The following is a 461,373-nucleotide window of genomic DNA, read 5'->3' as shown; positions in this document are numbered from 1 at the left end:
TTGCTCGAATGATTTCGGGTGTGGAAATTACAGATTTAACGACAGAACATGCGAAAGAGCTACTTACGCAAGCACATCATTTTAAACAGACAGCAGAGGCTATCCAGTAATGGATAGCTTTTTTTCTCAAATGATGATTTCTTAATTCTTCCGGTTATAAATAAAGCACCGCAAGGAGAGATTAAAAAGTGAAGCCAAAAGGCTGAATGTGGGGTAGGAGCGAGGAGAGTGAACAAATTGAAATTAGAAAGATTTCGAAAATTAATAGGTCTTTGTCTCCTTGTTTCTTTAGTTTTTATTGGATGTTTTAAACCGATTCGAACGTTTATTTCATCCCCGAAGCAACTTGTTGTATTTGAAGGACAACAGTCAGAAATAGCGTCATTACCAGTTTTTGAAGCTTCATCTACGAATCGTAATGTATTTACAGTAAGTTCAACTGGACAAGAACGAGAGCTTATGGTAAATTCTCACCAAAATGGTGAAGCTGATATGGTGTTTCAACTCGCTGGTTTTCCAGTGAAAAAAGTAAATGTGAAAGTATTAAAAGATTTTAAAGTAATTCCAGGTGGACAATCGATTGGTGTAAAATTGAACACAAAAGGTGTACTTGTTGTAGGCCATCATTTAATTCAAACTGAAAAGGGTAAAATATCTCCAGGTGAAACAGCTGGTGTGCAAATTGGGGATATGATTACTGAAATTAATGGTAAAACAATTGAAAGGATGAGCGATGTAGCACCATTTATTCATAGTAGTGGAGAAACAGGTGAACCGCTTAATCTTGTTTTATTAAGAGATGGGAAATATATCCGCACGAAGTTAACACCACAAAAAGACAGAGGGGAATCGTCTTATCGAATTGGCTTATATATTCGTGATTCGGCAGCTGGAATCGGAACAATGACATTTGTTCATCCGGATTCTATGAAATACGGAGCACTTGGTCATGTCATTTCTGATAATGATACAAAAAAGCCGATTCAAGTCGAAGATGGACAAATTATGCGTTCGACAGTTACATCAATTGAAAGAGGTAGTCATGGGAATCCAGGGGAGAAATTAGCAAGGTTCTCACCAGATCGTGAAGTGATTGGCAATATTACAATAAATAGTCCGTATGGTATTTTTGGAAAATTAAATACAAATATGACAAACGGCATAATGGATAAAGCAATGCCTATCGCATTATCTCATCAAGTAAAAGAGGGACCTGCAAAAATATTAACAGTGATTGATCAAGATAAAGTAGAGGCATTTGATATTGAAGTTGTTAGTACAGTTCCGCAAAAGTTTCCAGCTACAAAAGGTATGGTAATAAAAGTAACTGATAAGCGTTTATTAGCGAAAACAGGTGGTATCGTACAAGGAATGAGCGGAAGTCCGATTGTACAAAACGGAAAAGTAATCGGTGCCGTTACACATGTATTTGTAAATGATCCAACATCAGGATACGGTGTTCATATTGAATGGATGTTACATGAGGCTGGAATTAATATTTACGATCAAGAAAAAAAAGCGAGCTAATATATATTAGCTCGTTTTTCTTTTGAAAAATTCGTTGAAATTTTGTAAAAGCTCCGCAAGAGGTGTTTTTTGTTGTAAAATATAAGCAAAGGGTTGAACGTTTCGTTGTAATTCTATGATGGAATGTGTTGCGAAAGGAAATAAATGAACGATAAACATATTTTTTTGTGATTTTATCGGAAAGTAACAAACTTTAAAAGGGAATTTTCACACAATTGTCGAACAATTCATGTAGCCTAGAAGGATACACATGTCGGAGAATCGATTCGGTAAGGGAGGAAAAGCTGTGGAGAAAATTAAAGTATGTCTTGTGGATGATAATAAAGAATTAGTATCAATGCTAGAGAGTTATGTTGCTGCTCAAGATGATATGGAAGTAATCGGAACTGCTTATAATGGTCAAGAATGTTTAAACTTATTAAAAGATAAACAGCCGGATGTACTCGTTTTAGACATTATTATGCCACATTTAGATGGTTTAGCTGTATTAGAGAAAATGCGACATATTGAAAGGTTAAGACAACCTAGCGTAATTATGTTAACAGCATTTGGACAAGAAGATGTGACGAAAAAAGCAGTTGACTTAGGCGCTTCATATTTCATATTAAAACCATTTGATATGGAAAATTTAACGAGCCATATTCGTCAAGTGAGTGGCAAGGCGAACGCTACCATTAAACGTCCACTACCATCTTTCCGATCAGCAACAACAGTAGATGGAAAACCGAAAAACTTAGATGCAAGTATTACAAGTATTATTCATGAAATTGGTGTACCTGCTCATATTAAAGGATATATGTATTTAAGAGAAGCAATCTCTATGGTGTATAATGATATCGAATTGTTAGGATCTATTACGAAAGTGTTGTATCCAGATATCGCAAAGAAATATAATACAACAGCAAGCCGCGTCGAGCGTGCAATCCGTCATGCAATTGAAGTAGCTTGGAGCCGTGGGAATATTGATTCTATTTCGTCTTTATTTGGTTATACAGTATCTATGTCAAAAGCAAAACCTACGAATTCTGAGTTTATCGCAATGGTTGCGGATAAGCTGAGACTTGAACATAAGGCTTCGTAAGTCAGTGACGACAAAGATGTAACGCTCATCTTGTAATTGGTAAAAGCCAATAAACATGATTTTAATCCAATAAATATTTTGATACATACCCAATGAATGATTTTTATTCGTTGGGTATTTTTTATTTGTGAAAAGGAGTGATTTCATGAAGGTATCGGAAACGGAATGGTATTTAAATCCTGAGGTAATTTGAAATTACCTCGAAATTTTTCGAGATAAAGGTTCGACATTTTAAAATAACCAATTGCCAAAAGGGGAGAGATACCAACGAAGAGAAAAGGTAGAACATATAAAGTGAAACTTTAATCAGTGGGGGCTTCGTTCATCCCCACTGATTATTAGTTGAACCAATCGGGCGTTTACGGGCAGTTCATCTCCCACCTAACTTCTTTGCTTCAGCCGAAATTTGAGGTGGGAGTCTTACTGCCCGTTAATGCGGGATAAAAATTGCAGATAATCAGGCTAGTGTTGTAAAGATAAGTGAACATAAAATAAACTGTATTTAGAGAGTTAGGGAAAATTTGACATTTTAATATCGATACCGTATCATGGTTTAAGGAATAACAGAGAAATAGGAGATTGTGAGAATGTCTATAAAGAATATGATAGAAAGATTGTACATTATAATTGGTATGGTGGTATTTTTGCCAGTGTTTTCAATGATAATAATTAAATTTTTTATTCCGAAAACAATTTGGATGGTAGGAGAGTTTCCTTATCCAACCGAGTATTACTCAATAACCAAAGTATGTTTTGTTATTGTGGCAACCCTTATTTTGTTCGTATTGTTTTTTATGTATTATAAATGGGTCATTAATAAAATGAACAGATCGTTTGCGAACTTAATGGTTTTTTTAGGTGTAATGAGTATATTGATAGTAGAAATAATTATTACTTCTATAGCAATTACTCCTATTGTAGGAGATTATGCTGTCCTTAAAGATGGAATTGTTTCCGTATTTAAAGGGGATAGTAAATTTTTAGAGATGGGTCAACTTCTGTATTATCCATATAATACGCACATTGTATTATTAGGAGGATATTTTGCGAAACTGCTAGGAAGTGTAGATTTATCAATGAAAGTATTACCGATTGTATTCATTACTGGTAGTATTATTTTGAATGTATTAATCGTAAAGAAAATTACGAATTTTAAAGTTGCGCATATTTCGATTGTGTTATCTGTGCTGAACATTTTTGTATATTGGCAGGCTCCAGTTTTTTATACACATACGTTAGTGATATTTTTTATTTCAGCAACATTGTATACATATTTATGTTTAAAATCAGCGAATACAAGAAGAAAAAAAATTATTATGTGGATTTTACTAGGTTTTTTTGCGGCTTGTACTTATATTGTAAGACCGACAGCGTTGGCGGTTGCGTTAGCGATCTTACTTGAAAATATTTTTAAATACCGTAAAGGATATTCAATGAGAGTTTTAAGTAGTGTTGTTTTTTGTGCACTTCTTATTGTAAGTTTTAAAGGCATAACAACAAAGCTAAATCTTAATACTGATAATGAAGTTGAAAAAATTCCTTATTCGCATTGGATTAAGATGGGGATGAATAAAGAAACATATGGGGTTTGGAATCAGTCTGATGTAAATTATATTGATGATTTCTCAAGTACAAAAGAAATGGATGAACATAATAAAGAGATTATAGTACAGCGTTTAAATGAATTTGGTGTAGTTGGTTATATGAAACATTTAAATGAAAAAATAACTAGAGAATGGGTATCGAGTCAATTTTCAATGTATCGTGTTGGGGAGTGGTTCCAGCAGAAGAATGAAACGGTCACAAATTTTGTATCGAACTATAAAGAAACGAAGTATAAAGTTGTTAATATATATTCGTATATTTTTAAGTTATTTATTTATCTAGCTGTTTTAGCTGCTGTTATTCTTTACAAGCAGACAGATGAAGCTGAATCAGAGGTTATACGGATCTCAATGGTTAGTACACTAGGAGTACTTACTTTCTTGTTACTATGGGAAACGGCACCCCATTACACTTATGAGGCGTTTGCATTTATGAATATTCCAGCTTCTTTAGGATTGTATAAATTGTTTACGATTTTCAATAATAAAAAAATAGCTTAAATTAGTTGTTAGAGCCCTATCTTTTAATAAGATGGGGTTTTAATGTATAGAATTGTAGCGAGTAAATTGCTATTCTGATGTTCTAGATATGGAATTGACAGTTTAAGGTAGATGATGTAAAATTTTGTTGGCTTTCATATTGTGAATCCTCTGGTGATTAGAGAGGTATGTTTACTATGAACATGTTGACTTTTATTATCTCCAGATTATTGTGAAAATACAACAAAAGAGGTTATAATTTTCAGTTAGAAAGAGCTGGAAGGATAATGTTAGTTGCATGTTTGTCTGGCAAAAAAATGATGACGTAATGGCATGCATATAAAGGAGATAGAAAATGCAGAAAAAATGGTTAAAATGGGAATTTATTGCGGTTGTTGTGTCAGCGATAATAATAATTGGTTTATTATTTATTAAGCCGATTGTTGGTCTTGCTGATAATGGCGATTTTGAACGGATTATGGTTCAACTTGGATTAGCTTATCCAGATCCAAATGAAGCGAGGGTAGATAGATATTTTTCATTTATCCATCATTTATATGCTTATGTGAATCCAGCTGATGGTGATTATGTTTCTTCACAGTTGATTCTCATGGTGCCAGCTTTATGGATTGGAAAATTATTACCAGGACCTTGGTTTGACATACGAGTTCTAGCGGTCGAATATATTATGATTTTTCTTCTAGCACTATATCTAATTGTCAAACTGAATAAAACGAATAATAAAATCGTGAATGGTTTTCTTGTAACGTTAACAATCGTTGTTTTTGCAGATATTGGATACTTATTATATTTTAATTCTATGTATGGTGAAGCTGTAACGTATGTGTTTCTATTTTTAACAATTGCATTAGGAATTCAACTTGCGCGTCAGAAACATTCGTCTGTTTGGTTAGTTATTTTGTTTTATATATCAGCAATAATGCTGGCTTGTTCTAAAACGCAGTATACACCAGCAGGATTTATAGCGGCATTACTTACTATTAGACTATGGTTTATACGCAAGGATAAAGTGTGGAGAAGTGTAATTGTATCAATGACGGCATTACTATTAATTTTATCTTTCATTTGTTATAAAAGTTCACCTGCCTGGATCGATAAAATTAATATATACCAAACCGTATTTTATGGAGTTCTTAAAGATTCTCCAAACCCAGAACAAGATTTACGTGATCTTGGAGTAGATCCGGAACTTGCTGTAAATGCAGGAACTCATTTTTGGTCTAATGCAGCGATACCACAGGAAGACCCAAGGTTGCATAAAGAATTATATAATAAAATAAAATTCCCTGATATCGCCAAATTTTATTTAACGCATCCGCAAAGATTTTGGAGTAAACTAGAGGCAACGGCTGAATATGCTTGGACCATCCGTCCGTCCGTTGATGGAGTTGCTTTTCTTGGTAATTATGAAAAAAAAGACAATCCAGTTCCCGCTACTCAAGTAGAGACATTTTCTTTATGGAGCCATGTGAAAGAGAACTATCATCCAAATGGATTTATATGGATTGTTCTTTTATACATTTTATATGGACTAGGAATTTTGCTAGAATACAGAAGAGCTAAGACTCATAGTGAGCGGCTTATTCCTGACATATTTACTGCGGTAGCTATAATTGGTATGGTTTCTTATGTGGTCCCATTTGTTGGAAGTGGAGAAGGGGATTTCGCTAAACATTTATTTTTATTTACAGTTTGCTTAGATGTAATGTTAGTAAGTGGGATTTGGTGGTTAGCAAAAGGTAGATTAACAATGAAAAAATAGAATGTTAAGAGGCTCTTCTTTACAGAAAAATAGATTACAATAAAAGCTATAATCAATAGTGGATAATAGTCAGTGGAGATAGAGTTAAAACGCTGACTAAAATTCCACTTTAATTTATGTTTGTTTACGATACTAATCTTCGTCGTTATTTAAGAAAAACTTTTTGAAATACGAAATGCACTAGATTATTATTGTTTAAGAGTCTATAATGTTGTATATTGAAAGGATTTTAGGAGGATGGACATGGAATTTTTGACTGGAAAAGTAGTTACCGTATTATTAGCATTGTTTTTCATCATTACAGTATATGTTAATATTAATACGGTATACTATGTAATTATTTCCTTTTTTGGGTTTGGTAAAGCAAAACGCGATTATGAAATAATTGAAGATAAGACAAGGTTTCTAATATTAGTTGCAGCACATAATGAAGAGAAAGTAATTGGTTCAACTATTGATAATTTGAGAAAAATTCAATACCGAGATGATCTATACGATATCTATGTTGTAAATGATAATAGTACTGATAGAACAGGTGCTATTTGTGAAGAAAAGGGAATGAAATATGTTAATACAAGTGAACAGCTATTTTCTCGTGAAGGGGTAGGGAAACCAGCAGGTTTGCAATATGCGTTACGTTATTTAGGATTCGATAAACTGACTGAAAAATACGATTGTTTAATGATTTTAGATGCTGATAATCATGTCGATTCGAATGTTTTACAAGAGTTAAATTCACAGTACATTGCTAAAGATAAGCCAGAAGCGATTCAAATTTATTTAGATTCAAAAAACTCAGCGACTAATTTATCGCTTGGTTATGCTATGAGCTATTACTTAACAAATCGTTTCTTCCAGCTGGCAAAATATCGTCTTGGATTACCGAATGCTATTGGTGGAACAGGGTTCATTGTTAAAATGGAGTACTTAATGAAACATGGTGGTTTCCGTTTTGATTCGTTAACAGAGGATTTAGAATTAGAGATGGAAATTGTTAAAGATAATGGAAGAGTATTATGGAATCACTTTGTTCGAGTATACGATGAAAAGCCAGATAACTTTAAAATTAGTATTAAACAACGTACGCGTTGGTCACAAGGGCATTGGTATGTTGCATTTACAAATTTTAAACCTATGGTAAAAAAACTGTTTACTGAAAAAGGGAAAATAAGAATTATTGACCAGTTGTTTTATCTATTTGGTATGACACGTGCAGTTCAAATGACAATAACCTTGATAGGTATTTTAATTGCTGGAGGATATGTTGTTGCGACGCAATCATATCAAGATATCCCTGATATAGGGAAACGCTTAGTTGCGATGATTTTAGGCGCGAGTATTCTTTCTTTAATATTATTTGTGTATCAATTTGTTGTTTGTATGTATTATGCAGTTAAGGTAGATACAAATAGAAAGTATAAACTTATCCAAATGAGTTTTTCTATCTTTTATTACGCATATACGTTTATTTATGCTCAAATTGTTGGTCTAATTAAATGGAAGCAACAACATACATGGGTGAAAACAGAGCATAATAAGACAACGATAAATCATAAAGCGGATAAATGATAAAGATTTAATGTATTTTCAATAGAGAAATGAAAACGAAAGAGCGATGCCATAAGGCAACGCTCTTTCGTTTTTTTTGTTCAAAAAATGTTCGTAAAAGATCGATTTGTTGGGGGATCAGTAGGAGATTAAGACAAGATAACTTATCTGGTGGAAGTTTCACTGTATAGAAGATTTACTTGTGATAATATATGTAGTAAGGATAAATTAAAAAGCCCTGCAAAACAGGACCATATTATTCTTCGTCTTTATTTTGTTTTTCTAATTCAACTAGCTTTTGAATTAAAATGTGTTGTGGCATATGCATGAGCTGTTCGAGCGGGACACCTAACGCTTTTGATAAGCGAATTGCAGTGTCTGGAGAAATTTGTAATGGTCTCATAGAAGTACCTCCTTTTTCGTATAGTATAGCATAAGATTGGGGGAGTGAGGATGACTCTTATATTTGCACATCGTGGTGCAGCGGGAACATACCCAGAAAATACAATGATTTCATTTGAAGCGGCTGAGTCTTTTAGAGCGGATGGAATTGAACTCGATGTTCAATTAACGAAAGATGGAAAGGTTGTCGTCATTCATGATGAAACAGTGAACCGGACAACAAATGGAAAAGGTGCGGTTCGAAATTATTTATATGAGGATTTATGTAAGTTAGATGCGAGTTATAAATTCGGTGATAAAGTAGGTTTTTGCAAAATACCTCTTTTAGAAGAGGTGCTAGAATGGATCGAAAAAACGCAATTGCTACTTAATATTGAATTGAAAAATAATAAAATTCCATATAGGGGCTTAGAGGAAGAAGTGATAACACTTGTACGTAAGTGTAGTTTAGAGGACAGAATTATTTTCTCTTCTTTTAATCATTATAGTATGAAGCGATGCCATATGATGGCTCCTGATATTCAAACAGCAATTTTATATCGCGAAGGGTTGCATAGCCCGTGGGCATATGCGAAAAAAATGGGTGCTACAGCAGTACATCCTAATTATCGTTATCTTCAAGATTCCATTGCCGAACTAACGATGGAAAGTGGTGTAGAGGTTCGCCCTTATACAATAAATGAAGAAACACTTATGCGTAAATATTTTGATATGAATGTATCAGCGATTATTACCGATTATCCTGAAACGGCAAGGACTTTATTGCCGATAAAAAAATGAGACCTAATATAAAGGTCTCATTTTTTTATTTATCCTGTTGTTTGCTGTGGGCTAATCATCAGTTGGAAATGGACAAAACCCCCTCTGATTAAAGGTTCACTTTATCTTCTAAAGCGAGCTTGTACTTTATTTCGTTTACGGTCTCGGTGTAAGACGAAGCCACCAAAGATGTAAAACCCGAGTGCGAAGCAGAGAGCGCCGATTAAAAATTGTAACCATAGTATAGAGATTGGAGGAAACAAAATCCCGAATACAGTATCTCTCATTAACTTAATGCCGAGCACAGCTAATGAAATAGGGATGAGTGCTAATAATAGAGCGAGATAACGCTGCATACATAACGCCTCTTTTCAGATTATTTCGTATATTTCAATGATGTTATATGAAAAGGGGGTTTGTCAAGAGGGTGCTGAACGAGTAAGATAAGGGTGTGAAAAATTTTGCAGAGATACTTCGAGAGGAAGTGTACTATATGAAACAAAAAGTATTAATTGTGGGTGCAGGTGAAGGTGGAAGCACACTGCTGAATTTGTTACAAAGTTCGAATATATTTCAAATTATAGGGATTATTGATATAAATCCGATAGCGAAAGGATTGCAAATTGCTAAGGAATATGGGATCACGATTGGAGAGAGTGTAACTCCGTTTCTTTCTATGCATATCGATGTAATGTTTGATATGACAGGTGACGATGATTTACATAAAGTTTTGCTAGAGAAAAAGCATAAAGATACTCTTCTTATTCCAGGTGATATTGCGAAAATTGTTACTAGATTAGCGCATGAGAAGGAAGGTTTGATCGGACAGTTAGAGGAACAGACGCAGCAAGGAGAATTAATTTTAAATTCTACACATGACGGTATGATTGTAATTGATAAAGAGGGACAAGTCCGCCTTTTTAATAAAAGTGCAGAGCGTATTATCGGATATAAAAAAGAAGATGCGATAGGGAAATATATTTTAGAAGTTATTCCGACTAGTAAGTTGCTTCGCATTATACGTACGAAACAAATAGAAATAAATCATGAACTGACGTTAGAGAATGAAAAGAAAATTATAACAACACGTATTCCAATATTAAAAGAGGGAGGAGAGGTGCAAGGAGCGTTTGCGATTTTTAAAGATATTACAGAAGTTGTAGATTTAGCGGAAGAAGTTACAGACTTAAAAGAAATTCAAACGTTACTAGAGGCAATTATCAACTCATCTGAAGAAGCAATTTCGGTCGTAGATGAAAAGGGAAGAGGATTGGTCATTAACCCTGCGTATACGAAATTAACAGGTTTGACAGAAGAGGATATTATTGGGAAGCCCGCTACAACTGATATTGTAGAAGGTGAAAGTATGCATATGAAAGTACTTCGAACGCGTAGGGCGGTACGCGGAATACATATGAAGATCGGGCAAAAAAAGCGTGATGTAATTGTAAACGTAGCGCCAGTTATTGTAGATGGGATATTGAAAGGGAGCGTCGGGGTCATTCGTGACGTATCAGAAATTCAAAAGTTAACAAATGAATTGAATAGAGCGAGGCAAATTATACGAACATTAGAGGCGAAATATTCATTTGATGATATTGTTGGAAATTCAGATGAAACAACGGCAGCAATTGAACAGGCGAAACTTGGAGCAAATACACCGGCAACAGTATTATTACGCGGAGAATCTGGGACTGGTAAAGAATTGTTTGCGCATGCCATCCATAATGGAAGTAATCGAAAATATAATAAGTTCGTTCGTGTAAATTGTGCGGCTATTTCCGAGACGTTGTTAGAAAGTGAATTATTCGGTTATGAGGAAGGTGCATTTTCTGGAGCGAAAAGAGGCGGGAAACGAGGGTTCTTTGAGGAAGCGAATAACGGCAGTATATTTTTAGATGAAATAGGAGAACTGTCTGCGAATACACAAGCGAAACTCCTTCGCGTATTGCAAGAAAAAGAAATTGTAAAAGTTGGTGGAACGAAAGCAATACCTATTAATGTTCGGGTAATTGCAGCGACACATGTGAATTTGGAAAAGGCAATTCTAGAAGGGAAGTTTAGGGAGGATTTATATTATCGATTAAATAAAATTCCAATCCAAATTCCATCTCTTCGTCAGCGTAAAGGCGATATACCGGCAATTGCAGACAGATTGATTCAAAAAATTAACCAAGATTATGGTCGGAATGTTGAGGGACTTACCGATGCGGCCATTTCCTATCTACAATCATATGAGTGGCCAGGGAATGTAAGGGAACTTGAAAATATTTTAGGTCGAGCTATTATCTTTATGAATTATAACGAGATGTACATTGATGTGCAGCACCTACCATCCTTACATAAAGAAGAGCAGACAGATTTAAAACAAAATAACTTATTACTTGAATTAGAAGAAAAGCCCCTTGAACATTTAGTGACAGAGTTTGAAGGGAATATTATTCATGAATATTTGGAGAGATTTGATGGAAATAAAACACAAACTGCAAAAGCGTTAGGAATTTCAGTTCGAAACTTATATTACAAGCTAGAAAAGTATGACTGTGCAAAAAATAGCATGCAATAAATTGCGTACCGTGCAATTTATTGCATGGTATACAAGAAGTGACAAAATAAGACAGAATCTTTTGTTGTTTTTCCAAAGTATTGATTTTACTGCATTTTGAATGCGTTTTCATTATTGGTAAGACCACTTTGAAAAGTTGGCACGGTATTTGCTTTATAAATAGACGAGGGACGACGGAAAGGGTTGATTACAAAATATGAAGTTAGAACACTTAATTGATCAAGCAGCGGGACAGCCTAAAAAAAATGTAGCTGTAGCAGTAGCTGAAGATCATGAAGTAATTGAAGCTGTAGCGAAAGCAATTAAATTACAGCTAGCTCAATTTCGTCTATATGGGAATCAAGAAAAAATAATGGGGATGCTACAAGAACATGGGTTACAAACTTCAGAACATATTGAAGTGATTGCAGCACAGTCAAGTGCTGAGGCTGCAGAACTTTCTGTTAAAGCTGTGAGAAACGGTGAAGCAGATGTGCTTATGAAGGGAAACATCCCTACAGCAAATATTTTGAAAGCTGTATTAAATAAAGAGTGGGGGCTTCGTAAAGGCAGCGTACTTTCACACGTTGCAGCGTTTGAAGTTCCAAATTACGATCGTCTTATTTTTGTTACAGATGCAGCGATGAACATTGCACCTGATGTAACACAAAAAGCTGCTATTATACAAAATACTGTAGAAGTTGCCCGGGCAATAGGAAACGAGTTGCCAAAGGTAGCGCCAATTGCAGCAGTAGAGGTTGTGAATCCAGCGATGCAGGCGACAATTGATGCAGCGATGTTAACACAAATGAATCGCCGCGGACAAATCAAAAATTGTATCGTTGATGGACCACTTGCTTTAGATAATGCAGTATCACAAATTGCAGCAGAGCATAAAGGCATAGTAAGTGATGTAGCAGGTAAGGCAGACATTTTACTCGTCCCAACGATTGAAGCTGGAAATGTGCTATATAAATCACTCGTATACTTTGCGGATGCAAAAGTAGGAGCAATGATTGCTGGCGCAAAAGTACCGATTGTTTTAACATCTCGTGCTGATTCAGCAGAAACAAAAGTATATTCGTTAGCATTGGCAGTTGCGACTGCTTCAAAATAAACCAAAAAGGGTAAAACATTAGGGGGAAACGACAATGACATTAGAAATCTTCGAATACTTAGAAAAATATGATTATGAGCAAGTGGTATTTTGTCAAGATAAAGAATCTGGTTTAAAAGCAATTATTGCAATTCATGATACAACACTTGGACCAGCTCTTGGTGGAACAAGAATGTGGACATATGATTCTGAAGAAGCGGCGATTGAAGATGCATTGCGTCTTGCAAAAGGGATGACATACAAAAACGCAGCAGCTGGTTTAAACCTAGGTGGTGCGAAAACAGTAATTATCGGTGATCCACGTAAAGATAAAAGCGAAGCAATGTTCCGTGCATTAGGACGCTACATTCAAGGACTAAACGGACGTTACATTACAGCTGAAGATGTTGGCACAACTGTAGATGATATGGATATTATTCACGAAGAAACTGACTTTGTAACAGGTATTTCACCATCATTTGGTTCTTCTGGTAACCCATCTCCAGTAACTGCATACGGCGTTTACCGTGGTATGAAGGCAGCTGCAAAAGAAGCGTTCGGTACAGATAACCTAGAAGGAAAAGTAATTGCTGTTCAAGGCGTTGGTAACGTAGCATATCACCTATGCAAACATTTACACGCTGAAGGAGCAAAATTAATCGTAACAGATATTAATAAAGAAGCTGTACAACGTGCAGTAGAAGAATTCGGTGCATCAGCAGTTGAGCCAAATGAAATTTATGGTGTTGAATGTGATATTTATGCACCATGTGCATTAGGCGCAACAGTTAATGATGAAACTATTCCACAACTTAAAGCAAAAGTAATCGCAGGTTCTGCAAATAACCAATTAAAAGAAGATCGTCACGGTGACATCATTCATGAAATGGGTATTGTATACGCACCAGACTATGTTATTAATGCAGGTGGCGTAATTAACGTAGCAGACGAATTATATGGATACAATAGAGAACGTGCACTAAAACGTGTTGAGTCTATTTATGACACAATTGCAAAAGTAATCGAAATTTCAAAACGCGATGGCGTAGCAACTTATGTAGCAGCAGATCGTCTAGCTGAAGAGCGCATTGCAAGTTTGAAAAACACTCGTAGCACATACTTACGCAACGGTCACGACATTATTAGCCGTCGCTAATCATTCATATAAAACTTTTACAAAAGGTGTGGTCACCTCTCATGAGGTTTCCACTTCCTTTTGAATTTATTAGTGGAGGTAGCAACATTGTCCTTAAATCGAATTCTTGTTATTAATCCGGGTAGTACATCCACAAAAATTGGTGTTTTTGATAATGAAAGACCCGTTTTAGAAGAAACAATTCGTCATGACGAAGAACAGATTGGAAAATATAAGCGAATCATTGATCAATATGAGTTTCGAAAAGAAACGATTTTAGAAGTTCTACATTCTCACGGTATTAATATTTCAAAATTGAACGCTGTTTGTGGGCGTGGTGGATTACTTCGTCCAATCGAAGGCGGAACGTATACAGTAAACGATGCGATGTTAGAAGATTTAAAAAATGGGTTCAGTGGTCATCACGCTTCAAACCTTGGAGGCATTTTAGCATATGAAATTGCTTCTGGATTAAATATTCCGGCATTCATTGTAGATCCTGTTGTTGTAGATGAAATGGAGCCGATTGCTCGCATAAGCGGTATTGCTGGTATGGAACGTAAAAGTATTTTCCATGCATTAAATCAAAAAGCGGTTGCTCGTAAAGTGGCTGAACAATTAAACCACAAATACGAGGATCTAAATTTATTAGTTACACATATGGGCGGTGGCATTACAGTTGGTGCTCATAAAAAAGGAAAAGTTATTGATGTTAATAATGGCTTAAACGGAGAAGGGCCATTTAGTCCAGAGCGTGCTGGTACAGTACCAGTAGGACAACTAGTTGAAATGTGTTTCTCTGGCGAGTATTATCGTGACGAAATGGTTAAAAAGCTTGTCGGACAAGGTGGACTTGTAAGTCTAATCGGCACAAATGATGCGATTAAAGTAGAACAAATGGTTGAAAAAGGCGATCCTGAAGCAACTCTTATTTATAAAGCAATGGCATATCAAGTTGCAAAAGAGATTGGCGGAGCTAGCGCTGTACTTCACGGGAAAATCGATGCAATCGTATTAACTGGTGGACTTGCATACAGTAAAATTCTTGTCGATGAAATAAAAGAACGAGTAGATTGGATTGCAGATGTTATCGTACATCCAGGAGAAGATGAATTACAAGCATTAGCAGAAGGAGCACTTCGTGTATTACGTGAAGAAGAAGCTCCAAAAGAATATGTTGTACGTGAAAAAGAAACGGTAGCTAGGGGTTGAGATAATGGCAAAAGAATATGATTTAGTCATCGTTGGCGGCGGTACTGGTGGATATGTTGCTGCTATTCGTGCATCACAACTAGGTTTAAAAACTGCACTTGTTGAAAAAGAAAATCTTGGTGGTACTTGTTTACACAAAGGATGTATTCCTAGTAAAGCTCTTTTACGTAGTGCGGAAGTATACGCAACTGCTAAAAAAAGCGAAGAGTTCGGAGTTATTGCAAGTAATGTAGAACTAAACTTTGCGAAAGTACAAGAGCGTAAAGAGAAGATTGTAACGCAGCTTCATAAAGGCGTTCAACATTTAATGAAACAAGGTAAAATTGATGTGTTTGAAGGTATTGGCCGTATTCTTGGTCCATCTATTTTCTCTCCGATGCCAGGGACAATTTCAGTTGAACTTGCAAGTGGAGAAGAAAATGAAATGTTAATTCCAAAAAATGTACTTGTTGCAACAGGTTCTCGTCCAAATTCATTACCAGGATTAGAGTTAGACGGAGAGTACGTAATGTCTTCAGATCATGCCCTAAAAATGGAAACGCTTCCTAGTTCAATCATCATCGTGGGTGGCGGTGTAATCGGTATTGAGTGGGCATCTATGCTTGCTGACTTCGGTGTAGAAGTTACAGTATTAGAGTATGCGAAAACTATATTACCACTAGAAGACAATGACGTTTCAAAAGAAATGCAACGTCTATTCAAGAAAAAAGGTATTAAAGTGGTAACTGGTGCAAAAGTATTACCAGAAACATTGGTAAAAGATAATGGAGTAACAATTCAAGCTGAACATAACGGTGAGAATAAAGAATTTAAAGCAGAAAAAATGCTTGTATCTGTAGGAAGACAAGCGAATACGCAAAACATTGGTTTAGAGAATACTGATATCGTTGTGGAAAAAGGATACATTCAAACAAATGAGTTTTATCAAACGAAAGAATCTCATATTTACGCAATTGGAGATGTAATCGGTGGCTTGCAACTTGCTCACGTTGCTTCTCATGAAGGAATTGTTGCAGTAGAACATATTGCAGGGAAAGAAGTTACACCAATTGATTATTCGATGGTATCAAAATGCGTATATAGCAGTCCAGAAGTTGCTTCTGTCGGCTTAACAGAACAAGAAGCGAAAGAAAAAGGCTATAAGTTAAAAGTAGGTAAGTTCTCATTCCGTGCAATCGGAAAGGCACTTGTATACGGAGAATCAGATGGTTTTGTAAAACTTGTAGTTGATGAAGAAACAAATGACATTCTTGGTGTTCATATGATCGGGCCACATGTAACAGATATGATTTCTGAAGCTGGTCTTGCAAGAGTACTTGATGCAACACCTTGGGAAGTAGCACATACAATTCATCCGCATCCATCATTATCTGAAGCGATTGGTGAAGCAGCACTAGCTGTAGATGGAAAAGCGTTACACGCATAAAAATGTGGATTTAGGAGGTTATGAAAAATGGCAGAAGTAAAAGAAAAGCGCCATGAAGAGCTTGGCTTAAATGATGAGCAAGTATTAGAAATGTACCGTACGATGTTACTTGCACGTAAAATCGACGAACGTATGTGGTTATTAAACCGTGCAGGTAAAATTCCATTCGTAATTTCTTGTCAAGGACAAGAGGCTGCACAAGTTGGAGCAGCGTTCGCTCTTGATAGAGAGAAAGATTATGCATTACCATACTACCGTGATATGGGTGTTGTACTAGCATTTGGTATGACAGCTAAAGAGCTTATGTTATCTGGTTTCGCGAAAGCTGGAGATCCAAACTCTGGTGGTCGTCAAATGCCTGGTCACTTCGGTCAAAAGAAAAATCGTATTGTTACAGGTTCATCTCCAGTAACAACACAAGTACCACATGCAGTTGGTATTGCATTAGCTGGAAAAATGGAGAAGAAAGATTTAGTAACGTTTGTTACATTCGGAGAAGGCTCTTCAAACCAAGGTGATTTCCATGAAGGTGCAAACTTTGCTGGTGTACACAAACTACCTGTTATTTTCATGTGTGAAAATAACAAATACGCAATCTCTATTCCGGTTGAAAAGCAATTAGCATGTAAAAATGTATCAGATCGTGCAATTGGATACGGTATGCCTGGATATACAGTAGACGGAAACGATCCACTTGCTGTATATAAAGCAGTAAAAGAAGCGGCAGATCGCGGTCGTCGTGGTGAAGGCCCAACTTTAATTGAAACAGTATCATATCGTTTAACAGCACATTCTAGTGACGATGATGATCGTGTTTATCGTGATAAAGAAGAAGTAGAAGAAGCGAAGAAAAATGATTCAATTTTAACATTTGCTGCTTATTTAAAAGAAGTTGGTGTGTTAACAGAGGAATCAGAGAAACAAATGTTAGATGAAATTATGCATATCGTAAACGAAGCAACAGAATATGCAGAAAATGCTCCGTATGCAGCACCTGAAGATGCATTGAAGCACGTATACGCAGAATAGGGGGGAACGTTTCATGGCTGTAATGTCTTATATTGATGCTATTACATTAGCAATGCGCGAGGAAATGGAACGCGATGAGAAAGTATTCGTTTTAGGTGAAGATGTTGGTAAAAAAGGTGGCGTATTTAAAGCGACACACGGATTGTATGATCAATTTGGTGAAGATCGTGCGCTAGATACACCACTTGCAGAATCTGCAATTGCTGGTGTAGCAATTGGTGCTGCAATGTATGGTATGCGCCCAATTGCTGAAATGCAGTTTGCTGATTTCATCATGCCAGCAGTAAACCAAATTGTTTCTGAGGCAGCAAAAATTCGTTATCGTTCTAATAACGATTGGACTTGTCCAATTACAGTGCGTGCGCCATTTGGTGGCGGTGTTCACGGTGCATTGTATCATTCACAATCTGTAGAAGCGATGTTTGCAAACCAACCAGGTTTAAAAATTGTTATCCCTTCTACACCATATGATGCAAAAGGCTTATTAAAAGCGGCAATTCGTGATGAAGATCCAGTATTATTCTTTGAACATAAACGTGCATATCGCTTAATTAAAGGCGAAGTGCCAGAAGATGATTACGTATTACCAATCGGAAAAGCAGATGTAAAACGTGAAGGTGATGACATTACTGTTATCACGTACGGATTATGTGTCCACTTTGCTCTTCAAGCAGCTGAGAAATTAGCGCAAGATGGCATCTCTGCACACATTCTTGATTTACGTACTGTATATCCATTAGATAAAGAAGCAATTATCGAAGCTGCTTCAAAAACTGGTAAAGTTCTTCTTGTAACAGAAGACAATAAAGAAGGAAGCATTATGAGTGAAGTGGCAGCAATTATCGCTGAAAACTGTCTGTTTGATTTAGATGCACCAATTGCACGTCTTGCAGGCCCAGACGTTCCAGCAATGCCATATGCACCAACAATGGAGAAATTCTTTATGGTAAATCCAGATAAAGTTGAAAAAGCAATGCGTGAACTTGCGGAATTTTAATCGGGGGGATTATACATGGCTGTAGAAAATATTACAATGCCTCAGCTCGGGGAGAGCGTTACAGAGGGCACAATTAGTAAATGGCTCGTTAATGTTGGCGATCACGTAAACAAGTATGATCCGCTTGCAGAAGTAATGACTGATAAAGTAAATGCAGAAGTACCATCTTCTTTCACTGGTATTGTGAAAGAGTTAATAGCTGGTGAAGGTGATACGTTAGCTGTAGGTGAAGTTGTTTGTGTTATTCAAGTAGAAGGCGCAGATGAAGTAGCAGCAACAGCTGTAGAGGAAAAAACGAAAGAAGAACAAAAAGCAGAAGTAACTACATCTGAAAAAGCACCGAAAGTAAAACAACCAACTGATGGAAAACCACGTTTTTCACCAGCGGTTTTAAAACTTGCGGGCGAGCATAATGTTGATTTAGATTTAGTAGAAGGTACGGGAGCAAATGGCCGTATTACTCGTAAAGATATTTTAAAGCTAGTGGAATCTGGAAACATTCCGCAAGCAGGTGCGAAAAAAGAGGAAGCCGTAGCAGTAGTAGAAGCACGTCCAGAAGCACCAAAAGTAGCACCGGTAGCGCAAAAAGTAGAAGCTGCAAAACCAGTTTCTGTGCCGACAATGCCTGGAGATATCGAGATTCCAGTAACAGGTGTGCGTAAAGCGATTGCAGCAAATATGTTACGTAGTAAACACGAGGCACCTCATGCTTGGATGATGATTGAAGTAGATGTGACAAACCTTGTGTCATACCGTAACTCAATTAAAGGTGATTTTAAAAAGCGTGAAGGCTTTAACTTAACGTTCTTTGCTTTCTTCGTAAAAGCAGTAGCACAAGCGTTAAAAGAGTATCCTCAAATCAATTCTATGTGGGCAGGCGATAAAATCGTTCAGAAGAAAGATATTAACCTTTCAATCGCTGTTGCAACAGAAGAAGAGTTATTTGTACCAGTAATTAAACAAGCGGACGAAAAAACAATTAAAGGTATCGCTCGTGAAATTACAGAACTTGCAGGAAAAGTACGCACGAAATCATTGAAAGCTGATGAAATGCAAGGCGGAACATTTACAATTAATAACACAGGATCATTCGGTTCTGTTCAATCTATGGGTATTATTAATTATCCACAAGCGGCTATTTTACAAGTTGAATCAATTGTAAAACGCCCAGTAATTATGGATAACGGTATGTTCGGTGCTCGTGATATGGTTAACCTATGTTTATCACTTGATCACCGTGTACTTGATGGTTTAATCTGTGGTAAGTTCTTAGGACGTGTAAAAGAAATTTTAGAAAACATGTCAGAAAATAATACATCTGTATATTAATAAAAAGCTCGCTTATGCGAGCTTTTTATTATCTCATTTCTTCATTTACATTCTACAATATACACAAACCTTTTCCCATTAATCTTACAATGAATGATCATGTATAAGGAATTTGCGAAAATACATTGCTGATATATGGTATATAGATATAAAATAAGAAAAGAATAATTTTTTTGGCAAATCTTACTGACGAAACTGTAGTATAATATATTGTATTGTATGAAAAAGAGAGTTATTCTATATAAGTGTTTTATAGATAATGTGTAATCAGTCGTCAAAACATGAAGAGTGTTGACTCCTGGTTTTTTATTTTGCCGTAACAATGTTTCAGGAGGATGTCATGAAAAGAAGTACCGAGTTTCTAAAAAGTTTAGATGTAAAATTAATTTTAATTTTGTTTGCATTTTGTGTTATAAGTATAACTGCTATATATAGCAGTCAGCAAACCGGACAATATGGAGCTGAAAATTTTGCTTTGAAACAAGGGGTTAACTACATAATTGGGATTGTAATGTTGCTTCTTGTTGCAAGTGTTGATTCAGATCAGCTACAAAAATTATCATGGCCATTGTATATTGCAACGTTTTTGTCAATTATTCTACTAAAAATATTACCGGTTTCAACCTTCACACCGGAGATACTAGGAGCAAAAAGGTGGTTTAGATTTCCAGTAATTGGATCTATTCAACCGTCGGAGTTTTTCAAAATTGCACTGGTTATGTTAGTAGCAAATTTAGCGGTAAAGCATAATGCACAGTATATGGTTCGAACATTTAAAACAGACCTAATATTAGTAGGAAAGGTTATGCTAGTATCTATTCCTCCTACGGCAGTTGTATATAGCCAGCCAGATACAGGAATGGTGTTCTTATATGCCGCAGCTATCGCATGTATTTTATTCATGTCAGGAATTCAAAAGAAATTAATTGCGATATGTACAGTAGTTCCAGTGACAATATTGTCTACATTAATATTTATATTTGTAAAATACCCAGACTTCTTCTTTAATAAACTGGTTACTTTACTAAAACCTCACCAACAATCACGTATTATAGGTTGGCTAAATCCATTTGAAAATGCAAATGAAGGCTATCAAACGCAGCAATCGATTTTAGCTGTAGGTAGTGGAGGTATGGAAGGGAAAGGATTCGGTGAAGGAAGCGTCTATATTCCAGAGAAACACACTGACTTTATTTTCGCTACAATCGCTGAAGAAGGTGGATTTATAGTAGCAGCACTAGTTGTGTTCTTGTTCCTGTTACTACTTTATCGAACAATTATTATTGGTTATTCTGCTGATAATTTATTTGGTACATTATTATGTGCGGGATCAATAGGAATACTAACGGTTCAAATATTCCAAAATATTGGTATGATCGTTGGATTAATGCCTGTAAAAGGTATCGCATTACCTTTCTTATCATATGGGGGGAGTTCCTTATTCTCGAATATGATTATGATGGGTCTCATATTATCGGTACGGAAAACGTATAAAAAATATATGTTTTCAGTTAAGTAAAAAAGCTGGTTCGTTTTTAAACGAACCAGCTTTTTTACATATATGCTCATAAACGTTGCAAACTAAAACAGACTAGCAGTATGAGATGGGTAAGGAGTGCAAAGTGATGCATATGCATATTTTTGAAGGATCACGGCATCTTTCTAATGCTGAATGGGTTATTCGAGCTGTTATAGCATACATATTTTTAATATTAGTTGCGAAATTGATGGGACAAAGGTCCATTGCACAACTTCGCTTTTTAGATGTTGTATTAGTGTTATTGCTTGGTGGGAATATTTCTAATGCACTATCCGATGAAAAGGTTGGATTACTTGGTTCAATGATTACAACTTTTATACTAGTTGTATTACATATTGTAAGCTCTGTTTTAATGTTGAAATGGGATAGATGGAGACGTTTTTTAGAGCCTGCACCAGTTATTCTTATACACAATGGTTCCATTGATTTTAGCAATTTGAAAAAAGCGAGAATTACGGTAGAATATTTATTTTCGGAACTTCGCATGCGAAATGTGAGCGATATTCAAACGATTAAATTAGCATTATGGGAAGCGAGTGGTGTTGTTTCTATATTTCAGTATCCAGAATATGAAGCCGCTTCTCGGCTTGATCTTAAAGTGGCGGGGAAAAAGTCTCCAGTTGCTTTTATTTTAGTGAAGGATGGAAGAATTCAGCAGGACGTTCTCGCTTTATTAGGAAAAACAGAAGAGTGGGCGAAAGAGTTTTTAGAGAAGAGTGCGGAAATCGAATCCATTATGTTAGCTACAGTAGATGAATCACATAAAATAAATATTTTGTTAAAAAAATGAAAAATATACGCATTTTGCCGTTTCATACATATGATACAATAGTGTGGACAACGAAAAAGGAGGCGATACGATGGGATATGTAGAAGAATTACGAAAAATAGTTGGTCATCGCCCTTTAATTTTAGTTGGTGCTGTTGTACTCGTTATAAATGAAAAAGGAGATGTATTATTGCAGCAACGAACAGAGCCGTATGGAAAATGGGGGCTGCCTGGCGGGCTAATGGAGCTTGGTGAATCACCAGAAGAAACAGCTTACCGTGAAGTATATGAAGAGACAGGAATAGAAGTGAAAAATCTGCAATTAATCAATGTATTTTCTGGAGCGAACTATTTTACAAAATTAGCAAACGGTGATGAATTTCAATCCGTAACGACAGCCTATTATACCGATGAATACGAAGGGAATTTTGTTATGAATAAAGAAGAAGCGGTTCAGCTTAAGTTCTTCCCAGTAACAGAGCTACCTGACTACATTGTGGGATCGCATAAAAAAATGATTGTGGAATATATGAAAATTATGGAAAAAAAGATATAATAATAGTGAAAGAAATACAAAAACACAGCTCTGGTTGGTAGTCCAGACGCATGATTTCATGTCAGTAACCTTCCCCTCCGGGATGTCCCGTATTTCTAATTTTTTTTAAGGAGGGGCTGTCAATGGAGTTGACAGTATATCACGATGGTCAATTTTTTGTAGGAATTATTACATGTAAAGAAAAAGGGAAGTTGTATGGAGCAAAGTATATTTTTGGAACGGAACCTTCAGACGAAGAAGTGCTTATATTTGTGAATGGTCCACTGTTAGCATATTTTCAGCACTGTGCAAGATGTGGTGTGGAAGTTAAAGAAAAACAACGTCCAAAAAATACAAAGCGTATCATACGACAAGCAGCAAAAGAGGTAAATATAAAACGTTTTACAAAGGCGCAAGAGGCAATTAGTTTATCTTATGAACTGCATAAACAAGAAAAGAAAGTGCAATCTAAAGAGAAACGGGAAGCTGAAAAGCAGAGAAAACGTTTTATTAAAGTACAAAAAGCAAAGCAAAAACATCGTGGTCATTAAGAAAAGGTGTTAGAGCCCTGCTCTAACACCTTTTCTATGCTTAAATACAAGTAAACTTACTTGTATTTCGTAAACATTAACTGGTAAGATACAAATAGGTAGATTTAGAGGAGGGAAAAGATTGATTAATTTTAACTTTTTTATGAATGATGTTGTCCGCCAAGCGCGTGAAGAGATTGTTTCTGCTGGATATACAGAATTGACGACGCCGGAAGCAGTAGAAGAAGCGTTTAAAAGAAATGGAACAACACTTGTAATGGTAAACTCTGTATGTGGTTGTGCAGGTGGTATTGCTCGTCCTGCCGCTGCACATTCTGTACATTATGATAAACGTCCTAACCATCTTGTAACGGTGTTTGCAGGTCAAGATAAAGAAGCGACAGCAAGAGCACGTGAATATTTTGAAGGATATCCACCTTCTTCTCCATCATTTGCTTTATTAAAGGATGGAAAAATTGTAACGATGGTAGAACGCCATGAAATTGAAGGGCATGAACCGATGCAAGTTATTGCAAAACTACAATCTTATTTCGAAGAGAATTGTGAAGAACTATAAGTAAGTGAAGAGGCGGTACGCCCACGATTAAGTGGGTGTACCGCCTTTTTTATTTATTATTCAAAACGATGAAATATACATGAGGATGTTATTTTATACATGATTTTATGCATAAAGAATGGGGGTTTTAATGTTATTTTATTTATTTTTATTTTATATATTGCATAAAAATAAAACTACTGATACAATACAAACATCGAATAAATATTCTATTAAACTTTTAAATATACATTATTAGGGGGAAGAAAGATGAAGAAGTTAGTATCAATATCGTTTGCACTTATTTTAATTGTAAGTATGTTCAGTGCGTGTAGTAATGGGGAATCAAAAGAAGCAAAAGGAAATAAGAAAGTACTCGTAATGGGAACTTCAGCAGACTATAAACCTTATGAATATGTCGAAGCATCAAAGAGTGATGAAATTATCGGCTTTGACATTGATATTGCGAAATATATTGGGAAAGAACTTGGTTATGAAGTGAAAGTGAAAGATATGGATTTTGGTGGCTTATTGGCATCTCTTAGCTCAGGAAAAGTTGATTTTGTAATGGCAGGTATGACGCCAACTGCAGAGCGTAAAAACAATGTTGATTTCACAGATATTTATTTTGTTGCTAAAAACATGATTGTTTCTAAAAAGGATTCTAACATTAAATCAATAGAAGATTTAAAAGGGAAAAAAGTAGGGGTACAAACAGGGTCTATTCAAGAAGAGAAGGCAGCAGAATTTAAAAAACAAGTCGATTTCAAAGCTGAAGGACGTGACCGTATACCAGAAATCGTACAAGAAATTAAAGCGGGTCGTTTTGATGCAGCAATTTTAGAAGATACAGTAGCGAAAAATTATTTAGAGAAAATGAAAGACTTACAAGGAATTGAAATTAAAGAAGCACCAGAAGAAGTAGGAGCAGCAATTGCGCTTCCGAAAAACAGTGATAAAACAGCTGAATTTAATAAAGTAATTAAAAAAATGCAAGAAAATGGAGAAATGGATAAATTAGTGAAGAAATGGTTTGGCAGCGAAAAATAAGCTGCCTTTCACTTTTCTGTGAGGGGAATGAAAAGAATGAACTTGGATTTTTCGGCGATTACGCCTTCCATACCGTATATATTAAAAGGGCTAGAAGTTACTTTGAAAATTGTAGCAGTATCAGCTTTAGCAGGATTTATTTTAGGAACGTTACTAGCACTTTGTAAAATTGCAAGAATACGAGCGCTAAATATAGCAGCAGATATTTATACATCGATTTTTCGTGGTACACCACTTGTATTGCAATTAATGATTATTTATTTCGGTGTCCCGCAAATAATTGGTTATGAAATACCAGCCTTTTTAGCCGCTGTACTAGCATTTAGTTTGAATTCAGGTGCATACATGTCAGAAGTCATCCGTGCGGGTATTCAAGCAGTTGATAAAGGACAAACCGAAGCAGCGATGGCTTTAGGGATTCCATATGGAAAAATGATGCGAAATATTATTTTCCCTCAAGCTTTAAAAAATATATTACCAGCACTTGTAAACGAGTTTGCGACGCTTACGAAAGAATCAGCTGTAGTAACAGTTATAGGTGCGACCGATTTAATGCGCCGTGCTTACATTGTAGGCGGTGAAACGTTTAAATATCTTGAGCCACTACTATTTGTTGGACTGATCTATTATATGTTAGTCATTATTCTTACATTAGTCGGGAAGGCAATTGAAGGGAGAATGAAGAAAAGTGATTAAAATTGAAAACCTTCATAAATCATTCGGAAAAAACGAAGTATTAAAGGGCATTACAACAACAATTGAAAAAGGAGAAGTCGTTGCAATTATCGGACCGTCTGGATCGGGAAAATCAACATTTTTACGCTGTATGAATGTGTTAGAAGCGCCGACAAATGGTCACATTTGGATTGGAACGGAAGAAGTAACGAATCCGAAAACGAATATAATGCACGTTCGTGAAAATGTCGGAATGGTATTTCAGCATTTTCACTTATTTCCTCATATGACGGTATTAGAAAATATTACGTATGCTCCTATCAATGTGAAAGGAGTAACGAAGCAAGAAGCGGAAAAGAAAGCTGAGAAACTTTTAGAAAAAGTAGGGTTATTAGATAAAAAAGATACGTATCCGAATCGCCTTTCGGGAGGACAAAAGCAACGTGTAGCAATTGCAAGAGCGTTAGCAATGGAACCGGAAGTTATGTTGTTTGATGAACCAACATCAGCGCTAGATCCAGAGATGGTGAAAGAAGTGCTAGAGGTTATGAAATCATTAGTAACGACAGGAATGACGATGGCGATTGTTACACATGAAATGGGATTTGCAAAAGAGGTGGCAGATCGTGTTCTTTTCTTAGATGGAGGAAAACTTGTAGAAGACAGTCCACCAGCAGAATTTTTTGCAGCACCGAAAAGTGAACGTGCGCAACAATTTTTACAAAAGATATTGTAATATGTAAAGGTTAAGTGAATAATAAGTAGAAAAGGGTGACATTATGTCATCCTTTTTTTATACTAACTGTAAATACGTTTATGCATATAGGAGCAATGATATGTTTAAAATTGGATACCGTACAGTAAAAACAGCAATAGGGACAGGTGCCGCGGTTTTTATTGCTCAGTTATTAGGATTAGAATTTTATAGTTCAGCAGGTATTTTAGTTATATTATGTGTACAAAATACGAAGCGTAAATCGCTTCAAGTATCGTTACATCGTTTTTTAGCTTGTGTATTATCAATGATATTTGCGTTTTGTATTTTTGAAACGATTGGCTATACACCACTTGCAATTAGCATATTATTACTTACATTTATTCCGACTGCAGTTATGTTGAAAATTCAAGAAGGCATTGTCACGAGTTCAGTTATTGTTATGCATCTATATTCATTGAAACAAATTACATGGCTTATAGTTGGAAATGAAATTGCGATATTAACGACAGGGATTAGCGTGGCTTTATTAGTGAACATGTATATGCCAAGTAGTGAAAATAAGCTAAGAGAGTATCGGGATAAAATAGAAAGTAATTTTAAAACGATTTTGTTTGAAATGGTTGTATATTTACGAAACCGAGAAAGTAGTTGGAGCGGAGCAGAACTCATCGAAACCGAGAATATGCTAAATGAAGCAAGAGATTTATCCTTTAAGAAACTTGAGAATGCATTTATGCGAGAAGATGACTATTACTATCGTTATTTTAATATGCGCATGCAACAATTCGAAATTTTAGAGCGGATGATACCATTAGCAGCTTCTTTATCATGGACATATGAACAAGCTGACATGATTGCGGATGTTGTTGAAAATATCGGGAATGCCATTAGTCCAGAGAGTACTGGGGTTATTTCCTTAAGGCAGCTTCAAGAAATGAGAGAATTATTTAGAGAAATGCCGTTACCAGTCACACGTGAAGAATTTGAGATACGTGCGAAGCTTGTTCAACTTGTATATGAAATGGAGCAATACTTACTCATTAAAAGTCGTTTTAAGGGAAAGGATAATATAAAAGAACTTATATAGAAGGTAGGAATTAAATATGCCGTATCTTCTCTCTTTATTATTATGCTTCTCCTTATCACCAATTTGGCCTCTCGGCGATAATCCACGTGCCGGAGATCCTTTCATTATTGTAAATAAAGCGACGAATAAATTAGCTTATATTAATGACGGTAAGATTCAAAAGGTTTTTCCAGTTGCTACGGGAAAAACGAATGAACTAACACCAGAAGGAACTTTTGATATTGTAATGAAAGCAAAGGATCCATATTATATTGCAAAGGATATTCCAGGTGGGTCGCCAAAAAACCCACTTGGATCAAGGTGGATGGGATTTAATGCACGAGGAACTGATGGGAGTAAATATGGAATACATGGAACAAACCAACCTAGCTCAATTGGAAAGTATATTTCACAAGGATGTATAAGAATGAAGAAAAATGATGTGGAATATTTATTTGATCTTATTCCAATTGGAACGAAAGTGTGGATTGTGAAATCGAAAAAAACATTTCAGCAATTGGCAAAAGAAAAAGGCGCCATTGCATATGACAAAGCCAACGAAAAGGTTGGCTTTGTCTTTTAAAATAAGTTGTCTTGACATGTGTACATAACCATGCGTTAATGAAGATATAGAAAGATAAAGTGAAACTTTAATCAGTGGGGGTTTTGTTTCATCCCCCACTGATTATTAGTTGAACCAATCGGGCATTTACGGGCAGTTGATTTCCCACCTAACTTCTTTGCTCCAGCCGAATTTTGAGGTGGGAGTCTTACTGCCCGCAAATAGCGGGATAAAAAAGAAAAAGGGGTTGCTCATATGTACTTGAATCCAAAAATTTCGTATATGCAGTTTTTTATTGGTTTTCTATTTGTGATTACATTCATATTGGCAACTTTTAATATATGTTCGTACAGTGTAGCGATTGTATTGATGGCATTACTTAATCTTACTTTTGTTATTGGGGCATTTCAGCAGAAACAGTACATGAGTTTTGTAATAGCGCTTGTAATGGCATTCTCCTTTAGTATTGTAGCAATTGTACTTTATATAAAATAAACCATCTCGATTTCGAGATGGTTTATTTTATTGTGTTTAAAAAGTAAAAAAAGGACGAGTACATCGTCCTTTTTACCAAAACATACTCGCTCCAGCAAGTAATGTTGTTACAAGCATAGAAATTAGCATTACATAAACCATAATTTTTTGAGCTTTTTTATGCATCGTTATACCTCCTTGCAAATCAGTACAATTTCATTGTAACGAGAAATGAATTTGTGGACAAGGGGAGAGAAAGGACATAATTGGGGAAGTGGGTGCAAAATGTAACAGGAAATTTGGGTATGCGTAGAGAATATATTAAAAGATGGATTGTTAATTTTTTTGTTATGCAAGCTGAAGAATGGAGATACGATGATGAAAATATATGAAACAGATCGTTTATATTTAAGGGAAATTGATGAGTCGTATGCTGAAAAAATTCTTCAATACTACGACAGAAATCGTGAATTTTTAAAAGCTTGGGAAGAGTATAGACCGGAGGGTTTTTTCACATTAGATTATCAAAAGAAAAGGTTACAAAAGGATAGAAAAGAGTTTGCAGAAGGTAAGATCATCAGGCTATGGATTTTTAAAAAGGGTGATGATACGAAAATAATTGGTTGTATTTCATTTAATTTAATCGTTCGTGGTATTTATCAATCTTGTGTACTTAGTTATAAATTAGATATGGAAGAGTTAAATAAAGGTTACACGACAGAAGCGCTTAGAAAAGCAATTCAAGTTGCTTTTGAGGAATTTCATTTACATCGTATAGAAGCGCCGATTATGCCGCGTAATTTAGCATCTATACAAGTAGTGACGAAGATAGGCTTCCAATATGAGGGCGTATCTAGGAAGATGTTAATGGTAAATGGAGTATGGGAAGATCATATGCGCTGGGTATTGTTAAATGAGTAATAGAAAGCAGATGGTTATCTAGACATATAAACCATCTGTTTTTTGTCTTGTATTTCGAAACTTTTGCGAAATTCTGTTATAATTAGTAGTGTTACATACATAATGGTAGTGCAGGAGGCGCAGTCTTATGATTAATCAAGAACGTTTAGTAAATGAATTTATGGAATTAGTACAAGTAGATTCTGAAACGAAATTTGAAGCAGAAATTTGCAAAGTATTAACAGAGAAATTTACAGCTTTAGGTGTAGAAGTATTTGAAGATGACACAATGGCTGTAACTGGTCATGGTGCAGGTAACTTAATTTGTACTTTACCAGCAACAAAAGATGATGTTGATACAATTTACTTTACTTCTCATATGGATACAGTAGTTCCTGGTAATGGAATTAAGCCTTCTATTAAAGATGGATATATCGTATCAGATGGTACTACAATTTTAGGGGCGGATGATAAAGCAGGATTAGCATCAATGTTCGAAGCAATTCGTGTTTTAAAAGAGAAAAACATTCCTCATGGTAAAATTGAATTTATTATTACAGTTGGAGAAGAATCTGGTCTTGTTGGTGCAAAAGCGCTAGATCGTGAGCGTATTACAGCGAAATATGGTTACGCATTAGATAGCGATGGAAAAGTTGGTGAAATCGTTGTTGCAGCTCCAACACAAGCGAAAGTGAATGCAATTATTCGCGGAAAAACAGCTCACGCTGGTGTAGCACCAGAAAAAGGTATATCTGCAATTACTATCGCAGCGAAAGCAATTGCGAAGATGCCACTTGGTCGTATTGATTCTGAAACGACTGCAAATATTGGACGTTTTGAAGGTGGTACACAAACAAATATCGTTTGCGATCATGTACAAATTTTTGCAGAAGCTCGTTCTTTAATCAATGAGAAAATGGAAGCACAAGTTGCGAAAATGAAAGAAGCATTTGAAACAACTGCAAAAGAAATGGGCGGTCAAGCAGACGTTGAAGTAAACGTTATGTACCCAGGTTTTAAATTTGCTGATGGCGACCACGTTGTAGAAGTTGCAAAACGTGCAGCTGAAAAAATTGGCCGTACACCTTCTCTTCACCAAAGTGGTGGTGGAAGTGATGCAAACGTAATTGCAGGACACGGTATCCCAACAGTTAACTTAGCGGTTGGTTATGAAGAGATTCATACAACAAACGAGAAGATTCCTGTTGAAGAATTAGCAAAAACAGCAGAATTAGTGGTTGCGATTATTGAAGAAGTAGCGAAGTAATAAAATAAAAAAGACGTGTAAACCAACTATGGTTTACACGTCTTTTTTATTTTGTTTCAATTGCTTTCACAAGGCGGATAAGCCAGTATAAGAAAATCCATGGCAGTATATAAGTTGTTACGATACCTAGTAAACGAGGGAGGAGTCCGGCTGTATTAATATTAAAAATCGGAAGTAGTAAGTAATTAATTAAGATGATTAATATAATAATGAGAAAGGTATAGTTGAGTTTACTATTTGATTTCATAATAAGTCACTCCTTTTACATTAATATTCATCCTTCGTATTAAGCATAGCAAAAATAAGAATAAAAAGAATAAGTAATTATTATATTGTACATGAATTTGATATAATGAAGGAACGGATGTTCTTTGGAGGAGATGAGTACTATGCGAGAAATGTATCCGAAAAATGGTCGTGTTATTTTACATGTAGATATGAATTGCTTTTTCGCATCTGTTGAAATTTCTCATGACCCGTCGTTACAAGGAAAGCCACTGGCGGTTGCAGGAAATGAAAAAGAGAGAAAAGGGATTATTATAACATGTAGTTATGAGGCGAGAGAATATGGAATACGCACGACGATGCCTCTTTGGGAAGCGAAAAGGTTATGCCCACAATTAGTTGTAAGGCGTCCTAATTTTACATTATATCGCGAAGCCTCATTTCAAATGTTTCAAATTCTTTCCCGTTTTACAGAAAAGATACAACCAGTTTCTATAGATGAAGGGTATTTAGATATTACAGGGTGCTACGCACTCGGTTCGCCTCTTGAAATAGCAAAGATGATTCAGCAGGCGTTATTAACAGAGTTACAACTTCCATGTAGTATTGGAATCGCTCCAAACCTTTTCTTAGCAAAGACTGCTTCAGATATGAAGAAGCCACTTGGTATTACAGTGCTTAGAAAACGTGATATCCCAGAGGTCATTTGGCCACGACCAGTTGCAGCCATGCATGGAATTGGAGAGAAAACAGCTGAAAAACTAAACGACATTCATATTCATACAATTGAACAGCTGGCAAAAGGAGACGAGCATATCATCCGCGCCAAAATTGGAAAGCACGGTGTTGATTTACAAAGGCGTGCAAAAGGTATGGATGATAGGGAAGTGGATCCGAATCAAATGGGACAGCATAAAAGTGTTGGCAATTCGACGACTTTTCCAAAGGATATGGATGAAGAGAAAGAATTACTTGATATGTTAGAACGTCTATCAAAATCAGTGAGTAAAAGATTACAAAAGCGAACTCTTGTCAGCTATAATATTCAAATTATGATTAAATACCATGATAGGCGGACAGTAACGCGGAGTAAGCAATTGAAAAATGCGATTTGGGAAGAACGAGATATTTTTCAGGCAGCATCCCGCTTATGGAAGCAACATTGGGATGGTGATTCTGTTCGTTTACTAGGTATTACAGCTACTGAAATAGAGTGGAAGACAGAATCGGTGAAACAATTAGATTTGTTTTCATTTGAAGAAGATGCGAAAAAAGAACCGCTACTTGCTGTCATTGATCAAATTAATGATAAGTATGGAACACCACTCTTACAACGCGGTAGCCAGTTATTACGTAAACAAGAAAAATCGTTTCAGCAAAAATTAGAAAATAAGTTTATGTAGAAGGTGTCATGAAGTAGTATATATCATGACACCTTTCATTATTAACTCGCCTCTAAATCTAATGAAGTTTTCCAACCGGCAGCAGTAACACCAGATTCTAATAGCATTCTACTTACTATTTTTTCAATTAAAACAGCTGCATGGGTATTACAATGTAATGTGGCTTGTATACATACTTTTTGGTTAGAATCAACGTCTTCACTGTACAATTCTTTTAAACCGATGCCTTCGGAACTTACCATGTGCATGAGTAAAAAACGAATATGTGCTTCATTTTCTTCTGAACAAGTAAGAGAAAGTAAGTAGTTCGTTTGTTCAGGTAAGTCTTCTTTTGATTTATTGTTCATAAAGAGAGCGATGGGGCGAAGTAGTATATTTGCTAGTAAAACGCCGGCTGCACCTAACATAGCTGCAACGAGGAAACCAGCGCCTGTGAGAGTGCCAACAGCAGCTGCACACCATAAAGTAGCCGCAGTATTTAGGCCCCTAATACTAAAACCGTCGCGGATAATCACACCGCCCCCTAAAAAGCCAATACCACTAACAACTTGAGCAGCAATGCGTGATGGACTAGCATCATGATCAAGCATGACGGATAATAAAACAAATATACAGGCACCAAGTGATACGAGAGCATTTGTCCGTAGCCCGGCCATCCGGTGTCTCCATTGTCGTTCCATTCCGATGCAAGCACCTACAATGACTGCTATAAATAATCTTAATACGATGTCATACCATACCATCATGGTCACCTCCATACATTAGTACATGTTATGTTTTGTAAGAATGAGTGGGGAGTGCCCACTCATTCTCATTTTTATAACCAACTATGAAACTTTTTGATATATAGTTTTTTCAGGAATTGTGTTAATATCGCATATCCGAGTAAAATTCCTACTAACCAAGGGAAGTAGCTAAGTGGTAATGCTTGTAAACCAACTGCTGCGCCAAGTGGCGAGAATGGAATATAGATTCCGATTGCCATAATACAGGCGGTTAATAAAATAACCGGTGTTGATGCAGTACTTTGAATAAACGGAATCTTCTGTGTTCTTATCATGTGAACAATTAAAGTTTGCGTTAGCAATCCAACGACAAACCAACCAGACTGGAATAGTGATTGTTCGCTAGGTGTATTTGCGCCAAAGACATTCCACATGACTACATATGTGATAATATCAAATATGGAACTAATTGGACCGATGCAAATAATGAAGTTCCGTAAGTTTGCCGTATCCCATTTTCTTGGTTTTTCTAAAAACTCTTTATCCATTTTGTCCCATGGAATGGATAGTTGTGAAATATCATAAAGCAAGTTCTGGATTAATAAATGTATAGCAAGCATCGGTAAAAATGGAATGAACGCACTTGCTACTAATACACTAAATACATTTCCGAAGTTAGAGCTAGCTGTCATTTTGATATATTTTAAAATATTTCCGAACGTAGTACGTCCTTCTAAAATACCGGCTTCTAATATAGTTAAACTTTTTTCAAGTAAAATAATATCGGAAGACTCTTTTGCGATATCAGTAGCGGTGTCAACAGATATACCAACATCAGCTTCACGTAATGCTACGGCATCGTTAATGCCATCTCCCATATAACCTACAGTATGACCGTTTCCTTGTAATACACGTATAATGCGGGATTTTTGCATTGGATTGAGCTTCGCAAATACGGTCGTTTCTTCTGCCAGCTTTGCTAATGCTTTATCAGGTAAAGAATCGATCTCGTAACCGAGGATTGGTTCACCAATATTCAATCCAACTTCTTTACAAACCTTTCTTGTAACAATTTCATTATCGCCAGTTAATATCTTCACTTGTACACCATGTTTCTGTAATGCTTGAATGGCAGAAGCTGTAGATAGTTTAGGCGGATCTAAAAATCCGATATATCCAGCAAGAACCATAACCGATTCATCTTGTACTGTATAAGCTTTATGATTTGGCTTGTTATGCTTCTTGTAGGCTACAGCAATGACACGCATACCTTCACTATTCAATGTCTCACTTAGTTGTTTAACATTTGAGCGCATTTCCTCGGTAAGTGGAATAACTTGCCCATCCATTTCAGTGTAGTTACAAATGGATAAAATTTCTTCTACCGCCCCTTTACAAACCATTGTATGTTCACCTGAAATGTCTTTGACGATGACGGACATACGACGGCGAGCAAAATCAAATGGAATCTCATCTAGTTTTTGAAACATTGAAGGGTCGAATTTATGATTTTCCTCTGTATGCTCAATAACAGCTTTATCTATTAAATTTTTCAATCCAGTTTGATAGAAGCTATTTAAATATGCAAATTGTAATACGCGATTACATTCATTCCCATTAGGGTCTAAATGGCGAACAAGCACCACTTTATCTTCTGTCAATGTACCTGTTTTATCAGTACAAAGAATGTTCATAGCCCCTAGATTTTGAATAGAGTTTAGCTGCTTTACAATTACTTTTTGTTTAGACATGTTAACGGCACCTTTTGCTAAATTAGCAGTTACAATCATTGGTAACATTTCAGGTGTAAGACCCACTGCAACAGCAATAGCGAAGAAGAAAGCTTCTTGCCAATCACCTTTTGTGAAACCATTAATGAGAAGGACGATAGGCGCCATAATAAGCATGAACGTAATTAAGAGCCAACTTACTTTGTTTACTCCTTTATCAAAGCTTGTTTCTGCACGTTTGCCAATTACTTTCTTTGCTAAAGAACCGAAATAAGTGTCTGTACTAGTTGAGACGACTACAGCTTTTGCACTACCGCTAACAATATTTGTTCCCATGAAGCAAAGGTTTTCCATATCAAGCGGATTGTAATTATTTTTCATGCTTTTCGGTAATATATGTTTATTTTCTGTATGGTAGCAGTTTTCGTATTTTTCTACTGGAAGTGCTTCTCCTGTTAAAGAAGATTGATTTACAAATAAATCTTTAGCGGATAAGATACGCACATCAGCCGGAACGATATCACCGGCTGAAAGTGAGATGATATCTCCAGGTACAAGCTCTTCAATTGGAATTTCTGTTGTAAGGTTTCGATTTAAATTTGTCACGTTTTTTGTTTCATGTATAAACCCGTTTATTCTAAAGACGCTTGCAGTTGTTCGAACCATAGCTTTTAACTTATCTGCCGCTTTTTGAGAACGAAATTCTTGGGAAAAACGAATCGTTGCACTTAGTAGTACCATTACAGATACGACAAGAGTTCCTTGTATATCATCTGTGAAAAAAGAGAGTGCTCCAAGTGCCAATAAAACAAAAATAAATGGATTTTTAAATGCCAGCAAAAGTTGAATATACCATGGCGATGTTTTATTATGAGCAATTTCGTTCGGACCGTATAAAGAAAGTCTACGAGTCGCTTCTTGTTTAGAGAGTCCATCTTGTGTTGTTTCTAGAATTTTTAACGCAGAGTTTACATCTTGTGTTGCAATTTCCACTAATAATTTGTTATTTGTTTTCATGCTATTTTGATCATAAGCATGCTTTGTTTCTTGTCTTTGTAAATTTAACATCGGTAGTTCCTCCTTTGTCATGAAGGAGGAAACAATCTGTTACTCGACTATTTAAAATTAGGAGGAACAGCTTCTTTCCTACCTACATGATGAAATATTAACGTAAAACATATGGGTATCTGGGCCGAATCATCAATTGCCACTGTTCCTCACCTCTGTACAATTTAATAGTTTCTGAATATGCTATGTTTGTTTCATAGTAAGGTGCATAAAGACGTAAAAAAGACCTTTACTCACAACGAGTAAAGGTCTGAATTCACAGTTAAAAAGAGTCCACACGAAAGCCTGTTAGTGAACATAGATAAAAACAGTTTTTTTGTATGACAAAATACATGCACCTCTCCCTCGTTGAGTTTTAGCACTGTATAGCATAGGTACTGAAACCAGCTACGTTAAAAAAGGCCTTCATTCCGACCTTTCCTGTTGACCCATTGGCGTCTCTCGACATTTTTGGGCAGCAGCGTTTCTCTATACAGGAGCCTCACCTAACAGAGACCATATTCAATTACATGTTGAATGTTAGCACTGAAACTTTGTAGTGTCAATATCTTTTTAATCTGTTTTTTTGAAAAATCAAATAGATTCATGATGGCCATATAGTAGGAAATAAGGGGTATTTTTATTGTAAATAAGGTGGGAAAATAAATGTTTTAATGGATATAAATAAAAAGCACTGAAACCAGTGCTTTTTATAATAGATTAAGAGATTGTATGGTTTTCAAAAATAACAATCTCTGAGTTATTTGCTGTTGAAACGCGTTGTGCGTAATATGTTAAAGCTGAAGAAATATATGTTGGCAACGTCTCATTCGTATGTGATGTTGTATATTCATGGATTAATTCTTTTAAAGTCGTCCATTCTAATTGTGCTGGGTGATCAGACACGAAAGAACTTACCCAGCGATCAAATGAAGATGAAAAATCAGTTTGTAAACGAAATACTTCTTTCATAATAAAACGCTCCCTTAAAATGTAGTATAATCATTTTAACATAAAACACGAACGATTGCTAAGTTTTTCAAGAATAACGTTCGTGTTATATAGTTGTCTAGATGATTGGCTATGTAAATTCGATTTGCCATTTGAAATAACATTCCGTAAGATGAGAGATAGATTATATAAAGAGCTGGAGGAAAGAAAGTGGAATTTGTATTTTTAGGAACTGGCGCAGGTGTTCCTTCGAAAGGAAGGAATGTTTCAGCAATTGCTTTGCAATTGTTAGAAGAACGAGGACAGACTTGGTTATTTGACTGTGGTGAAGCGACGCAACATCAAATATTATATACATCTGTACGTCCACGCCGCATTGAAAAAATATTTATTACCCATTTACATGGTGATCATATTTTTGGATTGCCTGGTTTATTAGGTAGTCGTTCATTTCAAGGAGGGACTACACCTTTAACAGTGTACGGACCAAAAGGAATTAAGCAATTTATTGAAGTAGCATTATCGGTAAGTACGACACATGTGAAATATCCACTTGAAATTGTTGAGATAACAGAAGAAGGTACTGTGTTTGAAGATAATGAATTCTATGTGGAAACGAAAAGATTGTCACATGGTATTGAATGTTTCGGATATCGTATCGTAGAGAGGGATATACAAGGAGCTCTTTTAGTCGATAAATTGCTGGAAATGGGTGTGAAACCAGGTCCAATTTTTAAACGTTTAAAAGATGGAGAAGTAGTTGAATTAGAGAATGGTACGACACTAAATGGAAAAGACTTTATTGGTCCGCCTCAAAAGGGAAGAATTATTACCATTTTAGGTGATACACGATATTGTGAAGCGAGTAGAGAGCTGGCACAAGACGCTGACGTACTTGTTCACGAAGCAACTTTTGCAGCAGAAGATGAACAACAAGCCTATGATTATTTTCATTCCACATCTAAGCAAGCTGCGAGTATTGCACTTCAGGCAAATGCGAAACGATTAATATTAACTCATATTAGTTCTCGTTATCAAGGAGATACATATAAGGAATTATTGAAAGAGGCAAGAGAGCTATTTTCTAATACCGAAATAGCAATGGATTTAAAATCATTCCCAGTAGAAAGATAATAATTTCAAGAAAAAATGGTGACTTATGTTTACCATTTTTTTATTACTAAAAAATTTTTAGTAATAAACTGTTATCATTTTATAGTTATACTTGGATAACACAGAAGTTTATAATGGTTTGAATATATAGGATGAAAATACGAAATACCGATTATTTAGAAAAACTGTTATATAAGCGCGTGTATATACAAGTAATACAAATAGGGGGAATAGAATTTTATTCAGAAATTTTAAAATTCAACAAAAGTAAGCGTTTTATAAAAAACAAGCTATAATGAGGGCACATTATAATTTACATCATGCGTGTTAGCCATTTTTTGTAACAAACGAAATTGACTAAACAATGAGAGAGCAACATGGAGATTATTAAAGGAAAGATATTACTATTATTTGTACTATATCTTTTTTCATTCTTTAGTTTTAAAGCGCCAAACGGTATGAAAGCAATAGGAGCTTTAGCAAGTGTAGTCGTTGCAAGTTTCTTAGTAGAAGCTTTTCAATTATACGCTGGTGGAGATTTAATTGGTATATCATTCTTTAAAAGAAGTCGGAAAATCAGTAGGTAGTCTAGGCGGAGTAGTGGGTGCAACTTTAGTTGCATTAGTAATGGGTGTATCCACCTGTTTATGCTATGCTTGCAATGGCTTCTGTGTTAAACTTTGGATTGCTACCAGGATTTATTACTGGTTATCTTATATCATTTTAAATGAAAGTAATGCTATATTTCTTATGTATTATGGTATCTGGTATTATTTCAGGATATATTGGTTCACTTTTATTCAAAAACTATCCAATTCTTACAGCGGAACAGATTCGTGGTACAACTGGAAAAGCAACCGTTTCGGCAGCTTAATAGAATAGTAAAAAATTTTTTTATAGAGATTTAGGGGGAGTTATGATGAAGTATCGCTCAGTATTTGATATTATTGGTCCAGTTATGATTGGTCCATCAAGTTCACATACAGCAGGCGCAGCAAGAATGGGGCAAGTTGCTCGCCAGCTGTTTCGTCATGAACCAGAAAGAGTAAGCATTTCATTATATGGGTCATTTGCAAAAACATATCGTGGTCACGGTACGGATGTAGCACTAATCGGTGGAATACTAGGATTTGAAACAGATGATTTACGTATTCCAAATGCGTTAGAAATTGCAAAAGAACGCAGAATTGAAGTGGAATTTATTGAAGAAGATGCAAATGCTCCACACCCAAATACAGCGAAAATTCGTCTGTATAAAGGCGAAGAGGAAATCGAAGTTGTTGCTTGCTCAATCGGTGGCGGTAAAATCGAAGTTGTAGAATTAAACGGATTCGATCTTCAATTATCAGGAACGAGTCCAGCACTTCTTATTGTAAATAACGATCGCTTTGGTGCTATCGCAGCTGTAGCTTCAATCCTTGCGAAACACGAGATTAACATTAGTACAATGAGTGTTTCTCGTAAAGAAAAAGGAAGAAGAGCGCTTATGGTCATTGAAACAGATGAATTGTTAGCAGATGAAGTGATTGAAGAAATTAAAGGACAACAAAATATTTGTCAAGTAACTATTATGGATTAATTGCAGGGGGGACACACCATGTTTCGGAATGCAGCGGAACTAGTGGCGCAAGCTAAAGAACAAAATGTAAAAATCGCAGAAATTATGATTCAATGTGAAATGGAAACTAGAAGTATTTCACGTGAAGACGTAATTGCTGGTATGGAAAAAAACTTAGTCGTGATGGAACAAGCAGTAGAACGTGGTATTCGCGGCGTGAAATCACCAACGGGTTTAACTGGCGGAGACGCTGTAAAAGTTCAAGCGTATATGAAGAGCGGAAAAGGCTTATCTGGAGATACGATTTTAGATGCAGTGAGTAAAGCTGTTGCAACAAATGAAGTAAACGCGGCGATGGGAATCATTTGTGCAACACCAACAGCAGGGTCTGCTGGAACAGTGCCAGGCGTATTGTTTGCACTGAAAGAAAAATTACAACCTACACGTGAAGAAATGATTGAATTCTTATTTACAGCAGGAGCTTTCGGTATGGTTGTTGCGAATAATGCTTGTATTTCTGGTGCGGCAGGAGGATGCCAAGCCGAAGTTGGTTCAGCAAGTGGAATGGCAGCTGCAGCTGCAGTTGAGATGGCTGGTGGAACACCAGATCAAGCAGCTACAGCGATGGCAATTTCATTAAAGAACATGCTTGGTTTAGTATGTGATCCTGTTGCAGGACTTGTAGAAGTACCTTGCGTAAAACGTAATGCAGCGGGAGCTTCCAATGCAATGATTTCAGCTGATTTATCATTAGCTGGTGTAACTAGTACAATCCCATGTGATGAAGTAATTGAGGCAATGTTTAGAATCGGACAAACGATGCCAGTAGCACTTCGTGAAACAGCTGAAGGTGGACTTGCAGCAACACCGACAGGGCGTCGTCTGCAAGAAGAGATTTTTGGAAAGAGTAATAACTAAAAGTATATGATTATAAAAAAATGGAGCTCAACTTTGCTTGAGCTCCATTTTTTTTTTTTTTATTTTGTTAGTTGCTCTAATGTTTTTCCAAGATCGTGTGATCGTTTCGTTGCTTGTGTAATGCATGAAACTAATGCTTGTTGAAACTTATGTTCCTGTAATATTTCAATGCCTGCTTCGGTAGTTCCGCCAGGAGAAGTAATTTCTTTTCGCAAAATAGAAGGGTGTTTTTCGCTTGCTTTTAGCATTTCAGCAGCACCAATCATCGTTTGAAGAATAAGTGATTTTGCAACATCTTCTTTTAGACCAATTTTTTTTGCGGCTTCTTCCATCGCCTCCACTACGTAATAAATATACGCTGGCCCACTTCCTGATAATGCGGTGACAGCATGCATATCTTCTTCCTCTACTACAGAGACGAGACCAATTGTTTCAAATAAAGCAGTTGCAGTGCGAATATGTTCCGCGGTTGCATGTTTTGAAGGTGAGATAGCGGTAGCGGACTTTAAAATAGCAGCAGATGTATTTGGCATTGCACGAATAATCGGAATATCTTTTTGAAGTAGGTTTCTAATTGAGTGAGTAGAAACACCGGCTAATAACGAGATAATAAGCAAATTAGGATCTGTATATTCTTTGAGTGGGGCAATTGCTTCTGCAACATCTTTTGGCTTCATAGCTAGAAAAAGAATATTTGCATCAGCAAGTAGTTCTTTTTTGTTATGCGTACCTTTGACACCATATTTTGTATGGAGCTCCTGTAACCTTGTCTCGTTAGAGCGATTACTTACGGTAATTTGTTCTCCTTTAACAACATTTGCGTGTAACAATCCACCAATAATCGCTTCGGCAATAGAGCCTGCACCGAGAAAGGAAATGTTTTGAATAGACATGATGTTCCTCCTTTAAACTTGGTTAGAAATACTTATAAATGTACATACATTCGTTTTTTTATAGAAAACACCTCTTTTTATCTGAAAATAATGACAAATTTATAGAGAAGTTGTAAACTGAAGAGGTATTCATTTTTGAACCGGAAAGAGACAGGGGGGCTAAGCATGACGGCGATTCACCGAATGGAGATTCCTGTGCCATTTGCAGTTGAGACTGTGAATGTGTTTTTAGTTGAGGGGGAGACGTTAACATTAATTGATACAGGGACGAATACAGAAGGGGCAAGAAATGCGTTAGAAAGTCAATTAGGTGCATTAGGATATACGATAGAAGATATTGAAACGGTAGTAATTACGCATCATCATGCGGATCATTGTGGGCTTTTAAATATATTTTCAGAGAAAACGAATATTATTGGACACCCTTGGAATGAGCCGTGGATCACGCAAAATCCAGAATTTTTAAAGCAGTATCATGAGTTTTTTAGAGAGACAGCCTTACAGTTTGGTGTTCCAGTAGCATTTTTGAAAGATGAGGTATTATTGACAACAAGGACACTGAAATACTCTTGTAAGAGATCGTTAACGCATACTGTGAGAGAAGGAGATCGTATTGATTCTTTACCTGGGTTTACTGTAATTGAAACGCCAGGTCATGCTTCTACTCATATTTCATTATATAGAGAATCCGATGGAATATTAATTGGTGGGGATGCTCTCATTAGTCATATTTCTTCGAATCCAATATTAGAACCACCATATGAGGGGCAAACAGAAAGGGCACGTCCATTACTCCAATATAATCAAACGTTAAAACGTTTAAGTGAAATGAATATTTCACGTATTTTATCAGGGCATGGGGAAGATGTTCTAAATGTAAAACAACTTATTGAAACGAGGTTACAAAAGCAAGAAACACGTGCATTTAAAGTGCTTGAGTTATTAAAGGAAAAACCAATGACAGCATTTGAAGTATGTGTAAAACTATTTCCAGTATTATATAAAGAACAGTTGCCACTTACTATTTCAGAAACTGTTGGACAATTAGACTTTTTAGCATATAATCAACAAGTGATGATTGATGAGTCTTCGCAACAATTGATTTATTATGCAAAGTAGGTGACAGTAATGACGGGACGTTTACAAGAAAAAGTAATCGTCATCACAGGCGCTTCTAGTGGAATTGGAGAGCAAGTTGCAATGCAAGTTGCAGAGCAGGGGGCGACGCCAGTATTAATGGCTCGAACGGAAGAAAAACTACGAGCATTAGCAAAAAAGATTAAAGAAACTTATAATACGCCTTGCTATTACTATGTATTGGATGTAAGTAATGAGACAGAAGTACAATCTGTGTTCGCAAAGGTATTACAAGAAGTGGGACGTATTGATATATTGGTAAACAATGCGGGTTTTGGTATTTTTAAAACGTTTGAAGATGCATCGATGGATGAAGTGAAAGATATGTTCCAAGTAAATGTATTCGGACTAGTAGCTTGTACGAAAGCAGTACTACCTTATATGGTAAAAAGGAACGAAGGACATATTATTAATATAGCTTCACTTGCTGGGAAAATTGCAACACCGAAATCGAGTGCTTATGCAGCAACGAAACATGCCGTATTAGGGTTTACGAATAGTTTACGCATGGAATTATCAAATACAGATGTTTATGTAACAGCAATTAACCCAGGTCCGATAGATACGAACTTTTTTGAAATAGCTGATCAATCCGGTACATATGTAAAAAATATGGGACGTTACATGTTAAAACCAACATATGTAGCAGAACAAATCGTAAGGGCGATGCAAACGAAAAAACGTGAAGTGAATTTGCCGAAGTGGATGGGAATGGGGCCTAAGCTCTATGCGTTATTCCCAGGTTTATTTGAACGTGTAGCAGGCAAATCATTAAGTAAAAAATAGGAGATTTCCATATGGAAATCTCCTATTTTTATTGTTTTCCAGTTACATAATCATAAACGATATCCTCAATTGCTTCATATACATCAAGTTCAGTATTTGAATGAATAATCGTTTGAATATGTTCCACTAGCATTTTTTGATCTTCTTTTGACACAGGACTGCATTGATATTGCCCAAAACTTTTTATAATCATTTTCTCAATTAACTTTTCATTCATGTTTTTCCCCGCCTGTATGTATACATGTATTGTTTTATTGTACTTGAAGTGAAATGAAAATACTACTATACATCGTTTTTGTATAAAAATCCGTAGGTGGATATTATTTTTCTAGTAAAATTAAGATTTTTAAGTTTTAAAAATTTATAAATATTTAATTGACTCTATAAATATACAGTATTATAATCATACTTAATTTAAAGAATCGATATGAGGAGGAGCTTATGAAAGTCGCAATTATTGGAGCAACTGGATATGGAGGTATTGAATTAATTCGGTTATTAGAACAACATCCATATTTTTCGATAGCATCTCTCCATTCTTTTTCGCAAGTTGGCGAGTGTATAACAAATGTATATCCGCATTTTCGAAATGTTCTTGTCCATACGTTACTAGAAATTGATGCGGAGGCAATAGAGAAGGAAGCAGAAATTGTATTTTTAGCAACCCCGGCAGGAGTATCGGCAGAGTTAACGCCAAAATTATTAGCAGTAGGTTTAAAAGTAATTGACCTATCTGGAGACTTTCGTATGATAGATCCTTCGTCATATGAACTGTGGTATAAAAGGCCAGCTGCAAAAGAAGAAATCCTTAGGAAAGCAGTATATGGGTTATGTGAATGGAAAAGGTCCGAGATTCAAAATGCAGATTTAATTGCAAATCCAGGATGTTTTGCTACAGCCACATTATTAGCGATAGCGCCGTTAGTACGTAGCGGCTTGATTGAAGAAGATTCAATTATTATTGATGCAAAATCAGGGGTATCTGGAGCGGGTAAAACGCCAACAACAATGACTCACTTTCCTGAGCTATACGATAACCTACACATTTATAAAGTAAATCAGCATCAGCACGTTCCAGAGATTGAGCAAATGCTTGCAGAGTGGAATAGTGCAGCAAAGCCAATCACGTTTAGTACACATTTAATACCGATATCACGGGGAATTATGATTACACTTTATGCGAAAGTGAAAAAGGAAATGAAAATAGAGCAACTTCAAAAATTGTATGAAGAATCGTATGAATACTCGGCCTTCATTCGAATTCGTTCTCAAGGTGAATTTCCAAGCCCGAAAGAAGTAAGGGGCTCAAATTATTGTGATATTGGCATAGCTTACGATGAAAGAACAGAAAGAGTTACGGTCGTTTCTGTTATAGACAATATGATGAAAGGCGCAGCTGGGCAAGCGGTTCAAAATGCAAATGTATTAGCGGGATTGGAAGAGACAACAGGTTTACAGCATATGCCGCTTTATCCATAAGGGGGACATGATGATTAAAGTAGCGTCTATTACAAAATTAGAAAATGGTTCAATTGTAACGCCGAAAGGATTTTCGGCAATTGGCATTGCAAATGGTTTGAAAAAGGGGAAAAAGGATTTAGGTGCAATCGTTTGTGATGTACCAGCCTCATGCGCTGCTGTTTATACAACAAATCAAATACAAGCAGCCCCCCTACAAGTAACGAAAGATAGTATAGCGGCTGAGGGGAAATTACAAGCAATTATCGTCAATAGCGGAAATGCAAATGCTTGTACGGGAATGAAAGGATTACAAGATGCATACGAGATGCGCACATTAGGGGCAGAACATTTTGGGGTAAAAGAAAATTACGTCGCAGTGGCTTCAACAGGTGTAATTGGTTTCCCTTTACCGATGGATATCATCCGAAAGGGAGTTGCATCTCTTATACCAACAAAAGAAGTAAGTAAAGCGCATTCTTTTTCTGAAGCGATTTTAACGACGGATCTTATAACGAAAGAAACTTGCTATGAGGTAATTATTGACGGAAAAGAAGTGACCATTGCTGGTGTTGCTAAAGGTTCAGGGATGATTCATCCGAATATGGCAACGATGCTTAGTTTTATTACAACAGATGCCAATATAGAGAACGAAGTATTGCAAACAGCATTATCACAAATTACGAATCATACATTTAATCAAATTACGGTAGATGGAGATACTTCTACAAATGATATGGTCATCGTTATGGCAAGTGGATTATCAGAAACAAAACCAATCAATATGGAACACAAAGATTGGGAAACTTTCGTATTTGCTTTACAAAAGGTATGTGAAGATTTAGCAAAAAAAATTGCGCAAGATGGTGAAGGGGCTACGAAGTTAATAGAAGTAAATGTGCTAGGAGCTCGAACAAATGAAGAGGCAAAGAAAATTGCAAAGCAAATAGTCGGTTCGAGTCTTGTGAAAACAGCAATATACGGTGAGGACCCAAATTGGGGGCGAATTATTAGCAGTATTGGACAAAGTGGAGTAGCTATTAATCCAAATACAATTGATATTATTCTTCAATCTATCTCGGTATTAAAAAATAGTGAGCCTCAAATGTTTTTTGAAGAGGAAATGAAAAAGAGATTACAAGAAGATGAAATAGTCATTAATGTGTATTTACATTTAGGAGAAGAGACGGGATTAGCTTGGGGCTGTGACTTAAGTTATGAATATGTGAAAATAAACGCTTGTTATCGTACATAAGGAGAGAGAAGATGCGTGATTATATTGTAGTTAAATGCGGCGGTAGCATGTTGGATCAATTAAATAGTGTGTTTTTTGAGTGCATAAAGAAATTGCATAAGAATTATAAGGTAGTTATTGTTCACGGTGGTGGCTCAGAAATTGATGCTAAGTTAGAAGACTCTAATATTAAGGTAGAAAAGAAAGATGGATTACGAGTAACACCAAAAGAAGTTATGGATATTGTTCAAATGGTGTTATGCGGAAGTACGAATAAAAAACTTGTAATGAATTTACAAAAGCATAATTTACTTGCAGTTGGACTTTCAGGGTGTGATGGTAAGTTACTTCAAGTTCAACCTGTTGGTGAAGAGATAGGATATGTAGGTGAAGTAAGTTATGTAGAAACAGCCTTATTAAAAGGATTAATAAATATGGATTATATTCCTGTTATTGCTCCAATCGGGATAAATGGTAATGAGATTTATAACATAAATGCTGATATCGCTGCAGCTGGGATTGCGGCCGCGCTATCCGCAAAAGAACTCATTTTTATTACGGATGTAGATGGGATATTACATGAAGGAAAATTAGTAAAGAAAACGGATGAATCTGAAATTGTTACTTTTATAGAAAAAGGGGTTATTACAGGTGGGATGATTCCGAAAGTACAGGCGGCGCTTACATCATTAAAAATGGGAGTGCAACAGGTTCGTATCGTAAATGGTACAAAAGATTTTACTAAGGTTACAGGAAAGTGTATCGGAACGACGGTAACGAAAGGAGTCCATATCGTATGACAAGTCATCTTTTTCAAACGTATGGAAGAAGGAACATTGAGTTTGTTAAGGGAAATGGAACGAAAGTTATTGATAAAAATGGTAAGCAATATTTAGATTTCACTTCTGGTATTGGAGTATGTAACTTAGGACATTGTCATCCTACTGTTGTAAAAGCAGTAGAAAAGCAACTTGGAGACATATGGCATATATCTAACTTATTTACGAACTCCTTACAAGAAGAGATTGCATCGTTATTAACAGAAAATACAGCATTAGATTATACATTTTTTTGTAATAGCGGGGCAGAGGCGAATGAAGCAGCTTTAAAGCTAGCCCGTAAGCATACTGGGAAATCTCTCGTCGTAACATGTGAGCAGTCTTTTCACGGTAGAACATTTGGAACGATGAGTGCAACAGGGCAAGATAAAGTGAAAGAAGGATTTGGTCCACTACTTCCGTCTTTTTTACATATTCCTTTTAACGATATTAAGGCGTTAGAGGAAGTAATGAATGAAGAAGTAGCGGCGGTAATGGTAGAAGTTGTTCAAGGGGAGGGCGGAGTTATACTTGCTGATTCATCCTTTTTGAAAGAGATTGAAACATTATGTAATAAGTACGGTTCCCTATTTATTATAGACGAAGTACAAACGGGAATAGGAAGAACAGGAACACTATTCGCTTATGAACAAATGGGAATAGGACCTGATATCGTTACCGTTGCAAAGGCACTTGGAAATGGTATTCCCGTTGGAGCGATGATTGGCCGGAAAGAACTCGGAATGTCGTTTACTGCAGGATCACACGGTTCAACTTTTGGTGGGAATTATATTGCGATGACTGCTGCGAAAGAAGTATTGAAAATAAGTAAGGAACCACCGTTTTTAAAAGAAGTGCAGGAAAAGAGCGAGTACGTATTAGAGAAATTGCAAGAGGAATTACGACATGTCGAATGTATTCAAAGTATCCGTGGTAAGGGGCTTATGATTGGAATTGAATGTAAGCATGAAGTTGCAAGTTTTATAGAACAACTAGAAAAAGAAGGACTTCTCGTATTACAAGCAGGGCCTAATGTTATAAGACTATTACCACCACTTATTGTAACGAATGAAGAGTTAGAACAGGCAGTATATATGATAAAAAAAGTAGTTTGTACAAAAAATGTATCAATTATATAAGGGGGAATTTTCATGTCAACTGTACAAGTACCGAAATTAAATACGAAAGATCTTTTAACGCTAGAAGAACTGACGCAAGAAGAAATCATTTCTTTAATTGAATTCGCTATATATTTAAAAAAGAATAAGCAGGAGCCTTTATTACAAGGCAAAATATTAGGTCTCATTTTTGATAAGCATTCAACTCGTACTCGCGTATCTTTTGAAGCAGGAATGGTACAGCTTGGAGGACATGGAATGTTTTTAAGCGGGAAAGAGATGCAAATCGGAAGAGGAGAGAGCGTTTCAGATACTGCGAAAGTATTATCTCATTATATTGATGGGATTATGATACGTACATTTTCACACGCGGATGTAGAAGAGCTTGCCAAAGAATCAAGCATTCCTGTTATTAATGGATTAACGGATGATCATCATCCTTGTCAAGCATTGGCAGATTTAATGACGATTTATGAAGAAGTGAATACATTTAAAGGAATTAAATTGGCTTACGTAGGTGATGGGAATAATGTATGTCATTCATTATTGTTAGCGAGTGCAAAAGTCGGAATGAATATGACTGTGGCAACTCCCGTAGGGTATGAACCGAGTGTGGAAATTGTTAAAAAAGCGTTAGCGATTGCTGAGGAAACAGGAGCTGAAATTGAAATTTTACATAATCCTGAATTCGCGGTACATGAAGCAGATTTTATTTATACTGACGTTTGGATGAGTATGGGGCAAGAGGGAGAAGCAGAGAAATATACTTTATTTCAACCTTACCAAGTAAATAAGGAACTTGTTATGCACGCGAAGCAAACATATCGTTTCTTGCACTGTTTACCTGCACATCGTGAAGAAGAAGTAACAGGTGAAATTATAGATGGACCGCAGTCTATCGTCTTTGAACAAGCTGGTAATCGATTGCATGCTCAAAAAGCATTATTAGTGAGTTTATTTAAAAATGTAGAAGAGCCTTCCTAAAAGGGAGGCTTTTTTATATTAAAATGTCGGATGTATATTTGGTTAATCATTTTTATATCATTTATAATAGAAAGAGAAAATAAAATTTTTTCATATCGTATAAGGACATACTAGTTATAAAAAATATAGTTAAAGAGATGATAATTGTGAAAACAACTAAGAAAACATATTCGTTTTTCCAGCGGATGTGGAGAATATTAAAGTTTCAATATTATAAGTTGCTTCGATCGCCAGAAGGGGCAAAGAAAGTATCATTAGGATTTGCTATAGGCTTTGGTTTAGAAATGTTAGTAATTTATACGGCATCGCTCGTATATGTAATATTTTATCCGATCGTTCGATTAGCAAAAGGCTCTTTTCCTGCCGCAGTTATTGGCAATATTATTGGGAAAATATCGTTTCTCCCAGTGTTTTTATTTCCGATTGCTTATGCATTAGGTAAAATGATTTATCCATTTCATGTAAAGAAAATACATCATGAACCATTTACGATATCAGACTTGTTTTCAAGTCATATTTTTACGATGTTAAAGAGTTTATTGCAGAGTGAAGTGTATGTATTAATTGGAATGACGATTTTAGGAGTCGTGTTTGGTGTAGTTTCATATTTCGTTGTGCATTATTTATATGAAAAGAACCGTAAGTTACGTTTGAAGAAAAGGAAGAAACGAGTGAGAGAACCACTTGTGCAAATATAAAGAATGTCACATTCATTTTCTCTTTTGAATATGTTTAAGAAAAAGGAGGAGAGAATGGATGTATTATTACTATGTACCTCAAGTATACCCATATACAAATTATTATCCGGTAAATGATATGAGGCAGCAATTTGGAGTGTATCAACAGCAACAAATACAGCCAATGCAACAACCTCAACAGCAACCTGTTCAAGAACGAAAGCCATATTTAATGACATGGCCATATTCAAATGTATACTATGGTAATTATTACGAATCATAAAGCTGCTTCTATTTAGAAGCAGCTTTATGCGTTTGTTTTCAAAATTAAATTTTGAATGGTTTGAAGAGAATGAATGAGCTTTTCGCGCTCTTCCTCAGATAATGTTTGGAAATTTTCTTTTAGTTTGTCTAAAATGAATTGTTGATACTGATTTACTAATAATTTCCCTTCAGCTGTTAGGGAAATTAAAATGACCCGTCGATCTTTTTCGCTATAATGACGCTCTATTAGTTCCTCTTGAATAAGTTTGTTTAATAGAGGTGTCATGTTAGGCCGTGAAATCGCTAGCCGCTTGCCGATTTCGGAAACTGCTAATGTGCCGTTTTCATGCAAAAGCAGTAATACTTGTGTATGTGATGGCGGCATATGTCTTTGAGAAGAAAATTCTCCAGGAAGCATAAATTTGCGATAAAAAAGAGGCACTAGCGAAAGAAGATGATCAACAATACGTTCCCACTCGCGTGATTGCATATAAAGGCCCCCTTCCACTATCATTGTAACAAAAAAGACTTGGTATAAAAATAGAATTGTTTCATAACAGCTTTAATATTTGTAGGATAACACTTGCTTTGTAAATGTATTGGCAATAATCGCATAGCCGTTATCATTTGGGTGTACTTGGTCAAATAGTAACTCTTTTTTATCATTCGATATTAATTTACGAATTGGTAAAACGATAGATGGTTGATTTGCTTTTGAAATGGAATAAACAGATTCATTCCAGCCGTCTAAAAACATGTCTGCATAACTTGCGATGGAGTCATCGAGTTGTAACGGGTTATAAAGTTCTGAGAGAATGAGTAAAGCGTCCGGATTTTGATCTCGAACTGTCTTTACAATGTTTTTTATATCCGCTTCAAAATGAGCTTTTTCTTTATTTAACATTTTAATACCATCTATAACACCGACATCACGATTTAAACGAAATAAATTATTTCCTCCAATATTAATCGTAATTATATTTGCTGCTCTAATTTTTTGTTGAACATCTTCTGATTGAACTTTTTTAGCAAGACGATCTGTTGTAAGACCGTTTATCCCAAGGTTTTCTACTGTAATTGGTTTATGAATTTGTGCTTCTATTTGTCTAGAAGCTAATTCAGCAAATCCCCCTTGTGTTGATCCGTATCCTTTAGCGAGTGAATCACCTAATACGAGATGGTAAAAGGAGTCGTTTGTTTGTTTATCAATCCAACTTGGAGCAGATGTTTTTTCTGTTTTTTCTTCCGATTCGTTTTGTTTTGTCTCATCGTTCTTCTCGAAATGAGAATAAGAAATGATTAGAAGGAGGAGACAAACAATTGTTAAGATGACTTTTTTCATAAATTCATCCTCCTTGTAATTGGTAATTGTATCATATTCAGCAGTATTAACAATGTAAGGGCATATTATATATCTATGAAAAGTTTACAATAACTTTACAGAAAATTTGTAGAAGTATGTCAAAAAATATTGACGATACGAAAGTACATTATATATGATAATGTCAGATAAGGTGAAATTCTGCTTAGTGGGAGCTTTATCTCCCGTTAATTGTTAGTCTTCATCAATCGAGCGTTTATGGGTATTTCCTGTTAACGCGAGATGAAATGAAGATCGTTTCTCTAATAGAAGAAAAAAGGTATGTGGTTAGAGACAGATAGAGATTCATTTCATTATTTTTAGGGAATTGTATAAGGGGGATTTTTTGTGAAAAAGTCAAAAAAAATGCTAGCTGGAGCAACTCTTGCTATTGGTGTTATAGCGCCGCAAGTATTGCCAACAACAGCTCATGCGGATGAGAATACTGGGGAGAGTACAGTTAACTTACGAATTTTAGAAACATCAGATATTCACGTTAACTTAATGAATTACGATTATTATCAAACGAAAACAGATAATAAAGTAGGTCTTGTGCAAACAGCTGCGCTTGTTAATAAAGCGCGTGAAGAAGCGAAGAACTCTGTCCTATTTGATGATGGGGATGCATTACAAGGGACGCCACTGGGGGATTATGTAGCGAATAAAATAAATGATACGAAGAAGCCTGTTGATTCTAGTTATGTACATCCACTATATCGTTTAATGAATTTAATGAAGTATGACGTCATCTCTCTTGGGAATCATGAATTCAACTACGGTTTAGATTATTTAAACAAAGTGATTAGTAAAACAGAGTTCCCGGTTATTAATTCGAATGTCTACATAGATGATAATGGTAAGAACGACAAGCATTACTTTAAACCATATCATATTTTTGAAAAAGAAGTAGAGGATGAATCTGGTCAAAAACAAAAGGTGAAAATTGGTGTAATGGGATTTGTTCCACCTCAAGTTATGAACTGGGATAAAGCGAATTTAGAAGGAAAAGTAATAGCGAAAGATATTGTTGATACAGCGGAAAAGTTAGTTCCAGAAATGAAGGCACAAGGTGCGGATGTTATTGTTGCACTAGCTCATTCAGGTGTCGATAAGAGCGGCCGTACCCCAAAAATGGAAAATGCATCGTTTTATTTAACAGGAGTTTCGGGTGTAGATGCAGTATTAATGGGACATTCACATACTGAAGTGAAGGATATATTTAATGGAGTTCCGGTTGTAATGCCTGGCGTTTTTGGCAGTAACTTAGGTATTATTGATATGCAATTGAAAAAGGTAAACGGAAAATGGGAAGTACAAAAAGACCAATCTAAGCCACAACTTCGTCCGATTGCTGATGGTAAAGGAAACGCATTAGTAGAATCAGATCAAAAATTAGTTAATGAAATTAAAGATGACCACGAAGCAACAATTAATTATGTTAATACACCTGTAGGTAAAACGACAGCGCCAATTAATAGTTATTTTTCATTAGTACAAGACGATCCTTCTGTACAACTTGTGACAAATGCACAAAAATGGTACGTTGAGAAGTTATTTGCTGAAAATGAACAATATAGTAAATATAAAGGAATTCCAGTTTTATCTGCAGGAGCACCATTTAAAGCAGGTGGTCGAAATGGTGCTACATATTATACTGATATTCCAGCTGGAACGTTAGCGATTAAAAACGTTGCAGACTTATACGTATATCCAAATACATTATATGCTGTGCAAGTAAATGGAGCCCAAGTGAAAGAATGGCTTGAAATGTCTGCAGGTCAGTTTAATCAAATTGATCCAAAGAAAACAGAAGAACAGCCATTGGTAAATATAGGATATCCTACATATAACTTTGATATTTTAGATGGCTTAAAATATGAAATTGATGTAACGCAACCAGCGAAATACGATAAAGATGGAAATGTTAAAGAGGCAAATGCTAAGCGTATTGTAAATTTAACGTATGATGGTAAACCAGTAGCGGATGATCAAAAATTTATTGTTGCTACAAATAACTATCGTGGAAGTAGTCAAACGTTCCCTGGCGTAAGTAAGGGAAAAGTTGTATACCAATCGCAAGATGAAACACGTCAAATCATTGTAAAGTATATGCAGGAAACACCAGTTATAAATCCGACAGCCGATCAAAATTGGACGTTTAAACCGATTGTTGCAGATAAATTAAATACAACATTTGATTCTTCACCAAATGCACAAAAGTATATAAAGAAAGATGGGAAAATATCATATGTTGGGCCATCTGAAAATGAATTTGCTAAATATGCAATTGATATAACGAAGAAGAATGATGATAAGGAAACGGGTGGAGAGAATCCAACGACACCACCAGCAGGTGAAGGCAATAATGGAGGAAATCCAACGACACCGCCAACAGGTGAAGGCAATAATGGAGGAAATCCAACGACACCGCCAACAGGTGAAGGCAATAATGGAGGAAATCCAACGACACCGCCAACGGATGAAAGTAATAATGGTAATGAACCAAAACAAGATGGAAACAACGCCGGATCTGGACAAACTACGCCAGATAATCAAAATACAAAAGAAATAACAACAACTGTAAGTGAAAATAAAGACGCTGATAAAGCAGAACGTGATTTACCGAAAACAGGTGCAAGTGTTGCTTCTACAATCGGAGCAGGCCTTGCGTTCGTTGGTGCGGGACTACTTATGTTATTTAGAAGAAAGAAAGCGAATAGATAGTGGAGTAATAAAAAAGGATTACCGATTAGGGTAATCCTTTTTTATTCTATATTATGAAACCGACACTGTTTTTTCTTTCTTCCATGAAAGACCAAATCCAGTGAAGCCAACGATAATAGTTACGACGGGACAAGCTAAACAGAAGATTGCGTATGGAACGTAATCGAATGTTGGAACGCTAAGGACGTTGGATAAGAATACGCCACTTACCCCCCATGGTACGAGCGGGTTAATAACTGTACCTGCATCTTCTAATACTCGTGATAAATTACGACGTTCTAAACCGACCTCATCGTATTTGTTAGCGAATGCTTGTCCTGTTAAAACGATTGATAAGTACTGTTCACCAAGTAAGAAGTTTACACCAATTGCAGTTGAAGCTGTAGAAATAATTAAGCGTGTACTAGTTTTTACAAAGCTAGAGATGATATTCATCAGCTGTGTGATAATACCCATTCCTTGTAATAATCCTCCCATACAAAGAGCTAGGAAAATAAGGGCAATCGACATCAGCATACTTTGTAAACCACCACGAGATAATAAGCTATCAATATCTTTTATACCAGTCTTAGAAACGTAACCATCTTGCATAATTTTCATTAAGTCAGGTAAAGAAGTGCTAGGTTTAAAAATAAAGAGAATGATAATCCCTACTACGATTCCAGCAAGTAATGTTGGAACTGCTGGAACCTTTTTAAATGCGAATAGGAACAGTAATAAAATCGGAATAAGGGTAACGATAGAAATCGTTGTATTTTTTTCTAACGTACTAATAAAGGTTGAGAAATCAACATTGCCTCCAGATCCACTTCCTAAAATGAAAAATGCAATAAAAGCAATAATGAAAGCTGGAACTGTCGTCCAAAGCATGTTACGAATATGTTCAAATAAATCTACACCCGTTACAGCAGGAGCTAAGTTTGTTGTATCAGATAAAGGAGACATCTTATCCCCAAAGAATGCGCCAGAAATAATTGCACCAGCAATAAGAGCTGGATCGTATCCAAGAGCACTACCCATTCCCATAAAGGCAAGTCCTACAGTTGCGGCAGTTGTAAAAGCACTACCGATACTTGTGCCGACAATTGCACAAACAACAAAAACAGTAGGAATGAAAATTTTAGGAGATACAAGTTGGAATCCGTATACCATTAAAGTTGGGATTGTTCCAGCTGCGATCCAAACACTAATTAATACGCCTACAAGTAAGAAAATAAAAATAGATGGAATACCTGCTGAAATACTACTTATCATTCCTTTTTCCATAGTAGACCAAGAGATTTTTTTCATAAATCCAAATGCTAATAATAGAACAATACCAAATAAAATTGGGATGTGTGGTGAAACTTGTAATTGAATAACGCTAAAGCCAATACAGAAAAAAATAAAAAATGTTAATAGAACAGATTCAATTTTTGAAACCATTGTTTTCCCCTCCTAAGTAATCTAAAATAGTTCTTTTTTATATAAAATTCGCCAATATTATATATTTCCTTCTAAAATTTAGAATTTTGTGATAAATTACCGGTAATTGTTGACACTTCTATATGATACGGAAATGATTGGATAAAAAAACGTCCCTGCATATAATTATGCAGGGACGAAGAAATCGCGGTACCACCCTAGCTTGTGAAATGAATGTATCACAAAATAAAGGGTCATATGATATGCGCTAATAAAATAAAAACGTCCCTGCAATATATGCAGGGACGAAAAATTCGCGGTACCACCCTAAATTGTGAAACAGTGTCGTTTCACCACTCTTTAGACATAACGGTCTATAACCGTCTTTCACTACTCCTCACGTTTCGTAAAAGAAGCTCCAGGGGGTAATTCATAATTCGCTCTGTACTGGTTCGCACCGACCACCAGCTCTCTGAAATCAGAAATCGAAATACTACTAAATCCTATCAACGCCGATTCATATGATGTTAGTTAAATTTTTATCATATATTCATCTTACATGTCAATAAAAATGTTCAATAATTTTTCAGGGAAATAAAGGAGAAATGTTTTAATGCTCTAATTTTGTGCGTTATAATGAATTTGAAAGGGGGAGGAAAGAGTGAAGAAAAAAATAATTCTTTTTACCACTTTATTAGTTGTCGGAGGAAGTGCTGGAATTTACACAACTTTTGCAGCTGAATCAGAGCAGTCAAAACAAAGTCAAGCAAAGCAGTCAGAAGTGAAGAAAGTAAAAGAAACTGAAGAGAAGAAATCAATGGAAAAAGCAGCTGAAAAACTAGGAGTTTCTACTGAGGGGAAAACAAAAGAAGAGGTTACGAAAGAAGTAGATACTGCAAGATTTGAGAAGCGCCACGATCTATTAATTGAGCATGCAAAACAACTTGGAATTGATACAGAAGGAAAAAAAGATGAAGAAATTATTTTGGAAATTGGGAAGATACAACATGGAAAGTAGAACAACTTATCGTATGATAAGTTGTTCTTTTTTAAGAACTATTTGATTTAAAAATAATTGACAGTCATTTAGATTTAATGTTAACTGTATTTATAAATAAGTTAACATAAGGGGTGACAATTTTGACTGTTAATAGTAATACAACTGAAAAATCGTCTTATACATATAAAGAATTATCGGATAAAAATAAAGCTTACGTATGGCATCCATTTACACAAATGAAGGATTATTTAGAAGAAGATCCTGTCATTATTGAACGCGGAGAGGGAAGAAAGCTATACGATGTAAATGGAAATGAATATTGGGATGGGGTCTCATCTATTTGGCTAAATGTTCACGGACATCAAGTGCCAGAATTAGATGCAGCAATTCGTGAGCAATTAAATAAAATTGCTCATTCTACTATGTTAGGACTTGCTAACGTTCCAACAATTTTATTAGCAGAAAAAATTATTGATGTTGTACCAGAAGGATTGAAGAAGGTATTCTATTCAGACTCTGGTTCAACAGCTGTTGAAATTGCAATTAAGATGGCTTTTCAATATTGGCAACATAAAGGGAAACCAAGAAAACAAAAATTTGTTACATTAAAAGAAGCATATCACGGCGATACAATTGGTGCTGTTTCTGTAGGAGCGATAGACTTGTTTCACCAAGTGTATAGTTCGCTCTTATTTGATGCAATTAAAATGCCGTATCCGTATACATATCGTTCTCCGTACGGAAACAATAAGGAGCAAATTGTAAAAAAACATGTAGAAGAAATGGAAGAGCTGCTGAAAGAAAAGCATGAAGAAATCGCGGCTATTATTGTAGAGCCTTTAATGCAAGGTGCTGGCGGCATGATTACGATGCCGAAAGGATATTTAAAAGGGCTACGTAATTTATGTACAAAATATAATGTTTTATTTATTACTGATGAAGTAGCAACGGGATTTGGTCGCACTGGGAAAATGTTTGCATGTGAACATGAAAATGTGACGCCAGACATTTTAACGGCTGGGAAAGGTTTAACGGGTGGTTATTTACCAGTAGCAGTCACGGTAACGACAGACGAAATATACAATGCTTTCCTTGGAGAATATGAGGAACAAAAAACATTTTTCCATGGTCATAGTTATACAGGTAATCCGTTAGGGTGTGCTGTAGCAATTGCGAATCTAGAACTGTATGAAAAAACAAATTTAATAGAAGAAGTGGCACGTAAAACGGAATATGTGACGACGAAATTAGAAGCGCTCTTTGAATATAAACACGTAGGGGATATTCGCCAGTGCGGGTTAATGGTTGGTATTGAACTTGTGAAGAATAAGGAAACGAAAGAAGCCTTTGAATGGACAGAAAGAGTTGGTGTTCAAGTATGTAAACGCTCAAGAGAGCTAGGTATGATTTTACGACCACTTGGTAATACGATTGTATTTATGCCTCCTCTAGCTTCTACAATTGATGAGATTGATGATATGTTACGTATTTTATATAAAGCAATTTTAGATGTTACGGAGGGAGGAGAATGAGTGGTTTTTTCATAACAGCAACTGATACTGAAGTTGGGAAAACTGTGGTTGCAGGTGTGTTAGCAGGTGTATTTAGAGAATTGGGATATAACGTAGGGGTATATAAACCATTGCAAAGTGGACATGTTGCATCAAATCCAGAGGGAGATGCAGCAAGGTTAAAAGTATTATCGGGTGTACCGACAAGAGAAGATGAAATTTGCCCTTATTCAGTTGAAGAACCACTTGCTCCGAGACTTGCCATGAAAAGAGCTGGAAGAGTCGTAAAGTTAAAAGACATTATTGCGCACTATGAAAAGTTATTAAAAGAGTTTAATAGCGTATTTATAGAAGGAGCTGGTGGGCTTGCCGTCCCATATACAGAAGACGCTTTAGTAATTGATTTCGCAAAAGAATTACAGCTTCCTCTTATTATAGTAGCTCGTCCAACGCTAGGAACAGTAAATCATACTGTCTTAACGATTGCTTACGCAAAGGCACATGGTTTAACAATAGCAGGTGTAATTTTATCTGGTTGTAAAGAATGTGAAATGGAAAGAGTACAAGAAAATAAAGAAATGATTGAAGCGTTGAGCGGGGTACCAGTTTTAGGTTTATTACCATTCTTTGAAGGTGAGTTTACAAAGGAAGAAGTCTTGGAATCTGCCAAAAAACATACTATGATTTCAAAATTAGAGGAGTTTATCCAAAATGAATCAAACGTGGCACACACATCTTCAATCTAAATTACAACAATTACATGAGCAAGGGCAGTATCGTAATTTGTATGTAACAGAGAGATCAGAAGAGACATGGCTTGTTCGAGATAAGACAAGGATGCTAAATTTAGCATCAAATAACTATTTAGGGCTAGCTGGAGATGAAAGGTTAAAAGAAGCTGCTATTGCGTGCACAAAAAAATATGGAACTGGAGCGACTGCTTCTCGTCTCGTTGTAGGAAATTATCCACTGTATGAAGAGATTGAGAGAAGTATATGCAACTGGAAAGGTACTGAAAGAGCGTTAATCGTAAATAGTGGGTATACAGCAAATGTAGGTGCTATATCTTCTTTAGCGGGTCGTCACGATATTGTTTTTAGTGATAAATTAAATCACGCAAGTATTGTTGATGGAATCATATTAAGCGGAGCAGAACATAAAAGGTATCGTCATAATGATTTGGATCATTTAGAGAAGATGTTGAAAATAGCGTCACCTGAAAAAAGGAAATTAATCGTAACAGATACTGTTTTTAGTATGGATGGTGATACTGCAAATTTAAGAGATTTAGTGCAACTTAAAGAGAAATACGGGGCAATCATTATAGTTGATGAAGCGCATGCGAGTGGAATATATGGAATTAATGGAGCTGGATTATCTCATATAGAAAAAGATATTGCTCAAAAAATTGATATACATATGGGGACGTTTAGTAAGGCTTTAGGGTGTTATGGTGCGTATTTAACAGGTGATGCAATTTATATAGAGTATTTACAAAATATGATGAGGAGCTTTATTTTTACTACAGCTTTACCACCAGGAACATTAGGAGCGATACAAAAAGCAATTGAGATTGTGAAAGAAGATCACGAAAGAAGAGAGAACCTTATAGCGAATGGTGCGTACTTCAGGAACCATTTACGAGAAGCTGGTTTTGATATTGGGAATAGCTCAACTCATATTGTACCGATTGTAGTCGGTTCAAACGAAAATGCTTTACGGTTTAGTAAAAGGTTACAAGAAGTAGGCATCGCAGCAATTGCAATTCGTCCACCAACTGTACCGATTAATAGTTCTCGAGTTCGCTTTGCTGTTACGTCACAGCACACAATAGCTGATTTAAAATGGGCTATTCACCAAATTATTCATATTGCGAAAGAAGAGGAGCTTTTCGTATGAAAGAGCTGAAGATTATTTTTATCCCTGGATGGGGAATGGAAGGAAATGTGTGGACTTTAGTACTTCCGTATTTTAAAGAATATCCTGTTCAATGTATAGAGTGGCGTAACGTGAAAGAACAAGGTGAATTTACAGAGCGAATAATAGATACAGCGCATGACGAAAATGTAATTTTAGTTGGATGGTCACTAGGAGCGTTAGCAGCAGTTCAAGCTTATAAAAAGATTAAGGCGAAAGGGATCGTACTAATTGGTGGTACCGCTAAATTTACAAATACGAGCGACTATACAAGTGGATGGAATTCGTTGCATGTAGAACGCCTGAAAAAGAATTTGGTGAGAAAGAAAGAAAATACGTTGAAGCGTTTCTATGAAAATATGTTTACCAAAGATGAGCTGAAAGAGAATGGGAATTTTGAAGAGATTGTAAACCATTTTAAAGGTGATTCTATTCAGTCTTTACAATTAGGTTTGGATTATTTAATAGAAACAGATATGAGAGAAGAACTTAAAACAATCGAAGCACCTATATTACTTATTCACGGAGAACAAGATGTAATATGTCCATTGTCTGCCGCGCGTAGTATGGCAGAGAATGCGAATGTCATACTCAAAGTAGTGAGTGAGGCAGGACACGCATTATGCGTAACGAATTTTGAATATTGCGCAAATGAAATAATTCAATTTATAGAGGGGATACGACATGATCAACAAAACGTTACTACAAAAACGGTTTAATGGGGCAGCTGTATCCTACGATCAATATGCAAATGTACAAAAAAAGATGGCACACTCGTTACTTTCTACATTGAAGGAGCGATATAGTGCAACATCAGCAATACGTATTTTAGAACTTGGATGCGGGACAGGTTATGTTACAGAGCAATTATCAAATTTATTCCCGAAAGCACATATTACAGCTATTGATTTTGCTGAAAGTATGATTGCGGTTGCGAAAACTAGACAGAATATGAAAAATGTAACGTTTTACTGTGAGGATATTGAACGATTACGATTAGAAGAATCATATGATGTCATTATTTCAAATGCCACATTTCAATGGCTAAATGATTTAAAACAAGTGATAAGAAATTTATTTCATCATTTGTCTATAGATGGGATATTACTCTTTTCAACGTTTGGAAAAGAAACTTTTCAAGAGCTTCACGCTTCGTTCCAGCGAGCGAAAGAAGAAAAAAATATCCGAAATGAAATAGCGATTGGTCAACACTTTTACTCGAAAGATCAGTTGCTCCATATATGTAGGATAGAAACAGGGGATGTACATGTTTCTGAAACATGTTACATAGAGAGTTTTACAGAAGTTAGAGAGTTTCTACACTCTATTCGAAAAGTAGGAGCGACTAATAGTAATGAAGAATCTTATTGTCAAAGTCCCTCACTCTTTCGTGCAATGCTTCGCATATACGAAAGAGACTTCACGGAAAATGAAGGGATAATGGCAACGTATCATGCTTTATTTGCGCATATAACAAAAGAGGGGAAGAGATGAAATGAAACAAGTACAAACAAAAAGGGATTGGAAAAAACTTGCATACGACGTAGTGGAAGAGAAAATGATTACGAAAGAAGATGCAATAGCAATATTAGAAGCGGATGATACAGAGGTTTTAGAAATTATGAATGCAGCGTATATTATTCGCCATCATCATTTTGGTAAGAAAGTAAAATTGAATATGATTATTAATACGAAGTCTGGCTTATGTCCTGAAGATTGCGGGTATTGTTCCCAGTCTATTATTTCAGAAGCACCGATTGATAAATATGCATGGTTAACGCAGGAGAAGATTGTAGAGGGAGCACATGAAGCAATTCGACGTAAAGCTGGTACATATTGTATTGTAGCATCGGGCCGTCGTCCAACGGATAAAGAAGTAAATCACGTAATTGGGGCAGTGAAAGAGATTCGTGAAACGACAGATTTGAAGATTTGTTGTTGCTTAGGTTTCTTAAATGAAGATCAAGCAGGACGTTTAGCGGAAGCAGGCGTACATCGTTATAACCACAACTTAAATACACACGCAAACAATTATGATAGCATTTGCTCCACTCATACGTATGACGATCGTGTTGATACAGTTCAAAAAGCGAAACAAGCTGGTATTTCACCATGCTCTGGGGCGATTTTTGGAATGGGAGAAACAATTGAAGAACGTGCTGAAATAGCATTTGAATTACAACGTATAGATGCAGATTCTATTCCTTGTAATTTCCTCGTTGCTGTAAAGGGTACGCCGCTTGAAGGACAAAAAGAGTTAACACCTGTAGAATGTTTAAAAGTGCTGGCGATGATGCGTTTCGTAAATCCGACAAAAGAAATTCGTATTTCAGGAGGACGTGAAATTAATTTACGTTCTGTACAGCCGCTCGGTTTATTTGCAGCAAATTCTATCTTTGTTGGCGATTACTTAACGACAGCTGGTCAAGAGCCGACTGCAGACTGGGGTATGATTGAAGATTTAGGGTTTGAGATTGAGGAATGTGCATTATAAGGTAGATGAAAAGCAAACTTTTAAAAGGGTTTGCTTTTTTGTAAATAAAATGTAATAAAAAGTCATTATCGCTTGATACGAATGGGTTTTAAGCGAAAAAAAGAATTTTTGTGGACGAATTTTCCAAGCTGAAATTGTACATAGTAAATATGTAATTTATATTGGGTTGGAGGATTTTACATGCACAAATATATATTAGCGATTATGACTTGTTTAATTTTAATAAAAGCAATAAGTGCTGATCCAGTTAAGGCCGCTGAAAATCCTGAACAAAAAGAGATGCAACAAAGAATTGAACAACATTTTCGAACGAAAGCGGAACATTTTGGCTTGAAAACGGAAGGGAAAGATTTAAAAGAAGTACGAAAAGAAATTACTATTATGGAAGAAGCGAAAAAAAGAGAGAACGTATGGAGAACAGCGCAAGCTCTTCGTATAAAAACAGAAGGAAAAACAATGAATGAATTAATAAAAGATATACGAAAAAAGGTAAAAAAATAAAAAGAGGCCGCAGCCTCTTTTTATTTTTTTACGTCCATTGTTTTGATAAGTGAGCCATTTCAATTGCAGCGACAGCTGATTCATATCCTTTATTACCAGCTTTCGTACCAGCGCGTTCAATTGCTTGCTCAATTGTTTCTGTCGTTAATACACCGAAAATAACTGGGATATCTGTTTGTAGTGATAAAGATGCAACACCTTTTGCTACTTCATTACAAACGTAATCGTAATGCGTTGTAGCACCTCGAATTACTGTACCTAATGTAATAACAGCATCATACTTTCCGCTACTAGCCATCTTTTTAGCGATTAAAGGAATTTCAAATGCACCAGGAACCCACGCAACATCAATATCGTTTTCTTCTACACCGTGACGTTTTAATCCGTCTAAAGCGCCACCAAGTAACTTGCTCGTAATAAATTCATTAAAACGTCCAACAACAACTCCAACTTTTAATCCTGTACCAACTAAATGACCTTCGAATACCATAATAAATCTCTCCTTTAATTATAAAGTGAACTAATCGGGCGTTTACGGGCAGTTAATCTCCCACCTAACTTCTTTGCTCCAGCCGAATTTTGAGGTGGGAGTTTTACTGCCCGTTAATGCGGGATAAGTTTAATAAATGTCCTAATTTATTTACTTTCGTTTGTAAATACGTTTTATTCTCTTCTTTTGCTGGCATTTGCAAAGGTACACGCTCAGTGACCTCTAAATCGTAACCTTGTAAGCCCGCAATTTTTCTTGGATTATTCGTTAATAATCTTAAATTTTGTAAGCCTAAATCTTTTAATATTTGAGCGCCGATACCGTAATCACGAAGATCAGCAGGGAAGCCGAGTTTTTCATTTGCTTCTACAGTATCGAATCCTTCTTCTTGTAATTTATAAGCGCGAAGCTTATTAAGAAGCCCAATGCCTCGTCCTTCTTGTCTCATATAAAGAAGAACGCCTTTTCCTTCACGTTCAATTTGAGCAAGTGCAGCATGAAGCTGTGGTCCGCAATCACAGCGGCATGAACCGAATACATCTCCTGTTAAGCATTCAGAATGAACACGTACAAGTATCGGTTCTCCTGTTGAAATATCACCTTTTACGAGCGCGATATGTTCTTTTGTATCCAGTGAATTAGAATAGCCAATTGCATGGAAAGTACCGAAATCTGTAGGTAATGTAATTTCCACTTCTCTCGTCACAAGTGTTTCATGATGACGGCGATAAGCAATTAAATCTTCTATCGTAATCATTTTTATATCGAATTGTTTTGCGCACTGTAGTAAATCAGGTACACGTGCCATCGTACCGTCCTCATTTATAATCTCGCAAATAACTCCAGCTGGCTCAGCTCCGCAAAGTTTGGCTAAATCGACAGCAGCTTCTGTATGACCCGCACGGCGCAGTACACCGCCTTCTTTCGCAATTAATGGAAAGATATGTCCAGGGCGATTGAAATCAGCACCTTTTGATACGGGATTTAATAATTCTTGTATCGTAGTTGCACGTTCGTGAGCGCTAATCCCTGTTGTTGTAGAAACATGATCAATGCTTACTGTAAATGCAGTATGATGTGAGTCTGTATTATGAGATACCATTGGTTCTAATTGTAGACGTTCTGCATGGTGTTCTGTAATTGGAACACATACGAGACCACGACCGTGAGTAATCATAAAGTTAATCGTTTCTGGTGTAATATACTCTGCTAAAGCAATAAAATCGCCTTCATTTTCTCGGTTTTCATCATCACATACGATAACGACTTTTCCTTGTTTTAAATCTTCTAGAGCTTCTTCAATACGATGAAACATTATGTTTCCCCCTTATAGAAATCCGTTTTCTTGTAAAAAACTTTCGGTCATTGAACTTGTTCGTTTGACGGGTTTAGAGATAAAGCGTTCGATATATTTACCGATCATGTCACACTCAATGTTTACGATATCTTCGGCATTCTTTTCTCCGATGACAGATTCGCTTACTGTGTGCGGGATGAGTGAAATTGTTATGGAAGATTCGTCTATATCAAATATCGTTAAACTCGTTCCATCAACAGCAACGGATCCTTTATGCAAACAGTAGCGTAGCAATTCATCAGAAATTGCTATTTTGTAATAGATGGCATTGTAGTGTTGTTTTTTAGTTAAAATCGTCCCGATACCGTCGATGTGTCCTGTAACGAAATGTCCACCGAATCGTCCGTTTGCAGACATTGCCCGCTCTAAATTTACTTTAGAATGTGGTTTAAGCATACGAAGTGATGTTGATTGCATCGTTTCAGGCATTGCATCAACTGTGAATGAAGTAGTTGTATAACTAGTTACGGTTAAGCAAATGCCATTCACCGCGATACTATCACCTAACTTCACATCGGATAAAATTTTGTTTGCATGGACAGTTAACTTCATCGCTTCTCCGCTTTGTTGCATGTTTGCTATCGTTCCTAATTCTTCTACAATTCCTGTAAACATTCGGGCACCTCATTTCGGGCATTCGCAACGATTTTTATATCATCGCCAATTTGTTTCATCTCTTGAATTTTTAAGGAAAGCGCATCTTGTAATTTTGAAAAACCATTTCCTCCAAATAAAGTAGGAGCATCTTTCCCACCAATTAATTTCGGACTTATATAGGTTACAATTTCATTGAAATTGTTTGTTTGTAAGAAACTTGCATGAACTGTTTGACCACCTTCCACGAAAAGAGAAAGGATTTGTTTTTCACCGAGTAGGTTTAAAACATCTTGGATTTCAATTTGTTTCGTTTTCATTTGGAATATAGCTATATTTTCAGATTCATAAGAAGCTATTTTCTCTTTATCTACATCCCTACCGACAATAATCCATGTCGGTGCTAAACCATCTGTTATGACATGAGAAAATGGTGGCGTTTTTAAATGGGTATCTAAAATAACGCGAATTGGATGTTTCCCTCCATTTGTAATTCTTGTTGTTAAGTGTGGATTATCAGCAATAACTGTATTCACTCCAACAAGAATCGCATCGTGTGTATGGCGATATTGGTGAACATCAGCTCGTGCTTCTTCACCTGTAATCCACTTACTTTCACCAGTTGCAGTTGCTGTTTTGCCATCTAGGCTCATCGCTGTTTTTATTGTTACAAATGGGTGTTTCGTTTTCATATAGTGAAAAAAGAAACGATTTAATAAAGTGGCTTTTGCCTCAAGAATACCGGTAGTTACTTCGATGCCAGCTTCTTCTAATCTCCTTTTTCCATTACCAGAAACGAGAGGATTGCAATCAAGGGTAGCAATTACAACCCGTTTGACTCCTTTTTCGATGAGCAAATCACAGCAAGGTGGTGTTTTTCCAAAATGGCTACACGGTTCAAGTGTTACATAAACAGTAGCATGTTTTGCTTTTTCACCAGCCATATGAAGTGCGTGAACTTCTGCGTGTTCTTCACCAGCGCGTAAATGAGCCCCCATACCGACGATGTTTCCATCTTTTACAACAACAGCACCAACCATAGGATTTGGACTTGTTTGTCCTGATGTACCTTCTGCTAATTGCAAGGCAATCCTCATATATTCTTGATCTGTCATTCTCTTCACCTCTCCTAAAAAAATCAAAAAACCCCAAGGATTTAATATCCTTGGGGTTTGGGAGACGTGATTTCTAGACATATAGTTCGAATACAAAAGCATAGGAAAGAAACCTAACGAAGATTCATATTTTTGCATAAGGAAAAAACCTAGCAAAGATATCAAATTTTTTAAACGCTAGTTGTCTCTTTTTTATTTCAGTATAAAAAATGAGTATAGAAAACTAAACATATATAAAGATTCAAAACGAATTTTTAAAAATATGCATACTGAAATAAAAGTGTATTCACTATATAAAAAACTAGAAACATATCCTTCTCCCATCCAGACTATACTGTCGGCCCTAGAATTTCACTAGATCCACCGTTTTCGAGTTGAAAACGGGTCACGGACTTAGAAGTTTGCACTTCATCACCGCCGGTTGGGAATTTCACCCGACCCCGAAGGATGCTGTTTGCTCAAATTATAGCACAAAAAAGAAAAAAGGCTAGTAAAAATATTCGAATGTGAAGAATTGTGTGAAAATATACGTGGATTTGAATGAGGAAAAAAGTGTTAGAAATGTTGTAAGGAAAAGGGATGTAGGAAAGTTAATCAAAAGAAAAAACATGCACAAAAAAATGTGCATGTCACATACAAAATTATTCAGAATCTGTTGCTCTAACAACAGATTCGAATTTACCTTTATGCGAAGCATCGCAATAAGGCATATTTTTTGATAAGCCACAACGGCATAAAGAAAATGCCGGTTTTGCTGGGAATACATTCCCTTGTGAGTCGACTAATTCCACGTCCCCTGTAACGCGAAAAGAGCCATTATCATTTACTTTAATTTGTACTTTTGCCAACGTTATCCCTCCTTCCCAAACGCTTAATTTCATCATATATTCAGGAAGGGGACTTGACAATATAAAAAGAGTACTTTGTTTAGAGAAGAAGAGGGTGTTATAATGGTTTTTATAACTGACTAGAGTAAGGTGACGAAAGATGGATAAACAATTACGTACATTACGAAATATTGCAAATGAGCGCACGTGGGCATCATTTTTGAATGATAATCATCCATATAGTTTATTGCACTGGTCCATTGCCGGTGTAGGACAAGAATCGAAGGATGTTTGGTTACTTCAAGATGAGGTAACATTTCAAACGACAGAATTTCCAACGCTAGATGATGCGGTACAATGGATTTCCGAAAATATGGAACAAGTTACAGACGTGTTAGCGCAATAAAAAAACAGGCTTATGCAAGCCTGTTTTTTGTTTCTTTCACATATGTGTTTAAAAATTGATCGACGGCTGCTTCATACTCTTCTTTATTTTCGTTATAAGAGCAAGCGTGTGCACCGTGTTCTGCAATATAAAGTTGTTTATTATTTTCCTTTGCTTCAAATAGTGCTTTAGTCATATCAGCTAAAATATAATCGTCATCTTTACTATGAATAAAGAGAACGGGATTGTTAATATTTTTTATACAATCGATTGGTGAAACTTCACGAATTGTATAACCGTCACGAACTTTTAAAAAAGTGTTTGCTAAAGGTAATAAAGGCCACTTTGGTAAATGGAATTCAACTTTTAAACGATGCTGTAATTGCCCATAGAAATCAGAGAAAGGACAATCAGCAATATAAAAATCGGCACCATCTTCTACAAGTCCCGCATATTGAAGAAGAGTTGCAGCCCCCATAGATTCACCATGAATACCAAGTGTAATATTTGTACCAAAACGACTTTTTAGCCAGTCAACGACTGATTTCAAATCATGTTTTTCATAGTATCCATAGCTTGTTGTTTTTCCGCCAGTTTTACCATGACGGCGATGGTCATAAATAAATACGTTATATCCTCTGTTTAAAAATAAGTTTGCATATTTTACAGAGTTCATTTTATTTACAGTTACGCCGTGACAAAAAATCATAAACTTATTGGAATGATCAGCAGGAATATAATATCCATGAAGATCATATCCGAATTGCGAAGGGATATGAATTTCTTCTTTATGAAGAGCATCAAAATCTTTTATACGAAAATGCTTTTTCGTTTCTCTTTCTAGAACTTCTTCCTCTGTCTTTTTCTTCAAATACATAACTTTATTTGTAAAGAAAATCCCAAGGGCAGTTATTGCGCCTAGTATAGTGAACAATGCTGCAAAAAAACGTTTCATACTTTACCTCATCCTCCAAATATCGTTACATGTGATACACTTACATTGTATCACAATGATAGAAAAGGGGAGAAACAGGAAATGGTGCATATACAAAAAATTACACCAACAATGAAAGAAACAATCCGAATGTTCATGTGTGAAAACTGGGGGAGCTCATTGATGGTTTCACGTGGTAAGGGGCATCAATTAGAAGAGTTACCAGGATTTATTGCACTATCAGATGACAGAATAATCGGAATTATAACGTATGAAGTGGCCGGAAATATGTGCGAAATTGTATCGTTAGATAGCTTTGAAGAAAGAAAGGGAATAGGGACGAAGCTTGTGGATTGTGTATTGCAAGTTGCAAAAGAGGAACAGTGCCAAGAGGTGTGGCTTATTACAACAAATGATAATATGAATGCGTTACGTTTTTACCAAAAACGTAATTTTGTGATGACTAATTTATATGTGAATGCAGTGGACGAGGCACGAAAAATAAAGAAAGAAATTCCGCGCATTGGGTATGATAATATCCCAATTTTACATGAAATTCAGTTGGAGTATCGTTTAGCAAAATGATGTAACAATTTTCAGAAATATAAGTTATTAACCTTGACGAATATTATAATTTAGGTTACCGTAAAATTGTAATCTATTACCATATTAAGGGGTGACGATGTGGCAACTATACGTGATGTTGCAAAATTGGCCGGTGTTTCAGTCGCAACCGTTTCACGAGTTATTAACGAAAAAGGATACGTCCATGAAGATACGGTAAAACAAGTAAAGGAAGCAATTGAATCGTTACAATATAGACCGAATGCTACAGCCAAGCCTTTATTTAAACAATCTTCAACGATCATTGCATTGCTTGTAGATAATTTACGTAATCCATCAAATATCACTTTGCTACATTGTATTGAGGAAGAGGCATATAAAGAAGGATATCAAATAATTGTTTGTAATATAGAGAATAAAGATAGATACATATATATGTTGGAGCAAAATAACGTTGCGGGTGTTATTTTGCCAAAATCAGTTTTTAAAAGTATAGGAGAAATTGCATTTCCATTTGTTGTGATTGATGAAAAACAATCCCTTACAAATTATTATGAAAGTGGGCAGAAGGCGGTTTCTCTATTAAAAGAGAAAGGATGTCACTTTCTTGCTTATTTCGGTGAGGGAGAAGAAAGTGAAGAAATGGAAGAGCATGTATCAGGATTTTTAGACGCAGTTTGGGATAAAGGGATGTCTTATCGGGAAAAAGGTATACAAGGATACACGAATAAACAGTTCATTACATTATTGCAAAATCATCCGTATATAGATGGAATTGTAACTTCAAGTGATAAGATTGCTATTGAGTTAATTCGAGCAGCGAAATTTCTAAATATTCATATACCAGATAAATTAAAAATTATTGGACCAAATGGGAGTATAGAGTGTGAATGGATAGGGCCATCACTACCGGCAATTGAAAGTGATTTCGAGGAGAAAGGGAAAATAGCCTTTCAACAATTAAAAAGAAAAATAAAAAAGTAAAAGGTGCGTATAGAACGCACCTTTTATAATGTAATGGCGGCAATAAAACCGAATATAAGTAACGGTATATTATAATGCAGAAAAGTTGGTACACATGTATCCCATATATGATGATGTTGACCATCAGCATTTAAACCAGATGTTGGTCCAAGTGTACTATCTGATGCTGGAGATCCTGCATCGCCTAGCGCTCCTGCTGTACCGATAATTGCAATTGTGGCCATTGGACTAAATCCAAGTTGAATGCAAAGAGGTACGAAAATTGTTGTTAAGATAGGGATTGTCGAAAAGGATGAACCAATTCCCATCGTAACGAGAAGTCCAATAACGAGCATAAGAAATGCAGCAAGTGGTTTGTTATTTCCGATTATATGTACACTCGTTTGCACAAGCGATTCAACATGTCCTGTTTTTCGAAGAACAGCGCCAAATCCAGCGGCAGAAATCATAACAAATCCGATAAATGACATCATACGCATTCCGCTTGTTAATATTGTATCTGCTTCTTTAAGAGGTAGACTACCACTAACTGATAAGACGATAATCCCCGCTAAAGCACCGAAAATCATTGATTCTGTTGCTAATTGAACAGTTAATGTAGCTAGGATAGATAATAGCCCAAAAGTAATGCTTCGTTTTGTATAGGGAACGATTTCATTTTCGGTAGTATAAATTTGTTCTATTTCATACGTACGAGGTTTTCGATACGTAATGAATACCGCTACACATAATCCGATAATCATACCGATTGCTGGAATAGTCATTGCTTTTGGAATAAGTGTAACATCAAATGTAAGACCGCTTTGTGCAGCGTTGGTTTGCAATACGTCATGATAAATTTTTCCAAATCCTGCTGGAACCCACATATAAGGTGTAATTAATCCGAATGTAATAATACATGTAACAAGTCTGCGATCCACTTTCAACTCATTTAATACTTTTAAAAGTGCCGGAATTAAGATTGGGATGAAAGCGATATGAACAGGGATAATGTTTTGTGAGAAACAAGCCATTGTTAAAATGATGAATAAAATCAGTATTTTAGAATAAACTTGTTTTTTCGTGTCTTGTTCATTGCCAATCCATTTTAATGCGGCTTGAATCATGGCATCTGGAAGTCCAGTTTTGGAAAGGGAAATAGCGAAACCACCAAGCATTGCATAGCTTAAAGCGATGGGAGCACTGTTTCCAAGTCCTGATGTAAAAGTGTTAATTGTTTCTGAAATACCGAGTCCGCCGATAAGTCCGCCCGTTAGAGCTCCAACGATGATGGCGACAATGACCTGGACACGTAACAAACTAAGCAATAGCATGACTGCTACCGCAACGAGTACAGCGTTCATAATAAATGTAATCTCCCTAATTTTTATTCTGTGAAGGCAAGTAAATATGACGCAGTTTGCTATATTTATACATACTTGCGACATATTATTATAAAATGTTTTCTATGAAATGTAAAAGAGGCCATTTTTTTATCGTTGAAAAGCTAGCTCTTGTTTAATGGACTGTAAAGAGTTTGCAAATAGTTCTGGTTCTTCTAAATCAGGAGAATGTGCTGAATTTGGGAACCAAATCATTTTTTTTATAGGTGCTTCAATAACATCACAATATTCTTGAACGAGTGCATAAGGAGTTTGATAATCATAGCGACCAGAACAAAAATAAACTGGAATAGATAAACTTGAAATAGATGAAAAGAAATCGATTGTCAGCATTTCTTCCCATAAAACGCCAGATTTTAAGTTACCTGCGAGAAACTTGAACCAATCTAATAGCGTATATTCAGGAGAAAAGAAACCTTTTCGTATGAAAGAAAAGGACGATCCGTTTTGGATTGCTCCTCCGAATGTACCAAGCCACTTTCTTTGAATAATAAGGCGTCTCGTATCTAAGAATGGCGGTTTACCTAATTTTAAAAGGGAAGCTAATGCTCTTTTATGATCATGCTTTTTTGCAGAGTTAATTAAATGTTGATATAGCAATTCTTCGTTTTGTTTCATATGTACAATCTGCCCGATACCAATGTAAGCATCGATATACTTCGGGTATCGATGTGCGATGGTAAGCCCGATAATACTTCCCCAAGAATGACCAGCGAGAAATAGTTTTTGTTTGTTGAACCTTTTAAGCACATACTGAATTACTTCTTTTGCATCAGAAACGAATTGTTCGATTGTAAAGGTTGCCCAGAAGTCTTTCACTGAAAAGGATTTGCCTGCTCCGCGTTGGTCCCAATTAATAACGATAAAGTGCTTCTCTAATTCTTTTTGAAAATGGCGAATAAAACCGATTTGTGCCATGCCGGGTCCGCCGTGACAGCATAATAAAATAGGTTGTTCTACGTTTTGTCCACGCATAAGGAGAGAGTGTTTTCGATTATTAATCATAACGCTTTCTAACGTAGCGATACTATTAGGAATGAGTTGTTTATTTTCATTATAGAACTGTGTGGTATAGCTACGAAAAAGCATATTGAAAACCTCCTTTTCTGAAATCGTATGAATCGCACAGGCTATTTGTTTTGCATACACTGTTAGAAAATCATTGTAACATAACATACTAGTGTCATTTCAACATGGGAGGAGGGAAATTGTGACGATTGGAGAAATTATAGATTGTCTAAATAGACGTGAATCAATCGCTATTATAGCAAAGCGCCTTGAAATAAGCCCATATACATTATCAAAGAAATTAAGATTGATTGGATACGAATACGATGGGGAGCAGAAGAAACGTATTTTTGTAGGAGAGGGAGAAGAACCGCGTCACTTACAACTCCAAGAAGCGACGGCCCTTCAATATGCAAAAACCGATTATCAATTACTAATTTATGAGCAATTACAAAGCATTTATGAATTATTAAGAAAAAGAGAAGAAGTAAGTGCACCAATTATGAGTAAAAGTACAGAGAAAAAGAAACGGACCTTTTCTATTAATAAAGAAATATTAGCAAGATTAGACGTTATATCAGAATCAAAAGGAATTCAAAAATCTAAACTTGTAGAAGAGGCTTTACAACAATTTTTACAGCAATATGATTTTAACAAAACATCCCATTTTGATAATTGAAGAAAAGGATACTATGTTCATTGGAAGAACGAGTATCCTTTTTTGCTTAATATATATTATGAATAAAAGATATGCACTTAATTGATTTTTTGAATTCTTCCATCAATAATTGGTTGAATTGGTTCCTTTATTTGTTTTACGTAATCGACTAGCGCTTCAAAGTCGTTTGGACCAGTTTCTGCATTTTTACCATTTTTAAATGATACGAATCCATCACCGCCAGAAGCTAAGAAAGCATTCGCAACTACACTATACGTTTTAGATGGAGATAATTCTTCGCCATTTGTTAAGTGAATATTTGCAACTTTTTCACCGTTTGGTTTATTTGCATCCCAAGTATATTGAATACCTGAAATTTGAAGCATTCTTGTCGTTCCTTTTTGCCATTGTTGATTTAAAATATCGCGAATATCTTGACCTGTTAAATCTACTTTAATCAATTGATTTCCAAAAGGCTGAATGCCATATAATTCGCCCCATGTAATATCGCCAGCGTCTAAATCATTACGAATGCCGCCAGGATTCATAAGTGCGATTTGAGCTTGCATAGTTTGGCGCTGTGCGTCGCCAATTAAATTTCCAAGAGTAGACTCACCAGCATCGTTTTGTTTACGATCGATAGGTGCTGTAGATTTTCCAACTACTTCATTAACAAGTGGTGCAATTTTTTCTTTATATTGATTTAACTTTTGTTGTACTTGTTTATCAGGCTCTACACCTTCATGATATGTTGTAATAACTTCAGCTTTTTTCTTTACAATATCTTTTGTTTTACGATCAATTGTTACATCTACATCTGAGAAAGCCGTTCCGTAAGAGTTCGCTTGGACAATAAGTTTATTATTAACTGTACCATTTACATACGTATGACTATGTCCACCAAAAATAACATCAACTTCTGGATCTGTTTCATTTGCAATTCGAGTAAGGTCTCCATTTGTTACACCAGACTCATCAGTTGTTCCGCCGACATGTGCAAGGACGACGATGGATTTAACGCCGAGACGCTTTAATTGTTGTGTGGATTTATTAATAGCTTCAACTTCGTCAGTGATTTCTACATTTTGAAGCATAGTAGGCATAACGACATTTGGTGTATCAGTTGTAACAACTCCAATGAATCCTACAGGAACACCATCTACCATTTTTACAGTAAATGGCGGTAAAAATAAGCGGCCAGTTGATTTGTTATAGAAGTTTGCAGCGACATAAGGGAAGTTTGCACCTTTGAAATTCCCTGTTTTTTCGTGATATCCACCGTAAATGAGTCGCTTCATTTCATCGATACCTTCATCAAATTCATGGTTTCCGATTGTACCAACATCAAATTTCAAGTCATTTAAAAATTCAATCGTTGGTTCATCTTGTAACAATGCTGAAACGGGTGGACTAGCTCCGACAATATCGCCAGCATGTACGAGAAGGGTATTAGGGTTTTGTTTTTTACGTTCTTTTAAATAAGTGGCTAAGTAATCAGCGCCACCAGCTTCCTTGTTATTAATTTTTTTAACAGTATCTAGTTGTCCATGGAAATCATTAATACCGAGCATTTGTACGTCTATGTAACGGTTTTGCTCAGCTGGAGTCTGAGATGGGGGAGCGGCGAATACGCTTGAAAAAGTAATGGTGCTTAAAACAGCGACAGCAGGAATGATTTTTTTCCACATAATTTATTTCTCCTTTTTTATAATCTGACATCATACGACATAATTTTAATAGATTCATAGGATTATATCCATAACAAAATTTATTCTTTTTGAAAAATTAACATTTTTACAAAAAATGAATAATAGAGTAAGTAACCTTTTTTATTGTCGATTTCATCGTGTATCCTCTATAATGGAGAAAAAAGTAAAAGGTGAGCAGCATGAAGAAAAAGAAACAAAGACAAATGCAAAGACAATCTCAAATGAATCAACCAAAGAAAGAATCACTTACGTTAGGTGATCAATTAAATGATTCGTTAATGGAGCAATTAAAGAATAAGAAAAAAGAGTTGCAAGTGAGAGAAGAGAAAAAAGAGGCAGCGGAGCAGGAAAGAAAGCGTCAGGAACAAAAAGAACGTGAAAAGAATAAATCATTTGAAGAACTATTAAGTGAAAGTAACCTTACTTGGAAAGACTTTAAATAATAACAAAAATGATCAGTGACTATCGCTGATCATTTTTTTGACGAGCTTGTAAGAAAAGGGGAGTTAGAATGAGAAAAATTGTAGTCCTTCCGCATGAAAATCATTGGGGTGAAAAATTTCAAATGGAGGCCGAAAGATTAAAGTCGGCGATGCCAGAAACGGTGGAAATTCATCACATTGGTAGTACATCAGTGCCGGGGCTGGCAGCTAAACCTATTATTGATATGATCATGGAAGTAGAAAGTATCGACAGAGTAGATCATTGGAATGAACAATTTAAAGAGCTTGGTTACATCGTAAAAGGGGAAAATGGTATTTCAGGACGCCGCTTTTTTATTCATGGAACCGAGGAAAAACGCTCGTATCACTTACACGTGTTTGAAGAAGGAAATTCTGAGATAGTAAGGCATTTAGCATTTCGTGATTATATGATGGCGCATTGTGAAGAAGCAGAGGCATATGCAACTCTAAAAAAAGAATTAGCCGAAAAATATACATATAACGGCACGCTATATACGGAAGGAAAAAATGAGTTTGTTCGTAATGTGGATGAAAAAGCGAAAAAATGGATAGAAAAGAACGTGAATGAATGAGTTCACGTTCTTTTTAATTTGTATAAATTTATTATGTAAACTGTACGTATGTTTTGACTTTTTGGATGAATCTTGTTGAAATAAAGTTGTGGTTTATAAAAATGTAAGAACGAAAGGGAGACGACTGTGCATATTCCAACAACTACACTTCATAATGGCGTGAAAATGCCGATGATTGGTCTAGGCGTTTATAAAGCGAAAGAAGGCGACGAAGTAAAACAAGCAGTAAAAACAGCGTTAGAAGTTGGATACCGTTCGATTGATACAGCGACTGTATATGAAAATGAAAGCGGTGTCGGAGAGGCGGTTCGTGAATCAGGAATTCCGAGAGAAGACATATTTATTACGACAAAAGTTTGGAACGATGATCAAGGATACGAGGAGACACTCGAGGCGTTTGAAAAAAGTTTGAAAAAATTACAAATGGACTACGTAGATTTATATTTAATCCACTGGCCAATTAGAGGGAAGTATGTTGATACGTACCGAGCTTTAGAAAAATTGTATGAAGAAGGTAAGGTGCGCGCGATTGGTGTTTCTAATTTTCATAAACATCATTTAGAACTGTTATTACCAAATTGCAAAGTAAAGCCGATGGTAAACCAAGTGGAACTTCATCCAATGTTAGCGCAATTTGAATTGCGTAATTTCTGTCAAAGTGAGCAAATTCAAATGGAGGCATGGAGTCCGTTAATGAGGGGCGGCGAAGTATTCGAGCATCCAATTATTCAGGATATTGCTAACAAGTATGAAAAAACACCTGCGCAAGTTATATTACGATGGGATATTCAAAGCGGAATAGTAACGATTCCTAAATCTGTGACACCATCTCGTATTAAAGAAAACTTTACTATTTTTGATTTCTCACTAACTGAAGAAGAGATGAATCAAATTAATACGTTAAATCGTAATTTACATGTAGGAACGAATCCTGATAAATATGATACATTATAGAAAGACGCTACCAGTACTGGTAGCGTCTTTCTAACGATGTAAAGCATATGTGTCATATTTAACAATTTTTTGAAGTTGTACATACTTTTCTTTTGTTAAAGGCGACTGCTGACTAGCTTGTACATTTGTCTGTAGTTGTTGAATAGAGCTTGCGCCAGGAATAACAGATGCAACAGTTTCGTTATGTAAGCAATATTGAATAGCTGTTCCTGTTAAAGAGTTTTCTCCAATAACTTCTTTTACACTCCCAAGTGTTGTATGCAATTCATCGTAAGAATAGGAGAGATAATCCTTTTCTTTTACTCTCTCTATCTTTCTTGCATTGTCGTCAGTTAAAATTCCTTTTGCAAGTGGTCCGCGAGCAATGACACTAATTTGATGTTCATTAAGCATCGAGAACCATTCTTCAGGGCGGCGATTTAAGATGCTATATTCCATTAGTACACTAACGATATTGGAATGTTTTGCATACTCACGGATGACATTTGGGCGTATAGAAGAAATACCGTAATGGCGAATAATACCTTCTTTTTTTAATTCTTCAAAAGCTTCTATTGTTTCATCTATAGGATCTTCAATTGTTCCGCCATGCAGTTGATATAAATCAATATAATCCGTTTGAAGTCTACGTAAACTTTCTTTTATTTCAGCCTTTATGTAAGCTTTAGAAGGATCCCAAGACCAGCCGTTTTTTTCTTCTGTCCATCGATTTCCAACCTTTGTTGTAAGAACAATTTGGTCTCGTTTTCCTTTCAAGGCTTTTCCTACAAATTCTTCATTTAATCCATAATCATATAAATCCGCTGTATCAAAAAAATTAATTCCTAAATCGATTGCTTCATCGATAATGCGCATTGCGTCAGTTTCCGATGTACCGAGAGACATACAGCCAAGTCCCATTTCTGTTACAAATAAATCTGATTTTCCTAATTGACGTTTTTTCATAGGTCAACCTCCTTATCTTTATTGTACGAAAGGGAAAAGAGGTTGACAAACGTTTACTTTTTGTCCCGCTATTTGGCGGGCAGTAAGACTCCCACCTCAAAATTTGGAACATGCGAGGAAGTTAAGTGGGAGATATTAACTGCCCGTAAAAGCCCGATTGGTGTGGGCAAATAATCAGAGGGGGATGGACAAAGCCCCTTCTGATTAAAATTTCACTTTATTTGCTGTAATCCACTCTTGTACAGTTGTATACTCTTTGCCATATTGTTTTAGCTTATGGCGAATTTGCCATGCTTTTCCGACTAATGTAACGCGATTTGGTAAAATATAAACTTTCATTTCTATCACGCTCCTTTCAATGTGGTAAAATGTATGAAGAAAGAATAGGAAATAGAACAGGGAGATGAAGTAGTATGAGTAATCTTGCAGAGAGAACAGTAAAAACTGAGCCGATTTTTGATGGTAGAGTTATAAAAGTTCGTGTTGATGATGTAGTATTACCAAATGGAGAAATGAGTAAACGTGAAATTGTAAATCACCCTGGTGCAGTTGCTATTATTGCTATTACGGATGAAGGGAAAATTGTGCTTGTTGAGCAGTACCGTAAAGCGCTTGAAAAGGCGATTATAGAAATTCCTGCTGGGAAGTTAGAACCTGGGGAAAAACCAGAGGTAACAGCAGTTCGTGAATTAGAAGAAGAAACAGGATATGTATGTGAAAATATGGAACTTGTTACATCTTTCTATACATCACCTGGTTTTGCAGATGAGATTTTATATGTATATAAAGCGACAGGATTAAAACAAAAAGAAAACAAAGCAGCTTTAGATGAAGATGAATTTGTGGAATTAATGGAAGTGTCATTAGAAGAAGCGATTGATCTTATGAAAGACCTTCGTATTCATGACGCGAAGACTATGTTTGCAGTACAATATTTACAACTACAAAAATAAACACTCGCCTTTGGCGAGTGTTTATTAATTAATTTTTGCATATACGCGTGCATCACGTAAGCTACCGTCTGGCGCTAGGAAATCATTTTCCATTGTACCTTCTAAAATAAATTCTAAACGTTCTGCTAAGTTACATGCATTTACATTTGTTGCATCAGTACGAATTTCAATTCTTCTTGCACCTAACTTATCAAAGGCAAACTGAATGGCACCTTTAATCGCTTCGGTCATATAGCCTTGTTTTGTATACGCGCTATGCAGCCAGAAGTGAAGTGAAAACTTTGGAATATCCCAGTTTTCAGGTTTGAGCGTAATAGCTCCGATGAATGTACCAGATACTTTATCGTATAAGTGAAAATCAAGTGTTTCACGAAGTAAAAACTGTCCGTGAGCTTTACGAACAATTTCTTCAGCACTATCTTCTGTTTCAGCGTCAATTGGCATCCACGGTACTAAGTCTTCTAGAGAAGCTTGGATTGCTTCATATACTTCTGCACCATCACCTGGAAACGGCTTACGAACTTGTAAGCGTTCAGTTTGAAATAATGTTGGAAAATCTAATAATAATGGTTTCAAGAGAAATCCCTCCTATTCTCTACTTTTTAGTTTAGCAAAGTAGAGCGGAATTTCAATGTTAATTCGTCATACTTTTTTTCTTTCTTTCATACATTTTTAGTAAGAGTGTGAACGGAGGGAAGAAAAATGTGGCGAAAAACTTGGCAAGATCGCGTAATGTCTCACATACAGGAAAACTCTTCATTATATATATTTAATGCTGTTTTATTATTGATGGGAGTAATATTTGGAGCTATTCTTGTGAATAGTTTACAAATCAATCAAAAGCAAGATTTATCATTTTATTTACAACGTTTTTTTGGACAAGTTTCTAAAGGAGAATTTGCTATTGCGGGCGAAATGTTTCGAGAAAGTTACTTTTCGCAATTAAAATACATTGGATTTATTTGGATTTTAGGGATTTCAATTATTGGATTGCCGCTTATTTTTATTTTATTATTTGTAAAAGGAGTAGTTGTTGGATTTACAGTAGGTTTTTTAGTAAGCCAGCACGGATGGAATGGATTATTATTAGCATTTGTATCTGTATTGCCGCAAAACTTAATTATCATTCCAGTATTTCTCGTTATGACAACAATTGCTGCAAGTTTTTCTTTACGGATGATTAGGCACCAGTTTATCAGGAAAATAACCGAGCCACTATTACCATTATTAATTCGCTATACATGTTTCTTTCTTGTAATTGGAGCTGTGTTAGCACTTGCTTCTAGTGTGGAGGCTTACGCATCACCAGTTTTGATGAAAGAAGTCGTTGAGGCTATTAATAAAAAATAAATATTTTTTGAGAATAATTATCAATTTGTTTTTATTGTTTTTTCTTTTGACAGAAGCCCTTCTTCTGATATAATGGTGTAAGAGTGGCGAGGAGGGAGTAGTACCGAATGGAAGAAAGAATTGAACGAATTAAGAAGCAATTACATGCAGCGAGCTATAAATTAACACCGCAACGTGAAGCAACAGTTCGTGTGCTGCTAGAAAATGAGGAAGATCATTTAAGCGCAGAAGATGTTTACCTCCTTGTAAAAGAAAAGTCGCCAGAGATCGGATTAGCAACCGTCTATCGAACTTTAGAGTTATTATCTGAGTTAAAAGTTGTCGATAAGATTAACTTCGGAGACGGTGTTTCACGCTATGACTTACGCCAAGAAGGTGCACAGCGTTTTCACCATCATTTGATTTGTACGCAATGTGGTGCTGTACAAGAAATACAAGAAGATTTACTTGGTGAAGTGGAGAAAAAAGTAGAACGAGACTGGAGCTTTAAGGTGAAAGATCATCGTTTAACATTCCATGGGATTTGTAAAAATTGTCAAGAAAATGAAACGGATGAAAAATAACCTTTTCCTATTTATCTAGGAAGAGGTTTTTTATTTGAATAAGGTATAAATTGGTGAAAGCTTGGCATATGTTGTAATAACTTATATTTTGGAGGAATTTACAATGCGCCGAGCTTTAAAATTAACTTTTGATGGAATAAAAGTATTTTTATTATTTACAAGTTGTACGATTTTGTTTTATTTCGCTATACTATGGATAAATGAAGAATACGAAAGCTATCATCGTTATGAAAAGCCAAAAGAAGAGACTGTAGAAAAAGTATCAGGGAATGAAGAACCGGCAAAGGATGCTTTCGTAAATAGAATGATGTTTTTCTATGAAAATGGGGAGTAGAGTAGATTGGAAGATCAATTAAAAGATTTTATTCATTATATGGTTGTCGAAAAGGGATTAGCGAAAAATACAGTAGTATCTTATGAACGTGATTTAAAAAGCTATGTGAAATATTTGCAAAATGTAGAACAGGCGAAAACCTTTCATGAAGTGACACGTTTGCACATCGTTAACTTTTTGCAGTATTTAAAAGAAAACGGAAAATCTTCGAAAACATTGGCGCGTCATATTGCATCGATCCGTTCGTTTCACCAATTTTTACTTCGTGAGCGAGCGGTAGAGCACGACCCATCAGTACATATTGAAACGCCGCAAGGGGAACGGAAATTACCAAAAGTATTATCAGTTGATGAAGTAGAGGCGTTACTTCAAACACCTAAAATGACAAGTGCTTTTGGAATTCGTGATAAGGCAATGCTAGAGTTATTGTATGCAACAGGACTGCGGGTTTCAGAATTAATTGCATTAAATTTAGAAGATGTACATTTAACGATGGGATTTGTTCGTTGCATTGGGAAAGGGAATAAAGAAAGAATTATTCCATTAGGAAGTTTAGCGACGGAAGCGATTCAAAAGTATATTGAAAAAGGAAGAAGGGAATTGATGGGGAAAAAAGTAGTAGATGCACTCTTTTTAAACCATCATGGTAACCGATTATCAAGACAAGGTTTTTGGAAAATTTTAAAACGATTAGCAAAAGAAGCGAATATTGAAAAAGAACTTACACCTCATACGTTGCGTCACTCTTTTGCTACGCATTTATTAGAAAATGGGGCAGACTTACGTGCTGTACAAGAGATGCTTGGACATGCAGATATTTCAACGACGCAAATTTATACGCACGTTTCAAAAACTAGATTAAAAGATGTATATAAACAGTTCCATCCGAGAGCATAGTTACTATGCTCTTTTTTCATAGATTAAGAAGAGTAACCGTTTCACAGAAACTTCACAAATATTTCGTATATTGTTTTCAGCAGAAGACTGGAATATTACAATGTATTTCCTCTATACTAAATAAAGTACGAAGGAGGAAATGATGATGAAAAAACTTATTGTGACATTATTTATCGCGATGCTAGCATTGGCTGGCTGTAATACAAACAAAGAAGAACCGAAAAAAGAACAGAAACTTGAAGCTGTAAAAGTAGCAGTTCAAACGAACCCGAAAGAAATTAAACCAGGTGAAAAAACAGAAGTACAAGCACTTGTTACACAAGGAAAAGAAAAAGTAACGGATGCTGATGACGTAAAGTTTGAGATTTGGAAAGATGGCGACGAAAAGCACGAAATGTTAAATGGTAAGCATAAAGGGAAAGGTGTTTATGCTGTAGAGAAAACATTCGAGACGGATGGAGTATATCATATTATCGCTCACACAAATGCACGTGAAATGCATGTTATGCCAGAAGTAAAAGTTGCTGTAGGAAATGCGAAAGTAGAAGATGCGAAAAAAGAAAATAGCGATCACAGTGCAGGACATGGCGATCATAAAAGTGACACAATGATTCATCTTATGGCTAGTGACATAAAAGCAAATGCTGAATCAACAATGAAGGTTCATTTAAAACAAAAAGAAGAAGCGTTAACTGGTGCTGAAGTTCAACTTGAGATTTGGAAAGATGGTGTTGAAAAACACGAATTTATTCCAGCGAAAGAAGGAAATAAAGGAGAGTATGAAAGTAAACATACTTTCAAAGAGAACGGTTCTTACAAAGTGAAAGTTCATGTAAGAAAAGGCGAACTGCATGAACATAAAGAAGAAACAGTAGAAGTAAAATAAAAAGTAGCTCTTTAGAGCTACTTTTTATTTTTATCCCGCTATTTGTGGGCATTAAAACTCCCACCTCAAAATTCGGCTGGAGCAAAGAAGTTAGGTGGGAGTCGGGCTGCCTATAAATGTCCGTTTGGTAAGTGCTAATAATCAGTGGGGAAGAACAAAACCCCGACTGATTAAAGTTTCACTTTATATGAAGAAATAAATCATAAAATAATTAGCACTTCTTCGCGGAATGGATTACAATAGAAGTGTGAATAAAATAAGAAATTCTACGAAAATGTATTAAAAAGAAAGCGTAAACATGTTATGATATCAATATCAGATGTCTGACATCTGACTTAGAAAAAACTAGAAATGTTTTTGAGTCGTTTCAAGTAAAACGAAATAGGTTAGAGAATGATTTAAAGAAGTACTGTTTGACAATGAGAAGGAAAGAGAATTCTTATGAATAACAGTTTCACTTTATAGCGTTTTGAACATACTACAAGAAGTAGAACTGAACTTATAGGAGGTCGCAGTTATGAATAAATATAAACGTATATTCCTAGTCGTAATGGACTCTGTAGGAATCGGCGAAGCACCGGATGCTGAGCAATTTGGTGATTTAGGTTCTGACACAATTGGACACATTGCTGAACATATGAATGGATTACAAATGCCGAACATGGTGAAATTAGGTCTTGGTAACATTCGTGAAATGAAAGGTATCTCTAAAGTAGAACAGCCGCTGGGATATTATACAAAAATGCAAGAAAAATCTACTGGTAAAGATACAATGACAGGTCACTGGGAAATTATGGGTCTTTACATTGATACACCATTCCAAGTATTCCCTGAAGGATTCCCGAAAGAATTACTTGATGAATTAGAAGAAAAAACAGGACGTAAAATTATCGGTAATAAGCCAGCTTCTGGAACAGAAATTCTTGATGAGCTTGGTCAAGAGCAAATGGAAACAGGCTCTTTAATCGTTTACACTTCTGCTGATAGCGTATTACAAATCGCAGCGCACGAAGAAGTAGTACCACTTGATGAGTTATATAAAATTTGTAAAATTGCACGTGAATTAACGCTAGATGAGAAGTACATGGTAGGTCGTGTTATCGCTCGTCCATTCGTTGGAGAACCAGGGAAATTCACACGTACACCAAATCGTCATGACTATGCGTTAAAACCATTCGGTCGTACAGTAATGAATGAATTAAAAGATAGTGATTACGATGTTATTGCTATCGGTAAAATCTCTGACATATATGATGGTGAAGGAGTAACTGAATCACTTCGTACGAAGTCTAACATGGATGGAATGGATAAGCTTGTAGATACATTAAACATGGACTTTACAGGTCTTAGCTTCTTAAACTTAGTTGACTTTGATGCATTATTCGGTCATCGTCGTGATCCACAAGGATATGGCGAAGCACTGCAAGAATATGATGCACGTCTTCCAGAAGTATTCGCAAAACTAAAAGAAGATGATTTATTATTAATTACAGCAGACCATGGTAACGATCCAGTTCACCACGGTACTGACCATACACGTGAATATGTACCGTTATTAGCATATAGCCCAAGCATGAAAGAAGGCGGACAAGAGTTACCACTTCGTCAAACATTTGCTGATATTGGTGCAACTGTAGCAGAAAACTTCGGTGTGAAAATGCCAGAATACGGAACAAGCTTCTTAAACGAGCTAAAGAAATAGGGGGATAAACAAATGAATCGTGAACTTATTACAAAATCAGCTTCATACTTAAAAGAGAAATTTCAAGAAACACCACAAGTAGGATTAATTCTTGGATCTGGACTAGGTGTATTAGCAGATGAAATCGAAAACGCAGTAACAGTACCTTATAGCGAAATTCCTGAATTCCCAGTATCAACTGTAGAAGGCCATGCAGGTCAACTAGTATTCGGTACACTTCAAGGTGTAACAGTAGTAGCAATGCAAGGACGTTTCCACTTCTATGAAGGATATGACATGCAAAAAGTAACATTCCCAGTTCGTGTTATGAAAGAACTAGGTGTAGAGACAGTTGTTGTAACGAACGCTGCTGGTGGTGTAAATACATCATTCGAGCCAGGCGACCTTATGTTAATTTCAGACCACATCAACTTCATGGGTACGAATCCATTAATTGGACCAAATGATTCTGAAATGGGTGTACGTTTCCCTGATATGTCTACATCATATACTGTAGAACTTCGCGAAATGGCGAAACAAGTTGCAGCAGACTTAAATATTAAAGTACAAGAAGGTGTATACGTTGGAATGACAGGTCCTGTATATGAAACACCTGCTGAAATTCGTATGCTTCGTACAATTGGCGGAGATGCAGTAGGAATGTCTACTGTACCAGAAGTAATTGTAGCTCGTCATGCGGGTATGAAGGTACTAGGTATTTCTTGTATTTCAAATATGGCAGCTGGTATTTTAGATCAACCGCTTCACCACGATGAAGTAATTGAAACGACAGAGCGTGTGAAAGCGAACTTCTTAGCATTAGTAAAAGCAATCGTAAAACAAATGAAGGGGTGACTTCACAATGAGAATGGTGGACCTAATTGCAAAAAAACGTGACGGACATGCATTAACGACAGAAGAAATTAACTTTATTGTTGAAGGATACACAAATGGTGATATTCCTGATTATCAAGTAAGTGCACTTGCAATGGCAATTTTCTTCCAAGATATGAACGATCAAGAACGTGCGGATTTAACGATGGCAATGGTAAACAGCGGTGATACAATCGACTTATCAGCCATTGAAGGGATAAAAGTAGATAAGCATTCAACAGGTGGTGTTGGTGATACAACGACGCTTGTATTAGGTCCATTAGTAGCTGCTTTAGGTGTACCAGTTGCAAAAATGTCTGGACGTGGTTTAGGACATACTGGTGGTACAATTGATAAATTAGAAGCGGTTCCAGGGTTCCATGTAGAAATTGAAAATGATGAATTCATGCGTCTTGTAAATGAAAATAAAATTGCTGTTATCGGCCAAAGTGGAAACTTAACACCTGCTGATAAAAAGTTATATGCGCTTCGTGATGTAACAGCGACAGTAAACTCAATTCCGCTTATTGCAAGCTCGATTATGAGTAAAAAAATCGCTGCTGGAGCAGATGCAATTGTTCTTGATGTAAAAACTGGAGCAGGTGCATTTATGAAAACGGATGAAGATGCAAAACGTTTAGCAGAAGCAATGGTACGCATCGGTAATAACGTTGGTCGTAATACGATGGCTGTTATTTCTGATATGAGTCAACCACTTGGTGAGGCTATTGGTAATGCATTAGAAGTACAAGAAGCGATTGATACATTACAAGGTAAAGGACCAAAAGATTTAGAAGAGTTATGTTTAACACTTGGAAGTCAAATGGTGTACCTTGCTGGACAAGCTTCAACTTTAGAAGATGCACGTGAAAAGTTAATTGAAGTAATGAACAACGGTAAAGCGCTAGAATCATTTAAAACGTTCTTATCAGCGCAAGGCGGCGATGCATCTGTTGTTGATGATCCTTCTAAATTGCCACAAGCACAATTTAAAATTGAAGTGGAAGCGAAAGAAGACGGATATGTATCAGAAATCGTTGCAGATGAAATCGGAACAGCGGCAATGCTTCTAGGAGCAGGACGTGCGACGAAAGAATCAGAAATTGATTTAGCAGTCGGTTTAATGCTTCGCAAAAAAGTAGGCGACAGTGTGAAAAAAGGTGAATCATTAGTTACAATTTACGCGAATCGTGAAAACGTAGAAGATGTGAAAGCGAAAATTTATGAGAACATGAAGATTGCTAACAATCATGTAGATGCACCGACATTAGTGCACGGTATCGTTACTGAATAATAAAGAAGAGCCAGGGAGTATTTCTCTTTGGCTTTTTTTACTATTTTTTGTTTATAATAATAATGGGTGAAATTATGATTAGAATTTGTGCAGTAACAAAAACAGATGAAGTATTGTATGACGTTTCGCTAGAAGAAACAACGAAAGACCATATTGTATGGTATTGGCTAGACTTATATAAGCCAACGAAAGAAGAGTATACATATATTTTGCAAGATCATTTTAAGTTCCATCCCCTTGCAATTGAAGACTGTATAGAATATGTACAGAGGCCAAAAGTTGATTTTTATGATGGATATAACTTTTTAGTTCTTCACGCGTTTGGAGAGGATGGGTTAGAACCGCATGAAATCGATTTATTTATTAGTGATCGTTACATTGTTTCTTTCCATTTTTCTCATAATAATGCAATTGAAAGAGTATGGAAAACACTTGGCGAAAAGAAACGTATTAAGAAGGGGCCCTTGCATGTAGCACATACAATTATTGACCAAATTGTAGACGATTATTTTGCGCCTGTATATTACATTGAAGATCATTTAAATGCAATTGATGATAATTTAACTGGTGAGACAGCAGGAAGCGTGCTAGAAGAAGTATTTGATATACGTACAGACTTATCTAAACTAAGGCGTACAATCATTCCGATGCGTGATTTATTATATCGTATTTTAAATTCAACTCGTTTTTACGGTATAAGTGATCATGAGATTTACTTCAAAGATATACATGACCATTTGCTTAAATTGACTGAAATGATTGAAGCAAGCCGAGAATTAACGGCGGATATACGGGATAGCTATTTTTCATTAAACTCACATCATATGAATAACATTATGAAAACATTAACTGTCTTCTCAACTATTTTCATGCCATTAACATTTATCGCAGGGGTATATGGAATGAACTTTTCCCATATGCCGGAGCTAGGGGGACAGTATAGTTATTTTATTTGTCTACTTATCATGGCGCTAATTGGCGGTGGAATGATGGCTTGGTTTTATAAGAAAGGATGGTTTAAGTAAAAAAACACCGAGGCATTTACCTCGGTGTTTACTTAACTAATAGCATGTAATACAAACATGGCTAAGAATAAGCATGTAATGATATACATAGATGGCGCGACTTCTTTACGCTTTCCAAGAGCAACTTTTAAAATAGGATAAGCAATAAATCCGAACGCAATGCCATCAGCGATACTATATGTGAGCGGGATCATGACGATAATTAGGAATGCTGGAAATCCTTCTGAAAAGTCGTTCAGAGGAATTTGTTGAATACTTGTAATCATCAGGCCGCCAATAATAATTAAGATTGGTGCAATGGCACTATCAGGAATTAGTTTGACAAACGGAAGTGCGAACAGTGATGCGAAGAATAACAACCCTGTAACGATAGACGTCAGACCTGTCTTACCGCCTGCAGTAATACCCGCGGCACTCTCTACTGTTGAAACGGTAGGGCTTGTGCCAAATAGACCACATGTCATTGCTGAAATTGCATTGGCTTGGTAAGCACGTGGGAATTTACGGTCATCTTCTAATAAACCGTGCAATAGTCCCATGTTCTCAAAAATAAGCACCATGCTTAAGGAGAATGTTGCAATCCAAAATGGTAAGGAAGAAAGCTTCCCAAATGACATAGCTCCAAACACATCGCCGTAATTAGCGAATGAGAATGAACTATTTCCCACTTGACTCGTATCTACAAGACCAAATAGCCATGCGATACCAGTTCCTATTGCAATCGTCCATAAAAAGTTTCCACGTACGTTACGAATAAATAATACAAGTGCAATGATAAGAGTAAGCAATGTCGCAAGAACGACAGGATTACTTAGTTTCCCCATTGCAACAGCAGTATTTGGATTCGAAACGACTAAACCACCTTTTTGCAATCCGATAAATGCTAAAAACAATCCGATGCCGACAGTAATAGCTTCCTTTAGTGACTTTGGAATCGATACTGATAGCACGCGAGCGATTGGTGTAAAAGCGGCAATTGCAAAAATAATACCAGAGATAAAGACAGCAGCTAATGCTTCTTGCCAAGTTAACCCGAGCGTATGCACAGCTGTGTACGTGAAGAATGCATTTACACCCATACCAGGGACAAGAATAGCAGGCGCATTTGCCCAAAACGCCATGAGCAGACATCCGACAAATGAACTAAAAACAGTTGCTAAAATTCCAGCTTCAAGAGGAATGCCAGCATCTGATAAGATTGACGCATTTACAATCATAATATATACGATCGTGAAAAATGACGTAACTCCAGCTAAAATTTCTTGTTTTGGTGATGTTTCGTGTAAACCTAATTTAAATGTTTTTTCAAGTATTCCTTTCATGTTAAACCTTCTTTTTCATATCCCTCTCCCACCCGTGATATCTCTTTTGTAAGAGCTCACCGTCCTTTATTATATCAGAACATCATGTTTTTACAACAACGAAAATGATAACGTTTACTTATAAATGAAATTATTTATAGATACGTAAAAATTGCCCGTATAGTTGAAATGATTTCTAATTCTCCCGATTGAATTGGCGGGGCTGCTTGTGCATGCAAAGTAGCATAAGATGTAATTTCTCTTGGTAATTGGGCAGATTCTTCAACGAGTGAGAGTGGAACAGGATTAATATTTAAATTGTATGTACTCGCAATTGTACGAGCTTTTTCTACTGCTTGTTGCAGAGCTTGAATGAGAGCTTGCTCATAATACTTATTTGGATGAGATATGCGAAAACGTAACCCTTTTGCTACGTTTGCACCATTTGAAACGGCTATATCATATACTTCCCCTGCTTTTTGTACATTTAAAACGGTAATTTCATACAAATGCTCCACACGGTAGCCCTGCAACAATGCTTTATCATTTACATATTCATATTGAGGAGTAATCGTATAAGAAATAGTTTCTATATCTTTATCGGCAATGCCTAGTTGTTTGAGTGCATCAAGTAATTGTCTTGATTGCACTGCATTTTCTTCTTGCGCTTGTTTTACATTTTTATGATCTGTTCGAATTCCGATTGTTAATATAACAATATTTGGTTTTGCTTTTACTACACCTTCACCTTGCACTGTAATAGTAGGTTCTTTCCCATTGTTAATGGTGCGTATATTATGTAAATAAGGATTCATTCCACCTTGCATTTTCCATCACCATCCTTTTTATCCCGCATTTACGGGCAGTAAGACTGCCCGTAAATGCCCGATTGATTCAACTAATAATCAGTGGGGGATGGACATCTCCCTACTGATTAAAGTTTCACTTTATATGTATATGTGTGAACAAAAAAGAAAATTGTATGAAAAAAGTTACATAAATGAGAATGTTGAGGAAAGAAAGCATATACAACATAGGTATTTATAGATTATAATATGTGTAAATATGATAAAAAAGGGACGAGGCTAGTGAACGAAAAAAGAGAAACGCTGATTTTAGATTTATCCGCATCATTTCGAAAGATGATACGTTTATTACAAAATGATATTAATACACGCTTTGCAGAACATATGCCATATAATGAATTTTCTGTATTACGTGCGTTATTTTTAAACAGTCCACAGATGGCTTCGCAAATTGCGAGTGAAGTAAACGTAACCTCCAGTCATATTACAGCTGTTACAGATCGTCTCGTACGAAAAGGGTTTGTAGAAAGAAAGCGTTCAAATTCAGACCGTCGTATCGTGTATTTAGAAATTACAGAGCACGGAAGAGAAGTAACTGAAAAACTTGAAGCTGTGCGTAAGGAATACTATAAAGAGAAATTTAAAGGTTGGAGCGACCAAGAAATAGAAATGGTATTAGAGCTATTTGGCCGCGTATTATAATAAATGAGGATAGGAAGCAAAGCTTTCCTATCCTTTTTCTTTTGAATAAAAACATTTTGAAACTCCGATACTTTAATTAAAAAGAATCGGAGGGAAAATTATGAAACGTATTTTTACGCTTCTCATTATGATTGGAAGTGTTTTCTCCTTTAATAAATTTGTGGATGCTGCAACGCCAATACAAGTCGTTCAAAAAGAATTACAACATATTTCAAATAAGCAACTTGTTTTATATTCGAAACTATGGATTCGCTCTATGCAAAATGCAATTTTATTTCATCATAGCGATGACGTTCGGCATGAAGATACGATAAGCAACGTGACAAAATCTTCTCTTGTAAAAGTAAAACAACTTCCACTTCATAAAGCTTCACAGTATATTCCAAGACTATCTCAATACATTTCTAAGTTTGAGGCTGAGAATGTTCAAGTGTATTATGTTGCAGCGCGTTATGAAGTGAAAAAAGAGAATCCGTACCAATTAAATGGAATGAATTATTTTATGCAAGTGTTTATTCAACAAGGAGGAGAATGGAGAATTGCTGAAAGTATAGTTGCTCCAACAGATCAAATCGTAGCAAATGGTGATGGATTTGGAACAAGGCAAGAAAAGGAATATGGGAAAAGAAGAGAGAATGTGAAATAGCCTCCTTTTGAAGGAGGCTATTTAGTATGAAGTAAAAATTTTTTATTTATCAAATAGTTAAGTATTACATAGCTAAATAATCCTATTATTATGAATCCGGCGTAATAACTTAATAGAGGATCATTTTTTCCACCTGTTATCCGGCCTCCTAATAAGGCAAAACATATTGTAGCACATGGTATAAATAAACCATGTAGTTTAGTGAATAATAATATTTTACCGTTATTTTCATTTGGAGTCCGATCATATAAAAATACTCCTAATGGTAAAAGAATGAGAATATAAAGAATTGGAGTGAGAATCTTCCAGATGGGCGCGAATTGATGGTGCTCCTTAACGGATTCTTTTAAATTATTAATGTCTACTTCTTTTACTTTGGGATTAAATGTATAAGATATATAAGTATTATTAGTAGGTGCAAAAACTTCAATGTTTTCTATATATGATGCATAATTCGTTTTCTTAAAGAAAAATTCAGTTGTAGATACATTTGTGTGAATCCAAGCAAAATGAAACAGTAACACGCTTATTCCATATGGTAATATGATGAAAATTAAGCTTAACATACTATGCGAAATGACATTGCCAGCAATTGTTCCGATAAAAATAGCTATTGTAAAAATCGCAATCCATGTAATGGTAACGTAACATAATAATGTACCCATTGGCCCAAAAGATTGGTATTGGTTAAAAAGATTAATCTTTAGGATGAAATACATTAAGATGGCATTAAGACTCATTATGAATATAATTGCGATTGTCCCGAACAGCCACTTAGAAAGAAAAAGCTCTTTTCTCGTGAATGGCATTGCAAATAACAGATAGTCTGTTTGATTTTGCCTTTCCCAACTGATTAATGAACAGGCAAGTAATATAAAAATTGGAATGAAGGGAATGATAAGAGTATCCCCATTTAAACTATAGTAGAAATAGCCATCTTCGTTTGGTTGAACCTGTAAATCATTAAAGTAGCTAATAGGTAAAAACCAAAAACTACTACAAGCAAAGAGTAAAAGAATGTACTTGCTTTGCTTATAATGATATAGCCATAAAGCTGTATGAAACATGTAATCCCTCCTATAGCAAAATTACGATAATGTTAAGTTTATTTAGCGCTCCAAGAGAACTTCCATTTTAATAGTTTGGATAGAAGAAAATAGCTAATTAAGCTTGTTCCAAAAAATCCGATGTAAAAATTAAGTAATGATTTGTCTCCCCTTAAGACTAAACCACCAACTATTCCTATAAAGAAAATAACAAAGCTCATAACTATTTTTTGTAACTTCGGATAAAGTAAGAAGCTACCGTTTCGCTCATTTACTGAACGAACATATAAATACATACCGAACGGTAACAAAATAATGATATGTGTAATAGGTGCAATCAATAATTTTGCTGAAGGGATTTTTGTAAAGTTTGGTTCATTATGACGCACTCCATCAGGATCGGTATAGGCACTTTGTGGATCATAATCAAATCTAATGCGAAAATCTTCTGCTGGACCAGAAATACGGACGTTTTCCAAAATGCGGTTCATATTTCCATTGTTTTCATGAAAATCTATATTTGAGTGAATAGCAATGACTCCTGAGATAAGAGATGGAAGTAGCAATGGGAACATGAATATAGATGCAGTGAGAAGTCCCTGCGAGATAATATTCCCAGTGATTGTTCCTATACATAAGGCAAGTGTATAAATAGCAATTAATACAATTAACATGTATATAAAATAAGAATGAAATGGAGAAAATACTTGGTATTTATTATGAAAAGTCATGTTTTTCATAATAGCAAATAGTCCCCAGTTTATACTGACAGCTGCTACAATGTTACAAATGCCAAACAACCATTTTGTCATAAAAAGGTGTGAACGTTTAAAAGGCATAGACCAAAGAAAATCAATGGAGTTATTTTGCCTTTCCCAGCCGATTAACGTACAGGCCAGAATGATAAGTGCAACACCTTGAAAGATGACAGGATCCATAAGTAATAAATCAAACCGGTAGTGATATATATAGTCCCCTTCTTTTTGCATCTCTAACAAGTGTTGTTGTTCAATAGCTGCCATATAGTATTTGTATGACAAATTGTAGAAGCTAACGAACCAAAATAACCAGACCATATATTTACTTTGTTGATACGTCCTTAGCCATAATGCTTTTTGAAACATAGGATCTCTCCTTTAAAAGACTTTATAATTTGTAAGGCGCTTTAGTACGAAATAAGTGATGATTCCGGCGAAACACATACTGGTATACGGATTAAATAAGAAATTAAATAGAGGTAATTTATAGCTACCTAGTAATGCAAAATAGATTGTCACTATCCATATCCATATTCGTAAATGTTTTTGAAAAATAAATATTTTTTGGCTATTTTCAATTGGCGATCGCTTGTATAAATATGTGCCAATAAGTAAATAGAATATAGTGTAAAAAATAGGAACTAGCATTGATTTAGCTGAATAATAAATATGGAATTCTGGACCTTTTAAATGCGATGAATCAGCTGCTTCCTCATTTCTTTCCGGATTATAGTAGTAACTAATAGAAAAATTATCTATCGGTGCAACGGTATTTGTTTTTTTATTAATTTCCGAAATACTTGCATATAATTGGCGGTCATTCTTATATGTAATATCTAGAGAATTGATTGTGAAATTGTATAGTAATGAAATAAATGTAAATCCCATTAGTAACCAAGGTATACAAAAAACGATTTGTGAAACGATACCACCAGTAAAAGTACCGATACATAAGGCAGCTGTATAGACTGCAACATACGAAACAATAGCATAAAGAAAGTATCGATGAAATGGTCCAAATGATTGATAATCAAAATGAATTGTAGTTCTATAAATAAAATACATAAGAATCCAATTTATAAGGAATGAGCCTATAATACAGAATGAACCGAAAGTCCATTTAGATAAGAAAACATCTTTTCGTTTAAAAGGCATTCCCATAAGTGAAGTAATAGATTGGTTGCTACGTTCCCACCCTATTAATAGACACGCTAAAAAAATAATAAGAATAGTAAACAAAAAACTACTATCATTTGACCTAAATGCGTAATAATAATCGAAAGTTCCTTTTTCTTGCAAATTATAATATTTAGCAAGTTGTAGTTGAGCTTCTCTATAGTATCTGAAAGATAAATAGTAAAGTGTACTCAAGAAAAAGAGTAACGCAGCATATTTCCCGCGTTTCCAATTCCACATCCACAACGCCTTATGAAACATACCCATCCTCCTCCAGTGTCGTAACGAAAACATCTTCAAGCGACATTGTTAATTCTTCAATGAGTATTGGTTGCTCTTTATAAAACTTCTCCAGTGTTGTAGCTACATTTCCCTCAATTAAGATTGTATACACTTTTCCTGTTTGGTTTAGTATTTTAATATTACTTAAGTTTTCTAGTTTTTGAGGTAGTGATCGCTCGTAAGCAACTTGTATTTTTGCAAATCGTGATTTTGCATCGTCTAGTGATGTAATAGAAGATACGGTATGGCCTTTTAATATAATGATTGTATCTGCAATTTGTTCAACTTCATCTAAATGATGAGTTGAGATGAAAATGGTGATCTCTTTTTCTGCAACTTCTCCAACGAGAAACTGCAAAATCTGTCTTTTAACGATAGGATCAAGCCCATTCGTCGGCTCATCTAAAATGATATATTCTGCTTTTGCAGCAACAGCTAAAATGATCGCAAGCAGCGCTTTCATGCCTTTTGAATAACTACGAATTCGTTTATTTGGTAAGTTGAACCGCTCTAATAATTCATAGAAATATTGTTCATCAAACGCTGTATAAACAGCTTTATAAAACTTTACAATTTCTTTTACTGTATATCCGTTCAGTATATTAGTAGAATCCGGAACATACACGAGCTTTTGCTTAATCTCAGGATGCTGATGAATATCCGTATCCTCACATGTAACAGTTCCTGAATCTGGGTCTAAAATACCGACCATTGTTCGTAATAAAGTTGTTTTCCCCGCGCCGTTTCTTCCGAGTAATCCGACGATACTACCTTTTTGTAATGTGAAAGAAACATCGTCTAAAATTGTTTGATTATCAATTGTTTTCTTCAAGCTTGTCACTTTCAGCATCTGTATTTCCTCCAATCTCTTTGTAGTATGAATCTATCCAATCGTGAATTTTATCTTTCGTAATCCCAAGATAAGAGGCTTCTAGTAATAATTGATGAAATTGCTTTTCAACCATAGCGATTTTCCTTTCGTCTAATGTTGGAGTAATCGATTGGGATACAAATGTTCCTTTTCCTCGTAATGTTTCAATAATCCCTTGTCGCTCTAATTCTTGATACGCTTTACTAACGGTGTTTGGATTTATAACGAGTAAAGAAGCGAGCTCGCGTACCGAAGGAAGTTTATCCCTTGGAGCTAGCATGTTTTTCAATACGAGTTCTTTTATATTTTGAACAATTTGTTCCCATATCGGAGTGTTGCTTCTTGGATCAAGTTGAATATGCAAGAGCAATGTCTCCTTCCTAATATGTATTAAGTGTACTACTGTGTGTAATACACTTAATACAATATAGGTGGTGAATGTATTTGTCAACTGAAAATGTTAGAAAAATATGGTATTAAAAAATAATAAATTGGAAAAAATAGGTCTGATATAGAATGGAGGGTTAGTCATGAAGCGAGTTTTTGGAATACTTGTTTGTTTCATGTTATTGCTTTCTGGTACTTCAGTTAGTTTCGCACAATCTGAGAAGACGAAGCAGGAGAAAACAGAAGAAACAACGCCGAAGTTAGCGGAACAAGCGTCGTCAGCAATCGTAATTGAACAAGATACAGGTAAAGTTTTGTTTGAGAAAAATCCAAATGAGAAGTTACCACCTGCTAGTATGACAAAGATAATGACAATGCTATTAATTATGGAACAAGTTGAAAAAGGAAAACTAAAACTGACCGATAAAGTTAGAGCGAGTGAGCATGCAGCTTCAATGGGTGGATCACAAATCTTTTTAGAGCCTGGGGAAGAGATGACTGTAAATGAAATGCTAAAGGGTATTGCAATTGCATCTGGAAATGATGCGTCTGTTGCAGTGGCGGAGCATATCGCGGGTTCAGAAGAAGGTTTTGTAAATATGATGAACGAAAAAGCGAAAGATTTAGGACTGAAAAATACTCATTTTCAAAACCCAACAGGTCTTCCGGCTAAAGATCATTATTCCACAGCAAATGATATGGCTATAATGGCAAAAGAATTGATGAAGTATCCACTTATTCGCAAATACACAGGTAAATACGAAGACTATTTACGTGAAGATACGGATAAGAAGTTTTGGCTCGTTAATACAAATAAGTTAGTACGTTTTTATCCTGGTGTAGATGGTGTGAAAACGGGCTTTACAACAGAAGCAAAATATTGTTTAACAGCATCGGCTGAAAAAAATGGCATGCGTGTCATTTCAGTTGTTATGGGAGCACCTACATCAAAAGAACGGAACAATCAAGTGACGAAGCTTCTTGACTATGCATTTGGACAATATATGACAAAGAAATTGTATACACGTGGCGAAAAAATTAAGACTGTCCAAGTAGGAAAAGGGAAAAAAGAAAAAGTAGATTTAGTTGCATCAGATAATGTTTCTCTTCTTATGAAGAAGGGTGAAAATATGGACAAAGTAAAACAAGAAGTAATCGCTGAAAAGAAAGTGAAAGCGCCGATTAAAAAAGGTGATGCACTTGGTACACTTGTCATTAAAAAGGATAAAGATATTTTATTAAAACAAACAATTGTAGCAAAAGAAGATGTTGACGCAGCGAGCTGGTGGGAGTTATTTAAGAGAAGTTTTGGGATGTTTTCAACATCAAAATAGCGGCGGGAAATTTGCCGCTTTTCTGCTTGTTTGTACAGGAATAATTGCTGAAAGATTTCACATTATGGCGAAATAGTACTTCTTTTGTCAGTAGGAAGGATTCTTATTTTGTATCACGAAAATCTTTATGTATGTGAATGAGTAAAGTTTGAGCATAAGGAGGAAATCGTGTGAGTCTTTCCATGCAATTAGAGGTAAAACGTGACGTCTTATGTGTGAGGTTAGCGGGTGAATTAGATCATCATACTGCTGAAGAGTTGCGAACGAAAGTAACAGATATGATTGAGACGCATGGTGTTCATCATATTGTTTTGAGCCTAGAGAATTTATCATTTATGGATAGTTCTGGTTTAGGTGTTATATTAGGCCGATATAAACATGTTAAGGGATTAGGTGGAGAAATGGTTGTTTGTGCAATTTCACCGCCTGTTAAGCGTTTGTTTGAAATGTCGGGCTTATTCAAAATTGTTCGCTTAGAAGAAAGTGAAGCGCACGCGCTCGCGACGTTGGGGGTGGCATAAATGAGAAATGAAATGAACCTTCAATTTTCAGCGTTAAGTCAGAATGAATCATTCGCTCGCGTTACAGTAGCTGCTTTTATTGCACAACTAGACCCAACGATGGAAGAACTAACAGAGATTAAAACAGTTGTGTCAGAAGCAGTTACAAATGCAATTATTCATGGGTACGAAGGAAATGCAGAAGGTGTTGTTTATATTTCAGTGATTTTGGAAGAAGCAATGGTGAAACTCACGATTCGAGATGAAGGGATTGGTATCTTTAACTTAGATGAAGCGAGACAACCCCTTTTTACAACTAAACCTGAATTAGAGCGTTCCGGAATGGGATTTACTATCATGGAAAATTTTATGGATGAAGTAGAAGTTATTTCAAACGAATCTTTCGGGACAACAATCCATTTGACAAAATACTTATCAAATAGTAACGCTCTATGCAATTAAGGAGAATAGCCTATGGACATAGAGGTCAAAAATGAGAAGAAGAAACCTCAGCTAAAGGACCACGAGCTAAAAGCGTTAATTCAAAAAAGTCAAGATGGAGATCAACAAGCGAGGGATACAATCGTTCAAAGTAATATGCGTCTCGTATGGTCGGTTGTGCAGCGGTTTCTTAATCGAGGATACGAGCCAGACGACTTATTTCAAATTGGATGTATTGGACTCTTAAAATCGGTAGATAAATTTGATTTATCTTTCGACGTGAAATTTTCAACATATGCAGTTCCCATGATTATTGGAGAAATACAACGATTTTTACGTGACGATGGATCAGTGAAAGTAAGTAGGTCTTTAAAAGAAACAGGAAACAAAATTCGAAAGATGAGAGACGAACTTTCGAAAGAATTCGGAAGGGCCCCAACGATAAATGAAGTAGCAGAGGCGCTAGAACTAACGCCAGAAGAAGTTGTTTTGGCGCAAGAAGCGAGTCGAGCACCTTCATCTATACATGAAACTGTGTATGAAAACGATGGAGACCCAATTACTATTTTAGATCAAATTGCAGATCAATCTGAAACGAAATGGTTTGATAAAATTGCTTTAAAAGAAGCAATTAGAGAATTGGATGAACGAGAACGTTTAATTGTGTACTTGCGTTATTATAAAGACCAAACGCAATCAGAAGTAGCGGAGCGCATTGGTATTTCACAAGTGCAAGTTTCAAGACTTGAAAAGAAAATATTAAAACAGATGAAAGATCGAATAGATGAATAACTATCTATTCGATCTTTTTATGTTTGTAATGGGAGAAAAATGTTAATTTCCGCAAAAATTAACAGAATTTATTGATAATTTAGTAAATTTAAAATATAATCCAAGTATGAACTTGTCATAAAGGGGGAAGGAAACATGGAAACGAGGCAACAATGGGGAACGAGGGCTGGATTTATTTTCGCAGCGGTCGGCTCTGCCGTTGGATTAGGAAACATATGGCGTTTTCCTTATACAGCGTATGAAAATGGAGGAGGCGCATTCTTTTTACCGTACTTATTCGCATTATTAACGACTGGTATTTCATTGCTAGCATTCGAATTTGCTCTTGGGCATCGTCATCGTGGTTCTGCACCACTTACATTCTTCCGTATTCATCCACGTGCTGAATTTATTGGATGGTGGCAAATGTGTGTAACATTTATCGTTTCAACATATTATGCAGTAATTATTGCTTGGTCTATTTCGTATACGTATTTTGCAATTACTGGAGCATGGGGGAAAGACACGCAATCATTTTTATTTAAAGAATATTTACATGTTGCAGATAAGCCAGGACAGTTTGGGGGGCTTGTGCCAGAAGTATTAATTCCGTTAGCTCTCGTTTGGATTATTGTGCTTGGTGTTGCATTCAAAGGCGTTAAAAAAGGAATCGAAGTTGTTAACCGCATTTTTATTCCTTTACTAGTTGTTATGTTTCTAATTATCGTTGTTCGTGCAGTGACGATGGAAGGTGCGATGCAAGGGTTAGATGCATTCTTTAAACCAGATTGGAGTCGTATTTTTGATGGGAAAGTATGGCTTGCTGCTTATGGACAAATTTTCTTTAGTTTATCTTTAGCATTCGGAATTATGATTACGTATTCTAGTTATTTACCAAAAAACTCAGATACAACAAATAATGCTTTTATTACAGGGTTTGCAAATTCAGGATTTGAGTTATTAGCCGGGATTGGAGTCTTTGCTGCTCTTGGATTTATGGCAAATAACATGGGGGTACCAGTTGATAAAGTTGCGAGTGCTGGCGTAGGGCTTGCGTTCGTAGTATTCCCACAAATTATTAACGAATTACCAATGTCATCGCTATTTGGCGTATTATTTTTCTTATCGTTAACAGTTGCTGGAATCACGTCACTTATTTCCCTCGCTGAAGTATGTTTTGCTGCTGTATCTGAAAAATTTAGCTTGAGTCGTCAAAAGACGATTGGAATTATGGGAACACTTCTCGTGTTAGTTTCTCTTGTTTTCGCAACACGTGGTGGGCTGATGTTCCTAGATGTTGTTGATTATTTCGCTAATAATTTTGGGTTAATTACAATTGCACTAGCTGAAGTAGTTACAATAGGCCTTATCTTGCGCCGTCTACCTATTTATCAAAATCATGCAAACTTTGTATCAGATATAAAGTTAGGAACGTTTTGGAGAGTGAGTTTATTAGTCATTACCCCCCTTATGTTAGGGTATATGTTAATTGATGGTACAATCCAAAATATTAAAAAGAACTACGAAGATTATCCAACGGAGTTTGTAGTAACGTATGGTTGGTCGATTGCAGCAGCATTCCTTATCGTTGCACTAGTTATTAGTCTGAAAAAATGGAATGCACAAATACATTCAGACTCTGCCCAGCTTGAAAAAGAATGGAAAGATCGAGGTGTTTCATGATGAGTGGATCAGCGATAATGATGATGGTTATTGGAATGGTAGTTATTTGGGGAGGACTCGCATTAAGTATTGCAAATCTATTTAAGAAAAAGGCTTAGCTCAAAAACATCTGTACCGAAATGGTACAGATGTTTTTTTTGAAAAAATTGTATTAGAAAAAATTCCAATAACCATACTACAACTACGAGGAAGAGTGAAGGGGTGAATGTAGATTGGAAAAAACTATATATATTAAAATGCGTAACCGCTTAAAAGTTTCTCCTTCGTATGAAGTAAAATTGAGCGATGTTGCTCAGCTTGCTGGAGAGTCTCACGTAGTTGAAGCGTTACAAAATGAGATTGTTTATAAAATAACAGCACATGATAAGACGCATGTTGTGATTGATGTTATGAAGGTAATTGAGATTATTCAACAAAAAGTGGCCTACATACAAATTAATTTACTCGGTTCTGGACAAACTCTTGTTGAAATTGTTTATGAAAAAAAGAAAGTGCACCCGGTTTTCTTCGTACTTGTATGGTTATTACTTTTTGTTGGAGCAGCCCTTGCAATAATATATTTCCATGAGGATGTGAGTATGCAACAAGTACATCAACGGTTATATTACATGATTACTGGAGAGTTTAAGGAACAACCACTGTTATTTCAAGTTCCATATTCAGTAGGTCTTGGATTAGGTATGGTTTTATTTTTTAATCATGTATTTCAAAAGCGAATTAATGAAGAGCCGAGTCCGTTAGAAGTTGAGATGTTTCAATATCAGCAGTCGCTCGATCAATATGTAATTGTTCATGAGAACAAAGATAATACGAAACAGCTTGCCGATGATTGAATGTGGATTTGTTATATTAATTGGTTTAGCTGGCGGGATTGCGGTAGGTAGCGGATATGTAGCATTTTTAGCTGTGCTTGGTATAATCCCTCGTTTAGCTCAATTAACGAGAAGTGGAAAGCGTATTCAATATTTTGAGTGGGCTGTCATTGCAGGTACTTTAACAGGGGCTTGGTGTAGTTTGAAAAATATTACGCTTCAAACGTCACAATATTGGCTCGTAATATTAGGGTTATTTTGTGGCACATTCATTGGAATGCTCGCTGCGGCATTGACAGAAGTGCTAAACGTTTTACCTATTTTAGCGAAACGAGTTGGGGTAGAGGGGAAAATTGTTATTTTACTCGTTGCCCTTGTACTTGGAAAAGTAATAGGCTCATTGTTTCACTGGATTTATTTCGTAAAGTAGGAGGCAATATATTAATGGCACAACGAAAATTGAAGGATGATTACATAAATAAAGTGAAAGAGTACCATCCAAAGCCAAGCTATTTGCTAAATTGTGTGAAGGCATTTTTGGTAGGAGGACTCATTTGTACGTTCGGAGAAGTGTTGATGAAATTTTATATACATTATTTTCACTTTAGTGAACAAGAGGCAGGAAACCCTACAGTTGCAACTCTTGTTTTATTATCGGCGATTTTAACAGGGTGCGGTATATATGATAAAATCGGCCAGTTTGCTGGAGCGGGATCGGCAGTACCAGTTACTGGATTTGCGAATTCTATGGCGAGCGCTGCGCTTGAGCACCGGAGCGAAGGAATTGTTCTTGGAATTGCTACAAACATGTTTAAACTTGCAGGAAGTGTTATCGTTTTTGGAGTCGTTAGTGCATACATTATTGGGTTAATAAGATATACCTTTAAAATATTTATGTCTTAAAGGAGGGGCGAGTATGAGGTTGACAGGAAAACAAACGTGGGTATTTCAAAATGATATTTACGTAAATGCAACAGGTACTGCTGTCGGTCCAAAAGAAGCTGAAGGCCCTCTTGGGAAAGATTTTGATATTTCATATGATGACTTACATTGTGGAGAGGAAAATTGGGAACTTGCAGAACGAAGATTAATGTCAGACTCAATTCAACAAGCGGTGCAAAAAGGAAATATAACAACATCACAAATTGATTTTTTTTTAGCTGGCGATTTATTAAATCAAACAGTAACAGCAAATTATGTTGCTCGTAAGTGGGGGATTCCTTTTTTAGGAATGTTTAGCGCTTGTGCGACGTCAATGGAGACTTTAGCGATTGGATCAGCCTTTATAGACGGTGGATTTGCTAATCGTGTCTTAGCTACGGTAAGTAGTCATAACGCAACGGCTGAAAGGCAATTTCGTTATCCAACAGAGTATGGAGGACAAAAGCCAGGAACAGCAAATTCAACTGTTACAGGTGCAGGATCCATATTAATTAGCAATGAAAAAAGTGCAATTAAAATTACGGCAGCTACGATTGGAACAGTGCAAGATTTAGGAATTGCAAATCCTTTAGATATGGGATCAGCGATGGCGCCAGCCGCTGCTCATACAATTCAGCAGCATTTTGAAGATTTAAAAAGAAGTGCAGCTGATTATGATTTGATTGTTACTGGTGATTTATCAGCTGTTGGGACACCGATAGCGAAACAGCTTTTACTTGAAGAAGGTTATGATCTCGGCCATATATATAATGATTGTGGATTAATGATTTACGATTCAAGTCAAGAAGAAGTGTTTGCAGGTGGTAGTGGTTGTGCTTGTTCAGCTGTTGTCACATATGGTCATTTATTGCGCGAGATGCAAAAAGGGAATTTACAAAGGATTTTTGTCGTTGCTACTGGCGCATTACTAAGCCCGATGATGATGCAACAGAAGGAAACGATTCCAACAATCGCGCACGGTGTTGTATTTGAAAGAGTGAGAGGAGAGTGAATTGTGGATTTTATATATGCATTTCTTGTAGGTGGAGCTATTTGTGTAATCGGACAAGTATTGTTAGATTTCGCAAAGTTAACACCAGCTCATTTAATGGCAACTTTTGTAGTCATCGGGGCAACTTTAGATGGTTTCGGATTGTACGATAAGCTTATAAAGTTTGCAGGTGCTGGAGCGACAGTCCCTATTACAAGTTTTGGACATTCACTATTGCATGGAGCAATGCATGCGGCAGAAAAACATGGATATTTAGGAATTGGCATTGGCATGTTTAGTTTAACATCTGCGGGCATTTCAGCAGCGATATTATTTTCATTTTTTGTAGCACTTATATGTAAACCGAAAGGATAAATCAAATGAGACGAAGGGTTGTTTTGGTCACAGATGGAGATGAATATGCAAAGCGAACAATTGAGCTTTTAACAAAGGAATTTGGGGGAAGGTGTATTTCAGCATCACAAAGTAATCCAACCAAATTGACAGGGAAGAAAGTTGTTGAGCTTATTCTGCAAACGCCATATGACCCTGTATTTGTCATGTTTGATGACAGCGGATTTATTGGAGAAGGATCTGGTGAAAAGGCTTTAAAATATGTAGCAACACATAAACAAATTGATGTACTTGGTATTTTAGCAGTCGCGTCTAATACGCATCATTGGGAATGGGCACGTGTAGATGTAAGTGTGGACCGGAATGGGAATTTAACCGAATACGGTGTCGATAAATTTGGACTTCCAGATGGTGAAATTGGCAGGATTAGTGGGGATACGATTTATTGTTTAGATGATTTGAATGTACCGGTTATTGTTGGAATTGGTGATATTGGTAAGATGTGTGGAAACGATGAATGGGAGAGAGGGTCACCAATTACTAGAAAAGCAATTCAATTAATTTTGGAAAGGAGTGGGTTTTATGACGAAGCCTAAAAAAATGAATATCCCGATTTCATCTTTTTTAAGTGATAATGAAAATTACTTAAAGCAAACAGTTGGATTGGGTGTCACATACGATGTTGGTATTCGTAAATTTCAAATTTTAAACAAAGAAATTGGTGTGTTATTTGTAAATGGGCTTTGTGATACGAACTATATTATCCCTATTTTAGAAGAAGCGGTGGATACAAATGAAATAAGGGATGTAGAAGAAGATACAGTGAAGTTGTTAGAGAATCGTTTAATTCATCAACAAGTAAGTAAAGTAAAAACGATGGATGATGTAATGCTCCAAGTATTATCAGGACTTATTGTTATCTTTGTGGAAGGTGAAACGGAAGCATTTGCAATAGATGTTCGTAGTTACCCGGGGCGGACACCGACAGAACCAGATACAGAAAAGGTAGTACGTGGTGCAAGGGATGGATTTGTTGAAAATATTGTTGTAAATACAGCGTTAATTCGTAGAAGGATACGAGATCCTCGTCTTCGAAACGAAATGATTCGAGTGGGAGATAGATCACAAACTGATATTTGTATTACATATGTACAAGATGTTGCAAATCCGGATTTAGTAAAGATTATAAAGCAAGAGCTAAATAATATTGAAGTAGATGGGGTTACGATGGCGGATAAAACAATCGAAGAATTTGTAGTCAAACAAGGTTATAATCCATTCCCGCTTATTCGATATACAGAAAGGCCAGATGTAGCAGCGAATCATCTGTTAGAAGGACATGTGTTAGTACTTGTTGATACATCACCAAGTGCTATGATTACTCCAACAACATATTTCCACCATTTACAGCATGCAGAAGAGTTTAGACAAAATCCAGCTGTCGGTACATTTTTACGTTGGGTACGTTTTTTAGGTGTATTATTTTCGTTATTTTTACTACCGTTTTGGTTAGTTTTTGTATTTGATCCAACTCTTTTACCAGCAAAGCTTGCTTTTATTGGTCCAAATAAAATGACGCATTTACCAATTTTATTACAAGTTTTGATGGCTGAAATTGGGCTTGAGTTTTTAAGGATGGCTGCCATTCATACTCCAACACCGTTATCGTCTGCAGCGGGGTTAATTTCTGCTATATTAATTGGACAAATAGCGATTGATGTAGGTTTGTTTGTGCCAGAAGTTATTTTATATGTAGCCGTTTCGATGGTTGGAGCATATGCAACACCAAGTTATGAATTAGGACTGGGAAATAAGGTTGGAAAATTGTTTGTTATTATTTTGACAGGGCTATTTCATGAGATGGGATTTGTAATTGGAATGACGATATTGATTTTATTTTTAACTTCTATAAAAAGTTTACAAACACCATATTTATGGCCATTTTTACCGTTTGATTGGGGCGCATTAACAAAGGTTCTACTCCGTCCAACGATGTCTAGTTTAAAAGTACGACCAAGTATTGTACGACCTCAAAATGTAAAAAGACAAAAATAAACGGGATTATAATCCCGTTTATTTTTTTATCGAAAATTTATTGTTTTTTTAACAAAAACCAAACATTTTTTGTGTACACTTAGAGTAGATATTGTGTATGAAAGGGGAAGAGGACATGATTAAATTATTTGTAAGTGATTTAGATGACACGCTCGTTTACAATGTGAGTCATATGCAAAAAGAAGATGAACGTGCACTTTGTTGGCTAGCTGAAAAAGGGACAAATATTTGTTTTGCCTCTGGCCGTTTTACGCATCGAATTGATGAAGTCGTAAAAAGGTTTGCATTCCCGTATTACACAACTGGTTTAAATGGAGCAACAATGTTGCTACCGGATGGAAACGTATTTCATGAGTCGAATTTTGAAGATGGGGTTGCCCAGGAAATATATCGATATATACATAAAAAGGGGCTAGCGGATATCGTTTGTGCAAATGAACAGCGATATACAAAAAGGAAGAATGAGCATCATCATACTTTTGAAGAGTATATGGGTGTGCATATTGCTGAGATCGAAAAATTAGAAGAGGAATTTGGGAAAACGGTACATCCTGCGAAACTATTTGTATTTGGAGAAGAAGAGAAAATTGTGGCGTTAGACCAAGAGTTACGGGATACGTTTCATAGCGAAGCGGAAGTCTTTATATCAGGTAAACGCTATGTTGATATAATGCCAAGAGGGGTAAGTAAGGGGAGTGCCCTAAAGCGATTAATGAAATATTTGCAAATTGAAGCGAATGAAGTAGCTTGCATTGGAGATTCTTTTAATGATATTTCTATGTTTGAAGTAACCCCGAACTCATTTACTCTTCACCACGCTCATCCGTATGTGAAGGAGAAGGCGAACTATATTGTTCGGTCGGTGGAAGAAGCGGTTATGAAATTACCATTACTCGTTTAAGCTGAATGGTTAATAAGAAATGAAAAAAGCTCGTCAAAGACGAGCTTTTTACTTAAATAGTGATTTAACAAAATCGATAATGCTTGAGAAGAAATCTTTTACTTTATCTAGGAAACTTTGACCTTCTTCAGATCCTAAAAAGGCGGAAACGTGTTCTTTTGCTTTGTTTAATTGGCTACCAACCTGGTTCCAATCGATATTAAGATTTTTCATTTTATCAAATAACGCTACTAAGTTATCTAACTGTTCATCTGTTAATGTAATGCCGAGTTGATCAGCAATTTTTTTAATTAATGAACGTAAATCTTCCGTTGTTTTTGGCTGTTCTTTTGCAATTTCTTCTTTAATTTTTGCAACAAGTTGAACTGCTTTTTCATCACCGATTTTATCACCAAGCTGTGCTGTTTGTACCATTTCTTCATTCGCTACTTTTTTTACTTCTTCAGGAATTTGCTTATTTGATGCAGTTTCATATGCTTTCATTAATCCTGTTAAGGCTGCAGTTCCTGATACTTTAAATGGTGCAGTAATTTGAATTTCCGCATCTTTTACACCTGCTGTAATCAGTGCGTTTGTGTACATTGCATCTGTTACCCAGTTAATGTTCTTTGATCGTACAATAAGACCAGATCCTGGTTTTGTGTATGTAATCATAGAAGAGGAAATTGCTCTCGTACCAATTTGTGCTTTTGGAACAATTCCTTCTAAAAATTTATGTTCTTCCGCATTAGATACAGTGATAATGCTAGCATCTTTCGGTGCTTTCATTTCTTTTAACAGCTCTTGTTTTTGTTGTTCGGATAAGTTTTCTCCTAGTGTAACAATTGATTCTCCCTCAATGATGTCTGCAAATGAAGCTGTTGGTATCATAAACACCGTTACAGCTAATAGCAGAGCTAGTAATTTCGCTTTCACGAAAAATCGCTCCCTTTCTCTTTCTAAAATTTTCGGGCAACACAGTTATTATAGTATATATTTTTTATTTGTCACCTAGCTTTTTCCACATTTCAAAAAAGAAGTATGCAGATTGTCGGATTCTTTTTGTTTCTAGTCATGAATGTGGTAATATAGTGCTGAGATAGTTGAAAGGAGACATATACGTATGAAAACTTTAGGATACATATTAATGGAAAATGGTGAAAAAATCGAATTGGAATTTTTCCCAGAAGAAGCACCGAAAACAGTAGAAAACTTTAAAAAATTAGCAGAGCAAGGATTTTATGACGGTGTAACATTCCACCGTGTTATTCCTGGTTTCGTTAGTCAAGGCGGAGACCCAACAGGAACAGGTGCAGGCGGCCCTGGGTACTCTATTCCATGTGAAACTGATGAAAACCCTCATAGACACCTTGTGGGATCACTTTCTATGGCTCATGCTGGCCGTAACACAGGTGGTAGCCAATTTTTTATCGTTCATGAGCCACAACCACATTTAGACGGTGTACATACTGTATTCGGTAAAGCAACAAGTGGTATTGAAACAGTATTAAACATGCGTCAAGGTGATGTAATGAAAGAAGTTAAAGTTTGGGAAGAATAAGTTATGAAAAAAGAGAGCTTTTGCTCTCTTTTTTATGTTTAAAATAGGAATAGGTATTTTCGCTACAGTACATGGTACAAGTAGCACTTTGATTATTACTAAAATATAGTGCTTAGGAGAACAAACTTTTAGCAAATTACATAGAATACATATAGATTATATGTGTCAAAAAATATTTTTATTATATGAATTTTGCTAGAATTACGTTGTTCTACGGTGATGAGTAGCACATGTTTCTGTTAACTTTCATGTAGTATTGTCTCTTTTTTTGAAAATCTACTTAGAACGAAATAGTGCGGAAACATGTATTTGACTTTCTTCTTTTCACTTTGTATGATTATCAAGTTGTTTTAGGCTCTTCTCACTCTGTTGAAAATATTGTAAAATGTATGTGATATGAATAGAGTGTTTGAGGGGATTAATAGTTTGTAACTTTTGTAAGAAGGGATAAGGGTCATGTTAATTCGTTTTAAAAAAAGTTATGAAAAAATTGCAATGGGGCTTCTTTCGTTTATGCCAACTGAAAAACATGTGAAAACATTACAATTGACAATGAAAGAGTATGAAGCGAAAGAGGATTGGCAATTGTATTTGTGGAAGCAAAATGAAGATTTTGTTGGAATAATGGGGATTGTAAAGAAAGAGAATCAAGTATTAGAAATTCAGCATTTGAGCGTGAACCCGTCTCACCGTCATATGGGGATTGGGACAAAGATGGTTCAAGAGTTAAAGAGTAAATTTCTTGGTTTTACAATTTGCGGAAATGAGCAAACAGCAAGTTTTTGCGAAAAGTGTAAAGGGCTTGAACAAAATATACATTCATGAAAGCGGGGATAAGTAGTTTATTATCTCTGCTTTCTTTTTTGTAGTTGTTTGTTTCGTTCAATGATGACTTCTGTTCGATCACGTAATGTGTGCTTGTGTATGATATATTCACTAGGAGTAGCATTTACGTCTTTCCAAGGAAGATTTTGTTTTTGACATAACTGCATGCAGTGCTGTTCTAATGATGTGTCCGATAATGGTAAAAATAACGGTGCAAAACTTTCTTTTTTATGGATAGATTGCAATCTTTCGTTGAGTAAGAAAATAAGTTTTGTTTGATCTATCCCTAATTGTCGTAAAGGTGTACTCTTCTTTTCTAAAATTGTTATTGCACTTTTCATCATCTTCTCAGCGCCATTCCAGTTAGAGCGTCTTTGATGGTATAAGGAAACTGCAATTTGAATAATACCAACTAAGTAATTATCACGATTTCCTCTAGGTTTTGTTTTCCAATATTCTTCTAGTATTTCGTGACATTCGAAATAATCATAATCTCCGTGAAAATGAATTAAAAATTGTATGTACTCGGTAGGATACATTTTTTTTCGCTCCTATCTAACGGTTATAAATATAAGTGTATCATAGAAATATAAACAATAAACGACTAGGGGATTTCCCCTAGTCGTTTATTGTTCATATTAGCAGAAGCAAGCTGCTCCTACAATAATTAGTAAAATAAACAGTACAACAAGTAATGCGAACCCACCGCTAAAACCGCAATCAACGTGACCCATAGTTTTTGACCTCCTACATTGTTCTTACTACACTGTTATCATATGAAGCGGTGGGCATGATGACATGGGCATAGGTCTATTTTTAATTAAATTTCTTAAAAAGGTTGGATAGAACATGAGTATGCTCTATACTTATGTTGTTATAGAAAAAATGTGGTGGGATGCTTTGTGCAGTATAATTTTAAAGTAGAGGCTTTTGAAGGGCCTTTAGATCTATTGTTACATTTAATACATCGTTATGAAATCGATATATATAATATTCCTGTAGCGGATATTACAGAACAATATTTGTCTTATGTTCATACGATGAAAGAACTACAATTAGATGTTGCAAGTGAATATTTAGTAATGGCTGCAACTTTATTGCAAATTAAAAGTAAAATGTTGTTGCCGAAACATGAAGAAGATGTAATTGATAACGGTGATGACTTTATAGATGATCCTCGCCAAGAATTGATGGAGAGGTTAATTGAATATAAGAAATATAAGCAAGTTGCTACTGAGTTAAAAGAAAGAGAACAAGAAAGAGCACAGCTATATACACGTCCGCCAATTGATTTTACATCGTTGCAACAAGAAGAGGAGACAAGTCTACCTCTTGATGTTACGTTATATGATATGCTAGCGGCATTTCAAAAATTACTGCGCCGCAAAAAAGCAAATAAACCTGTAACAACACGTGTTACTCGTCAAGAAATACCAATTGAACAGCGAATGACTGATATTCTAAAGCAGTTAGACATAAAAGGTGGTCGTCAAAGTTTTTATGATTTGTTTGCTGATGAAGAACGTGAAATACTGGTTGTAACATTTTTAGCCGTTCTTGAGCTTATGAAAAATCAAGAAATCATCATTGAGCAAGAACATAATTTTGATGAAATTTTCGTATCAAGCTCTAATAAATCCGCATAGAGCTGGTAGGGGATAAGGGGATAGAAATATTTTATCTCATGTTAGGTTTTAATGAATCGTTTGGAACAAGAAAAGAAATATTGAACCGAACGCATTGATTGTGATTCGGTTTTTTTGATGTGTATTTTTGCTTGGAAAATTGGAGGAAGGAGCTCGAAAAATGGATAGAAAAGAACAAAAATCGATCATTGAAGGGATTTTGTTTGTTTCTGGCGATGAAGGGATTTATCCAGAACAAATAGCGAAGGTTCTTGAAATTGAAGTAAACGAAGTAATAGGTATTGTAGAAGAAATGCAAAAAGAATGTGAAGGTGCACATCGTGGTTTGCAAATTGTACAGTATGCAAAAGTATATCGCTTTGCTACAAAGAAAGAACATGCTGCGTACTATCAAAAATTAATAGATATCCCAACAGCTGCCTCACTCTCTCAAGCTGCACTTGAAACGTTAGCGATCGTTGCATATCGTCAACCGATTACAAGGACAGAAATGGAAGAGATTCGAGGGGTGAAAACGGACAAGGCACTACAAACGTTAGTTTCCCACTTACTTATAAAAGAAACTGGACGAGCAGAAGGTCCAGGGCGTCCTATTTTATATGGGACGACAAAAGAATTTTTGGACACATTTGGATTGAAAACATTAGATGATTTACCGCCACTTTCTGAAGAGAGTGAACAAATGAATGAAGCAGATTTATTCTTCGGTTCTTTACAAGAGATATCGAAATAAAAGCTTAGCATTTTGCTAAGCTTTTTTTGTATATCAATGATTTACAGTGCCATACTAAATGAAAAAAGGAGACGAGTTATGAGAGGTATGCGAAGTATTCTATTATTAGTTTCTGTTTTGTTATGCTTTTCTTTAAATAGCGCATCGGCTAAAAGGTATATGATGTCTATTCATACTGCGTCTCCTTTACATATGCATCGGCAACATCTTAGTAAAATGAAAGTGAGTTTTTTAAAAGTGGGGCAAGGTGATGCGACACTCATCATATTGCCAAATGGACAAACAATGTTAATTGATGGGGGACCTTATGAAGCAGGCGAGGTTATTATTCAGAAATTAATTGAGAAAGGGATTAATCATTTAGATGTTATCGTCAGTACGCATCCTGATATGGATCATATAGGAGGACTAATTCCAATTGTAGAACAAATGCCAGTATCACTTATATTAGATAGTGGAAAAACATATAGTTCTCTTACTTATCATACGTATCGGAATAATATTAAGAAAAGGGGAATACCTTTCGTTTCAGTAAAGGAAGGAAAATATATACCGCTAGATCCGTATGTTTCTATACAAGTATTAAACAATGGGAAATCAAAAGATGAAAATAATGAATCCTCAATCGTTTTAAAGGTTCGATATGGAAAAGCGGATTTTTTATTAATGGGTGATGCGGATGTACGGACGGAACATGAAATATTAAAACAATTTGATGTACATGCTGATGTACTAAAAGTTGGTCATCATGGCTCATATACTTCAACAAGTGAAACGTTTATAAAAAAAGTAGAACCACAGTTCGCTATTCTGTCGTACGGAAGTAGCAATCCGTATGGACATCCTCACCAAAGTGTAGTAAGGCGATTGAAACGGCATGGTATAATGATATATGGAACAAATAAACGTACAGTAGAAATGGAAACAGATGGTGAACATATCACAATAGGATCTAGTGGATTAATGCCATTACTTAAGTAAGAAATATATAGGCAGTCATTGTCCTTTTTTGGAAAAAATGAATACTATATATTATAATTGCGAAGACGTTAGAAATTTTCTTTTTGTTAAACGAAAAGGAAATTTCATTAGAATGTATAGACAACTACTCGTGCATATATTAAGATGGAATTAGGCGAATAAGGTAATAATAACAAGTAGGTATTTCATGGGAAAGGATCGATGAAAATGAAAACGCAAGTTGTCATCAATGCCAAAATTTATACAGGTCAAGAAGTAGTGGAAAACGGATTTATTCGTTACGCAGAAAAAATTAAAGAAATTGGTTTGATGGCTCAATATGTATCACAAGAAAATGAAACTGTTTTAGATGCGGCAGGGAAGATTGTGATTCCAGGTATGATTGATGTTCATATTCATGGTGGATACGATATTGATGCGATGGATGCAAATAGCGATGGGTTAGTAACTCTAGGTAAAGAAATGTTAAAAGAAGGAGTTACAACTTACTTCCCAACAACAATGACACAAGCTCCAGAAGCAATCGAAGCGGCGCTAAGTGCTGCGAAAGAAGCGAAAGAAAAAGGAGCACATTTCGAATATATTCACTTAGAAGGACCGTATGTTTCAAAAAAACGTGCAGGTGCACAACCACTTGAACATATTGTTCCTGCGAATATTGAACAATTTAAACAATGGCAGGAAGCAAGCGGGAATCTAATTAAATTAGTAACATATGCACCAGAAGAAGAAGGGGCATTAGAGTTTGAGCAGTATCTTGCTGAAACTGGTGTTGTGGGCACAATGGGGCATACAGATGCAATTGATGCACAACTAAAAAATAGAAAAATTACACATGCAACACATTTATACAATCAAATGCGTGGATTACATCACCGTGAACCAGGAGTTGTTGGTCATGTGTTATTAAATCCAGATGTAATGGTTGAAGTAATTACAGATGGTATTCATATTCACCCTGATATGGTGAAATTAGCATATAAATTAAAAGGACCGAAAAAAGTAAGTGTCATTACTGACGCGATGCGCGCAAAAGGTCTTGAAGATGGATTATATGAGCTTGGCGGACAGCCAGTACATGTAAAAGATGGTAGTGCTCGATTAGAAGATGGAACGTTAGCTGGTAGTATTCTAAAAATGGATCAAGCCTTCCGAAATGTAATTGAATTTACAGGGTGTTCAATCGAAGATGCAGTACTGATGACATCAGTGAACCAGGCAGAAGAGTTTGGATTAAATAATAAAGGTGCACTAGTTGCAGGAAAAGATGCAGATTTTGTTGTGATGACTGAAAGTTTACATGTATATGATACGGTTCGTTTAGGAATTCATATGAAGGAAGGGAAGTAATTAAATGAATATTCTCGTTGTAAAAACTCCAGGAGAATTAGCAGAAGCAGGTTATAAATTAATTGAAGAAGTTGTAAAAACAAAAGAAAATCCAACATTAGGAATGGCTACTGGAAGCTCTCCATTAGGTATTTATGCAGAAATGCGAAAAAATAAACTTGATACAAGCCGTGTAACCACTGTAAACTTAGATGAGTACGTAAATTTACCACACGAAGATAAAAACAGCTATCATTATTTCATGCAAGAACAGTTGTTTGATCATCTTCCATTTAAACAAACTTATGTACCAAACGGGATGGCAAGTGATTTAGAGGAAGAGTGCAAACGTTACGAGGGCATTCTAGCTGCTAACCCAGTTGACCTACAGATTCTTGGAATCGGTGAAAACGGTCACATCGGATTTAACGAACCAGGAACGTCGTTTAATTCTCCAACGAACATTGTTGAATTAACAGAATCTACACGCCAAGCAAACCTACGCTTCTTCGAAAAAGAAGAAGATGTGCCAACTCATGCGATTACAATGGGAATCGGAAGCATTATGAAAGCGAAACAAATTCTCCTTGTTGCTATGGGTTCTAAAAAGGCAGAAGCTGTTAAAGAGTTATTGCAAGGTGAATATAGTGAAGCGTGTCCTGCTACAGTTTTACAACGTCATCCGAATGTAACCGTAATCGCTGATCAAGAAGCTCTATCTTTATGCAGTGAGGCGATTGCTGATGAACATCGACAAGTATTCACCATTTCCGATCTATTATCAGATTCAAGAGTGGGTGAAACAGCTAATTGAGGACGGCGAATGGAAGCCGGGAGATAAAATCCCATCTGAGAATGAACTTTGTGATAAGTTCGAAGTGAGTCGTATGACAATCAGACAGGCGATTAATAATTTAGTGGAACAAGGCTATTTATATCGGAAACGTGGAATTGGAACGTTTGTCCAACTTCCGAAAGTGGAGCAGAAATTGCAAGGAATGACGGGATTCACGGAAGATATGATATCTCGTGGGATGAATCCAAGTAGTCAATTGCTTAGTTTCCGCCTAGTTCCAGCTACTGCTAAAATAGCAGATCGGCTGAGAATACAAGAGGGAGAGTCGGTTTATGAAGTGAGGCGTATTCGCTTAGCTGATGATGAACCGATTGCTTTTGAGACGACATATTTGTCGCCAGCTCTTGTAAAAGATATTAACGAAGAAATATTGCAACAATCTTTATATGAACATTTAGAGAAAAAACTGGGCTTTAAACTTGTTAGCGCTACTCAATCAATTGAAGCTTCCATTGCGACAGATAATGAAGCTGAGCATCTGCATATTCCTAAAAAGGCGCCTGTTCTTGTAATGCGTCAATGGTCATATTCAGAAGGTGAGATACCGCTAGAGTACGTGAAATGTATTTATCGTGGAGATCGTTATAAATTTATTACGAACATCGCACGTAACAAATAATATATTTCAGTTTGTGAAGTACAGTGGATTTTAAAATGACTAACATGTAAAGAAATAAAAATACGACTCATCCTTTATAAGGAGTGAGTCGTATTTTTATTATGAGCAATCACGTGGTTAACAGCATCTTTGACTGAATCTACTACATAGTGAGCATGTTTTTTTACTGCATCATCTGCTTGAGACATAGCAAAACTATGAGGAGTTAAAGAAAACATTGGAATATCATTGTAAGAATCTCCTATACAAGCAACTTCCTCTGGTTGTATTTGAAACTCTTTTAATAAAATAGAAATGGCAGAACCTTTACTAATATTTGGCGGCATTACATCTAAACATTGCTCTGCGGAAATGAAAGTACTAACTTTTTCATTGAATTTTTCATCAATCTTTTTCTGGAGAACTTGTAAATCTTCTTTCGTTCCACCGACAGAAATTTTATTTGGATAAATGGTATCATCGATTTTTTGTAATAAATCTGGTTCTTCAATAGAAGTCATTGTTATTTGTTTTTCTAATTCATGTATAAACGGTGTCTTCTCTTCAATGTAGTAATTATGCTCATCGCTTACATAACGGAAGTAAGGAGCTTCTTTTGTCATCGCTAATAAATCAGGTAAAATACTAGAGTCAAATGTAGCGGATAGTAGTTGTTTATTATCGTTTGTATACACAAATACACCATTCACACTAATGCGGTGGAAATTTGTATTAACCGCTTTCATTAAATCTGCAATTTCATTATCAAGTCTTCCGGAAGCGAAACAAAGAATTACATTTTGTTCAGCTAAACTGCGTAGAGCCATAACATCCTGTTCGTCGATAAGACCTCCGTGTTGCATCATTGTACCATCGATATCACTTACAAACATTTTAATCATGTTGCTATCTCCTTTCTATGTACAGTTGCTCTTACATTATACGCATCATATATAAACATGTCTAAAAAATGAATTTTTATTAAATGGTAGATGTTTTACATTGACGACAAAGAAGAATGTTCTGTAACATAAAAGCAGGCTATTTAAGTACGAGGGTGGTGTTATATGAATAATTATCTAGAAATTAAAAAAGTTTTAAATAATAATGTCATCATTGCTAGCCATCCTGAACACGAGGAAGTAGTAGTGATTGGTAAAGGAATTGGATTTGGGAAAAAAGCGAAAGATGTGCTAGGGCAAGAACAAATTGAAAAAATGTTTGTTTTAAAAAATGAACGTGATCGTGAACAATACAAACTATTAGTGCCGCATGTTAGTGAAAAATTAATTGAATTGATGAACGACATTATGTTATACATTCAAGAAAAAGCGAAATCTCCACTAAATGAACATATTCATATTGCATTAACAGATCATATTTCTTTTGCAATTAAGCGGCTAAAACAAGGACTTACAATAGATAACCCTTTTCTAGTTGAAACGAAAATGCTGTACCCAGAGGAATATGAAATTGCTGAAGGTGTTGTAGAGCTTTTAAATTCTCGTTTGCAAATTACACTGCCAGAAGGAGAAGTTGGTTTTATTGCACTTCACATTTACAGTTCGCTTACAAATTCAGATTTATCTTCAGTTAATCAAAACTCCCGTCTCATTGCACATCTTGTATCTTTAATTGAGACAAACTTACAAATAACATTAGAGCAAGAAAGCATTCATTATTTACGCCTTATTCGTCACCTTCAATATGCGATTGAACGAGTGAAAAAAGGAGAAAAAGTAGAGGAATCACAAAGTTTTGCTGATTTATTAAAGGTAGAATATCCCGTCTGTTATAACTTAGCTTGGAAGCTAGTTAAGGTAATGCAAAAAGAATTACAACTTCCTGTATATGAAGCTGAAAGTATTTATTTAACGATGCATTTGCAACGATTAGTGAAAGCGGAGCATGTGTAAAAAGACATATATTTTTGTCTAAAATGAAAACGTTAAAAAAAATGATTGAATCGCTTACAATAGTTATGTATAATAACTATTGCAAAGTTATACAAATTTCGACAAACACATTAAGAGAAATCACGAAAACGTTTGCCTTAATTATAGTGAACTTATACGTAAACCTATTTTTGACACGTGTTACTGATTCGATCAGGCATGAGTGGAGAAAAGTAAGGAATGTAAGCTAGAGAAAGGGATATACTACCCTTTGTATAGCTATCGTTCTATCTTTTTTTCCTCATGCCTTTTTGGCGTTTGTCGAAAGGTATCAATATAGATAAGAGAGGAAGGGTTTCCATGTTTAAGAAGATTTTTGGTGTTCTTCAAAAAGTCGGAAAAGCGCTTATGCTTCCAGTAGCGATTTTACCGGCGGCAGGTATTTTACTTGGATTTGGTAATGCATTTCAAAATCCACAGTTAACAAATCTTATTCCTGCTTTAAAAGCAGATTGGTTCGTAATGGTTGCAAAAATTATGGAACAATCTGGTGATATTATTTTCGCTAACCTTGCGTTACTATTCGCAGTTGGGGTAGCGATTGGTTTAGCTGGTGGAGACGGAGTAGCTGGATTAGCAGCATTCGTTGGTTACTTAATTATGAACAAAACGATGAGTGTGTTCTTAGAAGTAGATAAGCTAGTGAAAGTAACAAGTACTGGAACAGATCCAGTGAAGATTGGTTTTGCAGATCCCGCATATGCAAACGTATTAGGGATTCCAACACTACAAACAGGGGTATTTGGTGGTATTATCGTCGGTATAGTAGCGGCATACTGTTATAATAAATACTTCAACATTGAATTACCATCATACTTAGGTTTCTTTGCAGGTAAGCGTTTCGTACCGATCGCAACTGCAACATTCTCTTTAGTCGTAGGTATTATCATGTGTTTCGTTTGGCCATACATTCAAGGTGGCTTAAATACGTTCTCACATCAAATGATTGATGCAAATAGAACGTTAGCAGCATTTATTTTTGGTTTAATTGAGCGTTCACTAATTCCATTCGGATTACATCACATTTTCTATTCACCATTCTGGTTCGAATTCGGTCAGTATACAAATGCAGCTGGCGAATTAATCCGCGGTGACCAAAAAATCTTTATGGCACAGTTAAAAGATGGTGTAGAATTAACAGCAGGTACATTTACAACTGGTAAGTATCCGTTCATGATGTTCGGTCTTCCAGCAGCAGCTTTAGCAATGTACCATGAAGCACGTCCAGAAAATAAAAAATTAGCAGCTGGTATTTTAGGTTCTGCTGCATTAACATCTTTCTTAACAGGTATTACAGAACCACTTGAATTTTCATTCTTATTCGTAGCGCCAGTATTATTCGGAATTCACGCTGTGTTTGCTGGTTTATCATTTATGACAATGCAAATTTTAGGTGTTAAAATTGGTATGACATTCTCTGGTGGTTTAATTGACTTCCTATTATTCGGTGTACTACCAGGCCGTACAGCATGGTGGTGGGTAATTGTTGTTGGTCTTGTACTAGCGGTTATTTACTACTTCGGATTCCGTTTTGCAATCCGTAAATGGGATTTAAAAACACCTGGTCGTGAAGTAGCAAATGCGAATGACGGTGCAGGAAAAGCAGAAGCAGGTGAGCTTCCTCGTGAAGTATTAGTAGCACTTGGTGGTAAAGAAAACATTGCCTCATTAGATGCTTGTATTACTCGTTTACGTGTTCAAGTTAACGAACAAAAAAATGTAAACAAAGATCGTTTAAAAGAACTTGGTGCTGCGGGTGTACTTGAAGTTGGAAATAACATTCAAGCAATCTTCGGACCAAAATCTGACACATTAAAATCACAAATTCATGATATTATGTCAGGTCGTACACCTCATGTTGAAAAAGAAGAGCCTGTAAAGGCAGAGGAAACTCCTCAAAAGGTTGATAAAAATGAAACAATCGTATCACCAATCGAAGGGAAAATCTTATCGATTACAGAAGTGCCTGACCAAGTATTCTCAGGAAAAATGATGGGAGACGGATTTGCAATTGAGCCAACAGAAGGAACAGTAGTTTCTCCAGTTAACGGTGAGATTGTCAATGTATTCCCTACAAAACATGCAATTGGTATTCAATCTGAAGGCGGAAAGGAAATTTTAATCCACTTCGGTATCGATACTGTAAAATTAAATGGTGAAGGTTTTGAGGCACTTGTAGCGCAAGGTGACAAAGTGAAACAAGGACAACCATTATTAAAAGTAGATCTTGCATTTGTAAAAGAAAATGCACCATCTATCATTACACCAATTGTCTTTACGAATTTACAACAAGGGCAACAAGTCGAATTGAAAAAAGATGGAAATGTTAAGAAAGGCGAAAACGCTATTATTGACATTCAGTAGGAATTTGACGCAAAATGTTTATAATTATAATAGGCGATGTGGTTGACCGAACATCGCCTATTATATACAATAGATGATGTAGTACTCACGTCTATACAACTAAAAAATACTGTAATTTAAAGGAGATAAATTATCATGGAAAAAATCTTTAAAGTAACTAGCGACTCAGGAATTCATGCACGTCCAGCAACTCTACTTGTAAACACTGCAAGCAAATTTGGTTCTGACATTAACTTAGAGTATAACGGAAAAAACGTTAACTTAAAATCAATCATGGGCGTTATGTCTTTAGGGATTCAACAAGGCGCAGAAATTAAAATCACTGCAAATGGTGATGATGCAGCTCAAGCACTAGCAGCTATCGAAGAAACTATGAAAAACGAAGGATTAGGAGAATAATGACTCTTAACATTCAAGGGATCGCTGCATCAAGTGGGATTGCTATTGCAAAGGCTTTCAGACTTGAGAATCCTGAATTTAACATTGAAAAGAAATCAATTACAAACGAAGCTGCTGAAATTGCACGCTTAGACGCTGCGCTTGAGAAAGCAAAATCTGAATTAGAAGCTATTAAAGACCACGCTTTTGCTGAGCTAGGTGCTGATAAAGCTGCGATCTTTGAAGCACATTTATTAGTGTTAAATGATCCAGAATTAGTAAACCCAGTGAAAGATAAAGTAAATAGCGAAAAAGTAAATGCTGAATTTGCAATGGATGAAGTTGCAACAATGTTCATTACTATGTTTGAAAACATGGATAACGAATATATGAAAGAACGTGCTGCGGATATTCGCGACGTAACAAAACGTGTTCTTGCACATTTACTAGGAATCAACTTCTCAAATCCAGGTACAATTTCTGAAGAAGTAATCATCATTGCTGAAGATTTAACACCATCTGATACAGCTCAGTTAAACCGTAAGTACGCAAAAGGTTTCACAACTGATATTGGTGGACGTACATCTCACTCTGCAATTATGGCTCGTTCTATGGAAATTCCAGCTGTTGTTGGTACAAAAGTTGTTATGGAAAAAATCCAAAACGGCGATATCGTAATCATTGACGGTTTAGATGGAGAAGTAATTGTAAATCCATCTGAAGAAACTCTTTGTTCTTTTGAAGAAAAGAAAGCGAAATTTGAAGAGCAAAAAGCTGAATGGGCAAAATTAAAAGATCAAGCTACTGTAACAAGTGACGGGCATCATGTTGAGCTTGTTGCTAATATCGGAACACCAAATGATGTACAAGGTATTATCGATAATGGTGGAGAAGGCGTTGGTTTATACCGTACAGAATTCTTATACATGGGCCGTGACAATCTTCCAACAGAAGAAGAGCAGTTCGGAGCGTATAAAGCAGTTCTTGAAGGTGTAAAAGAAGGTCAACCTGTTGTTGTTCGTACACTTGATATCGGTGGAGATAAAGAGCTTCCATACTTACATTTACCAAAAGAAATGAACCCATTCTTAGGATACCGTGCAATTCGCTTATGTCTTGATGAGCAAGATGTGTTCCGTACACAACTTCGTGCATTACTTCGTGCTAGCGTATACGGTAACTTAAAAATTATGTTCCCAATGATTGCAACTCTTGATGAGTTCCGTCAAGCAAAAGCAATCTTATTAGAAGAGAAAGCAAAACTTGTAGAAGCGGGTACAACTGTTTCTGATTCTATTGAAGTTGGTATGATGGTTGAAATCCCAGCTTCAGCAGTATTAGCAGACCAATTCGCAAAAGAAGTTGATTTCTTCTCTATCGGAACAAATGATTTAATCCAATACACAATGGCTGCAGACCGTATGAACGAACAAGTATCATACTTATACCAACCATATAACCCATCTATTTTACGTCTTGTAAAGATGGTTATCGATGCTGCTCATAAAGAAGGCAAATGGGCTGGTATGTGCGGTGAGATGGCGGGAGATTCACTTGCTATCCCATTATTATTAGGATTAGGTTTAGATGAGTTCAGTATGAGTGCAACATCTATTCTTCCTGCAAGAACACAACTAAGCAAGTTGTCAAAAGCAGAAATGGAAACATTAGCAGAAAAAGCATTAACGATGTCAACTGCTGAAGAAGTTGTTGAATTAGTTAAAAGCATATAATCATAAAAAAACCTGAGTCGATTTGAAATCGGTCTCAGGTTTTTTCTATGAGAAAAGTAAATCTTATTTTCTTACTATAGAGGATAAGGGACAGAATTAGATAGCGATTGCGATAATATCAGTTGGGCATACACGTAAAATGCCAGTAAAAGTATTTTGATTTTGATTTTGATTGTTCTTATCGTCTTTATTGTTATCTTTATTGTTATTAGCTAAAGCAGAGAAAAGAGCAACACCATTACAGATTCCTTCAAAAATCACATTGCGAAATGATTGGTGGCCTCTAATGCTTAAAAGAGAAATTTCTGTTCCAACTGAAATGTTTCTAAGAACGTTACATACAGCAGGTCGTTGTGGTCTAAATTCTTCTCTCTCTTTTTCACGATGGTCGCGCTCTCTTTCATGATGATGACATTCTCTAAAGTTATCACAGCATCCAAATGATCCAAACATAATCCTCATCACCCCCTTCACACTTATAATCTATGTAAGTTCGGTAGTTAGTGACTGGACAGAGCGTGGAATTTTTTCTAGGGTATTTTCTCATTTTAAAAGACTATCTGGGTGTTTAGTACGGGATGATGTTTAAATTAGGGGAAATATCACAAAAAAATGTAAAGACCACCGAAATGAATGAAATAGGTAGCCTTTACACTTTTTTGCTTTTATATAAAACGATGATATATACAGGAAGAGCTAAGAGTAGTGGTGCAATGGATCGTACAGTATGTTTTTCTGCTTCTAATTGGAGCGCATCTTCTTTTGGGAATTGTAACACTGATATGTTTGCAGCATCGCCAATAAAATATAGAAGTAATACAGTTACTATGTAACTTAAAAGTGCGATAAAGCTTCCGTATGAACTCAATGAAAATCCCTCTCTTGTTATCTATTTGTTATCATTGTATCACAATTGTAACAAAAATACACGGTTATATTTCAATGTTTTAACAAAATTCGACATGAAACGCCATATGTATTTATGGAAATGTGATAAAATTTATCGTTTCTATATGTATAGATGTCGAATAACACACAGTAATATTACGGATGTGTAACAAAATAATAAAAAACGAAGGTAATGAAATTACCTTCGTTTTTTATTATTTTGCCCATTCACTCACTTGCTCTACGCTCATTCGTGGTGCAGGGTGGCCTTTTAAAGTTGATTCACCAATTGTAATAAGCATAATTGGTACGTATCGAGATGCAACATTGAATTCTTCTGTAAGTGCTTGTGGATTGAAACCGCCAATAGCGCAAGTGTCCCAGCCAGTTGCTTTAGCTGCAAGCATAAGTTGCATTGCTGCTAAAGATGCATTTGAAAAAGCAGCATCTCTTGGGAATTGCTCACGAGTATATGCAGATTCAATGTTTTTAGCTAAGCGTTCTTTTGCTTCTTCTTTCATAAATCCTTGTTCTACAATTGGACCATAAACTGGTTCAATGTTTTTATAAGCTTCTAAATCACCTAAAATAGCGACTACGGCAGAAGCATCCAGAATTTGTTGTTGGTTATAAGCAATTGGATGTAATCGTTTTTGTACATCTTCTCCTTGGAAAACAAGGAATTTCCAGTGTTGCAAGTTCCAAGCAGAAGGTGCTTGTGCAGCTGCTTTTAAAATTTCGTGTAATTCTGTAGATGAAATTTCTTTGTCCGGGTTGAATGCACGTGTAGATGTGCGTTCATATAGAACGTTAAAAAAGTTGTCGTTTGTCATGATATATCCTCCAAATTACATATTAAATTATTAAAAAATAAATGTAATATATTCTACTTACATTTTGTAAGTTATCGAATTTAAGAATATAATACCTTTATTTTAATTGTCAAGTTTTACAGAGTAAGTTAGGGCATTCATACAAACGATACAGTTCCTATAATCATACACTAAAAAAGGAATTTATAGAGTGAAAAAGCGAAGATAACATTCTCAATTAGCTTGTTACTATATATCCCTCGCTCATTAAAATTTTTGGGAGAACAGCTTTTTATAAAATGTGTGTGAGGAATTCTGTAGAACAAGATATATGAAGTGAGTGAAGACTAGTGATGAACATACTACATTTTTTATTAGAGAATACGGTTTTCCAAAATGTATTACAAGATCTTCAGTTAAATGTCCTTTATATAGAAAATGGATGCACACATCAACAAACGATAGAAGATATCCATCCAAAATGTATGTTTATAGCAAATAGTTTTGAAGAAGGAGAACTATTGTTTCATAAGACTAAACCACATATTGTAATTCTGTATGTAACAGATTTTTCTCAAATAAAATATATAAAGAATATGTATAATCCACATAGTACATTCATTGTCATTTGGGATCAACAGATAACAAACGAGTTTACAGAGGTGCTTACGTTAGGAATACGTAATATTGTGATAGCCCCCGTAACTCCACAAGTAGTGTTAGAGGAAGTGAATAAGAGTTTGTATCAACTTTCTTTAGTGCGGCAAGTAAGTTTGCAACAAGAACTACTTCAGACGATGTTTGATTTTCAAAATGATCTATTATTTATAGTAGAAGATGATGAGATTGTTGATTGTAATACGAATTTTTTAGAGTTTTTCGGATATGAAAATTTGTTTGCTTATCGTGAGCAACATTTAGTATTTGCTGAACATTTTATTAGAGACAATGGATATTATTCAACGACTCATGATATAACATGGTTAGATGATACATTATCATATGATAGAAGAATTAAGATGTCGAATTATGAAGGGATCGTATCAACTTTTTTATTGCGTGCGACACCGTTGCCAGAAGATTTATCGAGATTTATTGTAAAGTGTACAGAGATTACAGAATTAGATGAAATCTATCAAGAGCAAGAAAGACTTGCTATGATAGATTCGTTGACAGAGATTTATAATCGTTTGAAGTTCCAACAAATACTAGAGGTAGAGTGGGACAATGTAATACGTAATGATGAAAAAATAGCACTCATTTTATTTGATATAGATAATTTTAAAACAGTAAATGACACATATGGCCATGATTTTGGTGACTTAGCATTAGTGCAACTTGCAGAACTTATGGAATCTAAAATAGAGCAGCAACATGTATTTGCAAGGTGGGGAGGAGAAGAATTCATTATACTAGTGACAAATACAGTAGAAAAAGAAGCGTTTCAAGTTGCGGAGTCATTACGGTTTTTCATTGAAACAAAGCAATTCTCTGGAATTTCGAAGTTAACAGCTAGTTTTGGAGTTGCGTTATATGAACAAGGGATAACAAGAGAAGAATTAATGCAACGAGCGGATATTGCATTATATGAAGCGAAAAAAAATGGGAAAAATCAGGTATGTATATATAGGAAAGAAAAAATGTGATTTTTCGCAACAAATTGTTGCGATTTTTTTTTATTGCCTGATAATAGAATATAGAGGACTATTTGTAATAATGGAGGAAGTATAGGATGATAAAAAAAATAATGATTATGTTTTCAGTATGCGCTATTATTTGCGGCGGAGTATATTACTTTCTTTTTAGTCCAAAGGAAGAAAAAGTATTAACCTCTAAAGTAACACCTGCTATTGATTCAAAAGTACAGGGGAGTATAGAAAAAAAAGAAGAAACCAAAATTGATTATGCTAGTATATCTCAAAAATTGGATCAGTATTTGGTAGAAAAACAATTCAATGGAACAGTTTTGGTGACAGATAAAGAGCGTGTTATATTGAATAAAGGATATGGATATGCTGATGTTCAAAATAAAATAGAAAATAAGCCACAAACAAAATATCGTATCGGTTCTATTACGAAAACAGTTGTTGCCACATCTATTTTACAGTTACAAGAACAAGGGAAATTAAACATTCAAGACAATGTAAATAAATATATTCCTTCGTTTCCAGCGGATAAAAACATTACTGTATATCATTTATTAACACATACATCAGGTTTACCACAAAGTGGAAAAGGAAAGGTGAATGCAGCTTCACGTATACACTTGATAAATTGGATTGGAAGTCAGAAATTAAAATTCCCACCAGGAACTGGTTGGAATTATACGGATTATAATTATATGGTGCTCGCTTATATTATAGAAAATATAACGAAAAGACCTTTAGGAGATTATGTAAAGGAAAATATATTTGCGAAGGCAGAGATGCATGAATCAGGTATGGGGAATATGGTGCCTGGAGATCAAAATTTTACAAAGGGTTATGTAAAGAAAGATCAAGCACTTGTACCGGCACAACCATTAAACATGGCCTGGTTATATGGTTGTGGTGAGATGTATACAACAGTTGGGGATATGAAGAAATTAGACGAAGCAATTCTAAATGGCAAGCTTCTCTCAGAAAAAAGTATACAAGCGATGTTTACGCCGTCACAAGAGAAAAATTATGCATTTAGCTTTTATATAAATCCGGATTATTTCCATAATCATGGTGTAGTCTCTGGTTGGAATACGTTTAATAATTTCAACAAAGAAAAAGGAACATTTGTTATGTTATTTTCAAATGTAAAGAATGGTTTGGATGATGAATTTAATAAAGAATTTCGAAAGATGGTAAATGATTTATTAGAACAAAGGGGATGAGAATATGGAAAACAAAATTTTATCAATAGGTTTCATCGGTATTGGTGTAATGGGAAAAAGTATGGTTCATCATTTAATGCAAGATGGTCATAAAGTATATGTATATAATAGAACGAAAGCGAAGACAGATTCTTTAGTGCAAGATGGTGCAAATTGGTGTGATACACCGAAAGAGCTAGTGAAGCAAGTTGATGTTGTAATGACGATGGTTGGATATCCTCATGATGTAGAAGAAGTGTACTTTGGGATAGATGGAATTCTAGAACATGCAAACGAAGGTACGATAGCAATTGACTTTACGACATCTACACCAACGTTGGCAAAACGTATTAATGAGGCTGCGAAAAGCAAGAATATATATACGTTAGATGCACCTGTATCTGGAGGGGATATTGGGGCGAAAGAAGCTAGACTCGCAATTATGGTCGGTGGAGAGAAAGAAATATATGACAGGTGTTTACCATTACTTGAAAAACTAGGAACAAATATTCAGTTACAAGGACCAGCTGGGAGTGGACAACATACAAAAATGTGCAATCAAATTGCGATTGCTTCCAACATGATTGGAGTATGTGAGGCTGTTGCTTACGCGAAAAAGGCTGGCCTGAATCCAGATAAAGTATTAGAGAGTATTTCAACAGGTGCAGCAGGTAGCTGGTCATTAAGTAATTTAGCTCCTCGAATGTTAAAAGGAGACTTTGAGCCAGGGTTTTATGTAAAACATTTTATGAAAGATATGAAAATTGCTTTAGATGAGGCTGAAAAATTACAATTACCAGTACCAGGTTTAAGCTTGGCGAAAGAATTGTATGAAGAGTTAATTATGGATGGTGAAGAAAATAGCGGAACACAAGTGTTATATAAAAAATATATAAGGGGGTAAACGAGATGGATCTTCAAAAGTTTGATGAGATGATTGATGCTGTACAGCGAGCAACTTGTATACAAATAAATGAAAAACAAAGAGAAGCTTTTAAGAAAAAATATGATTTTGAACCAAACTTTGAATATGGAAGAGATGAGAAGGGACATTATGTCATTCGAACTTCAAAAAAGATGTTAGAAGAAATGGAATTCTATTTGGCATTGAAATATGATCGTGATGGAGTTGACCTTTATATGCAAGCTGAGATTGACGGTATATGTCATGTATCTGTTAGCTATAGTGAAGACGCGCTACATCTACAAGAATTGTTTCAATTTCTAGAAGAAAATAAATAAAAGTCCTCATTTGAGGACTTTTATTTATTTAGGCAGATGTCTTTAATTCTTATAATTATAAGTTGGAAGCTCGACGGCATCGTTCAATTGGGAATGGAATAACTTGTGCAATATGGTTAGGACCGAATTGTTTTGCACGAGCATGGCGTAATATATAAAATGCACACAGAATCGAAACAGGAATAGCACCGAACAAACCAAAAAATAAAGCGCTTACACAAGATGCGACAAAGCCTAAAACGCCAACTTCTAACTCTTCCATAATAGCTCCTAAAATAACAGGAAGTGCTCCACACGCAACCCCTAGTATAAGTGCGATAAGTAAACTCATGATTATCCCCCTCTGCTTGCGATATTTTTTTCCTTTTTAGTTAATTGTAGTATATCATATATAAAACAGAATTTTCAGAAAAAATTCAAAAAAAGTTCAATAAATGTTCAAAAAGTGTTGAGAAATACACTTGAAAAATCGAGGAGGATAGCTTGTCTTTTGAAACGAGAGGGATTATGCTTTTGAGTAAATAAAAAATCAGGCTTATTTCATTTTCTGAAATAAGCCTGTTCCATAGGAGGATGTATATATGTAGAGTGAATAAAAGGTTGGAAAAGGGGGTCCAAATCCTTTTATTCAACTAACTACCTTAATAGATTGGAACCCAGCCTTCAGTTGTAACGAAAATACGAATAGCTACAACTTGACGATCATCTTGCAAGGTAAAATAATGTCTTGCATTTTCAGGAACAGATATTAGATCGCCTGGCTCAAGTTCAACGTCAAAAAATTTCCCATCTTTGCCTTCAATAGCAAAGATGCCATGACCACTGACAATAAAACGAACTTCATCATCAGTATGATGGTGTTCTTTTTTGAAATTAATTAATAATTCATCAAGGTTAGGTGTGCTACTTGAAAGTGAAATTACATCATGTGCTTTATAACCTCGGCGTACTGAAACATCAGCGATTTCTTTTGAAAACACCGCTAATATTTCAGCTTTGTTTTCATCTGCTAACGAATAATTTTCTTTTAAATGAGTAGGAAGTTTAGAGATGTTCCATTTCTCATATAAAACTTCTTCCTCTTGTAGAAATTTTGATACTTCTACTTCATTTTCAATGCGAGTATTTACTTCATGAATACGAATTTGCGCCATTAGAAACGCCTCCTTGAATTGATAATAGTTTTATATGAAATTGGAATAAAAACTCATAAGCTTCTAATTTCTTCTTTGCATCAAAGCTATCTCGGCCCCATACGGTAATGCCATGGTTTCGAATTAATACTGCTCCCGAATCCTCGTGTATATGTTGTCGGAAGTCCTCTCCAAGCGTTGGGATATGAGCATGGTTTTCAATAATAGGAATGTTAATCGTTGCACCTTCTTCCCAAATATCAAGAGCTTTAATAATTTCTTGATTTTGAAGGGTGACTTTATCACTATACAAATTTGTGATGACATTGTTATCAGTTGTATGAACATGAAGTACGCACCCGGCATTGGTGTTGTTATAAATATGTGTATGTAATATTGTTTCTGCTGAAGGGCGTAATTCAGTCTCCAAAACGGGAACTCCTAGATGATCTACTAATATAAAATCATCTGGAGTGGTTTTTGTTTTATCTTTACCGCTTGCTGTAATAAGGAATGTAAGTGGCTCATGACTAACTTTTATAGAAATATTACCACTTGTTGCTGGAAACCAATTTCGAGTTGTTAATTCTTTTTTTATCTCGCTTAAGTCATACCATTGACGAAAAAGTTGTTTCATGAGTTCACCTCCAATAAATGTTTTAATGCAGCTTGAACATCGTAAAACGTTTCAAAGGGGGTATAAGCAATATGATGTTCTTCACACTTTGTAATAAGGAAGTCGCGAGCGAATACGCTATCAGCTTGTTTCGCAGCTTGTAAATCAGTAATAGAATCTCCAATTACAATATGAAAGTCGTTTGTATCACTTAATTTGCGGATTAAAGATGATTTACATAATCCGCAATGATTTTGACAATGATGATCACAAGGATGAGGCCACTTAACTGTAATATATTCTTCTGAAAAATCTGTTTTATTACAATAGATTTGCTCTTTTGGAATAATTCCTTGTAAGAGTGGATAGACGAAGAAATCCATTCCACCTGATATAACGTAAAAAGAAATATTATTTTCATTTACAAATTGTATAAATTCATAAAAACCACTACGAATTTCGGCAGTTTCTTTTAAAAATTCATTTATATCATCGTGTAGATTAGTAGGTAGCAATTGAAATAATTGAGAAACGCCTTCTTGAATAGAAAGCTCTTGTGATAAAATTTTTTGTTTTACTTCTTCTGCTTCTGGAGGTGCAAATCTTTCCATAATGGACATGATATTATCGTTATTTGTAATTGTACCATCGAAATCACAAAATACTTGAATACTCATAATTTCACCTCATGTGAAGGATTTCCCCATATTTGTAGTGCGCTATGTAAATTTATTTCATTTACTTCATGGAGTGGTTTACTTTGCAAAGTAGCTTCAATTGCAGCACGGAAAGCTTTGCCGCCACCTTGTGCCCCATTTGGATGGCCATGTATCCCCCCGCCGGCATTAATAACAACATCTTTACCGAAATCTCGTAAAATAAAAGGAACGAAACCAGGATGAATGCCAGCAGATGGGACAGAAAAACTTTTTTTGAAAAATGCATCTTCCTCAGTTAAATACTTTGAAATGTCAAGAGCTTCTTCTTTTTCTAACGCAACGTTTCCGTATGGAGATGGGAATAAAGAAAAATCTGCACCAGCATAACGAAGTAGCTTTCCAAGTAATAATGGAGATGATACCCCGTATAACTTTGATGCTGAATAAGCACCGCTTACAGCAGGGTGTGCCATAATTGGAACTGGGATTTCATCATCTTCTGCAAGTGATTGTAGTACATCTAGTCCATAAGCAAATACATTAAATAATAGAATATCAGCACCAGCTTGCACTGCGCGTTTCGCATTTTCTTTTAAGTTGAAAGTTCGCCCTGTTAAATTTACTGCATATAACGTTTTATGGCCGTATGTTTCGTATACTGACTGTAAAACTTCTTTTCCAGAAACAATTCGCTTCGTAAGTGGTGTTAATGTATTCTCAAATAAAATTTCATCATCCTTTACGATGTCCACACCACCAATTGCTTGATCGCGTAATTGAGTTTTTAAGTAGCCAATATTTCGCCCAATCATTCCTTTAAAAATGCTCATTAAAAGGGGACGATCATATACTTGTAAAAGGTTTCGAATGCCATCTACACCAAACCTTGGACCAGGAAAATGCTTTTTTAATTCGTCTGAAAAAGTTAAGTCAATTAATTTCACTTCGCCATCAAGTGATAGCTTTCCGAATGTAGTTGTTAAAATAGCTGGTAAATCTGGACTGAAATTTAATAATGGGTATTCGACTTTAATAATCCCGCGTTTTACTTTTTTACGTAGATACGAATTGATATGTTCTTGTTCATCTAATTCCTCAATATGAATGACGTTGCCTTTATGCTGTTTTAATTGTTCTTGCAATAAGTGTGGCAAATGAGTCCAAGAGCCAATTGTTAAACCGAGTGCAATTTGCTCAGCTTTTTTTTCTAAGTTATGTGAATCGTCATGGATTAAATACGTCGCTATAATTCCGCTCATTGTTATAACCTCCTAGTTAAATAAAAAAACCTCTCAGCTAAGGAGAGGTTTTTTTACAACCAGCTCCTTATCTGTCAGCGTAATGCTGCGAGAATTAGCACCGTGTCTACAATTGTAGATCGGTTGCCGGGCTTCGTCGGGCTCGTCCCTCCACCTGCTCTTGATAAGAAGTATTTAGAAATGTTTTAATTTTTAAGATAACTGAATTTTGTCAGATATTTTTCATGTTGTCAATGACTTTTTGAAAATTTTTAATTTATCAATTCGATTAATTGCTTCTCGTAATCGGTCCTCTGTATGTAAGAGCCCAACACGGACATACCCTTCGCCGTACTCACCAAATCCAACACCTGGAGCAACTGCCACATGTGCTTGTTCTAGTAAAATATTAGAAAATTGCTCAGATGTATAGCCTTTTGGTACAGGAAGCCAAGCAAAGAACGATCCTTTTGGAATATCTACATTCCAACCAATCGAGTGACAAGCCTCTATAAGAGCATTTCTTCGAGATTCGTAACTATTTACAAGGTCTATTACACAAGACTGCGAACCTAATAGCGCTTCGCGGGCAGCATCTTGAACTGCACCAAAAATACTAACATACATATGATCTTGCAGTAGGTTAATTGTTTCGATGACACTTTTATTCCCAACTGCAAAAGCAATACGCCAGCCAGCCATATTGAAAGTTTTTGATAAAGTATAAATTTCAATTCCTGTATCTTTGGCGCCGTCTGCTTGCAAGAAACTAACAGGCTTTTGACCATCAAATCCGATAGCACCGTAAGCAAAATCGTGAACAACTAATATATTATGTTTATTAGCAAAATGAATGGTTGCATCAAAAAAATCTTTTGATGCAGTAGCACCGGTAGGATTATTTGGATAGTTTAAAAACATTAACTTTGCGCGCTCAGCGATAGAGTCATCAATTTTCGTATAATCCGGTAAAAAATTATTTTCTGCAATAAGTGGCATCGTTTCAAAGTGTGCTTTTGCTAAAGCAACTCCTGATAAATAATCTGGATAGCCTGGATCTGGAACGAGAATAGTATCTCCAGGGTTTGTAAAACAAAGTGGTAATTCTACTAATCCGGCCTTTCCACCAAACAAAATAGCAACTTCAGTTTTTGGATTTAGTTCTACGCCATATTCACGTTTATAGAATGTTGCCACGGCTTCTTTTAAGCTTTCATGTCCGCGAAATGGCGGATATTTATGATGAATGGCCTTTTCGGCAGCATCTTGCAAAGCTTTTACGATATGCTGCGGGGTTGGTTGATCTGGATTACCTTGACCTAGATTAATAACATCGTGACCAGCTACAACGACTTTGTTAACTTTTGCAACAAGCGAAGCGAAAAATTGTGTTGGTAATGATGTTACTATCTCAGAAGGTTGAAATAATTTCATACTTTCCACCTCTTTTGAAAGTTGTTACAATTCTAGTGACAAATGATATAATCTTTCCAGTATTTTGTAAAGAAAAAATTAAGAATGGGGCTGGCAAAATGAAAGTCGCATGTATTCAAATGGATATTGCTTTTGGAGATGTGGAAAACAATATTGAGAATGCTAAAAATAAAATAAACGAAGCGATGAAGGAAGGACCAGACGTTATCGTCTTACCTGAACTATGGACAACAGGATATGATTTAACGAGGCTTTCTGAAATCGCAGATATGGATGGAGTGAAAACAAAAGAAAAGTTGAAAGAGTGGGCGAAGCAATATGGTGTACATATTGTTGGTGGCTCCATAGCAAAGCAAACAGAGCAAGGTGTTACAAATACAATGTATGTGGTAGACAATGAGGGCCAGTTAGTCAATGAATATAGTAAAGTGCATTTATTTCAGCTTATGGATGAACATAAATATTTAATAGCTGGTAATGGGACAGGTGAATTTACGCTCGATAATGTAGAGTGTGCTGGCACAATTTGTTATGATATTCGTTTTCCGGAGTGGATGCGTGTCCATACTGCCAAAGGTGCAAAAGTTTTATTTGTTGTAGCAGAATGGCCATTAGTTCGTCTAGCACATTGGCGCTTGCTTTTGCAGGCGAGAGCGGTTGAAAACCAGTGTTACGTTGTGGCATGTAATAGAGCAGGAAAGGACCCAAATAATGAGTTTGCAGGTCATTCTTTAATTGTGGATCCTTGGGGGGAAGTTGTAGTAGAGGCAAATGAAGAGGAAGCCATTTTATTTGGGGAGCTTAAATTTGAGAAAATAAAAGAGGTTCGTAAAGGAATTCCAGTTTTTGCAGATCGTCGTCCAGAATTATACAAATAAAATGTTGACAAGTGATTTTTATTCTTGGTATAGTCTTCAACATAAAGTTAAAAATTCGAAAAATTATACAACTCTTATCAAGAGCAGGTGGAGGGATTTGGCCCGATGAAGCCCAGCAACCGACCGTAATACCATTGTGAAATGGGGCGTTTATTTACGCCAAAAGGCACGGTGCTAATTCCAGCAGAAAGTAAACTTTCTGGCAGATAAGAGGGGAGAAGATAAACTTCAAACCTCTTTCTTCGTGGAAAGAGGTTTTTCTGCGCTAGAAAAACCTCTGAATTTAAAAAGGGGGAGAAGACGATGGAATATTATGCATTAACAGAAATAACAGCCGTACAATATGCGAAAGAACATGGCTATTTTGAAAAGAAAGCAAATGTAGTTTGTCATGAAATTGGAGATGGAAACTTAAATTACGTGTTCAAATTAGATGATGGAGAGAAATCAATTATAATAAAACAAGCACTTCCATATGCGAAAGTAGTTGGTGAGAGCTGGCCGTTGTCTATAAAAAGAGCAACGATTGAAAGTAAGGCATTACAAATTTTTGCGAAGTATGTACCGGAATATGTTCCGGTAGTATACAGTCATGATGAAGAGTTAGCAGTAACAGTAATAGAAGACTTATCAAGACTAACGATTACAAGAAGAGGATTGATAGACGGAGAAGAGTATCCGCTTTTATCGCAGCATATTGGTCGTTTTCTAGCCTATGTTTTATTTTATACTTCAGATTTCGGTTTACAGTCAGAAGAGAAAAGGGTACTAGAGGGTACATTTGTAAATCCGGACCTTTGTAAAATTACAGAAGATTTAGTGTTTACAGATCCGTTTGGGCACTACGATACGAACGATTATGAACCAGATTTACAGCTAGCTGTTGATGAACTTTGGAGTGATAAAACCTTAAAACTAAAAGTAGCGCAGTATAAATATAAATTTTTAACGAGAAAAGAAACGCTTATTCACGGGGATTTACATACTGGAAGTATTTTTTCATCACCTTCTGAAACAAAAGTGATTGATCCGGAATTTGCAACGTATGGTCCGTTTGGATTTGACATCGGTCAATTTATTGCAAACCTATTATTAAATGCTTTATCTAGGGAAGAAGAGAATAGAAGTGTACTATTTTTCCATATAGAGAAGACATGGAGTTATTTTGTAGAAGCTTTTACGAAGTTATGGATTGGAGAAGGTGTAGAATCATACACGAAAGAAAAACAATGGCTACCAATTATTTTGCAAAATATTTTTATTGATGCTGTCGGATTTGCCGGATGTGAAGTAATTCGTAGAACAATTGGCTTAGCCCATGTAGCTGATTTAGATGAAATAGCAAATAAAGAAAAAAGAATTCAAGCTAAGAAGCAAGCGCTATACTTAGGAAAAGAATTAATAAAATATGAATCTAAGAGTGCTGATATTCAATTGTTTCGAACGTTATTTCAACAGACAGTTTCAGGGGGCGTAAAAGTATGAGTACAATTGTTACTGTTCCGAGATCTGTAAGTTGGAAAGGTGATGCAATTGCGGTATTAAATCAAACAAAGTTGCCGCATAGTATGGAATACAAAACATTAACGACTATTGAAGAAGTATGGAAAAGCATCATGATGTTAGAAGTACGAGGAGCGCCTGCAATTGGAATTGTAGCTGCGTTTGGTTTGGCGCTTGCAGCAAAAAAGTATAATACTTTACATATCGAAGAATTTCAAAAGAAGTTTAATAGGGACTGTAACTATTTAGGAACATCACGCCCAACGGCAGTCAATTTATTTTGGGCAATCGATCGTATGAGAGAATCTATTCGAGGGATTACTACAATAAAAGAAGCGCAAAAAATGTTAGAAGAAGAAGCGCTTCGCATTCAGCAAGAGGATGAAGCGGTATGCCGGAGTATTGGAGAACATGCGTTAACATGTTTTAAAGACGGTGATAACATTTTAACAATTTGTAACGCTGGAAGCATTGCAACTGCTAGATATGGAACTGCATTAGCACCGTTTTATATTGGAAAAGAGAAAGGTGTACGTTTACATGCATATGCTTGTGAAACGAGACCTATTTTACAAGGTGGCCGTTTAACGACATGGGAATTGAAGCAAGCAAATATTGATGTAACGCTCATTACCGATAATACTGCTGCTTATGCTATTCAAACGAAAGAAATAAACGCGATTATTGTAGGGGCGGATCGAATTGTCGCAAATGGAGATACGGCAAATAAAATTGGAACAATGAATTTAGCTATTTTAGCAAAATATTTTGATATTCCATTTTATGTTGCTGCGCCGCTATCGACATTCGATGTTACGAAAGAAACTGGAGCTGGAATTGTTATTGAAGAAAGAGATGAAACAGAAGTTACGAAAATTTTTGGGAAGCAAATAGCACCAGTTGGAACTGATGTTTATAATCCTGCATTTGACGTAACATCGAACGAATTAATTACAGGTATTATTACTGAGAAAGGTATTATACGCGGGGATTATAAACGAGAAATTGCATCATTATTTGAAAAACAAGCTAGTAAGTAATAGCTTGTTTTTTTATGCCTAAATCTATTTGTTTTTCTTATATATATAATGAAAGGAGGAGAAGAAGATGGAAGAGTGGATCAGGATGGTAGGTAATGTAGGGTTTCCGATTGTTGTAACATTGTATTTACTCCATCGTATTGAAAGTAAATTAGATGGAGTAATTGTTGCAATAGAAAAGTTACCACAGCAATTACTAAAGTACGACGATCCTCGTGATAAAAAATAAAGTTTGCTCTTCGTGAGCAAACTTTATTTTTTATTGAGCAGTATAGCCACCATCGATAACGACAGCTTGACCAGTTATGCCTTTTGCTTTTTCACTCGCTAAAAACATAGCATAATCAGCGATTTCTTGTACTTGTAATAACCGCTTTTGTGGTACAAGAGGATAAATGACATTTTCTAAAACATTTTCAAGTGGTACATTTCTTGTAGTTGCTAAGTCTTGCAGTTGATTACGTACAAGAGGGGTATCGACATAGCCAGGACAAAGTGCATTAACAGTGATTCCGTGAGTAGCACCTTCTAAAGCTGCAACTTTTGTTAATCCAATCACACCATGTTTAGCGCTATTGTAGGCAGCTTTTCCAGCGAATCCAACAAGACCGTTAATAGAAGCGACATTAATAATACGACCATATTTTTGCTTTTTCATAATTGGAAAAGCATGTTTGATTGCAAGAAACGGAGCAATTTGCATAATTTTAATTAGCAGCTCGAACTTTTCGGTTGGAAAATCTTCAATCGGTGAGACGTGTTGCATTCCTGCGTTGTTAATTAATACATCTAATGAACCGAAATGACTAACTGTTTGAGAAATTGCTGCTGTAATTTCTTCTTCGGATGTAACGTCACATTTTAAGCCGATAGCTTGAAATCCTTCCTTTTGTAATTGTTCAGCAGCTTCTTTCGCACGCTCTTCAAGACGATCACTTATAACAACTTTTGCGCCTTCTTTTGCAAAAGCGTTCCCCATTTCATAACCAATACCACTCGCAGCACCGGTTAAAAAGACAACTCGATTTGTAACCATGATGAAAAACACTCCTTTATATAAAAATTCTCTTATTGCTCTATTTAGAGGGGAAACTATGAAATTCCTGCAAACATTTGGAAAAACATTGATGACTATCTTGTTTTGCAAAATAGTCTCTGTTATACTATTTTGTAAAGCAAGATACTTACGCTTATCTATCTTGTAAAACAAGATAGTGGGAGGATTTGAATTATGTCGACAAGTCAAATGCTAAAAGGAATTTTAGAAGGATGCTTACTTGCTATTATTTCTGAAGGTGAAATATACGGTTATGAAATGAGTGAAAAACTAGCAAAGTATGGTTTTACAATGGCGAGTGAGGGAAGTATTTATCCATTATTAATACGAATGCAAAAAGAAGGGCTAATAACAAGTGTAATGAAGGAATCTCCATCTGGTCCAAAAAGGAAGTATTACACGTTAACAGAGAAGGGAGAAGATGCACTAGATGAATTTATGGATCGTTGGGAAGTGATGCAAAGTAGTGTAGAACGTCTACTTGAAGGGAAGGGAAGAAGAAAATAATGCTATCAAGTGAAGCGCGAAAGTTTTTGTTAGATATGAGATTGTTTTTGACCGCAAAGGGTGTGAAAGAAAGCGACATTGAAAGTTTCTTAGAAGATGCAGAATTGCATTTAATAGAAGGTGAGAGTGATGGGAAAAGTGTAGAAGATATTTTCGGAAGCTCACCGAAAGAATATGCAAATGAACTTGTAAAAGTGATGGAAAGGGATAGACAGGAAACGTGGAAGCAAATCGGTTTTACAGTAATGAATATCGTTTCGTTTTGGATTATTGCTTCTATTTTAATGGTGCATAATGGAATTTTACAGATTTCTCTTATTCAGTGCATTGGCTATAGTTTTACACTGGTTTTAGCTCTTACTGGCCCTAATTTTCTGCTTCGTAAAATGACCTTTGTAACAAGCTTTACAAAACCGTGGTTTTTAGTCATGATAGCGCCAATGTTTTTATTAGGAGCTGTTACGATATTAGATGTGATATATCCTACAACGATGTTTATGTTGACTCTAGTCCAAAGTTATATATTAGTTGGAGGAATTTTTATCATCACAGTAGCTATAAATATGTATTTTGAAGGATGGTTTAAAAACTTATATTTAATTATTCCTCTTTCTATTATGTTAGTGTTTAAAACCTTTACATCGGAAGATCTCGTACCAATGTTATTTCAAATTATATGTTTATACGGAAGTTTATTTATTTTAATCTTCCTTGAAATTATGATGAAGATAAATAGAAGAGAAACGGTTAAATAAGGGAGGGGTTATAATGGAGATTTCTAAAGAAGGAGAAAAGTTTTTAATCGATACGAAAGTATATTTAATAACAAAAGGGATTAAAGAAGAAGATGTGGATGCTTTTCTAGAAGATGCAGAATTGCATTTAATAGAAGGTGAGAAAAAGGGGAAGACGATAAGTGATATATTTGGTGATTCACCGAAAGAGTATGCAGAAGAGTTGGCTAAAGAGATGGAGAAGGATAAAAGCGGGAGTATAAAAAGTATTTTAGGAATGATTATTGGTATTGGTGGATATTGGTTACTGACAAAAATTTTATTTGAAAGTCCAAATCATGAATTTACATTAACAAATGTACAATTGATCGGCTATCCAATTGTTTTAATGATTACTATTGTAGGAATTATTTTTGCCTTTAAAATATCATCGTTTAAGAGCAAAGTAAAAGAATTTAGCATTATTTATGTAGCAGCTTTGCTGCCCATTTTATTACTAGTATTATTAATGTTTATGAATAAATGGTATGGGACACCTGTGTTACAACTTTCTGCTATGCAAAGTTACATACTAGCTGGAATTATCTTATTAGTACTGTTAATTGGTGAAGCATATATACTTGGTTGGATAGGAATATTAGCTGTCATTATACCGCTGTTCATTATGTTTGTATTTAAAGAATTAGGAAAGCAAAATCCATTTTGGGGAATGCTAGAGTCTTTACTTCTGTATGGAAGTTTATATGTATTAATGAGATGGTCTTTAAAAAATGAAGAGCGAAAAAGTGTAAACTAGTTTTTTGCTAATAGTGGGCGAACGGAGTTTTTTATTGAGAGGAGAACAAATATGCAAAGTATATTTCTAGATATATTATCTATTATGTTTTTAGGTTTAACGATTTTTGGGCTATATACTACCTTTTTGAAAAAAGTACATGATGACTATTTTAATACTTTATTAGGTGATACGTCTGGCTGTATTTTTTTAAATTAATAGGAAAAGGGCTGCTCTGGATATACAAAAAATTATTTCCAAAGAAATACTATATTTTGATTTTTAGAGGGATTACGTTTAGTTGTATATTTTTATCCTTTGCAGCCTGTATTTAGTTTGTTGATTGGAATAGGTCGTTTTAAACAGTAACATGACAGTGACTGTTTTTATCTTTTTAATAAAGAGCTTTGTAAAGAAAGAGCTTTTTGTTCTTCTGTTAATAATGAGTGAATATGAACGTTTTCTGGACGAGGGACTATCGGATACATAAGATTTGTTGGAGAAGGGTGGTGCTCCGAGCCAGTTGGTGAATGAGGATCTGCATGAGTAAGTTTTCCATACACACGTCTTGTAAATAAAATATGACCAATTTCGTGAGCGAGCGTATATATATTTTTCACAGGAGCAGCCGAATTTGTTAAAACGATATAACCTGTAAGTTGCTGTTGTCTTGCTAAAGAGTAAGCGCAGGCGATCACTGCTGTTTCTTTGAAATAATCACTACCAATATAACAAATATAAAGGTCACATTCAGGTGCTTCGTTAACACATGTTTGAAAAAAGGATGCTAATTTTTCCTGACTTTGAATAGAATTTTTATAACTAATTTCGCGGTCAGAAAAACGGAAAAGCTCATTTAATACAATGACTTCTTTAATTTGAAATGTAATGGGGTGCCAAATTGATTCTGCAACTGCTAAATCTTTTGCGATACGGTCGTCAGAAATATTAGCGCCTGGAGTAATGCAAATACATATATTGACGTATGGATCCATAAGGAACACCTCAAATGAAAAAATTCTTCCTATAATATATGTGGGGAAAAGGGCCTATGTATGGATAAACACCTTGTTTATTTCACGAATATATAGACTACAAGTCGAAAAAATTTCATAGTTCTATAACGTAGTGTAGCCATCTTTTTGATATAGTAAAGGAAAGGGGGAGAATATATGTATACATTAAAAATCGTTTCAGACAGAGAAGCTCTTTATCAATTTGCAAGTTATGTAAGAGTTGTGCAAGGGGTTGAAGATGTATATGTAGAGGTGGGAGAACCTTTATATGAACATCCATTAATGAAGTTTTATGTACATATTACGCTTAAAGAAACATATGAGCAGCATAAAGCGTTACAAGAAATAGCAAGATTAGTAGAATTGGGGCGTTTTACATACGTCCATTATCGTAATGATGAAATTGAAGAAGCTTTTGAAGCTGTAAAATACGAAAGTTTTAAGAAATAAAGTGAAACTTTAATCAGTGGGGGATTCTTCATCCCCACTGATTATTAGTTGAACCAATCGGGCTTTTACGGGCAGTTGATCCCACACCTAACTTCTTTGTTTTCGCTGAATTTTGAGGTAGGGGTCTTACTGCCCGCAAATAGCGGGATAAAGGTGAAAAAAGGAAGCGAAAGCCTCCTTTTTTTCTTGAAAATTACATCAACAAAAAGAGAAGAATTTTGTTATGATAAGGGAGGGTGAGGAAAGGAGAGTTTACATATTGGGGTATATTGAAGAGTTACGCAAAGTCGTTGGTACAAGACCACTTATTCTAGTAGGATCAGCAATCATTATATTAAATGAAAAGCAAGAAGTATTGCTTCAATATCGTTCAGATACATATGATTGGGGTGTACCTGGCGGGGCGATGGAACTAGGAGAAACGACAGAAGAAACTGCTCGTAGAGAATTATTCGAAGAGACGGGGCTACATGCAAAAATAATGCAATTTCTTGGTGTCTTATCAGGAAAGGAAGTATATTTCCGTTATCCTAATGGAGATGAAATTTTTAATGTCATTCATCTGTATCAGGGGCATCATATGAGCGGAGAATTAAAGCTCGATCATGAAGGGTTGAAGCTTCAATATTTTCCAGTAGATAAGTTACCAAAATTGAATGAAACGACAGAGAAAATTTTGCAGAAGTTTTTATATGCATTGACAGAATAGAAGGTTAATTCCTTCTATTTTTATTATATTAAATATTTTGATTTTTTAGTATGTTTATAGTATGATAATTGTAGACATACATCTTATGGAATTTCACCTAAAAACTGACTAGGGTACATAAGAGAGGGGCAAGTACAAAATGCATAATGTTGTTATTACAGCTGCAGTTCGTTCGCCAATTGGAACTTTTGGAGGAGCGCTAAAAAATGTAACACCAGTGGAATTAGCTGTTCCTGTACTTCAGGAAGCTGTAAAACGAGGCGGAGTGGAACCACATGAAGTTGATGAAGTGATTTTAGGTCATTGTATTCAAAGAACTGATGAAGCAAATACTGCAAGAACAGCTGCATTAGCGGCAGGATTTCCTGACACAGTTACTGGTTATACGATTCAACGTCAATGTTCTTCGGGTATGCAAGCAATTATGTCAGCTGCAATGCAAATTCAATTAGGTGTAAGCGATATTGTCGTTGCAGGTGGAGTAGAAGCAATGAGTTCAAGCCCTTATGCATTAAAACAACACCGCTGGGGACAACGTCTACAGCACGGAGAAATTCGTGATACGGTGTGGGAAATCTTAGAAGATCCGTTGCACCATATTATGATGGGAGAGACAGCGGAAAATTTAGTTGAACAATATGAAATTACAAGAGAGGAACAAGATGAAATTGCACTTCGTAGTCATACATTGGCGCTAAAGGCAATTGAGTCTGGATACTTTGACGATCAAATTGTTCCTATTACAATAAAAGAACGTAGAAAAGAAGTTGTATTTTCGAAGGATGAACATCCACGTGCAGATATTACAGCTGAAAAATTAGCTGGATTAAAGCCCGCATTCCGTAAGGATGGATCCGTAACTGCAGGGAATGCATCTGGCCTGAATGATGGAAGCGCGGTTCTAGTATTAATGAGCGAAGAAAAAGCGAAAGAAAAAGGCTTACAACCATTAGCGAGAATTGTTGGATATTCAGTAGCTGGGGTAGATCCGAAAATTATGGGGATTGGACCAGCACCAGCAATTCGAAAAGGACTAGAAAAAGTAGATTGGTCATTAGAGGATGCTGATTTACTTGAAATTAATGAAGCTTTCGCGGCTCAATATTTAGCTGTAGAGAAAGAATTAGGTTTAGATCGTGAAAAAGTGAATGTAAACGGTAGTGGCGTAGGACTAGGGCATCCAATTGGTTGTACAGGAGCTCGTATTACGGTAAGTTTAATTCACGAATTAAAAAGACGTGGGTTAGAAAAAGGAATTGCCTCTTTATGCGTCGGTGGCGGTATCGGGGTTGCCTTATTTATAGAAGCACTATAAAAAAGAAGCAGCGGTTGGCTGCTTCTTTTTTTACGATTCAAATAGATGATGGAATAGCCGGTCGCGATTTTCAAAGAAAAGTTTTGTCGTTTGGTAATGCTCCGTTTCTTCCAATGTAGATTCGTGAATCCCTTCTTGCGTTAAAGAGTATATTGTACACTCTGGATAAGACATTAAAATAGGAGAATGCGTGGCAATAACAAATTGTGAACCTTGTTCCGCAAGCTCATGCATACGGACTAACATAGAAAGTTGTCTCATCGGGGATAAAGCCGCCTCAGGCTCATCTAAAATGTATAAACCTTGTCCTGAAAAACGGTTCATGAATAATGAGAAGAATGATTCACCATGTGATTGTTCGTGTAGTGAAACACCACCATAAGATTGTATAGCATCTATTTCATCAATATAAGAAGCGACGTTATAAAATGATTCAGCGCGAAGAAAGAAACCGTCTTTTGGTGTGTTAAAACTTTTTGAAATTCGAATATATTCATGCAAAGAGGAATGTGAATCATACGTGTTAAAACGGAAATTCTTCGTTCCTCCTTCTGCATTAAAACCTAAAGCAACTGCAATTCCTTCGAGTAATGTTGATTTACCTGTCCCATTTTCTCCAATAATGAATGTTACATTTGGGTGGAAAGCAAGTGATTGTAAAGTTCGAATAGCTGGTAAACAGTAAGGGTATGCGGAAAAACTAGGGATATTTTCTTTTTTTAATGTGACACTTTTTAAAAAGGGTACTTCAAGCAATATATAAACCTCAATTCATAAAGGATTTTGATTCTAAAAAAGCACCAAATACAAGTGTGAGACAACTTGCTAATAAAGTGAAACTTTAATCAGTTGGGGTTTTGTTCATCCCCCACTGATTATCAGCCCACACCAATTGGGCGTTTACGGGCAGCCCGACTCCCGTCTAACTTCTTCGCTCCAGCCGAATTTTGAGGTGGGGGTCTTACTGCCTGCAAATAGCGGGATAAAATTGTATATTGAAGTGCGCCAAAACCGAGGTCTTCCCAGCCGAAAGTCATTCTCTTCCATATAAGAAATCCGGTGTAAGTACTTAAAAACAAGATAAACAGAATAAGAAAAAAGATAAGTGTTAATGACACGCGAATCCTCCTTATTTTCTGAATATTTCATGTGGATTATAACACGTAAACTATCATATTCCAATGTGAAAATAAATATTGCATCAAGATCAATTCTCTCGTTATGATAGATGGTATTCTATTGAAAATATGAAAAGGAGTTAAAACATACCGTTTACATTCGCACATCCAGCAGCAGTTCTTCCTTTTGCGAAAAAGTATTCTAAATATATTTTCAGTAAAGGCTTTTCTATTAGGTAGTATGGCGCCTGACTTTGAATATTTTTTATACTTTAGACCGTATGGTGTGATTGGGCATACATGGCTTGGGTTCTTATATCTAAATCTGCCTCTTGTCTTGCTGTTAGCGTACGGGTACCATTACATTTTTAAAAAGCCTTTTCTACCGCATTTGCCTAAACCGTTTGCTGGCTACTGTGCATATGCAGTAAATGAGAGGTGGGGGCTTTTTTCATGGAAGGACCTTTTTGTATTTTGCTATTCTGCATTATTAGGTATGTTAACACATGTCGTTTGGGATGCATTTACTATAAGACAGGCTATTTTGTTATGAAAATACCACTGTTGCAACGAGAATTACATAGTATTCCGGTTTATAAATGTATGCAACACGGGAGTACATGTGTTGGTTTATTATTACTACTATACGTACTATGGAAGTATAGTAATGAAACGGGGGAAAATATTATTGTAGCTCGGAAAAAAGGAAGTACTGGGCTTCAGCAATCATTGTGGCAGCCTTTATATGTATCGCTCACGCGTTCGTAGATCCCTATTTTCATATTTTCCAAATAGGAGGTATAATAGTATCTGGACTGACAAGTTCGTTTTGTGGACTTTTCATTGTTTCTATAGTTTACAAAGCGAGGGACTAATTTATATTTATGAATGATAGTGTTAGGAGAAATTAAATGATGAAAGCATGGAAAAGTATTTTTGTTTTATGTAGTTTTCTTCTTATGTTAAGTGGTTGCTTCCATCAAGAAGAAAAGAAAGCTGAACCGAAAAAGAAAGAATCTATTCCTGAAACAAAAGAATATGGTGGGCGTGAGCTGACAAAAGTAGGACAAAAAGTGAAAGAAACAGGATGGGGTACTTTCAAGTTAGAGCAGATGCAATCTGTGAATCAAACATTTGAAGTAGCACCAATGAAAATTCATGTGCAAGATGTTAAAGTGATCTCTTTATCACAGATGAGTGAAGATGCAAAAAATACATTAAAAGTATATACGGCATTAACTCCTGAAGAAGTAAAGCGTAGATTAGGAGATAAAGTAAGTCAAGAAGATGCAGAATTATATGCCTCGCTAAGTGGAACAGAGATTAGTGATACGATTCGTTACGTTGAGATTACATATAAAGTGGAAAATAGCGGAAATAAAAACATGCAATTTTTCTCAATGAATGATGTTACGGTTAATGATAAGCAACATTTTAAAGTAGCGACTCAAAATTTTTTATATGATGAAGATACGCTCGTTGGTACAAAAAATGTATCAAGAGAAGACTATAAGCCTGGTGAAACAAGAGATGGAATTATTGGTTTAATACTTGATGATGGAAAAGAAAAGATAAAGGATATCAAATTTACAACGGATGATTTAATGGTAGGAGACTCAGAAACACAAGAAGTTGTTAAAGAATCACAAACTTTTAATATCTCACTTTCTGAGTAAGCTGTTTTTAAAATAGTATAAGCAAAAACAGTCAGCGTTCAAAAATTATGCTGACTGTTTTTTTATTTCTTTTATGTATGAATCTACATTTTGAAAAGGTACCTTAATTTTAAACGCATCTTTTTGTTCATTAAATTGCTTTTCATTGTAGGGACCAAAACGTTTATTGTGCTTTACGTCAATAATCCAATAATGTTCACTTTTTTTACTTGCAATTGCTGCGTCAGGGTTATTCGGATCTGACTTTTCCTCTATTTGTTTTGCAATAATGTATTTATCATCCCAAGCAATGTCTGTAATTTTGGCAGGGATGTATTGTGTGGCATATACAGCATCCTGCGTGGGGAAAAGTTCAAATGCATTTCCAGAAGCACGTATGAGTTCGTATTCATCGTTAATCGTATAAGATACATGGTTTGTATTTCCTGTACAAGCAGTTAATAGGAAGGCGACGAATAGGATTATCCATTTTTTCAATATGGGAACCTCCTTTACAATGCTGTTGTAACACATTGTACAAGAAAAGTAAGAGAAACGCTAGTTTACAATGTTTTTTAGAAGTGGTACGATGAAACGGGTAAAGAAGGATATGAAGGAGTCGACATAAAATGAAGTTAAAGATGCATCGTCCAGCGCTTGTAATGAATCGCATAGGTGCTTCCCTAATTGACATGTTTTTAATCTCGGTTATGTATGGTGCAGTAGTAGCTATTATGACCGGAAACTATAGTGCTATTTTGAATCGTTTTAATATAAGTTTTGGTGACTATAGATATGATCTCACAGTAGCTTTCATATTAATGGCGCTATATTTTATTGTGTTACCCTTTATTTGGAACGGTGCTACACTTGGAAAAAAGGTAACGAGAACAAAATTAATTTCATTGACGAATGAAAAACTAACGTTACAAACATTAATTTTACGATTTTTTGTATTGTTATTACCGAACATATTGCTACTTGGAATTCCGTTAATATGTAACGTATATATGATGTTGTTCCGCAAAGATAATTGTGGTTTTCATGATTTAATTGCAAAGACAAAAGTGATGAGTCTTGTATAATAAAAGAAAGACCTTTTTATTCATATAATAAAAAGGTCTTTTCTATTTCACAAATAAATTTTGAAGGTAATACAAATAAGAAAAGGTTAGGCCATATCATTTTTAATTTTAAATAGATTGAAAATTAAGAAAGTGATATAATAAATAAAAAATTATATCTTTATATAACAAGGGGGAAGTTGAAATGACAGGAGGTAGCATAATTTTTTGGGGGATTCTCATTTTTATTGGTCTCGTTTTCGATCAGCGTAATAGTAAGAAAAAAGAAGGTTAAAAAGTAAACGTTTACAAATGAATTAGAAAATTTTCTTGCTTGCAGACTAATCTCATAAAGGAGTATACTGAATGACGGTAAGACTTATAGAAGGGGTAATGAAAATGAAGCTTGCAGGAAAAGTTGCCATTGTAACTGGCGGTGGCATCGGTATTGGACGTAATACAGCTCTTTTGTTGGCTAAACAAGGCGCAAAAGTCATTGTGACGGACATTGATCAAGAAAGTGGACAAGCAACAGTGGAGGAAATTATGAATCTAGGCGGAGAGGCACTTTTTGTATCCTATGATATGGGAAAGCAAGGAGATTGGCAACGCGTTATCAGTATTACTTTGAATGCATTCAGTCGCATTGATATGCTCTTTCAAAATGCTGGTTTATATAAAATAGATTCTATTTTTTCTCGCCAACAAGAGAACGATTCCAATGTACTTTGTATTAATGACGTTTGGATAGAGATAAAACAATTAACGTCATCTTTTATGAAACAGCAAGAAGAAGTGGTGCTTAGTGACTTACCAATATTCGGTATTATTAGCACGAAAGGACAATCATTTCATACAGTAGAAGCCCTAGTATAATAATGAAAACCGCCCTCAGTATATATGTGGACGGTTTTTTTGTATGTTATATAGAAGAAATATATTTTTAGCGAATACGTTGTTCAGTTTGACTGTCAAAGAAATGTGCTTTATTCATATCAAATGCCATTTTAATTTCGTCACCAGGTGAAAACGTATGTCTTGCATCCACGCGTGCTGCAAAATCTTGATTGCCAAGTTTCATATATAAAATAGATTCAGCACCTAATAACTCAGCAACTTCAATTTTTGATGTGAAAGTAGTAGATTGTGAAGCTTCTAGAAATAGTAGTTCATCATGAATATCTTCAGGACGAATGCCTAAAACAATTTCTTTATTCACATAGCACTGCTCTCGTAATAATTTCATTTTCCCTTCAGATACTTTTATTTTGAATGAATTATCTATAACGAAATCGGTTTCAGTTAATTTACCACGGAAGAAATTCATTGCTGGCGAGCCGATAAATCCACCAACGAAAATGTTTTCTGGTGTTTCATATACTTCTTTTGGAGTTCCGATTTGCTGGATCTTTCCGTCTTTCATAACGACAAGACGTGAAGCCATTGTCATTGCCTCTGTTTGATCGTGTGTCACATAAATTGTTGTAGTTCCAAGGCGATGGTGTAATTTTGAAATTTCGGATCTCATTGCAACACGTAGTTTTGCATCCAAGTTTGATAAAGGTTCATCCATTAAGAAAACTTTCGCGTCTCGCACGATTGCTCTACCTAACGCAACACGTTGGCGTTGTCCACCTGATAATGCTTTCGGTTTTCTATCTAAATATTGTTCAAGCCCTAAAATTTTTGCTGCATCTTTCACACGACGATCGATTTCATCTTTTGGTATCTTTCGAAGTTTTAATCCAAATGCCATATTATCATATACACTCATATGTGGATAAAGAGCATAGTTTTGGAAGACCATTGCGATATCTCGATCTTTTGGAGGGACATCGTTCATTAACTTCCCATCTATTGAGAACTCTCCTTTTGAAATATCTTCAAGGCCAGCTACCATTCGTAAAGTTGTAGATTTTCCGCAACCAGAAGGACCAACAAATACGATAAACTCTTTATCTTGAATGTGTAAATTAAAATCTGTTACAGCTGTTACGTTATTATCATATATTTTATAAATGTTTTCTAATTTTAGCTCTGCCATGATATTTCCCCCTAGAAATTTATGCAAACGTTTTCTTTGAGTTCATTATAAACGAATAGATTCAAAAAATAAATAAAAACACTAGAAAAAATAAAACGTTTTCATTTTTTCTATGAATAAATGTGGATTTTTAAATGTTTTCTTAGAAAATAGAAAATAAATATTGAAAGCGCTATTTTAAATTGAGATAGAATCTGTTATCATTCATTGGTGAAAACGTTTGCGCCTTGAGAAAGATGAATGATAGATGAAATGAGGGAGCATAATGGAAAAACAATGGTGGAAAGAAAGTGTAGTATATCAAATATATCCTCGTAGTTTTATGGATAGTAACGGTGATGGTATCGGAGATCTTCGTGGTATTCTTTCAAAACTAGATTATTTAAAAGAATTAGGGATTGATGTAATTTGGTTATCACCAGTTTATGAATCTCCAAATGATGATAATGGTTATGATATAAGTGACTATTGTAAAATTATGAATGAGTTCGGAACAATGGAAGATTGGGATGAACTATTACATGAAATGCATGAACGAAATATGAAACTTATGATGGACTTAGTTGTTAATCATACTTCTGATGAACATAATTGGTTTATGGAATCACGAAAATCGAAAGAAAATAAGTATAGAGATTACTATATATGGCGTCCTGGAAAAGAAGGAAAAGAGCCGAATAACTGGGGAGCAGCTTTTAGTGGATCTGCATGGCAATATGATGAAATGACAGATGAGTATTATTTACATCTGTTTTCTAAAAAACAACCAGATTTAAACTGGGATAATGAAAAGGTAAGGCAAGATGTTTATGAAATGATGAAGTTTTGGTTGGAAAAAGGCATTGATGGATTCCGCATGGATGTTATTAATTTTATTTCTAAAGAAGAAGGTTTACCAACTGTTGAAACGGATGAAGAGGGATATGTTTCAGGTCATAAGCATTTTATGAACGGCCCGAAAATTCATAACTATTTACATGAAATGAACGAAGAAGTATTGTCTCACTATGATGTTATGACAGTTGGAGAAATGCCGGGTGTAACAACGGAAGAAGCCAAATTATATACAGGGGAAGACCGTAAGGAACTACAAATGGTATTCCAATTTGAACATATGGATTTAGATTCTGGAGAAGGCGGGAAATGGGATGTAATACCATGTTCACTCCTTACTTTAAAACAAAATTTAACAAAATGGCAAAAAGCATTAGAGCATACAGGATGGAATAGCCTTTATTGGAATAACCATGATCAGCCTCGCGTTGTATCACGTTTTGGTAATGATGGAATATATCGTAATGAATCAGCAAAAATGTTAGCGACAGTTCTTCATATGATGAAGGGAACGCCATATATTTATCAAGGAGAAGAAATCGGAATGACGAACGTTCGATTTGAATCAATTGATGAATATCGAGATATTGAAACGTTAAATATGTACAATGAAAAAGTGGTAGACTGTGGTGAAGATAAAGAAAAAGTAATGGAATCTATTTATATAAAAGGCCGAGATAACGCTAGAACTCCAATGCAGTGGGATGATAAGAAGCATGCTGGATTTACAACAGGTGAGCCATGGATTGCGGTAAACCCTAATTACAAAGAGGTTAATGTGGAGCATGCAATCCAAGATGAAAACTCCATTTTTTATTACTATAAAAAATTAATTGAGTTACGTAAAAATAATGAGATTATTGTATATGGATCATATGATTTAATACTAGAAAATAATCCTTCTATTTTTGCTTATGTAAGAACATATGAGGACGAAAAACTTCTTGTTATTGCAAACTTTACTGCGGAGGAAAGTGTATTTGAATTGCCTGAGGATATTAGTTATAGTGAATCAGAGTTATTCATACACAATTACGACGTGGGAAGCGGATCGATAGATAATATTACATTACGTCCGTATGAAGCAATGGCATTTAAATTGAAATAAGAAAAAGCCTTATGTCACCTCGGCATAAGGCTTTTTTGATTACCACTTTAATATTGAGAATCCATATGGAGGAAGTGTAACTTGTAGTACACTTGCTTCCGCTGAAAATTCTTCGTTTGTATATATATTGACTATTTTCTTCCCTGTAATATGAATAGGGAGTGAAGCAGTAATTTCATCGTTAGTAGGATTTAAAACGAAAAAGATAGTTTCATCTTCATATGTTTTTGTATAAGAAATATAATTATGTTCATCACTTGCTTCGATGAATTGGAAAGTACCATGTCCTCCAAATGCTTTATATTGTTTCCGTAATGAAATTAATGTTTGTACATGTGTAAATAATAGATGGTCTTGTTCTGTTGTATCCCAAACCATACATTTGCGGCAACTCGGGTCCATTCCGCCATCCATACCGATTTCATCTCCGTAATAAATACAAGGAGAACCGATGAAAGAAAGGTGGAATACATAGAGTAACTTTAACTTATTTGTATCCCCGTTACATGTTGCTAAAATTCTTGGTGTATCATGACTGTCTAATAAATGAAATGCTGCTTCATTTACACTCATAGAATAAGAATGTAGAGATTCTGTAATTTGTTTCATAAATTCACTTGCTTTAATGGAATCGTTAGCAAAGTAAGAAAGTAGAGCGTTTGTAACAGGATAGCTCATTACAGCGTCAAATTGATCGCCTTGTAGCCACGGGAGTGCATCGTGCCAAATTTCTCCTAAAATATATACTTCCGGATTTAATGCTTTTATTTCACTTCGGAATTCTCTCCAAAAGCTATGATCTACTTCATTTGCTACATCAAGGCGCCAACCGTCTATATTGAATTCTCTTACCCAGTAACGTCCTACTTCGAGTAAATACTCTTTAACGTCTGGATGTGCTGTATTTAGTTTAGGCATATACGGTGTAAATGCGAAAGTATCATAATTAGGCAGCGGTTCGGTTATGATCGGAAATTCATGAATGTGGAACCACTCTTTATAAATTGATTTCTTGCCATTTTCTAGTACGTCTTGGAATTTATCGAAAAAGTATCCACTATGATTAAAAACAGCGTCAAGCATTACTTTTATACCATGTTTATGGCATGCCCCAATGAGTTCTTTAAAAGTTTCTTTCGTCCCAAATTGTGGATCGATTTCCATGTAGTCAATTGTGTCATATTTATGATTCGAATGAGCTTTAAAAATAGGAGTGAAATAAATGCCAGAGATTCCAAGCTTCACAAGGTAATCAAGATTTTGAATAATACCAGCGAAATCACCTCCGAAAAAATTAGTAGCAGTTGGCTCTGCGCTCCCCCAAGGAAGAGTATTCTCTGGATTTAATGCGCTATCCCCGTTAGCGAATCGTTCTGGGAAAATTTGATACCATACTGTGTCTTTAATCCAGGACGGGGCTTTGAAAACATCTTTTGCATGAATAAATGGAAAGCAGAAAAAGTTACCAACATCGTCATTTGGAATGTTAGCAAAAAATCCTCGTTCTGTATAAATGAGAGTCTCTGCGTCATTTATTAATTCGAACCCATAACGTAAGCGTTTAAATTTTGGTTCAATTGAAACGGACCAATAATCAAATAGCTCAGTAGAACCAGTTTTTTTCATTGGTGTACTCGCTGTAATCCATTTTCCATCTTGCCATTCATAAGGATCACCGTAGATGAGAGCGGCGGTGTGTACATCGTCTCTTTTTGTACGAATCCGGATGTGAATCGTTTTTTCGTCGTAAGCGTATGCATAATTATCTTTCGGCCTATGATAGATCGCTTCTTTTAACATATAGAAAATCCCCCTTTAATATCTCTATACATATCGTTCCCTTAAACGTAATAATAAAGATGATGTTGCAAACGATTGCTTTTCTCATAACTTTCATATTGCTTATAAGAGTAGTATTCATTTTGTATAAAGTCAATGTATAAAGAGTAAGAGAAGATTATTTTGAAAATTAATATTTGCAAAATGAATAAAAGGATGTATAATGATAGACAAATAGCGCAAACGTTTTCATAGATTATGATATTGTTTGCGCTTCTATTAAAATATTAAATGCAAACGTTTTCAATTAAAGAGGTACATAGACAATTTAGGGAGGTTTTTTGGGATGAAGAAAGCATTATCACTATTAACAATTTCAGCATTGTCAATCAGTATGTTATCTGCATGTGGACCGAAAGATTCAGGGAAAAAAGAAACAAGTAAAGAGAAGAAAGATTATGATCTTCTCGTTTGGGAAGATCTAAAAAAAGGTACTGCATTAGAACCAGCTGTAAAGAGTTTTGAAAAGAAGTATAACGTGAAAGTCAAAGTGGCTGAAGTTCAAATGACAGATCAAACGAAAAAGCTACGTCTTGATGGTCCGGCAGGTACAGGGCCTGACGTTGTGACATTACCGCATGATCATATTGGAAATGTTGTTACTGAGGGATTAATTGATGAAGTGAAAGTTGATGATGCTGTAAAGAGCAAATTTACGGACTTATCTATAGAAGCTCAAACATATAAGGGGAAATTATATGGTTTACCAAAAGCTATTGAAACACCTGTATTCATTTATAATAAAAAGCTTATGCCAAAGGCACCTGAAACAATGGATGAGTTATATAATTTTTCGAAAGATTTCACGAAAAATGGTAAGTACGGATTTTTAGCATTAGGAGATAATTTGTATTTTGCGAATGCATTTATGGCTGGTATGGGCGGTTATGTATTTGGTGAGAAGGATGGAAAACTGAATACAAATGATATCGGATTAAATAATAGCGGAGCAGTACAAGGGATGGAATATATCCAAAAATGGTATAAGGAGAATTTATTCCCAAAGGGTATTATTGGTGAATCTGGTGGGGCGGCAGCTGACGGATTGTTCAATGAAGGAAAAGCTGCATCGATTATGAATGGTCCATGGGCATTCCAAGCGATGGAAAAGGCAGGCATTGATTATGGGGTAGCGCCGATGCCAAAATTACCAAATGGTCAACCAATGAAAACTTTTGTTGGTGTAAAAGGATGGCATGTAACAAGTTTTTCAAAAAATAAAGATTTAGCAACGAAATTTGTTGATTGGGTAACAAATGAAGAAAATGCAAAAATCCGTTATGAAAAATCAAAGGAAATTCCTCCTGTGAAATCATTAATGGAAGATTCAATGATTAAAGACAGTGAAGCGGCAAAAGCAATAACTAGACAGGCTGAGACAGGTATTCCAATGCCGAATATTCCAGAAATGAAAGAAGTATGGGAGCCTGCAAGATTTGCATTAGAATTACTTGCAGCTGGAAAACAGGAACCAAAACCGGCACTTGATGAAGCTGTAAAACAAATTAAAGGAAATATTGAAGCAAACCACAGCAATAAAAAATAAGGTGAAATTTGTGCCTCAAATATAAGAGGCACGAATTCTCTCCCTTCCAATGTAGGAAGGAAAAAGGGGGAAGGAACATGCAAACATCTATGGAACCAGCGAAAGAGTTAAACGGTTCAAAGCATAGGAAAATGGCGACCGTGTTATCGATCATTCCAGGTATTGGTCAGCTATATAATAAACAATATGTAAAAGGTCTTATTTTTCTAGTATTAACAGGTTCATTTATTGTAGCATTTGCTGATTTGTTAAATATGGGATTATGGGGAATTGTAACGCTTGGTACAGAAGTTCCACGTGACCATTCGGTCTTTCTATTAGTAGAAGGGATTTTGGCACTTATCGTCATAGTATTCGGACTAGGAATATATGCATTTAACTTATATGATGCATACCAAAATGGGAAGAAACGTGATATAGGGACACCATTAAACTCTGTAAAAGAGCAATATCGTAACTTATTAGATCAAGGTTTTCCATATTTAATGGTTTCACCAGGATTTCTATTGCTTATCTTTGTTGTTGTATTTCCAATCGTTTTTGTTATCTTAATTGGATTTACGAATTATGATTTATATCACTCTCCTCCAGCTAAATTAGTAGATTGGGTGGGATTTAAAAACTTTATTGATATTTTCACATTACCAATGTGGAGAGATACATTTTTAAGTGTATTTTCTTGGACTGTCATTTGGACGTTCGTTGCAACGACGTTACAAGTTGCACTTGGTATTTTTTTAGCGATCATCGTAAATCAGCCTGGTATTAAAGGTAAGGCAATTATTCGAACAATCTTTATTTTACCGTGGGCTGTTCCAGCATTCGTATCTATTCTTGTATTTGCTGGTATGTTTAATGAAACATTTGGAGCGATTAACAATCAAGTATTAGCTTTATTCGGAATTGAAAAAGTTGCTTGGATGACAGATCCGTTTTGGGCGAAGATTGCTTTAATTATGATCCAAACGTGGCTCGGATTCCCGTTCGTCTTTGCAATGACAACAGGTATATTGCAATCGATTCCAGGAGAATTATATGAAGCGGCTACAGTAGATGGAGCAACTGCTTGGCAACAGTTCCGCAAAATTACATTGCCACTTGTTTTATATGCAACAGCCCCAATCTTAATTACACAATATACGTTTAACTTTAATAACTTTAGTATTATTTATCTCTTTAATGGCGGAGGTCCTGCAGTAGCGGGGCAAGATGCAGGTGGAACGGATATTTTAATTTCATGGATTTATAAGTTAACGATGACTTCGGCGCAGTACGGGAAAGCAGCAGCTCTTACAATGATTTTATCGTTAATCGTTATTACAGTTGCGTTATGGCAGTTTAAGAGAACAAAATCATTCCAAGAAGAGGATATGATGTAAATGAATATTAAACGACAAAAGATGTTACGTCTTTCATTAAGTTATTTAGTTATCTTCATAATGTGTGCGATTATTTTTTATCCATTATTATGGATTATTGGCTCATCGTTTAATCCAGGAGATAGTTTGTCTGGGTCTAGTATTATTCCGAAAAATGCCACGTTAGATCATTATCGTCAGCTACTTGATCTTGATTCAAGTAATTACTTACTTTGGTATAAAAATACTTTAAAAGTTAGCGTAATGACCATGATCTTTTCGGTGTTAGCCATTAGCTTTACTGCTTATGCATTTTCGAGATATCGTTTTGTTGGAAGAAAGAATGGTTTATTAACATTTTTAATTCTCCAAATGATCCCGAACTTTGCAGCGTTAATCGCGCTATATATATTAGCTCAGTTAACAGGATTAATTGATACACATCTTGCATTAATTTTAATTTATGTAGGCGGAGCAATTCCGATGAATACATGGCTTATGAAAGGTTATTTTGATACGATTCCGAAAGAGTTGGATGAATCAGCTCGAATGGATGGAGCAGGGCATTTCCGTATTTTTTGGCAAATTATTATGCCGCTTGCAAAACCAATCGTAGCGGTTGTAGCGTTATTCACGTTCATCGGTCCATTTACAGATTTTATTTTAGCAAGTGTTATTTTACGCACACCGGAAAATTATACTTTAGCAGTTGGGTTATATGAAATGGTAGCAAAAAAATTTGGTAATGAATTTACAACATTTGCAGCTGGATCAGTATTAATTGCAATACCAATTTCGATTTTATTCCTATCATTACAAAAATACTTTATTTCTGGTTTAACAGCTGGAGGTACGAAAGGGTGAAAATGGGACATTACGTCCCATTTCTCTTTTCATCTCCCTATAAAAAAATTGTAGGGAGATGAAAAGAGATTTGACATCACATGCGAAAAGATGTGAAATAAATAGTATATTATAGTATAGGAAAATAAAGCTATATCCCTTACAATACATGGAGAGGGAGAATAGGATAAGTTTTGCAGAATAGAGTAAATGAAAGTTTATGACTTCTCCTATGGCTTGCAACGAGTGCAAGATAAAATATATGAAAAATGGCAGAGAAGTGAGAGGAGGGGATTTTTATGACAGTTACAATTAAAGATGTGGCGAAGAAGGCGAATGTAGCACCATCAACAGTTTCTCGTGTAATTGCTGATAATCCAAGTATAAGTGAAAAGACAAAGCGCCGTGTTCGGAAAGTAATGAGTGAACTAGGATATCATCCAAATTTAAATGCAAGAAACCTTGCGAACCAAACAACGAAAACGCTTGGTCTTGTTATGCCGAGTTCAGCAAGTAAAGCTTTTCAAAATCCATTTTTCCCGGAAGTTATAAGAGGGATTAGTTCATTTGCACATGTGGAAGGATATGCGCTCTATATGTCGACAGGTGAAACGGAAGAAGAAATTTTTAATGGCGTTGTAAAAATGGTGCAAGGGCGTCAAATTGGTGGTATTATTCTTCTATATTCAAGAGAGAATGATCGGATTATTCAATATTTGCATAAACAAAATTTCCCGTTTGTTTTAATTGGAAAACCATATGATCGAAAAGATGAGATTACATATGTAGATAATGATAATTATACTGCTGCAAGAGAAGTGGCAGAATATTTGATTTCATTAGGCCACAAGCAAATCGCGTTCATTGGTGGGGGCTCAGATTTACTTGTAACGAGAGATCGTTTAGCTGGTATGAGTGATGCTTTAAAACTGGCAGACATTGTATTACCGAAAGAGTATATTTTGCATTTTGATTTTTCGAGGGAAAGTGGTCAACAAGCTGTTGAAGAGTTAATGGGACTGAAGCAACCGCCGACGGCAATTATGGCAACGGATGATTTAATTGGACTTGGTGTATTAAGCGCTCTTTCTAAAAAAGGGTTTGTTGTACCGAAGGACGTTTCTATTGTAAGTTTTAATAATGCTTTATTATCAGAAATTGCGAGTCCTCCGCTTTCGACAGTGGATGTGAATATATATCAGTTAGGTTATGAAGCAGCAAAAGCTTTAGTTGATAAAGTAGAAAATGCGGAGTCTACTGCAAAGTGTATCATTATTCCACATAAATTGCTGAAGCGTCAAACTTGCGATCATTATGCATAAAGTGAAACTTTAATCAGTGGGGGGTGGTTCATCCCCCACTGATTATTAGTTGAACCAATCGGGCGTTTACGGGCAGTTGATCTCCCATTTAGCATCTTTGCTCCAGCCGAATTTTGAGGTGGGAGTTTTACTGCCCGTTAATGCGGGATAAAAAAGCTAAGAGTTTAACTCTTAGCTTTTTTGTTTTAGAAAGGCTTCTAATCGATCGCAGCCTTCTTTTAAAGTTTCGATACTATATGCATAAGACAAGCGAAGGTAGCCTTCACCATATTCAGAAAATGCTGTTCCAGGAACGACGGCTAGCCCAGCTTCTTTTACAAGATCAAGTGCAAAATCAAATGATGAAGATGTTAAATGGCCGACATATGGGAATAAGTAAAATGCACCTGTTGGTTTTTCAACTGTTAAGCCCATTTGAATGAGTCTATTATACACGTAATCAAGACGTTTTTTATATTGGTGGCGCATCATCTTGGGTGCGTCTTTAGCAGCTGTTAATGCTTCGATTGCAGCATATTGAGCGATTGAAGTAGCGCACGTTACATTGTATTGATGAACTTTTAAAATGTGACCTGCTAAATAGCTTGGTGCGAATAATAGACCAACACGCCAGCCAGTCATAGAATGGGATTTTGATAAACCGTTAATAACAATAGTTTTCTCACGCATTTCTGGGAAATGGGCAATAGATGTATGTTTTTCTTCATATACAAGTTCGCTATAAATTTCATCAGAAAGAACGAAAATATTTTTATCTTTTAAAACATCTACAATATCTTTTAATTCTTCTTTTGATAAAGTTACACCGGTTGGATTAGAAGGATATGGTAGTACGACACATCTTGTTTTTTCTGTAATAGCATTTTCTAGCGCTTCGGCTGTTAAACGAAATCCAGTTTCACGAACATCTATAAAAATAGGCGTTGCGCCGCATAATCGAATAATAGGTTCGTACCCTGGATAAATAGGGGCAGGTAAAATTACTTCTGTTCCTGGCTCTAAAATTGTTCGGAATGCAACATCAATTGCTTCACTGGCACCAATTGTAACGATAGTTTCGTTTTCAGGTGAATAATGTAAATCGTAGTTATCTTTTACAAAGTTACAAGCTGCCGTGCGTAATTCTAGTAAACCAGCGTTATGTGTATAGCTTGTATAATTTTCTGTAATGGCCCGTTTTGCCGCTTCTTTTACAAGAGAAGGTGTAGGGAAATCGGGTTGCCCAATTGTTAAAGAGATAAGATTATCATAGTTTTGAATCATGTTAGAGAATTGGCGGATTCCAGAAATTTGGATGTCCTTTACTCTAGGATTAATGAATTGTTCCATTGTATCTCCCTTTCTTCCGTTTGAAAATTAAGTTCATTTTATCATACTTTCTATGATTACGCTTTGTATATGAAATTTAGAAAGAGAGAACAGAAAAAAAGCCGCTATAAGCGACTTTTTAATACCCGTATTCCCAATCTATTTCATCTTCATTCCAAAGTACAGAGGATACTTTGCCAAGGTGAACAACTGATTCGTTCACAGCACATGTGCAATTTTCTTCTCCTGTTTTATGCTGTAACTCCTCATACACTGATTTTTCAACATTTTCTAAAACAACCAAATTTTCTTCTTTTAAAACAAGCGTAGTACCCGCCATATTTATCTTCCTCCTACTAAAGTAATGATCACTTATTTGTAAACATAGATAGTATGGATTATATGCTGTATTTTGCTATAGTTGTCCGTCTAGTGAAGTGTTTTTTTATTTTCTTTGTAATCCGTATTCATTGTATACTGCCCGAAGGAAATTTGGTACAGGGTTTACAATCATTTCGGAAATCTGTAACAATTATTATCGGTTGTTAACAAAGAATTAACAAATATGTTAAGAAAAATCAAAATTTTAGAACAAATACACCTATAAAATGATATAATCATATCAAAATACATATAGGGGATGAGAGGCTATGGAGCTTATCCGTGATTTATTGATCCAAATTGCCATCATAATTTTGCCACTATTTTTATATGAAGCGATTCGTTTAAATCGCTATCAAGAAATGCCTCCGAAGCCGAATCGCTACTTTATTATGTTTTTATCTAGCGTTACGCTCGTTCTCTCCATGACATACTCTATTTGTTTTGGCAATGTTTGCGGGTATAATTTTCACCCAATCCCGATTGTCAGTGGTTTTTTATATGGTGGGATTGTTGGTGTAATCCCTGCTGTTATTTTTGTTGCATATGAATGGTTTTTAAAGGGAATTAGTTGGCTTCCTATTGTAGAAGTAATATTTTTATTGATAGTTCCATTGTTTTTATCAAAGAAATGGTCTCTTTTTTCTAGAGATAAGAAACTAATTTTAGCATTTATGATTTCATCATTTTACGTACTTGTATCTTTAGTATTTGGTATGGTTAATGTTCTGTTAGAAACAGGATTTACACCGTATGTTTCGCACTTATATAGCGGGTATATATTTGCTTCGCTTATTATGGTTATGACGATGGTATTTCAGGTGTATTTAACGGAATATTTAAATGAAAACGCATTACTACGTACAGAGATGCAAAAATCAGAAAAGCTTAATATTGTAAGTGAGTTAGCAGCAAGTGTTGCACATGAGGTTCGAAATCCGCTCACTGTTGTTCGTGGATTTATCCAATTGCTAGAAAGTACGGAAGATGTGAAGAATAAGGATTATATGCGTCTCGTATTAGCTGAATTGGATCGGGCTGAACAAATTATTTCAGATTATTTGAATTTAGCAAGGCCACAAATTGAGAAAAAAGAACACATTTGTTTATCAGCACAATTAATAGAAATGACCACTTTGATGTCATCATTTGCAGCGATGCAAGGGGTATATTTGCAAGTCGAGATTTCTGAGAGTCTTTATACGATTGGTGATAAGACGAAATTGAAGCAAGCTATTATGAATGTAGTTAAAAATGGTATTGAAGCAATTCAAGGAAATAAAGGATATTTAAAAGTAACGGCTATTCAAAAAGATGAAACGATCGTAATAAGGGTTAAAGATAGTGGTGTCGGTATGACGAAAGAACAGTTAGCACGGCTTGGACAACCGTATTACTCTTTAAAAGAAAAAGGGACAGGATTAGGACTTATGGTAACATTTAGTATTTTACAAGCACATAATGGTACACTGGAATATAAAAGCGAAAGTGGAAAAGGCACTGAAGCGATTATTATATTACCAGCTGTAAGAAATAAGGAATAAAAGTTACCGCTGGGAGGTAACTTTTTGTTTTATATTGTTTATTCATTTGCTCTTTCTTGTTTTGTTCGGCTAAATAAACTTTTAAATGAATGGAAGAAACCTTGTTCTTTTGAGGCGGCGACCATTCTTTTTGTTTCTTGAATTTCGCGAATAACTTGCATAAGTTGTGCATCACGGTTACTGTCTTTGTTATAAATTTGATTTACAAGTTTATTCATTTTTTCTTCTTGTTTGGATTCTCGTTTATACATATGATTCATTAATAAGTCCATTTTTTCCTTTTGCAGTGCATCTGTTTGAGCTGCATGATCAACTAACTCTTGAAGCATTTTTTCTTGAGAGCCTTCTTTTATATAAACTTGTTGCATCAATTCATCTAGTTTTTCGTCTTTTAAACGATTTTGTGTAATCAGAGTAGAATTTTGATGAATAATTGCTTCATTTAATTGAGCGAGCATTTCAAGTTTCAACATAAATTCTTCAAAGTTGCGCCCATCTTCTTTTGGCTGTACCTCTTGTTTATCTTGAATAACAGGTACAGGTGGGGCTTCTTTTTCTTTTAAAATAATAGGTATTGTTTCTGAAATATCTTCTTGTAATGTAGCAGCTCTTTCATGTATAGATTTCAATAGTTTTAAATCATCCAATTTATAAATACGAGCATCAGCAGTTTTTGAAATGATATAACCATGTTCCTCTAAGAGTTGGCTATATTTTCGGACTATATGTTTTGGGATACCTGTTTTATTTGTAACATCTTTCGTTTTATAAATAGCTTCCATGATATTTCCTCCCCAAAAAGTATCGTATATATCATTTCAATCTTTTATGAGGACTTCCTTTGAAAAAGAATGTCGGAAGGTTATTAGTTTTCTACAGCATTAGTGAAAAAATGAGAGTTTTTGGCGGAATGGCAAGGAATAACTAAAATAATGTCTGAAAACATATACGGGGGAAGTTTGTTATAATAACTGAGGAAAAGAAACTGGTAGAACCATGGAGGTATACATGAAGCAATTAAAAGGTATTGTCATTTCAATTATTGCAATTCTGTCTATTTTAGTAGCGGTCTATGAAGTACTTGTGCCAGAAGAAACAAGTGTAAAAAAAACGAATACATATGATCAAGTGCTAGAATTCCCGAAAGAACGATATCCAGAGACTGGGAAACATATTACGGATGCTATAAAAGAAGGACATTCAGAGGTTTGTACGATTGATCGCGGCGGAGCTGCGGATAGAAGGAAATTATCGTTAGCACCATATCCATCAAAAAAAGGGTATGATCGTGATGAATGGCCAATGGCAATGTGTAAAGAAGGCGGAAAAGGAGCACATATTGAATATATAAGTCCAGCGGATAACCGTGGGGCAGGTTCTTGGGTAGGAAATAAGTTAGATAAATACCCAGATGGTACGCGTGTGAAATTTGAAGTGAAGTAGTAGTTGCACATTTCATAATGAAGGAGAAGGGGAACTATGGAATTAACAATTTCTTATTCACAATTAATGTTGATGAACTATGAAGGTGAGCAGCCTTACGTAGACTGGACAGATGAAGATTTTGAAAGAGGTTATGCTAAGGCGGATGGAACTGTTATTTTTGAAGCACTCTCTGATTATACTTGTGAAGTAAAAGTGACTTGTGGAAAACATATTGAGAAAGAAGAAGTGATTAGAACGGTTACGGTTCCTTTTATAGTTGAAAATGAATGTATCGTTGTAACGAGTATTCTTTCAAATAAATTTCAGTTTCCTATTCCAAATGGTGAGTATACAGTTGTATTACAGGCAATTCCTCTGGAAGAGCCAACGGATGATGAATTATATAAAATACAATATGAATTCTTTTTTGAAAGTAAAGAATAAAAAATGGGTTATCCTCCAAAAGGATAACCCATTTTTGTTATGCGTTTGTTTTTAAAAGAGAACGAGCATCTTTTGCTGCTTGCACCATGTGTTCTAAAGCTGGAATAACTTCTTCTGTTCGTCTCGTTTTTAAACCACAGTCAGGATTAATCCAGAAATATTTAGGATCACATACTTGTAAAGATTGTTCTACGATTTTAAACATTTCATCTTTACTTGGTACACGAGGGCTATGAATATCGTATACCCCTAGACCGATACCTTTTTCATATGTTGTATGTTTTAATGTATCGATAAATTCTCCGTGACTTCTTGATGTTTCGATAGAAATTACATCCGCATCTAATGCACGAATAGCATCTACAATATCTTCGAAGTTACTGTAACACATATGCGTATGAATTTGCGTTTCATTGGCTACAGAAGATGTTGCTAAAAGGAAGGATTGAACTGCCCATGTAATATATACATCCCAATCTTTTTCTTTTAGTGGCATTCCTTCACGAAGCGCTGGCTCATCGACTTGGATCACTCTAATTCCAGAGGATTCAAGTAGTTCAATTTCATGACGAAGAGCTAAGGCAATTTGATACGAAACTTCTTTTCTTGGGATGTCATTTCGAACGAAGGACCAATTTAAAATCGTAACAGGTCCTGTTAACATTCCTTTTACAACTTTGTCCGTTAGACTTTGTGCATAAACAGTTTCTTTAATAGTCATTCCGTTAATAAAGGCTACATCACCATAAATAACAGGTGGTTTTACACAACGGGAACCGTATGATTGTACCCAACCGTTTTTAGTGAAGGAGAAACCAGCAAGGCGCTCACCAAAATATTCGACCATGTCAGTTCTTTCAAACTCACCATGTACAAGGACATCAAGACCAATTTCTTCTTGATAACGAATCCATTTTTCTGTCTCTTTTTCGATAAATTGCTCATATTGTTCATTTGAAATAACGCTGTTACGCCATTCTTTTCGTGTTTGACGAACTTCAGTTGTTTGCGGGAAGCTACCAATAGTTGTTGTTGGTAACAATGGTAACTGCAGGGCAACTTGTTGTAATTCGTATCGTTTTTTAAATGGAAGAGGACGTGAAAAATCTTCTTCTTTTAGCGCTGTTCGTGCTGCTTTAACGTCTTCTCGGTTACGTGCAGCAGATGAACGGATTGTATGATGTACATTGCGATATGTTTCCAGCTCTTTACTAATGCTTTCTGTACCTTGAGTCAGAGCAGAATGAATAAGAACTAACTCTTCTAGTTTTTGGTTTGCAAATGCTAGTGCATCAAATAACTCTGTCGATAAATGTGTTTCTTCGGTTTTATCGATTGGTGAATGCAATAAGCTACAAGAAGGCTGAACGATGAAATTTTTTGGTTGGACTTGATTTTGTAACGTTGTAAATAACGTAAGAACTTCATCAAGGTCAGCTCTCCAAATGTTACGGCCATCTATACAACCAACAGCTAAAGTTTTGTCAGCTGGGAATCCATATTTTGAAATAGCATGTAGGTTCCCTTCTTTACCGTGAACGAAATCTAATCCAATACCAGATACAGGGAATGTGATAATTTCCTCATAGTTTTCTTCTACACTATCAAAATATGTTTGTAAAAGAAGATTCGCGTTTGGAACCTCTTTACGAATAGCTGCATAAATTTCTTTAGCCTGTTGAATCTCTTCTTTTGTTAAAGAGGCGAAACTTGGTTCGTCGATTTGAATAATTCGAGCACCAGCTGCATGTAGTTCTGAAATAAGTTGTATGTAAGGTGCAACTAACTGTTTTAAAATAGTAGCAAATTGATCTTGTTTATAGCCTTTCGCTAATTTCAAGAAAGTATATGGTCCTAAAATAACAGGCTTTCCATCTACTCCTAATTCTTGTTTTGCCTCTTCGTATAAGCGAAGAGGACGATTGTCTTTTAAAGAGATTTGTAATCCTTCTTCATATTCAGGAACAATATAATGATAGTTTGTGTTAAACCATTTTGTCATTTCGGAAGCAACGTGATCTTTAGAGCCACGCGCCATTGCAAAATATACATCAAGGTAAGAGGTAAACTCAGAAAAACGCGATGGTATAAACCCTAACATATAAGCAGTATCCAGAACATGATCATAATATGTAAAATCGCCGATTGGAATGAATTCAATCCCTTTTTCTTGCTGTACTTTTACGTGCTGAAGACGAATTTTTTTCATAGTCGCTAAAAATTGTTCTTCATTAATCTTATTGGACCAAAAAGCTTCTAATGTTTTTTTCCATTCACGTTGTAGTCCGATACGTGGATAACCTAAGTTACTTGTTTGAATTGCCATTTTAAATTCCTCCCTAATTGAAAGTAAGCATTTCCGTTTACTAGGAAATACTTAAAACAAAAAGTGTAAAGGCATAGAAAATAAGCCTTCCTTTTTGTTTTAACACCTCATCATCATCCGTGAATCTATCAGTGTTGTTAAAATAGGCAGGTCTCCTGACTTATGCTTCATATAATTTCTTTCACCTTCCCGTTTTCACAGTGGTACAAAAAAGAAATCTCTGCATTTACAGTGGCGGGACCGTGTTGGAGTTTCACCAAGCTTCCCTTTTAAACACGGAATGAAATTTCCGTGTACCTATTTTCCTTTTGAAAGGAATTTAACAAGCGATATGATATTGAAACAAATTCTAACACAATTTTTTGAATTTTGTCTACTGTTTAAAATGAGAAAATTTCAAAGTTTTTATTTCTTATTATTCTGAATTTTTAAGTTGTTTTATTCTGAAGTAACTGATTATATTACAGTATAAAAAAAGAGAAATTGAGCTATTAAAGAAGAGGAAACATCTTCTTTAATAGCTCAATTTTCATTTATGTCAACTTCTGAAAGTCGGCCTGCTTTAGCATCTTTAAGGAGGGTGTTTAACCATTGCAATTCAACTGTAATATGTTCAATTACGCTTTGTAAAATATATAGCTGTGCACGTGGAACCTTTCCTTTATTACAATCATATATCGTTTGCATAGTATGTAAATATTGAACGGTATCATTTTTCTTTTTTTCTAAAATAGGAACTAATTCTTGCTCATTGCTAAAGTGAGCGAAAGATAAGGCCGAATAAATAGGTTTATATATTTGGTTTTTTGCTTCGAATTGTTTTAATAGTAAAGTATGGAATAGTTTTTTTCCTTCTTCTGTTATATGAAAGATAGTTTTATCAGGTCGATTTGTGTCTCGAATTACATTTATAATACGAATTGCGCCTTGCTTTTCTAATTGCTCGAAGGCGTAATAAAGTGATCCTTTGGCATATTTAATATAACAATCCATTTGTCGTTCTTTCATGATGTGCTGCACTTCATATGGATGCTTATCTCCTTCGAGTAGCAAGCCGAGAATGACTAATTTCATGCTCATGCTGTCTCAACTCCTGTACATAAAAACTTTATCTCGATTGGTGAAGGCTAATAATCAGTGTGGATGGATAAACCCCCGCTGATTAAAGTTTCACTTTATACATATTATAAACGGCATATCCTTTTTCATAAAGGGATATGCCGTTTCTTTTTTCTATATTAACTTACTTGCTTTTGTGTTTGTTTCTTTTTGGGGCCTGTAAAGAGGCGTTCATTTCCCATAAGTAAAATACAAATAATACTTAGTACAGCCGGGATAAGTGCCCAGAAGAATGTGTTTGCAATAGATGTAGCGAGAGCTTCTTTAATACCAGTTAATATTTCAGCTGGAATCTTCTCGGTAGCACCTGGTGATAATAAGAAACTTGTGTCTCCACCTTTTGGAGCTAATTTTGCTAGTTCAGGAGGGAATATAGTGTTTAATTTATCAGTAAAGATATGATTTTGAATTGTACCGAAAATTGTTACACCAAGAGTCATACCGAGTGAACGGAAGAATGAGTTTGTTGATGTAGCAGCACCACGGTCTCTCATTTCTAATTTGTGGATAGAAGACATACTTAACACTGAGAATGAGAAACCAACCCCAAGTCCAGCGAGAATCATAAATAGTGTTACGAGTACACGAGGTGTGTCCATTGTTAAAGTGCTTAGTAAATAAATACCAAGAACGAAGAAAACTCCAGATACCATCATAATATTACGATAGCTTGTTCGTGAAGCTAACTGTCCACCTGTTTGACTTCCAATTACAGAGCCGACCATCATGGGTGTTAAAATTAATCCGGCATTTGAGGCTGAACCTCCGAGTACACCTTGAACGAAGATCGGAATATAAACTGTACAAATGATAAAAGCAGCACCATAGAAAAAGGCAACGCCTTGGCTAGCTGCGAATAAAGGTTTTTTAAATAGATGGAAAGAAATGATAGGCTCAGTTGCTTTTCGTTCTACGAAGAAGAAAACAATAAGCATAATAACAACAGTTGTAAATAAACCGATAATTACATTAGAGTCCCATGCATACGTTTTACCACCAAGTTCTAGTGCAAACATTAAACAAACGATACTAATGACAAGTGTAATAGCACCAGCCCAGTCAATCTTTTGTTTTCGATACTCTAGAGATTCGTTGTAGTATTTAGTAATGAAGAAGAAGGAGATAATCCCTAATGGAATATTAATATAGAAGACCCAATGCCAACTTATATAGTCTGTAATATAAGCGCCTAATAAAGGCCCAAATACACTAGATGTACCGAAGACTGCACCAAATAGCCCAGTCATTTTACCACGTTTTTCTGGTGGGAATATGTCGTACATAATTGTGAAGGCGATAGGCATAAGGGCGCCACCACCAATACCTTGAATTGCTCTATAAATACTTAGTTGCTCAATACTTGAAGCTGTTCCACAAAGTGCAGAACCGAATAAGAAAAGAATGAGTCCGCCAATATAAAAACGTTTCCGTCCGTACATATCAGAAAGTTTTCCGAAAATAGGCATCCCTGCCATTGTTGCTACCATATATGCCGATGTGACCCAAACGAACTTGTCAAATCCTCCTAAGTCTCCGACAATTGTTGCCATTGCGGTTGCAACGATTGTATTATCCATTGCTGCCATTAAAATACCAAGTAGTAAACCAGCAACAACGAATTTTATATTGTTGGAGTCTTTTTTTGATTGTTGAGTTTCCAAATATAACCCTCCTTTAATAATAAGTAAACTGCATAAAGCTTTAAGTGCAGTGCATAAAAGCTTTATGTATGGTTTCTTTCGAATCATCTTACATAAGTGCACTAACATGCCATAAAGAATATTATAGTCAAATTTGACTAAAAGGTAAACTTTTTCTTCCGTCAAAATATTCTTTTGTATGGACAGCAAACGAGTGAGTAATACTTAATATTGTTATAAGGTCAATGAAGGAAATTGTAAAAAAATATTTCAGTAAGAATACTCCCTGTTAACAGATCAAAAATGGTTTTTTCTTTATATTGTCGAATAGGATAAAAGGAAGGGAAATATTAAATATTGTTTGTAACAAGCGTTAATAATTTTTGTAGTTTATTGTGTAGAGAGGAAGAATAGGATTGTATGGATGATACATCTGAAATGAGGTGAATATATATTATGAAAATATGGAAGCGAATTTCGGATCAAGGAAGGGATTCAATACCGCTACAGCCGGTATTGTGGATTGATGGCTCAAAAAAGGAAAGCGAACTTCCTGATGTAGCAGTTACATTACAAATCCGTAGTATGTATCAAGAAAAATTTTCATATGAATTGATCTATGATGTAAATGACATACTTATTATTCGAATTGAAGTTGAAAATAAGGGAATTGAAGTGATTTCGCGAGTTGTTGTAAGTCATATGATTCGAGATTATTTTTCATATATTCCGAATTCTTTGGAGGTTAATAAGGGGATGAGTGAGTTTTTATTCCAGCTTGTAAGATGGCGAATCGATAATTTATTGCCGAATGAGAAAGTGGAACTAAGTTGTAAAATAAAAGCAAATAAAGATAAAGATCTCAAAACTGCATTATTTCAGGCTACATACACATTTCAACATAAAGAAGTCTTATATGGCCCACTGCAAACAAATGAAGTTGTTGTGCGGGAATGATAAAAAGGAACCTGTGTGAAAGGTTCCTTTTTTAATGAAGGTTGTGCTTCTTGAGTATTTTCTTTTGTTCGATTCCTTTTTTTCCTACATAGTTATTTTTATAGCCAAAATATAGAATAAATAGAAATGAAGCAACATTTACAATAGCGTCGATTTGATCGTTTGTAATAAAGTTTATTCCGAAAGAGGTAAATAGTAATTTTAATGATAACAAAAAACCGGTTAGTAAACGCATAGTATCTGATAGATTTTCTTTTTGTAGCATATAGGTCACTCCTTTCTATAAACGATATATAATATATATATGAAATAGAATAGAAAAGGTATACAAGCTTAAGCAAAAATATACTTTGGATATGTAGATTTTTTATTTGGTAGAAAAACATTATTGTTATAGAAGTGTATATTGTTATAGAAATATATATTGGTATAGAAAGGAGGAAAAGTATGAAATATAAAGGGGAAATTAGTGGGTTATTACTTGGGAATACAGTGGCAGTTACAGAATGGATTGCTCTTCAGGATGTAATTACAAAACTGGATTCACGATTATTTTATACCGTCTTTATTATTTATATATTGCAAATGATACTAAGCTGCTTTATCTGAACGAGATTCTCGTAATATTACAGTGTACATTCTTTCCGTTAAAGAATGGGAAGGATTAAAGGAAACAGTGCAAGAAAAAAGTTGGAAGTGTTAGTATAAAGATTGGAGCGTACCATTGTAAAGACGATTCGAAAGGGTGATGTCGTTACAAAGTGGGATGAAAATAAATATGTTATTGTAGCGATTGATAATGGTCATGAAAAATATTGAAAGTGAAATAGAAAGTGGTTTACTAAGTGTGACGCTATTATTTGGGGCTGCTAGTTATCCAGTAGAAGGAAAAACTTTTGAAGAACTGTTAAGAAAGGCACAGAATCAATTGTACCAGTATAGAAATGTGCAAGGTAATGAATAAAACTTTGAGTTAAAGAAGTATGATATGAAGAAATTTTGATTGTAACATTTTTTTGACTTTTATTACAAAAAGAGCTTTTATTGTAATAAAAGTCTTTAAAAATATATGAAAAAGGCATATAATTATGGTGGATGTGTCAATGCATTTGCACAATGTGTTTCATTTTAAAAGTGTAGAGGAAAGCATGCTCTACACTTTTCCTTTTTAGGAAATGAAAAGAATATTTGTAAGTTGTTGCGAGGTAGCATTTGTACTGTGTAAAATGAACAAAGAGATTATTTGATAGAAAGCCGGAAAGGGAATGATAGAATGATAGTGATAGACGTGAGAGATCAACGATCATCTTTTACCAGGTGAATTATTACAGTTGTTCTTCTAATTATTATGGCTCTGGTGAATTCCGTTGTACTTTAAGGTAATACATAGTGTGAGTAGAGATTAAAAAATACCAAGTAAAATATACTTAAAAGATGGACATGAAACTGCTAAATAATTCAAAGAGAATAACGTAAAAAGTAATTTCAAGTAATAAGTGTGTACAAGCATTATAAACAATACTGATGACCTTCGTAAAAAAGATGCGAGTGTGAAGTGTATAGAAGGATTATATGATTTTTATAGCTTTTTTACACGATGGTCGTTTATAAGTAGGAGGAAAAGATGTTGAAATATAGTAAATTAGCAATTGTAACCGCGTTATCAATGACTTTATTAGCTGGTTGTTTCGGGCCGAAACCAGAAGAGGAATTATATGTTGCGTTTGAAAATGCTGCCAAGCAAGAAAAGACAATGTTTGAAGATGCAAAAAAACTTGAAACTTTAGAGAAAGAAGGACAAGAATTATATAACCAAATTGTTCAAGAAGGAAAAGATAATAATCAAGTTGTTAAAGAAAAGCTTAATCAAGCAGTAAAGAATACAGATGAACGAGAAAAAGTGCTTACAAAAGAAAAAGAGGCTTTAAATAAAGCGCAAGAAGAAGTGAAATCAGCTGATAAGTATGTGAAGAAAATTGAAGATAATAAATTAAAAGACAAAGCGGATAAAGTTAAAAGTACGTATGAGAAACGACATGAGTCATTTAACAAGATGTATGATAGCTATAATAAATCTTTAAAGCAAGAAAAAGAGTTATATACAATGTTACAAGATAAAGGTACAAAATTAAAAGATATTAGTGAGAAAGTTAAAGTGGTAAATCAATCGTATAAGGATATTGAGTCGGAAAAAGATAAGTTTAATGAATTCACGAAATCTTATAATACAGAAAAAGTTGCATTTTACAAACAAGCAAATATTAAAATTAAAGAAGAGAAAAAATAAAACAGTTTGGCCTATGCAAGGCCAAACTGTTTTATTTTTTTGTATAAGTACGGCTATACCATGGAACAGGTTCACTTAATTTTTTTTCTTGTTTCAGTGCTTCAGGACCAATATAATCTTGAAGTGTTTTTTTGGCTACTGTTAAAGATAAGGTTGTTTTCGGGTTGCGATAGGAGGATTCAAGATGACCAAGATGTGGTAGGATTCGAAAATCTTCTTTCGTAGGAGGGATATGGAAATAATAATCGCCTAAACGTATAAGAACATCAGATTGTTGTTGGCTAAAACGTGGATTTCTAGAAAAATGTAATCCTTCTTTAATTGCTTTTTTTTCAGCAATTAAACGTTCTAAAGCCGTCTTTTTTAACCAGTATAAATATTTAGGATTAGTTGCAGCTTTGGCATGACGATTCACAACGAAAATAGATTGAGCTAGTCGATTAATAGAATGTTGGTTTTGTAATTGAGATTGTGGTTGTGAAGGTTTCATATTGAATCTCCTTTCAATTTTTCATTATTATACCATAAATAAAAGAGGTTTTTATTATATGCAAAAAGTGATTGTATATATTTTCAATATTAAAGCAATATTGTTACAAAAAACAACTATTTTGTATAATAGTAATAGAATGTGTTTTGGAAATTTGATAATGAAAGAGTGAGAAGTTTGAAAGGAATATTAAAACAACAATATGCCATTATAGATATTGGATCTAATACAATGCGTTTAGTTATTTATGAAAAGCAAAATGGGGGGTTTTATAAAGAGATTGAAAATACGAAGGTGGTTGCTCGGTTAAGAAATTATTTAATCGATGGTGTTTTGAGTGAAGAAGGAATAGAAGTATTGTTACAAACATTATTTCAATTTCAAGACAGTACAAGATTCCATCAGTTGCATCATGTACTTTGCGTTGCAACAGCAACAATTAGACAGGCTGAGAATCAAGATGCAATTAAAAAACTTGTTGAAGGACAAACAGACTTTACTCTTAGAGTATTATCAGAATATGAGGAAGCACGTTATGGCTATTTAGCAGTTATGAATTCTACTTCGTTTTCAGAAGGAATAACAGTAGATATTGGTGGGGGAAGTACGGAAGTTACATACTTTAGAAATAGAGAGATTTTAGAATACCACAGCTTTCCTTTTGGGGCGCTTTCTTTAAAGCAGCAATTTATTAAAGATGATATTCCTACTAAAGACGAATTAGAGAATATTCAAACGTATTTAGAGTGTCAATTTCGAACGTTACCATGGTTAATCAATAAGAAATTTCCTCTTATCGCAATTGGTGGTAGTGCGAGGAACTTAGTGAAAATCCATCAAAATTTAATATGCTATCCTATAGCAGGGTTACATTTATACAAAATGAAAGAAGAAGATATTAAAAATGTAAAAGGTGAATTGGAAAGATTATCGTTCATCGAACTTCAAAAAATGGAAGGATTGGCAAAAGATCGAGCAGATACAATTGTTCCAGCGGTCGAAGTATTTCATACGCTTGTTAACGTTATAGAAGCACCTGCATTTGTATTAAGTAGAAAAGGATTAAGAGAAGGGGTTTTCTATGAAGAATTGACGAAAGATTTGGGGATTTCGTATTATCCGAACGTAGTCGAAGAAAGTTTGCATTTATTATCACATGAATACGAAATGGATATGGAATTTGTCATTCAACTTATTAAACATGGACGATTGATTTGTCAACAGCTTGAAGAAGCAGGGCTCATTTCTATGTCAGCAAAAGAATGGGAAGTATTCCATCAAGCAGCGAAAGTATTTAATATAGGAAAATATATAGACGAAGAAGCAAGCCGTTTACATACATTTTATTTATTAGCGAATAAAACAATTGATGGTATGATGCATAAAGATCGAGTTAGGTTAGCGCTTATTGCATCGTATAAATCAAAAATGTTATTTAAACAACATTTATCTCCATTTGAAGGTTGGTTTGATAAAAGTGAACAAAAAAAAATTCGCCTATTAGGAGCTGTTTTACAATTTTCAGCTGCTTTAAATGTAAGACAGAGATCGCTTGTTGAGGCAATATATATAACGGAAAGTGAAGAAGGTTTGACATTTAGAATTTTATGTGAACAATCGGCATTAGCAGAAAAAGTGCAAGCTGAAAAACAAAAAAAACAACTGGAAAGAGTATTAAAAACGAATATTAACTTGTCATTCGAATTAAAATGTTAGGTTGTACGGATGTCTTTACGAAAAATTAACACTTTGGAATATTGTAATTTGATAAAATAAAAATAACTAAATTATATTAATAAAGTTTCAAGGGGAAGTGTGAAGAGAATGGAATTGCTGAAGGGGAATGTAGTGAATTTAAATGATACAGCTTACTATAATAATCGCGAGTTAAGCTGGCTAGCTTTTAATGAACGCGTACTACAAGAAGCGCAAGATGAAAATAATCCACTTTTGGAAAGATTAAAGTTTATTAGCATCTTTAGTTCGAATTTAGATGAGTTTTTTATGGTGCGCGTGGCAGGGTTGAAAGATCAAGTAAGTGCTGGGTTTAACCAACCAGAAAATAAAGCTGGCTTAACACCAAAAAAGCAATTAAATAAAATTGCGATAAAAGCCCATGAATTAATGACTGTACAATATGATACGTTTAAAAATTATGTATTGCCAGCGCTTGAATTAGAGGGAATCGAGCGTTTAACATTCCATGATTTGACGAAAGAGCAGAGAGAATTTATAGAAGAGTATTTTGATGAGCAAATTTTCCCGGTATTAACTCCTGTAGCTATCGATGCATATCGTCCATTTCCAATGTTATTAAATAAAAGTTTGAATTTAGCCACTATTTTATATGATGAGAAGCAAGCGGAAGAAGAAAATCGTACGAAGTTAGGAATTGTACAAGTACCTTCTTTACTAGAGCGTTTCATATTTTTACCGAGTGAAGGACAAAAGCATAAATTTATTTTATTAGAAGATGTCATTAGTGGTTTTACCCATAAATTATTCACTGGATATAAAGTATCATCTGTTACTCGTTTCCGTATTACACGTAATGCGGATTTAACAATTCATGAAGAGGGTGCACGCGATTTATTAAAAGTTATTGAAAAAGAATTGAAAAAGCGTAAGTGGGGAGCCGCCGTTCGTTTAGAGGTTGGCAAAGAACACATTGATGAAAGAGTATTAGCGTTATTATATGAGGTGTTAGAAGTAAAAGATGAGGATGTATACATGATGGATGGACCGTTAGATTTAACATGTTTATTCTCTTTATATAAAAAATTAGCACCTTTATATGAGCATCTTGTATATCCAGCTCTTATTCCGCAACCGCCTCAAGACTTAGGCGATGAAGAAGATGTATTTGAAAAGGCAATAGAACATGATATTTTATTACATCATCCTTTTGAGTCATTTCAGCCAGTTGTTGATTTTGTTCGTGACGCAGCAGATGACTCGAATGTACTTGCGATCAAACAAACATTATATCGTGTGAGTGGAGATTCTCCGATTATTCAGGCGTTAAAAGTAGCGGCTGAAAAAGGAAAACAAGTGACGGTATTGGTCGAATTAAAGGCAAGGTTTGATGAAGAAAATAATGTTCATTGGGCTAAAGAATTGGAACAGGCTGGATGTCACGTTATTTACGGTGTAAGTCACCTGAAAACACATAGTAAAATTACACTAGTTGTAAGAAGAAAAAACGGAAAAATCGAAAGATTCGTACATCTCGGAACCGGAAATTATAATGATGCAACAGCGAAGCTATATACCGATTTTGGTTATATTACATCGCGAAAGGACTTTGGTGTAGATGCAACAAATTTCTTTAATTATTTGAGTGGATATACAACGAAACCACACTTTCATCATTTATCGGTTGCACCGTTTGATATAAGAGAGCAATTTATGGACTTAATAGATGAAGAAATTCGTTATCATAGACAATATGGAAATGGATATATTATCGCTAAGATGAACTCGTTAACAGATAAGCCATTAATAAAAAAAATGTACGAAGCATCACAAGCTGGAGTAAAGGTAGAGCTCATCGTTAGAGGAACATGTTGTTTAAGGCCCGGGATTCCAAATGTAAGTGAAAATATTCGTGTAGTTAGTGTAGTTGGAAGGTATTTAGAACATAGCCGTATTTATTATTTCCATCATAATGGAGAAGAGAAAATATATTTATCTTCAGCTGATTGGATGACGCGAAATATGGAGAAACGAGTAGAAATATCCTTCCCAATTCTAGATATTGAAATGAAAGCAAGAATAAAGGCGATTTTACATCTTACTTTAGCTGATAATGTGAAAACACGTGAACAAAATAAAGAAGGTGACTACTATTATGTTATTAATAGTAGTGCTGAAGAAATTGATAGCCAAGTGAAGTTGTTTAAGATGGCGTATCAAAATACAGATGCTGAATAATGAGAACAAAGTAAAAAACCTCTTTTATCATAAGAGGTTTTTTACTTTGTTCTCTACTTATTATACGTTTTTAAGATAAAAGAATGAGTAGAGAGAATAGTTTTTATTGTAAGCATGTTATCGACTGTTTAATAGAGAGAATAACGTTGGCAGAATTGTTGAAGTACATTAATAGTAGTATGGTTGTTGACAAGGTCCACCATAACAAGGGAAAGGTGCTGGCGGTGGGAAAGGTGGTGGATAAGGTGGATAAAACGGTCTAGGGCCGAAAGCTAATGCTCCGCCGAGCAATCCACCAGCAATTCCTGCTAGAAATGGGACGCCAAAAAACGGAAAGAAGCGTGAGTCGCCTACTGGGCCAATAGGTGCTGAACGAACTGGGATTGGTTGATAATATGGATACATGAAAAAACCTCCTTTATTGGACTCACTTTTATCATATGGTAAACGAAACATGGATGAGCGCGTACAAGAAAGGATATGTAAGAAAATAGGCGAATCATTGCGAATGTTGTAACGTAAAGAGCGTAATTTCAGGTTTTGACATAAATCGGAATGGGACGCGCGTTCTTCCAAGACCTCTATTGACATGGAGAGTTAAATCTTGAATCGTATAGAAACCTTCAATATAGTGTTTGGCAAGCGACGGGGTAATGATAGCACCTAAAAATGGAATTTGTACTTGTCCGCCATGGCTATGTCCAGATAGCTGAAGATCGATTGGGTATGTAGCGATTTGTGAGGCAATATCTGGTTCGTGAACAAGAACAATTGTATAAATATTTTGCTGTGCATGTCGTAATGTTTCCTTTATTCTTGGTTTACCCAGTAATATATCATCAAGACCGAAAATAGAAATTTCACTATTATCTAGTAAACGAATTCGTTTTTCTTTATTTTGTAAAAGTTCAAATCCGGATTCACGCATGATGTGATCATAGTATTCGGTTCCGTATCCACCGTGGTCGTGGTTACCATAAATAGCGAATTTACCGAAGGGTGCTTGTATATTTTTTAAAATGGATGCAACGAAAGGAGTGTCAGTATACGTTTGGTAATTATCAATGAGATCCCCAGTAAAAAGAACAATATCTGGATTTGCAGCATTAATTTTAGAAACAATTTGAGATAAATGTTGGAGCGAGAAATAGTATCCGAGATGTAAATCGCTAAATTGAAGAATCTTCATACCGTGAAAACTTGTTGGTATAAGCTGTGATTTGAGCGTGTGCTGTGTAAAAGAGAGCATATAGGGTTCTATGTATTTAGCGTAATAGTAACCGAAACTAGTGGTTATAAATGAATATAGACAAGTGCGCATTCCAACTTTTAAAAAATTTCTTCTTGTAATTTGCTTCATAAAAGTATGAGTATACCTATTTGATTTATATCACATGTTTTTGTTCCATATACAGGCTACTCAAATCTCCCTTCAGTTTTATTTAAAATATATTTTAAATAATAAAGTAGTAGTTATAAATTACGGAAAAAATGAATAAAAAGAAACCTCTTTACGATAAAATATCAGAAAACTTAAAAAATATAAAGATTTCTATCAAATAAAATGATAAAATGAATGTGTATTCATTTTTTGGGAGGGGATGTATGTGAAAGATAAGGTAGTTATTATAACAGGTGGATCGAGCGGAATGGGAAAAGGAATGGCGACTCGTTTTGCGAAAGAAGGGGCACGAGTTGTTATTACAGGGCGTACAAAGGAAAAGCTAGAGGAAACAAAGTTAGAAATTGAACAGTTTCCAGGTCAAGTGTTACCTGTACAAATGGATGTGAGAAATACTGAGGATATTCAGAAAATGATTGAACATATTGATGAGAAATTTGGGCGAATTGATATTTTAATAAATAATGCAGCTGGAAACTTTATTTGTCCAGCTGAAGATTTATCTGTAAATGGCTGGAATGCAGTAATTAATATTGTGTTAAATGGTACATTTTATTGTAGCCAAGCTGTCGGAAAATATTGGATTGAGAAAGGTATAAAAGGAAATATCATTAACATGGTAGCAACTTATGCATGGGATGCAGGTCCAGGGGTTATTCATTCGGCTGCAGCGAAGGCTGGAGTATTAGCGATGACAAAAACACTTGCTGTTGAGTGGGGACGCAAATATGGAATAAGAGTTAATGCTATTGCACCAGGACCAATTGAACGTACAGGCGGTGCCGATAAATTATGGATTTCAGAAGAAATGGCTAAGCGTACACTACAAAGTGTTCCACTTGGAAGACTGGGTACGCCAGAAGAAATTGCGGGTCTAGCTTATTATTTATGTTCAGACGAAGCTGCTTACATAAATGGAACTTGCATGACAATGGATGGAGGACAACATTTACATCAATATCCATTTTAAAAGGGATGAGAAAATGATGTTTGATTCATTTTTCTGTGGTAAAATGTGACGGAATTGTGACATATGAAAGAAAAGTGTTTACAAGAGGTCATATATACGTTATATTTAAGACCTCTTTTTTCTTCATAGTAGAATTGCTAATTCCCCTTAGCATTTTACCCCTCTAATCCCTTCAGGAAAACTGAAGGGATTTTTTATTATTTTTCCGTAAATATCGTGTTATAATTTTTGAAAAGTAAAGGGAGGGAAGCACGTTGATAGATGCATTAGATGTAATGAGTAACTTGGATAAAGTCCTTCCTTATTATCAAGCTATTTTTAGTGCTGATGAGCATACAGTAATTGGATATGAAGTAGTAGGACGTATTCAAACAGAAGAGGGCATACAAAGTTTAGCTTCGTTCTTTCATGATGATTCTATTCCAAATGAGTTTCAATTGGAAGCGGATAACATCATAGTAGAAAAAGCTATAAATCGTTATTTAGAAACCGATCAAAAATTATTATTATTTTTACATCGGAATGCTAACGTATTAATGAATGATGAGGATGAAAGTCTACTTCAACTTTTATTGATGTATGAAAAACAAGGTTTAAATTTGAAACACATTGTTTTAGAGATTACAGAACATGAATGTAAAGAAGATATCGAGCAATTTAATCATTTGCTGATGTATTATCGTACATATGGTATTCAAATTTCGATTAATAAAGTCGGAACGGGTACAAGTAATTTAGAACGTATTAGCGTGTTAGCACCGGATATATTAAAAGTAGATTTAACGAACTTAAGGCAAACTGCACTTTTACAATCTTATCAAGATATTTTATATTCTTTATCATTACTTGCTAGAAGAATTGGTGCAACATTGTTATATGAAGAAATAGATGCTTTTTATCAACTACAATATGCTTGGAAAAACGGTGGTAGATATTATCAAGGTAATTATTTGAAAGAATGTTTACCTGATTTTATTGAAACCGATATTTTAAAAGAGCGACTTGGTAATGAATGTCATCAGTTTATTCAGCATGAGAAGAAGAAGTTGCAAAAAATTTACAATTTAACAGAGATGTTACGTGATCGAATTGGTGATGTTCTGTCAAAACAAAAAAAGAATGAAGATATAAATGATTGGTTATTACAATTTAGCCAAAGTGTATCACAGTGTAGTTTTCGCATATTTATTTGTAATGAAGATGGTTTCCAACAATCAGGTAATGTTATGAAAAAAGATGGGGAATGGATTGTGATGCCTGAGTATTATATGAAGAACTGGAGTTGGCGCCCGTATTTTCTTGAGAATATCATGAAAATGCGTTTTGAAAATAAGGCAAGACTTTCAGATTTATACGCCGATATTGAAACTGGTGAAATGGTACGAACATTTTCTTTCCCGATTGATGATGAAAACTTTTTATTTATAGATTTATCTTATGAATATTTATATGAAGAAGATGTTTTATTTTAATGCACGAAGAGATTCGTGCATTTTTTTGTTTGTTTTTATCAGAAATTGGTAATAGTGAAAATGGTGATGAAAATGCTGTCTATCGTTGTAAAGATTTTACGAACGAAACCATCACTTTCTTTGCATAATCATTGTTACAATGAATACTACAAAGACAAGTTCTTTTAAAAGGAAGGTGAAAAAATGAGGAAATATGGAATATGGTTTGTTCTATTTGTTTGTGTTACCTTTCTAGTTGGTTATAGTGTCACAACTGTTTTAGGGAAAGAAGAAGTGAAAGTCGATCGGAAAGAAGTGTTTACAACGGTGCAAAAAGGCTATGAGATCCAATTTTCAATTCGTGGGAAGCATTTACCAATGAACAAGATGATAGAGACGTTATCACCGTATTTTACAGATAATTTCCTTCAAGTATTTACAGATGAAAATAGTAGAAGTGATAAACAAAGTGGTGAATATTTACTTCCAGCAAAAGAAGCACCGTTTTCTTTTAATGCAGAAACGAAAATGTCATATGATGAAGAGCATAAAAATTTATACGTATATGAGCGGGCGAAAAATGGTCAATATCAAATTGTAACCTTGCAAAGGGATCAAGGGAAATGGAAACTAGCAGGATATCATGAAAGTCAGGAACTTTTAACTGAAATAAAAAGGTTACAACAATTATAAAGTGAAACTTTAATCAGTGGGGGGCTTTATCTCCCACTGATTATTAGCCTTCACCAATCGGGCGTTTACGGGCAGCCCGACTCCCACCTAACTTCTTTGCTCCAGCCGAATTTTGAGGTGGGAGTTTTACTGCCCGTAAATAGCGGGATAAAAATAGGAATAGGTATTTACCTATTCCTATTCTATATTGAGTAACTGTTGTAATTTTTCAATTTGAAAACCTGCAACCACTTCGCCATCAATTACAACTGTTGGTGTTGAGTAGGAATCATAGTCGTATAAAAGACGATTACGAGCGGTGTCGTCTTTTTTTACGTCAAATTCTTCATATGCAACGTTATTATGCTTTAAAAACTCTTTCACAATGACACATGGCGGACAATCGGGTTGTGTGTATACCTCAATTTTTTTCATTGGAATTCCTCCTTTTTTCTGTTTTTTATTATATTCTGCCAGTATAAAAATCGCAATAAAGAAGAGAAAAGATATTCTTTCTTCTTTTTACTTCGTTTTTCGACAAATTTTAGTTGAGTTTCTTGCCAAGAACCTTTATCCTAGAGTGTGGAACATTTTTTCTGTTATGACGGATAGAATGAGTTTAGCTGTAAAACCTATTGGTAGGAAGATCAGAGAAAGGAGAGATTTCATGTCTCTACTCCAAGGAATTTTAACTCGACTTGTTAGTCTACAAGAACAAGCTGAAAGCGGTGAAGTAGCACAACGCTATTTTGAAGTGAACGGTGAGCGCAAATGTAGCGTGAAATTTTTCGATAAAAGTGAAATGTATGAGTTAGAAGTGTATCAACAAGGTGAAAAACCTCAAGTGTATCAATTCGATAATATCGATATGGTTGCAATTGAGATTTACGATATCATTTCTTGATACATATAAAAAAGGTACTGCCATATGGCGGTACCTTTTTTAGTTCTATTACTTTCCAGCATATATGTATAGGAATTTTTCGTTTTTCCTACAATGGTAATAAAATAAAAATCTAATCAGCAAGGGTTTGTCCATGCCTCACTGATTATTAGCCCACACCAATTGAGAGAATACGTGTAGCTAACTTCCGCACGTACGCTGAATTTTAGGGTGGGAGTCTTACTACCTGCAAATAGCGGGAGAAATATTACTAGGAGGTGTATCGTATGGAACGTTTACCAGTTGTGGTTTGTCCTAATTGTCGCAATTCTGCTGAGATTATTCATGTATTAACAGCTCAATCTAATCAAAATGTAATTTATACATGTCAGTCTTGTAATTATGTAATTCGAAATATTGAAACAAATAAAGGATAGGAAGTTATAATTTTTATTTTTGTCCCATACAATGAGAATACGAAAAGTCTGTCTAATTGAAAGGACGTGACTATGTGGACGGTGAACATAAATTTTATAATGTTTCAGAGAGACAATTGAATTTTGATATGGTCTTTAACCGCATTTGTAGTTTCATTGAAAAGGATCCGCGGAATTTATATCGATTATCTATCGGGACAGACTCACAAGCGCATCAAAAAGATACGAGATTTATTACGGCAATTCACATTCATCGCGTTGGAAAAGGAGCATGGGGGTGTTTACATCACAAATCAGTAAAAGATAAGCCAGCAACATTACGTGAGAAAATATATTTAGAAACGCAGTTTAGTCAAGAAATTGCATGTTTATTTACTCCTGATCATATACAAATAATATGGGATTTATTGCATCCATATGCTCAAGATGGAGCGGGATTTATAATGGAAATTCATTTAGATATAGGGAATGATGGTTTAACAAAAGAATTTATTTTAGATATGACAGCAAAGATTCAAGCGATGGGATTAACTGCAAAAATTAAGCCGGATGCCTATGCGGCGTTTAGTTATGCAAATCGATATACGAAATAATTTTTATATGTTTACGATTGGTACATGTTTTTTGGTGAAAACTGAATATTACATCTATTAAATAGGCTGAAAATTTTATATGATAATAGTAACGATGCGAGTGTAAGGAGAGGAGTATATGCAAAGGGAATTTGTTTTAACGAAAGAAGAAGAAAGTTTGTTACTAGATATTCTGTTTCAGCAAAATTATGCGAGTGAAATTTTAGCTGTGGAACTTACAGATATTGAGAATGGTTTAAAACAGACAAATGTGACACAATATAAAAAAATTACAAGGTTGTTTTACAGATTAAAAAATAAAGGGTATTAAGCGCTACCGAATGGTAGTCTTTTTTTTGTGTTGTATGCTAAAATAGCTATGTAATTGTATTTTTATTGAAATAAAGGTAGGACAAAATAATAATGTGAAAACGCTATCATAAAATGCGAATAGAGTCGGTGAATATAAGCAGGAAAAAGGGAAAATGGGGGATGTAACATGATTAGTATTCCGAAAGACGAGTTTCAACAAATTCTTGTGAAGGATTTAATGATTTCATCAGAAAAAGTAGCGCATGTCCAAATCGGGAATGGTTTAGAGCATGCTTTACTCGTTCTTGTGAAATCTGGATATTCGGCGATACCTGTTTTAGATCCAATGTATAAATTGCATGGATTGATTAGTACTGCTATGATATTAGACGGTATGTTAGGTTTAGAGCGCATTGAGTTTGAAAGACTTGAGAATATGAAAGTGGAACAAGTGATGAAGGAAGATATTCCGGTTCTTAAGTTAGAAGATTCGTTTTCTAAAGCTTTAGAAATGACAATTAATCATCCTTTTATTTGCGCTGTCAATGAAGATGGCTATTTTGAGGGGATTTTAACACGCCGAGCTATTTTAAAATTGTTGAATAAAAAAGTGAGACAACATAATCGATAATATGAGAAAAGTGACTTCATAGAAACGGAGGAGTCACTTTTTTTTCGTGCATATCAGTTGTGTATGTATTATATTTAAAAAGATAAAAAACATAAGAAAAGTTTGAACGAAAAAATCGTATTTTCTGTATAAAAGTATTTAGTTAAATTAAGGATGAAAAGCTTATTGAAATAAGGTGTATGGAAGCTAAGGAATGAGGGAGAAAGTTGCAAATTGATGATTTTCAAATGATGGTTGTGTTAGCTCAGGAATCAAATATGAGAAAAGCGGCGGAACGTTTATTTGTTTCCCAACCTGCGCTTAGTCAACGATTACAATCTATGGAGAAACAATGGGGAATGAAGTTTTTTATTCGCTCACAAAAAGGATTGACAATTACACCTGAAGGGGAAAAAGTCGCAAACTATGCAAAGGAAATGTTACAAAGGGAAGAGGATATTAAAAGTGAGCTAGCTGTTTTTAGAACAGAAACTCATGGAACGTTAAAAATAGCTGTTGCATCGGTTATTGGTCAATATTGGCTTCCGCCGGTATTGAAAAAGTTTGTACATAAATATCCTTCTGTGAAGATATCCCTATTCACTGGTTGGAGTAGTGAGGTACAAAAACAATTTTATGAGGGCGACGTTCATGTTGCTATATTAAGGGGATCGCAGGAATATAAAGGACAAAAGCAGCAATTATTTGAAGATGAATTATATTTAGTCGATAAAGAAATAAAAGATATTTCGATGTTAAAAGAAACAAATAGACCATTTATTCAATTTAAAAGTGATTCGACTTATTATGGACAAATACAAAATTGGTGGTATGGGCTATTCTCTAATCCACCCAAGCGAACAATTGTAGTTGACCAAATTGAGACGTGCAAACAACTCGTTTTAAATGGTATAGGTTATGCGTTATTGCCCTCTACAGTATTAAAGGAGGTGCAGGAAAATATGTATAAAACACCTGTTCAATTAACGAGAGAAACATGGTTGTTAACGAGTGAATCAGCAAGGCAATTGAAGCAAGTACAAGCGTTTTTAGAAATTATAGAAGAAATTCAAATGGAAAAATAAGATTATTGTCTTGCTACTCGCTCTATCGTTTGGTAGAGTAACATTATAAATGGATTTAGGAGGCAACAAGAATGAAAATGATGGACGCTAACGAAATTATTTCGTTTATTCAAAAAAGTGAAAAGAAAACTCCTGTAAAGGTATACATAAAAGGGGATTTAAAAGAAGTAACATTCCCTGAAACAGTACAAGCATTTGTAAACAAAAAATCTGGTGTATTATTTGGAGAATGGTCTGAAATTAAGTCAATTCTTGATGAAAATAACAAGCACATCGTGGACTACGTTGTGGAAAATGATCGTCGTAATTCTGCAATTCCAATGCTTGATTTAAAAGGTATTAAAGCTCGCATTGAGCCAGGCGCAATTATTCGTGATCACGTTGAAATCGGCGACAATGCTGTTATCATGATGAATGCAACAATTAACATCGGTGCTGTAATTGGTGAAGGTTCTATGATCGACATGAACGCAGTACTTGGTGGACGTGCAACTGTCGGTAAAAATTGTCACGTAGGTGCAGGTGCTGTACTTGCAGGTGTTATTGAGCCGCCTTCTGCAAAACCAGTTATCGTTGAAGACGATGTTGTAATTGGTGCAAACGTAGTTGTGTTAGAGGGCGTTACAGTAGGTAAAGGTGCAGTTGTAGCAGCAGGAGCTGTTGTAACAGAAGATGTGCCTCCATATACAGTTGTTGCAGGTACTCCAGCACGTGTAATTAAAGAAATTGATGAGAAGACAAAAGCAAAAACTGAAATTAAACAAGAGCTTCGTCAATTAAACCCAGAGAAATAAAAAACAAAAAGCGTAAGAGCATAAATGGGCTCTTACGCTTTTTATAGATAGAGGTGCAAAAATGACAGTAAGCAAATTTGTCCAAGTTCGTAGAGATTTACACAAAATCCCGGAAATTGGATTTAAAGAGTGGAAAACACAACAGTATATTTTAGATTACATAGGAACACTTTCGAATGAATATGTGGAAGTGAAGACATGGAAAACGGGTGTCATCGTTAAAATAAATGGAAAAAATCCAGAAAAAATAATAGGTTATCGTGCAGATATAGACGGTTTACCAATAACAGAGGAGACTGGATACGAATTTGCTTCTGTACATGAAGGAATGATGCATGCGTGTGGTCACGATTTGCATGCAACAATCGGTTTAGGCCTTTTAACAGCAGCTGTGAGTGAAAGAATAGATGATGACCTTGTGTTTCTATTCCAGCCGGCAGAAGAAGGACCAGGTGGCGCTCTTCCTATGTTAGAAAGTGAAGAGTTAAAAGAATGGAAGCCTAATATAATTCTTGGTCTTCATATTGCACCAGAATATGCCGTAGGAACAATTGCGACAAAAGAGGGTCTGTTATTTGCGAATACATCAGAATTATATGTTGATTTAAAAGGAAAAGGAGGACATGCTGCCTACCCGCATACTGCAAATGATATGATTGTTGCAGCAAGTCATCTCGTTACACAACTTCAATCCGTTATTAGTCGTAATGTGAATCCTCTTGACAGTGCAGTAATTACAATTGGAAAAATTACAGGTGGTACAGTTCAAAACATCATCGCGGAAAAATCTCGTTTAGAAGGAACGATTCGTACACTATCCGTTGAGTCAATGAAACGTGTTAAAAGTCGAATTGAGGCAATTGTCGCGGGTATAGAAGCTTCTTTCCAATGCGAAGCCGTTATTGACTATGGAGCAATGTATCATCAAGTGTATAACCATGAAGAGTTAACGAGAGAGTTTATGCAATTTGTAGGTGAACAAACAGATATGGATGTCATTACATGTACTGAGGCAATGACAGGTGAAGATTTTGGCTATATGCTTCGAGAGATACCTGGATTTATGTTTTGGCTTGGAGTAAATTCAGAATACGGTTTACATCATGCGAAATTAAAACCAGATGAAGAAGCGATTGAAAAGGCAATTGTATTTTTAGACCAATATGTAAAGTGGAAAGGGAATAGAAATTAAAAAAGTTCAATTGGTTGTTTTAATAATGAGCAGGGGGTTTTTAGCCACTGCTCATTATTAATTATTGCTAATAGAGAAGATAATCATTTAACTAACTTATATATGTTTACTTTTAGTATGAAAAATGTGTAAAATCAATGTGAAACATAGAAAAAGGGTGGGGAATTACGTGCAAATTAGCAGTGCAATTTTGTGTTGCGTCTTATATGCTTATGTTATTATTGCGGCGGTTTATTTTGGGATAAGTTTTTATGCCTACCGTTTAGCTGATAATAATGAGTATGACGAAACATATAAATGGGTGAAGAGATATTTATCGCCTGTACTAGAAATTATGAATGGGTTTGTACTCTTTTTATTTATTGGATTAATTGCTTTCTCGACGAGTTTAGTTGGGAATAAAACTACGTTATTTGTACTAGGTATCATTATTTTTATGCTGTTGGGAATACGAATTGGTAATACGGTCTTTTGGAATGAAAGAAAAGTAGATGGTTGGACGGGAATGCTAATCCCGTGTATGCTAGCTGCAATCGTGACAAATATAGAGCATGAATATTATCAATTACATTTTTGGCTTATTATCGTTTTAACGATTCTTTCTGTTTTGTATATAAGTACAGTAGTACTAACATACATTGCATGTGAAAAAGGAGATGTTAAAGGTACTCGCTTCTTTAGAGGACGAGCGCTATTTTGGAGTTTGCCAACAATGGCGGTTATCGGGATTATTGCGATATTAGTGAATGGATATCAATTTTCTAATTGGCAACTGTTTTTAGAAAATTGGTGGATTTTCATCGTTTCGTTTATTGCTTTTTTAGGCGCAACGCATTATTTATTCCATCAACATCATTACATATGGGCGCTGTTATTTGCATTTACGCAGCTTCTATTTGCTTTTTTCGGTCAAGAAACATTATTGTTCGTTTTTGAAACGTTTAGTTCGTTTGGAAATATATTTGTATTTGGTATGTTGCTTGTTGGTATCGCATTTTATTTACAACAATATTTTTATATACAAAAACAAAAATAAGGGCTATTTACAGTTTTTTGTGACGCATATAAAGTATGTTACAATGAAAATACATAGTACTTGAAGTTATTGGAGGAATTCCTGTGAGTGAGAAAGAAAAAGAATTTGCTGTCATTGGGCTTGGGCGTTTCGGTGGAAGTATTTGCCGAGAACTAGCTCAATTAGGTATGGAAGTAATGGCAATTGATTCAGATGAGGATAAAATTAATGAATTTGCAAATATAGCTTCGCATGCTGTAATTGCAGATTCAACAGATGAGATGGTATTAAAAAGTCTCGGCATTCGTAATTTTGATCACGTAGTAGTTGCTATTGGAGATAATTTAAATTCAAGTATTTTAACAACGTTAATTTTGAAGGAGTTAGGTGTAAAAAATATTACTGTAAAAGCTCAAAATGATTATCATGAAAAAGTATTAAGTAAAATAGGTGCAGATCACATTGTGCATCCAGAGCGTGATATGGGAAAACGGATTGCTAATAATATCGCATCTAGTAATGTGTTAGACTATCTTGAGCTTTCAGATGAGCATAGTATTGTAGAGATTATTGCGAATAAAAAAATTGATGGGCATTCTTTAATCGAATTAGATATTCGTGCGAAGTTTGGATTGAATATTGTAGCAATTAAACGCGGTAAAGAAGTTATCGTATCTCCTCGTGCTACGGAAAATATTCAAGCGGGAGATATATTAATTGTAATTGGTCATGACGATGAAGTGGATCGTTTTAAGCACTTTTTAAGATAAAGGAAAAGGACAATGCCATGAAGGCATTGTCCTTTTTCTTATATTTCCATAATGATTGGTAAAATCATTGGACGACGTTTCGTTTTCTCATATAGGAATGGTGCTAATGTATCTGTAATTTCATTTTTAATTTCAGACCATTGTGTTGTTTTACGCTCCATTACTTTTTCTAAATGAGTTGTAATTAATGTTTGCGCATCATTGATTAAATCGCTGCTTTCACGCATGTACACGAAACCGCGTGAGATGATATCAGGTCCTGCTGCAACTTTAAATTCTTTCATATCGATGCTTACTACTACAATTACAAGCCCCTCTTCAGAAAGGATACGACGATCACGTAATACGATATTGCCGATATCTCCAATACCGTTTCCGTCAATGTAGACTGAACCAGATGGGATTTTCCCAGCTACGCTTGCTTCATCTGAACGTAGAGCAAGAACATCTCCATTATCCATAATGAAGCAGTTTTCCTCTGGGATACCACAGTCGTTTGCTATGTTCATATGCATACGTTGCATGCGATATTCACCATGAATTGGCATGAAATATTTCGGTTTAATTAGACGTAGCATTAACTTTTGCTCTTCTTGTCCACCGTGTCCACTCGTATGGATATTTGAAAGTTTACCGTGAATTACATCAGCGCCAGCGCGGTACAACATGTTAATTGTACGACTTACGCTAATTGTATTTCCTGGAATTGGTGAAGAAGAGAAAACAACTGTATCGCCAGGAATAATTTGAATTTGGCGGTGTGTACCGTTCGCAATACGTGAAAGTGCTGCCATCGGCTCACCTTGACTACCTGTACATAAAATAACAATTTGATTAGCTGGTAGTCGATTTAACTGAGAAGCATCTATGAAAGTATCTTTCGGGCAACGGATATAGCCAAGATTTTGACCGATTTCAATTGCAGCTTCCATACTTCGACCAAACACAGCAACTTTACGGTTGTTTTCAACAGCAGCTTCAACAACTTGTTGTAAGCGGTGGATATTCGATGCAAAGGTTGCGAATATAATACGGCCTTCTACTTTACGGAAAATGTCTTGAATATTATCACCCACGCGACGCTCAGACATTGTAAAGTTTGGAACTTCACTGTTCGTACTATCAGATAATAGACATAGTACGCCATCTTTTCCGATTTCAGCCATTTTTGTTAAATCTGCTGGTTCGCCAACTGGTGTGAAATCAAATTTGAAATCACCTGTATGAACAACTTGACCTTGAGGTGTTTTCACAACAACGCCGTACGAATCTGGAATACTGTGAGTTGTACGGAAGAAGGATACAGACGTCTTTTTAAATTTAATAACGTCATCTTCTTGAATCTCGTAAAGTTTTGCTTTACGAAGTAATCCGTGTTCTTCTAATTTATTTTTGATGAGTGCAATTGCTAATTTTCCGCCATAAATCGGAATGTTCACTTGACGTAATAGGTACGGGATTCCACCGATATGATCTTCGTGACCATGTGTAATGAATAATCCTTTAATTTTATCTTCGTTTCGCACAAAATAAGTGTAATCTGGTATTACATAATCGATTCCGAGAAGTTCGTCCTCTGGAAATTTAATTCCAGCATCAATTATAATAATTTCATCTTGAAATTGAACAGCGTATGTATTTTTGCCGATTTCACCAAGTCCACCGAGAGCAAATACAGCAACTTGGTCATTTTTTAGAAATTTCATATCGCTATACGATTTCCGCTAATGTTAAATCAGCGTTTTGTTTTTCATATTCAAGATGAGCACCAGTAACAGACTGAACAAACTCGATATTATATGCGAACTTATTTAATTTTGTACGAACATCCTTTTCAGATGTAGCCTCTAAATATAAAACTTTTGTATTTTCACGTACTGGAACCTCAGTCATTTTTTCTTGGTAAAATACTTTAAAAATCATTTGGAAAACCTCTCCTTGTCTATGTTTTGCATTATCTGTTACTTATTATAAAGCAAACAGTCACGATTTTCATGTTTTTTCGAATGAGAATGAAGAAAAAGCCCGAAATGGGCACGATTTAAGCGATTGTCTTTTTACGAACTAGACCGTTTAAATAACGCTTGAGCTTTTTCTTCAGCTTCTTCAGCATGATTACTCCTTCCTTTCCTTATTTTAAACATGCATATTACTAGTGAAAACTCTGTCTCTGACTTAAGAAAGAGGGCAAAAGTGAATTGTGAATCTTGTCCTTTCTCATACAGTGAAAGTTATTCTATAGTAACGATTAGTAGCCGTTAGTTATAGGTATAGTATGAGAAAGAATGGAAAAGAAAATTCATAAGAACAAGTATCCACATTTTTTACTAATATATATATGCATAGTTCATAAATAAGGTCAGAAAGTGAACGCTTTCTTCACAGATGTTTAATATGTTATACTTTTTTTTAGAATTTGAAAAGTGATAATCAAAATGGGAATTTAGAGTGCCAGAAAGGATTTTGACAAATGAATGATAAAATTGTCTTTTTTGATATTGATGGAACATTATTAGATCATGATAAAAAAATTCCGCAATCTACACGGGATGCAGTAAAACATTTACAAGAAAAAGGTGTGCATGTAGCAATTGCGACAGGACGTGCGCCATTTATGTTTGAAGATATTCGTAAGGAACTTAATATACATAATTATGTTAGCTTTAATGGACAGTATGTTGTTTTCGAAGATGAAGTAATATTTAATAATCCGCTACATCCAGATGCTCTACATAAGTTTACTCAGTTTGCAAAGGAAGAGGGATATCCACTTGTATATCTTGATCATCAAGAGATGAGAGCAACAGTGGAATATCACGATTATGTGAAAGAAGGTTTTGGAAGCTTACATTTTGAGCATCCGGCATATGAACCTGATTTTTATGAGAAACGTGATATTTATCAAACGCTACTTTTCTGTGAAGTAAATGAAGAGGAAAAGTTTATTAATCAGTATCCGGATTTTCATTTTATTCGTTGGCATGCGTATTCCATGGATATCATTCCAAATGGTGGTTCTAAAGCGAAAGGGATTGAGAAATTCATTGAAAAATTAGGATTTAACCGTGAACAAGTGTATGCATTTGGGGATGGTTTAAATGATTTAGAAATGATTGAAGCAGTTGGAACAGGTATCGTGATGGGAAATGGTCATGAAGATTTGAAAAAACTAGCAAATTATGTGACAAAGGATGTTAGTGAAGACGGTATATATCATGGACTAAAATGGGCTGGATTGTTATAAGTTCTATGGAACCCATTTCATAGAATAAAAAAGGCGGGAGATTAACTCCTGCCTTTTTTTTATCCCGCATTAACGCGCAGTAAGACTTCCACCTCAAGATTAGGCCCATACGAGGAAGTTAGGTGGGAGATTAACTGCCCGTAAAATCCCGATTGGTGTGGGCTAATAATCAGAGGGGATGGACAAAATCCCCTCTGATTAAAGTTTCACTTTATCATTATCGCTCTAAAGGTTTTGAATCATCAGGAGCTGTAAATGGATTTTCTTTATTAATATGGTCATAAAACATAACGCCATTTAAATGATCAATCTCATGTTGGAATACAATTGCTGGTAAACCTTTCAAACGTAATTTTACTTCTTCTCCGTTAAGAGATGTCGCTTTTACTGTAATTCTTGTGTAACGAGGGACATAACCAGGTACTTCGCGGTCTACAGATAGACAGCCTTCACCGTTTGGTAAATATGTACGTTCAACAGAATGACTAATGATTTTAGGATTGAATAGTGCATGACTATATAACGCACCGTTCGTATCAGTTACATGAACTGCAATCATTTTCTTTGAAACACCGATTTGCGGAGCTGCTAATCCGATTCCAGGGCGTAAACTATATTTTTCAGCCATTTCAGGATCTTGGCTATTTATTACAAAGTCAATCATTTCTTTAAGAGTATTTTTATCTTCTTCGCTTGCCGGTAATGATACCTCTTCTGCAACGTCGCGCAAAATAGGATTTCCTTCGCGAATTACATCATTCATTGTAAGCATATGTAATCTCTCCTTTCCTCTTTAGTCTACCAAAGGAGATGGAAAAAGTCATCGGCAAGTAAGGTGTCTCTTTGGAATCGTTCTTCTATAGATAAGTTATGTATGTGATAAAAAGAAAAGACGGCAAAGCCGTCTGTTTCTTCCCATAGTTGTTTCATTTTACATTAGCGAATGCAAGCAGCACCAACGATAATTAAAAGGATAAACAACACAACGATTAAGGCAAAGCCGCATCCAGATCCGCCACAAGAACCGCCATAACCGTAGGAAGGATATGAACAAGTTGGATAGCAATATGAGTATCCGTACATGAGATGACCTCCTTTATCATTCCCCGCTAATACTGCGGTTACTATAATGTATGGAAGAGAGAGTAGAAATGTATAGGTATTTACCTAAAAAAGGAAGTGATGTTTGTATATTTTTGTCGCGAAGAGAGAAAAACTAAAGAGAATTAAATCGTTTACATATTATTCTAAGACAAAAAACAAGATGAAAAGGGAATAATATAACAGTAGGTTCATGCTTACTAATACAGATGTGAAAAATAAAAACACGTTTGTGCAGTAGAAACCTACAAGTTATTTATAAAAAAACGTATTCAAAGTAATTGACATCGTAATTAGAATAGTTGTAAACTAAAAAACGTGATCAAGATTGTATTAATATGTTTCTGAAAAAACATTAGTACAGATTGTTAGGTACACAAAATTATTCTCAACCGACAGACAAACATGTTGGTTTACATCGTTGCGCTTTTTAAACTGGAAAATAGCCAGTGAAAGCGTTTCAGAATATGGTTCAAGAGAGGAAGAGGTGAACGGAATGGGTACTAAAACAAAAAAGACCCTATTTAATGTTGATGAGCAAATGAAAGCTATCGCAGCTCAATTTGAAACATTACAAATTTTAAATGAAAACGGCGAAGTTGTGAATGAAGCAGCTATGCCTGAATTATCTGATGATCAATTAAAAGAATTAATGCGTCGTATGGTGTATACTCGCGTATTAGACCAACGTTCTATTTCTTTAAACCGTCAAGGACGTTTAGGTTTCTACGCACCTACAGCTGGACAAGAAGCTTCTCAATTAGCAAGTCATTTCGCACTTGAAGCAGAAGACTTCATTTTACCAGGATACCGTGATGTACCACAATTAGTATGGCACGGCTTACCATTATACCAAGCATTCTTATTCTCTCGTGGACACTTCATGGGTAACCAAATGCCTGAGAATGTAAATGCACTTGCTCCACAAATCATTATCGGTGCGCAAATCATCCAAACTGCTGGTGTTGCGTTAGGTATGAAATTACGTGGTAAAAAATCTGTTGCAATTACTTACACTGGTGACGGTGGTGCGTCACAAGGTGACTTCTACGAAGGTATGAACTTTGCAGGTGCATTCAAAGCTCCAGCAATCTTCGTTGTTCAAAACAACCGTTACGCAATCTCTACTCCAGTAGAAAAGCAATCTGCAGCTAAAACTGTAGCACAAAAAGCAGTAGCAGCAGGTATTTACGGAATTCAAGTAGACGGTATGGACCCATTAGCTGTATACGCAGCAACTGCTTTTGCTCGTGAGCGCGCAGTAAATGGCGAAGGTCCTACTTTAATCGAGACTTTAACATTCCGTTACGGTCCACATACAATGGCTGGTGATGACCCAACTCGTTACCGTACAAAAGATATCGAAAACGAATGGGAACAAAAAGACCCAATCGTACGCTTCCGTAAGTTCTTAGAAGCTAAAGGCCTATGGTCTCAAGAAGTTGAAGAGAAAGTAATCGAAGAAGCAAAAGAAGATATCAAACAAGCAATCGCTAAGGCTGACCAAGCTCCAAAACAAAAAGTTACTGATTTAATGGAAATCATGTACGAAAAAATGCCTTACAACTTAGCTGAACAATATGAAATTTACAAAGAAAAGGAGTCGAAGTAAGCCATGGCTCAAATGACAATGATTCAAGCAATCACTGATGCTTTACGCGTTGAAATGAAAAATGACCCTAACGTACTTGTATTTGGTGAAGACGTTGGTGTAAACGGCGGTGTATTCCGTGCTACTGAAGGTTTACAAGCTGAATTCGGTGAAGATCGTGTAATGGATACTCCACTTGCAGAGTCTGGTATTGGTGGGCTTGCAGTTGGTCTTGCACTTGAAGGATTCCGTCCAGTTCCAGAAATCCAATTCTTCGGTTTCGTTTATGAAGTAATGGATTCAATTTCTGGCCAATTAGCTCGTATGCGTTACCGTTCTGGTGGACGTTGGACTGCTCCAGTAACAGTTCGTTCTCCATTCGGTGGTGGTGTTCACACTCCAGAATTACACGCTGATAGCTTAGAAGGATTAGTGGCACAACAACCTGGTCTAAAAGTTGTTATCCCATCTACTCCATACGATGCAAAAGGTCTTTTAATCTCTGCGATTCGTGACAACGATCCAGTTATTTACTTAGAGCATATGAAATTGTACCGTTCATTCCGTCAAGATGTACCAGAAGGCGAATACACAATTGATTTAGGTAAAGCTGATATCAAACGTGAAGGTACAGATGTATCTGTTATCGCTTACGGTGCTATGGTTCACGCTGCATTAAAAGCTGCTGAAGAACTTGAAAAAGAAGGTATCTCTTTAGAGGTTGTTGACTTACGTACAGTTCAACCATTAGATATCGAAACAATTATCGCTTCTGTTGAAAAAACAGGCCGCGTAGTTGTAGTTCAAGAAGCTCAAAAACAAGCTGGTATTGCAGCTAACGTTGTAGCGGAAATTAATGACCGTGCAATCTTAAACTTAGAAGCTCCAGTTGTACGTGTTGCAGCTGCTGATACAGTATTCCCATTCTCTCAAGCTGAGAGCGTATGGTTACCAAACCATAAAGATATTGTTGAAGCTGTTAACAAAGTAATGAACTTCTAATTTTTAGCTTTTCATGTGCAAAAGAAATCAGCACATGCTGGTTTCTTTTGTACATATTCTATAATAATGAAATGAATCAGGGGGCTGAATTCCGTGGCATTTGAATTTAAACTACCAGATATCGGTGAAGGTATCCACGAAGGTGAAATCGTAAAATGGTTTATTAAACCAGGCGATGAAGTAAATGAAGACGATGTACTTCTTGAAGTGCAAAATGATAAAGCAGTAGTAGAAATCCCTTCTCCTGTTAAAGGTAAAGTACTTGAAGTACTTGTAGAAGAAGGAACAGTTGCAATTGTAGGAGATACATTAATTAAATTTGATGCTCCTGGATACGAAAACCTTAAATTTAAAGGTGACGATCATGATGCAGCTCCAAAAGCTGAAGAAGCAGCAGTAGAAGCTCCAGCAGCGGAAGCTACTCCAGCAGCAACTGCAGAAGTAGTAAATGAGCGCGTAATCGCTATGCCATCTGTTCGTAAATATGCTCGTGAAAAAGGTGTAGACATTCATAAAGTAGCTGGTTCTGGTAAGAACGGCCGCGTTGTGAAAGCTGACATCGATGCATTTGCAAATGGTGGACAAACTGTAGCTGCAACTGAGGCTCCAGCAGCAGTAGAAGCTACTCCAGCAGCAGCGAAAGAAGAAGCACCAAAAGCACAACCAATTCCAGCTGGTGAATATCCAGAAACTCGTGAGAAAATGAGTGGTATCCGTAAAGCGATTGCAAAAGCAATGGTTAACTCTAAGCATACAGCTCCTCACGTAACATTAATGGATGAAGTAGATGTAACAGAACTTGTTGCTCACCGTAAGAAGTTCAAAGCTGTTGCAGCTGACAAAGGTATTAAATTAACTTACCTTCCATACGTTGTTAAAGCTTTAACATCTGCATTACGTGAATTCCCAATGTTGAATACTGCTTTAGACGATGCTTCTCAAGAAATCGTTCATAAACATTACTTCAACATCGGTATCGCAGCTGATACAGACAAAGGTCTATTAGTACCAGTTGTTAAAGATACAGATCGTAAATCAATCTTCACTATTTCTAACGAGATCAATGATCTTGCTGGTAAAGCACGTGAAGGTCGTTTAGCTCCAGCTGAAATGAAAGGTGCTTCTTGCACAATTACAAACATTGGTTCTGCAGGTGGACAATGGTTCACTCCAGTTATCAATCACCCAGAAGTAGCAATCCTTGGTATTGGCCGTATCGCTGAGAAACCAGTTGTGAAAAATGGTGAGATCGTTGCAGCTCCAGTATTAGCTTTATCTCTAAGCTTTGACCATCGTTTAATTGACGGCGCAACTGCTCAAAAAGCGTTAAACCAAATTAAACGTCTATTGAATGACCCACAATTATTAGTAATGGAGGCGTAATAACAATGGTAGTAGGAGATTTCCCAATTGAATTAGATACAGTCGTTGTTGGTGCAGGTCCTGGTGGATACGTTGCGGCAATTCGTGCAGCACAATTAGGTCAAAAGGTAGCAATCATCGAAAAAGCTAACCTTGGTGGCGTATGCTTAAACGTTGGATGTATTCCTTCAAAAGCGTTAATCAATGCAGGTCATCGTTATGAGAATGCAAAACATTCTGATGACATGGGTATCACTGCAGAGAACGTAAAAGTTGACTTTACAAAAGTTCAAGAATGGAAAAACGGCGTAGTTAAGAAATTAACTGGCGGTGTTGAAGGCCTTCTTAAAGGTAACAAAGTTGAAATCATTCGCGGTGAAGCTTACTTCGTAGATGCTAACACATTACGTGTAATGACTGAAGATGCAGCACAAACGTATACGTTTAAAAATGCTGTTCTTGCAACTGGTTCTACACCAATCGAAATTCCTGGATTCAAATACTCTAAACGTGTTATCAACTCTACAGGTGCTTTAAGCTTACCTGAAATTCCTAAAAAACTTGTTGTAATCGGCGGCGGTTACATCGGTATGGAATTAGGTACTGCATATGCTAACTTCGGTACAGAAGTTACTGTAGTAGAAGCTGGCGACGAAATCTTAGCTGGTTTTGAAAAAGCAATGAGCTCTGTTGTTAAACGTGCCCTTCAAAAGAAAGGTAACGTAAACATCCATACAAAAGCTATGGCTAAAGGCGTTGAAGAAACAGAAAACGGCGTAAAAGTTAGCTTCGAAGTTAAAGGTGAAGTACAAACTGTAGAAGCAGATTACGTATTAGTAACTGTAGGTCGTCGTCCAAACACTCAAGAAATCGGTCTTGAGCAAGTTGGAGTTAAAATGACTGATCGCGGTATCATCGAAATCGATGAGCAATGCCGTACAAACGTACCAAACATCTATGCAATCGGTGATATCGTTCCTGGACCACCATTAGCTCACAAAGCTTCTTACGAAGGTAAAGTGGCTGTTGAAGCAATTAGTGGCCATGCATCAGCTATCGATTACATCGGAATTCCTGCAGTTTGCTTCACTGATCCAGAATTAGCATCTGTTGGTTACACTAAGAAACAAGCAGAAGAAGCTGGAATGACAGTAGTAGTATCTAAGTTCCCATTCGCTGCAAACGGTCGTGCGTTATCATTAAACAGCACAGACGGTTTCGTACAACTTGTAACACGTAAAGAAGATGGTCTTCTTGTAGGTGCACAAGTTGCAGGTGCAGGTGCTTCTGATATTATCTCTGAGATTGGTTTAGCTATCGAAGCTGGAATGACAGCAGAAGATATCGCTCAAACAATCCACGCTCACCCAACATTAGGTGAAATCACAATGGAAGCAGCTGAAGTTGCTCTTGGAATGCCAATTCACATTGTAAAATAGTTTCAGTAATGCAAATAACCCATCTCTTATATTAAGAGATGGGTTATTTTTATAAGCTGAATTGTAAAGGTCTTTATATGTACTTGTCGAATGAATAAATAATGCTTTAACGAACTGTTAGAATACATGCTACTTCAAAAGAAGTATAAATACAATTGTATAATATGTAATTGATTCAAACTAAATCCCATATATTAATAAAATAGAGCATGTCAAAGGAGAAGGTTCCATGAAAATTTTACATGTTATATTTTATCATTTTTTACTATGGAGTGGTTTTTCCATTGTGTTAACACTATCGAATGGTGATAAGTTTCATTATAAAGTGATGCTCTTTTTCGTATTTCTTTATTTAGCATATGTGATTGCATGTTTTGTATTACATGTAAGGAAACAGGCTTTATTTCTTACGTGTTCGAATTGTATACTCTTTTTAATTATATTTTCTATTTTTTAAACTAACGTTTATAGAAATACATTGTCCTTCCATTAAATAATTGTAATTCTCCTTCTAATTTCTTCGCTAGAAAACGGCAAAATTCATTTGCTTTTCCTTTATCACCAAATGTTGCATTGGGTGATAAAGAAATTTGAATGAAAGATTGTTCATTTTCTATTCCAACACCAACATAAATCGAGTCATATCGATCATGGCTGGATTGAAGTTTTAATGTTGTAGCTGATGTATCTAAAATTTCATAAGGAAAAGCGGTATTTGTATAAGCGTAATTAATTTGAACGCCGGTTTGGGAAGTAACTGTTTTATAGTAATGAAAAAGTTGTTTTATATCATCTATTGAAACAGATTGTTGATTGGATTTAGGTACAAGCGTAATAAAGGCATGTTGCATATAATTTCCTCCTAACTTAGTAGAATAATATCATTCTACATCCTACTGAATTTTTTGACAATTAAAAGGAGTATTACTTTTTTTGTTTAATATATTATTGAGTAGGAAAGGTAATGTAATGTAGAAAGGTGGAAACCAATGTTTGAAAAATTGTATGATGAGCATGAAAGTGTGAAGGTACGATTTTTAGGATTTATGACACATGATACTCGTTATGATTTTGGGGTTATTTATACAAATATGTTTTTTGGAAAGCCACTCATTGTTTGCATGCAAACGGGAAGGTCTACTTTACTTGGACAAGATGATGTGGAGAATGTTCAATATATGCAGGAAATTTTCAAGTTAGGATCGGAAGAGGAAGCAGCGGAGTTAGCTCAGTTTTTTAAATTTCTTGTTCCGTCTACTTCATTGCATGCAGAATATGAAGAATAATTAATGTGAAACAGTCGTACGTATGAATATGGCTGTTTTTTTATTTGAATATCGCATACTAATTAAAATTAAAAATATTTAATGTGTTATACTAAAAACCTATTGACGTAAAAAGTATAACATATTAAAATAAAGACAGAAAGTTAAGCGGTTACAAAAGTTTTTGGGATTATAAACTTAGGGGGAAATGAAAAATGGGAACAATCGTATGTCAAGATTGTGAAGGTACAATTGCACACTTCGAGGATGAGAAAGTAACGGTACTTTACGGGAAATGTGGATCTTGCGGATGTGATCACACAGAGCATACAAAAGCCCAATAATTGATAAGAAATTGACAGCTAAAAGTTTTTAGGACCATAAACTTAGGGGGAAATAAAAAATGGGAACAATCGTATGCCAAGTATGTGAAGGAACAATCGCGCATTTTGAAGATGAGAAAACGACAGTACTTTACGGGAAATGTGGTACAAATTGTGACTGTGCTAATAGAGATAATGCGAAAGCTTAATGATAAATAAGTAGATTACTATTAAAACTCAGGGGGAAATGAAAAATGGGAACAATCGTATGCCAAGTATGTGAAGGAACAATCGCACATTTTGAAGATGAAAAATCAACAGTATTATATGGAAAATGTGGTTCTCATTGCGAATGTGACCATAAAGAACATACAAAAGCTTAATAATAAGAAAAAGCGCCTACATGTGTAGGCGCTTTTTTTTTAATAAATTGTAGTTGTATGGCCAACTGTTGCAACGATTGCATCATCTCTAATCGGAATAAATCCTATCGCTGTTTGTGGTGTGTTTGAAGAAGCGTAGTGGCTCATTATACGGCTATCAATACGAGTAATAGTATCGGTCAAAAAAGCTGAAATAAAAGCGTAAGGGACTCGTCGTTCATTTAATGAGTAGATAATTTCTTCTTTTGTTTTTACCCCTACGCCATGTCCGTAAAAAAAGAAATTTCCTAGATAGATTGTGTTTTCTCCTTGCCACTCGATTGTAGCTGGATTCACTTGTGGATTTTTAAAGTAAACGAGATCACCTGGAACAAGATCACCACCCGTTTTTGTTATGAGCTTTAAATCTTGATCGTAGTCCCATGTATAAAGTAAAAGGTTTGCAAATAGACGGTTGAAAGTTTCTTCCTCATACAATGATAGTAAAGCTTTGTAAAAAATAATTATCATAGCGGTTGCGCATTCGGTACCATATAGTTTCCCGTTTTTAAAAATATCTTGGATGGCAATAGAAGGTGGTATGTTTGGAAGGAGCTGGAATCCCCCTAGTGATGTTCTTTCCCAAAACTGTGGGTTACAAAAGGATTGTTGAAACGTACGAAACTGAAATCCACTTTGAAAAAGTTCTAATGCAGAGGTAATAATATTAACTCGCAAATTTAAATCAAAGCTGAGTTCGTCAGCTGTTCGGAAGGAATAAACTTCTTGATTTCCCGCCATTATGGATAAAATTTGTTGCTTCTCAGCTGCAAATGGTTCGTATTCATTTGTGATATAAGGGTGTACAATAGAACGACCTATTACAATCATAATGGTATCCCCACCTATACGTTACATTCTTTAGTATCGTATGAAGAAAGGGAAAAAAGGTGAAAGAAAAGCCTATCAACTGATAGGCTTGTACTCTTTAATAACACGTAATGTTTGCAACGTCATATCTTCAGGACCTTGTACAGGTAAACCTGCTTCTAAATTTTTACGAATATACTCTAAATTATCTTGTGTAATAATTTCCCCCGGAGTAAAGATTGGAATCCCTGGTGGATAAACCATAACAAAATCAGCTATAATACGACCTGCTGCATTTTCAAATGGAATGACTTCTGTTTCCGAATAAAAAGCATCTCGAGGAGAAAGTGCTAGCACCGGTATTTCTGGAATTTCGACTTGTACTTGAACACCTTTATCTGCCCTATTTCTAAATGTTGCTGCTAAATCTTGTAATGCTACGATAAGTGTATTTGTTTCACTTTCTGTATCTCCAAAAGTGATAAGACATAGTATGTTGTATAAATCTGAGAGTTCTACTTCAATGTTATATTGCTCTCTAAGCCATACTTCAGCTTGATGGCCTGTAATACCTAAATCTTTTACAGATACAATTATCTTTGTAGGATCATAGTTAAATGTAGCATCTGTACCTAACATTTCTTTTCCAGGACAGTAAAGATGCTCAATAGCATTTATAGCTTCACGAACATGTTCAGCTAATTGTATTGTTTGTTCTATGAGTGCTTTTCCTTCTGTAGCAAGACGTTTTCTTGCTACATCAAGAGATGCTAATAAGATGTAAGAAGTTGATGTAGTCGTAAGCATGCTAATAATAGATTGAACATGTTTTACGTTCACAAGCCCTTCTTTCACATTAAGAATAGAACTTTGAGTTAAAGATCCTCCTAATTTGTGAACACTTGTTGCTGCCATATCTGCACCAGCTTGCATCGCTGACATCGGCAATTCATCGTGAAAATGAATATGAACACCATGAGCTTCATCGACTAGTACAGGGATATCGTAAGAATGTGCCAATTGTACAATCTGTTCTAAGTCTGCAGCAAAGCCAAAGTAAGTTGGATTAATAACAAGTAAGCCTTTCGCATCTGAGTGCTCTTCAAGTGCCTTTTTGACAGATTGAATTGTGATTCCATGAGAAATACCAAGTTTTGGATCGATTTCAGGATGCATGAAAATAGGTTTTGCACCTGAGAAAATAATAGCTGACATTACTGATTTATGCACGTTTCGTGGTACTAGGATTTTGTCACCAGGACCGCAAACGCTCATCACCATTGTCATAATAGCGCCACTTGTACCTTGAATAGAAAAGAAAGTATGATCTGCACCAAATGCAGCAGCAGCTAAATCCTGTGCTTTTTTAATCATACCTTTTGGATGATGTAAATCATCGAGTGGCGCAATATTAATTAAATCAATTGCTAATGCATTATGCCCAATAAATTCGCGAAATTCAGGATCCATGCCCTGTCCTTTTTTATGACCAGGAATATGGAATTGGATTGGATTTCGCTTACTGTGCTCAACTAAAGCGGTAAACAATGGTGTTTCGTATTGGGACAATCTATACACCCCTTCTTTTTCGTAATATTTATTAGAATTTGTTTTATATGATTTCATCTCATTCTAAAAGGAAAGTAAGGTAACTAACTTATAGAACGAGACTTGTTTTCCTGCCATTCACAAAAGCTTTTTGGATGGTAGTCTCACTTTATTTTCTATAAAACAAAAGCATTATATCACCAATAATTATAGATGTATAGAAAAAAATATTTTGACGGTAGATATGTTTAATAGTTAGGTTCAACGAATTAATAGAGGAAGACAATTCCATCAAAATGAATTAATAGTGTATAATGCAAAGTGGCTATAGTGAAGAATAAAAAATTCTCTTTAAGATAGCATAATGAAACAAGAAGAAATGAGGTGCAAAATGGAATATCAATATCCGTTAGATTATGATTGGTCAAATGAGGAAATGATTGCAATTGTGAAGTTTTATGAAGCAATTGAGAAAGCATACGAAAAAGGAATTGCAAGAGAGGAATTAATGGGATTATATCGTCGTTTTAAAGAGATTGTTCCATCAAAAGCAGAAGAAAAGAAAATTGATAAAGAGTTCCAAGAGGTAAGTGGATATTCTATATATCGTGCTATTCAAAGGGCAAAAGAACTAGAAGAACAAAAGCTTGTGAAAATGTAAAAAATATTTTGAAAAATAAAAACTGAAGTGATATAATGTGATAACAACTAAAAACGGACAATATAAATTGTCCGTTTTCTACTATCGATTACAAAGTGCATATAAAGGAAGGAGTGATTGCATCGTAGATTCAATCTTAGCAAGGAATTGTTCGTTGGTCATTGCTGAAAACTCCTCTGGTGATATATGAATACCAACTAATAGTTCTGCTTTTTTCACAGTAGCTAAACGTTCAATCATCTTTTGTAAGTCTTCTGTTTCAAGTGTTTTATGTAATTTTACACTTGGTTTAGTATGGTCAATGGACCAAACGAAGTCATTTGGAATATTTGTTTTTAAATCATTTAAATGTTCTAAGAAGGCGTGAGCCGTCTCCACTTTTTGTGGACACTCATAGATTAAACCAAAGTATATGAAGGCATGGGTACCCCATAAACCAATTTGGAAATGTGGTAACATTTTATATCCGCGTTTATTTGTTGAAAAAGCAACCCAAGTATCGTTTGGTGGATTGACTTTGCGGCGTGCGTGTTTTGCAACATGATAGAAAAAGTTTTCATCAGTTTGTTTGGATAAATACTCTGCAAACTGTTCCCCTAAAGCTTCTAGCTTAGGATGAATATTCGTTTTAATTGCACTCATTCGTTCTTCGAGACCATCAACTGTAAAGACCTCAAAATCAGTTGATTTGAATGTTTGTAGTGTCATGATTGTTCCTCCAACTCCTATTTTGCTTTTATTTTAGCATAGCTTGTACTATTCATAAAAAAAACAGCACAAAAAAATTTAAATAAAAAAATATAATTTTGTTGCATAGATGATTTATCCAACATAGTATAGTATAAAACAAAAAATCAGAAAATTGAATCAATTCTAGTCCGAGGGCAGACGAATATTGGGAGGAGGCAAATAATATGAGACAGGTGATTAATGCGTTAAAGAGAACAGATGCTGAAAAGAGAATACCGGTGCTACGTTTGGAGCTAGATTATGAATTAGCAACTTTATATGATGCGATGATGGAAAACGATAAACAGAAAAAAGAAGAGTGTGTACAAAAGTTAGAAGTGTTAAGACTTGAAATGATTCGTTTAGAAGCGTAATAATAGTATATGTATAAAAAATTAGTTGGTGCGAACCTTATAAAGGGTTCGTTTTTTCTGTGAACAGTATAGATCGGAGTGTTTAAACATGCAAGAGGTATGGAAAGACATCGATGAACACGCTAAACAGTGGATTCGAGATGCGGGAGAGCGTTTAATGGCATCACTGAAAAAAGCACTTATTATAGAAACGAAATCAAATGCAGCTGATTTAGTAACAAATATGGACCGAGAAACAGAACAGTTTTTAATTGGGAAAATTAAAGAGACATTCCCGTCTCATAATATTTTAGGGGAAGAAGGATATGGAGATGATATTACTTCTTCTGACGGGGTTGTTTGGTTAATTGATCCAATTGATGGCACGATGAACTTTGTTCATCAAAAAAGAAATTTTGCAATCTCAATTGGGATTTATGAGAACGGTATCGGAAAGATTGGCCTTATTTATGATCCTGTTCATGATGAATTATATCATGCGGTAAAGGGAGCAGGAGCGTTTTGTAATAATGTATCCATTCCTCTATTGGAAAAAGGAACAGTAGAGCAAGGTATTATAGCTTTAAATGCGATATGGCTTACCGACAATCCATTGCTTAATATGGAAAGTATGATGGCACTTGTTAAGAAAGCAAGGGGTACGAGATCATATGGCTGTGCAGCGTTAGAAATGGCCTACGTTGCAACGGGAAGAATAGATGCATATGTAACACCGAGATTATCACCATGGGATTTTGGTGGTGGACAGATAATAGTAGAGGAAGTTGGAGGAAAGGTGACAACATTCTCTGGAACGCCGCTTTCTATTATAGAGAAAAGCAGTGTATTAGTTGCGAAACCGGGAGTATATGAGGAAGTATTATCATTTATATCTCAGTAACAAAAAAAGTAAGAGGCTATATACAAGCTTCTTACTTTTTAACTTTATTGCGATTTACGCATTTTTCTTTTTGTTACAAAACCGTATCCAACTGTAACAAATGTGCCGATAATGCAAATAATAATACCGATGGGACTATTTTCAGCAATCATAATGCCGATACCGATTAAGAAAATAACACCGATAATTGCGGTTAATAAAAAGCGATATTGAATGTGTTCCATTTCTTCACCCTCCAATTTCATTTTACTTTCACAAAAGTAAGAATACAACTATATTTTCATTCTTGATTTTATTTTGATTGCCATTGTATCCCCTTCGCTCTTATAATAGAGAAGGATTAAAAAGACACTAGGAGTTGGACATGTTGAAAAAACGACAAGATTTACGTAACATAGCAATTATTGCCCACGTTGACCATGGTAAAACAACACTTGTTGACCAGTTATTACGTCAAGCGGGGACTTTCCGTGCGAATGAACACGTTGAAGAACGCGCAATGGATTCGAATGATCTAGAAAGAGAACGCGGTATTACAATTTTAGCAAAAAATACTGCGATTCACTATGAAGATAAAAGAATTAATATTTTAGATACACCAGGTCACGCTGACTTCGGTGGAGAAGTAGAACGTATCATGAAAATGGTTGATGGTGTTTTACTTGTTGTTGATGCATATGAAGGTTGTATGCCACAAACACGATTTGTTTTAAAGAAAGCTCTTGAGCAAAACTTAACTCCAATCGTAGTTGTAAACAAAATTGACCGTGACTTCGCTCGCCCTGATGAAGTAGTTGATGAAGTAATCGACTTATTCATTGAGCTTGGTGCAAATGAAGATCAATTAGAGTTCCCAGTTGTATTTGCATCAGCAATGAACGGAACAGCAAGCTTAGATTCAAACCCAGCAAATCAAGAAGAGAATATGAAATCATTATTTGATACAATTATCGAACATATTCCGGCACCAATTGATAACAGCGAAGAGCCACTTCAATTCCAAGTAGCACTTCTTGATTACAACGATTATGTTGGTCGTATTGGGGTTGGACGTGTATTCCGCGGTACAATGAAAGTAGGACAACAAGTTGCTTTAATGAAAGTAGACGGAAGCGTGAAACAATTCCGCGTAACGAAATTATTCGGTTACATGGGATTAAAGCGTCAAGAAATTGAAGAAGCAAAAGCTGGGGACTTAGTAGCCGTTTCAGGTATGGAAGACATTAACGTTGGTGAAACAGTATGTCCAGTTGAACATCAAGATGCGTTACCATTATTACGTATTGATGAGCCAACACTACAAATGACGTTCCTTGTAAATAACAGTCCATTTGCAGGTCGTGAAGGTAAATACATTACTTCTCGTAAAATTGAAGAGCGTCTTCGTTCACAATTAGAAACAGATGTAAGTTTACGTGTAGACAATACAGAGTCTCCTGATGCGTGGATCGTATCTGGACGCGGGGAATTACATTTATCTATCTTAATCGAAAACATGCGTCGTGAAGGCTATGAACTACAAGTATCTAAGCCAGAAGTAATTATTAAAGAAGTTGATGGCGTAAGATGTGAGCCTGTAGAGCGCGTACAAATTGATGTGCCTGAAGAATACACTGGTTCTATTATGGAATCAATGGGTGCACGTAAAGGTGAAATGTTAGATATGGTGAATAATGGAAATGGTCAAGTTCGCCTTACTTTCATGGTTCCAGCGCGTGGTTTAATTGGTTACACAACAGAATTCTTAACATTAACTCGTGGTTACGGTATTTTAAACCATACATTTGATTGCTATCAACCAGTACATGCTGGCCAAGTTGGTGGACGTCGTCAAGGTGTTCTAGTTTCACTTGAAACAGGAAAAGCATCACAATATGGTATTATGCAAGTTGAAGACCGTGGTGTAATCTTCGTTGAACCAGGTACAGAAGTATATGCTGGTATGATTGTTGGAGAACATACACGTGAGAATGACTTAACAGTTAACGTTGTAAAAATGAAACAACAAACTAACATTCGTTCTGCAACGAAAGACCAAACTTCAACAATGAAAAAACCACGTTTAATGACTTTAGAAGAATCATTAGAGTACTTAAACGATGACGAGTTCTGTGAAGTAACTCCAGAATCAATTCGTCTGCGTAAAAAGATTCTTGATAAGAGTGAGCGAGAAAGAGCTGCTAAGAAAAAGAAATCTGTTGAAGCGTAAAAATAAAAAACAACTACCTTTACAAAAGGTAGTTGTTTTTTTATTTTGTTTATTTTTAGAATATTTATTCTTTTTTTGTGGACAGTATTTTTTTGGCGAGTTACTCTTGTATTAAGTACATGAAGAAAATTCGTTTTTATGGCTAAGGGGGGAAGAGTGTGTTAGAAAGGATGTCTTTTTTTGCTAAATTATGTAAGGTGGATGAAAATCCAGAGTTAGGAATGTGGTTACTCTATGGGACGATTATTATATTAAGTGCTTTCGTCTATAATTTAGGATTTGCTAGAAAGTTATCAGTACTAAAAAATATCGTGATATATATATCTTTAGCAATTGGATGTACAGTGTTAACCTTTTTTGCTGTATTTTTACCTGTTGGAGAGGGACTTGTTGTAGCTGCAATTGTACTTGGAATTTATAGATTGCGTTTACGCCAAGTGAAACAAGAAAAAGTAGGATGAACAGGGGGATTATATGCGTTCAGTACAAGATGCACTATATAATTGGTTAACAATTAAAACAGTTGCGGAAGCACGTCCAAATGATAGTGCTGCGAAAGAAACGTATTTGTTATTTCAAAATATGATAGATGAAGAACATAAATTAAGGAATGTGGAAGTTAAAAAGAATGAGGAAATGTATTTGATTACATATGAAATTGATGGGGAAAGAAAATCTGCGAGATTTCCGTTAGAAGCTATAGATTGTTTTTTGGATCAAATGAATCGTGAACCCGAAAAATATAAATAAGTCCTTATCGATATGATTAAGGACTTATTTATATTTTACCAATCGTCTTCAATTTTTTTATCACGATATAATCGGAATTTACCACTTGCATGACGTTCCATCGTACGCTCTGCAATTCGTTCCGAACATTCCATGCACATATATGTATGAATAGGGCGATTACGCAGTTTTTTTGCCATAGGATTTTCGTCATCTAACATTTCTTTTTTATCACAGATCATACACTTGACTCTCATTTCGTCACCTCAATACGAATTCTATCGGTATAAGTATATCATGGAAGTATGATGTTTTTGAATAATAGCGGGAAAAAATAATATTTTCGCAATTCGAAAAATAAGTTATGATAAGGATATATTAAGTATATTTGGAGGTGGAAATATGGCGAATGTAGTAGAGCCTACATTAACAGATGATTTGGTACAAACGTTCCGTCAAGAATGTATTGTTATGGTAGCAACAACAGATTTTGAAAAGCAAGTTCCTAACGTAAGTGCTATTTCTTGGGTATATGCAGTGAGTAAAACTAGTATTCGGTTTGCAGTAGATCAACGTTCACGTATTGTGGAAAATTTACGGTGCAATACAGGGGTGGTATTGACTATAATGGCGAATGAATCCGTATTTTCCATAAGTGGTGCAGCTGAAATTTTGACAGACAGAATGGAAGGCATTCCTCTTAAATTAACTGTAATAGAAGTAAATGTGCAAGAAGTACGTGATGTCATGTTTTATGGAGCGAAACTTGTAATTGAACCAGCATATGAAAAAACATACGATCTTCGGGCAGCGAAAAAACTGGATAACCAAGTGTTAGTAGGAATGAAAGATTTGTAAATGGGTTGAATAAGAAAGTCGCTCATTTATTTTTGAAATCAGTTATTGTGATTTTGTGTTAATAATTATAATTAAAAGTAATATATTGAATAGAAATGAATAAAAAATAAAGAAAAGGTTTAATTGCTATAGATTTCGATTCTACCTCGTTTATACGGTACATATAATTATAACAATGGTTCGTCCATATTTTATGGATGAAACCCTTGTTCTACAAATTTAAAAGTGGAGTCAGGGGGTAACAGGTTGGATAAAATTTATGTGTTAGATACGAATGTACTTTTGCAGGATCCTTTATCTATTTTTTCATTTGAAACCAATGAAGTAGTGATTCCAGCAGTTGTATTAGAAGAGGTTGATTCGAAAAAACGTTATATGGATGAAGTAGGACGAAATGCTCGTTATGTATCTAAGTTAATAGACAAATTTCGAGAAATAGGAAAGCTGCATGAAAGTATTCCGCTAGAAACCGGCGGTACATTTCGTATTGAATTAAATCATCGTTCATTCGTTCAACTACAAGATATTTTTGTAGAAAAAACAAATGATAATCGAATTTTAGCTGTAGCGAAAAATCTATCTTTAGAAGAACAAGAAAAAGAGGACGGGAAGTCTGTTATTTTAGTAAGTAAAGATGTGCTCGTGAGGGTAAAGGCTGATGCAATTGGATTGAAGGCTGAAGATTATTTAAGCGATCGCGTAATTGAAGTGGAAAATATATATTCAGGATTTTTAGAAGGGTATATATCAAAAGAACAATTGGATTATTTTTATGAAAAAGGTGAATTACCTTTGTCTGAAATTGCAAATCATCCTTTTTATCCAAATCAGTTTGTCGTAATGAAAGATGCACTAGGTGGCTCCAGTTCTGCACTTGGGATTGTGGATCACTTAGGTAAGAAGGTAAAAAAGCTTATTTTTCACAATGAGCAAGTGTGGGGGATACGGCCGCGAAATGTGCAGCAAATAATGGGATTAGAATTGTTGCTTCGCGAAGACATTCCACTTGTAACGTTAACTGGGAAAGCAGGTACGGGAAAAACGTTACTTGCGTTAGCTTCGGGCCTCATGCAGACGGAAGATTTAGGGTTATATAAAAAACTACTCGTTGCAAGACCAATTGTTCCAGTAGGAAAAGATATCGGTTATTTACCAGGTGAAAAAGAAGAAAAGTTAAGACCTTGGATGCAACCTATTTTTGATAATCTAGAGTATTTATTTAATACGAAAAAGCCAGGAGAGTTAGATGCTATTTTAGCTGGAATGGGCTCGATTGAAGTCGAAGCTCTTACTTATATACGCGGGAGAAGTATTCCAGATCAGTTCATTATAATTGATGAAGCACAAAACTTAACGAAACATGAAGTGAAAACGATACTAACAAGGGTAGGAGAAAAGAGTAAAATCGTATTAATGGGAGATCCTCAGCAAATTGATCACCCGTATTTGGATGAATATAATAATGGCTTAACATATGTTGTAGAGAAGTTTAAAGAACAGCGTATTAGTGGTCATGTGAAGTTTGTTAAAGGAGAGCGGTCTAACTTAGCTCAACTAGCAGCCGATTTATTATAAAAAGGAGTGAGCTTCAGCTCACTCCTTTTTTTCTTTCAAGTATACACGTTAAATAATTGTGAATTTACGAATGTTACGGATTGGATTTTGTCTATTAGATCCATCATTGAAATATAAATGAACAGGTCCGTCCTCTTTTAATGGTTTTCCTTCTTTTGAAAAGCCTAGAATAGCATTTTCGACGATCTCTAATGGAAGTGTTATTGTATTATCTACCGTTTCAATCTCAACTTGCGTAGCGCCCTCTATAATTTCAGCGTTAGTAAGAAATGGATGAAATGGTATACCAAATGTTCCGGTAATCAGCTGTTCTTTTTTATATTTCTTCACACTTTGTTGTATCGGTGGAAAAGCAGCGCCATCACGGATTTCGCGATCCCAATGTTCTGAAGTGTTTTTTAAATAAGCTTCTAGTTCAGAAGTGTTTTCTCTCGTTTCATCAAAGTAAGTTGTCAAATCTACCTTTCGATCATCAAAGATCCAAACAGTTGGATCGATAGTGATTGGAAAACGAACTTTTCCATTAATAAATAAAATTTCGCTCATTGTTGTTCCCCCATTTGTGTTATACTCCCACTTTTCAGTATAATAGTATTAGACACTGTTGTCACAAAAAATGTTTCTATTGCAATTTATTAAAACTATCGCTAATATTAATAGATAGGATAGAGGAGAGTAGGACGGAAACGGAGGGAATCAATTTGGCGTCTGAGACAGTAGCAAATCATCAGGAAAAGGCACTAGCCCTTCTACAAGCGGATGCAGAGAAGATCTTAAGACTTATTAAGGTGCAAATGGACCATCTTACAATGCCGCAATGTCCATTATATGAAGAAGTGTTAGACACACAAATGTTTGGACTATCCCGCGAGGTCGATTTTGCAGTTCGCCTTGGTCTTATTGCAGAAGAACAAGGGAAAGCAATGTTAGGTGAGCTCGAACGTGAGTTATCTGCACTTCATGAAGCATTTACAAACAAACAACAATAACGGGTTCAAATAAGGGGGCTCAAACTAAAACAGTTTGAGCTTTTTATTTGTATAATAAAGCAGGAAGAATCAATGTACATATGGAATACAACAATAATTAAATTGAAACAGAAAGAGGAAATGAAATGAAAAAAGTATGGAAATCAATGGATTATTCATTATTACTTCCTCTTATTATCTTATGTGTGTTGGGAGTTATAATGGTATATAGTTCTAGTTCCATTGTTGCGATTTCGTCGAAATATAACTGGCCAGCAGATTACTTTTTTAAAAAACAATTATTTGCTCTAGCTGTTGGAACGATAATGTTAGTGATTATCGTTTCCATTCCTTATACATTTTGGAGAAAGCGAATAGTTTTGATCGCAATGGGAATGGGGAGTCTAGGTCTATTATTAGCAGCCTTAGTTTTCGGTCAGGTCATAAATGGTGCAAAAGGATGGATATTAGGTATACAACCAGCTGAGTTTGTAAAAATAACGGTTATTATTACGCTAGCAAACTTTTTTGCTAAGAAACAAGAGACGCAAACAGCTTTTGTACAAGGGATAATTCCTCCTATGTTTATTGTTGGTGGATCGATGCTATTAATTTTATTACAAAATGACTTGGGAACTGACATATTAATAGGTGGAACGGTGTTAATAGTGTTCTTTTGTTCAGGGGTTAATGTGAATTTGTGGATAAAAAGGTTTTTGTTAACATCTATCGTATGGATTCCAGCGTTATATTTTATCGGAAGCTATAAATTAAGTCCATACCAAAAAGCTCGATTTTCAGTTTTTCTTGATCCATTTAGTGATCCGCAAAAGGATGGATTTCAATTAATAAATTCATTTATTGGAATTGCCTCAGGTGGGTTAAATGGTAGAGGATTAGGGAATAGTATACAAAAGTATGGTTACTTGCCAGAACCGCAAACGGATTTTATTATGGCAATTATATCTGAAGAACTAGGTTTTGTAGGTGTAGCTATCATTTTAATCTGTTTATTACTTATTATCATTCGTTCGCTTAGAGTGGCCCAAAAATGTAAAAATTCATTTGGAAGTTTAATTGCGATTGGAATTGCAAGTTTAATTGGAATACAAACTTTTGTTAATGTTGGTGGTATGTCCGGATTAATACCACTTACAGGAGTACCTTTACCGTTTATTAGTTATGGTGGTAGTTCCTTATTAGCTAATCTACTCGCGATGGGGATATTATTGAATATTGCTAGTCATGTAAAACGACAAGAGAAACAACAAAATGAGATAATGAAAGAAAGAGAACAAGATGGACCACGTCTTGTAGTTGTAAAATAAAAACACATTGTGCTTTAGAGCGCGATGTGTTTTTATTTACTTTTAAGAAATGTTAAATATGATATATTAATTGATTATAACATTAAAAAATATATCACATTTAATTAAATGTGATATACAATTAAGTTGTTAGAAAAGTAAGAGGTATGCTATACTATTTTTGTGAAACAAATTGATTAGAAAACTTATCATTTGTTAAAAAATAAGGTATGATGGATAAAAATAAAGTGAAGCTTTCTAAGTATAATATAATGTGGAAAGTGAAGAACTTCACGCTCTTTAGGGTGTGTATATATTTTATCTCTAGAGTGGTAGGAAAGTAGAGGGGGAAAATCATGACAAAGCTGCAACGTATTCAAAAAGTATTGGTAGCTAACCGTGGAGAGATTGCAATTCGTGTGTTTCGAGCATGTTCGGAACTTGGATTAAAAACAGTTGCAATCTATTCTAAAGAGGATAGTGGTTCTTATCATCGCTATAAAGCCGATGAGTCCTATTTAGTTGGGGAAGGGAAAAAACCAATTGATGCTTATCTAGATATTGAAGGCATTATTGAGATTGCGAAAAGTAATCATGTAGATGCAATCCACCCTGGATATGGTTTCTTGTCAGAAAATATTCAATTCGCGAAACGTTGTGAAGAAGAAGGTATTATCTTTATCGGTCCGAAAAGTAAGCATTTAGATATGTTTGGAGATAAAGTGAAAGCAAGAACACAAGCGCAGCTAGCACAAATCCCAGTTATTCCTGGTAGTGATGGTCCAGTAGATACGTTAGAAGAAGTTGAAGAATTTGCTGAAAAGTATGATTACCCGATTATTATTAAAGCTTCTCTTGGTGGTGGCGGTCGAGGTATGCGTATTGTGCGTACTAGTGAAGAATTAAGAGAATCGTATAATCGAGCGAAATCAGAAGCGAAAGCAGCTTTTGGTAATGATGAAGTGTACGTTGAAAAATTCGTTGAAAAACCTAAACATATAGAAGTACAAATTTTAGCAGATGAAGAAGGCAATGTGGTTCACTTATACGAGCGTGACTGTTCTGTGCAACGTCGTCACCAAAAAGTTGTAGAAATTGCACCGAGTGTATCGCTTTCAGATGATTTGCGTCAGCGTATTTGTGATGCTGCTGTTAAGTTAACGAAAAATGTAAACTATTTAAACGCAGGAACGGTAGAATTCCTTGTAAAAGGTGATGAGTTTTACTTCATTGAAGTAAATCCGCGTGTTCAAGTTGAACATACGATTACAGAGATGATTACAGGAGTGGATATCGTTCAATCGCAAATTTTAATAGCTGATGGACATGCATTACATAGTAAAATGGTAGGTGTTCCTAAGCAAGAGGACGTTGTTGTGCATGGATTTGCAATCCAATCCCGTGTAACGACTGAGGATCCACTAAATAATTTCATGCCGGATACAGGAAAAATTATGGCGTATCGATCAGGCGGTGGTTTCGGTGTTCGTCTTGATACAGGTAATAGCTTCCAAGGTGCAGTTATTACACCGTACTACGACTCTTTACTTGTAAAAGTTACAACTTGGGCGCTTACTTTTGAACAAGCTGCTGCAAAAATGGAACGTAACTTAAAAGAATTCCGTATTCGTGGTATTAAAACAAATATTCCATTCCTAGAGAATGTAGTAAAACATAAAAACTTCTTATCGGGAGAATATGACACTTCATTTATTGATGCGTCACCTGAACTATTCTTGTTCCCAAAACGTAAAGACCGCGGAACAAAAATGCTAAACTACATTGGTACAGTAACGGTGAATGGCTTCCCAGGAGTAGGGAAAAAAGAGAAGCCAATTTTCCCGGATGCTCGTATACCAGATGTAAAACATTCAGAGCCGATCCAAAATGGAACGAAACAAATTTTGGATGAGCGTGGAGCAGATGGATTAGTAAAGTGGGTACAAGATCAAAAACGTGTACTTTTAACTGATACAACATTCCGTGATGCGCATCAATCTTTACTTGCGACGCGTATTCGTACAAAAGATTTACATCAAATTGCAGAGCCGACAGCGAGAATGTTACCAAATTTATTCTCAGCGGAAATGTGGGGCGGTGCAACGTTTGATGTTGCGTATCGTTTCTTAAAAGAAGATCCATGGGAACGATTACTAGATCTTCGTGAAAAAATGCCGAACGTTTTATTCCAAATGTTACTTCGTTCTTCAAATGCAGTTGGTTACAAAAACTATCCGGATAATTTAATTCAAAAGTTTGTGGAGTGTTCTGCTCAAGCTGGAATTGATGTATTCCGTATTTTTGATAGCTTAAACTGGGTAGAAGGTATGAGAGTTGCGATTGATGCTGTACGAGATACTGGTAAAATTGCAGAAGCAACAATGTGCTATACAGGAGATATTCACGATCCGTTACGTAGTAAATATGATTTAAATTATTATAAAAACTTAGCAAAAGAGTTGGAAGCATCAGGAGCTCATATATTAGGGATTAAAGATATGGCAGGTTTATTAAAACCTAACGCGGCATATGATTTAGTTTCTGCATTAAAAGAGACTGTATCGATTCCGATTCACCTGCACACACACGATACGAGTGGAAATGGGATATTAACGTATACGAAGGCAATTGAAGCAGGTGTTGACATTGTCGATGTGGCAGTGAGTTCTATGGCTGGTCAAACGTCACAACCAAGTGCGAACACACTATACTATGCGTTAGGCGGAAACGAAAGACAGCCAGACGTTAATATAGATTCATTAGAAAAACTATCTCATTATTGGGAAGATGTCAGAAAATACTATGCTCCATTTGAAAGTGGTATGAATGCACCTCATACGGAGGTATATATGCACGAAATGCCGGGCGGGCAGTATAGTAATCTTCAACAACAAGCGAAGGCGGTTGGTTTAGGAGATCGCTTTGATGAAGTGAAAGTAATGTACCGTCGTGTGAATGACATGTTTGGAGACATTGTAAAAGTAACGCCATCTTCAAAAGTTGTTGGTGATATGGCATTATTTATGGTTCAAAACCATCTGACAGAACAAGATATTTTAGAACGTGGACATGCTATGGACTTCCCGGGGTCTGTTGTTGAAATGTTCTCTGGCGATTTAGGCCAACCGTACGGTGGTTTCCCGAAAGAATTACAAAAGATTATTTTAAAAGGGAAAGAGCCGTTAACAGTAAGACCAGGTGAATTACTAGAGCCAGTAGATTTCGATGCTTTAAAAGAAGAATTATTCCATAAACTTGGACGCGAAGTAACGATTTTTGATGTAGTTGCGTATGCATTGTATCCAAAAGTATTTATGGATTACGAAAAAGTTGCTGAGCTTTATGGAAATGTATCTGTGCTTGATACGCCGACATTCTTCTATGGTATGAGACTTGGCGAAGAAATTGATGTGGAAATTGAACAAGGTAAAACATTGATGGTTAAGCTAGTATCAATTGGAGAACCTCAACCGGATGGAAATCGTGTTCTTTACTTAGAATTTAACGGCCAACCACGTGAGATTGTTGTGAAAGACGAAAGTGTGAAAGCGACAGTAGCACAACGTGTGAAAGGAAACCGTGAAAATCCAAACCACATTAGTGCAACAATGCCAGGAACGGTTATTAAAGTAGTTGTAAAAGAAGGCGATGAAGTGAAAAAAGGCGATTCTATGGCAATTACGGAAGCGATGAAAATGGAAACGACAGTTCAAGCGCCGTTCAGTGGTAAAGTGAAGAAAGTATATGTTAACGATGGAGATGCAATTCAAACGGGTGACTTACTCATTGAATTAGATCATTAAAATATAAAAGAGCTGTGTGAAAGCACAGCTCTTTTTTTATCTTGTAAAAATCCGATTGGTGTTGGCTAATAACCAGTGAAAGAGAATAAAAAACGTCACGGATTAAAGTTTCCTTGTCTTATAAAAAATACCTTGCCGAAATGGCAAGGTATTTAATACTTATTTTGTTCGTTTAGAAGTCAACTCGGCTTCTTTTGCGTTCACTTTACTTCTTGTACCTAACATAACTAAATAGCATAATACTGCAAATAAGCAAGAAATGAATAGGGAATGTAATAATGCCATTGATAAGCTAGCATTTGTATATACGACTAAAACTCCTACAACAGCTTGAAGTGTTACAAGGATAAAGGAAATAATCCATCCCCAGTATACTACGCGTTGTTGTTTGTATTGGCGAATAGCAATAATCATTACGTATAGTATCCAAATGAATATTAATATCGCTGCAGCTCTATGTCCCATTTGAACCCACTCATGTAGTTGGGTTGGCCATGGTCTATTTTTGCTACATAAAGGGAAGTCTGGACAGGCTAAGCTAGCTCGTTCGTGACGCACTAAAGCGCCTGTGTAGACGACAATATAACTGTAAATTGTTACACCATAAATATGGAATTTCATTTTTTTGTCCATAATAAGTGAACGCGCATCAAATTTCTGATCGATTTCAAAAATAAGGCACGTTAACAAAATGACAGAAGCGAATGAAATTAAGGAAATTCCGAAATGGATAGCAAGTACAGCGGGAATTTGCCCCCAAACAACTGCTGCCGCTCCCATCAATGCTTGTGCAACTAAAAATACGAAGGATAAAATTGCTAACGTTTTTGTTTCACGCACATGTTTATAATATTTCCAGGACAAAATACAAAGGAGAGTGACAAGAATCCCTGCTGATCCTGATGTTAAACGGTGACTTAGTTCAATAATAGTTTCCATTGATAAATTAGATGGAACAAATTCACCGTTACAAAGTGGCCATGATTTACCGCAACCTTGGCCAGAACCTGTTTTTGTAACTAAAGCGCCTCCTAATAAAACTATTAGTAAATCAAGACTTGTAATGACTGCTAACCATTTAATAAAGCGTTGCAATCTCTTTCACCATCTTTCTGCTATGAAGTTATTGCGAAATATTTTCATTCCATTATGTATAGAATAAAACGCGCTAGTTCCTATGATATATAAAAAATAATAAAATAGCAAAGAAATGGAGGTGGAAGACAAAGGAGAGAAAATAGGTGTGAAAACAGAAAAAATAAGGGAATTTTTAGGTGAAAAATAGGCTATTTTGAAAAGAAATGGGGAGAATACGTGTTAAATATGACAAAATAGTTTATTATAGAAGGTAACATCATGTTATGATAAGGATAAGTCAGAATTAAGTTTTTTATATTCGACACAAAAAGTTCATGTTTTCTTCACAAAATGTTCGGGAAATATGATTTAATATATTGGAGTATGGGCGTAGATTAGTAGTAGAATGGGTTAACAATATTTCTACTGTAATAATATTGCTATATAGAAGCGAATTATTTCATTCGAAATAGGCGCAAAAAGAAAGATGAAAGTTTTAAGAGGGGGTTAAAGTGATGAACCATGCAACAAGTGAGCTGCATGATGAGTCAGCTGTAACAAGTGTACCGGAAACAACTCGGCTACAAGATTTATCAGCGCTCGTTAAAATGGGGATTGTAAATTCAAATACACTTACTGTATTTACAGGATTTTGGTTGGCGTTGCACTTTAATGAATTAAGTGTGATGGACAATCTGGATAAGTTATTTTTTACAATCGTTGGTTCTGCATTAATTATGGCAGGGGTATGTTGTTTAAATAACTACATTGATCGAGACATCGATCCGTTAATGGAAAGAACAAAAAACCGTCCAACGGTTACTGGAAAGTATAAACCAGGATTTGTACTTACATTTGGACTTGTCATATTACTACTTGGCTTTGTATTCTTATTATTAACAACACCAATGGCAGTATTAATGGGATTTATTGGTGCTTTCACATACGTTGTCCTATATACTTTATGGACAAAGAGAAAGTATACACTAAATACTGTTGTAGGTAGTATATCTGGAGCAGTTCCACCTTTAATTGGATGGGCAGCAATCGATCCATCTTTAGGTCATCCAATTGCTTGGATGTTATTTTTAATTATGTTTATTTGGCAAATCCCACATTTCCTCGCATTAGCGATGAAACGTGTTGATGAATATCGAAATGCAGGAATTCCAATGCTTCCTGTAGTACATGGATTTGAAATTACGAAACGCCAAATTATGATTTGGACTGTATGTTTATTACCACTACCATTTTATATGAGTGGACTTGGGATAACATTTATGGTAATTGCAACTTTGCTGAACATCGGATGGATCGTATTAGGATTTTATGGCTTCCGTAAGCAGGATGACATCAAATGGTCCGTACAAATGTTTGTTTATTCCCTAAATTATTTAACAATCTTATTTGTATCAATGATTGTAGTTACATTCTTCTAAGACAACGACATAATTGGATTTCTTTACGTTGAGATTTACTTTACTTAACTATAAAGTACAATCTAATTCACAAAGAAAGTGGGGGTTGTTTGTATGAAGAAACAGTGGCGACTGCTTTCGTTCGTTTCACTGCTGGCTTTACTGTTAGGGGGATGCGGTAAAGCCTTTCAATCTACTTTAATTCCGCAAGGGGAAGTAGCAAAAATGCAATATGATTTACTCTTACTAGCGAGTGCGATCATGGTAGGAGTAGTACTAGTAGTTACTATTATTTTCTTATATGTAATTGTGCGTTTCCGACAAAAGAGAGGTCAGGAAGATTATATTCCAGAGCAAGTTGAAGGGAATCACAAACTAGAAATTATATGGACAGTTATTCCGATTATACTTTTACTAATCTTAGCTGTTCCGACGGTTACATATACATTCAAACTTGCTGATGTAAGTGCGATGGAGAAAAAGAATATTGATAAAGATACGATCGTTGTTGATGTAACAGCGAATCTTTATTGGTGGGAATTTTCTTATAAATCAGAAAAAATAGTAACTTCTCAAGATTTAGTCATCCCTACAGGTAAGAAAGTGTATTTGAATTTGAAGGGCGCCGATATTAAACATTCATTTTGGGTTCCATCTTTAGCTGGGAAAATGGATACAAATACAGATAATGTAAACAAAATGTGGTTAAAGGCAGATAAATCGGGCACTTATAATGGTTTTTGTACAGAATTTTGCGGCCCATCACATTCTTTAATGCAATTCAAAGTGAAAGCTTTAGATGAAAGCGAGTACAAAAAATGGCTTGCTGATATGAAGAAAATTGATGGGAAAAAAGAAGTAGCTTCAACAAAGGCGCAAGAAGGCCAAGAAATATTTAATAAAAGCTGTATTGGTTGTCATGCAGTTGGATCTAATGATAATAGACCACCTTCCGCTCGTATCGCACCAAACTTAGCAAACTTTGCTGATCGCGATATGGTTGCCGGTATTGCCGAAAACAATGAAGAAAACGTAAAAAAATGGCTGAAAGATCCTGAAAATATGAAGCCGGGAAATAAAATGACTGGTAAATATGGCAACTTAACGGATGATCAAATTGATGCATTAAATGCATACTTACAAACGTTAAAGGTTGAAAAGTAAAGAGGGATTATTCGCGAAGGGGAGGTTGAAAACGTGAGTTCTGTAGCAAAAAAACAGGGGATGGGTGCTGTCATATGGGATTATTTAACGACAGTAGACCATAAAAAGATTGCCATTCTCTATTTAATTGCAGGTGGGTTGTTTTTTATAATAGGCGGAATAGAAGCACTATTTATTCGCCTTCAATTAGCGATTCCTAACAACGCCTTTCTTGTTGGGGATGCTTATAATCAAGTATTAACGATGCACGGTACAACAATGATTTTCCTCGCAGCTATGCCACTCGTGTTTGCATTTATGAACGCCGCTGTACCACTTCAAATTGGTGCGCGAGATGTAGCGTTCCCGTTTTTAAATTCACTCGGATTTTGGTTATTTTTCTTTGGTGGAGTATTTTTAAATTTAAGTTGGTTTTTAGGAGGAGCTCCTGATGCAGGGTGGACATCTTATGCATCTTTAGCCTTAGCATCTAAAGGACATGGTGTTGATTTTTATGTACTTGGCTTGCAAATTTCAGGTATTGGTACATTAATTGGAGGTATTAACTTCCTAGTTACAATTATTAATATGCGTGCACCAGGAATGACGTACATGCGTATGCCGATGTTTACATGGACAACATTTGTAACATCTTCACTTATATTATTTGCTTTTCCGCCATTAACTGTAGGATTAGGACTGTTAATGTTAGATCGTTTATTCGGCACAAGTTTCTTTAATCCAGCATTGGGTGGGAACACAATTATATGGGAGCATTTATTCTGGATTTTCGGTCATCCAGAAGTATACATTCTTATACTCCCAGCTTTCGGAATATTCTCAGAAATCTTCGCGACATTTTCGAAAAAACGATTATTTGGTTATTCATCGATGGTATTTGCGACAGTATTAATCGGATTTTTAGGATTTATGGTATGGGCGCATCATATGTTTACGGTTGGTCTTGGTCCAGTTGCAAATGCTATTTTTTCAGTTGCAACAATGGCGATTGCAGTTCCAACAGGTATTAAAATATTTAACTGGCTCTTTACAATGTGGGGCGGAAGTATTCGTTTTACGACACCGATGATGTGGGCAGTAGCTTTTATTCCATCATTCGTAATGGGTGGAGTTACAGGTGTTATGCTTGCATCTGCGCCAGCTGATTATCAATTTCATGATAACTATTTCGTAGTAGCGCACTTTCATTATGTAATCGTCGGCGGTGTTGTATTTGGTTTACTTGCAGGGGCTCATTATTACTGGCCACTGATGTTTAATAAAGTATTAAATGAAACATTAGGGAAGATAACATTCTGGTTGTTCTTTATCGGTTTCCATTTAACGTTCTTTATTCAGCACTTCCTTGGATTAATTGGGATGCCACGTCGTTACTACACATATCTTGAAGGGCAAGGATTGGAAATGGGGAATATGATTAGTTCTGTTGGAGCGGCGTTTATGGCTCTCGGAACAATTGTTCTTTTATTCAATGTAATTAAAACAACGGTATCAAAAGAGAAGGCTGGCCGTGATCCGTGGGATGGACGTACATTAGAATGGACAATGCCAGCACCTACACCGGAATACAATTTCAAACAATTGCCATTTGTCCGTGGATTAGATCCGTTTTGGATTGAAAAACGTGAAGGTAATAAAGAGATGACAGCGGCGGAACCAGTTGGTGATATTCATATGCCAAATGCTTCATTTTCACCATTTATCATTTCTCTAGGCTTATTCATAGCGGCATTCGGTGCAATGTATATGCAAGGTGGGAAAGATAAGTTCTGGTTATTAGTAGCAATTATTGGTTTAATCATTACATTTGGCACAATGTTCCTACGTTCAGTAATCGATGATCACGGATATCATATTCATAAGGAAGATTTAGAGGATAAGGGGGGCAAGGCGTAATGCATGTAGATGACAAATTAACGAATGAAACATTTCCAGCAGAGCCTGAAAAAGCAACCCTTGAGGGGAAAAATAAGTTTGTCGGTTTTTGGTTATTTCTTGGAGGCGAAACAGTTTTGTTCGCTTCCTTATTTGGCACATATTTAGCGCTAAAAAACTCTACAAATGGTGGGCCAACATCCCAAGAGATGTTCCAAATGCCACTTGTTTTCATTATGACGATGCTTTTGTTAACGAGTAGTTTAACGAGTGTATATGCGATGTATCATATGAAAAATTTCAACTTTAAGAAAATGCAACTTTGGTTACTTGTAACAGTGTTGCTTGGCTTAGGATTTTTAGGGTTTGAAATATATGAGTTTTATCATTATACGCATGAATTTAAGCATACTATGAGAAGTAGTGCATTTGGTTCAGCCTTTTATGCTCTTGTTGGTACACATGGACTTCACGTATTGTTTGGCTTGTGTTGGATTTTAACATTAATCTTTAGAAATGCGAAGAGGGGCCTCAATTTATACAATGCACCGAAGTTTTATGTTGCATCAATTTATTGGCACTTTATTGACGTAGTTTGGGTGTTTATTTTCACTGTAGTATATTTAATGGGAATGGTGGGATAAACAATGGCAATTAAACAAACGAATAATCCTAAAGTTGATCTTGTTTATCGGAAGAGAAAAAGTGCAGAGGAGATGAGGCACCAAGTTATTACGTTTGCACTAATGATTTTTCTAACATTAGTTGCATTTGTAGCGGTGGCATATCCAAAAACTTTTAGTCCGATTTTCTCTGTTCCTTTTATTTTGCTATTAGCAGTGGTGCAAGTAATTTTTCAATTGTACTATTTTATGCATATGAGCCATAAAGGACATGAAGCGGCAAGTTTCTTTCTTTATTCTGGTCTGTTAATAGGGTTAATTACAATTTTAGCTTTTATGACAATCGTGTGGATTTGAGGAATAAGAAATAAGGGGGCTTGTGTTGGCACAGCCCCCTCTTCATATTATGTGAAAGGATAATATTAAGAAGGTGGGTGTTATAATGAGTAACTTATGGATATTTGGTTTTCAAGCTCTATGGAGTCCAATCTTTTTATTATTTATGCTTTCGATTCTTATTGGGTACTTCTTAATTATTGGACCATATAGAACTCGATTTGAAAATGCGACGGAGGTAAGTAAAAAGCAAGTTTTTTATTTTACGACTGGGATTGTTCTTTTGTATTTTGTAAAGGGAGGACCTATTGATTTAATTGGTCATATTATATTTAGTGCACATATGTTTGAAATGGCAGTCATGTACATTGCAGTTCCACCGTTATTATTGCTGGGTATACCAGTTTGGTTATATCGTTACATTACTTCTTTTAAGTTCGTTCAAATTATGTTAAATCTATTTGCTAAACCACTTATTGCATTGTTTGTATTTAATGGCCTGTTTTCTTTTTATCATTTGCCAGTTGTATTTGATACAGTAAAACAAAGTCAAATTGCTCATCCTATTTGCCTTGCTATATTGTTTTTTGCAGCAATCATGATGTGGTGGCCGATGTTAAATCCGTTACCAGAATATCAAACGTTAAGTGATATAAAGAAACTTGGTTACATGTTTGCTAATGGTATATTATTAACGCCAGCTTGTGCGCTAATCATCTTTGCAACTGCACCGCTATTTGCAACGTATACGGACCCAGCAGCTTGGATGAAAGCAATGGAACTATGTGTACCAGCGGGAACTTTATCAGATTTAAATATAACTGGACCAGAATTTTTACACTGGATGCCAGTAGTACAAGACCAACAAACGGGCGGCATCATTATGAAAATTGTCCAGGAAATAGTATACGGTACGATTATCGGCTATGTGTTCTTTAGATGGGCACGTAGAGAGCGTGAAAAAGATAAAGAGCAATTACAAGAGCTACCACCGTACTTACAGACTAAGTAGAGAAGTGTATGGGATCCCATACACTTTTTTCTTTTTTAGTTGTGGCGTTCGAAAAAGATTGAATTTTCAATCTTTTTGTGTTAACCTAGTGTAGGCATGTACTAAAAGTGGATATAGAATTTACTACTAGCCTTAATACGTAATATTTCCATATGTAGTGCTAGTTTTTTAGAGAGTTACAAATTTATATTGTTACCTTTAATAAACACGAACTATTTTAAGGGGGAATTTAAATGGGTAGTAGTGGAAGTATGGTAAAGCCGATTAGTGGTTTTTTAACAGCGTTAATTCAATATCCAGTACCGGTAGTAGAGTCGCGTGCAGACATTGATAAACAAATTAAACAGATCATAAAAACAATTCATTCAACGAAATCAGGTTATCCTGGATTAGAATTGATAGTATTTCCCGAATATAGTACACAAGGACTCAATACAAAAAAGTGGACTACAGAAGAGTTTTTATGCACAGTTCCTGGGCCAGAAACAGACTTATTTGCTGAGGCATGTAAAGAATCTGAAGTATATGGTGTTTTTTCGATAATGGAAAGAAATCCTGATGGTGGAGAACCGTATAATACAGCAATTATTATTGATCCACAGGGTGAAATGATTTTGAAGTATCGTAAGTTAAATCCTTGGGTGCCAGTCGAACCTTGGAAAGCTGGAGATTTAGGCTTACCTGTTTGTGATGGACCTGGAGGAAGTAAATTAGCTGTTTGTATTTGTCATGATGGCATGTTTCCTGAAGTAGCCCGTGAAGCAGCCTATAAAGGTGCAAATGTCTTGATTCGTATTTCTGGATATAGCACACAAGTTAGTGAACAATGGATGTTAACCAATCGTTCAAATGCATGGCAAAATTTAATGTATACATTGTCAGTGAACTTAGCGGGTTATGATGGTGTATTTTATTACTTTGGTGAAGGACAAGTATGTAATTTTGATGGGACTACTTTAGTGCAGGGACACCGAAACCCTTGGGAGATTGTTACTGCTGAAGTATATCCAGAGCTAGCAGATCAGGCTAGATTAGGATGGGGTCTAGAAAATAATATATATAATTTAGGTTCAAGGGGGTATGTCGCAACTCCTGGTGGGGTGAAAGAAAACCCGTATACGTTTGTAAAAGATTTAGCTGAAGGTAAATATAAAGTCCCTTGGGAAGATGAGATTAAAGTAAAAGATGGATCGATTTATGGGTATCCAGTCAAAAAGACGATTCATTCTTAGGAAAGATAAATAGAACAAGCGCATCAATATGATGCGCTTGTTCTATTTACTCAATAATTTGAAATTCTTTTAACTCTTTTTCGACATTTTGTAGGAGTTGTTCGCTTTTTTGGAGTACATTCGTTGGGAAAGCCTCATCATCACCATATTCAACTCCGTGAGGATAATAATGTTTTCCTAATAAGGGAGGGAGTAGTTTTATTTCAGCGTGTCTGCTGCCGATGTCCCCTTCAACAGCAATACCTTGCACTCGTAAATAATAAACATCCTTTAATATTTCAAATTTATAATCGTATGTAACCCGTTCATAATCCCACTGTCCAGCAAGTACAAAATGGTTCTTTTCCATAATTTCAGTTAATAGTGTTAAATCAACGACTGCTCCATTAAATTTCGTATTTGTAAATTGCATATAATACCTCCTTTTTTAATGTTACATCATTATTTTTATAATAGTATGAATAATAAGAAAGTGCAATTCATATTGAGAGAAAAGGGATAATCAAGACTTTTTTTGCGAAAATATGATATAGTGAAAAGAGTACGGTACACACAAAAAAGGAAAGAAAAGGATTTGTGTATATCTCAATTTTATGTTTTGTGCAGGAGGTATATCGTTTGAAGAAATTATTGCGTATCGTAATGATTACATTTTTAATTTTAGCTGTTGATTTATACGGGAAATTACTCGTTTCACAATATATATTAACCCCATCTCAATCAAAGCAAGAAAATAAGATTGTGAAAAAGAAAAAGCAAGTCAATGAAGACGCCTCAGCCACTGTTTTAAATATGCTTGGTGGGGATTCTGAAAATTTATTAGCAAAGTGGGGCGAACCATCTCGAATAGAGCCATCTGCTTACGGATATGAATGGTGGGTGTACAATCAAGATTTAGCTCAGTATGTTCAATTTGGAGTTGCTGAACGTAAAGTTGTAACGGCATATGTTGCTGGTGAGCAAGTTAAGGTGCCGCCTTATTATATAAATGAAAAATATGAAGAAGTATATAAAAAGAATCCGTTCTCACATGAGATTTCATTAAAAAAAGGAAAGAATAGTTTTCAATTTGAGCTATCTGATACGGAAGTAATGGAACAACCATTAATACCCGTAGAAGATGGATGGGCACAATTATATTTTGATCATTTTACCCACGAGCTTGTTGGTGTTCGTTATATGGATGATGAATCGTTATTACGCCAAAGACCGTATCAGCTTGTTTATTCAGGGGAATTAACTGCAGAACAGCCATTGACTCCAGAAAAAATGAAACAAGTGGAGACTGGAAATACGCAGCAAATTTTTGATTTAACAAATATTATTCGAAGTCGTCATGAGTTACCGTTGTTAACATGGGATCAACAAACAGCAGACGTTGCATTTGGTCACAGTAAAGATATGAAGGACAATAATTATTTTTCACACGATTCACCTACATTAGGTACGTTAGGAGATCGTTTGCAACGTGGACAAATAGGGTTTCAGCTTGCTGGTGAGAACATAGCGGCACAACATAGTGATGGAATTGCGGCGGTGCAAGGTTGGTTAAATAGTGAGGGCCATAGAAAAAATTTATTAAATGAACAATTTACCGGATTAGGTGTTGGGGTATATGATAAATTTTATACGCAAAACTTTATTCGAAAATAAAGTGAAACTTTAAGTGGTGGGATGTATATTTTACCGTGAATTATTAGTTCTTACTAATGGGGCTTTTGCGAGTGGTTATTCTCCCGGCTAATTCTCTAGCATTCATTGAATTGTAAGGTGTGAATCTTACCGCATGTGAATAGCGAGATAAGAAGGTGCATGAATCGTCTAAAAATAGGCGAACCATGCGCCTTTTTTTTCTTACAATATAGTAGGTATATATGAAGAGGTGAGGATTATGCCAACAACAAAAGGGCCGTTACATCCATCGGTTCAACAGTTTAAAGAATTTGTAAACCACCACCCTAAAATGGTTCATGAGGTTAGAAATGGTCAAAAAACTTGGCAACAATTTTATGAAGAGTGGTACTTACTTGGTGAAGAAGATCCAATATGGGCAAGTTATAGACCTGATGGAGCCCCTACTTTTTCTTCAGTAAAAGAAAATAAAAAGGAAAAAGATAATCGGACTGAAGAGGAAAAAACTGCTGATGTGATGGGGCAAATGCTTTCTTTCTTTAAAAAGCTAGACGTGGAACAAATGCAGCACCATTTAGCCAATGTGACGAGTGCCATTGGGAGCGTGCAACAAGTTATTCAGCAATTTCAAGGGAAACGCACGCAGCAAGAACAAAGTACTTCAGAAAATAATCCATTTTTCTTTCAGAAGGATTAGGGGGAAAGATGATGAGAGCAGAACTTATGGAGTTTATAAAAGCTGATGAGGATTTATCTCGCTATATTCGAGAGCAACCGTACTGGTATAGGAAGTTAACGCGAAATCCCGAAGAAAAAGAAGCTTTTGAGCTGGCCGCTATGCAACATTTCAAAAAAACGATACCAGATAAAGTAGAAAAATTTCAAAATCAATTGGCAGTTGCTTCGATCATGATTGATATGTTTCAGTATATGAAGCAGCAAAATACGACATAATTGGAAGGGGAAACTATGTCCGTCATGCAGAACTTTTGTTACAATAGAAGCGGATTATTAAAAAAGGAGTTGCAGCATGACAGAAATTTGTTTAGTACGACATGGACAAACTGATTGGAATTTTCAAGAGATTATTCAGGGGCGTGAAGATATTCCGCTTAATGAGGTTGGGAAGAAGCAAGCGAGTCAAAGTGCAGCTGCTTTGCAAGCAGAATCATGGGATATAATTATAAGTAGCCCGTTAATTAGAGCGCAAGAAACGGCTAAGGAAATCGCAGAGGCTGCTGGAGTACAATCAATTTTATTAGATGAGCGATTTGTTGAGCGGAATTTTGGAGAGGCTTCAGGGAAGCCGGTTGTGGATGTTAGGGAGTTAATTGCAGAGGGGAAAGTAGAAGGTATGGAGCAAGATGAGGAAATTGTAGCTCGTTGCTTTGCTGCTTTGAAAGATGTTGCCGCAACTCATTCTGGCAAACGTATTATCATTGTTGCCCATTCACATGCGATCAAAGCAATTTTACATGCAATTGCACCAGATGAAATTTCGTTTAAGACCCCATTAAAAAACGCGTGTATTAGTTATGTGAAAGAAAAAAGCGGGGAATGGGATGTTCTTAAATATAATATTGCGGAACATATTAATGTATAAGCGTATCGGAGAGTGTGTGAAAAAGAGTTAGAGTTATATCTTTTTTTAGTGAGGCACTTCCATTAGTAGTTCTATTCTAAATGTGGTATGATGAATACTCGGAGGTGTCTCTCATGATTGTAGCGACGCTAGAAAGCGTATTATTATTAGATAAAGCAGAACAGCTTGCAAAAGCGATTATCTGTTCAGATATAGCAGAAGATTATCGTAAGTGTTATAAAGAATTGCATGAAGATAGGGAAGTTCAGACGTTAATTCAGCAATTTACAGCGATGAAAGAACGATATGAGGAAGTGCAGCGTTTTGGTAAATACCATCCTGACTATACTTATGTATCGACGAAAATGAGGGAATTAAAGCGTTCTGTAGACTTGCATGATAAGATTGCAGCCTTTAAACGAGTAGAAAACGCTTTGCAAAAGTTATTAGATGAGGTTAGTGTAGCAATCGGTTCGGAGGTATCCTCTTCCATTAAAGTTCCAACAGGAAATCCATTTTTTGATGCTGGTGGGTGTAGTGGAGGTTGTGGTACCGGTGGAGGTTGCGGTTGTAAAAAAACGGGGTGACTTACCCCGTTTTTTAGAAGATGGAAGAAAACGTATACAGAGTTTGTCCTATAATGTCGTAAATTTCTGATTGGTTTTCATAAAACATAAAAATATAAGTTTTTAAAAGGAGAAGATGGAGAAGATTATGTTCGGGCAACGACAAAGTATGATTGTTTATTTACATTCATTGAAACATGCCAAGATTTTAAGGAAATATGGTAACATACATTACATATCAAAACGATTAAAGTATGCAGTTGTATATTGTGATATGGAACAAATTGAGCATATGATGCATAAATTGAACAAACTTCCTTTTGTGAAAAAGATAGAACAGTCGTACCGCCCGTTTTTAAAAACGGAATTTGAAAATTCCCGTCCTGATCGGGCAAAAGAATACGATTATAGCTAAGTAAAAAAATCCCCCGCTAAATTTAACGGGGGATTTTTTTACTTGAAATAACGTGTTATTTCATTGGAGGAATAAAATTGTTCATTCGTAAAATACCAATGAGATGATTAAAAAATAGTTCTTTTTCAGGGAAAGTGGTTGATGGTTTTACAGTAAAGGTAGTAACTTTTTTTCCGAGTTGTTCTGCCGTTTCTTCAAATAAAACGACACGTTTACTTTTTTTATTTTCAAGTATAGGAATGCCTTCACGACATATGTATAATGGTTGGAAATCACCAGTAGTTGTCGGTTTTAATATTACAGCAAGTGAGCATACTTTTTTATCGTTTTTTATCGTTTCAAATTGTAACATATGTGTTATACGTTCTTGATTTGCTTTGGCAATCTCAAGTAATTCATATAAATCAGAGTAACCTTCTCCGAGTTCTATAAAGCGTTGAATCATATTTATTCCTCCTCTTTCTTTTACTGTACCATCTCACTTTTTAAATGAAAAGTGGACAAAGAAAAAAACCCTGCAAAGCAGGGCCCTTCTTATACTAGTATGTACTAGTAAGAAGGCAAAGGGAGAGGAGAAACCGGAGGAAGAACTTATGGGGAAACGTAAGTCTTCTCCGCGGTTGGCAACAACATCGAAGGTGATGTTGTTATATTTATTTATGTCCAATCTAAAGGAAGATATACATTAATGAAATTAAAATTTATGATAGGCTTTTTATTTTTCTTTTTTTTATTTTATGATAGGATAAAAAAGATAAAGTGGAACTCATGTACATAATGGTTTCGTGTTCGCGAATAGTGAAATGAATACATAAAAAATGGCGAGCGGTTATTTTAAGCTAAAGTTCCCTATCGTAATGTGAAGGGTGAATGGTGAATGGAAGACTTCATAAATAGTATAGTTTGGTAGCGGTTACCGAATTGAGAAGAGTTTTCTGTAATCGCACGATAGATTGAAATAAAGGTAGTGACAACAGATGAGAGTAGTTTCAGGAAAATGTAAAGGGCACCCACTTAAAGCGGTTCCTGGTAATACAACACGTCCAACGACAGATAAAGTGAAAGAATCTATTTTTAATATGATAGGCCCTTATTTTGATGGTGGTACCGCTCTTGATTTATTTGGCGGTAGTGGTGGCCTTGGGATTGAGGCTATAAGTAGAGGGATTGATAAAGCAATTTTTGTTGATCGAGATAGTAAAGCGATAAAAGTAATTCATCAAAATTTAGAAAGTTGTAGAATACATGAACAAGCTGAAGTGTATCGAAATGATGCAGAGCGTGCGGTGAAGGCACTAATAAAGCGTGAAGTATCATTCGATCTTATACTAATCGATCCTCCATATAAAGATCAAAAAATTGTGTCTTTAATAAGTGTGATGGATCAACATGGATTGCTCCACAGAGATGGGTTAATTATGTCAGAGCATGGAAATGATGTGGTTTTACCTGATTCTATAGGAGACCTTGTAAAAGTACGAGCTGAAAATTATGGGATTACAGCAATATCGATTTATAAGTATGAAGGTGAGGGGACAGAATGACAAGTATAGCGATTTCTTCCGGAAGTTTTGATCCAATTACCCTTGGACATCTAGATATTATTAAAAGGGGAGCGAAAGTATTTGATGAGGTGTACGTAGTTGTTTTAAACAATTCATCAAAAAAACCATTCTTTTCAGTTGAAGAGCGTCTAGAGTTAATTCGAGAAGCAACAAAGGATATCCCAAATGTAAAAGTGGATTCGCATAGTGGGCTATTAGTGGAATATGCAAAAATGCGTAATGCAAATGCAATTTTACGTGGTTTACGAGCGGTCTCTGATTTTGAATATGAGATGCAAATTACTTCTATGAACCGAAAATTAGATGAAAATATTGAAACTTTCTTTATTATGACAAACAATCAATATTCATTTTTAAGCTCGAGTATTGTGAAAGAAGTTGCGAGATATGGAGGAAGTGTGGTAGATCTTGTTCCTCCTGTTGTCGAGCGTGCGTTAAAGGAAAAGTTTCAAACCCCGTTAAAGTGAACGGGGTTTTTCTTTATTACTGCGTAAAAACAATAAGATAACATATAAATATAAACAAAATAATGTAAATATTGGTCCGTAGTGTACAAAAGATGACCAAATCTTATTTAGTACAAAAGAATGATTTGATAAAAAAACGGGAATATCTTTTTGCATAGGTGAAAAAGAACTTACTTTTTCATAAAAGGGTCCCCAAAATATAACGGTAAAAATAGGTGCGAGAATGCTTTGAATAATTCGCGCGAAAAAATATGGTTTAAATCGGATGTCTGTTTCGGCTAAAATGCTGGCAACTTGGGCCTGAATAGAAAGACCGCTAAATGCTAAAATGAAGCTTGTTACCATAGCCTGTTGAAGAAGTTGTGTTTCATTTATTTGACTAATCATTTGGCTTCCGAGTGTCATTTCAAAAATGCCAGATAATACAGGAATACTAAATTCGGTTGATAGTTGGAAGAATGATAAAATATGTTGCATAATAAAAGAAAGTGCTGCTGTGATATGAAAAACAGTAATCATTTTATTTAAAACAGAGAATAAAATAATAAACCCGCCAATCATAAGTAATGTTTGAACAGAAGAAACGATAGCATCCCCGAGTAATTTTCCTATCGGTCTTTTTTCTTGCATACGTGTCTGATGGAGGATTGGAAAAGGATTTTGAAAGGGACGTTTTTTAGTAGTGTGTTTGTCGTTTGGGTGAGTAGTGTTATTACCGTAAAAACGCATAAGCAACCCGACCGCGAAGTTACTTAAATAATGTGCAGCGGCTAATACGATTCCTAATTTCGGATTATTGAAAAAACCGATAGAAACAGCTCCGAAAATAAAAAGTGGGTTAGAAGAGTTTGTGAAAGATACAAGGCGCTCTGCTTCAATTTGTGTTAGTTGATTACTTTTACGTAGTCTAGCGCTTAATTTTGCGCCAGCAGGGAATCCTGAAGCCATTCCCATTGCCCAAACAAATCCACCTATCCCTGGAACACGGAACAATGGCCGCATTAGTGGTTCTAATATGACGCCGATAAATTTTACAACACCAATACTAATTAGAAGTTCCGCAATAATGAAAAACGGTAATAGTGAAGGGAATACAACTTCCCACCATATATTTAACCCTCGAATGGAAGCTTGCAAAGCATCTTGGGGGTGGAGTACAAGAGAAAAGGTTAAAAATAATGTTGATATGGTAAGGAAAGCGGTTTTCCATTTTTCATACATGTAAGTAAATCCCCCTTTGTCCCAAAAAACGTTCATTTCAGTATACGTGGATACGTGATGAATTTAGACCATAAGTATGAAAAAGGAATGAAAAAAATTAAAGGGTGAGAAAAATGAAAGAACCGAAGATTGGTTTAGCGCTTGGATCTGGGGGAGCGAAAGGATTTGCTCATATTGGCGTTATAAAAGTTTTAAGGGAAGCTGGTATACCGATTCATATGATTGCAGGGAGTAGTATGGGGGCTTTAATAGGTACATTTTACGCAGCTGGCTGTAACGTCGAAAGATTGTATAAACTAGCGACTGTTTTTAAAAGGAAATATTATTTGGATTTCACAGTGCCCAAAATGGGATTTATTGCTGGAAAACGTGTAAAAGATATGATTAAAATGTTTACATATAATAAAACTATAGAAGAGTTAGATATCCCAACTGCTGTTGTGGCTACTGACATCTTGAAGGGGGAAAAAGTGGTTTTTACAAGTGGTCCTGTTGCAGAGGCAGTGAGGGCTAGTATATCTGTACCTGGAGTGTTCGTACCAGAGAAAATAGATGGGCGATTATTAGTGGATGGCGGAGTTATTGATCGCATTCCGGTTTCGGTTGTGAAAGAGTTAGGTGCTGATATTGTTATTGCTGTTGATGTATCTCCAATCAAGGTGAATGGTGAGGTTACGTCGATTTATGATGTAATTATGCAGAGTATTGAAATTATGCAACATGAGCTTGTGATGAATCGACAAATTGCATCGGATTTAATGATGCGACCAGCTGTAGAACAATTTAGTTCGCGTGCTTTTACAAACATTGAAGACATTATTCGAGTCGGAGAAGTAGAAGCAGAAAAACATGTTACAAATATCAATTTATTAATTGAGAAGTGGAAGGAGAAACATAATGTTTAAGCGTTTTCGGTTTATATATGCAATTTTAATAGGTGTTATATTGGCGATGTTACTTGTTTATGTGCGTTTGCCATATTATGTAACAAAACCAGGGATGGCAGCAAAATTAGAGCCATACGTTCAAGTTGAGGGTGGAACAAAAGAATCTGGTGATTTTATGCTTGTTACGGTTTCAATGGGACCGGCAAATGTGGTGAATTTAATAGCAGCGCAGTTTAATAAATATACACATATTTCGAAGGCAGAAGAAATATTACAAAAAGGTGAGAGTGATGAAGAATATCAATTTCGCCAAGAATATGCAATGAAAGATTCACAAAATGCAGCAATTTATAATGCGTATAAACAAGCGAACCGTTCGGTTTCTTTTGAAAATAAAGGCGTACTAGTTGCTGGTGTAGCGAAGGGGATGCCATCAGAAGGGAAGCTTAAACTTGGTGATGTCATTATAGCTGTGGATGGAAAAACATTTGAAAAGACGGAGCAATTTATTGAGTATATGACAGGTAAAAAAGAAGGTGATACTGTAAGTATTGAGTATAAGCGAAATGGAAAACAATTGAAAGAAAATTTAAATGTAAAGACAATTCCTAATGGGAATGGACGTGTCGGAATAGGTGTCTCTATCGTTACGGAGAGAGAATTAGTGGTAGATCCGAAAGTGAAAATTGATTCTCATGAAATAGGTGGGCCATCAGCGGGCTTAATGTTTACATTAGAAATATATAATCAACTTGTGGAAGAAGATTTAACAAAAGGACATGAAATAGCTGGAACAGGTACAATTAATGAAAAAGGAGAAATTGGCCCAATCGGTGGTATAAAGCAGAAAGTGGTGGCTGCTAGTGATGCTGGTGCTGAAGTGTTCTTTGCACCAAATGAAAAAGGTGCGGAGAAATCGAATTATAAAGATGCACTTGAGGCTGCGAAAGACATTAAAACAAAAATGAAAATTGTACCAGTGGATACGCTGGATGATGCGTTAATGTATTTGGGGAAAATGGGTGAGAAAAAATAAACCTCTCTAAAATAGAGAGGTTTTTCTTATAGAAATTTTGCAGTTGTTTCATCGTAACGAATTGGATGATGTGTTACGTCCTGTTTTAGTAATTGTGTCCGTAATGGTTCTTGCATGATGGAGAAATATACAGAATTCGCTTTTCGTTCTATATCTAAAGTAGGATGGTTAAATGTTTTTGTATGGGTAAGGATTGGAAGTTCTATTTTTTTCTTATTTTTTGAAAGATAAGTTTGTCCTTTTTGTGACATGCCGAGTAGACGGATATACGGAGCGTGTTGTTCTATATTTGCGCTATGTATTTCTTCTTTTGTTGTGTTTGTTAAAATGTGTGTACAAGCTCTTTGTAATCTAGTCCATGTATAACGTTTTGTTTTTAATGCTTCCATGAATGAGTGGAAGGTGTAACTGCATTGTATTTTTGATAAAATACGATGCTCTAAACCTTCTTCTATTTCATAAATATGTCGTAAGTCTTGAGAAGACATCGTCATGAGTTTGTATTTGAAAAATGAAAAGTATTGTTCCCAATTATGTAATATCCCGTAGTTTTGTTTGTAATTTGCTAAAAGTGAAGCGGTTGCTTTCGGGATAAAAGGCTCAATTGCTGTGAATGAACCTTTTTCGCTAAAGAGTTGTTTACGAATACTTGTTGCGCTTGCGATATTTTGGTCATTAAATGTTTCATCATGATAATGAGAGGCGAATCTTTTTATAGTTTGCGCTTGGACCGAACTATTTTGTGAGAGAATCGCTTTGATGTATTGGAAGCCTAAAATATTATTCGGTTGAGACATGTCTATGTTTTTTTCGGATGGTAAAATGTGTGAAAAAGCTTCAGATGTAGCTTTTGCGTAACTATTACCTGCATCCATAAATTGCTTTACAAGACGATTGAAAGTATCTTCTTCGTTTTTTTGTACAGAGATGGTATTATAAAAATTTTCGATTTGTCCATCTTCACTACCAAAACAAATTTCAGAAACACGAAGGGCGTTTAAAATGGAAATAGCACCATTTGCAAAGGTTTCAGCCTTTTGTGTTGCGAAGGCGTATGGAAGCTCTACAACAAGGTCTACGCCGCTTGATAAGGCCATCTTAGTGCGATACCACTTGGAAATGAGTGCAGGCTCACCACGCTGTAAAAAAGGGCCACTCATAACAGCGATTGTAATATCAGCCTGTGTTAAGTTTTTTGTTTGTTGCACATGATAAGCATGACCGTTGTGAAAAGGGTTATATTCAACAACAATACCACTAGCTTTTATGGTAATCTCTCCTTTCGATGTAGCATCTTTTTAGAAAACGTGATAATCTATATATTATTTCCTATGATGACTTCATTATAGTGTAAAGAAAAAACATTGACAAATATAAAATGGCTAGCTATAATTTTGTTTGTTGCCTTGAGGTGATATGATATGAAATGGTCCATCCATCAATTGAATAAATTGAGAAATAAAGGATTGACATTGGATGAGATGGTAGATGTAAGTGAGCTAAAAGAGGTCGAGAAAGAAATTCGCGAAGTTACTCCTGTTCATGTAACGGGAAGAGTTGATTTTGGCTCCGGTAAGTTTACGTTTCATCTACATATAACTGGAAGCATGGTTTTACCATGTTCTCGCTCTTTAGTAGATGTGACATTACCATTTGACATTAAAACAACTGAGGTGTTCCAAACTTCACAAGAAGAATTTGAAACTGAAGCTGAAATTCATTGTTTAGAAGGAGAAGTACTTGACTTACTGCCCGTAATCAAGGAAAATATACTTTTGGAGATTCCAATGCAAATTTTCAGTGATGACGTTTCTGGTGGAGCACCGACGCAAGGTCAAGACTGGCAAGTGATTTCGGAAGAAAACAAAGAAAAGCCTGTTGATCCAAGGTTAGCAGGTCTTGCAAAGTTTTTTGACAAATAATCGGAAGACTGGTTCAGGCCTTCATATGAAAATAACTATTTCTTTTAAGGAGGTGGGAAGAATGGCTGTACCTTTTAGAAGAACTTCTAAAACAGTAAAAAGAAAGCGTCGTACGCATTTCAAATTATCAGTACCTGGTATGGTAGAGTGCCCAAGCTGTGGTGAAGCGAAATTAGCTCACCGTGTATGTAAAGCATGCGGTACTTACAAAGGTAAAGAAGTAATCAGCAAGTAATTGCAAAAAATAAACGTAGAAGATATCTTCTACGTTTATTTTTTTGTCTAATTATTTATTTGTTGTATTCTATCTTTTCTAGTAACTGCATATGCTTAATAAAAAATGCATAGGGAGGACTAGAGAGATGGCGACAACAAGACAAGATGCTTGGACTGATGATGAAGATTTGCTTCTGGCAGAAGTAGTACTCCGGCATATTCGAGAAGGTGGAACGCAACTTTCTGCCTTTAAAGAAGTTGGGAGACATTTGTCTCGTACACCAGCAGCATGTGGATTTAGATGGAATTCTTACGTTAGAAAGCAATACAAAGAACGTATTGAAGAAGCGAAGCAACTTCGTAAAGTAGAAAATTATGAAGTGAAAGAGACAAAGGTATTAGAGCCTACGTCAATTACATTGAATGATGTTATTGATTTCTTACAAAATTATAAAGATGAAAACTCTTTAATAGTGTTACAACAACAAATTGAATCGTTACAAACAGAGAGAGAACGCCTTCTGGAGCGATTATCAGTATATGAGGAAGAATATAGAACGTTGCTTGATTATATCGATCAAAAAAGAAGTGTGATGGTAGCGGAAAGAAATAGTGCTCGTTCGAATGGGAAATTAGAGAAGTTAAAAAAATAAAAAAACAGCTGTTACGCAGCTGTTTTTTTATTTTTTTAAGCGGACTCTTCCTTTGTAACCGCATTCATATTTGCTTCTGGGTGCCAAATATAAAAATCACCATCGGTTACTGATACAGGTTGGAAATTTAACTTATCCCAAAAACCAGCCGAATGGATACGTGCTATCGTTTTAATTGGAAATTGTAGTTGTTTCGCGTAATTTACAAGCATTTGTCCGAATCCTTGTTTTTGAAAAGTCGGTAGCACTTCAAGTTTATAAAGTTCTAGGTAAGGACCTGTAATTTCGAATGGTTCTCCGCCGTTCCTTTTCATATATAGACTCATACGTGCGATTAGTGATCCGCCATAATAAATGCCGTAAAATGGAGATTCACTATCATTTTCAATAATGTTTGCTTGTAATTCTTCCAGCATGGATAGTTCTTGAGCTCCACACCCTTTAAATTTTTTAAATTCATCTAATGTTTTATAATTGATGAGCAAGCGCTCAACTTTTGGGAATCCCATTACATCACATCCTTTTCTTATCTTGTTGAATGCAGAAAAGTAAAAATATTTATAATAATATTATAACTCATTTTTTTGTTTTTATGAAGAAGATAGTATATTTCTTTTATTATTTTTTTGAGGATTTGCTAAACTAAGAGTAGAAGCATACTAATAGGTATTATATACATAGTGAAAGAAGAGATTGTATTTGTTTGTCAGGAGACAGTGACATTATAGGCTGTGTTTATGTAAGTTAGGAAGATATAAAAAAGGGGGGGCAGGCAAGGGAATGTAATTTGAATTCCTTGTGTGAAAATGAAAATTGGAATTGTGGGACCAGGGGCTATCGGCCTATTGTATACATATTATTTACAAAAAAGTAATCAAGATGTTACGTTGTTTACAAGAACGGCTAAGCAGGCTGAAGAATTGAATGGAACGGGTATAACTTGTATTAGAGATGGGAGAAGTGAAACGGTATTTCCATCTGTTTTACCGATAGAAAGTATGCTAGATCAGAAGTTAGATTATATATTTATTGCTGTGAAGCAATATCATATAACTGACATATTACCTTTTGTGCAGGAAGAATCATCATTAATCTTTTTGCAAAACGGAATGTCACATCTTCATGTTATGCAAAAAATAGGGAATGAACATATAGCTGTTGGTATTGTAGAGCATGGTGCGAAAAAAGAAGAGATGCATACAGTTCATCACACTGGAATAGGTGTTACGAAGTTTGGATTAGTGCGTGGTCAATCTATCCATTTTAAAAAAATATTTAATTGCTTTTCCTTTCCTCATTTTCCGCTTCAAATAGAATCTGATTGGAAGGACGTTATGCACAAAAAATTAGTCGTTAATGTATGTATTAATCCGTTAACAGCATTATTACGAGTTCAGAACGGAGAGTTGATTACGAATCCGTTTTTTTATCAAATGATGGAGCAAGTATTTCAGGAAGTCGTTTTTCTTGTGAAAGAAGAAAAGGAAATTGTATGGCAAATGGTGCGACGTGTATGTGAAAGAACGTCTCATAATACATCATCTATGCTGGCAGATGTAAGAGCGACTAGACAAACAGAAATCGATGCGATTGTTGGATATGTATTAGAAGAAGCTAAGAAACAGCAGCGCCAAGTTCCGACGCTTCAATTTTTGTTCGATGCAATAAAAGGGCTAGAAGCAAAAGTATAAGTGTTATTCTTTGCTTTTACGTGTAACATTGACTACAATGTGGATTGGTGAGAGAACTGGATACGAAAGGAAGAATTATATGGAGATAAAAGAAATCTCTGTTCCGCAACAAGGTGTTGTAGCGGACTATATGAACGGTAAAAAAGAGATACAGTCGTGTTTTGATTATATGTTAACAGAAGAAGCTTTTAAACAACGTTTACATGATTTGCGTGAAAGGGAGTTTTTCCGTCGAGATTTAGTAGCGCATTTATTAGAATATAATACAAAATTGCAAGCGGGAGAATCTGCAATTCAAAATATAAAAGCGCTTGAAGATGAAAATACATATGTTGTTATAGCTGGACAACAAGCGGGGTTATTAACTGGACCGCTGTATACCATTCATAAAATTATTTCAATTTTACAGCTTGCGAAGGAAAAGGAAGAAAGTTTAGGAGTTAGAGTTGTTCCTGTCTTCTGGGTTGCGGGTGAAGACCATGATATGGATGAAATTAATCATACTTTTGTAACGAAAAATAAAAAAATAAAAAAGACTATTTTTCATGATCGTAATCCGAAAAAGGCGAGTGCTTCTGAGGCTGAACTTTCTGTTGAAGACTGTAGAAAGTGGATTGAAGAGATTTTTAAAACGTACCCAGAAACGAATTTTACAAAGGATGTATTACGATTTGTTGATGATGCTTTGAATAAATCGAATACGTATGTAGATTTCTTTGCTTACCTTATTACGAAAATGTTCACTAATTCTGGTTTAATTCTTGTTGATTCGCATCAGCCTGAATTAAGAAAGTTGGAAGTTCCGTTTTTTAAACAAATTATAAGTAAGTATAAAGAATTGCAAGAGGGGCTTCATAATCAACAAGAGGTAATTAAAAAGTTAGGGTATAAACCGATTATTGAAACAAAGTCTAATGCTGTGCATGTATTCATGGAAATTGATAATGAGCGAGTACTGCTTGAAGACATTCAAGGAAAGTTTGTTGGAAAAGATGGAGCACATTCTTTTTCATATGAAGAATTGATTGAAGAGATGGAGAGAAGGCCAGAACGTTTTAGTAATAATGTTGTAACACGTCCTCTTATGCAAGAGTATGTATTTCCTACGCTCGCATTTATTGGAGGTCCGGGGGAGTTAGCATATTGGAGTGAATTGCAACAAGTATTCCATGCAGTCGGTTTCCAAATACCACCTGTCGTTCCTCGTCTTACAATTACTTATGTGGAGAGAGATATAACGACAGATTTAAATGATTTACAGTTGCAAGAGAGCGATCCGTTTTTGAATAATATAGGTAACCTGCGTGAAAACTGGTTGACTAATCAAATAGAGGAACCGATTGATGAACGTTTTACAGAAGTGAAAAAAGAAATCGGTGATATTCATACATCATTACAGCAGTTTGTAAAGAAAATAGATCCAGGATTAAGTGCGTTTGCAGGGAAAAATGAATTGAAAATTAATGAACAAATCGAACTATTGGAAAGAATGTTGAAAAGAAATGTTGAGAAAAAACATGAGGTGCAGCTAAATAAATTCCGTCGTATACAATTTGCCCTTCGTCCATTAGATGCGCCGCAGGAGCGTGTGTGGAATGTGTGTTATTATTTAAATCGGTTCGGTTTGGATTTCATTGAACGAGTAATGGAAAACTCATTTTCTTGGGACGGGAAGCATCATGTTATAAAACTATAGAATCTTGCTCTTTGGAGCAGGATTTTATTTTTATTCCGTTGAATTTACTGTGAAGTGATTTTTTTCTGAATTATCAATTAAAGATCAGTGAAGATTGTATGTATGCAGGATACTTAAATATATGACAAAATAGCACAAAATGTAAACGTATTATTCTCTTTTTCGACAGTTTTTTATTTAAATTCCCGCAAAAGATGATAAAATTTAGTATATAATAAAAGAAAATAACGATTTGTATAGTATGCTACCTTTGTTGGTAAGTTAACTGAGTCGTTCTTTAGTAGTATTTCGTTCTCTGATTGTGAAATATGTGTTTAGAGGAAGGAATGCGTTCAACATAATTAATTGGAAAAAGAGTAGGTGCAACAATGTTTAAACACGTAACAGTGCTTTTGAAAGAAACAGTAGACGGCTTAAATATAAAGCCAGATGGTACATATGTAGATTGTACGCTGGGGGGAGGAGGACATAGTTCTTATTTATTATCCCAATTAACTGATGGTGGAAAATTAATTGCGTTTGATCAAGATGAGATAGCGATTCAAAATGCGAAAGAAAAATTTTCTTCATACGGTGAGCAGTTTGTAACGGTAAAGAGCAATTTCCGTTATTTATCTGAAAAATTACAGGAATTAGGTATAACAGAAGTAGACGGTATTTTATTCGATTTAGGTGTTTCATCCCCACAATTAGATACACCAGAGCGTGGCTTTAGTTATCATCATGATGCACCGTTAGATATGCGGATGGATCAAGATGCCCCATTAACAGCATATGATGTTGTAAATAGCTGGTCATATGAACAACTCGTAAGAATTTTCTTCCAGTATGGTGAGGAGAAATTTTCAAAACAAATAGCAAGGAAAATTGAAGCATATCGCGAGAATAAAGCTATTGAAACGACAGGAGAATTAGTAGAACTAATTAAAGAGGGTATTCCAGCTCCTGCTCGTAGAACTGGTGGACATCCTGCGAAGCGAGTGTTTCAGGCAATCCGTATTGCTGTAAATGATGAATTGAAAGTATTTGAAGAAGCGTTGGAATCAGCAATCGAGATGGTCAAGCCTGGTGGAAGAGTTAGCGTCATAACATTCCATTCTTTGGAAGATCGTATTTGTAAAACAACGTTTAAGCGAAATAGTACAACGCCACAATTGCCGCCAGGGTTACCAATTATTCCAGATGAATTTAAGCCGAAATTAAAGCTCATTACAAGAAAACCGATTTTACCTTCTGATATGGAGTTAGAAGAAAATAATCGAGCGCGTTCTGCGAAGTTGAGAATCGCTGAAAAACGATAAAAGGGAGAGAGAGGTATGACTAATTTAGCTGTAAAGTACAAACAACAAGCGCAAGAAGAGGTACAGATTCAAACGCCCCCACAGCAGATGGTTAAGCCGAAGGTTAAAGCAAAGATTACAAGAATCGAAAAACTGATGTATGTAGCGTTTATTGGCTTTTTATTGTATGCCTGTGTAGCGTTTATTGGGAATAAAGCAGGCCTTTATCAAGTTAATGTAGAAGCAGCGACGATCGAAGAAAAAATTGTACAGCAGCAAAAAGAAAATCAAGAATTGCAGGCTGAAGTAGAGAAGTTAAGTCGCTATGAACGAATCGCTGAAGTTGCAAAAAAACACGGGCTAGAAATTAATGCGAATAATGTGAAAGGCCTCAAGTAAGGCAATAGGTGTGAAGGAAAGATGAAGAAAAATATGACTAAATTTCATACCAATAAGGGAGCAGGTTATTTTATGATATTTTTCCTCCTGCTCTTTTTGCTGTTATTAGCCCGATTTTTTTACATACAAGCAACAGGAACAGTGCATAATCATGACTTGGATGAACTTGCGAAGCAAAAACATAGTAAAACAGGAGTTCTCGAAGCGAATCGAGGAACGATTTATGACCAAAACGGTCATGTGTTAGCACAAGATGCAAACTCTTATAAACTTGTAGCGGAATTAAAAGGTGCTAAACCTGTTGAGAATAAAGAGGATACCGCAAAGAAAATTGCTGGAGTACTCGGAAAAGGCGAAGAGGACATTTTAGCTGCGTTAAATAAGGAAGGCAAAAGCCAAGTCGAATTTGGAACGCTAGGTAAGGATTTGACGAAAGAACAGAAGGAACAAATAGAAGCGTTGAAGTTGCCGGGAATATCTTTTATTACAGAAAATGCAAGGGTGTATCCAAACGGTGATTTTGCATCTTACGTCATAGGTCATGCGAAACCAAATGATAAGGGAACCTCGGTAGGCCAATTTGGCTTAGAGAAAAGTTTGGATAAATATTTAAGTGCTTCTAACGGAGAAGTAGCTTATACAGGTGATCGTAAAGGTGTATCTCTCGATGGTGGAAAAGTGAATGTAAAGGCACCTAAAAATGGAGATAACGCGTATTTAACAATCGATCAACGTATACAAAGTTATTTGGAAGAAGCGATGAAAGCGGCAGGTAAGCAATATGATCCAGAAAGTCTAATAGGGATTGTTGCAGATCCGAAAACTGGAAAAATATTAGCGATGTCCACTAAACCTAGTTATGACCCTAATGATCGTCAAATTAAATATTTCTTCAATGATGCGATTTCAAATGCATTTGAACCTGGGTCAACAATGAAAATTTTCACATTAGCGGCAGCTATTAATGAAGGTGTGTACAAGGGACAAGATTATTATCAGTCTGGTACATATCAAGTTGGCAACCGAAAAATAAAAGATCATAATGGCGGTGCGGGATGGGGCTCTATTCCATTTGATGAAGGGGTAGAGCGCTCTTCAAACGTAGCGTTTGCAATTTTAGGGGATCAAAAACTTGGTCCAGAACGGTTCCGTAAATATATCCATGCTTTTGGGCTGGATGAGAAAACAAATATTGATTTACCTGGTGAAGGTTCGAATACAATTTTATTTGATCAGCAAATACAGCAAGTAACAACAGCATTTGGACAAGGTTCTACTGTAACGCCAATTCAGCTTGTACAAGCTGCAACAGCCATTGCGAATGATGGGAAAATGATGAAACCATATGTAATTGACAAAATTGTAGATCCGATAACAGGGCAAGTAAATTTAGAACATAAGCCAGAAGAAGTCGGAAAGCCTGTCACGAAAGAAACAGCAGCGCAAGTAAGACAATTGTTAGAGCGTGTTGTTACATCTCCGAAAGGAACAGGAACAGCTTATAAAGTCGATGGATATTCAGTTGGTGGTAAAACAGGGACAGCGCAAATTCCGGATGGAAAAGGTGGTTATATGACAGGAAGAGAGAATTATATATTCTCATTCTTAGGGATGGCGCCGATGGACGATCCGCAACTTGTTGTGTATGTAGCTGCTAAACAGCCGAAATTGAAAGATGATGAGAGCGGTGCACAGCCTTTAGCTGATATTTTTAAATATGTAACAAAAAATAGTTTAGAGTATTTAAAGATTAAGCCAAATGAAGTGAAAGATCCGAAAAAACAGTTGAAAAAACAACAAACTGCTGTTCCAGATGTAACTGGTAAAACGATGGATGAAGCGGGGAAAGCGATTGATAAAGCAAAACTCCGTCCAATTGTACTAGGTGAAGGGAAAGTGCAGCAACAAGTACCAAAAGCGACTGAACAAACATTAAAAGGTGATCGAGTCTTCTTAGTGGGAGATAAGCCTACAATGCCAAATATACAAGGCTGGGCATTGCGTGATGTTATGAATTTAGCAAAAACATTACAGCTTAACTTAAAACCTTCGGGTACCGGGTACGTAACTGAGCAAAGTGTGGCAGAAGGAACGCTGCTGCAACCGGGTACAGAATTAGGTGTCACACTCGTACCACCTCTCGAACCGCAACAAGAAGCAGAAAAGCCATAATGGAAATAAGCAAGAAGTTCTAATTAAATAAGTACAAGCATATATTGGAACAAGCTAGGCGTAAGGGAGGTTTGTTCCAATATGCGTGTATCAAATGTAACGGTTAGAAAACGACTTATTTTTATACTCATATCGGGTATACTTATTTTCACTATCATCGATATTCGTCTTGGATATGTGCAGTTTTTTCTTGGGAATATGTTAACGGATCGTGCAAAGGATTCGTGGAGTCGTAATATTACTTTTGAGCCTGAAAGAGGGAAAATTTTAGATCGAAATGGTGTGGAACTTGCCACAAATAAAAGTGCCCCGACGGTATTTGTTGTACCGAGGCAAATTGAAAAACCAGCAGAGACTGCAGAGAAGTTAGCTGCAGTATTAGGTGTGGAAAAAGACGAGATTTATAAGAGGATTACAAAAAAAGAATCGATTGTAAGGTTAGATAAGGGCGGAAGGAAAATATCACATGACAAAGCAAAAGAGGTACGAGGATTAAGTTTGAAGGGTGTCTATATCGCAGAGGATTCTATCCGGTACTATCCATTTGGGAACTTTTTATCACACGTATTAGGTTTTGCAGGTAGCGATAACCAAGGTCTTATGGGACTAGAAAAATATTATGATAAAGAGTTAAATGGGGATAAAGGTCATGTGCGTTTTTTTGCAGATGCGAAAGGCCAAAGGATGCCAAATATTGGTGATGATTTCAAAAAACCAGAAGCGGGTTTGAATTTAGGATTAACAATCGATGCGCGTATTACAAGGATTATGGAAAGAGAAATGAATATCGCAGAGTCAACGTATAATCCAGACGGTATGATTGCAATTGCAATGAATCCAAAAAACGGTGAAATTTTAGGCATGTCGAGTCGCCCGAGTTTTGATCCAGCAGATTTTCAAAGTGTTTCTCCAGAAGTATATAACAGAAATTTACCTGTATGGAGTACGTATGAGCCTGGTTCAACATTTAAGATCATTACGTTAGCTGCAGCATTGAATGAAAATTTAGTAGACTTAGAGAAAGATACGTTTTATGATGATGGAGCAGCTGAAGTCGGTGGAGCTAGATTGAAATGTTGGAAAGCGGGAGGTCATGGTAGCCAAACGTTTTTAGAAGTCGTTCAAAACTCATGTAACCCAGGGTTTATTGAACTTGGTGATCGTCTTGGTAAAGACCGATTGTTTAAATACATTCGTAATTTTGGCTTTGGACAGAAGACTGGAATCGACTTGCAAGGTGAAGGTAGTGGGATTTTATTTAATTTAGATAAAGTTGGCCCAGTCGAGCAAGCAACAACTTCATTCGGCCAAGGGGTTTCTGTTACACCGATTCAACAAGTAGCAGCTGTAGCAGCGGCTGTTAATGGTGGAACATTGTATCAACCGTATATAGCTAAGGAGTTTATAGATCCGAAAAATAATCAAGTTGTTAGCAAAAAGACACCTGTTGAGAAAAGAAAAGTTATTTCCAAGGAAACTTCAGAAAAAGTTCGTTATGCATTAGAGAATGTTGTAGCAAAGGGATCTGGTAAAGGAGCTTACATTGATGGATATCGTGTAGGTGGAAAAACAGGTACTGCTCAAAAGGTGAAAGATGGTAAATATTTAGAGAATAATTATATAGTATCTTTTATTGGTTTTGCTCCAGCGGATGATCCGCAAATTGTTGTTTATGTAGCTGTTGATAATCCAAAAGGAGTCACACAATTTGGTGGAGTAGTAGCAGCTCCAATTGTTGGGAATATTCTTCGGGATGCACTTCCTGTTATGGGAGTGAAACCGAGAAAAGAACAAGTTGAGAAAGAATACAAATGGGGCGATACACCAACCGTGGAAGTTCCGAATTTAATTGGAATGAAAAAGAAAGACTTACAAACACAACTTGTCGATTTGAAGCTTGATATAAGTGGAGATGGAGAGAAAGTAATTAAACAATCACCAGAAGCTGGAGCTAAAGTAAAAGAAGGCTCAAAAATTAGAATTTACTTCGGGAATTAAAGGTAACATAGTGTGTTTTATGGTACAATTGGTGGAAGTGAGTTCTTTATAGAAGAGTTACTTAATTTGAGACAGTAAGTGTCTCATTCATGAATTGGTCAGTAGCACTTACCTCCTATTTTATATCATTAGGAGGTAACGTGTTTCTTACTGAAAAAGAGATAAATAAACAATGTAGAGAGGGTTTAGTGAAATGAAGTTGCATACACTTGTATCATGTTTGCATGATTTTCCAGTTGTTCCAAAAGAAAATCCAGAAATCACATCTATAGAAGCTGACTCGCGTAAAGTGACAGAGGGAAGCTTATTTGTATGTATGAAAGGATATACGGTTGATAGCCATGATTTTGCTAAGCAAGCAGCGGCACAAGGAGCGGCTGCTATTGTTGCGGAAAGACCAATTGATGTTGACGTTCCAGTTGTACTTGTGAAAAACACTTTTCGTTCGTTAGCGGTTTTAGCTGATTATTTTTATGGTCAACCAACACACAAGTTACATTTAATTGGGATTACAGGTACAAATGGAAAGACAACAACATCGCATATAATGGATGAGATTATGCGAGCACATGGTCATAAAACAGGGCTAATTGGAACGATTAATATGAAAATCGGTGATGAAACATTTGAGGTGAAAAATACAACACCAGATGCACTAACACTTCAACAGACGTTTTCAAAAATGGTTGAACAAGGTGTGGATAGCACAGTAATGGAAGTTTCGTCGCATGCATTAGATCTTGGCCGTGTGCACGGATGTGATTACGATGTAGCGGTGTTTACTAATTTAACACAAGATCATTTAGACTATCATAAAACGATGGAAGAATATAAACATGCAAAAGGATTACTATTTGCACAGCTTGGCAATAGTTATAATCATAATCGTGAAAAGTACGCTGTATTGAATAACGATGATGATGTAACAGAAGAGTATATGAGAAGTACTGCGGCAACTGTTGTAACATATGGTATTGATGCAACGAGTGACATCATGGCGAAAGATATCGTTATGACGAGTGGCGGGACTACATTTACGCTTGTAACACCGTATGAAAGTGTAAATGTTACGATGAAATTGATAGGTAAATTTAATGTATATAACGTACTTGCTGCAACAGCGGCAGGACTTGTTTCAGGCGTGAATTTAGAAACAATCATTGATGTTATAAAGAACCTAGCTGGGGTTCCAGGACGTTTTGAAGTTGTTGATGGCGGACAAAATTATACAGTTATTGTTGATTATGCACATACACCAGATAGCTTAGAAAATGTATTGAAAACAGCGCAACAGTTTGCCAAAGGAGATGTATATTGTATCGTTGGTTGTGGCGGTGATAGAGATCGAACGAAGAGACCAATAATGGCAAGTGTTGCAACAAAATATGCAACTCATGCCATTTATACATCCGATAATCCAAGAAGTGAAGATCCAGCGGCTATTTTAGAGGATATGGTACCTGGTGCAAATGGGAATAATTATGAAGTAATTATCGATAGAAAAGAAGCGATATACCGTGCAATTGCGAAAGTGAAAGCTGAAGACATCATTATTATTGCGGGTAAGGGTCATGAAACGTATCAAATTATTGGTAAAGAAGTTCATCATTTTGACGATCGTGAAGTTGCTAAAGAAGCAATTACAGGGCGTTTAAACAACGAAGAGTAACAACGTGAGAGGAGGACTACATGTGCTTGAGCAAGGTTTATTAGTAACGGCTGGGGTAGCATTCTTAATTTCTGTTGCCCTTTCGCCACTGTTTATTCCATTTTTAAGAAAATTAAAGTTCGGACAGAGTATTCGTGATGAGGGACCGAAGTCACATCAAAAAAAATCAGGGACACCGACGATGGGCGGTATTGTCATATATGTATCTATGATGGTGACTACTCTTATTATGGCGATTAAGTTTAATCATTTAGGTGCAGAAGTTTCGCTATTATTATTGGTGACATTTGGTTATGGATTAATTGGGTTTTTAGATGACTACATAAAGGTAGTTAAGAAAAGAAATCTTGGTTTAACATCAAAACAAAAATTATTAGGGCAACTTATTATTGCAATTGCGTTCTTTTTAATTGGAAAAGGGCAAGCGTTTCACACATACATTATGATCCCGGGAACGGATGTTAAGTTTGAACTAAGTTGGGCGTATTTTGTTCTTGTATTATTTATGCTTATCGGTGGATCGAATGCGGTTAACTTAACTGACGGTTTAGATGGTTTATTATCAGGGACAGCTGCTATTGCATTTGGAGCGTTTAGTATTATCGCAGTAGCGCAAGAACAATTTGGAGTAGCGATATTCTGTATGGCGGTTGTAGGGGCTGTACTTGGATTTTTAGTATTCAATGCGAATCCAGCGAAAGTATTTATGGGAGATACAGGCTCCTTAGCTTTAGGTGGTGCCATCGCAGCTGTAGCGATTTTATTAAAACAGGAATTGCTACTTGTAATTATTGGTGGAGTATTCGTAATGGAAACTTTATCTGTTATTATTCAAGTCATTTCGTTTAAAACAACAGGAAAACGTGTCTTTAAAATGAGCCCATTACACCATCATTATGAATTATGTGGTTGGTCAGAGTGGCGTGTTGTTGTGACGTTTTGGTCTGTAGGATTTTTATTAGCTGTGTTAGGAATTTATATCGGGGTGTGGATGTAATTGAAAACTGTAACTGAATTTCAAAATAAAAGTATTCTTGTATTAGGCATTGCAAAAAGTGGTTATGCAGCAGCTACTTTGTTACAAAAATTAGGGGCAAATGTCATTGTAAATGACGGGAAGCCATTAGCAGAAAATGTACTTGCTGCAGAATTACAAGCAAAAGGGATGGACGTTGTATGCGGTGGTCATCCTTTGGAATTATTAGAGAGAAATATTTCTCTTGTTGTAAAAAATCCGGGTATTCCGTATTCTAATCCAATATTAGTTGCTGCGAAAGAAAAGCAAATTCCAATTGTTACGGAAGTAGAATTAGCATACCGTAGTTCAGAAGCGCCATTTGTTGGGATTACGGGGTCTAACGGTAAAACGACGACGACAATGCTTACATTTGAAATGTTAAAAGAAGGACAAAAGCATCCTGTTATTGCAGGGAACATAGGAACTGTAGCTTGTGAAGTAGCGCAGGATGCAAAAGAAAATGAAGTTGTAGTTACAGAACTTTCATCGTTCCAATTGATGGGAGTAGAATTGTTCCAGCCTAAAATTGCTGCGTTTTTAAATTTATTTGAAGCCCACTTAGATTATCATGGGACGAAGAAGGAATATGGTTTAGCAAAAGCAAATATTTTTAAAAACCAAACAGAAAACGATTATAGTGTAATAAATGCAGATGATGCAGATGTGATGGCTTTATCTGCTTATAGTAAAGGTCAAAAAGTACTATTCTCGGCAACGAAAGAAATTGAAGATGGTGCGTGTATAAAAGATAACGCTCTTTATTTCAAAGGTGAAAAAGTTGTTGAAGTAAGCGATATCGTTTTACCTGGTCAGCATAATTTAGAAAATATTTTAGCTGCGATGAGTATCGCGAAACTATTAGGTGTTTCTAATGAAGCGATTACGGTTGTGTTAAAACGTTTTACAGGTGTAAAACATCGTTTAGAATATGTAACAACGATTAACAATCGCAAGTTTTATAATGACTCAAAAGCAACGAATATGCTAGCAACTGAGAAAGCTTTATCTGCGTTTACACAACCGATTGTGTTATTAGCAGGCGGGCTTGATCGTGGAAATGAATTCGATGATTTAATTCCATATTTCAAAAATGTAAAAGCGATTGTAACATTTGGACAAACAGCGCCAAAGTTAGTAAGGGCGGCAGAAAAAGCGGGATTAGATATAATTGAAAGTGTCGATACTTTAGATGAAGCAGTAGTGAAAGCTTACGCTCATTCTACAGATGGCGATGTAATTCTTCTTTCTCCAGCATGTGCAAGCTGGGATCAATTTAAAACATTTGAAGAAAGAGGAGACATTTTTATACAAGCTGTGCATAAACTTATATAAAGTAAAACAAAACATCAGTAGGCTAACACCTACTGATGTTTTGTTACATAGGGCAAATGTTTCTGTCCGAAGAGGTGGTGTTTATGGGTAATGAAGAAAACGCCTGATTTTATTCTCATCATCGTTACACTTGCGTTGTTGACAATCGGAATGATTATGGTTTATAGTGCGAGTGCAGTTTGGGCCTCTTATAAAATGGGGGACTCATTCTTTTTTGCCAAAAGACAATTGTTGTTTGCAGGTCTTGGTGTAGTGGCTATGTTTTTTATCATGAAAATTGATTATTGGGTGTGGCGCACATATTCAAAAGTAATTTTGTTAGTTTGCTTCATTCTTCTTATTCTCGTTCTTATCCCGGGAGTAGGTCTTGTTCGTGGTGGGGCGCGAAGTTGGATTGGAATTGGAGCATTTTCCATTCAACCGTCAGAATTTATGAAGTTTGCGATGATTATTTTCTTAGCAAAATTTTTATCAGAACGACAAAAATTAATTACATCTTTTAAACGTGGTTTACTACCAGCTCTTAGTTTTGTGTTTCTTGCTTTTGCGATAATTATGTTACAGCCGGACCTTGGTACAGGAACGGTAATGGTTGGGACATGTATCATTATGATATTTATCTCGGGAGCAAGGGTTTTTCACTTTGCAATGTTTGGTTTGCTTGGTGTAGCAGGATTTGTAGGGTTAATTGCATCAGCGCCGTATCGAATGAAACGCATAACATCATATTTAGACCCGTGGTCAGATCCGCTTGGAAGTGGATTTCAAATTATTCAATCGTTACTCGCAATTGGACCTGGTGGGTTATTCGGGCTTGGACTTGGACAAAGTAGACAAAAATTTTTTTATTTACCTGAACCACAAACAGACTTTATATTTGCAATCTTATCCGAGGAATTAGGTTTTATTGGTGGTTCATTTGTGTTATTATTATTTAGTCTATTATTATGGCGCGGGGTTCGTATCGCATTAGGAGCGCCAGATTTATATGGTACGTTTTTAGCAGTAGGTATTGTGGCGATGATTGCGATTCAAGTAATGATTAATGTTGGTGTTGTAACAGGACTGATGCCTGTTACGGGTATTACTTTGCCGTTTTTAAGTTATGGTGGATCAAGTTTGACATTAATGTTAATGGCAGTAGGTGTATTATTAAATATAAGTCGCCATTCTCGCTACTAAACCCTGTTTTTAAGACAGGGTTTTTCGTATGTGTGTGAAAATACAATATGTATATAGAAATAAATACAATTGAAATAAGAAAAGAGAAGCGGAGGAGTTAGTAGTGCGTGTATTAGTAAGTGGTGGGGGCACTGGAGGTCATATTTATCCGGCCCTTGCTTTAATTAGAGAAATAAAAAAGTTAAATCCAGAAGCAAGATTTTTATATATTGGTACGGAAAGTGGACTAGAGAGTACAATCGTTCCAAAAGCAGGTATACCGTTTCAATCTATTGTTATAAGTGGATTTAAACGTAAAATATCTTTAGACAATGTGAAAACGGTGATGCGTTTTCTAAAGGGTGTACAAGATAGTAAACGATATATTCGTCGTTTTAATCCGGATATTGTGATTGGGACGGGTGGATATGTATGTGGACCGGTTGTATATGCTGCAGCAAAATTAGGTATTCCAACTATTGTACATGAACAAAATAGTGTACCAGGTGTAACGAATAAATTTTTAAGTCGTTACGTGGATAAAGTTGCTGTTTGTTTTGAAGCAGCTGCAGAACATTTTCCACAGTCAAAAGTGGTAATGACAGGTAATCCACGAGCATCAGAGGTAATGGATCAAAATGGAATGAAAGGGAAACGCTCAGTTGGGCTATCTCTTCCTAAAAAGTCAGTACTTATTTTTGGTGGGAGTCGTGGAGCTAGACCGATAAACGATGCTTTCGTAGAAGCGATTGAACAGTTTGGGAACAAAAGTTATGAAATATTGTATGTAACAGGTGAAGTACATTATGACAAAGTGATGGAAGCCGTGAAGCAAAAAGGGAATCCGAATAATGTTATTATTAAGCCGTTCATTCATAATATGCCAGAGGTACTAACTGGTGTAGACCTTGTTGTTTCCAGAGCGGGGGCAACAACACTTGCAGAATTAACGGCGTTAGGTAAGCCAAGTGTGCTAATCCCGAGTCCGTACGTAACAAATAATCATCAGGAAAAGAATGCACGTTCAGTTGTTGATAAAGGAGCGGCAAAAATGTTACTTGAAAAAGATTTAACAGCTGAAACGCTTATTCGTGATATTGATGAGATTTTATTAGATGCACAAACATTACAAAATATGAAGCTGGCTGCTAAACAACTAGGTATTCCAGATGCAGCAAATAAGCTGTATGAAGTAATGAATAAGCTTGTGAAAAAATAACGTTAGGTGAACGCCCTGCATATTACTGTAATAAGGAGACTTAATATGGGGGAGAGCGTCTATGGAACAATTAGTAAATGAGCTTATAGAAGCAAATGTTGGTCGCGTGTTAGTTAATGAGCCGTTAGCACGTTATACAACTATGAAAATAGGTGGACCAGCTGATATTTTAATTGTGCCAAAGCATGTTGCCGGTATTGAGAAAACACTACAGTTAGTAAAGAAATACAAAGCGAAGTGGACTGTAATTGGTCGTGGTTCAAACCTTCTTGTATCTGATCAAGGTATAGAAGGCGTTGTTATTCGTTTAGGAGAAGGATTAGACCACTTGGAGGTCGAAAAACATAGGGTAAGAGTTGGTGGTGGCTATCCCCTTATTAAATTGTCAACGCTACTTAGTCGCCAAGGGTTAGCTGGACTGGAATTTGCAAGTGGTATTCCAGGGAGTGTCGGTGGTGCAGTATATATGAATGCAGGTGCGCATAAATCAGATATATCAAATATATTATTAAAGGCCCTTATTCTGTTTGAAAATGGAACAATTGACTGGTTAACGAATCAAGAAATGAAGTTTTCTTATCGTACATCTGTATTGCAAACGAAACGTCCTGGTATTGTTTTGGAAGCCGAATTTCAATTACGGGTAGGAGAGCGTGAGGAAATTGTACGTAGCATGCAAAACAATAAAAATTACCGCCGTGAAACACAACCATGGAATCACCCTTGTGCAGGAAGTGTGTTTCGGAATCCAATCCCATATTTTGCAGGAGATTTAGTAGAAAAGGCAGGGCTTCGTGGTTATAAAATAGGTGGAGCTCAAATTTCTGAAATGCATGGCAATTTTATCATTAATACTGGGGGAGCCTCAGCGCAAGATGTATTGTCTTTAATTGAATTAATAAAACATACAATTAAGGATAAATTTGGTGTAGATATGCACACAGAAATAGAGATTATTGGAAGGTAACGGTTATTCATTCCGCTCATTATCATTTATGTTATAATAAGAAGATAAGAACGGCATGAGGAACATGCCGTTCTTTATGTTACATAGGGGGATCGTACATGAAAAATAGTAAAGTGATTAAACTACAAGATCGTGTACCAAAATTAAAAAATCAAAAGAAAAAAAACAAAAAAAATGTTAATCATCGGTTGATTTTATACATATCAATTTTATTTCTATTAGTACTCTTTTTAATTTATTTTCGGTCGCCGCTTAGTAATATAAAAAAGATAAGTGTGTATGGAAATCATTATATGACAGATGAACAAGTAATGAAGGAATCTGGTGTGACATATGATACAAGTTATTTCCGAGTGACAGCACATAAAGCAGAAGAAAACTTAACGAAAAGAAAAGAAATTAAAGCAGTAAATGTAAAAAAACGTTTTCCAAACAAAATTGATGTTCATATTGAAGAGTATTTAACAATTGGTTATATAAATAAAGATGGAAAATTACAACCGTTATTAGAAAATGGGAAAACACTTGATGTACTACCGAATGGAAAACTTCCTGTTGCAGCACCGATTTTTGAACCTTTTAAAGAGGAGAAAATGAAGGAGTTAATTGCTGAACTAGAAAAAGTAACACCGACTATTTTAAGGTCTATTTCTGAGATTCATTATTCACCGACGAATGCGAATGAAGACCATCTTACTTTATATATGAATGAAGGATATGAAGTGAGCACTACGATTCAAAACTTCGCAAAGCGTATGGAAACTTATCCGCTTATATTAAAAACAATTGATCCAGGTAAGAAGGTATTAATTGACTTAGAAGTAGGTGCATATACGAAAGAGTTAGGAGCGGAAGAAAAAAAAGAATAGTAGTTTTCACCGCGTTATTAAAAATAATGAAACAAGTGTTCCGTTATTTGCTTACGAATTTACAAGAATGGTTCATTTGATGAAAAATATGTAAAAATTCTTAGATTCATACTAGGATTGGTACAAGTTTCACTTTTCTATGAGTACATCTTAGTGTAGACTTATACTTGGCGGTAATCTTTACACTTGAAATAGAATTATTTCAAGATAAGCAGTTATTCACAGTTTACTGCGATATTCTTAAGTGAATGTTAAATAAAATAAGAAAAATATAGGGTTAAAAAAGGGAAACGTATAAAGACGTTGAATATTTTTCTTATAAATAGTAAAGTTGCGATTGTTGTTCCATATATTGAGTTGTATGGTATAAATAAAGAAGGAGGTGCCAAAGAATGAACAGCAATGAAATATATGTTAGTCTTGACATCGGTACATCCAATGTTAAAGTCATCATTGGTGAAATGGTTAATGACAGCTTAAACATTATTGGTGTTGGAAATGTAAAATCAAATGGTTTAAAGAAGGGATCGATAGTTGATATAGATGAGACTGTTCGATCAATTAAAAAAGCAATTGAACAAGCTGAGCGCATGGTGGGAATCCACATTGAGCAAGTTGTAGTAGGTGTCAATGCAAATCAGGTACAGCTACTTCCTTGTCATGGAGTAGTCGCTGTTTCAAATGAAGATCGTGAAATCGGAAATGAAGATGTCTTACGCGTTCTAGATGCAGCACAAGTTGTGTCAATTGCTCCTGAACGTGAGTTTATTGATGTGGTACCTCGACAGTTCATTGTAGACGGTCTTGACGAGATTAACGATCCGCGCGGTATGATCGGTGTAAGATTAGAAATGGAAGGTACACTTATTACAGGATCGAGAACTTTACTACATAATTTACTTCGTTGTGTAGAAAAAGCAGGTCTTGAAATTGTTGATATTTGTCTTCAACCTTTAGCGGCTGCGACAATTGCTTTATCTTCAGATGAAAAAAATAGAGGAGTAGCCCTTGTTGATATTGGGGGAGGCTCTACAACTTTATCTATTTTTAAAGATGGAGAGTTACAAGCGACGAGCGTATTGCCATTAGGTGGAGACCATATAACGAAGGATATTGCGATTGGGTTGAAAACTTCAACAGAAAATGCAGATCAAATTAAGTTGAAATATGGACATGCTTTTTATGATACAGCATCTGAAGAAGAAATGTTTACAGTTCCTATCATGGGAAGTGATCAAACAGAACAGTATTCACAATTGGAATTATCGGATATTATCGAGGCTCGTGTAGAGGAAATTTTAATATTTGTTCAAGAAGAAGTGCGTAAGTTAGGAATAAAACAAGTTGCTTCGGGCTATGTACTAACTGGTGGAATCGCTTCTATGCCAGGTATTCTTGATCTTGCATATGACATTTTACATGAAAATGTTCGTATAGCAACTCCTGATTATATTGGTGTACGTGAGCCTCAATATACAATTGGAGTTGGATTAATTAAACACTCTTATCAAAAAGCTAAATTACGTGGGAAAAACGTGCAGGAAAAGCAGGAGCATTTTGAACCAGTCCCTGCACCAATGCCAGTACAACAGCAACCTGCAAAACAAAAAACTCATAATCAAAATAATAATAAGCAAAATGATGACCGCATGATGTCAAAAGTAAAACGTGTATTCCGTTATTTATGGGATTAAAATTGGACACGAAAAATGAGGTTCTAGGGGGATTTCGACATGTTAGAGTTTGATACTACTCAAGATCAATTAGCGAATATAAAAGTTATCGGTGTCGGCGGTGGCGGAAACAATGCTGTAAACCGTATGATTGAACACGGTGTACAAGGTGTAGACTTTATCGCTGTGAATACTGATGCACAAGCATTAAATTTATCAAAAGCTGAAACAAAAATGCAAATTGGTGGAAAATTAACGCGTGGACTTGGTGCTGGCGCAAACCCTGAAGTAGGGAAAAAAGCTGCAGAAGAAAGTAAAGAACAGATCCAAGAAGCACTTCGTGGTGCAGATATGGTCTTCGTAACTGCTGGTATGGGCGGCGGAACTGGAACTGGTGCAGCTCCAGTTGTTGCTCAAGTTGCAAAAGAATTAGGTGCGTTAACAGTTGGTGTTGTAACACGTCCATTTACATTTGAGGGACGTAAGCGTGCAACGCAAGCTGCATCTGGTATTGCGGCATTTAAAGAAAATGTAGATACACTTATTGTAATTCCAAACGATCGTTTATTAGAGATTGTTGATAAAAATACGCCGATGTTAGAAGCGTTCCGTGAAGCAGATAACGTATTACGTCAAGGTGTTCAAGGTATTTCGGATTTAATTGCAACACCAGGTTTAATTAACTTAGACTTTGCAGACGTAAAGACAATTATGTCTAATAGAGGTTCTGCTTTAATGGGTATTGGTTCTGGTAACGGAGAAAATCGTGCTGCTGAAGCCGCGAAAAAAGCGATTTCTAGTCCATTACTAGAAACATCTATTGATGGAGCTCAAGGTGTGATTATGAACATTACGGGTGGAGCTAACTTAAGTTTATACGAAGTACAAGAAGCAGCAGATATTGTAGCTTCGGCTTCGGATCCAGAAGTAAATATGATTTTCGGTTCTGTTATTAATGAAGGATTAAAAGATGATATCGTTGTAACTGTAATTGCAACTGGTTTTGATGATACAATTGCAACTCAACCACCAAAACCAATTATCCGTTCGAATGTGAATCATGCACAACAACAGCAACAACCAGTAGCTCAGCCTCCAAAACAACGTGAAGTAAAACGTGAAATGAAGCGTGAAGAGCCGGTTGTACATGATCGTCATTCAGATTCAGATGATATCGATATTCCAGCATTCTTACGTAACCGTCGTAGACGATAAAAGAAAAGGAGCTTTCATGCTCCTTTTTTTGTTTTTTTTAATGAAAAAGATCTGCTAAGCAGGTCTTTTTTATTTTGTATATTTAGATTTATAATCAATAGAAAAAATAAAAATATAGCATTCTATGAAACGATACTATTATTTTTTACCGACAGATTATGTCTAGAAATCACAAAATAACAAAAAAACACCTCCGCAAATTGACACACTTTCCTATTGGATATGCATTATACTAGTCTCAACTTAAAAAAAGAGGTGAATTGTTTGGTTGTTTACGCCGACGTTGTTTGGTTGTTAAACGCCTGCATTGATTTTCTTTTACTTTTATTAACGGCTACCGTGTTAAAAAAGAAGATCAAAAGATGGAGGCTTGTGTTAGGGGCATTTATAGGTTCAACCATTGTTATTTTTGCCTTTACCCCTTTTGCTTCTATGATGACACATCCAATTATGAAACTACTGTACTCATTACTTATCGTGTATACAGCATTTGGTTTTACAACGTTTAGAAATTATGCACAAACTGTTTTTACTTTTTACTTTGTAACCTTTATGGTTGGCGGTGGATTAATGGGAACACATTTCTTTTTGCAAACGAATGAAATGGTAAGTGGATTGGTTCAGTCTAAATCAATTTCTTACGGTGATCCAATTAGTTGGTTGTTTGTTATTTTTGGTTTTCCAGTGATTTATTATTTTTCTAAAAAGCGTATTGAAAGCGTAGAGGTCACGAAAATACACTATGACCAAATTGTGAAAGTGAAAATTCAATTAGCTGAAGAAGAACTAGAACTTGCAGGTTTAATTGATAGTGGGAATCAACTTTACGACCCGTTAACAAAAACACCCGTTATGATTATGCATATTTCATCATTAGAACATTGTTTACCAGCTTGGTTAACAGAACAAATTTATTCCAAAACAGAAATTCCTCAAATACCAGAAAATGATTCTGGATGGGCGACAAAATTACGCTTAATTCCTTTCCGAGCAGTAGGAGTAGAGAATCAATTTTTATGGGCAATTAAGCCAGACAGTGTGCAAGTATTTCATGAAGGTAGTTCTATTGTTGTAAACAAAGTATTGATTGGATTAAATACGCAACAATTGTCTACCAACGGAGAGTATCAATGCATTGTACATCCAAAAATGTTGATTTCGCAAAAGATGGTAATTGCTTAATTATGAGAGGCGGGATAATATGATGAAATTTAAATTTTATTTAGTGTACCTTTGGTATAAAGTATTGCTGAAATTAGGAATTAAGACCGATGAAATTTATTATATTGGTGGTAGTGAGGCGTTACCACCGCCGTTAACGAAAGAAGAGGAGGAAGTTCTTTTAAATAAATTGCCAAAAGGTGATCAGGCAGCAAGATCATTACTTATTGAACGCAACTTACGGCTAGTTGTATATATAGCAAGAAAATTTGAAAATACAGGGATAAATATTGAAGATTTGATTAGCATAGGAACAATCGGCCTTATTAAAGCAGTGAATACATTTAATCCAGAAAAGAAAATAAAATTAGCAACATATGCATCTCGTTGTATAGAAAATGAGATTTTAATGCATTTGCGTCGCAATAATAAAAATCGTTCGGAAGTTTCTTTTGACGAACCGCTAAACATTGATTGGGATGGGAATGAACTATTATTATCAGATGTGTTAGGTACGGATGATGATATTATTACAAAAGATTTAGAAGCTACTGTAGATCGACATCTTCTAATGAAAGCATTGCACCAATTAAATGATCGTGAAAAACAAATTATGGAGCTTCGGTTTGGGCTTGCTGGGGGAGAGGAAAAGACGCAAAAAGATGTGGCGGATATGCTTGGAATTTCACAGTCATATATTTCGCGTTTAGAAAAAAGAATCATAAAAAGATTACGAAAAGAATTTAATAAAATGGTGTAAAGAATAAGACCAGCCGCTATCTAGGCTGGTCTTATTCTTTTTAGTTGTATTATGAGAGGCGACTAAAGTGAAAAAAGAAGAGTAAACCGCATGCATAAAATCCCCTTCAAAGGAAATACTTTACACTGTACAGCAACTCCCGATAGGAGGGAACACTTTGACGAGAAACAAAGTAGAAATTTGCGGTGTTGATACAGCTAAACTTCCAGTACTAAAAAATGAAGAAATGCGTAAATTATTTCGTGAAATGCAAAGTGGAGAGATAAGCGCAAGAGAGAAATTAGTGAATGGAAACTTACGTCTTGTACTGAGCGTCATCCAAAGATTTAATAACAGAGGAGAATATGTTGACGATTTATTTCAAGTTGGCTGCATCGGACTTATGAAATCTATTGATAACTTTGATTTAGGCCAAAATGTAAAATTTTCAACGTATGCTGTGCCGATGATTATTGGGGAAATACGCAGATATTTGCGTGACAACAATCCGATTCGTGTGTCTCGCTCATTACGAGATATTGCGTATAAAGCGTTGCAAGTAAGGGAGAAGTTGATTGCAGAAAATTCGAAAGAACCAACAGCAATGGATATTGCAAAAGTTCTAGAAGTGACTCATGAAGAAATTGTTTTTGCTTTAGATGCAATTCAAGATCCAGTGTCATTATTTGAGCCGATTTATAATGATGGAGGAGATCCTATCTTTGTTATGGATCAGTTAAGTGATGAAAAGCAAAAGGACGAGCAGTGGATTGAAGAGTTAGCGCTGAAAGAGGGAATGAAGCGTTTAAATGATCGTGAGAAAATGATTATTCGAAAACGTTTCTTTCAAGGAAAGACACAAATGGAAGTTGCAGAAGAAATTGGGATTTCTCAAGCGCAAGTATCACGTTTAGAGAAATCAGCTATTAAACAAATGAATAAAACGATTCAAGGATAAGGTTCTCACCATTTTTGGTGAGACCTTTTTATATGTAATACGGTTTGCACTCATAGTAGTGAGGCTGTGCTCATATAATGGAAATAATATGGGGCTTAGCAGCGGTTACTTCTTGTTAATTTAATGTGAGATACAGTGTTCTTTGTACTTCCAATTCGCCATATAAGGGAGAGGATGAAAGTGATACGAATTTCGGAGTTTCAAATGAAGGATGTTGTAAATATTTCGGATGGCAAAAGACTTGGAAATATCGGAGACATCGATATTGATATAGATACTGGAAAAATAAAGTCTGTTATTATTTCTAAACAAGCACGTATTCTGGGTATTTTTGGGAAAGGTGTAGAAGTTATAATTCCTTGGGAGGAAATTATGAAAATTGGGGAAGATGTCATACTTGTAAGAGTAAATCCTGTTAATTCTGTAACAGAATCAATACAAACACCGACAATTTCATAAAGAATATTACAAATTCCTCTTTTTTTTATGTTGGCATTATGAAAAAATAAAAGTATGGTAAAATAGACAGGAAGTACCATGCTTTTTTTCTGTTATTTTAATTAAAAGGAGCCGCTTTATGAGAGAACCATTTAAATATGTGGACGGTATACTGTATTTACAAGCGTGGAAAGAACTTGGAAACATTACTGCTGGATTTACGACAAAAGATGGTGGGATAAGTACGGGCTCCTTTCATGCGATGAATTTAGGATTACATGTGAATGATATCGTGGAGAACGTTCATGAAAACAGACGCATTTTAGCGAATAAGTTACACAAACCATTAGAGAATTGGATTTGCTCTGAACAAGTTCATGATCATCATGTTGAAAAAGTAGGACAAGAAGAAAGAGGAAGTGGCGTATATTCTTACGAGGATGGCATTTCCAAAACAGATGGCATTTATACGACTAATGAAGATGTTCTTTTAACGTCTTGTTACGCGGATTGTGTACCACTCTATTTTTATGCACCATCACATGGTATGATAGGACTTGCACATGCTGGCTGGAAAGGGACTGTAAAAGAGATTGCAAAAGAAATGATCCAAAAGTGGAACGCAGAAGGGGTTTCAAGTGATGAAATTCATGTTGCAATTGGACCCGCAATTGGATCTTGTTGTTATGTTGTCGATGATCGAGTATTAACAGCAGCACAGCAAGTAGTAAACGGTTCTGTTCCTTATAAAAAAATTTCTGATGGGCAGTACGCAATTAATCTAAAAGAAATTAATCGTATATTATGTGTACAAGCAGGTATAAAAGAAGAGCATATTGTAATGTCATCTCTTTGTACAAGCTGTGAGGAACAACTATTCTTCTCTCATCGTCGTGATCAAGGTAAGACAGGGAGAATGTTGAGTTTCATAGGTTTTAAGGAGGAAGGAAACAAGTGACAGTACAAGAGAATTTAGCAACTGTAAACGAAGCTATTAAAGCATCTTGTGTACGAGCTGGACGTTCGTTACAAGATATTAAACTCGTCGCAGTTACAAAAACAGTAGGAATTGAAAAAACAAACGAGGTAATTGAAGCCGGAATTATCGATTTAGGTGAAAATAGAAATGAAGGTTTTTTACAGAAATACGAGCATTTCGTTTCAAAAGTAAAGTGGCATTTTATTGGATCATTACAAACGAGAAAAGTAAAAGAAATCATAAATCAAATTGATTATTTACATTCGTTAGATCGTCTTTCGCTTGCAAAAGAAATTCAAAAACGTGCAGATAAGAAAATTAAATGTTTTATTCAGGTGAAAACATCATCTGAAGAATCAAAGCAAGGCTTGGCAATAGAAGAAACGGTTTCTTTTATTCAAAGTTTGCAAGAATTTGATAAGATTGAAGTGGTCGGATTAATGACGATGGCTCCATTTACAGAAGAAGAGGAAGAGGTTCGCCGCTGCTTTAAGGACTTGCGCAAGCTACAAATAGAGGTGCAGGAGCTAAATCTATTACATGCGCCATGTAAAGAATTATCAATGGGAATGTCAAATGATTATACGATTGCAATTGAGGAAGGTGCTACATATATTCGTTTGGGAACGATTTTAGTAGGAAAAGCGTAAAAGGAAGGAGAAAGTTATTATGAGTTGGTCAAAAGTAAAATACTTCTTTTTTGACACACCAGAAGAAAAAGAAGCCGCTCAATATAGTTATGAAAAGGAGCAAACAGACATGAAAAAGCCACAAGATCCCCCTGAACAACAAGATGTTCCGTTTACGAAAGTACAACCGAAGCAAAATATTGTGAGTATTGAAACAGCGAAGCAATCTTCAAAAGTTGTTTTATTAGAACCACGCACATATTCGGAAGCGCAAGGGATTGCGGATCATTTGAAGGGTAGACGAGCTGTTGTAATTAATTTACAAAGAATGTCTACTGATCAAGCCGTACGTATCGTTGACTTTTTAAGTGGTACTGTATACGCTATAGGCGGGGACATTCAAAAAATAGGACCAAAAACATTTATGTGTACGCCTGAAAATGTAGATATTGTTGGCGCAATTTCAGAGTTATTCGGTGAAGAAGAAGAAACAAATATAAAGAGGTGGTAATACGCCATGACAACAGTTTTAAATGTTTTAATTTATGCTATCGAGATTTACTCGTGGGCACTTATTATTTACATTCTCCTATCATGGTTCCCTGGTGCTAAGGAATCAACTTTTGGAGATTTTCTTGCGCGTATTTGTGAACCGTATTTAGAACCATTTCGCAGGTTTATTCCGCCGCTTGGTATGATTGATATCTCTCCAATCGTTGCTATTTTTGCTTTAAGGCTTGCTACAAATGGTTTAGTAAGTTTGTTCAGCTATTTTTTGTACTAAGAGGTTAAATACATGAGCATCTACGAACATTTCAGACCTGATGAAGAGGTCTTTGTGGATAAAGTGTTAGAGTGGAAGCGAACGGCGGAGTACCATCAAGTGAAATTAACAGACTTCCTTGATCCAAGACAGCAACAAATTGTTTCTATGGTAATAGGGCAAGGGGACGTTGCTGTACGATTTGATGGTGCAACGCCACATGCGGAGCGTAGAAGAGCACTCATTTATCCAGACTATCTAGAATTAAATGAAGAAGAATTTCAAGTAGAAGTATTAGAAATTGACTATCCTTCCAAGTTTTATACGCTAGAACATAGGCAAATATTAGGTACATTTATGTCACTTGGTTTAACGAGAGAAAAATGTGGTGATATTTTGCTTCAAGAAAATCGTGCCCAAATTGTAGTTGCGAAAGAAATCGTATCGTACATTGAGATGAACTTACAATCAATAGGAAAAGTAAAAATCTCCTTATCACCTATACAAGGAGAACAAATTCTACAGATCCATGAAACATGGGGAGAGAAATCTGGAACGGTTTCTTCACTTCGTTTAGATGTTATGTTAGCAGAAATGTTACATCTATCCAGACAGAAAATACAACCTCTTATAAAAAATGGTTTAGTAAAAGTTAATTGGAAAACAGTAGAACAAACTTCTTATGAATGTTATCCAGGAGATGTTTTTTCAGTGAGAGGATATGGGCGAAGTAAATTATTTTCTGTAGAAGGTAGAACAAAGCGCGACAAATGGAGAATTTTGTATGGTATACTAAAATGATTGGTTTTTTAGAAGGAAATCCTCCTATTTTGTCGAAGAAAAGATATAATTGAAAGAGGAAATTTAGATAACTACTTGGAGGTGGCGTTGTGCCGTTAACACCATTAGATATTCATAACAAAGAATTTGGTCGCGGATTTCGTGGCTATGATGAAGATCAAGTAAATGAGTTTCTTGATCAAATTATCAAAGATTATGAATTAGTCATTCGTGAGAAAAAAGCTTTAGAAGAAAAAGTTGCGCAATTAGAAGGAAAGTTAGATCACTTCTCTAATATTGAAGATACGTTAAACAAATCTATTGTTGTTGCACAAGAAGCAGCGGAAGAAGTAAAACGTAATGCGCAAAAAGAAGCGAAATTAATCGTGCGTGAAGCAGAGAAGAATGCAGATCGTATCATTAACGAAGCTTTAGTAAAATCAAGAAAAGTTGCTTTTGATATTGAAGAGCTAAAGAAACAAGCGAAAGTATTCCGAACTCGTTTCCGTATGTTATTAGAAACACAGCTTGAAATGTTAAACAACGATGATTGGGATAAACTAATTGAGTTAGAAGACGAAGTAGATGAACTGTTGAAAAAAGAAGAAACAGTGTAAGCTTGACGTTTTTCTCATTATTACATATAATTTTAAACAACATATTTATTAAGAAAAACGAAGATAGGGATAAGTACCTTTTTCATACCTTATATAGCGAACTGAGGATAGTGTGAGCTCAGGATAAGGAGATAATGGGAATATCACCCTGGAGTTCCGCGCTGAACAAATGGAGTAAGCGTCGGCGTATATTCGCGTTAAGAATATAAAGAGGATTATATACATGCGTATATAATCTACTAGGGTGGTACCGCGGGAGACTTTCTCGTCCCTTTTTGGGATGAGAAAGTCTCTTTTTTATTCCGTTTTTTAGGTCTTTCTTTTATACATGTAAGGAGGAATTGAGCATGGAGTATAAAAATACATTACTAATGCCAAAAACAGAGTTCCCAATGCGTGGGAATTTACCAAAACGTGAGCCTGCAATGCAAGAAAAATGGGCTGAAATGAATATTTACGAAAAAGTACAAGAGCATACAAAAGGTCGTCCTTTATTTGTACTGCATGATGGACCTCCATATGCGAATGGTGACATTCATATGGGACATGCACTAAACAAAGTGTTAAAAGACTTTATTGTTCGTTATAAATCAATGACGGGTTACTGTGCACCATATGTACCTGGATGGGATACGCACGGTTTACCAATTGAACAAGCATTAACGAACAAAGGTGTAAAACGTAAAGAAATGACAGTTGCTGAGTTCCGTAAGTTATGTGCAGAGTATGCATATGAACAAGTTGAACGTCAACGTGAACAATTTAAACGTCTAGGTGTACGTGCAGATTGGGATAATCCATATATTACTTTAGAGCCAGCTTATGAGGCACAACAAATTAAAGTGTTTGGTGACATGGCGAAAAAAGGTTATATCTATAAAGGTCAAAAACCAGTTTACTGGTCTCCAACGAGTGAATCCGCTTTAGCAGAAGCTGAGATTGAATACCAAGATAAGAAATCAGCATCTATTTACGTAGCATTCCCTGTAAAAGACGGAAAGAACGTATTAGAAGGTGATGAGAAATATATCATTTGGACAACAACACCTTGGACATTACCTGCAAACTTAGGTATTTCTGTTCATCCAGAACTTGAATATGCTATTGTGAAAGTAAATGGCGAGAAATATATCATCGCTTCTGAACTATTCGATACAGTTGCAAAAACATTAGAATGGGAAAATACTGAAGTTGTGAAAACGGTAAAAGGTAGCGAACTTGAATATACAGTTGCAAAACATCCATTCTACGACCGTGATTCATTAGTTATGCTAGGGGAGCACGTAACAACAGATGCAGGTACGGGTTGCGTTCATACAGCACCTGGGCACGGGGAAGATGACTTCGTTGTTGGTAAAAAGTACGGCTTAGAAGTACTTTGCCCAGTTGATGATAAAGGTGTATTAACAGATGAAGCGCCTGGATTTGAAGGCTTATTCTATGATAAAGCTAACAAGCCAATTACGGAAAAATTAGAAGAAGTAGGCGCGTTACTAAAATTAACATTTATTACACATTCATACCCACATGATTGGAGAACGAAAAAGCCAATTATTTTCCGTGCAACAGCACAGTGGTTTGCATCTATCGAAGCATTCCGTAAAGAGTTATTACAAGCTGTTGAAGAAACGAAATGGGTACCGGCATGGGGAGAAACTCGTCTTCATAATATGGTTCGTGACCGCGGTGACTGGTGTATTTCTCGTCAGCGTGCATGGGGTGTACCGATTCCTGTATTCTATGCCGAGAATGGCGATCCAATCATTACGGATGAAACAATTAACCATGTAGCAGAGTTATTCCGTGAACACGGTTCTAACGTATGGTTCGAGCGTGAAGCAAAAGATCTATTACCAGAAGGATTTACACATCCAGGTAGCCCGAATGGTGAATTCCGTAAAGAAACAGACATCATGGATGTATGGTTCGATTCAGGTTCTTCTCACCAAGCGGTATTAGAAGAACGTGAAGACTTACAACGTCCAGCTGATTTATATTTAGAAGGATCTGACCAGTATCGTGGTTGGTTCAACTCTTCATTATCAACAGCGGTTGCTGTAACGGGTAAAGCACCATATAAAGGCGTGTTAAGCCATGGTTTCGTATTAGATGGTGAAGGTCGTAAAATGAGTAAGTCGATTGGAAACATCGTCGTACCGAAAAAAATTATGGATCAATTAGGCGGAGACATTTTACGCTTATGGGTATCTTCTGTTGACTATCAATCTGATGTACGTATTTCAGATGATATTTTAAAACAAGTAGCAGAAGTTTATCGTAAAATTCGTAACACATTCCGTTTCTTATTAGGAAACTTAGACGACTTTAATCCAAGTGAAAATACAGTAGCGGTAGCTGAACTTCGTGAAGTAGACCGTTACATGTTAGTGAAATTAAATGATTTAATTACAAAAGTAAAAGAAGCATATGAAGCATACGACTTCGCTGCTGTGTATCATGCAATTCATAACTTCTGTACAATTGATTTAAGTTCATTCTACTTAGACTTTGCAAAAGACATTTTATACATTGAAGGTGCAAACCACGAAGATCGTCGTGCAATTCAAACAGTATTATATGATGTTCTTGTTGCATTGACGAAACTTGTAACACCAATCTTACCGCATACAGCTGATGAAGTATGGCCATACATTCCAGGTGTAACAGAAGAAAGTGTACAATTAACTGATATGCCAGAAGCTGTACAATTAGATGGTGCGGAAGCATTAAAAACAAAATGGGATGCATTTATGACGTTACGTGATGACGTATTAAAAGCGTTAGAAGTAGCTCGTAATGAAAAAGTAATTGGTAAGTCATTAAATGCGAGCATTACGTTATATCCGACTGTAGAAATGAAAGCTATGTTAGAGTCTATTAGCGAAGACTTAAAACAATTATTCATCGTCTCTGCGTATAAACTTGGTGGTATGATGGAAGAAGCACCAGCAGATGCGCCGAAGTATGAGCATACAGCGGTTGTTGTTACTCAAGCAACTGGTGAAACATGTGAACGTTGTTGGGTAGTTTCAGAAACAATTGGTAAAGATGCTGAACATGAAACATTATGTGAGCGTTGTGCAACAGTTGTTAAAGAAAACTATGTAAAATAATAAAAAAGCTGACTGCTACTGATGGCAGTCAGTTTTTTTGTTAAAGATATATCAACATAACTTTCAGGCTCTTTCCTGTGAAGGAAAAATGTGTGTGAGGTAACCAAATAGATTTCGGACACACTAACTGTACATTACAGCTAGGAGGAATGTACACGTGAATGAAATCTACATGGAAATAAAAGAAGAGTTGCAATTGATGAAAAAAGAATTGCAAGAGAGACTAGCTAAAGAAGTAATGCACACGTATGATACCGAATTTGGTGAAGAACTTGGATATGAAATGCAAGAAGAGATAAAGAAGAAGCTGCTATTACATGATATAAAAGAGGACTTAAAAGATGTAGAGCGGGCGCTATTTAAAATGGAAATAGACATGTATGGTATTTGTGAGGAGACCGGAACATATATACCGGTAAAACAAATGAAAACGATGCCGACTGCCCGTACCATTCATGAATTTTTCTATGAAAAGGTAAATGTATGAATGAGCGCAATGATATTATATTACCTTTTTTTAATTTATTTTATTCTTCTATAAAGGTTCATTGTGAAAAGGTTGCAGCTATGCTAAAATTTTGAGGTACACTGTCTTTGTGGGGGAAATGAAAATGATATATTATGTAATAGCGTTATTTGTCATTGCTATCGATCAAATATCGAAGTGGTTAATTGTAAAGAACATGGAATTGGGTACGAGCATTCCGATTATCGACAATGTATTATACATAACATCACATCGAAATAGAGGAGCTGCCTGGGGTATTTTAGAAAATAAAATGTGGTTCTTCTACATTATTACAGTCGTTTTTGTAGCATTTATCGTATTTTATATGAAAAAATATGCAAAAACAGACAAACTTCTAGGTATTTCGTTAGGCTTAATTTTGGGCGGAGCAATTGGTAACTTTATTGATCGTGTATTTAGACAAGAAGTAGTGGATTTCATTCACGTGTATATTTTCTCGTACAACTATCCGGTATTCAATATAGCTGATTCAGCATTATGTATTGGTGTTGTACTAATTATTATTCAAACATTATTAGAAGGCAAGAAAACGAAGGAGTAATTGAATGAGTGAAGTAGTACAAGTAACAGTTGCAGAAGAGCAAAAAAATGAGCGAATTGATAAATTCGTTGCTGGGATAAATAATGAATGGTCACGTACGCAAGTGCAGCAATGGATTAAAGATGACGTTGTGACCGTAAATGGGAAAGCGGTAAAAGGGAATTATAAAGTAAAAGAAAATGATGAAATTACAGTAACGATTCCTGAACCAGAAGAGTTAAATATTCAACCAGAAGATATGAATTTAGAAATTTATTATGAAGATGCAGATGTACTCGTTGTAAATAAGCCGCGTGGCATGGTTGTACATCCAGCACCAGGGCATACCAGTGGTACGCTTGTAAACGGTCTTATGCACCATTGTACAGATTTATCAGGTATTAACGGTGTAATGCGTCCTGGTATCGTGCATCGTATTGATAAAGATACATCTGGACTATTAATGGTTGCAAAAAATGATATGGCGCATGAATCACTTGTAAATCAACTTGTAGCAAAAACAGTAACAAGACGTTACAAAGCGATTGTACACGGTGTTATTCCGCATGATAAGGGAACTATCGATGCTCCAATTGGCCGCGATAAGAAAGAGCGTCAAAGTATGACGGTAGATGAAAATGGTAAGAACGCTGTTACTCACTTCCAAGTGTTAGAGCGATTCAAAGATTTCACGCTTGTAGAATGTCGCTTAGAAACGGGACGTACGCACCAAATTCGTGTTCATATGAAATATATTGGATATCCACTTGCAGGGGATCCAAAGTATGGTCCGAAGAAAACGTTAGATATGAATGGACAAGCACTTCACGCAGGTATTTTAGGTTTCGATCATCCTCGTACTGGTGAATATATTGAGTTTGAGGCACCGATTCCAGAAGTATTTGAAGAAGCATTAAATATTTTACGAAAATAGTATTGACAAATCACAAGAAAACTGAGATACTGGCAACAGTTAAATAATGATCCTTTAACACAGCCCCGTGAGGTTGAGAAGGTAACGGTTTGAAATACTTAGGGTATGTTGTACCCTTTTTTCAAAAGTCCTCTCGCACACGCTGAGAGGACTTTTTTTATACCATTACTCTCACGCAAGAAAAATAGCTTGGAGGTGTAGAGCATGCAAGAGAAAGCTGTCGTTTTAGATGACCAAATGATTCGCCGCGCTTTAACACGAATTAGTCATGAAATCGTGGAACGAAATAAAGGTGTCGATAATTGTGTTCTTGTCGGAATTAAAACTCGTGGAATTTTTATTGCACAACGTTTGGCAGAACGAATTGGTCAAATTGAAGGAAAAGAGATAGAAGTAGGAGAGTTAGATATTACGTTATATCGTGATGATTTAACACTACAATCGAAAAATAAAGAACCACTTGTAAAAGGTTCTGATATCCCTGTGGATATTACGAAGAAAAAAGTTATTCTTGTGGATGATGTATTATATACAGGAAGAACAGTTCGAGCAGCAATGGATGCTCTTATGGATTTAGGTAGACCATCACAAATTCAACTGGCTGTTCTTGTTGATAGAGGTCATCGTGAATTACCAATTCGCGCTGATTACGTAGGAAAGAACATTCCAACATCAAGTGAAGAGCGTATCGAAGTTGATTTGCAAGAGACAGATCAACAAGATCGAGTAAGCATATACGATAAGTAAAACCCTTTTAAATGTAGTCCTGTGAGGCTGCCAAAGGGTCTTGGCTTTCATATGTCAAATTTGGCATACGAAAGTGTAGGACTCTTTGTGCACAGGCACAAAGAGTTTTTTTATTGCAAAGATTATAACTGAAGGAGGATGTAACAATGGAACAAAAGCCAGTGTTAGACATTCATGAAGTACCGAAACCGGGAAAATGGTTATTATTAAGTATACAACATTTGTTCGCGATGTTTGGATCAACAGTGCTTGTTCCGTTTTTAACAGGACTGAATCCGTCAGTAGCTTTAATATCAAGTGGATTAGGAACGCTAGCGTTTCTTCTTATAACAAAAGGTCAAGTACCAGCATATTTAGGGTCATCATTCGCCTTTATCGCACCAATTATTACAGCAAAAACAGCAGGTGGACCGGGAGCAGCAATGCTGGGTGGTTTGCTAGCGGGACTTGTGTACATCTTAATCTCAATCGGAATTAAGAAATCAGGGTCAGAGTGGATTATGAAATTACTTCCGCCAATCGTAGTTGGACCAGTCGTAATGGTAATCGGTTTAGCTTTAGCACATACAGCAGTTAACATGGCGATGAACGGTGCGGATGGCAAGTATAGCTTTACACACTTTTCAGTAGCGTTAGTAACATTAGCGATTACAATTATCTGCTCTATATTCGGAAGAGGGTTTTTCAGCATCATACCGGTGCTACTTGGCATCATCGGTGGATATATCTTCGCTTACTTCCAAGGGCTAGTAGACTTAAAGCCGGTAGCTGAGGCGAAATGGTTTATTGTACCAGATTTCACAGTACCGTTTGTAACATACACTCCGGAGTTCTCGTGGAAGATTGTGCTTTTAATGGTACCAGTTGCACTAGTAACAATTTCAGAACATATCGGACATCAAATTGTACTTGGAAATGTTATTAAAAGAGATTTAATTGAAAAACCAGGCTTACACCGTTCAATCTTCGGTGATGGTGTAGCAACATTGATCGCATCACTAATAGGTGGACCACCGAATACAACATACGGTGAAAACATCGGTGTGCTAGCAATTACGAGAGCTTACAGTGTATACTTATTCATCGGTTCAGCAGTATTCGCAATTATATTCGGGTTTATTGGTAAGATTTCCGCACTGATCCACTCCATACCAACACCAGTTATGGGTGGTGTATCAATCTTACTATTCGGTGTAATCGCATCAAGCGGATTACGCATGATGGTAGATGATAAAACAGACTTAAGTGACAAACGAAACTTAATGATTGCATCAGTAATTCTAGTAATCGGCATTGGTGGAGCGGTACTTCACGTAGGAGAATCGTTCCAAGTAGAAGGAATGGCACTAGCAGCAATTGTAGGTGTACTGTTAAATCTACTACTACCAGAAACGAAACAAACAAAACAATCTAAGCAGATTGCTTCATAAAAACAACCTTTTAATTCAGTCCTGTGAGACCGGAAAGGGTGGCTTCTTTCTTGCACCCTAGTCTCACACGGCTAGGGTATTTTTATGCAGTTATTGTTATATAAATACAAAAGTGTTATCATAAAAATCAGAAAGATGAGGGATGACGATGAGCCATTTGTTAACGATGAGTGAATTATCGGAGCAAGAAATTTCAGAAATCCTAAAAGACGCAGAAGATTTTGCGAATGGAAAAGAAGTTAAAACAACAGAGCAAACATTTGTAGCAAACTTGTTCTTTGAAAATAGTACGAGAACGAGGTTTAGCTTCGAAGTTGCTGAGAAGAGATTAGGGCTTGACGTATTAAACTTTTCAGCAGATTCATCTAGCGTACAAAAAGGAGAAACATTATACGATACGATAAGAACACTAGAATCAGTCGGAACAAAAGCGGTAGTCATCCGCCATGAACAAGATCGCTACTTCGATGAGCTGAAAGATCAAGTAAATATTCCAATCTTAAATGCTGGAGATGGATGTGGAAATCATCCAACGCAGTGCTTACTAGACCTTTTAACGATTAAACAAGAGTTTGGAAGTTTTGAAGGTTTGAAGATTGCGATAGTAGGAGATGTTCGTCATAGCCGAGTAGCTCGTTCTAATGCAGAAGCATTAACGAAACTTGGTGCAACAATTTACTTCGCAAGTCCAGAAGAGTGGAAAGATGAAGAAAACACATTTGGAACTTACAAAGACTTGGATGAACTTGTTCCAGAAGTGGATGTAATGATGTTACTTCGTGTACAACATGAACGTCATGATCATTATGAAACAGACATTATGAAAGAGTATCATGAGAAACACGGATTAACAGTAGAAAGAGAAAAGCGTATGAAAGAAGGAAGCATTATTATGCATCCAGCTCCAGTAAACCGTGATGTTGAAATTGCAAGTGAACTTGTTGAGTGTGAGCGTTCACGTATATTTAAACAAATGGAAAATGGAGTTTACGTAAGAATGGCTGTACTAAAACGCGCCTTACCAAATGTATTAGGAGGAATGAAACATGAATTATTTGTTTAAAAATGGTCGTTATATGAATGAAGAAGGAAAAATTGTAGTAACAGATCTTCTCGTACAAGACGGTAAAATTGCGAAAGTAGCAGAAAATATTACGGCAGATAATGCTGAAGTAATCGATGTGAACGGAAAGTTAATCGCGCCTGGATTAGTAGATGTACACGTACATCTTCGTGAACCAGGTGGTGAACATAAAGAAACAATTGAAACAGGCACACTAGCGGCGGCAAAAGGTGGATTCACTACAATTTGCGCAATGCCAAATACACGCCCAGTACCAGATTGCAAAGAACATATGGAAGACTTGCAAAAACGTATTAAAGAAAAAGCGCATGTTAATGTACTACCGTACGGAGCAATTACAGTACGCCAAGCAGGTTCTGAAATGACAGATTTCGAAACGTTAAAAGAACTTGGGGCATTTGCTTTCACTGATGACGGTGTAGGCGTACAAGATGCGAGCATGATGTTAACTGCTATGAAGCGTGCAGCGAAATTGAATATGGCAGTAGTTGCGCACTGTGAAGAGAATACACTTATTAATAAAGGTTGTGTACATGAAGGGAAGTTTTCTGAGAAACACGGATTAAATGGTATCCCATCTGTATGTGAATCTGTACATATTGCAAGGGATATACTGCTTGCTGAAGCGGCAGATTGCCACTATCACGTATGTCACGTAAGTACAAAAGGTTCTGTACGTGTAATCCGTGATGCAAAACGTGCTGGAATTAAAGTAACAGCAGAAGTAACACCGCATCACTTAGTGTTATGTGAAGATGATATCCCATCAGCTGATCCTAACTTTAAAATGAACCCACCGCTTCGCGGAAAAGAAGACCACGCAGCGTTAATTGAAGGGCTATTAGATGGAACGATCGATATGATCGCAACTGACCATGCACCGCATACAGCGGAAGAGAAAGCGCAAGGAATTGAAAGAGCGCCGTTTGGAATCACTGGTTTTGAAACAGCATTCCCACTTCTATATACAAACCTTGTGAAAAAGGGAGTTATTACACTAGAACAGTTAATTCAATTCTTAACAGAAAAGCCGGCTGATACATTTGGCTTAGAAGCAGGACGCCTGAAAGAAGGTAGAGCAGCTGATATTACAATCATTGATTTAGAACAAGAAGAAGAGATTGACCCAGCAACATTCTTATCAAAAGGAAAAAATACACCATTCGCAGGTTGGAAATGCCAAGGATGGCCGGTAATGACAATCGTTGGTGGTAAGATCGCATGGCAAAAGGAGAGTGCATTAGTATGAAGAGACAACTTATCTTAGAAGATGGAACAGTATTAATTGGAAAAGGTTTCGGAGGAGAAATCGAAAAGTCAGGTGAGGTTGTATTTACAACAGGAATGACTGGATATCAAGAAACATTATCTGATCCATCATATTGCGGTCAAATTGTAACATTTACGTACCCATTAATCGGAAACTACGGCATTAACCGTGATGATTTTGAATCAATTCACCCATCTGTAAATGGTTTAATCGTAAACGAAATTTGTGATCACCCATCAAACTTCCGTAATGAAATTTCGTTAAATAATTATTTAAAAGAAAGAAACATCCCAGGATTAGCGGGAATTGATACGAGAAAATTAACAAGAAAAATCCGTCAATACGGTACATTACGCGGACGTCTATGTAACATGGATGCAGATGTAGAATACATCGTGAGCCAATTAAAAGCGACAGTATTTACAGATCATGTAAAACGCGTATCAACGAAAGATCCATACCCAAGCCCAGGCCGTGGACACCGAGTTGTACTTGTAGACTTCGGAATGAAACATGGTATTTTACGAGAATTAAATAAGCGTGACTGTGATGTAATCGTTGTACCTTACAATACAACAGCAGAAGAAATTTTACGTCTAAGTCCAGATGGAATTATGTTAAGTAATGGACCTGGAGATCCAAAAGATGTACCAGAAGCAATCGAAATGTTAAAAGACATTATCGGTAAAGTTCCTTTATTCGGGATTTGCTTAGGTCATCAGTTATTCGCACTAGCATCAGGTGCAAATACAAGTAAGTTAAAATTCGGTCACCGTGGTTTAAACCATCCAGTAAAACATCTTGCAACTGGAAAAGTAGCAATTACATCTCAAAACCATGGTTACGCAGTAGAAGAAGAATCAGTTAAAAATACAGAGCTTGAAATTACACACGTTGCTTTAAATGATGGAACAGTAGAAGGTCTTCGTCATACGAAGTTCCCAGCATTTACAGTACAATATCATCCAGAAGCTTCAGCAGGACCAGAAGATGCAAATGATTTATTCGAAGATTTCTTAACAATGATTGAAAACTTCAAGAAAGAAGGGGAAGAGTTATGCCAAAACGCCTAGATATTAACACAATTTTAGTAATCGGATCAGGACCAATTGTAATTGGGCAAGCAGCGGAGTTTGACTACTCTGGTACACAAGCTTGTCAATCTCTTAAAGAGGAAGGTTACAAAGTAATCCTTGTTAACTCTAACCCAGCAACAATTATGACAGATACTGCAACAGCAGATAAAGTATATATTGAGCCATTAACATTAGAATTCGTAAGCCGTATTATCCGTAAAGAACGTCCAGATGCAATTTTACCAACATTAGGTGGTCAAACAGGATTAAACATGGCGGTTGAACTTGCAAAATCAGGCGTACTTGACGAGTGCGGGGTTGAAATTTTAGGAACAAAATTATCAGCAATCGAGCAAGCGGAAGATCGTGATTTATTCCGTACATTAATGCAGGATTTAAATGAACCAACACCACCAAGTGAAATCATTCATAACCTTGATGAGGCATATGGCTTTGTAAAAGAAATTGGCTATCCAGTAATCGTTCGACCAGCATTCACATTAGGCGGAACGGGCGGCGGTATTTGCCATAACGAGGAAGAGTTAATTGAAATCGTGACAAGTGGTTTAAAACATAGCCCAGTAACACAATGTTTATTAGAGAAAAGTATTGCTGGTTGTAAAGAAATTGAATATGAAGTAATGCGTGATTCAAATGATAACGCAATTGTAGTATGTAACATGGAAAATATCGATCCAGTTGGTGTTCACACAGGGGATTCGATTGTTGTAGCACCAAGCCAAACATTGAGTGATCGTGAATATCAAATGTTACGTAACACTTCATTACGAATTATTCGTGCACTAGGCATTGAAGGTGGATGTAACGTTCAGCTTGCGCTTGATCCATATAGCTTCCAATACTATGTGATCGAAGTAAATCCACGTGTAAGTCGTTCATCTGCACTTGCTTCTAAAGCAACTGGTTATCCAATTGCGAAATTAGCAGCGAAAATTGCAGTCGGCTTAACATTAGATGAAGTCGTAAACCCAGTAACACAAAAAACATATGCTTGTTTCGAGCCAGCATTAGACTATGTTGTTTCAAAAATTCCACGTTGGCCATTTGATAAGTTTGAATCAGCGAACAGAACACTTGGAACGCAGATGAAGGCAACTGGTGAAGTTATGTCAATTGGACGTAACTTAGAAGAATCATTATTAAAAGCGGTTCGTTCTTTAGAACTTGGTATTTATCACTTAGAGTTAGATTACTTAAAAGAGCTTGATAAAGAAACAATGAAAAAACGCATTATTAAAGCTGATGATGAGCGACTGTTTATTGTAGCAGAAGCAATTCGTCAAGGTGTAACAAAAGAAGAGATCAACGAATGGTGTGAAATGGACTTCTTCTTCTTACAAAAAGTTGAAAACATCGTAAATATGGAACGTGAAGTAAAAGAAAATGTAGGAAATATGGAAGTGTTACAATCTGCAAAAGAAATGGGCTTCAGTGACCACTATATTGCAGCAGCTTGGAATAAAACTGAGCGCGAAATTTACGATATACGTAAAGAAAATAATATGACGCCAGTATTCAAAATGGTAGATACTTGTGCGGCAGAGTTTGAATCCGCAACACCATACTATTACAGCACATATGCTGATGAGAACGAGTCAATTGTGACAGATCGTAAGAGTGTAGTTGTACTAGGATCTGGTCCAATCCGTATCGGTCAAGGTGTTGAGTTTGACTACGCAACAGTTCACTCAGTATGGGCTATTAAAGAAGCTGGATATGAAGCAATTATCATTAACAATAACCCAGAAACAGTTTCAACAGACTTCAGTATTTCTGACAAATTATACTTTGAACCATTAACGATTGAAGATGTAATGCACATCATCGATTTAGAAAAGCCAGAAGGTGTTATCGTTCAATTCGGTGGACAAACGGCAATTAACTTAGCAGCGAAATTGGAAGAACACGGTGTGAAAATTTTAGGAACATCACTTGAAGATTTAGACCGTGCAGAAGATCGTGATAAATTTGAAGCAGCGTTAACAAAGCTTGGTATCCCGCAACCAGTTGGTAAAACAGCAACGACTGTAGAACAAGCGGTAGCAATCGCTGAAGAAATTGGTTACCCAGTATTAGTAAGACCATCTTACGTACTAGGTGGACGCGCGATGGAAATCGTATATCGTCAAGAAGAACTACTGCACTACATGAAAAATGCGGTTAAAGTTCACGCGGATCACCCAGTATTAATCGACCGTTATATGGTTGGTAAAGAAATTGAAGTAGATGCAATTTCAGACGGTGAGAATGTATTCATTCCAGGTATTATGGAACATATTGAACGCGCTGGAGTTCACTCTGGGGATTCAATTGGAGTATATCCACCACAAAGCTTATCTGAAAAACTAAAAGAACAAATTATTGAACATACAATTGCACTTGGAAAAGGTTTAAACATTGTTGGATTACTAAATATCCAGTTTGTAGTATTCGAAGATCAAGTGTATGTAATTGAAGTAAATCCACGTGCGAGCCGTACAGTACCATTCTTAAGTAAAATCACAGGAGTACCGATGGCGAATGTTGCAACGAAAGTTATTTTAGGTCAAGACCTAGTAGAGCAAGGATACGGAACTGGCTATCACCCAGAAGAGAAAGAAGTGTATGTAAAAGCACCGGTATTCTCATTTGCAAAACTACGCTCAGTTGATACAACATTAGGACCTGAAATGAAATCAACAGGGGAAGTAATGGGTAAAGACTTGACGCTTGAAAAAGCATTATACAAAGGACTAGTTGCTTCTGGAATCAACATTCCAACGCACGGTTCAGTAATCATTACTGTAGCGGATAAAGATAAAGAAGAGGCGATGGAAATTGCAAAACGTTTCCACGAAATCGGCTATAACTTATTAGCAACAGCTGGAACAGCACAATCGTTAGCAGAGCAAAATATCCCAGTACAAGTTGTAAACAAAATTGATTCTGAAGAATACAACTTACTTGATATTATCCGTCAAGGAAAAGCGCAGTTTGTAATCAATACATTAACAAAAGGCAAACAACCAGCGCGTGATGGTTTCCGCATCCGACGTGAATCAGTAGAAAATGGTGTGGCTTGCTTAACATCACTTGATACAACGAGAGCAATCTTACGAGTATTAGAATCTATGACATTCTCAGCTCATTCAATGAAAGAAATTACGCAAACAAAGCGTCACGAGGTGGTACATGCATGATGCAAAAGCAAAATATGATTGTCGTTAACCAAAAAGAAATCGCAAAAAACATTTACGAATTAGTGCTTCAAGGAACGTTAGTACAGCAAATGAACGAACCAGGGCAGTTTGTACACATTAAGGTAGCAGAGGGCATTGCGCCCCTTCTGCGCCGCCCGATTAGTATTTGTAATGTAGATCAAGAGAAGAACGAATTTACAATGCTATATCGTGCAGAAGGACAAGGGACAAAAACATTAGCAACTAGAAAACAAGGTGAAATGGTAGACGTACTAGGACCACTAGGACACGGTTTTCCTGTAGAAGAAGCAGGAGCTGGACAAACGGCTTTGTTAGTAGGCGGGGGAATTGGTGTACCACCACTTTATGAACTATCACAGCGCCTTGTTGCAAAAGGTGTACGTGTGATTCACATCTTAGGTTTTCAAACGAAAGATGTTGTTTTCTATGAAGAAAAATTTGCAGAACTTGGTGATACGTACGTTGCAACAGTAGATGGTACACACGGTACAAAGGGATTTGTTACAGATGTAATTGATAATTACGGAATCGACTTTGATATTCTTTATTCATGTGGCCCGTTAGCGATGCTTCGTGCATTAGAAGGACGTTACAAAGAGAAAAAAGCCTATATTTCATTAGAAGAACGTATGGGTTGTGGTATTGGAGCTTGTTTCGCATGTGTATGCCACTTACAAGAAGATCCAAGTGGACATTCTTACAAGAAGGTGTGTAGCGACGGACCAGTATTTCCAATCGGGGAGGTTGTACTATGAACAGATTGCAAGTTGAATTACCAGGATTGTCATTAAAAAATCCAATTATACCGGCATCTGGATGCTTTGGATTTGGTCGTGAATATGCACAGTTTTACGATTTAAGTGTACTAGGATCAATCATGATTAAAGCGACGACAGAACAACCACGTTATGGAAATCCGACGCCTCGTGTTGCTGAAACGCCGGGCGGCATGTTAAATGCAATCGGACTTCAAAACCCAGGGTTAGAAAAAGTAATGAATTCTGAATTACCATGGTTAGAAAAATTTGATCTTCCAATTATTGCGAACGTTGCAGGCTCACAAGCTGAGGATTACGTAGCGGTTGCAAAGGAAATTTCTAAAGCGCCTAATGTCCATGCGCTAGAATTAAACATTTCTTGTCCAAACGTAAAAACAGGTGGTATCGCCTTTGGTACAAATCCTGAAATTGCTGCTGATTTGACGAAGCGAGTAAAAGAGGTTTCTGAAGTACCTGTATACGTGAAGTTGTCACCGAACGTGGCAAACATTGTGGAAATTGCAAAAGCGATTGAAAATGCAGGTGCAGATGGTTTAACGATGATTAATACATTGCTTGGTATGCGTCTAGATTTAAAAACAGCTAAACCGATTTTAGCAAACCGTACAGGCGGATTATCAGGTCCTGCGATTAAGCCAGTAGCAATTCGTATGGTACATGAAGTAAGTCAAGCGGTTAACATTCCAATTATCGGAATGGGTGGTATTGAAACAGCGGAAGATGTAATTGAATTCTTCTACGCTGGCGCAAGCGCAGTTGCGGTAGGTACGGCGAATTTCATTGATCCGTTCGTATGTCCGACAATTATTGAAGAGTTACCAGCATTACTAGATGAATTAGGGTTTGATCACATTTCGGAATGTCAAGGAAGGAGCTGGAAGCAAACATGTCACAGTCGCTAATCGTTGCACTGGATTTTCCAGGGAAACAAGAAGTAGAACAATTTTTACACCACTTTGAAGGGGAAGAGTTATTTGTCAAAGTTGGTATGGAGTTATTTTACAAAGAAGGCCCTGCAATTATTACGTACTTAAAAGAAAAAGGACATAAAATCTTTCTAGATTTAAAACTCCATGATATTCCGAATACAGTAAAAAGCGCTATGCGTAGCCTAGCTAGTCTAGATGTTGATATGGTAAATGTTCATGCTGCTGGGGGAAGCAGTATGATGAAAGCTGCGATTGAGGGATTAGAGGAAGGTAAGCAAGAAGGAAAAGAGAGACCGATTTGTATTGCAGTTACACAACTAACAAGCACTTCGGAAGCTATGATGAAAAAAGAGATCGGCATTGAGAAAACGTTAGAAGAAGCGGTTGCTCATTATGCAAAATTAACGAAAGAAAGTGGACTTGATGGAGTTGTTTGTTCAACACTTGAAGTTCCGAAATTACGTGAAGTATGCGGAAATGAATTTGTAACAGTAACACCGGGGATTCGTCTTGCAAGTGATGATGTAAATGACCAAGTGCGCGTAGCAACACCGAAACGTGCGAGGGAACTTGGCTCAAGTTATATCGTAGTTGGACGTAGTATTACAAAAGCAAAAAATCCGCTTGAAGCGTATAAAACAGTAAAACAACAGTGGGAAGGTGTAACAGTATGAAAAAAGAAATCGCATCGCACTTATTAGAAATTGGAGCAGTATTTTTACAACCGAATGATCCATTCACGTGGTCTTCTGGTATGAAATCACCAATTTATTGTGATAATCGTTTAACTTTGTCTTATCCAAAAGTACGTCAAGCGATTGCAGCTGGATTAGAAGAGTTAATTAAAGAACACTTCCCAACTGTAGAAGTTATTGCAGGAACAGCAACTGCTGGCATTGCGCACGCTGCATGGGTAAGCGATCGGATGGATTTACCAATGTGCTACGTACGTAGTAAAGCAAAAGGCCACGGTAAAGGGAATCAAATCGAAGGAAAAGCTGAAAAAGGTCAAAAAGTAGTAGTAGTAGAAGACTTAATTTCAACTGGTGGTAGTGCAATTACATGTGTAGAAGCACTTCGCGAAGCTGGCTGTGAAGTATTAGGAATCGTATCAATCTTCACATACGAGCTTGAAGCAGGTAAAGAAAAACTAGAAGCAGCTAACGTAGCATCATACTCTTTAAGCGACTACAGTGTATTGACTGAAGTAGCAGCAGAAAAAGGTATGATCGGACAAGCTGAAACGAAAAAATTACAAGAGTGGCGTAAAAATCCAGCTGACGAAGCTTGGATTACAGCGTAACAAAAAAAGACGACTGCGGAGGGAAACGCAGTCGTCTTTTTATATAATTGCTAAAAATTCACGTAAAGAACGTATAGTGGGCACATCGCATTTTAGCTGCGAGTGGTTCCGATTTAACCATATTCCTTGCATTCCAGCTGTTGCACTACTAATTGCATCCGTTTCTAATCGATCGCCAATATAATAGCAATCTTTCAGTTCAAGATTCGATTGCAAAACGGCCCTTTGAAAAATTGCTGGGTCTGGTTTTGATATACCAATTTCACTGGAAGTAAAAATATATTTGAAATATTGTAGAATGTTTAGAGCTGTTAATTTTTCGATTTGTTGTTCATAATCGCCGTTACTAATGATACCTAATGAAAATCCTCTTTGCTGTAAGGAGTGTAATGTATAGAGTACATCTCCAAACACAATCCAGTTTTTCTTATATAGTTCTATATATTGATTGAATCTTTGCTGAGATTCTTCAAGTGATAAATGTACTTCATACGCTTTAAATAAATGATACATTCGTAATATTTGTTGTTCATGAAAGGATAATTGATTGGCTAAAAATTTGTTGAAATATTGTTCGGATAATTCATGCCACAGTTTTGTAGCCTCTAATTTGTGTCCTGAAAAAATATCATCATACCTTTGGAAGAAATGTGAAATGCCATTTCTCTCAGCGGCGTCATAATCAAGTAGAGTTCCATCGATATCAAAGAAAATCATATTACAATCTCCTTACTAATAACTACTTATTGCTTTCTGCAACTTCATACCCTCTCACAAATAATAGAGTCATATAAGAAACGATAAATGAGAAGATGCTGTACATGCCAACCCAAAAGAAAAATTTTGGAGTAAAGGCGATAACACCCATTATTAAAAAACTAGCAAACGTTACAATCGGCATTACGTAATACGTTTTCGTTCTACGTGTTCCAATAACAGAAACGATAAAAATAAGTAATGGACAAAGAAATAAGACAAAAATCAATTCATTCATAGTCATGTCCCCTTTTCTAGTAGAAGTCATATGTTTCTTGTAAACGTTTTGAATAATTGCTCTCCTAAAATAATTTCGCTAAGTGACAAAAAACACCTTTTGAAAATCGTATCTTTTCTAAGAATAAAAAAGTAATGATAGTGAGTAAACAAAAAATATTTGCTAACGAATAGAAATAAATAAAAAAGTGTCACCTTATTCGGTGGCACTTTTTTACTTTACTGAATGAGCTTTTTGCATCTTTTTAATTAATCGAATTTGTCCACGGTGATTGATTTCATCTTCAAATACGTGAAGCTTTAACAAGGAATAACAATGAGTTCTCTATTCGCTTTTGTAATAACTTCATATCCGTCTTTAGTAATGACGATATCGTCTTCAATTCTACAACCGCCCCAGTTTGGTATGTAAATGCCCGGTTCCACTGTAACGACCATGCCTTCTTGTAAAGTAGCTTTACTTTCTTGAGATAGACGAAGAGGTTCATGTATTTCTAAACCAAGACCGTGCCCGGTAGAGTGGCCAAAATATTGACCGTATCCGTGTTCTGTAATGTAGTTTCTTGTTACATCATCGATACTTTTCGCAGTTTCTCCAGGCTTAATTGCTTCAGTTCCACGTTTTAATGCTTCTCGTACAACACTGTATATTTTTTTGAATTCTTCTGATGGCTCACCGATTGCTATAGTACGTGTTATATCGGAACAATAGCCATTGTAAAGTGCACCGAAATCTAAGGTAACGATATCGCCATGCTCGATTATTTTATTCGATGCAACTCCATGAGGAAGAGAAGAACGAACACCAGAAGCTACAATGATTTGGAATGAAGAAGATGTAGCTCCTTTTTTTCGCATGAAAAATTCTAATTCATCTCGTACATCAGTCTCACTTATGCCCGGTTTTAGAAACTGGAGAATGTGCTGAAATGCTTCGTCAGCAATAGTAGCGGCGATTTTCATTATTTCTATTTCGTGCATATCTTTAATAATACGAATGTCTTCAATAACTTCGCATACTTGCACCATGTCCGCATGCATATGTTTTTGTAAGTTTTTATATTGTTGCAATGTCATGTTGTTTTCTTCAATTCCAAGTTTTTGAATGTTTAATTTGGATACTTGATTTGCAACTTCTTCTTCTAAATTCCCTTTATGCATAATGATTTCCGCGTCTTTTATTTGTGCTTTCGCTTGATCTACATAGCGAAAGTCGGTTATGAAAATAGCTGTATCTGCAGAGATTAAGACGACGCCAGCGCTACCTGTAAAGCCTGTTGCATATTGACGGTTTTCTTTTTTAGTAATAAGTAATCCATCAATTCCGTAATTATGTAGTTGTTTTTGGATTTTATTAATTCTTAAAGTCATGTTAATTCCTCCTTTTCACAGTATTGAATAAAGCAAAAAGCGTGCCAAAATATAACTTTAGAGAAAAGTTATTGGGAATTACACATATATTTAAGGGAAGGTAAAATTCTGTTCGCTATTTGTGAGAGGGGCTACTTGAAAACTACAGATTGCTTCAATATATCAGTGAGAGAATGAAAAAACATCGACTCAAGATTAAATTTCTTTACACACTGTAAAAAAATTTATACAAATATGAAATAGCACTGTCAATTTTTTTGAAAATATCGAAGTTAGGAAAGAAAAGGATAAGCGATGTTTGGATCATATAGTTGGAAAAATAGTGAATTTACGTTTTATTTGAATATAAAATTTAATATATAAATAAATTATGATTATTGATATAATAGGTAATTGTTGGATTTCTCTCGAAGATAGGGATACGTAACGAATACGAAGGGATAAGGATTGTGAGTACATGAAGAAATTAAGTAAAGTAATGTCATTTTGCTTGGCAGCTAGTATGTTTGTTCTAGCAGGCTGTGAAAAAAGTGAAAACAAAGTACAAGTAAATAAAACAATTGAACAGCTTGATGAAGCACCAGAAGTGACAGAAAAAGAAGCGAAAAAGATTGTAAGAAAGAGTGTAGATGGAATAGCAAACTCTTTTAGTGAGATGGAAAAAGAAAATGGATGGAGCCGAAATAACCCTGGAGATTTGGACACAGCGAAAAAAGGAGTGAAAGGATTAGTTTCAGAAAAGTTTATAGAGAAGCAGCTTCCTAAGTCTCTGGATACCTTTAATAGGTCTAGAGAGACGGATATGTTACCATTTCCTATCAATATTGAACCGGAAATGAGATTAACGTATTCGCAGAAAAATGATATTTTAACGATTGAGACAATCATACCTGCAAATGATATGGGAATTTATTTTAGTTTATAAAGATGGAAAATGGTTAATGGATAAATGGTCATCACATACACCGAGAGATTTAAAACTTACAAAGGAAGAAGCTAGCGAATTTCTTAAAGTTCGAGGCTTTAAGAATACCGCTTTTGTTAAAGAGGAAAACAGTGGTGCCAAAAAATATATTTTTAAAGAAAATACTAGATTAATTGCTGTAGATGCAAAAACATCGGTTATTACATATGATTTAGATGAACAAAAACAGGAAAAGGTAGCGAAAGAAAATAGTAGTCAAGAGCAAGAAACGGTTAAGGAAAATAGTGTGAGTTCACATACCAATTCTAAAGAAGAGCAGAAGCTTACAAAAGAACCTTCATCAGCGGCAGGTAAAACTAAAGCTCTAAATGAGTTAGCCACTCTAGAAAATCAAGAAAAACATACAAATGTTATGTCAACAAATGACATAGTAAATGAAATAGAAGGAAATTATCAACTATGGGATAATAAACTAAATGAAATTTACAGTACATTAAAAAATACGATGTCAGCTGATGCATTTCAGTCTTTAAAAACAAAACAGATTGCATGGGTTAAGGAAAAAGAAAGCACAATTAAAGCAATTGCTACGGATGAAAACAATGGAACGATGAGACGTATAGAGGCCTCGGAAGAGAAATATAAGATGACAAAAGAAAGGTGTTACGAATTAGTTAATGGATATATGAACTGAAAAATATAAAAAATGCGTTGCTTACAAGCAACGCATTTTTTATTTACACTTTTAATTTCATTACGATGTCAGCATCTGGTGTTACATATACTGTTTGTTGGTTATCATACGTAACGAATCCAAGTTTTGCACCACTTGGCTTTTTAACGTGACGGATTTTTGTGAAATCAACGGGTACAGAGCTAGACTCTTTTGCTTTACTGTAATAAGCGGCAATTTTTGCAGCTTCTAGCAAAGTTTCTTCAGCAGGTTCTAAAGAACGAATGACAACATGAGAGCCAGGTATGTCTTTCGTATGTAACCAAATTTCATCACGACGGGCAAATTTGGTTGTTAAATAATCATTTTGCTTATTGTTTTTACCAACGAAAATCTCTGTACCATCACTAGCCAAATATTTATCCAATACTGGTTTTGTAGGCTTTTTCTTTGCATTTTTCGTCTTACGATTACGCATATAACCTTCTTCAGCTAGCTCTTCACGAATTTCTTCAATATCTTTTGAAGAAGCAGCTTCCATTTGTTGAAGTAAGCTATCAAAATAAAGAATTTCTTCATTTGTCTTTTCGATTTGTTCTTCTACAACAACAACTGAATTTTTTGCCTTTTGGTACTTTTGGAAGTAGCGTTGTGCATTTTCAGATGGTGTTTTTAAAGGATCTAATGTAATTTTTACAGTACCGCTATTTTCATCGTAATAATTAACGACTTCAATATCTTTATCACCTTTTTTCAAAGCGTACATATTGGCTGTAAGCAGCTCTCCAAATAGTTGATATTTATCTGCTTTTCCAGCATCTTGTAATGTTTTTTCAAGTTTAATAAGTTTTTTCTCGTTTTTGTTTTTTTCGTTTTGCATAAAGCGTTCTAAATCATGAGCTTGTTGTTTTACACGATCACGCTCTGCTTTACCGAAGAAGAAGCGATCTAACAATTCGCTCACTGATGAGAATGTTTTTTCTTCTCCTTGCAAATGGGTAAGAGGGAAAAGATAAAAGAATTCTTTCCCATTTGCAGTGATCATTGCTGGTGTATATGTATGAGATAGTAATGGCATTTGTATAGAGAAAAATGCTTCTGATAAAGCTTTCTCATTTACCATACCTGCTTTTTTTACTACTTCTTTTGCAAATAATGGGGAAATGCCCATAAAAGCTCCGACAAGTTGCTTATCCATATTTCCAGATAAAAAGTCTAGCGGTCTAATAAAATCATCCGCGGTTTCAATTTGCAGAGGATTGATTTTATGTTGGGCTGGTGGTGCAACGTATTCAGCACCAGCATATACAGTACGGTGACGGTTTACGGCTAACGAAACGTGTTTTAAGCTATCTAAAATAACGTTCGTTTTCGTATCTACTAAGATAATGTTACTGTGTCTTCCCATTATTTCGATTACTAATGTTTTTAATGATTCGTCTCCGATTTCATTACGACTGCGAACTGTAATTTGAATAATACGTTCTAAGTCAATTTGCTCAATTTTTTCAATAAATCCACCTTCTAAATGTTTGCGAAGAAGCATACAAAACATCGGCGGTATTGCTGGTGAATCGTAGTTTTGATTCGTTAAGTGCATACGCGCATATGTAGGATGAGATGAAAGAATTAGTTTTTGGTTCTTTCCGTTTGCTCGAATATGTAATAAAATTTCATATTTTGAAGGTTGATATATTTTGGAAATTCTTCCGGTTTGAAGAGAATTTTCAATTTCGTGTGTAATCGCTCTTGTAAATAATCCATCGAATGCCATAAATGAACACTCCTTTCTAACTAAAAGTTAATTATAGCATTTTTTTGGACGAGGCTGAATAAGCTTTCAATAGAGTATGTCTGGAATCAGGAGGTCGATAGCAGGATGAACTGGTATGGAATGCGAGCACATGAAGTGGAAGAAAGAACGAATACAAATGTGAAGGTTGGACTTACAGAGAAAGAAGCAGAAGGGCGAATAAAGAAATTTGGTACAAATGAATTAGAAGAGGCAAAAAGGCCTTCTGCACTAATGGTATTTTTAGCGCAATTTAAAGATTTCATGGTACTTGTTTTGTTTGGAGCAACAATTGTTTCTGCATTTTTAGGTGAATATATTGATTCTATTGCTATTGTTGCCATTGTTATTATCAATGGTATTCTCGGCTTTTTTCAAGAGAGAAAGGCTGAAAAATCATTAGAAGCTTTAAAGGAACTAGCCGCCCCGCAAGTGACTGTACTGCGGAATGGAAAGTGGGTAAAGGCACCATCTAAAGCGCTTGTTTTAGGTGACATCATTAAATTTTCCAGTGGTGATCGTATTGGGGCTGATGTACGTCTCGTTGAGGCATCGAGTTTATATATCGAAGAGTCTGCTTTGACAGGAGAGTCAGTACCTGTGCAAAAAAAGGTAGAAGTATTGCAAGGGCAAGATGTTTCAATTGGTGATCAAAAAAATATGGCATTTATGGGGACGATGATTACGCGAGGATCTGGAACAGGAGTCGTTGTAGCGACTGGTATGAATACAGCAATGGGCCAAATTGCAAATATGTTACAAAATGCAGAGCAAATGGAAACGCCGTTACAAAGAAGATTGGAGCAACTCGGAAAAATATTAATTATTGTGGCTCTTATTTTGACGGCCCTTGTTGTATTAGCCGGTGTGTATCAAGGGAATGAAGTATATCATATGTTTTTAGCTGGTGTGTCGCTAGCTGTTGCTGCTATTCCAGAAGGATTACCAGCAATTGTTACAGTAGCTTTATCGCTTGGTGTACAGCGCATGATAAAAAAGAGAGCAATTGTAAGAAAGTTACCAGCCGTAGAAACGTTAGGGTGTGCTTCTGTTATATGTTCTGATAAAACAGGAACAATGACGCAAAACAAAATGATGGTAACACATATGTGGTCAGGTGGAGAGTTGTGGAAAGTGACAGGTCAAGGATATGAGCCTAATGGGTCTTTTATGAAAGGTGAAAAAGAAATTGATCCAGGTAAGACGAAGGCGCTTTATCAACTACTTACATTTGGTTCACTATGTAACAATGCAAATATTATTCAAAAGAAAAAGGCGTATGTATTAGATGGAGACCCAACAGAGGGAGCACTTGTAGCTGCAGCAATGAAAGCGGGGATAACACGTGATGCACTGAAAGGGAAGTTCGAAATTATTCGTGAATTTCCATTTGATTCGACTCGAAAAATGATGAGTGTTATTGTCCGTGATCGAGAGGGGAAAAAGTTTGTTGTTACGAAAGGAGCACCAGATGTCCTCTTGCAAATGAGTCAAACGATTTTATGGGGGGATAAGCAGCAACCGTTAAGTGAGTTGTATAGAAAAGAAGTACAGGCGGCAATTCATAGTTTAGGTAGTCAAGCGCTTCGAACAATTGCAGTTGCATTTAAGCCATTAAAAGCAACAGATTCTATTGAGCATGAAAGAGATGTTGAAAAAGATTTTATGTTAATCGGCATACAAGGTATGATCGATCCGCCAAGACCAGAGGTGGAACTGGCGGTAAAAGAGTGTAAAGAAGCTGGTATTCGAACAGTGATGATTACAGGAGATCATAAAGTAACAGCGATGGCAATTGCAGAACAATTAGGGATATTACCACCAGGAGGTCGTGTTGTTGAAGGGACAGAACTAGCAACTATGGATATAGAAGAACTAGAAAATGTTGTAGAAGATACGTATGTATTTGCTCGTGTATCACCTGAGCATAAATTAAAAATTGTTAAGGCGTTGCAAAATAAAGGGCATATAGTAGCGATGACTGGTGATGGAGTAAATGATGCACCAGCCATTAAAACGGCGGATATAGGGATAGCGATGGGGATTACAGGAACAGACGTTGCGAAAGAAGCTTCTTCACTTGTATTACTAGACGATAATTTTGCTACGATTAAATCAGCAATTAAAGAAGGTAGAAATATATACGAGAACATACGTAAGTTTATTCGATACTTATTAGCATCAAACGTTGGGGAAATTTTAGTAATGTTATTTGCAATGTTACTTGCATTACCACTGCCAATGGTTCCAATCCAAATATTATGGGTGAATTTAGTTACTGACGGTTTACCAGCGATGGCATTAGGTTTGGATAAGGCGGAAGGAGATGTAATGAAGAGAACACCACGTCATCCGAAAGAAGGGGTATTTGCTAGAGGACTTGCGTGGAAAATTATTAGCCGGGGCTTTCTAATTGGGGCGGTTACATTAGTGGCGTTCATTATCGCATATAATCAACATCCAAATGAGCTGAAATATGCGCAGACTGTGGCATTCGCGACGTTGGTACTTGCACAACTTATTCATGTATTTGATTGCCGAAGTGAACATTCTATCTTCCACCGCAATCCGTTTGGGAACGTGTATTTAGTAGGAGCGGTTATAATTTCTTTACTGTTAATGCTAGTGGTTATCTATTATCCACCGTTACAACCGATTTTTAGTACAATGCCAATACAAGCAAGAGATTGGTTGCTAATTGGAGGTTTATCATCAATTCCGACTTTCCTACTAGTAGGTTCTTTATTAACAGGGAAAAAAGAGAAGAAGGAAAAGCCACTGTTATATAAGAAGGGATTAAACTTGAAATAGTCAATGATATGAAAATGTGATATAATTTACAGAAGGTAGTAGAGCCTTGTCTCTATTACCTTTTTCATTGAGTTATTTCATGGCTTGGATGTGATAAAAATGATTTCTAGTATGACAGGGTTTGGAAGAGCGAAAGTAGAAAATGATACTTTTCAAATTACAGTAGAAATGAAATCGGTGAACCACCGTTTTCTAGAGATGAGTATTCGACTTCCGAAGCAAATGATGGTGTTTGAAGACAAAATTCGTAAAATAATTGCAGAACAAGTTCGACGTGGACGCATTGAAGTGTCTATTAGTATAACAGGTGAAGGGCTTGTTGAAAGAAAATTAAGTGTGAATTGGTCGCTTCTTGAACAGTACCAATCGATTATGGAAGATATAAAAGGAAAATTTCAATTACAAGATTCTATTACACTTCAACAATTAATGGAAATGCCAGAAGTAACGGCAATTGAAGAAGTAGAAAATGTAAATGAACAATTTGAGAACAGTTTATATGAGGCTGTTCGCCAAGCTGCTCATATGTTGAAAACGATGAGAGATGGCGAAGGAGAACGATTATATAAAGATATAGCATATCGTTTGCAAGAGATTCACAATTGTGTAAATGCCATTATTCCGCATGCACCAATTGTTACCCAAAAATATCGTGAACGATTAGAAAATCGCTTAAAAGAATTACATAATCAAGATTTAGATGAACAAAGATTGTTAACAGAAGTGGCAATCTTTGCTGAACGTTCTGATATTCACGAAGAGTTAGTTCGTTTACAAAGCCATATAGAGCAATTTCGTGAAGCGTTGCAAATTGCAGAGCCTGTTGGAAGGAAAATGGACTTCATCGTGCAAGAAATGCATAGGGAAGTGAATACGATTGGCTCGAAGGCAAATGACTTAACAATTTCAAAATATGTTGTAGAAATGAAAAATAACCTTGAAAAAATTCGTGAACAAGTACAAAATATTGAGTAGCTTTCAAAAAATATATAAAGTTATACGTGGTGGAGAAATCGGATAGACTTACTAGGAGGCGCAAACTATGGCCATGCGGTTTTTAAATATTGGATACGGAAATATTGTATCTGCTCATCGAATAATTGCTATTGTAAGTCCGGAGTCAGCTCCTATTAAACGAACAGTACAAGAAGCACGCGAACATAATGCTTTGCTTGATGCTACGTATGGGAGAAAAACAAGGGCGGTTATTGTTATGGATGATGGGCATGTTGTATTAAGTCCAATTCAGCCAGAGACGATTGCACATCGTTTGAATAATAAAGAAGATTTAAGTGAGGAAGGGTAGGTTTTACATATTTATGAGAAGTAGAAGAGGATTGCTCATCGTTCTTTCAGGACCTTCTGGGGTCGGGAAAGGAACGGTTCGAAAAGAGCTGTTTAGCCATGAGGATACACGTTTTCAGTACTCTATTTCAGTAACGACACGTAAGCCGCGTGAAGGTGAAGTAGATGGTGTGGATTATTTCTTTAAAGAGAGAGAAGAATTCGAGGAAATGATTCGTAATGAAAAGTTACTTGAATGGGCTGAATTCGTAGGTAATTATTACGGAACACCGATTGACTATGTTGAAAAAACATTACAAGAAGGAAAAGATGTATTCTTAGAAATTGAAGTGCAAGGAGCAATTCAAGTTAAGAAAGCTTTCCCAGAAGGTGTATTTATTTTCTTAGCACCTCCAAGTTTATCTGAACTAAAGAACCGAATTGTCGGTCGTGGTACAGAAACTGAAGATGTTATTGAAAATCGTTTAACTGTAGCGAAAGAAGAAATCGAAATGATGGACGCTTACGACTATGTAGTAGAAAACGATCAAGTTGAATTAGCTTGTGATAGAATTAAAGCAATTGTGGTTGGCGAACATTGCCGCCGCGAAAGGGTAGCAAAATATTATAAAGAAATGACGGAGGGTCTATAATTATGTTAAATCCATCAATTGACTCATTACTACAAAAAATCGATTCTAAATACACACTAGTAACAGTAGCTGCAAAGCGTGCGCGTGAAATGCAACTTGCTAATAACTGTGTTGTTGAACAACCTGTTTCTCATAAATGTGTAGGTAAAGCATTAGAAGAAATCGATGCAGAAGCGTTAAGCTATGTACCAAGTGAAGATAAAGTAGCTGAATAAGACTTTGCCTTCGACAATTTAAAACATAGACTTTATAATTTTCTATGTAACGGTAACAACCTATTTACAAGTAGGTTGTTATTTTTTTACGATAGGGATGAAATATAGGTACTGACGAGCTGGAAATTCTATTTCAGTGTTATAAGTTTGAAAAAGAAAGAGGACGAGTCATATGCTAAAAGGGAAAAAGATACTTCTATGTGTAACAGGAGGCATTGCGGTTTTTAAAGCGGCTGCGTTAACGAGTAAATTGACACAAGCTGGTGCTATTGTAAAAGTAATGATGAGTGAGTCAGCAATGAAGTTTGTTACGCCTCTTACATTCCAAGCACTTTCTCGCCATGATGTATATACGGATACATTCGATGAGAAAGACTCAGCTGTTATTGCCCATATCGATTTAGCAGATTGGGCAGATGTGGTACTTATTGCACCTGCTACAGCAAATTGTATTGGGAAGTTAGCAGGTGGTATTGCGGATGATATGATTACAACTACTTTGTTAGCTACAACTGCTCCAGTATGGATTGCGCCTGCTATGAATGTGCATATGTATGAAAATAAAATTGTTCAAAAAAATATGATGACGTTAAAAACGCTAGGATATACATTTATTGAACCTGGAGAAGGCTTTTTAGCGTGTGGCTATGTAGCGAAGGGAAGACTAGAAGAACCAGAAGCAATTATTGCGCGGTTAGAGGAAGCTTTCTCGGAACAAAAACCATTGCAAGGAAAGAGAATATTAATAACTGCTGGTCCAACTCGAGAAAAGGTTGATCCAGTTCGTTTTATGACGAATTTTTCTTCTGGGAAAATGGGGTATGCCATTGCAGAAGTGGCATCGAACTTAGGTGCTGATGTTATACTCGTTTCAGGACCGACAGCATTAAATCCACCACTACATGTAACAACGATACAAGTGGAATCTGCACAAGATATGTTAGAAGCGGTTCTTCAATATTATCAAAATGTAGATGTTGTCATTAAAACAGCAGCAGTTGCAGATTATCGTCCGAAATATGTTCATGATAATAAAATGAAAAAGCAAAATGGTGATGCTGTAATTGAATTGGAGAGAACAGTAGATATTTTAAAAACGTTAGGTGAGAAAAAGGATAAACAGTTACTTATCGGTTTTGCGGCTGAAACGACAAACGTAGAGGAATACGCAACGAAAAAATTACGTGAGAAAAATGCGAATATGATTGTCGCAAATGATGTAAAAGCGCAAGGAGCTGGATTTGGCACGGATACGAATATTGTAACAATGTATAGAAAAGATGGAAAAGTTATTGAGTTGCCACTTTTAACGAAGAAAGAGGTAGCTCGTGAAATATTAAAGCAAATTGAAATGATGTTAGAAGATGATTGTTTATGAAATTTGCAAGTGTAATTGTTGATGTACCTGCCCGTCAGACAGATCGACCGTTTGATTATATTATCCCTAAAAAATGGGAAGATATTGTCCAGACAGGAATGCGTGTAGTTGTTCCGTTCGGCCCAAGAAAATTGCAAGGGTTTATTATCGGGATCAAAGATTCGGTTGACGTAGAAAGTAAGAAATTAAAGACAATCCATGAAATATTAGATGTAACACCGGTTTTAAATGATGAATTATTAAAGCTTGGATATTGGCTTACAAGTGAAACGTTATGTTATATGATTTCAGCTTTTCAAGTGATGCTTCCAACAGCGATAAAAGCAACGTATAAAAAGCGTCTACAACTGCGTAAACAAGAAGAAGTAGCACCTGAAATACTGTATTTATTTGAGGATAAAGAAGCAATCGATTTTGAAGTGATCGAGGCGCATCCACATGTATACCGGACTATTCAACAAGAAATTAAAAATGGCACGATTGAAGTCGTTTATCAAGTGAAAGATAAAGTACAGAAGAAGAAACAAAGAGTCATTCAGCCGGAGTTACCGGAAGATAAATTAGAATTAGCGGCATTTGAATTGAAAAGTAAAAAACAACAAGATGTACTCTATTATTTTGTGGAAAATTATAAAAGTGTACCGTTGAAAGTGATAACAGAAGAGTTGCAAATAACAGATGCCCCAATAAAAGCACTTGTTAAAAAGGGGCTAATCTCAGAAAAGTATGTGGAAGTATACCGGAATCCGTATGACGATGATGATTTTGAACAAACGAAACCATTTCCACTTACGGAGGAACAAAAGCAAGTCATTACACCGATTTTATCATCAATTACAAATGAAACTTACAATCCATTTTTACTATATGGTGTTACAGGAAGCGGAAAGACAGAAGTATATTTACAATCTATAGCAGCAGTGTTGAAGAAAGGAAAAGAAGCTATTGTACTTGTTCCTGAAATTGCACTAACACCTCAAATGGTAGATCGTTTTAAAGGTAGATTTGGCTCGCAAGTTGCGGTTCTTCATAGTGCGTTGTCTGTTGGAGAAAAATATGATGAATGGCGTAAGATTTTAAGAAAAGAAGTGAAAGTGGTTGTTGGTGCGCGCTCAGCTATTTTTGCTCCCTTTGAAAATTTAGGGATTATTATTATTGATGAAGAGCATGAATCGAGTTATAAGCAAGAAGATAATCCGAGGTATCATGCAAGGGATGTAGCTGTGTGGAGAGGACAATATCATAAGTGTCCTATCGTTCTTGGTAGTGCAACACCTACTCTTGAATCGTTTGCAAGAGCGAAAAAAGGTGTTTATGAATTACTAACAATGGAAAAACGTATGAATGAACAAGCTTTACCGGCGGTAGAGATTGTAGACATGCGCGAGGAACTTCGTGACGGGAATCGATCCATGTTTTCTAAGGCACTGCATGAAAAAATAGCAGATCGATTAGAAAAGAAAGAACAAATGGTACTCTTTTTAAATAGAAGAGGTCATTCTACATTTGTGATGTGCCGCGATTGTGGGTATGTTGTACAATGTCCGCATTGTGATATTTCGCTGACGTATCATAAAATGAATCATCGTTTAAAATGTCATTATTGCAGTCATGAAGAGAATATGCCAACTGCCTGCCCTGCTTGTAATAGTACTCATATTCGTTTCTTTGGTACTGGTACACAAAAGGTAGAAGAAGAAATTACAAAATTATTCCCAGAGGCGCGAGTCATTCGAATGGATGTGGATACAACAAGCCGTAAAGGAATGCATGAAAAATTATTAAAGGCATTTGGTGAAGAGAAAGCAGATATATTACTTGGAACACAAATGATCGCTAAAGGGCTTGATTTTCCGAAGGTGACGCTTGTTGGAGTGTTAACGGCAGATACAATGCTGCACTTACCAGATTTTCGGGCGAGTGAAAAGACCTATCAATTATTGACGCAAGTCAGTGGACGTGCTGGAAGACATGAATTGCCAGGGGAAGTTGTAATTCAAACGTATACACCAGAGCATTACAGTATAGAATTAGCAAAGAATCAACAATATGATGTGTTTTTTGACCAAGAAATGCAAATGAGACGAACAAGACAATATCCACCTTATTACTACGTTGTACTTGTAACTGTATCTCATCCAGAATTATTAAAGACAGTCCAAGTGACGGAAAAAATTGTCGGTCATTTACGCACGCATTGCTCGCAGCAAACGATGGTTTTAGGACCAGTTGCTTCAGCAATTCCAAGGATAAAAGATAGATATCGTTATCAATGCATGATAAAATACAAACGGGAACCAAACTTAAAGAACGTGCTCAAAATGGTAAATGAACATTATCAAGCAGAAATGCAAAAAGAGCTACAAATCTCAATTGATTTTAATCCAACAATGTTAATGTAGCGGAGGGAAATATGGCAGTTTTAGAAATAGTAAAGCATCCAAATGAAGTGTTAGAAACACCATGCGAAAGAGTAATTAACTTTGATAAAAAGTTAGTGAAATTGTTGAAAGATATGCATGAAACAATGTTAATTGCGGACGGAGTCGGTTTAGCTGCGCCTCAAGTAGGTGTAAGCTTGCAAGTAGCGGTTGCTGATATCGGTGATGATACTGGAAAAATCGAGTTAATCAATCCATCCATATTAGAAAAACGTGGTGAGCAAGTAGGTCCCGAAGGCTGTTTAAGCTTCCCGGGACTTTATGGTGAAGTGGAACGTGCCGATTATATTAAAGTAAGAGCGCAAAATCGCCGAGGTAAAGTATTTTTATTAGAAGCGGAAGGATTTTTAGCGCGTGCAATTCAACATGAAATCGATCATTTACACGGTGTTTTATTTACATCGAAAGTGACAAGATATTATGAAGAAAACGAATTAGAATAGGTGTTAAAAGGAGCGGTTTTTAAATGATAAGAGTAGTATTTATGGGAACACCGGACTTTTCAGTGCCGGTGCTTCGTCGTCTTATTGAAGATGGCTATGATGTAGTAGGTGTTGTGACACAACCTGATCGTCCAGTGGGTAGAAAAAAAGTATTAACACCTACACCTGTTAAAGTTGAAGCGGAAAAACATGGTATTCCAGTGTTACAACCGTTAAAAATTCGTGAAAAAGACGAATATGAAAAAGTATTGGCATTAGAGCCAGATTTAATTGTAACAGCTGCATTTGGTCAGATTGTACCAAATGCAATTTTAGAAGCCCCAAAGTATGGATGTATTAATGTCCACGCTTCTTTACTTCCTGAACTTCGTGGTGGTGCACCGATTCATTATGCAATTATGGAAGGTAAAGAAAAAACAGGTATTACAATTATGTACATGGTAGAAAAATTGGATGCTGGTGATATTTTAACGCAAGTGGAAGTGGACATTGAAGAGCGTGAAACGACGGGCTCATTATTTGATAAGTTAAGTGAAGCAGGAGCACACCTTCTATCTAAAACAGTACCTTTATTAATTCAAGGTAAGTTAGAGCCAATTAAACAAAACGAAGAAGAGGTAACGTTTGCATATAATATAAAACGTGAGCAAGAGAAAATTGATTGGACAAAAACAGGTGAAGAAGTATACAATCACATTCGCGGATTGAATCCATGGCCGGTTGCTTATACAACTTTAGCAGGACAAGTTGTTAAAGTATGGTGGGGAGAAAAAGTACCCGTAACCGAAGCGGCTGAAGCAGGTACGATTGTTGCGATCGAAGAAGACGGTTTTGTTGTAGCAACGGGCAATGAAACAGGGGTTAAAATTACTGAATTGCAACCTTCTGGTAAAAAGCGTATGAGTTGTTCACAATTTTTACGTGGCACAAAACCTGAAATTGGAACGAAGTTAGGAGAAAATGCATGAGACAAAATGTTCGTGAATTAGCTCTTGATGGTTTAATTCAAGTAGAAAAAAGTGGTGCTTATAGCAACTTACTTTTAAATAATCTAATTGAAAAAAGTGCAATTGATAGAAAAGATATTGGTTTATTAACTGAAATTGTATACGGAACGATTCAACGTCGTGACACATTAGATTATTATTTACAACCTTTTTTAAGAAAAAAAGTTGAGGCGTGGGTAAGAGTATTACTTCGCTTGTCTTTATATCAAATGGTTTATTTAGACAGAGTGCCAGAAAGAGCAGCTATTCATGAAGCAGTTGAAATTGCAAAGCGCCGTGGGCATAAAGGAATTGCTGGTATGGTAAACGGTGTATTACGTTCGATTCAGAGGGAAGGTGTACCTTCTTTAGATGAGATTAAGGATCCAGTCGAACGTCTTGCAATTGCAACGAGTCATCCAGTTTGGCTTGTACAAGAGTGGACTTCTGAATATGGTTTAGAAACTGCAGAGAAAATGTGCGAAGTAAACATGTTACCTCCTGTACCTACAGCACGTGTGAATGTTGATAAGGTAACAGTAGAAGAAGCGATTGAGTTGTTGGCAAGTGAAGGTATAGAAGCGAAACGTGGTGACCTGTCAGATGATGCAATTCAGATTGAAAGAGGGAATGTAGCGCATACAGAAGCGTTTAAAAAAGGATTCCTTTCTATTCAAGATGAAAGCTCTATGCTTGTAGCACGTGCTTTAGAACCGAATGCGGGAGAGGAAGTTCTTGATAGTTGTGCTGCTCCAGGTGGAAAAACAACGCATATTGCAGAACGATTAAAGGGAACTGGTAAGGTTATGTCCCTTGATTTACATGCACACAAAGTGCGTTTAATTAAACAGCAAGCAGAGCGACTTGGCCTAGAAAACGTAGAAACAAAAGCGTTAGATGCTAGAAAAGTGCAAGAGCACTTTGCAAATGAAACTTTTGACAAAATATTGGTAGATGCACCGTGTTCTGGTTTTGGTGTAATTAGACGTAAACCTGATATTAAGCTAGGAAAAGATAAGGGCGATAGTGAAAGATTATCGACGATTCAATTTGCGATACTAGAAAAAATAGCACCGTTATTAAAACAAGGCGGTCGTCTTGTTTATAGTACGTGCACAATTGAGAAAATAGAAAATGAACAAGTAATAGAGAAATTTTTACAAGAACATCCTGAATTTGAATGGGATACTACGATAAAAGAGCGTATGCCAGAAAAATTAAGCCCGTATATTGATGAAGGTCAAGTACAAATTTTACCGCATTATTTTGCAACGGATGGCTTTTATATTGCTTGTTTAAGGAAGAAGGTGTAGCATCATGGAAACGACTGTAAGAAAACAAAAGAAAAATGTAGAAACGAAAAAACCATCAATTTACTCTTTACAACTTCATGAAATGCAAGATTGGTTAAAGGAACAAGGAGAACCGAAGTTCCGTGCTGGACAAATTTTTGACTGGCTATATAAAAAACGTGTAAAAAATTATGAGGATATGTCAAACCTTTCTAAAGGATTGCGTGATAAATTGTCGAATTCCTTTGATATTACTACTTTAAACACGTTAGTAAAACAAACGTCTTCGGATGGAACAATTAAATTCTTATTCCAATTATATGATGGATATTCTATTGAAACGGTATTAATGCGACATGAATATGGAAATTCCATTTGTGTAACAACACAAGTTGGTTGCCGTATTGGATGTACGTTCTGTGCCTCTACACTTGGTGGGCTAAAACGAAACCTAGAAGCTGGAGAAATTGTAGCGCAAGTAGTAGAAGTACAGCGTGCGCTTGATGAAACAGACGAACGTGTAAGTTCTCTTGTTGTAATGGGAATTGGAGAACCGTTTGACAATTACGATAATTTAATGTCGTTCTTACGCATCATTAACCATGAAAAAGGAATTCATATTGGTGCGCGACATATGACAGTTTCTACAAGTGGGATTATCCCGAAAATTTATAAGTTCGCTGAAGAAGATCTACAAATTAATTTTGCGATTTCATTGCATGCGCCAAACTCAGAATTACGTTCAAAATTAATGCCGATTAACCGTGCTTATAAGTTACCTGACTTAATGGAAGCTATTAAATTCTATGTAAATAGAACAGGGCGTCGTATTACTTTTGAATATGGATTATTTGGAGGAGAAAATGACCAAGTTGAGCACGCTGAAGAGCTTGCTGCACTCTTAAAAGGTGTAAAATGTCATGTGAACTTAATCCCGGTAAACTACGTACCTGAACGTGATTATGTACGTACCCCACGTGAACAAATTTTCTTATTCGAGAAAACGTTAAAAGATCGTGGAGTGAATGTAACGATTCGCCGTGAACAAGGTCATGATATTGATGCAGCCTGCGGTCAGTTGCGTGCGAAGGAGCGCAAAGAAGAGACGAGGTGACGAGATGAAAGCCGTGTTTCTATCAGATAAAGGAAAAGTTCGTCAACATAATGAAGATAGTGCAGGAGTTTTTCACAATTTAGATGGAAATATTTTAGCGGTAGTAGCAGATGGAATGGGAGGTCATCGAGCTGGCGATGTAGCTAGCTCGATGACCATTCAATTATTCCATGATTATTGGAAGCAAACGCATAATATGAATGAGCCTAAGAAAGTAGAAGAGTGGTTACATACTAGTGTTGGAATTATTAATGAACGTATTTATGAATATTCTAAACAACATGTAGAATGTAATGGTATGGGGACAACAATTATCATAGCAATTTGTACGCCTAATTTTGTAACAATTGGTCATATAGGAGATAGTCGTTGTTATATGGTATCAGAGGGAGTAATATCGCTTGTAACGGAAGATCATTCCCTTGTAAATGAACTTGTGAGACATGGTGAGATTTCAAAGGAAGACGCAGAATATCACCCAAAAAAGAATGTTTTGTTAAGAGCATTAGGAACAGAAGAAACAGTTGGATTAGATGTTAAAACATTGGTGCTTGAGGAAGATGATCAGTTACTTCTTTGCTCTGATGGATTATCTAACAAAGTTTCTATTGCTGATATGCAACAAATTTTACAGTTAAATGAACAGCTTGAAGGTAAGGGGCAGCGTCTCATTCAACTGGCGAATGATCGCGGTGGAGAAGATAATATTACCCTTGTTCTTATTGATTATGCGGGTTCGACAAACGAAAGTAGGTGAAGTGCAACGTGCTGATTGGAAAACGCTTAAATGACCGTTATAAGCTGCTGAAAATGATTGGCGGTGGAGGAATGGCCAATGTGTATTTAGCTCATGATGATATACTTGGCCGAGATGTAGCGGTAAAAATATTAAGACTCGACTATTCAAATAACGAAGAGTTTATTAAACGTTTCCATCGAGAAGCGCAGTCTGTTACTACGTTGTCGCATCCAAATATTGTGAATATGTATGATGTCGGAGAAGAAGATGGTATATATTATCTTGTAATGGAGTATGTACCTGGGCAAACATTGAAGCAATACATAACTGAGCGAGGGATGTTACCTATAGGAGAAGCTCTTGATATTATGGAGCAGTTAACATCCGCTATGGCACACGCCCATCATTTTGAAATTGTGCATCGTGATATAAAACCGCACAATATTTTAATTCGAGCTGATGGAGTAGTAAAAGTAACAGATTTTGGAATTGCGACAGCTACAAGTGCAACAACAATTACACATACAAATTCGGTACTCGGTTCGGTGCATTATTTATCACCAGAACAAGCGCGCGGCGGGATAGCAAATAAACAATCAGATATTTATTCACTTGGTATTGTTATGTTTGAATTGTTAACAGGAAGACAGCCATTTTCGGGCGAATCTGCTGTTGCAATAGCTTTAAAACATTTACAAAGTGAAATACCGTCTCCAAAAAGATGGAATGAAAATATTCCACAAAGTGTTGAGAATATTATATTAAAGGCAACTGCGAAAGATCCATTCCATCGATATCAATCTGCTAATGCAATGAAGCGAGATATTGAAACAGCACTATATCCAGAGCGGATAAATGAGCAACCATTTTACATACCAGAAGATATGGAAGCGACGAAAGCGATTCCAATTATCCAACAAGAACAATTATTTGAAAATGTAAGCGATGAAACAATTGTTTTAAACGGAAGTAAAGTGGATGAATCAATAAGAAAAGAAGGTACTGAATTAGATAAGAAGAAAAAACGAAGTAACAAATGGATCAAAGTGTTAATTACGACATTTTTACTTTTAGCAATTGGAATCACATTAGCGCTTACTGTTATTCCGGGATTCTTTATTCCGAAAGATGTAAAAGTTCCTGAAGTGGCTGGTATGAAATATACGACAGCTGTAAATACATTAGTAGAAAAGGGTTTTGAAGTGACGGAACCTAATATTGTATATACAGATGATGTTGAAGCTGGGAATGTAATAAAAACAGACCCTGTAGCAGGCAGGGTCGTGAAAGAAAACTCTAAAATTACTATCTATCAATCAGGTGGAAAAAAGAAAAGTAAGATGAAGGATTTCACAGGACAAAACTTTGAGAGTGTAAAAACTGAGTTAGAAGAAAAATATAAACAAGTTACAGTAAATTATATTGAAAATGATAAGCCGAAAGGTGAAATCGTAGAGCAAATCCCGACGCCTGATCAAATGGTTATAGAAGCGGAGCAAGAACTGAAAATCTGGGTAAGTAAAGGGCCTTATCAAATTAGACCAGGTGATTTTTCAGGGTGGACTGAAAATAGTGTAACTGGTTATTTGAATGAGAGAAAACTAACTTCAGATATAAAACGAGAGTATTCAGATACAGTTGAAAAAGGACTTGTAATTTCGCAATTTCCAAAGCCAGGTACACCATTAAAAGAGGGAGACAAAGTAACTATTATTATCTCTGATGGCCCAAAACCTAAAGTGACTAAAACGGTAAAAGTGGACAATATTTCTGTCCCATATGAGCCTGCTGCAACAGGTGAGAAAAAGCCACAAACAATAGAAATTTATAAAGAAGACATGCAGCAAAAAATGGATAGACCGGTTGAAACCAGAACAATTACTGAGTCAGCGACTCTTTCTTTAGAATTTGTAATTCAAGAAGGTACAAAGGGACACTATAAAATTGTTCGAGATGGAGTAACGATTATCGACAAAGAAGTACCATATCCAACTCAATAATAGTGAAAGTCTTTGCTTATTATTCTTGCCTGTTATGCTGTCTACAAAGTGGACGGTATAGCAGGCAAAAATATATGATTCCAAAAGTTACTAAAGTGATACGGCTGTAAATATTATGTTGAATTTGATGGAAGATTATAATGTATATTAACAAAGGTATATATTTGATGGTTTTTGAAATAATTGTTTAAAGAGTTTAAAACCATTCATTTTTAATTACAGCTTTACTTTATACAAAATAAAGGAGAATTATATGCCAGAAGGAAAAATTGTAAAAGCTTTAAGCGGGTTTTATTATGTGCAGCATGAAGAAGGGATTACACAATGTCGCGGGCGTGGTGTATTTAGAAAGAATAAAATTACACCACTTGTAGGAGACCAAGTCGTTTTTCAAGCGGATAATCCAAATGAAGGTTATGTGCTTGAAGTATTTGATCGAAAAAATGAGCTTGTTAGACCTCCTATTGCAAATGTGGATCAAGCGATTCTCGTTTTCTCTGCAGTAGAACCAGATTTCAATCCAGGTTTGTTAGATCGATTTTTAGTGCTAATTGAATATCATAATATTAAGCCAATTATTTGTATAAGTAAAATGGATTTAGTGGATGAAAAGATGAGAGAAACCGTTGAAGCTTATGCTAATGATTATCGTGAAATGGGTTATGATGTATTATTTACTTCTATAAATACATCAGAAAGTATTGATATTTTAAAGCCATACTTAGAAGGTTGTGTTTCTGTCGTTGCAGGTCAATCTGGTGTTGGGAAATCTTCAATGCTTAACGTTCTACGTCCAGACTTAGAATTGAAAACAAATGATATTTCCTCACATTTAGGACGCGGGAAGCATACGACAAGGCACGTAGAATTAATTGAAATCGGAAGTGGACTTGTAGCAGATACACCTGGTTTTAGTTCACTAGATTTCATAGATATAGAGGTAGAAGATCTTACATATTGTTTTCCGGAGTTGAAAGAAGCGAGCCAATACTGTAAATTTAGAGGGTGTACACATCTTTCTGAACCAAAATGTGCGGTGAAAACTGCTGTTGAGGAAGGGAAGATTACTGAATATCGTTATAAGAATTATAAACAATTCGTAGAAGAAATTAGAGAGAGAAAGCCGAGGTATTAGTCATGATTAAAATTGCACCATCGATTTTATCAGCAGATTTTTCAAAATTAGGGGAAGAAATTAAAGATGTAGAAAAAGGTGGAGCAGATTACATCCATGTCGATGTAATGGATGGACATTTTGTACCAAATATTACGATTGGGCCATTAATTGTTGAAGCCATTCGTCCAATTACATCATTGCCGTTAGATGTACATTTAATGATTGAAAATCCTGATAATTATATCCCAACTTTCGCAAAAGCGGGAGCAGATATTATTACTGTCCATGTAGAAGCTTGTCCTCATCTACATCGTACAATTCAGTTAATCAAATCTCATGGCATTAAAGCGGGGGTCGTATTGAATCCGCATACGCCAGCTTCGGTAATTGAGCATATTTTAGAAGATATAGATATGGTATTACTTATGACAGTAAATCCTGGATTTGGCGGACAGAAATTTATTCATTCTGTATTACCGAAGATTAAAGAAGTTGCAGAAATGGTTAAAGAGCGTAATCTAGAAGTGGAAATTGAAGTTGATGGTGGTGTTAACGCTGAAACAGCAAGACTTTGCGTTGAAGCAGGGGCAAATGTTCTTGTAGCTGGATCAGCGGTATACAATCAAAAAGACCGCGGTGAAGCAATTCGTGTCATTCGTGGATAATGAATGAACAATCCTTTATCCTAGTGAAGCTTCTAGTTCAGTAAGAGTTCACTATTTACACAGGATAGAGCAAAAAATATGCAAAAGGCAATCTACCGAATGGCAGATTGCCTTTTTACAATAGAAGGGGAAGAACAAATGATTATTCATATTTTAGCAGGAGGGCCTGTAGAATATTGCGCAGATTTTTCTCGATATGAAAATGGGAATGTAGTATGGGCGGCGGTTGATAGAGGAGTGTACCGTTTATTAAAAAGAGGTATTACCCCAGCTGTTGCGTTCGGCGATTATGATTCAGTTACAGAAGAGGAATTAGTATGGATGGGACAGCAAACAAATGAATTACATATTGTTCCGCGTGAAAAGGATCAAACGGATTTAGAAATTGCAATTAACTGGGCGTTAGAACAGAATCCGACATTAATTCGTATTTTTGGAGCTACTGGTGGAAGACTTGATCACGGCTTAGCAAATATACAAATGCTTTTAAAAGGGTTAGAAGTAGAGATAGAAATGTGCATTGTAGACAATAAAAATGAAATAACAGTTAAAAAAGTTGGTATACATATAATTGAAGAAAATAAAAATTTTCCTTATGTATCTTTTGTGCCGGTTACTGAAATAGTGGAAGGTATTACTTTACTTGGTTTTAAGTATCCTCTTACGAATAGAACTATAGAGTGGGGATCGACACTTTGTATTAGTAATGAACTCATTGAGGAAAAAGGTACTTTTTCATTTACTTCCGGCATATTAATGATGATAAGAAGCACTGATTAAAGAAACAATTTTGCTCCTTACATCATATAGTGAACAAGTGGAGTAATGGGGATTAGGAGGGAAACCATGAGATTTTATACAATTAAGTTACCTAAATTTCTTGGTGGAATTGTTCGAGCAATGTTAAATACCTTCAAAAAAGACTAAAAAAAGCACCTATTACCGGTGCTTTTTCCATTGGTATAGTAAAAAAAGAGCCTAGTGGCTCTTTTTTTTATTATTAAACACGTTCGATTTTGCCAGATTTTAATGCTCTAGCAGAAACGTAAACACGTTGAACTTTTCCGTCGATGCGTACGCGAACTTTTTGAAGGTTAGCGCCCCATTTACGTTTTGTAGCGTTCATTGCGTGAGAACGAGAGTTACCAGAACGAGCTTTTCTTCCAGTAATAGCACAAACACGAGCCATTTATATTTCCCTCCCTTGATACCTTACCATACGTAATTTTTCAATGTTAGTCTTTTATGCGATGCTAAAAACACTACTATAATTTAACACAACTAAAAAGAGAATGCAACACCGTAGAAAAAAGAAATCAAGAAAAATTACTTGACACTATATGTCAATGAAGAAAAGTTGAAATCAAGAAAAATTGCTTGACATATTATAGTGGTACATGTTGTATAATAACAATGGACTATTTTGCTCATCATAAAAAAGTGTAATTAAAAACATAAAATTATGAGAGTGAAAAGAAAGAACGATGGAATTTTCTTTAAAAAGATTATATGATAGTAACTAAAGTAGTCTAGCTCACTTTCACCATTTATGAAGGGGGAAACGAGATGTCAATTGAAATTAAAACGAAGTACGGTCAAATTGATATTAGTACAGATGTAATTGCAACAATTGCTGGAGGTGCCGCAGTAGATTGCTACGGTATCGTAGGTATGGCATCAAAAAATCAGTTAAAAGATGGATTAACAGACATTTTACGAAAAGAAAACTTCACTAGAGGCGTTATTGTTCGTAAAGATGAAGATGAAGTACATATTGATATGTATATTATTGTGAGCTATGGTACGAAAATTTCAGAAGTAGCACATAACGTGCAGACGAAAGTGAAATATACATTAGATCAAACTGTAGGACTAGCAGTAGATTCTGTAAACATCTACGTACAAGGAGTTAAAGTAATAAACTTGTAATGTGCATTAAGGAGGAAAATCTGTGTCAATTCAAAAAATTGATGGAAAACGTTTATCACAAATGATCATTCAAGGAGCAAATAATTTAACAAATAATGTTCAGCTTGTTGATGCATTAAACGTATTTCCAGTTCCAGATGGCGATACCGGTACAAATATGAACTTATCAATGACTTCAGGCGCACGTGAAGTGAAAGCAAATCCTTCACAGCATGCTGGTAAAGTCGGTGTAAGTTTAGCAAAAGGATTACTAATGGGAGCTCGTGGTAACTCTGGTGTTATTTTATCGCAGTTATTCCGTGGTTTCTCTAAATCCATTGAAAACAAAGAAGAGTTAACAACAGTTGATTTTGCTGCAGCTTTAGAAGCTGGAGTAGAGGCAGCTTACAAAGCGGTTATGAAACCGATTGAAGGAACGATTTTAACGGTTGCAAGAGAAACGGGTAAATATGCAGTGACAGTTGCGAAAAAACAGCGCGACTTTGTTTTGTTTATGGAAGACGTTGTAAAAGAAGCGAACGCATCGTTAAGTCGTACGCCGGATTTATTACCTGTATTAAAACAAGTTGGCGTTGTAGATAGCGGTGGTAAAGGTCTTGTAGTTGTATACGAAGGATTTTTAGCTGACTTAAAAGGAGAAACGATTTCTTCTGATGCGCCGACGCAACCATCTATGAATGAAATGGTACGCGCAGAACATCACCGTAGTGTACAAAGCCAATTGAGTACAGAAGATATTAAGTATGGATATTGTACGGAGTTCATGGTGAAATTAGAGGCTGAAAAAGTGAAAGAGCATAATTTCTCTGAGCAAAAATTCCGTGAAGATATTAGTGTGTATGGTGATTCCCTACTGGTTGTATCTGATGATGAAATTGTAAAAGTTCATATCCATGCAGAGCATCCGGGAGACGCTATGAACTACGGGCAACGTTACGGTAGCTTAATTAAGATTAAAGTAGAGAATATGCGTGAACAGCATACTGCTTTATTAGATGAACCTACTATGATGCCTGAGCAAACAATCCAGTTAAAAGAGAAGCAACCGTACGGTATTGTAACTGTAGCTATGGGATCTGGTATTAAAACTTTATTTGAGAGCATTGGTGCGACGAAAGTTATCGAAGGTGGTCAAACGATGAATCCAAGTACGGAGGATATCGTGAAGGCGATTGAAGAAGCGAATGCTGAAAAAATCATTATCTTACCGAATAACGGAAATATTGTGATGGCAGCAGAACAAGCAGCATCAGTTGTGGATCAAGAAGTTATTGTAGTTCGTTCAAAAACAGTTCCTCAAGGTATGGCTGCAATGTTAGCATTTAATCCAGTTGGAACGTTAGAAGAGAATGAAGAAAACATGAAAGAAGCTTTATCGCATGTGAAAACAGGTCAAATTACGTATGCTGTTCGTGATACGGAAATTGACGGTGTTGAAATTCAAAAAGATGATTTCATGTGTATTGCAGATGGAAAGATTGTATCTACAAATGCTGAAAAAGTAGGAGCTGCAAAGCAATTACTAGAGGCGCTGATTGATGAGGATTCTGAAATCATTACGATTCTACAAGGTGAAGATGCAACAGCCGAAGAAGTGGCTGAATTAGTTGCGTTTGTAGAAGAGAACTTTGAAGATGCAGAAGTAGAAGTACATGTTGGAAATCAACCGGTATATTCTTTTATCTTCTCTGTAGAATAAGAAAAGATTCGCTTTGGAAATAAATGGATTACTTACTTGCTAATGGATGAGAAGTAGTATTATGAAGTTTATTACTAGTTTTTATTCAAAAGGCTAGCATATTGAAGAAAGAAAAGAGCCTTGCTGCTAATAGTGAGGCTCTTTTTTTACTTGTTTCATTGAGGGATTTGAGTAGTTTCTCTTAGAATGCCTATGATAGAATATATAAGGTGAAAGAGAGCGATTACAGATGTTAAGTGATACTCAAATAGAGTGCAACAAAGAAAATAATGTGACGGAGCGTGAGAATCTTGAATGAAGTTGTACAAGTTCCTGTTACGGATGTAAAGGGAATCGGAGGAGAAACATCTGACTTACTACATGAGATGGGAATTTATACAGTTTCTCATCTATTAGAACATTTTCCGTACCGTTATGAAGATTATGCGATGAAAGATCTTGCTGAAGTAAAGCATGATGAGCGTGTAACAGTTGAGGGGAAGGTTCATAGTGCGCCTTTACTGCAATATTATGGGAAGAAGAAGTCGCGTCTTACAGTTCGTGTTCTCGTCGGTCGTTATTTAATTACGGCTGTATGTTTTAATAGACCTTACTATAAGCAAAAGCTAAAGCTAGATGAAACGGTAACGATTACTGGTAAATGGGATCAACATCGTCAAACAATCGCTGTATCAGAGCTTCATTTTGGACCGGTTGTACGTCAACAAGAAGTAGAGCCTGTATACTCTGTGAAAGGGAAACTTACAGTAAAACAGATGCGCCGTTTTATTGCCCAAGCGTTAAAGGAGTATGGGGATTCTATAGTAGAAGTGTTACCGGATGGTTTGTTAAGTCGATATAAATTATTACCACGTTATGAAGCGCTTCGAGCGTTGCATTTTCCGGTAGGACAGGAAGATTTAAAGCAAGCTCGTCGCCGTTTTGTATACGAGGAATTTTTCCTGTTTCAGCTGAAAATGCAAACATTACGGAAAATGGAAAGAGAGAATTCGAAAGGGACGAAGAAAGAAATTTCGTCAGTAGAATTACAAGAATTTATCGATGCACTTCCGTTTCCATTAACGGGTGCGCAACGCCGGGTTGTGGATGAAATTTTAAAAGATATGACATCTCCTTATCGGATGAATCGACTTTTGCAAGGTGACGTTGGTTCCGGGAAAACGGTTGTCGCTGCGATCGCTCTTTATGCGGCGAAATTAGCTCGTTACCAAGGTGCTTTAATGGTTCCTACAGAAATTTTAGCCGAACAACATTATCAGTCGCTTGCTGAAACATTTTCACATTTTGGTATGAAGGTTGAATTGTTAACAAGTTCTGTTAAAGGTGCGAGACGCCGGGAGATTTTGGCGAAATTAGAACAGGGAGAAATAGATATCCTTGTTGGAACGCATGCTTTAATTCAGGATGAAGTTATATTTCATAGGTTAGGTCTCGTTATTACTGATGAACAACATAGATTTGGTGTAGCGCAGCGCCGGGTTTTGAGGGAGAAAGGTGAAAGTCCTGATGTATTATTTATGACAGCGACACCAATTCCGCGTACGTTAGCAATTACTGCATTTGGAGAGATGGATGTTTCTATTATTGATGAAATGCCAGCTGGTAGAAAGGTAATTGAAACGTATTGGGCAAAACATGATATGTTAGATCGCGTTCTCGATTTTGTGGAGAAAGAGATCAAAAAAGGAAGACAAGCATATGTTATTTGCCCTCTTATTGAAGAGTCTGAGAAACTTGATGTACAAAATGCTATCGACTTACATAGTATGTTGACCCATCATTATCAAGGGAAATGTCAAGTGGGGTTAATGCATGGAAGGTTATCTTCTCAGGAAAAAGAAGAGATAATGGGACAATTTAGTGAAAATAAAGTGCAAATTCTTGTGTCGACAACAGTTGTTGAAGTAGGTGTCAACGTACCGAATGCGACTGTGATGGTTATTTACGATGCAGAGCGTTTCGGTTTATCGCAGCTCCATCAGCTCAGGGGGCGTGTTGGACGTGGAAGTGAACAATCATATTGTTTATTAATAGCGGACCCTAAATCAGAAACAGGAAAAGAGAGAATGCGCATTATGACTGAAACAAATGATGGGTTTGTATTGTCAGAAAAAGATTTAGAGTTACGAGGTCCTGGGGATTTCTTTGGAAGTAAGCAAAGTGGTTTACCAGAATTTAAGGTTGCTGATATGGTACATGATTATCGAGCATTAGAAACAGCAAGGCAAGATGCGGCGATACTAGTAGATTCAGAAGCGTTTTGGCACAACGATCAGTATGCTGCCTTACGTACGTATCTTGATGGGACAGGTGTGTTCCAAGGAGAGAAGCTCGATTAAAGGTAGGTAACGAAAAATTTTTGTTGCATTCTACTTTTAATGATTATATACTACTGTTAGTACCTAGTCATAAAAAATGGATGGTGCGGTATGAAAAAAAGAAGAAGTAAAAAAGAAAGACAAGAGTTATTACAACAAACAATAGAAACGAATCCTTTTATTACGGATGAAGATTTAGCAGAAAAATTTCAAGTGAGTATACAAACTGTACGCCTTGATCGTATGGAATTGTCTATTCCTGAATTAAGAGAGAGAATTAAACATGTAGCTACAAAGCAACATGAAGAAGATGTGAAATCTTTACCGTTAGAAGAGGTTGTCGGAGAAATTATCGATATAGAGTTAGATAGACATGCGATTTCTATCTTTGAAGTAAAGGTAGAACACGTATTTAAAAGAAATCAAATTGCTCGTGGGCATCATTTGTTTGCGCAAGCAAACTCACTAGCTGTTGCGGTTATTGATGAAGAATTAGCTTTAACTGCAAAGTCTACCATTCGATACATTCGTCCTGTAAAATTAGGAGAGCGTGTTGTTGCAAAAGCGCGCGTTGAAGATGTAGAGAATGATAAGGGACGGACGGTTGTCAAAGTGCGTAGCTTTGCTGGAGAAGAACTTGTTTTTACAGGCACTTTTGAAATGTATCGATCTAGTAATTATAGTGAGGAAGGTAACAACTAATGAAAATCGCAATAGATGCAATGGGCGGCGATCATGCTCCAAAGGCTGTAGTATTAGGGGCAATGAAAGCTATTAAGGAATATTCAGATATACATATTACGTTAGTAGGGAAAGAAGAAGAAATTCGTCAATACTTAACGAGTGAAGAGCGAATTACAATTCTTCATACAGACGAAAAAATTGAAGCGACAGATGAACCAGTAAGAGCCGTTCGTCGAAAAAAACAAGCTTCAATGGTACTGGCGGCGCAGCAAGTGAAAAATGGTGAAGCGGATGCTTGTATATCAGCAGGTAGTACAGGGGCTTTAATGGCAGCTGGATTGTTTGTTGTTGGTCGTATGGAAGGAATTGAGCGACCTGCTTTATCACCTACAATGCCTACTGTTGATGGAGAAGGCTTTGTCATGTTAGATGTTGGGGCAAACGTTGATGCAAAACCAATTCATTTATATCAATATGCAGTAATGGGTTCTGTTTACGCTGAGAAAGTAAGAGGCATTAAGAATCCACGTGTCGGACTTTTAAACGTTGGAACAGAAGATGGAAAAGGTAACGAGCTTTCGAAACAAGTCTTTGCAATGCTTAAAGATGCGCCAATTAATTTTGTTGGAAACGTTGAATCAAGAGACTTATTGCAAGGTGTAGCAGACGTTGTTGTATGTGATGGTTTTACGGGTAATGTGGCGTTGAAATCATTAGAAGGAACAGCACTTGCGTTATTCTCTATGTTGAAAGAGCAACTAATGAGTTCGTTTACGAGTAAATTAGCAGCAGCGGTATTAAAACCAAAACTTATGGTATTAAAAGATAAAATGGATTATTCGGAGTATGGCGGAGCGGCGTTATTCGGATTGAAAGCTCCTGTCATTAAGGCTCACGGTTCTTCCAATGACCAGTCGATATTTAGTGCGATTCGTCAAACGAGAGAAATGGTAGCGAAAGAAGTAATTCCTACGATTTCAAGCGTAATGGAGAAAGAGTCACTCCAATAAGAGGAGGATTTGAAATGGGAAAACTAGCATTTCTTTTTCCGGGCCAAGGTTCACAGGCAGTTGGAATGGGTAAACAGTTAGCAGAGAATAATAAAGAGGTTGCAAAAGTGTTTGCAAAAGCAGATGAGGTGTTGCAAGATTCACTTTCGGAAGTGATTTTTGAAGGGCCGCAGGAAAAGCTTACATTAACGACAAATGCGCAGCCTGCGTTATTAACAACGAGTTTTGCTATTTTGACAGCTCTGAAAGAGTATGATATTACACCTGACTTTGTCGCTGGACATAGTTTAGGTGAATATAGCGCTCTTGTAGCAGCTGGTGCATTAACTTTTGAAGATGCTGTATATGCTGTAAGGAAACGTGGCGAATATATGGAAGAAGCTGTACCTGGCGGAGAAGGCGCAATGGCGGCTATTTTAGGTGCTGACCCTGATATGCTGAAACAAGTTACAGAAGAAGTAACAAGTGAAGGATATGCAGTGCAAATCGCTAATATGAATAGCACGAAGCAAATTGTGATTTCTGGAACGAAGCAAGGAGTAGAGATTGCTTCTCAAAGAGCGAAAGAAAACGGTGCAAAGAGAGCAATTCCGCTAAGAGTAAGTGGGCCGTTCCATTCTTCACTTATGAAGCCGGCAGCGGAGAGATTCCAAAGTGTTTTAAATGAAATTACAATTCAAGACACGAATATTCCTGTTATCGCAAATGTTACGGCAAATGTTATTACACGTGGTGCAGACATTCAAGAAAAGTTAATCGAACAGCTCTATTCGCCTGTATTATGGTACCCGTCTATTGAGTATATGGTGAATCAAGGGGTAGATACATTTATTGAAATTGGACCTGGAAAAGTACTTGCTGGACTTATGAAGTCAATTGATTCATCAGTGAAAGCATATGCGATATACGATGAAGAGACATTAAAAGATACCATTTCAAATTTGAGAGGAGAAAACTGATGTTAAAAGGGAAAATAGCATTAGTAACTGGTGCTTCACGTGGGATTGGTCGCGCGATTGCGATTGATTTAGCGAAACAAGGGGCAAATGTAGTAGTGAATTATGCCGGTAATGAACAAAAAGCAAATGAAGTAGTAGATGAAATTAAGAAATTAGGTTCGGATGCAATTGCAGTAAGAGCAGATGTTGCAAATGCTGATGATGTTACAAATATGGTGAAACAAACAGTAGATACATTTGGACAAGTTGATATTCTTGTAAATAATGCTGGTGTAACAAAAGATAATTTATTAATGCGTATGAAAGAAGAAGAATGGGATACAGTTATTAATACAAACTTAAAAGGTGTATTCTTATGTACAAAAGCAGTATCTCGTTATATGATGCGTCAACGTCAAGGTAGAATAATAAATATTGCTTCTGTTGTTGGTGTTATAGGAAATCCAGGGCAAGCAAACTATGTTGCTGCTAAAGCAGGTGTAATTGGATTAACAAAAACATCAGCGAAAGAATTAGCAAGCCGAAATATTACTGTAAATGCAATTGCTCCTGGATTTATTGCGACTGATATGACGGATGTATTAGATGAAAATATAAAAGCTGAAATGTTAAAAGTTATTCCTACTGCTCAGTTTGGTGAAGCGCAAGATATCGCAAATGCAGTAACATTTTTTGCTTCTGATCAAAGCAAATATGTTACTGGTCAAACGTTAAATGTTGATGGCGGTATGGTAATGTAATAAAAGAATCGATTTCACCTAGTTTTTTTGGACAATATTTAATATAATATTTGAGGGGAGGTGAATGGAATGGCAGATGTTTTAGAGCGTGTAACAAAAATCATCGTTGATCGTTTAGGAGTAGAAGAAACTGAAGTGGTACCAGCTGCAAGTTTCAAAGAAGATTTAGGAGCAGACTCCCTAGATGTAGTAGAACTTGTGATGCAATTAGAAGATGAATTCGAAATGGAAATTTCTGATGAAGATGCTGAAAAGATTGCTACTGTTGGCGATGCTGTGACTTACATAGAGAGTCATCTATAATGTTTGAGTGAAGTCCCGTTTTTTAGCGGGGCTTTCTCGGCTTATATCTGGAGGGACCTATGCCGTACCGAAAATATAGAGAAAAAAAATACGAAACAAAATATCGTGAAGCTTTTAAAGTGTTTCAAGAAAAGATAGGTATTACGTTTACAGATGAAAAATTATTGATTCAAGCATTTACGCATTCATCGTATGTGAATGAGCATCGAAAAAAACCACATGAGGACAATGAGCGTCTTGAGTTTCTTGGAGATGCTGTATTGGAACTCACTGTATCACAGTATCTGTTTCAAAAATATCCGACAATGAGCGAAGGAGAGTTAACAAAACTACGTGCAGCTATTGTATGTGAACCATCTCTTGTTCGTTTTGCAAACGAATTGTCATTTGGTAACCTTGTTTTATTAGGGAAAGGTGAGGAAATGACGGGTGGACGTGAACGACCAGCTTTATTAGCGGATGTCTTTGAAGCGTTTATTGGTGCCCTTTATCTTGATCAAGGGCTAGAAACAGTTTGGGGATTCTTAAAAGAAATTGTATATCCGAAAATTAATGAAGGTGCTTTTTCTCATGTGATGGATTATAAGAGTCAATTACAAGAATTGATTCAGCGTGATGGTAGCGGTAATATTGAGTATCAAATTTTGCAAGAAAAAGGACCGGCCCACAACCGAGAATTTGTGTCACGTGTTACGTTAAATAATGTGGCATTAGGTCTTGGTAGTGGTAAGTCAAAAAAAGAAGCAGAGCAACAAGCTGCTGCAGAAGCATTGAAAAAATTAAAAGAACAACTATAAGGAATCCCCCTTTGAATGAGGGGGATTCCTTATGCATAGAATGAAACTTTCCTTTTATTTTATAAATAAAAGGAGGGTAAATCCGTATAATAAATTGTTTTCGTACAGACAACGTTTATAACAACGGAGAATAGGAGGAAGGCCTTTCGTGTTTTTAAAAAGATTAGAAATAGCGGGATTTAAATCTTTTGCTGAGCGTGTATCTGTCGATTTTGTCCCAGGTGTAACTTCTGTAGTCGGACCTAACGGGAGCGGAAAGAGTAATATTACCGATGCAATTCGCTGGGTACTTGGTGAACAATCTGCAAAGTCATTACGTGGTGCAAAGATGGAGGATATTATTTTTGCCGGCAGTGATACGAGAAGAGCGGTTAATGTTGCTGAAGTTACATTAACTTTAAATAATGAAGACCAACGTTTACCGATTGAATATAACGAGGTGTGTGTAACGCGCCGTGTATCTCGTTCAGGTGATAGTGATTTCTATATCAATAAACAATCTTGTAGATTGAAAGATATTATCGATTTATTTATGGACTCTGGTATGGGGAGAGAAGCTTTCTCTATTATTAGTCAGGGGAAAGTCGAAGAGATTTTAAGTAGTAAATCAGAAGAACGTCGTGGTGTATTTGAAGAAGCGGCAGGTGTATTGAAATACAGGCTTCGTAAAAAGAAAGCGGAAGGAAAATTAGCAGAAACACAAGAAAACTTAAATCGTGTACAAGATATTATTCACGAATTAAGTGGTCAAGTAGAGCCGTTAGAAAGACAAGCTTCTATTGCGAAAGATTATCTTGAGAAAAAAGAAGAATTAGAAAAAGTAGAAGCGGCGCTTATTGTACATGAAATTGAAGAATTACATGAGAAATGGGAAGCGCTTCGAAATCAGTTTGGGCATAATAAAAACGAAGAAGCTAAAATGTCGACGAACTTACAAGAAAGTGAAGAAGAACTTGAGGAATTACGTGGACAATTACAAGCGGTCGATGAGTCTGTAGACTCCTTACAAGAAGTTCTTCTTCTTTCTAGTAAAGAGTTAGAAAAATTAGAAGGGCAGCGTGAGTTGTTAAAAGAAAGGAAGCAAAATGCTACGACGCATTGTGCACAACTTGAGCAGTTAATTGTTGAATTAACAGAGAAAGCTAAAAGTTATGATGGTGAAATTGAATCATGTACAGAAGCTTTAATGCAATTTGTGAATGAAGTAAAAGAGTTGGAGCAAAAGTTGCATGATAATGAGCAACTATTTGCTACTTTTGCTGACAATTTAGAGGAACAGATTGAGAATTTAAAAGGTGATTATATTGAACTTTTAAATCAACAAGCTAGTCATCGTAATGAATTATCTATGATTGAAGAACAATCTAAACAGCAAACGTCTAAAAACGAGCGCCTAGATGAAGAAAATGCGAAATATGTAGAAATGCGTATGGAAATTACAGCGAAAAAGACGAAACTTGTAGAAAGTTACGAACAAGTGAAAGGAAAAGTAGCTGGTATTCTCTCGAACATACAGAAGACAGAAGCGGCGCTTGGGAAATGTAAGGCGCAGTATAGTGAAAATGAAACAAAACTGTATCAAGCATATCAATTTGTACAACAGGCACGTTCTCGAAAAGAAATGCTAGAAGAGATGCAAGAAGATTATTCTGGCTTCTATCAAGGTGTACGTGAAGTATTGAAGGCTAGAGAAAATAGGTTGCAAGGTATCGAGGGTGCTGTTGCGGAACTGTTAACGGTACCGAAAGAATATGAAGTTGCAATGGAAATCGCTCTAGGTGCAGCAATGCAGCATATCGTTGTACAAACAGAGGAACATGCTCGTAATGCGATAGCATTTTTAAAGCAAAATAAACATGGACGTGCAACGTTTTTACCGCGAGCTGTTATTAAAAGTAGATCGTTGTCATTTGAACAATTACGTATTGTAAATCAACACCCATCGTTTGTAGGTGTGGCGGCAGAACTTGTGCAGTACAACAATAAATATGAAAATGTAGTATCAAATTTACTAGGTACCGTTATTGTTGCGAAAGATTTACGCGGAGCAAATGAGTTAGCGAAACAACTGCAATACCGTTATCGCATTGTAACAATTGAAGGCGACGTAGTGAATCCTGGCGGTTCTATGACTGGTGGAGCGGTAAAACAAGCAAAATCTTCTTTATTAGGACGTCAACGTGAACTAGAAGAGTGGACTAGCAAGTTAACTGATATGGAAGAAAAAACAATGAAGTTAGAAAACTTTGTTAGAGCAGTAAAACAAGAGATTCAAGAAAAAGAAGTGAAAATACGCGAATTACGACAAGGTGTAGAAGCAGAGCGTGTAGATGAGCAGAAATTAAGAGAAGAGATTAATCGTTTAGAATTAGAAGAACATCGTATCAATGATCGCTTATCTATTTATGATTTAGAGATTGAAGGATTTTTACAAGATCGAGTAAAAATACAAGGACGTAAAGGGGAGTTAGAAGGGATTTTAACGAACCTTCAAGCTGATATTTCTGAATTAGATAATAAAATAATCGCTTTAACAAAACAAAAAAGTGAGCAACATTCTTCGAAAGAAAAAGTTCAAAAAGAAATTACTGAGTTAAAAGTGCTGGCAGCTGAAAAGCAACAACGCTTATCTAATCAAAAAGAAAAAGTTGAACGATTGACGAAGGAAAAAGAAGAAACGGATGCAACGCTTGTAAAAACGAAAGAGGATTTAGCGTTCTTAAAACAAGAAATGACATCTAATTCAAGTGGTGAAGAACAAATTACGAATATGATTGAGAAGAAAGCATATGATCGTAATCAAACTTCAGAGTTAATTCGCTCTCGTCGTGAACAACGTGTATCGTTGCAAGAGAGAATAGAACATTTAGAGCGCGATCTGAAAGAAACGACAGGTAAACATAAATATATTCTTGAGATGTTAAAAGATCAAGAAGTGAAAATAAACCGACTTGATGTAGAGTTGGAAAATAGATTACAACATTTACGTGAAACATATACGATTTCATTTGAAGCAGCAAAACTAAAATATACAATGACAATGCCTGCAGAAGATGCACGTAAGAAAGTAAAATTAATCAAATTATCCATAGAAGAGTTAGGTACAATAAACTTGGGGGCAATTGATGAATACGAACGTGTAGCGGAGCGTCATACATTCTTACTAGAGCAGAGAGATGACCTAGAAGAAGCGAAAACGACATTGCACCAACTTATTACCGAAATGGATGAAGAAATGAAAAAACGCTTTTCTACTACGTTTGAAGGAATTCGAATGGAGTTTCAATCGGTATTCTCTGAATTATTTGGAGGCGGTAGAGCGGATTTAGTAATGACCAATCCAGAGGATTTATTAAATACGGGTATTGATATTGTAGCGCAACCGCCAGGGAAGAAGTTACAGAACTTAGGTTTACTTTCAGGTGGAGAGCGTGCTTTAACGGCAATTGCACTTTTATTTGGTATTTTAAAAGTGCGCCCAGTCCCATTCTGTGTACTAGATGAGGTAGAGGCGGCCCTTGATGAGGCAAATGTAGCTCGTTTTGCACAGTATTTAAAGAAATTTAGTGATGAGACGCAGTTTATTGTAATTACACATAGAAAAGGTACAATGGAAGAGTCTGATGTATTGTATGGTGTAACAATGCAAGAATCAGGGGTATCTAAACTTGTTTCGGTTCGTTTAGATGATGGGGAAGAACTTGTTACAAGTAAATAGGAAGGATGGGAAAGTATGAGCTTTTTTAAAAAACTAAAAGAAAAAATTTCAAAACAAACGGATACAGTTACAGAGAAATTTAAACAAGGATTAGAAAAAACGAGAAATTCATTTGCGGATAAAGTGAATGATTTAGTGTATCGTTACCGTAAAGTAGATGAAGATTTCTTCGAAGAGTTAGAAGAAATTTTAATCGGTGCAGACGTTGGTGTTTCGACAGTAATGGAATTAATCGATCAGTTGAAAGAAGAAGTACAACGTCGTAATATTCAAGATCCGAAAGAAGTACAAGCTGTTATTTCTGAAAAATTGGTGGGAATTTATAAAGGTGACAGCGACTTTAGTAATGAAATTAATGTGCAAGAGAACCAATTAACAGTTGTTTTATTTGTAGGTGTTAACGGTGTAGGGAAAACGACGACAATTGGTAAACTGGCACATAAATTTAAATCAGAAGGTAAGTCTGTCCTATTGGCAGCAGGAGATACATTCCGTGCAGGCGCAATTGAACAATTAGAAGTATGGGGCGATCGTGTTGGGGTAGAAGTAATTAAACAAGGATCCGGTTCTGACCCAGCAGCAGTTATGTACGATGCTGTACAAGCTGCAAAAGCGCGTAAAGTAGACGTATTATTATGTGATACGGCAGGGCGTTTACAAAATAAAGTCAACTTAATGAAAGAGTTAGAGAAAGTAAAGCGTGTAATCGAGCGTGAAGTACCAGGAGCTCCTCATGAAGTATTACTTGTTATTGATGCAACAACAGGACAAAATGGTTTAAGCCAGGCGAAAACATTCCGTGAAGCAACGAATGTTACTGGTATTGTTTTAACGAAGTTAGATGGAACTGCTAAAGGTGGTATCGTATTAGCGATTCGTAACGAAATGGACGTTCCAGTGAAATTTGTTGGGCTAGGAGAACAAATGGACGATCTGCAACAGTTTGATCCAGAACAATACGTGTATGGTTTATTCGCGAATTTAGTAGAAGCAGAAGAAGTATAAGTGAAAGAAGCGGTATTTCCGCTTCTTTTTCTATAAAAAATAAGCGATGTTAAGAAAAAAACTTGACACTCTTTTGTACTACATGTAAACTAATTCATGTAAAGGGAAATCACTTAACAAAGGATGATCCAACATGCTCGAAAAAACAACGAGAATGAACTATTTATTTGATTTTTATCAATCGTTGTTAACGCAAAAACAAAGAAGTTATATGTCGCTTTATTATCTAGATGATTTATCTCTTGGTGAAATTGCGGAAGAATTTGATGTAAGTCGCCAAGCCGTGTATGATAACATTAAACGGACTGAAGCGATGCTTGAAGAATATGAAGATAAATTAGTATTACTTCAAAAGTTTCAAGAGCGACAGCGACTTGTTGCAAAGCTAAAACAGCTAATCAGCGAAGAAGAGCATGTGAATGAAGAAATGAAACAAGTTGTTGAAGCTATCGAAAAATTAGATTAGGAGGGCGGCAATATGGCATTTGAAGGATTAGCCGACCGACTTCAACAGACAATGCAAAAAATCCGCGGCAAAGGAAAAGTTTCTGAAGCCGATGTGAAAGAAATGATGAGAGAAGTTCGTCTAGCTCTTTTAGAAGCAGATGTTAACTTTAAAGTAGTGAAAGATTTTGTAAAGCGTGTGTCTGAGCGTGCTGTCGGACAAGATGTAATGAAAAGTTTGACACCTGGACAACAAGTAATTAAAGTTGTACAGGAAGAACTTACAGAACTTATGGGCGGAGAGCAAAGCAAAATTGCTGTCGCTAATAAGCCACCGACTGTTATTATGATGGTTGGTCTGCAAGGTGCGGGTAAAACAACGACAACAGGTAAACTTGCGAATTTGCTTCGTAAAAAGCATAATCGTAAACCAATGCTTGTTGCAGCGGATATTTACCGTCCAGCAGCAATTAAACAGCTTGAAACATTAGGGAAGCAATTGGACATGCCTGTTTTCTCTTTAGGAGATCAAGTAAGTCCTGTTGAAATTGCGAAACAAGCGATTGCAAAAGCAAAAGAAGATCATCACGATTATGTTTTAATCGATACAGCAGGTCGCCTGCATATTGATGAAGAACTAATGGATGAATTAGCGAAGGTTAAAGAAGTTGCGAAACCGGATGAAATTTTCCTTGTTGTCGATGCGATGACGGGACAAGACGCGGTAAATGTTGCGCAAAGTTTCCATGATCAGTTAGGGTTAACGGGTGTTGTATTAACGAAATTAGATGGTGATACGCGCGGTGGTGCTGCATTATCTATTAAGGCTGTAACAAACACACCGATTAAATTTGCTGGTATGGGTGAAAAATTAGATGCGATTGAAGCGTTCCATCCAGAACGTATGGCATCCCGTATTTTAGGGATGGGCGACGTCTTAACATTAATTGAAAAAGCGCAGGCTACAGTTGATGAAGAGAAAGCAAAAGAACTTGAGCAAAAAATGCGTACGCTTTCGTTTACGCTTGACGATTTCTTAGAACAGCTTGGACAAGTGCGTCAACTTGGACCACTTGACGAATTGCTAGGAATGCTTCCTGGTGCAAATAAAATTAAAGGGCTGAAAAATGCGCAAGTTGATGAAAAGCAAATTGGGCATATTGAGGCAATTATTCGTTCTATGACTAAATTAGAACGAGAACAACCGGAAATAATCAATGCTAGTCGTAAAAAGCGCATTGCCAAAGGTAGCGGTACAACGGTACAAGAAATCAATCGTCTAATCAAGCAATTTGATGATATGAAAAAAATGATGAAGACGATGACTGGAATGCAAAAAGGTAAGAAAAAAGGACTAGGTGGATTGAAGTTTCCATTCATGTAAGGAAAAAAAGATGGCTCTGTTAAGAAAAAATACTTTACAAAGCAATAGTCTTTTTGCTAATATAATTATCTGTGTGAAATAAATTCGGAGGTGCTTTATAAATGGCAGTTAAAATTCGTTTAAAACGTATGGGAGCTAAAAAAACTCCTTTCTATCGTGTAGTTGTTGCAGATTCTCGTTCTCCTCGTGACGGACGTTTCATTGAGGAAATCGGTACTTACAATCCGGTTGCTCAACCAGCTGAAGTTAAGATCAACGAAGAAGCAGCATTAAAATGGTTAGGAAATGGTGCTAAACCATCTGATACAGTTCGTAACTTATTCTCTAACCAAGGTATCATGGAGAAATTCCACTTATCTAAACAAGGTAAGTAATTGAGGCAATGACTATGAAGAAGTTAGTCGAGACGATTGTCAAGCCTCTTGTCGATCATCCTGAAGATGTAAAAGTTACACAGGAACTTTACAACGGAGAGATAAAGTATCGATTAACTGTACATCCTGAGGATGTTGGAAAAGTCATTGGAAAGCAAGGGAGAGTTGCAAAAGCGATTCGAATGCTCTTGTATTCAGTGGGACATCATAATGATGAAAAAGTAACACTGGAAATTCAATAAACGTAAAAAGGGCGAGGAGTTATTTCCTCTCCCTTTTTTAACATTTAAAGAGAGATTGCATGTTCCATATGTGAAATGGAGATGCTTAATTTATATAGAAACCAGGGGTGACATACTATTTATGACAAAATGGTTTAACGTAGGGAAAATTGTAAATACTCATGGCGTAAGAGGAGAAATTCGTGTTATTTCTCGTACTGATTTTCCGGAAGAGCGATATAAAGTAGGAAACACTTTATATATATCGAATGAGAAAGGTACAGACTATCTTCCAGTGAAGGTAACTTCTCATCGTCAACATAAGACATTTGATTTGTTAACATTTGAAGGATACAACAATGTAGATGAAGTAGAGAAGTTTAAAGGTTCTTTAATAAAAGTACCAGAAGAGCAGTTAGGCGAACTAGCTGAAGGGGAATACTACTATCATGAAATTATTGGTTGTAACGTTGTAACGGAAGAGGGAGAAGCTTTAGGTACAATTAAAGAGATACTATCTCCTGGTGCGAATGATGTTTGGGTGATTAAACGTCCAAAGGGCCAAGATCTCTTAATTCCTTATATTGATGACGTTGTACTTCAAGTTAACATTGAAAATAAATTAGTAACCATTCATGTAATGGAAGGGCTGCTATAATGAAAATTGATATTTTAACGTTGTTTCCAGACATGTTTACCGGTGTTTTTGGATCTTCTATCTTAAAGAAGGCGCAAGAAAAAGAAGCGGTAAACCTTCGTGTTGTTAACTTTCGTGATTATACAACGAGTAAGCATAATAGCGTAGACGATTATCCTTATGGCGGTGGTGCTGGCATGGTGCTTACTCCTCAGCCTATTTTTGATGCTGTGGAAGATTTAACGAAAGAAACAGAGCGTAAGCCGAGAGTTGTCTTAATGTGTCCACAAGGGGAACGATTTACGCAGAAGAAAGCGGAAGAGCTAGCAGAGGAAGAACATTTGATCTTTGTATGTGGGCATTATGAAGGATATGACGAACGAATTCGCGAGCATCTCGTAACAGATGAGATTTCTATTGGTGACTACGTATTAACGGGCGGAGAATTAGCCTCTATGGTTATTACTGATAGTGTCGTACGTCTTTTACCAGGCGTGCTAGGAAACCATGCCTCACAAGTGGAGGATTCGTTTAGTACAGGTTTATTAGAGCATCCTCATTATACACGTCCAGCTGATTTTCGTGGCATGAAGGTACCGGATGTATTAATGTCAGGGAATCATAAAAACATTGACGAATGGCGACATAAGGAATCCTTGCGCCGTACGTATACGCGTAGACCTGATTTGTTAGAAGAGAGAGAGTTATCTAAGCAAGAGAAAAAATGGCTTGAGGAAATAAAGCGAGAGCAATAATAACTTCATATATTTTCTATTGCAACAGGCCTAGCAATATGCTATTATAACATTTGTGCTACTGAAATCAGTAGCCGTATTAACGATGTTCCGCTGTAATTTATTAAGACTTTATAAGAGCATCTGTTTAAAGGAGAGAATTTAATATGCAACAATTAATCGCAGAAATTACAAAAGGCCAATTAAAAACTGACCTTCCTTCATTCCGTCCTGGTGACACTTTACGTGTACACGTAAAAGTTGTTGAGGGAACTCGTGAAAGAATTCAGCTTTTCGAAGGTGTTGTAATTAAACGTCGTGGTGGCGGAATCAGTGAAACATTCACAGTTCGTAAGATTTCTTACGGTGTAGGTGTTGAGCGTACATTCCCAGTTCACACGCCAAGAATCGCGAAAATCGAAGTACTTCGCCGTGGTAAAGTACGTCGTGCTAAGTTATACTACTTACGTAACCTTCGCGGTAAAAAAGCACGTATTAAAGAAATTCGATAAGACATGTATGGGAGCTTGTAAATGCACAAGCTCCCTTTTTCCAATCTATATAAAATTTTGATATAATACGAGCAGCTTACATAATCGTGGAGGGGAAATGCATGAAGAAAGAAAAGAGTTCACTTTGGGAATGGATCAAAGCAATTTTGATTGCTGTTGTATTAGCTGGTGTTATTAGACAGTTTTTCTTTGCGCCAATTCTCGTAGATGGAGTATCGATGGCGTCTACTTTACATGATCGCGATCGAATGATTGTCAATAAAATTGGTTATCACATAGGAGATCCAAAACGATTTGATATTATTGTATTCCGAGCAACGGAAGATAAAGATTATATTAAGCGCATTATCGGCCTACCAGGCGATGAAATAGAGTATCGTAATGATAAACTATATGTTAACGGAAAGGCTTATGAGGAGCCGTATTTAGACAAGCAGAAAAAACAAATTGCTGACGGACCGCTTACATATGATTTTACTCTTGAAGAAATGACAGGGAAGAAAACTGTTCCAGAAGGTCAATTATTTGTTTTAGGCGATAATCGTCGTTTTAGTAAAGATAGTCGTTCTATTGGTACAATTTCAATGGACCAAGTGATTGGAAAAGCAAATATACTATATTGGCCGTTAAAAGATGCTCGTATTGTGAAATAAAAGAAAAAGAAGGTGGCAACATGGTAATTCAATGGTTCCCGGGACATATGGCAAAGGCTAGACGCCAAGTAACAGAAAAGTTAAAGTTAATTGATGTTGTAATTGAGCTTGTAGATGCTCGATTACCTTTATCTTCACGAAATCCAATGATTGATGAGATTATTACACATAAACCGAGGCTTGTTGTTTTAAATAAAGCGGATATGGCAGATGATCGTTTAACAAAGCAATGGATCGCATATTTTAAAGAAAAAGGCCATATGGCAATTTCAATTAACGCGCAAGCTGGACAAGGTATGAAGGAAATTGCAGCGGCTTGTAAAGTGTTGGTGAAAGAAAAATTTGATAAAATGGTTGCAAAAGGTATTAGACCGAGAGCGATTCGTGCATTAATTGTAGGTATACCAAATGTTGGTAAATCTACGTTAATTAATAAATTAGCGAAGAAAAATATTGCTAAAACAGGAGATCGCCCTGGTGTGACAACAGCTCAACAATGGATTAAGGTTGGGAAAGAAATGGAACTGTTAGATACACCTGGTATTTTATGGCCTAAATTTGAAGATCAATTAGTAGGTCTTCGATTAGCGACAACGGGCGCAATTAAAGATTCAATTTTAAATTTACAAGATGTTGCTGTTTATGCACTACGTTTTATGGAGAAGCATTATCCAGAACGTTTGAAAGAGCGATATAATTTAAATGAGATTCCAGAAGATATTGTGAAATTATTCGATGCAATTGGAAAAAATAGAGGCTGTTTAATGGGCGGCGGAATGATTGATTATGATAAGACATCTGAGCTTGTACTTCGTGAGCTTCGCGGTGGAAAACTTGGAAAAATGACGTTTGAAACACCAGAAGAGTTTGCAGAGCAGACAGAAGATGCAGAAAAAGTAGAAGAAGTATAAGACGTGCGTTTGTACGTCTTTTCTTTTTTGTATATAAAGGGAGTGGCATGAATGCAAAAAGTGACTATTCAAGAAGCGGAACGTTTACTGCAAGAAATTATGAGTGAAGAAGATGACCGCTTTCAACTATTAATGAAAGACGAGCGAAAAGGGGTACAAAAGCTCATTTTGAAGTGGCATAAACAAAAAGAGTTAGCGCAGAAAGAAAAAGAAAAGTTTTTCGAAATGTCCAGGTACGAGATTGCATTACGTGAAAAAGGGCTCACATATATCGCAGGTATAGATGAAGTAGGGCGTGGGCCGCTAGCTGGGCCTGTCGTGACGGCAGCTGTTGTCCTTCCAGAAGATTTTTATATTCCAGGGTTAAATGACTCGAAAAAGCTGAGTGAGGCGAAACGTGAGCGTTTTTATGATGAAATTAAAGAACACGCGATTGCGATTGGAGTTGGCATTGTATCACCACAAGTGATTGATGAAATAAATATTTATCAAGCTACGAAGCAAGCGATGTTAGATGCTGTTGCGAATTTATCTTGTGCGCCAGAATATTTATTAATTGATGCGATGAAACTTCCTACATCAATTCCGCAAACATCCATCATTAAAGGTGATGCGAAAAGTGTCTCAATTTCAGCTGCATCTATTATTGCGAAAGTAACGAGAGATCGTATGATGAAAGAGCTTGGAGAAAAGTATCCTGCATATGGATTTGAACAACATATGGGATATGGAACAAAACAACATTTAGAAGCGATTAAAGCGCATGGAGTATTAGAAGAACATCGAAAATCGTTTGCACCAATTAAAGATATGATTCAAAAATAAGCTGCGAATATGCAGCTTATTTTTTTATTTTGGTATACGAACATTATTATTTTCAAAAAAGAATAAAGCGATTTCAGTTTTCTGACACTTTATTGTAGACAGCGTGCCAATCATCTTATACAATGGCAATGTAATGTTTTTTAAACATTAAAAAACTTTTCGAGTAAAACAGGAAAACAGGGGAGGATGGGACCATGAATATCCATGAGTACCAAGGTAAGGCAGTCCTTAGAAGCTATGGGGTTAGCGTTCCGAACGGGAAGGTTGCATTTACAGTAGAAGAAGCTGTAGAAGCAGCGAAAGAATTAGGAACGGATGTATGTGTAGTAAAAGCACAAATTCACGCTGGTGGACGCGGCAAAGCTGGCGGAGTAAAAGTTGCAAAAAATTTAGATGAAGTTCGTACATATGCGGAAAGCATTTTAGGAACTACACTTGTGACACATCAAACAGGTCCTGAAGGTAAGGAAGTAAAACGCTTACTTATCGAAGAAGGTTGCGATATTAAAAAAGAATATTATGTTGGTCTTGTTTTAGACCGTGCAACTTCTCAAGTTGTTTTAATGGCGTCTGAAGAAGGCGGAACAGAAATTGAAGAAGTAGCAGAGCAAACACCTGAAAAAATCTTTAAAGAATATATTGATCCAGCAGTAGGCTTACAAGGCTTCCAAGCACGCCGAATTGCATTTAACATCAACATTCCAAAAGAGCTTGTAGGACAAGCTGTGAAGTTTATGATGGGCTTATACCGTGCATTTATTGAAAAAGATTGCTCTATCGCGGAGATTAATCCACTTGTTACAACAGGTGACGGTAAAGTTATGGCATTAGATGCGAAATTAAACTTTGATTCTAATGCTTTATATCGCCATAAAGACATTTTAGAACTTCGTGATCTTGATGAGGAAGATTCAAAAGAAATTGAAGCTTCTAAATATGACTTAAACTACATTCCTTTAGATGGAAATATTGGTTGTATGGTTAATGGTGCAGGTTTAGCGATGGCTACAATGGATATCATTAAACATTACCATGGTGATCCAGCTAACTTCTTAGATGTTGGTGGCGGTGCAACAGCTGAAAAAGTTACAGAAGCATTCAAAATTATCCTTTCTGACAAAAACGTAAAAGGTATCTTCGTTAACATTTTTGGTGGCATTATGAAGTGTGATGTTATTGCAGAAGGTGTTATTGAAGCAACGAAACAAGTAGGTCTTGAATTACCTTTAGTTGTACGTCTTGAAGGTACAAACGTAGAGTTAGGTAAGAAAATTTTAAATGAGTCTGGCTTAAATATTGTTGCAGCAGAATCTATGGCAGACGGTGCACAAAAAATTGTTTCACTAGTGGGCTAATAGAAAGCGGGGGAGAAAAATGAGCGTATTAGTTAATAAAGATACAAAAGTTATTGTTCAAGGTATTACAGGTTCTCAGGGGTTATTCCATACAAAACAAATGATTGAATACGGTACGAAAATTGTCGGTGGTGTAACACCAGGTAAAGGTGGCACTGATATTGAAGGTGTACCAGTATTTGATACTGTAGAAGATGCAGTGAAAGCAACAGGCGCAAACGCTTCAGTTGTATACGTTCCACCCGCTTTTGCGGCTGATGCAATTATGGAAGCAGTTGATGCAGAAATCGATTTAGTAGTATGTATTACTGAAGGAATTCCTGTATTAGATATGGTAAATGTAAAGAGATATATGGCGGGTAAACATACACGTTTACTTGGACCAAACTGTCCTGGTGTCATTACACCTGATGAATGTAAAATTGGTATTATGCCAGGATACATTCATAAAAAAGGCCATGTAGGTATCGTATCTCGCTCTGGTACATTAACGTATGAGGCTGTACATCAGTTAACACAAGAAGGTATTGGCCAATCTACAGCTGTAGGTATCGGCGGGGACCCTGTTAACGGTACAGACTTTATTGATGCGTTAAAAGCATTTAATGAAGATGAAGAAACACATGCTGTAATTATGATTGGTGAAATCGGTGGTACAGCGGAAGAAGAGGCAGCTGAATGGGTGAAAGCTAATATGACAAAACCTGTTGTAGGCTTCATTGGTGGTCAAACAGCGCCTGCTGGCAAACGTATGGGCCATGCTGGTGCAATCATTTCTGGTGGTAAAGGAACTGCTGCTGAAAAGATTAAAACGATGGAAGCTTGTGGTATTAAAGTAGCGGAAACTCCAGCGGTTATGGGAGAAACATTAATCTCTGTCTTAAAAGAAAAAGGCTTATTTGAGACTTGTAAAAACTACTAATCTGTTGAAAGACACCTTCTTGCTTGAGGGTGTCTTTTTGCAATTTTCTTGTTTACATAATAAAAATTATGGGTAAGGAGAAAAGGATGAAAAGAGAACGATTATTACATCTTCATTACATGCTGGCAGACCATTGGAAGGCGATGGAGAGGTTGCTATATGTCGATCCGGAATTAAAGAAAATATACACATTTAACCAAAAACAAATTGAAAATTACACTGGAATATCCGCGAAAAAATCTTCAGAACTAGTAAATTTCCTTCAAAGTACAAACATTTCGAAATATATATCCTATTTAGAGAAAAATCGAATCTTTTATATAACTATATGGGATGAAAATTATCCGCAATTATTACGTGAAATTCAAGATCCTCCTTTTGTTTTGTATGGAAAAGGAGAGCGAAGTTTTCTGGATAAATCGAATAAATTAGCGGTCGTTGGAACGAGAGAACCGTCTTTATATGGTTATGAGAGTATGAAGTTTATTTTGCATCCTTTATTAGAAAGAGAATGGCTTATTGTGAGTGGATTTGCAAAAGGGATAGATACCATTTCTCATGAAGTCACAGTGAGGCAACATCGTCCGACTATTGCAATATTGGGACACGGATTATCTTATATGTATCCGAAAGAGAATAGACGTTTATATGAAAAGTGGGAGGAATATATATTGTTATTAACAGAGTACCCTCCGCACTATGCACCGAAAAAATGGTATTTTCCAAAAAGGAATCGAATTATCAGTGGTATAAGTAAAGGTGTTTTAGTTGTAGAAGCAAAATCGAGGAGTGGGTCGCTCATTACTGCAGATCTCGCATTAGAGCAAAACCGAGAGGTATTTGCGATTCCTGGTCCAATATTTATAGAAAGTGCATCCGGAACGAATAAGCTTATTCAACAGGGCGCAAAACTAGTACAAAATGTAGAAGACATCCTTGAAGAATTTTTAAATTAACCTTATATTTTTATGTTTTTATTAAACAATTATTGACAAATGGTAGATTGGCACTGTATGGTATATTCATTCTTGATTGACAAAAACAAGAGAAATCAATAAGATTAATGAAGACTTGAATCCACCTCTTAAGGAGGCACTAGCATGTCAGATTACCTCGTAATCGTGGAGTCGCCTTCTAAGGCGAAGACCATTGAGAAATATTTAGGAAAAAAATACAAAGTTGTCGCGTCTATGGGACATGTTCGCGATTTGCCAAAAAGCCAAATGGGGATAGAAGTAAAGAACAACTTCACTCCGAAGTATATTACCATTCGTGGTAAAGGTCCTGTTTTAAAAGATTTGAAATCAGCGGCAAAAAAAGTAAAGAAAGTCTATCTCGCGGCCGATCCAGATCGCGAAGGGGAAGCAATTGCTTGGCATTTAGCAAACACGTTAAACGTGGACGTTGAATCAGATTGCCGAGTTGTTTTCAATGAAATTACGAAAGATGCAATAAAGGAATCATTTAAACATCCTCGTGCAATTAATATGGATTTAGTAGATGCACAACAAGCAAGACGTATACTTGATCGTCTTGTAGGTTACAATATTAGTCCTTTATTATGGAAGAAAGTAAAAAAAGGATTAAGTGCAGGACGCGTACAATCTGTAGCGGTTCGTTTAATTATCGAACGTGAAAGAGAAATTCAAAACTTTGAGCCTGAAGAGTTCTGGACAATTAAAACAGAATTTGTGAAAGGGAAAGACACATTTGAAGCAAGCTTTTACGGTGTAGATGGTGAAAAAGTTCAATTAACGAATGAAACGCAAGTGAATGAAATAATTGAACAGATGAAAGATAATGCGTTTTCAGTTGAAAATGTAACGCGAAAAGAGCGAAAACGTAATCCTGCATTACCGTTTACAACATCTTCTCTACAACAAGAGGCAGCACGTAAGTTAAATATGCGAGCAAAGAAAACAATGATGCTTGCGCAGCAATTGTATGAAGGGATAGATCTTGGAAAACAAGGGACTGTAGGTCTTATTACGTATATGAGAACTGACTCAACACGTATCTCAGAAACAGCTCAAACAGAGGCACGTACTTACATTACTGAGGCGTTTGGTGCGGAATACATAGGAACAGAGAAGAAGAAAGAAACGAAAAAATCGAATGCGCAAGATGCGCATGAAGCAATTCGTCCTACTTCGGTAATGAGAAAGCCAGAGGAACTAAAAAGTTTCTTAAGTCGCGATCAACTTCGGTTGTATAAACTGATTTGGGAGCGATTTGTTGCAAGTCAAATGGCGTCTGCTATAATGGATACTGTTACAGCGAGACTCATTAATAACAATGTTCAGTTCCGTGCAAGTGGCTCGGTTGTAAAGTTCCCAGGATTTATGAAAGTGTACGTAGAGTCAAAAGATGATGGTGCGGAAGAAAAGGATAAGATGTTGCCACCTTTAGAAGTGGGAGAAACGGTATTTTCAAAAGATATAGAGCCGAAACAACACTTTACACAACCACCACCACGTTATACAGAGGCTCGTTTAGTACGAACACTTGAAGAGCTTGGGATTGGGAGACCATCCACTTATGTGCCGACACTTGAAACGATTCAAAAACGTGGTTACGTTGCTTTAGATAACAAACGCTTCGTTCCAACTGAACTGGGTGAAATAGTAATCGAACTTATTTTAGAGTTTTTCCCGGAAATAATTAACATTGAATTCACAGCAAATATGGAGCAAAGCCTTGATGAAGTGGAAGAAGGAAATGCGAATTGGGTGAAAATTGTTGATGATTTCTACGTAGGATTTGAACCGCGCTTAGAAAAAGCGGAAAAAGAAATGCGTGAAGTGGAAATTAAAGATGAGCCAGCTGGGGAAGACTGTGAATTATGTAGTCATCCAATGGTCTTTAAAATGGGTAAATATGGGAAGTTTATGGCTTGTTCGAATTTCCCTGATTGTCGTAATACAAAGCCGATTGTGAAAGAAATTGGTGTTACTTGTCCGAAGTGTGATAAAGGGCAAATTATTGAACGTCGTAGTAATAAAAAGAAACGTCTTTTCTACGGATGCGGTACGTATCCAGAATGTGACTTTGTATCTTGGGATAAGCCGATTGGTCGTAAATGTCCGAAGTGTGAAGGTATGCTTGTAGAGAAGAAGTTAAAAAAAGGCGTACAAGTACAATGTATTTCGTGTGATTATGAAGAAGAACAACAAATGTGAGCGTAACTGCTCACATTTTTTTCGGGAAGAAAAGGAAAGGTGATATATATGACAACACAAGTAGTAAACGTCATTGGCGCAGGTCTTGCAGGAAGTGAAGCAGCTTACCAAATTGCAAAACGTGGTGTCCAAGTAAGATTATATGAAATGAGACCGGTGCGACAAACACCAGCTCATCACACTGATAAATTTGCTGAATTAGTATGCAGTAACTCGCTTCGTGCAAACACATTAACAAATGCTGTTGGTGTTATTAAAGAAGAAATGCGCTTAATGGATTCTGTTATTATTCGTGCAGCTGATGAATGCTCTGTGCCAGCAGGAGGTGCTTTAGCTGTAGATCGTCATGAATTTGCAGCGAAAGTAACTGAATATGTGAAGAACCATCCGAATGTAACTGTGATGAACGAAGAAATCACTGAAATTCCAGAAGGGCCTACTGTTATTGCGACAGGTCCACTTACGTCTCCTGATCTTGCTGCACAATTAAAAGAACTAACAGGTGAAGATTATTTTTATTTCTATGATGCTGCAGCGCCAATCGTTGAGAAAGATAGCATTGATATGAATAAAGTCTATTTGAAATCCCGTTATGATAAAGGTGAAGCGGCATATTTAAACTGTCCAATGACAGAAGAAGAATTTGACCGTTTTTATGAGGCTTTAATTGCCGCTGAGACAGTACCTTTAAAAGAATTTGAAAAAGAAATTTTCTTTGAAGGTTGTATGCCAGTAGAAGTTATGGCAAGCAGAGGAAGACAGACGTTAGTATTTGGACCGATGAAGCCTGTTGGATTAGAAGACCCGAAAACAGGGAAAACACCATATGCAGTCGTTCAGTTACGTCAAGATGATGCAGCGGGAACGTTATATAATATTGTAGGTTTCCAAACACATTTAAAGTGGGGACCACAAAAAGAAGTGTTACAGTTAATTCCGGGACTGGAAAACGCAGAGATTGTACGTTATGGTGTAATGCATCGTAATACGTTTATTAATTCGCCTAATTTACTTCGTCCGACATATCAATATAAACAACGTGATGATTTATTCTTCGCTGGTCAAATGACTGGAGTAGAGGGATATGTTGAATCAGCGGCATCAGGATTATTAGCAGGTATTAACGCTGCTCGACTTGTAAAAGGCGAGGAGCCAGTTGTATTACCACCTGTAACTGCAATGGGAAGTATGGCAAATTATATTACTGCTACAAATGCGAAAAACTTCCAGCCGATGAATGCAAACTTTGGTCTATTTGCACCGTTAGAGAAGAAGATCAAAAAGAAAGCAGAACGAAATGAGGCGTATGCTACACGCGCTTTAGAAACAATTCAAAATTTTGTAAATATTTAGTTAAATTTCTTGCAAAGGCTACTAAGTTGTGATACGATTTAGTAGCCTTTATTGAGGTGAGTTATGTGAATGTGAAGAAATTGTTACAATTATTCGTTGGATATTTACAAATTGAAAGAAATTATTCAAAATATACAATTGCAAGTTATCAAAATGATTTAGAACATTTTGTGCAATTTATGGAGCGAGAAGGCATATCCTCTTTTTTAGATGTTACATACGCGGATGTTCGTTTGTACTTAACGACGTTGCACGATGAAAAGTTAGCCCGTAAATCTGTCGCAAGAAAAGTGTCAAGCTTACGAAGTTTATATCGTTTTTTGATGCGTGAAGGTTATCGGAAAGATAACCCGTTTGCACTTGCGTCACTCCCCAAAAAAGAATTGTCAATCCCAAAGTTTTTATATGCTGAAGAATTAGAGGAATTATTTGAAGTTTCTGATATGGAAACGCCGCTAGGACAAAGGAATCAAGCTTTATTAGAGTTGATGTATGCGACGGGGATCCGTGTGAGTGAATGTGTCAATTTACAACTTACCGATATTGACTTCGCAGTGGGGACAATTTTAGTGATGGGAAAAGGAAAAAAACAAAGATATATTCCGTTCGGAAGCTATGCGCAAGATGCTTTAATTACTTATATAGAGAACGGGAGAAAACAGTTAGTTAACAAGACTGAAGAACACTCTCATATGGTATTTTTAAATGCGAAAGGTACGCCGCTAACAGGTCGGGGTGTACGTTATGTTTTAAACGAACTCATTAAGAAGGCTTCACTGACAATGCGGATAAGTCCTCATATGTTAAGGCATACATTTGCTACACATATGTTAGATGAAGGGGCGGATTTACGTACTGTACAAGAGCTGTTGGGTCATGAAAATTTGTCAACGACACAAATTTATACGCATGTCTCTAAAGAAAGATTGCGTTCTGTTTACATGAATCATCACCCGCGGGCATAAATTGCTTTTAAAGCTATAAAAACATATAAAGGAGTTTTTTCTATGGGAAATTTCCACGCTACAACGATATTTGCAGTTCATCATAACGGAGAATGTGCAATGGCTGGAGATGGCCAGGTAACGATGGGGAATGCTGTTGTAATGAAACATACAGCTCGCAAAGTTCGCAAACTTTTCCAAGGGAGAGTTTTAGCTGGTTTTGCAGGCTCAGTTGCTGATGCATTTACTCTTTTTGAAATGTTTGAAGGGAAATTAGAAGAGTATAATGGAAACTTGCAGCGTGCTGCTGTGGAGATGGCAAAACAATGGCGTGGAGATAAAATGCTGCGTCAGTTAGAAGCGATGCTCATTGTCATGGATAAAACAACTATGCTCCTTGTTTCAGGTACAGGAGAAGTAATTGAACCGGATGATGGTATTTTAGCAATTGGATCTGGTGGAAATTATGCACTTTCTGCAGGTCGTGCTTTAAAGCAATATGCCAGTGAACATTTAACAGCAAAGCAAATTGCGAAAGCGAGTTTAGAGATTGCAGGCGATATTTGTGTTTATACGAACCACAACATAATTGTGGAAGAATTGTAGAATCGTAAGGGAGGCATTTTATATGCATTTACATTTTACTCCGCGTCAAATTGTGGAAAAATTAGATCAATACATCATCGGTCAAAAGGATGCAAAGAAAGCGGTTGCTGTAGCTCTGAGAAATCGATACCGTCGTAGTAAACTAGCTGAAAATTTACGTGATGAAATTGCACCTAAAAACATTTTAATGATTGGGCCGACGGGTGTTGGTAAGACAGAGGTAGCACGACGAATGGCGAAACTCGTTGGAGCACCTTTTATTAAGGTTGAAGCGACGAAGTTTACAGAAGTTGGATATGTGGGTCGAGATGTAGAATCGATGGTCCGCGACCTTGTCGAAACGTCCGTTCGTATCGTGAAAGAAGAAATGGTAGTTAAAGTTCAAGATAAAGCAGAAGAACAAGCAAATCAACGTTTAGTGGAAATTTTAGTTCCGAGTCCGGAGAAACAATCTGGATTTAAAAATCCGTTAGAAATGCTTTTTGGTGGTACTCAAAATTCGAACCAAGCATCTGATGCGCAAGAAGATGCTGAAATTGAAAAGAAACGTCAAGATGTGGAAAGAAAGCTTGCAGCAGGCCTTCTTGAAGAAGAAGTCGTATCGATTGAAGTGACTGAACAACAGTCTTCTATGTTTGATATGCTGCAAGGAACAGGTATGGAACAAATGGGTATGAATTTCCAAGATGCACTAGGAAGTTTCATGCCGAAAAAAACGAAAAAACGTAAACTTTCTGTAAAAGAAGCAAGAAAAGTCTTGACAAATGAAGAAGCACAGCGCTTAATTGATATGGATGAAGTTACACAAGAGGCTGTTTATCGTGCTGAACAGCTCGGGATTATTTTTATCGATGAAATTGACAAAATTGCTGGTAAGCAGTCGAATAGCGTAGATGTATCACGTGAAGGTGTGCAACGTGACATTTTACCGATTGTAGAAGGTTCAAATGTTGCCACGAAATACGGATCAGTAAAAACGGATTATATTTTATTCGTTGCAGCTGGAGCGTTCCATATGTCTAAACCGTCGGATTTAATACCGGAATTGCAAGGGAGATTTCCGATTCGAGTAGAGCTGACAAAATTATCAGTGGATGATTTTGTTAAAATTTTAATCGAACCTGACAATGCGCTAATTAAACAGTACATGGCGTTATTAGCGACTGAAGGTATAGAAATTGAATTTTCAGACGAAGCTATTCGTAAGATTGCTGAGATTGCTTATCAAGTTAATCAGGATACAGATAATATTGGAGCGAGAAGACTTCATACGATTATGGAGAAGCTCCTTGAAGATTTATCGTTTGAAGCATCTGAAATTACGTTAGAGAAAATAACGATAACACCTCAATATGTTGAGGAAAAATTAGCGACAATTGCTAAAAATAAAGATGTGAGCCAGTTTATTTTGTAATAGTGTCATCAGGTGACTCGCCCTAGTTTCCAAGTGATGAAAAAATATGTGAGTAACATGTAGGAGGAACTTTTGAAATGGAATTATTAGCAAAAACGAGAAAATTAAATGCGTTATTACAAAGCGCAGCAGGAAAGCCTGTAAACTTTAGAGAAATGTCTGACACAATGTGTGAAGTAATTGAAGCAAACGTGTTCGTAGTTAGTCGTCGTGGTAAATTACTAGGTTATGCAATTCACCAACAAATCGAAAACGAGCGCATGAAGCAAATGCTTGCAGAGCGTCAATTCCCAGAAGAATACACACAAAGCTTATTCAACATTACAGAAACATCTTCTAACTTAGATGTGAACAGTGCTTACACAGCATTCCCAGTAGAAAATAAAGAGTTATTCGGTCAAGGTTTAACTACAATCGTACCAATCGTTGGTGGCGGTGAGCGTCTAGGTACATTAGTGTTAGCTCGTCTTGGTCAAGAGTTCTTAGACGATGATTTAATCCTTGCTGAGTACAGTTCAACTGTTGTAGGTATGGAAATCTTACGTGAAAAAGCAGAAGAAATCGAAGAGGAAGCACGTAGTAAAGCTGTCGTTCAAATGGCTATTAGCTCATTATCTTACAGTGAGTTAGAAGCAATCGAGCATATCTTCGAAGAATTAAATGGAACAGAAGGTTTACTTGTTGCAAGTAAAATTGCTGATCGTGTAGGAATTACTCGTTCTGTAATCGTAAATGCACTACGTAAATTAGAAAGTGCTGGTGTTATTGAGTCTCGCTCTTTAGGTATGAAAGGAACATACATTAAAGTGCTAAACGACAAGTTTCTACATGAACTTGCTAAATTAAAAACAAACTAATTTTAAAAAAACTCTCCTCAGTTGAGGAGAGTTTTTTGTTTTCTATAAGATTGATTTTTCTTACGTAAGGTGCCATGACAACGTTCTTTAGAAAACGAGTAATCGAATTCCGCTTCTTTGCTTAAATGAAATGAAGGTTGGTAATACTAGAATTTGAGCGTGAAAAAAAGAAAGTTTTACATTGTTCGCATTTTCGACTTGATTGAAATATTTCAGTATGATATAGTAAGCAGTGGTGTCAGTACAAAGTACACACGTTTACCGATTTAAGTGTTGGTGCTACGATTGTAGTTTCGCTTAAAGATGAAGTAAACGGAGGATATCAAAAACCATTTAGGAGGAACTATATTATGTCAGTAATTTCTATGAAGCAATTGCTTGAAGCTGGTGTTCATTTCGGACATCAAACACGTCGTTGGAACCCAAAAATGAAGCGTTACATTTTCACAGAGCGTAACGGTATCTACATCATCGACTTACAAAAAACTGTGAAAAAAGTTGAGGAAGCTTTCAAAGTTATGCGTGACATCGCTGCTGAAGGTGGAGACATTTTATTCGTAGGTACTAAAAAACAAGCACAAGAAGCTATTAAAGAAGAAGCAACTCGTGCTGGTATGTACTTCGTTAACCAACGTTGGTTAGGTGGAACTTTAACAAACTTCCAAACAATCCAAAAGCGTATCAAGCGTCTTAAAGACATCGAAAGAATGCAAGAAGATGGTACTTTCGAAGTACTTCCTAAGAAAGAAGTTGTTCAACTTAAAAAAGAGTTAGAGCGTCTTGAGAAATTCTTAGGCGGTATTAAAGATATGAAAGGTCTTCCAAGTGCATTATTCGTAGTAGACCCTCGTAAAGAGCGTATTGCAGTTGCTGAAGCACGCAAATTACACATTCCAATCATCGGTATCGTTGATACAAACTGTGATCCAGACGAAATCGATCACGTTATCCCAGCAAACGATGATGCAATTCGTGCTGTAAAACTTCTTACATCTAAAATGGCAGACGCGATCCTTGAAGCAAAACAAGGTGAAGAAACTGTTACTGCGTAACAAAGTTGGAAAGGTGATAAGGGGTTCGGCCTTTTATCACCTTTTTTAAGGTATAAACACCTTTATAAAGGTATAAATACATATTTTAGGAGGATGAAAAGTATGGCAATCACTGCACAAATGGTAAAAGAATTACGTGAAAAAACTGGCGCAGGTATGATGGACTGCAAAAAAGCTTTAACAGAAACTAATGGCGACATGGAGAAGGCAATTGACTTCTTACGCGAAAAAGGTATTGCGAAAGCTGCTAAAAAAGCGGACCGCATTGCTGCTGAAGGTTTAACTTTCATCGAAACAAACGGTAACGATGGTTTAATCTTAGAATTAAACTCTGAAACTGATTTCGTTGCGAAAAACGAAGGTTTCCAAACATTAATTAAAGAATTAGCTGCTCACTTATTAACTAACAAACCAGCTAACGTTGAAGAAGCTATGGCTCAAACAATGGAAAACGGCAAAAAAGTAGAAGAGCACATCAATGAAGCAATCGCTAAAATTGGTGAAAAACTTACACTTCGTCGTTTCGAAATCGTATCAAAAACTGATGCAGATGCATTCGGTGCTTACCTACACATGGGTGGACGCATTGGTGTACTAACAGTTCTTGAAGGTTCAACTGATGAAGCAGCTGCTAAAGATGTTGCAATGCACATCGCTGCAGTTAACCCTAAATACATCGACCGCGATGCTGTAACAGCTGAAGAAGTTGAGCATGAGCGTCAAGTATTAACACAACAAGCTTTAAACGAAGGCAAGCCTGAAAAAATCGTTGCAAAAATGGTTGAAGGCCGTCTAGGCAAATTCTTCGAAGAGATTTGCTTACTTGACCAAGCATTCGTTAAAAACCCTGATATGAAAGTTCGTCAGTTCGTTGAGTCTAAAGGCGGAACATTAAAAGGATTCGTTCGCTACGCTGTTGGTGAAGGTATCGAAAAACGTGAAGACAACTTTGCTGAAGAAGTAATGAACCAAGTAAAAGGTAGTAACTAATACAGATTAGGGAACACATTGTGTTCCCTTTTTTAAAATAAAGATGTAAGCAATTGGAGGTTCATTATGAGTAAACCGAAATATAATCGTGTCGTTTTAAAGCTGAGCGGAGAAGCTTTAGCTGGCGAGCAAGGATTTGGAATTAACCCAGCTGTTATTAAGTCAGTTGCGGAACAAGTGAAAGAAATTGCAGAACTTGATGTAGAGGTTGCTGTTGTTGTTGGTGGCGGTAACATTTGGCGTGGTAAAATTGGAAGCGAAATGGGCATGGATCGTGCAGGAGCAGATTACATGGGCATGTTAGCGACAGTTATGAATTCGTTAGCACTTCAAGATAGCTTGGAGAATATCGGAATCCAAACTCGCGTACAAACTTCAATTGAGATGCGTCAAGTGGCAGAACCTTACATTCGTCGTAAAGCGGTTCGTCACTTAGAGAAAAAGCGTGTTGTTATCTTTGCAGCAGGTACAGGTAACCCATACTTCTCTACAGATACAACGGCAGCATTACGCGCAGCTGAAATCGAAGCTGATGTTATCTTAATGGCGAAAAATAATGTAGATGGCGTATATAATGCAGATCCATCTATTGACCCAACAGCTACAAAATACGAAACACTTACTTACCTAGATGTATTAAAAGAAGGTTTAGGTGTAATGGATTCTACAGCTTCTTCTTTATGTATGGATAATGATATTCCATTAATTGTATTCTCGGTTATGGAAAAAGGTAATATTAAACGCGCCGTTTTAGGTGAAAATATTGGAACAGTTGTAAGGGGGAAATAAATATGGGACAACAAGTATTAAAATCTTCGAATGAAAAAATGGAAAAAGCAGTTGCTGCTTATTCTCGTGAATTAGCAACAGTTCGCGCTGGTCGTGCAAACGCGTCTGTATTAGATAAGGTACAAGTTGATTACTATGGTGCACCAACACCAGTTGTGCAATTAGCGAACATTACAGTTCCAGAAGCACGTTTACTTGTAATTCAACCTTACGATAAAACTTCAATCGGTGATATTGAAAAAGCAATTTTAAAAGCAGATTTAGGCTTAAACCCTTCTAATGATGGAACTGTAATTCGTATTGCATTCCCTGCATTAACAGAAGAGCGTCGTCGTGATCTTGTAAAAGTTGTAAAAAAATATGCTGAAGAAGCAAAAGTTGCGGTTCGTAACGTACGTCGTGACGGAAATGATGATCTTAAGAAGCTTGAAAAAGCTGGCGAGATTACAGAAGATGATTTAAGAGGATATACTGAAGATATCCAAAAAGAAACAGATAAATATATTGCAAAAGTTGACGAAATCGCAAAAAACAAAGAAAAAGAAATTATGGAAGTGTAATAGCGATAACTTCGCAAATATGACCCTCTTCTTAAGGGGGTCTTTTTACACTTTTAGGCATACGTCTGCTTGCTGGAGGGTATGAATGATGTTTAAAAATTTTCCTTTTTTTAAAGGTAAAAAGGTCGCATCGTTTGATCATCTCGTTGAAGAAGTGAAAAAAGGATATATCCCAGAACATATTGCCATCATTATGGATGGGAATGGAAGATGGGCAAAGAGGAGAGCGATGCCTCGTATTGCGGGACATCATGAAGGCATGCAAGTTGTAAAGAAAATTACAAAATTTGCAAGTAAACTTAATGTGAAAGTATTAACTCTCTATGCTTTTTCAACTGAGAACTGGAAAAGACCGAAAAAGGAAGTTGATTATTTAATGAAGCTTCCAGAAGAATTTCTCGGTACATTTTTACCAGAATTGATTGAAGAAAACGTACAAGTCCGAGTAATAGGACAAAAAGATCGTCTTCCTACGCATACACGCAGAGCGATGGAGAAAGCCATGGAAGATACGAAAGAGAATACGGGATTAATTCTTAATTTCGCGTTAAACTATGGAAGTCGAGATGAAATCGTTTCTGCTGTGCAACATATGATGAAAGATAGTGAGGAAGGAAAAATTCGAGCTGAAGAAGTAAGTGAAGAAACGCTTTCTTCCTACTTGATGACGAGTTTTTTACCTGATCCAGAGTTGTTAATCCGTACAAGCGGAGAGCTACGTATTAGTAATTTCATGTTATGGCAAATTGCATATTCGGAATTTTGGTTTACAGATGTGTATTGGCCAGACTTTACTGAAGAACATTTGCTAAATGCGATTACAGACTTTCAACATAGAGGGCGCAGATTCGGAGGCGTGTAGAAAGAGAGGGTTTGGTAGTGAAACAGAGAATTATTACTGGAGTGATTGCTGCCGCACTATTCATTCCTATCGTAATTTACGGTGGCGTGCCTTTTACGGTTTTAGTGTATGCACTTGCTTCTATAGGTTTATATGAATTAATTCGTATGAATAAGCTTACGCTTATTTCAGTACCAACAGTTTTAGCTGCAGTATTATTATGGATTATTTTAATTCCAAGTAGTGCATCAGAACTGTTTACGTGGATTGGACTAGGTAAATTAGAAATCACATTTGTGATTGTTTTATTACTTTTATCATATACAGTCCTTTCTAAGAATACATTTACATTTGATAATGCTTCATTTTTACTAATGGCAACGACATATGTTGGAATGGGATTCTTGTATTTAAATGAAACGAGAATATTAGGAATTAAATATGTGTTTTGCGCATTATTTGTTATATGGGCTACTGATTCAGGCGCATATTTCATAGGAAAAGCATTAGGAAAAAGAAAATTGTGGCCAGAAATTAGTCCAAATAAAACGATTGAAGGTTCATTAGGCGGTATTGTTTGTGGGGTTGTTGTTGCACTTGTTTACAACATGTTCTTCCCAGTTGAAGCGAATGTAGGGATTTTAATTGTGTTGACAATTATCATTTCTATTTTTGGACAAATTGGTGATTTAGTACAATCTGCATTTAAACGTCATTATGGCGTAAAGGATTCAGGTACAATTTTGCCTGGACATGGTGGTATATTAGATCGAACAGATAGTTGGTTATTCGTTTTACCAATTCTCTACTTCTTATTACAATATAATTAATAAATGAACGAGGGGCTGGAGTCATGAAAAACATTAGTTTATTAGGTGCAAGCGGATCAATTGGTACACAAACTTTAGATGTATTACGCTCGCACCCAGACCAATTCCGGCTCGTTGCTTTTTCTGTAGGGAAAAATATTGACTACGCAGTAAAGGTAATTCAAGAGTTTTCTCCGCAAATCGTCTCTGTGCAAAGAGAGGAAGATGTTTTAAAATTACAAGCTGTTTCTGGTAATACAAAAGTTGTATATGGTAGTGAAGGTCTTTTAGAAGTAGCTTTACATCCAGATGTGGAGATTGTAGTAAATGCTGTTGTAGGTAGCGTAGGGTTGTTACCAACACTTCGTGCGATTGAGGCGAAAAAAACAATTGGAATTGCAAATAAAGAAACATTAGTAACTGCAGGGCATCTTGTAATGGAGGCTGCACGAAAACATAATGTTTCGTTACTTCCAGTAGATAGTGAACATTCAGCTATTTTTCAATGCTTGAATGGTGAAAATGAAAAAAGAATTTCTCGACTCATTATAACGGCTTCTGGTGGAAGTTTTCGTGATAAAACGAGAGATGAATTGCATCATGTGACCGTAGAAGATGCGCTTCGACATCCGAACTGGTCAATGGGTTCGAAAATTACAATTGATTCTGCTACAATGATGAATAAGGGACTAGAAGTAATTGAAGCACATTGGCTTTTTGATATCCCTTATGAGCAAATCGATGTTGTTTTACATAAAGAAAGTATTATACATTCTATGGTTGAATTTGAAGATCGTAGTGTAATGGCACAGCTTGGCTCACCTGATATGCGAGTACCAATTCAATACGCACTTACATATCCTGATAGATTACCTCTTTCAGACACAAAACAGTTAAACTTATGGGAAATGGGAACACTGCATTTTGAGAAAATGAACCAAGAACGTTTCCGTTGTCTACGTTTTGCATATGAGGCTGGAAAAACAGGTGGAAGTATGCCAGCTGTAATGAACGCAGCGAATGAAGTAGCTGTTGAAGCTTTTTTACAAAAGAGAATTGGTTTCTTAACAGTGGAAGACCTTATTGAAAAAGCAATGAACCATCACAATGTCATTGCACGTCCGAGCTTAGAGGAAATTCTGGAAATTGATGCAGCCACAAGACGGTTTGTGATGGAACAAATTTAGCAAAGGTGGTTATGGAATTGAATACAGCGATTGCCTTTATATTAATTTTCGGTGCACTCGTATTTTTCCATGAGCTAGGGCATCTATATTTCGCAAAAAGAGCAGGTATTTTATGCCGCGAGTTTGCGATTGGTTTTGGTCCGAAAATATTCTCATTTGAAAAGAATGAAACGGTGTATACGATTCGATTACTGCCCCTTGGTGGCTATGTAAGAATGGCTGGCGAGGATGCGGACACAGTTGAATTAAAGCCAGGGAAAAAGGTTGGACTTGTACTAAATGAAAAAGACGAAGTTGTGAAATTAGTTTTTGATGGATATGAAAAATATCCGAATGTTCGTGTCATTGAAGTCGAACAAACTGATTTAGAGCATAATCTAACAATTTCGGGATATGAAGAGTACGAGGAAGAGCTTCAAACGTTCCGTGTGAATGAAAAGGCTCGTATCATTACTGCTGGGGAAGAAATTCAAATTGCTCCATATAATAGGCAATTTGGCTCTAAAAAATTGGGGCAACGCGCTTTAACAATCTTTGCGGGTCCTGCAATGAACTTCATTTTAGCATTTGTTATCTTTGTGATTCTTGGGTTTGTACAAGGGGTTCCTGTTGACAAACCAATGGTCGGAAAAGTGATGGAGAATAGTGCGGCAGAACAAGCTGGGTTAAAAGAAAATGACACAATTCAAGCAATTGATGGAAAAAACACAAGTACATGGAAAGATGTTGTTACCATTGTACGTGAAAACCCGAATAAAGAAATTACGTTACATGTAAAGCGTGATAGTGAACAGTTTAATGTAAAAGTAACGCCAACATTGGATAAAGAAGGCAAAGACGAAGTTGGTAGAATTGGTGTTTACTCTCCTGTAGAGAAAACAGTGATGGGTTCTATTAAATCAGGATTTGAACAAACGTACGAATGGACGAAGCTAATTTTTGATTCTCTTGTGAAATTAGTAACGGGTCAATTTTCTATTAACGAATTGTCAGGTCCAGTAGGAATTTATAATCTAACAGATCAAGTGGTAGATTATGGATTCACACGTGTGCTTAGTTTAGCGGCAGTCTTAAGCATTAACCTTGGTTTATTTAATTTACTACCAGTCCCTGCTTTAGACGGTGGACGTTTATTCTTCTTCTTAATTGAAGCATTAAGAGGAAAACCAATTGATCGTCAAAAAGAAGGAATAGTTCACTTTATTGGTTTTGCATTATTAATGTTACTTATGTTAGTTGTAACATGGAATGACATTCGTAAGTTTTTCTTGTAAAATAAAGTGAAACTTATAATGAAATAGAGCTCGTAGAATAAAATCCCTCACCTAACTCGAGGTGAGGGGTTTTACTGCGTGTAAGAGTAAAATGAAGAGGTGCGAATAAATGAAACAAAGTATGGTATTCAGTCCTACATTACGTGAAGTTCCAGCTGATGCTGAAATTAAGAGTCATCAATTATTACTTCGCGCAGGGTTTATGCGTCAAAATGCTTCTGGTATTTATAGTTTTCTACCATTTGGTTTAAAAGTACTACACAAAGTAGAACGTATCGTTCGAGAAGAAATGGAGCGCGCAGGAGCTGTAGAATTATTAATGCCAGCTATGCAAGCTGCAGAATTATGGCAAGAGTCAGGTCGGTGGTATTCTTACGGATCTGAATTAATGCGTATGAAAGATCGTAATGCTCGTGAATTTGCATTAGGAGCGACACATGAAGAAGTAATTACGGATCTTGTACGTGATGAAGTGAAATCGTATAAAAAATTACCGTTAACTCTATATCAAATTCAAACAAAGTTCCGTGATGAACAAAGACCACGTTTCGGTTTATTACGTGGAAGAGAGTTTCTAATGAAAGATGCATATTCTTTCCACGCTACGCAAGAGAGCTTAGATGAAGTGTATGATCGCTTATACAAAGCATACTCTAATATTTTTGCTCGTTGTGGCTTGAATTTCCGTGCGGTTATTGCTGACTCTGGAGCAATGGGCGGAAAAGATACACATGAATTTATGGTATTATCTGATGTTGGTGAAGATACAATTGCATATTCTGATACATCTGATTATGCAGCGAACATCGAAATGGCTCCTGTTGTAGCTACGTATACGAAGAGTGACGAAGCAGAAAAGACACTTGAAAAAGTAGCAACACCAGATCAAAAAGCGATTGAAGAAGTATCTGCATTCTTAAACATTGAAGCGGAAAAATGCATTAAGTCTATGGTATTTAAAGTAGATGAAAAATTAGTAGTTGTACTTGTTCGTGGTGATCATGAAGTAAATGATGTAAAAGTGAAAAATGTATACGGAGCTTCAGTTGTTGAACTTGCTTCCCATGAAGAAGTAAAAGAATTATTAAGTTGTGAAGTTGGTTCATTAGGACCGATTGGTGTGAAGGGCGATGTAGAAATTATTGCTGACCATGCTGTAGCATCAATTGTTAACGGATGTTCTGGAGCGAACGAAGAAGGGTTCCATTATGTAAATGTAAATCCAGAACGTGACTTTAAAGTAAGTCAATATACGGATTTACGCTTCATCCAAGAAGGAGACCAATCTCCAGATGGAAATGGAACAATTCTTTTCGCACGCGGAATTGAAGTTGGTCATGTATTCAAATTAGGAACTCGTTATAGTGAAGCAATGAACGCAACGTTCCTAGATGAAAACGGAAAAACAAAACCACTTATTATGGGCTGTTACGGTATCGGTGTATCTCGTACAGTGGCAGCAATTGCAGAGCAGTTTAATGATGAGAACGGTTTAGTTTGGCCAAAAGCTGTTGCACCGTTCTATGTGCATGTAATTCCAGTAAATATGAAATCTGATGCACAACGTGAAATGGGTGAAAACATCTACAACTCATTACAAGAGCAAGGATATGAAGTATTACTAGATGATCGTGCAGAACGTGCAGGTGTTAAATTTGCAGATGCAGATTTATTCGGCCTTCCAGTTCGCGTTACAGTTGGTAAAAAAGCAGATGAAGGTATTGTAGAAGTGAAAGTACGCGCTACAGGCGAGTCTGAAGAAGTGAAAGTAGAAGAACTTCAAACATATATTGCTAATATTTTAAAATAAGAAGGGGTACCTCGTTATGAGGTACCTTCTCTTTCTTTGTAAACGTATTTTGTAAAAGAAGAAGGAAGAAATCTTTCTTTGTAGTACGTTTCAATTTATAATAGCAAATGGAAGGAGAGTGCTTATGTCATTAACAAATGAACAACAAGAGCGATTTCAAATTTTGCTCCAACAGTTGCAAATACCAGAAGACCTTATAAATCAGTATTTACAAGGCGGTGGTATTGAAAGGCTAGTTATTGATAAAGCGAATAAAAGCTGGCATTTTGATTTACAAGTCCCACGTATTTTGCCGACAGAATTATATGAATTGCTAGAAGCAAAGCTTAAGCAGTCATTTTCTCATATTGCAAGAACAACATTTGCATTAGAAACAGAGAATAAACAATTTACAGAAGAAGAAGTGAAGGCATATTGGCCGCTTTGTACGGATCGAATTACATTTTCACCTATGTTTGGATACTTAAAGAAGCAACTTCCGCAGGTGAATGGCGTGAAGTTGATATTAAATGTGAATAATGAGCTGGAATCTACTGCTTTAAAGAAAAACGTTGCAAAACCAGTAGGTGATCAATACGAAGCTTTTGGATTCCCACGTTTTCAGTTAGACACACATATAAAGCAAAATGAAGAAGAAATGCAAAAGTTTCGTGAGCAAACTCAGCAAGAAGACCGCGAGCGTGTTATACAAGCTATGGAAGAAATGGCGAAGAAACAAGCTGAAGAAAGCAGTATTGTGCATGAAGGACCGGTCGTACTCGGGTATCTTATTAAGCCAGACGAAGAGGTTACACCGATGCGAGAAATTCAAGATGAAGAGAGAAGAAAAACGGTTCAAGGATATGTCTTCCATGTAGAAACAAAAGAGCTTCGTAGTGGACGTACGTTATTAACTTTAAAAATAACAGATTATACGGATTCTATTATGATCAAAATGTTTTCTCGTGATAAAGAAGATATTCCAATGTTGCAATCCTTGAAAAAAGGAATGTGGGTGAAAGCGCGTGGTTCTGTTCAAAACGATACTTTCGTGCGTGATTTAGTTATGATTGCAAACGATATTAATGAAATAACAGGACCGTCTCGTAGAGATAAAGCGCCAGAAGGAGAAAAACGTGTAGAGCTTCACCTTCACACTCCGATGAGCCAAATGGATGCTGTTACTCCTGTTTCTAGGCTTGTTGCCCAAGCAGGTAAATGGGGGCATGAGGCTATTGCGATTACAGACCATGCCGTTGCTCAGTCTTTCCCAGAAGCATATTCTGCGGGTAAAAAGGCTGGGGTTAAAGTTATATATGGTGTAGAGGCGAATTTAGTTAATGATGGTGTACCAATAGCATATAACGAAGCGCATCGTTTACTTGCAGAGGAAACGTATGTTGTTTTCGACGTTGAGACGACAGGTTTATCAGCTGTATACGATACAGTTATTGAGTTAGCGGCTGTAAAAGTAAAAGGTGGCGAAATCATTGATCGGTTTGAATCTTTCGCAAATCCGCATCAACCATTATCTGCGACAATTATTGAATTAACAGGAATTACAGATGATATGTTAACGGATGCACCAGAAGTGGACGAAGTGTTTAAAAAGTTTGAGGAATGGATGGGCGACCATACCCTTGTTGCTCATAACGCAAGCTTCGATATGGGCTTTATTAATGTAGGCTTTAAAAAGGCTGGGCTAGAAAAAACGAAAAATCCAGTTATCGATACGTTAGAACTTGCAAGGTTTTTATTCCCGGAAATGAAAAATCATCGATTAAATACGATGTGTAAAAAACTTGATATTGAATTAACTCAACATCACCGTGCCATTTATGATACAGAGGCGACAGGGTATTTACTTGTAAAAATGCTGAAAGATGTTATTGAAAAAGGTTATGAATATCACAATCAATTGAATGATAGTATGGGGCAAGGGGATGCGTATAAGCGTGGACGTCCAAGTCATATGACATTAATTGCCACATCAGATGTTGGATTGAAAAATTTATATAAACTTGTTTCATATTCCCACCTGAATTATTTTTACCGTGTACCACGTGTACCGCGATCACTATTGAAAAAATACCGTGAAGGCATTTTAGTAGGGACGGCTTGTGATAAAGGTGAAGTTTTTGAGGCAATGATGCAAAAAGCTCCTGAAGAGGTAGAAGAAATTGCACAGTTCTATGACTATATTGAGGTAATGCCTCCAGAAGTGTTACGTCATTTAGTAGAACGTGAACTGGTTCGAGATGAAGGACAATTAAAAACAATTATTTCTAATTTAGTAAAACTAGGTGAGACGTTAGATAAGCCAGTTGTTGCTACAGGGAACGTGCATTATTTAGATCCAGAGGATGCGATGTATCGTAAAATTTTAGTCAGTTCACAAGGGGGAGCAAATCCTTTAAATCGACATTCATTACCGCCTGTACATTTCCGTACAACGGATGAAATGCTAGAATGTTTTTCATTCTTAGGTGAAGATACAGCAAAAGAAATTGTTGTAACGAATACACAAAAGATTGCATCATTAATTGGCGATGTTCATCCAGTAAAAGACGATCTATATACACCGAAAATCGAAGGTGCTGATGATGAAACGCGTGATATGAGTTATAAAATGGCGCGCAGCATTTATGGTGAAGAGTTACCGGGAATTGTAGAAGCCCGTTTGGAAAAAGAATTGAAAAGTATTATCGGACATGGATTCGCCGTAATTTATTTAATTTCACATAAGCTTGTGAAAAAATCGCTAGTAGATGGATATCTAGTAGGTTCGCGTGGATCGGTAGGCTCATCATTCGTTGCAACGATGATGGAAATTACAGAAGTAAACCCATTACCACCACATTATGTATGTCCAAAGTGTAAGCAATCTGAATTCTTTAATGACGGTTCGGTAGGTTCCGGTTTTGACTTACCAGATAAAGAATGTCCAGCATGTAACGTTCCTTATGTAAAAGATGGACATGATATTCCGTTCGAAACGTTCCTTGGATTTAAAGGAGATAAGGTACCCGACATCGATTTAAACTTCTCCGGTGAATACCAACCACGTGCCCATAACTATACGAAAGTACTGTTCGGTGAAGATTATGTATACCGTGCGGGAACGATAGGTACGGTTGCGGAAAAAACAGCTTATGGGTATGTAAAAGGTTATGCAAATGATCATAATTTAACGATTCGAAATGCAGAGATTGATCGGTTAGTTGCAGGATGTACCGGAGTAAAGCGTACAACTGGACAGCATCCAGGTGGTATTATTGTTGTGCCTGATTACATGGATATCTTTGATTTTTCACCAATACAGTTTCCTGCGGATTCAATTGGGGCTGAGTGGAGAACAACACACTTTGACTTCCACTCGATTCATGATAATTTATTGAAACTCGATATACTAGGACACGATGATCCGACTGTTATTCGTATGCTACAAGATTTAAGTGGTATTGATCCGAAAACAATCCCAACAGACGATCCAGAAGTAATGAAAATTTTCTCTGGTCCAGAATCTTTAGGGGTAACGGAAGAACAGATTAACTGTAAAACAGGTACACTTGGTATACCGGAATTCGGTACGAAATTCGTAAGACAGATGTTAGAAGAGACAAAACCAACGACGTTCTCAGAGCTAGTCCAAATTTCTGGACTATCGCATGGTACTGACGTATGGCTCGGTAATGCAAACGAGTTAATTTATAACGGTACATGTACGCTGAGTGAAGTTATCGGTTGTCGTGATGACATCATGGTATATTTAATTTATCAAGGTTTAGATCCATCATTAGCCTTCAAAATCATGGAGTCGGTTCGTAAAGGTAAAGGTGTACCGGAAGAATGGGAAGAGGACATGAAAAATAATAATGTACCAGGTTGGTATATTGATTCATGTAAGAAGATAAAATATATGTTCCCTAAAGCCCATGCGGCTGCTTACGTACTTATGGCGGTTCGTATCGCATACTTTAAAGTACATTTCGCGCTTTTATTCTATGCGGCATACTTTACAGTTCGTGCAGATGACTTTGATGTAGAGGCGATGGCGAAAGGTTCAGCATCCATACGTGCAAAAATTGATGAAATTGCGCAAAAAGGATTGGATGCAGCGCCAAAAGAGAAGAGTTTATTAACGGTACTAGAAATGACACTTGAAATGTGTGAGCGTGGATACTCATTCCAAAAGGTTGATTTATACCGCTCACATGCAACTGATTTCATTATTGATGGGGATACTTTAATTCCTCCATTTAATGCAGTACCTGGACTTGGTACAAACGCAGCTTTAAGTATTGTAGAAGCTCGTAAAAATGGAGATTTCTTATCAAAAGAAGATTTACAGCAGCGCAGTAAGGTTTCTAAAACGATTATTGAGTATTTAGATAGTCAAGGTTGCTTAGGCGATCTACCTGATCAAAACCAATTATCACTGTTCTAGCAGGTAGGAAAAGTCTTTGCAAATCAGCATTTGCTATGGTATACTATTAACCGAGATAACCATGTCATGTATATTGTGTGAAAAAAAGAGTGGGGAAACCCACTCTTTCGTGTTACTATCTACGTTTTATTGATGTAGAAAGGTAAGAAATTTCTGTCGTATATACATATTTTGTTACAAGTTTTACTTCTTAAATTTGGTAATACTAAGACAGATATTCCCTGCTTAACGGCAGGGGCTTTTGTTAGCTAACGAGAAAGAATAAGATAGACCGTTTTTATGAACGGAGTCTTTTCTTGTAGATGGTACATGGCGGCAGGAAGGAGGCTGTTTATGGATAAGAAAGTCACAGAAGTTGTAGAAGCATTTGCGCAGCCAATCGTTGAAGAGTTAAATCTTGAACTTGTAGATGTAGAGTATGTGAAAGAAGGACAAGACTGGTTCTTACGCGTATTCATCGATTCTGAAAAGGGAGTCGACATTGAAGAATGCGGTGCGGTAAGTGAACGTTTAAGCGAAGCTTTAGATAAAGAGGATCCAATTCCTCATCTTTACTTTTTGGATGTATCATCTCCTGGAGCAGAACGCCCATTAAAGAAAGAGAAAGACTTCCAGCAAGCGGTAGGAAAACAAGTGGCAATTAAAACATATGAGCCGATTGATGGTGAAAAAATGTTTGAAGGAAAGCTACTTTCCTACGACGGTACTACAATTACACTATTATTAACAATTAAAACACGTAAAAAAGAAATCCAAATTCCAATGGATAAAGTTGCAAATGCGCGACTTGCTGTTACGTTTTAGTTAGAAGGGGGATCTTCATGAGCACTGAGTTGTTAGATGCCTTGCTCGTATTAGAGTCAGAAAAAGGAATTAGTAAAGATATTATTATTGATGCGATTGAAGCAGCATTAATCTCTGCTTATAAACGCAATTTTAACCAAGCACAAAATGTTCGTGTGAGCTTTAACCCAGAAGTGGGAACAATTCAAGTTTTAGCACGTAAAGACGTTGTTGATAATGTGTTTGATCCACGTCTTGAAATTTCTGTTGAAGAAGCAAGACAAATTAATCCAAACTATCAAGATGGTGACGTACTAGAAATTGAAGTAACACCAAAAGATTTCGGGCGCATTGCAGCACAGACTGCAAAACAAGTTGTAACGCAACGAGTGCGTGAAGCAGAGCGTGGTGTTATTTACTCTGAGTTTAGTGACCGTGAAGAAGATATTATGGTTGGTATTGTACAACGCCAAGATGCTCGTTTTATCTATGTAAGCTTAGGGAAAGTAGAAGCTTTATTACCTGTAAGTGAGCAAATGCCAAACGAGCAATACAAACCACATGATCGCATTCGCGTATTCATTACGAAAGTAGAGAAAACAACAAAAGGACCACAAATTTACGTATCACGTACACATCCTGGTCTTTTAAAACGTTTATTCGAAATGGAAGTTCCTGAAATCTATGATGGAACTGTTGACATTCGTTCTGTAGCACGTGAAGCTGGCGATCGTTCTAAAATCTCTGTATACGCAGAGAACGTTGACGTTGATCCAGTTGGCTCTTGTGTAGGACCAAAAGGACAACGTGTACAACGTATTGTAGATGAATTAAAAGGTGAAAAAATTGACATCGTTCGCTGGTCAAATGATCCAGTTGAATATGTTGCAAATGCTTTAAGCCCATCACAAGTTGTTAAAGTACTTGTAGATGAAGAAGAAAAAGCAACAACTGTTGTTGTTCCAGATCACCAGCTATCATTAGCTATCGGTAAGCGTGGACAAAACGCACGTCTTGCAGCTAAATTAACAGGCTGGAAGATTGACATTAAGAGTGAGTCTGATGCGAAACAACTTGGTATTGTAACAGAAGAAGATAGCGTAATCGCATTCGGATTCGATTCAGTTGAAGACGAAATCGAATAGAGGTGATGAGTATGAGCAATCGAAAAGTTCCGTTACGAAAATGTGTTGCAACGCAAGAAATGAAATCAAAACGAGAGCTCGTTCGCATTGTTCGTTCCAAAGAGGGAGAAGTGTCCATTGATTTAACTGGAAAAAAATCAGGACGAGGTGCTTACCTATCAAAGGACAAAGAAAGCATTCTTCAAGCCCAAAAGAAAAATGTTTTGGAACATCATCTAAAAGCGAAAATCGACAGTTCTCTATACGAAGAGCTTCTTGAGCTTGTTGAGAAGGAGTCGAAATAAGTGTCCGATTGGAAATCGTTTTTAGGACTAGCAAACCGGGCTCGAAAAATTATTTCGGGTGAAGAACTCGTTTTAAAAGAAGTACGAAGTGGCAAGGCAAAACTTGTATTATTATCTGAAGATGCGTCAGTGAATACAACAAAACGCATGACGGATAAAACTACGTACTACAACGTACCAATGAGAAAGGTCGAAAACCGACAACAATTAGGGCATGCGATTGGGAGAGATGAGCGAGTCGTTGTAGCTGTGTTAGATGAAGGCTTTGCGAAAAAGCTGCGTAGCATGCTCGATACAAATTACCGGGGGTGAAGGTATGAGTAAAATTCGAGTGCATGAATATGCAAAACAACATAATATCTCAAGTAAAGATCTTATGACAAAACTAAAAGAAATGAATATCGAGGTTTCGAATCATATGACAATGTTAGACGATGAAGTAGTAAACAAATTAGATAATGAATACCAAACAGAAAAACCTTCTGTTGCAGATGAGTTTGAAGTAGAAGAAAAAGTTGTTCGTAGTAAAAAGAACAGTAATAAGAAAAAGAAAAAAGGCAAAGGTAACGAAGACAAGCGTCAAGAAAACTTTGCTGGAAGACAACAAACACAAGTTGTAGAAACACCAGATAAAATTACTTTCTCTGGAAGCCTTACGGTAGGAGAACTTGCTAAAAAGTTAAGCAAAGAGCCATCTGAAATTATTAAGAAGCTCTTCATGCTAGGAATTATGGCAACAATTAACCAAGACTTAGACAAAGATACAATTGAGTTAATTGCTACTGATTACGGTATTGAAGTAGAAGAAGAAGTAATTATAAGCGAAACTGAGTTTGAAACATTCATCGATGAACAAGATGATGAAGAAAACTTAAAAGAGCGTCCAGCTGTTGTTACAATTATGGGACACGTTGACCATGGTAAAACAACATTACTTGACTCTATTCGTAACTCAAAAGTAACTGCTGGCGAAGCGGGTGGAATTACTCAGCATATTGGTGCATACCAAGTTGAAGTAAACGATAAGAAAATTACATTCTTAGATACACCTGGTCACGCAGCATTTACAACAATGCGTGCTCGTGGTGCGCAAGTAACGGATATTACAATCCTTGTTGTTGCAGCTGATGACGGTGTTATGCCACAAACAGTTGAAGCGATTAACCATGCGAAAGCTGCAGGAGTACCAATTATTGTTGCTGTGAATAAAATGGATAAACCAGCAGCAAATCCAGATCGCGTAATGCAAGAATTAACAGAATATGAATTAGTTCCAGAAGCATGGGGCGGAGACACAATTTTCGTACCAATTTCTGCAATTCAAGGCGAAGGAATTGACAACTTGCTAGAAATGATTCTTCTTGTAAGTGAAGTAGAAGAATATAAAGCAAATCCAAATCGCTATGCAACTGGTACTGTAATTGAAGCGCAGCTTGATAAAGGTAAAGGAACTATCGCAACATTACTTGTTCAAAACGGTACGCTTCGAGTTGGAGATCCAATCGTTGTTGGAACATCATTCGGACGTGTTCGTGCAATGGTAAGTGATATTGGTCGTCGTGTAAAAGTTGCTGGCCCATCAACTCCTGTTGAAATTACAGGTTTAAATGAAGTACCACAAGCTGGAGATCGTTTCATGGCATTCGCTGATGAGAAGAAAGCACGTCAAATTGGTGAATCACGTGCACAAGAAGCGTTAGTTGCACAACGTGGTGAGAAATCTAAATTAAGCCTTGAAGATTTATTCCAACAAATCCAAGAGGGCGATGTAAAAGAAATCAACTTAATCGTAAAAGCAGACGTACAAGGTTCTGTTGAAGCGATGGCTGCATCACTTCGTAAAATCGATGTTGAAGGCGTAAAAGTAAAAATCATTCACACTGGTGTAGGTGCGATTACAGAATCTGATATTATTTTAGCTTCTGCATCTAATGCAATTGTAATTGGATTTAACGTACGTCCAGATGTAAATGCGAAGCGTACAGCTGAATTAGAGAACGTTGATATTCGTTTACACCGTATTATCTATAAAGTAATCGAAGAGATTGAAGCAGCTATGCAAGGTATGCTTGATCCAGAATTCGAAGAAAAAGTAATCGGCCAAGCAGAAGTTCGTCAAACGTTTAAAGTAACGAAAGTTGGAACAATCGCAGGTTGTTACGTAACAGACGGTAAAATTACACGTGATAGCGGCGTGCGTATTATTCGTGATGGCGTGGTAATCTATGAAGGTCAACTTGATACGTTAAAACGTTTCAAAGACGATGTAAAAGAAGTTGCTCAAAACTATGAGTGTGGTATTACAATTGAGAAATACAACGATCTTAAAGAAGGGGACATTATTGAAGCGTACATTATGGAAGAAGTGAAGCGATGATTATCGCTTCACTCTCATTCGAGTGTATGATTTACGATGTGCATTCTTTAAAAGAGAAACGAGCAATTTTGCAACGGGTGCTGACTCGTGTGAAGCAGCGTTATAACGTAGCTGTTTCAGAAGTAGGGCATCAAGATGTATGGCAACGTACAGAAATTGCGATTGTTTCCGTATCCTCAAATCGTGTTATCTGTGAAAAAGAAATGAATCGTGTACTTGAGTACATCGATTCATTTCCTGAAATTGAACGTACGATAACACAATTGGAATGGTATTGAATGAGGTGAAGAGTTATGAAATTACGTGCAAACCGTGTAGGCGAGCAAATGAAAAAAGAATTAGGCGACATCATCAGTCGTAAAATTAAAGACCCACGTGTCGGATTTGTTACAGTAACAGATGTACAAGTGAGTGGAGATTTACAAATTGCTAAAGTATATATTTCTGTTTTAGGTGACGATGAGCAGAAAGAAAGTACATTAAAAGGTTTAGCGAAGGCAAAAGGCTTCATTCGTTCAGAAATTGGCCAACGTATTCGCCTTCGTAAAACACCAGAAATTTCCTTTGAATTTGATGAGTCTATCGGATATGGTCATCGAATTGATACACTTTTACATGAAATTAATAAAGACGGTAAACGTGAAGAATAATGGATAGACATTTGTCTATCCATTTTTTCAATGTAAAATAAGTTTTGGATATTTATTATGAAAGAATTATGATGAGGTGAACATATATGGAAGGTGTAGTACTATTACATAAGCCAAAAGGCATGACATCACATGATTGTGTATTTAAATTAAGAAAAATATTACGAGAGAAAAGAATTGGTCATACTGGAACGTTGGATCCAGATGTAACGGGAGTATTACCGATTTGTGTTGGAAGAGCAACTAAAATCGCACAATTTTTAACAAGCGAAACGAAAACATACGAAGGGGAAGTGACATTAGGATTTTCGACAACAACTGAAGATGCTTCAGGGGAAGTTGTGGAAACAAAAAATGTAGACCGTGTTATTACTCGTAAGGAAGTAGAAGGAGCTCTTGCAGAATTAACCGGTACAATTGAACAAATGCCCCCTATGTTTTCAGCTGTAAAAGTTAACGGAAAAAAATTATATGAATATGCAAGAGCGGGACAAGAAGTTGAACGTCCAGTTCGTACAATTACAATTCATGAATTTGTACTACTTGATGACCGTGAAGTTTTTGAAGGGGAAAATATTTCATTCAGTTTCCGTGTAACGTGTAGTAAAGGGACATATGTAAGAACACTTGCAGTAATGATTGGTGAAAAGTTAGGTTTTCCATCACATATGTCTCACCTTGTAAGAACAGCATCTGGTGAATTTTTATTAGAAGATTGCATATCATTTGAAGAAATTGAAGAAAACATGCAAAATGGAACAGTAGAGTCTATCTTCATTTCCATTGATGAAGCATTAAGTAAGTTCCCAAAAATGGTTGTAGATGAAGGGCAAGCAGAGAAAATAAAAAATGGCATGTTTTTAAAGAATGAATTAGAAATAACAGCACCATTTATAACAGTATTTGATAAAAATGAGCGTTGCTTAGCAATTTATGAGCACCATCCGAAACGTCCTGGTATGCTAAAGCCGATGAAAGTACTTGTGAATAATCAAGAACTAAAGCTATAATGAATTATTGGAAGGATTATTACAGAAAAAGGTGAATTCAAGCGTGAAACTTATTCATTTAACTCATCCACATGAACAAAATAAATTAGAATTACCACCTACTGTAATGGCATTAGGGTTTTTTGATGGCATTCATTTAGGGCATCAACGTGTGATTCGAACGGCAAAGCAAATAGCGGATGAACGCGGATATAAAAGTGCAGTTATGACATTTCATCCTCATCCATCTGTTATTTTAGGAAAAAAAGAAGCGCATGTGGAGTACATTACACCAATGCGTGATAAAGAAAAAATAGTAGAAAACTTAGGAATCGATATATTATATGTTATTAAATTTGATGAATCATTTGCAGGATTATTACCACAACAATTTGTAGATGATTATATTATCGGTTTAAATGTAAAGCATGTTGTAGCTGGGTTTGATTATTCATATGGACGTTTAGGAAAAGGGAAGATGGAGACTTTACCATTTCATGCAAGAGGGGAGTTTACACAGACTGTGATTGAAAAAGTTGAATTTCAAGAAGAGAAAGTAAGTTCTACAGCATTACGAAAGTTAATTCGAAATGGCGAAATGGAACAAATTCCATCTATTTTAGGTAGAGCCTATACAGTAGGAGGAACGGTTGTACACGGTGATAAACGTGGACGACAAATTGGTTTTCCAACCGCTAATGTAGGTTTAAGTGATGAGTATTTATTGCCACCTGTAGGTGTTTATGCAGTGAGATTAAAAGTTCACGATGCATGGTACGATGGTGTATGTAATATTGGATATAAGCCAACGTTTAAAGAAAATGAGCGTCAATTATCTATTGAAGTGCATTTATTTGAATTTAACAAAGACATATATGATCAAAGTGTTACAGTTGAGTGGCATATGCGTATAAGAGAAGAGAAGAAATTCAATGGCATTGACGAGTTAGTTGAACAGATCGCAAAAGATAAGAAAACAGCACAAGAATATTTTGCGAGCGAAAAGAATATACTTGCTTTTTCAAATGAAAAGTAGTATTCTATGTTATGTACTTTATGACAACCATTGCTTGGCATTGCGACTCACCGACGCTTGCTAGGTAATTGGGGGTTTAATTAATAGGAGGTGAAATAGGATGGCTTTAACACAAGAACGTAAAAATGAAATCATTGCACAATTTAGAACTCATGAGACTGATACTGGTTCTCCAGAGGTTCAAATTGCTGTCCTAACGGAGCAAATTAACACTCTAAACGAGCACTTACGTACTCACAAGAAAGATCATCATTCACGTCGTGGTCTATTAAAGATGGTTGGTAAACGTCGTAACTTACTAACTTACCTTCGTAATAGCGATATCACACGTTACCGTGAATTAATCACAAAGCTTGGCTTACGTCGATAGTCAAAGAAGCGGGAATATTCCCGCTTTTTTGTTAGGTAAAAATATATCTTCTACGCTTTATAGCTTACTTAATTTTCGGCAATACTAGAGGTAGAATATTGTGATATACTATCCATTTACATAGAAGAATTGAATACTTTAAATTGAGAGGGGTACTTAAATGAGTCAAGAAAAGCAAGTCTTCTCGATAGATTTAGCTGGTCGCCAGCTAACAGTTGAAACTGGTCAGCTTGCAAAACAAGCGAACGGAGCAGTATTAGTAAGATATGGCGATACAGCGGTTCTATCTACAGCAACTGCATCAAAAGAGGCTAAAAATGTAGATTTCTTCCCACTTACAGTAAACTATGAAGAGCGTTTATATGCAGTCGGAAAAATTCCAGGCGGTTTTATTAAACGTGAAGGTCGTCCAAGTGAAAAAGCAATTTTGGCAAGTCGTTTAATCGACCGTCCAATTCGCCCACTATTCGCAGATGGTTTCCGTAATGAAGTACAAGTTGTCAGCATCGTAATGAGTGTGGATCAAGATTGTTCTTCTGAAATGGCGGCTATGCTTGGTTCTTCATTAGCATTATCGGTTTCAGATATTCCATTTGAAGGCCCAATCGCTGGTGCAACAGTTGGTCGTATTAATGGCGAGTTCGTTATTAACCCAACAGTAGAACAGCAAGAACAAAGTGATATCCACTTAGTTGTAGCTGGTACGAAAGATGCAATTAACATGGTTGAAGCAGGAGCAGATCAAGTACCTGAAGAAACAATGTTAGAAGCAATTATGTTTGGTCATGATGAGATTAAACGTCTAATCGCATTCCAAGAAGAGATTGTACAAGCGGTAGGTAAAGAGAAATCAGAAGTAAAACTTTATGAAGTTGACGCTGATCTTAATCAAGCTGTACGTGAGATGGCTGAGAAAGATATGCATTCAGCAATTCAAGTACATGAAAAGCATGCACGTGAAGATGCAATTAACGAAGTGAAAAAACGTGTAATTGAGCATTACGAAGCTCAGGAAGCGGATGCTGATACATTAGGACAAGTAAATGAGATATTATATAAAATTGTAAAAGAAGAAGTACGTCGTCTTATTACAGTTGAAAAAATCCGCCCGGATGGCCGTAAAGGTGACGAAATCCGTCCTTTAGCATCAGAAGTTGGTATTTTATCTCGTACACACGGTTCTGGTTTATTCACACGTGGACAAACACAAGCATTAAGTATTTGCACATTAGGTGCATTAGGCGATGTGCAAATTTTAGATGGTCTTGGTGTAGAAGAATCAAAACGTTTTATGCACCATTACAACTTCCCATCGTTTAGTGTTGGTGAAACAAGACCAATGCGTGGACCAGGTCGTCGTGAAATCGGTCACGGTGCATTAGGAGAGCGCGCACTTGAGCCTGTAATTCCATCTGAAAAAGATTTCCCATACACAGTACGTCTTGTATCTGAAGTGTTAGAGTCAAATGGTTCTACTTCACAAGCAAGTATTTGTGGTAGTACTTTAGCGATGATGGATGCTGGTGTTCCACTTAAAGCTCCAGTTGCAGGTATTGCTATGGGGTTAGTTAAATCTGGTGAGCATTACACAATTTTAACTGATATTCAAGGTATGGAAGACCATTTAGGTGATATGGACTTTAAAGTAGCAGGTACAGCACAAGGTGTAACTGCACTGCAAATGGACATTAAAATCGATGGTTTATCTCGTGAGATTTTAGAAGAAGCACTACAACAAGCGAAAGTTGGTCGTATGCACATTCTAGATCATATGTTATCTGTAATTGCAGAACCACGTACTGAATTGTCAGCTTACGCTCCAAAGATTATTACAATGACAATTAACCCAGATAAAATCCGTGACGTTATTGGACCAAGCGGTAAACAAATCAATAAAATTATTGAAGAAACTGGTGTTAAAATTGATATCGAGCAAGATGGTACAGTATTCATTTCATCAATAGACCAAGAAATGAACGACAAAGCTAAGAAAATTATCGAAGATATCGTTCGCGAAGTACAAGTAGATGAAATCTACGAAGGAAAAGTAAAACGTATCGAAAAATTCGGTGCTTTCGTTGAATTATTCAGTGGTAAAGATGGATTAGTTCACATTTCTGAACTTGCACTTGAGCGTGTAGGTAAAGTAGAAGATGTTGTGAAGATCGGTGACGTAATTCCTGTTAAAGTTATCGAGATTGACAAACAAGGCCGCGTGAACCTATCTAGAAAAGTATTGCTAAAAGAAGAGCAAGAAAAAGAAGCTGCTAAAGAAGAAAACAAACAAGAGCAGCAATAAGTAAAAGCCAGTTTAGCTGGCTTTTTTTGTTATGTAAAAAACATGATTTACACATATTTTTATGTCAGTATAGGTATAGTTTTCAATATAACGCTCAAATTAACAAAGATAAGAAGAAAATGTTTTTTTATATAGTTAATGGGAGGGTTTATATGAAAGTTCGTATAATGGCATACATATGTATATTTTTTTTATATGTCGGTGTAGGCTCTAGTTCTGTTTTGGCGCAGGATAATTTGTATGAAGAAATTCAAAAACAAGCAAAACAGTATGAGATTGCTCCTCAAAACGCGATGATCGATAAGATTTGGAAAGCGACACCTGGATATAATGGAAGACAAGTAGATATAGAAGCGTCGTATAATAATATGAAAAAGCTCAAGGGATTTGATCAAAAACATCTTGAATTCAAGGAAGTGTCACCGAGTGTCCACTTAGAAGATTTATCACCAGCCCCAATTTATCGAGGACATCCAAATAAAAAAATGGTGGGATTAACAATAAATGTGGCATGGGGAAATGAGTATTTACCTCGCATACTAGAAATATTGAAAAAACATGATGTGAAGGCGACTTTCTTCTTAGAAGGACGTTGGGTGAAAGAAAATTTACGATTTGCAAAAATGATTGTTGATGCAAATCAAGAAGTCGGAAACCATTCTTACACACACCCTAATATGAAAACGTTATCGTCAGACGAAATCCGAGATCAGTTACAAAAAACAAATCGAATGATAGAAGCTGCTACGAATCAAAAAGTGAGATGGTTTGCCCCACCGAGTGGAAGTTTTCGGGATGAAGTTGTAAAAATTGCAGATGATTTCCAAATGGGAACGATTATGTGGACTGTAGATACAATTGATTGGAAGCGACCAGATCCAGACGTTCTATTGCAGAGAGTAATGAGAAAAATACATCCAGGTGCCATTGTATTAATGCACCCTACTTCGTCTACAGCGGAAGCATTAGATACAATGATTACAAAATTAAAGGAACAAGGATATAGAGTGGGGAATATAACAGAATTACTGGATGAAAAACGTGTGGATTAAATACATTTGCATGACATTCATCCTTAAACTTGTTATCATTAAATAATAGCGTTTATTTAGAGAAACTGGCAGTAGGAGGAAAGTTTTTGATTAAAAAATATACTTGTAAAAATGGTGTAAGAATTGTTATGGAGAATATACCAACAGTAAGATCGGTTGCAATTGGTATTTGGATCCATGCAGGATCAAGAAATGAGAATGAAAAAAATAACGGGATTTCACACTTTTTAGAGCATATGTTCTTTAAAGGGACAGAAACACGTAGCGCACGCGAAATTGCAGAATCATTTGATAGCATTGGTGGTCAAGTGAATGCCTTTACTTCGAAAGAATATACATGTTACTATGCAAAGGTGTTAGATGAGCATGCTAAATATGCTTTAGATGTTTTAGCAGATATGTTCTTTAATTCAACATTTGATGAGGAAGAACTGAAAAAAGAGAAGAATGTCGTATGTGAAGAAATCAAAATGTACGAAGATGCTCCAGATGATATTGTGCATGATATGTTAACGAAAGCGACATATGAAACGCATCCACTTGGCTATCCTATTTTAGGAACAGAAGAAACGCTTGAAACATTTACAGGTGATACGTTACGTCAATATATTAAAGATCATTACACACCTGAAAATGTTGTTGTATCAATTGCAGGAAATATTGATGAAGCATTTCTACAAACTGTAGAGCAATATTTCGGTAGTTATGAAGGAACAACAAACCGTGAACAAGTACATAGCCCAATTTTCCATTTTAATAAGGTATCACGTAAAAAGGAAACAGAACAAGCTCATTTATGTCTAGGATATAAAGGCTTACAAATGGGACACGAAGATATTTATAACTTAATTGTATTAAATAATATTTTAGGCGGTAGTATGAGTAGCCGTTTATTCCAAGAAGTACGTGAGCAACGTGGGTTAGCTTACTCAGTATTTTCTTATCACTCTTCTTATGAAGATACAGGTATGTTGACATTGTATGGTGGAACAGGTAGCCAACAATTAGATACATTGTATGATACAATGCAAGAAACGTTAGAGACATTAAAAAATACAGGTATTACAGAAAAAGAGCTTGTGAATAGTAAAGAGCAATTAAAAGGAAATTTAATGTTAAGTTTAGAAAGTACGAATAGCCGTATGAGCCGCAATGGTAAAAATGAATTGCTTCTTCGTAAACATCGTTCACTTGATGAAATTATTGAAAGTGTAAACACCGTAACGAAAGAAAATGTAGACGAATTGATTCGCAACATGTTTACAGATGAATTCTCTGCGGCACTTATTAGTCCAGATGGAAAACTTCCAAAAGGAATAAAACTATAATTGATTTTTTTGATGTATTCGAAAATAACCGTATCCCTTTTTAAGTGAGATATGGTTATTTTTTTTATACGTACAGAATAGGTACTAATTATAGATAATTCACATGGAAAATTTGGGAGGGGGAGAGTGTATGCGATTAAGTGAATTAAGTGGTAAGGAAATTGTAAATTTGGAAAGCGCAGAAAAAATGGGAGTTTTAGGTTATGTGGATTTAGAGATTAATGAGAGAGATGGAAAAATACAAACACTTATAATACCTGCTGGGAAATGGGGAGGTTTTAAAAAAGAACCGCAAGAAGTAAGGGTAGCGTGGAGTCAAATTAAGAAAGTGGGACGTGATATAATCCTTTGTGATATTACAAATCATTCACATTCGAAGTGAAAGATGGCCATTTTGGTCATCTTTTTTTGTATCTACATAGAAAGCTGATAAATCATATGTGCGTTTTGATTTTCAATCACCTAAAACTCGTACATTACATATGATGTGGAGGAAAAAGAAAAAGTAGGCACTTTTCTTATAAACGACAGAAAAAGAAGGTGAATTAGGGAATGTTGACTGAGATGCATATTGCTGTCATAGGAGGAGATGCAAGGCAGCTAGAAGTAATTCGCAAGCTAGTTGAATTGGATGCGAAACTTTCATTGATAGGGTTTGATCAGTTAGATCATGGCTTCACGGGGGCAGCAAAAGAAAGTATACAAAATTTAGATTTCACTTCTGTAGATGCAATTATTTTGCCAGTTGCAGGTACAAATGCCAAGGGAGAAGTAGATACTATTTTTTCAAACGAAAAAGTTTCTATTACGAAAGAAAAAATTGAAAATACACCAGAACACTTTACTATATATTCAGGTATTGGTACGCCTTACTTGGAAAATCTTGTATCTACTACAAATCGAAAACTTGTTAAATTATTTGATCGTGATGATGTGGCAATCTACAATTCTATTCCAACTGTAGAAGGTACATTAATGATGGTAATTCAACATACCGACTATACAATTCATGGGTCTAATGTAATGGTTTTAGGATTTGGTAGAACAGGGATGAGTGTTGCCAGAGCATTTCAATCATTAGGAGCCCATGTCAAAGTTGGAGCAAGACGGTCTGAACATATTGCACGTATTACAGAAATGATGTTTTCTCCTTTTCATATGCAAGATATTGAGAAAGAAGTAGGGAATATCGATATTGTGATTAACACCATTCCGCATCTCGTTGTAACAGCGAATGTTATTTCGAAAATGCCAGCTCATACGTTAGTAATCGATTTAGCTTCTAAACCAGGGGGTACCGATTTTAGATATGCGGAAAAAAGAGGAGTCAAAGCGTTGCTAGCACCTGGATTGCCAGGTATTGTTGCTCCAAAAACGGCTGGACAAATTTTAGCAAACGTTCTTTCTCAGTTATTAACAGCAGATGTAAACGCAAAGGAGGAGGAAAAGAAATGAGTTTGAAGGGGAAACGAATTGGTTTCGGATTTACAGGTTCACATTGTACGTATGAGGAAGTGATGCCTCATTTAGAAAAATTAATTGTTGAGGGAGCAGAAGTGCGCCCTGTTGTTTCTTATACTGTTCAATCAACAAATACTAGATTTGGAGAAGGAGCAGAATGGATTAAGAAGATTGAAGAAATAACAGGATTTAAAGCTGTTAATTCAATCGTTGGCGCAGAACCGCTAGGACCTAAGATTCCATTAGACTGCATGGTAATCGCTCCTTTAACAGGGAATTCTATGAGTAAATTTGCAAATGCAATGACAGATTCTCCAGTACTAATGGCAGCAAAAGCGACGCTGAGAAATGGCAGGCCTGTCGTATTGGCGGTTTCGACGAATGATGCATTGGGGTTAAATGGCGTAAACCTCATGCGCCTAATGGCTACAAAAAATATCTACTTCGTCCCATTCGGCCAAGACGCACCAGAGAAAAAACCGAATTCAATGGTAGCTCGTATGGAGTTATTGGAAGATACAGTATTAGAAGCATTGCAAGGAAAGCAATTGCAACCGGTTGTCGTAGAAAAATTCAGATATATGAATTAAAAAACGAAAAAAAACGGACAATTTTTGATGAAACCATCATTCTTACTGTAGAATATGATAAAATTAACGTTATTAAGATTAGAAGGGGTATTGTATACTCCTTCTGATTCTAAGTTATAGAAGGATTGGTATCTAGAAAGGGGCATAGTGATGGAAAAGCAAAAAACTTTTCATGTCGCTGTAGTTGGAGCAACCGGCGCAGTTGGTGAACAAATGTTAAATACTTTAGAGAAACGAGAATTTCCAATCGGGAAGTTAACGTTACTTTCATCTAAACGATCTGCAGGTAAGAAACTTGTATTTAAAGGCGAAGAATTTACAGTTCAAGAGGCAACTCCTGAAAGTTTTGAAGGAGTAGATATCGCACTATTTAGTGCTGGTGGATCTGTATCGAAACAATTAGCGCCAGAAGCAGCAAAACGCGGTGCGATTGTTGTTGATAATACAAGTGCATTCCGTATGACAGAAAACGTGCCACTTGTTGTACCTGAAGTAAATGAAAACGATTTAAAAGAGCATAATGGAATTATTGCAAATCCAAACTGTTCTACAATTCAAATGGTAGTCGCTCTTGAGCCGATTCGTCAGCAATATGGTTTAAAACGAGTAATCGTTTCCACATATCAAGCTGTATCAGGTGCTGGTGCGGCAGCGATTGAAGAACTTCATGAACAATCACAAGCAATCTTAAATGGCGAAGAAGTTAAGGCGAATGTATTACCTGTATCAGGTGATAAGAAACATTTCCAAATTGCTTTTAATGCGATTCCACAGATTGATAAGTTCCAAGATAATGGATTTACGTTTGAAGAAATGAAAATGATTAATGAAACGAAAAAAATTATGCATATGCCTGAATTAGAAGTAGCGGCAACATGTGTACGTTTACCAGTTGTATCAGGACACTCTGAGTCTGTTTACATCGAAGTAGAAAAAGACGGCGTAACAGTAGAAGAATTAAAGAGCTTACTTGCAAATGCGGAAGGGATTGTTCTGCAAGATAACCCAGAAGAGCAGTTATATCCAATGCCAGCTACTGCAGTAGGTAAAAACGAAGTATTCGTTGGAAGAATCCGTAAAGATTTAAATAACGATAAAGGATTCCATCTTTGGGTCGTATCTGATAACTTATTAAAAGGCGCTGCATGGAATTCAGTTCAAATTGCAGAGCGTTTAGTAAAATTACAATTAGTGTAAACGGCTAAGAGAAGGTGCAAAATATGAAAATTATTGTTCAAAAATTTGGTGGCACATCAGTACGTGATGAAAATGGACGTAAGCATGCGCTTCATCATATAAAAAAATCGCTAGATGCGGGTTATAAAGTAGTTATTGTCGTATCTGCTATGGGCCGTAAAGGTGAACCATATGCAACAGATACGTTATTAAGTCTTGTAAATCAAGAGGAATCTACTATTTCTAAACGTGAGCAAGATTTATTATTATCATGCGGAGAGTTGATCTCAGCAATCGTTTTCTCTAATATGTTGAATGAGAACGGCATAAAAGCAGCAGCATTAAATGGTGCACAAGCTGGTTTTGTAACGAATGATGACTTTACGAATGCAAAGATTATTGAAATGAATTGCGATCGTATACATGAAGAGTTAGAAAATGTAGATATAATCGTCGTTACAGGATTCCAAGGGCAAACGAAAAAGGGTGATACGACAACACTTGGACGCGGAGGTAGTGATACTTCAGCCTCAGCATTAGGTGTTGCGCTTCATGCTGAATATATCGATATCTTCACAGATGTAGAAGGCGTTATGACTGCGGATCCTCGTATTGTCAAAGATGCACGTCATCTTCAAACGGTAACGTATAACGAAATTTGTAACATGGCTTATCAAGGTGCAAAAGTCGTTCATCCACGTGCGGTTGAAATTGCGATGCATGCAAAAGTACCGCTTCGTGTACGTTCTACGTATTCTGATAGCGAAGGTACACTTATTGCAGCATACGATGGTGCAACGAAAGGGCAGGATGTCGAAGAACGTCCAGTTACAGGCATCGCTCATGTATCAAACGTAACGCAAATTAAAGTGCATGCAAAAGAAACGGCATATGATATACAACAGCATGTGTTTAAAGAAATGGCAAACGAAGGCATCAGTGTTGACTTAATTAACATTTCTCCGACTGGCGTAGCTTATACTGTAAATGATAATGTATCAGCTCGTGCTGTCGAAGTATTGAAACAACTTGGCTATGAGCCAATTGTGACAGAGCATTGTGCAAAAGTATCTATCGTTGGAGCTGGAATGGCAGGTATCCCGGGGGTTACTGCGAAAATCGTTACAGCTTTAGCGGAAAAAGGTATTCAAATTCTGCAATCAGCAGATAGTCATACAACAATTTGGGTTCTTGTAAAAGAAACCGATTTAGTGGAAGCTGTAAATGCATTACATAGTGCGTTTGAGCTTTCAAAAGAAAAGCAACTGGAACAATAAGGAGTGAGACCATGATAGATTTTGGGACAATTGCAACCGCGATGGTAACACCGTTTGATAAAAACGGGAATATCGATTTTGCAAAGACAACGAAATTGGTAAATTATTTAATTGATAACGGTACAACAGCAATCGTGGTAGGAGGAACGACAGGTGAATCTCCTACATTAACTTCAGAAGAAAAAGTAGCGTTATATCACCATGTCGTATCTGTTGTCGATAAAAGGGTGCCCGTAATCGCTGGAACTGGTAGCAATAATACGCATGCTTCTGTTGACTTAACTAAAAAGGCAACAGAAGTTGGTGTTGATGCAGTAATGCTAGTAGCACCGTATTATAACAAACCGAGTCAAGAGGGGATGTATCAGCACTTTAAAACGATTGCTGAAAGCACTCCGCTTCCGGTTATGCTATATAATGTTCCAGGACGATCTATTGTACAAATCTCCGTTGATACAGTTGTTCGTTTATCAGAAATAGAAAACATTGTTGCGATTAAAGATGCAGGCGGCGATGTGTTAACAATGACAGAGATCATTGAAAAAACAGCGGACGACTTTGCAGTATACAGCGGTGATGACGGTTTAACGTTACCGGCTATGGCAGTTGGAGCGAAAGGTATCGTTTCAGTAGCATCTCATGTTATTGGAAATGAAATGCAAGAAATGATTGCAGCATTCCAAGCAGGAGAGTTTAAGAAGGCGCAAAAATTACATCAATTACTTGTAAGAGTAACTGATTCATTATTTATGGCGCCAAGCCCAACTCCAGTAAAAACAGCGTTACAAATGGTTGGATTAGATGTAGGTTCTGTACGTTTACCACTTCTTCCATTAACAGAAGAAGAAAGAGTAACGTTACAATCTGTCATGCAATCTATTCCTCGTTAATAAAAATGACCTAGTTTGAAACTAGGTCATTTTTTTATTAGTATGAAAATGTTTGAATCTGTTTTAAAGTAAGTTTTTTTGTAAAATGATTTTAGGCTCTCCTTTTTCATCTGTATATGTTCCTATACTATCAAAACCACTTTTTATGTTTAAAATAAGCATATTACGTCACTTGTTTTTTGTTTTTGTTTGAACGATAGAATAACCTTTTTCTTTTAAAGTATGATGTTGTTTCTGCATTAATTTGGTGGCAACTCCTTGATTTCTATAGTGACTGTCAACCCCAACAAGCCAATTAAAAAATTTAACCTTATTAAATCCCTATCCAATTTTGTAACTTACAACTGTTTCGTCATGTATTGCAACGTTTATAAGAAAAGAATCTTGCATCTTTAGTTTCGTTAAAAAGTCGGTGTTAGTACAGAAAATACTTTTGTATAAATGTAGTAGACTTTCGGTTATGTTTTTCGGAGGAATTTTCTCAAATGTGACGTAATCCATAAAAACACCTCATTTCATAAGTGTTTTTGTGTAATTCAAGGGAGAAATCTGGAAAATACATCATATGAAAGTAATTTAGGGTATTTAGGGGTGCTTCTTCAAAATAATATGGAGTATAAAAGCTACGGAAATAAGTTTGATACTTTTGGTGCTATTCCTTTCTTTTACTTTTTCTTTCGCACGATTTAACTTGTGTTCTATTTCTTGTATCAGGTATAATATGGCTAAGTAGCTTAGTACGGGTATGCTTAGCAAAATTGGAAAAAATTATAATTTGATTAAATTTTCATATCATATCGAATAAGATATTTGATTTATATAATGAAAGAGAGGTGAAACCTGGTTTAAAAAATAAACAAGGACATGATATCGCATAACGGTAAGGACATTCGTCTTGGACGGTGAATATATGGTGGTTGTAGGGTTTCCCCTGGTGTCTCTGCAATTTTAGTGAAATCAGTGTTTGCAAGATTTTTAAACCAGGCAACAACATGAAGAGAAAAGAGAATGAGTCTGTTAAAGTATTTGCTCTTGGTGGAGTAGGTGAAATCGGGAAAAACATGTACTGTGTTGAAATTGATTCTGAAATCTTTATTGTAGATGCAGGATTAATGTTCCCAGGAGATGAAATGTTTGGAATTGATATCGTTATTCCTGATATTACATATTTAGTTGAAAATCAAGAGCGTGTAAAAGGTTTATTTATTACTCACGGTCATGAAGATCATATTGGTGGAATTGTTTATGTACTTCGTAAATTATCTATTCCAGTGTATGCAACGAAATTAACGGTAGGACTTATACAAGAAAAACTTGGCGAAGCGGGTATGTTAGGCCGTGTAGACTTAAAAACAATTGATTCAAATTCAACAGTAGAGTTTAATACTACAACGGTGTCATTCTTTGGGACGACACATAGTATTCCGGATTCTGTTGGTGTTTGTTTCCATACATCAAAAGGTGCTGTCGTATATACGGGAGACTTTAAATTCGATCAAACTCCAATTGGAAATAGTGGAGCAGACCTTGGGAAAATGGCACAAATCGGAAATGAAGGCGTACTGTGCTTATTATCTGATAGTACAAATGCTGAGCGTCCAGGCTATACAGGTTCGGAAAAAGAAGTTGGTGTAGAAATTTCTAAAGTGTTCTACGGCGCAGAAGGTCGTATTATCGTTGCTTCATTTGCATCGAATGTACATCGTATTCAACAAGTATTTGATGCAGCTGCTGAAACAGGACGAAAAGTAGCGGTTGTAGGACGCAGTATGGTGAAAGTAGTAGATATCGCAAGACGTCTTGGTTATTTAGATGTTCCAGAAGGTATGGTTATTTCACTGCAAGAAGTAGACAATTTCCCAGAGAAAAAGGTAGCTATTTTAACGACAGGTAGCCAAGGGGAACCGATGGCGGCTCTTTCTAGAATGGCAAAGCAAGCGCATAAACAAATTTCAATTCGTAAAGGCGATACGGTTATTATTGCGGCTTCTCCAATTCCGGGTAATGAAATATCTGTATCGAAAATTATTGATTTGTTATTTAGAGCTGGAGCTGAGGTTGTTTATTACGGTGAAAGAAAAGTTCACGTTTCAGGTCACGGTAGTCAAGAAGAATTAAAATTGATGTTAAATTTAATGAAACCAAAGTACTTTGTACCCGTACATGGTGAGTTTCGTATGCAAAAAGCACATGCATATTTAGCTGAAGATGTAGGTATTGCAAGAGAAAATATCTTTATCGTAGAAAAAGGAGATGTAATTGCTTTTGGTGACGATGAGGCAAATTTAGTTGGTAAAGTGCAAGCTGGTAATGTTTTAATTGATGGATTAGGTGTAGGTGACGTTGGTAATATCGTTCTTCGAGATAGAAAGATGTTATCTCAAGATGGAATATTAGTAGTTGTTGTAACACTTGGTAAAGATGAAAAGAAAATTATCTCAGGTCCAGAAATCATTTCACGTGGCTTTGTATATGTTCGTGAATCAGAAGCATTAATTGAACGATCTACAGAGATTGTACGTATGATTGTTGAGCAATCAATTAAAGAATATTCAATTGAATGGTCTATGTTAAAACAAAATATTCGTGAATTATTAGGACAGTTCTTGTACGAAGAAACAAAGAGAAAACCTATGATTTTACCGATTATTATGGAAGTATAAAAAAGGTCACCTTATGGGTGATCTTTTTCTTTTTAACCCTATCGAATGAAATTTATAACTTAAGAAATAATAGTTATATACGAGTGAAAGGGGATGCGATATGACAGAACGTGATCGTTATACAAATGAAGAGAAAGAAGCTGAGCCAAAAGAAGCCGGGAAAGAGGCTTCAATAGTAGAAAAAATTCAACAACTTGGACAGACAAATGTACCACAAATGAATGAATCCCGTATTCATTGTTTAACAATCGTTGGACAAGTGGAAGGTCATGTTCAGTTGCCACCGCAAAATAAAACAACAAAATACGAGCATATCATTCCGCAAATTGTTGCGATTGAACAAAATCCGAAAATTGAAGGGTTGCTTTTAATATTAAACACAGTTGGAGGTGACGTTGAAGCAGGTCTAGCAATTTCTGAAATGGTAGCTTCGCTTTCGAAGCCAACGGTATCTCTAGTTTTAGGCGGGGGTCATTCCATCGGTGTGCCAATCGCTGTCTCTACTGACTATTCGTTTATTGCGGAAACTGCGACGATGACAATTCATCCAATTCGTTTAACGGGTCTTGTTATAGGTGTGCCGCAAACATTTGAGTATTTAGATAAAATGCAAGAAAGAGTCATTCGATTTGTGACGAAGCATTCAAAAGTAACAGAAGATCGTTTTAAAGAACTTATGTTTGCGAAAGGGAATTTAACACGAGATATTGGGACGAATGTAATTGGTGGTGATGCAGTAAAGTACGGTCTTATAGATGATGTCGGCGGTATTGGGAGTGCAATTCGAAAATTAAACGAATTAATAGATGATCGTGCAGAAGGGACAATGCTACAATGATCTTATATACAATTATGCCAGAGCAACTTGTGTATCCGGCGGATTATTCACAATGTGAAAGCCAAAAAGTTGTAAATATAAATGGTGTGGAATTAATGGTTTCTGAAGATGAACATCAATGTTATTCTATTGTACGTGTGTTAAGTACGAATCCACTTCACTACTTAGAGTTTGAGCCTGGTCAGAAAATAACCTTTTAGCAAAAAGAAGGATTTTGTTTAGAAGCTATGGTATAATATAAAAAACAAGACGGTTGAGCAGCCATGAGTAGGCTGCTTTCTTCTGTTTATTTAACATTTTACAAGAAGTGTAAAAATAGAAGATATAAAGACCTGAAAAATAGAGAAAACAAACATATAAGGAGAGCCCTTTAAATGGAAGTGGTCCTTATATGTAGAACACGAGGTGAAGAAATGGCAAAGCAAAAGCAAAGAGGGACGAAGGCAAAAGCAAGACGTACGATAAAGCCAACTTTGTATTATGAAATCGTCGGTTTGACTCTTTTTGCACTTTCAATCATTACGATTTTGCAGCTGGGTGTTGTAGGAAAATCGTTTGTGTTATTTTTTCGCTTCTTCTTTGGTGAATGGTACATAATTGGTGTGTTAGGTGTAATAGCTTTATCGGTTTCGTTTGTTATAAAACGTGGATGGCCGAACCTTTTAAATAAACGGTTAATTGGTTTTTATTTAATTGTATTGGCGATATTAATGTTTAGTCATATCACATTATTTAACCTTCTTACGAAAGATGGAGCAGTGCAAAATACTTCTGTTATTGTGAGTACAAAAGATAATTTCTTTCTTGAAATGAAAAAAGGGCCAGATAGTGTTCACTTAGGTGGTGGTATGTTTGGTGCGCTTATGTTTGCAACATGTTACTTCTTATTTGACGAAGTAGGAGCCTATATCATTGGCATTATTTTAGTTATTCTCGGAATACTTTGTATAACAAATAAGCATATTGGAGAAGTGTTAGCTCCAGTTGGTAGAATTATTAGAAGTCAATTTCAAGTCATGCAAGGGGATTATAAAGAGTGGAAATCCAAAAGGACGGCTGAACAAACTGAAAAGAAAAAAACAACAAGAAGTACAAGGCGCGAACGTGCTGTGGAACAAGAAGAAGTTATTGAGCCAATGGAAGAGATCCAAATTGATCCTCCAATTATTTCGAATTTCACTGAGAATTATCCTGTAAATGAAGAAGAGGATAAACGAATCGAAGTAGAGCAAGAAGATTTGATTAATTCACCGTCTATCGAAGAGACTCCACCTATTGAAGAGCTAAAGAAAAAGCGCGGAGAAAAAATCGTTGAATCACTAGAGGGTGAAACGCAAGCACCTCCTATGCAATTTTCAAATGTAGAAAATAAAGATTACAAACTTCCTTCACTTGATATATTAAAATTTCCGAAGAATAAACAAGTTACAAATGAAAATGCGGAAATTTATGAGAATGCTCGTAAATTAGAGCGTACATTCCAAAGTTTTGGAGTGAAAGCAAAGGTAACAAAAGTACATAGAGGTCCTGCAGTTACAAAATATGAAGTGTATCCTGATATGGGTGTAAAGGTAAGCAAAATTGTCGGTTTAAGTGATGATTTAGCGCTTGCTTTAGCTGCGAAAGATATTCGTATTGAAGCACCTATTCCCGGGAAATCAGCTGTAGGGATTGAAGTTCCGAACTCAGAAGTTTCTATGGTAACGCTTAGGGAAGTTCTTGATTCTAAGGCTAATAATCATCCGGAAGAGAAATTGTTAATTGGTCTTGGACGAGATATTACAGGTGAAGCTGTATTAGCCCGTTTAAATAAAATGCCACATTTACTCGTAGCTGGTGCGACAGGTAGCGGGAAAAGTGTATGTATTAATGGTATTATTGTTAGTATTTTAATGCGTGCAAAACCACATGAAGTAAAATTAATGATGATTGATCCGAAAATGGTAGAGCTAAATGTATATAACGGTGTACCTCATTTGTTAACGCCAGTTGTAACTGATCCGAAAAAGGCATCGCAAGCATTGAAAAAAGTTGTGAGTGAGATGGAGCGTCGTTATGAATTATTTGCTCATAGTGGCACGCGTAATATTGAAGGGTATAATGACTATATTAAAGAACATAATAGTCAATCAGAAGCGAAACAACCTGAATTACCGTATATTGTAGTAATTGTGGACGAGTTAGCTGATTTAATGATGGTTGCTTCGTCTGATGTAGAGGATGCGATTATGCGTCTAGCGCAAATGGCTCGTGCTGCTGGTATTCATTTAATTATTGCAACGCAGCGTCCGTCGGTTGATGTTATTACGGGTGTTATTAAAGCGAACATTCCATCGCGTATTGCATTCGCTGTATCTTCCCAAACGGATTCTCGTACAATTCTTGATGGTGGTGGTGCGGAGAAACTACTAGGTCGTGGAGATATGTTATTTATACCAATTGGTGCATCGAAGCCTGTACGTGTACAAGGTGCATTTTTATCAGATGATGAAGTTGAGAGAGTTGTAGAGTATGTTATTGGACAGCAAAAAGCCCAATATCAAGAAGATATGATTCCGCAAGATGTTCCTGATACAAAGCAGGAAGTAGAAGATGAATTATATGATGAAGCAGTTCAGCTTGTAGTGGAAATGCAAACGGCATCTGTTTCTATGCTGCAACGTAGGTTTAGAGTAGGTTATACGCGAGCTGCTCGCTTAATTGATGCAATGGAAATGAACGGTGTAGTAGGCCCATATGAAGGTAGTAAACCGAGAGAAGTGCTTATTAATGATGTGCAAGAAAAAAGTTCTTAAAAAAAGCCTAATTGTTTTTACAATTAGGCTTTTTTATATACTGTTTTTGTTATATACTATATTCAACAGTAAAGAAAGGGCTTACATTTTAGTCGATTCTTTAGAATACGAATACTTTGAGTATGTTTTTTATAAATGTTCGATATTTAATGTAGAAAAATGTTATATTTTGTTGACACGTATGGGAGCAAGTGGTAAGATTACTTCGAAAAGAATCACTGCCTCATATAATCTTGGAGATAAGGTCCATAAGTTTCTACCTGGCAACCATGAATTGCTAGACTATGAGGGGAAAAGTGTGTAACAAAGGATGTAAGGAATCTTTGTGCCGAACTTTTTCTCGAAATGAGGAATGTTTATGGCGCAAAGTTTTTTTTATGCAGTAAAGAGTGAAAATTTCATCTTAAAAAATTATTAATATTTATTCGACAATTGCGCTTATTTTTAGCAGTTAGTAATTTGTACTATGTTGTAAGTTGAAAAAAGAGAAAAGAAGTCTTACATCAGAGGTCGAATAATTGAAATGCGGGGGAGTCTTATGTCAGTAAAATCCGATAGTCGTCACCTATATTTACGGGTGATTGATCACATCAAAGAAAAAATTAAAGATGGGGCTTACAAAGAAAGACAAAAGTTACCATCAGAGTTTGATTTAGCGAAAGAACTTGGCGTAAGTAGAGCGACTTTAAGGGAAGCGTTACGTATTTTAGAAGAAGAAAATGTTGTCATTCGTAGACATGGTGTAGGGACGTTTGTAAATGCAAAGCCATTATTTTCTTCTGGAATTGAACAACTTTCTAGTATTACAGATATGATTTCTAGTGTGGGGAAAACACCAGGAACAATCTTTTTATCATCATCTACAACAACTTTAACAGAAGAAGAAAAAGAGAAGTTTAATAGTGAAGATGGTTTTAATGCAGTGATGATTGAGCGCGTGCGTACAGCAGATGGGGAACCTGTTGTATATTGTATCGATAAACTTGCAAAAGAAATATTGCCAGATTTATCGGGGTACAATGAGGAATCATTGCTTACAGTGATACATAATAACACGCATAAACGCATAACGTATGCTGTTGCTCATATTGAGCCAATTGGCTACCATCCGAAAATCTCGCCGATTTTAGAATGTGAACCTGAAACGGCACTGCTAGTTTTAAAACAAATGCACTATGATCAAAATGATGAGCCAATCTTATATTCTATCAATTACTTTAGAGCTGACAAGTTTAGCTTCCACGTATTAAGAAAACGTATGTAGGTAAGTTCCTTTTTAGGGAGGTGACAGCAAGAAGTAAGGGACAGCAGCGTATAAAAAATAGACATATCATTTCAGGAGGGGTTTCTAGTATGAAGAAAAAAGCAGGTCTTTTATTATCGTTAACGTTAGCAGCAAGTACAGTGTTAGGTGCATGTGGTAATTCGGATAAAGCGAGTAGTGACAAGAAAGGCGACAAAGAATTCAAGGTTGGTATGGTAACGGATGTTGGGGGCGTTGATGATAAATCATTCAACCAATCAGCTTGGGAAGGTTTAAATAAATTCGGTAAAGACAACGGTTTAAAGAAAAATGAAGGATACCGTTATCTTCAATCAAGTAAAGATGCTGACTATATCCCGAATTTAACGAAATTTGCGAAAGATAATTATAATACAACATTTGGTATTGGATACTTAATGGAAAAATCTGTTGCAAAGGTAGCTGAACAGTATCCGAAAGAACAATTTGCAATTGTAGATACAGTTGTAGATAAGCCGAACGTAACAAGCATTACATTTAAAGATCATGAAGGTTCATTCTTAGTTGGTGCTGTAGCAGCAATGACGACAAAATCAAATAAAATCGGCTTTATTGGCGGTGTAAAGAGCCCATTAATTACAAAATTTGAATCAGGATTTAAAGCTGGTGCGAAAGCGGTAAATCCGAACATTGAGATTGTAGCGCAATATGCAGATGCATTTGATAAACCAGAAAAAGGATCTGTATTAGCATCAGCAATGTACGGTGGCGGGGTTGATGTAATTTACCATGCATCAGGTGCAACTGGTAACGGTGTATTTACAGAAGCGAAAAATCGTAAGAAAAAAGGCGAAAACGTTTGGGTAATCGGTGTTGACCGTGACCAAAATCAAGAAGGTATGCCTGAAAATGTAACTTTAACTTCAATGGTAAAGCGTGTTGATGTTGCGGTAGCAAAAGTGGCACAAGAAGCGAAAGATGGTAAGTTAAAAGGCGGAAAAGTAGAAGAGTTTGGTTTAAAAGATGAAGGTGTTGGTATTGCGAAAACGACTGACAATGTGAAAAAAGTAAACCCAGAAATTTTAACAAAAGTAGAAGAGTTTGAGAAGAAAATTACTGCTGGCGAAATTAAAGTACCTGCGACTGATGATGAGTATAAAACATACGAAGCTTCTCTAAAGAAATAATAATAGAGAAATAGCAAAGGTTAGTTCTTAGAACTAACCTTTGTATATATAAAATTACTTTTAATAGAGTGTAATTGGGGAGTGTTCCCTGCTAGAAGGAGGAACAAAATGGAATACGTAATTGAGATGAACAATATTACGAAAGTATTCCCAGGCATTGTAGCGAATGATGATATTACGCTGCAAGTAAAACAGGGAGAAATACATGCTTTACTTGGAGAAAATGGTGCAGGGAAATCAACGCTGATGAATGTACTATTCGGTTTGTATCAACCAGAACAGGGTGAGATCAAAATTAAAGGAAAACCTGTAAAAATTACAAATCCGAATATAGCCAATGACCTTGGCATTGGGATGGTCCATCAGCATTTTATGCTTGTTCATAATTTTACAGTTACAGAGAATATCATTCTTGGAAATGAGCCGAGGAAAAAAGGGAAAATCGCTGTTGAAGAGGCTGCGAAAGAAATTAAACAATTATCTGAACAGTATGGTTTAGCTGTTGATCCAAATGCGAAGATTGAAGATATTTCGGTTGGGATGCAGCAAAGGGTTGAAATATTAAAAACACTGTATCGCGGTGCAGAGATTTTAATATTTGATGAGCCGACTGCGGTGTTAACTCCCCAAGAAATTCATGAGCTGATTCAAATTATGAAAAAGCTTGTGCAAGAAGGAAAATCTATCATTCTTATTACGCATAAATTGAAAGAAATTATGGAAGTTTGCGATCGTTGTACGATTATTCGTAAAGGAAAAGGGATTGGAACTGTTGACGTTGCAAATACGGATGAACATAAACTTGCAGAATTAATGGTCGGACGTCAAGTGAATTTTAAAACAGAAAAAATAGACGCTACGCCAAAAGAAGAAGTACTTTCTATTGCAAATCTTGTTGTTCATGATGCACGCCAATTACCTGCTGTAAAAGGCCTTGACTTAACTGTTCGTGCGGGGGAAATTGTTGGTATTGCAGGGATCGATGGGAATGGACAAAGCGAATTAATAGAAGCAATCACTGGTTTACGAAAAGTTGAGTCAGGTTCTATTGCAATAAAAGGAAAAGAAATAACGAATTGGCCTGTTCGCAGAATAACAGAAGAAGGAATTGGTCATATTCCAGAAGATCGTCATAAACACGGACTCGTTCTTGATTTTTCTGTTAGAGATAATATAGTTTTGCAAACGTACTATAAAAACCCGTTTTCAAAGAAAGGGATTTTAAATTTTAGCAAAATTACAGAAAAAGCAAAGGCGCTTATTGAACAATTTGATGTACGTACACCTGGTGAACAAACGTTAGCTCGTGCGTTATCTGGTGGAAATCAGCAAAAGGCAATTATCGCACGTGAAGTAGATCGTAATCCAGATCTATTAATTGCAGCACAACCAACACGAGGTTTAGATGTAGGTGCGATTGAATTTATTCATAAAAAATTAATTGAGCAGAGAGATAATGGTAAGGCAGTATTGCTCCTATCTTTAGAGCTGGATGAAATTTTAAATGTTAGCGATCGAGTTGCTGTTATTTATGAAGGGAAAATTGTAGCGATTGTTGATGCAAAAGAAACAAATGAACAACAGCTTGGTTTGTTGATGGCTGGCGGGACGGAGAAAGAGAAGGTGAATACAAATGGCTAAAAAATTTTTAACGGAGCGAACAATTAATATTTTAGTTCCTGTATTATCCGTTATTTTTGGTTTACTTGTTGGTGCCATTGTAATGTTAGTTAGTGGATATGATCCAATTGTTGGGTATGCAGCGCTTTGGGAAGGAATGGTTGGGAATCCGCAAGCGATTGGTGAAACATTACGTACAATGATTCCACTTGTGTTAGCAGGACTTTCTGTGGCATTTGCATTCCGTACTGGCCTTTTTAACATCGGAGTAGAAGGACAATTATTAGTTGGTTGGCTTGCTGCTGTATGGTTTGGATACGCAGTATCATTACCGGCATTTTTGCATATACCGTTATCTATTCTAGTAGCGGCAATTGTTGGTGGTTTATGGGGATTTATACCTGGGTATCTAAAAGGAAAGTTTAAAGTAAATGAAGTAATTGTCACAATTATGATGAACTACATTGCGCTTTATGTTACGTATGACCTTATTAAACGCTTTATACATGAAGGTAACGAGAAGTCTTATGATGTACAAGCGAGCGCTTCGTTAGCCTCTGATTGGCTATCTTCATTGACAGATGGGTCTCGTTTGCACTGGGGAATTGTTGTAGCTATTATAATTGCTATTGTAATGTGGTTTTTATTAGATAGAACAACATTAGGGTATGAATTGAAGTCGGTTGGTTTTAACCAAAATGCATCTCATTATGCAGGAATGAAAGTTTCACGTAATGTTGTATTATCAATGACAATTGCTGGCGCTTTTGCTGGGATTGGTGGGGCTATGGAAGGTCTAGGAACATTCCAAAGTATGACGGCAATGACATCGTTTACTGGTATTGGATTTGATGGGATTGCGGTAGCTCTTCTTGGAGGGAATAATCCGTTTGGTATACTACTATCTGCGTTACTGTTCGGTGGTTTGAAAAGTGCAGCGCCACAAATGAACTTTGAAGCTGACGTGCCATCGGAGTTAATTAATGTCATTATTGCATGTATTATCTTCTTTGTCGCCTGCAGTTATGTTTTACGCTGGGCACTTACACGCATGAGCAAGGAGGGGAAATAAATGAGCTTTTTAGATATTTTAGCCATTCTTGTGACTGGTACGTTATATACGGCAGCGCCACTTATTTTTACGGCGTTAGGTGGAGTGTTCAGTGAACGTTCTGGGGTTGTAAATATAGCATTAGAAGGTTTAATGTTATTTGGTGCATTTATCGGTATCGTTACAACGTTATTAATGGGGGATACGTGGGGATCGATGACTCCTTGGATTGCACTATTATTTGCAGCTATTGGTAGTGGGTTATTTGCACTTCTTCACGCAGTAGCATCCATTACATTCCGCGCGGATCAAGTAGTAAGTGGGGTAGCGATTAACTTTTTGGCTCTCGGTTTAACAGTATTTGCGATTAAGAAAATCTTTGGTAAAGGACAAACTGATTTTATTCAATACCGTATTGAAAAAATCGATGTTCCGGGCCTTTCGGATATTCCGGTAATCGGAAAAATCTTTTTCTCCAATGTACCGTTAACATCATATATTGCCATTATTTTAGCGTTTGTTGTTTGGTATGTTATTTATAAAACGCCATTTGGTCTTCGTCTTCGTGCTGTTGGTGAACATCCAATGGCGGCAGATACGATGGGGATTAATGTATATAAAATGCGTTATATTGCAGTTTGTATATCTGGAATGTTTGCAGGGGTTGGTGGTGCGGTCTTCGCTATGTCGATTTCTGGTAACTTCTCAGGTGCTACAATTACGGGACAAGGTTTTTTAGCGCTAGCAGCTATGATCTTTGGTAAATGGAATCCACTCGGTGCCCTTGGAGCGGCTTTATTCTTCGGATTTGCTCAATCACTTGGGATAACAGGTGGTACAATTCCTGTACTAAAAGAAATTCCAAGTGTATTCTTAACGATATTACCGTATGTATTCACAATATTAGCACTTGTTGGTTTTGTAGGTCGTTCTGAAGCTCCGAAAGCATTAGGAACTCCGTATGAAAAAGGAAAACGATGAGTATTTTATAAGTATAAAAAAGCTCGCACATTAGTGCGGGCTTTTTTACATAGAATATATTTAATACGGAATTTTACTATGTTCCTTACATATTAAAGTTTTTAGAAAGAGTCATATGTAAGCATAATAAGGAAGAAAAGTTGATTTTTTATTTCTAAAAACTGTATATTGAAGAGGAATATTCCTATATACGTAAAGGAGGGCTATAAATGAAACTAATGGAACAACAATTACATGAGCTAGGTGGTTTGCGAGTACATATTATTCCAACTGATAAATATAAAACAAATACCTTTGTATTTCGTTTTAAAGCACCTTTAAATGAGGACACGGTGACAGAGCGTGCCTTATTGCCATACGTATTGCAAAGCGCGACAGAAAAATTGCCTTCTGTAATTCGTCTTCGTCAATATCTAGAAGAATTATACGGGTCTTCTTTAGCGGTAGATGTAAGTAAAAAAGGTGAAGACCATATTATCTCCATTTATGTAGACATTGCAAATGAAATATATTTACACGATGCACCACAGTTATTTGAAAAAGCGCTTTCTATGTTATCGGATATTGTTTTACACCCGGCAACGGAAGGGAATGGTTTTCTACCTTCTATCGTAGAAAGTGAAAAAAGAGCGCTCTTACAGCGAATTGAAGCTACTTATGATGATAAAATGCGTTATGCAAACGAGCGTTTAATTGAAGAAATGTGTGAAGTAGAACCGTATCGATTAAGTGCGAATGGAAAAAAAGAGAGTGTTACTTCTATTACAAATGAAAGTTTGTATCAATATTATCAAAAAGTGTTAGCGGAAGATGAAATGGATCTTTATATTATTGGTGATATTTCAGAAAACGCAGTGGAACTTGTAAGTAAGTATTTTTCTATTTCAGCGCGTCCTGCGAAAGAAAGAAATGTACTACTTCATAAGCGAAATAATGAAGAAAAAGAAGTTGTTGAAAAACAAGAATTAAAACAAAGTAAACTACACATTGGTTATCGTACGTTTGTCACGTATAAAGATGAAGATTATTTCGCGTTGCAATTGTTCAATGGACTATTTGGAGGCTTCTCTCATTCGAAGTTATTCGTAAATGTCCGTGAAAAAAATAGTTTAGCGTATTATGCAGCATCGCGTTTTGAAAGTCATAAAGGCTTATTGTTCGTTATGTCAGGGATTGAAGCGAAAAATTATGAAAAAGCAGTTGAGATTATTAAAGAACAAATGCTTGCAATGCAAAACGGAGATTTTTCTGAAGAAGAAATGCACCAAACAAAAAGTGTCATTCAAAATCAAATATTAGAGGCGATTGATACACCGCGTGGATTTGTAGAAATGCTGTATCATGGGGTTATTTCAGATCGTACACGTCCAGTTGAAGAATGGCTTACAGGTATAGAAAGTGTGACGAAAGAAGAAATTGTGAAAGTTGCTAAAAATATTGAACTAGATACAATTTACTTTTTACATGGAACGGAGGGAGAATAAATGGAAAAGATTGTTTATGAGCAATTAAAAGAAACGCTCTATTATGAAAAGCTTCCTAATGGATTAGATGTATATATTTTGCCGAAGCAAGGGTTTAATAAAACATTTGCAACGTTTACGACGAAATATGGTTCTGTGGATAATACATTTGTACCCTTAGGAAAAGAGGAAATGATTCGTGTACCTGATGGAATTGCTCATTTTCTTGAGCATAAATTGTTTGAAAAAGAAGATCATGATGCTTTTCAATTATTTAGTAAACAGGGTGCTTCGGCAAATGCTTTTACATCCTTCACACGAACAGCATACCTTTTTTCATGCACATCAAATGTAGAGCGAAATTTGAATACATTGTTAAACTTCGTACAAGAGCCTTACTTCTCTGAAAAAACAGTTGAAAAAGAGAAGGGGATTATCGGGCAAGAAATTCAAATGTATCAAGATAATCCGGATTGGCGTTTATACTTTGGATTAATTGATAGTTTATTCGTTAAACATCCAATTAAGATTGATATTGCGGGGACGATTGAATCTATTAGTAAAATTACAAAAGACTTACTATATGAGTGCTATGAAACATTTTATCATCCGAGCAATATGTTATTATTTGTTGTTGGTGCAATTGATCCAGAGAAAACAATGGATTTAGTACGTGAAAATCAAGCGAAAAAAGATTATAAAAACCAATCAGAAATTGTACGTTCATTTGAAGAGGAACCAGATGAGGTAAATGAAAAGAAAAAAATTATTTCAATGCCTGTGCAAACACCGAAATGTTTAGTTGGTATTAAAGCAACAAATTTAAAAGAAAGAGGGCAAGCTCTTTTAAAACAAGAAATTGCACTTACCTTACTTTTAGATTATCTATTTGGAAAAAGTTCCGTTCATTATGAATCTTTATATAATGAGGGTCTTATTGATGATTCGTTCTCGTATGACTATACGGAAGAGAATAACTTCGGTTTTGCAATGGTTGGCGGTGATACAAAGCGACCTGATGAATTGGCAGAGCGTTTGAAAGATATTTTATTAAAAACAAATTATGATCAATTAGATGAGGCGGCATTAGAACGAGTGAAGAAAAAGAAAATTGGTGGCTTTTTACGCTCGCTAAATTCACCGGAATATATTGCAAATCAGTTTACACGGTATGCATTTAATGAATCTAGCTTGTTTGATGCATTGACTGTATTGGAAGGACTGACCGTTCAAGACTTACAAGAAGTAGCGGAATTATTATTATCAGAAGAAAAAATGAGTGTTTGTCAGGTTTTACCGAAAAAATAAAATTATATAGATACCCTCATCTTATCATTGATAAATTGTAAGATGAGGGTATTATTTAGTTGTATGAAAAATGAGCTTGTAGAGATAAGAGAGGGAATTTATGAAAAAGTATGCATTAGTAACTGGAGGGAGCGGAGGGATTGGCTCTGCTATTTCAAAACAATTAATTCAGGATGGATATACAGTATATGTTCATTACAATAAAAGGGAAGAGAAGGTAAATGAGTTACAGAAGGAATGGGGTGAAGTGATTCCTATTCAAGCGAATTTAGCTTCTAGTGATGGAGCAGGGCAATTGTGGGAACAAATTGAACACCCCATTGATGTTATCGTATACGCAGCTGGAAAGAGTATCTTTGGATTAGTAACAGACGTAACAAACGATGAATTGGATTATATGGTGGAACTTCAAGTGAAGAGTGTATATAAACTGCTTTCAATGGCACTTCCATCTATGATTGGGAGGAGAAGTGGTAATATTGTAATTGTTTCGTCTATATGGGGGCAAATAGGTGCTTCTTGTGAAGTACTATATTCAATGGTAAAGGGAGCTCAAAATTCTTACGTGAAAGCTTTAGCGAAGGAGGTTTCTTTAAGTGGATTACGTGTGAATGCAGTAGCACCAGGTGCAATTGAAACCGAAATGTTAAGTGTCTTTTCTGAAGAAGATAAAATTGGAATTGCTGAAGACATACCACTAGGTAGAATAGGTTTACCGGAAGAGGTAGCAAAAACAGTTTCATTTCTCGTATCACCAGGTGCATCTTACATAACTGGACAAATTATCGGAGTGAATGGCGGTTGGCATTGCTAAAAAAATTCTTACATAAAAAATAAAAAAATGTACAAATTAAGCATGATTCTATTACTCAATAGTGAGGTGCTTAAATATGTCAGTGTTAGAAAACTTTGATCAGTGGAAGAGCTTTTTAGGAGAGCGTTTAGAACAAGCTCAAGGAAAAGGGCTTGATGGTGGTGCGGTGTCAGATATGGCATTTCGTGTTGGCGATTATTTAGCAAATGAAGTAGAAGCGCGAAACGATCAAGAAAAATTATTGGCTGGGCTTTGGCAAGTTGCTGATGAACAAGAGCAACATACAATCGCAAATTTAATGGTGAAGTTTGTACAACATAAGTAAAAATAGAGAGGAGATTCTCCTCTCTATTTTTTTTGTATAATAATTACACGGGATAGATTATACATTTAGCTTCCCTATTAAGGCGAAATCATATAATATAGTACGTAGGTGTAAAGTAAGCAAGGGGAGTGATCTTGGATGATTGAATGGTATTTTGAATATGAAATACATAAAAACCGACCTGGCTTACTTGGTGACGTTTCTTCGTTAATCGGTATGCTCGGCATTAATATTGTCACAATTAATGGTGTAGATAATGCACGACGTGGGCTATTGCTTATGTGTGATAATCAAGAGCAAATTTCTAGGCTTGAATCAATTTTAAATACGATGGATAACATAACGGTAACGAAATATCGTCCGCCAAAGCTAAGGGATAAGCTAGCAGTTAGACATGGTAGGTACATACAACGAGATGCAGATGACAAGAAAACATTTCGTTTTGTGCGTGATGAATTAGGATTACTTGTAGACTTTATGGCGGAGATAATGAAAAAAGAAGGCCATAAGCTAATTGGGATACGAGGAATGCCTCGTGTCGGAAAAACAGAATCCATTGTTGCCGCAAGTGTTTGTGCAAATAAAAGATGGTTATTTGTATCATCTACTCTTATTAAGCAAACTGTTCGTAGTCAATTGATTGAAGATGAGTATAGCGACGACAATATTTTCATCCTAGATGGAATTGTGTCAACAAAGCGTGCCAACGAAAGGCATTGGCAGCTCGTTCGTGAAATTATGAGATTGCCTGCAACGAAAGTTGTGGAACATCCTGATGTATTTGTAAGTCAGTCAGAATATACATTGGATGATTTTGATTATATTATCGAGTTGCGTAACGATTATGATGAAGAAATTCAATATAATTTAGTAGATGAAATTGAGCAAGGTACGCAAAATAATTTCTCTATGTTTGACTTTTAAAGAAATATTGAGGTGTTAGTAGTGACAGAATTAGGACAAAAGCTGAAAGAAGCAAGAGGAACGAAAGGCTTGTCTATTGATCAGCTGCATGAGATTACAAAAATTCAAAAACGCCATTTAGTAGCGATTGAAGAAGGCAATTATGATGTATTGCCAGGAGCTTTTTATGCGCGTGCATTCATTAAACAATACGCAGATGCGGTTGGATTAAATGGAGAGGAACTGCTTGTAGAATATCAGAGTACGATACCACAATCTGAAAATCGTGAAGTCCCACAAGTATCAACAGGACAAAAAACACAAGAAACAATGCAAAAATCTTCATCATTGCCAATTGCAGATCATATGCCGAAAATCTTAATTGCGTTGTTAGTAATTGCATTTGGAGTTGTAGTTTGGTTTGTTATTCAAGCATTATCTGGAAAAGATGATGGACAAGTCCCGAATGCTCAAAGTGAGAAAATTGAAGTTCAAAAAGCAAAAAATTCTCCGCTAGATACGAATAAAGATGAAGCGAAAGCGGAAGAACCGAAAAAAGATGAACCAAAGAAAGAAGAGCCAAAGAAAGAAGAGCCAAAGAAAGAGGAAAAACCAGAGCAACCAACTGGACAACAAGAAGTGAAGGTAGTTGGAACGAGTGGTAAAGTATCTACTTTGGAAATTCATAATAATAAAACATTAGAACTGGAAATTTCAGCGAAGGGTACAAGCTATGTAGATGTTAAAGATGATGCGGGTAACGAAGTTCTAAACGCTACAGTGCAAAGTGGTCAAACAGAAAAACGTGATTTATCAACAGCAAAAGAAGTGCGTCTTAATATTGGAAGTGCACCTAATGTTGAAATTAAACTGAATGGCCAAGTGGTTCCTTTCCCGTTAGATCCTGAAAAAGAATATCACCAAAGATTGGTGATAAAAAACCAAGGGATAGGGCAACCTGCACAATAACAGTCATCGCTTCGATGACTTTTTTCAATGAACAAATGTTTTTGATATGATGGAGGAATAGTTGTGAATTTACCAAACAAAATTACAATATCTAGAATCTGCTTAATTCCAATTTTTATGGTAATTATGTTAGCGCCTTTTAACTGGGGCTCATTTACAATTGGCGATGTTGATTTGCCAATTCAACATTTAGTAGGGGCACTTATCTTTATCGTTGCTTCAGCTACAGATTGGATCGATGGACATTACGCAAGAAAGTATAATCTTGTAACAAATTTAGGGAAATTCCTTGACCCGTTAGCGGATAAATTACTTGTTTCGGCAGCACTTATCACATTAGTAGAGATGCAATACGTACCTGCTTGGATTGTTATTATAATTATAAGCCGTGAGTTTGCGGTGACAGGTTTACGCCTTGTGCTTGCTGGAACAGGGGAAGTAGTTGCAGCAAATCAGCTAGGGAAAATTAAGACATGGACACAGATTATTGCGATTGCAGCGTATTTACTACATGATGTACCATTAAATTTACTTCATATTCCAGTTGCGGATATCTTCATTTGGATTGCATTAATCTTTACCGTGATTTCAGGATGGGATTATTTCTGGAAAAATAAATCTGCTTTTGTAAACTCAAAATAGAAGTTTATGGGGGAATTAGGATGAATGCTGAGATTATTGCGGTTGGAACTGAATTATTACTTGGACAAATTGCAAATACAAATGCCCAGTTTTTATCTGAAAAGTTAGCTTTAATCGGAATTAACGTGTACCACCATACTGTTGTTGGTGATAATAACAAGCGATTACAGAAGGCAATTGAAGTTGCTGAAGAACGCGCTGATATGCTCATTTTTACAGGTGGATTAGGACCAACAAAAGATGATTTAACGAAAGAAACAATAGGGTCTAGCTTAGGTGAAGAGCTTGTATATAATGAAAAGGCATTAACTTCAATAAGTGAATATTTTAAACGTACAGGCCGTGAATTTACAGAGAACAATAAAAAGCAAGCGCTTGTTTTAAGTGGATCAACTGTGTTTGCGAATGATCATGGTATGGCGCCTGGCATGGGATTAAATAAGAACGGAAAAGTTTATATTTTATTACCAGGACCACCGAAAGAAATGAAACCGATGTATGTAAGTTACGTAGAGCCTTTTTTACGTAACTTTACAACAGGGGAAAATATATATTCTCGTGTTCTTCGCTTCTTCGGTATTGGGGAATCGCAATTAGAGGTGAAGATTCAGGATTTAATTGATGGACAAAGGAACCCAACAATCGCGCCACTCGCAAATGATGGAGAGGTAACATTACGTTTAACTGCTAAACATCATAATACAGATGAGGCAGAGAAATTAATTCAGCATGTGGAAGATTTGATTTTAGAAAGAGTAGGAGAGTTTTTCTATGGATATGACCAAGCCTTCCTTCATTACAAGGCAATAGAGTTATTGAAGAGAAAAGAGTTGACTTTAGCATGTGCAGAAAGTTTAACAGGTGGTCTTTTCGGAAATCAAGTAACAGAAAATGCTGGTGTTTCTTCAGTATTTAAAGGCGGTGTCATTTGTTATCATAATGATGTGAAGCAACAAATTTTACGTGTGCCTGAAGAAGTGTTACGTACTGATGGTGCAGTTAGTAAAGAATGTGCCCGTTATCTTGCTGAAAATGTTAAGGAATTATTAAAAGCAGATATCGGAATTAGTTTCACTGGGGTTGCAGGACCAGACGCTTCAGAACATAAACAGCCGGGAACAGTATTTGTTGGGTTGGCGATGAAGGATGAACCGACTGTAGTCTTTCCTCTTAATTTAAGTGGGAGTCGTCAACAAATTAGGGAACGCTCAGCGAAATATGGATTTTATCATTTATATAAAAAGCTAGAAGAGATATAAGTTTCTTCTAGCTTTTTATTATGGTTAAATTCAGTTTTATTTGCTGGAAAATAAAAAATCGAATAAATGTTCGATTTTTGTTGGCAAATTGAATTGAAAATAGGTATAATAAGATTAGCAATTCAGTTAAGGAGGAATTTTGAATGAGTGATCGTCAAGCGGCATTAGATATGGCGTTAAAACAAATAGAGAAGCAATTCGGTAAAGGTTCAATTATGAAATTAGGAGAACAAGCGGAGCGTAGAGTTTCTACAGTTTCGAGTGGTTCTTTAGCACTTGATGTGGCATTAGGGGTAGGTGGATATCCACGTGGCCGTATTATTGAAATTTACGGACCTGAGAGTTCAGGTAAAACAACAGTTTCATTACATGCAATTGCAGAAGTACAGCGTCAAGGTGGACAAGCTGCATTTATCGATGCAGAGCATGCAATGGACCCTGTATATGCACAAAAATTAGGTGTTAACATCGATGAATTACTATTATCACAACCTGATACAGGGGAGCAAGGACTTGAAATCGCAGAAGCACTTGTACGAAGTGGCGCAGTGGACATTATCGTAATTGACTCTGTAGCAGCTCTTGTACCGAAAGCAGAGATCGAAGGAGACATGGGTGACTCACACGTAGGTTTACAAGCACGTTTAATGTCACAGGCACTTCGTAAGCTTTCAGGTGCAATCAATAAATCAAAAACAATCGCAATCTTTATTAACCAAATTCGTGAAAAGGTTGGGGTTATGTTCGGAAATCAACTACAAGTTGCTTAATCGTAAAGATTAAGGAGTTTACTATGGGTTTCCCTTGCTAGTGATAGCCTGTTAAAAAACCTTGTGAACCTTATTGCCTAAGGGTGTAACTATTCATATAGTTGCTAACGGTGAAGCCCGCCATTGTTTAGGGTAATACCGTGCCAAGCTCCATAGTTATATGGGGAAGGTGTAGAGACTACCGAAAAGGACTTTTTGTTAACTGAGTAGGGTACGGCAGAAGATAGGCTACTGCTGGAAGTGCAAGGCTCTCTGTAAAGAGATGAAGAGATAGTCCGGACTATAGAGATGGAAAATCTATAGATAGTGCCAGAAACAACTCCAGGTGGTCGTGCGTTGAAATTCTATTCAACGGTTCGTCTTGAAGTGCGTCGTGCGGAGCAGTTAAAGCAAGGTAACGACATCGTTGGTAATAAAACAAAAGTAAAAGTAGTTAAAAATAAAGTAGCACCACCATTCCGTGTTGCTGAAGTTGATATTATGTACGGAGAGGGTATCTCAAGAGAAGGTGAAATCTTAGATATGGCTTCTGAACTAGATATCGTTCAAAAGAGTGGTGCTTGGTACTCTTATAATGAAGAACGCTTAGGACAAGGTCGTGAAAATTCGAAGCAGTTCTTAAAAGAAAATACAGATTTAAGAGAAGAAATTGCCTTCTTTATTCGTGAGCATCACGGAATTAGTGAAGATTCTGGTGTTGAAGGAGCGGAAGATTCAACTCTTCTTGATTAAAAAATAAAAGACACGATTTCGTGTCTTTTATTTTTTTACCCTCTATTAAAGTGGTGTATACTTCAATGGATAAAATATTTCTTTTGCCTCAAGTAGGATGTATAAAGAGGAATATTCATATGTTTTAAGTAAATGGAATGATATTTACTAAGGTTTTCCAGGATAATATGCTATCTATTTTCAAATTCTGATAACATTCAGGGCTGAAGGTAAAGAAAGTAAAAGTAGACAACGCTTGACAATGAAAATTGCGATAGATACAATGAGAATGTATATTTTTTCTTATATACGATACACTCTTCTCAAGAAGAGAAGTAATATTCGGAGTAAGGTTTAAATCTTGCCGAAATAATAATATGACATTTTAATTGTGAAATGAAGAAAGTCCCTTAAAAAAGCGGGACGACGGTCTTTGCTGTACGTTGCAATTCAATGTACATGCCGACAGTCTTTTTTCATTCATAGCAAGGGGAGGTGAAATCATGACGAGTACAGTTTGGATACTCATCTCCATTTTGCTTGCAACAGTCGGTGCAGTTGTTGGCTTTTTTGTTCGAAAGTCTATTGCTGAAGCGAAGATTAATGGTGCAGCTAATGAAGCGAAACGTATTCTAGACGAAGCGAATCGTGAGGCTGAGGCAATTAAGAAAGAAGCGCTTTTAGAAGCAAAGGATGAAATTCATACACTTCGTACAGAAGCTGAATTAGAAATTCGTGACCGTAGAAGCGAATTACAAAAACAAGAAAATCGTTTGATGCAAAAAGAAGAGAACCTTGATCGTAAAGACGAAACGCTCGATAAACGCGAGCAGCAGTTAGAAAAGAAAGAGGATTCTCTTGTAGCGAGACAACAACAGATTGAAGAGTTGGAAAGCAAAGTGGGAGAGTTAGTTCAAAAGCAACAAACAGAATTAGAGCGCATTTCCAATCTGACACGCGAACAAGCGAAAGCAATTATTCTTGGTAAAGTAGAAAGTGAAGTTTCTCATGAAATCGCTGTTATGGTAAAAGAAAGTGAAGTTCGCGCGAAAGAAGAAGCGGATAAGAAAGCAAAAGAGATTTTATCTCTTGCAATGCAAAGATGTGCAGCTGATCATGTTGCTGAAACAACCGTTTCGGTTGTAAATCTTCCAAATGACGAAATGAAGGGACGTATTATCGGACGTGAAGGTCGTAATATTCGTACGCTAGAAACGTTAACAGGTATTGATCTGATTATCGATGATACACCAGAAGCGGTAATCCTTTCTGGATTCGACCCAATTCGTCGTGAAACAGCTCGTATCGCTCTTGATAAACTAGTACAGGACGGACGTATTCACCCAGCGCGTATTGAAGAGATGGTCGAAAAATCAAGACGTGAAGTGGACGAGTATATTCGCGAAGTCGGAGAGCAAACAACGTTTGAAGTGGGTGTTCACGGATTACATCCAGATTTAATTAAGATTTTAGGTCGTTTAAAATACCGTACAAGTTACGGACAAAACGTCTTAAAACACTCTATGGAAGTTGCATATTTAACTGGACTTATGGCAGCGGAGCTTGGTGAGGATGAAAAACTAGCAAGACGTGCAGGTCTATTACATGATATCGGAAAAGCGATTGATCATGAAGTAGAAGGTAGCCACGTTGAAATTGGTGTTGAACTCGCGACGAAATATAAAGAGCATCCTGTAGTTATAAACAGTATTGCATCTCACCATGGTGACACAGAACCAACTTCTATCATTGCAGTTTTAGTTGCAGCAGCAGATGCATTATCAGCTGCAAGACCGGGAGCTCGTAGTGAAACGCTTGAAAACTACATTCGTCGTCTTGAAAAGTTAGAAGAGATTTCAGAGTCTTATGAAGGCGTTGAAAAATCATTCGCAATTCAAGCAGGACGTGAAGTTCGTATTCTGGTAAAACCAGATACAATTGATGACTTAGAAGCTCATCGTTTAGCTCGTGATATTCGAAAACGTATTGAAAATGAACTGGATTACCCAGGACATATTAAAGTAACTGTTATTCGTGAAACACGTGCAGTGGAATACGCAAAATAAAGTGGTGAAACACCACTTTATTTTTTTGTGTTGGAATTGGATAAAATAAAGAAAATTAGTTATACCTAGCATATAAGTGAAACAAACTTATAATAAACATATTGTAAGGAAATCGCTTGAAGCTATAGTAATAAAAAATGCAGTACATAGAAAGGGTAAGACATATGAGAATATTATTTGTTGGGGATGTAGTAGGATCTCCTGGTAGAGGTATGATTCAACAATACGTACCGGCATTAAAGAAAAAATATACACCTACAGTAACAATCATTAATGGAGAAAACGCAGCAGGTGGACGTGGTATTACAGAAAAAATATATCGAAACTTTTTAGAGTGCGGGGCACAAGCGGTTACGCTTGGAAACCATGCTTGGGATAATCGGGAAGTATTCGAATTTATCGATGATGCAAAATATCTTGCAAGACCAGCTAACTTCCCAGAAGGAACGCCAGGAAAAGGACTTATCTTTGTGAACTGTAATGGAACAGAAGTTGCAGTTATTAACTTACAAGGACGTACTTTCCTTCCTCCGATTGATTGTCCATTTCGTAAAGTGGATGAATTAATTAACATTGCGAAAAAACGTACGAATATTATCTTTATTGATTTTCATGCTGAAACGACAAGTGAAAAACAAGCGCTAGGCTGGTATGTAGATGGTCGTGCTACAGCGGTAGTAGGTACACATACGCATGTTCCTACAGCAGATAATCGTATTTTACCAAGCGGAACGGCATATATTACAGATGTTGGTATGACAGGACCGTATGATGGAATATTAGGTATGGATCGAGAAGCAGTATTGAAGAAGTTTTTAACAAACTTACCAGTACGATTTGAAGTAACAAATGGAAGAACACAATTAAGTGCAGTGCTAATTGATGTGGATCCGAATACAGGAAAAGCAAAGAAAATTGAGCGCATTTTAATTAATGACGATCAACCATTTTTTGAGTAAATCTCTATAAAAATTTAGATAAGTTATTATATTTTAATTTTTTAGAAAAATTACAGAAATTTAGCAGGAATACGCGCCATTCCTCGTGAATATAAGTTAAAGTGAAATAATTGCTAATACTTTTTAAAGAAACGAGGAGGAAACGCGGAATGGAAATATTAAAAGTTAAAGCAACGTCGGTCCCTAATTCTGTAGCTGGTGCACTTGCAGGTGTTATTCGCGAACGCGGAACAGCAGAAATTCAAGCTATTGGTGCAGGTGCATTGAACCAAGCGGTAAAGGCAGTAGCAATTGCAAGAGGATTTGTAGCGCCTAGTGGTTTGGACCTGATTTGTATCCCAGCGTTTACAGATATTATGATTGATGGCGAAGAGCGTACAGCAATAAAATTAATTGTAGAACCTCGTTAAGTTTAAACAACCTGTTTGCAGTATGCAAACAGGTTGTTTTTATAATGGAGGAATGAAAATGAAAATTTTTGATGCTCATTGTGATGTACTCTTTCAGTTATGGAGCGCACAGGGAAAAAAGAATTTTAAAAACGATTCAAAATTACATATTACATTGGAACAATTAAAGAAAAGAAAAGGAAGTATACAATGTTTTGCTGTATATGTGCCAGAAACAGTAGCATATGAAAAACGTTTTGAATATGCATTACAAATGATAGATATTTTTTATAATGAAATTTTATCGCTACCAGGTGTGAAGTTTATCCGAACGAAAGAGGATATAAATAGGTTAAAACAGGACGAGGTTGGAGCGCTATTAACATTAGAAGGATGCGAAGCAATCGGAAAAGAAGCGATGAAATTACGTTTGTTTTATCGGTTAGGTGTACGTTCTTTTGGATTAACATGGAATTATGCTAATTTGTTAGCTGATGGGGCGCTAGAGACACGTGGAGCAGGTCTAACTACTTTTGGTAGACAAATTGTACAAGAGCTTAATACATTGCATTTATGGACCGACCTATCACACTTAAATGAGAGTAGTTTTTGGGATGTTATAGAAATTGCTAATAACCCTATTGCATCTCACTCAAATTGTTATAAACTGTGCGAGCATCCGCGCAATTTAAATGAGGAACAAATTAAAGCTCTTATAAAGCGAAATAGCATGATCGGTGTCACTTTCGTACCTCAGTTTCTAACGAGTGAAAGACAAGCGAATATAACAGATATAGTAAAACATATTGAATATATTTGTTCGTTAGGTGGAGAAAACAATATAGGATTTGGTTCAGATTTTGATGGAATTTTAGAAACGGTTGTAAATGTATCAGCGTATAGGGATTATGAAAATGTAGTTAATGAGCTTTATAAACACTATGCTGCATCTACTGTAGAACGATTTTTATATGATAATTTTGTCGAACATATAAGTTTCTGAATTTTGTTTTAAAAATTCAGAAAAATTAAAGTGAATTCATCTGATTTTATTGCATTTTTTAAGACCTAATACTAGAATGAAAAACGAAATAGCATTATACTAAAGATTCAGGGAAATCAGAAGAGGCATAATTTGCGTCCGTTGTAGTTTATTTGCATAAAAAATGCTAAACTAATACTGTAAAAAAATACACTACAATGAATGCAGCCAAAAGGGGTGTAGGAGATGATTAGTCAACTTTCATGGAAAGTTGGAGGCCAACAAGGTGAAGGAATTGAAAGTACAGGGGAAATCTTCTGTATAGCATTAAACCGATTAGGATATTACCTATACGGTTACCGCCACTTCTCATCACGTATAAAAGGCGGCCATACAAATAATAAAATTCGCGTAAGTACAACAGAAGTACGCGCGATCTCAGATGACTTAGATATTTTAATTGCTTTTGATCAAGAAACAATTGATTTTAACTTTCACGAACTACGTCCAGGAGGAATTGTAGTTGCGGATGCGAAATTTAATCCAACTATACCTGACAATGCAGATGTAAATCTATATGTAATACCGTTTACAGATATTGCCTCGGAATTAGGCACATCATTAATGAAAAATATGGTGGCTGTTGGGGCATCAAGTGCGGTATTAGGATTAGATGAAACAGCTTATTTAGAGGTAGTTGAAGAGATCTTCGGTCGTAAAGGAGAGCAAGTCGTTCAAAAGAATATGGAAGCAATTAAACGCGGCTCTCAATATATGAAAGAATTGCTAGGTGAGAAAGTAAACATGATGCAGCTTGAAAAAGCTGATGGTAAAAAGCGCATGTTTATGATTGGAAACGATGCAATCGCATTTGGTGCGGTAGCTGGTGGCGCTCGTTTCATGTCTGCATATCCAATCACACCTGCATCTGAAATTATGGAATACTTAATTAAAAAATTACCGAAAGTCGGCGGAACAGTAATCCAAACTGAGGATGAAATCGCAGCTTGTACAATGGCAATCGGTGCAAACTATGCTGGTGTTCGTACATTAACAGCATCTGCTGGTCCGGGTCTTTCATTAATGATGGAAGCGATCGGTTTAGCAGGTATTACAGAAACACCATTAGTGATTGTTGATACACAACGTGGTGGTCCAAGTACGGGATTACCAACGAAACAAGAGCAGTCTGATTTAATGGCGATGATTTACGGTACGCATGGTGAAATTCCGAAAATCGTAATGGCACCAAGTACAGTTGAAGAAGCGTTCTATGACATTGTAGAAGCATTTAACTTATCTGAAGAATATCAAGTACCTGTTATTTTCTTAACAGATTTACAGCTTTCTTTAGGAAAACAAACTGTAGAACCACTTAAATTAGATAAAGTGGAAATTCGTCGTGGTAAGCTTGATTTAGAAGTAGAATTACCAGAGCGTGAAAATAAAGCATACTTCAAGCGTTATGAAGTAACAGAAGATGGTGTTTCGCCACGTGTTTTACCTGGTATGAAAAATGGTGTTCACCATGTTACAGGTGTAGAGCATGATGAAACTGGTAAACCATCTGAATCAGCAATAAACCGTAAAGATCAAATGGACAAACGTTTCCGTAAAATGGAGAACTTGAAGTTTAATACCCCTGTTTATAAAAATGTTAAGCATGAAGAAGCAGACGTATTGCTTGTTGGATTTAACTCAACTCGTGGTGCGATCGAAGAGGCAATGGCGCGTTTAGAACAAGAGGGTATGAAAATAAACCATGCTCATGTGCGTTTAATTCACCCATTCCCGAAAGCTGAAATCGATCCACTTGTGAAAAAAGCGAAGCGTGTTGTGGTTGTAGAAAACAACGCAACTGGTCAGCTTGCTAACATTATGAAAATGAATCTTGGTAATGGTGAGAAAATTTCTAGTCTTTTAAAATATGACGGAAACCCATTCTTGCCGAAAGAGATTTACAACGAATGCAAAAAAGGGGTTGTATTAAATGGCAACATTTAAGGACTTTCGTAACAGTGTAAAACCAAACTGGTGCCCAGGTTGCGGAGACTTCTCGGTGCAAGCTGCAATTCAACGTGCGGCAGCTAATGTTGGCTTAAATCCAGATGAACTCGCTGTTATTTCTGGTATTGGCTGTTCAGGTCGTATTTCAGGTTATATTAATTCATATGGTGTGCATAGTATTCATGGTCGTGCCCTTCCAATTGCACAAGGTGTGAAAATGGCAAATCGTGATTTAACAGTTATCGCATCAGGTGGTGACGGCGATGGATTTGCGATTGGTATGGGACATACAATCCATTCTATTCGTCGTAACATTGACATTACGTATATCGTAATGGATAACCAAATTTACGGATTAACAAAAGGTCAAACTTCACCACGTAGTGAAGCTGGATTTAAAACGAAAAGTACACCACAAGGTTCAATTGAACCATCACTAAATGTTATGGAAATGGCTTTAACAGCTGGAGCGACATTTGTGGCGCAAAGCTTTTCAAGTGATTTAAAAGAATTAACACAAATTATTGAAGCTGGTATTAACCATAAAGGATTTTCATTAATTAACGTATTTAGTCCATGTGTTACTTATAATAAAGTAAATACGTATGATTGGTTCAAAGAGAACTTAACGAAACTAAGTACAGTAGAGGGATATGATCCATCTAATCGCATGATGGCTATGCAAACATTAATGGAAAATAACGGCTTAGTAACAGGTTTAATTTATCAAAATACTGAGCAACCATCGTATCAAGAACTTGTAAAAGGCTATAGTGAAAAACCTTTAGTGCAATCTGATTTAAACATGGATCAGAAAATGTTCGATGAGCTTGTTGCTGAATTTATGTAACGGTTAAAAGGTTGCCATTTGGCAGCCTTTTTTATTGAATGAAAAATACAGGATAGTTTTATTTACTTAGAAAATTCAGAATGGTAAAATAATATACAAATCGTTGTATGAAAATGGCAAGTTCATTGCTTATGAAATGTAAGATAAGATAGGGCCTCTTTCTTGTAAAAATTGGCTAAACGCTTCATACTATGGTAATGTGTATAGGGATAAAGCAATATGCTTTTCAATAGGACAAAAAGAAATAATAAAGTGAAACTTTAATCAGTGGGGGGGGTGTCCATCCCCCGCTGATTATTAGTTGAACCAATCGGGCATTTAGGGGCAGTTATCTCCCGCCTACCTTCCTCGCATTCGCCGAATTTTGAGGTGGGAGTCTTACTGCCCGCAAATAGCGGGATAAAAGGGAATGTCTATTTGTGTGGGGAAGGCTTCATTCTTATAGATGATTAGATTGATTACTCAAGTTTCAAAGGACAAGTTATCTCTCAAGCTATCTAAACATTTTTGAGATGGGTCTAAGCACATTTAAATGGACTATAGAGTGTGTATAGTTAAGGGTGAAAGGAGATTACCGATGAACGAGCAACAACGATTAGCAAGTCAACAAGCAAATTCCTCTACGAAAAAAGAAGAGAAAGATTATAGTAAATACTTTGAAAGTGTATATCAGCCACCTTCTTTGAAAGATGCGAAAAAGCGCGGGAAAGAAGAAGTTAAAATTGAACGGGATTTTGGCTTACCTGAAGAGTTCCGCAATTTTGGATCAGGAAGAAAGTTTTACATTCGTACATATGGTTGTCAAATGAATGAGCATGATACAGAAGTAATGGCTGGGATTTTTACAGCGCTTGGGTATGAGCCTACATTTTCAACAGAAGATGCAGATGTAATTTTATTAAATACTTGTGCAATTCGTGAAAACGCTGAAAATAAAGTGTTCGGTGAACTTGGTCATTTAAAATCATTAAAACGTAGAAATCCGGACCTTTTAATTGGTGTATGTGGTTGTATGTCTCAAGAGGAATCTGTTGTAAATAAAATCATGCAAAAAAATCAGCATGTAGATATGGTATTTGGTACGCATAACATTCATAGATTACCGTACATTTTAAAAGATGCAATGTTCTCGAAGGAGACAGTAGTTGAAGTTTGGTCAAAAGAAGGAGACGTAATTGAAAACCTTCCGAAAGTACGTCGTGGTGATATTAAAGCGTGGGTAAATATTATGTATGGCTGTGATAAGTTCTGTACATATTGTATTGTACCGTATACACGCGGAAAAGAGCGAAGCAGACGTCCAGAAGATATTATTCAAGAGATTCGTCATTTAGCTGCGAATGGTTATAAAGAAATTACGCTACTTGGGCAGAACGTAAATGCATATGGTAAAGACTTTGAAGATTTAGAATACGGTCTTGGCGATTTAATGGACGAGCTCCGTAAAGTTGATATTGCCCGTATTCGTTTTACAACGAGTCATCCACGTGATTTTGATGATCATTTAATTGAAGTACTTGGAAAAGGTGGAAACTTAGTAGAACATATTCACTTACCAGTTCAATCTGGTAGCACAGATATGCTAAAAATTATGGCGCGTAAATATTCACGTGAGCATTATTTAGAGCTTGTACGAAAAATTAAAGAAACGATTCCGAATGCAGTATTAACAACGGATATTATCGTTGGCTTCCCAAATGAAACAGATGAGCAATTTGAAGAAACGATGTCGTTATATCGTGAAGTAGAATTTGATACTGCATTTACATTTATTTATTCCCCGCGTGAAGGTACACCAGCTGCAAAAATGAAAGATAATGTACCGATGGAAGTGAAAAAAGAACGTCTTCAACGCTTAAATACACTAGTAAATGAGTTGGCAATTGAAAAGAATAATCGTTATAAAGGTCAAATTGTAGAAGTGTTAGTTGATGGGGAAAGTAAAAATAACCCGGAAGTACTTGCAGGTTATACTCGTACGAATAAACTTGTAAACTTCGTTGCGCCAAAATCTTTAATTGGTCAGCTTGTGAAAGTAAAAGTAACGGAAGCAAAAACTTGGTCTCTTAACGGGGAATTAGTTGAAGAGCCGATTGAGGTGAAATAATAGATGAAAGTATATACGAAAGACGAAATTGTTGAGCAAGCGAAAGAATTAGCAAAAATGATTTCTGAAACAGAAGAGGTCGACTTCTTTAAACGAGCAGAGGCACAAATTCATAAAAATGAAAATGTAAAACGTGCTATTGATGAAATTAAAACATTGCAAAAACAAGCAGTAAACTTGCAACATTACGGGAAATGGGAAGCTTTGAAAAAAGTTGAAGCTGAAATTGATGCATTACAAGATAAGTTAGACAATATTCCAGTAGTACAAGAATTTAAATCTTCACAAACATACGTAAATGACTTACTACAGTTAGTTGCTAGTACGATTTCTAACAATGTAACGGATGAAATATTAATTTCAACTGGTGGCGACGTATTGAAGGGTGAAACTGGCGCAGCGGTAGAAAGTAAAAAAGGAAATTGTGGTTGTTAAAGAGATGTCATATCGACATCTCTTTTTTTACTATATTAAACGTAAGTTCTTCTCAAAAAAAGAATGACACATTCCGCTATTGTCACGCATATGATTAAGTGAATAGTGATTGAGGAGGGTTACGAATGTCCGAATTTAGAGAGATTATTACAAAAGCAGTGGTTGGAAAAGGACGTAAGTATACAAAGTCAACGCATACATGTGAATCGAATAATGAGCCAACAAGTATTTTAGGGTGCTGGGTAATTAACCACTCGTACGAAGCGAGAAAGAATGGAAAGCATGTAGAAATTGAAGGTTTCTATGATGTCAACACTTGGTATTCATTTGATGGCAATACAAAGACTGAAGTTGTAACAGAACGTGTTAACTATACTGATGAAGTCAGCATTGGTTACCGTGATAAAAACTTTTCTGGTGACGATTTAGAAATTATAGCTCGTGTCATTCAGCCGCCAAATTGTTTAGAAGCTCTTGTATCGCCAAACGGTAATAAAATTGTTGTGACTGTAGAACGTGAATTTGTAACAGAAGTAGTTGGAGAAACGAAAATTTGTGTAAGTGTAAATCCTGAAGGTTGTGTAGAATCAGATGATGATTTCCAAGTCGATGATGATGAGTTTGAAGAGTTAGATCCAAACTTTATCGTTGACGCAGAAGAAGAGTAATAGAAAGCTAGGGAGAAGTTCTTCCTAGCTTTTTACTTTACATAAGTGGTGCGGAATAAATATGATTCATTATGAAATGTGCTATAATGAGGAAAGACTCCTGAAATAGGAGATATGGGTGTCCGTGAAGTGTGACATATATGAAAATAGATTATTATGTAAGAATTATGGAGGAAAAAATGGTGCAATATACCCCTATGATACAGCAATACTTAAAGGTCAAGGCAGACTATCAAGATGCCTTTTTATTTTTTCGCTTAGGCGATTTTTATGAAATGTTCTTTGAAGATGCGGTTAAGGCAGCTCATGAACTTGAAATTACATTAACGAGTCGAGATGGTGGTAGTAGTGAACGTATACCGATGTGTGGTGTACCGTATCATGCGGCGAAAAACTATATTGAACAACTTGTTGAAAAAGGATATAAAGTAGCCGTTTGTGAGCAAGTAGAAGACCCTAAAACGGCTAAAGGTGTAGTACGCCGTGAAGTCGTGCAATTAATTACGCCAGGAACGATGATGGAAGGGCGTACAATAGATGAGAAAGAGAATAACTTTCTAGCAGCGTTAACGCATTTTGAAGATGGATCTTATGCTTTAGCTTGTAATGATTTAACGACTGGACAAAATACAGTAACGTTATTAACAGGTTCAGTAGAAGATATTTTATTAGAAGTGTATGCAACTGGCTCAAAAGAAATTGTTGTAGATTCTACATTTTCTAAAGATGAACTAAACAAGTTAACTGAAACGTTAAAAATGACGATTTCATATGAAGATGTAACAACGATTCCAGAAGGATTAGAACACCTTGTGAAAAATGTTTCGCAAGCAAAATTAATTAAAGCGATTGGTCGCTTATTTAACTATGTGTTAAGAACGCAAAAACGTTCGTTAGATCATTTACAACCAGTAGAAATTTACTACACAAATCAATTTATGAAAATTGATGTGCACTCAAAACGAAATTTAGAGTTAACTGAGACTCTTCGCACAAAAGAAAAGACAGGTTCATTATTATGGCTATTAGATAAAACGAAAACAGCTATGGGTGGCCGTATGTTAAAACAGTGGATGGAACGCCCACTTATACAGAAAGAAAGAATTGAAGAGCGTTTAGAAATGGTTGAAACATTTGTAAATGATTACTTCTTACGTGAAGATTTAAAAGAAAAGTTAAAAGAAGTATATGATTTAGAGCGTCTAGCAGGAAAAGTTGCGTATGGTAGTGTAAATGCGCGAGACTTATTACAGTTAAGACGTTCATTACTTCAAGTACCAGCTATTTTAGAAGCGATTAGTTTGTTAGATAATGCTTATGCGGCACAATTAATTCAAGGAGCAGATCCATGTGAAAGCTTAACAGAGTTATTAGGAAGAAGTATTCAAGAAAACCCGCCGCTTTCGATTAAAGATGGAGATATTATTAAAGATGGTTATAATGACAAGCTCGATCAATATCGCTATGTGAGCAAAAACGGAAAAACGTGGATTGCTGAGCTTGAAAAACGAGAGCGTGATATTACAGGAATTAAATCGTTAAAGATTGGTTACAATCGTATTTTCGGTTATTACATTGAAGTAACGAAAGCAAATCTTGCAGCACTTCCAGAAGGGCGCTATGAGCGTAAACAGACGCTTGCTAATGCTGAACGTTTCATTACAGACGAACTGAAAGAAAAAGAAACGTTAATTCTAGAAGCGGAAGAGAAAATTGTACAACTAGAATACGATTTATTTACAACACTTCGTGAAGAAGTAAAAGTATTCATTCCGAAATTACAACATTTAGCGAAAGTCATTAGTGAACTAGACGTACTGCAAAGCTTTGCGACAGTAAGTGAAGAAGAACAGTTTGTAAAACCTGTTTTAACAACGAAGCGCGAAATCTTTATTAAAGATGGTCGCCATCCTGTCGTTGAAAAAGTATTGAACGGGAAATTGTATGTACCAAATGATTGTATTATGCCAGAGAATATGGATGTCTTTTTAATTACAGGACCGAACATGTCTGGTAAAAGTACGTATATGAGACAATTAGCACTTGTAACGGTCATGTCGCAAATCGGTTGTTTCGTACCAGCAACAGAAGCAGTATTACCTGTATTTGACCAAATCTTTACGAGAATTGGTGCAGCGGATGATTTAATTTCAGGTCAAAGTACATTTATGGTAGAAATGTTAGAAGCGAAAAATGCAATTGCAAATGCATCAGAAAGAAGTTTAATTTTATTCGATGAAATTGGACGCGGTACATCTACGTATGATGGTATGGCGCTTGCACAAGCAATCATTGAACATATTCATGACCAAATTGGTGCGAAAACGTTATTCTCTACACATTATCATGAATTAACAGTGTTAGAAGAAAGCTTAGACCAATTGAAAAATGTACACGTTTCAGCTATTGAAGAGAATGGGAAAGTAGTGTTCCTTCATAAAATTCAAGATGGAGCAGCTGATAAAAGTTACGGAATTCACGTTGCACAACTTGCGGAGCTTCCAGATAGCTTAATCGCTCGTGCGAAAGAAGTGTTAGCACAACTAGAAGGACAAGAAGAAATTATTATTCCAAAGCGTGCAGAAGTGCAAGTACAAGAAGTTATTCCAGAACCTGTAGTTGTAAAAGAAGAACAAGCAGAAATAAAAGAAGCGAAAGTAGAGACTGAAGAAGAATCACAACTATCTTTCTTTGGTGCAGAACAGTCTTCGAAAAAACAAGACAAGTCAGTTTTAGATGCAAAAGAAACGGCAGTACTAGCGCAAATTAAAAAAATTGATTTACTTGATATGACACCTTTAGAAGCGATGAACGAACTCTATCGCTTGCAGAAAAAGTTAAAGAAAGGATGAGTAAGTAGATGGGGAAAATTCGCAAACTCGATGATCAACTCTCTAACTTAATTGCGGCAGGGGAAGTAGTAGAGCGCCCTGCTTCAGTCGTAAAAGAACTTGTGGAAAATTCTATCGATGCGAATAGTACATCTATTGAAATCCACTTAGAAGAAGCTGGGTTATCGAAAATTCGCATTATTGATAACGGTGATGGCATTGCAGAAGAAGATTGTATCGTCGCTTTTGAACGCCATGCGACGAGTAAAATTAAAGATGAAAACGATCTGTTTCGTATAAGAACACTTGGTTTCCGTGGTGAGGCATTGCCGAGTATCGCCTCAGTTAGTGAATTAGAATTAGTCACTAGCACAGGTGATGCGCCTGGTACACACCTTATCATTAAAGGTGGAGACATTATAAAACAAGAGAAAACAGCGAGCCGAAAAGGAACAGATATTACGGTACAAAACTTATTCTTTAATACACCAGCGCGTCTTAAATATATGAAAACCATTCATACAGAGCTTGGGAATATTACAGATATCGTGTATCGTATTGCAATGTCACATCCAGAAGTATCGTTAAAACTATTTCATAATGAAAAGAAATTACTTCATACATCTGGAAATGGTGATGTAAGACAAGTACTTGCAGCGATTTACAGCATTCAAGTTGCGAAGAAGCTTATTCCAATTGAAGCTGAATCTTTAGACTTCACAATTAAAGGCTATGTAACATTACCAGAAGTAACGAGGGCATCTCGTAATTACATGTCAACGATCGTAAATGGTCGTTACGTTCGAAATTTCGTATTAATGAAAGCTATTCAGCAAGGGTACCATACATTACTGCCAGTTGGACGATACCCAATCGGCTTCTTATCGATTGAAATGGATCCAATGCTTGTTGACGTTAACGTACATCCAGCAAAATTAGAAGTTCGTTTTAGTAAAGAACAAGAGTTGCTAAAGCTTATCGAAGAGACATTGCAAGCTGCATTTAAAAAAATACAGCTCATTCCAGATGCAGGCGTAACAACGAAGAAAAAAGAAAAAGATGAAAGTGTACAAGAACAGTTCCAGTTTGAGCATACAAAACCGAAAGAACCACAGATGCCGAACATCGTTTTACCGACTGGTATGGATGAAAAACAAGAAGAACGAACAACCGTGAAACAGCCACCACAGACTTGGCAACCGCCGAAGCAAGAATGGCAACCTCCACAATCGCTAGTAAGAGAAGAACAAAGTTGGCAACCATCTACTAAACCGATAATCGAAGAGCCAATTCAAGAAGAGAAATCGTGGGATAGTAATGAAGAGGACTTTGAGTTAGAGGAATTAGAAGAAGAAGTTCGGGAAATAAAAGAGATTGAAATGAACGGGAATGACTTACCACCGCTTTATCCAATTGGACAAATGCACGGAACGTATATTTTCGCTCAAAATGATAAGGGCTTATATATGATTGATCAGCACGCAGCGCAGGAACGCATCAATTATGAATATTTCCGTGATAAAGTAGGAAGGGTAGCGCAAGAAGTACAAGAGCTCCTTGTACCGTACCGTATCGATCTATCTCTTACTGAATTTTTACGTGTCGAAGAGCAGTTAGAAGAACTAAAAAAAGTCGGTCTATTTTTAGAACAATTCGGCCATCAATCCTTTATCGTCCGCTCGCATCCAACGTGGTTCCCAAAAGGACAAGAAACAGAAATCATTGATGAAATGATGGAGCAAGTTGTCAAACTAAAAAAAGTTGATATTAAAAAATTACGAGAAGAAGCAGCCATCATGATGAGCTGTAAAGCATCGATTAAAGCAAATCAATATTTAACGAACGATCAAATATTTGCTTTACTGGAAGAACTACGTACAACAACAAACCCATACACATGCCCGCACGGAAGACCAATTCTTGTGCATCATTCTACTTATGAGTTGGAGAAGATGTTTAAGAGGGTTATGTAGGGTTGTTAATAAAATAAGATATTAAAAGGGAGTAACAGTAAAGAGTTGCTCCCTTTTAATATGTAGAGTTAATTGTTAAATGAGAGTATGGTGAAGTGATTTTACAGTTTATTCAAGTTTGAGTAAATCATACTTAAGGCTGTAAGTAGTTTATTTCTAGGATAAGGCAGCTTTAATGTATCTATGTATAAAAAAGCGCTGTATATCAGCACTTTTTAAAGGTACGTGAGTTGTATAATAAAGATTTATACATTATTTAAAACGTAACCATGCATGGTCAAAATGAGGAACTATGTGATTATTTATTTTTATTATTATTAATTTTTTCAGTATATAAAACTTGCTCTTTATAATGCTTCTTAATTGGGAAGTTATGTGTATCTGTGCCATTTTTGAATTTTTTATCAATGGGGTTCTTTAGGGGAATTGTTGTAGTTTCTGTAAATTCATAGGGGTAATTTATTTTAGATTTATCTTCAAACATGAAAATGCCTCCTTTGTAGGATTTCCTAAATTCTTTACTATAACATGATATGCATATACATTTTTTCGGACTAGTTATTTATATAGGTTAGTGGAATTTAATTACAAAACTACTGAAATATTTTAATGGAAAACAATTCGAGAAAGATATTGTATGAATAGCCGTTAACTACTTTTGTTGTTTTTAAGTTATCGTGATGTATTTAAATTCTGAAGGTACGTGGCATATAGGTTCATCTAACAATCATTATGCGAGGTTTTTTTATTTGTCAGTGAAGTAAATATTGCATATATATTCGTTATAGATTGTTTTTATAATGTAATTTATATGGGGTTTTCCTGATAATATAATGTGAAATATTATATTGTTATTAGGTTATTAGGAACATTTAATGTTGTTTCATAACTGAAAGCGAATTGAAAAAGAACTGAAACTTTTCTCATAAAAATTCAATCTTACTTGAAAAATGAAAGGAAAATGAAATTTTCCAAAAGAAATTCTTTGTTAAGATAAAAAGCATACATAAAAAAAGTATTGACATATCTTAAAAATGTATTTTCAAGATATAGTGGGGGAAAAGATGAGAATAGAAAAACAATTAATAAAAAAGATGTATTATGAAACATTCCTAATGGAGAATGAAACAAAACCACCTCTTGACGTACTTGGGGAAGTTTATGTAAACGAAGAAAAAAATGAGATTTCCGATGGGTCTTATATTCGTTTTGCACAAGGTGAATTTTATTATCACCATCAAGATTTTGAAGCAGCTATTTTCAAATGGGAGAAAGTTGGCAATGAACTAGCGCCATGGGCACAAAAAAATATTGCGGATGCTTACTTTGAACTGAACCGATTATCAGTTGCTGAAAATGTTTATACTTCCATTACTACTGATAATAAAATATTGATGACCGAAATTGGACTACAATTGCTTTCTCTTTACATCGAGCAAAATAATTTTGACTCAGCTTTCGCTGTTATTAAAGAAGCAGTTTCTTTAAATCCCGATTATCCGAATGTCACAAAAATTGCCCGTTCTTTTTATGAGGAACAGCAAGATTTTGATAGTGCAGTAGAGCTTGCTGTGAATGAGCTGGTTCGAACAGAATCTTATCCTTGGTTTGAGGTGCTAAAAGGATATATCGATAAAGGATTTACTAAAAATATTTCACCAGACTATTTTCATGAAGTATTAGTTACATTAAATCATGTAGATCAAGTGCAATTTACACAAATTGTTTCATCACTTTGGAACAGTTATAAAAATGAACAAAATTACTTATTATGGCTTAACACAATAAATGAGTTTTTCTTACATATCGAAATATATTCGTCCGATATATGGGACAAAATTTCTTCTCTTTACGAAGAAACGTATTTTGAATTAATTCAAGGTCAATATATGCTTAGACAATTACACGATATCATTCCAAATCTGTTAACAAATTGGTTAAAGGTAGTCAATCCGTCTCATGCTGTATTTCCATCAGCAGCTGTATTGGCATGGGATGAGATTTTCCCTTCCAAAATAGATTCAGCAAATATAAAAAATGCAGAAAACCTACTGTTATATTCTATTAATCATGTGGATGGCTTAGAGTATAGTTTACATCTTTTTGAATCTATTACACAGTGGGCACAAAAGCATGATATAGAAATGGGTCACCGATTTAGATGGTTAGTTAGCGAACTTGCAGATTTAAGAACAAATCGTATTTTAGTTACGGGCACTTCAGGAAACGGAAAAACTGCATTTATTAACTCTATATTAGGAGAAAATATATTAGAAAACTCAATTTCAAATGTAGTGGTTTTAAAAAATGATGCTCATACAGAAATTAACGCTATAACAGATTCAGCAATTACAACAACTGAGAATTTCTCTGATTACCATGATATGATGTCTTTACACCACCAAACGTATAGAGATAGAGCGTGTGTTGAATTTAAATTACCATGCAGATTTTTAAGTAAAAATAAACTTACATTTGTAGTTACACCTGGCTTTAATAGAAATAACGACACTAGAGATGAAATATTTGAATATCTAAATTCTGCAGATGAATTATTGTTCGTATTGAATGCGGATTCACCTTTTACTGACAAAGAACGTGACATTCTATTAAGCATTCAAGAACATACACCAAATCTACAAATTCATTTCTTATTAAATAAAATCGATAACATTTACAGTGAAGCAGAAGTAAAAAGAGTTTTACATGATACGCAAGCGAGAATAAACGCGTATTTCCCGCATGCGAGACTTTTCCCTTACTCTTCGTTATATACAAGTAGTCAACAACTAAATGATTTAACTGAGTTTATTCGTTTTAACTTTAACTATAAAAATATCGATGCAGATCGTACTGAAAAGCTATTGTTTTTCATTCGAAAAGCAATTACATATCTTTTAGATAAACGCGTTGAGAAGGAAAACAATTTAGTGGATGTTATGAATTGGAATGAAGATATGTTAGTTAAACTAAATGGTAGTATTAATAACCTTACTGCTTTTGAGAGGGAAAAAATTCATATCATTACAGAATCATATCGTACAATGAAAACTGAAATTACGAATGATCTTACTGAACATATTCCGAAGCTATTGCAGAGTTGTTCTGATTTAATCAGTGAAGAAAGCGATTTTGGACACATTGATATGGAACTAAATACAGCGATGAACGAAAGAGTACACAAATATTTAGAACAAACTGTATTACCTAATTTTGCTCGTTCCATGCAAAATTGGATTGAAACTTCTAATAATGAGTTACTTCAAAGTCAATCACACTTAGAAGAACTCAGTGAAGGACTTAATTCTTTATTTGGAGAAAATCGAATACAGTTAGAATGTGACTTTAAAGTGCTGGATGACTGGCGCAGAGATACTGATAGAATGACGACTAGAATACAAATGGAAGAAGTAAATATTTTACGCCGATTTACGCCAGCACAATTTTTACTGAAAAGTGCCGGTAAATTATTTGGGGTTCTTCCAAAGAATAGAGCTATGCTATATAACAAATATAAACAGTATATAGAAAATGAAGATTATACAGAAGTAACGGCTTCTATTATGAAGAAATTTTTCTTGCAATTTGAGCTGTTTGAAAACACACAAGAACGGGATATTAATATGTTCTTTAGAAATCCATTTAACTCCTTGAAACAAGCTGTAGAAAATACTCAGTTAGAAATACAAGAAAAACAAGAGATATTACATAAAATGAAATCAAATCCTGAAGTTTATCATGATTCTATAAAGCTCTTTGAATTGAGATTACGTCAATGTGAAGTAATATTAAATATAGGTGAGTATAATGCCTATACAGATTTAAATTTAGAAACAAGCATAGAATAAACGTAAAACAACTCCAAAATATACAATGAAAGTGGATTTTGGAGTTGTTTTTTGTTTACATCCGTATGATAGGTCAGGTCTTTTTTATATTAAATTGCATCATGTGTTATAAGAGAGTAAAAAGGGAGCAACCGTAATGAGTTGCTCCCTTCGCATATATAGATTATTTTTCAGTTTCTTTAATTTTAGTTTTTACTTCGCCAGTTTTCATTTTATTACTTTCTGAGAAACGTAATAAATCGCCTTCAATAATTTTGTCAGACATTCGTAATTCATTTTGTGCACGGTTAATTAGTGCTTGAGCTTCTTTTTTTTGTAAATCTACAATTTCACCTGTTATGCGGTCATAAAAAGTGTTGTTTTTGTATGCATATTTGTCTGTAACGAAGCTACCATCACGTAAAACAACAAATCCGGTATATTCATCTGAAAACATATCATGACCAAAACGGATATCGTTCGTAGTATCAACCCCTAATAAATTTAGAATAGTAGGTTTCACATCGATTTGTCCCGTAGGCTTTGAAATAGTTTGACCTTTTGTTTGTCCAGGGATATGAATATATAAAGGTGTACGTTGTAAATTTAAAGTATCAAATTCTGTTATTTGATCTTTTTCTAAAAACTGCGCCATTGCGCGGTTATGTTTTTCAGAAATGCCATAATGATCACCGTATAATACAATAATAGAATCGTCATAAAGTCCCTCGGCCTTTAAACGCTCAATAAAGTTTTTAATGGATTCGTCTAAGTAACGTGATGTTACGATGTAACGATCAAATACGCCATTACCAGAGTTATATGGTTCAATGAATTTTGTATCTTCATCATACGTAAATGGATAATGGTTTGTTAAAGTAAGGAAACGAGCGTAAAAGGGTTGGTCAACAGTTTTTAATATATCTACTGATTGATCAAAGTACTCTATATCTTTTAATCCCCAATTTAAATTTGTTTCGGGCGTAATTTTGTAATCAAGTTCATTATAGTAACGATCATAACCAAGAGCAGAGTACATGATATTACGATTCCAAAATGTTGCGTTATTCGCATGGAATACAGAAGTGAAATAACCTTGCTCGCGTAAAATTTCTGGAGTCGCAGTATAATCGTTATTACCGTGTGTGAAGAATACAGCTCCTCGATTTAATGGATACAATGACGTATCAATTAGAAATTCAGAATCGGATGTTTTTCCTTGTCCAGTTTGATGGAAAAAGTTATCAAAGTAATAGCTTTCATTTATGAATTCATTCAAGAATGGCGTAACTTCTTGGCCATTGACTGATGCGCCTATTAAGAAGGTTTGCAAGGATTCAAGAGTAACGACAATTACGTTTTTTCCTTTCGCTGAACCAAACATATTAGGGTTTGGTTCACTTTGGTTTGCCTTTACGTAGTTTTCTGTTTCTTGTAATTTGCTACTATCAGCAAGTGCCTTTTGTGATCCTGCTTTTACTTGCAGCGTTAAATCATATATTTGGTGAGTATATAGTCCTAAATTTTTGACAAGCATTACTCGGTCGAAGGATCTCGTTAATAATTCAGGGCGTTCTTTTTCTGCAAGATGTAGATTTGCAGAAAATATAGCAATCGTTAAGACGAAATATAACAAGCGTGTAGAATGAGTTACACGTTCTGTTTTAAAGACCAATGTTTTCTTTTTTAATAAAATAAAGAAGAAAATAATGTCTACGAATGCGAGTATAATTTTGTAGTTAAATATTTCTATAATACTACCGCCTAATTGGCCAAAGTTTGATGTTTGTCCAAGTACTGGTAACGTAACGAAATCACTATAAAAATCATAGAACATTACATTTCCGACAAGTACGATCGTTAATAAGAAATTAATACATAGTGCTATATAATTTCGTTTTTCACCAGTTGCAAATAATGCTAATCCGACAAATGCTAACGATGCAGCGAGAGGGCTAATAAACAAAATAAGCTCTTGTGTAGAAGACTCAATTTTTAAATCAAAACTGAATCTTGTAATAAGATATGTTTTTAACCATACCGCTAAAGCAATTATTAAAACAAAGCTTATATTTTGCATTTGTAAATTTATTTTATTCTTCATTTTTACACCTTCTTTATAAAATTTATTTAACTAAGGTTATATGTTATATTTTTATAACTATTATAGTAGGATGAACCATTTAAATTATGTTTTCTAATAGTAATAATTTACAGTGTTCATATACATACAATGGAGAATTTTAATGCGAAGTAACATAAATTTAATAGAAAAAGTCATATTTGTAGTGAAAGTGACTTATAGACATCCTAACATATTAAACACTATGATGATGTTACAAAATATCGAACAAATGAAAGTGAAAAGGAATAGATGATTTTTAAACTATTGACATTCAATTAGTTGGAATTTAAATAAAAGGTGAATTTAAAGTAAACGGTTATATGAATTAGTAGAAAACTACATTCTACATAGAATGTAGTTTTTCATGTGTTTTTAATATACCCCGTAAAAGCCTGATTCTTTGTGGATTAATCATTAGCGGGGGAGGGATAATAATTTCGTTAAAGCTATTATTAGATAAGTAAAGTGTTGGTGAAACTTAAAACATTTGAGTGTATCTTAATTAAAGAGTTTAAATACCTGATAAATATTTTCCAACATACAGACCACTTGCAGCTGCTTGAGATAATGAATGAGTGACGCCTGAACAATCGCCGATTAAAAATAGCCCATTTATACTTGTTTCAAAATGGTTATTAATCTTTACTGTTGGAGCATAGAACTTTCCGTCAATTCCATATAATAAAGTATCTTGATCGATAGGTTCTTGGATAAATTGTTCTAAACGTAATAAAAATTCTTTGAGTCCTTCAATATATAATGGAGGAATTTCTTTATTCAAATCTCCATAATCTCCGTGTAGTGTAGGTTGTATACGATTATGTTTCATATCTTTTTCCGCAGTAGGTTGTTTCTTTATTAAGTCCTCTAAGCGTTGTATAACAATCCGATCTCGTCCTTGGTTAATGCCTTTAATAATTGAGCTTGCATATACATTTGCTTCTTTGAGAGTTGGAAAATAGCGCGGGATAAACAAAGTGAAATTTAAGTTAGGAGTATCAGTTCCTCGCTCTCGAAAATTTTGGCCGTCAGGCATAACTAAACCTTCTTCGTACTTTCGAATAATGCGCCCTTTTGGATTCATACAGTAAGTAGTAGCTGTGTAATGTTCATGCTCATAAGAAAGTTTTGTCTCAAATGTATCTTTTAATATAGAACGTAATTGATGTTCTTTCATTTCTACTCTAATACCTAAATCTACACGTGTTTGCTCCTGAGAAATATTTAGAGAAGTGCACATTTCTTTTAACCAATCCGCACCAGAGCGCCCCGTTGCAAATACTAGTTGCTTAGAATGAACGATTCCTTGATTTGTTTCTATGTTAAAATGATCTTTCTGTTTCATAATATGTTGTACATCTATATGAAATTGGATATTTATTTTCGTAAGTAAAAATTCATAGAGCTGCTGAAAAATGTTACTGGAAAGTGTAGTACCAAGATGTCTTACTTCGGTTGTTAACACTTGTAAATCGCATGCTTCAGCTCTCTTAGTCAGATTTACATTTTCTGTAGAATATTTTGAAACGGAACTTCCACCAAACTGACATAGAATTTCATCTACTTCAGCCATGAGTTGCATAAAACCTTCTTTACCTACTTTTTGCTCGAGTTCGCCTCCAAAGCCATTTGTATAATTAAATTTCCCTTCAGACTTTCCTAAGCCACCAAAACCGAAATATTTATCACATGTGTTACAGTTACACGTTTTCCTTTGATCTAAAGGACAATTTCGATATTCTAGCGGTTTACCTTTATCAAGAATTAAAATATTTTTGTTACTTTTGGCTAATGAATAAGCCATAAAAATGCTGCTCACTCCAGCGCCGATAATTGTAACATCATACATATTCTTTCACCTGCTAACGAATAGTTTGTTTGCTATTTTCCTAGTGTATAACACTTTTATGAAGTTAAGAAATAGCTTTCTTGAATAAAGAGAAAGTTTTTGAACCTTATACTTTTTTAATTTCTCCGAGTGGTGGATTAAATACAAACGTTTTTATTTGAAAGGAGATATGGTTTTAAATAATCACTTTGTCATATGATTAATAAAAGCTTAGATATAGAAAGAACAGACCTTTTAAGTAAAGAGGTCTGTTAATCATTTGAAATAGTTGTTAAGTGCATAAATCTGAAGGGGATTATAGTTTTATTTAGCAAACACATGATTACCGATTACTGCTACTGTTTGACGTGTCGTAATCCATTTGCTTGTTGATGTTTTTGGATTGTAGAAATAAAGCCAATCAGAATGTATTCCATTTGTGGAGATAGCTTCTTCTACAGCCATTTTTGCTTCTGCGCTTGCAGGCTGATTAATTCTTCCATCTGTAACAGGAGTAAATGCATATCCGTGTTTAATAGGCTCATAAATAACCCCTGTAATTGTATTTGGAAATCCTTTTGCATTTACACGATTCAAGATTACTTTCGCTACAGCTACTTTTCCTTTATATGATTCGCCACCTGCTTCTGCAGTGACTAAGCGTGCCATTAAGTCTTTTTCTTTTTCCGAAATACTTGAATTGATTTTTAAATGTTGTCCTGTATAAAGCTTGTTTCCGATTGTGTTGTTGATTTGTTTTATAGATTGAACGGTTACATTATAACGCTTTGCTATAGTTTCTAATGAATCTCCCGGCCGTACTTGATAAATAATTTGTCCAGAAGTGTTCACAGGTTTTTCATTTTGATGAACAGAGACCTCATTTGATTTCATAGATTCTGGAATATGTAACTGTTCCCCGATAAAAGTTTGATCGTTTCCTTTATGATTTGCTTGTTTAATGGATTGTATTGAAACTCCATATTGTTTACTAATGCCCCAAAGTGTATCATTCTTTTTTACTGTATGTATGGTGGAAGCATCGGCTACGCTTTGATTACATACGAATGTAATTGCTGCTGCAGATAAAGGAATTATATGTTTTATTTTTAATAATTTCATTGTAAATCCTCCTAAAAAATTAAGGTGTAACTGTTGATTGATATGGATCAAAATGTATATATAATATTCGGATGTAATTATATTAACATATATGAAATAAACAATCATTATAAGTTTTATATATGTGCAATTTAGAATCCGAATATGAAATATTGCATATGAAAATACATTGAAGTTCATATTTCTGATTACTATAATCTATTTAGTAGAAAGGTAATATGTTATAAAAATAAAATCATTATATAATTATATAGTAATTAATAATTATTAATTGGAGGATTGATGTAATGAAAATATTTCAAAGAATATGCGCTTCAACTGTAATCATTTCAACATTTTTAGGAATAGGGGGCATTGTCAATACTGTAAATGCTGATTCTATAGAACAGCAGAGTAAATTAGGGATAGAGCAAGAAACAAATAAGCAAATCATTGTAAAATTCAGAGCGGATTTAAAATTTCCATATGAAGATGGTATTGAAAAACAGATACAATCTCAAACGAATGATAAAGTACTAGAAGATCTTTTAGCAGAATATCCAGATGTAACATTTACACGTTTATTCACATCTGTAAGTCCAGAACAAATACAAAATCTTGAAGTGAAAGCACCTAATAATGTATCTACAAGCTTATTAAACTACTATATTCTTCAAACCAAAAATGGTGGGCATGAAGAAGCATTAGTAGATAAGTTAAAAGCATCTTCTTTAATAGAAGATGTGTATATTAAGAAACAAGAAAAAATAACGCCGCCTGAAGTGCGACCATCATATGTATCCCTTAACCCTAATAACAATCCTAGATTTAAAAAACAAGGCTATCTTGAAGCAGCGCCATACGGTATTAATGCACCTTTCGCCTGGGGAGTTCAAGGCGGTAATGGAAATGGTATAACTTTTGTTGATATGGAATATGGATGGCTATTAAATCATGAGGATTTAGTGCATCAAAACATTGAATTGATGTCTGGAAGAAATATAGATCAGCATGTCGGGCATGGGACATCTGTCCTAGGAATTGTTTCATCTGAAGATAATGAAGTTGGGAATATTGGGATTGCGCCAAAAGCAAAAGCAAAGGTGATTTCTCAAATAAGAGATAACGGACAGTATAATACAGCTGATGCAATACTAAGTGCTGTAAATCATTTAGAAGCTGGGGATGTTTTATTATTGGAGGCACAAGCATCCTTTGATGGATATGGTGATAAATATTTACCAGTTGAAGTACAACCAGATATCTTTGATGCAATTCGTGCTGGTACAGATAAAGGAGTTGTAATTATAGAGGCTGGAGCAAATGGTTGGAATGATTTAGATCAATTTAAAGATAGAAATGGTAAACAAATTTTAAATCGTAATAGTAAAGATTTTAAAGATTCAGGTGCAATTATGGTAGGAGCGGGCTCTTCATCTTTCCCTCATGAACGTATGTGGTTTTCGAATTATGGAAGCCGTATTGATGTGTACGGCTGGGGAGAAAACGTAGATACAACTACAGCTGAGCAAAGTAGAAGTGCTGTAAATCTTTATACATCCAGCTTTAGTGGTACATCTAGTGCTTCGCCTATTATCGCCGGAGCAGCGACTTTAGTACAAAGTATTGCTAAAGAGCATGTAGGACAACCATATAGACCGAGTGAACTAAGAACGATATTAAGTAACCATAATACTGGAACGAAATCTAAAGATCCAAATTTAGATAAAATTGGTGTTTTACCAGATTTGAAGTCTATACTAGTAAACTTAGGGTATGAACGAAGAGAACCGAACGGTGGGAATGAGTTACAAGTAACAGAAAATGAACCAAATAATGAACCTAGACAGGCAAATAAAGTTAACTTTCATACACCAATGAAAGGAACACTACATAATAGTGATAACGTAGATGTATTTACTTTCCAAATTGACTCACCAGAAAATATTAATATTTCTCTACTAAATGAAAAAAATATTGGAATGACATGGGTACTTCATCATGAATCAGATTTAAACAATTATGTAGCATATGGTGAAAATGAAGGGAATGTAGTTAAAGGAACCTATAATGCAAAGCCAGGTAGATATTATTTATATGTCTATAAGTATGAGAATAAAGATGGTTCATATGTATTGAATATAAAATAAGCGAAAGGAACTTCAGATGAAGTTCCTTTAAATTTTTCTAATTCAGGATATGTGAATGATTTTCAAATTTTATTTCTATGCAATATTTCATATTTGTGAAATGTTATTTATTTTTTATTCACTAGCTTATATCATATTCAATAAGTTTGATATAAAAACAGAAAAAGAGAGGAATAATAATGAGCAATAAGAAGTTTATTTTGAAATTATTCATATGTAGCATGATATTTAGCACATTTGTATTTGCTTTACATGATAAGCAAGTAGTTGCAGCTAGCTCTGTTAATGAGCTTGAAAATTGGTCAAAATGGATGCAACCTATACCTGATAACGTACCGTTAGCACGAATTTCAATTCCAGGAACACATGATAGTGGGACGTTCAAGTTGCAAAATCCGATAAAGCAAGTATGGGGAATGACGCAAGAATATGATTTTCGTTATCAAATGGATCACGGAGCTAGAATTTTTGATATTAGAGGGCGTTTAACAGATGATAATACGATAGTTCTTCATCATGGGCCATTATATCTTTATGTAACACTGCACGAATTTATAAACGAAGCGAAACAATTTTTAAAAGATAACCCAAGTGAAACGATTATTATGTCTTTAAAAAAAGAGTATGAGGATATGAAAGGGGCGGAAAACTCATTTAGTAGTACGTTTGAAAAAAATTATTTCCTTGATCCTATCTTTTTAAAAACAGAAGGAAATATAAAACTTGGAGATGCTCGTGGGAAAATCGTACTACTAAAAAGATATAGTAGTAGTAATGAATCTGGAGGATATAATAATTTTTATTGGCCAGATAATGAGACGTTTACCACAACTGTAAATCAAAATGTAAATATAACAGTACAAGATAAATATAAAGTGAGTTATGATGAGAAAGTAAAATCGATTAAAGATACGTTAAATGAAACGATTAATAATAGTGAAGATTTTAATCATCTATATATTAATTTTACAAGCTTGTCTTCTGGTGGTACAGCATGGAATAGTCCATATTATTATGCATCCTATATAAATCCTGAAATTGCAAACTATATGAAGCAAAAGAATCCTACAAGAGTAGGCTGGATAATTCAAGATTATATAAATGAAAAATGGTCACCATTACTTTATCAAGAAGTTATAAGAGCCAATAAGTCACTTATAAAAGAGTAAAGATGGTGATAGTAAGAAGCGATGAAATACGTCGCTTCTTTTTTATTTTCTAAAAATTAACATTAAATATAGTTTTACATATCGTACGTTCATGATAGAAAAAAATCGAAACTTACGCTATAATTACACATATGAAATTTGTACCTATAAATTTCATATGTAGTAATGAATTTGATTTATCCCACATTAAAGGGCAATAAGACTCCCACCTCAAAATTCGGCGAATACGAGGAAGTTAGGCGGGAGATAACTGCCCGTAAAAGCCCGATTGGTGAAGGCTAATAATCAGTGGGGGATGAACAAAACCCCCACTGATTAAAGTTTCACTTTATTGTAATGAAATGGAGGTATATACGATGAAGTTTTCGCATGATTTTTTATTCGGGGCTGCTTCAGCTTCTTATCAAGTAGAAGGTGCATGGAATGAAGATGGAAAAGGTGTTACGAATTGGGATGAGTTTTCAAAAATCCCTGGCAAAACATACAATGGAACAAATGGTGATGTAGCTGTTGATCATTATCATCGATATAAGGAAGATGTTCGCTTAATGGCTGAGATGGGATTAGAATCGTATCGTTTTTCTATTTCTTGGGCGAGAATATTGCCGACTGGAGATGGAGAGGTAAATGAAAAAGGAATAGAATTTTATAACAACTTAATTGATGAATGTCTAAAACACGGGATTGTACCGTTTGTCACTTTATATCATTGGGATCTACCATTACCCTTAGAAAAAGATGGTGGATGGACAAATAAACGAACAGCAGAAGCTTTCGTAAAGTACGCAGAGATTTGTTTTAAGGCATTTGGTGATAGAGTGAAACATTGGATTACTTTTAATGAAACAGTAATGTTTTGTGGATTAGGTTATTTAAAAGGTGCACATCCACCAGGAATACAAAATGATGTTCCAAAGTATTTTCAAGCAACTCATTATGTGTTTTATGCACATGCAAAAACAGTTGCAGTGTACAAGCAATTGAAACAATATGGAGAGATTGGTATCACACATGTTTTCTTGCCTGCTTATAGTGTGGATGATCAAAAAGAAAATATACTAGCAGCAAATCATGCGAATGAGTATGAAACGTATTGGTACTATGATCCAGTTTTAAAAGGTGAGTATCCGTCTTATGTTGTACAACAATTAAAGGAAAAAGGATGGAATCCTAATTGGACGGTTGAAGAATTAGAGGTCATTAAACAAAACGCTGAAAAAAATGATTTTATTGGCTTGAATTATTATCAACCGATACGAGTGGAAAGATACGATATGGATATAAAGAATGAGGAACATTCTCGAGAAAACTCCACACTTGCTCCAGGTAATCCTTCTTTTGATGGATTTTATCGAACAGTTAAAATGGATGATAAAACATATACAAAATGGGGATGGGAAATATCTCCCGAAGGTTTCTTAGATGGTTTACATATGTTGAAAGAGCGTTACGGTGATATAAAGATGTATGTGACAGAAAACGGACTTGGTGATGAAGACCCAATCATTGATGGAGAAATTGTAGATGTTCCGAGAATTAAATTTATTGAAGAGCATTTAAAAGTATTGAAGCGTGCAATTCAAGAAGGGATTAATTTAAAAGGTTATTATGCATGGTCTGTTATTGATTTATTAAGTTGGTTAAACGGATATAAAAAGCAATATGGCTTTATTTTTGTCGATCATAATGATAACTTAAGACGTAAGAAGAAACTTTCGTTTCATTGGTATAAGCATGTGATCGAAACGAGAGGAGAAGAGTTATAACAGATAAAAGAGTAATCTAGGAGAAAGTGTATGTGTGCAAAGTATAAACAAATTGCTGATGTTTTAGAGCAAAACATTCGAGATGGACTTTTTAATGAAACGAAAAAATTACCTACAGAAGAAGCATTGATGAATCGATTTGAAGTAAGTCGTAATACAATACGTAAAGTAATTAGTCAGCTTGTGAATAGAGGCTATATTTTTCAAGTGCAAGGTAGTGGTATGTTTTTACGCGAAACTTCTGTAACAGACTACATTAATTTAGGTAGTTTGCGTGGTTTAACGAAAAATCTCGTTTCACAAAATATTGAAACGAAAGTGTTAGAGCTTGAAGTAATAGATGCGAACGAAGAAATAGCAAAGCGGATGCAATGTGAAGCTGGAACTAGGCTGTATTTTTTGAAGCGCTTAAGAATTGTAGATGGGAAACCATTCTCTATTGAAGTAAGTTATTTCAAAAAGGATATTATTCCATATTTGAATGAAGAAATAGCATTAAGTTCTGTGTACAGTTATTTCATTGAAGATTTGCGACTAAATATTGGCTTTGCTGATAAAGTTATTAGTTGTGAAAAAGTAAATAAAGAAAATGCACAGCTTTTAGAACTAAATGAAGGTGATCCGGCGCTTCTTATTGAAAATACAGTTTATGTTGTAAATGGAACAATTTTCGAGTTATCTCAATCGATGTTTCATTATGAAAAGACCAAACTTTTAAATCGGATTAATTTTAAGTGAAAATGAATATTATTATCCTTGTAAAAAGCAACTGGTCCTAGGAGATCAGTTGCTTTTTATTTTGAAGTGGATGAGCAAAAAAACACGAAAGTGGTTGGTCCGTTTTTTACAAACATCTATTATGATAAGAGAAGAAAGGTAGTATTTTATGTAAGTTCTTTCTTAAAATAGACTGGCCTTAGAGAGGTGAAAATACAATGAGTTTTGCAATTTTATTAGTTGTTATTATTGTAATTGCATCGCTATTTGGAACTGTACTAGTTGCACGAAATGTGGAGGAGAATTATGGTAAGTCTACAAAAAGAAATGTGAAAAATTTATCCGCTATTTATATTCTCCTACTTTTCGTTCTACTTGTTGGGGTAACGTGGTATGCGGTAGTGATTTAATAGCTTTTTAAAGGAAAAGGCCAACATTTTATGCCGTAGCTTTTTCAAATAATCGTGAAGCAGAAATAGGACCCAAAAATTTTAAAAATGAAGTAAAAGAATATATTCCGAAAAAGTTAGAAGCATTACGAGCACATGCATCACAATTTGCGACTAAGGTAATAGAACTGAAAAGAGAGTATGAAGATGGTGTCTCGGAAATAGTTGAGTGGTTAGAAAGAGAGCCGTTTTGGATATATCTATTTAAGGATAAGAGGATGTGACTGATTCATACTATTGTTACAGTGAATACTATTATAAGTGAATATAGGATAGTTCGTTTTGAGAGGAGGGAACTAGATGGAATGGAAACCAAATCGTGCAGATGAGACACCTGTTTATAAACAAATTGCTGATTATATTGAAAGAGGCATTTCTTCAGGTGAATTTCCGTCTGATAGTAAGTTACCTTCTGAACGTATGTTAGCAAAGGAATTACAAGTGAACCGGAGTACGGTAGTAGCAGCATATGAAGAATTAAAATCACTTGGGGTAGTAGAACGGAAAAAAGGAAGCGGAACACGGGTGAATACAGACATATGGGGTGTGTCACATAAACGTATACCGAACTGGGGGAGGTATGTTGAGGATGGATCGTTCTTACCTAATGTACCACTTGTTCAACAAATCCGAACGGAAACACAAAAAAATGATTTAATTAATTTAGCGAGTGGTGAATTATCATCAGAATTAATTCCGAGCGATAGATTTCGAACGATTTTGTCGGAGAAAACATTTATGGAAAACCTCGGTTATGATCATCCACTTGGAAATGAGATGTTGAGAAAAACAATTGCAGCACATGTTCAGCAATATAAACAAATTGAAGCAGATTCAAATTCTATTCTTATTACATCTGGAGCTCAGCAGGCACTTAATCTTATCGTTCAATGCTTATTAAAACCTGGCGATGCGATTGCGATTGAGGATCCTTCCTATTGTTTCTCGCTTCCGATGTTTAAATCCGCTGGCTTAAAAATATTCCATTTACCAGTTGATCAGCACGGAATGAATCCAGATGATTTAATTGATTTGCATAAAAAGCATCGCATACGCATGGTGTTTTTAAATCCAGATTATCAAAACCCAACTGGAACTGTGCTTTCATTAGTAAGACGTAAAAAGATTTTAGAACTATCTTCTGAGTTTGGTATACCGATTGTAGAAGATGATCCATATAGTTTGACTTCTTTTAATGGAGAAGTGAATCCGACATTAAAATCGATGGATCCAAATGGTAATGTTCTTTATATAAGTTCACTATCAAAAATTGTTGCGTCAGGATTACGTATTGGTTGGATCATTGGCCCGACACGAGTGATAGAACGACTAGCAGATGCGAAGCAGCAAGTTGATTTTGGCCATAGTGTATTTACGCAGTGGGTAGCAAATCAATTTTTGGAATCGGAAGATTTTCATGCACATATTGCAATGCTTCGTGAACAATTGAAGGAAAGAAGAGATGAGCTAATTAGAAGGCTTGAAGAAATATTAGGGGACCGAGTTGAATTTTTTGTTCCAGAAGGTGGAATACATGTATGGTGCAAAGTGCAAGGAACGTTTGATGAATATCATTTATTAGGTGAATCTATACGAAATGGTGTAGCATTTGTCCCGGGAAGTGTTTTAGGTTCTAAAAATGAATATATTCGTTTTACTTTTGGGAGAGTAAATGTGGAGCAAATCCAACTTGGAATTACGAGGTTTGCGGAAACGTTAAATGAGATTTCATAATAGTGATGCACGATATTGAAATGAGGGAAAGAAATGAAGTACGTGACGCTGTTACTTCAAGTAGGCGTGCTATATGTATTTAGTTTAGCTGGTACGTGGATTCAGGAAGTGTTCCATCTATCGATGCCAGGAAGTTTAATAGGGATGTTAATGCTGTTCCTACTCCTTTCTACTCGTATTTTACGATTAAAGTGGTTTGAGTTAGGGGCAGAAAAATTAATAGTATTTTTACCGTTATTTTTAATCCCTTCGACAACAGGGTTAATGGAATACGGATCTTTTCTTTTAGGTAAGGGGAGTGTTATATTCCTTTTAGTTGTTGCAAGTACGGTGGTAACATTGATTGTTTCAGGGTATATAAGTCAATTGTTAGTAACATCAAAAAAATAAAATCGACAAGGTGCGCTATTCAAATGGTCTTAATTATTATTACTGTAGTAATATATGTATTTGCGACAAAGCTGTATAAAAAATATACGTTTCCATTTATGTTACCGGTATTAACAGTTACAGCAATTATGATTTGTTTATTTCTGATGTTTGGCATTTCTTATCATGAGTACAAGGAAAATGGTGGGGACGTTCTTTCAGGCTTCTTGAGCCCTGCAATTGTAGCGTTAGCCATACCTCTATTTAAAGAGCGAAGGATACTTATGAAAAACTTTTTATCGATACTTAGCGGCGTAGTGATAGGTATAGTGGCTTTAATAAGTATGAATGTAGTGATTGGTGGAATTTTAAATATAGATAAGGAGTTTATACTAACAACTCTTCCGCAACTAGCGACAATGCCAATTGCTATTTCATTAGCGGATCAAATTGGTGGTATTCCATCTATGACTTCTAGTTTTGTAGTTGTTGCAGGAATAACAGGTGCTATTATCGGACCAACAGTACTTAAGTTTTTTCGTATAACAAGTACGATTGGAAAAGGAGTTGGGATGGGCTGTGCATCACATATTATCGGTGTGAGTCGTCTAGTGAAGGAAGGCGAGAAAGAAGCGACTATCGGTTCGGTAACGATGATTGTAACAGGAATACTCATTAGTATAGTAATACCTTATGGAACGAAATTTATATTTTAAGAATTGTAATAAGAAGTATAATACTATTTATTTGAGAATGTAATGGAGATGATAAAAGTGACAACTTGGTTTATAGTTACATTATTTATTTTTGGTGCCCTTAAAGTACTAGTTTCTAGTATGCCAACTTCTGTTGTAGAATCTATTATTAGTAGATTTGAATTACATCAAAAACTTGATGAAGAAAGTACTACTGTATCGCTAGATGGAAAAAATATAGAGGGCGAAATGAAACTTCAAGTTATAAACGACTTTAATAAGGCTTTATATTTAGATAAACATTATTTTCCGCCGCACGGTGAAGGGATGCCGATAATTATTGAAACGAAGAAAGGAAAAAGGACAATTACATTATCAATATATAGTTATGAAGAACATGTTGATGTAATAAAGCAATATAAGAAAAAAGTTGTTGCCTATCGTTTACGATCTAAAAGTCTTCAAACTTCTACACCATTAGCAATAACTGAAGAGTATGCTTAAGGAGAGACCTATAATGGTCTCTTTATTTTTGTATCCAATTGTATACTCTCCAAATAAAAGAAAGGAAAATTATATAACCAAATAAAGAATATATATGGTCCCAATCTGCACTATGTACAAATAAGCCTAACTCCTCAGCAATCTGTTCAAAAATGCTAGCGCAAATACCTATTGAAATAATAAATAGACTTCTAGAAATTGCAGATAATGTTTTTGAGATTTGTATGAAAATGGTTGTTAAAATCGGTAGTACCAATAACGTAAAGCCAATGTTAACTGAAAATATGGATGGGAACGGTCTAATCGGAAAGGAATATATTTGTTTCGTAACAAAAAAAATATCTAAGCAAGTTCCGATAATAGAAGAGAGGCAGATCGTAACTATTAATGCTAAAACATTATTCTTCTTCTCGAAGGAGGACATTTTTCTTTGCGAGAATTGCCAACTCAATTTTTTCGAGTGTTTTACAGTAATCTTCTGTAATTTGCCCAAGTATATTTTCCTCCTTATCAGTTAAATAATGTATCACTTGCCAGTCGTTAAACCAATCTTCATGCTCAGTTTCTTCATGTTTCATATTCTTCCATGCGTAAATAAGTGCAGGACTATATATACGATAGGAATCATTCTTTAATTGGCAATTTTTTATTCTTCGTTTATAAAACGCTCTTGAAAAGGATTCGTTTACACTTGAAAATAAATGTGGCCAATAATCTTTTCGTGAACCTGTATGAGGATGAGTATTTGCCCAATGTACAACTTGAGATAAAATATGTTCATTATGAAATAGCAATGTGTATAATCTTTTTCCAAGTAAAATTCGTTCATGTAGTGAAGTGAAGTGTTTCATTGTATCACCAATTAGTAATGTTTTCGAGGGCGTTTTACTTTCATAAAAGGGAAAAAGGATATGATTGAACTGAAAGAAATCAAATAGTTTAAATCCAATGCTATTTAGTACACTTTTTTTAAAGTGTGTATTTTGTATTACTCTTTTTTCTAAATAGTTTTGCTCGTTAATAATAGTTGCAATTGCTAAAATTTTTTTGTTTCCAGTTTTCCAAAAAAAATTCCACATCGTTTCCATAAATGTGGAAACATTGAGGTGAGGGAGAAGATGAAAAAGATTTTTGGATTTTCTTAAGCTTTGTTCATATAGCAAAAATTGTGGGTATACATCTTGAAAAATAAGCCAATTTCCTCGTTCTAAAAAAGAAAAGAAAGTAAATTGATCTTTCTCAGATAATAGCTTCGTATATAAGTCCCCTTTTAAATCGGTCATGTTCCAACCACCATTACGTGATACCATATGCCCGAGCAATGCCCAATGTATTTCAGGGTATTTTCTATAAAATTGAAAGTAAGCACGTGTTCTTGTTACATTATTTTGATTTAATAATTTGGTTTGTTCTTTAATTGTATGTAATAATATTTTTTCCTCTTTCGAAAGGGTGTAAAGGAAGTTATTTGCGTTGGTGCATTTTTGTATTAGCTCATTTTTTATAGAGAAGAGGGACAGAGGTATGTTTTTGTAAAGTTTATTATTTTGATTGTCGTAGTGCATATCATTCCCTCCTATTCAAGTCTGTTATCATAAATGTATTAGTAACTACTTAAATAAATGATATGTGAGGGAAATGAAAAGTTGCAAAGTATAGAAAAAGGAAAGAAGAGACGGACTCTTCTTTCCTTTTTGGTATTTATTTATGCTAAAAATTATAACGTAAAGCTATAGAGAATGAATTCCTTTTTCCAGCAGAGTAGAAAATGAATCAGCATGAATAGGTTTACTGTAATAGTAACCTTGAATAAACTGACATTTATTTTTTTGAAGGAAATTCACGTGTTCTTTCGTTTCTACACCTTCAGCAATGACAGACATTCCTAATGTATGTGCTAATGTGAGGATCGTTTTAATGATTTCCATTCCATCTTCACACGTTTCAGACATTGTAATAAATTCTCTCGGGATTTTTAACGTATCGATGGGATATAAAGGTAGGTAGGCTAGCGAAGAATAGCCTGTACCAAAGTCGTCGATTGAAATGTGAATCCCTAAATTTTTTAGTGTGCGCAGTTTTATCAATGTTTCTCGCTCATCCATCATTGCAATTCGTTCTGTTAATTCAAGATCGAGAGAACTTGCTGGTAAGCCTGTAGTTGCTAAAGTAGAAGAAATAGACTTTACAAAATCTTCTTGTTCAAATTCTTTAGCAGACAAATTTACTCCTATTTTTAAGTGAGAATATCCGAGTGCATGCCAACGTTTCATTTGTTCACAGGCTTGCTGTAATGTCCACTTTCCTATTGGAATGATTTGTAGTGTTTCTTCAGCAATCGGAATAAATTCATACGGAGAAATAACACCTAATTCTGGATGGTGCCACCTGATTAAAGCTTCAGCACCGATAATTCTATTAGACCCGCTATCAACTTGAGGTTGATATAAAAGGAACAATTCTTCATTTTGGATTGCGTTTGGTAAATCTTTCTCTAATCGTAATCGTCTTTCAATTTTTTTAGCGATTACATCGTCATAAATAGAGACAGAGTTAAGCTCTTTTTCCTTCGCGTCATACATTGCGACATTAGCGTTTCTCAAAAGTGTAGCAGTATCGATTCCAGAATGTGGATAAATCGCGATACCGATACTAAGTGATAAATTTAATTTTTGTTCATGTATGACAAACGGTTTTTTTATACTTTCAAATAATTGATTACATAACTGGAATAAGGAATCTTGTTCAGTATAGTTTTCAATTAAGATTGTAAATTCATCACCGCCGATTCTTGAAACATAAGTATGTGATGAAAGGCATGACTGGAAACGTTTTGCTACTTCTTCTAATATGTAATCACCTGCAGAATGTCCAAGCGTATCATTAATAACTTTAAAGCGGTCTAAATCTAAATATAGTAATGCAAATTCATTTTGTATTGCTTGTGCATTTCTTATAACTTTTCTTAATTTTTTTTGGAAAAAGGCCCGATTACCAATTTTCGTTACAGTATCGTGAAATGCTAAATATTTTATTTCTTCCTGTTGTTTTTTTAGTGCGGTAATATCCTTTACCATAATATAGCTTCCTAAAATTTGTCCATCTATCATAATAGGAACGATGGTGACGCATAAAAAATAAGTAAAGCCATCTTTATATTGAGAACTAAGTTGTAAAGATGCCGATTCTTGTTGTTTAACTTTTTCTAATGCAGATGCTAGTTTATGTTTATCTTCATCTAAAATAATCGAAAAACATGTTTCACCGAGTAACTCGTTCGTTGGTGCTCCAAGTAGTATACTCCCAGCTTTATTTGCATTTAAGAATATTCCATTTAAATCAATCGTAAAAATAGGATCAGGATGATATTCATATAATGATTTAAACTTTTGTTGTTTTTGAGATAAAGCCTCTGATTTATGGACTAAATCAGCAGTCCTTAAAGTAACTTTTTCTTCTAGTTGAGCATTAAATGCCTGTAAACGTTTTGTTAGGGAATTGTTTTGCATACGTACAATAGAATGACGAATGAGTACGAAAACAAAAGTAATACAATTTCCTGTAATGAGAGTGGAAGATGATGTTTGTTCTTTTAATGTAAACCCGATTAGTATTGCAACGGCAAGATAGGGAAATACGACTAAAACCTTTTTTCCTAGTATAGGGTTTACAATGAAATAATTTTTATGACTATTATGATCTTCTGAAATAGAACCAGCTATTGCGATAAGTAATATAGGTATTCTATATAAAAGACGTAATAATGTTATCGTGTCAGTTGATAAATGGTTATTTAAGTGAAAATAAATATAGTTAAAAGTTGCAGAACTTATTAATACAAAAATAAAGATATAAATTTTCCGTTTGGAATTAAAAATTGTTGGGCGGAAAAAGAGACTAACACCTAGTAGAAGAAATAATAAATCTGCAATTGGATATAGAAAGGAAAGGAAAACATCTCCCAGTGAAAGAGAGAATATATTTAAATCTGGCTGATTAAATAAATACCATTCTAATGTGAATATGGAAGTAAGTACTATGCATATATCACAAATAAAGAATGCTTTTTCCCATTTATTGCACTCCTTTAAGATTTTATAGCAGAAAGCGATAAGGCAGAAGAATAGAAAAAACATGTAAAATACATCAGAAACAGTAAAACGATGTATTGGAATTTCGAAGAAGGTATCTTGATACATATATACTATTTTTCCTAATAAAAAACTACCAATCGCTATTGTAATACATATCCAAAACGGATTTGAACTAACTTTTTTGGAATATATGGAGTAAATTAGTGATACAAATGTAATGGCTTCAACGATGAGTGAAGCGAAGCGTACATTGAAATTTGAAAAATGAGTAGGGAACAGAAAGAAAAACATAAAATAGATTGAATAGCATATTAATGTTGTAATTAATATATATAGTTGTAAATTTTTATTTAATTTCAATAAAATCACCTTCTTTAAGTATATAATACGTAATATCTATACATAATAATATCACTTAAGGATTGTATCAGATTTCCTTATAAAAATCATGTTTGTAAGAAAAAAGTGAAGAATACAATACTTCTTAAAATTGAAAAAGTATTACATTTAATAATTTTTACTGTAGCAAGATTCTAGATAGAAAATGCATATTTAGTCATCTTGTAAATTTAAAAGATTTTTTAGTAGTTTGCAAGTGGAGATGCGAAATTGTATATAAAATGATAAAAATCTTCTTTCTAGGTGAGTTTGGGGTGTTATAGGCTATTTTAAGTAAAACCTTTGTATGTATATATTCTCATACTAATGAGGGATTTCAAATATGTGTTAAGTATATACAATAATACATAATCGTTCATTACGTTTTTAGTATGGGAGGAAGAGGATGAAAAATTGGGTGAAGTTTAGAATAGCACGTCCAACTGATAAGTTTGAAGAGGTTATAGCATTCTATGAAAAAGGGATAGGTTTAAAGCGTATAGGTGAATTCCACGATCATGAAGGCTATGATGGGGTCATGCTTGGACTACCAGATGAAGAGTATCATTTAGAATTCACAAGACATAAAGATGGAAGTCCATGTCCAGCTCCAACAAAAGACAATTTACTTGTATTTTATATACGAGAAGATAGCGAAATAGAAAAAATGAGTCAAAGGCTGCATATAATGGGGTATGGTGCAGTAGAACCAGAAAATCCATATTGGATAGATAAGGGGATAACGATAGAGGACCCGGATGGTTGGAGAATCGTGTTAATGAAAATAGAAGAATAAGGTTTCGAATTTCGATAGGGTAAAAATATATTGGCTTCCTTCTAAGTAATAAAAATAGGGGAAGCTTTTTTGTTTTTTTAGTCTGAAAATTAATATTTGAAAAAATATTATAAAAAGATATAGAATAAGAACGTATATTCTTATAAAATTGATAGTAATTGGGAGGATTTTTAATGTTATGTCGAATTAAAGATGTAGAAATATACTACGAAATTGTTGGAGAGGGTAAACCAGTCATTATCATACACGGCTGTGCTCCTGACCATAGGTTAATGATGAAATGTATGGAATCAGTATTTCAGAAATATGAAGGTTATCAACGAATATATATTGATTTACCTGGTATGGGGAAATCGAACGCTCCAGATTGGATAAATAGTTCAGATCGTATAGTAGAAGTGCTTATCACATTTATTGAGGAAATTGTTTCTACCCAAGAATTTTTATTAGTAGGAGAATCATATGGAGGATATTTAGCTAGAGGGATACTTACAAAGATGTTTGAGAGAGTGAATGGATTATTATTAGTATGTCCTGTTGTTGTAGCGCAGCCAAAAGAAAGGCATTTACCAGATAAACAGGTAATTGTACGAGATGAGGAGTTTTTAAATACGCTCACTTCTACCGAAAGAGAGGAATTTTGCGAGTTAGCAGTGGTAGCAAATGAATATACATATACGCGATTCAAAGAAGAAATTAAGCCGGGTTTAGATGTTGCTAATAATAAATTTATTGAAAGGTTGCAAAAGAATTATCCTCTTACTATGGATTTTCATCGTAAGAAATATGAGAAACCTGTTCTTTTATTAGCTGGAAGACAAGATATATCGGTAGGTTATCAAGATATTATAGGAATTATTGAAGATTACCCAAGAGCAACATTAGCGGTTTTAGATGTGGCAGGGCATAATTTGCAAATTGAACAACCTGAATTATTCGAGAGTTTAGTTTGGGAGTGGATTAGACGAACAGCCTAGTAAAATTCATAAAATAGTTTAAAAGAAGAATTAATTAATATTTTGATTGTACTCAAATTTTGAGGCGGCAGAGATTAAAGTAAGTAATTAACTTATAAATATTTTCAAGGAGGCAATATGAATACATATATCTATATGGTTAGGCATGGTGAATCACCAAAATTAGAAGGAGATGAAAGAACACGTGGATTAACTGAGAAGGGAAATTTAGATGCTCATAGAGTAACTGAGATATTAAAAACAGAGGGAATTGATATTTTTATTTCAAGTCCTTATAATCGGGCTATGTTAACGATAGAAGAATCAGCTAATTTCTATGAAAAAGAAATAGTAGTATATGAAAATCTTAAAGAGTGTAGGTTTTCAAGTGAGGGTAAGATTATATCAGATAAAGAGGTGTATCCACTTGTAAAGAAGATGTTCTCGAATCCGGATTTCGCACTAACAGAAGGAGAGTCATATGCGGATTGTCAGAGAAGAGTAGTGAAAGTATTAAAAGAAATATTAATGGATTTTCAAGGACATAAAATTGTAATTGGTACACATGGCCTTGTAATGACATTAATGATGAATTATTTTGATAATCAATATGGGTTTGAATTTTTAATAAATACATCAAAGCCTGACGTATATAAGCTGGAATTTAAAGAAGAACAATTAATGAACGTAGAGAGAGTATGGAAAGCGGAATAAAATTGGTTGCATGGGGTTTGTTTTAAAAGCTACTTTTATAACAAACTCTTTTTTATTTGAATAGAAAGCAGCTTTATCAATAATTTTTAGAAAGTTAGATCAATAAGTAAATATTCAGTTTCTGAATATTATATTGGAAAATTGGTTTAAAGAAACAATTTTAAATGTGACAAAACTCCAAATGCTGGATTTATATTCAAATGGAGAAAAAGATGTAGAATTTTGTCTTACTGTCTCCGTTTACTTTTCATTTCATTACATATAGGCTTTGTGGTGTAAGGGGGAACATCGCCTTTGCGCTAAATTTATAAGGAGGTCATTGTGATGAAAAAGATGAAAAAATTTGCGGGGGTAGCTTTAGCAGGTACAATTGGATTAAGTGGACTACTGTTTTTAGAACCAAGTGTAAGCGCTGCAGAAACATTGCAGGTGAAAGAGGGAAATTTCAATGCAATTGATGTAACGATGAATCAAAGTGAGTTTTATTTATTGAGTGGTAGAAGTATTGATGTTTTTTCTGGGGATAAAGAAGCAATTCAATTAAACCAATACACAATTAGTTTTAGTAAACCTGGGAAGTATGTTATTAGAGTAAATGGCTGTATTTATGATGATATATATACTTTTATTGTGAATGAGTAGTATATGCTCTTACTGTTTTTTGGAATATATATTATGAGATGAAAAAAGAAACACCCTATTTGCGGTGATAACCGTAAATAGGGTGAATTATTTCTATTCAGCTGTATTTTAAATATTTTCACTAATTTTCTTTTTGTTTTTGTTATGTAAAGTATGTAAGAGTGTTTGAAATACCTTAAATGATTGCTGAAAGATTGGACTTTGAATAAAAGTGTATAGAAAAGTTACGATGAAAATAGGACCTCCTAGCATAAAGCCAATAACTAGTACAACGCATTCTACAATGATTCTAGCACGGCTAATAGACAGTCCTGTTTTGTCGGAAATAGTAAGCATGAACCCATCTCGAGGTCCAGCACCAATCCCAGCCGCAACATACATCCCTCCCCCGATACCTGTAATTGCAATACCAGAAAATAAAATGAGTAAGTTTATCCATAAATAATCACTAGCGTTTGGAAGGATATTTGATTGTAAGAAAAAGTCCATAATAGGACCGATAAGTAGTGCATTTAAAAATGTACCTACGTTTATATATTTTCGATCTACTAGTAAAGAGATCAGAACGAGACATAATCCACATATGACACTCCACGTACCAATGGTCCATCCAAATCGTTGGTAAAGGGCCATATTTAAAACTTCCCAAGGATGTAAACCGAGAAATTTAACTTTGACTGCAAGAGCATTTCCAAGGCCAAAGAAAATTAATCCTAAGAAAAAAAGAAAATAGCGAAAGAGAGATAGCCTCATCTTTAATACCCCCATATTTTATAATTATGTATATTACATGTTAGGGATTTAATATGCAAATATTATGTCTTTTTAGAGTTTGTTTAAAATTGTTAAAATGTAAATAGAATATATGTATTCACAGTCAAAAAAGTTAAAATATTTCGTTTTAAGGATTATAATAGAGAAAGAAATATAAAAGGGAGTGAACGAGTTTGAAACAAGAACTTATTGAAAGATTTACGAGATATGTAAAGATTGATACACAATCAAATGAAGATAGTCATACAGTTCCGTCAACACCGGGGCAAATTGAGTTTGGTAAGGTATTAGTGGAAGAGCTAAAAGAAATTGGGTTAACAGAAGTAACGATGGATGATAACGGCTATGTAATGGCAACACTTCCAGCTAATACGGACAAGGATGTTCCTGTAATCGGCTTTTTAGCCCATTTAGATACGGCAACAGATTTTACGGGCAAAAATGTAAAACCACAAATTCATGAAAACTTTGATGGGAACGCGATTACATTAAATGAAGAGCTAAATGTTGTTTTAACACCAGAACAGTTCCCAGAATTACCATCTTATAAAGGGCATACGATTATTACAACTGATGGTACGACACTTCTTGGAGCAGATGATAAAGCTGGTCTTACAGAAATTATGGTTGCAATGAATTATTTAATACATAATCCACAAATTAAGCATGGGAAAATTAGAGTTGCGTTTACGCCGGATGAAGAAATCGGCCGTGGACCATCGCATTTTGATGTAGAAGCGTTTGGTGCATCATTTGCTTATACGATGGATGGAGGTCCATTAGGTGGTTTAGAATATGAAAGTTTTAATGCTGCAAGTGCTAAGTTAACTTTTAATGGGACAAATACACATCCTGGAACAGCGAAAAACAAAATGCGTAATGCAACTAAACTTGCTATGGAGTTTAATGGGCATTTACCAGTAGAAGATGCACCAGAATATACGGAAGGCTATGAAGGATTCTATCATTTACTTTCTTTAAATGGTGATGTTGAGCAAAGTAAAGCGTATTATATTATTCGAGATTTTGATCGTGAAAATTTTGAGACACGTAAAAATAACGTTGGAAATATTGTGAAACAAATGCAAGAGAAGTATGGGCAAGATGCGGTTGTTTTAGAAATGAATGATCAGTACTATAACATGCTTGAAAAAATTGAACCGGTGAGAGAAATTGTTGATATTGCTTATGAAGCGATGAAAAGTTTAAATATCGAACCGAACATCCATCCAATTCGCGGTGGAACAGATGGATCACAATTATCATATATGGGATTACCGACGCCAAATATTTTTACTGGTGGTGAAAACTATCACGGTAAATTTGAGTATGTTTCGGTAGATACTATGGAAAAAGCTGTTCAAGTTATTGTAGAAATCGCAAGAAGATTTGAAGAACAAGCTTAAAAAAGAACCAAGTAGTACGGATGTGCTACTTGGTTCTTTTTAATATAACAATCGCCACAAATAAAAAGTTGCGTAAGACTCCCAGTTTATCCAGTTTGCCGCAAAATCTTTTATTTCATTTTTAGTCGGTTTATTTTCGGAACCTGTTATAAATTTAATTGCATTATGCAGACCAACATCATCAATTGGAAAAGCTGAAGGGAATCGTAAACAGCGCATTAAAACATAGTGGGCAGTCCACGGTCCTATACCATGGATAGCGGTTAATTGTTTTTCAGCAAGCTTTACATCTTGTGTTTGTAGTAAAGATTCTTTTGATAGTTTCCCTTCTGTAATAAGCTTCGCAATACCGATTAAATATTCACATTTTCTAGTCGTCATTTTTAACTTCTTGAGATCTTCTACATGTAGCTTTGCAATTACTTCAGGTGATGGGAATATCCAATGTTTTCTATCGTTCCAATCTACGTAACTTCCAAATTGCTCAACTAATCTTCTTTTTAGAGTATAGGCATATGTGAGGTTAATTTGTTGACCGATAATTCCCCAGGAAAGTGCTTCAAATAAATCTGGAATGCCTAATGTGCGAAGCCCATAATACTCTTGAATAGGACCTTGAAGGAGTGGGTCATGTTTAGCTAATTTATAAAAGGGAGCTAAATCAGTAGTTAAATCAAACCATTCTTTTACATAGTTAGCTACAGCATCGTAAATACGTTTTTCAGAGTTATATAATTCTTCTAAAAAACGTATTTGAATATTGCTATCAGTATTTATGCTAATTTCAACTAAAGGATTTACATGTTGAACAGGAATGACTTTATAAATTTTGTTATCTTCAATGTGAAACATACATTCATTGTTAGAACGTGATAGATAGCGTAAGTTTTCTTGGAAACTAAATTCTTTTGGAGCTGCTAAAGTCAATGCGCTATTATATTCTGCTGTCATATGAATTCCATCTGTAACTTTTCTAATGTAAGCAATTCTTTCTTCATTTCTAATCCCCCTCTAAAGCCAGTTAGTTTGCCATCTTTTCCTATAACGCGATGGCAAGGAATTGTAATAAGAAGAGGGTTGGCAGCGATAGCAGAAGCAACGGCACGCACAGCTGTAGGTTTTTGAATTCTTTCTGCAATTTCTGAATAAGAATATGTCTTCCCATAAGGAATTTCACGTACCGTATTCCAAACGTATAATTGAAATTCAGTTCCGTAAGCGTCAATAGGGAATGTAAAAGTTTCTCGCTTGTTTTCTAAATACTCGATAATTTCTTTTGTATATGTTTGCAGGTAATCTGGATTGCGAGTCAATATATGTTGTGGCAGTTTTTTTCTAGCCCATATATTTAGTTCTTCAAAGTTTTCGTCTTGTGATCCAATGAAACAAAGTCCATTTTCAGTTGCAGCAATATGAAAGCACCAATTTTTATGTGTAATTAGCGTCCAATATATAGATTTATTTTTGTAGGAATTCATTATTGTATCCCTCTTTCATTTCATTCTTTTTTCGATATTCAGTAGGAGTAAATCCAGTTTTCTTTTTAAATAAAGTTGCGAAATACTCTGGGTTTTCTATCCCGACAGCAGTACTAATTTCTATAACGGTTTGGTTCGTAGTTGAAAGGAATTCTTTTGCTTTAATGACTCTGCATTGCTGTATATATTCGATTGGACTTATTCCTGTCAATCTTTTGAATGTGCGTTGTAAATGATACGGACTGCCGTGGCACATTTCTGCGAGTAGGCCGAGAGTTAATGCTTCGTTATAATGCTTTTCGATATAGTCTTTAATTTGTTCTACCCACTCTTCATTAGGTAAAGTTATCCCATTTGGTTTACAGCGTTTGCACGGACGAAAGTGTTCATGCAATGCTTGCTCTGCATTTAGAAAAATTCGTACATTGTTTTGATTCGGTATTCTCGATTTGCACGATGGTCGGCAAAAAATCCCGGTTGATTTCACAGCATAAAAGAATTTGTTATCATATGAAGAATCATTATGAATAATTGCTTGCCAATACTCACTCGTTAACGTAAACCCTTCATTTTGCAAAGAACATCACCTCTGAAATTAGTATAACCTGAATAATGTGCGTATGTACGTATTCACAAATGTAAGAGCAAGATTACAAAGGTGTATGATTGTTTTTCTATTTTGTGATAGCATGAACTTTGAAAGTGAACATCAAGAGGAGGATTATAAGTGAAGTTAATTTCATGGAATGTAAATGGTTTGCGTGCAGTTATCGCAAAGGGTGGATTTTTAGAATATCTTGAGGAATCCAATGCAGATATATTTTGTCTACAAGAAATTAAATTACAAAGTGGACAAATTGATTTAAATCTAGAGGGATATTATACATATTGGAATTATGCTGTGAAAAAAGGTTATTCAGGAACGGCTATTTTTACGAAAAAAGAACCGCTTTCTGTTACATATGGTTTAGGCATTGAAGAGCACGATCAAGAAGGAAGAGTCATTACTTTAGAATTCGAAGATTTTTACATGATAACGTTATATACGCCAAACTCAAAAAGAGGATTAGAGCGTTTAGATTACAGAATGGAATGGGAAGATGATTTCAGGGCCTATATAAAACAACTAGATGAAAAGAAATCAGTTATTTTCTGTGGAGATTTAAATGTTGCTCATAAAGAAATAGATTTAAAAAATCCAAAAAGTAACCGTAAAAACCCTGGATTCTCTGATGAGGAAAGGGAGAAGTTTACACGCGTTTTAGAAGAAGGATTTGTTGATACATATCGTTACCTTTACCCTGATCAGGAAGGTGCATACTCTTGGTGGTCGTATCGTATGGGAGCACGAGCGAAAAATATCGGATGGCGTTTAGATTATTTTGTTGTCTCGGAAAGAATAAAAGATCAAATAACAGATGCGAAAATTAACAGTGAAGTAATGGGCTCAGACCATTGTCCAGTTGAATTACATATAAATTTCTAAAAAAAGAAGTATCTTCCTAATGATAGGAGATACTTCTTTTTTTGATTCAGTTTGTTAAAATTTTTCAAATCATTCTTGAAATAATTTCATATTAAATATATACTTAATAACGATAATCATTATCAATGAAGAAGGTTATTAATGGATGAGGTGTGAAAAAGAATTAAAGTTTAGGGGAAGTGAACGAGGATGAGTTCCGGATAAATTTATTAATCTAATGAAATATATGTGTAGGACAAGTTTTATGTAGTTAAGTTTTTATATAAAAATAATTTATGTACAGATTTCGAGAGGAGAAATATAAAGATGAATAAGAAATTATTTACATTAGGGATGGTTACAGTTTTAAGTGTAGGTTTAGCAGCGTGTAATAGTACAGATAAAACTTCAGGGGAACAAAAACAACAAACAAAAGCTACTGAGACGAAAAAAGATGAAAAACGAAAAATTACATATTTAGGTAAAGAATACACGGTGCCAGCAAAAGTAGATAAAATTGCGACAGCTAGTTTAGAGTCAATGGAAGACGCAGCAGTACTTGGAATTAAACCGGTAGGGGCAATCACTGTAGGTGGTAAATTACCAAAATATCTTGAAAAAGATTTAGAAGGTGCGAAATCTGTTGGTGAGAAAATGGAACCAAATTTCGAAACATTACTTCAATTAAAACCAGATGTTATTACATCAAGTACGAAATTCCCAGCAGAAACAGCTGAAAAGTTTACGAAAGTAGCTCCGACGTTCCCAGTATCACACGTTTCAACAAATTGGGAAGATAACTTAAAGTTAATGGGAGAACTAGCTGGTAAAAAAGATAAAGCAGAAAAAATTATTAAAGATTACAATGCGGACGCTGAAAAAGCAAAAGCAAAACTGGGAGATAAGTTAAAAGATAAAAAAGTTCTTGTAATTAGACTAAGAGCAAACGACCTATTTTTATACCCAGAAGGGGTATACTTTAATCCTGTAATTTATAAAGACCTTGGACTAACTGCTCCGGAACAACTGAAAACTGTAAAAGCACAAGAAAAAATTTCTTTAGAAAAACTAGCTGAAATGAATCCGGATTATGTTTTCTTACAATATGAAGCAAGCGAAAATAATAAGCCGAAAGTGCTAGAAGACATTGAAAATAATCCAATTTGGCAAAGTATGAATGCTGCGAAAGAAAAGAAAGTATTTGTAAACGTTGTAGATCCAATGGCACAAGGCGGTACTGCTTGGAGTAAAACAGCCTTCTTAAAAGAAGCAGTGAAAAATTTATCCAAATAATACAATAAGTAAGGTGCGTTGAATGATATGCAGAAAACAAATGCGGTACCAGTAACCATTTTATGTATAGCACCCATATTGATTTTATTTACAGTTATACTTTCTATTCTATATGGTGCAAAAAACATTGATGCTGAAACAGTGTGGAATGCATTATTTCATTTCAATTCAAGTGATGTAAATCATAATATTATTATTACTTCACGTTTGCCAAGGGTAGTTGCAGCTCTTTTAGTGGGAGCATTTCTAGCCATATCAGGAGCACTTATGCAGGGGATGACAAGAAACTATCTTGCATCCCCTTCTATTATGGGTGTGACGGATGGTGCAGCCTTTGTTATTACACTTAGTATGATTTTTCTTCCGGGAATGTCATCGATCGGTATGGTTTTATGTTCAATGATTGGATCTGCACTAGGAGCCGGTATAGTGTTTGGTTTTGGTTCACTCCTTCAAAATGGCTTATCCCCTGTTAGATTAGCGATTATAGGAACAGTTATAGGAACATTTTTAAGCAGTGTATCGGCCGCGATGGCTTCGTATTTCCAAATTTCTCAAAATGTTAGTTTTTGGTTTAATGCAAAGTTAGATCAAGTGGATCCTAATATAATTAAAATTACGATACCTTTTGGGATAATTGGGATAGTTTTAGCACTGTTAATATCAAAATCTATTACCATTCTTTCTTTAGGAGAAGAAGTTTCTATTAATCTAGGACAGCGTACAAAACTAGTTAAAGCAATGGCGATTTTATCAGTAATTTTTTTAACAGGAACAGCAGTTGCTTTAGTTGGGAAAATTGGTTTTGTAGGTTTAATTATTCCGCATATTACTCGCTTTTTAATCGGGGTAGATTATAAGTGGATTTTGCCATGTGCAGGCGTTATTGGTGGAGTTTTCTTAGCGTTATGTGATGTTTTAAGTCGATTTGTAAATTATCCATTTGAAACGCCAATTGGAGTTGTTACATCTTTAATTGGAATTCCTTTCTTCCTTTATTTAATCCGTACAAGAGGAGGGGAGAGACATGCCTAAAAATTCAAGTCAACGTTTTGGGATGACGATGGGGATTATTATATTTTTAATTTTTGGTGCAATTTATATTAGTTTAACAAATGGTACGTTTGATATTACGATTACAGATGTATTTAAAACGCTTTTTCGAATTGATCCAGTACCAGAGCATGATTTAGTGATTTTTGATTTTCGTCTTCCGCGCATTGTAATTGCTGGATTAGTAGGATTAGGCCTCGGCGTTGCGGGTGCTGTAATTCAAGGGATTACGAGAAATGGATTGGCGGACCCAGGTATTTTAGGAGTGAATGCCGGGGCAGGAACAGCAATCGTCATTTTTATGTTTTTCTTTCAAGGACAATTAAAGGGTACAGACTGGGTTTCTATCATGATGATGCCGATGTTTGGTTTAGTCGGTGGATTAGGTGCAGCCATCATAATCTATCTGTTTTCTTGGAAAAACGGTAAGTTAGATTCACAGCGACTTTTATTAACAGGGATTGCAATTGGTTCAGGGTTTGGAGCATTCTCTATGTATTTATCACTTAAAATGAAGTCAACTGATTTCGAGATGGCTGCGGTTTGGGTGTCTGGAAGTATATATAGTGCAAACTGGAAATATATTGTTGCTATGTTACCGTGGCTTATCATTTTAATTCCACTTATACAAAAGAAAGCTTATTTATTAGATTTATTTCAATTGGAAGAAACGAGTATTACAAGTTTAGGTGTTTCAGTAGAAAGAGAGAAATCAATTTTACTATTAAGTAGTATCGGACTCGTGAGCGCATGTGTTGCTGTTTCAGGAAGTATTGGTTTTATTGGCTTAATGGCACCGCATATAGCGAAAAGACTTGTCGGTATTCAACATAAGTATATAATTCCTACGTGCGGAGTAATAGGAATGTTTCTTGTAATTGCTTCAGACTTTATTGCAAAAACAGTTTTCACACCTGTAGAGTTACCAGTTGGAATTGTTATTTCTATTGTCGGTGTACCGTATTTCTTATATTTACTTTATAAGGCGAAGGCGTAAGAGGAGGAATAAAAGTGAGTATTTTAAGTGCAAAAAATTTAGAAACGAGTTATGAAAAGCTTACAGTGTTTCGCGATTTAAATGTGGAAATACAAGAGGGAAAAGTAACGACAATTATAGGGCCAAACGGGTGCGGGAAATCAACACTATTAAAAACGATGGGACGAATTTTAAAGCAAAAAAGCGGTAAAGTATATTTGCAAGGACAGGATTTAAATACCATTCCAACGAAAGAAATTGCCAAGCAGTTAGCTTTGCTCCCGCAAACACCGATTGCACCAGGAGAGCTTAAAGTAGAAGAATTAATTTCTTATGGACGCTATCCACATCGAAATAACGTAAATAAGTTAACTTCAAAAGATAAAGAGATGATTGATTGGGCATTAGATATAACGAAAACATCTGCATTTCGAACGAGACAAATTGCAAATTTATCGGGTGGTCAAAGACAAAAGGTATGGCTAGCGATGGCTTTAGCGCAAGAAACGGAAGTGTTGCTATTAGATGAGCCAACTACATATCTTGATATGTCTCATCAATTAGATGTATTGCAAATTGTGGAGAAGTTAAATAAAGAGCATAATTGTACGGTTGTTATGGTACTACATGATATTAACCATGCAGCGAGGTTTTCGGATGAAATTATCGCAATGAAGGAAGGAGAAATTATTACAACGGGTAGCCCAGAAGAAATTATTACAAATGAAGTATTAAAAGAAGTATTTTATATTGATGCACGTGTCATGATTGATCCGTATAACGGGGCTCCTGTTTGTTTCGGCTATGATAGCGTTGTATCTCAAGAAGAAAAAGTAGAAATATATGTAACAAGTTAAAAAGGGGGGATATAAGATGAATACTACTATTGAAAAACAGCAGATTATTACATCTAATACAGAACAGTGGAAAATGTATTCAAAATTAGAAGATAAGGAATATCAAATTCATATTTCAAAGCCGAGGCAACCGGCACCGGATTCAGGATATCCTGTCATTTACGTATTAGATGGCAATGCGTTTTTTCAAACATTCCATGAAGCGATTAAAATACAATCGGTTAGAGCAGAAAAAACAGGTGTTTCACCAGCCATTATAGTAGGTATTGGTTATCCAATTGAAGGGGCATTTTCAGGAGAAGAGAGATGCTATGATTTTACACCTGTCGTAATTTCAAAAGATGCGTCTTTAAAACCGGATGGTAAACCGTGGCCTAAAACAGGAGGAGCGCATAACTTCTTTACTTTTATTGAAGAAGAGTTGAAACCACAAATTGAAAAGAAATTTGAGATTGATAAAGGAAAGCAAACGTTATTTGGGCATTCTTTAGGTGGATTATTTGCTTTACATATACTATTTACAAACGTAAATGCCTTTCAAAATTATTTTATTAGTAGTCCATCCATTTGGTGGAATAACCAATCTGTACTCGAAAAAGAAGAGAACCTTATACATGAATTAAAAAACGCTAAGTTTGAAACTGGGGTATTCCTTACAGTTGGGTCATTGGAACGAGAGCATATGGTTATAGGTGCAAATGAATTATCAGAGCGCCTGCTCCAAGTAAACCACGATAAGCTTAGATTTAAGTTTTATGAAGCGGAGGGGGAGAATCATGCGTCTGTTGTGCCGACTTCTTTAAGTAAAGGGTTGAGATTTATTAGTTATGTGTAGCAAGCGTATATGAAAAAAGGTAAGCAATTGCTTACCTTTTTTCATTAGTGTTTGAATGCAACGTATCCATCAATTAAAAAGCTAGTGATTTGAGTAAAGCCACATTCCTCCAGGATAACTAGTAGATTAGTTTTGGAAATAAGAAATCTTTCTGTTTCAAAACTTTAGCAAATGGACATTTTTTAATCGCTCGTGCCAGTAAGTTAGAGCGTACCAGTGGTTTTTATGATGATTATGTTGTTCTTTTCGAAAGAGCAAGATTGGAAGAAACCTTTCCTCTTATTGCAGAGGTATATAGTCTGACAACACCTGAGAAGCAAGTAATACGTAAAATCCTTACGGGTATGTCGACAAAGGAATTAGCTGGAGAATTTTGTATTTCTACATACACGGTACAGGATCATGTAAAATCTATTTTTGAAAAAGTTGGGGTGCGTAGTAGAAATGAACTGGTATGGGAAGTTTTTTCGAAGTTTTGTTTTGATATAGATAAATCAAAATAGAACAAGTCCACAAAAATCACATTAAATACGGTAAATGAGTTATAGAATAGGACTGAAAAAAGGTTATGGATGAAACATTCCATAACCTTTTTTATAAGTAGAATTGTCCTTTTTGAAAGTTTTGTTTCAACTTTTCGTCTAAAGAGACAAAAAGTTGTCACGAATTCGTCACAAATGGCATAAACATAAAGTAGACGAAGGGAAATATTTTCAAGGAGGTAAAACGTATGAAAACTATTCTTGCTATTGCTGGACTAATTTGGGTTTTATCACATGGCATTCCAATTTATGAAGGAGAACAAATTCGCAGTGCTTTAAATAAACAATTTAATGAATATCATGTTATAGATCGCCAAGATAATGTTGTAACAGTTCGTGTGAATGATTGTTTTCATACGGTTACTGTGGAAGGAACTTCTGTAGTGAATGATACAAAAGTATGTGACAAACAATAGATTGACAGAAGGGTCCCAATTTTAATTAGATAATTGGGGCTTTTATTTTTTGTGCCTAAATAAAATACCTAAGTAGCTTGTAGAAAAGAGGGAAATGATTGAACATTTATTCATTGGTTAACAATTATTATACAGTGGTAATATACTCATATGGGGTATCAATACATAAAAGTTAGTGCTATAATTGGTATACTTAGAAGGATGTAAATTTTGATTAGATGAAAAGAAACTTTGAGAAGGTGATAATATGGATCATAAAGAGCATGAAGCGGTAACACATAGATCAGAAAAAGAAAAAGAACAAATTATAAATAGATTAAAGAGAATTGAAGGACAAGTCCGTGGTATTCAAAATATGATTGAGAATGATCGTTATTGCGTTGATATTTTAGTGCAAATTTCAGCGATTAATGCAGCGATGAAAAAAGTAGGAATGGGTGTTTTAAAAAATCATACGAGTCATTGTGTTTCAGGCGCTATTAAGAATGGGAATGGTGACGAAGCAATTGAAGAACTAATGACAGTATTTGAACGTTTTTCAAAAGCGTAAAAAAAGCTAGTCTAATACTAGCTTTTTTTGTTTGTATGTAAATGAGGTATAGATACGTGTAATAGAAGCTTCCTACATAGAACAAAATAAAGATTTTAGAAAAAATCTAAAATCATGACATAAAACCATTGATTACCTTAGGGGGGTATGGTAAGATGTAGTTGTGATTAACAAACAATGAAGAAACAATAGGAGGATTTTAAATGGAACAGTTAACATTAAAAGTTGAAGGTATGTCTTGTGGCCATTGTGTAAATTCTATTGAAGGCAGTGTGAAAGAATTAAACGGTGTTGAACAAGTGAAAGTTCAATTAGCAGAGGGAACTGTTGAAGTGACTATCGATTCATCAGTTGTAACGTTAAAAGATATCGTTGCTGTAATTGAAGATCAAGGATACGATATTCAATAATTATTTTTAAATATGGAAATAAATCGTACTTTATATGAGTACGATTTATTTTGCTAATTACGATACCTTATAGGGGTATATTATAGAGGTGAGTTTAATGAATGAACAGAAAGAGGCCAATCTTCAAATATCAGGAATGACATGTGCAGCATGTGCAAATAGAATTGAAAAAGGTCTAAAAAAAGTAGAAGGTGTTCATGATGCAAATGTAAATTTTGCGCTTGAAAAAACAAAAATCATGTACGATCCAGCGAAAACGAATCCGCAACAATTTAAAGAGAAAGTTGAATCGTTAGGATATGGTATTGTAAGTGATAAAGCTGAGTTTACTGTTTCAGGAATGACATGTGCGGCATGTGCGAATAGAGTTGAAAAGCGTTTAAATAAGTTAGATGGTGTAAACAAAGCGACGGTTAACTTCGCTTTAGAATCGGCAACGGTAGACTTTAATCCGGATGAAATTAATGTAAGTGAAATGAAGAGTATCATTACAAAGTTAGGGTATAAATTAGAAGTGAAATCAGATGAGCAAGATGGATCAACAGATCATCGCTTACAAGAAATTGAAAGACAAAAGAAGAAATTTCTCATTTCGTTTATTTTATCATTCCCGTTATTGTGGGCAATGGTGAGTCACTTCTCATTTACATCGTTTATTTATTTACCAGATATGCTAATGAACCCTTGGGTACAACTAGCTCTTGCAACGCCAGTACAGTTTATTATTGGGGGACAGTTTTATATTGGTGCATATAAAGCGTTACGTAATAAAAGTGCCAACATGGATGTTCTCGTGGCACTTGGAACGTCTGCCGCTTATTTCTACAGTGTTTATTTAAGTATTCAGTCCATTGGTTCATCGGAACATATGACAGATTTATATTTTGAAACGAGTGCGGTACTTATTACATTAATTATTTTAGGGAAATTATTTGAGGCGAAAGCAAAAGGACGCTCATCAGAAGCTATTAAAAAGCTGATGGGATTACAAGCGAAGACAGCTACGGTTATGCGAGATGGAACAGAAATGAAAATTTTAGTTGAAGAAGTGGTAGCTGGTGATATCGTTTATGTAAAGCCTGGTGAAAAAATACCAGTTGATGGAGAAATTGTAGAAGGAAAATCAGCGATAGATGAATCGATGTTAACAGGTGAGAGTATTCCAGTTGATAAAACAATTGGGGATGTAGTAATCGGTTCTACAATGAATAAAAATGGATTTTTAAAAGTTAAAGTAACAAAGGTAGGAAGAGATACCGCATTAGCTCAAATCATTAAAGTAGTAGAAGAAGCTCAAGGATCGAAAGCTCCTATTCAAAGGGTAGCTGACCAAATTTCCGGTATTTTCGTACCAGTTGTAGTTGGAATTGCGATTATTACATTTATCGTGTGGATGGTATTTGTTACACCTGGTGATTTTGGAGGAGCACTGGAGAAAATGATAGCAGTACTTGTTATTGCTTGCCCGTGTGCTTTAGGTCTTGCAACACCTACATCTATTATGGCAGGATCAGGAAGATCGGCTGAATATGGTATTTTATTTAAAGGTGGAGAGCATTTAGAAGCGACGCATCGATTAGATACGGTTATTCTAGATAAAACAGGTACAGTGACAAATGGGAAGCCAGTGTTAACAGACGTAATTGTGGTAGATGGATGCCATGAAGAAGAAATACTACGTTTAGTGGGTGCGGCAGAAAAAAATTCTGAACATCCACTTGCAGAAGCAATTGTAGAAGGTATTAAAGAAAAGGGAATTGATATCCCAAGTTCGGATACGTTTGAAGCAATTCCTGGATTCGGTATCGAATCAGTTGTAGAAGGGAAACAATTATTAATTGGTACACGCCGATTAATGAAGAAATTCGATATTGATATTGAAGAAGTTTCTAAATCGATGGAAGAGCTAGAACGAGAAGGGAAAACAGCAATGCTTATTGCAATCGATAAAGAATATGCTGGTATAGTGGCTGTTGCAGATACAGTAAAAGATACTTCAAAAGCAGCTATCGCAAGACTTAAGAAAATGGGTTTAGACGTTGTTATGATTACAGGAGATAATACACAAACTGCACAGGCAATTGCAAAGCAAGTTGGTATAGACCACGTAATTGCAGAAGTATTACCAGAAGGAAAAGCAGAAGAAGTGAAAAAAATTCAAGCAAGTGGTAAAAAAGTAGCAATGGTTGGAGATGGAATAAATGATGCTCCTGCTCTTGCTACAGCGGATATCGGTATGGCAATTGGAACAGGAGCGGATGTAGCGATGGAAGCGGCAGATATTACGTTAATCCGCGGTGACTTAAATAGTATTGCTGATGCAATCTTTATGAGTAAAATGACGATAAGAAATATTAAACAAAATTTATTCTGGGCATTAGCTTATAACGCGTTAGGAATACCAATTGCAGCATTAGGTTTCTTAGCACCTTGGGTAGCTGGAGCAGCGATGGCATTTAGCTCTGTATCCGTTGTATTAAATGCATTACGATTACAAAGAGTTAAATTAAAATCTTAAAAAGCTACATTAAGTAATTGAATATAATTAAAAAACAATACTTTGAATAAGTATTGTTTTTTTGTTCGTATAGAAACTAAAACGATATAATAAAGAAGAATTATTGAATCGTATATAGTAGAAAAGTTAAGAGGTAGTTTGGTAAGGAGACTTGTATATGTTAAAAGATATTATAATTAGAACATTCCAGAAAGAGGATTTAGAACAAGTATTACAATTATTCTATGAAACGGTTCATACGGTTAATGCAAAAGATTATAATACGTTACAGTTAAATGCTTGGGCGCCAGAGCGACTAGATAAAGAAAGATGGCTACAGTCTTTAGAAAAGAATATTTGTTACGTTGTCGATTATAAAGGTGTGATAGTAGGGTTTGGGGATTATAATGATGATTATTACGTAGATCGCTTATTTACACATAAAGATTATCAAGGAAAAGGGATAGCTTCATACATACTACAGAAGTTAGAAAATGAAGCAGTGAACTTGCAGCGTAGGGATATATATACAGAGGCGAGTATTACAGCAAAACCTTTCTTTGAAAGTAAAGGTTTTATTTGCATAAAGGAACAAAATAAGCAGCATAATGGTCAGATTTTTATTAATTATGTTATGAAAAAAATAGCCTTCTCATAAATGAGAAGGCTATTTTTCATTATTTTACAGCTTCTTTTAGTTCTTTACCAGCTTTGAAAGCAGGTACTTTAGAAGCTGCGATTTGCATTTCTTCACCAGTTTGTGGGTTACGGCCTGTACGAGCAGCTCTTTCACGAACTTCGAAAGTACCGAATCCGATAAGTTGTACTTTTTCACCAGCAGCTAAAGTGTTAGTGATAGATTCTACTACAGTTTGTACAACTACAGTAGCTTCTTTTTGAGAAATCTCAGCATTTTGTGCTACGTTTTTAATTAATTCTGTTTTATTCATGTTTTTCACCTCATATGTAAATAATGCTATTTAAGTTGTTATTATAACGTATAAAACATTCGAGAACAAGTGTACGTAGATATATTCACGAAAAAAATGAAATTTGTAATATTTTTTAGGTCCACTTTATAGACATTCAATTTAAGCGGATACAGATCTGTTCTTTATTTCAGTCTTCTCTTTATTTGAAGGTAGTTTCTTATTATAAGTTATGAAATAAGGTAATGCCACAAATAACATACCTCCTACTAAATTTCCAAAGAAAACAAAAACGAAGTTTGGAAAATATTCAGCCCAAGTTAAATGACCAGCAAAAATGGCGGCAGGGATGACAAACATATTGGCTACAACGTGTTGAAATCCAATCGCAACAAAGGTCATAACCGGGAACCAAATACCGATAATTTTTCCGATAAATTCTTTACTTCCCATACTGAGCCAAACAGCTAAACAAACGAGCCAGTTACATCCGATTGCAGAAATGAAGGCTTGCAGTGGTGTATCTTGTAGCTTAGCTTGTGCAATTGAAACTGTTTTCGTTAAAAAAGCTCCCTCTGTTAATCCGACAATATGACCGAAAAAATAAGCAACGAATACAGCACCTATGAAGTTGCTAAACGTAACAATAACTAAATTTCGTATGAAGTGAAATAAATCAATTTTTTTGTAAAGCCATGCCATTGAAACGGTCATCATGTTGCCAGTTACTAATTCACCTCCCGCAAGAATAACAAGTATAAGACCGATAGGGAATACAGCCGCACCTAGAAAACCAGTAAATGATCCCCAAGATTTTGGCATTGTTCCAATAACATGAATATCAAGTAAATACCCTAGTGCTATGAAAGCACCACCAAAAAAACCGAGAATTAGCATAGGGAGTAATGATAAAAAAGCTTTTTTTCTTCCGGAATAAGCAGCAAGTTCCGTAATTTCTTCTGGTGTAAATACAGACATGAATAACCCCTCCGTAATAAAGTGATGGAACGAATAGAAGAAAGATTTTTGAAAATCTATGTATTATAAAAATATGTTATGAGTTCTGTATAAATTTGTCAAATCGAGATGGGAATAAAATCGAATATAGCTATCATTTTTTCATGTTGTCACATCAATGTAACAAAAAGGTTTTAAACTGCATCTAGAGGTGAAAACATGAATACGCATCATGTAAAAAAAGAGCAAAAAAAATCAATCTTAAAGAAATTTATTATTATTTTCATAAGTATATTAATGATTCCAGTAGGCTTGTATTTTTATGCGACAGAAATAGAACGAAAACTAGTAATAGTTACTTGGAACGAAATAGAAGCTCCTACAATTCCTAAAGAGTTTAATAACAAGAGAATATTGCAATTTTCAGATGTGCATTTAGGGCCAGATTTTACACTGAAACAATTAGAAAAATTGGTGGAGAAGATGAATGAGTTACATCCAGATATAGTAGTTTTTACAGGAGATTTAATAGATAAGTTTGGATCTTATAATGCGGAAAGAGAAGAAGCGACAGGCATTTTGCAGAAAATTCATGCTCCCCTAGGGAAATATGCTGTGTTTGGGAATCATGATAGAGGTGGGGGCGGTAGTTTATTTTACAAAAAGTACATGGAGAAAGCTGGTTTTTCTGTTTTAGTAAATGAAGTACAGAAAATTAAAGTGGAGAATAGCAAGTATATTACAATATCAGGTTTGGATGATTTCTTATTAGGGAATCCACAGATAGATTCGGCTTTAAAAGACTTAAGACAACAAGATTTTAATATGCTATTAGTGCATGAGCCTGATGTTGTAGACAAAGTAGCTCGTTATCCAGTTGATTTTCAAATGTCAGGACATAGTCACGGAGGACAAGTTCAGCTTCCTTTTGTAGGTCCATTAATTACTACGAAATTAGCTGAGGAGTACGTTGAAGGAATGTATGAATTAGAGGGAAAGGATAAGCCGTTACATTTATATGTAAATCGCGGTATTGGGACGACTCGAAAGCCAGTTAGGTTCTGGAGTGTACCTGAACTTTCAGTTTTTATATTGAAGAAAAATAGTAACTAGAATAGAACATTTAATATTTTTGGAAATTAAAAGTGCTTTCAAAGAAAGTACTCTTTTTTTATTGATTAAATGCAGAATATTATGTAACTTTTATTTAAAGCGTTAAAATGAAAGGGGAATTTCTATGATAGAAACATGGCATAAAGAATTGGAAAGTTTATATAACCAAATGGTTTCGTGGCGAAGAGATTTTCATCAATATCCAGAGCTATCGTTTCAAGAAATAGAAACACCGAAAAAAATAGCTGAGATCCTAAAAAATTTTCATATTGATGTGAAAACAAATGTAGGCGGAAGAGGGGTAATCGGCGTAATTGAAGGTGGAAAACCAGGAAAGACGATAGCGTTACGTGCTGATTTTGATGCACTACCTATTCAAGATGAAAAACAAGTTTCATATAAATCAAAGGTTCCTGGCGTAATGCACGCTTGTGGACATGATGGGCATACTGCAACACTTTTAGGCGTTGCGAAAGTATTAAGTGATAATAGAGACCAGCTTTCTGGGAAAGTAGTTCTTATTCATCAACATGCAGAAGAGAAAGAACCTGGCGGGGCAATTGCCATGATTGAGGACGGGTGTTTAGAAGGAGTAGATGTTGTGTTTTGTACACATTTATCTTCTCAAATGCCTTTAGGAATTGTTGGTGCGAAAGCTGGAGCCATGATGGCGGCAGCTGATACTTTTGAAGTGAAGATTCAAGGGCGAGGTGGTCACGGAGGTATGCCGCATCATACTATAGATGCCATTATCGTTGCAACACAAGTTATTAATCAGTTACAACTTTTAGTTAGTAGAAAAGTAGATCCGTTGCAATCTGTAGTATTAACAGTTGGTACATTTCATGCTGGTCAAGCAGATAATATTATTGCGGATACTGCTACATTTACAGGAACAATTCGAACGATAGATACCGCAGTGAGAGAATATATGGAGCAGGAATTTAAACGAGTTGTTGAGGGGATTTGTCAGTCTTTTCATGCTGAAGTTAATATTCAATATAAACGAGGCTATCCAATATTAATAAATCATGTAGATGAAACGAGTCATTTTATGGAAATCGCGAAACGTGACCTTGGAAGAGATAGAGTCATTGAAGTACCACCAATTATGGGTGGAGAAGATTATGCATATTATTTAGAACATGTTCCAGGAGTGTTTTTCTTCACAGGAGCGGGTAATGAAGAAATAAGAGCAACATATCCGCATCATCATCCTCAATTTGATTTTGATGAACGTGCAATGTTGGTTGGTGGGAAGTTACTTTTAAGCCTTGTAAATAGTTATTTAAGAGATGGAAAAGAAGCTCTTAAAACTGTAGATGTGAATGTGACAAAGTAATTTGCATAAATAAAAAATAACAATAGGTTATATAAAGTAACCTATTGTTGTTTTTGTTATTTTTGCGATGGAATAGCATCAAAATATGTTCTATAGCTGTTGGAGAATTCAAAGTTGTTTTTTGCATCCCAATTAATAGACCAAGACATTAGACCGCGAAATGCGGGGTAGCCATTTTGATTAGAAAGTTTATACTTTCCTCCGAAAGAAACTCCTTTAATGATATAATCCAAAGCTTTTTTCATTTCAGTTGGAGAAATATATCCGCCACTTGGAGCTGCCGCCGGTGCTGCAGGAAGTCCAATCATTACTTGATCTGAGCGAAGAGCCGGGAAAATGTTATTTGGATTACCACCTACAGGAAAACCATGTAAGAGCATATCTGCCATCGCGACCTCGTAGTCTGCGGTGCCTTGATTATAATTATTACCGTCCATCCCAATGCCCCTACCAGCATTGTAGTGTTGAACGTGAATGTACGTTAGTTTGTCTTTCACTCCGTAAATAATTGGTAAATATGCACCCCATATGCTTCCATATGCGCTATAACCACCCTGAACATAAGCTGTTTCAGGTGCCATGCTTAATAGAAAATCTGGACCGTAATGGTCTGAAATCATTCGAATAGCTGAGATAAGATTCACGATTTGAGGAGTTGTCGGGTTTTTAAAATTAGTGTCATTTCCGTTTAAGTAAATGCCTGATTCAAGGTCAATATCTATTCCATCAAAGCCGTATTTATCGATAAGAGATTGTATGGAATTAATAAAACGTTGCTTAGCAGCATTGTCAGGAAGTAAAACGACACCATTTTGTCCACCTATTGAAAGAACTACTTTTTTTCCTTTACTTTTTAAATAGGAAATATCAGATTTGAACTCTGTATCTGTACCATACACAGGGGAAAATTCAACAGTGGAACGATCACCACCAGTTTCACCGAAAGATACATTTATTACATCCCATTTTGGTGAAACGTCTTTTAATTTAATAATGCCAGTACCGTTATCAAAGTTATGCCAGTATCCAACGAGTAATTTTGATCCTAAATTGTTTGCGGCGTGTGTTTGGAAGGGGGCTAGTGGTAGCAGTAAGAAAATTACTAAAATACACCAAATGAATTTGAACTTGTTTAACATATTAACACTCCTATACAAAAAGTTGTCTAGATGTATAATCTTGTTCATTCAATGATATCTGAAAATTCAATCTTTTGTAAAGTGATAATAATTTTCTCAACAATTGTGAATGGAAAATTATTAAACCTAATGTAATAATTTCTGTAGGAGGTTGGATTACAATTGTTAAATTCAGAATATTTTGATATATTTAAAGTATAGGACAAGATTTTTTGCATAATACTCTTACATAAATTTCAAAATCAAGGTTGGAAGGGGATGTACAAGAGTTGGATAAAAATCTTAAGAAAGACCTCAAAATACGCCACATTACAATGATTTCAATTGGCGGCGTAATAGGGGCTGGTCTGTTTGTTGGAAGTGGTGCAGTTGTGCATTCAGCAGGACCAGGTTCTATCGTTTCATATGCATTAGCAGGACTTCTAGTCATTTTCGTCATGAGAATGTTGGGGGAAATGGCAGCTATTAACCCGACAAGTGGTTCATTTGCAACATATGCACGAGAAGCAATTGGTCCATGGGCGGGTTATACAATTGGGTGGCTATACTGGTTTTTCTGGGTAATTGTTATTGCAATAGAAGCTACAGCAGGTGCTGGTATTATCCAATACTGGATTCCACAAATCCCACTATGGTTATTAAGTTTACTATTAACAATTTTATTAACGTTGACGAACGTTTTTTCGGTGAAATCATTTGGAGAGTTTGAATATTGGTTTTCCTTTATTAAAGTAATAAGTATTGTCTTGTTCCTTTGTCTTGGACTTGCTGTTATTTTAGGGTTTGTGCCGGGAACGGAAGCACCTGGTACTTCAAATTTAATAGGGCAAGGAGGATTTATGCCAAATGGTATAAGTTCAGTGCTGCTTGGTATAACGGTTGTTATATTTTCATTTATGGGCTCAGAGATTGTGGCTGTAGCCGCTGGTGAGTCTGCCGAACCTGTAAAAGCAGTAAAAACAGCAACAAATAGTGTAATTTGGCGCATTCTCGTATTTTTCATTGGATCTATTGCTGTAGTTGTTACACTCCTTCCATGGAATTCAGCAAACATACTAAAAAGTCCGTTTGTAGCGGTACTTGAACATATAGGTATACCTGCGGCTGCGCAAATTATGAATTTTATCGTTTTAACAGCAGTACTTTCTTGCTTAAATTCGGGTTTATATACAAACTCAAGAATGCTTTTTTCGATGGCAGAAAGAGGAGATGCTCCAAAGGCATTTTTAAAATTGAACAGTAGTGGTGTTCCAGTTCGGGCAGTTTTATTTGGAACATTCTTCGCTTATATTGGAGTTGTTTTTAGTTACATATCTCCAGATAAAGTCTTTTTATTTTTAGTGAATGCATCTGGTGGGATTGCGTTACTAGTTTATCTCGTTATAGCAGTTTCACATTTAAAGATGCGTAAAAAAATGGGGAAAGTAGAACAACAAAATTTGAAAGTGAAAATGTGGCTTTTCCCGTATGTAACGTATGTTACAATTGCCGCAATTATAGCAGTTTTAGTTGCAATGCTTGCAATTGAATCCTTACGTTCACAAGCACTTTTAACGATGCTTGTTACTGTTCTTATTATAGTTTCTTATTTTATTTTTAATAGAAATAAAAATAGCACAGTTTTGAATTCTAAGAGTAGGAATGAGGAATCCGTTCGATTCTAATTTCTTGTTTTCGAAAAGAGTTACATCCAATCATTGCTAGAAAAGATTCATATATAAGTATAGAAACAAATAATCACTATTGTCACAGTAAATATAAACTTTTTTCTTGACTTTTTATACGAAGGCGAGCAAAATGGTAAAAAAGGAAGGGGGGATGATGATGGAAGAGTACGTATTAGAGCTGTATAATCTGTTATATACGACAGAATGGCAAGATATTGTTTCATTTCTAGGGATATTATTTTGCATGAAAATTGTAATCGTATATGTGGAAGAGCAAGGTATGTTCTATTCCTTCTCATCCCCGTTCGATTTGCAACGCGAGCCGTTGCTAAACTATGCCAATATAAATTACGAACAAATTCCTTTTGTTATCTTCTTTATGATTCGATTTATAACAGCGATTGTAAAGAAAAAAGAAAGTGATGATGAAGAGTGCCACTCAACTTGTAATATAGCGTACGCTTTTTAAGCTAAATACAAGGAGGAGATTTATATGTGGTTTCGATTTCTTATGATTGGTTTCTTTTCATTAACAGCAATTTCATTAATGGGATATCAAGTGTCTGAAATTTTTCAAGCATATAGCGATACGTTTTTTCACAAAAACTAATCGCATTGCTATTTGAATAATAAAGCGATAAAATCCTTCTTAAGAGATTTGGTTAAGAGGGATTTTTTTCTTTGCCTCGTCTTACTGTGTCAAACTATTGTCACATTTACACTGTGAATAATATGTTAAAATAGTGAGGTTACGTATACATATTTGAAGGAAGAGGGAGTGACCATTTTGGTGGATCAATCAACAAATCAGAAAAGCTATGCTCCTATTGTGATAACGCTTTCTGTAATTGTAAATGCGATTATTTTATTTTTGTTCTTTGGACCTGTTGGCTATGAAGGAGAATTACATTTTGATGTAACAATTTTACCAATGTTAAATGCAATCTTTAATAGCTTTACGTTTGTATTTTTATTAGCAGCTTTATTCTCTATTATTAAGAAGAATGTAAAAATGCATCGTGGTTTTATTCTTGCAGCATTTACAACGACTTTGCTATTTTGTGTTTCATATTTATCGTATCATTACTTGGCGCCAGCAACGCATTTTGGAGGAGAAGGTTTCATTAAATATGTGTATTTCTTCATTTTAATTACGCATATTATCCTTGCAGCGATTATCGTACCACTTGCATTGTTTGCACTTGTATTTGGTTTTACAAATCAATTAACACGTCACCGTAAAATTGTACGTTGGACGATGCCGATTTGGTTATATGTAAGCTTATCTGGTGTTATTGTTTACTTAATGATCTCACCTTATTATCAATAAAAAATCTCAGCCTTTAGGCTGGGATTTTTTTGTTAAGCAAATATTTTTGTGAAATGAAAAAAATATGTTATATAAAAGTATAGTTGCTTTTCATATGGAAGGGATGGTAAAGGAATATGCAAAATTTTGTATTTCGTAATCCAACGAAACTTATTTTTGGTAAAGGCCAATTAGAACAGTTAAAAGTTGAAATTCCACAATTTGGTAATAAAGTTCTTCTCGTATATGGAGGAGGCAGTATTAAAAGAAACGGTATTTATGATAATGTAATTTCTATTTTAAAGGGTATAAATGCGGAAGTATTTGAATTGACAGGTGTTGAACCGAATCCCCGTTTATCAACTGTAAAGAAAGGGATTCAAATTTGTAAAGACAATGGTGTCGAATTTATTTTAGCAGTTGGTGGAGGAAGTGTAATCGACTGTACGAAAGCAATTGCAGCTGGTAGTAAATACGATGGAGATGTATGGGACATTGTAACGAAAAAAACATTTGCTAGAGAGGCGTTACCATTTGGTACTGTACTTACCCTTGCAGCCACTGGATCTGAAATGAATGCAGGATCTGTAATTACAAACTGGGAAACGAATGAAAAATATGGCTGGGGTAGCCCAGTTACTTTCCCGCAGTTTTCGATTTTGGATCCAGTCCATACTGCATCTGTACCGAAAGATCAAACAATTTACGGTATGGTAGATATTATGTCACACGTATTAGAGCAATATTTCCATCATGGAACAAATACAGAACTACAAGATCGTTATTGTGAATCTGTTTTAAGAACAGTAATTGAAACAGCTCCTAAGCTTTTAAGTGATCTAGAAAATTATGAGCATAGGGAAACGATTTTATATTGCGGTACGATGGCGTTAAACGGCATTTTAGCGATGGGAGTAAAAGGAGACTGGGCAACTCATAATATTGAGCATGCAGTTTCTGCTGTTCATGACATACCACATGGAGGTGGCCTCGCGATACTATTCCCGAACTGGATGAAGCATGTTGTAGATGAAAATGTAAGTCGTTTTAAACAGTTCGCTATTCGTGTATTCGATGTAGAAACAGATGGGAAGACAGATCGAGAAGTTGCGTTGGAAGGAATCGGGGCGTTACGTCAATTTTGGACTTCAATTGAAGCACCAGCAACATTAGCTGATTACGGTATTGGGGAAAATGAAATTGATTTAATGGCGGATAAAGCGATGGCTTATGGTGAATTCGGTAACTTTAAAAAATTAAATAAAGATGATGTTCTAAATATATATAAAGCTTCTTTATAAGTGAATCGAGAAAAGAAACCTATTTGATTGTTGTATCAAATAGGTTTCTTTTTTTGTTATTTATAATCGTTTTTGATTGTTAGTGATTATTTTTGGTTGTTTATGGTTGATTTTTGTGATCGTTTTCATTATACTGTAATCAAAGAAGAGGTGAAGAAAATGCTAACTCCTGAACGTCATCAAATGATATTGCAACTTGTAAAAGAACAGAAAGTTGTTAAATTACAGCAATTAGTTGAAAGGACAGAAAGCTCTGAATCAACAATTCGTCGTGACTTAGCACAATTGGAAAAACAAAGGTTATTAAAAAGAGTTCATGGCGGTGCCTCTTTATTAACTGGAAAAGGGCAGGAGCCAACGATGGTTGAAAAATCATCCAAAAACATTCATATAAAGCAACAAATCGCCAAGTATGCGGCTAGCATTGTTGAACAAGGTGATTGCATTTATTTAGATGCAGGAAGTACAACATTTGAAATGATTCCATTTTTAATAAATAAAGATGTTACTGTCGTGACGAATGGGCTTATGCATATTGAATCTTTAGTTGAAAATAATATTCGTGCGTATTTACTAGGCGGGATGATGAAGAGTAGGACGAAAGCTTTAATCGGTGCGATGGCACAGGAAAGTATGCAGAAGTACCGCTTTGATAAGTGTTTTTTAGGAGCGAATGGTGTACATGAACAGCTTGGTTTTACAACACCAGACCCAGAAGAGGCGCTTTTAAAACAAATGGCATTAACATTAGCAAACGAAGGATATTTTTTAATTGATGAAAGTAAGTTTTCAGAAGTTGCGTTTGCGAAAATTGCGAGTGTTGAAGATGCAAACATTATTACAAACCATTTAGAAATTGATTTAGAAAAATATAAAAGACAAACCAATGTAATTGAGGCTGATAAACAATGATCTATACAGTTACTTTAAACCCATCTATTGATTATGTAGTACAAGTTAACTCTTTTGATTTAGGAATAGTGAACCGAGCAGAGAAAGATATGAAGTTTCCTGGAGGAAAAGGGATTAATGTTTCTCGCGTTCTTCATCGTTTGGATGTCGAAAATGTAGCGCTTGGATTTACGGGTGGATTTACCGGTCAATTTATTCAAGATGTATTACAAGATGAAGGTGTAACAACAAACTTCGTACAAGTAGACGGAGATTCACGAATTAATGTAAAAATAAAAGGGCAAGAAGAAACAGAGTTAAATGGACAAGGTCCTATTGTGACAAATGAGCAATTCGAGCAATTAATGAAAAAAATCGAAAGTATGCAATCTGGAGATTGTGTTGTACTAGCTGGAAGTTTGCCAGCTTCTATTCCAACTACCTTCTATGAATCAATCGCAGCGTTTGGAGCAGAAAAAGGCATTCGCGTAGTCGTAGATGCAAGTGGTAGTGCGTTAAAACATGTAATTAAAAATAAGCCATTTTTAATAAAGCCAAATCATCATGAACTTGGTGATTTATTCGGAGTAGAACTTTTAACAGTAGAAGACATTTTACCGTATGGAAGAAAATTAATCGAACAAGGTGTAGAGCACGTTATCGTATCAATGGCCGGAGAGGGAGCTTTATTATTTACGGCAGAAGGTATATATGAAGCAACTGTTCCGAAAGGTGTTGTTATTAATTCGGTTGGGGCAGGAGATTCTCTTGTTGCTGGATTTGTAGGTAAATATGAGCAGACAAAGGATATTGAAAAAGCATTTCAATATGGTGTTGCAACAGGGAGTGCAACAGCATTTTCGGCAGATTTATGTAAGAAGGAAAAAGTAGAAGAATTATTGTCGCAAGTAATTGTAGCTAAGCGATAGGGGGGGGCAACATATGAAAATTACAGAACTATTAAAAAGGGATACAGTCATTATGAATTTGACAGCTTCAAATAAAGAAGCTGTCATAGATGAATTAGTTGAGAAATTAAGCGGGGCAAATCGTTTAAATAGTGAAATTGAATTTAAAGAAGCTATTTTAAAGCGGGAGTCTCAAAGTACAACTGGAATTGGGGAAGGTATTGCAATACCACATGCGAAGACGAAAGCTGTTAAGCAACCAGCGATTTGTTTTGGTAGAAGTGTAAGCGGTATCAACTATGAATCGCTTGATGGACAGCCTGCGCATTTATTTTTTATGATTGCTGCAAGTGAAGGGGCGAATAATACTCATTTAGAAACATTATCTCGTTTGTCTACGTTATTGATGGATGAAGGCTTTCGCAAGCAATTATTAGAAGCGAAGGATGAAAGTGAGCTTCTTCGTCTATTTGATGAAAAAGAGAATGAAAAGGAAGAAGAAGTTGAAGTATCAAAACCAGAAGGGAATGAACCATACGTATTAGCGGTTACGGCTTGTCCAACTGGAATCGCTCACACATATATGGCTGCAGATAGTTTGAAAGCAAAAGCTGCAGAGTTAGGAATTGCGATTAAAGTTGAAACGAATGGATCAACAGGTGTAAAGAACGGCTTAACGAAAGAGGATATTGATCGTGCAACAGCAATTATTGTAGCTGCAGATAAACAAGTCGAAATGAACCGTTTTGCTGGGAAACATGTCATTCAAGTGCCAGTCGCTGATGGGATTAGAAAAACTGAAGTCCTTCTTAATCGAGCTGTAAAACAAGATGCACCAATCTTTAAAGGTGTAAAAGAGGATGGGAAGGCAGAAAGTATAGAGAAAGAAAAAGGATTAGGAATTTATAAGCATTTAATGAGCGGTGTAAGTAATATGCTTCCATTCGTTGTTGGTGGCGGGATTTTAATCGCACTAGCATTTATGTTCGGTGGAATTAAGGCAAAAGGTCCTATTGCTGAAATATTAATGGCTATTGGTGGTGGAGAAAAAGGAGCTTTCTTATTCCTTGTTCCAATTTTAGCTGGATTTATTGCAAGCTCTATTGCTGATCGTCCTGGTTTTATGCCTGGTGTTGTCGGTGGATTTCTAGCAGCACAAGCGAATGCTGGATTTTTAGGTGGATTAATTGCTGGTTTCTTAGCGGGATATGTTGTTGTTGGTTTGAAAAAGTTATTTTCTGGTTTGCCAGCACAGTTAGAAGGGATTAAACCGGTCTTGCTATATCCGGTATTTGGGTTACTAATTACAGGTGTTATCATGTTAAAAGTAGTCAATCCACCTGTAGTTGCGTTAAATGAAATGTTAACGAGTTGGTTAAATAGTTTAGGTGGTACAAATGCTATACTATTAGGTTTAATTCTAGGCGGTATGATGGCAATTGATATGGGGGGACCAATTAATAAAGCGGCATTTACATTTGGTATCGCTGCAATTTCGGCAGGAAACTTTGGTGTACACTCGGCAGTTATGGCTGGTGGTATGGTACCTCCACTTGCAATCGCATTTGCAACTACATTCTTTAAATCAAAGTTTACTGAAGCGGAACGTAAATCTGGTTTCACAAATTATATTATGGGAGTGTCATTTATTACAGAAGGTGCGATTCCATTTGCGGCTGCAGATCCGGTTCGAGTAATTGTAAGTTGTGTTGTTGGTTCAAGTATTGCAGGTGCCTTATCTATGTTATTTCAAATTACATTGCCAGCACCGCATGGTGGACTTTTTGTCATCGCATTAGTAAATAAACCTTGGCTATATATTTTCTCTATATTAATAGGGGCAGTTGTTTCGGCTCTTATGATGGGGTTCTGGAAAAAGAAAGTTAAATAATAAATGAAAAGGGAGTAGCTTCTATTAGCTGCTCCTTTTTATTACAAAAAAGTAGTTTAATAATTAGAGAATGATGAATTTTGGTAAAAGATGTAATGAAATATGTTTTTTTTGTAACAAAAAAGTAATACTGTAATTTTTTCTGGAAAAAAATTCTTATGCTTGTATGTGGAAAATATATGAAAACTATTGGAGATTCTATTGGAAATGCACTTCATTAATATGGAAATTTATGTTACAACTCATTAATCATATATTACGAATGCTTTGTAATTGTGTGATTTCTAAAAATCCTAAAAATCTGTTGCTATAATGAAAATACGAAAACAAAGCGAATGGAGGCTATTCATGAAAAAATTATTAGGTATAGCAACAGCAGCGGTTTTTGGTCTTGGGATTTTTGTAGGTTCTGCTAAAGCGGAAACGATTGTAACAACAGACGTATTGAATGTTAGAGAAAACCCAACTGTAGAATCAAAGCTTGTAGGTAAAATGTTAAGTGGGAATAAATTAGATGTTATAAATACAGAAAACGGATGGACGAAAATTAAATTAAATGGTAAAGAAGCGTTTGTAAGTGCTGAGTTTACAAAAAGTACATATTATGTAACGGCAGGCGTATTAAATGTTCGTGCTGAAGCGAATACTGACTCTGAAATTCTTGGCAAACTTAATAAAGATGATGTAATTGAAACGACAAATCAAGTTCAAAATGAATGGTTACAATTCGACTATAATGGAAAAATTGGATATGTTCACGTGCCATTTTTAACAGGAACGGCACCTGTGATTGAAAAGAAAGAAGTTGTAACTCAAGAAGAAGCGCCGGCTAGAGTAAATAAGTCGGTTAAAAATAATACAGCAGTTCAGAGCAAAGAGTCTGTTAAGAATGTAGAATCAAGTAACCCTGTGGAAAAAGCAAAGCCAGCTGCGAAACCAGTTACGAAATCTACTGAAACAAGTGCACCTACTGGCGGTCGTGAAATAACAGTAGAAGCGACGGCGTATACAGCAGATCCGAGTGAGAATGGTACGCATGGTGGTCGGGTATTAACTGCAATGGGGCATGATTTAACAGCAAATCCAAATATGAAAGTAATCGCGGTTGATCCGAAAGTAATTCCACTAGGGTCAAAAGTATGGGTAGAAGGATATGGAGAAGCAATTGCGGGAGATACTGGTGGTGCGATTAAAGGAAATCGTATTGATGTATTAGTGGGCTCAGATGGCAGTGCTAATAGTTGGGGACGTAAATCTGTAAAAGTGAAAGTTATAGAATAGTGTATATGTATTAATATAAAAGGCGGTTGCTTGAAAATATGTAAGCAACCGCCTTTTTATGGATTATTGAAAGGGATAAATAGTTTTACCTGTAATAATTTTATATGCACTGCAAAATTGAGTTTGCATATACTCTGTATTTTTATTTTCTGGATGTAACGTTGTTTCTTGAAGAGTAGAATGAAAAGAACGTAGCAAACAATTTAGAGCGAAGTATAATTCTTCTTGTGAACAATTTTGTTCTTTTGTAGCAGTAGCTAAAATGAGGTCTTTTGTCAAAGATGAAAAATTGATGGTAGATTGTTTCATAGTCAACCCATCCTCTCGAAGCTATTTTTTATCATGTATATGCAGAATTGGACAAACTATGTTCTTTTTATATATAATTTCATGTACCGAAATGAAAGAACTTGCAATCATGCCATTAAAATTGGTAAGATTGGGTATAATCAATAGATGGAGTACATTACATAAAGAGAGTTGAATGATATGGGAGAAGTGCAACGTGAAAAAGTTGCTGTCATCATTGGACCAACTGCTGTTGGGAAGACGAAGTTAAGTATTGATCTTGCCAAAGCGTTGAACGGTGAAATTATAAGTGGTGATTCCATGCAGATTTATCGTACGATGGATATTGGGACTGCAAAGGTGACAAAAGAAGAGATGGACGGAATTCCACATTATATGGTCGATATAAAAGATCCGGAAGATTCATTTTCTGTTGCAGAATTTCAAGAACGTGTTCGTAAGCATATTCGAGAGATTACAGAGCGTGGAAAATTACCAATTATAGTTGGTGGAACTGGTCTTTATATACAATCAGTTTTATTCGATTATCAGTTTACAGATGATGCTGGTGATGCTACATACCGAGAACAAATGGAAAAGTTAGCTTTAGAACGTGGTGTGGAATATGTACATGAAAAATTGCAAGAAGTAGATCCGGAAAGTGCGGAGCGTATTCATGCAAATAATGTGCGACGTGTCATTCGGGCGTTAGAAATTTTCCGTACGACGGGCGAAAAAATGAGTGACCAAATTGAAAAACAAGAAAAAGAGTTACTCTATGATGTGTCATTAATTGGCTTGACAATGGATCGAGAAATGCTATACGATCGCATTAACTTACGAGTGGATTTGATGATGGAACAAGGTCTATTAGAGGAAGTAGAAGGTCTGTATAATAGAGGGATACGAGATTGTCAATCTATTCAAGCGATTGGGTATAAAGAGATATATGATTATTTTGAGAATCGTGTCTCTTTAGAAGAAGCGGTATCACAATTAAAGACGAATTCACGTCGTTATGCAAAGCGTCAATTAACATGGTTCCGTAATAAGATGGATGTCACATGGTTTGATGTTACAGATGGTGAAAAAACGTCAGAAATTTTACGATACATAGAAGGAAAGTTACAACTAAAGTCGAATAATAGTAAGTAGAGAAAAAGAGGAGGATTCGACATGAAGCAATCAATCAATATTCAAGATCAGTTTTTAAATCAACTCCGTAAAGAGAATACGTTTGTTACGCTGTACTTATTAAATGGTTTCCAGCTTCGTGGATTAATTAAAGGATTTGATAATTTTACAGTCCTACTGGAAACAGAAGGTAAGCAACAGCTTATTTATAAACATGCAATTTCTACATTTGTACCTCAAAAAAATGTTTCAATTGAATTAGAGTAGTAATGAATTATTGTACATAACAAAAAAAGAGCGAGTTTCTCGCTCTTTTTTTATTTGTCATAAACAATACATAGTGAAATTTAAGCGATTCTAAATACAGTAAGGCGAATGTTAGTGTTTCCAGTTGCAGGGATCGTAATCTCGTTAAGAGTAGATTGGACAGAAATGTTTGCGCCAGCTGCTAACGTTTCGATTGTAGTAAATGAAAGTGAGTCGCCTATTAGATTTGAAGAGAAGTTGTCAGTTGCGACTGCCCCATTAATTGAAATTCCTACTCCAAGAGGAGCGCAACCTGGCGCAGTTGTAGAAATGGATACGCTAATTACATAAATACCAGCATTAATAACAGTAACTGTATTTGTGCCGTTAAAGATAATATTGTTTGCGTTAATTGCAGTACTAAAAATAAAGTTATTAAATTGAAGTACTGTTTGTTGAATGTTGTTTGTTACAACAATTGTTGCTACTGGGAAGCTAGGTCCAGAAGGTCCAGTCGGTCCTGTAATACCAATTCCAGTAGCACCAGTAGGTCCTTGAGGTCCAGTAGCGCCCGTAATACCTTGAGGCCCTTGAGATCCAGTGGCCCCAGTAGCGCCCGTGTTACCCTGAGGTCCTTGAGGTCCGGTAGCGCCCGTAATACCTTGAGGCCCTTGAGATCCAGTGGCCCCAGTAGCGCCCGTGTT

At 35.8% G+C, this 461,373-nt stretch carries 462 protein-coding genes, 11 pseudogenes, 6 riboswitches and 2 other annotated features (1 of these 481 cut by a window edge); of the genes and pseudogenes, 371 read left to right on the top strand and 102 right to left on the bottom strand.

Translation table 11 applies throughout. From position 1 onward, the window contains the following. The 6 genes from recN to ACQKNR_RS03515 all read left to right on the top strand — a co-directional run. Positions 1-110, top strand: partial view of a DNA repair protein RecN gene (gene recN, locus ACQKNR_RS03540; protein WP_427315404.1) — the final stretch only. It extends 1,630 nt beyond the left edge of the window; 110 of the gene's 1,740 nt are visible here — the last part of the coding sequence; its start codon lies beyond the left edge, outside the window; the stop codon is at positions 108-110. A gap of 118 nt (positions 111-228) precedes the next feature. Further along, positions 229-1,527, top strand: coding sequence for a SpoIVB peptidase (gene spoIVB, locus ACQKNR_RS03535; protein WP_427315402.1), 1,299 nt, complete (start codon positions 229-231; stop codon positions 1,525-1,527). Between the two features lie 286 nt (positions 1,528-1,813). Next, the gene (gene spo0A, locus ACQKNR_RS03530) at positions 1,814-2,608 is read left to right on the top strand and encodes a sporulation transcription factor Spo0A (protein WP_003161566.1); all 795 of its coding nucleotides are present in this window, start codon (positions 1,814-1,816) and stop codon (positions 2,606-2,608) included. A 587-nt stretch (positions 2,609-3,195) separates the two neighbouring features. Beyond that, the gene (locus ACQKNR_RS03525; RefSeq protein ID WP_427315400.1) at positions 3,196-4,713 is read left to right on the top strand and encodes a hypothetical protein; all 1,518 of its coding nucleotides are present in this window, start codon (positions 3,196-3,198) and stop codon (positions 4,711-4,713) included. A 334-nt stretch (positions 4,714-5,047) separates the two neighbouring features. Continuing rightward, entirely contained in the window at positions 5,048-6,475 is a 1,428-nt protein-coding gene (locus ACQKNR_RS03520) for a hypothetical protein (RefSeq protein ID WP_427315398.1), read from the top strand. A 243-nt stretch (positions 6,476-6,718) separates the two neighbouring features. After that, positions 6,719-8,044 (top strand): glycosyltransferase family 2 protein, encoded by a 1,326-nt coding sequence (locus tag ACQKNR_RS03515; RefSeq protein WP_427315396.1) that lies wholly within the window; start codon positions 6,719-6,721, stop codon positions 8,042-8,044. A 235-nt stretch (positions 8,045-8,279) separates the two neighbouring features. On the opposite strand, the gene ACQKNR_RS03510 is transcribed toward ACQKNR_RS03515, so the two are convergent. Beyond that, positions 8,280-8,426, bottom strand: a complete 147-nt coding sequence (locus ACQKNR_RS03510) for a YycC family protein (RefSeq protein WP_042979757.1) — start codon at positions 8,424-8,426, stop codon at positions 8,280-8,282. Between the two features lie 50 nt (positions 8,427-8,476). Here ACQKNR_RS03510 and ACQKNR_RS03505 point away from each other — a divergent pair, with 50 nt between their 5' ends. After that, positions 8,477-9,205, top strand: a complete 729-nt coding sequence (locus ACQKNR_RS03505) for a glycerophosphodiester phosphodiesterase (protein ID WP_427315394.1) — start codon at positions 8,477-8,479, stop codon at positions 9,203-9,205. 101 nt (positions 9,206-9,306) lie between these two features. Here the strand turns inward: ACQKNR_RS03505 and ACQKNR_RS03500 are convergent, their stop codons facing one another. Then, positions 9,307-9,540: a DUF2627 domain-containing protein gene (locus ACQKNR_RS03500; protein ID WP_001190190.1), complete on the bottom strand. Its 234-nt coding sequence runs from the start codon at positions 9,538-9,540 to the stop codon at positions 9,307-9,309. Between the two features lie 137 nt (positions 9,541-9,677). Between ACQKNR_RS03500 and ACQKNR_RS03495 the strand changes: the two genes are divergently transcribed. The 19 genes from ACQKNR_RS03495 (at position 9,678) to ACQKNR_RS03405 (ending at position 28,449) form a co-directional block, all read left to right on the top strand. Then, the gene (locus ACQKNR_RS03495; RefSeq protein WP_427315392.1) at positions 9,678-11,750 is read left to right on the top strand and encodes a sigma 54-interacting transcriptional regulator; all 2,073 of its coding nucleotides are present in this window, start codon (positions 9,678-9,680) and stop codon (positions 11,748-11,750) included. A gap of 196 nt (positions 11,751-11,946) precedes the next feature. Further along, a complete protein-coding gene (gene yqiS, locus ACQKNR_RS03490) occupies positions 11,947-12,846 on the top strand; it encodes a phosphate butyryltransferase (protein WP_427315391.1) in 900 nt (299 codons plus the stop codon). 34 nt (positions 12,847-12,880) lie between these two features. Then, positions 12,881-13,981, top strand: coding sequence for a leucine dehydrogenase (locus tag ACQKNR_RS03485; RefSeq protein ID WP_002173394.1), 1,101 nt, complete (start codon positions 12,881-12,883; stop codon positions 13,979-13,981). Positions 13,982-14,068: 87 nt separating this feature from the next. Beyond that, entirely contained in the window at positions 14,069-15,172 is a 1,104-nt protein-coding gene (gene buk / locus ACQKNR_RS03480; protein WP_002173393.1) for a butyrate kinase, read from the top strand. Between the two features lie 4 nt (positions 15,173-15,176). Continuing rightward, the gene (gene lpdA / locus ACQKNR_RS03475; RefSeq protein ID WP_002173392.1) at positions 15,177-16,598 is read left to right on the top strand and encodes a dihydrolipoyl dehydrogenase; all 1,422 of its coding nucleotides are present in this window, start codon (positions 15,177-15,179) and stop codon (positions 16,596-16,598) included. 27 nt (positions 16,599-16,625) lie between these two features. Further along, positions 16,626-17,627, top strand: a complete 1,002-nt coding sequence (bfmBAA, locus tag ACQKNR_RS03470; protein ID WP_427315389.1) for a 3-methyl-2-oxobutanoate dehydrogenase subunit alpha — start codon at positions 16,626-16,628, stop codon at positions 17,625-17,627. A gap of 13 nt (positions 17,628-17,640) precedes the next feature. After that, on the top strand, positions 17,641-18,624 hold the full coding sequence (gene bfmBAB, locus ACQKNR_RS03465) for a 3-methyl-2-oxobutanoate dehydrogenase subunit beta (RefSeq protein WP_000290076.1): 984 nt from the start codon (positions 17,641-17,643) through the stop codon (positions 18,622-18,624). Between the two features lie 15 nt (positions 18,625-18,639). Continuing rightward, positions 18,640-19,953 carry a dihydrolipoamide acetyltransferase family protein gene (locus ACQKNR_RS03460; protein WP_427315387.1) on the top strand — a complete coding sequence of 438 codons (1,314 nt, stop codon included), beginning with the start codon at positions 18,640-18,642 and terminating at the stop codon, positions 19,951-19,953. 340 nt (positions 19,954-20,293) lie between these two features. Then, positions 20,294-21,472, top strand: coding sequence for an FtsW/RodA/SpoVE family cell cycle protein (locus ACQKNR_RS03455; protein ID WP_025150083.1), 1,179 nt, complete (start codon positions 20,294-20,296; stop codon positions 21,470-21,472). A 106-nt stretch (positions 21,473-21,578) separates the two neighbouring features. Then, the gene (locus ACQKNR_RS03450; protein ID WP_427315385.1) at positions 21,579-22,283 is read left to right on the top strand and encodes a DUF421 domain-containing protein; all 705 of its coding nucleotides are present in this window, start codon (positions 21,579-21,581) and stop codon (positions 22,281-22,283) included. A gap of 70 nt (positions 22,284-22,353) precedes the next feature. Next, a complete protein-coding gene (locus tag ACQKNR_RS03445) occupies positions 22,354-22,818 on the top strand; it encodes an NUDIX hydrolase (RefSeq protein ID WP_427315383.1) in 465 nt (154 codons plus the stop codon). Between the two features lie 122 nt (positions 22,819-22,940). Then, positions 22,941-23,348 carry a YjdF family protein gene (locus tag ACQKNR_RS03440; RefSeq protein ID WP_427315381.1) on the top strand — a complete coding sequence of 136 codons (408 nt, stop codon included), beginning with the start codon at positions 22,941-22,943 and terminating at the stop codon, positions 23,346-23,348. 142 nt (positions 23,349-23,490) lie between these two features. Further along, complete coding sequence (locus tag ACQKNR_RS03435) at positions 23,491-23,904, top strand: BrxA/BrxB family bacilliredoxin (RefSeq protein WP_001979317.1); 414 nt, start codon at positions 23,491-23,493, stop codon at positions 23,902-23,904. Between the two features lie 249 nt (positions 23,905-24,153). Then, the gene (locus ACQKNR_RS03430; protein WP_427315379.1) at positions 24,154-24,933 is read left to right on the top strand and encodes a transporter substrate-binding domain-containing protein; all 780 of its coding nucleotides are present in this window, start codon (positions 24,154-24,156) and stop codon (positions 24,931-24,933) included. Between the two features lie 36 nt (positions 24,934-24,969). Beyond that, a complete protein-coding gene (locus ACQKNR_RS03425; RefSeq protein WP_427315377.1) occupies positions 24,970-25,629 on the top strand; it encodes an amino acid ABC transporter permease in 660 nt (219 codons plus the stop codon). Next, complete coding sequence (locus ACQKNR_RS03420) at positions 25,622-26,344, top strand: amino acid ABC transporter ATP-binding protein (RefSeq protein ID WP_427315375.1); 723 nt, start codon at positions 25,622-25,624, stop codon at positions 26,342-26,344. Before ACQKNR_RS03425 ends, ACQKNR_RS03420 begins: the two co-directional genes overlap by 8 nt. Positions 26,345-26,444: 100 nt before the next feature. Further along, positions 26,445-27,413, top strand: a complete 969-nt coding sequence (locus tag ACQKNR_RS03415) for an aromatic acid exporter family protein (RefSeq protein WP_427315373.1) — start codon at positions 26,445-26,447, stop codon at positions 27,411-27,413. 16 nt (positions 27,414-27,429) lie between these two features. After that, entirely contained in the window at positions 27,430-27,975 is a 546-nt protein-coding gene (locus tag ACQKNR_RS03410; protein ID WP_427315371.1) for a L,D-transpeptidase, read from the top strand. A gap of 234 nt (positions 27,976-28,209) precedes the next feature. Then, complete coding sequence (locus ACQKNR_RS03405; RefSeq protein ID WP_427315369.1) at positions 28,210-28,449, top strand: DUF3894 domain-containing protein; 240 nt, start codon at positions 28,210-28,212, stop codon at positions 28,447-28,449. Positions 28,450-28,521: 72 nt separating this feature from the next. Here the strand turns inward: ACQKNR_RS03405 and prli42 are convergent, their stop codons facing one another. After that, the gene (prli42, locus tag ACQKNR_RS03400; RefSeq protein ID WP_000549037.1) at positions 28,522-28,614 is read right to left on the bottom strand and encodes a stressosome-associated protein Prli42; all 93 of its coding nucleotides are present in this window, start codon (positions 28,612-28,614) and stop codon (positions 28,522-28,524) included. A gap of 189 nt (positions 28,615-28,803) precedes the next feature. Here prli42 and ACQKNR_RS03395 point away from each other — a divergent pair, with 189 nt between their 5' ends. Next, complete coding sequence (locus tag ACQKNR_RS03395; RefSeq protein WP_427315367.1) at positions 28,804-29,349, top strand: GNAT family N-acetyltransferase; 546 nt, start codon at positions 28,804-28,806, stop codon at positions 29,347-29,349. A gap of 127 nt (positions 29,350-29,476) precedes the next feature. Further along, a complete protein-coding gene (locus tag ACQKNR_RS03390; RefSeq protein ID WP_427315365.1) occupies positions 29,477-30,595 on the top strand; it encodes a tripeptidase T in 1,119 nt (372 codons plus the stop codon). 46 nt (positions 30,596-30,641) lie between these two features. Here ACQKNR_RS03390 and ACQKNR_RS03385 read toward each other — a convergent pair whose 3' ends face one another. Then, a complete protein-coding gene (locus tag ACQKNR_RS03385) occupies positions 30,642-30,842 on the bottom strand; it encodes a hypothetical protein (RefSeq protein ID WP_427315363.1) in 201 nt (66 codons plus the stop codon). A gap of 142 nt (positions 30,843-30,984) precedes the next feature. On the opposite strand from ACQKNR_RS03385, the gene ACQKNR_RS03380 reads away from it, so the two are divergent. Beyond that, the gene (locus ACQKNR_RS03380; RefSeq protein WP_427315361.1) at positions 30,985-32,223 is read left to right on the top strand and encodes a DNA polymerase IV; all 1,239 of its coding nucleotides are present in this window, start codon (positions 30,985-30,987) and stop codon (positions 32,221-32,223) included. A 41-nt stretch (positions 32,224-32,264) separates the two neighbouring features. On the opposite strand, the gene ACQKNR_RS03375 is transcribed toward ACQKNR_RS03380, so the two are convergent. From ACQKNR_RS03375 to ACQKNR_RS03365, 3 genes are all read right to left on the bottom strand, one after another. After that, on the bottom strand, positions 32,265-32,966 hold the full coding sequence (locus ACQKNR_RS03375) for an MgtC/SapB family protein (protein WP_427315360.1): 702 nt from the start codon (positions 32,964-32,966) through the stop codon (positions 32,265-32,267). A 74-nt stretch (positions 32,967-33,040) separates the two neighbouring features. Continuing rightward, on the bottom strand, positions 33,041-35,746 hold the full coding sequence (gene mgtA, locus ACQKNR_RS03370) for a magnesium-translocating P-type ATPase (protein ID WP_427315358.1): 2,706 nt from the start codon (positions 35,744-35,746) through the stop codon (positions 33,041-33,043). A gap of 332 nt (positions 35,747-36,078) precedes the next feature. Beyond that, positions 36,079-36,246, bottom strand: a riboswitch (M-box (ykoK) riboswitch). A gap of 199 nt (positions 36,247-36,445) precedes the next feature. Then, positions 36,446-36,697, bottom strand: coding sequence for a DUF3932 family protein (locus tag ACQKNR_RS03365; protein WP_427315356.1), 252 nt, complete (start codon positions 36,695-36,697; stop codon positions 36,446-36,448). A 189-nt stretch (positions 36,698-36,886) separates the two neighbouring features. Between ACQKNR_RS03365 and rnz the strand changes: the two genes are divergently transcribed. The 5 genes and pseudogenes from rnz to sdaAA all read left to right on the top strand — a co-directional run bounded on the left by rnz (position 36,887) and on the right by sdaAA (position 40,265). Beyond that, positions 36,887-37,810 (top strand): ribonuclease Z, encoded by a 924-nt coding sequence (gene rnz / locus ACQKNR_RS03360; RefSeq protein ID WP_427315354.1) that lies wholly within the window; start codon positions 36,887-36,889, stop codon positions 37,808-37,810. A 356-nt stretch (positions 37,811-38,166) separates the two neighbouring features. Beyond that, a pseudogene (locus ACQKNR_RS03355) lies at positions 38,167-38,513 on the top strand (PTS sugar transporter subunit IIC); the annotation flags it as partial. Positions 38,514-38,525: 12 nt separating this feature from the next. Continuing rightward, entirely contained in the window at positions 38,526-38,663 is a 138-nt protein-coding gene (locus tag ACQKNR_RS03350) for a hypothetical protein (RefSeq protein ID WP_427315819.1), read from the top strand. A gap of 45 nt (positions 38,664-38,708) precedes the next feature. Continuing rightward, positions 38,709-39,368, top strand: a complete 660-nt coding sequence (sdaAB, locus tag ACQKNR_RS03345; RefSeq protein WP_193410242.1) for an L-serine ammonia-lyase, iron-sulfur-dependent subunit beta — start codon at positions 38,709-38,711, stop codon at positions 39,366-39,368. An 18-nt stretch (positions 39,369-39,386) separates the two neighbouring features. Next, the gene (gene sdaAA, locus ACQKNR_RS03340) at positions 39,387-40,265 is read left to right on the top strand and encodes an L-serine ammonia-lyase, iron-sulfur-dependent, subunit alpha (protein WP_427315352.1); all 879 of its coding nucleotides are present in this window, start codon (positions 39,387-39,389) and stop codon (positions 40,263-40,265) included. A gap of 59 nt (positions 40,266-40,324) precedes the next feature. Here sdaAA and proI read toward each other — a convergent pair whose 3' ends face one another. Next, positions 40,325-41,158: a pyrroline-5-carboxylate reductase ProI gene (proI, locus tag ACQKNR_RS03335; protein ID WP_427315350.1), complete on the bottom strand. Its 834-nt coding sequence runs from the start codon at positions 41,156-41,158 to the stop codon at positions 40,325-40,327. A 165-nt stretch (positions 41,159-41,323) separates the two neighbouring features. On the opposite strand from proI, the gene ACQKNR_RS03330 reads away from it, so the two are divergent. Together ACQKNR_RS03330 and ACQKNR_RS03325 are read left to right on the top strand one after the other, a co-directional pair. Beyond that, positions 41,324-42,277, top strand: a complete 954-nt coding sequence (locus ACQKNR_RS03330; RefSeq protein WP_427315348.1) for an MBL fold metallo-hydrolase — start codon at positions 41,324-41,326, stop codon at positions 42,275-42,277. A 9-nt stretch (positions 42,278-42,286) separates the two neighbouring features. Next, the gene (locus ACQKNR_RS03325) at positions 42,287-43,081 is read left to right on the top strand and encodes an SDR family oxidoreductase (protein ID WP_427315346.1); all 795 of its coding nucleotides are present in this window, start codon (positions 42,287-42,289) and stop codon (positions 43,079-43,081) included. Positions 43,082-43,109: 28 nt separating this feature from the next. On the opposite strand, the gene ACQKNR_RS03320 is transcribed toward ACQKNR_RS03325, so the two are convergent. After that, the gene (locus ACQKNR_RS03320) at positions 43,110-43,298 is read right to left on the bottom strand and encodes a YqzH family protein (protein WP_427315345.1); all 189 of its coding nucleotides are present in this window, start codon (positions 43,296-43,298) and stop codon (positions 43,110-43,112) included. Positions 43,299-43,522: 224 nt separating this feature from the next. On the opposite strand from ACQKNR_RS03320, the gene argC reads away from it, so the two are divergent. The 7 genes from argC to ACQKNR_RS03285 all read left to right on the top strand — a co-directional run bounded on the left by argC (position 43,523) and on the right by ACQKNR_RS03285 (position 49,653). Then, positions 43,523-44,560 (top strand): N-acetyl-gamma-glutamyl-phosphate reductase, encoded by a 1,038-nt coding sequence (gene argC / locus ACQKNR_RS03315; protein WP_427315343.1) that lies wholly within the window; start codon positions 43,523-43,525, stop codon positions 44,558-44,560. A 10-nt stretch (positions 44,561-44,570) separates the two neighbouring features. After that, positions 44,571-45,794 carry a bifunctional glutamate N-acetyltransferase/amino-acid acetyltransferase ArgJ gene (gene argJ / locus ACQKNR_RS03310; RefSeq protein ID WP_427315341.1) on the top strand — a complete coding sequence of 408 codons (1,224 nt, stop codon included), beginning with the start codon at positions 44,571-44,573 and terminating at the stop codon, positions 45,792-45,794. A gap of 11 nt (positions 45,795-45,805) precedes the next feature. Then, positions 45,806-46,573, top strand: a complete 768-nt coding sequence (gene argB / locus ACQKNR_RS03305) for an acetylglutamate kinase (protein ID WP_427315339.1) — start codon at positions 45,806-45,808, stop codon at positions 46,571-46,573. Further along, positions 46,570-47,730, top strand: coding sequence for an acetylornithine transaminase (locus tag ACQKNR_RS03300; RefSeq protein ID WP_427315337.1), 1,161 nt, complete (start codon positions 46,570-46,572; stop codon positions 47,728-47,730). The genes argB and ACQKNR_RS03300 overlap by 4 nt, the downstream gene beginning before the upstream one ends. 12 nt (positions 47,731-47,742) lie before the next feature. Then, positions 47,743-48,693: an ornithine carbamoyltransferase gene (gene argF / locus ACQKNR_RS03295; protein ID WP_427315335.1), complete on the top strand. Its 951-nt coding sequence runs from the start codon at positions 47,743-47,745 to the stop codon at positions 48,691-48,693. A 146-nt stretch (positions 48,694-48,839) separates the two neighbouring features. After that, on the top strand, positions 48,840-49,391 hold the full coding sequence (locus ACQKNR_RS03290; protein WP_427315333.1) for a DUF2062 domain-containing protein: 552 nt from the start codon (positions 48,840-48,842) through the stop codon (positions 49,389-49,391). Between the two features lie 58 nt (positions 49,392-49,449). Continuing rightward, positions 49,450-49,653 carry a hypothetical protein gene (locus tag ACQKNR_RS03285; protein ID WP_427315331.1) on the top strand — a complete coding sequence of 68 codons (204 nt, stop codon included), beginning with the start codon at positions 49,450-49,452 and terminating at the stop codon, positions 49,651-49,653. Positions 49,654-49,677: 24 nt separating this feature from the next. On the opposite strand, the gene ACQKNR_RS03280 is transcribed toward ACQKNR_RS03285, so the two are convergent. Together ACQKNR_RS03280 and ACQKNR_RS03275 are read right to left on the bottom strand one after the other, a co-directional pair. Continuing rightward, complete coding sequence (locus ACQKNR_RS03280; protein ID WP_427315329.1) at positions 49,678-50,124, bottom strand: MarR family winged helix-turn-helix transcriptional regulator; 447 nt, start codon at positions 50,122-50,124, stop codon at positions 49,678-49,680. A 72-nt stretch (positions 50,125-50,196) separates the two neighbouring features. Beyond that, positions 50,197-50,976, bottom strand: coding sequence for a GDSL-type esterase/lipase family protein (locus ACQKNR_RS03275; RefSeq protein ID WP_427315328.1), 780 nt, complete (start codon positions 50,974-50,976; stop codon positions 50,197-50,199). A 366-nt stretch (positions 50,977-51,342) separates the two neighbouring features. Here ACQKNR_RS03275 and cpdB point away from each other — a divergent pair, with 366 nt between their 5' ends. Further along, positions 51,343-53,718 carry a bifunctional 2',3'-cyclic-nucleotide 2'-phosphodiesterase/3'-nucleotidase gene (cpdB, locus tag ACQKNR_RS03270; RefSeq protein WP_427315327.1) on the top strand — a complete coding sequence of 792 codons (2,376 nt, stop codon included), beginning with the start codon at positions 51,343-51,345 and terminating at the stop codon, positions 53,716-53,718. Between the two features lie 51 nt (positions 53,719-53,769). Here the strand turns inward: cpdB and nhaC are convergent, their stop codons facing one another. Then, complete coding sequence (nhaC, locus tag ACQKNR_RS03265; RefSeq protein ID WP_427315325.1) at positions 53,770-55,143, bottom strand: Na+/H+ antiporter NhaC; 1,374 nt, start codon at positions 55,141-55,143, stop codon at positions 53,770-53,772. Between the two features lie 277 nt (positions 55,144-55,420). Beyond that, positions 55,421-55,641: a binding site (T-box leader), on the bottom strand. A 142-nt stretch (positions 55,642-55,783) separates the two neighbouring features. On the opposite strand from nhaC, the gene ACQKNR_RS03260 reads away from it, so the two are divergent. The 8 genes from ACQKNR_RS03260 to ACQKNR_RS03225 all read left to right on the top strand — a co-directional run bounded on the left by ACQKNR_RS03260 (position 55,784) and on the right by ACQKNR_RS03225 (position 62,545). Beyond that, positions 55,784-56,140, top strand: coding sequence for a hypothetical protein (locus tag ACQKNR_RS03260; protein ID WP_427315324.1), 357 nt, complete (start codon positions 55,784-55,786; stop codon positions 56,138-56,140). Positions 56,141-56,262: 122 nt separating this feature from the next. Further along, positions 56,263-57,654, top strand: a complete 1,392-nt coding sequence (gene bioA, locus ACQKNR_RS03255) for an adenosylmethionine--8-amino-7-oxononanoate transaminase (protein ID WP_427315323.1) — start codon at positions 56,263-56,265, stop codon at positions 57,652-57,654. Continuing rightward, complete coding sequence (bioD, locus tag ACQKNR_RS03250; protein ID WP_427315321.1) at positions 57,651-58,379, top strand: dethiobiotin synthase; 729 nt, start codon at positions 57,651-57,653, stop codon at positions 58,377-58,379. Before bioA ends, bioD begins: the two co-directional genes overlap by 4 nt. Further along, the gene (gene bioF, locus ACQKNR_RS03245; RefSeq protein WP_427315319.1) at positions 58,345-59,532 is read left to right on the top strand and encodes an 8-amino-7-oxononanoate synthase; all 1,188 of its coding nucleotides are present in this window, start codon (positions 58,345-58,347) and stop codon (positions 59,530-59,532) included. The genes bioD and bioF overlap by 35 nt, the downstream gene beginning before the upstream one ends. Further along, positions 59,529-60,269: an alpha/beta fold hydrolase gene (locus tag ACQKNR_RS03240; RefSeq protein ID WP_427315317.1), complete on the top strand. Its 741-nt coding sequence runs from the start codon at positions 59,529-59,531 to the stop codon at positions 60,267-60,269. Before bioF ends, ACQKNR_RS03240 begins: the two co-directional genes overlap by 4 nt. Continuing rightward, a complete protein-coding gene (gene bioC, locus ACQKNR_RS03235; RefSeq protein WP_427315315.1) occupies positions 60,235-61,044 on the top strand; it encodes a malonyl-ACP O-methyltransferase BioC in 810 nt (269 codons plus the stop codon). The genes ACQKNR_RS03240 and bioC overlap by 35 nt, the downstream gene beginning before the upstream one ends. A gap of 1 nt (position 61,045) precedes the next feature. After that, entirely contained in the window at positions 61,046-62,044 is a 999-nt protein-coding gene (gene bioB, locus ACQKNR_RS03230; protein WP_427315314.1) for a biotin synthase, read from the top strand. 180 nt (positions 62,045-62,224) lie between these two features. Further along, positions 62,225-62,545 (top strand): hypothetical protein, encoded by a 321-nt coding sequence (locus tag ACQKNR_RS03225; protein ID WP_427315312.1) that lies wholly within the window; start codon positions 62,225-62,227, stop codon positions 62,543-62,545. Between the two features lie 28 nt (positions 62,546-62,573). Here the strand turns inward: ACQKNR_RS03225 and ribH are convergent, their stop codons facing one another. The 5 genes from ribH to ACQKNR_RS03200 all read right to left on the bottom strand — a co-directional run bounded on the left by ribH (position 62,574) and on the right by ACQKNR_RS03200 (position 66,985). After that, positions 62,574-63,035: a 6,7-dimethyl-8-ribityllumazine synthase gene (gene ribH, locus ACQKNR_RS03220; RefSeq protein WP_427315310.1), complete on the bottom strand. Its 462-nt coding sequence runs from the start codon at positions 63,033-63,035 to the stop codon at positions 62,574-62,576. Between the two features lie 103 nt (positions 63,036-63,138). After that, the gene (ribBA, locus tag ACQKNR_RS03215) at positions 63,139-64,350 is read right to left on the bottom strand and encodes a bifunctional 3,4-dihydroxy-2-butanone 4-phosphate synthase/GTP cyclohydrolase II (protein WP_427315308.1); all 1,212 of its coding nucleotides are present in this window, start codon (positions 64,348-64,350) and stop codon (positions 63,139-63,141) included. Between the two features lie 12 nt (positions 64,351-64,362). Next, positions 64,363-65,007 (bottom strand): riboflavin synthase, encoded by a 645-nt coding sequence (ribE, locus tag ACQKNR_RS03210; RefSeq protein WP_427315306.1) that lies wholly within the window; start codon positions 65,005-65,007, stop codon positions 64,363-64,365. Beyond that, positions 64,989-66,101, bottom strand: a complete 1,113-nt coding sequence (gene ribD, locus ACQKNR_RS03205; RefSeq protein ID WP_427315304.1) for a bifunctional diaminohydroxyphosphoribosylaminopyrimidine deaminase/5-amino-6-(5-phosphoribosylamino)uracil reductase RibD — start codon at positions 66,099-66,101, stop codon at positions 64,989-64,991. The genes ribE and ribD overlap by 19 nt, the downstream gene beginning before the upstream one ends. Positions 66,102-66,409: 308 nt before the next feature. Beyond that, positions 66,410-66,553, bottom strand: a riboswitch (FMN riboswitch). 189 nt (positions 66,554-66,742) lie between these two features. Further along, positions 66,743-66,985, bottom strand: a complete 243-nt coding sequence (locus tag ACQKNR_RS03200) for a CDGSH iron-sulfur domain-containing protein (RefSeq protein ID WP_427315302.1) — start codon at positions 66,983-66,985, stop codon at positions 66,743-66,745. Between the two features lie 103 nt (positions 66,986-67,088). Between ACQKNR_RS03200 and ACQKNR_RS03195 the strand changes: the two genes are divergently transcribed. Further along, positions 67,089-67,334 (top strand): YqkC family protein, encoded by a 246-nt coding sequence (locus tag ACQKNR_RS03195; RefSeq protein ID WP_283791519.1) that lies wholly within the window; start codon positions 67,089-67,091, stop codon positions 67,332-67,334. 10 nt (positions 67,335-67,344) lie between these two features. On the opposite strand, the gene ACQKNR_RS03190 is transcribed toward ACQKNR_RS03195, so the two are convergent. Beyond that, the gene (locus tag ACQKNR_RS03190; protein ID WP_427315299.1) at positions 67,345-68,268 is read right to left on the bottom strand and encodes an alpha/beta hydrolase; all 924 of its coding nucleotides are present in this window, start codon (positions 68,266-68,268) and stop codon (positions 67,345-67,347) included. Positions 68,269-68,349: 81 nt separating this feature from the next. Here ACQKNR_RS03190 and ACQKNR_RS03185 point away from each other — a divergent pair, with 81 nt between their 5' ends. Together ACQKNR_RS03185 and ACQKNR_RS03180 are read left to right on the top strand one after the other, a co-directional pair. Then, on the top strand, positions 68,350-68,832 hold the full coding sequence (locus ACQKNR_RS03185; RefSeq protein WP_427315297.1) for a GNAT family N-acetyltransferase: 483 nt from the start codon (positions 68,350-68,352) through the stop codon (positions 68,830-68,832). A 99-nt stretch (positions 68,833-68,931) separates the two neighbouring features. Then, entirely contained in the window at positions 68,932-69,795 is an 864-nt protein-coding gene (locus ACQKNR_RS03180; protein ID WP_427315295.1) for a LacI family DNA-binding transcriptional regulator, read from the top strand. A gap of 23 nt (positions 69,796-69,818) precedes the next feature. On the opposite strand, the gene ACQKNR_RS03175 is transcribed toward ACQKNR_RS03180, so the two are convergent. Together ACQKNR_RS03175 and ACQKNR_RS03170 are read right to left on the bottom strand one after the other, a co-directional pair. Then, a complete protein-coding gene (locus ACQKNR_RS03175) occupies positions 69,819-71,138 on the bottom strand; it encodes a Na+/H+ antiporter family protein (protein ID WP_427315294.1) in 1,320 nt (439 codons plus the stop codon). Between the two features lie 129 nt (positions 71,139-71,267). Further along, positions 71,268-72,266, bottom strand: a complete 999-nt coding sequence (locus tag ACQKNR_RS03170; RefSeq protein WP_427315292.1) for an alpha/beta fold hydrolase — start codon at positions 72,264-72,266, stop codon at positions 71,268-71,270. 121 nt (positions 72,267-72,387) lie between these two features. On the opposite strand from ACQKNR_RS03170, the gene ACQKNR_RS03165 reads away from it, so the two are divergent. Continuing rightward, a complete protein-coding gene (locus ACQKNR_RS03165) occupies positions 72,388-72,864 on the top strand; it encodes a ribbon-helix-helix domain-containing protein (protein ID WP_427315290.1) in 477 nt (158 codons plus the stop codon). A gap of 77 nt (positions 72,865-72,941) precedes the next feature. Here ACQKNR_RS03165 and ACQKNR_RS03160 read toward each other — a convergent pair whose 3' ends face one another. After that, positions 72,942-74,531 (bottom strand): bifunctional metallophosphatase/5'-nucleotidase, encoded by a 1,590-nt coding sequence (locus ACQKNR_RS03160; protein WP_427315288.1) that lies wholly within the window; start codon positions 74,529-74,531, stop codon positions 72,942-72,944. Positions 74,532-74,731: 200 nt separating this feature from the next. On the opposite strand from ACQKNR_RS03160, the gene ACQKNR_RS03155 reads away from it, so the two are divergent. The 3 genes from ACQKNR_RS03155 (at position 74,732) to ACQKNR_RS03145 (ending at position 76,542) form a co-directional block, all read left to right on the top strand. Further along, positions 74,732-74,995: a YqkE family protein gene (locus ACQKNR_RS03155; protein ID WP_427315286.1), complete on the top strand. Its 264-nt coding sequence runs from the start codon at positions 74,732-74,734 to the stop codon at positions 74,993-74,995. 68 nt (positions 74,996-75,063) lie between these two features. Beyond that, the gene (locus ACQKNR_RS03150; RefSeq protein WP_427315284.1) at positions 75,064-75,588 is read left to right on the top strand and encodes a GrpB family protein; all 525 of its coding nucleotides are present in this window, start codon (positions 75,064-75,066) and stop codon (positions 75,586-75,588) included. A 126-nt stretch (positions 75,589-75,714) separates the two neighbouring features. After that, positions 75,715-76,542 (top strand): aldo/keto reductase, encoded by an 828-nt coding sequence (locus ACQKNR_RS03145; RefSeq protein ID WP_427315282.1) that lies wholly within the window; start codon positions 75,715-75,717, stop codon positions 76,540-76,542. A 30-nt stretch (positions 76,543-76,572) separates the two neighbouring features. On the opposite strand, the gene ACQKNR_RS03140 is transcribed toward ACQKNR_RS03145, so the two are convergent. Then, complete coding sequence (locus ACQKNR_RS03140) at positions 76,573-77,487, bottom strand: aldo/keto reductase (RefSeq protein ID WP_427315281.1); 915 nt, start codon at positions 77,485-77,487, stop codon at positions 76,573-76,575. 204 nt (positions 77,488-77,691) lie between these two features. Then, positions 77,692-77,826 carry a Z-ring formation inhibitor MciZ gene (gene mciZ / locus ACQKNR_RS03135; RefSeq protein ID WP_199672889.1) on the bottom strand — a complete coding sequence of 45 codons (135 nt, stop codon included), beginning with the start codon at positions 77,824-77,826 and terminating at the stop codon, positions 77,692-77,694. A gap of 74 nt (positions 77,827-77,900) precedes the next feature. Here mciZ and ACQKNR_RS03130 point away from each other — a divergent pair, with 74 nt between their 5' ends. Further along, the gene (locus ACQKNR_RS03130) at positions 77,901-78,440 is read left to right on the top strand and encodes an NUDIX hydrolase (RefSeq protein WP_427315279.1); all 540 of its coding nucleotides are present in this window, start codon (positions 77,901-77,903) and stop codon (positions 78,438-78,440) included. A gap of 24 nt (positions 78,441-78,464) precedes the next feature. Here the strand turns inward: ACQKNR_RS03130 and ACQKNR_RS03125 are convergent, their stop codons facing one another. Beyond that, positions 78,465-79,016, bottom strand: coding sequence for a GNAT family N-acetyltransferase (locus tag ACQKNR_RS03125; protein ID WP_427315277.1), 552 nt, complete (start codon positions 79,014-79,016; stop codon positions 78,465-78,467). Positions 79,017-79,142: 126 nt separating this feature from the next. Here ACQKNR_RS03125 and spoIIM point away from each other — a divergent pair, with 126 nt between their 5' ends. The 9 genes from spoIIM to corA all read left to right on the top strand — a co-directional run bounded on the left by spoIIM (position 79,143) and on the right by corA (position 87,343). Next, entirely contained in the window at positions 79,143-79,790 is a 648-nt protein-coding gene (spoIIM, locus tag ACQKNR_RS03120; protein WP_000269099.1) for a stage II sporulation protein M, read from the top strand. Between the two features lie 107 nt (positions 79,791-79,897). After that, the gene (locus tag ACQKNR_RS03115; RefSeq protein WP_000392653.1) at positions 79,898-80,353 is read left to right on the top strand and encodes a Fur family transcriptional regulator; all 456 of its coding nucleotides are present in this window, start codon (positions 79,898-79,900) and stop codon (positions 80,351-80,353) included. 103 nt (positions 80,354-80,456) lie between these two features. Beyond that, positions 80,457-80,687: a YqzK family protein gene (locus ACQKNR_RS03110; RefSeq protein ID WP_001250432.1), complete on the top strand. Its 231-nt coding sequence runs from the start codon at positions 80,457-80,459 to the stop codon at positions 80,685-80,687. Between the two features lie 6 nt (positions 80,688-80,693). After that, entirely contained in the window at positions 80,694-81,584 is an 891-nt protein-coding gene (xerD, locus tag ACQKNR_RS03105) for a site-specific tyrosine recombinase XerD (protein WP_427315275.1), read from the top strand. Between the two features lie 145 nt (positions 81,585-81,729). Beyond that, positions 81,730-82,470: a FixH family protein gene (locus ACQKNR_RS03100; RefSeq protein ID WP_427315274.1), complete on the top strand. Its 741-nt coding sequence runs from the start codon at positions 81,730-81,732 to the stop codon at positions 82,468-82,470. Positions 82,471-82,987: 517 nt separating this feature from the next. Next, complete coding sequence (gene deoB, locus ACQKNR_RS03095) at positions 82,988-84,172, top strand: phosphopentomutase (RefSeq protein ID WP_427315272.1); 1,185 nt, start codon at positions 82,988-82,990, stop codon at positions 84,170-84,172. 12 nt (positions 84,173-84,184) lie between these two features. Next, positions 84,185-85,006, top strand: a complete 822-nt coding sequence (locus tag ACQKNR_RS03090) for a purine-nucleoside phosphorylase (protein WP_193410198.1) — start codon at positions 84,185-84,187, stop codon at positions 85,004-85,006. A 7-nt stretch (positions 85,007-85,013) separates the two neighbouring features. Next, positions 85,014-86,318 carry a pyrimidine-nucleoside phosphorylase gene (locus ACQKNR_RS03085; RefSeq protein ID WP_427315269.1) on the top strand — a complete coding sequence of 435 codons (1,305 nt, stop codon included), beginning with the start codon at positions 85,014-85,016 and terminating at the stop codon, positions 86,316-86,318. 62 nt (positions 86,319-86,380) lie between these two features. Next, positions 86,381-87,343 carry a magnesium/cobalt transporter CorA gene (gene corA, locus ACQKNR_RS03080; RefSeq protein WP_427315267.1) on the top strand — a complete coding sequence of 321 codons (963 nt, stop codon included), beginning with the start codon at positions 86,381-86,383 and terminating at the stop codon, positions 87,341-87,343. A 32-nt stretch (positions 87,344-87,375) separates the two neighbouring features. Here corA and ACQKNR_RS03075 read toward each other — a convergent pair whose 3' ends face one another. Beyond that, a complete protein-coding gene (locus ACQKNR_RS03075) occupies positions 87,376-88,665 on the bottom strand; it encodes an NCS2 family permease (RefSeq protein WP_427315265.1) in 1,290 nt (429 codons plus the stop codon). 134 nt (positions 88,666-88,799) lie between these two features. Next, positions 88,800-89,471 (bottom strand): SIMPL domain-containing protein, encoded by a 672-nt coding sequence (locus tag ACQKNR_RS03070; RefSeq protein WP_427315263.1) that lies wholly within the window; start codon positions 89,469-89,471, stop codon positions 88,800-88,802. Positions 89,472-89,732: 261 nt separating this feature from the next. Here ACQKNR_RS03070 and ACQKNR_RS03065 point away from each other — a divergent pair, with 261 nt between their 5' ends. Next, entirely contained in the window at positions 89,733-90,152 is a 420-nt protein-coding gene (locus tag ACQKNR_RS03065; protein WP_427315261.1) for a MarR family winged helix-turn-helix transcriptional regulator, read from the top strand. A 100-nt stretch (positions 90,153-90,252) separates the two neighbouring features. After that, positions 90,253-90,798, top strand: a complete 546-nt coding sequence (locus ACQKNR_RS03060) for a hypothetical protein (protein ID WP_427315259.1) — start codon at positions 90,253-90,255, stop codon at positions 90,796-90,798. A gap of 17 nt (positions 90,799-90,815) precedes the next feature. On the opposite strand, the gene ACQKNR_RS03055 is transcribed toward ACQKNR_RS03060, so the two are convergent. The 5 genes from ACQKNR_RS03055 to ACQKNR_RS03035 are packed head-to-tail and all read right to left on the bottom strand — an operon-like array spanning position 90,816 to position 95,295. After that, on the bottom strand, positions 90,816-91,865 hold the full coding sequence (locus ACQKNR_RS03055; protein WP_427315257.1) for an ABC transporter permease: 1,050 nt from the start codon (positions 91,863-91,865) through the stop codon (positions 90,816-90,818). 38 nt (positions 91,866-91,903) lie between these two features. Next, positions 91,904-92,968 (bottom strand): ABC transporter permease subunit, encoded by a 1,065-nt coding sequence (locus tag ACQKNR_RS03050; RefSeq protein ID WP_427315255.1) that lies wholly within the window; start codon positions 92,966-92,968, stop codon positions 91,904-91,906. Between the two features lie 12 nt (positions 92,969-92,980). Continuing rightward, positions 92,981-94,039 (bottom strand): ABC transporter permease subunit, encoded by a 1,059-nt coding sequence (locus tag ACQKNR_RS03045; protein ID WP_427315253.1) that lies wholly within the window; start codon positions 94,037-94,039, stop codon positions 92,981-92,983. After that, positions 94,029-94,910: an ABC transporter ATP-binding protein gene (locus ACQKNR_RS03040; RefSeq protein ID WP_427315251.1), complete on the bottom strand. Its 882-nt coding sequence runs from the start codon at positions 94,908-94,910 to the stop codon at positions 94,029-94,031. The genes ACQKNR_RS03045 and ACQKNR_RS03040 overlap by 11 nt, the downstream gene beginning before the upstream one ends. After that, positions 94,876-95,295, bottom strand: a complete 420-nt coding sequence (locus ACQKNR_RS03035; protein WP_427315249.1) for a GntR family transcriptional regulator — start codon at positions 95,293-95,295, stop codon at positions 94,876-94,878. The genes ACQKNR_RS03040 and ACQKNR_RS03035 overlap by 35 nt, the downstream gene beginning before the upstream one ends. A gap of 166 nt (positions 95,296-95,461) precedes the next feature. On the opposite strand from ACQKNR_RS03035, the gene dacF reads away from it, so the two are divergent. The 14 genes from dacF (at position 95,462) to ACQKNR_RS02965 (ending at position 106,081) form a co-directional block, all read left to right on the top strand. Beyond that, complete coding sequence (gene dacF / locus ACQKNR_RS03030) at positions 95,462-96,652, top strand: serine-type D-Ala-D-Ala carboxypeptidase DacF (protein WP_427315247.1); 1,191 nt, start codon at positions 95,462-95,464, stop codon at positions 96,650-96,652. A 170-nt stretch (positions 96,653-96,822) separates the two neighbouring features. Then, positions 96,823-97,173, top strand: coding sequence for an anti-sigma F factor antagonist (gene spoIIAA, locus ACQKNR_RS03025; protein WP_000059133.1), 351 nt, complete (start codon positions 96,823-96,825; stop codon positions 97,171-97,173). After that, positions 97,174-97,614, top strand: a complete 441-nt coding sequence (gene spoIIAB, locus ACQKNR_RS03020; protein WP_001243400.1) for an anti-sigma F factor — start codon at positions 97,174-97,176, stop codon at positions 97,612-97,614. It begins immediately after the preceding gene. A gap of 12 nt (positions 97,615-97,626) precedes the next feature. Further along, positions 97,627-98,385, top strand: a complete 759-nt coding sequence (sigF, locus tag ACQKNR_RS03015; RefSeq protein WP_000350729.1) for an RNA polymerase sporulation sigma factor SigF — start codon at positions 97,627-97,629, stop codon at positions 98,383-98,385. A 135-nt stretch (positions 98,386-98,520) separates the two neighbouring features. Continuing rightward, complete coding sequence (locus ACQKNR_RS03010) at positions 98,521-100,047, top strand: sodium-dependent transporter (protein WP_427315245.1); 1,527 nt, start codon at positions 98,521-98,523, stop codon at positions 100,045-100,047. Beyond that, complete coding sequence (locus tag ACQKNR_RS03005; protein ID WP_000016829.1) at positions 100,047-100,145, top strand: methionine/alanine import family NSS transporter small subunit; 99 nt, start codon at positions 100,047-100,049, stop codon at positions 100,143-100,145. The genes ACQKNR_RS03010 and ACQKNR_RS03005 overlap by 1 nt, the downstream gene beginning before the upstream one ends. Positions 100,146-100,259: 114 nt before the next feature. Continuing rightward, entirely contained in the window at positions 100,260-100,880 is a 621-nt protein-coding gene (locus tag ACQKNR_RS03000; protein WP_427315243.1) for a stage V sporulation protein AA, read from the top strand. Then, positions 100,873-101,289, top strand: coding sequence for a stage V sporulation protein SpoVAB (spoVAB, locus tag ACQKNR_RS02995; protein ID WP_427315241.1), 417 nt, complete (start codon positions 100,873-100,875; stop codon positions 101,287-101,289). Before ACQKNR_RS03000 ends, spoVAB begins: the two co-directional genes overlap by 8 nt. A 14-nt stretch (positions 101,290-101,303) precedes the next feature. Continuing rightward, positions 101,304-101,762 carry a stage V sporulation protein AC gene (gene spoVAC / locus ACQKNR_RS02990; RefSeq protein WP_427315239.1) on the top strand — a complete coding sequence of 153 codons (459 nt, stop codon included), beginning with the start codon at positions 101,304-101,306 and terminating at the stop codon, positions 101,760-101,762. 13 nt (positions 101,763-101,775) lie between these two features. After that, positions 101,776-102,792, top strand: a complete 1,017-nt coding sequence (gene spoVAD / locus ACQKNR_RS02985) for a stage V sporulation protein AD (protein ID WP_427315237.1) — start codon at positions 101,776-101,778, stop codon at positions 102,790-102,792. A gap of 3 nt (positions 102,793-102,795) precedes the next feature. After that, positions 102,796-103,146 (top strand): stage V sporulation protein AE, encoded by a 351-nt coding sequence (spoVAE, locus tag ACQKNR_RS02980; RefSeq protein WP_193410182.1) that lies wholly within the window; start codon positions 102,796-102,798, stop codon positions 103,144-103,146. Between the two features lie 5 nt (positions 103,147-103,151). Beyond that, a complete protein-coding gene (locus tag ACQKNR_RS02975) occupies positions 103,152-103,721 on the top strand; it encodes a stage V sporulation protein AE (RefSeq protein ID WP_427315235.1) in 570 nt (189 codons plus the stop codon). Next, positions 103,708-105,180: a spore germination protein SpoVAF gene (gene spoVAF, locus ACQKNR_RS02970; protein WP_427315233.1), complete on the top strand. Its 1,473-nt coding sequence runs from the start codon at positions 103,708-103,710 to the stop codon at positions 105,178-105,180. Before ACQKNR_RS02975 ends, spoVAF begins: the two co-directional genes overlap by 14 nt. Before the next feature lie 97 nt (positions 105,181-105,277). Then, a complete protein-coding gene (locus ACQKNR_RS02965) occupies positions 105,278-106,081 on the top strand; it encodes a Cof-type HAD-IIB family hydrolase (RefSeq protein ID WP_427315231.1) in 804 nt (267 codons plus the stop codon). A 48-nt stretch (positions 106,082-106,129) separates the two neighbouring features. Here ACQKNR_RS02965 and ACQKNR_RS02960 read toward each other — a convergent pair whose 3' ends face one another. Then, complete coding sequence (locus ACQKNR_RS02960; protein WP_427315230.1) at positions 106,130-106,996, bottom strand: DUF1002 domain-containing protein; 867 nt, start codon at positions 106,994-106,996, stop codon at positions 106,130-106,132. Between the two features lie 187 nt (positions 106,997-107,183). On the opposite strand from ACQKNR_RS02960, the gene ACQKNR_RS02955 reads away from it, so the two are divergent. Both ACQKNR_RS02955 and ribT read left to right on the top strand, forming a co-directional pair. Next, positions 107,184-107,621 carry a peptidylprolyl isomerase gene (locus ACQKNR_RS02955; RefSeq protein ID WP_427315228.1) on the top strand — a complete coding sequence of 146 codons (438 nt, stop codon included), beginning with the start codon at positions 107,184-107,186 and terminating at the stop codon, positions 107,619-107,621. 456 nt (positions 107,622-108,077) lie between these two features. After that, positions 108,078-108,446 carry a GNAT family N-acetyltransferase RibT gene (ribT, locus tag ACQKNR_RS02950; RefSeq protein ID WP_427315226.1) on the top strand — a complete coding sequence of 123 codons (369 nt, stop codon included), beginning with the start codon at positions 108,078-108,080 and terminating at the stop codon, positions 108,444-108,446. 20 nt (positions 108,447-108,466) lie between these two features. Here ribT and ACQKNR_RS02945 read toward each other — a convergent pair whose 3' ends face one another. Then, entirely contained in the window at positions 108,467-108,985 is a 519-nt protein-coding gene (locus ACQKNR_RS02945; protein WP_427315224.1) for a DUF309 domain-containing protein, read from the bottom strand. A 99-nt stretch (positions 108,986-109,084) separates the two neighbouring features. Continuing rightward, the gene (locus tag ACQKNR_RS02940) at positions 109,085-109,180 is read right to left on the bottom strand and encodes a YjcZ family sporulation protein (RefSeq protein ID WP_000510194.1); all 96 of its coding nucleotides are present in this window, start codon (positions 109,178-109,180) and stop codon (positions 109,085-109,087) included. A gap of 168 nt (positions 109,181-109,348) precedes the next feature. On the opposite strand from ACQKNR_RS02940, the gene scpA reads away from it, so the two are divergent. The 6 genes from scpA to phnF all read left to right on the top strand — a co-directional run bounded on the left by scpA (position 109,349) and on the right by phnF (position 114,610). Then, on the top strand, positions 109,349-110,092 hold the full coding sequence (gene scpA, locus ACQKNR_RS02935; protein ID WP_427315222.1) for a segregation/condensation protein A: 744 nt from the start codon (positions 109,349-109,351) through the stop codon (positions 110,090-110,092). 160 nt (positions 110,093-110,252) lie between these two features. Next, a complete protein-coding gene (gene scpB / locus ACQKNR_RS02930) occupies positions 110,253-110,825 on the top strand; it encodes a segregation/condensation protein ScpB (protein WP_427315220.1) in 573 nt (190 codons plus the stop codon). 78 nt (positions 110,826-110,903) lie between these two features. After that, positions 110,904-111,806 carry a ComEC/Rec2 family competence protein gene (locus ACQKNR_RS02925; RefSeq protein ID WP_427315218.1) on the top strand — a complete coding sequence of 301 codons (903 nt, stop codon included), beginning with the start codon at positions 110,904-110,906 and terminating at the stop codon, positions 111,804-111,806. A 207-nt stretch (positions 111,807-112,013) separates the two neighbouring features. Continuing rightward, the gene (gene nagA / locus ACQKNR_RS02920) at positions 112,014-113,156 is read left to right on the top strand and encodes an N-acetylglucosamine-6-phosphate deacetylase (RefSeq protein ID WP_427315807.1); all 1,143 of its coding nucleotides are present in this window, start codon (positions 112,014-112,016) and stop codon (positions 113,154-113,156) included. A gap of 4 nt (positions 113,157-113,160) precedes the next feature. After that, entirely contained in the window at positions 113,161-113,949 is a 789-nt protein-coding gene (nagB, locus tag ACQKNR_RS02915; RefSeq protein ID WP_427315216.1) for a glucosamine-6-phosphate deaminase, read from the top strand. Next, complete coding sequence (gene phnF, locus ACQKNR_RS02910) at positions 113,879-114,610, top strand: phosphonate metabolism transcriptional regulator PhnF (protein ID WP_073990542.1); 732 nt, start codon at positions 113,879-113,881, stop codon at positions 114,608-114,610. The genes nagB and phnF overlap by 71 nt, the downstream gene beginning before the upstream one ends. Before the next feature lie 74 nt (positions 114,611-114,684). On the opposite strand, the gene ACQKNR_RS02905 is transcribed toward phnF, so the two are convergent. Next, on the bottom strand, positions 114,685-115,491 hold the full coding sequence (locus ACQKNR_RS02905; protein WP_427315214.1) for an HAD family hydrolase: 807 nt from the start codon (positions 115,489-115,491) through the stop codon (positions 114,685-114,687). Positions 115,492-115,656: 165 nt separating this feature from the next. Here ACQKNR_RS02905 and glcT point away from each other — a divergent pair, with 165 nt between their 5' ends. The 4 genes from glcT (at position 115,657) to ptsP (ending at position 121,019) form a co-directional block, all read left to right on the top strand. After that, positions 115,657-116,505: a glucose PTS transporter transcription antiterminator GlcT gene (gene glcT, locus ACQKNR_RS02900; RefSeq protein WP_427315213.1), complete on the top strand. Its 849-nt coding sequence runs from the start codon at positions 115,657-115,659 to the stop codon at positions 116,503-116,505. Between the two features lie 339 nt (positions 116,506-116,844). Further along, the gene (ptsG, locus tag ACQKNR_RS02895; protein WP_427315211.1) at positions 116,845-118,908 is read left to right on the top strand and encodes a PTS glucose transporter subunit IIABC; all 2,064 of its coding nucleotides are present in this window, start codon (positions 116,845-116,847) and stop codon (positions 118,906-118,908) included. 135 nt (positions 118,909-119,043) lie between these two features. Further along, the gene (gene ptsH / locus ACQKNR_RS02890; RefSeq protein WP_000411079.1) at positions 119,044-119,307 is read left to right on the top strand and encodes a phosphocarrier protein HPr; all 264 of its coding nucleotides are present in this window, start codon (positions 119,044-119,046) and stop codon (positions 119,305-119,307) included. Next, positions 119,307-121,019: a phosphoenolpyruvate--protein phosphotransferase gene (gene ptsP, locus ACQKNR_RS02885; protein ID WP_427315208.1), complete on the top strand. Its 1,713-nt coding sequence runs from the start codon at positions 119,307-119,309 to the stop codon at positions 121,017-121,019. Before ptsH ends, ptsP begins: the two co-directional genes overlap by 1 nt. 96 nt (positions 121,020-121,115) lie before the next feature. On the opposite strand, the gene ACQKNR_RS02880 is transcribed toward ptsP, so the two are convergent. The 3 genes from ACQKNR_RS02880 to ACQKNR_RS02870 all read right to left on the bottom strand — a co-directional run bounded on the left by ACQKNR_RS02880 (position 121,116) and on the right by ACQKNR_RS02870 (position 122,740). After that, entirely contained in the window at positions 121,116-121,472 is a 357-nt protein-coding gene (locus ACQKNR_RS02880; protein WP_427315206.1) for a DUF3915 family protein, read from the bottom strand. Positions 121,473-121,668: 196 nt separating this feature from the next. Further along, entirely contained in the window at positions 121,669-121,887 is a 219-nt protein-coding gene (locus ACQKNR_RS02875) for a hypothetical protein (protein ID WP_427315204.1), read from the bottom strand. 235 nt (positions 121,888-122,122) lie between these two features. Further along, positions 122,123-122,740 (bottom strand): nitroreductase family protein, encoded by a 618-nt coding sequence (locus ACQKNR_RS02870; RefSeq protein WP_427315202.1) that lies wholly within the window; start codon positions 122,738-122,740, stop codon positions 122,123-122,125. A gap of 332 nt (positions 122,741-123,072) precedes the next feature. Between ACQKNR_RS02870 and ACQKNR_RS02865 the strand changes: the two genes are divergently transcribed. From ACQKNR_RS02865 to ACQKNR_RS02850, 4 genes are all read left to right on the top strand, one after another. Beyond that, positions 123,073-124,365 (top strand): GGDEF domain-containing protein, encoded by a 1,293-nt coding sequence (locus ACQKNR_RS02865; RefSeq protein ID WP_427315200.1) that lies wholly within the window; start codon positions 123,073-123,075, stop codon positions 124,363-124,365. An 86-nt stretch (positions 124,366-124,451) separates the two neighbouring features. Beyond that, a complete protein-coding gene (locus ACQKNR_RS02860) occupies positions 124,452-125,582 on the top strand; it encodes a serine hydrolase (RefSeq protein WP_427315198.1) in 1,131 nt (376 codons plus the stop codon). Between the two features lie 4 nt (positions 125,583-125,586). Further along, the gene (locus ACQKNR_RS02855) at positions 125,587-126,465 is read left to right on the top strand and encodes an NAD(P)-dependent oxidoreductase (RefSeq protein ID WP_427315196.1); all 879 of its coding nucleotides are present in this window, start codon (positions 125,587-125,589) and stop codon (positions 126,463-126,465) included. A gap of 5 nt (positions 126,466-126,470) precedes the next feature. Then, positions 126,471-126,803 (top strand): DUF3909 family protein, encoded by a 333-nt coding sequence (locus ACQKNR_RS02850; RefSeq protein WP_427315195.1) that lies wholly within the window; start codon positions 126,471-126,473, stop codon positions 126,801-126,803. A gap of 55 nt (positions 126,804-126,858) precedes the next feature. Here the strand turns inward: ACQKNR_RS02850 and ACQKNR_RS02845 are convergent, their stop codons facing one another. The 6 genes from ACQKNR_RS02845 to ACQKNR_RS02820 all read right to left on the bottom strand — a co-directional run bounded on the left by ACQKNR_RS02845 (position 126,859) and on the right by ACQKNR_RS02820 (position 131,883). After that, positions 126,859-127,134, bottom strand: a complete 276-nt coding sequence (locus tag ACQKNR_RS02845; protein ID WP_427315193.1) for a hypothetical protein — start codon at positions 127,132-127,134, stop codon at positions 126,859-126,861. Positions 127,135-127,444: 310 nt separating this feature from the next. Further along, the gene (locus ACQKNR_RS02840; RefSeq protein WP_427315191.1) at positions 127,445-127,957 is read right to left on the bottom strand and encodes a 1,2-dihydroxy-3-keto-5-methylthiopentene dioxygenase; all 513 of its coding nucleotides are present in this window, start codon (positions 127,955-127,957) and stop codon (positions 127,445-127,447) included. Next, on the bottom strand, positions 127,935-128,573 hold the full coding sequence (locus ACQKNR_RS02835) for a methylthioribulose 1-phosphate dehydratase (protein ID WP_427315189.1): 639 nt from the start codon (positions 128,571-128,573) through the stop codon (positions 127,935-127,937). The genes ACQKNR_RS02840 and ACQKNR_RS02835 overlap by 23 nt, the downstream gene beginning before the upstream one ends. Next, the gene (locus tag ACQKNR_RS02830; protein ID WP_427315188.1) at positions 128,570-129,229 is read right to left on the bottom strand and encodes a 2-hydroxy-3-keto-5-methylthiopentenyl-1-phosphate phosphatase; all 660 of its coding nucleotides are present in this window, start codon (positions 129,227-129,229) and stop codon (positions 128,570-128,572) included. The genes ACQKNR_RS02835 and ACQKNR_RS02830 overlap by 4 nt, the downstream gene beginning before the upstream one ends. Then, positions 129,226-130,470, bottom strand: a complete 1,245-nt coding sequence (mtnW, locus tag ACQKNR_RS02825) for a 2,3-diketo-5-methylthiopentyl-1-phosphate enolase (RefSeq protein ID WP_427315186.1) — start codon at positions 130,468-130,470, stop codon at positions 129,226-129,228. The genes ACQKNR_RS02830 and mtnW overlap by 4 nt, the downstream gene beginning before the upstream one ends. A gap of 64 nt (positions 130,471-130,534) precedes the next feature. After that, positions 130,535-130,640, bottom strand: a riboswitch (SAM riboswitch). A 52-nt stretch (positions 130,641-130,692) separates the two neighbouring features. Next, entirely contained in the window at positions 130,693-131,883 is a 1,191-nt protein-coding gene (locus tag ACQKNR_RS02820) for a pyridoxal phosphate-dependent aminotransferase (RefSeq protein ID WP_427315185.1), read from the bottom strand. A gap of 14 nt (positions 131,884-131,897) precedes the next feature. Here ACQKNR_RS02820 and ACQKNR_RS02815 point away from each other — a divergent pair, with 14 nt between their 5' ends. The 4 genes from ACQKNR_RS02815 (at position 131,898) to ACQKNR_RS02800 (ending at position 135,533) form a co-directional block, all read left to right on the top strand. Continuing rightward, positions 131,898-132,761 carry a carbon-nitrogen family hydrolase gene (locus tag ACQKNR_RS02815; protein ID WP_427315805.1) on the top strand — a complete coding sequence of 288 codons (864 nt, stop codon included), beginning with the start codon at positions 131,898-131,900 and terminating at the stop codon, positions 132,759-132,761. 71 nt (positions 132,762-132,832) lie between these two features. Beyond that, positions 132,833-132,974, top strand: a riboswitch (SAM riboswitch). Between the two features lie 90 nt (positions 132,975-133,064). Continuing rightward, positions 133,065-134,246 carry an S-methyl-5-thioribose kinase gene (gene mtnK, locus ACQKNR_RS02810; RefSeq protein ID WP_427315183.1) on the top strand — a complete coding sequence of 394 codons (1,182 nt, stop codon included), beginning with the start codon at positions 133,065-133,067 and terminating at the stop codon, positions 134,244-134,246. Beyond that, positions 134,243-135,304, top strand: a complete 1,062-nt coding sequence (mtnA, locus tag ACQKNR_RS02805) for an S-methyl-5-thioribose-1-phosphate isomerase (protein WP_427315181.1) — start codon at positions 134,243-134,245, stop codon at positions 135,302-135,304. The genes mtnK and mtnA overlap by 4 nt, the downstream gene beginning before the upstream one ends. 67 nt (positions 135,305-135,371) lie before the next feature. Continuing rightward, the gene (locus tag ACQKNR_RS02800) at positions 135,372-135,533 is read left to right on the top strand and encodes a YvrJ family protein (RefSeq protein ID WP_098544004.1); all 162 of its coding nucleotides are present in this window, start codon (positions 135,372-135,374) and stop codon (positions 135,531-135,533) included. 30 nt (positions 135,534-135,563) lie between these two features. Here ACQKNR_RS02800 and ACQKNR_RS02795 read toward each other — a convergent pair whose 3' ends face one another. Continuing rightward, a complete protein-coding gene (locus ACQKNR_RS02795) occupies positions 135,564-136,340 on the bottom strand; it encodes a 3-hydroxybutyrate dehydrogenase (protein WP_427315179.1) in 777 nt (258 codons plus the stop codon). 195 nt (positions 136,341-136,535) lie between these two features. Between ACQKNR_RS02795 and ACQKNR_RS02790 the strand changes: the two genes are divergently transcribed. The 4 genes and pseudogenes from ACQKNR_RS02790 to ACQKNR_RS02775 all read left to right on the top strand — a co-directional run bounded on the left by ACQKNR_RS02790 (position 136,536) and on the right by ACQKNR_RS02775 (position 138,712). Continuing rightward, a complete protein-coding gene (locus ACQKNR_RS02790) occupies positions 136,536-136,868 on the top strand; it encodes a PadR family transcriptional regulator (RefSeq protein ID WP_193410153.1) in 333 nt (110 codons plus the stop codon). Beyond that, positions 136,868-137,623, top strand: a complete 756-nt coding sequence (locus ACQKNR_RS02785; protein WP_427315177.1) for a DUF1129 domain-containing protein — start codon at positions 136,868-136,870, stop codon at positions 137,621-137,623. Before ACQKNR_RS02790 ends, ACQKNR_RS02785 begins: the two co-directional genes overlap by 1 nt. A gap of 13 nt (positions 137,624-137,636) precedes the next feature. Beyond that, the gene (locus ACQKNR_RS02780) at positions 137,637-138,398 is read left to right on the top strand and encodes a DUF1129 domain-containing protein (protein WP_427315175.1); all 762 of its coding nucleotides are present in this window, start codon (positions 137,637-137,639) and stop codon (positions 138,396-138,398) included. 51 nt (positions 138,399-138,449) lie between these two features. Further along, positions 138,450-138,712 (top strand): annotated as a pseudogene (locus ACQKNR_RS02775) (DNA-binding protein). A gap of 51 nt (positions 138,713-138,763) precedes the next feature. Here the strand turns inward: ACQKNR_RS02775 and ACQKNR_RS02770 are convergent. Then, positions 138,764-139,372, bottom strand: coding sequence for an ImmA/IrrE family metallo-endopeptidase (locus ACQKNR_RS02770; protein WP_427315173.1), 609 nt, complete (start codon positions 139,370-139,372; stop codon positions 138,764-138,766). Positions 139,373-139,549: 177 nt separating this feature from the next. Here ACQKNR_RS02770 and ACQKNR_RS02765 point away from each other — a divergent pair, with 177 nt between their 5' ends. The 3 genes from ACQKNR_RS02765 to ACQKNR_RS02755 all read left to right on the top strand — a co-directional run bounded on the left by ACQKNR_RS02765 (position 139,550) and on the right by ACQKNR_RS02755 (position 141,867). After that, positions 139,550-139,843, top strand: a complete 294-nt coding sequence (locus ACQKNR_RS02765; RefSeq protein WP_000288334.1) for a DUF3928 family protein — start codon at positions 139,550-139,552, stop codon at positions 139,841-139,843. Positions 139,844-140,102: 259 nt separating this feature from the next. Then, a complete protein-coding gene (locus ACQKNR_RS02760) occupies positions 140,103-140,552 on the top strand; it encodes an NUDIX hydrolase (RefSeq protein ID WP_427315171.1) in 450 nt (149 codons plus the stop codon). 139 nt (positions 140,553-140,691) lie between these two features. After that, positions 140,692-141,867, top strand: a complete 1,176-nt coding sequence (locus ACQKNR_RS02755; protein ID WP_427315170.1) for an acetyl-CoA C-acetyltransferase — start codon at positions 140,692-140,694, stop codon at positions 141,865-141,867. A 30-nt stretch (positions 141,868-141,897) separates the two neighbouring features. On the opposite strand, the gene ACQKNR_RS02750 is transcribed toward ACQKNR_RS02755, so the two are convergent. Continuing rightward, positions 141,898-142,623, bottom strand: coding sequence for an AAA family ATPase (locus ACQKNR_RS02750; RefSeq protein WP_427315169.1), 726 nt, complete (start codon positions 142,621-142,623; stop codon positions 141,898-141,900). A gap of 122 nt (positions 142,624-142,745) precedes the next feature. Next, positions 142,746-142,985, bottom strand: coding sequence for a hypothetical protein (locus ACQKNR_RS02745; protein WP_427315817.1), 240 nt, complete (start codon positions 142,983-142,985; stop codon positions 142,746-142,748). Between the two features lie 147 nt (positions 142,986-143,132). Between ACQKNR_RS02745 and ACQKNR_RS02740 the strand changes: the two are divergent. Both ACQKNR_RS02740 and ACQKNR_RS02735 read left to right on the top strand, forming a co-directional pair. Further along, a pseudogene (locus ACQKNR_RS02740) lies at positions 143,133-143,860 on the top strand (DUF4184 family protein). Positions 143,861-143,896: 36 nt separating this feature from the next. Then, complete coding sequence (locus tag ACQKNR_RS02735; RefSeq protein ID WP_427315168.1) at positions 143,897-144,661, top strand: hypothetical protein; 765 nt, start codon at positions 143,897-143,899, stop codon at positions 144,659-144,661. Between the two features lie 45 nt (positions 144,662-144,706). Here ACQKNR_RS02735 and ACQKNR_RS02730 read toward each other — a convergent pair whose 3' ends face one another. Beyond that, a complete protein-coding gene (locus ACQKNR_RS02730) occupies positions 144,707-145,138 on the bottom strand; it encodes a DUF3997 domain-containing protein (RefSeq protein WP_427315167.1) in 432 nt (143 codons plus the stop codon). A gap of 131 nt (positions 145,139-145,269) precedes the next feature. On the opposite strand from ACQKNR_RS02730, the gene ACQKNR_RS02725 reads away from it, so the two are divergent. From ACQKNR_RS02725 to ACQKNR_RS02715, 3 genes are all read left to right on the top strand, one after another. Next, a complete protein-coding gene (locus tag ACQKNR_RS02725) occupies positions 145,270-145,725 on the top strand; it encodes an RDD family protein (protein WP_427315165.1) in 456 nt (151 codons plus the stop codon). A gap of 184 nt (positions 145,726-145,909) precedes the next feature. After that, positions 145,910-145,999, top strand: coding sequence for a hypothetical protein (locus tag ACQKNR_RS02720; protein ID WP_000145637.1), 90 nt, complete (start codon positions 145,910-145,912; stop codon positions 145,997-145,999). A 71-nt stretch (positions 146,000-146,070) separates the two neighbouring features. Continuing rightward, on the top strand, positions 146,071-146,580 hold the full coding sequence (locus ACQKNR_RS02715; RefSeq protein WP_000218410.1) for an SDR family NAD(P)-dependent oxidoreductase: 510 nt from the start codon (positions 146,071-146,073) through the stop codon (positions 146,578-146,580). Between the two features lie 67 nt (positions 146,581-146,647). Here ACQKNR_RS02715 and ACQKNR_RS02710 read toward each other — a convergent pair whose 3' ends face one another. Next, complete coding sequence (locus ACQKNR_RS02710; RefSeq protein WP_427315162.1) at positions 146,648-147,748, bottom strand: ABC transporter ATP-binding protein; 1,101 nt, start codon at positions 147,746-147,748, stop codon at positions 146,648-146,650. A gap of 265 nt (positions 147,749-148,013) precedes the next feature. On the opposite strand from ACQKNR_RS02710, the gene ACQKNR_RS02705 reads away from it, so the two are divergent. After that, positions 148,014-149,690, top strand: coding sequence for a glycoside hydrolase family 13 protein (locus tag ACQKNR_RS02705; RefSeq protein ID WP_427315160.1), 1,677 nt, complete (start codon positions 148,014-148,016; stop codon positions 149,688-149,690). Between the two features lie 39 nt (positions 149,691-149,729). Here ACQKNR_RS02705 and ACQKNR_RS02700 read toward each other — a convergent pair whose 3' ends face one another. Beyond that, positions 149,730-151,490 (bottom strand): alpha-glycosidase, encoded by a 1,761-nt coding sequence (locus ACQKNR_RS02700; RefSeq protein ID WP_427315159.1) that lies wholly within the window; start codon positions 151,488-151,490, stop codon positions 149,730-149,732. Positions 151,491-151,815: 325 nt separating this feature from the next. Between ACQKNR_RS02700 and ACQKNR_RS02695 the strand changes: the two genes are divergently transcribed. The 4 genes from ACQKNR_RS02695 to malR all read left to right on the top strand — a co-directional run bounded on the left by ACQKNR_RS02695 (position 151,816) and on the right by malR (position 156,598). Further along, entirely contained in the window at positions 151,816-153,075 is a 1,260-nt protein-coding gene (locus tag ACQKNR_RS02695; RefSeq protein ID WP_427315158.1) for an extracellular solute-binding protein, read from the top strand. 77 nt (positions 153,076-153,152) lie between these two features. Then, positions 153,153-154,454, top strand: coding sequence for a maltosaccharide ABC transporter permease MalC (malC, locus tag ACQKNR_RS02690; protein ID WP_427315156.1), 1,302 nt, complete (start codon positions 153,153-153,155; stop codon positions 154,452-154,454). Next, complete coding sequence (gene malD, locus ACQKNR_RS02685) at positions 154,455-155,297, top strand: maltosaccharide ABC transporter permease MalD (RefSeq protein ID WP_427315154.1); 843 nt, start codon at positions 154,455-154,457, stop codon at positions 155,295-155,297. It begins immediately after the preceding gene. A 278-nt stretch (positions 155,298-155,575) separates the two neighbouring features. Continuing rightward, positions 155,576-156,598, top strand: a complete 1,023-nt coding sequence (malR, locus tag ACQKNR_RS02680; RefSeq protein ID WP_193410135.1) for a maltose operon transcriptional repressor MalR — start codon at positions 155,576-155,578, stop codon at positions 156,596-156,598. Positions 156,599-156,769: 171 nt separating this feature from the next. Here malR and ACQKNR_RS02675 read toward each other — a convergent pair whose 3' ends face one another. Together ACQKNR_RS02675 and ACQKNR_RS02670 are read right to left on the bottom strand one after the other, a co-directional pair. Beyond that, complete coding sequence (locus ACQKNR_RS02675; RefSeq protein WP_427315152.1) at positions 156,770-157,927, bottom strand: aminotransferase A; 1,158 nt, start codon at positions 157,925-157,927, stop codon at positions 156,770-156,772. Between the two features lie 118 nt (positions 157,928-158,045). Then, positions 158,046-158,246, bottom strand: a complete 201-nt coding sequence (locus ACQKNR_RS02670; RefSeq protein WP_000929285.1) for a hypothetical protein — start codon at positions 158,244-158,246, stop codon at positions 158,046-158,048. 310 nt (positions 158,247-158,556) lie between these two features. Between ACQKNR_RS02670 and kinB the strand changes: the two genes are divergently transcribed. Continuing rightward, positions 158,557-159,831, top strand: coding sequence for a sporulation sensor histidine kinase KinB (gene kinB / locus ACQKNR_RS02665; protein ID WP_427315151.1), 1,275 nt, complete (start codon positions 158,557-158,559; stop codon positions 159,829-159,831). A gap of 38 nt (positions 159,832-159,869) precedes the next feature. Here the strand turns inward: kinB and ACQKNR_RS02660 are convergent, their stop codons facing one another. Next, positions 159,870-160,613, bottom strand: coding sequence for a DUF3967 domain-containing protein (locus ACQKNR_RS02660; RefSeq protein ID WP_427315149.1), 744 nt, complete (start codon positions 160,611-160,613; stop codon positions 159,870-159,872). A 226-nt stretch (positions 160,614-160,839) separates the two neighbouring features. On the opposite strand from ACQKNR_RS02660, the gene nucA reads away from it, so the two are divergent. Together nucA and comJ are read left to right on the top strand one after the other, a co-directional pair. Beyond that, entirely contained in the window at positions 160,840-161,274 is a 435-nt protein-coding gene (gene nucA, locus ACQKNR_RS02655) for a DNA-entry nuclease (protein WP_427315147.1), read from the top strand. A gap of 36 nt (positions 161,275-161,310) precedes the next feature. Beyond that, a complete protein-coding gene (gene comJ / locus ACQKNR_RS02650) occupies positions 161,311-161,700 on the top strand; it encodes a competence protein ComJ (RefSeq protein WP_427315145.1) in 390 nt (129 codons plus the stop codon). Positions 161,701-161,737: 37 nt separating this feature from the next. Here comJ and metE read toward each other — a convergent pair whose 3' ends face one another. The 3 genes from metE to ACQKNR_RS02635 form a co-directional block, all read right to left on the bottom strand. Then, entirely contained in the window at positions 161,738-164,026 is a 2,289-nt protein-coding gene (metE, locus tag ACQKNR_RS02645; protein ID WP_427315143.1) for a 5-methyltetrahydropteroyltriglutamate--homocysteine S-methyltransferase, read from the bottom strand. Between the two features lie 128 nt (positions 164,027-164,154). Next, positions 164,155-164,342: riboswitch (cobalamin riboswitch) on the bottom strand. Positions 164,343-164,548: 206 nt separating this feature from the next. Beyond that, positions 164,549-165,106 (bottom strand): PadR family transcriptional regulator, encoded by a 558-nt coding sequence (locus ACQKNR_RS02640; protein ID WP_427315141.1) that lies wholly within the window; start codon positions 165,104-165,106, stop codon positions 164,549-164,551. A 158-nt stretch (positions 165,107-165,264) separates the two neighbouring features. Then, complete coding sequence (locus ACQKNR_RS02635) at positions 165,265-166,806, bottom strand: MDR family MFS transporter (RefSeq protein WP_427315139.1); 1,542 nt, start codon at positions 166,804-166,806, stop codon at positions 165,265-165,267. Between the two features lie 435 nt (positions 166,807-167,241). Between ACQKNR_RS02635 and ACQKNR_RS02630 the strand changes: the two genes are divergently transcribed. Next, complete coding sequence (locus ACQKNR_RS02630; RefSeq protein WP_427315137.1) at positions 167,242-167,742, top strand: hypothetical protein; 501 nt, start codon at positions 167,242-167,244, stop codon at positions 167,740-167,742. Positions 167,743-167,773: 31 nt separating this feature from the next. Here the strand turns inward: ACQKNR_RS02630 and ACQKNR_RS02625 are convergent, their stop codons facing one another. Beyond that, positions 167,774-168,007: an SPP1 phage holin family protein gene (locus ACQKNR_RS02625; RefSeq protein WP_427315136.1), complete on the bottom strand. Its 234-nt coding sequence runs from the start codon at positions 168,005-168,007 to the stop codon at positions 167,774-167,776. A gap of 182 nt (positions 168,008-168,189) precedes the next feature. Here ACQKNR_RS02625 and ACQKNR_RS02620 point away from each other — a divergent pair. Further along, positions 168,190-168,706, top strand: a pseudogene (locus ACQKNR_RS02620) (diguanylate cyclase domain-containing protein). Positions 168,707-169,366: 660 nt separating this feature from the next. After that, positions 169,367-170,029, top strand: a complete 663-nt coding sequence (locus ACQKNR_RS02615; protein WP_193410122.1) for a YkyA family protein — start codon at positions 169,367-169,369, stop codon at positions 170,027-170,029. Positions 170,030-170,060: 31 nt separating this feature from the next. Here the strand turns inward: ACQKNR_RS02615 and ACQKNR_RS02610 are convergent, their stop codons facing one another. Continuing rightward, positions 170,061-170,519: a YkyB family protein gene (locus tag ACQKNR_RS02610; protein ID WP_427315134.1), complete on the bottom strand. Its 459-nt coding sequence runs from the start codon at positions 170,517-170,519 to the stop codon at positions 170,061-170,063. 141 nt (positions 170,520-170,660) lie between these two features. Between ACQKNR_RS02610 and ppx the strand changes: the two genes are divergently transcribed. Together ppx and ACQKNR_RS02600 are read left to right on the top strand one after the other, a co-directional pair. Beyond that, on the top strand, positions 170,661-172,235 hold the full coding sequence (ppx, locus tag ACQKNR_RS02605; RefSeq protein WP_427315132.1) for an exopolyphosphatase: 1,575 nt from the start codon (positions 170,661-170,663) through the stop codon (positions 172,233-172,235). 108 nt (positions 172,236-172,343) lie between these two features. Further along, positions 172,344-174,452: a polyphosphate kinase gene (locus ACQKNR_RS02600; RefSeq protein ID WP_427315131.1), complete on the top strand. Its 2,109-nt coding sequence runs from the start codon at positions 172,344-172,346 to the stop codon at positions 174,450-174,452. A 168-nt stretch (positions 174,453-174,620) separates the two neighbouring features. On the opposite strand, the gene ACQKNR_RS02595 is transcribed toward ACQKNR_RS02600, so the two are convergent. Both ACQKNR_RS02595 and ACQKNR_RS02590 read right to left on the bottom strand, forming a co-directional pair. Further along, entirely contained in the window at positions 174,621-174,857 is a 237-nt protein-coding gene (locus tag ACQKNR_RS02595) for a hypothetical protein (protein ID WP_193655725.1), read from the bottom strand. Between the two features lie 94 nt (positions 174,858-174,951). Next, complete coding sequence (locus ACQKNR_RS02590) at positions 174,952-175,812, bottom strand: metallophosphoesterase (RefSeq protein WP_427315129.1); 861 nt, start codon at positions 175,810-175,812, stop codon at positions 174,952-174,954. Between the two features lie 247 nt (positions 175,813-176,059). On the opposite strand from ACQKNR_RS02590, the gene fadH reads away from it, so the two are divergent. The 4 genes from fadH (at position 176,060) to ACQKNR_RS02570 (ending at position 178,968) form a co-directional block, all read left to right on the top strand. Continuing rightward, positions 176,060-176,824, top strand: a complete 765-nt coding sequence (gene fadH, locus ACQKNR_RS02585; RefSeq protein WP_193410116.1) for a 2,4-dienoyl-CoA reductase — start codon at positions 176,060-176,062, stop codon at positions 176,822-176,824. A 254-nt stretch (positions 176,825-177,078) separates the two neighbouring features. Next, complete coding sequence (locus ACQKNR_RS02580) at positions 177,079-178,296, top strand: EAL domain-containing protein (RefSeq protein ID WP_427315127.1); 1,218 nt, start codon at positions 177,079-177,081, stop codon at positions 178,294-178,296. After that, a complete protein-coding gene (locus tag ACQKNR_RS02575) occupies positions 178,296-178,424 on the top strand; it encodes an ADP-ribose pyrophosphatase (RefSeq protein WP_193410809.1) in 129 nt (42 codons plus the stop codon). The genes ACQKNR_RS02580 and ACQKNR_RS02575 overlap by 1 nt, the downstream gene beginning before the upstream one ends. Positions 178,425-178,479: 55 nt before the next feature. Further along, positions 178,480-178,968, top strand: a complete 489-nt coding sequence (locus ACQKNR_RS02570; protein ID WP_427315124.1) for a DUF3993 domain-containing protein — start codon at positions 178,480-178,482, stop codon at positions 178,966-178,968. A gap of 177 nt (positions 178,969-179,145) precedes the next feature. Here ACQKNR_RS02570 and ACQKNR_RS02565 read toward each other — a convergent pair whose 3' ends face one another. Continuing rightward, complete coding sequence (locus tag ACQKNR_RS02565; protein WP_427315122.1) at positions 179,146-179,382, bottom strand: glutaredoxin family protein; 237 nt, start codon at positions 179,380-179,382, stop codon at positions 179,146-179,148. A gap of 232 nt (positions 179,383-179,614) precedes the next feature. On the opposite strand from ACQKNR_RS02565, the gene ACQKNR_RS02560 reads away from it, so the two are divergent. From ACQKNR_RS02560 to ACQKNR_RS02515, 10 genes are all read left to right on the top strand, one after another. Continuing rightward, a complete protein-coding gene (locus ACQKNR_RS02560; RefSeq protein WP_000055151.1) occupies positions 179,615-179,851 on the top strand; it encodes a YkuJ family protein in 237 nt (78 codons plus the stop codon). Positions 179,852-180,117: 266 nt separating this feature from the next. After that, positions 180,118-180,267 carry a hypothetical protein gene (locus tag ACQKNR_RS02555; protein WP_427315121.1) on the top strand — a complete coding sequence of 50 codons (150 nt, stop codon included), beginning with the start codon at positions 180,118-180,120 and terminating at the stop codon, positions 180,265-180,267. Between the two features lie 74 nt (positions 180,268-180,341). Next, the gene (locus ACQKNR_RS02550) at positions 180,342-180,860 is read left to right on the top strand and encodes a ribonuclease H-like YkuK family protein (protein ID WP_427315119.1); all 519 of its coding nucleotides are present in this window, start codon (positions 180,342-180,344) and stop codon (positions 180,858-180,860) included. Between the two features lie 118 nt (positions 180,861-180,978). Next, positions 180,979-181,170, top strand: coding sequence for an antirepressor AbbA (gene abbA, locus ACQKNR_RS02545; RefSeq protein ID WP_193410111.1), 192 nt, complete (start codon positions 180,979-180,981; stop codon positions 181,168-181,170). 168 nt (positions 181,171-181,338) lie between these two features. Then, entirely contained in the window at positions 181,339-181,782 is a 444-nt protein-coding gene (gene cbpB / locus ACQKNR_RS02540; RefSeq protein WP_193410110.1) for a cyclic-di-AMP-binding protein CbpB, read from the top strand. 227 nt (positions 181,783-182,009) lie between these two features. Next, positions 182,010-182,846, top strand: a complete 837-nt coding sequence (locus tag ACQKNR_RS02535; protein ID WP_427315803.1) for a LysR family transcriptional regulator — start codon at positions 182,010-182,012, stop codon at positions 182,844-182,846. Between the two features lie 71 nt (positions 182,847-182,917). Then, positions 182,918-183,640: a 2,3,4,5-tetrahydropyridine-2,6-dicarboxylate N-acetyltransferase gene (dapD, locus tag ACQKNR_RS02530; RefSeq protein ID WP_193410108.1), complete on the top strand. Its 723-nt coding sequence runs from the start codon at positions 182,918-182,920 to the stop codon at positions 183,638-183,640. Between the two features lie 61 nt (positions 183,641-183,701). Further along, positions 183,702-184,832 (top strand): N-acetyldiaminopimelate deacetylase, encoded by a 1,131-nt coding sequence (locus tag ACQKNR_RS02525; RefSeq protein ID WP_427315116.1) that lies wholly within the window; start codon positions 183,702-183,704, stop codon positions 184,830-184,832. Between the two features lie 169 nt (positions 184,833-185,001). Then, entirely contained in the window at positions 185,002-185,868 is an 867-nt protein-coding gene (locus tag ACQKNR_RS02520) for a cytochrome C oxidase assembly protein (protein WP_427315114.1), read from the top strand. Positions 185,869-185,951: 83 nt separating this feature from the next. Continuing rightward, entirely contained in the window at positions 185,952-186,617 is a 666-nt protein-coding gene (locus ACQKNR_RS02515) for a potassium channel family protein (RefSeq protein ID WP_001290442.1), read from the top strand. Between the two features lie 38 nt (positions 186,618-186,655). On the opposite strand, the gene rnjA is transcribed toward ACQKNR_RS02515, so the two are convergent. Together rnjA and ACQKNR_RS02505 are read right to left on the bottom strand one after the other, a co-directional pair. Beyond that, complete coding sequence (gene rnjA, locus ACQKNR_RS02510; RefSeq protein ID WP_427315112.1) at positions 186,656-188,323, bottom strand: ribonuclease J1; 1,668 nt, start codon at positions 188,321-188,323, stop codon at positions 186,656-186,658. 4 nt (positions 188,324-188,327) lie between these two features. After that, positions 188,328-188,540 carry a DNA-dependent RNA polymerase subunit epsilon gene (locus ACQKNR_RS02505; RefSeq protein WP_098545321.1) on the bottom strand — a complete coding sequence of 71 codons (213 nt, stop codon included), beginning with the start codon at positions 188,538-188,540 and terminating at the stop codon, positions 188,328-188,330. A gap of 547 nt (positions 188,541-189,087) precedes the next feature. Between ACQKNR_RS02505 and ACQKNR_RS02500 the strand changes: the two genes are divergently transcribed. Further along, positions 189,088-189,861: a Cof-type HAD-IIB family hydrolase gene (locus ACQKNR_RS02500; RefSeq protein WP_427315110.1), complete on the top strand. Its 774-nt coding sequence runs from the start codon at positions 189,088-189,090 to the stop codon at positions 189,859-189,861. 217 nt (positions 189,862-190,078) lie between these two features. On the opposite strand, the gene def (ACQKNR_RS02495) is transcribed toward ACQKNR_RS02500, so the two are convergent. Both def (ACQKNR_RS02495) and ACQKNR_RS02490 read right to left on the bottom strand, forming a co-directional pair. Next, complete coding sequence (def, locus tag ACQKNR_RS02495) at positions 190,079-190,633, bottom strand: peptide deformylase (RefSeq protein WP_427315108.1); 555 nt, start codon at positions 190,631-190,633, stop codon at positions 190,079-190,081. Between the two features lie 164 nt (positions 190,634-190,797). After that, a complete protein-coding gene (locus ACQKNR_RS02490; RefSeq protein ID WP_098385739.1) occupies positions 190,798-190,944 on the bottom strand; it encodes a YjcZ family sporulation protein in 147 nt (48 codons plus the stop codon). A gap of 514 nt (positions 190,945-191,458) precedes the next feature. Here ACQKNR_RS02490 and pdhA point away from each other — a divergent pair. The 5 genes from pdhA to ACQKNR_RS02465 all read left to right on the top strand — a co-directional run bounded on the left by pdhA (position 191,459) and on the right by ACQKNR_RS02465 (position 196,813). Beyond that, a complete protein-coding gene (pdhA, locus tag ACQKNR_RS02485; protein ID WP_016109040.1) occupies positions 191,459-192,574 on the top strand; it encodes a pyruvate dehydrogenase E1 component subunit alpha in 1,116 nt (371 codons plus the stop codon). 3 nt (positions 192,575-192,577) lie between these two features. Next, the gene (gene pdhB / locus ACQKNR_RS02480) at positions 192,578-193,555 is read left to right on the top strand and encodes a pyruvate dehydrogenase complex E1 component subunit beta (RefSeq protein ID WP_000068166.1); all 978 of its coding nucleotides are present in this window, start codon (positions 192,578-192,580) and stop codon (positions 193,553-193,555) included. A gap of 93 nt (positions 193,556-193,648) precedes the next feature. Continuing rightward, positions 193,649-194,938 (top strand): pyruvate dehydrogenase complex dihydrolipoyllysine-residue acetyltransferase, encoded by a 1,290-nt coding sequence (pdhC, locus tag ACQKNR_RS02475; RefSeq protein ID WP_088230220.1) that lies wholly within the window; start codon positions 193,649-193,651, stop codon positions 194,936-194,938. A 5-nt stretch (positions 194,939-194,943) separates the two neighbouring features. Further along, a complete protein-coding gene (lpdA, locus tag ACQKNR_RS02470) occupies positions 194,944-196,356 on the top strand; it encodes a dihydrolipoyl dehydrogenase (protein ID WP_427315106.1) in 1,413 nt (470 codons plus the stop codon). A gap of 229 nt (positions 196,357-196,585) precedes the next feature. Continuing rightward, positions 196,586-196,813, top strand: coding sequence for a hypothetical protein (locus ACQKNR_RS02465; RefSeq protein ID WP_193410103.1), 228 nt, complete (start codon positions 196,586-196,588; stop codon positions 196,811-196,813). A gap of 1 nt (position 196,814) precedes the next feature. Here the strand turns inward: ACQKNR_RS02465 and ACQKNR_RS02460 are convergent, their stop codons facing one another. Next, positions 196,815-197,207, bottom strand: coding sequence for a DUF1885 family protein (locus ACQKNR_RS02460; protein ID WP_193410102.1), 393 nt, complete (start codon positions 197,205-197,207; stop codon positions 196,815-196,817). A gap of 138 nt (positions 197,208-197,345) precedes the next feature. On the opposite strand from ACQKNR_RS02460, the gene ACQKNR_RS02455 reads away from it, so the two are divergent. The 4 genes from ACQKNR_RS02455 (at position 197,346) to ACQKNR_RS02440 (ending at position 198,327) form a co-directional block, all read left to right on the top strand. Further along, positions 197,346-197,642 (top strand): DUF3055 domain-containing protein, encoded by a 297-nt coding sequence (locus ACQKNR_RS02455; protein WP_097904470.1) that lies wholly within the window; start codon positions 197,346-197,348, stop codon positions 197,640-197,642. A 194-nt stretch (positions 197,643-197,836) separates the two neighbouring features. Beyond that, entirely contained in the window at positions 197,837-197,965 is a 129-nt protein-coding gene (locus tag ACQKNR_RS02450) for a GapA-binding peptide SR1P (protein ID WP_000536778.1), read from the top strand. 59 nt (positions 197,966-198,024) lie between these two features. Continuing rightward, positions 198,025-198,153: a GapA-binding peptide SR1P gene (locus ACQKNR_RS02445; RefSeq protein ID WP_000536788.1), complete on the top strand. Its 129-nt coding sequence runs from the start codon at positions 198,025-198,027 to the stop codon at positions 198,151-198,153. A gap of 45 nt (positions 198,154-198,198) precedes the next feature. Further along, positions 198,199-198,327: a GapA-binding peptide SR1P gene (locus ACQKNR_RS02440; protein WP_000536785.1), complete on the top strand. Its 129-nt coding sequence runs from the start codon at positions 198,199-198,201 to the stop codon at positions 198,325-198,327. Between the two features lie 39 nt (positions 198,328-198,366). On the opposite strand, the gene ACQKNR_RS02435 is transcribed toward ACQKNR_RS02440, so the two are convergent. Further along, positions 198,367-199,197 carry a protein-glutamine gamma-glutamyltransferase gene (locus ACQKNR_RS02435; protein ID WP_427315102.1) on the bottom strand — a complete coding sequence of 277 codons (831 nt, stop codon included), beginning with the start codon at positions 199,195-199,197 and terminating at the stop codon, positions 198,367-198,369. A gap of 75 nt (positions 199,198-199,272) precedes the next feature. Continuing rightward, on the bottom strand, positions 199,273-200,745 hold the full coding sequence (gene speA, locus ACQKNR_RS02430; protein ID WP_427315100.1) for an arginine decarboxylase: 1,473 nt from the start codon (positions 200,743-200,745) through the stop codon (positions 199,273-199,275). 370 nt (positions 200,746-201,115) lie between these two features. Between speA and ACQKNR_RS02425 the strand changes: the two genes are divergently transcribed. Further along, positions 201,116-201,385, top strand: a complete 270-nt coding sequence (locus tag ACQKNR_RS02425) for a UPF0223 family protein (RefSeq protein WP_427315098.1) — start codon at positions 201,116-201,118, stop codon at positions 201,383-201,385. 81 nt (positions 201,386-201,466) lie between these two features. Here ACQKNR_RS02425 and ACQKNR_RS02420 read toward each other — a convergent pair whose 3' ends face one another. Continuing rightward, complete coding sequence (locus ACQKNR_RS02420; RefSeq protein ID WP_098385745.1) at positions 201,467-202,093, bottom strand: YktB family protein; 627 nt, start codon at positions 202,091-202,093, stop codon at positions 201,467-201,469. Between the two features lie 206 nt (positions 202,094-202,299). Here ACQKNR_RS02420 and ACQKNR_RS02415 point away from each other — a divergent pair, with 206 nt between their 5' ends. Both ACQKNR_RS02415 and ACQKNR_RS02410 read left to right on the top strand, forming a co-directional pair. Continuing rightward, complete coding sequence (locus tag ACQKNR_RS02415; RefSeq protein ID WP_001250168.1) at positions 202,300-202,488, top strand: hypothetical protein; 189 nt, start codon at positions 202,300-202,302, stop codon at positions 202,486-202,488. A gap of 88 nt (positions 202,489-202,576) precedes the next feature. Beyond that, positions 202,577-203,368, top strand: coding sequence for an inositol monophosphatase family protein (locus ACQKNR_RS02410; RefSeq protein WP_427315096.1), 792 nt, complete (start codon positions 202,577-202,579; stop codon positions 203,366-203,368). Positions 203,369-203,412: 44 nt separating this feature from the next. Here ACQKNR_RS02410 and ACQKNR_RS02405 read toward each other — a convergent pair whose 3' ends face one another. Then, the gene (locus tag ACQKNR_RS02405; RefSeq protein WP_000400127.1) at positions 203,413-203,592 is read right to left on the bottom strand and encodes a DUF5325 family protein; all 180 of its coding nucleotides are present in this window, start codon (positions 203,590-203,592) and stop codon (positions 203,413-203,415) included. Positions 203,593-203,732: 140 nt separating this feature from the next. Between ACQKNR_RS02405 and typA the strand changes: the two genes are divergently transcribed. The 3 genes from typA (at position 203,733) to ACQKNR_RS02390 (ending at position 206,327) form a co-directional block, all read left to right on the top strand. Continuing rightward, the gene (gene typA, locus ACQKNR_RS02400; RefSeq protein WP_000914763.1) at positions 203,733-205,577 is read left to right on the top strand and encodes a translational GTPase TypA; all 1,845 of its coding nucleotides are present in this window, start codon (positions 203,733-203,735) and stop codon (positions 205,575-205,577) included. Positions 205,578-205,735: 158 nt separating this feature from the next. Further along, positions 205,736-206,038: a YlaH-like family protein gene (locus tag ACQKNR_RS02395; protein WP_427315095.1), complete on the top strand. Its 303-nt coding sequence runs from the start codon at positions 205,736-205,738 to the stop codon at positions 206,036-206,038. A 13-nt stretch (positions 206,039-206,051) separates the two neighbouring features. Beyond that, positions 206,052-206,327 (top strand): hypothetical protein, encoded by a 276-nt coding sequence (locus ACQKNR_RS02390; RefSeq protein WP_427315093.1) that lies wholly within the window; start codon positions 206,052-206,054, stop codon positions 206,325-206,327. Between the two features lie 35 nt (positions 206,328-206,362). On the opposite strand, the gene ACQKNR_RS02385 is transcribed toward ACQKNR_RS02390, so the two are convergent. After that, positions 206,363-206,563 carry a YlaI family protein gene (locus ACQKNR_RS02385; RefSeq protein ID WP_427315091.1) on the bottom strand — a complete coding sequence of 67 codons (201 nt, stop codon included), beginning with the start codon at positions 206,561-206,563 and terminating at the stop codon, positions 206,363-206,365. A gap of 145 nt (positions 206,564-206,708) precedes the next feature. Here ACQKNR_RS02385 and ACQKNR_RS02380 point away from each other — a divergent pair, with 145 nt between their 5' ends. Both ACQKNR_RS02380 and ACQKNR_RS02375 read left to right on the top strand, forming a co-directional pair. After that, complete coding sequence (locus ACQKNR_RS02380) at positions 206,709-207,164, top strand: pyridoxamine 5'-phosphate oxidase family protein (RefSeq protein WP_427315089.1); 456 nt, start codon at positions 206,709-206,711, stop codon at positions 207,162-207,164. A 246-nt stretch (positions 207,165-207,410) separates the two neighbouring features. Beyond that, positions 207,411-208,739 (top strand): PhoH family protein, encoded by a 1,329-nt coding sequence (locus ACQKNR_RS02375; RefSeq protein ID WP_427315087.1) that lies wholly within the window; start codon positions 207,411-207,413, stop codon positions 208,737-208,739. A gap of 48 nt (positions 208,740-208,787) precedes the next feature. Here the strand turns inward: ACQKNR_RS02375 and ACQKNR_RS02370 are convergent, their stop codons facing one another. Then, positions 208,788-209,285 carry a peptidyl-prolyl cis-trans isomerase gene (locus tag ACQKNR_RS02370; protein WP_427315085.1) on the bottom strand — a complete coding sequence of 166 codons (498 nt, stop codon included), beginning with the start codon at positions 209,283-209,285 and terminating at the stop codon, positions 208,788-208,790. A gap of 155 nt (positions 209,286-209,440) precedes the next feature. On the opposite strand from ACQKNR_RS02370, the gene ACQKNR_RS02365 reads away from it, so the two are divergent. The 3 genes from ACQKNR_RS02365 (at position 209,441) to pyc (ending at position 214,817) form a co-directional block, all read left to right on the top strand. Next, the gene (locus ACQKNR_RS02365) at positions 209,441-209,728 is read left to right on the top strand and encodes a YlaN family protein (RefSeq protein WP_000135694.1); all 288 of its coding nucleotides are present in this window, start codon (positions 209,441-209,443) and stop codon (positions 209,726-209,728) included. A gap of 125 nt (positions 209,729-209,853) precedes the next feature. Beyond that, on the top strand, positions 209,854-211,035 hold the full coding sequence (locus tag ACQKNR_RS02360; protein ID WP_427315083.1) for an FtsW/RodA/SpoVE family cell cycle protein: 1,182 nt from the start codon (positions 209,854-209,856) through the stop codon (positions 211,033-211,035). 335 nt (positions 211,036-211,370) lie between these two features. Continuing rightward, a complete protein-coding gene (gene pyc, locus ACQKNR_RS02355; RefSeq protein ID WP_427315081.1) occupies positions 211,371-214,817 on the top strand; it encodes a pyruvate carboxylase in 3,447 nt (1,148 codons plus the stop codon). Between the two features lie 159 nt (positions 214,818-214,976). On the opposite strand, the gene ctaA is transcribed toward pyc, so the two are convergent. Next, positions 214,977-215,912: a heme A synthase gene (ctaA, locus tag ACQKNR_RS02350; RefSeq protein ID WP_427315079.1), complete on the bottom strand. Its 936-nt coding sequence runs from the start codon at positions 215,910-215,912 to the stop codon at positions 214,977-214,979. Between the two features lie 497 nt (positions 215,913-216,409). On the opposite strand from ctaA, the gene ctaB reads away from it, so the two are divergent. The 7 genes from ctaB (at position 216,410) to ACQKNR_RS02315 (ending at position 223,554) form a co-directional block, all read left to right on the top strand. After that, positions 216,410-217,333, top strand: coding sequence for a protoheme IX farnesyltransferase (gene ctaB, locus ACQKNR_RS02345; protein ID WP_427315078.1), 924 nt, complete (start codon positions 216,410-216,412; stop codon positions 217,331-217,333). 93 nt (positions 217,334-217,426) lie between these two features. Next, complete coding sequence (gene coxB / locus ACQKNR_RS02340; RefSeq protein WP_427315076.1) at positions 217,427-218,476, top strand: cytochrome c oxidase subunit II; 1,050 nt, start codon at positions 217,427-217,429, stop codon at positions 218,474-218,476. Positions 218,477-218,536: 60 nt separating this feature from the next. Continuing rightward, complete coding sequence (gene ctaD, locus ACQKNR_RS02335; protein WP_427315801.1) at positions 218,537-220,372, top strand: cytochrome c oxidase subunit I; 1,836 nt, start codon at positions 218,537-218,539, stop codon at positions 220,370-220,372. Beyond that, the gene (ctaE, locus tag ACQKNR_RS02330) at positions 220,372-220,995 is read left to right on the top strand and encodes a cytochrome c oxidase subunit III (RefSeq protein WP_427315074.1); all 624 of its coding nucleotides are present in this window, start codon (positions 220,372-220,374) and stop codon (positions 220,993-220,995) included. The genes ctaD and ctaE overlap by 1 nt, the downstream gene beginning before the upstream one ends. A 3-nt stretch (positions 220,996-220,998) precedes the next feature. Beyond that, positions 220,999-221,331, top strand: coding sequence for a cytochrome c oxidase subunit IVB (ctaF, locus tag ACQKNR_RS02325; RefSeq protein WP_000985706.1), 333 nt, complete (start codon positions 220,999-221,001; stop codon positions 221,329-221,331). A gap of 85 nt (positions 221,332-221,416) precedes the next feature. Continuing rightward, positions 221,417-222,322 carry a cytochrome c oxidase assembly factor CtaG gene (gene ctaG / locus ACQKNR_RS02320; RefSeq protein ID WP_427315071.1) on the top strand — a complete coding sequence of 302 codons (906 nt, stop codon included), beginning with the start codon at positions 221,417-221,419 and terminating at the stop codon, positions 222,320-222,322. A gap of 233 nt (positions 222,323-222,555) precedes the next feature. Next, a complete protein-coding gene (locus ACQKNR_RS02315; RefSeq protein WP_000535796.1) occupies positions 222,556-223,554 on the top strand; it encodes a formamidase in 999 nt (332 codons plus the stop codon). A gap of 46 nt (positions 223,555-223,600) precedes the next feature. Here ACQKNR_RS02315 and ACQKNR_RS02310 read toward each other — a convergent pair whose 3' ends face one another. After that, on the bottom strand, positions 223,601-223,966 hold the full coding sequence (locus ACQKNR_RS02310) for a YugN family protein (RefSeq protein ID WP_427315069.1): 366 nt from the start codon (positions 223,964-223,966) through the stop codon (positions 223,601-223,603). 206 nt (positions 223,967-224,172) lie between these two features. Between ACQKNR_RS02310 and ACQKNR_RS02305 the strand changes: the two genes are divergently transcribed. The 6 genes from ACQKNR_RS02305 to ACQKNR_RS02280 all read left to right on the top strand — a co-directional run bounded on the left by ACQKNR_RS02305 (position 224,173) and on the right by ACQKNR_RS02280 (position 227,749). Beyond that, on the top strand, positions 224,173-225,207 hold the full coding sequence (locus ACQKNR_RS02305) for a CAP domain-containing protein (RefSeq protein ID WP_427315067.1): 1,035 nt from the start codon (positions 224,173-224,175) through the stop codon (positions 225,205-225,207). A gap of 238 nt (positions 225,208-225,445) precedes the next feature. After that, a complete protein-coding gene (locus tag ACQKNR_RS02300) occupies positions 225,446-225,883 on the top strand; it encodes a YlbD family protein (protein WP_427315065.1) in 438 nt (145 codons plus the stop codon). A gap of 11 nt (positions 225,884-225,894) precedes the next feature. Beyond that, positions 225,895-226,140: a YlbE-like family protein gene (locus ACQKNR_RS02295; protein ID WP_193410080.1), complete on the top strand. Its 246-nt coding sequence runs from the start codon at positions 225,895-225,897 to the stop codon at positions 226,138-226,140. Positions 226,141-226,216: 76 nt separating this feature from the next. Next, on the top strand, positions 226,217-226,789 hold the full coding sequence (locus ACQKNR_RS02290; RefSeq protein WP_427315063.1) for a histidine phosphatase family protein: 573 nt from the start codon (positions 226,217-226,219) through the stop codon (positions 226,787-226,789). Between the two features lie 113 nt (positions 226,790-226,902). Then, positions 226,903-227,355 (top strand): YlbF family regulator, encoded by a 453-nt coding sequence (locus ACQKNR_RS02285; RefSeq protein WP_427315061.1) that lies wholly within the window; start codon positions 226,903-226,905, stop codon positions 227,353-227,355. Between the two features lie 127 nt (positions 227,356-227,482). Beyond that, on the top strand, positions 227,483-227,749 hold the full coding sequence (locus ACQKNR_RS02280; protein ID WP_002093356.1) for a YlbG family protein: 267 nt from the start codon (positions 227,483-227,485) through the stop codon (positions 227,747-227,749). A 55-nt stretch (positions 227,750-227,804) separates the two neighbouring features. On the opposite strand, the gene ACQKNR_RS02275 is transcribed toward ACQKNR_RS02280, so the two are convergent. After that, positions 227,805-228,194, bottom strand: coding sequence for a DUF7147 family protein (locus ACQKNR_RS02275; protein WP_427315059.1), 390 nt, complete (start codon positions 228,192-228,194; stop codon positions 227,805-227,807). A 532-nt stretch (positions 228,195-228,726) separates the two neighbouring features. On the opposite strand from ACQKNR_RS02275, the gene rsmD reads away from it, so the two are divergent. Together rsmD and coaD are read left to right on the top strand one after the other, a co-directional pair. Continuing rightward, entirely contained in the window at positions 228,727-229,293 is a 567-nt protein-coding gene (gene rsmD / locus ACQKNR_RS02270; RefSeq protein WP_427315057.1) for a 16S rRNA (guanine(966)-N(2))-methyltransferase RsmD, read from the top strand. Next, entirely contained in the window at positions 229,290-229,781 is a 492-nt protein-coding gene (coaD, locus tag ACQKNR_RS02265) for a pantetheine-phosphate adenylyltransferase (RefSeq protein WP_193410075.1), read from the top strand. Before rsmD ends, coaD begins: the two co-directional genes overlap by 4 nt. Here the strand turns inward: coaD and ylbJ are convergent. Next, a complete protein-coding gene (gene ylbJ, locus ACQKNR_RS02260) occupies positions 229,773-231,002 on the bottom strand; it encodes a sporulation integral membrane protein YlbJ (protein WP_427315056.1) in 1,230 nt (409 codons plus the stop codon). The two genes, coaD and ylbJ, sit on opposite strands and share 9 nt — an antisense overlap. A gap of 113 nt (positions 231,003-231,115) precedes the next feature. Between ylbJ and ACQKNR_RS02255 the strand changes: the two genes are divergently transcribed. Both ACQKNR_RS02255 and ACQKNR_RS02250 read left to right on the top strand, forming a co-directional pair. Then, positions 231,116-231,907, top strand: coding sequence for a patatin-like phospholipase family protein (locus ACQKNR_RS02255; RefSeq protein ID WP_427315055.1), 792 nt, complete (start codon positions 231,116-231,118; stop codon positions 231,905-231,907). Continuing rightward, positions 231,900-232,925, top strand: coding sequence for a SepM family pheromone-processing serine protease (locus tag ACQKNR_RS02250; RefSeq protein WP_427315053.1), 1,026 nt, complete (start codon positions 231,900-231,902; stop codon positions 232,923-232,925). Before ACQKNR_RS02255 ends, ACQKNR_RS02250 begins: the two co-directional genes overlap by 8 nt. Before the next feature lie 26 nt (positions 232,926-232,951). Here ACQKNR_RS02250 and ACQKNR_RS02245 read toward each other — a convergent pair whose 3' ends face one another. Continuing rightward, a complete protein-coding gene (locus tag ACQKNR_RS02245) occupies positions 232,952-234,193 on the bottom strand; it encodes a nucleotidyltransferase (protein ID WP_427315800.1) in 1,242 nt (413 codons plus the stop codon). 153 nt (positions 234,194-234,346) lie between these two features. Between ACQKNR_RS02245 and ACQKNR_RS02240 the strand changes: the two genes are divergently transcribed. From ACQKNR_RS02240 to ACQKNR_RS02230, 3 genes are all read left to right on the top strand, one after another. Further along, positions 234,347-234,847 carry a YceD family protein gene (locus ACQKNR_RS02240; protein ID WP_193410071.1) on the top strand — a complete coding sequence of 167 codons (501 nt, stop codon included), beginning with the start codon at positions 234,347-234,349 and terminating at the stop codon, positions 234,845-234,847. A gap of 61 nt (positions 234,848-234,908) precedes the next feature. Beyond that, positions 234,909-235,082 carry a 50S ribosomal protein L32 gene (gene rpmF, locus ACQKNR_RS02235; protein ID WP_001984764.1) on the top strand — a complete coding sequence of 58 codons (174 nt, stop codon included), beginning with the start codon at positions 234,909-234,911 and terminating at the stop codon, positions 235,080-235,082. Between the two features lie 127 nt (positions 235,083-235,209). Then, entirely contained in the window at positions 235,210-235,716 is a 507-nt protein-coding gene (locus tag ACQKNR_RS02230; RefSeq protein ID WP_427315051.1) for an RsfA family transcriptional regulator, read from the top strand. 35 nt (positions 235,717-235,751) lie between these two features. On the opposite strand, the gene ACQKNR_RS02225 is transcribed toward ACQKNR_RS02230, so the two are convergent. After that, positions 235,752-236,225, bottom strand: coding sequence for an N-acetyltransferase (locus ACQKNR_RS02225; protein WP_427315049.1), 474 nt, complete (start codon positions 236,223-236,225; stop codon positions 235,752-235,754). 297 nt (positions 236,226-236,522) lie between these two features. Between ACQKNR_RS02225 and panE the strand changes: the two genes are divergently transcribed. From panE to pyrE, 39 genes are all read left to right on the top strand, one after another. After that, positions 236,523-237,407 carry a 2-dehydropantoate 2-reductase gene (gene panE, locus ACQKNR_RS02220; protein WP_427315798.1) on the top strand — a complete coding sequence of 295 codons (885 nt, stop codon included), beginning with the start codon at positions 236,523-236,525 and terminating at the stop codon, positions 237,405-237,407. 79 nt (positions 237,408-237,486) lie between these two features. Then, the gene (gene bshC, locus ACQKNR_RS02215; RefSeq protein ID WP_427315047.1) at positions 237,487-239,103 is read left to right on the top strand and encodes a bacillithiol biosynthesis cysteine-adding enzyme BshC; all 1,617 of its coding nucleotides are present in this window, start codon (positions 237,487-237,489) and stop codon (positions 239,101-239,103) included. A 368-nt stretch (positions 239,104-239,471) separates the two neighbouring features. After that, positions 239,472-240,404: a 16S rRNA (cytosine(1402)-N(4))-methyltransferase RsmH gene (rsmH, locus tag ACQKNR_RS02210; protein ID WP_427315045.1), complete on the top strand. Its 933-nt coding sequence runs from the start codon at positions 239,472-239,474 to the stop codon at positions 240,402-240,404. 15 nt (positions 240,405-240,419) lie between these two features. Then, the gene (gene ftsL, locus ACQKNR_RS02205; RefSeq protein WP_098684461.1) at positions 240,420-240,782 is read left to right on the top strand and encodes a cell division protein FtsL; all 363 of its coding nucleotides are present in this window, start codon (positions 240,420-240,422) and stop codon (positions 240,780-240,782) included. 72 nt (positions 240,783-240,854) lie between these two features. After that, a complete protein-coding gene (locus ACQKNR_RS02200; protein ID WP_427315796.1) occupies positions 240,855-242,954 on the top strand; it encodes a penicillin-binding protein in 2,100 nt (699 codons plus the stop codon). A gap of 81 nt (positions 242,955-243,035) precedes the next feature. Then, a complete protein-coding gene (locus ACQKNR_RS02195; protein WP_427315043.1) occupies positions 243,036-244,952 on the top strand; it encodes a stage V sporulation protein D in 1,917 nt (638 codons plus the stop codon). A gap of 193 nt (positions 244,953-245,145) precedes the next feature. Beyond that, the gene (gene murE, locus ACQKNR_RS02190; RefSeq protein WP_427315041.1) at positions 245,146-246,621 is read left to right on the top strand and encodes a UDP-N-acetylmuramoyl-L-alanyl-D-glutamate--2,6-diaminopimelate ligase; all 1,476 of its coding nucleotides are present in this window, start codon (positions 245,146-245,148) and stop codon (positions 246,619-246,621) included. 22 nt (positions 246,622-246,643) lie between these two features. Continuing rightward, entirely contained in the window at positions 246,644-247,618 is a 975-nt protein-coding gene (mraY, locus tag ACQKNR_RS02185; RefSeq protein WP_100061601.1) for a phospho-N-acetylmuramoyl-pentapeptide-transferase, read from the top strand. Beyond that, the gene (gene murD / locus ACQKNR_RS02180; RefSeq protein ID WP_427315039.1) at positions 247,619-248,971 is read left to right on the top strand and encodes a UDP-N-acetylmuramoyl-L-alanine--D-glutamate ligase; all 1,353 of its coding nucleotides are present in this window, start codon (positions 247,619-247,621) and stop codon (positions 248,969-248,971) included. 90 nt (positions 248,972-249,061) lie between these two features. Continuing rightward, positions 249,062-250,153: a stage V sporulation protein E gene (spoVE, locus tag ACQKNR_RS02175; RefSeq protein WP_427315037.1), complete on the top strand. Its 1,092-nt coding sequence runs from the start codon at positions 249,062-249,064 to the stop codon at positions 250,151-250,153. 103 nt (positions 250,154-250,256) lie between these two features. Continuing rightward, positions 250,257-251,351, top strand: a complete 1,095-nt coding sequence (gene murG, locus ACQKNR_RS02170) for an undecaprenyldiphospho-muramoylpentapeptide beta-N-acetylglucosaminyltransferase (protein WP_076539817.1) — start codon at positions 250,257-250,259, stop codon at positions 251,349-251,351. A 61-nt stretch (positions 251,352-251,412) separates the two neighbouring features. Further along, positions 251,413-252,318, top strand: a complete 906-nt coding sequence (murB, locus tag ACQKNR_RS02165; protein WP_427315035.1) for a UDP-N-acetylmuramate dehydrogenase — start codon at positions 251,413-251,415, stop codon at positions 252,316-252,318. A gap of 98 nt (positions 252,319-252,416) precedes the next feature. Further along, positions 252,417-253,187, top strand: coding sequence for a cell division protein DivIB (gene divIB, locus ACQKNR_RS02160; protein WP_427315033.1), 771 nt, complete (start codon positions 252,417-252,419; stop codon positions 253,185-253,187). A gap of 392 nt (positions 253,188-253,579) precedes the next feature. Next, positions 253,580-254,881 (top strand): cell division protein FtsA, encoded by a 1,302-nt coding sequence (gene ftsA, locus ACQKNR_RS02155; RefSeq protein ID WP_427315031.1) that lies wholly within the window; start codon positions 253,580-253,582, stop codon positions 254,879-254,881. Between the two features lie 39 nt (positions 254,882-254,920). Continuing rightward, a complete protein-coding gene (ftsZ, locus tag ACQKNR_RS02150) occupies positions 254,921-256,075 on the top strand; it encodes a cell division protein FtsZ (protein WP_427315029.1) in 1,155 nt (384 codons plus the stop codon). A 264-nt stretch (positions 256,076-256,339) separates the two neighbouring features. After that, complete coding sequence (spoIIGA, locus tag ACQKNR_RS02145) at positions 256,340-257,257, top strand: sigma-E processing peptidase SpoIIGA (RefSeq protein ID WP_427315027.1); 918 nt, start codon at positions 256,340-256,342, stop codon at positions 257,255-257,257. A 19-nt stretch (positions 257,258-257,276) separates the two neighbouring features. Next, positions 257,277-257,996 carry an RNA polymerase sporulation sigma factor SigE gene (gene sigE, locus ACQKNR_RS02140; protein WP_000975305.1) on the top strand — a complete coding sequence of 240 codons (720 nt, stop codon included), beginning with the start codon at positions 257,277-257,279 and terminating at the stop codon, positions 257,994-257,996. A 157-nt stretch (positions 257,997-258,153) separates the two neighbouring features. Then, a complete protein-coding gene (gene sigG, locus ACQKNR_RS02135) occupies positions 258,154-258,933 on the top strand; it encodes an RNA polymerase sporulation sigma factor SigG (protein ID WP_081143613.1) in 780 nt (259 codons plus the stop codon). 174 nt (positions 258,934-259,107) lie between these two features. Beyond that, the gene (locus ACQKNR_RS02130) at positions 259,108-259,392 is read left to right on the top strand and encodes a YlmC/YmxH family sporulation protein (RefSeq protein WP_427315025.1); all 285 of its coding nucleotides are present in this window, start codon (positions 259,108-259,110) and stop codon (positions 259,390-259,392) included. Between the two features lie 118 nt (positions 259,393-259,510). Next, the gene (gene pgeF / locus ACQKNR_RS02125) at positions 259,511-260,329 is read left to right on the top strand and encodes a peptidoglycan editing factor PgeF (RefSeq protein ID WP_427315024.1); all 819 of its coding nucleotides are present in this window, start codon (positions 259,511-259,513) and stop codon (positions 260,327-260,329) included. Beyond that, complete coding sequence (locus ACQKNR_RS02120) at positions 260,326-261,000, top strand: YggS family pyridoxal phosphate-dependent enzyme (protein WP_427315022.1); 675 nt, start codon at positions 260,326-260,328, stop codon at positions 260,998-261,000. The genes pgeF and ACQKNR_RS02120 overlap by 4 nt, the downstream gene beginning before the upstream one ends. A 19-nt stretch (positions 261,001-261,019) precedes the next feature. Further along, the gene (locus ACQKNR_RS02115; RefSeq protein ID WP_427315020.1) at positions 261,020-261,490 is read left to right on the top strand and encodes a cell division protein SepF; all 471 of its coding nucleotides are present in this window, start codon (positions 261,020-261,022) and stop codon (positions 261,488-261,490) included. 6 nt (positions 261,491-261,496) lie between these two features. Then, positions 261,497-261,763, top strand: coding sequence for a YggT family protein (locus ACQKNR_RS02110; RefSeq protein WP_427315018.1), 267 nt, complete (start codon positions 261,497-261,499; stop codon positions 261,761-261,763). Between the two features lie 12 nt (positions 261,764-261,775). Further along, on the top strand, positions 261,776-262,543 hold the full coding sequence (locus ACQKNR_RS02105) for an RNA-binding protein (RefSeq protein ID WP_427315016.1): 768 nt from the start codon (positions 261,776-261,778) through the stop codon (positions 262,541-262,543). Between the two features lie 89 nt (positions 262,544-262,632). Further along, the gene (gene divIVA, locus ACQKNR_RS02100) at positions 262,633-263,139 is read left to right on the top strand and encodes a septum site-determining protein DivIVA (RefSeq protein ID WP_001131611.1); all 507 of its coding nucleotides are present in this window, start codon (positions 262,633-262,635) and stop codon (positions 263,137-263,139) included. Between the two features lie 51 nt (positions 263,140-263,190). Further along, positions 263,191-263,415: a binding site (T-box leader), on the top strand. A gap of 71 nt (positions 263,416-263,486) precedes the next feature. After that, a complete protein-coding gene (ileS2, locus tag ACQKNR_RS02095; RefSeq protein WP_427315014.1) occupies positions 263,487-266,252 on the top strand; it encodes an isoleucine--tRNA ligase in 2,766 nt (921 codons plus the stop codon). 157 nt (positions 266,253-266,409) lie between these two features. Further along, complete coding sequence (locus ACQKNR_RS02090; RefSeq protein ID WP_427315012.1) at positions 266,410-266,739, top strand: molecular chaperone DnaK; 330 nt, start codon at positions 266,410-266,412, stop codon at positions 266,737-266,739. Positions 266,740-266,863: 124 nt separating this feature from the next. Continuing rightward, positions 266,864-267,322 (top strand): lipoprotein signal peptidase LspA, encoded by a 459-nt coding sequence (lspA, locus tag ACQKNR_RS02085; RefSeq protein WP_000642177.1) that lies wholly within the window; start codon positions 266,864-266,866, stop codon positions 267,320-267,322. A 4-nt stretch (positions 267,323-267,326) separates the two neighbouring features. Then, positions 267,327-268,235 carry an RluA family pseudouridine synthase gene (locus ACQKNR_RS02080; RefSeq protein ID WP_427315010.1) on the top strand — a complete coding sequence of 303 codons (909 nt, stop codon included), beginning with the start codon at positions 267,327-267,329 and terminating at the stop codon, positions 268,233-268,235. A gap of 204 nt (positions 268,236-268,439) precedes the next feature. Beyond that, entirely contained in the window at positions 268,440-268,982 is a 543-nt protein-coding gene (pyrR, locus tag ACQKNR_RS02075) for a bifunctional pyrimidine operon transcriptional regulator/uracil phosphoribosyltransferase (protein WP_001156487.1), read from the top strand. A gap of 146 nt (positions 268,983-269,128) precedes the next feature. Continuing rightward, positions 269,129-270,412, top strand: a complete 1,284-nt coding sequence (gene uraA / locus ACQKNR_RS02070) for a uracil permease (protein ID WP_427315007.1) — start codon at positions 269,129-269,131, stop codon at positions 270,410-270,412. Between the two features lie 148 nt (positions 270,413-270,560). Next, positions 270,561-271,475 carry an aspartate carbamoyltransferase gene (gene pyrB, locus ACQKNR_RS02065; RefSeq protein WP_427315005.1) on the top strand — a complete coding sequence of 305 codons (915 nt, stop codon included), beginning with the start codon at positions 270,561-270,563 and terminating at the stop codon, positions 271,473-271,475. After that, positions 271,459-272,745, top strand: a complete 1,287-nt coding sequence (gene pyrC, locus ACQKNR_RS02060) for a dihydroorotase (protein ID WP_427315004.1) — start codon at positions 271,459-271,461, stop codon at positions 272,743-272,745. The genes pyrB and pyrC overlap by 17 nt, the downstream gene beginning before the upstream one ends. Next, complete coding sequence (locus ACQKNR_RS02055; RefSeq protein ID WP_427315002.1) at positions 272,742-273,839, top strand: carbamoyl phosphate synthase small subunit; 1,098 nt, start codon at positions 272,742-272,744, stop codon at positions 273,837-273,839. Before pyrC ends, ACQKNR_RS02055 begins: the two co-directional genes overlap by 4 nt. Next, the gene (gene carB / locus ACQKNR_RS02050) at positions 273,824-277,042 is read left to right on the top strand and encodes a carbamoyl-phosphate synthase large subunit (protein ID WP_427315000.1); all 3,219 of its coding nucleotides are present in this window, start codon (positions 273,824-273,826) and stop codon (positions 277,040-277,042) included. The genes ACQKNR_RS02055 and carB overlap by 16 nt, the downstream gene beginning before the upstream one ends. Continuing rightward, complete coding sequence (gene pyrK / locus ACQKNR_RS02045; RefSeq protein WP_427314998.1) at positions 277,039-277,818, top strand: dihydroorotate oxidase B electron transfer subunit; 780 nt, start codon at positions 277,039-277,041, stop codon at positions 277,816-277,818. The genes carB and pyrK overlap by 4 nt, the downstream gene beginning before the upstream one ends. Further along, positions 277,815-278,744 (top strand): dihydroorotate oxidase B catalytic subunit, encoded by a 930-nt coding sequence (pyrD, locus tag ACQKNR_RS02040; protein WP_098667702.1) that lies wholly within the window; start codon positions 277,815-277,817, stop codon positions 278,742-278,744. The genes pyrK and pyrD overlap by 4 nt, the downstream gene beginning before the upstream one ends. Then, complete coding sequence (gene pyrF, locus ACQKNR_RS02035) at positions 278,729-279,445, top strand: orotidine-5'-phosphate decarboxylase (RefSeq protein WP_088097519.1); 717 nt, start codon at positions 278,729-278,731, stop codon at positions 279,443-279,445. Before pyrD ends, pyrF begins: the two co-directional genes overlap by 16 nt. Then, positions 279,442-280,074: an orotate phosphoribosyltransferase gene (gene pyrE, locus ACQKNR_RS02030; protein ID WP_427314996.1), complete on the top strand. Its 633-nt coding sequence runs from the start codon at positions 279,442-279,444 to the stop codon at positions 280,072-280,074. The genes pyrF and pyrE overlap by 4 nt, the downstream gene beginning before the upstream one ends. A gap of 39 nt (positions 280,075-280,113) precedes the next feature. On the opposite strand, the gene ACQKNR_RS02025 is transcribed toward pyrE, so the two are convergent. The 3 genes from ACQKNR_RS02025 to ACQKNR_RS02015 all read right to left on the bottom strand — a co-directional run bounded on the left by ACQKNR_RS02025 (position 280,114) and on the right by ACQKNR_RS02015 (position 282,438). Continuing rightward, positions 280,114-280,791 carry an HAD family hydrolase gene (locus tag ACQKNR_RS02025; RefSeq protein WP_427314995.1) on the bottom strand — a complete coding sequence of 226 codons (678 nt, stop codon included), beginning with the start codon at positions 280,789-280,791 and terminating at the stop codon, positions 280,114-280,116. Between the two features lie 22 nt (positions 280,792-280,813). Beyond that, entirely contained in the window at positions 280,814-281,068 is a 255-nt protein-coding gene (locus ACQKNR_RS02020) for a YbeF family protein (RefSeq protein ID WP_427314993.1), read from the bottom strand. Between the two features lie 299 nt (positions 281,069-281,367). Next, positions 281,368-282,438: a M24 family metallopeptidase gene (locus tag ACQKNR_RS02015; protein ID WP_427314991.1), complete on the bottom strand. Its 1,071-nt coding sequence runs from the start codon at positions 282,436-282,438 to the stop codon at positions 281,368-281,370. Positions 282,439-282,895: 457 nt separating this feature from the next. Here ACQKNR_RS02015 and ACQKNR_RS02010 point away from each other — a divergent pair. Continuing rightward, positions 282,896-284,057, top strand: a pseudogene (locus tag ACQKNR_RS02010) (lysozyme inhibitor LprI family protein). A 43-nt stretch (positions 284,058-284,100) separates the two neighbouring features. Here ACQKNR_RS02010 and ACQKNR_RS02005 read toward each other — a convergent pair. Further along, the gene (locus ACQKNR_RS02005; RefSeq protein WP_427314989.1) at positions 284,101-285,810 is read right to left on the bottom strand and encodes an Rqc2 family fibronectin-binding protein; all 1,710 of its coding nucleotides are present in this window, start codon (positions 285,808-285,810) and stop codon (positions 284,101-284,103) included. Between the two features lie 105 nt (positions 285,811-285,915). Here ACQKNR_RS02005 and ACQKNR_RS02000 point away from each other — a divergent pair, with 105 nt between their 5' ends. The 17 genes from ACQKNR_RS02000 (at position 285,916) to spoVM (ending at position 303,893) form a co-directional block, all read left to right on the top strand. Further along, entirely contained in the window at positions 285,916-288,639 is a 2,724-nt protein-coding gene (locus ACQKNR_RS02000) for a calcium-translocating P-type ATPase, SERCA-type (protein WP_427314987.1), read from the top strand. Between the two features lie 99 nt (positions 288,640-288,738). After that, positions 288,739-289,614, top strand: coding sequence for a YicC/YloC family endoribonuclease (locus ACQKNR_RS01995; protein ID WP_427314985.1), 876 nt, complete (start codon positions 288,739-288,741; stop codon positions 289,612-289,614). A 67-nt stretch (positions 289,615-289,681) separates the two neighbouring features. Beyond that, positions 289,682-289,945 (top strand): extracellular matrix/biofilm regulator RemA, encoded by a 264-nt coding sequence (remA, locus tag ACQKNR_RS01990; RefSeq protein WP_001251456.1) that lies wholly within the window; start codon positions 289,682-289,684, stop codon positions 289,943-289,945. 13 nt (positions 289,946-289,958) lie between these two features. Continuing rightward, a complete protein-coding gene (gene gmk, locus ACQKNR_RS01985) occupies positions 289,959-290,576 on the top strand; it encodes a guanylate kinase (RefSeq protein ID WP_001257739.1) in 618 nt (205 codons plus the stop codon). A gap of 2 nt (positions 290,577-290,578) precedes the next feature. Continuing rightward, positions 290,579-290,791 (top strand): DNA-directed RNA polymerase subunit omega, encoded by a 213-nt coding sequence (gene rpoZ, locus ACQKNR_RS01980; RefSeq protein ID WP_000933961.1) that lies wholly within the window; start codon positions 290,579-290,581, stop codon positions 290,789-290,791. A 172-nt stretch (positions 290,792-290,963) separates the two neighbouring features. Beyond that, positions 290,964-292,169, top strand: coding sequence for a bifunctional phosphopantothenoylcysteine decarboxylase/phosphopantothenate--cysteine ligase CoaBC (gene coaBC / locus ACQKNR_RS01975; protein ID WP_427314983.1), 1,206 nt, complete (start codon positions 290,964-290,966; stop codon positions 292,167-292,169). Next, the gene (gene priA / locus ACQKNR_RS01970; protein ID WP_427314981.1) at positions 292,166-294,571 is read left to right on the top strand and encodes a primosomal protein N'; all 2,406 of its coding nucleotides are present in this window, start codon (positions 292,166-292,168) and stop codon (positions 294,569-294,571) included. Before coaBC ends, priA begins: the two co-directional genes overlap by 4 nt. Before the next feature lie 11 nt (positions 294,572-294,582). Then, the gene (gene def, locus ACQKNR_RS01965) at positions 294,583-295,053 is read left to right on the top strand and encodes a peptide deformylase (RefSeq protein ID WP_427314979.1); all 471 of its coding nucleotides are present in this window, start codon (positions 294,583-294,585) and stop codon (positions 295,051-295,053) included. Between the two features lie 23 nt (positions 295,054-295,076). Continuing rightward, positions 295,077-296,021, top strand: coding sequence for a methionyl-tRNA formyltransferase (gene fmt / locus ACQKNR_RS01960; RefSeq protein WP_427314977.1), 945 nt, complete (start codon positions 295,077-295,079; stop codon positions 296,019-296,021). Further along, a complete protein-coding gene (gene rsmB / locus ACQKNR_RS01955) occupies positions 296,018-297,352 on the top strand; it encodes a 16S rRNA (cytosine(967)-C(5))-methyltransferase RsmB (RefSeq protein WP_427314975.1) in 1,335 nt (444 codons plus the stop codon). The genes fmt and rsmB overlap by 4 nt, the downstream gene beginning before the upstream one ends. A gap of 4 nt (positions 297,353-297,356) precedes the next feature. After that, positions 297,357-298,445, top strand: coding sequence for a 23S rRNA (adenine(2503)-C(2))-methyltransferase RlmN (rlmN, locus tag ACQKNR_RS01950; protein WP_193410022.1), 1,089 nt, complete (start codon positions 297,357-297,359; stop codon positions 298,443-298,445). Positions 298,446-298,449: 4 nt separating this feature from the next. Beyond that, positions 298,450-299,202, top strand: coding sequence for a Stp1/IreP family PP2C-type Ser/Thr phosphatase (locus ACQKNR_RS01945; RefSeq protein WP_193410021.1), 753 nt, complete (start codon positions 298,450-298,452; stop codon positions 299,200-299,202). Between the two features lie 8 nt (positions 299,203-299,210). After that, on the top strand, positions 299,211-301,184 hold the full coding sequence (gene pknB, locus ACQKNR_RS01940; protein WP_427314973.1) for a Stk1 family PASTA domain-containing Ser/Thr kinase: 1,974 nt from the start codon (positions 299,211-299,213) through the stop codon (positions 301,182-301,184). A gap of 253 nt (positions 301,185-301,437) precedes the next feature. Beyond that, positions 301,438-302,319: a ribosome small subunit-dependent GTPase A gene (gene rsgA / locus ACQKNR_RS01935; RefSeq protein ID WP_427314971.1), complete on the top strand. Its 882-nt coding sequence runs from the start codon at positions 301,438-301,440 to the stop codon at positions 302,317-302,319. Positions 302,320-302,321: 2 nt separating this feature from the next. Beyond that, positions 302,322-302,966, top strand: coding sequence for a ribulose-phosphate 3-epimerase (rpe, locus tag ACQKNR_RS01930; RefSeq protein ID WP_427314970.1), 645 nt, complete (start codon positions 302,322-302,324; stop codon positions 302,964-302,966). Between the two features lie 99 nt (positions 302,967-303,065). Next, positions 303,066-303,746: a thiamine diphosphokinase gene (locus ACQKNR_RS01925; RefSeq protein WP_427315794.1), complete on the top strand. Its 681-nt coding sequence runs from the start codon at positions 303,066-303,068 to the stop codon at positions 303,744-303,746. A 66-nt stretch (positions 303,747-303,812) separates the two neighbouring features. Continuing rightward, complete coding sequence (gene spoVM, locus ACQKNR_RS01920; RefSeq protein WP_001213599.1) at positions 303,813-303,893, top strand: stage V sporulation protein SpoVM; 81 nt, start codon at positions 303,813-303,815, stop codon at positions 303,891-303,893. Between the two features lie 73 nt (positions 303,894-303,966). Here spoVM and rpmB read toward each other — a convergent pair whose 3' ends face one another. Next, positions 303,967-304,155 (bottom strand): 50S ribosomal protein L28, encoded by a 189-nt coding sequence (gene rpmB / locus ACQKNR_RS01915; protein WP_000124776.1) that lies wholly within the window; start codon positions 304,153-304,155, stop codon positions 303,967-303,969. Between the two features lie 377 nt (positions 304,156-304,532). Between rpmB and ACQKNR_RS01910 the strand changes: the two genes are divergently transcribed. The 59 genes from ACQKNR_RS01910 to dapA all read left to right on the top strand — a co-directional run bounded on the left by ACQKNR_RS01910 (position 304,533) and on the right by dapA (position 366,898). Next, complete coding sequence (locus ACQKNR_RS01910; RefSeq protein ID WP_000021109.1) at positions 304,533-304,895, top strand: Asp23/Gls24 family envelope stress response protein; 363 nt, start codon at positions 304,533-304,535, stop codon at positions 304,893-304,895. Positions 304,896-304,917: 22 nt separating this feature from the next. Next, the gene (locus ACQKNR_RS01905) at positions 304,918-306,594 is read left to right on the top strand and encodes a DAK2 domain-containing protein (protein ID WP_427314968.1); all 1,677 of its coding nucleotides are present in this window, start codon (positions 304,918-304,920) and stop codon (positions 306,592-306,594) included. A 290-nt stretch (positions 306,595-306,884) separates the two neighbouring features. Continuing rightward, positions 306,885-308,933, top strand: a complete 2,049-nt coding sequence (recG, locus tag ACQKNR_RS01900; RefSeq protein ID WP_427314966.1) for an ATP-dependent DNA helicase RecG — start codon at positions 306,885-306,887, stop codon at positions 308,931-308,933. A 90-nt stretch (positions 308,934-309,023) separates the two neighbouring features. After that, positions 309,024-309,614: a transcription factor FapR gene (fapR, locus tag ACQKNR_RS01895; RefSeq protein WP_427314964.1), complete on the top strand. Its 591-nt coding sequence runs from the start codon at positions 309,024-309,026 to the stop codon at positions 309,612-309,614. Beyond that, on the top strand, positions 309,614-310,606 hold the full coding sequence (gene plsX, locus ACQKNR_RS01890) for a phosphate acyltransferase PlsX (RefSeq protein WP_193410013.1): 993 nt from the start codon (positions 309,614-309,616) through the stop codon (positions 310,604-310,606). The genes fapR and plsX overlap by 1 nt, the downstream gene beginning before the upstream one ends. 14 nt (positions 310,607-310,620) lie before the next feature. Further along, a complete protein-coding gene (gene fabD, locus ACQKNR_RS01885) occupies positions 310,621-311,565 on the top strand; it encodes an ACP S-malonyltransferase (protein WP_427314962.1) in 945 nt (314 codons plus the stop codon). Continuing rightward, positions 311,565-312,305 (top strand): 3-oxoacyl-[acyl-carrier-protein] reductase, encoded by a 741-nt coding sequence (gene fabG, locus ACQKNR_RS01880; RefSeq protein ID WP_427314961.1) that lies wholly within the window; start codon positions 311,565-311,567, stop codon positions 312,303-312,305. The genes fabD and fabG overlap by 1 nt, the downstream gene beginning before the upstream one ends. A 69-nt stretch (positions 312,306-312,374) precedes the next feature. After that, positions 312,375-312,608, top strand: coding sequence for an acyl carrier protein (gene acpP / locus ACQKNR_RS01875; protein WP_000786062.1), 234 nt, complete (start codon positions 312,375-312,377; stop codon positions 312,606-312,608). 59 nt (positions 312,609-312,667) lie between these two features. Continuing rightward, complete coding sequence (gene rncS / locus ACQKNR_RS01870; RefSeq protein WP_029439599.1) at positions 312,668-313,405, top strand: ribonuclease III; 738 nt, start codon at positions 312,668-312,670, stop codon at positions 313,403-313,405. A gap of 148 nt (positions 313,406-313,553) precedes the next feature. After that, on the top strand, positions 313,554-317,123 hold the full coding sequence (smc, locus tag ACQKNR_RS01865) for a chromosome segregation protein SMC (RefSeq protein ID WP_427314959.1): 3,570 nt from the start codon (positions 313,554-313,556) through the stop codon (positions 317,121-317,123). A 15-nt stretch (positions 317,124-317,138) separates the two neighbouring features. Continuing rightward, entirely contained in the window at positions 317,139-318,128 is a 990-nt protein-coding gene (gene ftsY / locus ACQKNR_RS01860; RefSeq protein ID WP_427314957.1) for a signal recognition particle-docking protein FtsY, read from the top strand. Positions 318,129-318,261: 133 nt separating this feature from the next. After that, positions 318,262-318,594 carry a putative DNA-binding protein gene (locus ACQKNR_RS01855; protein WP_000891061.1) on the top strand — a complete coding sequence of 111 codons (333 nt, stop codon included), beginning with the start codon at positions 318,262-318,264 and terminating at the stop codon, positions 318,592-318,594. 12 nt (positions 318,595-318,606) lie between these two features. Next, positions 318,607-319,956 (top strand): signal recognition particle protein, encoded by a 1,350-nt coding sequence (gene ffh / locus ACQKNR_RS01850; RefSeq protein ID WP_427314955.1) that lies wholly within the window; start codon positions 318,607-318,609, stop codon positions 319,954-319,956. 101 nt (positions 319,957-320,057) lie between these two features. Further along, positions 320,058-320,330, top strand: coding sequence for a 30S ribosomal protein S16 (gene rpsP / locus ACQKNR_RS01845; protein WP_000268750.1), 273 nt, complete (start codon positions 320,058-320,060; stop codon positions 320,328-320,330). Positions 320,331-320,344: 14 nt separating this feature from the next. Beyond that, positions 320,345-320,572, top strand: a complete 228-nt coding sequence (locus ACQKNR_RS01840; RefSeq protein ID WP_000737399.1) for a KH domain-containing protein — start codon at positions 320,345-320,347, stop codon at positions 320,570-320,572. Between the two features lie 121 nt (positions 320,573-320,693). Next, on the top strand, positions 320,694-321,209 hold the full coding sequence (gene rimM / locus ACQKNR_RS01835; protein WP_071718852.1) for a ribosome maturation factor RimM: 516 nt from the start codon (positions 320,694-320,696) through the stop codon (positions 321,207-321,209). Further along, complete coding sequence (trmD, locus tag ACQKNR_RS01830) at positions 321,209-321,943, top strand: tRNA (guanosine(37)-N1)-methyltransferase TrmD (protein ID WP_427314954.1); 735 nt, start codon at positions 321,209-321,211, stop codon at positions 321,941-321,943. The genes rimM and trmD overlap by 1 nt, the downstream gene beginning before the upstream one ends. Positions 321,944-322,089: 146 nt before the next feature. Beyond that, entirely contained in the window at positions 322,090-322,434 is a 345-nt protein-coding gene (gene rplS, locus ACQKNR_RS01825) for a 50S ribosomal protein L19 (RefSeq protein ID WP_001186516.1), read from the top strand. 101 nt (positions 322,435-322,535) lie between these two features. Beyond that, positions 322,536-323,087 carry a signal peptidase I gene (gene lepB / locus ACQKNR_RS01820; RefSeq protein WP_000711857.1) on the top strand — a complete coding sequence of 184 codons (552 nt, stop codon included), beginning with the start codon at positions 322,536-322,538 and terminating at the stop codon, positions 323,085-323,087. Positions 323,088-323,107: 20 nt separating this feature from the next. Next, on the top strand, positions 323,108-323,998 hold the full coding sequence (gene ylqF / locus ACQKNR_RS01815) for a ribosome biogenesis GTPase YlqF (RefSeq protein ID WP_427314953.1): 891 nt from the start codon (positions 323,108-323,110) through the stop codon (positions 323,996-323,998). A 51-nt stretch (positions 323,999-324,049) separates the two neighbouring features. Then, on the top strand, positions 324,050-324,823 hold the full coding sequence (locus tag ACQKNR_RS01810) for a ribonuclease HII (RefSeq protein ID WP_427314952.1): 774 nt from the start codon (positions 324,050-324,052) through the stop codon (positions 324,821-324,823). Between the two features lie 194 nt (positions 324,824-325,017). Continuing rightward, the gene (gene sucC / locus ACQKNR_RS01805) at positions 325,018-326,178 is read left to right on the top strand and encodes an ADP-forming succinate--CoA ligase subunit beta (protein ID WP_144614534.1); all 1,161 of its coding nucleotides are present in this window, start codon (positions 325,018-325,020) and stop codon (positions 326,176-326,178) included. A 19-nt stretch (positions 326,179-326,197) separates the two neighbouring features. Next, entirely contained in the window at positions 326,198-327,100 is a 903-nt protein-coding gene (gene sucD / locus ACQKNR_RS01800; RefSeq protein ID WP_000115178.1) for a succinate--CoA ligase subunit alpha, read from the top strand. A gap of 86 nt (positions 327,101-327,186) precedes the next feature. Then, complete coding sequence (dprA, locus tag ACQKNR_RS01795) at positions 327,187-328,056, top strand: DNA-processing protein DprA (RefSeq protein WP_427314951.1); 870 nt, start codon at positions 327,187-327,189, stop codon at positions 328,054-328,056. Between the two features lie 144 nt (positions 328,057-328,200). Next, positions 328,201-330,279: a type I DNA topoisomerase gene (gene topA / locus ACQKNR_RS01790; protein ID WP_427314949.1), complete on the top strand. Its 2,079-nt coding sequence runs from the start codon at positions 328,201-328,203 to the stop codon at positions 330,277-330,279. Between the two features lie 48 nt (positions 330,280-330,327). Beyond that, positions 330,328-331,632 carry an FADH(2)-oxidizing methylenetetrahydrofolate--tRNA-(uracil(54)-C(5))-methyltransferase TrmFO gene (gene trmFO / locus ACQKNR_RS01785; protein WP_353768697.1) on the top strand — a complete coding sequence of 435 codons (1,305 nt, stop codon included), beginning with the start codon at positions 330,328-330,330 and terminating at the stop codon, positions 331,630-331,632. A 65-nt stretch (positions 331,633-331,697) separates the two neighbouring features. Then, the gene (gene xerC, locus ACQKNR_RS01780; protein WP_427314947.1) at positions 331,698-332,597 is read left to right on the top strand and encodes a tyrosine recombinase XerC; all 900 of its coding nucleotides are present in this window, start codon (positions 331,698-331,700) and stop codon (positions 332,595-332,597) included. 42 nt (positions 332,598-332,639) lie between these two features. After that, positions 332,640-333,182 (top strand): ATP-dependent protease proteolytic subunit HslV, encoded by a 543-nt coding sequence (gene hslV, locus ACQKNR_RS01775; protein WP_427314945.1) that lies wholly within the window; start codon positions 332,640-332,642, stop codon positions 333,180-333,182. A 22-nt stretch (positions 333,183-333,204) separates the two neighbouring features. Beyond that, positions 333,205-334,596 (top strand): ATP-dependent protease ATPase subunit HslU, encoded by a 1,392-nt coding sequence (gene hslU / locus ACQKNR_RS01770; protein WP_427314944.1) that lies wholly within the window; start codon positions 333,205-333,207, stop codon positions 334,594-334,596. A gap of 77 nt (positions 334,597-334,673) precedes the next feature. After that, positions 334,674-335,453: a GTP-sensing pleiotropic transcriptional regulator CodY gene (gene codY / locus ACQKNR_RS01765; protein WP_000421288.1), complete on the top strand. Its 780-nt coding sequence runs from the start codon at positions 334,674-334,676 to the stop codon at positions 335,451-335,453. A gap of 350 nt (positions 335,454-335,803) precedes the next feature. Further along, positions 335,804-336,505, top strand: coding sequence for a 30S ribosomal protein S2 (gene rpsB / locus ACQKNR_RS01760; RefSeq protein ID WP_000111483.1), 702 nt, complete (start codon positions 335,804-335,806; stop codon positions 336,503-336,505). Positions 336,506-336,607: 102 nt separating this feature from the next. Further along, positions 336,608-337,495 (top strand): translation elongation factor Ts, encoded by an 888-nt coding sequence (tsf, locus tag ACQKNR_RS01755; protein ID WP_060631984.1) that lies wholly within the window; start codon positions 336,608-336,610, stop codon positions 337,493-337,495. A gap of 66 nt (positions 337,496-337,561) precedes the next feature. Beyond that, positions 337,562-338,284, top strand: coding sequence for a UMP kinase (gene pyrH, locus ACQKNR_RS01750; protein ID WP_000042663.1), 723 nt, complete (start codon positions 337,562-337,564; stop codon positions 338,282-338,284). 2 nt (positions 338,285-338,286) lie between these two features. Then, entirely contained in the window at positions 338,287-338,844 is a 558-nt protein-coding gene (frr, locus tag ACQKNR_RS01745) for a ribosome recycling factor (RefSeq protein ID WP_000531501.1), read from the top strand. 85 nt (positions 338,845-338,929) lie between these two features. Then, a complete protein-coding gene (gene uppS, locus ACQKNR_RS01740) occupies positions 338,930-339,706 on the top strand; it encodes an isoprenyl transferase (protein WP_427314942.1) in 777 nt (258 codons plus the stop codon). A 17-nt stretch (positions 339,707-339,723) separates the two neighbouring features. Further along, complete coding sequence (cdsA, locus tag ACQKNR_RS01735) at positions 339,724-340,515, top strand: phosphatidate cytidylyltransferase (RefSeq protein WP_427314940.1); 792 nt, start codon at positions 339,724-339,726, stop codon at positions 340,513-340,515. Between the two features lie 23 nt (positions 340,516-340,538). Continuing rightward, positions 340,539-341,681: a 1-deoxy-D-xylulose-5-phosphate reductoisomerase gene (gene dxr, locus ACQKNR_RS01730; RefSeq protein ID WP_427314938.1), complete on the top strand. Its 1,143-nt coding sequence runs from the start codon at positions 340,539-340,541 to the stop codon at positions 341,679-341,681. A 17-nt stretch (positions 341,682-341,698) separates the two neighbouring features. Then, entirely contained in the window at positions 341,699-342,955 is a 1,257-nt protein-coding gene (rseP, locus tag ACQKNR_RS01725) for an RIP metalloprotease RseP (protein ID WP_427314936.1), read from the top strand. Positions 342,956-343,064: 109 nt separating this feature from the next. Continuing rightward, entirely contained in the window at positions 343,065-344,765 is a 1,701-nt protein-coding gene (locus tag ACQKNR_RS01720) for a proline--tRNA ligase (RefSeq protein WP_427314935.1), read from the top strand. A 124-nt stretch (positions 344,766-344,889) separates the two neighbouring features. Continuing rightward, positions 344,890-349,191, top strand: a complete 4,302-nt coding sequence (locus ACQKNR_RS01715; protein WP_427314933.1) for a PolC-type DNA polymerase III — start codon at positions 344,890-344,892, stop codon at positions 349,189-349,191. A gap of 333 nt (positions 349,192-349,524) precedes the next feature. After that, positions 349,525-349,995: a ribosome maturation factor RimP gene (rimP, locus tag ACQKNR_RS01710; RefSeq protein ID WP_000359095.1), complete on the top strand. Its 471-nt coding sequence runs from the start codon at positions 349,525-349,527 to the stop codon at positions 349,993-349,995. Between the two features lie 17 nt (positions 349,996-350,012). Continuing rightward, positions 350,013-351,119 (top strand): transcription termination factor NusA, encoded by a 1,107-nt coding sequence (nusA, locus tag ACQKNR_RS01705; protein WP_427314931.1) that lies wholly within the window; start codon positions 350,013-350,015, stop codon positions 351,117-351,119. Between the two features lie 11 nt (positions 351,120-351,130). Further along, positions 351,131-351,403, top strand: a complete 273-nt coding sequence (rnpM, locus tag ACQKNR_RS01700) for an RNase P modulator RnpM (RefSeq protein WP_000071128.1) — start codon at positions 351,131-351,133, stop codon at positions 351,401-351,403. Further along, the gene (locus tag ACQKNR_RS01695) at positions 351,404-351,715 is read left to right on the top strand and encodes a YlxQ family RNA-binding protein (RefSeq protein WP_001286525.1); all 312 of its coding nucleotides are present in this window, start codon (positions 351,404-351,406) and stop codon (positions 351,713-351,715) included. A gap of 4 nt (positions 351,716-351,719) precedes the next feature. Next, positions 351,720-353,780 (top strand): translation initiation factor IF-2, encoded by a 2,061-nt coding sequence (gene infB, locus ACQKNR_RS01690; protein WP_427314929.1) that lies wholly within the window; start codon positions 351,720-351,722, stop codon positions 353,778-353,780. Further along, positions 353,777-354,058, top strand: coding sequence for a DUF503 domain-containing protein (locus ACQKNR_RS01685; RefSeq protein ID WP_000582364.1), 282 nt, complete (start codon positions 353,777-353,779; stop codon positions 354,056-354,058). The genes infB and ACQKNR_RS01685 overlap by 4 nt, the downstream gene beginning before the upstream one ends. A gap of 15 nt (positions 354,059-354,073) precedes the next feature. Then, positions 354,074-354,430 carry a 30S ribosome-binding factor RbfA gene (gene rbfA / locus ACQKNR_RS01680; RefSeq protein WP_000776439.1) on the top strand — a complete coding sequence of 119 codons (357 nt, stop codon included), beginning with the start codon at positions 354,074-354,076 and terminating at the stop codon, positions 354,428-354,430. Positions 354,431-354,516: 86 nt separating this feature from the next. Then, positions 354,517-355,440 (top strand): tRNA pseudouridine(55) synthase TruB, encoded by a 924-nt coding sequence (gene truB / locus ACQKNR_RS01675; protein ID WP_427314926.1) that lies wholly within the window; start codon positions 354,517-354,519, stop codon positions 355,438-355,440. 43 nt (positions 355,441-355,483) lie between these two features. After that, positions 355,484-356,455 (top strand): bifunctional riboflavin kinase/FAD synthetase, encoded by a 972-nt coding sequence (gene ribF / locus ACQKNR_RS01670; RefSeq protein ID WP_427314925.1) that lies wholly within the window; start codon positions 355,484-355,486, stop codon positions 356,453-356,455. A gap of 100 nt (positions 356,456-356,555) precedes the next feature. Beyond that, positions 356,556-356,825, top strand: coding sequence for a 30S ribosomal protein S15 (gene rpsO / locus ACQKNR_RS01665; protein ID WP_001229392.1), 270 nt, complete (start codon positions 356,556-356,558; stop codon positions 356,823-356,825). A gap of 160 nt (positions 356,826-356,985) precedes the next feature. Further along, positions 356,986-359,124, top strand: a complete 2,139-nt coding sequence (pnp, locus tag ACQKNR_RS01660; RefSeq protein WP_427314923.1) for a polyribonucleotide nucleotidyltransferase — start codon at positions 356,986-356,988, stop codon at positions 359,122-359,124. A gap of 152 nt (positions 359,125-359,276) precedes the next feature. After that, positions 359,277-360,176, top strand: a complete 900-nt coding sequence (locus ACQKNR_RS01655; RefSeq protein ID WP_427314921.1) for a polysaccharide deacetylase family protein — start codon at positions 359,277-359,279, stop codon at positions 360,174-360,176. Positions 360,177-360,262: 86 nt separating this feature from the next. Next, positions 360,263-361,504: a M16 family metallopeptidase gene (locus ACQKNR_RS01650; protein WP_427314920.1), complete on the top strand. Its 1,242-nt coding sequence runs from the start codon at positions 360,263-360,265 to the stop codon at positions 361,502-361,504. Positions 361,505-361,634: 130 nt separating this feature from the next. Then, positions 361,635-361,886: a YlmC/YmxH family sporulation protein gene (locus ACQKNR_RS01645; RefSeq protein ID WP_427314918.1), complete on the top strand. Its 252-nt coding sequence runs from the start codon at positions 361,635-361,637 to the stop codon at positions 361,884-361,886. 170 nt (positions 361,887-362,056) lie between these two features. Beyond that, on the top strand, positions 362,057-362,959 hold the full coding sequence (gene dpaA / locus ACQKNR_RS01640) for a dipicolinic acid synthetase subunit A (protein WP_427314916.1): 903 nt from the start codon (positions 362,057-362,059) through the stop codon (positions 362,957-362,959). Further along, a complete protein-coding gene (gene dpaB / locus ACQKNR_RS01635) occupies positions 362,956-363,555 on the top strand; it encodes a dipicolinate synthase subunit B (protein WP_427314914.1) in 600 nt (199 codons plus the stop codon). Before dpaA ends, dpaB begins: the two co-directional genes overlap by 4 nt. Before the next feature lie 150 nt (positions 363,556-363,705). Further along, entirely contained in the window at positions 363,706-364,752 is a 1,047-nt protein-coding gene (gene asd / locus ACQKNR_RS01630; protein WP_193409982.1) for an aspartate-semialdehyde dehydrogenase, read from the top strand. Between the two features lie 23 nt (positions 364,753-364,775). Further along, positions 364,776-366,008: an aspartate kinase gene (dapG, locus tag ACQKNR_RS01625; RefSeq protein WP_427314912.1), complete on the top strand. Its 1,233-nt coding sequence runs from the start codon at positions 364,776-364,778 to the stop codon at positions 366,006-366,008. 11 nt (positions 366,009-366,019) lie between these two features. Then, positions 366,020-366,898, top strand: a complete 879-nt coding sequence (dapA, locus tag ACQKNR_RS01620; RefSeq protein WP_427314910.1) for a 4-hydroxy-tetrahydrodipicolinate synthase — start codon at positions 366,020-366,022, stop codon at positions 366,896-366,898. 168 nt (positions 366,899-367,066) lie between these two features. On the opposite strand, the pseudogene ACQKNR_RS01615 reads toward dapA, so the two are convergent. Next, positions 367,067-367,177 (bottom strand): annotated as a pseudogene (locus ACQKNR_RS01615) (GNAT family N-acetyltransferase); the annotation flags it as partial. Positions 367,178-367,890: 713 nt separating this feature from the next. Here ACQKNR_RS01615 and ACQKNR_RS01610 point away from each other — a divergent pair. The 30 genes and pseudogenes from ACQKNR_RS01610 (at position 367,891) to mutL (ending at position 403,707) form a co-directional block, all read left to right on the top strand. Further along, a complete protein-coding gene (locus ACQKNR_RS01610; protein WP_427314908.1) occupies positions 367,891-369,561 on the top strand; it encodes a ribonuclease J in 1,671 nt (556 codons plus the stop codon). Between the two features lie 100 nt (positions 369,562-369,661). Beyond that, entirely contained in the window at positions 369,662-370,399 is a 738-nt protein-coding gene (gene tepA, locus ACQKNR_RS01605; RefSeq protein WP_427314906.1) for a translocation-enhancing protein TepA, read from the top strand. After that, complete coding sequence (locus ACQKNR_RS01600; RefSeq protein WP_427314904.1) at positions 370,396-370,599, top strand: YlzJ-like family protein; 204 nt, start codon at positions 370,396-370,398, stop codon at positions 370,597-370,599. The genes tepA and ACQKNR_RS01600 overlap by 4 nt, the downstream gene beginning before the upstream one ends. A 213-nt stretch (positions 370,600-370,812) precedes the next feature. After that, positions 370,813-373,194 (top strand): DNA translocase FtsK, encoded by a 2,382-nt coding sequence (locus ACQKNR_RS01595; protein WP_427314902.1) that lies wholly within the window; start codon positions 370,813-370,815, stop codon positions 373,192-373,194. Between the two features lie 203 nt (positions 373,195-373,397). After that, positions 373,398-373,499, top strand: a riboswitch (purine riboswitch). A gap of 233 nt (positions 373,500-373,732) precedes the next feature. Beyond that, positions 373,733-374,458: a GntR family transcriptional regulator gene (locus ACQKNR_RS01590; RefSeq protein ID WP_000114182.1), complete on the top strand. Its 726-nt coding sequence runs from the start codon at positions 373,733-373,735 to the stop codon at positions 374,456-374,458. Between the two features lie 89 nt (positions 374,459-374,547). Further along, a complete protein-coding gene (locus ACQKNR_RS01585) occupies positions 374,548-375,624 on the top strand; it encodes a BMP family lipoprotein (RefSeq protein WP_427314900.1) in 1,077 nt (358 codons plus the stop codon). Positions 375,625-375,732: 108 nt separating this feature from the next. Continuing rightward, positions 375,733-377,265 carry an ABC transporter ATP-binding protein gene (locus tag ACQKNR_RS01580; RefSeq protein ID WP_427314898.1) on the top strand — a complete coding sequence of 511 codons (1,533 nt, stop codon included), beginning with the start codon at positions 375,733-375,735 and terminating at the stop codon, positions 377,263-377,265. Then, entirely contained in the window at positions 377,258-378,316 is a 1,059-nt protein-coding gene (locus ACQKNR_RS01575) for an ABC transporter permease (protein ID WP_193409973.1), read from the top strand. Before ACQKNR_RS01580 ends, ACQKNR_RS01575 begins: the two co-directional genes overlap by 8 nt. Continuing rightward, positions 378,317-379,276: an ABC transporter permease gene (locus ACQKNR_RS01570; RefSeq protein ID WP_427314896.1), complete on the top strand. Its 960-nt coding sequence runs from the start codon at positions 378,317-378,319 to the stop codon at positions 379,274-379,276. A 209-nt stretch (positions 379,277-379,485) separates the two neighbouring features. Continuing rightward, complete coding sequence (gene yfmF, locus ACQKNR_RS01565) at positions 379,486-380,760, top strand: EF-P 5-aminopentanol modification-associated protein YfmF (RefSeq protein WP_427314894.1); 1,275 nt, start codon at positions 379,486-379,488, stop codon at positions 380,758-380,760. Beyond that, positions 380,761-382,047, top strand: coding sequence for an EF-P 5-aminopentanol modification-associated protein YfmH (yfmH, locus tag ACQKNR_RS01560; RefSeq protein WP_427314892.1), 1,287 nt, complete (start codon positions 380,761-380,763; stop codon positions 382,045-382,047). It abuts the gene before it with no gap. A gap of 100 nt (positions 382,048-382,147) precedes the next feature. Next, positions 382,148-382,861 carry an elongation factor P 5-aminopentanone reductase gene (gene ymfI / locus ACQKNR_RS01555; protein ID WP_427314891.1) on the top strand — a complete coding sequence of 238 codons (714 nt, stop codon included), beginning with the start codon at positions 382,148-382,150 and terminating at the stop codon, positions 382,859-382,861. 76 nt (positions 382,862-382,937) lie between these two features. Further along, complete coding sequence (locus ACQKNR_RS01550) at positions 382,938-383,186, top strand: DUF3243 domain-containing protein (protein ID WP_427314889.1); 249 nt, start codon at positions 382,938-382,940, stop codon at positions 383,184-383,186. A gap of 138 nt (positions 383,187-383,324) precedes the next feature. Beyond that, positions 383,325-384,110, top strand: coding sequence for a DUF3388 domain-containing protein (locus ACQKNR_RS01545; RefSeq protein WP_000574107.1), 786 nt, complete (start codon positions 383,325-383,327; stop codon positions 384,108-384,110). Positions 384,111-384,131: 21 nt separating this feature from the next. Continuing rightward, positions 384,132-385,058: a helix-turn-helix domain-containing protein gene (locus tag ACQKNR_RS01540; RefSeq protein WP_427314888.1), complete on the top strand. Its 927-nt coding sequence runs from the start codon at positions 384,132-384,134 to the stop codon at positions 385,056-385,058. A gap of 63 nt (positions 385,059-385,121) precedes the next feature. Continuing rightward, a complete protein-coding gene (pgsA, locus tag ACQKNR_RS01535; protein WP_427314886.1) occupies positions 385,122-385,700 on the top strand; it encodes a CDP-diacylglycerol--glycerol-3-phosphate 3-phosphatidyltransferase in 579 nt (192 codons plus the stop codon). A gap of 20 nt (positions 385,701-385,720) precedes the next feature. After that, complete coding sequence (locus ACQKNR_RS01530; RefSeq protein WP_427314884.1) at positions 385,721-386,959, top strand: competence/damage-inducible protein A; 1,239 nt, start codon at positions 385,721-385,723, stop codon at positions 386,957-386,959. Positions 386,960-387,102: 143 nt separating this feature from the next. Further along, positions 387,103-387,711 (top strand): annotated as a pseudogene (gene recA / locus ACQKNR_RS01525) (recombinase RecA); the annotation flags it as partial. A gap of 327 nt (positions 387,712-388,038) precedes the next feature. Then, a pseudogene (locus ACQKNR_RS01520) lies at positions 388,039-388,461 on the top strand (recombinase RecA); the annotation flags it as partial. A gap of 482 nt (positions 388,462-388,943) precedes the next feature. After that, positions 388,944-390,506: a ribonuclease Y gene (gene rny, locus ACQKNR_RS01515; protein ID WP_427314882.1), complete on the top strand. Its 1,563-nt coding sequence runs from the start codon at positions 388,944-388,946 to the stop codon at positions 390,504-390,506. Between the two features lie 164 nt (positions 390,507-390,670). Next, positions 390,671-391,465, top strand: a complete 795-nt coding sequence (locus tag ACQKNR_RS01510; protein WP_003199419.1) for a TIGR00282 family metallophosphoesterase — start codon at positions 390,671-390,673, stop codon at positions 391,463-391,465. Between the two features lie 149 nt (positions 391,466-391,614). Continuing rightward, on the top strand, positions 391,615-391,875 hold the full coding sequence (spoVS, locus tag ACQKNR_RS01505; protein WP_000404341.1) for a stage V sporulation protein SpoVS: 261 nt from the start codon (positions 391,615-391,617) through the stop codon (positions 391,873-391,875). A gap of 22 nt (positions 391,876-391,897) precedes the next feature. Next, positions 391,898-392,857 carry a dipeptidase gene (locus ACQKNR_RS01500; protein ID WP_427314880.1) on the top strand — a complete coding sequence of 320 codons (960 nt, stop codon included), beginning with the start codon at positions 391,898-391,900 and terminating at the stop codon, positions 392,855-392,857. Positions 392,858-393,082: 225 nt separating this feature from the next. Beyond that, positions 393,083-394,840 carry a 2-oxoacid:acceptor oxidoreductase subunit alpha gene (locus tag ACQKNR_RS01495; protein ID WP_427314878.1) on the top strand — a complete coding sequence of 586 codons (1,758 nt, stop codon included), beginning with the start codon at positions 393,083-393,085 and terminating at the stop codon, positions 394,838-394,840. Beyond that, positions 394,827-395,693, top strand: coding sequence for a 2-oxoacid:ferredoxin oxidoreductase subunit beta (locus tag ACQKNR_RS01490; RefSeq protein WP_427314876.1), 867 nt, complete (start codon positions 394,827-394,829; stop codon positions 395,691-395,693). The genes ACQKNR_RS01495 and ACQKNR_RS01490 overlap by 14 nt, the downstream gene beginning before the upstream one ends. A 577-nt stretch (positions 395,694-396,270) precedes the next feature. Next, positions 396,271-397,800: a tRNA (N6-isopentenyl adenosine(37)-C2)-methylthiotransferase MiaB gene (miaB, locus tag ACQKNR_RS01485; RefSeq protein WP_427314874.1), complete on the top strand. Its 1,530-nt coding sequence runs from the start codon at positions 396,271-396,273 to the stop codon at positions 397,798-397,800. Positions 397,801-397,803: 3 nt separating this feature from the next. Beyond that, positions 397,804-398,235, top strand: coding sequence for a RicAFT regulatory complex protein RicA family protein (locus ACQKNR_RS01480; protein WP_427314872.1), 432 nt, complete (start codon positions 397,804-397,806; stop codon positions 398,233-398,235). Between the two features lie 125 nt (positions 398,236-398,360). Continuing rightward, positions 398,361-398,903, top strand: a complete 543-nt coding sequence (gene cotE, locus ACQKNR_RS01475) for an outer spore coat protein CotE (protein ID WP_140970731.1) — start codon at positions 398,361-398,363, stop codon at positions 398,901-398,903. Between the two features lie 179 nt (positions 398,904-399,082). Next, entirely contained in the window at positions 399,083-401,755 is a 2,673-nt protein-coding gene (gene mutS / locus ACQKNR_RS01470) for a DNA mismatch repair protein MutS (protein ID WP_427314870.1), read from the top strand. An 8-nt stretch (positions 401,756-401,763) separates the two neighbouring features. Further along, complete coding sequence (mutL, locus tag ACQKNR_RS01465; protein ID WP_427314868.1) at positions 401,764-403,707, top strand: DNA mismatch repair endonuclease MutL; 1,944 nt, start codon at positions 401,764-401,766, stop codon at positions 403,705-403,707. A gap of 298 nt (positions 403,708-404,005) precedes the next feature. Here the strand turns inward: mutL and ACQKNR_RS01460 are convergent, their stop codons facing one another. Further along, entirely contained in the window at positions 404,006-404,191 is a 186-nt protein-coding gene (locus ACQKNR_RS01460) for a hypothetical protein (protein ID WP_070144549.1), read from the bottom strand. A gap of 550 nt (positions 404,192-404,741) precedes the next feature. Between ACQKNR_RS01460 and ACQKNR_RS01455 the strand changes: the two genes are divergently transcribed. Continuing rightward, entirely contained in the window at positions 404,742-407,555 is a 2,814-nt protein-coding gene (locus tag ACQKNR_RS01455) for a dynamin family protein (RefSeq protein ID WP_427314866.1), read from the top strand. A gap of 163 nt (positions 407,556-407,718) precedes the next feature. On the opposite strand, the gene ACQKNR_RS01450 is transcribed toward ACQKNR_RS01455, so the two are convergent. From ACQKNR_RS01450 to ACQKNR_RS01440, 3 genes are all read right to left on the bottom strand, one after another. Then, positions 407,719-409,638: an LTA synthase family protein gene (locus tag ACQKNR_RS01450; protein ID WP_427314864.1), complete on the bottom strand. Its 1,920-nt coding sequence runs from the start codon at positions 409,636-409,638 to the stop codon at positions 407,719-407,721. A 532-nt stretch (positions 409,639-410,170) separates the two neighbouring features. Next, positions 410,171-411,508: an NAD(FAD)-utilizing dehydrogenase gene (locus ACQKNR_RS01445; protein ID WP_427314863.1), complete on the bottom strand. Its 1,338-nt coding sequence runs from the start codon at positions 411,506-411,508 to the stop codon at positions 410,171-410,173. A 303-nt stretch (positions 411,509-411,811) separates the two neighbouring features. Further along, the gene (locus tag ACQKNR_RS01440; RefSeq protein WP_427314861.1) at positions 411,812-412,609 is read right to left on the bottom strand and encodes a cell wall hydrolase; all 798 of its coding nucleotides are present in this window, start codon (positions 412,607-412,609) and stop codon (positions 411,812-411,814) included. A 287-nt stretch (positions 412,610-412,896) separates the two neighbouring features. Between ACQKNR_RS01440 and ACQKNR_RS01435 the strand changes: the two genes are divergently transcribed. From ACQKNR_RS01435 to ACQKNR_RS01390, 10 genes and pseudogenes are all read left to right on the top strand, one after another. Further along, positions 412,897-414,738 (top strand): S8 family peptidase, encoded by a 1,842-nt coding sequence (locus ACQKNR_RS01435; RefSeq protein ID WP_427314860.1) that lies wholly within the window; start codon positions 412,897-412,899, stop codon positions 414,736-414,738. A gap of 179 nt (positions 414,739-414,917) precedes the next feature. Continuing rightward, positions 414,918-415,907 carry a phosphatidylinositol diacylglycerol-lyase gene (gene plcA, locus ACQKNR_RS01430; protein WP_427314858.1) on the top strand — a complete coding sequence of 330 codons (990 nt, stop codon included), beginning with the start codon at positions 414,918-414,920 and terminating at the stop codon, positions 415,905-415,907. 356 nt (positions 415,908-416,263) lie between these two features. After that, positions 416,264-417,673 (top strand): glycoside hydrolase family 1 protein, encoded by a 1,410-nt coding sequence (locus ACQKNR_RS01425; protein WP_427314856.1) that lies wholly within the window; start codon positions 416,264-416,266, stop codon positions 417,671-417,673. A 30-nt stretch (positions 417,674-417,703) separates the two neighbouring features. Further along, positions 417,704-418,411 (top strand): GntR family transcriptional regulator, encoded by a 708-nt coding sequence (locus ACQKNR_RS01420; protein ID WP_427314854.1) that lies wholly within the window; start codon positions 417,704-417,706, stop codon positions 418,409-418,411. Positions 418,412-418,608: 197 nt separating this feature from the next. Next, positions 418,609-418,800 carry a hypothetical protein gene (locus ACQKNR_RS01415; RefSeq protein WP_193409948.1) on the top strand — a complete coding sequence of 64 codons (192 nt, stop codon included), beginning with the start codon at positions 418,609-418,611 and terminating at the stop codon, positions 418,798-418,800. Between the two features lie 14 nt (positions 418,801-418,814). Further along, positions 418,815-419,063, top strand: a pseudogene (locus tag ACQKNR_RS01410) (bacillithiol biosynthesis deacetylase BshB2); the annotation flags it as partial. 76 nt (positions 419,064-419,139) lie between these two features. Continuing rightward, positions 419,140-420,573, top strand: coding sequence for a PLP-dependent aminotransferase family protein (locus ACQKNR_RS01405; RefSeq protein WP_427314852.1), 1,434 nt, complete (start codon positions 419,140-419,142; stop codon positions 420,571-420,573). A 33-nt stretch (positions 420,574-420,606) separates the two neighbouring features. After that, a complete protein-coding gene (locus tag ACQKNR_RS01400; protein ID WP_427314850.1) occupies positions 420,607-420,963 on the top strand; it encodes a CidA/LrgA family holin-like protein in 357 nt (118 codons plus the stop codon). Positions 420,964-420,986: 23 nt separating this feature from the next. Continuing rightward, complete coding sequence (locus ACQKNR_RS01395; protein WP_427314848.1) at positions 420,987-421,658, top strand: LrgB family protein; 672 nt, start codon at positions 420,987-420,989, stop codon at positions 421,656-421,658. Positions 421,659-421,715: 57 nt separating this feature from the next. Beyond that, positions 421,716-422,141: a YfmQ family protein gene (locus ACQKNR_RS01390; RefSeq protein ID WP_427314846.1), complete on the top strand. Its 426-nt coding sequence runs from the start codon at positions 421,716-421,718 to the stop codon at positions 422,139-422,141. 22 nt (positions 422,142-422,163) lie between these two features. Here the strand turns inward: ACQKNR_RS01390 and ACQKNR_RS01385 are convergent, their stop codons facing one another. The 3 genes from ACQKNR_RS01385 to ACQKNR_RS01375 form a co-directional block, all read right to left on the bottom strand. After that, on the bottom strand, positions 422,164-422,565 hold the full coding sequence (locus tag ACQKNR_RS01385) for a CBO0543 family protein (RefSeq protein WP_427315792.1): 402 nt from the start codon (positions 422,563-422,565) through the stop codon (positions 422,164-422,166). After that, complete coding sequence (locus ACQKNR_RS01380) at positions 422,540-423,706, bottom strand: DUF2515 domain-containing protein (RefSeq protein WP_427314844.1); 1,167 nt, start codon at positions 423,704-423,706, stop codon at positions 422,540-422,542. The genes ACQKNR_RS01385 and ACQKNR_RS01380 overlap by 26 nt, the downstream gene beginning before the upstream one ends. Positions 423,707-423,871: 165 nt before the next feature. Beyond that, entirely contained in the window at positions 423,872-426,595 is a 2,724-nt protein-coding gene (locus ACQKNR_RS01375) for an EAL domain-containing protein (protein WP_427314842.1), read from the bottom strand. Positions 426,596-427,019: 424 nt separating this feature from the next. Here ACQKNR_RS01375 and ACQKNR_RS01370 point away from each other — a divergent pair, with 424 nt between their 5' ends. The 4 genes from ACQKNR_RS01370 to ACQKNR_RS01355 all read left to right on the top strand — a co-directional run bounded on the left by ACQKNR_RS01370 (position 427,020) and on the right by ACQKNR_RS01355 (position 429,721). Beyond that, entirely contained in the window at positions 427,020-427,409 is a 390-nt protein-coding gene (locus ACQKNR_RS01370; protein ID WP_427314841.1) for a VOC family protein, read from the top strand. A gap of 173 nt (positions 427,410-427,582) precedes the next feature. Further along, on the top strand, positions 427,583-428,386 hold the full coding sequence (locus ACQKNR_RS01365; RefSeq protein ID WP_427314839.1) for an alpha/beta fold hydrolase: 804 nt from the start codon (positions 427,583-427,585) through the stop codon (positions 428,384-428,386). A 117-nt stretch (positions 428,387-428,503) separates the two neighbouring features. Then, positions 428,504-429,079 carry a histidine phosphatase family protein gene (locus tag ACQKNR_RS01360; RefSeq protein ID WP_427314837.1) on the top strand — a complete coding sequence of 192 codons (576 nt, stop codon included), beginning with the start codon at positions 428,504-428,506 and terminating at the stop codon, positions 429,077-429,079. 324 nt (positions 429,080-429,403) lie between these two features. After that, positions 429,404-429,721 carry a hypothetical protein gene (locus ACQKNR_RS01355; RefSeq protein WP_427314835.1) on the top strand — a complete coding sequence of 106 codons (318 nt, stop codon included), beginning with the start codon at positions 429,404-429,406 and terminating at the stop codon, positions 429,719-429,721. A gap of 108 nt (positions 429,722-429,829) precedes the next feature. Here the strand turns inward: ACQKNR_RS01355 and ACQKNR_RS01350 are convergent, their stop codons facing one another. Further along, on the bottom strand, positions 429,830-430,474 hold the full coding sequence (locus ACQKNR_RS01350; RefSeq protein WP_427314833.1) for a YczE/YyaS/YitT family protein: 645 nt from the start codon (positions 430,472-430,474) through the stop codon (positions 429,830-429,832). A gap of 194 nt (positions 430,475-430,668) precedes the next feature. On the opposite strand from ACQKNR_RS01350, the gene pepT reads away from it, so the two are divergent. Next, complete coding sequence (gene pepT, locus ACQKNR_RS01345; protein ID WP_427314831.1) at positions 430,669-431,901, top strand: peptidase T; 1,233 nt, start codon at positions 430,669-430,671, stop codon at positions 431,899-431,901. 39 nt (positions 431,902-431,940) lie between these two features. Here the strand turns inward: pepT and ACQKNR_RS01340 are convergent, their stop codons facing one another. From ACQKNR_RS01340 to ACQKNR_RS01330, 3 genes are read right to left on the bottom strand one after another with little or no spacing between them, the layout of a single operon-like run. Then, the gene (locus tag ACQKNR_RS01340) at positions 431,941-432,852 is read right to left on the bottom strand and encodes a DNA-3-methyladenine glycosylase family protein (RefSeq protein ID WP_427314829.1); all 912 of its coding nucleotides are present in this window, start codon (positions 432,850-432,852) and stop codon (positions 431,941-431,943) included. Continuing rightward, on the bottom strand, positions 432,849-433,379 hold the full coding sequence (locus ACQKNR_RS01335; protein WP_427314827.1) for a methylated-DNA--[protein]-cysteine S-methyltransferase: 531 nt from the start codon (positions 433,377-433,379) through the stop codon (positions 432,849-432,851). Before ACQKNR_RS01335 ends, ACQKNR_RS01340 begins: the two co-directional genes overlap by 4 nt. After that, the gene (locus tag ACQKNR_RS01330; protein WP_427314825.1) at positions 433,360-433,956 is read right to left on the bottom strand and encodes a bifunctional transcriptional activator/DNA repair enzyme AdaA; all 597 of its coding nucleotides are present in this window, start codon (positions 433,954-433,956) and stop codon (positions 433,360-433,362) included. The genes ACQKNR_RS01335 and ACQKNR_RS01330 overlap by 20 nt, the downstream gene beginning before the upstream one ends. Positions 433,957-434,106: 150 nt before the next feature. Here ACQKNR_RS01330 and ACQKNR_RS01325 point away from each other — a divergent pair, with 150 nt between their 5' ends. The 6 genes from ACQKNR_RS01325 to ACQKNR_RS01300 all read left to right on the top strand — a co-directional run bounded on the left by ACQKNR_RS01325 (position 434,107) and on the right by ACQKNR_RS01300 (position 439,858). Continuing rightward, entirely contained in the window at positions 434,107-434,865 is a 759-nt protein-coding gene (locus ACQKNR_RS01325) for an exodeoxyribonuclease III (RefSeq protein WP_427314823.1), read from the top strand. A 306-nt stretch (positions 434,866-435,171) separates the two neighbouring features. Beyond that, on the top strand, positions 435,172-436,137 hold the full coding sequence (locus tag ACQKNR_RS01320; RefSeq protein ID WP_427314821.1) for an iron-hydroxamate ABC transporter substrate-binding protein: 966 nt from the start codon (positions 435,172-435,174) through the stop codon (positions 436,135-436,137). Positions 436,138-436,164: 27 nt separating this feature from the next. Next, a complete protein-coding gene (locus ACQKNR_RS01315) occupies positions 436,165-437,172 on the top strand; it encodes a FecCD family ABC transporter permease (protein WP_427314819.1) in 1,008 nt (335 codons plus the stop codon). Further along, positions 437,165-438,187 (top strand): FecCD family ABC transporter permease, encoded by a 1,023-nt coding sequence (locus tag ACQKNR_RS01310; protein WP_427314817.1) that lies wholly within the window; start codon positions 437,165-437,167, stop codon positions 438,185-438,187. The genes ACQKNR_RS01315 and ACQKNR_RS01310 overlap by 8 nt, the downstream gene beginning before the upstream one ends. 14 nt (positions 438,188-438,201) lie before the next feature. Then, a complete protein-coding gene (locus tag ACQKNR_RS01305; protein WP_427314815.1) occupies positions 438,202-439,023 on the top strand; it encodes an ABC transporter ATP-binding protein in 822 nt (273 codons plus the stop codon). Positions 439,024-439,039: 16 nt separating this feature from the next. Next, a complete protein-coding gene (locus ACQKNR_RS01300) occupies positions 439,040-439,858 on the top strand; it encodes an alpha/beta hydrolase (protein WP_427314813.1) in 819 nt (272 codons plus the stop codon). A 44-nt stretch (positions 439,859-439,902) separates the two neighbouring features. On the opposite strand, the pseudogene ACQKNR_RS01295 reads toward ACQKNR_RS01300, so the two are convergent. Continuing rightward, positions 439,903-440,022 (bottom strand): annotated as a pseudogene (locus tag ACQKNR_RS01295) (class I SAM-dependent methyltransferase); the annotation flags it as partial. Here ACQKNR_RS01295 and ACQKNR_RS01290 point away from each other — a divergent pair. The 6 genes and pseudogenes from ACQKNR_RS01290 to ACQKNR_RS01265 form a co-directional block, all read left to right on the top strand. Further along, a pseudogene (locus ACQKNR_RS01290) lies at positions 440,023-440,361 on the top strand (helix-turn-helix transcriptional regulator); the annotation flags it as partial. A 227-nt stretch (positions 440,362-440,588) separates the two neighbouring features. Beyond that, complete coding sequence (locus ACQKNR_RS01285; RefSeq protein ID WP_193409921.1) at positions 440,589-440,816, top strand: hypothetical protein; 228 nt, start codon at positions 440,589-440,591, stop codon at positions 440,814-440,816. Between the two features lie 247 nt (positions 440,817-441,063). Beyond that, positions 441,064-441,366, top strand: a complete 303-nt coding sequence (locus ACQKNR_RS01280) for a metal-sensing transcriptional repressor (protein WP_000349637.1) — start codon at positions 441,064-441,066, stop codon at positions 441,364-441,366. Positions 441,367-441,569: 203 nt separating this feature from the next. Then, positions 441,570-441,776 carry a copper chaperone CopZ gene (gene copZ, locus ACQKNR_RS01275; RefSeq protein WP_427314811.1) on the top strand — a complete coding sequence of 69 codons (207 nt, stop codon included), beginning with the start codon at positions 441,570-441,572 and terminating at the stop codon, positions 441,774-441,776. Positions 441,777-441,873: 97 nt separating this feature from the next. Further along, entirely contained in the window at positions 441,874-444,294 is a 2,421-nt protein-coding gene (locus ACQKNR_RS01270) for a heavy metal translocating P-type ATPase (protein WP_427314809.1), read from the top strand. A gap of 157 nt (positions 444,295-444,451) precedes the next feature. Then, positions 444,452-444,931: a GNAT family N-acetyltransferase gene (locus ACQKNR_RS01265; protein WP_427314807.1), complete on the top strand. Its 480-nt coding sequence runs from the start codon at positions 444,452-444,454 to the stop codon at positions 444,929-444,931. Between the two features lie 19 nt (positions 444,932-444,950). Here ACQKNR_RS01265 and ACQKNR_RS01260 read toward each other — a convergent pair whose 3' ends face one another. Both ACQKNR_RS01260 and ACQKNR_RS01255 read right to left on the bottom strand, forming a co-directional pair. Continuing rightward, positions 444,951-445,223, bottom strand: a complete 273-nt coding sequence (locus ACQKNR_RS01260; protein WP_001043904.1) for an HU family DNA-binding protein — start codon at positions 445,221-445,223, stop codon at positions 444,951-444,953. 141 nt (positions 445,224-445,364) lie between these two features. Beyond that, positions 445,365-446,180, bottom strand: a complete 816-nt coding sequence (locus ACQKNR_RS01255; protein WP_427314805.1) for a formate/nitrite transporter family protein — start codon at positions 446,178-446,180, stop codon at positions 445,365-445,367. Between the two features lie 198 nt (positions 446,181-446,378). Here ACQKNR_RS01255 and ACQKNR_RS01250 point away from each other — a divergent pair, with 198 nt between their 5' ends. Together ACQKNR_RS01250 and ACQKNR_RS01245 are read left to right on the top strand one after the other, a co-directional pair. Beyond that, positions 446,379-447,272: a metallophosphoesterase gene (locus ACQKNR_RS01250; protein WP_427314803.1), complete on the top strand. Its 894-nt coding sequence runs from the start codon at positions 446,379-446,381 to the stop codon at positions 447,270-447,272. 124 nt (positions 447,273-447,396) lie between these two features. Beyond that, on the top strand, positions 447,397-448,614 hold the full coding sequence (locus ACQKNR_RS01245; protein WP_427314801.1) for a M20 metallopeptidase family protein: 1,218 nt from the start codon (positions 447,397-447,399) through the stop codon (positions 448,612-448,614). A 56-nt stretch (positions 448,615-448,670) separates the two neighbouring features. Here the strand turns inward: ACQKNR_RS01245 and ACQKNR_RS01240 are convergent, their stop codons facing one another. Continuing rightward, positions 448,671-449,753, bottom strand: a complete 1,083-nt coding sequence (locus ACQKNR_RS01240; RefSeq protein ID WP_427314799.1) for a chitinase — start codon at positions 449,751-449,753, stop codon at positions 448,671-448,673. 269 nt (positions 449,754-450,022) lie between these two features. Between ACQKNR_RS01240 and gabP the strand changes: the two genes are divergently transcribed. The 8 genes from gabP (at position 450,023) to entD (ending at position 459,001) form a co-directional block, all read left to right on the top strand. Beyond that, positions 450,023-451,417: a GABA permease gene (gabP, locus tag ACQKNR_RS01235; protein WP_427314798.1), complete on the top strand. Its 1,395-nt coding sequence runs from the start codon at positions 450,023-450,025 to the stop codon at positions 451,415-451,417. 106 nt (positions 451,418-451,523) lie between these two features. Then, on the top strand, positions 451,524-451,889 hold the full coding sequence (locus ACQKNR_RS01230) for a hypothetical protein (protein WP_427314797.1): 366 nt from the start codon (positions 451,524-451,526) through the stop codon (positions 451,887-451,889). A gap of 318 nt (positions 451,890-452,207) precedes the next feature. Next, the gene (locus tag ACQKNR_RS01225; RefSeq protein ID WP_002173006.1) at positions 452,208-452,750 is read left to right on the top strand and encodes a DUF420 domain-containing protein; all 543 of its coding nucleotides are present in this window, start codon (positions 452,208-452,210) and stop codon (positions 452,748-452,750) included. A gap of 116 nt (positions 452,751-452,866) precedes the next feature. Beyond that, complete coding sequence (locus ACQKNR_RS01220; protein ID WP_427314795.1) at positions 452,867-454,030, top strand: iron-containing alcohol dehydrogenase; 1,164 nt, start codon at positions 452,867-452,869, stop codon at positions 454,028-454,030. 159 nt (positions 454,031-454,189) lie between these two features. Next, entirely contained in the window at positions 454,190-454,942 is a 753-nt protein-coding gene (locus tag ACQKNR_RS01215; RefSeq protein WP_427314793.1) for a DeoR/GlpR family DNA-binding transcription regulator, read from the top strand. Next, on the top strand, positions 454,939-455,850 hold the full coding sequence (gene pfkB / locus ACQKNR_RS01210) for a 1-phosphofructokinase (RefSeq protein ID WP_427314791.1): 912 nt from the start codon (positions 454,939-454,941) through the stop codon (positions 455,848-455,850). Before ACQKNR_RS01215 ends, pfkB begins: the two co-directional genes overlap by 4 nt. 13 nt (positions 455,851-455,863) lie before the next feature. After that, positions 455,864-457,720 (top strand): PTS fructose transporter subunit IIABC, encoded by a 1,857-nt coding sequence (locus tag ACQKNR_RS01205; protein WP_427314789.1) that lies wholly within the window; start codon positions 455,864-455,866, stop codon positions 457,718-457,720. Positions 457,721-458,068: 348 nt separating this feature from the next. Continuing rightward, on the top strand, positions 458,069-459,001 hold the full coding sequence (gene entD / locus ACQKNR_RS01200; protein WP_427314787.1) for a cell wall-binding protein EntD: 933 nt from the start codon (positions 458,069-458,071) through the stop codon (positions 458,999-459,001). A gap of 63 nt (positions 459,002-459,064) precedes the next feature. On the opposite strand, the gene ACQKNR_RS01195 is transcribed toward entD, so the two are convergent. Next, the gene (locus ACQKNR_RS01195) at positions 459,065-459,310 is read right to left on the bottom strand and encodes a hypothetical protein (RefSeq protein ID WP_427314785.1); all 246 of its coding nucleotides are present in this window, start codon (positions 459,308-459,310) and stop codon (positions 459,065-459,067) included. 180 nt (positions 459,311-459,490) lie between these two features. Here ACQKNR_RS01195 and miaA point away from each other — a divergent pair, with 180 nt between their 5' ends. Then, the gene (gene miaA, locus ACQKNR_RS01190; protein ID WP_427314783.1) at positions 459,491-460,444 is read left to right on the top strand and encodes a tRNA (adenosine(37)-N6)-dimethylallyltransferase MiaA; all 954 of its coding nucleotides are present in this window, start codon (positions 459,491-459,493) and stop codon (positions 460,442-460,444) included. 21 nt (positions 460,445-460,465) lie between these two features. After that, complete coding sequence (hfq, locus tag ACQKNR_RS01185) at positions 460,466-460,690, top strand: RNA chaperone Hfq (RefSeq protein WP_000813896.1); 225 nt, start codon at positions 460,466-460,468, stop codon at positions 460,688-460,690. Between the two features lie 80 nt (positions 460,691-460,770). Here hfq and ACQKNR_RS01180 read toward each other — a convergent pair. Next, on the bottom strand, positions 460,771-461,373 hold a 603-nt coding region (locus tag ACQKNR_RS01180), incomplete at its 5' end, for a Gly-Xaa-Xaa repeat protein (RefSeq protein WP_427314781.1).

Origin of the sequence: Bacillus sp. NPDC094077, from assembly GCF_050279465.1 — a bacterium.
Lineage (GTDB): Bacteria > Bacillota > Bacilli > Bacillales > Bacillaceae_G > Bacillus_A.
Note: the sequence above shows the minus strand (reverse complement) of the source record. Positions and strands in the feature narration are given on the sequence as shown.

Excerpts from the sequence above, each read along its gene's own strand:
- ACQKNR_RS03525 (WP_427315400.1), top strand. The coding sequence starts at position 3,196 with ATGTCTATAAAGAATATGATAGAAAGATTGTACATTATAATTGGTATG.
- ACQKNR_RS03520 (WP_427315398.1), top strand. The coding sequence starts at position 5,048 with ATGCAGAAAAAATGGTTAAAATGGGAATTTATTGCGGTTGTTGTGTCA.
- ACQKNR_RS03515 (WP_427315396.1), top strand. The coding sequence starts at position 6,719 with ATGGAATTTTTGACTGGAAAAGTAGTTACCGTATTATTAGCATTGTTT.
- ACQKNR_RS03510 (WP_042979757.1), bottom strand. The coding sequence starts at position 8,426 with ATGAGACCATTACAAATTTCTCCAGACACTGCAATTCGCTTATCAAAA.
- ACQKNR_RS03505 (WP_427315394.1), top strand. The coding sequence starts at position 8,477 with ATGACTCTTATATTTGCACATCGTGGTGCAGCGGGAACATACCCAGAA.
- ACQKNR_RS03500 (WP_001190190.1), bottom strand. The coding sequence starts at position 9,540 with ATGCAGCGTTATCTCGCTCTATTATTAGCACTCATCCCTATTTCATTA.
- ACQKNR_RS03495 (WP_427315392.1), top strand. The coding sequence starts at position 9,678 with ATGAAACAAAAAGTATTAATTGTGGGTGCAGGTGAAGGTGGAAGCACA.
- yqiS (WP_427315391.1), top strand. The coding sequence starts at position 11,947 with ATGAAGTTAGAACACTTAATTGATCAAGCAGCGGGACAGCCTAAAAAA.
- ACQKNR_RS03485 (WP_002173394.1), top strand. The coding sequence starts at position 12,881 with ATGACATTAGAAATCTTCGAATACTTAGAAAAATATGATTATGAGCAA.
- lpdA (WP_002173392.1), top strand. The coding sequence starts at position 15,177 with ATGGCAAAAGAATATGATTTAGTCATCGTTGGCGGCGGTACTGGTGGA.
- bfmBAA (WP_427315389.1), top strand. The coding sequence starts at position 16,626 with ATGGCAGAAGTAAAAGAAAAGCGCCATGAAGAGCTTGGCTTAAATGAT.
- bfmBAB (WP_000290076.1), top strand. The coding sequence starts at position 17,641 with ATGGCTGTAATGTCTTATATTGATGCTATTACATTAGCAATGCGCGAG.
- ACQKNR_RS03460 (WP_427315387.1), top strand. The coding sequence starts at position 18,640 with ATGGCTGTAGAAAATATTACAATGCCTCAGCTCGGGGAGAGCGTTACA.
- ACQKNR_RS03455 (WP_025150083.1), top strand. The coding sequence starts at position 20,294 with ATGAAAAGAAGTACCGAGTTTCTAAAAAGTTTAGATGTAAAATTAATT.
- ACQKNR_RS03450 (WP_427315385.1), top strand. The coding sequence starts at position 21,579 with ATGCATATGCATATTTTTGAAGGATCACGGCATCTTTCTAATGCTGAA.
- ACQKNR_RS03445 (WP_427315383.1), top strand. The coding sequence starts at position 22,354 with ATGGGATATGTAGAAGAATTACGAAAAATAGTTGGTCATCGCCCTTTA.
- ACQKNR_RS03440 (WP_427315381.1), top strand. The coding sequence starts at position 22,941 with ATGGAGTTGACAGTATATCACGATGGTCAATTTTTTGTAGGAATTATT.
- ACQKNR_RS03435 (WP_001979317.1), top strand. The coding sequence starts at position 23,491 with ATGAATGATGTTGTCCGCCAAGCGCGTGAAGAGATTGTTTCTGCTGGA.
- ACQKNR_RS03430 (WP_427315379.1), top strand. The coding sequence starts at position 24,154 with ATGAAGAAGTTAGTATCAATATCGTTTGCACTTATTTTAATTGTAAGT.
- ACQKNR_RS03425 (WP_427315377.1), top strand. The coding sequence starts at position 24,970 with ATGAACTTGGATTTTTCGGCGATTACGCCTTCCATACCGTATATATTA.
- ACQKNR_RS03415 (WP_427315373.1), top strand. The coding sequence starts at position 26,445 with ATGTTTAAAATTGGATACCGTACAGTAAAAACAGCAATAGGGACAGGT.
- ACQKNR_RS03410 (WP_427315371.1), top strand. The coding sequence starts at position 27,430 with ATGCCGTATCTTCTCTCTTTATTATTATGCTTCTCCTTATCACCAATT.
- ACQKNR_RS03405 (WP_427315369.1), top strand. The coding sequence starts at position 28,210 with ATGTACTTGAATCCAAAAATTTCGTATATGCAGTTTTTTATTGGTTTT.
- prli42 (WP_000549037.1), bottom strand. The coding sequence starts at position 28,614 with ATGCATAAAAAAGCTCAAAAAATTATGGTTTATGTAATGCTAATTTCT.
- ACQKNR_RS03395 (WP_427315367.1), top strand. The coding sequence starts at position 28,804 with ATGATGAAAATATATGAAACAGATCGTTTATATTTAAGGGAAATTGAT.
- ACQKNR_RS03390 (WP_427315365.1), top strand. The coding sequence starts at position 29,477 with ATGATTAATCAAGAACGTTTAGTAAATGAATTTATGGAATTAGTACAA.
- ACQKNR_RS03385 (WP_427315363.1), bottom strand. The coding sequence starts at position 30,842 with ATGAAATCAAATAGTAAACTCAACTATACCTTTCTCATTATTATATTA.
- ACQKNR_RS03380 (WP_427315361.1), top strand. The coding sequence starts at position 30,985 with ATGCGAGAAATGTATCCGAAAAATGGTCGTGTTATTTTACATGTAGAT.
- ACQKNR_RS03375 (WP_427315360.1), bottom strand. The coding sequence starts at position 32,966 with ATGGTATGGTATGACATCGTATTAAGATTATTTATAGCAGTCATTGTA.
- mgtA (WP_427315358.1), bottom strand. The coding sequence starts at position 35,746 with ATGTTAAATTTACAAAGACAAGAAACAAAGCATGCTTATGATCAAAAT.
- ACQKNR_RS03365 (WP_427315356.1), bottom strand. The coding sequence starts at position 36,697 with ATGAAAGAAGTATTTCGTTTACAAACTGATTTTTCATCTTCATTTGAT.
- ACQKNR_RS03350 (WP_427315819.1), top strand. The coding sequence starts at position 38,526 with ATGCTATATTTCTTATGTATTATGGTATCTGGTATTATTTCAGGATAT.
- sdaAB (WP_193410242.1), top strand. The coding sequence starts at position 38,709 with ATGAAGTATCGCTCAGTATTTGATATTATTGGTCCAGTTATGATTGGT.
- sdaAA (WP_427315352.1), top strand. The coding sequence starts at position 39,387 with ATGTTTCGGAATGCAGCGGAACTAGTGGCGCAAGCTAAAGAACAAAAT.
- proI (WP_427315350.1), bottom strand. The coding sequence starts at position 41,158 with ATGTCTATTCAAAACATTTCCTTTCTCGGTGCAGGCTCTATTGCCGAA.
- ACQKNR_RS03330 (WP_427315348.1), top strand. The coding sequence starts at position 41,324 with ATGACGGCGATTCACCGAATGGAGATTCCTGTGCCATTTGCAGTTGAG.
- ACQKNR_RS03325 (WP_427315346.1), top strand. The coding sequence starts at position 42,287 with ATGACGGGACGTTTACAAGAAAAAGTAATCGTCATCACAGGCGCTTCT.
- ACQKNR_RS03320 (WP_427315345.1), bottom strand. The coding sequence starts at position 43,298 with ATGAATGAAAAGTTAATTGAGAAAATGATTATAAAAAGTTTTGGGCAA.
- argC (WP_427315343.1), top strand. The coding sequence starts at position 43,523 with ATGAAAGTCGCAATTATTGGAGCAACTGGATATGGAGGTATTGAATTA.
- argJ (WP_427315341.1), top strand. The coding sequence starts at position 44,571 with ATGATTAAAGTAGCGTCTATTACAAAATTAGAAAATGGTTCAATTGTA.
- argB (WP_427315339.1), top strand. The coding sequence starts at position 45,806 with ATGCGTGATTATATTGTAGTTAAATGCGGCGGTAGCATGTTGGATCAA.
- ACQKNR_RS03300 (WP_427315337.1), top strand. The coding sequence starts at position 46,570 with ATGACAAGTCATCTTTTTCAAACGTATGGAAGAAGGAACATTGAGTTT.
- argF (WP_427315335.1), top strand. The coding sequence starts at position 47,743 with ATGTCAACTGTACAAGTACCGAAATTAAATACGAAAGATCTTTTAACG.
- ACQKNR_RS03285 (WP_427315331.1), top strand. The coding sequence starts at position 49,450 with ATGTATTATTACTATGTACCTCAAGTATACCCATATACAAATTATTAT.
- ACQKNR_RS03280 (WP_427315329.1), bottom strand. The coding sequence starts at position 50,124 with ATGCAATCACGCGAGTGGGAACGTATTGTTGATCATCTTCTTTCGCTA.
- ACQKNR_RS03275 (WP_427315328.1), bottom strand. The coding sequence starts at position 50,976 with ATGAAAAAAGTCATCTTAACAATTGTTTGTCTCCTCCTTCTAATCATT.
- nhaC (WP_427315325.1), bottom strand. The coding sequence starts at position 55,143 with ATGGTTTCAAAAATTGAATCTGTTCTATTAACATTTTTTATTTTTTTC.
- bioD (WP_427315321.1), top strand. The coding sequence starts at position 57,651 with ATGAGTGGTTTTTTCATAACAGCAACTGATACTGAAGTTGGGAAAACT.
- bioF (WP_427315319.1), top strand. The coding sequence starts at position 58,345 with ATGAATCAAACGTGGCACACACATCTTCAATCTAAATTACAACAATTA.
- ACQKNR_RS03240 (WP_427315317.1), top strand. The coding sequence starts at position 59,529 with ATGAAAGAGCTGAAGATTATTTTTATCCCTGGATGGGGAATGGAAGGA.
- bioC (WP_427315315.1), top strand. The coding sequence starts at position 60,235 with ATGATCAACAAAACGTTACTACAAAAACGGTTTAATGGGGCAGCTGTA.
- bioB (WP_427315314.1), top strand. The coding sequence starts at position 61,046 with ATGAAACAAGTACAAACAAAAAGGGATTGGAAAAAACTTGCATACGAC.
- ACQKNR_RS03225 (WP_427315312.1), top strand. The coding sequence starts at position 62,225 with ATGCACAAATATATATTAGCGATTATGACTTGTTTAATTTTAATAAAA.
- ribH (WP_427315310.1), bottom strand. The coding sequence starts at position 63,035 with ATGGTATTCGAAGGTCATTTAGTTGGTACAGGATTAAAAGTTGGAGTT.
- ribBA (WP_427315308.1), bottom strand. The coding sequence starts at position 64,350 with ATGTTTCATCGTATTGAAGAAGCTCTAGAAGATTTAAAACAAGGAAAA.
- ribE (WP_427315306.1), bottom strand. The coding sequence starts at position 65,007 with ATGTTTACAGGAATTGTAGAAGAATTAGGAACGATAGCAAACATGCAA.
- ribD (WP_427315304.1), bottom strand. The coding sequence starts at position 66,101 with ATGACAGATCAAGAATATATGAGGATTGCCTTGCAATTAGCAGAAGGT.
- ACQKNR_RS03200 (WP_427315302.1), bottom strand. The coding sequence starts at position 66,985 with ATGATGAAATTAAGCGTTTGGGAAGGAGGGATAACGTTGGCAAAAGTA.
- ACQKNR_RS03195 (WP_283791519.1), top strand. The coding sequence starts at position 67,089 with ATGGATAAACAATTACGTACATTACGAAATATTGCAAATGAGCGCACG.
- ACQKNR_RS03190 (WP_427315299.1), bottom strand. The coding sequence starts at position 68,268 with ATGAAACGTTTTTTTGCAGCATTGTTCACTATACTAGGCGCAATAACT.
- ACQKNR_RS03185 (WP_427315297.1), top strand. The coding sequence starts at position 68,350 with ATGGTGCATATACAAAAAATTACACCAACAATGAAAGAAACAATCCGA.
- ACQKNR_RS03175 (WP_427315294.1), bottom strand. The coding sequence starts at position 71,138 with ATGAACGCTGTACTCGTTGCGGTAGCAGTCATGCTATTGCTTAGTTTG.
- ACQKNR_RS03170 (WP_427315292.1), bottom strand. The coding sequence starts at position 72,266 with ATGCTTTTTCGTAGCTATACCACACAGTTCTATAATGAAAATAAACAA.
- ACQKNR_RS03160 (WP_427315288.1), bottom strand. The coding sequence starts at position 74,531 with ATGTGGAAAAAAATCATTCCTGCTGTCGCTGTTTTAAGCACCATTACT.
- ACQKNR_RS03155 (WP_427315286.1), top strand. The coding sequence starts at position 74,732 with ATGAAGAAAAAGAAACAAAGACAAATGCAAAGACAATCTCAAATGAAT.
- ACQKNR_RS03150 (WP_427315284.1), top strand. The coding sequence starts at position 75,064 with ATGAGAAAAATTGTAGTCCTTCCGCATGAAAATCATTGGGGTGAAAAA.
- ACQKNR_RS03140 (WP_427315281.1), bottom strand. The coding sequence starts at position 77,487 with ATGAAAAAACGTCAATTAGGAAAATCAGATTTATTTGTAACAGAAATG.
- mciZ (WP_199672889.1), bottom strand. The coding sequence starts at position 77,826 with ATGAAAGTTTATATTTTACCAAATCGCGTTACATTAGTCGGAAAAGCA.
- ACQKNR_RS03130 (WP_427315279.1), top strand. The coding sequence starts at position 77,901 with ATGAGTAATCTTGCAGAGAGAACAGTAAAAACTGAGCCGATTTTTGAT.
- spoIIM (WP_000269099.1), top strand. The coding sequence starts at position 79,143 with ATGTGGCGAAAAACTTGGCAAGATCGCGTAATGTCTCACATACAGGAA.
- ACQKNR_RS03115 (WP_000392653.1), top strand. The coding sequence starts at position 79,898 with ATGGAAGAAAGAATTGAACGAATTAAGAAGCAATTACATGCAGCGAGC.
- ACQKNR_RS03110 (WP_001250432.1), top strand. The coding sequence starts at position 80,457 with ATGCGCCGAGCTTTAAAATTAACTTTTGATGGAATAAAAGTATTTTTA.
- ACQKNR_RS03100 (WP_427315274.1), top strand. The coding sequence starts at position 81,730 with ATGAAAAAACTTATTGTGACATTATTTATCGCGATGCTAGCATTGGCT.
- deoB (WP_427315272.1), top strand. The coding sequence starts at position 82,988 with ATGAATAAATATAAACGTATATTCCTAGTCGTAATGGACTCTGTAGGA.
- ACQKNR_RS03090 (WP_193410198.1), top strand. The coding sequence starts at position 84,185 with ATGAATCGTGAACTTATTACAAAATCAGCTTCATACTTAAAAGAGAAA.
- ACQKNR_RS03085 (WP_427315269.1), top strand. The coding sequence starts at position 85,014 with ATGAGAATGGTGGACCTAATTGCAAAAAAACGTGACGGACATGCATTA.
- corA (WP_427315267.1), top strand. The coding sequence starts at position 86,381 with ATGGGTGAAATTATGATTAGAATTTGTGCAGTAACAAAAACAGATGAA.
- ACQKNR_RS03075 (WP_427315265.1), bottom strand. The coding sequence starts at position 88,665 with ATGAAAGGAATACTTGAAAAAACATTTAAATTAGGTTTACACGAAACA.
- ACQKNR_RS03070 (WP_427315263.1), bottom strand. The coding sequence starts at position 89,471 with ATGCAAGGTGGAATGAATCCTTATTTACATAATATACGCACCATTAAC.
- ACQKNR_RS03060 (WP_427315259.1), top strand. The coding sequence starts at position 90,253 with ATGAAACGTATTTTTACGCTTCTCATTATGATTGGAAGTGTTTTCTCC.
- ACQKNR_RS03055 (WP_427315257.1), bottom strand. The coding sequence starts at position 91,865 with ATGTTTCATACAGCTTTATGGCTATATCATTATAAGCAAAGCAAGTAC.
- ACQKNR_RS03050 (WP_427315255.1), bottom strand. The coding sequence starts at position 92,968 with ATGTTTCAAAAAGCATTATGGCTAAGGACGTATCAACAAAGTAAATAT.
- ACQKNR_RS03045 (WP_427315253.1), bottom strand. The coding sequence starts at position 94,039 with ATGTTTCATAAGGCGTTGTGGATGTGGAATTGGAAACGCGGGAAATAT.
- ACQKNR_RS03040 (WP_427315251.1), bottom strand. The coding sequence starts at position 94,910 with ATGCTGAAAGTGACAAGCTTGAAGAAAACAATTGATAATCAAACAATT.
- dacF (WP_427315247.1), top strand. The coding sequence starts at position 95,462 with ATGAAGCGAGTTTTTGGAATACTTGTTTGTTTCATGTTATTGCTTTCT.
- spoIIAB (WP_001243400.1), top strand. The coding sequence starts at position 97,174 with ATGAGAAATGAAATGAACCTTCAATTTTCAGCGTTAAGTCAGAATGAA.
- sigF (WP_000350729.1), top strand. The coding sequence starts at position 97,627 with ATGGACATAGAGGTCAAAAATGAGAAGAAGAAACCTCAGCTAAAGGAC.
- ACQKNR_RS03010 (WP_427315245.1), top strand. The coding sequence starts at position 98,521 with ATGGAAACGAGGCAACAATGGGGAACGAGGGCTGGATTTATTTTCGCA.
- ACQKNR_RS03005 (WP_000016829.1), top strand. The coding sequence starts at position 100,047 with ATGAGTGGATCAGCGATAATGATGATGGTTATTGGAATGGTAGTTATT.
- spoVAB (WP_427315241.1), top strand. The coding sequence starts at position 100,873 with ATGATTGAATGTGGATTTGTTATATTAATTGGTTTAGCTGGCGGGATT.
- spoVAC (WP_427315239.1), top strand. The coding sequence starts at position 101,304 with ATGGCACAACGAAAATTGAAGGATGATTACATAAATAAAGTGAAAGAG.
- spoVAD (WP_427315237.1), top strand. The coding sequence starts at position 101,776 with ATGAGGTTGACAGGAAAACAAACGTGGGTATTTCAAAATGATATTTAC.
- ACQKNR_RS02975 (WP_427315235.1), top strand. The coding sequence starts at position 103,152 with ATGAGACGAAGGGTTGTTTTGGTCACAGATGGAGATGAATATGCAAAG.
- spoVAF (WP_427315233.1), top strand. The coding sequence starts at position 103,708 with ATGACGAAGCCTAAAAAAATGAATATCCCGATTTCATCTTTTTTAAGT.
- ACQKNR_RS02965 (WP_427315231.1), top strand. The coding sequence starts at position 105,278 with ATGAAAGGGGAAGAGGACATGATTAAATTATTTGTAAGTGATTTAGAT.
- ACQKNR_RS02955 (WP_427315228.1), top strand. The coding sequence starts at position 107,184 with ATGAAAACTTTAGGATACATATTAATGGAAAATGGTGAAAAAATCGAA.
- ribT (WP_427315226.1), top strand. The coding sequence starts at position 108,078 with ATGTTAATTCGTTTTAAAAAAAGTTATGAAAAAATTGCAATGGGGCTT.
- ACQKNR_RS02945 (WP_427315224.1), bottom strand. The coding sequence starts at position 108,985 with ATGTATCCTACCGAGTACATACAATTTTTAATTCATTTTCACGGAGAT.
- ACQKNR_RS02940 (WP_000510194.1), bottom strand. The coding sequence starts at position 109,180 with ATGGGTCACGTTGATTGCGGTTTTAGCGGTGGGTTCGCATTACTTGTT.
- scpB (WP_427315220.1), top strand. The coding sequence starts at position 110,253 with ATGGATAGAAAAGAACAAAAATCGATCATTGAAGGGATTTTGTTTGTT.
- ACQKNR_RS02925 (WP_427315218.1), top strand. The coding sequence starts at position 110,904 with ATGAGAGGTATGCGAAGTATTCTATTATTAGTTTCTGTTTTGTTATGC.
- nagA (WP_427315807.1), top strand. The coding sequence starts at position 112,014 with ATGAAAACGCAAGTTGTCATCAATGCCAAAATTTATACAGGTCAAGAA.
- nagB (WP_427315216.1), top strand. The coding sequence starts at position 113,161 with ATGAATATTCTCGTTGTAAAAACTCCAGGAGAATTAGCAGAAGCAGGT.
- phnF (WP_073990542.1), top strand. The coding sequence starts at position 113,879 with ATGAACATCGACAAGTATTCACCATTTCCGATCTATTATCAGATTCAA.
- ACQKNR_RS02905 (WP_427315214.1), bottom strand. The coding sequence starts at position 115,491 with ATGATTAAAATGTTTGTAAGTGATATCGATGGTACAATGATGCAACAC.
- glcT (WP_427315213.1), top strand. The coding sequence starts at position 115,657 with ATGAATAATTATCTAGAAATTAAAAAAGTTTTAAATAATAATGTCATC.
- ptsG (WP_427315211.1), top strand. The coding sequence starts at position 116,845 with ATGTTTAAGAAGATTTTTGGTGTTCTTCAAAAAGTCGGAAAAGCGCTT.
- ptsH (WP_000411079.1), top strand. The coding sequence starts at position 119,044 with ATGGAAAAAATCTTTAAAGTAACTAGCGACTCAGGAATTCATGCACGT.
- ptsP (WP_427315208.1), top strand. The coding sequence starts at position 119,307 with ATGACTCTTAACATTCAAGGGATCGCTGCATCAAGTGGGATTGCTATT.
- ACQKNR_RS02880 (WP_427315206.1), bottom strand. The coding sequence starts at position 121,472 with ATGTTTGGATCATTTGGATGCTGTGATAACTTTAGAGAATGTCATCAT.
- ACQKNR_RS02870 (WP_427315202.1), bottom strand. The coding sequence starts at position 122,740 with ATGACAAACGACAACTTTTTTAACGTTCTATATGAACGCACATCTACA.
- ACQKNR_RS02865 (WP_427315200.1), top strand. The coding sequence starts at position 123,073 with ATGAACATACTACATTTTTTATTAGAGAATACGGTTTTCCAAAATGTA.
- ACQKNR_RS02860 (WP_427315198.1), top strand. The coding sequence starts at position 124,452 with ATGATAAAAAAAATAATGATTATGTTTTCAGTATGCGCTATTATTTGC.
- ACQKNR_RS02855 (WP_427315196.1), top strand. The coding sequence starts at position 125,587 with ATGGAAAACAAAATTTTATCAATAGGTTTCATCGGTATTGGTGTAATG.
- ACQKNR_RS02850 (WP_427315195.1), top strand. The coding sequence starts at position 126,471 with ATGGATCTTCAAAAGTTTGATGAGATGATTGATGCTGTACAGCGAGCA.
- ACQKNR_RS02845 (WP_427315193.1), bottom strand. The coding sequence starts at position 127,134 with ATGAGTTTACTTATCGCACTTATACTAGGGGTTGCGTGTGGAGCACTT.
- ACQKNR_RS02840 (WP_427315191.1), bottom strand. The coding sequence starts at position 127,957 with ATGGCGCAAATTCGTATTCATGAAGTAAATACTCGCATTGAAAATGAA.
- ACQKNR_RS02835 (WP_427315189.1), bottom strand. The coding sequence starts at position 128,573 with ATGAAACAACTTTTTCGTCAATGGTATGACTTAAGCGAGATAAAAAAA.
- ACQKNR_RS02830 (WP_427315188.1), bottom strand. The coding sequence starts at position 129,229 with ATGAGTATTCAAGTATTTTGTGATTTCGATGGTACAATTACAAATAAC.
- mtnW (WP_427315186.1), bottom strand. The coding sequence starts at position 130,470 with ATGAGCGGAATTATAGCGACGTATTTAATCCATGACGATTCACATAAC.
- ACQKNR_RS02820 (WP_427315185.1), bottom strand. The coding sequence starts at position 131,883 with ATGAAATTATTTCAACCTTCTGAGATAGTAACATCATTACCAACACAA.
- mtnK (WP_427315183.1), top strand. The coding sequence starts at position 133,065 with ATGGAATATTATGCATTAACAGAAATAACAGCCGTACAATATGCGAAA.
- mtnA (WP_427315181.1), top strand. The coding sequence starts at position 134,243 with ATGAGTACAATTGTTACTGTTCCGAGATCTGTAAGTTGGAAAGGTGAT.
- ACQKNR_RS02800 (WP_098544004.1), top strand. The coding sequence starts at position 135,372 with ATGGAAGAGTGGATCAGGATGGTAGGTAATGTAGGGTTTCCGATTGTT.
- ACQKNR_RS02795 (WP_427315179.1), bottom strand. The coding sequence starts at position 136,340 with ATGGTTACAAATCGAGTTGTCTTTTTAACCGGTGCTGCGAGTGGTATT.
- ACQKNR_RS02790 (WP_193410153.1), top strand. The coding sequence starts at position 136,536 with ATGTCGACAAGTCAAATGCTAAAAGGAATTTTAGAAGGATGCTTACTT.
- ACQKNR_RS02785 (WP_427315177.1), top strand. The coding sequence starts at position 136,868 with ATGCTATCAAGTGAAGCGCGAAAGTTTTTGTTAGATATGAGATTGTTT.
- ACQKNR_RS02780 (WP_427315175.1), top strand. The coding sequence starts at position 137,637 with ATGGAGATTTCTAAAGAAGGAGAAAAGTTTTTAATCGATACGAAAGTA.
- ACQKNR_RS02770 (WP_427315173.1), bottom strand. The coding sequence starts at position 139,372 with ATGGATCCATACGTCAATATATGTATTTGCATTACTCCAGGCGCTAAT.
- ACQKNR_RS02765 (WP_000288334.1), top strand. The coding sequence starts at position 139,550 with ATGTATACATTAAAAATCGTTTCAGACAGAGAAGCTCTTTATCAATTT.
- ACQKNR_RS02755 (WP_427315170.1), top strand. The coding sequence starts at position 140,692 with ATGCATAATGTTGTTATTACAGCTGCAGTTCGTTCGCCAATTGGAACT.
- ACQKNR_RS02735 (WP_427315168.1), top strand. The coding sequence starts at position 143,897 with ATGATGAAAGCATGGAAAAGTATTTTTGTTTTATGTAGTTTTCTTCTT.
- ACQKNR_RS02725 (WP_427315165.1), top strand. The coding sequence starts at position 145,270 with ATGAAGTTAAAGATGCATCGTCCAGCGCTTGTAATGAATCGCATAGGT.
- ACQKNR_RS02720 (WP_000145637.1), top strand. The coding sequence starts at position 145,910 with ATGACAGGAGGTAGCATAATTTTTTGGGGGATTCTCATTTTTATTGGT.
- ACQKNR_RS02715 (WP_000218410.1), top strand. The coding sequence starts at position 146,071 with ATGACGGTAAGACTTATAGAAGGGGTAATGAAAATGAAGCTTGCAGGA.
- ACQKNR_RS02710 (WP_427315162.1), bottom strand. The coding sequence starts at position 147,748 with ATGGCAGAGCTAAAATTAGAAAACATTTATAAAATATATGATAATAAC.
- ACQKNR_RS02705 (WP_427315160.1), top strand. The coding sequence starts at position 148,014 with ATGGAAAAACAATGGTGGAAAGAAAGTGTAGTATATCAAATATATCCT.
- ACQKNR_RS02700 (WP_427315159.1), bottom strand. The coding sequence starts at position 151,490 with ATGTTAAAAGAAGCGATCTATCATAGGCCGAAAGATAATTATGCATAC.
- ACQKNR_RS02695 (WP_427315158.1), top strand. The coding sequence starts at position 151,816 with ATGAAGAAAGCATTATCACTATTAACAATTTCAGCATTGTCAATCAGT.
- malC (WP_427315156.1), top strand. The coding sequence starts at position 153,153 with ATGCAAACATCTATGGAACCAGCGAAAGAGTTAAACGGTTCAAAGCAT.
- malD (WP_427315154.1), top strand. The coding sequence starts at position 154,455 with ATGAATATTAAACGACAAAAGATGTTACGTCTTTCATTAAGTTATTTA.
- malR (WP_193410135.1), top strand. The coding sequence starts at position 155,576 with ATGACAGTTACAATTAAAGATGTGGCGAAGAAGGCGAATGTAGCACCA.
- ACQKNR_RS02675 (WP_427315152.1), bottom strand. The coding sequence starts at position 157,927 with ATGGAACAATTCATTAATCCTAGAGTAAAGGACATCCAAATTTCTGGA.
- ACQKNR_RS02670 (WP_000929285.1), bottom strand. The coding sequence starts at position 158,246 with ATGGCGGGTACTACGCTTGTTTTAAAAGAAGAAAATTTGGTTGTTTTA.
- kinB (WP_427315151.1), top strand. The coding sequence starts at position 158,557 with ATGGAGCTTATCCGTGATTTATTGATCCAAATTGCCATCATAATTTTG.
- ACQKNR_RS02660 (WP_427315149.1), bottom strand. The coding sequence starts at position 160,613 with ATGGAAGCTATTTATAAAACGAAAGATGTTACAAATAAAACAGGTATC.
- nucA (WP_427315147.1), top strand. The coding sequence starts at position 160,840 with ATGAAGCAATTAAAAGGTATTGTCATTTCAATTATTGCAATTCTGTCT.
- comJ (WP_427315145.1), top strand. The coding sequence starts at position 161,311 with ATGGAATTAACAATTTCTTATTCACAATTAATGTTGATGAACTATGAA.
- metE (WP_427315143.1), bottom strand. The coding sequence starts at position 164,026 with ATGGCAATTCAAACAAGTAACTTAGGTTATCCACGTATCGGACTACAA.
- ACQKNR_RS02640 (WP_427315141.1), bottom strand. The coding sequence starts at position 165,106 with ATGAGCATGAAATTAGTCATTCTCGGCTTGCTACTCGAAGGAGATAAG.
- ACQKNR_RS02630 (WP_427315137.1), top strand. The coding sequence starts at position 167,242 with ATGAAAATATGGAAGCGAATTTCGGATCAAGGAAGGGATTCAATACCG.
- ACQKNR_RS02625 (WP_427315136.1), bottom strand. The coding sequence starts at position 168,007 with ATGCTACAAAAAGAAAATCTATCAGATACTATGCGTTTACTAACCGGT.
- ACQKNR_RS02615 (WP_193410122.1), top strand. The coding sequence starts at position 169,367 with ATGTTGAAATATAGTAAATTAGCAATTGTAACCGCGTTATCAATGACT.
- ACQKNR_RS02610 (WP_427315134.1), bottom strand. The coding sequence starts at position 170,519 with ATGAAACCTTCACAACCACAATCTCAATTACAAAACCAACATTCTATT.
- ACQKNR_RS02600 (WP_427315131.1), top strand. The coding sequence starts at position 172,344 with ATGGAATTGCTGAAGGGGAATGTAGTGAATTTAAATGATACAGCTTAC.
- ACQKNR_RS02595 (WP_193655725.1), bottom strand. The coding sequence starts at position 174,857 with ATGTATCCATATTATCAACCAATCCCAGTTCGTTCAGCACCTATTGGC.
- ACQKNR_RS02590 (WP_427315129.1), bottom strand. The coding sequence starts at position 175,812 with ATGAAGCAAATTACAAGAAGAAATTTTTTAAAAGTTGGAATGCGCACT.
- ACQKNR_RS02575 (WP_193410809.1), top strand. The coding sequence starts at position 178,296 with ATGCACGAAGAGATTCGTGCATTTTTTTGTTTGTTTTTATCAGAAATT.
- ACQKNR_RS02570 (WP_427315124.1), top strand. The coding sequence starts at position 178,480 with ATGAGGAAATATGGAATATGGTTTGTTCTATTTGTTTGTGTTACCTTT.
- ACQKNR_RS02565 (WP_427315122.1), bottom strand. The coding sequence starts at position 179,382 with ATGAAAAAAATTGAGGTATACACACAACCCGATTGTCCGCCATGTGTC.
- ACQKNR_RS02560 (WP_000055151.1), top strand. The coding sequence starts at position 179,615 with ATGTCTCTACTCCAAGGAATTTTAACTCGACTTGTTAGTCTACAAGAA.
- ACQKNR_RS02555 (WP_427315121.1), top strand. The coding sequence starts at position 180,118 with ATGGAACGTTTACCAGTTGTGGTTTGTCCTAATTGTCGCAATTCTGCT.
- abbA (WP_193410111.1), top strand. The coding sequence starts at position 180,979 with ATGCAAAGGGAATTTGTTTTAACGAAAGAAGAAGAAAGTTTGTTACTA.
- cbpB (WP_193410110.1), top strand. The coding sequence starts at position 181,339 with ATGATTAGTATTCCGAAAGACGAGTTTCAACAAATTCTTGTGAAGGAT.
- ACQKNR_RS02535 (WP_427315803.1), top strand. The coding sequence starts at position 182,010 with ATGATGGTTGTGTTAGCTCAGGAATCAAATATGAGAAAAGCGGCGGAA.
- dapD (WP_193410108.1), top strand. The coding sequence starts at position 182,918 with ATGAAAATGATGGACGCTAACGAAATTATTTCGTTTATTCAAAAAAGT.
- ACQKNR_RS02525 (WP_427315116.1), top strand. The coding sequence starts at position 183,702 with ATGACAGTAAGCAAATTTGTCCAAGTTCGTAGAGATTTACACAAAATC.
- rnjA (WP_427315112.1), bottom strand. The coding sequence starts at position 188,323 with ATGAAATTTCTAAAAAATGACCAAGTTGCTGTATTTGCTCTCGGTGGA.
- ACQKNR_RS02505 (WP_098545321.1), bottom strand. The coding sequence starts at position 188,540 with ATGATTTTTAAAGTATTTTACCAAGAAAAAATGACTGAGGTTCCAGTA.
- ACQKNR_RS02500 (WP_427315110.1), top strand. The coding sequence starts at position 189,088 with ATGAATGATAAAATTGTCTTTTTTGATATTGATGGAACATTATTAGAT.
- def (WP_427315108.1), bottom strand. The coding sequence starts at position 190,633 with ATGCTTACAATGAATGATGTAATTCGCGAAGGAAATCCTATTTTGCGC.
- ACQKNR_RS02490 (WP_098385739.1), bottom strand. The coding sequence starts at position 190,944 with ATGTACGGATACTCATATTGCTATCCAACTTGTTCATATCCTTCCTAC.
- pdhA (WP_016109040.1), top strand. The coding sequence starts at position 191,459 with ATGGGTACTAAAACAAAAAAGACCCTATTTAATGTTGATGAGCAAATG.
- pdhB (WP_000068166.1), top strand. The coding sequence starts at position 192,578 with ATGGCTCAAATGACAATGATTCAAGCAATCACTGATGCTTTACGCGTT.
- lpdA (WP_427315106.1), top strand. The coding sequence starts at position 194,944 with ATGGTAGTAGGAGATTTCCCAATTGAATTAGATACAGTCGTTGTTGGT.
- ACQKNR_RS02465 (WP_193410103.1), top strand. The coding sequence starts at position 196,586 with ATGAAAATTTTACATGTTATATTTTATCATTTTTTACTATGGAGTGGT.
- ACQKNR_RS02460 (WP_193410102.1), bottom strand. The coding sequence starts at position 197,207 with ATGCAACATGCCTTTATTACGCTTGTACCTAAATCCAATCAACAATCT.
- ACQKNR_RS02455 (WP_097904470.1), top strand. The coding sequence starts at position 197,346 with ATGTTTGAAAAATTGTATGATGAGCATGAAAGTGTGAAGGTACGATTT.
- ACQKNR_RS02450 (WP_000536778.1), top strand. The coding sequence starts at position 197,837 with ATGGGAACAATCGTATGTCAAGATTGTGAAGGTACAATTGCACACTTC.
- ACQKNR_RS02445 (WP_000536788.1), top strand. The coding sequence starts at position 198,025 with ATGGGAACAATCGTATGCCAAGTATGTGAAGGAACAATCGCGCATTTT.
- ACQKNR_RS02440 (WP_000536785.1), top strand. The coding sequence starts at position 198,199 with ATGGGAACAATCGTATGCCAAGTATGTGAAGGAACAATCGCACATTTT.
- ACQKNR_RS02435 (WP_427315102.1), bottom strand. The coding sequence starts at position 199,197 with ATGATTGTAATAGGTCGTTCTATTGTACACCCTTATATCACAAATGAA.
- ACQKNR_RS02425 (WP_427315098.1), top strand. The coding sequence starts at position 201,116 with ATGGAATATCAATATCCGTTAGATTATGATTGGTCAAATGAGGAAATG.
- ACQKNR_RS02420 (WP_098385745.1), bottom strand. The coding sequence starts at position 202,093 with ATGACACTACAAACATTCAAATCAACTGATTTTGAGGTCTTTACAGTT.
- ACQKNR_RS02415 (WP_001250168.1), top strand. The coding sequence starts at position 202,300 with ATGAGACAGGTGATTAATGCGTTAAAGAGAACAGATGCTGAAAAGAGA.
- ACQKNR_RS02410 (WP_427315096.1), top strand. The coding sequence starts at position 202,577 with ATGCAAGAGGTATGGAAAGACATCGATGAACACGCTAAACAGTGGATT.
- ACQKNR_RS02405 (WP_000400127.1), bottom strand. The coding sequence starts at position 203,592 with ATGGAACACATTCAATATCGCTTTTTATTAACCGCAATTATCGGTGTT.
- typA (WP_000914763.1), top strand. The coding sequence starts at position 203,733 with ATGTTGAAAAAACGACAAGATTTACGTAACATAGCAATTATTGCCCAC.
- ACQKNR_RS02390 (WP_427315093.1), top strand. The coding sequence starts at position 206,052 with ATGCGTTCAGTACAAGATGCACTATATAATTGGTTAACAATTAAAACA.
- ACQKNR_RS02385 (WP_427315091.1), bottom strand. The coding sequence starts at position 206,563 with ATGAGAGTCAAGTGTATGATCTGTGATAAAAAAGAAATGTTAGATGAC.
- ACQKNR_RS02380 (WP_427315089.1), top strand. The coding sequence starts at position 206,709 with ATGGCGAATGTAGTAGAGCCTACATTAACAGATGATTTGGTACAAACG.
- ACQKNR_RS02370 (WP_427315085.1), bottom strand. The coding sequence starts at position 209,285 with ATGAGCGAAATTTTATTTATTAATGGAAAAGTTCGTTTTCCAATCACT.
- ACQKNR_RS02360 (WP_427315083.1), top strand. The coding sequence starts at position 209,854 with ATGAAAAAAGTATGGAAATCAATGGATTATTCATTATTACTTCCTCTT.
- pyc (WP_427315081.1), top strand. The coding sequence starts at position 211,371 with ATGACAAAGCTGCAACGTATTCAAAAAGTATTGGTAGCTAACCGTGGA.
- ctaB (WP_427315078.1), top strand. The coding sequence starts at position 216,410 with ATGAACCATGCAACAAGTGAGCTGCATGATGAGTCAGCTGTAACAAGT.
- coxB (WP_427315076.1), top strand. The coding sequence starts at position 217,427 with ATGAAGAAACAGTGGCGACTGCTTTCGTTCGTTTCACTGCTGGCTTTA.
- ctaD (WP_427315801.1), top strand. The coding sequence starts at position 218,537 with ATGGGTGCTGTCATATGGGATTATTTAACGACAGTAGACCATAAAAAG.
- ctaE (WP_427315074.1), top strand. The coding sequence starts at position 220,372 with ATGCATGTAGATGACAAATTAACGAATGAAACATTTCCAGCAGAGCCT.
- ctaF (WP_000985706.1), top strand. The coding sequence starts at position 220,999 with ATGGCAATTAAACAAACGAATAATCCTAAAGTTGATCTTGTTTATCGG.
- ctaG (WP_427315071.1), top strand. The coding sequence starts at position 221,417 with ATGAGTAACTTATGGATATTTGGTTTTCAAGCTCTATGGAGTCCAATC.
- ACQKNR_RS02315 (WP_000535796.1), top strand. The coding sequence starts at position 222,556 with ATGGGTAGTAGTGGAAGTATGGTAAAGCCGATTAGTGGTTTTTTAACA.
- ACQKNR_RS02310 (WP_427315069.1), bottom strand. The coding sequence starts at position 223,966 with ATGCAATTTACAAATACGAAATTTAATGGAGCAGTCGTTGATTTAACA.
- ACQKNR_RS02300 (WP_427315065.1), top strand. The coding sequence starts at position 225,446 with ATGCCAACAACAAAAGGGCCGTTACATCCATCGGTTCAACAGTTTAAA.
- ACQKNR_RS02295 (WP_193410080.1), top strand. The coding sequence starts at position 225,895 with ATGAGAGCAGAACTTATGGAGTTTATAAAAGCTGATGAGGATTTATCT.
- ACQKNR_RS02290 (WP_427315063.1), top strand. The coding sequence starts at position 226,217 with ATGACAGAAATTTGTTTAGTACGACATGGACAAACTGATTGGAATTTT.
- ACQKNR_RS02285 (WP_427315061.1), top strand. The coding sequence starts at position 226,903 with ATGATTGTAGCGACGCTAGAAAGCGTATTATTATTAGATAAAGCAGAA.
- ACQKNR_RS02280 (WP_002093356.1), top strand. The coding sequence starts at position 227,483 with ATGTTCGGGCAACGACAAAGTATGATTGTTTATTTACATTCATTGAAA.
- ACQKNR_RS02275 (WP_427315059.1), bottom strand. The coding sequence starts at position 228,194 with ATGATTCAACGCTTTATAGAACTCGGAGAAGGTTACTCTGATTTATAT.
- rsmD (WP_427315057.1), top strand. The coding sequence starts at position 228,727 with ATGAGAGTAGTTTCAGGAAAATGTAAAGGGCACCCACTTAAAGCGGTT.
- coaD (WP_193410075.1), top strand. The coding sequence starts at position 229,290 with ATGACAAGTATAGCGATTTCTTCCGGAAGTTTTGATCCAATTACCCTT.
- ylbJ (WP_427315056.1), bottom strand. The coding sequence starts at position 231,002 with ATGTATGAAAAATGGAAAACCGCTTTCCTTACCATATCAACATTATTT.
- ACQKNR_RS02255 (WP_427315055.1), top strand. The coding sequence starts at position 231,116 with ATGAAAGAACCGAAGATTGGTTTAGCGCTTGGATCTGGGGGAGCGAAA.
- ACQKNR_RS02250 (WP_427315053.1), top strand. The coding sequence starts at position 231,900 with ATGTTTAAGCGTTTTCGGTTTATATATGCAATTTTAATAGGTGTTATA.
- ACQKNR_RS02240 (WP_193410071.1), top strand. The coding sequence starts at position 234,347 with ATGAAATGGTCCATCCATCAATTGAATAAATTGAGAAATAAAGGATTG.
- rpmF (WP_001984764.1), top strand. The coding sequence starts at position 234,909 with ATGGCTGTACCTTTTAGAAGAACTTCTAAAACAGTAAAAAGAAAGCGT.
- ACQKNR_RS02230 (WP_427315051.1), top strand. The coding sequence starts at position 235,210 with ATGGCGACAACAAGACAAGATGCTTGGACTGATGATGAAGATTTGCTT.
- ACQKNR_RS02225 (WP_427315049.1), bottom strand. The coding sequence starts at position 236,225 with ATGGGATTCCCAAAAGTTGAGCGCTTGCTCATCAATTATAAAACATTA.
- panE (WP_427315798.1), top strand. The coding sequence starts at position 236,523 with ATGAAAATTGGAATTGTGGGACCAGGGGCTATCGGCCTATTGTATACA.
- bshC (WP_427315047.1), top strand. The coding sequence starts at position 237,487 with ATGGAGATAAAAGAAATCTCTGTTCCGCAACAAGGTGTTGTAGCGGAC.
- rsmH (WP_427315045.1), top strand. The coding sequence starts at position 239,472 with ATGTTTAAACACGTAACAGTGCTTTTGAAAGAAACAGTAGACGGCTTA.
- ftsL (WP_098684461.1), top strand. The coding sequence starts at position 240,420 with ATGACTAATTTAGCTGTAAAGTACAAACAACAAGCGCAAGAAGAGGTA.
- ACQKNR_RS02200 (WP_427315796.1), top strand. The coding sequence starts at position 240,855 with ATGATATTTTTCCTCCTGCTCTTTTTGCTGTTATTAGCCCGATTTTTT.
- ACQKNR_RS02195 (WP_427315043.1), top strand. The coding sequence starts at position 243,036 with ATGCGTGTATCAAATGTAACGGTTAGAAAACGACTTATTTTTATACTC.
- murE (WP_427315041.1), top strand. The coding sequence starts at position 245,146 with ATGAAGTTGCATACACTTGTATCATGTTTGCATGATTTTCCAGTTGTT.
- spoVE (WP_427315037.1), top strand. The coding sequence starts at position 249,062 with ATGAAGAAAACGCCTGATTTTATTCTCATCATCGTTACACTTGCGTTG.
- murB (WP_427315035.1), top strand. The coding sequence starts at position 251,413 with ATGGAACAATTAGTAAATGAGCTTATAGAAGCAAATGTTGGTCGCGTG.
- divIB (WP_427315033.1), top strand. The coding sequence starts at position 252,417 with ATGAAAAATAGTAAAGTGATTAAACTACAAGATCGTGTACCAAAATTA.
- ftsA (WP_427315031.1), top strand. The coding sequence starts at position 253,580 with ATGAACAGCAATGAAATATATGTTAGTCTTGACATCGGTACATCCAAT.
- ftsZ (WP_427315029.1), top strand. The coding sequence starts at position 254,921 with ATGTTAGAGTTTGATACTACTCAAGATCAATTAGCGAATATAAAAGTT.
- sigE (WP_000975305.1), top strand. The coding sequence starts at position 257,277 with ATGATGAAATTTAAATTTTATTTAGTGTACCTTTGGTATAAAGTATTG.
- ACQKNR_RS02130 (WP_427315025.1), top strand. The coding sequence starts at position 259,108 with ATGAAAGTGATACGAATTTCGGAGTTTCAAATGAAGGATGTTGTAAAT.
- pgeF (WP_427315024.1), top strand. The coding sequence starts at position 259,511 with ATGAGAGAACCATTTAAATATGTGGACGGTATACTGTATTTACAAGCG.
- ACQKNR_RS02115 (WP_427315020.1), top strand. The coding sequence starts at position 261,020 with ATGAGTTGGTCAAAAGTAAAATACTTCTTTTTTGACACACCAGAAGAA.
- ACQKNR_RS02110 (WP_427315018.1), top strand. The coding sequence starts at position 261,497 with ATGACAACAGTTTTAAATGTTTTAATTTATGCTATCGAGATTTACTCG.
- ACQKNR_RS02105 (WP_427315016.1), top strand. The coding sequence starts at position 261,776 with ATGAGCATCTACGAACATTTCAGACCTGATGAAGAGGTCTTTGTGGAT.
- ileS2 (WP_427315014.1), top strand. The coding sequence starts at position 263,487 with ATGGAGTATAAAAATACATTACTAATGCCAAAAACAGAGTTCCCAATG.
- lspA (WP_000642177.1), top strand. The coding sequence starts at position 266,864 with ATGATATATTATGTAATAGCGTTATTTGTCATTGCTATCGATCAAATA.
- ACQKNR_RS02080 (WP_427315010.1), top strand. The coding sequence starts at position 267,327 with ATGAGTGAAGTAGTACAAGTAACAGTTGCAGAAGAGCAAAAAAATGAG.
- pyrR (WP_001156487.1), top strand. The coding sequence starts at position 268,440 with ATGCAAGAGAAAGCTGTCGTTTTAGATGACCAAATGATTCGCCGCGCT.
- uraA (WP_427315007.1), top strand. The coding sequence starts at position 269,129 with ATGGAACAAAAGCCAGTGTTAGACATTCATGAAGTACCGAAACCGGGA.
- pyrB (WP_427315005.1), top strand. The coding sequence starts at position 270,561 with ATGAGCCATTTGTTAACGATGAGTGAATTATCGGAGCAAGAAATTTCA.
- pyrC (WP_427315004.1), top strand. The coding sequence starts at position 271,459 with ATGAATTATTTGTTTAAAAATGGTCGTTATATGAATGAAGAAGGAAAA.
- ACQKNR_RS02055 (WP_427315002.1), top strand. The coding sequence starts at position 272,742 with ATGAAGAGACAACTTATCTTAGAAGATGGAACAGTATTAATTGGAAAA.
- carB (WP_427315000.1), top strand. The coding sequence starts at position 273,824 with ATGCCAAAACGCCTAGATATTAACACAATTTTAGTAATCGGATCAGGA.
- pyrK (WP_427314998.1), top strand. The coding sequence starts at position 277,039 with ATGATGCAAAAGCAAAATATGATTGTCGTTAACCAAAAAGAAATCGCA.
- pyrD (WP_098667702.1), top strand. The coding sequence starts at position 277,815 with ATGAACAGATTGCAAGTTGAATTACCAGGATTGTCATTAAAAAATCCA.
- pyrF (WP_088097519.1), top strand. The coding sequence starts at position 278,729 with ATGTCACAGTCGCTAATCGTTGCACTGGATTTTCCAGGGAAACAAGAA.
- pyrE (WP_427314996.1), top strand. The coding sequence starts at position 279,442 with ATGAAAAAAGAAATCGCATCGCACTTATTAGAAATTGGAGCAGTATTT.
- ACQKNR_RS02025 (WP_427314995.1), bottom strand. The coding sequence starts at position 280,791 with ATGATTTTCTTTGATATCGATGGAACTCTACTTGATTATGACGCCGCT.
- ACQKNR_RS02020 (WP_427314993.1), bottom strand. The coding sequence starts at position 281,068 with ATGAATGAATTGATTTTTGTCTTATTTCTTTGTCCATTACTTATTTTT.
- ACQKNR_RS02015 (WP_427314991.1), bottom strand. The coding sequence starts at position 282,438 with ATGACTTTAAGAATTAATAAAATCCAAAAACAACTACATAATTACGGA.
- ACQKNR_RS02005 (WP_427314989.1), bottom strand. The coding sequence starts at position 285,810 with ATGGCATTCGATGGATTATTTACAAGAGCGATTACACACGAAATTGAA.
- ACQKNR_RS02000 (WP_427314987.1), top strand. The coding sequence starts at position 285,916 with ATGAACTGGTATGGAATGCGAGCACATGAAGTGGAAGAAAGAACGAAT.
- ACQKNR_RS01995 (WP_427314985.1), top strand. The coding sequence starts at position 288,739 with ATGATTTCTAGTATGACAGGGTTTGGAAGAGCGAAAGTAGAAAATGAT.
- remA (WP_001251456.1), top strand. The coding sequence starts at position 289,682 with ATGGCCATGCGGTTTTTAAATATTGGATACGGAAATATTGTATCTGCT.
- gmk (WP_001257739.1), top strand. The coding sequence starts at position 289,959 with ATGAGAAGTAGAAGAGGATTGCTCATCGTTCTTTCAGGACCTTCTGGG.
- rpoZ (WP_000933961.1), top strand. The coding sequence starts at position 290,579 with ATGTTAAATCCATCAATTGACTCATTACTACAAAAAATCGATTCTAAA.
- coaBC (WP_427314983.1), top strand. The coding sequence starts at position 290,964 with ATGCTAAAAGGGAAAAAGATACTTCTATGTGTAACAGGAGGCATTGCG.
- priA (WP_427314981.1), top strand. The coding sequence starts at position 292,166 with ATGAAATTTGCAAGTGTAATTGTTGATGTACCTGCCCGTCAGACAGAT.
- def (WP_427314979.1), top strand. The coding sequence starts at position 294,583 with ATGGCAGTTTTAGAAATAGTAAAGCATCCAAATGAAGTGTTAGAAACA.
- fmt (WP_427314977.1), top strand. The coding sequence starts at position 295,077 with ATGATAAGAGTAGTATTTATGGGAACACCGGACTTTTCAGTGCCGGTG.
- rsmB (WP_427314975.1), top strand. The coding sequence starts at position 296,018 with ATGAGACAAAATGTTCGTGAATTAGCTCTTGATGGTTTAATTCAAGTA.
- rlmN (WP_193410022.1), top strand. The coding sequence starts at position 297,357 with ATGGAAACGACTGTAAGAAAACAAAAGAAAAATGTAGAAACGAAAAAA.
- ACQKNR_RS01945 (WP_193410021.1), top strand. The coding sequence starts at position 298,450 with ATGAAAGCCGTGTTTCTATCAGATAAAGGAAAAGTTCGTCAACATAAT.
- rsgA (WP_427314971.1), top strand. The coding sequence starts at position 301,438 with ATGCCAGAAGGAAAAATTGTAAAAGCTTTAAGCGGGTTTTATTATGTG.
- rpe (WP_427314970.1), top strand. The coding sequence starts at position 302,322 with ATGATTAAAATTGCACCATCGATTTTATCAGCAGATTTTTCAAAATTA.
- ACQKNR_RS01925 (WP_427315794.1), top strand. The coding sequence starts at position 303,066 with ATGGCAGATTGCCTTTTTACAATAGAAGGGGAAGAACAAATGATTATT.
- spoVM (WP_001213599.1), top strand. The coding sequence starts at position 303,813 with ATGAGATTTTATACAATTAAGTTACCTAAATTTCTTGGTGGAATTGTT.
- rpmB (WP_000124776.1), bottom strand. The coding sequence starts at position 304,155 with ATGGCTCGTGTTTGTGCTATTACTGGAAGAAAAGCTCGTTCTGGTAAC.
- ACQKNR_RS01910 (WP_000021109.1), top strand. The coding sequence starts at position 304,533 with ATGTCAATTGAAATTAAAACGAAGTACGGTCAAATTGATATTAGTACA.
- fapR (WP_427314964.1), top strand. The coding sequence starts at position 309,024 with ATGAAAAAAAGAAGAAGTAAAAAAGAAAGACAAGAGTTATTACAACAA.
- plsX (WP_193410013.1), top strand. The coding sequence starts at position 309,614 with ATGAAAATCGCAATAGATGCAATGGGCGGCGATCATGCTCCAAAGGCT.
- fabD (WP_427314962.1), top strand. The coding sequence starts at position 310,621 with ATGGGAAAACTAGCATTTCTTTTTCCGGGCCAAGGTTCACAGGCAGTT.
- fabG (WP_427314961.1), top strand. The coding sequence starts at position 311,565 with ATGTTAAAAGGGAAAATAGCATTAGTAACTGGTGCTTCACGTGGGATT.
- acpP (WP_000786062.1), top strand. The coding sequence starts at position 312,375 with ATGGCAGATGTTTTAGAGCGTGTAACAAAAATCATCGTTGATCGTTTA.
- rncS (WP_029439599.1), top strand. The coding sequence starts at position 312,668 with ATGCCGTACCGAAAATATAGAGAAAAAAAATACGAAACAAAATATCGT.
- ftsY (WP_427314957.1), top strand. The coding sequence starts at position 317,139 with ATGAGCTTTTTTAAAAAACTAAAAGAAAAAATTTCAAAACAAACGGAT.
- ACQKNR_RS01855 (WP_000891061.1), top strand. The coding sequence starts at position 318,262 with ATGCTCGAAAAAACAACGAGAATGAACTATTTATTTGATTTTTATCAA.
- ffh (WP_427314955.1), top strand. The coding sequence starts at position 318,607 with ATGGCATTTGAAGGATTAGCCGACCGACTTCAACAGACAATGCAAAAA.
- rpsP (WP_000268750.1), top strand. The coding sequence starts at position 320,058 with ATGGCAGTTAAAATTCGTTTAAAACGTATGGGAGCTAAAAAAACTCCT.
- ACQKNR_RS01840 (WP_000737399.1), top strand. The coding sequence starts at position 320,345 with ATGAAGAAGTTAGTCGAGACGATTGTCAAGCCTCTTGTCGATCATCCT.
- rimM (WP_071718852.1), top strand. The coding sequence starts at position 320,694 with ATGACAAAATGGTTTAACGTAGGGAAAATTGTAAATACTCATGGCGTA.
- trmD (WP_427314954.1), top strand. The coding sequence starts at position 321,209 with ATGAAAATTGATATTTTAACGTTGTTTCCAGACATGTTTACCGGTGTT.
- rplS (WP_001186516.1), top strand. The coding sequence starts at position 322,090 with ATGCAACAATTAATCGCAGAAATTACAAAAGGCCAATTAAAAACTGAC.
- lepB (WP_000711857.1), top strand. The coding sequence starts at position 322,536 with ATGAAGAAAGAAAAGAGTTCACTTTGGGAATGGATCAAAGCAATTTTG.
- ylqF (WP_427314953.1), top strand. The coding sequence starts at position 323,108 with ATGGTAATTCAATGGTTCCCGGGACATATGGCAAAGGCTAGACGCCAA.
- ACQKNR_RS01810 (WP_427314952.1), top strand. The coding sequence starts at position 324,050 with ATGCAAAAAGTGACTATTCAAGAAGCGGAACGTTTACTGCAAGAAATT.
- sucC (WP_144614534.1), top strand. The coding sequence starts at position 325,018 with ATGAATATCCATGAGTACCAAGGTAAGGCAGTCCTTAGAAGCTATGGG.
- sucD (WP_000115178.1), top strand. The coding sequence starts at position 326,198 with ATGAGCGTATTAGTTAATAAAGATACAAAAGTTATTGTTCAAGGTATT.
- dprA (WP_427314951.1), top strand. The coding sequence starts at position 327,187 with ATGAAAAGAGAACGATTATTACATCTTCATTACATGCTGGCAGACCAT.
- topA (WP_427314949.1), top strand. The coding sequence starts at position 328,201 with ATGTCAGATTACCTCGTAATCGTGGAGTCGCCTTCTAAGGCGAAGACC.
- trmFO (WP_353768697.1), top strand. The coding sequence starts at position 330,328 with ATGACAACACAAGTAGTAAACGTCATTGGCGCAGGTCTTGCAGGAAGT.
- hslV (WP_427314945.1), top strand. The coding sequence starts at position 332,640 with ATGGGAAATTTCCACGCTACAACGATATTTGCAGTTCATCATAACGGA.
- hslU (WP_427314944.1), top strand. The coding sequence starts at position 333,205 with ATGCATTTACATTTTACTCCGCGTCAAATTGTGGAAAAATTAGATCAA.
- codY (WP_000421288.1), top strand. The coding sequence starts at position 334,674 with ATGGAATTATTAGCAAAAACGAGAAAATTAAATGCGTTATTACAAAGC.
- rpsB (WP_000111483.1), top strand. The coding sequence starts at position 335,804 with ATGTCAGTAATTTCTATGAAGCAATTGCTTGAAGCTGGTGTTCATTTC.
- tsf (WP_060631984.1), top strand. The coding sequence starts at position 336,608 with ATGGCAATCACTGCACAAATGGTAAAAGAATTACGTGAAAAAACTGGC.
- pyrH (WP_000042663.1), top strand. The coding sequence starts at position 337,562 with ATGAGTAAACCGAAATATAATCGTGTCGTTTTAAAGCTGAGCGGAGAA.
- frr (WP_000531501.1), top strand. The coding sequence starts at position 338,287 with ATGGGACAACAAGTATTAAAATCTTCGAATGAAAAAATGGAAAAAGCA.
- uppS (WP_427314942.1), top strand. The coding sequence starts at position 338,930 with ATGATGTTTAAAAATTTTCCTTTTTTTAAAGGTAAAAAGGTCGCATCG.
- dxr (WP_427314938.1), top strand. The coding sequence starts at position 340,539 with ATGAAAAACATTAGTTTATTAGGTGCAAGCGGATCAATTGGTACACAA.
- ACQKNR_RS01720 (WP_427314935.1), top strand. The coding sequence starts at position 343,065 with ATGAAACAAAGTATGGTATTCAGTCCTACATTACGTGAAGTTCCAGCT.
- ACQKNR_RS01715 (WP_427314933.1), top strand. The coding sequence starts at position 344,890 with ATGTCATTAACAAATGAACAACAAGAGCGATTTCAAATTTTGCTCCAA.
- rimP (WP_000359095.1), top strand. The coding sequence starts at position 349,525 with ATGGATAAGAAAGTCACAGAAGTTGTAGAAGCATTTGCGCAGCCAATC.
- nusA (WP_427314931.1), top strand. The coding sequence starts at position 350,013 with ATGAGCACTGAGTTGTTAGATGCCTTGCTCGTATTAGAGTCAGAAAAA.
- rnpM (WP_000071128.1), top strand. The coding sequence starts at position 351,131 with ATGAGCAATCGAAAAGTTCCGTTACGAAAATGTGTTGCAACGCAAGAA.
- infB (WP_427314929.1), top strand. The coding sequence starts at position 351,720 with ATGAGTAAAATTCGAGTGCATGAATATGCAAAACAACATAATATCTCA.
- ACQKNR_RS01685 (WP_000582364.1), top strand. The coding sequence starts at position 353,777 with ATGATTATCGCTTCACTCTCATTCGAGTGTATGATTTACGATGTGCAT.
- rbfA (WP_000776439.1), top strand. The coding sequence starts at position 354,074 with ATGAAATTACGTGCAAACCGTGTAGGCGAGCAAATGAAAAAAGAATTA.
- truB (WP_427314926.1), top strand. The coding sequence starts at position 354,517 with ATGGAAGGTGTAGTACTATTACATAAGCCAAAAGGCATGACATCACAT.
- rpsO (WP_001229392.1), top strand. The coding sequence starts at position 356,556 with ATGGCTTTAACACAAGAACGTAAAAATGAAATCATTGCACAATTTAGA.
- pnp (WP_427314923.1), top strand. The coding sequence starts at position 356,986 with ATGAGTCAAGAAAAGCAAGTCTTCTCGATAGATTTAGCTGGTCGCCAG.
- ACQKNR_RS01655 (WP_427314921.1), top strand. The coding sequence starts at position 359,277 with ATGAAAGTTCGTATAATGGCATACATATGTATATTTTTTTTATATGTC.
- ACQKNR_RS01645 (WP_427314918.1), top strand. The coding sequence starts at position 361,635 with ATGCGATTAAGTGAATTAAGTGGTAAGGAAATTGTAAATTTGGAAAGC.
- dpaA (WP_427314916.1), top strand. The coding sequence starts at position 362,057 with ATGTTGACTGAGATGCATATTGCTGTCATAGGAGGAGATGCAAGGCAG.
- dpaB (WP_427314914.1), top strand. The coding sequence starts at position 362,956 with ATGAGTTTGAAGGGGAAACGAATTGGTTTCGGATTTACAGGTTCACAT.
- asd (WP_193409982.1), top strand. The coding sequence starts at position 363,706 with ATGGAAAAGCAAAAAACTTTTCATGTCGCTGTAGTTGGAGCAACCGGC.
- dapG (WP_427314912.1), top strand. The coding sequence starts at position 364,776 with ATGAAAATTATTGTTCAAAAATTTGGTGGCACATCAGTACGTGATGAA.
- dapA (WP_427314910.1), top strand. The coding sequence starts at position 366,020 with ATGATAGATTTTGGGACAATTGCAACCGCGATGGTAACACCGTTTGAT.
- ACQKNR_RS01610 (WP_427314908.1), top strand. The coding sequence starts at position 367,891 with ATGAAGAGAAAAGAGAATGAGTCTGTTAAAGTATTTGCTCTTGGTGGA.
- tepA (WP_427314906.1), top strand. The coding sequence starts at position 369,662 with ATGACAGAACGTGATCGTTATACAAATGAAGAGAAAGAAGCTGAGCCA.
- ACQKNR_RS01600 (WP_427314904.1), top strand. The coding sequence starts at position 370,396 with ATGATCTTATATACAATTATGCCAGAGCAACTTGTGTATCCGGCGGAT.
- ACQKNR_RS01595 (WP_427314902.1), top strand. The coding sequence starts at position 370,813 with ATGGCAAAGCAAAAGCAAAGAGGGACGAAGGCAAAAGCAAGACGTACG.
- ACQKNR_RS01590 (WP_000114182.1), top strand. The coding sequence starts at position 373,733 with ATGTCAGTAAAATCCGATAGTCGTCACCTATATTTACGGGTGATTGAT.
- ACQKNR_RS01585 (WP_427314900.1), top strand. The coding sequence starts at position 374,548 with ATGAAGAAAAAAGCAGGTCTTTTATTATCGTTAACGTTAGCAGCAAGT.
- ACQKNR_RS01580 (WP_427314898.1), top strand. The coding sequence starts at position 375,733 with ATGGAATACGTAATTGAGATGAACAATATTACGAAAGTATTCCCAGGC.
- ACQKNR_RS01575 (WP_193409973.1), top strand. The coding sequence starts at position 377,258 with ATGGCTAAAAAATTTTTAACGGAGCGAACAATTAATATTTTAGTTCCT.
- ACQKNR_RS01570 (WP_427314896.1), top strand. The coding sequence starts at position 378,317 with ATGAGCTTTTTAGATATTTTAGCCATTCTTGTGACTGGTACGTTATAT.
- yfmF (WP_427314894.1), top strand. The coding sequence starts at position 379,486 with ATGAAACTAATGGAACAACAATTACATGAGCTAGGTGGTTTGCGAGTA.
- yfmH (WP_427314892.1), top strand. The coding sequence starts at position 380,761 with ATGGAAAAGATTGTTTATGAGCAATTAAAAGAAACGCTCTATTATGAA.
- ymfI (WP_427314891.1), top strand. The coding sequence starts at position 382,148 with ATGAAAAAGTATGCATTAGTAACTGGAGGGAGCGGAGGGATTGGCTCT.
- ACQKNR_RS01550 (WP_427314889.1), top strand. The coding sequence starts at position 382,938 with ATGTCAGTGTTAGAAAACTTTGATCAGTGGAAGAGCTTTTTAGGAGAG.
- ACQKNR_RS01545 (WP_000574107.1), top strand. The coding sequence starts at position 383,325 with ATGATTGAATGGTATTTTGAATATGAAATACATAAAAACCGACCTGGC.
- ACQKNR_RS01530 (WP_427314884.1), top strand. The coding sequence starts at position 385,721 with ATGAATGCTGAGATTATTGCGGTTGGAACTGAATTATTACTTGGACAA.
- rny (WP_427314882.1), top strand. The coding sequence starts at position 388,944 with ATGACGAGTACAGTTTGGATACTCATCTCCATTTTGCTTGCAACAGTC.
- ACQKNR_RS01510 (WP_003199419.1), top strand. The coding sequence starts at position 390,671 with ATGAGAATATTATTTGTTGGGGATGTAGTAGGATCTCCTGGTAGAGGT.
- spoVS (WP_000404341.1), top strand. The coding sequence starts at position 391,615 with ATGGAAATATTAAAAGTTAAAGCAACGTCGGTCCCTAATTCTGTAGCT.
- ACQKNR_RS01500 (WP_427314880.1), top strand. The coding sequence starts at position 391,898 with ATGCAAACAGGTTGTTTTTATAATGGAGGAATGAAAATGAAAATTTTT.
- ACQKNR_RS01495 (WP_427314878.1), top strand. The coding sequence starts at position 393,083 with ATGATTAGTCAACTTTCATGGAAAGTTGGAGGCCAACAAGGTGAAGGA.
- ACQKNR_RS01490 (WP_427314876.1), top strand. The coding sequence starts at position 394,827 with ATGGCAACATTTAAGGACTTTCGTAACAGTGTAAAACCAAACTGGTGC.
- miaB (WP_427314874.1), top strand. The coding sequence starts at position 396,271 with ATGAACGAGCAACAACGATTAGCAAGTCAACAAGCAAATTCCTCTACG.
- ACQKNR_RS01480 (WP_427314872.1), top strand. The coding sequence starts at position 397,804 with ATGAAAGTATATACGAAAGACGAAATTGTTGAGCAAGCGAAAGAATTA.
- cotE (WP_140970731.1), top strand. The coding sequence starts at position 398,361 with ATGTCCGAATTTAGAGAGATTATTACAAAAGCAGTGGTTGGAAAAGGA.
- mutS (WP_427314870.1), top strand. The coding sequence starts at position 399,083 with ATGGTGCAATATACCCCTATGATACAGCAATACTTAAAGGTCAAGGCA.
- mutL (WP_427314868.1), top strand. The coding sequence starts at position 401,764 with ATGGGGAAAATTCGCAAACTCGATGATCAACTCTCTAACTTAATTGCG.
- ACQKNR_RS01460 (WP_070144549.1), bottom strand. The coding sequence starts at position 404,191 with ATGTTTGAAGATAAATCTAAAATAAATTACCCCTATGAATTTACAGAA.
- ACQKNR_RS01455 (WP_427314866.1), top strand. The coding sequence starts at position 404,742 with ATGTATTTTCAAGATATAGTGGGGGAAAAGATGAGAATAGAAAAACAA.
- ACQKNR_RS01450 (WP_427314864.1), bottom strand. The coding sequence starts at position 409,638 with ATGAAGAATAAAATAAATTTACAAATGCAAAATATAAGCTTTGTTTTA.
- ACQKNR_RS01445 (WP_427314863.1), bottom strand. The coding sequence starts at position 411,508 with ATGTATGATGTTACAATTATCGGCGCTGGAGTGAGCAGCATTTTTATG.
- ACQKNR_RS01440 (WP_427314861.1), bottom strand. The coding sequence starts at position 412,609 with ATGAAATTATTAAAAATAAAACATATAATTCCTTTATCTGCAGCAGCA.
- ACQKNR_RS01435 (WP_427314860.1), top strand. The coding sequence starts at position 412,897 with ATGAAAATATTTCAAAGAATATGCGCTTCAACTGTAATCATTTCAACA.
- plcA (WP_427314858.1), top strand. The coding sequence starts at position 414,918 with ATGAGCAATAAGAAGTTTATTTTGAAATTATTCATATGTAGCATGATA.
- ACQKNR_RS01425 (WP_427314856.1), top strand. The coding sequence starts at position 416,264 with ATGAAGTTTTCGCATGATTTTTTATTCGGGGCTGCTTCAGCTTCTTAT.
- ACQKNR_RS01420 (WP_427314854.1), top strand. The coding sequence starts at position 417,704 with ATGTGTGCAAAGTATAAACAAATTGCTGATGTTTTAGAGCAAAACATT.
- ACQKNR_RS01415 (WP_193409948.1), top strand. The coding sequence starts at position 418,609 with ATGAGTTTTGCAATTTTATTAGTTGTTATTATTGTAATTGCATCGCTA.
- ACQKNR_RS01405 (WP_427314852.1), top strand. The coding sequence starts at position 419,140 with ATGGAATGGAAACCAAATCGTGCAGATGAGACACCTGTTTATAAACAA.
- ACQKNR_RS01400 (WP_427314850.1), top strand. The coding sequence starts at position 420,607 with ATGAAGTACGTGACGCTGTTACTTCAAGTAGGCGTGCTATATGTATTT.
- ACQKNR_RS01395 (WP_427314848.1), top strand. The coding sequence starts at position 420,987 with ATGGTCTTAATTATTATTACTGTAGTAATATATGTATTTGCGACAAAG.
- ACQKNR_RS01385 (WP_427315792.1), bottom strand. The coding sequence starts at position 422,565 with ATGTCCTCCTTCGAGAAGAAGAATAATGTTTTAGCATTAATAGTTACG.
- ACQKNR_RS01380 (WP_427314844.1), bottom strand. The coding sequence starts at position 423,706 with ATGCACTACGACAATCAAAATAATAAACTTTACAAAAACATACCTCTG.
- ACQKNR_RS01370 (WP_427314841.1), top strand. The coding sequence starts at position 427,020 with ATGAAAAATTGGGTGAAGTTTAGAATAGCACGTCCAACTGATAAGTTT.
- ACQKNR_RS01365 (WP_427314839.1), top strand. The coding sequence starts at position 427,583 with ATGTTATGTCGAATTAAAGATGTAGAAATATACTACGAAATTGTTGGA.
- ACQKNR_RS01360 (WP_427314837.1), top strand. The coding sequence starts at position 428,504 with ATGAATACATATATCTATATGGTTAGGCATGGTGAATCACCAAAATTA.
- ACQKNR_RS01355 (WP_427314835.1), top strand. The coding sequence starts at position 429,404 with ATGAAAAAGATGAAAAAATTTGCGGGGGTAGCTTTAGCAGGTACAATT.
- ACQKNR_RS01350 (WP_427314833.1), bottom strand. The coding sequence starts at position 430,474 with ATGAGGCTATCTCTCTTTCGCTATTTTCTTTTTTTCTTAGGATTAATT.
- ACQKNR_RS01340 (WP_427314829.1), bottom strand. The coding sequence starts at position 432,852 with ATGACAGCAGAATATAATAGCGCATTGACTTTAGCAGCTCCAAAAGAA.
- ACQKNR_RS01335 (WP_427314827.1), bottom strand. The coding sequence starts at position 433,379 with ATGAATTCCTACAAAAATAAATCTATATATTGGACGCTAATTACACAT.
- ACQKNR_RS01320 (WP_427314821.1), top strand. The coding sequence starts at position 435,172 with ATGAATAAGAAATTATTTACATTAGGGATGGTTACAGTTTTAAGTGTA.
- ACQKNR_RS01315 (WP_427314819.1), top strand. The coding sequence starts at position 436,165 with ATGCAGAAAACAAATGCGGTACCAGTAACCATTTTATGTATAGCACCC.
- ACQKNR_RS01310 (WP_427314817.1), top strand. The coding sequence starts at position 437,165 with ATGCCTAAAAATTCAAGTCAACGTTTTGGGATGACGATGGGGATTATT.
- ACQKNR_RS01300 (WP_427314813.1), top strand. The coding sequence starts at position 439,040 with ATGAATACTACTATTGAAAAACAGCAGATTATTACATCTAATACAGAA.
- ACQKNR_RS01285 (WP_193409921.1), top strand. The coding sequence starts at position 440,589 with ATGAAAACTATTCTTGCTATTGCTGGACTAATTTGGGTTTTATCACAT.
- ACQKNR_RS01280 (WP_000349637.1), top strand. The coding sequence starts at position 441,064 with ATGGATCATAAAGAGCATGAAGCGGTAACACATAGATCAGAAAAAGAA.
- copZ (WP_427314811.1), top strand. The coding sequence starts at position 441,570 with ATGGAACAGTTAACATTAAAAGTTGAAGGTATGTCTTGTGGCCATTGT.
- ACQKNR_RS01270 (WP_427314809.1), top strand. The coding sequence starts at position 441,874 with ATGAATGAACAGAAAGAGGCCAATCTTCAAATATCAGGAATGACATGT.
- ACQKNR_RS01265 (WP_427314807.1), top strand. The coding sequence starts at position 444,452 with ATGTTAAAAGATATTATAATTAGAACATTCCAGAAAGAGGATTTAGAA.
- ACQKNR_RS01260 (WP_001043904.1), bottom strand. The coding sequence starts at position 445,223 with ATGAATAAAACAGAATTAATTAAAAACGTAGCACAAAATGCTGAGATT.
- ACQKNR_RS01255 (WP_427314805.1), bottom strand. The coding sequence starts at position 446,180 with ATGTCTGTATTTACACCAGAAGAAATTACGGAACTTGCTGCTTATTCC.
- ACQKNR_RS01250 (WP_427314803.1), top strand. The coding sequence starts at position 446,379 with ATGAATACGCATCATGTAAAAAAAGAGCAAAAAAAATCAATCTTAAAG.
- ACQKNR_RS01245 (WP_427314801.1), top strand. The coding sequence starts at position 447,397 with ATGATAGAAACATGGCATAAAGAATTGGAAAGTTTATATAACCAAATG.
- ACQKNR_RS01240 (WP_427314799.1), bottom strand. The coding sequence starts at position 449,753 with ATGTTAAACAAGTTCAAATTCATTTGGTGTATTTTAGTAATTTTCTTA.
- ACQKNR_RS01220 (WP_427314795.1), top strand. The coding sequence starts at position 452,867 with ATGCAAAATTTTGTATTTCGTAATCCAACGAAACTTATTTTTGGTAAA.
- ACQKNR_RS01215 (WP_427314793.1), top strand. The coding sequence starts at position 454,190 with ATGCTAACTCCTGAACGTCATCAAATGATATTGCAACTTGTAAAAGAA.
- pfkB (WP_427314791.1), top strand. The coding sequence starts at position 454,939 with ATGATCTATACAGTTACTTTAAACCCATCTATTGATTATGTAGTACAA.
- ACQKNR_RS01205 (WP_427314789.1), top strand. The coding sequence starts at position 455,864 with ATGAAAATTACAGAACTATTAAAAAGGGATACAGTCATTATGAATTTG.
- entD (WP_427314787.1), top strand. The coding sequence starts at position 458,069 with ATGAAAAAATTATTAGGTATAGCAACAGCAGCGGTTTTTGGTCTTGGG.
- ACQKNR_RS01195 (WP_427314785.1), bottom strand. The coding sequence starts at position 459,310 with ATGAAACAATCTACCATCAATTTTTCATCTTTGACAAAAGACCTCATT.
- miaA (WP_427314783.1), top strand. The coding sequence starts at position 459,491 with ATGGGAGAAGTGCAACGTGAAAAAGTTGCTGTCATCATTGGACCAACT.
- hfq (WP_000813896.1), top strand. The coding sequence starts at position 460,466 with ATGAAGCAATCAATCAATATTCAAGATCAGTTTTTAAATCAACTCCGT.